This is a genomic window from Nocardia sp. NPDC050435 (assembly GCF_040655395.1).
Lineage (GTDB): Bacteria > Actinomycetota > Actinomycetes > Mycobacteriales > Mycobacteriaceae > Nocardia.
Map to the genome: position 1 here is coordinate 1 of NZ_JBFAJW010000007.1, position 461,373 is coordinate 461,373.

The 461,373-nt window shown below is 69.1% G+C and carries 355 protein-coding genes, 3 tRNA genes and 1 riboswitch (1 of these 359 only partly in view); of the genes, 219 read left to right on the plus strand and 139 right to left on the minus strand.

Translation table 11 applies throughout. The annotated features are described in order from the left end of the window. Nucleotides 1–96: 96 nt before the first annotated feature. The gene (locus AB0I43_RS21890) at nucleotides 97–1,272 is read right to left on the minus strand and encodes an MFS transporter (RefSeq protein WP_356973759.1); all 1,176 of its coding nucleotides are present in this window, start codon (nucleotides 1,270–1,272) and stop codon (nucleotides 97–99) included. Between the two features lie 201 nt (nucleotides 1,273–1,473). Between AB0I43_RS21890 and AB0I43_RS21895 the strand changes: the two genes are divergently transcribed. Both AB0I43_RS21895 and AB0I43_RS21900 read left to right on the plus strand, forming a co-directional pair. Next, nucleotides 1,474–1,902, plus strand: a complete 429-nt coding sequence (locus AB0I43_RS21895; RefSeq protein ID WP_356973760.1) for an EXLDI protein — start codon at nucleotides 1,474–1,476, stop codon at nucleotides 1,900–1,902. Nucleotides 1,903–1,931: 29 nt separating this feature from the next. Further along, entirely contained in the window at nucleotides 1,932–4,088 is a 2,157-nt protein-coding gene (locus AB0I43_RS21900) for an MMPL family transporter (protein WP_356973761.1), read from the plus strand. 60 nt (nucleotides 4,089–4,148) lie between these two features. Here AB0I43_RS21900 and AB0I43_RS21905 read toward each other — a convergent pair whose 3' ends face one another. Continuing rightward, entirely contained in the window at nucleotides 4,149–4,646 is a 498-nt protein-coding gene (locus tag AB0I43_RS21905; protein ID WP_356973762.1) for a hypothetical protein, read from the minus strand. A gap of 323 nt (nucleotides 4,647–4,969) precedes the next feature. Here AB0I43_RS21905 and AB0I43_RS21910 point away from each other — a divergent pair, with 323 nt between their 5' ends. Beyond that, nucleotides 4,970–5,128, plus strand: a complete 159-nt coding sequence (locus tag AB0I43_RS21910) for a hypothetical protein (protein WP_356973763.1) — start codon at nucleotides 4,970–4,972, stop codon at nucleotides 5,126–5,128. Nucleotides 5,129–5,188: 60 nt separating this feature from the next. Here the strand turns inward: AB0I43_RS21910 and AB0I43_RS21915 are convergent, their stop codons facing one another. Continuing rightward, complete coding sequence (locus tag AB0I43_RS21915) at nucleotides 5,189–7,468, minus strand: hypothetical protein (protein WP_357432596.1); 2,280 nt, start codon at nucleotides 7,466–7,468, stop codon at nucleotides 5,189–5,191. 165 nt (nucleotides 7,469–7,633) lie between these two features. Between AB0I43_RS21915 and AB0I43_RS21920 the strand changes: the two genes are divergently transcribed. Further along, nucleotides 7,634–7,936: a hypothetical protein gene (locus tag AB0I43_RS21920; protein WP_357432597.1), complete on the plus strand. Its 303-nt coding sequence runs from the start codon at nucleotides 7,634–7,636 to the stop codon at nucleotides 7,934–7,936. Between the two features lie 149 nt (nucleotides 7,937–8,085). Here the strand turns inward: AB0I43_RS21920 and AB0I43_RS21925 are convergent, their stop codons facing one another. The 4 genes from AB0I43_RS21925 to AB0I43_RS21940 all read right to left on the minus strand — a co-directional run bounded on the left by AB0I43_RS21925 (nucleotide 8,086) and on the right by AB0I43_RS21940 (nucleotide 12,643). Further along, nucleotides 8,086–8,829, minus strand: a complete 744-nt coding sequence (locus AB0I43_RS21925; RefSeq protein WP_356973765.1) for a CPBP family intramembrane glutamic endopeptidase — start codon at nucleotides 8,827–8,829, stop codon at nucleotides 8,086–8,088. 108 nt (nucleotides 8,830–8,937) lie between these two features. After that, complete coding sequence (locus AB0I43_RS21930) at nucleotides 8,938–9,870, minus strand: RluA family pseudouridine synthase (RefSeq protein WP_356973766.1); 933 nt, start codon at nucleotides 9,868–9,870, stop codon at nucleotides 8,938–8,940. 35 nt (nucleotides 9,871–9,905) lie between these two features. Then, the gene (locus AB0I43_RS21935; RefSeq protein WP_356973767.1) at nucleotides 9,906–12,083 is read right to left on the minus strand and encodes a hypothetical protein; all 2,178 of its coding nucleotides are present in this window, start codon (nucleotides 12,081–12,083) and stop codon (nucleotides 9,906–9,908) included. 125 nt (nucleotides 12,084–12,208) lie between these two features. Further along, nucleotides 12,209–12,643 (minus strand): TIGR03667 family PPOX class F420-dependent oxidoreductase, encoded by a 435-nt coding sequence (locus AB0I43_RS21940; protein WP_356973768.1) that lies wholly within the window; start codon nucleotides 12,641–12,643, stop codon nucleotides 12,209–12,211. Between the two features lie 158 nt (nucleotides 12,644–12,801). Between AB0I43_RS21940 and AB0I43_RS21945 the strand changes: the two genes are divergently transcribed. Continuing rightward, nucleotides 12,802–14,637, plus strand: coding sequence for an ABC transporter ATP-binding protein (locus AB0I43_RS21945; RefSeq protein ID WP_356973769.1), 1,836 nt, complete (start codon nucleotides 12,802–12,804; stop codon nucleotides 14,635–14,637). Beyond that, nucleotides 14,634–16,370 carry an ABC transporter ATP-binding protein gene (locus AB0I43_RS21950; protein ID WP_356973770.1) on the plus strand — a complete coding sequence of 579 codons (1,737 nt, stop codon included), beginning with the start codon at nucleotides 14,634–14,636 and terminating at the stop codon, nucleotides 16,368–16,370. The genes AB0I43_RS21945 and AB0I43_RS21950 overlap by 4 nt, the downstream gene beginning before the upstream one ends. 54 nt (nucleotides 16,371–16,424) lie before the next feature. Here the strand turns inward: AB0I43_RS21950 and AB0I43_RS21955 are convergent, their stop codons facing one another. Further along, nucleotides 16,425–17,138: a siderophore-interacting protein gene (locus AB0I43_RS21955; protein ID WP_356973771.1), complete on the minus strand. Its 714-nt coding sequence runs from the start codon at nucleotides 17,136–17,138 to the stop codon at nucleotides 16,425–16,427. A gap of 152 nt (nucleotides 17,139–17,290) precedes the next feature. Between AB0I43_RS21955 and AB0I43_RS21960 the strand changes: the two genes are divergently transcribed. The 9 genes from AB0I43_RS21960 to AB0I43_RS22000 all read left to right on the plus strand — a co-directional run bounded on the left by AB0I43_RS21960 (nucleotide 17,291) and on the right by AB0I43_RS22000 (nucleotide 37,864). Then, on the plus strand, nucleotides 17,291–18,580 hold the full coding sequence (locus AB0I43_RS21960) for a SidA/IucD/PvdA family monooxygenase (RefSeq protein ID WP_357432598.1): 1,290 nt from the start codon (nucleotides 17,291–17,293) through the stop codon (nucleotides 18,578–18,580). 53 nt (nucleotides 18,581–18,633) lie between these two features. Beyond that, nucleotides 18,634–19,569 (plus strand): methionyl-tRNA formyltransferase, encoded by a 936-nt coding sequence (locus tag AB0I43_RS21965; RefSeq protein ID WP_356973773.1) that lies wholly within the window; start codon nucleotides 18,634–18,636, stop codon nucleotides 19,567–19,569. 52 nt (nucleotides 19,570–19,621) lie between these two features. After that, complete coding sequence (locus AB0I43_RS21970; RefSeq protein WP_356973774.1) at nucleotides 19,622–24,634, plus strand: amino acid adenylation domain-containing protein; 5,013 nt, start codon at nucleotides 19,622–19,624, stop codon at nucleotides 24,632–24,634. Next, nucleotides 24,634–29,142: an amino acid adenylation domain-containing protein gene (locus AB0I43_RS21975; RefSeq protein ID WP_356974109.1), complete on the plus strand. Its 4,509-nt coding sequence runs from the start codon at nucleotides 24,634–24,636 to the stop codon at nucleotides 29,140–29,142. Before AB0I43_RS21970 ends, AB0I43_RS21975 begins: the two co-directional genes overlap by 1 nt. An 8-nt stretch (nucleotides 29,143–29,150) precedes the next feature. Next, nucleotides 29,151–29,891 (plus strand): alpha/beta fold hydrolase, encoded by a 741-nt coding sequence (locus AB0I43_RS21980; protein ID WP_356974110.1) that lies wholly within the window; start codon nucleotides 29,151–29,153, stop codon nucleotides 29,889–29,891. After that, nucleotides 29,888–31,189, plus strand: a complete 1,302-nt coding sequence (locus tag AB0I43_RS21985; protein ID WP_356973775.1) for a polyketide synthase — start codon at nucleotides 29,888–29,890, stop codon at nucleotides 31,187–31,189. Before AB0I43_RS21980 ends, AB0I43_RS21985 begins: the two co-directional genes overlap by 4 nt. Nucleotides 31,190–31,244: 55 nt before the next feature. Next, entirely contained in the window at nucleotides 31,245–35,435 is a 4,191-nt protein-coding gene (nbtC, locus tag AB0I43_RS21990; RefSeq protein ID WP_356974111.1) for a nocobactin polyketide synthase NbtC, read from the plus strand. Nucleotides 35,436–35,550: 115 nt separating this feature from the next. Next, complete coding sequence (locus AB0I43_RS21995; protein WP_356973776.1) at nucleotides 35,551–36,573, plus strand: DUF6545 domain-containing protein; 1,023 nt, start codon at nucleotides 35,551–35,553, stop codon at nucleotides 36,571–36,573. Nucleotides 36,574–36,784: 211 nt separating this feature from the next. Further along, on the plus strand, nucleotides 36,785–37,864 hold the full coding sequence (locus tag AB0I43_RS22000; RefSeq protein ID WP_356973777.1) for an MAB_1171c family putative transporter: 1,080 nt from the start codon (nucleotides 36,785–36,787) through the stop codon (nucleotides 37,862–37,864). Here AB0I43_RS22000 and AB0I43_RS22005 read toward each other — a convergent pair. Together AB0I43_RS22005 and AB0I43_RS22010 are read right to left on the minus strand one after the other, a co-directional pair. After that, complete coding sequence (locus tag AB0I43_RS22005; protein ID WP_356973779.1) at nucleotides 37,833–39,206, minus strand: SagB family peptide dehydrogenase; 1,374 nt, start codon at nucleotides 39,204–39,206, stop codon at nucleotides 37,833–37,835. The genes AB0I43_RS22000 and AB0I43_RS22005 overlap by 32 nt on opposite strands. An 11-nt stretch (nucleotides 39,207–39,217) precedes the next feature. Then, nucleotides 39,218–40,195 carry an ABC transporter substrate-binding protein gene (locus AB0I43_RS22010; protein ID WP_356973780.1) on the minus strand — a complete coding sequence of 326 codons (978 nt, stop codon included), beginning with the start codon at nucleotides 40,193–40,195 and terminating at the stop codon, nucleotides 39,218–39,220. Nucleotides 40,196–40,255: 60 nt separating this feature from the next. Between AB0I43_RS22010 and AB0I43_RS22015 the strand changes: the two genes are divergently transcribed. The 7 genes from AB0I43_RS22015 (at nucleotide 40,256) to AB0I43_RS22045 (ending at nucleotide 45,381) form a co-directional block, all read left to right on the plus strand. Next, nucleotides 40,256–41,350 (plus strand): MAB_1171c family putative transporter, encoded by a 1,095-nt coding sequence (locus AB0I43_RS22015; protein ID WP_356973781.1) that lies wholly within the window; start codon nucleotides 40,256–40,258, stop codon nucleotides 41,348–41,350. 69 nt (nucleotides 41,351–41,419) lie between these two features. Beyond that, nucleotides 41,420–43,273, plus strand: a complete 1,854-nt coding sequence (locus AB0I43_RS22020; protein ID WP_356973782.1) for an ABC transporter ATP-binding protein/permease — start codon at nucleotides 41,420–41,422, stop codon at nucleotides 43,271–43,273. A 236-nt stretch (nucleotides 43,274–43,509) separates the two neighbouring features. Further along, nucleotides 43,510–43,878 (plus strand): 50S ribosomal protein L14, encoded by a 369-nt coding sequence (gene rplN, locus AB0I43_RS22025; protein WP_194817848.1) that lies wholly within the window; start codon nucleotides 43,510–43,512, stop codon nucleotides 43,876–43,878. Between the two features lies 1 nt (nucleotide 43,879). Then, on the plus strand, nucleotides 43,880–44,197 hold the full coding sequence (rplX, locus tag AB0I43_RS22030; RefSeq protein WP_209884038.1) for a 50S ribosomal protein L24: 318 nt from the start codon (nucleotides 43,880–43,882) through the stop codon (nucleotides 44,195–44,197). Between the two features lies 1 nt (nucleotide 44,198). Continuing rightward, nucleotides 44,199–44,759: a 50S ribosomal protein L5 gene (gene rplE, locus AB0I43_RS22035; protein WP_356973783.1), complete on the plus strand. Its 561-nt coding sequence runs from the start codon at nucleotides 44,199–44,201 to the stop codon at nucleotides 44,757–44,759. Nucleotides 44,760–44,763: 4 nt separating this feature from the next. Further along, entirely contained in the window at nucleotides 44,764–44,949 is a 186-nt protein-coding gene (locus tag AB0I43_RS22040; protein ID WP_194817328.1) for a type Z 30S ribosomal protein S14, read from the plus strand. A gap of 201 nt (nucleotides 44,950–45,150) precedes the next feature. Beyond that, complete coding sequence (locus AB0I43_RS22045; RefSeq protein ID WP_356973784.1) at nucleotides 45,151–45,381, plus strand: hypothetical protein; 231 nt, start codon at nucleotides 45,151–45,153, stop codon at nucleotides 45,379–45,381. Nucleotides 45,382–45,440: 59 nt separating this feature from the next. On the opposite strand, the gene AB0I43_RS22050 is transcribed toward AB0I43_RS22045, so the two are convergent. Beyond that, on the minus strand, nucleotides 45,441–45,929 hold the full coding sequence (locus AB0I43_RS22050; protein ID WP_356973785.1) for a GtrA family protein: 489 nt from the start codon (nucleotides 45,927–45,929) through the stop codon (nucleotides 45,441–45,443). Nucleotides 45,930–46,419: 490 nt separating this feature from the next. Here AB0I43_RS22050 and rpsH point away from each other — a divergent pair, with 490 nt between their 5' ends. From rpsH to AB0I43_RS22105, 11 genes are all read left to right on the plus strand, one after another. Continuing rightward, a complete protein-coding gene (gene rpsH / locus AB0I43_RS22055; protein WP_356973786.1) occupies nucleotides 46,420–46,818 on the plus strand; it encodes a 30S ribosomal protein S8 in 399 nt (132 codons plus the stop codon). 14 nt (nucleotides 46,819–46,832) lie between these two features. After that, nucleotides 46,833–47,372 carry a 50S ribosomal protein L6 gene (gene rplF / locus AB0I43_RS22060; protein ID WP_356973787.1) on the plus strand — a complete coding sequence of 180 codons (540 nt, stop codon included), beginning with the start codon at nucleotides 46,833–46,835 and terminating at the stop codon, nucleotides 47,370–47,372. Nucleotides 47,373–47,374: 2 nt separating this feature from the next. Further along, entirely contained in the window at nucleotides 47,375–47,782 is a 408-nt protein-coding gene (gene rplR / locus AB0I43_RS22065) for a 50S ribosomal protein L18 (protein WP_356973788.1), read from the plus strand. A gap of 31 nt (nucleotides 47,783–47,813) precedes the next feature. Further along, the gene (gene rpsE, locus AB0I43_RS22070) at nucleotides 47,814–48,476 is read left to right on the plus strand and encodes a 30S ribosomal protein S5 (RefSeq protein WP_356973789.1); all 663 of its coding nucleotides are present in this window, start codon (nucleotides 47,814–47,816) and stop codon (nucleotides 48,474–48,476) included. Next, nucleotides 48,477–48,656, plus strand: a complete 180-nt coding sequence (gene rpmD / locus AB0I43_RS22075; protein ID WP_062983142.1) for a 50S ribosomal protein L30 — start codon at nucleotides 48,477–48,479, stop codon at nucleotides 48,654–48,656. A 2-nt stretch (nucleotides 48,657–48,658) separates the two neighbouring features. Then, complete coding sequence (gene rplO, locus AB0I43_RS22080) at nucleotides 48,659–49,105, plus strand: 50S ribosomal protein L15 (RefSeq protein WP_356973790.1); 447 nt, start codon at nucleotides 48,659–48,661, stop codon at nucleotides 49,103–49,105. A gap of 139 nt (nucleotides 49,106–49,244) precedes the next feature. After that, a complete protein-coding gene (secY, locus tag AB0I43_RS22085; RefSeq protein ID WP_356973791.1) occupies nucleotides 49,245–50,567 on the plus strand; it encodes a preprotein translocase subunit SecY in 1,323 nt (440 codons plus the stop codon). After that, on the plus strand, nucleotides 50,564–51,109 hold the full coding sequence (locus AB0I43_RS22090; protein ID WP_356973792.1) for an adenylate kinase: 546 nt from the start codon (nucleotides 50,564–50,566) through the stop codon (nucleotides 51,107–51,109). The genes secY and AB0I43_RS22090 overlap by 4 nt, the downstream gene beginning before the upstream one ends. Before the next feature lie 4 nt (nucleotides 51,110–51,113). After that, nucleotides 51,114–51,914, plus strand: a complete 801-nt coding sequence (map, locus tag AB0I43_RS22095; protein WP_356973793.1) for a type I methionyl aminopeptidase — start codon at nucleotides 51,114–51,116, stop codon at nucleotides 51,912–51,914. A gap of 117 nt (nucleotides 51,915–52,031) precedes the next feature. Then, a complete protein-coding gene (locus tag AB0I43_RS22100; protein ID WP_357432599.1) occupies nucleotides 52,032–52,250 on the plus strand; it encodes a ribbon-helix-helix protein, CopG family in 219 nt (72 codons plus the stop codon). Continuing rightward, nucleotides 52,247–52,594, plus strand: a complete 348-nt coding sequence (locus AB0I43_RS22105) for a type II toxin-antitoxin system PemK/MazF family toxin (RefSeq protein WP_357432600.1) — start codon at nucleotides 52,247–52,249, stop codon at nucleotides 52,592–52,594. The genes AB0I43_RS22100 and AB0I43_RS22105 overlap by 4 nt, the downstream gene beginning before the upstream one ends. Before the next feature lie 103 nt (nucleotides 52,595–52,697). Here the strand turns inward: AB0I43_RS22105 and AB0I43_RS22110 are convergent, their stop codons facing one another. After that, complete coding sequence (locus AB0I43_RS22110) at nucleotides 52,698–53,228, minus strand: helix-turn-helix domain-containing protein (RefSeq protein ID WP_357432601.1); 531 nt, start codon at nucleotides 53,226–53,228, stop codon at nucleotides 52,698–52,700. Nucleotides 53,229–53,287: 59 nt separating this feature from the next. On the opposite strand from AB0I43_RS22110, the gene AB0I43_RS22115 reads away from it, so the two are divergent. Both AB0I43_RS22115 and AB0I43_RS22120 read left to right on the plus strand, forming a co-directional pair. Beyond that, nucleotides 53,288–54,238, plus strand: coding sequence for an alpha/beta fold hydrolase (locus AB0I43_RS22115; RefSeq protein ID WP_357432602.1), 951 nt, complete (start codon nucleotides 53,288–53,290; stop codon nucleotides 54,236–54,238). 217 nt (nucleotides 54,239–54,455) lie between these two features. Continuing rightward, entirely contained in the window at nucleotides 54,456–55,178 is a 723-nt protein-coding gene (locus AB0I43_RS22120) for an LLM class flavin-dependent oxidoreductase (RefSeq protein WP_357432637.1), read from the plus strand. A gap of 152 nt (nucleotides 55,179–55,330) precedes the next feature. Here AB0I43_RS22120 and AB0I43_RS22125 read toward each other — a convergent pair whose 3' ends face one another. From AB0I43_RS22125 to AB0I43_RS22140, 4 genes are all read right to left on the minus strand, one after another. Continuing rightward, nucleotides 55,331–55,519, minus strand: coding sequence for a hypothetical protein (locus AB0I43_RS22125; RefSeq protein ID WP_356973797.1), 189 nt, complete (start codon nucleotides 55,517–55,519; stop codon nucleotides 55,331–55,333). Between the two features lie 80 nt (nucleotides 55,520–55,599). Then, nucleotides 55,600–57,144 (minus strand): hypothetical protein, encoded by a 1,545-nt coding sequence (locus AB0I43_RS22130; RefSeq protein ID WP_356973798.1) that lies wholly within the window; start codon nucleotides 57,142–57,144, stop codon nucleotides 55,600–55,602. Between the two features lie 186 nt (nucleotides 57,145–57,330). Beyond that, a complete protein-coding gene (gene dtd / locus AB0I43_RS22135) occupies nucleotides 57,331–57,762 on the minus strand; it encodes a D-aminoacyl-tRNA deacylase (RefSeq protein ID WP_357432603.1) in 432 nt (143 codons plus the stop codon). Nucleotides 57,763–57,774: 12 nt separating this feature from the next. Then, on the minus strand, nucleotides 57,775–58,551 hold the full coding sequence (locus AB0I43_RS22140; RefSeq protein WP_357432604.1) for a class I SAM-dependent methyltransferase: 777 nt from the start codon (nucleotides 58,549–58,551) through the stop codon (nucleotides 57,775–57,777). A 159-nt stretch (nucleotides 58,552–58,710) separates the two neighbouring features. On the opposite strand from AB0I43_RS22140, the gene AB0I43_RS22145 reads away from it, so the two are divergent. From AB0I43_RS22145 to AB0I43_RS22160, 4 genes are read left to right on the plus strand one after another with little or no spacing between them, the layout of a single operon-like run. Further along, a complete protein-coding gene (locus tag AB0I43_RS22145) occupies nucleotides 58,711–59,019 on the plus strand; it encodes a hypothetical protein (RefSeq protein ID WP_357432605.1) in 309 nt (102 codons plus the stop codon). After that, nucleotides 59,016–59,504, plus strand: a complete 489-nt coding sequence (locus AB0I43_RS22150; protein WP_357432606.1) for a YbaB/EbfC family nucleoid-associated protein — start codon at nucleotides 59,016–59,018, stop codon at nucleotides 59,502–59,504. Before AB0I43_RS22145 ends, AB0I43_RS22150 begins: the two co-directional genes overlap by 4 nt. A 14-nt stretch (nucleotides 59,505–59,518) precedes the next feature. Then, nucleotides 59,519–88,279, plus strand: coding sequence for a hypothetical protein (locus AB0I43_RS22155; protein WP_357432607.1), 28,761 nt, complete (start codon nucleotides 59,519–59,521; stop codon nucleotides 88,277–88,279). Nucleotides 88,280–88,317: 38 nt separating this feature from the next. Continuing rightward, nucleotides 88,318–88,590, plus strand: a complete 273-nt coding sequence (locus tag AB0I43_RS22160) for a hypothetical protein (protein ID WP_356973806.1) — start codon at nucleotides 88,318–88,320, stop codon at nucleotides 88,588–88,590. Here the strand turns inward: AB0I43_RS22160 and AB0I43_RS22165 are convergent. Both AB0I43_RS22165 and AB0I43_RS22170 read right to left on the minus strand, forming a co-directional pair. Beyond that, nucleotides 88,587–89,507 carry a type IV toxin-antitoxin system AbiEi family antitoxin domain-containing protein gene (locus AB0I43_RS22165; RefSeq protein ID WP_357432608.1) on the minus strand — a complete coding sequence of 307 codons (921 nt, stop codon included), beginning with the start codon at nucleotides 89,505–89,507 and terminating at the stop codon, nucleotides 88,587–88,589. The two genes, AB0I43_RS22160 and AB0I43_RS22165, sit on opposite strands and share 4 nt — an antisense overlap. 101 nt (nucleotides 89,508–89,608) lie before the next feature. Next, nucleotides 89,609–90,274 carry a response regulator transcription factor gene (locus tag AB0I43_RS22170; RefSeq protein WP_356973807.1) on the minus strand — a complete coding sequence of 222 codons (666 nt, stop codon included), beginning with the start codon at nucleotides 90,272–90,274 and terminating at the stop codon, nucleotides 89,609–89,611. Between the two features lie 404 nt (nucleotides 90,275–90,678). On the opposite strand from AB0I43_RS22170, the gene AB0I43_RS22175 reads away from it, so the two are divergent. The 18 genes from AB0I43_RS22175 (at nucleotide 90,679) to AB0I43_RS22260 (ending at nucleotide 153,327) form a co-directional block, all read left to right on the plus strand. Next, entirely contained in the window at nucleotides 90,679–92,277 is a 1,599-nt protein-coding gene (locus tag AB0I43_RS22175) for a hypothetical protein (RefSeq protein ID WP_357432609.1), read from the plus strand. A 355-nt stretch (nucleotides 92,278–92,632) separates the two neighbouring features. Further along, nucleotides 92,633–92,881: a hypothetical protein gene (locus AB0I43_RS22180; RefSeq protein ID WP_357432610.1), complete on the plus strand. Its 249-nt coding sequence runs from the start codon at nucleotides 92,633–92,635 to the stop codon at nucleotides 92,879–92,881. A gap of 75 nt (nucleotides 92,882–92,956) precedes the next feature. Continuing rightward, nucleotides 92,957–93,448 (plus strand): YbaB/EbfC family nucleoid-associated protein, encoded by a 492-nt coding sequence (locus tag AB0I43_RS22185; protein WP_357432611.1) that lies wholly within the window; start codon nucleotides 92,957–92,959, stop codon nucleotides 93,446–93,448. Nucleotides 93,449–93,462: 14 nt separating this feature from the next. Further along, nucleotides 93,463–141,678 carry a sigma factor-like helix-turn-helix DNA-binding protein gene (locus tag AB0I43_RS22190; protein ID WP_357432612.1) on the plus strand — a complete coding sequence of 16,072 codons (48,216 nt, stop codon included), beginning with the start codon at nucleotides 93,463–93,465 and terminating at the stop codon, nucleotides 141,676–141,678. After that, nucleotides 141,678–142,337 carry a hypothetical protein gene (locus AB0I43_RS22195; protein WP_357432613.1) on the plus strand — a complete coding sequence of 220 codons (660 nt, stop codon included), beginning with the start codon at nucleotides 141,678–141,680 and terminating at the stop codon, nucleotides 142,335–142,337. The genes AB0I43_RS22190 and AB0I43_RS22195 overlap by 1 nt, the downstream gene beginning before the upstream one ends. Nucleotides 142,338–142,546: 209 nt before the next feature. Next, nucleotides 142,547–144,640, plus strand: a complete 2,094-nt coding sequence (locus AB0I43_RS22200; protein WP_357432614.1) for a cell envelope integrity protein TolA — start codon at nucleotides 142,547–142,549, stop codon at nucleotides 144,638–144,640. Then, nucleotides 144,637–145,434, plus strand: a complete 798-nt coding sequence (locus AB0I43_RS22205) for an ESX secretion-associated protein EspG (protein ID WP_357432615.1) — start codon at nucleotides 144,637–144,639, stop codon at nucleotides 145,432–145,434. The genes AB0I43_RS22200 and AB0I43_RS22205 overlap by 4 nt, the downstream gene beginning before the upstream one ends. A gap of 116 nt (nucleotides 145,435–145,550) precedes the next feature. After that, complete coding sequence (locus tag AB0I43_RS22210; protein ID WP_357432616.1) at nucleotides 145,551–147,200, plus strand: hypothetical protein; 1,650 nt, start codon at nucleotides 145,551–145,553, stop codon at nucleotides 147,198–147,200. An 11-nt stretch (nucleotides 147,201–147,211) separates the two neighbouring features. After that, a complete protein-coding gene (locus AB0I43_RS22215) occupies nucleotides 147,212–147,997 on the plus strand; it encodes an ESX secretion-associated protein EspG (RefSeq protein ID WP_357432617.1) in 786 nt (261 codons plus the stop codon). 105 nt (nucleotides 147,998–148,102) lie between these two features. Then, nucleotides 148,103–148,417 carry a hypothetical protein gene (locus tag AB0I43_RS22220; RefSeq protein ID WP_357432618.1) on the plus strand — a complete coding sequence of 105 codons (315 nt, stop codon included), beginning with the start codon at nucleotides 148,103–148,105 and terminating at the stop codon, nucleotides 148,415–148,417. A 1-nt stretch (nucleotide 148,418) separates the two neighbouring features. Continuing rightward, a complete protein-coding gene (locus tag AB0I43_RS22225) occupies nucleotides 148,419–148,730 on the plus strand; it encodes a YbaB/EbfC family nucleoid-associated protein (protein ID WP_357432619.1) in 312 nt (103 codons plus the stop codon). 124 nt (nucleotides 148,731–148,854) lie between these two features. Continuing rightward, nucleotides 148,855–149,196: a type VII secretion target gene (locus AB0I43_RS22230; RefSeq protein WP_356973819.1), complete on the plus strand. Its 342-nt coding sequence runs from the start codon at nucleotides 148,855–148,857 to the stop codon at nucleotides 149,194–149,196. After that, a complete protein-coding gene (locus AB0I43_RS22235; RefSeq protein ID WP_357432620.1) occupies nucleotides 149,196–150,539 on the plus strand; it encodes a hypothetical protein in 1,344 nt (447 codons plus the stop codon). Before AB0I43_RS22230 ends, AB0I43_RS22235 begins: the two co-directional genes overlap by 1 nt. Nucleotides 150,540–150,551: 12 nt before the next feature. Continuing rightward, complete coding sequence (locus AB0I43_RS22240) at nucleotides 150,552–150,848, plus strand: PE family protein (protein WP_356973821.1); 297 nt, start codon at nucleotides 150,552–150,554, stop codon at nucleotides 150,846–150,848. 12 nt (nucleotides 150,849–150,860) lie between these two features. Then, entirely contained in the window at nucleotides 150,861–151,844 is a 984-nt protein-coding gene (locus AB0I43_RS22245; protein WP_357432621.1) for a PPE domain-containing protein, read from the plus strand. After that, nucleotides 151,841–152,629 carry an ESX secretion-associated protein EspG gene (locus AB0I43_RS22250; protein WP_357432622.1) on the plus strand — a complete coding sequence of 263 codons (789 nt, stop codon included), beginning with the start codon at nucleotides 151,841–151,843 and terminating at the stop codon, nucleotides 152,627–152,629. Before AB0I43_RS22245 ends, AB0I43_RS22250 begins: the two co-directional genes overlap by 4 nt. Nucleotides 152,630–152,718: 89 nt before the next feature. After that, entirely contained in the window at nucleotides 152,719–153,018 is a 300-nt protein-coding gene (locus AB0I43_RS22255; protein ID WP_356973824.1) for a WXG100 family type VII secretion target, read from the plus strand. A gap of 27 nt (nucleotides 153,019–153,045) precedes the next feature. Then, a complete protein-coding gene (locus AB0I43_RS22260) occupies nucleotides 153,046–153,327 on the plus strand; it encodes a hypothetical protein (RefSeq protein ID WP_356973825.1) in 282 nt (93 codons plus the stop codon). A 55-nt stretch (nucleotides 153,328–153,382) separates the two neighbouring features. Here the strand turns inward: AB0I43_RS22260 and eccE (AB0I43_RS22265) are convergent, their stop codons facing one another. Continuing rightward, nucleotides 153,383–155,158, minus strand: a complete 1,776-nt coding sequence (gene eccE / locus AB0I43_RS22265; protein WP_357432623.1) for a type VII secretion protein EccE — start codon at nucleotides 155,156–155,158, stop codon at nucleotides 153,383–153,385. Between the two features lie 97 nt (nucleotides 155,159–155,255). Here eccE (AB0I43_RS22265) and eccB (AB0I43_RS22270) point away from each other — a divergent pair, with 97 nt between their 5' ends. Further along, on the plus strand, nucleotides 155,256–156,701 hold the full coding sequence (gene eccB / locus AB0I43_RS22270; protein ID WP_357432624.1) for a type VII secretion protein EccB: 1,446 nt from the start codon (nucleotides 155,256–155,258) through the stop codon (nucleotides 156,699–156,701). Nucleotides 156,702–156,761: 60 nt separating this feature from the next. Here eccB (AB0I43_RS22270) and eccA read toward each other — a convergent pair whose 3' ends face one another. Then, nucleotides 156,762–158,579, minus strand: a complete 1,818-nt coding sequence (gene eccA / locus AB0I43_RS22275) for a type VII secretion AAA-ATPase EccA (RefSeq protein WP_356973828.1) — start codon at nucleotides 158,577–158,579, stop codon at nucleotides 156,762–156,764. 158 nt (nucleotides 158,580–158,737) lie between these two features. Here eccA and eccD (AB0I43_RS22280) point away from each other — a divergent pair, with 158 nt between their 5' ends. The 3 genes from eccD (AB0I43_RS22280) to eccCa (AB0I43_RS22290) are packed head-to-tail and all read left to right on the plus strand — an operon-like array spanning nucleotide 158,738 to nucleotide 165,829. Further along, nucleotides 158,738–160,192 carry a type VII secretion integral membrane protein EccD gene (gene eccD, locus AB0I43_RS22280; protein ID WP_357432625.1) on the plus strand — a complete coding sequence of 485 codons (1,455 nt, stop codon included), beginning with the start codon at nucleotides 158,738–158,740 and terminating at the stop codon, nucleotides 160,190–160,192. Between the two features lies 1 nt (nucleotide 160,193). Beyond that, complete coding sequence (gene mycP, locus AB0I43_RS22285) at nucleotides 160,194–161,648, plus strand: type VII secretion-associated serine protease mycosin (protein WP_357432626.1); 1,455 nt, start codon at nucleotides 160,194–160,196, stop codon at nucleotides 161,646–161,648. A 53-nt stretch (nucleotides 161,649–161,701) separates the two neighbouring features. Further along, nucleotides 161,702–165,829, plus strand: coding sequence for a type VII secretion protein EccCa (eccCa, locus tag AB0I43_RS22290; RefSeq protein ID WP_356973831.1), 4,128 nt, complete (start codon nucleotides 161,702–161,704; stop codon nucleotides 165,827–165,829). Between the two features lie 67 nt (nucleotides 165,830–165,896). Here the strand turns inward: eccCa (AB0I43_RS22290) and AB0I43_RS22295 are convergent, their stop codons facing one another. Further along, entirely contained in the window at nucleotides 165,897–166,313 is a 417-nt protein-coding gene (locus AB0I43_RS22295; protein ID WP_356973832.1) for a DUF4254 domain-containing protein, read from the minus strand. 256 nt (nucleotides 166,314–166,569) lie between these two features. Between AB0I43_RS22295 and AB0I43_RS22300 the strand changes: the two genes are divergently transcribed. After that, entirely contained in the window at nucleotides 166,570–167,379 is an 810-nt protein-coding gene (locus AB0I43_RS22300) for a GntR family transcriptional regulator (RefSeq protein WP_356973833.1), read from the plus strand. A 21-nt stretch (nucleotides 167,380–167,400) separates the two neighbouring features. Next, complete coding sequence (locus tag AB0I43_RS22305; RefSeq protein ID WP_356973834.1) at nucleotides 167,401–167,985, plus strand: GNAT family N-acetyltransferase; 585 nt, start codon at nucleotides 167,401–167,403, stop codon at nucleotides 167,983–167,985. 50 nt (nucleotides 167,986–168,035) lie between these two features. Here AB0I43_RS22305 and AB0I43_RS22310 read toward each other — a convergent pair whose 3' ends face one another. After that, a complete protein-coding gene (locus AB0I43_RS22310) occupies nucleotides 168,036–172,142 on the minus strand; it encodes an AAA family ATPase (protein WP_356973835.1) in 4,107 nt (1,368 codons plus the stop codon). A gap of 316 nt (nucleotides 172,143–172,458) precedes the next feature. Between AB0I43_RS22310 and infA the strand changes: the two genes are divergently transcribed. From infA to AB0I43_RS22375, 13 genes are all read left to right on the plus strand, one after another. Beyond that, the gene (gene infA / locus AB0I43_RS22315) at nucleotides 172,459–172,680 is read left to right on the plus strand and encodes a translation initiation factor IF-1 (protein WP_003418601.1); all 222 of its coding nucleotides are present in this window, start codon (nucleotides 172,459–172,461) and stop codon (nucleotides 172,678–172,680) included. A gap of 132 nt (nucleotides 172,681–172,812) precedes the next feature. After that, nucleotides 172,813–172,926 (plus strand): 50S ribosomal protein L36, encoded by a 114-nt coding sequence (rpmJ, locus tag AB0I43_RS22320; protein ID WP_011207363.1) that lies wholly within the window; start codon nucleotides 172,813–172,815, stop codon nucleotides 172,924–172,926. Nucleotides 172,927–173,149: 223 nt separating this feature from the next. Continuing rightward, a complete protein-coding gene (rpsM, locus tag AB0I43_RS22325; RefSeq protein ID WP_356973836.1) occupies nucleotides 173,150–173,521 on the plus strand; it encodes a 30S ribosomal protein S13 in 372 nt (123 codons plus the stop codon). Between the two features lie 9 nt (nucleotides 173,522–173,530). Beyond that, nucleotides 173,531–173,944, plus strand: coding sequence for a 30S ribosomal protein S11 (gene rpsK / locus AB0I43_RS22330; protein ID WP_356973837.1), 414 nt, complete (start codon nucleotides 173,531–173,533; stop codon nucleotides 173,942–173,944). 21 nt (nucleotides 173,945–173,965) lie between these two features. Then, entirely contained in the window at nucleotides 173,966–174,571 is a 606-nt protein-coding gene (gene rpsD, locus AB0I43_RS22335; RefSeq protein ID WP_356973838.1) for a 30S ribosomal protein S4, read from the plus strand. 102 nt (nucleotides 174,572–174,673) lie between these two features. Then, nucleotides 174,674–175,732, plus strand: coding sequence for a DNA-directed RNA polymerase subunit alpha (locus AB0I43_RS22340; RefSeq protein ID WP_067785162.1), 1,059 nt, complete (start codon nucleotides 174,674–174,676; stop codon nucleotides 175,730–175,732). A 50-nt stretch (nucleotides 175,733–175,782) separates the two neighbouring features. Further along, nucleotides 175,783–176,295, plus strand: coding sequence for a 50S ribosomal protein L17 (gene rplQ, locus AB0I43_RS22345; protein WP_356973839.1), 513 nt, complete (start codon nucleotides 175,783–175,785; stop codon nucleotides 176,293–176,295). A 279-nt stretch (nucleotides 176,296–176,574) separates the two neighbouring features. Beyond that, a complete protein-coding gene (gene truA / locus AB0I43_RS22350) occupies nucleotides 176,575–177,396 on the plus strand; it encodes a tRNA pseudouridine(38-40) synthase TruA (protein WP_356974112.1) in 822 nt (273 codons plus the stop codon). A 51-nt stretch (nucleotides 177,397–177,447) separates the two neighbouring features. Beyond that, nucleotides 177,448–178,275 (plus strand): LLM class F420-dependent oxidoreductase, encoded by an 828-nt coding sequence (locus tag AB0I43_RS22355; RefSeq protein WP_356973840.1) that lies wholly within the window; start codon nucleotides 177,448–177,450, stop codon nucleotides 178,273–178,275. 176 nt (nucleotides 178,276–178,451) lie between these two features. Beyond that, a complete protein-coding gene (locus tag AB0I43_RS22360) occupies nucleotides 178,452–179,846 on the plus strand; it encodes an MFS transporter (protein ID WP_356973841.1) in 1,395 nt (464 codons plus the stop codon). Between the two features lie 99 nt (nucleotides 179,847–179,945). Beyond that, entirely contained in the window at nucleotides 179,946–180,605 is a 660-nt protein-coding gene (locus AB0I43_RS22365) for a response regulator transcription factor (RefSeq protein WP_356973842.1), read from the plus strand. A 31-nt stretch (nucleotides 180,606–180,636) separates the two neighbouring features. Further along, complete coding sequence (locus AB0I43_RS22370) at nucleotides 180,637–182,226, plus strand: HAMP domain-containing sensor histidine kinase (protein ID WP_356973843.1); 1,590 nt, start codon at nucleotides 180,637–180,639, stop codon at nucleotides 182,224–182,226. Nucleotides 182,227–182,698: 472 nt separating this feature from the next. Then, nucleotides 182,699–183,604 carry a TAXI family TRAP transporter solute-binding subunit gene (locus AB0I43_RS22375; protein ID WP_356973844.1) on the plus strand — a complete coding sequence of 302 codons (906 nt, stop codon included), beginning with the start codon at nucleotides 182,699–182,701 and terminating at the stop codon, nucleotides 183,602–183,604. Nucleotides 183,605–183,647: 43 nt separating this feature from the next. On the opposite strand, the gene AB0I43_RS22380 is transcribed toward AB0I43_RS22375, so the two are convergent. After that, nucleotides 183,648–183,968 (minus strand): metal-sensitive transcriptional regulator, encoded by a 321-nt coding sequence (locus tag AB0I43_RS22380; RefSeq protein WP_356973845.1) that lies wholly within the window; start codon nucleotides 183,966–183,968, stop codon nucleotides 183,648–183,650. 106 nt (nucleotides 183,969–184,074) lie between these two features. Continuing rightward, complete coding sequence (locus AB0I43_RS22385) at nucleotides 184,075–185,034, minus strand: EamA family transporter (RefSeq protein WP_356973846.1); 960 nt, start codon at nucleotides 185,032–185,034, stop codon at nucleotides 184,075–184,077. Between the two features lie 151 nt (nucleotides 185,035–185,185). Between AB0I43_RS22385 and AB0I43_RS22390 the strand changes: the two genes are divergently transcribed. The 3 genes from AB0I43_RS22390 to AB0I43_RS22400 all read left to right on the plus strand — a co-directional run bounded on the left by AB0I43_RS22390 (nucleotide 185,186) and on the right by AB0I43_RS22400 (nucleotide 187,787). Next, the gene (locus tag AB0I43_RS22390) at nucleotides 185,186–185,995 is read left to right on the plus strand and encodes an S-methyl-5'-thioadenosine phosphorylase (RefSeq protein WP_356973847.1); all 810 of its coding nucleotides are present in this window, start codon (nucleotides 185,186–185,188) and stop codon (nucleotides 185,993–185,995) included. A 151-nt stretch (nucleotides 185,996–186,146) separates the two neighbouring features. After that, nucleotides 186,147–187,178, plus strand: a complete 1,032-nt coding sequence (locus tag AB0I43_RS22395) for an NAD-dependent epimerase/dehydratase family protein (protein ID WP_356973848.1) — start codon at nucleotides 186,147–186,149, stop codon at nucleotides 187,176–187,178. Nucleotides 187,179–187,226: 48 nt separating this feature from the next. Continuing rightward, complete coding sequence (locus AB0I43_RS22400) at nucleotides 187,227–187,787, plus strand: NAD(P)H-dependent oxidoreductase (RefSeq protein ID WP_356973849.1); 561 nt, start codon at nucleotides 187,227–187,229, stop codon at nucleotides 187,785–187,787. A 4-nt stretch (nucleotides 187,788–187,791) separates the two neighbouring features. Here the strand turns inward: AB0I43_RS22400 and eccE (AB0I43_RS22405) are convergent, their stop codons facing one another. Then, entirely contained in the window at nucleotides 187,792–189,450 is a 1,659-nt protein-coding gene (eccE, locus tag AB0I43_RS22405; protein ID WP_356973850.1) for a type VII secretion protein EccE, read from the minus strand. 112 nt (nucleotides 189,451–189,562) lie between these two features. Between eccE (AB0I43_RS22405) and eccB (AB0I43_RS22410) the strand changes: the two genes are divergently transcribed. Then, nucleotides 189,563–191,050: a type VII secretion protein EccB gene (gene eccB, locus AB0I43_RS22410; RefSeq protein ID WP_356973852.1), complete on the plus strand. Its 1,488-nt coding sequence runs from the start codon at nucleotides 189,563–189,565 to the stop codon at nucleotides 191,048–191,050. On the opposite strand, the gene AB0I43_RS22415 is transcribed toward eccB (AB0I43_RS22410), so the two are convergent. The 4 genes from AB0I43_RS22415 to eccD (AB0I43_RS22430) all read right to left on the minus strand — a co-directional run bounded on the left by AB0I43_RS22415 (nucleotide 191,047) and on the right by eccD (AB0I43_RS22430) (nucleotide 195,331). Beyond that, complete coding sequence (locus AB0I43_RS22415; RefSeq protein WP_356973853.1) at nucleotides 191,047–191,526, minus strand: hypothetical protein; 480 nt, start codon at nucleotides 191,524–191,526, stop codon at nucleotides 191,047–191,049. The two genes, eccB (AB0I43_RS22410) and AB0I43_RS22415, sit on opposite strands and share 4 nt — an antisense overlap. Nucleotides 191,527–191,582: 56 nt before the next feature. Then, complete coding sequence (locus AB0I43_RS22420) at nucleotides 191,583–192,338, minus strand: potassium channel family protein (RefSeq protein WP_356973854.1); 756 nt, start codon at nucleotides 192,336–192,338, stop codon at nucleotides 191,583–191,585. Nucleotides 192,339–192,452: 114 nt separating this feature from the next. Then, the gene (mycP, locus tag AB0I43_RS22425; protein ID WP_356973856.1) at nucleotides 192,453–193,823 is read right to left on the minus strand and encodes a type VII secretion-associated serine protease mycosin; all 1,371 of its coding nucleotides are present in this window, start codon (nucleotides 193,821–193,823) and stop codon (nucleotides 192,453–192,455) included. Nucleotides 193,824–193,864: 41 nt separating this feature from the next. Beyond that, the gene (gene eccD / locus AB0I43_RS22430) at nucleotides 193,865–195,331 is read right to left on the minus strand and encodes a type VII secretion integral membrane protein EccD (protein ID WP_356973857.1); all 1,467 of its coding nucleotides are present in this window, start codon (nucleotides 195,329–195,331) and stop codon (nucleotides 193,865–193,867) included. Between the two features lie 254 nt (nucleotides 195,332–195,585). On the opposite strand from eccD (AB0I43_RS22430), the gene eccCa (AB0I43_RS22435) reads away from it, so the two are divergent. Genes eccCa (AB0I43_RS22435) through AB0I43_RS22445 form a run of 3 tightly spaced genes read left to right on the plus strand, consistent with a single transcriptional unit; the run spans nucleotide 195,586 to nucleotide 201,355 of the window. Further along, nucleotides 195,586–199,641 (plus strand): type VII secretion protein EccCa, encoded by a 4,056-nt coding sequence (eccCa, locus tag AB0I43_RS22435; protein WP_356973858.1) that lies wholly within the window; start codon nucleotides 195,586–195,588, stop codon nucleotides 199,639–199,641. Beyond that, nucleotides 199,641–201,110, plus strand: coding sequence for a type VII secretion-associated protein (locus AB0I43_RS22440; protein ID WP_356973859.1), 1,470 nt, complete (start codon nucleotides 199,641–199,643; stop codon nucleotides 201,108–201,110). Before eccCa (AB0I43_RS22435) ends, AB0I43_RS22440 begins: the two co-directional genes overlap by 1 nt. A 32-nt stretch (nucleotides 201,111–201,142) precedes the next feature. After that, nucleotides 201,143–201,355, plus strand: a complete 213-nt coding sequence (locus tag AB0I43_RS22445) for an NUDIX hydrolase (RefSeq protein ID WP_356973860.1) — start codon at nucleotides 201,143–201,145, stop codon at nucleotides 201,353–201,355. A 19-nt stretch (nucleotides 201,356–201,374) separates the two neighbouring features. On the opposite strand, the gene AB0I43_RS22450 is transcribed toward AB0I43_RS22445, so the two are convergent. The 12 genes from AB0I43_RS22450 to AB0I43_RS22505 all read right to left on the minus strand — a co-directional run bounded on the left by AB0I43_RS22450 (nucleotide 201,375) and on the right by AB0I43_RS22505 (nucleotide 215,581). Continuing rightward, nucleotides 201,375–201,662, minus strand: a complete 288-nt coding sequence (locus tag AB0I43_RS22450; RefSeq protein WP_356973861.1) for a WXG100 family type VII secretion target — start codon at nucleotides 201,660–201,662, stop codon at nucleotides 201,375–201,377. Between the two features lie 35 nt (nucleotides 201,663–201,697). Then, a complete protein-coding gene (locus AB0I43_RS22455) occupies nucleotides 201,698–202,030 on the minus strand; it encodes a WXG100 family type VII secretion target (RefSeq protein ID WP_356973862.1) in 333 nt (110 codons plus the stop codon). 407 nt (nucleotides 202,031–202,437) lie between these two features. Further along, nucleotides 202,438–204,087, minus strand: a complete 1,650-nt coding sequence (locus AB0I43_RS22460) for a protein kinase (protein WP_356973863.1) — start codon at nucleotides 204,085–204,087, stop codon at nucleotides 202,438–202,440. Between the two features lie 102 nt (nucleotides 204,088–204,189). Then, on the minus strand, nucleotides 204,190–205,416 hold the full coding sequence (locus tag AB0I43_RS22465; RefSeq protein ID WP_356973864.1) for a hypothetical protein: 1,227 nt from the start codon (nucleotides 205,414–205,416) through the stop codon (nucleotides 204,190–204,192). Next, on the minus strand, nucleotides 205,413–206,732 hold the full coding sequence (locus tag AB0I43_RS22470) for a hypothetical protein (protein WP_357432627.1): 1,320 nt from the start codon (nucleotides 206,730–206,732) through the stop codon (nucleotides 205,413–205,415). Before AB0I43_RS22470 ends, AB0I43_RS22465 begins: the two co-directional genes overlap by 4 nt. Next, nucleotides 206,620–207,729, minus strand: a complete 1,110-nt coding sequence (locus AB0I43_RS22475; protein WP_356973866.1) for a hypothetical protein — start codon at nucleotides 207,727–207,729, stop codon at nucleotides 206,620–206,622. The genes AB0I43_RS22470 and AB0I43_RS22475 overlap by 113 nt, the downstream gene beginning before the upstream one ends. Nucleotides 207,730–207,884: 155 nt before the next feature. After that, nucleotides 207,885–209,045, minus strand: coding sequence for a hypothetical protein (locus tag AB0I43_RS22480; protein WP_356973867.1), 1,161 nt, complete (start codon nucleotides 209,043–209,045; stop codon nucleotides 207,885–207,887). Next, entirely contained in the window at nucleotides 209,042–210,238 is a 1,197-nt protein-coding gene (locus AB0I43_RS22485; RefSeq protein ID WP_356973868.1) for a hypothetical protein, read from the minus strand. The genes AB0I43_RS22480 and AB0I43_RS22485 overlap by 4 nt, the downstream gene beginning before the upstream one ends. 92 nt (nucleotides 210,239–210,330) lie before the next feature. Beyond that, nucleotides 210,331–211,848, minus strand: a complete 1,518-nt coding sequence (locus AB0I43_RS22490) for a serine/threonine-protein kinase (protein WP_356973869.1) — start codon at nucleotides 211,846–211,848, stop codon at nucleotides 210,331–210,333. A 9-nt stretch (nucleotides 211,849–211,857) separates the two neighbouring features. After that, complete coding sequence (locus AB0I43_RS22495) at nucleotides 211,858–213,093, minus strand: hypothetical protein (protein WP_356973870.1); 1,236 nt, start codon at nucleotides 213,091–213,093, stop codon at nucleotides 211,858–211,860. Further along, complete coding sequence (locus AB0I43_RS22500) at nucleotides 213,090–214,313, minus strand: hypothetical protein (protein ID WP_356973871.1); 1,224 nt, start codon at nucleotides 214,311–214,313, stop codon at nucleotides 213,090–213,092. Before AB0I43_RS22500 ends, AB0I43_RS22495 begins: the two co-directional genes overlap by 4 nt. 62 nt (nucleotides 214,314–214,375) lie before the next feature. Then, on the minus strand, nucleotides 214,376–215,581 hold the full coding sequence (locus AB0I43_RS22505) for a hypothetical protein (RefSeq protein ID WP_356973872.1): 1,206 nt from the start codon (nucleotides 215,579–215,581) through the stop codon (nucleotides 214,376–214,378). A 206-nt stretch (nucleotides 215,582–215,787) separates the two neighbouring features. On the opposite strand from AB0I43_RS22505, the gene AB0I43_RS22510 reads away from it, so the two are divergent. After that, the gene (locus AB0I43_RS22510) at nucleotides 215,788–217,050 is read left to right on the plus strand and encodes an FHA domain-containing protein (protein ID WP_356973873.1); all 1,263 of its coding nucleotides are present in this window, start codon (nucleotides 215,788–215,790) and stop codon (nucleotides 217,048–217,050) included. A 4-nt stretch (nucleotides 217,051–217,054) separates the two neighbouring features. On the opposite strand, the gene AB0I43_RS22515 is transcribed toward AB0I43_RS22510, so the two are convergent. Then, entirely contained in the window at nucleotides 217,055–218,482 is a 1,428-nt protein-coding gene (locus tag AB0I43_RS22515) for a metallopeptidase (RefSeq protein ID WP_356973874.1), read from the minus strand. 133 nt (nucleotides 218,483–218,615) lie between these two features. On the opposite strand from AB0I43_RS22515, the gene AB0I43_RS22520 reads away from it, so the two are divergent. From AB0I43_RS22520 to AB0I43_RS22550, 7 genes are all read left to right on the plus strand, one after another. Further along, nucleotides 218,616–221,291: an FHA domain-containing protein gene (locus AB0I43_RS22520; protein WP_356973875.1), complete on the plus strand. Its 2,676-nt coding sequence runs from the start codon at nucleotides 218,616–218,618 to the stop codon at nucleotides 221,289–221,291. 64 nt (nucleotides 221,292–221,355) lie between these two features. After that, nucleotides 221,356–222,840, plus strand: coding sequence for a hypothetical protein (locus AB0I43_RS22525; RefSeq protein ID WP_356973876.1), 1,485 nt, complete (start codon nucleotides 221,356–221,358; stop codon nucleotides 222,838–222,840). Between the two features lie 165 nt (nucleotides 222,841–223,005). Beyond that, on the plus strand, nucleotides 223,006–223,449 hold the full coding sequence (gene rplM, locus AB0I43_RS22530; RefSeq protein WP_356974113.1) for a 50S ribosomal protein L13: 444 nt from the start codon (nucleotides 223,006–223,008) through the stop codon (nucleotides 223,447–223,449). Nucleotides 223,450–223,508: 59 nt separating this feature from the next. Continuing rightward, on the plus strand, nucleotides 223,509–223,961 hold the full coding sequence (gene rpsI / locus AB0I43_RS22535; protein ID WP_356974114.1) for a 30S ribosomal protein S9: 453 nt from the start codon (nucleotides 223,509–223,511) through the stop codon (nucleotides 223,959–223,961). A gap of 158 nt (nucleotides 223,962–224,119) precedes the next feature. Next, nucleotides 224,120–225,496 (plus strand): phosphoglucosamine mutase, encoded by a 1,377-nt coding sequence (glmM, locus tag AB0I43_RS22540; RefSeq protein WP_356973877.1) that lies wholly within the window; start codon nucleotides 224,120–224,122, stop codon nucleotides 225,494–225,496. Between the two features lie 405 nt (nucleotides 225,497–225,901). Further along, nucleotides 225,902–226,465 carry a hypothetical protein gene (locus AB0I43_RS22545; RefSeq protein ID WP_357432628.1) on the plus strand — a complete coding sequence of 188 codons (564 nt, stop codon included), beginning with the start codon at nucleotides 225,902–225,904 and terminating at the stop codon, nucleotides 226,463–226,465. Nucleotides 226,466–226,610: 145 nt separating this feature from the next. Beyond that, nucleotides 226,611–227,288, plus strand: coding sequence for a hypothetical protein (locus tag AB0I43_RS22550; protein ID WP_357432629.1), 678 nt, complete (start codon nucleotides 226,611–226,613; stop codon nucleotides 227,286–227,288). Nucleotides 227,289–227,350: 62 nt separating this feature from the next. On the opposite strand, the gene AB0I43_RS22555 is transcribed toward AB0I43_RS22550, so the two are convergent. Beyond that, on the minus strand, nucleotides 227,351–228,994 hold the full coding sequence (locus tag AB0I43_RS22555) for an ABC-F family ATP-binding cassette domain-containing protein (protein WP_356973880.1): 1,644 nt from the start codon (nucleotides 228,992–228,994) through the stop codon (nucleotides 227,351–227,353). Nucleotides 228,995–229,148: 154 nt separating this feature from the next. Between AB0I43_RS22555 and AB0I43_RS22560 the strand changes: the two genes are divergently transcribed. After that, a complete protein-coding gene (locus tag AB0I43_RS22560; RefSeq protein ID WP_356973881.1) occupies nucleotides 229,149–229,340 on the plus strand; it encodes a PspC domain-containing protein in 192 nt (63 codons plus the stop codon). 106 nt (nucleotides 229,341–229,446) lie between these two features. Continuing rightward, nucleotides 229,447–229,755 carry a DUF6802 family protein gene (locus AB0I43_RS22565; RefSeq protein ID WP_356973882.1) on the plus strand — a complete coding sequence of 103 codons (309 nt, stop codon included), beginning with the start codon at nucleotides 229,447–229,449 and terminating at the stop codon, nucleotides 229,753–229,755. A gap of 45 nt (nucleotides 229,756–229,800) precedes the next feature. On the opposite strand, the gene AB0I43_RS22570 is transcribed toward AB0I43_RS22565, so the two are convergent. Together AB0I43_RS22570 and AB0I43_RS22575 are read right to left on the minus strand one after the other, a co-directional pair. Next, complete coding sequence (locus tag AB0I43_RS22570) at nucleotides 229,801–230,595, minus strand: SDR family NAD(P)-dependent oxidoreductase (RefSeq protein WP_356973883.1); 795 nt, start codon at nucleotides 230,593–230,595, stop codon at nucleotides 229,801–229,803. Between the two features lie 182 nt (nucleotides 230,596–230,777). After that, nucleotides 230,778–231,704, minus strand: coding sequence for a hypothetical protein (locus AB0I43_RS22575; protein ID WP_356973884.1), 927 nt, complete (start codon nucleotides 231,702–231,704; stop codon nucleotides 230,778–230,780). A 285-nt stretch (nucleotides 231,705–231,989) separates the two neighbouring features. On the opposite strand from AB0I43_RS22575, the gene AB0I43_RS22580 reads away from it, so the two are divergent. From AB0I43_RS22580 to AB0I43_RS22595, 4 genes are all read left to right on the plus strand, one after another. Then, a complete protein-coding gene (locus tag AB0I43_RS22580; RefSeq protein WP_356973885.1) occupies nucleotides 231,990–232,322 on the plus strand; it encodes a hypothetical protein in 333 nt (110 codons plus the stop codon). A 35-nt stretch (nucleotides 232,323–232,357) separates the two neighbouring features. Beyond that, a complete protein-coding gene (locus AB0I43_RS22585; protein ID WP_356973886.1) occupies nucleotides 232,358–233,875 on the plus strand; it encodes a WXG100 family type VII secretion target in 1,518 nt (505 codons plus the stop codon). A 27-nt stretch (nucleotides 233,876–233,902) separates the two neighbouring features. After that, nucleotides 233,903–234,280: a hypothetical protein gene (locus tag AB0I43_RS22590; RefSeq protein WP_356973887.1), complete on the plus strand. Its 378-nt coding sequence runs from the start codon at nucleotides 233,903–233,905 to the stop codon at nucleotides 234,278–234,280. Nucleotides 234,281–234,451: 171 nt separating this feature from the next. Continuing rightward, nucleotides 234,452–235,147 (plus strand): 2OG-Fe(II) oxygenase, encoded by a 696-nt coding sequence (locus AB0I43_RS22595; protein WP_356973888.1) that lies wholly within the window; start codon nucleotides 234,452–234,454, stop codon nucleotides 235,145–235,147. Between the two features lie 9 nt (nucleotides 235,148–235,156). Here the strand turns inward: AB0I43_RS22595 and AB0I43_RS22600 are convergent, their stop codons facing one another. Continuing rightward, on the minus strand, nucleotides 235,157–236,014 hold the full coding sequence (locus tag AB0I43_RS22600; RefSeq protein ID WP_357432630.1) for a hypothetical protein: 858 nt from the start codon (nucleotides 236,012–236,014) through the stop codon (nucleotides 235,157–235,159). Between the two features lie 36 nt (nucleotides 236,015–236,050). Here AB0I43_RS22600 and glmS point away from each other — a divergent pair, with 36 nt between their 5' ends. Further along, on the plus strand, nucleotides 236,051–237,928 hold the full coding sequence (glmS, locus tag AB0I43_RS22605) for a glutamine--fructose-6-phosphate transaminase (isomerizing) (RefSeq protein ID WP_356973890.1): 1,878 nt from the start codon (nucleotides 236,051–236,053) through the stop codon (nucleotides 237,926–237,928). 3 nt (nucleotides 237,929–237,931) lie between these two features. On the opposite strand, the gene AB0I43_RS22610 is transcribed toward glmS, so the two are convergent. After that, nucleotides 237,932–238,345 (minus strand): cupredoxin family copper-binding protein, encoded by a 414-nt coding sequence (locus AB0I43_RS22610; protein WP_356973891.1) that lies wholly within the window; start codon nucleotides 238,343–238,345, stop codon nucleotides 237,932–237,934. A gap of 111 nt (nucleotides 238,346–238,456) precedes the next feature. On the opposite strand from AB0I43_RS22610, the gene AB0I43_RS22615 reads away from it, so the two are divergent. Next, nucleotides 238,457–239,914: an NAD(P)H-hydrate dehydratase gene (locus tag AB0I43_RS22615; RefSeq protein ID WP_357432631.1), complete on the plus strand. Its 1,458-nt coding sequence runs from the start codon at nucleotides 238,457–238,459 to the stop codon at nucleotides 239,912–239,914. 35 nt (nucleotides 239,915–239,949) lie between these two features. Here AB0I43_RS22615 and AB0I43_RS22620 read toward each other — a convergent pair whose 3' ends face one another. Next, nucleotides 239,950–240,366: a hypothetical protein gene (locus AB0I43_RS22620; protein WP_356973893.1), complete on the minus strand. Its 417-nt coding sequence runs from the start codon at nucleotides 240,364–240,366 to the stop codon at nucleotides 239,950–239,952. A gap of 115 nt (nucleotides 240,367–240,481) precedes the next feature. On the opposite strand from AB0I43_RS22620, the gene alr reads away from it, so the two are divergent. The 8 genes from alr (at nucleotide 240,482) to AB0I43_RS22660 (ending at nucleotide 246,438) form a co-directional block, all read left to right on the plus strand. Next, a complete protein-coding gene (gene alr / locus AB0I43_RS22625) occupies nucleotides 240,482–241,615 on the plus strand; it encodes an alanine racemase (protein WP_356973894.1) in 1,134 nt (377 codons plus the stop codon). 90 nt (nucleotides 241,616–241,705) lie between these two features. After that, nucleotides 241,706–242,803, plus strand: coding sequence for an alpha/beta hydrolase (locus AB0I43_RS22630; protein WP_356973895.1), 1,098 nt, complete (start codon nucleotides 241,706–241,708; stop codon nucleotides 242,801–242,803). Between the two features lie 53 nt (nucleotides 242,804–242,856). Continuing rightward, nucleotides 242,857–243,054 carry a DUF4236 domain-containing protein gene (locus AB0I43_RS22635; protein WP_356973896.1) on the plus strand — a complete coding sequence of 66 codons (198 nt, stop codon included), beginning with the start codon at nucleotides 242,857–242,859 and terminating at the stop codon, nucleotides 243,052–243,054. Nucleotides 243,055–243,126: 72 nt separating this feature from the next. After that, nucleotides 243,127–243,564 (plus strand): tRNA (adenosine(37)-N6)-threonylcarbamoyltransferase complex ATPase subunit type 1 TsaE, encoded by a 438-nt coding sequence (tsaE, locus tag AB0I43_RS22640; RefSeq protein WP_356973897.1) that lies wholly within the window; start codon nucleotides 243,127–243,129, stop codon nucleotides 243,562–243,564. A gap of 136 nt (nucleotides 243,565–243,700) precedes the next feature. After that, nucleotides 243,701–244,387 (plus strand): tRNA (adenosine(37)-N6)-threonylcarbamoyltransferase complex dimerization subunit type 1 TsaB, encoded by a 687-nt coding sequence (gene tsaB / locus AB0I43_RS22645; protein WP_356973898.1) that lies wholly within the window; start codon nucleotides 243,701–243,703, stop codon nucleotides 244,385–244,387. 46 nt (nucleotides 244,388–244,433) lie between these two features. Further along, nucleotides 244,434–244,907, plus strand: coding sequence for a ribosomal protein S18-alanine N-acetyltransferase (rimI, locus tag AB0I43_RS22650; protein WP_356974115.1), 474 nt, complete (start codon nucleotides 244,434–244,436; stop codon nucleotides 244,905–244,907). Further along, a complete protein-coding gene (tsaD, locus tag AB0I43_RS22655; protein WP_356973899.1) occupies nucleotides 244,904–245,947 on the plus strand; it encodes a tRNA (adenosine(37)-N6)-threonylcarbamoyltransferase complex transferase subunit TsaD in 1,044 nt (347 codons plus the stop codon). Before rimI ends, tsaD begins: the two co-directional genes overlap by 4 nt. Before the next feature lie 74 nt (nucleotides 245,948–246,021). Continuing rightward, nucleotides 246,022–246,438 carry a pyridoxamine 5'-phosphate oxidase family protein gene (locus AB0I43_RS22660; RefSeq protein WP_356973900.1) on the plus strand — a complete coding sequence of 139 codons (417 nt, stop codon included), beginning with the start codon at nucleotides 246,022–246,024 and terminating at the stop codon, nucleotides 246,436–246,438. Nucleotides 246,439–246,446: 8 nt separating this feature from the next. Here the strand turns inward: AB0I43_RS22660 and AB0I43_RS22665 are convergent, their stop codons facing one another. Beyond that, a complete protein-coding gene (locus tag AB0I43_RS22665; RefSeq protein WP_356973901.1) occupies nucleotides 246,447–246,620 on the minus strand; it encodes a hypothetical protein in 174 nt (57 codons plus the stop codon). A 4-nt stretch (nucleotides 246,621–246,624) separates the two neighbouring features. After that, complete coding sequence (locus tag AB0I43_RS22670) at nucleotides 246,625–248,097, minus strand: Hsp70 family protein (RefSeq protein ID WP_356973902.1); 1,473 nt, start codon at nucleotides 248,095–248,097, stop codon at nucleotides 246,625–246,627. Nucleotides 248,098–248,717: 620 nt separating this feature from the next. Here AB0I43_RS22670 and groES point away from each other — a divergent pair. Both groES and groL read left to right on the plus strand, forming a co-directional pair. Next, on the plus strand, nucleotides 248,718–249,017 hold the full coding sequence (gene groES / locus AB0I43_RS22675) for a co-chaperone GroES (RefSeq protein ID WP_356973903.1): 300 nt from the start codon (nucleotides 248,718–248,720) through the stop codon (nucleotides 249,015–249,017). A 104-nt stretch (nucleotides 249,018–249,121) separates the two neighbouring features. Then, nucleotides 249,122–250,732, plus strand: coding sequence for a chaperonin GroEL (gene groL, locus AB0I43_RS22680; protein WP_356973904.1), 1,611 nt, complete (start codon nucleotides 249,122–249,124; stop codon nucleotides 250,730–250,732). A 162-nt stretch (nucleotides 250,733–250,894) separates the two neighbouring features. Here the strand turns inward: groL and AB0I43_RS22685 are convergent, their stop codons facing one another. The 3 genes from AB0I43_RS22685 to AB0I43_RS22695 form a co-directional block, all read right to left on the minus strand. After that, entirely contained in the window at nucleotides 250,895–251,137 is a 243-nt protein-coding gene (locus tag AB0I43_RS22685; protein WP_356973905.1) for a hypothetical protein, read from the minus strand. A gap of 1 nt (nucleotide 251,138) precedes the next feature. Then, a complete protein-coding gene (locus AB0I43_RS22690) occupies nucleotides 251,139–251,714 on the minus strand; it encodes a sigma-70 family RNA polymerase sigma factor (protein ID WP_356974116.1) in 576 nt (191 codons plus the stop codon). A 637-nt stretch (nucleotides 251,715–252,351) separates the two neighbouring features. Next, the gene (locus AB0I43_RS22695) at nucleotides 252,352–252,645 is read right to left on the minus strand and encodes a WhiB family transcriptional regulator (protein WP_040704593.1); all 294 of its coding nucleotides are present in this window, start codon (nucleotides 252,643–252,645) and stop codon (nucleotides 252,352–252,354) included. 620 nt (nucleotides 252,646–253,265) lie between these two features. Between AB0I43_RS22695 and AB0I43_RS22700 the strand changes: the two genes are divergently transcribed. From AB0I43_RS22700 to AB0I43_RS22710, 3 genes are all read left to right on the plus strand, one after another. Then, nucleotides 253,266–254,099: a hypothetical protein gene (locus tag AB0I43_RS22700; protein ID WP_356973906.1), complete on the plus strand. Its 834-nt coding sequence runs from the start codon at nucleotides 253,266–253,268 to the stop codon at nucleotides 254,097–254,099. A 161-nt stretch (nucleotides 254,100–254,260) separates the two neighbouring features. Beyond that, complete coding sequence (locus tag AB0I43_RS22705) at nucleotides 254,261–254,839, plus strand: sigma-70 family RNA polymerase sigma factor (RefSeq protein WP_356973907.1); 579 nt, start codon at nucleotides 254,261–254,263, stop codon at nucleotides 254,837–254,839. Next, entirely contained in the window at nucleotides 254,760–255,926 is a 1,167-nt protein-coding gene (locus tag AB0I43_RS22710) for an anti-sigma-D factor RsdA (protein ID WP_356973908.1), read from the plus strand. The genes AB0I43_RS22705 and AB0I43_RS22710 overlap by 80 nt, the downstream gene beginning before the upstream one ends. Before the next feature lie 133 nt (nucleotides 255,927–256,059). Here the strand turns inward: AB0I43_RS22710 and AB0I43_RS22715 are convergent, their stop codons facing one another. After that, a complete protein-coding gene (locus AB0I43_RS22715) occupies nucleotides 256,060–256,473 on the minus strand; it encodes a DUF5319 domain-containing protein (RefSeq protein WP_036533470.1) in 414 nt (137 codons plus the stop codon). Between the two features lie 227 nt (nucleotides 256,474–256,700). On the opposite strand from AB0I43_RS22715, the gene guaB reads away from it, so the two are divergent. Together guaB and AB0I43_RS22725 are read left to right on the plus strand one after the other, a co-directional pair. Then, nucleotides 256,701–258,245 carry an IMP dehydrogenase gene (gene guaB / locus AB0I43_RS22720; RefSeq protein WP_356973909.1) on the plus strand — a complete coding sequence of 515 codons (1,545 nt, stop codon included), beginning with the start codon at nucleotides 256,701–256,703 and terminating at the stop codon, nucleotides 258,243–258,245. Between the two features lie 231 nt (nucleotides 258,246–258,476). Then, nucleotides 258,477–259,637 carry a GuaB3 family IMP dehydrogenase-related protein gene (locus AB0I43_RS22725; protein ID WP_356973910.1) on the plus strand — a complete coding sequence of 387 codons (1,161 nt, stop codon included), beginning with the start codon at nucleotides 258,477–258,479 and terminating at the stop codon, nucleotides 259,635–259,637. A gap of 21 nt (nucleotides 259,638–259,658) precedes the next feature. Here the strand turns inward: AB0I43_RS22725 and AB0I43_RS22730 are convergent, their stop codons facing one another. Next, entirely contained in the window at nucleotides 259,659–260,453 is a 795-nt protein-coding gene (locus AB0I43_RS22730; RefSeq protein ID WP_356973911.1) for an alpha/beta fold hydrolase, read from the minus strand. Nucleotides 260,454–260,614: 161 nt separating this feature from the next. Between AB0I43_RS22730 and guaA the strand changes: the two genes are divergently transcribed. Next, nucleotides 260,615–262,195 (plus strand): glutamine-hydrolyzing GMP synthase, encoded by a 1,581-nt coding sequence (gene guaA, locus AB0I43_RS22735; protein WP_356974117.1) that lies wholly within the window; start codon nucleotides 260,615–260,617, stop codon nucleotides 262,193–262,195. Nucleotides 262,196–262,244: 49 nt separating this feature from the next. On the opposite strand, the gene AB0I43_RS22740 is transcribed toward guaA, so the two are convergent. The 3 genes from AB0I43_RS22740 to AB0I43_RS22750 form a co-directional block, all read right to left on the minus strand. Next, on the minus strand, nucleotides 262,245–262,466 hold the full coding sequence (locus AB0I43_RS22740) for a hypothetical protein (protein ID WP_356973912.1): 222 nt from the start codon (nucleotides 262,464–262,466) through the stop codon (nucleotides 262,245–262,247). Continuing rightward, complete coding sequence (locus tag AB0I43_RS22745; RefSeq protein WP_356973913.1) at nucleotides 262,459–263,907, minus strand: PspC domain-containing protein; 1,449 nt, start codon at nucleotides 263,905–263,907, stop codon at nucleotides 262,459–262,461. Before AB0I43_RS22745 ends, AB0I43_RS22740 begins: the two co-directional genes overlap by 8 nt. A 63-nt stretch (nucleotides 263,908–263,970) precedes the next feature. After that, on the minus strand, nucleotides 263,971–264,612 hold the full coding sequence (locus tag AB0I43_RS22750; protein WP_356973914.1) for an MspA family porin: 642 nt from the start codon (nucleotides 264,610–264,612) through the stop codon (nucleotides 263,971–263,973). Nucleotides 264,613–265,115: 503 nt separating this feature from the next. On the opposite strand from AB0I43_RS22750, the gene AB0I43_RS22755 reads away from it, so the two are divergent. Then, nucleotides 265,116–266,498: a PspC domain-containing protein gene (locus AB0I43_RS22755; RefSeq protein WP_356973915.1), complete on the plus strand. Its 1,383-nt coding sequence runs from the start codon at nucleotides 265,116–265,118 to the stop codon at nucleotides 266,496–266,498. A gap of 99 nt (nucleotides 266,499–266,597) precedes the next feature. After that, nucleotides 266,598–267,233 (plus strand): response regulator transcription factor, encoded by a 636-nt coding sequence (locus tag AB0I43_RS22760; RefSeq protein WP_356974118.1) that lies wholly within the window; start codon nucleotides 266,598–266,600, stop codon nucleotides 267,231–267,233. Nucleotides 267,234–267,240: 7 nt separating this feature from the next. Here AB0I43_RS22760 and AB0I43_RS22765 read toward each other — a convergent pair whose 3' ends face one another. Then, nucleotides 267,241–268,386, minus strand: coding sequence for a serine/threonine-protein kinase (locus AB0I43_RS22765; RefSeq protein ID WP_356973916.1), 1,146 nt, complete (start codon nucleotides 268,384–268,386; stop codon nucleotides 267,241–267,243). A gap of 331 nt (nucleotides 268,387–268,717) precedes the next feature. Here AB0I43_RS22765 and AB0I43_RS22770 point away from each other — a divergent pair, with 331 nt between their 5' ends. Both AB0I43_RS22770 and AB0I43_RS22775 read left to right on the plus strand, forming a co-directional pair. After that, nucleotides 268,718–269,470, plus strand: coding sequence for a hypothetical protein (locus AB0I43_RS22770; protein ID WP_356973917.1), 753 nt, complete (start codon nucleotides 268,718–268,720; stop codon nucleotides 269,468–269,470). A gap of 259 nt (nucleotides 269,471–269,729) precedes the next feature. Then, nucleotides 269,730–271,229, plus strand: a complete 1,500-nt coding sequence (locus AB0I43_RS22775) for a DNA polymerase Y family protein (RefSeq protein ID WP_356974119.1) — start codon at nucleotides 269,730–269,732, stop codon at nucleotides 271,227–271,229. Nucleotides 271,230–271,233: 4 nt separating this feature from the next. On the opposite strand, the gene AB0I43_RS22780 is transcribed toward AB0I43_RS22775, so the two are convergent. Beyond that, on the minus strand, nucleotides 271,234–271,932 hold the full coding sequence (locus AB0I43_RS22780) for a class I SAM-dependent methyltransferase (RefSeq protein WP_356973918.1): 699 nt from the start codon (nucleotides 271,930–271,932) through the stop codon (nucleotides 271,234–271,236). Between the two features lie 158 nt (nucleotides 271,933–272,090). Between AB0I43_RS22780 and AB0I43_RS22785 the strand changes: the two genes are divergently transcribed. Both AB0I43_RS22785 and AB0I43_RS22790 read left to right on the plus strand, forming a co-directional pair. After that, nucleotides 272,091–272,861, plus strand: a complete 771-nt coding sequence (locus AB0I43_RS22785) for an alpha/beta hydrolase (protein WP_356974120.1) — start codon at nucleotides 272,091–272,093, stop codon at nucleotides 272,859–272,861. 23 nt (nucleotides 272,862–272,884) lie between these two features. After that, a complete protein-coding gene (locus AB0I43_RS22790) occupies nucleotides 272,885–273,814 on the plus strand; it encodes a sucrase ferredoxin (RefSeq protein WP_356973919.1) in 930 nt (309 codons plus the stop codon). 44 nt (nucleotides 273,815–273,858) lie between these two features. Here the strand turns inward: AB0I43_RS22790 and AB0I43_RS22795 are convergent, their stop codons facing one another. Beyond that, nucleotides 273,859–274,806: an Lrp/AsnC family transcriptional regulator gene (locus AB0I43_RS22795; RefSeq protein WP_356973920.1), complete on the minus strand. Its 948-nt coding sequence runs from the start codon at nucleotides 274,804–274,806 to the stop codon at nucleotides 273,859–273,861. An 84-nt stretch (nucleotides 274,807–274,890) separates the two neighbouring features. On the opposite strand from AB0I43_RS22795, the gene AB0I43_RS22800 reads away from it, so the two are divergent. Together AB0I43_RS22800 and AB0I43_RS22805 are read left to right on the plus strand one after the other, a co-directional pair. Further along, on the plus strand, nucleotides 274,891–275,763 hold the full coding sequence (locus AB0I43_RS22800) for a VOC family protein (protein WP_356973921.1): 873 nt from the start codon (nucleotides 274,891–274,893) through the stop codon (nucleotides 275,761–275,763). Between the two features lie 17 nt (nucleotides 275,764–275,780). Beyond that, complete coding sequence (locus AB0I43_RS22805; protein ID WP_356973922.1) at nucleotides 275,781–276,275, plus strand: hypothetical protein; 495 nt, start codon at nucleotides 275,781–275,783, stop codon at nucleotides 276,273–276,275. 47 nt (nucleotides 276,276–276,322) lie between these two features. Here AB0I43_RS22805 and AB0I43_RS22810 read toward each other — a convergent pair whose 3' ends face one another. Continuing rightward, nucleotides 276,323–277,288 carry an SDR family NAD(P)-dependent oxidoreductase gene (locus AB0I43_RS22810; protein ID WP_356973923.1) on the minus strand — a complete coding sequence of 322 codons (966 nt, stop codon included), beginning with the start codon at nucleotides 277,286–277,288 and terminating at the stop codon, nucleotides 276,323–276,325. Nucleotides 277,289–277,444: 156 nt separating this feature from the next. Here AB0I43_RS22810 and AB0I43_RS22815 point away from each other — a divergent pair, with 156 nt between their 5' ends. The 6 genes from AB0I43_RS22815 (at nucleotide 277,445) to AB0I43_RS22840 (ending at nucleotide 285,991) form a co-directional block, all read left to right on the plus strand. Beyond that, nucleotides 277,445–277,912 carry a hypothetical protein gene (locus tag AB0I43_RS22815; protein WP_356973924.1) on the plus strand — a complete coding sequence of 156 codons (468 nt, stop codon included), beginning with the start codon at nucleotides 277,445–277,447 and terminating at the stop codon, nucleotides 277,910–277,912. Between the two features lie 52 nt (nucleotides 277,913–277,964). Next, on the plus strand, nucleotides 277,965–281,312 hold the full coding sequence (locus AB0I43_RS22820; protein ID WP_356974121.1) for an error-prone DNA polymerase: 3,348 nt from the start codon (nucleotides 277,965–277,967) through the stop codon (nucleotides 281,310–281,312). Nucleotides 281,313–281,388: 76 nt separating this feature from the next. Further along, a complete protein-coding gene (locus tag AB0I43_RS22825; protein WP_356973925.1) occupies nucleotides 281,389–282,468 on the plus strand; it encodes a M48 family metalloprotease in 1,080 nt (359 codons plus the stop codon). 383 nt (nucleotides 282,469–282,851) lie between these two features. Then, nucleotides 282,852–284,006: a DUF4349 domain-containing protein gene (locus AB0I43_RS22830; RefSeq protein ID WP_356973926.1), complete on the plus strand. Its 1,155-nt coding sequence runs from the start codon at nucleotides 282,852–282,854 to the stop codon at nucleotides 284,004–284,006. Beyond that, nucleotides 283,960–284,193, plus strand: coding sequence for a DUF167 domain-containing protein (locus AB0I43_RS22835; RefSeq protein ID WP_356973927.1), 234 nt, complete (start codon nucleotides 283,960–283,962; stop codon nucleotides 284,191–284,193). Before AB0I43_RS22830 ends, AB0I43_RS22835 begins: the two co-directional genes overlap by 47 nt. Nucleotides 284,194–284,749: 556 nt before the next feature. Next, nucleotides 284,750–285,991, plus strand: a complete 1,242-nt coding sequence (locus tag AB0I43_RS22840; protein ID WP_356973928.1) for an FAD-binding oxidoreductase — start codon at nucleotides 284,750–284,752, stop codon at nucleotides 285,989–285,991. 493 nt (nucleotides 285,992–286,484) lie between these two features. On the opposite strand, the gene AB0I43_RS22845 is transcribed toward AB0I43_RS22840, so the two are convergent. Then, nucleotides 286,485–287,705, minus strand: coding sequence for an NADP-dependent isocitrate dehydrogenase (locus AB0I43_RS22845; protein ID WP_356973929.1), 1,221 nt, complete (start codon nucleotides 287,703–287,705; stop codon nucleotides 286,485–286,487). Between the two features lie 286 nt (nucleotides 287,706–287,991). Next, nucleotides 287,992–289,494 carry an MFS transporter gene (locus AB0I43_RS22850; protein ID WP_356973930.1) on the minus strand — a complete coding sequence of 501 codons (1,503 nt, stop codon included), beginning with the start codon at nucleotides 289,492–289,494 and terminating at the stop codon, nucleotides 287,992–287,994. 139 nt (nucleotides 289,495–289,633) lie between these two features. Here AB0I43_RS22850 and AB0I43_RS22855 point away from each other — a divergent pair, with 139 nt between their 5' ends. Together AB0I43_RS22855 and AB0I43_RS22860 are read left to right on the plus strand one after the other, a co-directional pair. Beyond that, the gene (locus AB0I43_RS22855) at nucleotides 289,634–290,338 is read left to right on the plus strand and encodes a TetR/AcrR family transcriptional regulator (protein ID WP_356973931.1); all 705 of its coding nucleotides are present in this window, start codon (nucleotides 289,634–289,636) and stop codon (nucleotides 290,336–290,338) included. Between the two features lie 89 nt (nucleotides 290,339–290,427). Then, a riboswitch (SAM riboswitch) is annotated at nucleotides 290,428–290,538 on the plus strand. Between the two features lie 74 nt (nucleotides 290,539–290,612). Then, complete coding sequence (locus tag AB0I43_RS22860; protein ID WP_356973932.1) at nucleotides 290,613–291,749, plus strand: homoserine O-acetyltransferase; 1,137 nt, start codon at nucleotides 290,613–290,615, stop codon at nucleotides 291,747–291,749. A gap of 1 nt (nucleotide 291,750) precedes the next feature. Here AB0I43_RS22860 and AB0I43_RS22865 read toward each other — a convergent pair whose 3' ends face one another. Together AB0I43_RS22865 and AB0I43_RS22870 are read right to left on the minus strand one after the other, a co-directional pair. Continuing rightward, a complete protein-coding gene (locus AB0I43_RS22865; RefSeq protein ID WP_356973933.1) occupies nucleotides 291,751–292,065 on the minus strand; it encodes a hypothetical protein in 315 nt (104 codons plus the stop codon). A 295-nt stretch (nucleotides 292,066–292,360) separates the two neighbouring features. Then, nucleotides 292,361–292,606, minus strand: a complete 246-nt coding sequence (locus AB0I43_RS22870) for a DUF3017 domain-containing protein (protein ID WP_356974122.1) — start codon at nucleotides 292,604–292,606, stop codon at nucleotides 292,361–292,363. 228 nt (nucleotides 292,607–292,834) lie between these two features. On the opposite strand from AB0I43_RS22870, the gene AB0I43_RS22875 reads away from it, so the two are divergent. The 4 genes from AB0I43_RS22875 (at nucleotide 292,835) to AB0I43_RS22890 (ending at nucleotide 295,851) form a co-directional block, all read left to right on the plus strand. Then, nucleotides 292,835–293,377, plus strand: a complete 543-nt coding sequence (locus tag AB0I43_RS22875; protein ID WP_356973934.1) for a carboxymuconolactone decarboxylase family protein — start codon at nucleotides 292,835–292,837, stop codon at nucleotides 293,375–293,377. 43 nt (nucleotides 293,378–293,420) lie between these two features. Continuing rightward, a complete protein-coding gene (locus AB0I43_RS22880) occupies nucleotides 293,421–293,885 on the plus strand; it encodes a tRNA (cytidine(34)-2'-O)-methyltransferase (protein ID WP_356973935.1) in 465 nt (154 codons plus the stop codon). 140 nt (nucleotides 293,886–294,025) lie between these two features. Continuing rightward, entirely contained in the window at nucleotides 294,026–295,207 is a 1,182-nt protein-coding gene (locus AB0I43_RS22885) for an MFS transporter (protein ID WP_356974123.1), read from the plus strand. Then, complete coding sequence (locus tag AB0I43_RS22890; RefSeq protein WP_356973936.1) at nucleotides 295,204–295,851, plus strand: TetR/AcrR family transcriptional regulator; 648 nt, start codon at nucleotides 295,204–295,206, stop codon at nucleotides 295,849–295,851. Before AB0I43_RS22885 ends, AB0I43_RS22890 begins: the two co-directional genes overlap by 4 nt. Before the next feature lie 52 nt (nucleotides 295,852–295,903). Here AB0I43_RS22890 and AB0I43_RS22895 read toward each other — a convergent pair whose 3' ends face one another. Continuing rightward, nucleotides 295,904–297,556 (minus strand): hypothetical protein, encoded by a 1,653-nt coding sequence (locus AB0I43_RS22895; RefSeq protein WP_356973937.1) that lies wholly within the window; start codon nucleotides 297,554–297,556, stop codon nucleotides 295,904–295,906. Between the two features lie 373 nt (nucleotides 297,557–297,929). On the opposite strand from AB0I43_RS22895, the gene AB0I43_RS22900 reads away from it, so the two are divergent. The 6 genes from AB0I43_RS22900 to AB0I43_RS22925 all read left to right on the plus strand — a co-directional run bounded on the left by AB0I43_RS22900 (nucleotide 297,930) and on the right by AB0I43_RS22925 (nucleotide 303,730). Further along, on the plus strand, nucleotides 297,930–299,135 hold the full coding sequence (locus tag AB0I43_RS22900; protein WP_356973938.1) for a lipid-transfer protein: 1,206 nt from the start codon (nucleotides 297,930–297,932) through the stop codon (nucleotides 299,133–299,135). A gap of 57 nt (nucleotides 299,136–299,192) precedes the next feature. Continuing rightward, entirely contained in the window at nucleotides 299,193–299,630 is a 438-nt protein-coding gene (locus tag AB0I43_RS22905) for an SRPBCC family protein (protein WP_356973939.1), read from the plus strand. A gap of 22 nt (nucleotides 299,631–299,652) precedes the next feature. Continuing rightward, nucleotides 299,653–300,525 carry a MaoC/PaaZ C-terminal domain-containing protein gene (locus AB0I43_RS22910; RefSeq protein WP_356973940.1) on the plus strand — a complete coding sequence of 291 codons (873 nt, stop codon included), beginning with the start codon at nucleotides 299,653–299,655 and terminating at the stop codon, nucleotides 300,523–300,525. Between the two features lie 76 nt (nucleotides 300,526–300,601). Beyond that, nucleotides 300,602–301,480 carry an SDR family oxidoreductase gene (locus tag AB0I43_RS22915; protein ID WP_356973941.1) on the plus strand — a complete coding sequence of 293 codons (879 nt, stop codon included), beginning with the start codon at nucleotides 300,602–300,604 and terminating at the stop codon, nucleotides 301,478–301,480. A gap of 27 nt (nucleotides 301,481–301,507) precedes the next feature. After that, complete coding sequence (locus tag AB0I43_RS22920) at nucleotides 301,508–302,770, plus strand: acyl-CoA dehydrogenase family protein (protein WP_357432632.1); 1,263 nt, start codon at nucleotides 301,508–301,510, stop codon at nucleotides 302,768–302,770. 102 nt (nucleotides 302,771–302,872) lie between these two features. Further along, nucleotides 302,873–303,730 carry an alpha/beta hydrolase gene (locus AB0I43_RS22925; protein ID WP_356973943.1) on the plus strand — a complete coding sequence of 286 codons (858 nt, stop codon included), beginning with the start codon at nucleotides 302,873–302,875 and terminating at the stop codon, nucleotides 303,728–303,730. 5 nt (nucleotides 303,731–303,735) lie between these two features. On the opposite strand, the gene AB0I43_RS22930 is transcribed toward AB0I43_RS22925, so the two are convergent. Together AB0I43_RS22930 and AB0I43_RS22935 are read right to left on the minus strand one after the other, a co-directional pair. Next, nucleotides 303,736–304,506, minus strand: coding sequence for a hypothetical protein (locus AB0I43_RS22930; protein ID WP_357432633.1), 771 nt, complete (start codon nucleotides 304,504–304,506; stop codon nucleotides 303,736–303,738). An 88-nt stretch (nucleotides 304,507–304,594) separates the two neighbouring features. Next, nucleotides 304,595–305,530, minus strand: coding sequence for an alpha/beta fold hydrolase (locus AB0I43_RS22935; protein ID WP_356973945.1), 936 nt, complete (start codon nucleotides 305,528–305,530; stop codon nucleotides 304,595–304,597). Nucleotides 305,531–305,583: 53 nt separating this feature from the next. On the opposite strand from AB0I43_RS22935, the gene AB0I43_RS22940 reads away from it, so the two are divergent. The 3 genes from AB0I43_RS22940 to AB0I43_RS22950 all read left to right on the plus strand — a co-directional run bounded on the left by AB0I43_RS22940 (nucleotide 305,584) and on the right by AB0I43_RS22950 (nucleotide 307,288). Continuing rightward, nucleotides 305,584–306,363, plus strand: coding sequence for an exodeoxyribonuclease III (locus AB0I43_RS22940; protein WP_356973946.1), 780 nt, complete (start codon nucleotides 305,584–305,586; stop codon nucleotides 306,361–306,363). A 62-nt stretch (nucleotides 306,364–306,425) separates the two neighbouring features. Further along, entirely contained in the window at nucleotides 306,426–306,803 is a 378-nt protein-coding gene (locus tag AB0I43_RS22945) for a ribonuclease domain-containing protein (protein ID WP_356974124.1), read from the plus strand. Continuing rightward, nucleotides 306,803–307,288, plus strand: coding sequence for a barstar family protein (locus AB0I43_RS22950; RefSeq protein ID WP_356973947.1), 486 nt, complete (start codon nucleotides 306,803–306,805; stop codon nucleotides 307,286–307,288). Before AB0I43_RS22945 ends, AB0I43_RS22950 begins: the two co-directional genes overlap by 1 nt. Here the strand turns inward: AB0I43_RS22950 and AB0I43_RS22955 are convergent. Beyond that, a complete protein-coding gene (locus AB0I43_RS22955; RefSeq protein WP_356973948.1) occupies nucleotides 307,274–307,924 on the minus strand; it encodes a TetR/AcrR family transcriptional regulator in 651 nt (216 codons plus the stop codon). The genes AB0I43_RS22950 and AB0I43_RS22955 overlap by 15 nt on opposite strands. A gap of 146 nt (nucleotides 307,925–308,070) precedes the next feature. Here AB0I43_RS22955 and AB0I43_RS22960 point away from each other — a divergent pair, with 146 nt between their 5' ends. Genes AB0I43_RS22960 through yhjD form a run of 3 tightly spaced genes read left to right on the plus strand, consistent with a single transcriptional unit; the run spans nucleotide 308,071 to nucleotide 311,120 of the window. Beyond that, entirely contained in the window at nucleotides 308,071–309,000 is a 930-nt protein-coding gene (locus AB0I43_RS22960) for an oxygenase MpaB family protein (protein ID WP_356973949.1), read from the plus strand. 21 nt (nucleotides 309,001–309,021) lie between these two features. After that, nucleotides 309,022–310,053, plus strand: a complete 1,032-nt coding sequence (gene trpS / locus AB0I43_RS22965) for a tryptophan--tRNA ligase (protein WP_356973950.1) — start codon at nucleotides 309,022–309,024, stop codon at nucleotides 310,051–310,053. 44 nt (nucleotides 310,054–310,097) lie between these two features. Continuing rightward, nucleotides 310,098–311,120, plus strand: coding sequence for an inner membrane protein YhjD (gene yhjD / locus AB0I43_RS22970; protein ID WP_356973951.1), 1,023 nt, complete (start codon nucleotides 310,098–310,100; stop codon nucleotides 311,118–311,120). A gap of 81 nt (nucleotides 311,121–311,201) precedes the next feature. On the opposite strand, the gene AB0I43_RS22975 is transcribed toward yhjD, so the two are convergent. Together AB0I43_RS22975 and AB0I43_RS22980 are read right to left on the minus strand one after the other, a co-directional pair. Continuing rightward, nucleotides 311,202–311,861 (minus strand): hypothetical protein, encoded by a 660-nt coding sequence (locus AB0I43_RS22975; protein ID WP_356973952.1) that lies wholly within the window; start codon nucleotides 311,859–311,861, stop codon nucleotides 311,202–311,204. 181 nt (nucleotides 311,862–312,042) lie between these two features. Beyond that, the gene (locus AB0I43_RS22980; protein ID WP_356973953.1) at nucleotides 312,043–313,317 is read right to left on the minus strand and encodes a D-alanyl-D-alanine carboxypeptidase family protein; all 1,275 of its coding nucleotides are present in this window, start codon (nucleotides 313,315–313,317) and stop codon (nucleotides 312,043–312,045) included. Between the two features lie 140 nt (nucleotides 313,318–313,457). On the opposite strand from AB0I43_RS22980, the gene AB0I43_RS22985 reads away from it, so the two are divergent. Together AB0I43_RS22985 and AB0I43_RS22990 are read left to right on the plus strand one after the other, a co-directional pair. Then, on the plus strand, nucleotides 313,458–314,975 hold the full coding sequence (locus tag AB0I43_RS22985; protein WP_356973954.1) for an MFS transporter: 1,518 nt from the start codon (nucleotides 313,458–313,460) through the stop codon (nucleotides 314,973–314,975). Further along, nucleotides 314,965–315,567, plus strand: a complete 603-nt coding sequence (locus tag AB0I43_RS22990) for a TetR family transcriptional regulator (RefSeq protein WP_356973955.1) — start codon at nucleotides 314,965–314,967, stop codon at nucleotides 315,565–315,567. Before AB0I43_RS22985 ends, AB0I43_RS22990 begins: the two co-directional genes overlap by 11 nt. Here the strand turns inward: AB0I43_RS22990 and AB0I43_RS22995 are convergent. Together AB0I43_RS22995 and radC are read right to left on the minus strand one after the other, a co-directional pair. After that, nucleotides 315,564–316,484 carry an alpha/beta hydrolase gene (locus AB0I43_RS22995; RefSeq protein WP_356973956.1) on the minus strand — a complete coding sequence of 307 codons (921 nt, stop codon included), beginning with the start codon at nucleotides 316,482–316,484 and terminating at the stop codon, nucleotides 315,564–315,566. The two genes, AB0I43_RS22990 and AB0I43_RS22995, sit on opposite strands and share 4 nt — an antisense overlap. 39 nt (nucleotides 316,485–316,523) lie before the next feature. After that, nucleotides 316,524–317,207, minus strand: a complete 684-nt coding sequence (gene radC, locus AB0I43_RS23000; protein WP_356973957.1) for a DNA repair protein RadC — start codon at nucleotides 317,205–317,207, stop codon at nucleotides 316,524–316,526. Between the two features lie 120 nt (nucleotides 317,208–317,327). On the opposite strand from radC, the gene AB0I43_RS23005 reads away from it, so the two are divergent. Continuing rightward, complete coding sequence (locus AB0I43_RS23005) at nucleotides 317,328–318,869, plus strand: alpha/beta fold hydrolase (protein ID WP_356973958.1); 1,542 nt, start codon at nucleotides 317,328–317,330, stop codon at nucleotides 318,867–318,869. A 1-nt stretch (nucleotide 318,870) separates the two neighbouring features. Here AB0I43_RS23005 and AB0I43_RS23010 read toward each other — a convergent pair whose 3' ends face one another. Next, nucleotides 318,871–319,077, minus strand: coding sequence for a type II toxin-antitoxin system VapB family antitoxin (locus AB0I43_RS23010; protein ID WP_356973959.1), 207 nt, complete (start codon nucleotides 319,075–319,077; stop codon nucleotides 318,871–318,873). A 308-nt stretch (nucleotides 319,078–319,385) separates the two neighbouring features. Between AB0I43_RS23010 and AB0I43_RS23015 the strand changes: the two genes are divergently transcribed. Beyond that, complete coding sequence (locus AB0I43_RS23015; protein WP_356973960.1) at nucleotides 319,386–320,291, plus strand: phenylalanine 4-monooxygenase; 906 nt, start codon at nucleotides 319,386–319,388, stop codon at nucleotides 320,289–320,291. A gap of 58 nt (nucleotides 320,292–320,349) precedes the next feature. Here the strand turns inward: AB0I43_RS23015 and AB0I43_RS23020 are convergent, their stop codons facing one another. The 4 genes from AB0I43_RS23020 to sdhC are packed head-to-tail and all read right to left on the minus strand — an operon-like array spanning nucleotide 320,350 to nucleotide 323,736. Further along, nucleotides 320,350–321,120, minus strand: a complete 771-nt coding sequence (locus AB0I43_RS23020; protein WP_356973961.1) for a succinate dehydrogenase iron-sulfur subunit — start codon at nucleotides 321,118–321,120, stop codon at nucleotides 320,350–320,352. After that, the gene (gene sdhA, locus AB0I43_RS23025) at nucleotides 321,120–322,871 is read right to left on the minus strand and encodes a succinate dehydrogenase flavoprotein subunit (protein ID WP_356974125.1); all 1,752 of its coding nucleotides are present in this window, start codon (nucleotides 322,869–322,871) and stop codon (nucleotides 321,120–321,122) included. Before sdhA ends, AB0I43_RS23020 begins: the two co-directional genes overlap by 1 nt. A gap of 30 nt (nucleotides 322,872–322,901) precedes the next feature. Next, nucleotides 322,902–323,333 (minus strand): succinate dehydrogenase hydrophobic membrane anchor subunit, encoded by a 432-nt coding sequence (locus AB0I43_RS23030; RefSeq protein ID WP_356973962.1) that lies wholly within the window; start codon nucleotides 323,331–323,333, stop codon nucleotides 322,902–322,904. A 1-nt stretch (nucleotide 323,334) separates the two neighbouring features. After that, nucleotides 323,335–323,736, minus strand: a complete 402-nt coding sequence (sdhC, locus tag AB0I43_RS23035; protein WP_356973963.1) for a succinate dehydrogenase, cytochrome b556 subunit — start codon at nucleotides 323,734–323,736, stop codon at nucleotides 323,335–323,337. A 293-nt stretch (nucleotides 323,737–324,029) separates the two neighbouring features. On the opposite strand from sdhC, the gene AB0I43_RS23040 reads away from it, so the two are divergent. Continuing rightward, nucleotides 324,030–324,431, plus strand: coding sequence for a cytidine deaminase (locus AB0I43_RS23040; protein ID WP_356973964.1), 402 nt, complete (start codon nucleotides 324,030–324,032; stop codon nucleotides 324,429–324,431). A 9-nt stretch (nucleotides 324,432–324,440) separates the two neighbouring features. On the opposite strand, the gene AB0I43_RS23045 is transcribed toward AB0I43_RS23040, so the two are convergent. Then, the gene (locus AB0I43_RS23045; RefSeq protein ID WP_356973965.1) at nucleotides 324,441–324,680 is read right to left on the minus strand and encodes a hypothetical protein; all 240 of its coding nucleotides are present in this window, start codon (nucleotides 324,678–324,680) and stop codon (nucleotides 324,441–324,443) included. 10 nt (nucleotides 324,681–324,690) lie between these two features. Next, nucleotides 324,691–324,957, minus strand: coding sequence for a hypothetical protein (locus tag AB0I43_RS23050; protein WP_356973966.1), 267 nt, complete (start codon nucleotides 324,955–324,957; stop codon nucleotides 324,691–324,693). Nucleotides 324,958–325,052: 95 nt separating this feature from the next. On the opposite strand from AB0I43_RS23050, the gene AB0I43_RS23055 reads away from it, so the two are divergent. The 3 genes from AB0I43_RS23055 to AB0I43_RS23065 all read left to right on the plus strand — a co-directional run bounded on the left by AB0I43_RS23055 (nucleotide 325,053) and on the right by AB0I43_RS23065 (nucleotide 328,267). After that, nucleotides 325,053–326,339, plus strand: coding sequence for a thymidine phosphorylase (locus AB0I43_RS23055; RefSeq protein WP_356973967.1), 1,287 nt, complete (start codon nucleotides 325,053–325,055; stop codon nucleotides 326,337–326,339). Nucleotides 326,340–326,424: 85 nt separating this feature from the next. Further along, the gene (locus AB0I43_RS23060) at nucleotides 326,425–327,522 is read left to right on the plus strand and encodes an adenosine deaminase (RefSeq protein WP_356973968.1); all 1,098 of its coding nucleotides are present in this window, start codon (nucleotides 326,425–326,427) and stop codon (nucleotides 327,520–327,522) included. An 88-nt stretch (nucleotides 327,523–327,610) separates the two neighbouring features. Next, a complete protein-coding gene (locus tag AB0I43_RS23065) occupies nucleotides 327,611–328,267 on the plus strand; it encodes a hypothetical protein (RefSeq protein WP_356973969.1) in 657 nt (218 codons plus the stop codon). A 52-nt stretch (nucleotides 328,268–328,319) separates the two neighbouring features. On the opposite strand, the gene AB0I43_RS23070 is transcribed toward AB0I43_RS23065, so the two are convergent. The 5 genes from AB0I43_RS23070 to AB0I43_RS23090 are packed head-to-tail and all read right to left on the minus strand — an operon-like array spanning nucleotide 328,320 to nucleotide 331,762. Continuing rightward, nucleotides 328,320–329,585: a primosomal protein gene (locus AB0I43_RS23070; protein ID WP_356973970.1), complete on the minus strand. Its 1,266-nt coding sequence runs from the start codon at nucleotides 329,583–329,585 to the stop codon at nucleotides 328,320–328,322. Between the two features lie 26 nt (nucleotides 329,586–329,611). Next, nucleotides 329,612–329,947, minus strand: coding sequence for a YbaB/EbfC family nucleoid-associated protein (locus AB0I43_RS23075; protein ID WP_356973971.1), 336 nt, complete (start codon nucleotides 329,945–329,947; stop codon nucleotides 329,612–329,614). A 15-nt stretch (nucleotides 329,948–329,962) separates the two neighbouring features. After that, nucleotides 329,963–330,307 carry a hypothetical protein gene (locus AB0I43_RS23080; RefSeq protein ID WP_356973972.1) on the minus strand — a complete coding sequence of 115 codons (345 nt, stop codon included), beginning with the start codon at nucleotides 330,305–330,307 and terminating at the stop codon, nucleotides 329,963–329,965. Beyond that, nucleotides 330,304–331,437, minus strand: a complete 1,134-nt coding sequence (locus tag AB0I43_RS23085; RefSeq protein ID WP_356973973.1) for an NlpC/P60 family protein — start codon at nucleotides 331,435–331,437, stop codon at nucleotides 330,304–330,306. The genes AB0I43_RS23080 and AB0I43_RS23085 overlap by 4 nt, the downstream gene beginning before the upstream one ends. 4 nt (nucleotides 331,438–331,441) lie before the next feature. After that, complete coding sequence (locus tag AB0I43_RS23090; RefSeq protein WP_356973974.1) at nucleotides 331,442–331,762, minus strand: hypothetical protein; 321 nt, start codon at nucleotides 331,760–331,762, stop codon at nucleotides 331,442–331,444. A 160-nt stretch (nucleotides 331,763–331,922) separates the two neighbouring features. Here AB0I43_RS23090 and upp point away from each other — a divergent pair, with 160 nt between their 5' ends. After that, entirely contained in the window at nucleotides 331,923–332,546 is a 624-nt protein-coding gene (gene upp / locus AB0I43_RS23095) for a uracil phosphoribosyltransferase (RefSeq protein WP_356973975.1), read from the plus strand. A 3-nt stretch (nucleotides 332,547–332,549) separates the two neighbouring features. Here the strand turns inward: upp and AB0I43_RS23100 are convergent, their stop codons facing one another. Next, complete coding sequence (locus AB0I43_RS23100) at nucleotides 332,550–334,043, minus strand: phospho-sugar mutase (RefSeq protein WP_356973976.1); 1,494 nt, start codon at nucleotides 334,041–334,043, stop codon at nucleotides 332,550–332,552. Continuing rightward, nucleotides 334,044–334,823 carry a purine-nucleoside phosphorylase gene (locus AB0I43_RS23105; RefSeq protein ID WP_356973977.1) on the minus strand — a complete coding sequence of 260 codons (780 nt, stop codon included), beginning with the start codon at nucleotides 334,821–334,823 and terminating at the stop codon, nucleotides 334,044–334,046. It abuts the gene before it with no gap. 138 nt (nucleotides 334,824–334,961) lie between these two features. On the opposite strand from AB0I43_RS23105, the gene AB0I43_RS23110 reads away from it, so the two are divergent. The 3 genes from AB0I43_RS23110 (at nucleotide 334,962) to AB0I43_RS23120 (ending at nucleotide 338,288) form a co-directional block, all read left to right on the plus strand. Then, nucleotides 334,962–335,666, plus strand: coding sequence for an enoyl-CoA hydratase-related protein (locus AB0I43_RS23110; protein ID WP_356973978.1), 705 nt, complete (start codon nucleotides 334,962–334,964; stop codon nucleotides 335,664–335,666). Between the two features lie 91 nt (nucleotides 335,667–335,757). Next, nucleotides 335,758–336,999 (plus strand): M20 family metallopeptidase, encoded by a 1,242-nt coding sequence (locus tag AB0I43_RS23115; protein ID WP_356973979.1) that lies wholly within the window; start codon nucleotides 335,758–335,760, stop codon nucleotides 336,997–336,999. Further along, nucleotides 336,996–338,288 (plus strand): M20 family metallopeptidase, encoded by a 1,293-nt coding sequence (locus tag AB0I43_RS23120; protein ID WP_356973980.1) that lies wholly within the window; start codon nucleotides 336,996–336,998, stop codon nucleotides 338,286–338,288. The genes AB0I43_RS23115 and AB0I43_RS23120 overlap by 4 nt, the downstream gene beginning before the upstream one ends. Nucleotides 338,289–338,355: 67 nt before the next feature. Here the strand turns inward: AB0I43_RS23120 and AB0I43_RS23125 are convergent, their stop codons facing one another. Beyond that, complete coding sequence (locus tag AB0I43_RS23125) at nucleotides 338,356–338,832, minus strand: gamma-glutamylcyclotransferase (protein ID WP_356973981.1); 477 nt, start codon at nucleotides 338,830–338,832, stop codon at nucleotides 338,356–338,358. Between the two features lie 173 nt (nucleotides 338,833–339,005). Here AB0I43_RS23125 and AB0I43_RS23130 point away from each other — a divergent pair, with 173 nt between their 5' ends. The 4 genes from AB0I43_RS23130 (at nucleotide 339,006) to AB0I43_RS23145 (ending at nucleotide 344,208) form a co-directional block, all read left to right on the plus strand. Further along, on the plus strand, nucleotides 339,006–340,409 hold the full coding sequence (locus AB0I43_RS23130; RefSeq protein WP_356973982.1) for an NAD(P)H-quinone dehydrogenase: 1,404 nt from the start codon (nucleotides 339,006–339,008) through the stop codon (nucleotides 340,407–340,409). Nucleotides 340,410–340,629: 220 nt separating this feature from the next. Then, nucleotides 340,630–341,673 carry a hypothetical protein gene (locus AB0I43_RS23135; protein WP_357432634.1) on the plus strand — a complete coding sequence of 348 codons (1,044 nt, stop codon included), beginning with the start codon at nucleotides 340,630–340,632 and terminating at the stop codon, nucleotides 341,671–341,673. Nucleotides 341,674–341,863: 190 nt separating this feature from the next. Next, entirely contained in the window at nucleotides 341,864–342,943 is a 1,080-nt protein-coding gene (locus AB0I43_RS23140) for a hypothetical protein (protein ID WP_356973984.1), read from the plus strand. Between the two features lie 89 nt (nucleotides 342,944–343,032). After that, nucleotides 343,033–344,208, plus strand: coding sequence for a PLP-dependent aminotransferase family protein (locus tag AB0I43_RS23145; RefSeq protein ID WP_356973986.1), 1,176 nt, complete (start codon nucleotides 343,033–343,035; stop codon nucleotides 344,206–344,208). Between the two features lie 3 nt (nucleotides 344,209–344,211). Here AB0I43_RS23145 and glpK read toward each other — a convergent pair whose 3' ends face one another. Then, on the minus strand, nucleotides 344,212–345,711 hold the full coding sequence (gene glpK, locus AB0I43_RS23150; protein ID WP_356973987.1) for a glycerol kinase GlpK: 1,500 nt from the start codon (nucleotides 345,709–345,711) through the stop codon (nucleotides 344,212–344,214). A gap of 117 nt (nucleotides 345,712–345,828) precedes the next feature. On the opposite strand from glpK, the gene AB0I43_RS23155 reads away from it, so the two are divergent. Both AB0I43_RS23155 and AB0I43_RS23160 read left to right on the plus strand, forming a co-directional pair. Next, nucleotides 345,829–347,562, plus strand: coding sequence for a glycerol-3-phosphate dehydrogenase/oxidase (locus AB0I43_RS23155; protein WP_356973988.1), 1,734 nt, complete (start codon nucleotides 345,829–345,831; stop codon nucleotides 347,560–347,562). Nucleotides 347,563–347,591: 29 nt separating this feature from the next. Continuing rightward, on the plus strand, nucleotides 347,592–347,972 hold the full coding sequence (locus tag AB0I43_RS23160; protein WP_356973989.1) for a VOC family protein: 381 nt from the start codon (nucleotides 347,592–347,594) through the stop codon (nucleotides 347,970–347,972). A gap of 6 nt (nucleotides 347,973–347,978) precedes the next feature. On the opposite strand, the gene AB0I43_RS23165 is transcribed toward AB0I43_RS23160, so the two are convergent. From AB0I43_RS23165 to AB0I43_RS23185, 5 genes are all read right to left on the minus strand, one after another. Continuing rightward, on the minus strand, nucleotides 347,979–348,599 hold the full coding sequence (locus AB0I43_RS23165; protein ID WP_356973990.1) for a helix-turn-helix domain-containing protein: 621 nt from the start codon (nucleotides 348,597–348,599) through the stop codon (nucleotides 347,979–347,981). Next, nucleotides 348,596–349,957 carry a hydroxysqualene dehydroxylase HpnE gene (hpnE, locus tag AB0I43_RS23170; protein WP_356973991.1) on the minus strand — a complete coding sequence of 454 codons (1,362 nt, stop codon included), beginning with the start codon at nucleotides 349,955–349,957 and terminating at the stop codon, nucleotides 348,596–348,598. Before hpnE ends, AB0I43_RS23165 begins: the two co-directional genes overlap by 4 nt. A 67-nt stretch (nucleotides 349,958–350,024) precedes the next feature. After that, complete coding sequence (locus tag AB0I43_RS23175; RefSeq protein WP_356973992.1) at nucleotides 350,025–350,207, minus strand: hypothetical protein; 183 nt, start codon at nucleotides 350,205–350,207, stop codon at nucleotides 350,025–350,027. Nucleotides 350,208–350,310: 103 nt separating this feature from the next. After that, the gene (locus tag AB0I43_RS23180) at nucleotides 350,311–351,090 is read right to left on the minus strand and encodes a DNA-formamidopyrimidine glycosylase family protein (protein WP_356973993.1); all 780 of its coding nucleotides are present in this window, start codon (nucleotides 351,088–351,090) and stop codon (nucleotides 350,311–350,313) included. 24 nt (nucleotides 351,091–351,114) lie between these two features. Then, nucleotides 351,115–355,941, minus strand: a complete 4,827-nt coding sequence (locus tag AB0I43_RS23185) for a DEAD/DEAH box helicase (protein WP_356973994.1) — start codon at nucleotides 355,939–355,941, stop codon at nucleotides 351,115–351,117. A 57-nt stretch (nucleotides 355,942–355,998) separates the two neighbouring features. Between AB0I43_RS23185 and AB0I43_RS23190 the strand changes: the two genes are divergently transcribed. After that, nucleotides 355,999–356,544 (plus strand): histidine phosphatase family protein, encoded by a 546-nt coding sequence (locus tag AB0I43_RS23190; protein WP_356973995.1) that lies wholly within the window; start codon nucleotides 355,999–356,001, stop codon nucleotides 356,542–356,544. Here the strand turns inward: AB0I43_RS23190 and AB0I43_RS23195 are convergent. Then, the gene (locus AB0I43_RS23195) at nucleotides 356,541–357,146 is read right to left on the minus strand and encodes a TetR/AcrR family transcriptional regulator (RefSeq protein ID WP_356973996.1); all 606 of its coding nucleotides are present in this window, start codon (nucleotides 357,144–357,146) and stop codon (nucleotides 356,541–356,543) included. The genes AB0I43_RS23190 and AB0I43_RS23195 overlap by 4 nt on opposite strands. A gap of 68 nt (nucleotides 357,147–357,214) precedes the next feature. Here AB0I43_RS23195 and AB0I43_RS23200 point away from each other — a divergent pair, with 68 nt between their 5' ends. From AB0I43_RS23200 to AB0I43_RS23210, 3 genes are all read left to right on the plus strand, one after another. Then, nucleotides 357,215–358,159 (plus strand): patatin-like phospholipase family protein, encoded by a 945-nt coding sequence (locus AB0I43_RS23200; RefSeq protein ID WP_356973997.1) that lies wholly within the window; start codon nucleotides 357,215–357,217, stop codon nucleotides 358,157–358,159. Beyond that, nucleotides 358,156–358,995 (plus strand): SDR family oxidoreductase, encoded by an 840-nt coding sequence (locus AB0I43_RS23205; RefSeq protein ID WP_356973998.1) that lies wholly within the window; start codon nucleotides 358,156–358,158, stop codon nucleotides 358,993–358,995. The genes AB0I43_RS23200 and AB0I43_RS23205 overlap by 4 nt, the downstream gene beginning before the upstream one ends. Nucleotides 358,996–359,154: 159 nt before the next feature. Further along, nucleotides 359,155–361,110 (plus strand): GMC family oxidoreductase N-terminal domain-containing protein, encoded by a 1,956-nt coding sequence (locus tag AB0I43_RS23210; RefSeq protein WP_356973999.1) that lies wholly within the window; start codon nucleotides 359,155–359,157, stop codon nucleotides 361,108–361,110. Nucleotides 361,111–361,147: 37 nt separating this feature from the next. Here AB0I43_RS23210 and AB0I43_RS23215 read toward each other — a convergent pair whose 3' ends face one another. From AB0I43_RS23215 to AB0I43_RS23245, 7 genes are all read right to left on the minus strand, one after another. Further along, complete coding sequence (locus AB0I43_RS23215; RefSeq protein ID WP_356974000.1) at nucleotides 361,148–361,528, minus strand: DUF742 domain-containing protein; 381 nt, start codon at nucleotides 361,526–361,528, stop codon at nucleotides 361,148–361,150. Next, on the minus strand, nucleotides 361,525–363,636 hold the full coding sequence (locus AB0I43_RS23220; protein ID WP_356974001.1) for an ATP-binding protein: 2,112 nt from the start codon (nucleotides 363,634–363,636) through the stop codon (nucleotides 361,525–361,527). The genes AB0I43_RS23215 and AB0I43_RS23220 overlap by 4 nt, the downstream gene beginning before the upstream one ends. Before the next feature lie 218 nt (nucleotides 363,637–363,854). After that, nucleotides 363,855–364,235: a DUF742 domain-containing protein gene (locus tag AB0I43_RS23225; protein ID WP_356974002.1), complete on the minus strand. Its 381-nt coding sequence runs from the start codon at nucleotides 364,233–364,235 to the stop codon at nucleotides 363,855–363,857. Nucleotides 364,236–364,242: 7 nt separating this feature from the next. Then, nucleotides 364,243–364,656 carry a roadblock/LC7 domain-containing protein gene (locus tag AB0I43_RS23230; protein WP_356974004.1) on the minus strand — a complete coding sequence of 138 codons (414 nt, stop codon included), beginning with the start codon at nucleotides 364,654–364,656 and terminating at the stop codon, nucleotides 364,243–364,245. Continuing rightward, nucleotides 364,653–367,238, minus strand: coding sequence for a nitrate- and nitrite sensing domain-containing protein (locus AB0I43_RS23235; RefSeq protein ID WP_356974005.1), 2,586 nt, complete (start codon nucleotides 367,236–367,238; stop codon nucleotides 364,653–364,655). The genes AB0I43_RS23230 and AB0I43_RS23235 overlap by 4 nt, the downstream gene beginning before the upstream one ends. 146 nt (nucleotides 367,239–367,384) lie before the next feature. After that, nucleotides 367,385–367,900 carry a helix-turn-helix domain-containing protein gene (locus AB0I43_RS23240; protein ID WP_356974006.1) on the minus strand — a complete coding sequence of 172 codons (516 nt, stop codon included), beginning with the start codon at nucleotides 367,898–367,900 and terminating at the stop codon, nucleotides 367,385–367,387. Continuing rightward, nucleotides 367,897–370,146, minus strand: coding sequence for a molybdopterin-dependent oxidoreductase (locus AB0I43_RS23245; protein ID WP_356974007.1), 2,250 nt, complete (start codon nucleotides 370,144–370,146; stop codon nucleotides 367,897–367,899). Before AB0I43_RS23245 ends, AB0I43_RS23240 begins: the two co-directional genes overlap by 4 nt. Before the next feature lie 248 nt (nucleotides 370,147–370,394). On the opposite strand from AB0I43_RS23245, the gene AB0I43_RS23250 reads away from it, so the two are divergent. Further along, nucleotides 370,395–371,147 carry an NPCBM/NEW2 domain-containing protein gene (locus AB0I43_RS23250; RefSeq protein ID WP_356974126.1) on the plus strand — a complete coding sequence of 251 codons (753 nt, stop codon included), beginning with the start codon at nucleotides 370,395–370,397 and terminating at the stop codon, nucleotides 371,145–371,147. Between the two features lie 18 nt (nucleotides 371,148–371,165). After that, a complete protein-coding gene (locus tag AB0I43_RS23255) occupies nucleotides 371,166–372,560 on the plus strand; it encodes a DUF6777 domain-containing protein (protein WP_356974009.1) in 1,395 nt (464 codons plus the stop codon). A gap of 3 nt (nucleotides 372,561–372,563) precedes the next feature. On the opposite strand, the gene AB0I43_RS23260 is transcribed toward AB0I43_RS23255, so the two are convergent. Together AB0I43_RS23260 and AB0I43_RS23265 are read right to left on the minus strand one after the other, a co-directional pair. After that, nucleotides 372,564–374,003 carry a hypothetical protein gene (locus tag AB0I43_RS23260; protein WP_356974010.1) on the minus strand — a complete coding sequence of 480 codons (1,440 nt, stop codon included), beginning with the start codon at nucleotides 374,001–374,003 and terminating at the stop codon, nucleotides 372,564–372,566. Further along, a complete protein-coding gene (locus tag AB0I43_RS23265; RefSeq protein WP_356974011.1) occupies nucleotides 374,000–376,480 on the minus strand; it encodes a tetratricopeptide repeat protein in 2,481 nt (826 codons plus the stop codon). The genes AB0I43_RS23260 and AB0I43_RS23265 overlap by 4 nt, the downstream gene beginning before the upstream one ends. A 297-nt stretch (nucleotides 376,481–376,777) precedes the next feature. On the opposite strand from AB0I43_RS23265, the gene AB0I43_RS23270 reads away from it, so the two are divergent. From AB0I43_RS23270 to AB0I43_RS23280, 3 genes are read left to right on the plus strand one after another with little or no spacing between them, the layout of a single operon-like run. Next, on the plus strand, nucleotides 376,778–377,194 hold the full coding sequence (locus AB0I43_RS23270; protein WP_356974012.1) for a hypothetical protein: 417 nt from the start codon (nucleotides 376,778–376,780) through the stop codon (nucleotides 377,192–377,194). Between the two features lie 6 nt (nucleotides 377,195–377,200). Beyond that, nucleotides 377,201–377,356 (plus strand): hypothetical protein, encoded by a 156-nt coding sequence (locus tag AB0I43_RS23275; protein ID WP_356974013.1) that lies wholly within the window; start codon nucleotides 377,201–377,203, stop codon nucleotides 377,354–377,356. 3 nt (nucleotides 377,357–377,359) lie between these two features. Further along, nucleotides 377,360–378,247: a hypothetical protein gene (locus AB0I43_RS23280; RefSeq protein WP_356974014.1), complete on the plus strand. Its 888-nt coding sequence runs from the start codon at nucleotides 377,360–377,362 to the stop codon at nucleotides 378,245–378,247. 55 nt (nucleotides 378,248–378,302) lie between these two features. Here AB0I43_RS23280 and AB0I43_RS23285 read toward each other — a convergent pair. Together AB0I43_RS23285 and AB0I43_RS23290 are read right to left on the minus strand one after the other, a co-directional pair. Further along, nucleotides 378,303–378,376: transfer RNA gene (locus tag AB0I43_RS23285), tRNA-Met, on the minus strand. A 63-nt stretch (nucleotides 378,377–378,439) separates the two neighbouring features. Further along, complete coding sequence (locus AB0I43_RS23290; protein ID WP_356974015.1) at nucleotides 378,440–379,969, minus strand: aldehyde dehydrogenase family protein; 1,530 nt, start codon at nucleotides 379,967–379,969, stop codon at nucleotides 378,440–378,442. Between the two features lie 79 nt (nucleotides 379,970–380,048). Between AB0I43_RS23290 and AB0I43_RS23295 the strand changes: the two genes are divergently transcribed. From AB0I43_RS23295 to AB0I43_RS23305, 3 genes are all read left to right on the plus strand, one after another. Beyond that, complete coding sequence (locus tag AB0I43_RS23295; protein WP_194817557.1) at nucleotides 380,049–380,501, plus strand: Lrp/AsnC family transcriptional regulator; 453 nt, start codon at nucleotides 380,049–380,051, stop codon at nucleotides 380,499–380,501. Between the two features lie 78 nt (nucleotides 380,502–380,579). Then, on the plus strand, nucleotides 380,580–381,899 hold the full coding sequence (lat, locus tag AB0I43_RS23300) for an L-lysine 6-transaminase (protein ID WP_356974127.1): 1,320 nt from the start codon (nucleotides 380,580–380,582) through the stop codon (nucleotides 381,897–381,899). Nucleotides 381,900–382,004: 105 nt separating this feature from the next. Further along, a complete protein-coding gene (locus AB0I43_RS23305; RefSeq protein ID WP_356974016.1) occupies nucleotides 382,005–383,192 on the plus strand; it encodes a hypothetical protein in 1,188 nt (395 codons plus the stop codon). 3 nt (nucleotides 383,193–383,195) lie between these two features. Here the strand turns inward: AB0I43_RS23305 and AB0I43_RS23310 are convergent, their stop codons facing one another. Genes AB0I43_RS23310 through AB0I43_RS23320 form a run of 3 tightly spaced genes read right to left on the minus strand, consistent with a single transcriptional unit; the run spans nucleotide 383,196 to nucleotide 384,566 of the window. Beyond that, nucleotides 383,196–383,849, minus strand: a complete 654-nt coding sequence (locus tag AB0I43_RS23310) for a Uma2 family endonuclease (protein ID WP_356974017.1) — start codon at nucleotides 383,847–383,849, stop codon at nucleotides 383,196–383,198. 4 nt (nucleotides 383,850–383,853) lie between these two features. Next, complete coding sequence (locus tag AB0I43_RS23315; RefSeq protein WP_356974018.1) at nucleotides 383,854–384,192, minus strand: hypothetical protein; 339 nt, start codon at nucleotides 384,190–384,192, stop codon at nucleotides 383,854–383,856. Next, entirely contained in the window at nucleotides 384,192–384,566 is a 375-nt protein-coding gene (locus tag AB0I43_RS23320; protein WP_356974019.1) for a DUF1707 domain-containing protein, read from the minus strand. Before AB0I43_RS23320 ends, AB0I43_RS23315 begins: the two co-directional genes overlap by 1 nt. 144 nt (nucleotides 384,567–384,710) lie before the next feature. Between AB0I43_RS23320 and AB0I43_RS23325 the strand changes: the two genes are divergently transcribed. Both AB0I43_RS23325 and AB0I43_RS23330 read left to right on the plus strand, forming a co-directional pair. Further along, nucleotides 384,711–386,162: a protein kinase gene (locus tag AB0I43_RS23325; RefSeq protein WP_356974020.1), complete on the plus strand. Its 1,452-nt coding sequence runs from the start codon at nucleotides 384,711–384,713 to the stop codon at nucleotides 386,160–386,162. 135 nt (nucleotides 386,163–386,297) lie between these two features. Then, entirely contained in the window at nucleotides 386,298–388,217 is a 1,920-nt protein-coding gene (locus AB0I43_RS23330; protein WP_356974021.1) for a protein kinase, read from the plus strand. A gap of 4 nt (nucleotides 388,218–388,221) precedes the next feature. On the opposite strand, the gene AB0I43_RS23335 is transcribed toward AB0I43_RS23330, so the two are convergent. The 3 genes from AB0I43_RS23335 to AB0I43_RS23345 all read right to left on the minus strand — a co-directional run bounded on the left by AB0I43_RS23335 (nucleotide 388,222) and on the right by AB0I43_RS23345 (nucleotide 392,287). Beyond that, nucleotides 388,222–389,148, minus strand: a complete 927-nt coding sequence (locus AB0I43_RS23335) for a patatin family protein (RefSeq protein WP_356974022.1) — start codon at nucleotides 389,146–389,148, stop codon at nucleotides 388,222–388,224. 245 nt (nucleotides 389,149–389,393) lie between these two features. After that, complete coding sequence (locus AB0I43_RS23340; protein WP_356974023.1) at nucleotides 389,394–391,190, minus strand: acetyl/propionyl/methylcrotonyl-CoA carboxylase subunit alpha; 1,797 nt, start codon at nucleotides 391,188–391,190, stop codon at nucleotides 389,394–389,396. 182 nt (nucleotides 391,191–391,372) lie between these two features. Further along, nucleotides 391,373–392,287 carry a sulfurtransferase gene (locus tag AB0I43_RS23345; RefSeq protein ID WP_356974024.1) on the minus strand — a complete coding sequence of 305 codons (915 nt, stop codon included), beginning with the start codon at nucleotides 392,285–392,287 and terminating at the stop codon, nucleotides 391,373–391,375. A 166-nt stretch (nucleotides 392,288–392,453) separates the two neighbouring features. Between AB0I43_RS23345 and AB0I43_RS23350 the strand changes: the two genes are divergently transcribed. Then, nucleotides 392,454–393,230: a transcriptional regulator gene (locus AB0I43_RS23350; RefSeq protein WP_356974025.1), complete on the plus strand. Its 777-nt coding sequence runs from the start codon at nucleotides 392,454–392,456 to the stop codon at nucleotides 393,228–393,230. Here AB0I43_RS23350 and AB0I43_RS23355 read toward each other — a convergent pair. From AB0I43_RS23355 to AB0I43_RS23365, 3 genes are read right to left on the minus strand one after another with little or no spacing between them, the layout of a single operon-like run. Next, nucleotides 393,156–393,782, minus strand: coding sequence for a nucleoside triphosphate pyrophosphatase (locus AB0I43_RS23355; protein WP_356974128.1), 627 nt, complete (start codon nucleotides 393,780–393,782; stop codon nucleotides 393,156–393,158). The genes AB0I43_RS23350 and AB0I43_RS23355 overlap by 75 nt on opposite strands. Before the next feature lie 5 nt (nucleotides 393,783–393,787). Next, entirely contained in the window at nucleotides 393,788–394,105 is a 318-nt protein-coding gene (locus AB0I43_RS23360; protein WP_357432635.1) for an acyl-CoA carboxylase subunit epsilon, read from the minus strand. Between the two features lie 60 nt (nucleotides 394,106–394,165). After that, entirely contained in the window at nucleotides 394,166–395,806 is a 1,641-nt protein-coding gene (locus AB0I43_RS23365; protein WP_356974027.1) for an acyl-CoA carboxylase subunit beta, read from the minus strand. A gap of 201 nt (nucleotides 395,807–396,007) precedes the next feature. On the opposite strand from AB0I43_RS23365, the gene AB0I43_RS23370 reads away from it, so the two are divergent. Then, nucleotides 396,008–396,829 (plus strand): biotin--[acetyl-CoA-carboxylase] ligase, encoded by an 822-nt coding sequence (locus AB0I43_RS23370; protein WP_356974028.1) that lies wholly within the window; start codon nucleotides 396,008–396,010, stop codon nucleotides 396,827–396,829. On the opposite strand, the gene AB0I43_RS23375 is transcribed toward AB0I43_RS23370, so the two are convergent. Continuing rightward, the gene (locus AB0I43_RS23375; protein WP_356974029.1) at nucleotides 396,826–397,779 is read right to left on the minus strand and encodes an acyl-ACP desaturase; all 954 of its coding nucleotides are present in this window, start codon (nucleotides 397,777–397,779) and stop codon (nucleotides 396,826–396,828) included. The two genes, AB0I43_RS23370 and AB0I43_RS23375, sit on opposite strands and share 4 nt — an antisense overlap. Before the next feature lie 195 nt (nucleotides 397,780–397,974). On the opposite strand from AB0I43_RS23375, the gene AB0I43_RS23380 reads away from it, so the two are divergent. Genes AB0I43_RS23380 through AB0I43_RS23390 form a run of 3 tightly spaced genes read left to right on the plus strand, consistent with a single transcriptional unit; the run spans nucleotide 397,975 to nucleotide 400,552 of the window. Beyond that, nucleotides 397,975–398,499, plus strand: coding sequence for a PH domain-containing protein (locus AB0I43_RS23380; RefSeq protein WP_356974030.1), 525 nt, complete (start codon nucleotides 397,975–397,977; stop codon nucleotides 398,497–398,499). A gap of 9 nt (nucleotides 398,500–398,508) precedes the next feature. Next, nucleotides 398,509–399,186 (plus strand): response regulator transcription factor, encoded by a 678-nt coding sequence (locus AB0I43_RS23385; protein WP_356974031.1) that lies wholly within the window; start codon nucleotides 398,509–398,511, stop codon nucleotides 399,184–399,186. 55 nt (nucleotides 399,187–399,241) lie between these two features. Continuing rightward, nucleotides 399,242–400,552 (plus strand): HAMP domain-containing sensor histidine kinase, encoded by a 1,311-nt coding sequence (locus AB0I43_RS23390; protein ID WP_356974032.1) that lies wholly within the window; start codon nucleotides 399,242–399,244, stop codon nucleotides 400,550–400,552. On the opposite strand, the gene AB0I43_RS23395 is transcribed toward AB0I43_RS23390, so the two are convergent. Continuing rightward, on the minus strand, nucleotides 400,549–401,097 hold the full coding sequence (locus AB0I43_RS23395) for a GtrA family protein (protein ID WP_356974033.1): 549 nt from the start codon (nucleotides 401,095–401,097) through the stop codon (nucleotides 400,549–400,551). The two genes, AB0I43_RS23390 and AB0I43_RS23395, sit on opposite strands and share 4 nt — an antisense overlap. Nucleotides 401,098–401,136: 39 nt before the next feature. On the opposite strand from AB0I43_RS23395, the gene AB0I43_RS23400 reads away from it, so the two are divergent. Together AB0I43_RS23400 and purE are read left to right on the plus strand one after the other, a co-directional pair. Next, nucleotides 401,137–402,360 carry a 5-(carboxyamino)imidazole ribonucleotide synthase gene (locus AB0I43_RS23400; RefSeq protein ID WP_356974034.1) on the plus strand — a complete coding sequence of 408 codons (1,224 nt, stop codon included), beginning with the start codon at nucleotides 401,137–401,139 and terminating at the stop codon, nucleotides 402,358–402,360. Continuing rightward, nucleotides 402,357–402,857 (plus strand): 5-(carboxyamino)imidazole ribonucleotide mutase, encoded by a 501-nt coding sequence (purE, locus tag AB0I43_RS23405; protein ID WP_356974035.1) that lies wholly within the window; start codon nucleotides 402,357–402,359, stop codon nucleotides 402,855–402,857. Before AB0I43_RS23400 ends, purE begins: the two co-directional genes overlap by 4 nt. Nucleotides 402,858–402,864: 7 nt before the next feature. On the opposite strand, the gene AB0I43_RS23410 is transcribed toward purE, so the two are convergent. Then, nucleotides 402,865–403,422 carry a PIN domain-containing protein gene (locus AB0I43_RS23410; protein ID WP_356974036.1) on the minus strand — a complete coding sequence of 186 codons (558 nt, stop codon included), beginning with the start codon at nucleotides 403,420–403,422 and terminating at the stop codon, nucleotides 402,865–402,867. A 2-nt stretch (nucleotides 403,423–403,424) separates the two neighbouring features. Further along, nucleotides 403,425–403,880, minus strand: a complete 456-nt coding sequence (locus AB0I43_RS23415) for an excisionase family DNA-binding protein (RefSeq protein WP_356974037.1) — start codon at nucleotides 403,878–403,880, stop codon at nucleotides 403,425–403,427. A gap of 132 nt (nucleotides 403,881–404,012) precedes the next feature. On the opposite strand from AB0I43_RS23415, the gene AB0I43_RS23420 reads away from it, so the two are divergent. From AB0I43_RS23420 to AB0I43_RS23435, 4 genes are all read left to right on the plus strand, one after another. After that, entirely contained in the window at nucleotides 404,013–404,696 is a 684-nt protein-coding gene (locus AB0I43_RS23420) for a TetR family transcriptional regulator (protein WP_356974129.1), read from the plus strand. A gap of 117 nt (nucleotides 404,697–404,813) precedes the next feature. After that, the gene (locus AB0I43_RS23425) at nucleotides 404,814–405,974 is read left to right on the plus strand and encodes an acyl-CoA dehydrogenase (protein WP_356974038.1); all 1,161 of its coding nucleotides are present in this window, start codon (nucleotides 404,814–404,816) and stop codon (nucleotides 405,972–405,974) included. A gap of 384 nt (nucleotides 405,975–406,358) precedes the next feature. Next, nucleotides 406,359–407,081 (plus strand): DUF6875 domain-containing protein, encoded by a 723-nt coding sequence (locus tag AB0I43_RS23430; protein WP_356974039.1) that lies wholly within the window; start codon nucleotides 406,359–406,361, stop codon nucleotides 407,079–407,081. 16 nt (nucleotides 407,082–407,097) lie between these two features. Then, nucleotides 407,098–412,716, plus strand: coding sequence for an amino acid adenylation domain-containing protein (locus AB0I43_RS23435; protein ID WP_356974040.1), 5,619 nt, complete (start codon nucleotides 407,098–407,100; stop codon nucleotides 412,714–412,716). Here AB0I43_RS23435 and AB0I43_RS23440 read toward each other — a convergent pair. Together AB0I43_RS23440 and AB0I43_RS23445 are read right to left on the minus strand one after the other, a co-directional pair. Continuing rightward, nucleotides 412,709–412,993: a GNAT family N-acetyltransferase gene (locus tag AB0I43_RS23440; protein ID WP_356974041.1), complete on the minus strand. Its 285-nt coding sequence runs from the start codon at nucleotides 412,991–412,993 to the stop codon at nucleotides 412,709–412,711. The two genes, AB0I43_RS23435 and AB0I43_RS23440, sit on opposite strands and share 8 nt — an antisense overlap. A gap of 46 nt (nucleotides 412,994–413,039) precedes the next feature. Then, a complete protein-coding gene (locus AB0I43_RS23445) occupies nucleotides 413,040–414,398 on the minus strand; it encodes an FAD-linked oxidase C-terminal domain-containing protein (RefSeq protein WP_356974042.1) in 1,359 nt (452 codons plus the stop codon). A gap of 209 nt (nucleotides 414,399–414,607) precedes the next feature. On the opposite strand from AB0I43_RS23445, the gene AB0I43_RS23450 reads away from it, so the two are divergent. Beyond that, on the plus strand, nucleotides 414,608–414,919 hold the full coding sequence (locus tag AB0I43_RS23450) for a hypothetical protein (protein ID WP_356974043.1): 312 nt from the start codon (nucleotides 414,608–414,610) through the stop codon (nucleotides 414,917–414,919). 56 nt (nucleotides 414,920–414,975) lie between these two features. Then, nucleotides 414,976–415,443 carry a GtrA family protein gene (locus tag AB0I43_RS23455; RefSeq protein ID WP_356974044.1) on the plus strand — a complete coding sequence of 156 codons (468 nt, stop codon included), beginning with the start codon at nucleotides 414,976–414,978 and terminating at the stop codon, nucleotides 415,441–415,443. Here AB0I43_RS23455 and AB0I43_RS23460 read toward each other — a convergent pair. The 3 genes from AB0I43_RS23460 to AB0I43_RS23470 are packed head-to-tail and all read right to left on the minus strand — an operon-like array spanning nucleotide 415,440 to nucleotide 417,369. Further along, nucleotides 415,440–416,078, minus strand: a complete 639-nt coding sequence (locus tag AB0I43_RS23460) for a Type 1 glutamine amidotransferase-like domain-containing protein (RefSeq protein ID WP_356974045.1) — start codon at nucleotides 416,076–416,078, stop codon at nucleotides 415,440–415,442. The genes AB0I43_RS23455 and AB0I43_RS23460 overlap by 4 nt on opposite strands. Then, nucleotides 416,078–416,911 (minus strand): maleylpyruvate isomerase family mycothiol-dependent enzyme, encoded by an 834-nt coding sequence (locus AB0I43_RS23465; protein WP_356974046.1) that lies wholly within the window; start codon nucleotides 416,909–416,911, stop codon nucleotides 416,078–416,080. Before AB0I43_RS23465 ends, AB0I43_RS23460 begins: the two co-directional genes overlap by 1 nt. Then, complete coding sequence (locus tag AB0I43_RS23470; RefSeq protein ID WP_356974047.1) at nucleotides 416,908–417,369, minus strand: HIT domain-containing protein; 462 nt, start codon at nucleotides 417,367–417,369, stop codon at nucleotides 416,908–416,910. Before AB0I43_RS23470 ends, AB0I43_RS23465 begins: the two co-directional genes overlap by 4 nt. Before the next feature lie 281 nt (nucleotides 417,370–417,650). Between AB0I43_RS23470 and AB0I43_RS23475 the strand changes: the two genes are divergently transcribed. The 4 genes from AB0I43_RS23475 (at nucleotide 417,651) to AB0I43_RS23490 (ending at nucleotide 421,205) form a co-directional block, all read left to right on the plus strand. After that, a complete protein-coding gene (locus tag AB0I43_RS23475; RefSeq protein WP_356974048.1) occupies nucleotides 417,651–418,769 on the plus strand; it encodes a Re/Si-specific NAD(P)(+) transhydrogenase subunit alpha in 1,119 nt (372 codons plus the stop codon). Further along, nucleotides 418,769–419,086, plus strand: coding sequence for an NAD(P) transhydrogenase subunit alpha (locus AB0I43_RS23480; protein ID WP_356974049.1), 318 nt, complete (start codon nucleotides 418,769–418,771; stop codon nucleotides 419,084–419,086). Before AB0I43_RS23475 ends, AB0I43_RS23480 begins: the two co-directional genes overlap by 1 nt. 3 nt (nucleotides 419,087–419,089) lie before the next feature. Continuing rightward, nucleotides 419,090–420,508: an NAD(P)(+) transhydrogenase (Re/Si-specific) subunit beta gene (locus AB0I43_RS23485; RefSeq protein ID WP_356974050.1), complete on the plus strand. Its 1,419-nt coding sequence runs from the start codon at nucleotides 419,090–419,092 to the stop codon at nucleotides 420,506–420,508. 82 nt (nucleotides 420,509–420,590) lie between these two features. Further along, nucleotides 420,591–421,205: a hypothetical protein gene (locus AB0I43_RS23490; protein ID WP_356974051.1), complete on the plus strand. Its 615-nt coding sequence runs from the start codon at nucleotides 420,591–420,593 to the stop codon at nucleotides 421,203–421,205. Nucleotides 421,206–421,211: 6 nt separating this feature from the next. On the opposite strand, the gene AB0I43_RS23495 is transcribed toward AB0I43_RS23490, so the two are convergent. Together AB0I43_RS23495 and AB0I43_RS23500 are read right to left on the minus strand one after the other, a co-directional pair. Beyond that, nucleotides 421,212–422,405 carry an MFS transporter gene (locus AB0I43_RS23495; protein ID WP_356974052.1) on the minus strand — a complete coding sequence of 398 codons (1,194 nt, stop codon included), beginning with the start codon at nucleotides 422,403–422,405 and terminating at the stop codon, nucleotides 421,212–421,214. A gap of 51 nt (nucleotides 422,406–422,456) precedes the next feature. Further along, entirely contained in the window at nucleotides 422,457–423,314 is an 858-nt protein-coding gene (locus tag AB0I43_RS23500) for an NmrA family transcriptional regulator (protein WP_356974053.1), read from the minus strand. A gap of 106 nt (nucleotides 423,315–423,420) precedes the next feature. Between AB0I43_RS23500 and AB0I43_RS23505 the strand changes: the two genes are divergently transcribed. Both AB0I43_RS23505 and AB0I43_RS23510 read left to right on the plus strand, forming a co-directional pair. Next, nucleotides 423,421–424,413 (plus strand): AraC family transcriptional regulator, encoded by a 993-nt coding sequence (locus tag AB0I43_RS23505; RefSeq protein WP_356974054.1) that lies wholly within the window; start codon nucleotides 423,421–423,423, stop codon nucleotides 424,411–424,413. A gap of 26 nt (nucleotides 424,414–424,439) precedes the next feature. Further along, on the plus strand, nucleotides 424,440–424,838 hold the full coding sequence (locus AB0I43_RS23510; RefSeq protein ID WP_356974130.1) for a thioesterase family protein: 399 nt from the start codon (nucleotides 424,440–424,442) through the stop codon (nucleotides 424,836–424,838). Here the strand turns inward: AB0I43_RS23510 and AB0I43_RS23515 are convergent. Both AB0I43_RS23515 and AB0I43_RS23520 read right to left on the minus strand, forming a co-directional pair. Next, nucleotides 424,835–425,638, minus strand: coding sequence for an SDR family oxidoreductase (locus tag AB0I43_RS23515; protein WP_356974055.1), 804 nt, complete (start codon nucleotides 425,636–425,638; stop codon nucleotides 424,835–424,837). The genes AB0I43_RS23510 and AB0I43_RS23515 overlap by 4 nt on opposite strands. 45 nt (nucleotides 425,639–425,683) lie before the next feature. Continuing rightward, a complete protein-coding gene (locus tag AB0I43_RS23520; RefSeq protein ID WP_356974056.1) occupies nucleotides 425,684–426,175 on the minus strand; it encodes an Lrp/AsnC family transcriptional regulator in 492 nt (163 codons plus the stop codon). Nucleotides 426,176–426,318: 143 nt separating this feature from the next. Between AB0I43_RS23520 and pdhA the strand changes: the two genes are divergently transcribed. The 4 genes from pdhA to AB0I43_RS23540 all read left to right on the plus strand — a co-directional run bounded on the left by pdhA (nucleotide 426,319) and on the right by AB0I43_RS23540 (nucleotide 431,268). Next, nucleotides 426,319–427,428 carry a pyruvate dehydrogenase (acetyl-transferring) E1 component subunit alpha gene (gene pdhA, locus AB0I43_RS23525; protein WP_356974057.1) on the plus strand — a complete coding sequence of 370 codons (1,110 nt, stop codon included), beginning with the start codon at nucleotides 426,319–426,321 and terminating at the stop codon, nucleotides 427,426–427,428. Further along, nucleotides 427,425–428,399, plus strand: coding sequence for an alpha-ketoacid dehydrogenase subunit beta (locus AB0I43_RS23530; RefSeq protein ID WP_356974058.1), 975 nt, complete (start codon nucleotides 427,425–427,427; stop codon nucleotides 428,397–428,399). Before pdhA ends, AB0I43_RS23530 begins: the two co-directional genes overlap by 4 nt. Before the next feature lie 12 nt (nucleotides 428,400–428,411). Beyond that, the gene (locus AB0I43_RS23535; protein ID WP_356974059.1) at nucleotides 428,412–429,701 is read left to right on the plus strand and encodes a dihydrolipoamide acetyltransferase family protein; all 1,290 of its coding nucleotides are present in this window, start codon (nucleotides 428,412–428,414) and stop codon (nucleotides 429,699–429,701) included. A 148-nt stretch (nucleotides 429,702–429,849) separates the two neighbouring features. Further along, nucleotides 429,850–431,268 carry a nucleobase:cation symporter-2 family protein gene (locus AB0I43_RS23540; RefSeq protein WP_356974131.1) on the plus strand — a complete coding sequence of 473 codons (1,419 nt, stop codon included), beginning with the start codon at nucleotides 429,850–429,852 and terminating at the stop codon, nucleotides 431,266–431,268. 1 nt (nucleotide 431,269) lies between these two features. Here the strand turns inward: AB0I43_RS23540 and AB0I43_RS23545 are convergent, their stop codons facing one another. Then, the gene (locus AB0I43_RS23545) at nucleotides 431,270–432,472 is read right to left on the minus strand and encodes a benzoate/H(+) symporter BenE family transporter (RefSeq protein ID WP_356974060.1); all 1,203 of its coding nucleotides are present in this window, start codon (nucleotides 432,470–432,472) and stop codon (nucleotides 431,270–431,272) included. Nucleotides 432,473–432,659: 187 nt separating this feature from the next. On the opposite strand from AB0I43_RS23545, the gene AB0I43_RS23550 reads away from it, so the two are divergent. Genes AB0I43_RS23550 through AB0I43_RS23560 form a run of 3 tightly spaced genes read left to right on the plus strand, consistent with a single transcriptional unit; the run spans nucleotide 432,660 to nucleotide 435,135 of the window. Then, a complete protein-coding gene (locus AB0I43_RS23550) occupies nucleotides 432,660–433,469 on the plus strand; it encodes a sulfurtransferase (RefSeq protein ID WP_356974132.1) in 810 nt (269 codons plus the stop codon). Between the two features lie 11 nt (nucleotides 433,470–433,480). Continuing rightward, nucleotides 433,481–434,161 (plus strand): hypothetical protein, encoded by a 681-nt coding sequence (locus tag AB0I43_RS23555; RefSeq protein WP_356974061.1) that lies wholly within the window; start codon nucleotides 433,481–433,483, stop codon nucleotides 434,159–434,161. Beyond that, nucleotides 434,140–435,135, plus strand: coding sequence for a hypothetical protein (locus tag AB0I43_RS23560; protein ID WP_356974062.1), 996 nt, complete (start codon nucleotides 434,140–434,142; stop codon nucleotides 435,133–435,135). Before AB0I43_RS23555 ends, AB0I43_RS23560 begins: the two co-directional genes overlap by 22 nt. Before the next feature lie 4 nt (nucleotides 435,136–435,139). Here AB0I43_RS23560 and AB0I43_RS23565 read toward each other — a convergent pair whose 3' ends face one another. Together AB0I43_RS23565 and AB0I43_RS23570 are read right to left on the minus strand one after the other, a co-directional pair. Beyond that, a complete protein-coding gene (locus tag AB0I43_RS23565) occupies nucleotides 435,140–435,811 on the minus strand; it encodes an HNH endonuclease family protein (RefSeq protein WP_356974133.1) in 672 nt (223 codons plus the stop codon). Between the two features lie 67 nt (nucleotides 435,812–435,878). Further along, on the minus strand, nucleotides 435,879–436,241 hold the full coding sequence (locus tag AB0I43_RS23570; protein ID WP_356974063.1) for a hypothetical protein: 363 nt from the start codon (nucleotides 436,239–436,241) through the stop codon (nucleotides 435,879–435,881). A gap of 167 nt (nucleotides 436,242–436,408) precedes the next feature. Here AB0I43_RS23570 and AB0I43_RS23575 point away from each other — a divergent pair, with 167 nt between their 5' ends. From AB0I43_RS23575 to AB0I43_RS23590, 4 genes are all read left to right on the plus strand, one after another. After that, nucleotides 436,409–439,192 carry a DEAD/DEAH box helicase gene (locus AB0I43_RS23575; RefSeq protein WP_356974064.1) on the plus strand — a complete coding sequence of 928 codons (2,784 nt, stop codon included), beginning with the start codon at nucleotides 436,409–436,411 and terminating at the stop codon, nucleotides 439,190–439,192. Continuing rightward, nucleotides 439,189–439,956 carry an SWIM zinc finger family protein gene (locus tag AB0I43_RS23580; protein ID WP_356974065.1) on the plus strand — a complete coding sequence of 256 codons (768 nt, stop codon included), beginning with the start codon at nucleotides 439,189–439,191 and terminating at the stop codon, nucleotides 439,954–439,956. Before AB0I43_RS23575 ends, AB0I43_RS23580 begins: the two co-directional genes overlap by 4 nt. 497 nt (nucleotides 439,957–440,453) lie before the next feature. Then, complete coding sequence (locus AB0I43_RS23585) at nucleotides 440,454–441,239, plus strand: helical backbone metal receptor (protein WP_357432636.1); 786 nt, start codon at nucleotides 440,454–440,456, stop codon at nucleotides 441,237–441,239. Between the two features lie 47 nt (nucleotides 441,240–441,286). Beyond that, complete coding sequence (locus AB0I43_RS23590; RefSeq protein WP_356974067.1) at nucleotides 441,287–441,649, plus strand: hypothetical protein; 363 nt, start codon at nucleotides 441,287–441,289, stop codon at nucleotides 441,647–441,649. On the opposite strand, the gene icmF is transcribed toward AB0I43_RS23590, so the two are convergent. After that, complete coding sequence (gene icmF, locus AB0I43_RS23595; RefSeq protein WP_356974068.1) at nucleotides 441,646–444,855, minus strand: fused isobutyryl-CoA mutase/GTPase IcmF; 3,210 nt, start codon at nucleotides 444,853–444,855, stop codon at nucleotides 441,646–441,648. The two genes, AB0I43_RS23590 and icmF, sit on opposite strands and share 4 nt — an antisense overlap. 208 nt (nucleotides 444,856–445,063) lie before the next feature. Between icmF and AB0I43_RS23600 the strand changes: the two genes are divergently transcribed. From AB0I43_RS23600 to AB0I43_RS23620, 5 genes are read left to right on the plus strand one after another with little or no spacing between them, the layout of a single operon-like run. Continuing rightward, entirely contained in the window at nucleotides 445,064–446,563 is a 1,500-nt protein-coding gene (locus tag AB0I43_RS23600) for a CoA-acylating methylmalonate-semialdehyde dehydrogenase (protein WP_356974070.1), read from the plus strand. 3 nt (nucleotides 446,564–446,566) lie between these two features. Further along, a complete protein-coding gene (locus AB0I43_RS23605; RefSeq protein ID WP_356974071.1) occupies nucleotides 446,567–447,706 on the plus strand; it encodes an acyl-CoA dehydrogenase family protein in 1,140 nt (379 codons plus the stop codon). After that, nucleotides 447,703–448,752, plus strand: coding sequence for an enoyl-CoA hydratase/isomerase family protein (locus AB0I43_RS23610; RefSeq protein ID WP_356974073.1), 1,050 nt, complete (start codon nucleotides 447,703–447,705; stop codon nucleotides 448,750–448,752). The genes AB0I43_RS23605 and AB0I43_RS23610 overlap by 4 nt, the downstream gene beginning before the upstream one ends. Then, nucleotides 448,749–449,645: a 3-hydroxyisobutyrate dehydrogenase gene (gene mmsB / locus AB0I43_RS23615; protein WP_356974075.1), complete on the plus strand. Its 897-nt coding sequence runs from the start codon at nucleotides 448,749–448,751 to the stop codon at nucleotides 449,643–449,645. Before AB0I43_RS23610 ends, mmsB begins: the two co-directional genes overlap by 4 nt. Next, nucleotides 449,642–450,418, plus strand: a complete 777-nt coding sequence (locus AB0I43_RS23620; protein WP_356974076.1) for an enoyl-CoA hydratase — start codon at nucleotides 449,642–449,644, stop codon at nucleotides 450,416–450,418. Before mmsB ends, AB0I43_RS23620 begins: the two co-directional genes overlap by 4 nt. Nucleotides 450,419–450,448: 30 nt before the next feature. Here AB0I43_RS23620 and AB0I43_RS23625 read toward each other — a convergent pair whose 3' ends face one another. Both AB0I43_RS23625 and AB0I43_RS23630 read right to left on the minus strand, forming a co-directional pair. Continuing rightward, nucleotides 450,449–451,483 carry an Hsp70 family protein gene (locus AB0I43_RS23625; RefSeq protein WP_356974077.1) on the minus strand — a complete coding sequence of 345 codons (1,035 nt, stop codon included), beginning with the start codon at nucleotides 451,481–451,483 and terminating at the stop codon, nucleotides 450,449–450,451. Between the two features lie 127 nt (nucleotides 451,484–451,610). Then, complete coding sequence (locus tag AB0I43_RS23630; RefSeq protein WP_356974078.1) at nucleotides 451,611–452,159, minus strand: MarR family transcriptional regulator; 549 nt, start codon at nucleotides 452,157–452,159, stop codon at nucleotides 451,611–451,613. Nucleotides 452,160–452,251: 92 nt separating this feature from the next. Between AB0I43_RS23630 and AB0I43_RS23635 the strand changes: the two genes are divergently transcribed. Continuing rightward, nucleotides 452,252–452,323: transfer RNA gene (locus tag AB0I43_RS23635), tRNA-Cys, on the plus strand. On the opposite strand, the gene AB0I43_RS23640 is transcribed toward AB0I43_RS23635, so the two are convergent. Then, nucleotides 452,324–453,739, minus strand: a complete 1,416-nt coding sequence (locus tag AB0I43_RS23640; RefSeq protein ID WP_356974079.1) for a metallophosphoesterase — start codon at nucleotides 453,737–453,739, stop codon at nucleotides 452,324–452,326. Between the two features lie 234 nt (nucleotides 453,740–453,973). Between AB0I43_RS23640 and AB0I43_RS23645 the strand changes: the two genes are divergently transcribed. Beyond that, complete coding sequence (locus AB0I43_RS23645; protein WP_356974080.1) at nucleotides 453,974–455,236, plus strand: reverse transcriptase family protein; 1,263 nt, start codon at nucleotides 453,974–453,976, stop codon at nucleotides 455,234–455,236. A gap of 515 nt (nucleotides 455,237–455,751) precedes the next feature. Here AB0I43_RS23645 and AB0I43_RS23650 read toward each other — a convergent pair. The 3 genes from AB0I43_RS23650 to AB0I43_RS23660 all read right to left on the minus strand — a co-directional run bounded on the left by AB0I43_RS23650 (nucleotide 455,752) and on the right by AB0I43_RS23660 (nucleotide 457,543). Continuing rightward, nucleotides 455,752–455,824, minus strand: a tRNA-Arg gene (locus AB0I43_RS23650). Nucleotides 455,825–455,930: 106 nt separating this feature from the next. Further along, nucleotides 455,931–456,632, minus strand: coding sequence for a DUF305 domain-containing protein (locus tag AB0I43_RS23655; protein ID WP_356974081.1), 702 nt, complete (start codon nucleotides 456,630–456,632; stop codon nucleotides 455,931–455,933). After that, the gene (locus AB0I43_RS23660) at nucleotides 456,632–457,543 is read right to left on the minus strand and encodes a DUF3105 domain-containing protein (protein WP_356974082.1); all 912 of its coding nucleotides are present in this window, start codon (nucleotides 457,541–457,543) and stop codon (nucleotides 456,632–456,634) included. The genes AB0I43_RS23655 and AB0I43_RS23660 overlap by 1 nt, the downstream gene beginning before the upstream one ends. Before the next feature lie 91 nt (nucleotides 457,544–457,634). Here AB0I43_RS23660 and argS point away from each other — a divergent pair, with 91 nt between their 5' ends. From argS to AB0I43_RS23675, 3 genes are all read left to right on the plus strand, one after another. Beyond that, nucleotides 457,635–459,293, plus strand: a complete 1,659-nt coding sequence (gene argS / locus AB0I43_RS23665; RefSeq protein ID WP_356974083.1) for an arginine--tRNA ligase — start codon at nucleotides 457,635–457,637, stop codon at nucleotides 459,291–459,293. A gap of 132 nt (nucleotides 459,294–459,425) precedes the next feature. Further along, nucleotides 459,426–460,850 carry a diaminopimelate decarboxylase gene (gene lysA, locus AB0I43_RS23670; protein ID WP_356974084.1) on the plus strand — a complete coding sequence of 475 codons (1,425 nt, stop codon included), beginning with the start codon at nucleotides 459,426–459,428 and terminating at the stop codon, nucleotides 460,848–460,850. Further along, nucleotides 460,847–461,373, plus strand: partial view of a homoserine dehydrogenase gene (locus AB0I43_RS23675; protein ID WP_356974085.1) — the beginning only. 817 nt of this gene lie beyond the right edge of the window; only the first 527 of its 1,344 coding nucleotides appear in the window; the start codon lies at nucleotides 460,847–460,849; its stop codon lies beyond the right edge, outside the window. The genes lysA and AB0I43_RS23675 overlap by 4 nt, the downstream gene beginning before the upstream one ends.

Consider the following 461,373-nt stretch of genomic DNA (forward strand, 5'->3'; position numbering starts at 1 on the left):
CGCTTGGCTACACACCTACAATCACCACCGCGGCCACACCGCACTGGGCGGTCACCCACCAGCCAGCCGCGTTCCTAACCTCTCGGGTCAGTACAGCTAGACCAGCACGGCGTCCTGGCGCCGGTGCCGGATCGCGACCAGCAGGGCGAGGCCCAGGCCCACGCCGATGCCGAGCGCACCCGACACGGCGAATCCCGTGCGGTAGCCGCCCAGATCGATCGCGACCCCGGCCAGCCCGCTGCCGAAGCCGTTGCCCAGCGTCATCGCCGCGCCGTGCCAGCCGATGGCCTCGCCGCGCCCGCCCTCGGGCACGATCCGGCTGAGTTGGTCCACCGAGGCGGTGAGTGTCGGCGCGCACAGCAGTCCGGCGAACAAACCCGTCACGCCGAGTGCGAACGGGTTGCCCGCCAAGGCCATCGGCACTGTGGTGAGTCCGAGCCCGACCAGCAGCAGGTAGGTGGAGACCGAACGACCCATCGCGCCGTAGATCAGCCCGCCGACCAGTGAGCCGAAACCCCAGACGGCCAGCACCAGGCCCAGCCACTCCTGGGCGCCGAATTCCCGCATGGCGGCGACGAAGATCAGTTCACAGGCCGCCAGCAGGGTGATGCCCGCGCAGGCGCCCGCGCACAGGGCGACGAATTCGGTGCGGAACCAACTCTTTCGGGGCACCGCGGACCGCCCGCCCGGTTCATCGGAGGCGCGCAGCGGCGGGTCGAGCAGCCACACCAGCACGCCCGCGAGAACCAGCGACATCTGCATGCAGAACAGCGCGATCGTGGTCGACAGGAACGCGGTGAGCGCGACGCCGAGCACGGGCCCGATCATGAACGCCGCTTCTACCGACACCGATTCCAAGGCGAGGGCAGGTTGCCGGTTGCGCTCGGTGGTCGCGCCGATGACGGCCTGACGGACGACGGTGAAGATCGGAATGTCGAACAGTCCCGCGAGCGCGGCGAGGCCGAGCAACGTCCAGTAGCCGGCGAACGGCGCGATGGACCAGCACACCGCCCCGACCACGAGGGAAGGAAAGATGGTGCGCCGCAGTCCGATTCGATCGAGAAAGCGCCCGCGCCAGGGGCCGCTGGCCGCGACGCACGCGGTGACGACCGCCGTGAGCGCTCCGGCCTGCAGATAGGAGCCGTGCAGCGTCTGCACCACGTGCAATGCGAGCAGCACGCCGCCGGCGAAGAAGGGGATACGGACGAGCGCCCCGAGGATCAGCACATTGCGCACCGCCGGATTGGTCAGCACCTCCCGATAGGACCGCACCGGACGAGCCTGTCACGGCCCGGCGCGACCCGCCAGGGATTAATCCCATGAATCCCAGCCTTGCGTTATACGTATACATCTACTTATAGTGGCGATACACGGAAATCGCTGATCACACAGGTACGACGGGCCGGAAGCAAGGGGCGCCGCCGGTACTACACCCATGCAAAACTGCGCATTCGCTTATGAGATGAGGGCACCATGACCACCGATCCCCAGCCGGTCGACACAACCAAGGCGCCGGAGGAATTCGAGCAGATCACCGTGCGGGTCGGCCCCGGCGGCCACCGCGCCCAGCGGTTCTACGGCCGGCTGATCGCCGAGAACTACGTCACCACCAAGGGCGGCGTCGCGCGCGTCCGGGTCTACCGCAGCCGCAAGGGCAAATACGTGGTGCACAAGCGGCAGTCGAACTGGCTCGAACTCGCCGACGTGTGCAACTGGGGCACCGACTGGAAGACCTGGGTCGCGCAGACCATCGATCCGCTGGGCGAGGAGCGCGGCGCGGGCGATTACACCGTCGACATCGTGGACACCCTCGCCGAACTCCGCGGGCACGTGCCCAACCGCGTCTACTGCGAGGTGGCCGACGTCGAGCAGCATCCGGCCGCCGAGGACCTGGACGTCTGAGCACGGAACCGCGAAAGGATCTCTCTCCCATGTTCGCTCGACTCGGACGCCTGGTCGTCCACCATCCCTGGAAGGTGATCGGCCTGTGGGCCGTCGCCATCGCCGCGGTGCTGGTCGCGGCCCCGACGATGTCCTCGACCACCGACCAATCCGCCTTCCTGCCCTCGCATTACGAATCCATTCGGGCAATGCGCCTGCAAGAGCAGGCTTTTCCGCAGAACTCCGCGCCCGCCGCGCTCATCGTGGTGGCCCGCCAGGACGGCGCGCCGCTGAGCGAGGCGGATTCCGCCTCGGTGGTGGCGACCGCGAACGAGCTGGCCGGCGAGCACGTCGCGGGCGTCACCGGCGTGCATCCGACACCGGCCTCGGAGAACCGGCTGATCCAGGTGATCGCGGTGCAGATGGACAAGGTCACCGACCCCGCCGACAAGACGCAGGGCGAGGCCGTGACCGAGCTGCGCGAGCACCTGCGCGAGCGGGTGGCGGGCACCGAGCTGAAAGCCGGCATCACCGGCATGGCGGCCTCGACCCTGGACCAGACCGAATCGAGTGAGAAGGGGATGGCGATCATCGGTGTCGCCACCATCGTCCTGATCCTCGTGCTGCTGCTGGTGATCTTCCGCAGCCCGGTGATCGCGCTGCTGCCGATCGTCGTCATCGGCGCCATCTCCGGCACGGTCGGCGGCCTGATCGCGATGGCGGCCAAGGCTTTCGACCTGGAGATGGACACCTCGGTGAACGCCATCCTGCTGGTCGTGCTGTTCGGCGTCGGCACCGACTACATCCTGTTCCTGATGTTCCGCTATCGGGAGCGGCTGCGCGCCGGCGAGGATCCGAAGACCGCGATGGTGAGCGCGGTTGCCCGCGTCGGTGAGGCGATCACCTCGGCGGCCGGGGCGGTGATCATCGCGTTCCTGGCGCTCGTGCTGTCCAGTCTGGGGATGTTCCGGGCGCTCGGCCCGGCGCTGGCGATCGCGGTGGCGGTCGCGCTGGTGGCCGGCTTGACGCTGGTGCCCGCGGTGGTGTCGCTGCTCGGCACCAAGGTCTTCTGGCCGTCGAAGGCGTGGCGCGCGGAGCCGACCGGCGCCCGGTTCGCGGCGCTCGGCGCCGCGCTGGGGCGGCGGCCGGGCGCCTTCGCGGTGGTCTCGGGCGGCCTGCTGGTGGCGCTGGGCGTGCTGGCCGCCGGTTTCGATCCGACCTTCGATCTCGGTTCCGGGTCGACCTCGGACGCCTCCGAATCCGTCGTCTACAACCGGGAATTGCTGAAGGGGCTGCCCGCGGGCGCCACGCAGCCCTCGGAGGTGCTGCTGCACTCGCCCGACGGGCCGCTGACCCGCGACCAGCTGGACGAATACCGCGCGGCGCTGACCCAGGTGCCGGGTGTCGGGCAGGTCGGGGCGGCGCAGCTGTCGGCGGACAAGACCGTCGCCGACTTCCAGGTGACGCTCACGCACGCACCGGAATCCGACGCGGCCCTGGACACGGTGGCCGGGCCGCTGCGGGAGGTCGCGCACGCGGCGGCCCCACCCGGCAGCACCGCCGTGGTCGGCGGCCTCACCTCGGTGTTCGTCGACTTCCAGGCGGCGATGAACCACGACTACGCGATCGTGTTCCCGGTGGCGGCGGTGCTCATCATGCTGGTGCTGGCCCTGCTGCTGCGCAGCCTGGTGGCGCCCTGGTATCTGATGGCGTCGGTGTTCCTCGGTTTCGCCGCCACATTGGGCGCGACCGTGCTGGTGTTCCAGCATATTCAGGGTAATTCCGGCCTCATCTTCACCATGCCGGTGATCATGTATCTGTTCGTCGTCGCGCTCGGGACGGACTACAACATCCTCATGGTCGCCCGGTTGCGGGAGGAGGCGCGGGAAGGGCGCGGGCCACGCGAGGCCGCCGCGCTGGCCGTGCGGCACACCGGCCCGACCGTGGCCGCAGCGGGCATCATCCTGGCCGGCACCTTCGCCTCGATGATGCTGGCGGGCAACAACACCCTGTCGCAGATGGGGTTCGCCATCTCGGTCGGCATCGGGATCGCGGCGTTCGTGATGGCCATGTTCTTCACGCCCGCGGTCACGGCGCTGATCGGGCGCGCGGCCTGGTGGCCGGGGCACGGTGATCGGGCCGCGACCCGGTCGGCGGCGGAGCGGCCGCTAGAGTACGCGGGGTTCCGCTCCCACGACCAACGCTAGGCAGCGCCGACCGAAAGGCACAGGCCCGCTCCCGGTCTCGGGAGCGGGCCGTCGGCGTCGTCAGGGCAGCAGGCGGATGGTGGGCGCTTCCTCGTTGACCGCGATCAGGGTCTCGCAATGGGCACAGGTCAATTCGTAGGGCCGGACCAGATTCGTCTGCAACGACTCCTTGCCCGGCTCCTCCTTGTGCGGGCAGGAGTAGCCGAGATGCAAACGGACCCACGGTGTTTTGGTCGGAGCGACAGCCTGTAGGTCGCGCTTGGCGTCGTCGAAGGGCGCCCACCAGAAATCTACGAGGGAGCGCAGCACGATCCGGTCGCCGCCGTGCGTGTGGTCGAAGGAGGAGATCCGCGCGGCCGTGTAGTGCTGGCCCCGCTCGGTGTCGCCGCTGCAGATCGAGCGCTCCGCGCCGTACTTCAAGATCGTTGTGCGCCCGGCCCTTTCGCAGATGAAGCAATCCAGGCTCAACTCGATCAGCCGCTCCCAGTACAGCCTCGACCGATGCTCTCGGTCGATCGGTCCCGTCAGGGCGGCCGTGATCTCCACGCTGCGCATCACGCGTCGGATCGTTGCACACAGTGCAAGCTCTGACCTAACCCGCGCGTGTCCGACGGTGCGTGTTGTCCCTCCGGCGGGGTTTGCGAGGATCGGGACACGAATTTCGCTGGCACGCCCCGAATGCGCCGCGTACAATTTGTTTCCTGCTCTACTTCGGTAGCCGCCATCGTCGCAAATATTCAATTGTGCGTGCTACCAAGCGATCCCCTGCGTTCTGTATGAGATGTACCTCTTGGGGTCGAATGTTTCGCCGGGATAGAGTCGATCTCATCTCGCTCAGCAATTGTGTCGCTAGTGGTCGGGGAAAATGGAGGAGAAGAAGTATGTCTGTGTCTGCTGAACTGTCCGACAGCCGTCTCGAAACGGTCCGGGCTCAGCACGCCGACCATGCGAACAGCGCGCCGGAGTATTACCACCCGGCCGCGCTGCTCAAAGAACTGCTGATCGGTTCCGTAGTGCCCGCGCGGTGGCGCCGCAAATAGCCCGGATCGGAAACAGGCTTTTCTCGCGACGGCCCGAGTGCCCGGCCCTGTGCCGGGTTCTCAGGTCGCCAGGGCATACGGGTAGCGGAGTTTGCGAGCCGCTTCCAGAATTCGATTCACCGCCGCCGACGAAATGCCGACCTCGCTGCCGATACCCATCGGGGTCCAGGATTGATCGGCGAGAGTGAGGATTTCGGCCACCTGATCGACGGGCAGCTTCGACACCCGGCGCTCGATGATCGCCCGCGCCACCGCCCAGACCCCGTCCTCCTCGTCCGCTTCGATCAGCGCCATCTCATCGACCGGATTCTCCACCGCTTCCCGCGCCGCGGCGATGGCGTCCAGCGTGATTCGCGGATGCCGCGGCTCCGGACCCGGATCGGCCTCGAGCGTGAGCTGCTCGACCACCGGCTCGGTACGCGCCTCGGGCTGCGGCCTGGCCGGGCGAGCAGGCGGTGCACCAGCCGAATCGGCAGTCGTAGCCTCGATCTCGCTGATCAGCGCGTAGTCGTCGGCATCGTGCTCGATACCACTACGTCCCTTGGCTTTACGGCTCTTTGCCTCGATACCCTCTGCGGCTGCGTCTTCCTTACGCCGGGCCGCCGCTGCGGTGTCGACACCTTCGTGCGCCTCGTCCGCGGCTCCGCCACCCCGAGCCTCGCGATTAGCGGTGGCGTGGCCGTTGGTATTGGAGCTCTGGGCAGTGGTGTGGCCGTTGGTAGCCGAGCTGTGGGTCGCGGCCTGGCCGTTGGTGAGGCGGCTTTCGACGGTATCGCCGGTGGCGAATCGACCGCTGGTCGCCGCACTTTCGGTGGCGTGGCCGTCAGCGACTCGGCCGTCCGTGGCCGGGCTGTTGGTAGCGCGGCCGTCCGTGGCCGGGCTGTTGGTAGCGCGGCCGTCCGTGGCCGGGCTGTTGGTAGCGCGACCCGCCGTAGCCGGGCTGTCGGTAGCGCGGCCGTCCGTAGCCGGGCTATTGGTAGCGTGGCTTTCGGTGGTGTCGCCGTTCGCGGATCGGCGGTTGGCCGCCGGATTTTCGGCGGCATGGTTATCAGCGACTTGGCCGTTGGTCGCTTGGCTGTCGGTGGCGCGGCTTTCGGTCGTGTCGCCATTCGCGAACTGACGGTTGGTCGCCGGGTTTTCGGTGGCGTGGCCGTCAGCGAATCGGGCGTCGGTCGTCGGGTTGTCGGTGCCGCTCCGGCGCGCGGCCGAGTTGTCGGTGGTGTTGTGGTCGGCTGCCGCTGAGGTGTGCGTGCCGAGTCGGTCGGCGGCCGGTGCGGCGCTGTCGGCGAGCTGACCGTTGGTCGCCGAGCTGCCGTTGGGCATGTCGGTGAGGGCCGGGCCCGTGCGGTGGCCGTAATCGACCTGACCGGTGGCGCTCGAGTTGGTGGTGTCGTCAGCGCCTCGGCTGTTGATCGCAGGGCTGTCGGCGAGGGCCGAGGTGGAGCCGTTGATCACTCGCCCGTTGATCGGCAGGGTGTCGCTGGTGTGACCGTAACCAGTACGGCCGTTGGCGATTTCCCCGCCGGAGGTGTCGTGGCTCCATACGGAGCCATTGGCCGAGCTGCTCTCGGCGCGTCGGCCGCCGGCGTAGACATTCTCCGGCTCATGCCGGTCGGCGCTGCTGCCGTTCCGGCCGTTCGCACCCTGCGAGCCGCCGTTGTTCTCGCGAACCTCACCGCCGAACAGCCCATTCCCGAACTGCCGGTTCGGGATCCGCCCGTTGCCACGATCTCCGTTGACGTTGTGCCCGTTGCGCTCTTTCGCGTCGTGTCCGTTCCCGCCCGCACCATTGCCGTAATAACCGTGGCCGTTCGGCCCACCGTGCTCGTTATCCGGATATGACTTCCCGTTACGGGGCAGCTCGCTGATCAGATCCGGTACCGGAAAATCCGGCGGGACGAACCCTTCGAGCTTGCGCATCGGGATCATCGCGCTGTAGCCGTTGCGCCCGGCCCAGGGCTCGGCGACATGCTCGTCGGTAATCGTGACCTCGACCGGCGGCTCACGGTGATCCGGGGAATTCTCCTCGGCCGTCGACACGCTGTCGATCAGTTGCGCGTAGCGCGCGGAAACCCAGGCGTGCAACCAGATCACGACGCCCACCATCACCGGCGCGATGGAGAATTCGGCCGCTTTGCCCCAATGCCCGGCGCTGAGGTGCGGCCCCGCGTTGAGCCCGATCGTGGTGCCCAGCAACGCTGTTTCGAAGAATACGACCTTGCCGCGCGGCAGCTCCCGCCCCCACCGGGCCGCCGTCGTCGCCACCACCATGATGGTGATGATCGGGATCGAGATCATCGCCTCGATGCCGTAGCTGAGCCAGTAGAGCGGGTCGGTCATGTCGCCGCTGGGCACGAGATTGTGCTGGACGTTCACTCCGGCCCACACCATGCCGAGCACGACGACCGCGATCAGCACGCGCGAGGACCACTCGGCCCGCCGATACAGCTGCGCCAGCCGCGCGTCCTGGCTGGAGACCCGCCGCCGCGCCGCCAGGGCCCGCCGATGCCAGCGCGCGTCGGCTTCCTCGACCCGCTGGATGGCCGCCGAGCTCCGCCTGTCCCGCCGCTCGGCCTTCATCTCGGCCTGCACGGCGCGCCGGCGCTGCCCGCGCCGCTGCATCCGGATCCATTCGGCGAGTTCGCGTTCGGCTGCGATCTCGTGTTCGGAGAGCACCTCGATCAGTGCGGAGTCGTACTGCAGCGGGAGCTTGCCCCGCGCCGTCGCGACCCGTTCCGCCAACGCGGCAATCTCAGAACCGCCGGCCCCGCCGTTCGACTGTTCGTCGAGCATCGCGAACCTTCCTGAACCAGGTAACGTGCCCACCGCGCGGGTGGCGACAAGTTTGCTCGAACATACGTTTGATCGCAGCGAGCCTAAACCCGCCACTCACGCACGTCAACGCCGACGCCGCGCCGACTCCGGTTTTCGCAGGTGGAGAAGGGGTTTCGCGCGCGTCAGCCGAGCGTGGTGTGCCAGACCAGGGCGGCGGCCAGGGCGCCGGCGCCGTTCACGGACCAGTGCAGTGCGATGGGAGCCAGCAGGCTGCCGGTGTGCCGGCGCAGCCAGGTGAACAGCGCGCCGGCCGCGCCGGTGGCGAGCACGGCCAGGGTGATGCCGGCGATCTGGCCGGGCAGGCCGCCGCCGAGCACCGCGCTGAGGCCCTTGTTGGTGCTGGTCAGGCCGAGCGAGGAGGCGATGTGCCAGAGCCCGAAAAGCAGGGAGCCGGAAGCGAAGACGCCGCGGATGCCGTAGACCCGGTCGAGGGTGCCGTGCAGCACGCCGCGGAAGGCGAGTTCCTCCGGGATCGCGGTCTGCAAGGGAATGACGATCATCGACGCGATCAGGGCGCCGGAGAGGGTGGCGTAGCGGTCGGCGAGAAAGAACGGGCGGGTCAGGGGGAGTAGCGCGCCGATCGCCACGACCGTCAGTACGACGCCGACCGCGCCCAGCGCGTAGACGGTGCCGCGCCGCCAGTGCCGCGGCGACAACCCGAGCTCGGCCCAGCCGAGGCCGCGTTTGCGCATGAGTGCGAGCAGGATCACGGCGGCGATCGGGACGGCGAGAATACTGGCCAGCGCGGTGGTGAAATGGGCGATCAGATTGGTTCCGGCCAGCACGATCACTACGACGGCGACATCGAGATACGCGTGCAGTTTCGGGCGGACCGGGGCTGGATCTTCGGTGACCGTCTGAAGCACCCGGCCCAGTGTACGGATCGATCCCACGCCCGCTGTATCTCCTGGCAAACCCCGCATCGTTAACGCCATACCCATTCGGTGCGGCCCGATGGCCACCTTCCGGCAAACCTAACCGCGCGCCCAGCCCTCCGGATCGGTCCAGGCTCGCAGGGTGCGCGTGGTCTCGAATCGCCGCGGCTCGCCGCTGACGGGGTCGGTGAATTCCAGCGCCGCGGCCAGCAGTTGCAGCGGGCGGGTGAAGTCGTGCACCGGCTTGTCGGTGAGCACCGGATAGAAATCGTCGCCGAGGATCGGTATCCCCAGGCCGTTCATGTGTAGTCGCAGCTGGTGGGTGCGCCCGGTGTGCGGCCGCAGCCGGTAGCGGCCCAGCCCGTCGCGCTGCTCCAGCAGTTCCACCACGGTTTCGGCATTGGGTTCGCCCGGCACCTCCTGCGCGGCGAGCACCTGCTTCTCCTTGATGATCCGGCTGCGCACCGTCCGGGGTAGCTCCAGCGCCGGATCGTAGGGCGCGATCGCCTCGTACTCCTTGCGCACGGAACGCCGGTGGAACATGGTCTGATACGCCCCGCGCCGGGCCGGATTGATGACGAACAGGATCAGCCCGGCGGTCACCCGGTCCAGCCGGTGCGCCGGGATGAGGTCCGGTAGGTCCAGGTCGTGCCGCAGCCGCACCAGGGCCGTCTGCCGGATGTGCTGCCCGCGCGGAATGGTCGCGAGAAAGTGCGGTTTGTCGACGACGAGCAGATCCTCGTCGCGGTGCACGACGGTGATCTCGAAGGGCACCTCGGTCTCCTCGGGCAGATCCCGGTGAAACCACACCGCGCCGCCCGGCACATAGGGCGCGTCCGGCGCGATCGGGCCGTCCAGGTCGACGATCCCGCCGGTGCGGAGCAGCTCGTCGATGCGCGCCGGATCGACGCGCGGCAGCCGCTCGACCAGGTGGTCGCGGATGGTCGCCCAGGCGCCGTCCTCCGGCAGCCGCAGGCGCGCCGGATCCAACCCGAACCGCTTGGGCAGCGGCGGCTGCTGTCTCCTTCTCATCGGCACCGACCCTATGCCCTGCCGGAACGAGCAGGTCAGACCGGGGCGGGCTGCCGATCCCGCGGTTCGGTCGCGGGCTCGGCCGCCGGCTCGGCTTCCTCGCGCCGGCTGCGCCGATAGGCCCAGTGCAGCAGTCCGATGCCGGTCACACCGACCACTGCGCCGATCAGGCCCGCCTTCCAGCCCGGCGGCCGCCAGGTGAGTTCGAGCACGCCGTTGTGCGTGCCTGCGGGAATGTCGACGGCGAGGAACGTTTTCGCGACGGCGTCGATCGGAAGTTCCTGGCCGTTGAGGGTGAGGCGGTAGCCGGGCCAGAACAGCCGGGCGAACACCAGCCGCCCGCCTTCCCGGGAGCTGACCCACAGCTGGGCCGCGGCCTCGTCGCTGGCCCGGGAGACGGCGAGGACGTCGTCGGTGTAGGCGACGAGCCCGTTCGTCGTGGACAGCAGTCCGGCCTCGCGTTCCAGCACCCAGATGTAGCGCTCGTGGCCCGGGTAGTCGACCCACTTCCAGCCGCTGGGCGCGGGATGATTGCCCGCGTCGGGGTACTGCGCCCGGTGCAGCACCACGCGATCGACCTTCATCAGGTCGACGATCCGCTGGCCGGTGCCGGGTTCGGTGTCGAAGGCCCGGCGGAAGGCGTCCGGGCAGGTGCTGCCGTCCCAGGCCATGCACAGAATCCCGGCGAAGGGCGCGTGCCCGATCGGGGTGTAGGCGTTGACGTAGTCCAGGCCGAGCGCTTTCGCGTAGTTGCCTATGGCCAGCGATCCGTAGGCGGCGGCGATGTCGCGGTCCTGCGGGCCGAGCAGCGCGCGGTCCGCCAATTGCAGCGTGACGCCGTCGAAGTCGGGGAACGCCGCGGTCATCTCCGAGCGGCGCTCGGGGAAGTTGTAGGACATCGGGGTCGCCGGCGCGATCGCCACCTGGGCGTAGGCGATCGGGAACATGCTCACGGCGACGAACGCGCAGGCCGCCTGGATCCCGCGGGTGCGGGCCAGCCAGATCGCCGCGGCGCCGAGCCCGGCCACCACCGCGACCGCGATCAGGTGCCGCGTCACGATCAGCGGCGCCGCCGAGAAGGAGCGCAGGAACAGCAGCCCGATCAGGCAGCCGGCCGCGAACAGTCGCTGTTTGGTGACCGCGAAGACGCCGTGGCGGCTGAGCAGGACGCAGACCAGCACCAGCAGGGCGAGCGCGACCATCGGCAGCACCCGGGCGGGCCAGCGCAGCGGGCCGATCGCGCCCGGCCCGGCCGTCCACATCAGGACCGCGGTGGCGAACAGCGCGACGCTGCTCAGCTCGCGCGCGGACTTCGCCGCGGCCCGCCAATCGATGAAGGCCAGCGCCGGAATCAGGAACCAGGCGATATAGACCATCGGCAGCGGTTGCACGTGCCCCCACCACGCGGTGAACGCGGGCGTGGTGCTGGGCAGGCTGGCGTTCAGCGATTCCGACCACGGCACGGTGAGGAACGGATCGTTGTGGATGCGCGCGTTGCCGCGCCAGGTGACCTGTGAGGACAGCAGCCCGGGCAGATTCGCGATCAGTGCCGCCGAGGCCGCGAGCGCGGCGGCCAGCAGCAGCCGCAGCACCGGCTCCCAGCGCCGCTGATGCAGGTACTCCCCGGCCGCGATGGTGGCGATGAGCAGGCCGGATTCCACGGCGGGAAAGGCGTATTGGACGGTCAGCGCGAGATAGAGGAAGACGAACAGCGGTATCGGCCCGCTCTGCCCGCGCACGTAGCGCACCGCCGAGGCCCACGCGTGCACGATCCACGCGGTGGCCGTCAGGCAGGTCATCCAGCTGGCCTGGTCGAAGAACAGGAACCAGCCGCTGAGCGGAAACGCGATGCCCGCCACCGCCGCCCAGGGCGCGCGCGCCCCGTAGGCCAGGCAGATCCGGTAGACGCCGGTCGCCGCGATGATCGAAAACACGAGCTTGGCCAGCGTGGCGTAGAGCGCGAGGTCGTCGAAGGAGGGCGCCAGGAAATGCACCAGCAGCTGCGGCGGGTTGTAGAGGCCCGCCTCCTCGATGGTGTAGTTGCCCGCCATCCACTCGTGCGGGATCAGCCACGGGAACTCGCCGTCGCGCAGGCGGTTACCGAGCGCGACCCACATCGGCGCGTACTGTGCCTCGGTGTCGTCGGTGTAGTAGTGCCGGACATCGCCGAGCAGCACGGCGACGTAGCCGAGGACGACTCCGACCGCGGTCACCGCTGCCCACTGCCGTACCTGTCTCGGTGTCTCCCCGGTGCTCACAAATCCGGGATCGTAGAGCCAATTGGTGAACTCCGGTAGATGGGGACCGTCCAGTCGGTCGCGCGCCGGCGAATTCCCGGTCAGAAACCGCGCAATCGATCCGGCGTGACGCGGATCGCGACGGAGTAGGTGGCGAAGAACTCCTCGGCGCTGAGCTTCAGGCTTTTCAGCCCGTCCGCGTACTTCGCCGCGTAGGCCGTGAGTTCGGCTGCCGCCGGGGTGGTCTCGTCGATGCGGGCGTCGCCGGTGAGTACGGCCACGTCGTAGCCGCCGGCGGTGTTCAGGTTCAGCGACACCCGGGGGTTGCGCGCGATATTGCGCACCTTGGCCTGGCCGGGCTCGCTGAAGAGGAGGAATTCGCCCGCGCGCCACTGGAACCAGACCGGATTGGGCTGCGGAGTGCCGCTGGCGCCGACGGTGGTCAGCCAGATCAGGCTCTCCTGCTCGAGGCGCGGCGCTACCTTGGCGCCGAGCGGGGTGGCGGGGTCGACGACAGGACGATCGGTGCGGGTCATGCCTGTACCCAACCCGGCGCCGGACGGCTCGCATTCCGGACCCGCCCACCGACGTCCGATTTTCGCTGGCTCGCCTCGCCCCTCCCGCACCGCGATAACTTAGGCTAACCTTCCTTCTGGCTCTGTGGCAGGGCCGCACAGTCGAGAAGGGGAGTTCTATGACGGCGGAGGTCTCGTCGCCACCCGCGGCGGACACGGGGAACCGTAAACCCAGGGCACAGGCGAAATCGCGCAAACAACAGGAGGCACAGGCGCGCAAGGAGATCCTCGCGCCCGTCCGCACACCGCTGCTGCTGGCCAGCCTGCTCATGGCGGTCGCCTCGGTCTGCGTGGTGCTGCCGTTCCTGCTGATCGTCGAGGCGTGCCGCGAACTGCTCGCCGCGCCGGTCGACACCGATCGGGTCTGGCGGCTGCTGAGCATCGCCATGGTGATCCTGCTGGTGCGCGCGCTGCTCCAGGCGGCGGCGCTGACCTGGTCGCACCTGGTGGACGGCAGCTACCAGCTCTCGCTGCGCCGGTTGCTCGCGGCCAAACTGACCCGGGTGCCGCTGGGCTGGTTCGACGCCCGCAACTCCAGCGAGGTCAAGCGCTTCCTGCAGGACGATGTGGAAGCGCTGCACTACCTGGTGGCACACGCCCGGCTGGAGTTCGTCGGCGCGCTCGTCGTTCCACTGTTCACCCTGGGCTACCTGTTCACCGTCGACTGGCGGCTGACCCTGGTGCTGCTGCTGCCGATCGTCGCCTTCGCGGTGCTCTACACCCGGATCCTCGACATCGACGGCCGGGACCGGATCGTGGTCTACAACCGTTCCGAGCAGCGCACCCGGCAGGCGCTGATCGAGTTCGCCGACGGCATCCAGGTCGTGCGGGCCTTCGGCCAGGCCGGTAAGGCGCACGGCGAGTTCCAGGCGGCCGTGGAGCACCAGGCGCGCAGCGTGGACCGGATGAAGACGCCGATCGTCAAGGTGCAGTCGGCCTCCGACACCGTGGTCATGCCCGTCTTCGTCATGCTGGTCGTGCTCGTGGCAGGGCTGGCCGCGGTGGGCTGGGGCTGGCTCGGCGCGCTGGACGTGCTGCCGTTCCTCCTGGTCGGGCTCGGTGTCGGCAGTTCGCTGACCGGTCTCGGCTACGGCGCGCAGGCCCTGCGCTCGGGCGGCGCCGCCGCGCTGCGGCTGCACGAACTGCAGCAGACGCCGGAGCTGAGCGCGCCCACCGGCAGCGCCGAGTCCGGCTCGGGCGTGGTGCGCTACGAAGGCGTCGGCTTCGGCTACCGCGACGGCCACGAGGTGCTGCGCGGCGTCGATCTGGAATTGGCGCCCGGGACGATCACGGCGCTGGTCGGGCCGAGCGGTTCGGGCAAGTCCACCCTGGCCAAGCTGCTGCCCCGGTTCTACGACGTCGGCTCGGGCCGGATCACCATCGGCGGTCGCGACATCCGCGACTTCGGCACCGAAGAGCTGTATCGCACAGTCGGCTTCGTCTTCCAGGACGTGCGCCTGATCCGCGGCAGCGTGCGCGAGAACCTCCTGCTGGCCCGCCCCGGCGCCGACGACGCGGCCCTGGAGCGCGCGGCCCGCGCCGCGCAGATCCACGACCGCATCCTGGCGCTGCCGCGCGGCTACGACTCCGAGATCGGCGTCGACGCGGTCCTGTCCGGCGGTGAGGCGCAACGGCTGTCGATCGCCCGCGCGCTGCTGGCCGACACGCCGGTGCTGGTCCTGGACGAGGCCACGGCCTTCGCCGACCCGGAATCCGAAGCCGCGGTGCAGGACGCGCTCGCGGTGCTGGTCGCCGGCCGCACCGTGCTCGTCATCGCGCACCGGCTGCACACCATCACCGGTGTGGACCGAATCCTGGTGCTGGAGAACGGAACCCTGGTCGAACAGGGCGATCACGCGAGTCTGCGCGCCGCGGGCGGCACCTACCAACGACTCTGGGAGATCAACGAGGCGGCGCTGGGCGAGCTGGCCATGATCGAAATGGATGCACGATGATTCGCAAGGTCCTCGGCCTGATTCCGGCCGAATTCGCAGCTCTCACCCCGAAACTGTTCGCCGCGATCGTGGCCCAGGCCCTCAGCCAGGCGGCTGCGTACCTGCTGCTGGTGCCGGTGCTGGAAGCGTTGTTCGACAACGATCTCGGCCGCGCCTGGCTGTGGACGCTGGGTGTGGTCGTCGCCGTCGCGGGCGTGGTCGTGTTCGGATATCAGCAGGCCGCGATCGGCCTGCGCATCGGCGTCGGCATGCAGCGCGGTCTGCAGACCCGTATCGGCGATCATCTGAACGCCTTGCCGCTGGGCTGGTTCGAGCAGCGCGATGCCGGTCCGCTGTCGCGGCTGGTGGTCGAGCAGGTGCGCGAGATCCAGGGCCTGGTCGCCTATCTGCTGGCCAAGGTGCTCACCGGCATCATCGTGCCGCTCGGCGTCGCGCTGGGCATGCTGTTCATCGACTGGCGCATCGCGGCGGCGATGCTGCTCGCCGCGCCCGTGCTCTACCTGGTCAACGGCTTGGCCAACCGCGCCTATGTCCGCGCCGACCAGCGCCTGCACGCCGCGGCGGCCGAGGCCGACTCGCGCGTCATCGAATTCGCGCAGGCCCAGCCGGTGCTGCGCGCCTTCGGCGCGATCGGCCGCGGCAACCGCGGCCTCGACACGGCCCTGGCGGGCCAGCGCGCGGCCGGCCTGCGCATGATCGTCGCCAGTGTGCCCGCGCTGATCGTGTTCGCGCTGTGTGTGCAGGCGGTGTTCCTGGTGCTGGTGTACCTCGCGGTGAATCAGGTGACCGGCGGCACGATTTCGGCGGCCGTCGCGATCGCGCTGATCGCGGTCAGCTCGCGCTTCATCGAACCGCTGAACCAGGCCGCCCAGGTCGGCAACGCGCTGCGGTCGGCCGCCTCGGCCTCGGATCGGATCACCGAACTGCTGGCCGAGCCGACGCTCGCCGAGGCGAGCGCGCCGGTCACCCCCGGTGCGCCCACCGTGACCTTCGAGAACGTCGAATTCGGTTACCGCCCGGGCGAACCCGTGCTCTCGGACCTGAGCTTCACCGTCCCCGCCGGCACCACCACGGCGATCGTCGGGCCCAGCGGCTCCGGCAAGACCACGCTGCTGCGCCTGGTGGCGCGCTTCTACGACGTCAGCACCGGGCGGGTCGAGGTCGGCGGGCACGATGTGCGCGAACAGCCCTCGGCGACGCTGCTGCGCCAGCTGTCGCTGGTCTTCCAGAACGTCTACCTGTTCGATCGCTCGGTGGCCGACAACATCCGCATCGGCAAGCCCGAGGCCACCGACGACGAGCTGCGCCGCGTCGCCGCGGCGGCCCGGGTCGACGAGATCGTCGAACGCCTGCCCGACGGTTTCGACGCGCAGGTGGGGGAGGGCGGCGCGGCCTTGTCCGGCGGTGAGCGGCAACGTGTTTCGATCGCCCGCGCCCTGCTCAAGGACGCCCCGATCGTGCTGCTCGACGAGGCGACCAGTGCCCTGGACCCGCACAGCGAGGCGGTCGTGGTCCGCGGCGTGCACGAAGTCACCAGGGGCAAAACTGTTCTCGTGGTGGCGCACCGGCTGGCCACCATCGCCCACGCCGACCAGATCCTGTTCCTCGACGGCGGCCGCATCGTCGAGCGCGGCACACACGAGGAACTGCTGGCCCGAGAGGGCCGCTACGCGGCCTTCTGGAACGAGCGCTCCCGCGCCACCGGCTGGCATCTGGAACCCGCCCCGGCCTGACGAGACACGAAAGACCCCGCATCCGAACCGGATGCGGGGTCTTCTCGTCGGGTTCTACTTCCAGTAGGCCTGGTACTTGAGCGAAGTCTTCGGCAGCGCGTGCGTCGTCTTGAAGGTCTTCACGATCGAGCGTGTGGTCTGCCCGCAGCAGGCGATCCAGGCGAAAGCGTCGGCGGCGCAGGTGATCTCCTGGGCCTTCTCGCGCATCAGGCGCCCGTCGTCGACCCGCTGCACCCATTCCACCTGGTGCTGCGGCTTGTTGCGCACCGGCAGCGTCCGGTCCGATTCGTTCTGCCATTCCAGCCAGATCCGGGCGGGCCGGTCGCCGATCGATTCCAGCAGCGCGTTGATCGCGGGCAGCGACGCGGTATCCCCGAAGATCAGGTATTCGCCCGAGACGTCCTCGGGCAGGCGGGCCTTGGCGTCGTAGCCGAGCACCGACACGTCGAGCTGATCCCCCGGGGCGGCATTGCGGGCCCAGTCCGCGGCCGGGCCGTGGTGCAGTGCGAACTCGATGTAGAGCTGATCGTCGGCGGCGTTCTGATCGATCAGGGTGAAGGCGCGATGATGCAGCTTGTCGCTGTCGGTGTCCGGAATCCACACTCGGACGTACTGCGTCGGATGTTCCGGATGGTCGGCCAGCAGGCCGCCCGCATCGAAACCGAGCCGGACGTAGTTGTCGGTGACGAATTCACTGGATCGCACGGTGAGGCGGTAATCCTGGCCACCCCACGCCTTAACCATGACGCCGTTCAGACCTCTTCCCATGCGCGTTAGGTTAACCTAATACGTAGGTGTTTGCCTAGCCTTACCTTACAGGTACAGTCCTGGTCCGAGGGCGCCGAGTTCGGACGCGTCAGAGTGATGGGAACAAGATCATGACCAGTAGTTTCTTCGAAACCGGCTGCTGAGTCCGATCGGTGGAAACGCTTGTAGTAGTCGGCGCCGGACCCAAGGCCCTGGCCGTCGCCGCCAAGGCGCACGTGCTGCGCACCCTCGGCCTGCCCGCCCCGCGCGTAGTGGTGGTGGAAGCCCAGGCGGTAGGCGGCAACTGGCTGCCCAGCGGCGGCTGGACCGATGGGCGGCACCGGCTGGGCACCAGTCCGGAGAAGGACATCGGCTTCCCCTATCGCTCGACCTGGGCGCGCGGGCACAACCGCGCCATCGACCACGCGATGACCGCCTACAGCTGGACGTCGTTCCTGGTCGAGCACGGCACCTACGCCGAGTGGGTCGACCGCGGCCGGCCCAGCCCGCAGCATCACGTCTGGGCCAAGTACCTGCAGTGGGTGGCCCGCGAGATCGAGCTCGAACTCGTCTACGGCACCGTCACCTCGATCGCGGCCGCGGCCGACGGCTGGCTGGTGACCGCCGTCGACGCCGACGGCGTGCCCACCCAGCTCGACGCCGATGCGCTGATGATGACCGGCCCGGGTCGCAGCGCGAAGGCGCTGGCGAAGCATCCGAAGGTGTTGAGCATCGCGGAGTTCTGGGATCTGGCGGGCAAGCGCCTGCTGCCGGTGTCCTCGCGCGTCGCCGTGATCGGTGGCGGCGAGACCGCGGGCTCGGCGCTGGACGAACTGGTGGGCCACGGGATGCTGTCGATCTCGGTGATCTCGCCGATGGCGACGCTCTACACCCGCGGTGAGAGTTATTTCGAGAACTCGCTGTTCAGCGGTTCCACGAAGTGGAACGCGCTGAGTATGGCCGAGCGCCGCGATGTCATCCGCCGCACGGACCGGGGCGTGTTCTCCGTCCGGGTGCAGGAGAACCTGCTCGGCGACAACCGGGTTCATCACATGCAGGGCCGAGTGGTGCGCCTCGCGGATCAGGGCGAGGGTGTGACCTTGACGCTGCGCAACGAGCTGCGCCCGGACCAGGTGCACACCTTCGATCTGGTGATCGATGCCACCGGCGGGCAACCGCTGTGGTTCCTCGAGCTGTTCGACGCCAATGCCGCCGATTTGCTCGAACTCGCGGTGGGTGGCGAACTCACGACGGCACGGGTGGAGGCGTCGATCGACTACGACCTCGCGGTCTCGGGCCTGGACCCCAAGCTGTTCCTGCCGAATCTGGCCGCGCTGGCCCAGGGGCCGGGGTTCCCCAATCTCAGCTGCCTGGGCGAGCTTTCGGATCGGGTGCTGCGCTCGATGTCGGCCGTTCCCGAGCAGCGGGCGGGGTCGGCAATCCAAGCGCACCCACTGCGCTGAGATTTACTTTAGGCTAGCCTTGCCTAAGTAAAACAGTAGTGAGGTTCGGTCATATGCGCATCGTGTCTTTCGGGTTCCAGACCTGGGGTCGCAAAACCCTTCAGGCGCTGCTCGATTCGGACCACGAGGTGGTGCTCGCGGTCACCCATCCGGCCAGCAGCGATGCCTACAAGGGAATCTGGTCGGACTCCGTGGAGGAATTGGCCCGGGAACACGGCGTTCCCGTCCATCTCACCGAGCGGGCCGACGCCGAGACCATCGACCTGGTCAAGCGCGCCGAGCCGGATGTCATCGTGGTCAACAGCTGGTACACCTGGATGCCCGCGGAGCTCTACCGTCTGCCCCCGCACGGCACACTGAACCTGCACGATTCGCTGCTGCCCAAGTTCACCGGATTCTCGCCGGTGCTGTGGGCGCTGATCAGCGGCGAATCCGAGACCGGGCTGACCATCCACCGGATGGACGAAAACCTGGACACCGGTGACATTCTGGTGCAGCACACACTGCCGATCGGCCCGGAGGACACCGGAACCGAACTGGTCCTGCGCGGCATGGAACTCATCCCGGGCGCGCTGGCCGAGGCGCTGGCCGCCCTGGAGTCGGGCACGGCCGAGTGGCGGCCGCAGGTCAAGAGCGAGCGCACCTACTTCCACAAGCGCGCCGAGCGCGACAGCCTGCTCGACTGGAGCTGGGCGGCAACCGATCTGGCGCGCTTCGTGCGCGCGCTGTCGGCCCCGTATCCGCGGGCCTTCACCCACTACCGCGGTGAGCGTGTCGAGGTGCTCGCGGCCCGGGTCTCGGAGGCCCGCTACGGCGGCACGCCCGGGCGCGTGATCGTGCAGGAGGGCGGCGCGGCGGTGGTGTGCGGCCCCGACGCCGTGCGCGGCGGCAACCACGGGCTGGTCATCACCCGGGTACGGACCGCCGACGGCCGCGAACACGACGGCGCCGAATTCTTCGTGCGCGGTGGATATCTCACCGATCTGTGACTCCGGTGCGTCCGGAATCAGGCAAACAGCAGACTTTCTCGAAGGATTGACAATGGCAGACGACATTCTCGAGCGCCGCAAGCTGCTGCTCCAGCAGAAGCTGCGGGCGCAGGGCCTCACGGGGGCGGCGCAGGAACCGGCCAAGGTGGACCGGGAGCCGGGGCAGCCCAGCCCGCTGTCGGCAGCGCAGCGCCGGATGTGGTTTCTGCAACAGCTCGATCCGGACGACACCACGCTGAACATCTGTGTGGCCTATCGGCTCGACGGCCCGCTGGATCCGGCGCGATTGCGCGCGGCGTTCGCGGCCGTGGTGGCGCGGCACGAGGTGCTGCGCACCACCTACCACGCCGGTGTGGACGGTGAGCCCCACCAGGTTTCGCACCCCGGATCCGAGCTCGTGTGGCAGGAACACGATCTCGCCGATCTCGCCGACGCGGTGCGCGAACGCCGGGTGACCGTGCTGGCCCGCCGCGAGTTCGCCCGGCCGTTCGACCTGTCGACGGACAGCCCCCTGCGCGCCAGCCTGATTCGCACCGGCGCGCAGCGTCATGTCCTGGTGCTGACCGTGCACCACATCGGCTGGGACGACGACTCCTGGCCGGTGTTCTTCGCCGAGGTGAACGCCGCCTACCGCGGCGAGCGATTGCCGGAGTTGCGGGCGCAGTACGTCGACGTCGAGGTGCTGGGTCGCGACGATCAGGCAGACGACGCGGCCCTCGAGTTCTGGCGAAACGCGCTGACCCCGCTACCGGAGCGCATCGAACTGCCGAACCGCCCGGCGAGCGGCCCGCTTTCGCGGCACGCCGCGCGCTGTGTGCGGACCTTGCCGCCGGAATTGCTGGAGCAGGTCGCCGGTATCGGCCGCGAGCGGGGGATGACGCCGTTCATGGTGCTGCTCGCCGGTTTCCAGGCCCTGATCCGGCGCTACACCGCCGCAACGGATTTCCTGATCTCGGTGCCGGTGACCGAGCGCGCCGCCGCCGGCGCGCAGCCGTTGATCGGCTACTTCGGCAACACGCTGCTGGTGCGCGCCACCGCGCGGGGCACGGATACCTTCGCCGCGCTGCTCGACCGGACCCGGCAGACCTGCCTGGACGCCTTCGCCCATCAGCGGGCCGGCGTCGATCGGGTGATCGCCGCGGTCGGCCCGCAGCGAGTCGCGGGCAGCGATGCCCTGGCTCAGCTGGTGCAACTCAGCTTCGCGGTGCGCCGCGCGGCGGAGAGCTTCGATCTGCCCGGCATCGCTGCCCGGGAAATGGACCTGGGCAGCGCGGTGGCGCAGGAGCCGCTCGGCCTGATGGTGGTGCAGGACGAGACGGGCACGCGGGTGGAGGCGACCTACCTGGTCGACGCGCTGGCCGAGCCGCTGGTGGCCCAGCTGCTCGACCACTACGTACACCTGCTGACCAGCGCGCAGTCCGATCCCGAACAGCGGATCCGGGACCTCGATCTGCTCGGCGCCGATCGGGACGCGGTGCTCGCGCGGTCGAACGGGGTACTGGTCGAGGAGACCGCGACCACCATGGTCGCGTTGTTCGAGCGGCGGGTCGAGGAATCCTCGGCGCACATCGCGCTCGCCTCGGACGAGGTGGAACTGTCCTACAGTGCGCTGAACGGACGCGCGAATCGCCTGGCGCACTGGCTGATACAGCAAGGCGCCGGGCCCGAGGACATTGTCGCGCTGCGGCTGGCGACCTCGGTGGAGTTCGTCGTGGCGACCCTGGCCGTGCTGAAGGCGGGCGCGGCGTACCTGCCCATCGACCCCGCCTACCCCGCCGACCGGGTGGACTATCTGCTGGACGACGCCCGTCCGGCACTCGTGCTGGACGAAGCCGCGCTCGACGCGGCCGAGCGGGCGGCCGCGACGCTACCCGACCGCGATCCCGCCGACGCCGACCGCCGCCGGGCGCTGCATCCGTCGAACACCGCCTATGTCATCTACACCTCGGGCTCCACCGGTAAGCCGAAAGGCGTTCCCGTGCCGCACGAGGCGATCGCCGAGCACCTCACCGGATTCACCGCGGAGTGGGCGCTCACACCGGCCGACCGGGTGCTCCAATCGACCTCGGTGAGTTTCGACGCGTCCCTGCTCGACATCTACGTCACGCTGAACGCCGGTGCGCGCGTGGTGATCCCGAAGCCGAACGCCTATCGCGACATTCCCTACGTCGCGGATCTGGTCACCCGGCACGGCATCACGGTGCTGCACATGGTGCCGTCCATGCTGGCGACGTTCCTGACCCTGCCCGAGGCCAACGACTGGCGCACGCTGCGCCACGTCCCGGTCGGCGGTGAGGCGCTGGCCGGTGAGCTGGCCGATCGTTTCGCCACCCAATTCGACGCCGAGTTGCGCAACCACTACGGCCCCACCGAGGCAGTGGTCAGCTCGACCCATATGACGGTCGACGGACCCCAGGGCAACGGGATCGTGCCCATCGGCGGCCCGAACCGCAATGTCTACCTCTACCTGCTCGACGACGCCCTGCAACTGGTGCCCGCGGGTGTGGTCGGCGAGATCTACCTCGGTGGGCGGCAGTTGGCCCGCGGCTATCTCGGCCGGCCGGGCCTGAGCGCCCAGCGTTTCGTCGCGGACCCGTTCCGGCCGGGTGGACGGCTCTACCGCACCGGCGACCTGGCGCGCCGGAACACCGCCGGCGCCATCGAATTCGTCGGCCGGGCCGACGAACAGGTCAAGGTGCGCGGACACCGCATCGAACTGGGTGAGGTCGAGGCCACCGTCACCGATCATCCCGCGGTGGCGCATTGCGTGGTGATCGTCTCCGAGCACGAGTCGCTCGGTCCGGTCCTGCTCGCCTACTTCGTCGCGGCCGGTCAGGTCGACGTCGCCGACCTGCGCGCGCACGTCACCGCCGCCCTGCCCGAGTACATGGTGCCCGCGGCCTTCGTCCAGATCGACGAGGTGCCGCTGACCGCGCACGGCAAGCTCGACAAGCGGGCCTTGCCCGCGCCGGTGCTGGCCGCGGCGCACGCCTATCGGGAGCCGGGCACGGCGACCGAGATCAAGATCGCGGGCTTGTTCGGCACGCTCTTCCGTCGCGACCGCGTCGGCGCCGACGACTCGTTCTTCGACCTCGGCGGGCACTCGCTGCTGGCGGCGCGCCTGATCACCATGATCCGCGCCGAGTTCGGGCTCGAGATCGATATGCGGGTGCCCTTCGACAAGCCGACCGTGTCCGCGCTCGCCGCGCACGTGGTCGCGGTCTTCCGCGCCGAGTTCGAGATCGACCTCGACGAGCTCGACGCCCCCGCACCGTCCGCGCAGGTCGTCGAAAAGCCCGCCGCGAAACCGGATCTGGTCCGCCGGGCGCGCCCGGAGTTCGTGCCACTGTCGTACTCGCAGCGGGTCTACTGGCTGCAGCGGCGACTGGAGGGCCCGATCGAGGGCGAGAACGTCAGCTACCCGGTGCGTTTCGACGGTCCGCTCGACATCGCCGCGTTGCGCGCGGCCATCGATGACGTGGTCGCCCGGCACGAATCGCTGCGCACCACCTTCCCCGAACACGAGGGCACGCCCTACCAGCTGGTGCATCCGCCGGCACCGGTGCCGCTGCCGGTCGAAACGCTGTCCGGCGACGGCGAACTCGAGCGGGAGCTGGCGACGGACTGGGATTACGTGTTCGATCTGCACGGCGAGCCGATGCTGCGCCTGCGCCTGCTCGAACTGGGACCGCGGACGCACGTGCTGTCGGTGCTGATGCACCACATCATCGCCGACATGCGGTCCTGCCAGATCTTCGTCGACGATCTGCGGTCCGCCTACCGGGCCCGGGTCGCGGGCCGCGCCCCCGCCTGGTCCGAATTCGCCATCCAGTTCGCCGATTTCGCCATGTGGCAGCGGGAGATCTTCGATCGCGGCGCGGACCGCGAGGTCAGTGCCTACGGCCGGGCCCAGCTGGACTACTGGCGTGACACCCTGGCCGGGCTTCCGGACGAGATCGCGGTCGCGCACGACCATCCGCGCCCCCGCGTGCTCGGGCGCGACGGCCACAGCGCGGCCCGCACGCTGCCCGCCGCGACCTGGAATGCTCTGCGCGCCAGGGCCGACGAGGTCGGCGCGACCGAGTTCATGCTGTGCCAGGCGGTGAGCGCGGTGGTGGTCAACGCCCTCGGCGGCATCGAGGACGTGGCGGTGGGCGCCGCGGTCGCGAACCGGATCGGGCAGAGCACCGACGAACTGATCGGCCTGTTCGCCAACGTGGTGGTCATGCGGCACGACGTGTCCGGCGCCCCGACCCCGCGCCGGATGCTCGAGCGTGTGCGCGATCGGGCGCTGGACGCGATCAGTCACCAGGGCGTGCCGTTCGAGCGCCTGGTCGAGGCCATCAACCCGGCCCGCACCCTGTCGCGTAATCCGTTGTTCCAGGTCATGATGCACTTCCGGCATCGACCCGTGACCGAGCCGTTCAGTGCCGACGGCGCCACCACGATCAGCGGTATCGCCGGGTACTACGACGTCTCGTTCATGGACTTCCACCTGGACTACTCGGTGGAGCCCAGCGGAGATCTGACCGCACGTGTGGTGGTCAATCCCGATCTCTACGAGGCCGCCACCGGTCAGGTGTTCGCCGATGTGCTCGTCGCCGTGCTATGGGCCTTCGCCGAGCAGCCCGACCGGGCGATCGCCGAACTCGACGTGCTGCCCGCCGGCTGGGTGCCACGCGGTGCGGTGGTCCGGCGCACGGCCGCCGCGCACACCGAATTGGAAAGCGGCGCACCGCGAACCGACACCGAACGCACCCTGGCCGCCCTGCTCGCGGAACTGCTGGAGATCACCGAGATCGCGCGCGAGGACGGGTTCTTCGGCCTGGGCGGGGACAGCGTGATCGCGATCAAGTGGGCGACCCGGGCGGCCGAGGCGGGTCTGCCGCTGACGCCACAGCTGATCTTCGAGTACTTCACCATCGCGGAACTCGCCGCCGCCGTCGATGACGCCCTCGCGAATCCGCCGGTGGCGGAGGCCGAGCTCGAGCACGCGCCGATGTCGGCCTCCGGGCTGGACGCGGACGCGCTCGCCGCTCTGCAGAGTTCGTGGACGCAGCGCTGATGAGCCTGCCCGAGATCGAAGATGTGCTGGCCCTGAGCCCGTTGCAGGAGGGGCTGTTCTCGCTGGCCCGGCTGTCCGACTCCGGCGAAGACGTGTACACGGTGCCGTTCCTCGTCGACATCGCCGGTCCGCTCGACGCGGCGCTGCTGCGCGGGTGCCTGACGGCGCTGCTGGTGCGGCATCCGAACCTGCGCGCGGTGTTCTGGGATCAGGATGTACCGCAGCCGGTGCAGATCGTGCCCCGCCAGGTCGTCCTGCCGTGGACCGAACGGGCCGCGCGACCGGCGGATCTCGACGCCATCGAGGCCGAGGAACTCGGCCGCGGCTTCGATCTGACCCGGGGGCCCGCGCTCCGGGCCACCTTGGTGACCCTGCCGCCCGAAGACGGGGTGGCTCGGGCCCGCCTGCTGCTGATGATCCACCACATCCTGGTGGACGGGTGGTCGCTCGGCGTGCTCTTCGGCGAGTTGCGCGCGCTGTATCGGGCCGGCGGTGCGGTCGCGGCGCTGCCGCCGGTGCGCCCCTACCGCGATTACATCGGCTGGCTCGGCGCCAAAGACCGGTCCGAAGCCCGGGATTGGTGGGCCGAGCGACTGCGCGAGCTGAGCGGACCGCTGCTGGTCGCCGACGGCGCGAGCATGGGCCTCGCGCGCTCCACGGCCGAAGCGGCGGCGGTCACCCGCTTCGTCCTGCCCGCCGCGGAGACCGCGCGGTTACGGGACTGGGCGCGGTCGCACGGGCTGACGCTCAATTCGGCCGTCCAATTCGCCTGGACCGTGCTGCTGTCCCGGCTCTCGGATCGCCGCGACGTCGTGTACGGCACCATCGTGACCGGCCGGCCGGAGCAGATCTCCGGCGTGGAGCGCATGATCGGACTGTTTCTCAACACCATCCCGGTGTCCTTCCGGTTCGACCCGGATGCCACCGTCGCGGCGGAATGCGCTCGGCTGCAACGGGAATCGGCGCTCATGCGCGACCACGGCTATCTCGGCCTGTCCACCGTGCAGCGCGCGGCGGGGCACAGCTCGCTGTTCGACACGATGTTCGTCTTCCAGAACGCGCCCATGGACGACGTGCTGGCGGCCGACACCGCCGAGGCGGTGCGTTTCCGCGCGCTGATGGCCAAGAACCTCACGCACTATCCGCTCACCGTCGTCGCCCACGTCCACGAGGACGAACTGGCCGTGGTGGTGGAGGCCGTGGCCGCGGCGATCCCGTTCCCGCCGGAGGATCTCGGCGCCTGCATGCTCGCGGTGCTGCGCCGCCTGCCCGGCAGCGCGGAGGCGCGGACCGACGACCTCTCGGTGCTCCCGGATCGAAACCCCGCTCAGAAGACACCCGCGCTCCTCGAAGACGACGCCCGGGCAACGGTTTTCGAGCTCTTCGAGCGGCAGGCCCTGGCCGCGCCGGACGCGGTCGCGCTGACCACCGACACCGAGACGCTGACCTATCGGGAACTGCACCGCGCGGCGGTCGAGCTGGCGGGTGCGCTCGCCGCACGCGGGGTGGGGCCGGAAGACGCGGTGGCACTGTGCCTTCCGCGCGGAACCCGGACGATCGTCGCCATCCTGGCCACGCTCGCCGCCGGTGCGGCGTACGTGCCCGTGGACGTGACGCTGCCGGTCGCCCGCGTCGAATCCATTCTGCGGCAGTCACGCCCGAAACTCGTGCTGGTAGCGGATGGTTATGGCGCGCAGCTGGATTCGACGCTGGACCTCGACGCGATCGCGGGGGGTGCGGTCCTGCCGCCGATCGAGCGCCTTCCCGGGCACAGCGCCTACATCATCTTCACCTCCGGCTCGACCGGCGAGCCCAAGGGCGTCGTGGACACGCACGCGGCCCTGGTCAGCTACTTCCTCGATCACCGTGCGCGCGTCTACCGGCCCGCCACCGCGCGACTGGGTCGCCCGCTGCGGATCGCGCACGCCTGGTCGTTCAGCTTCGACGCGTCCTGGCAGCCGCTGATCGGACTGCTGGACGGGCACCGGATCCAGCTGATCGACGGCGAGACCATGCGCGACGCGCAGGCCCTGGTCCGGTCGCTCGGCCGGCACGGCATCGACATGATCGACACGACGCCGTCGATGTTCCGCCAGCTCGCGGCGGCGGGATTGCTCGAGCAGGGCTTGTCGGTGCTCGCCCTCGGCGGCGAGGCCATCGACACTCAGCTGTGGAATCAGCTGCGCGGCTCGGGTATCGCTGTGCACAACTGTTACGGCCCCACCGAGACGACTGTCGAAGCGGTGGTCGCCGACCTCGGCGCGGGCACGGAGCGGCCGGCCATCGGGCGGCCGACCGCGGGCATGTCCGCCTACGTGCTGGACTCGCGGCTGCGGCCGGTACCCACCGGGGTGATCGGCGAGCTGTACCTCGCGGGGCCGCAGCTGGCTCGGGGATACGCGGGCCGGCCCGGCGGCACGGCGGATCGCTTCGTCGCCGACCCCGCCCAGACCGGTGGGCGCATGTATCGCACCGGCGATCTGGTGCGGCGACTGCCCGATGGCGCCCTGGCCTATCTCGGCCGCGCCGACGACCAGGTGAAGATTCGTGGCTACCGCATCGAGATCGGTGAGGTGGAGACCGCGTTGCGGATGCTGCCGGGAGTCACCGCGGCGGCGGCCACCGTGCTGCGCCGCGGCGAGGCGGTGAGCCTGGTCGGGTTTCTGGTCGGTGCCGGTCTCGACCCGGCGGTGCTGCGCTCCGCGCTCGCGAATCGCCTGCCCTCCTACATGATTCCGGTACGCCTGGTGGTGTTGCCGGCCTTGCCGGTGAACAGCAACGGCAAGCTCGACGTCCGCGAACTCACCCGGCTCGCGGACCGGGCACTGGACGGTGCGGCGGCGGCGGACGCGCCGTCCACGCCGACCGAGCACGCGCTGGCCGCGGTCCTCGCCGAGGTGTTCGACGGCCGTGTGCCCGGCGTGGGGGCGGACTTCTTCGCGCTCGGGATGGACAGCATCGTCGCGATCTCCCTGGTGAACCGGGCGCGGCGGCAGGGCCTCGCGATCGACGTGCGCATGGTGGTGACCGCGCCCACGATTCGCGATCTCGCCGCCGCGATCGACAATCAGGAGCACACGGTGCGCGAGCGCACCGCCGCCGACTACGGTCCGGTGCCGCCGCTGCCGATCGTCTCCTGGCTGCTGGCCCAGCCGCACTACCGCCGCCTCGCGCAGCACGCGCTGGTCGGCCTGCCCGAAGGCCTCGACGCCGGCGTTCTGCGTACGGTGCTGCAGGCGCTGCTCGACGGCCACGACACGCTGCGCGCGCGGCTGGCGGACACGGAGCAGGGGTTGCGACTGGTCACCCGGGAGCCCGGCAGCGTGTCCGCCGCCGGAGTTCTGACCCAGGTCGAATTCGACAGTGCGGCAGGGACCTTCGAGCACCAGCTCGGCTCGTTCTGCCGGGCCGCCATCGATGCCCTGGATCCCCGCGCCGGCGACCTGGTGCGTGCGGTGTGGCTGCGCGCGACGCCGCGCGGTGACCTGCTGCTGCTGGTGATCCACCACCTGGCCGTGGACGTGGTGTCCTGGGCGACGCTGCTCGCCGACCTCGCTGCCGCCTGGCAGCAGGCCGGAACCGGTGCGGCGCCCGAACTCCCGGCCGAACCGACCACCTACCGGCAGTGGTGCCAGGCGCTGTGGGAACGTGCCCGGACCCCGGAGGTACTCGCACAACGGGACTACTGGTCCGCGCAGCTGCGCGGACCGGACCCGGCCGTCGGATCCCGCCTGCCGCGCCCGCAGGACACCTGGTCGACTCTGCGGCTCACACCGGTGCGCACGCCGAGTGAGCTCGGCGCGCGCATCCTCGCCGACACCGAGGGGCTACGCGAATTCCTGCTGGCCACATTGACTCTGACCCTTGCGGGGTGGCGAGACGAGCGCGGGCAGGATCACACCGCGGGCGCGCTGCTCGGGTTGGAGAGTCACGGCCGGGCCGACGCGCTGGTCGGCGCCGACACCTCCGGAACGGTCGGCTGGTTCTCCACCACCTACCCGGCCCGACTCGGCGCGGGCCGCGACGCGGTCGCCCTCGCCGCCGCCGAAGCCGACCCCCGGGCGGCCCGGGCGCTGCTGGATTCCGTTGCCGCGCATCTGCGTACGGTCCCCGCGCACGGCCTGGACTTCGGCCTCCTGCAGACCGTGCGGGCGCTTCCGGAATGGGCCGCCGCGCCGTCGCCCCAGGTCGAGTTCAACTACCTGGGGCGCATCGACCTCGCCGGCACCGACGCCGGCCCCTGGACGATGATCACCGACCCGGCGCTCACCACGGCCTTGCCCATCGCCCCGGAACCCGATCTGCCGCTGCGCTATTCGCTCGGCCTGATCGCCGCCGTGCACACCACCCCGGGCGGTCCGGAACTGATGGTCACCTGGCGCTGGAGCGACGCGCTGTTCACCCCGGCCGAACTGGACCGCCTCGTCGCGCTGTGGCAGCGCGCCCTGGGCGCGCTCGCGGCCGCGCTGGACGGCGCACCCGAACTCGAACCGAGTAATCGAAAGTGAGTACCGCCATGCAGCCGCTATGGATCAGAAAGTTTCACCGATCGACTTCGCCGGAACGGCTGCCGCTGCTGATCTTTCCGCACGCCGGGGCCGGCGCGTCCGCGTACCGCACCCTGTCCAAGGCGTTGAGCGAACACTTCGACGTCGTCATCTTCCAGTACCCGGGTCGGCAGGACCGAGCCAAGGAACCGGCCCTGACCTCGCTGCCCGACCTCGCGGCCGGCGCCTTCGCGGAATTCCGGCTCTCCGAATACAACCGGGGTGTGCCGATCGTCGTGTTCGGCCACAGCATGGGTTCGCTGGTCTCCTTCGAATTCGTGCGGCTGGCCGCCGCGGCGGGTATCGACGTGCGGCAGTTGACCGTGTCCGCGGCGGTCGCGCCCTCGCGGGCCGCCTACCGCAAGCCCACCCCCGAAGACGACGACGAACTGCTCGATCATCTGATCACGCTGGAGGGCATCAGCTCCGACGTGCTGGCCAGCCGGGAGATCATGCGCATGTCGCTGCCCGCCATCAAGGCCGACCACAAGGCCTCGGAGGCCTACCGCTGCCCGGAGACCGTCCGCGTCGGCACCCGCATCCACGCCATCGGCGGCGACCGGGACCCGATCGTGTCGATGGCGGATCTGCACGGCTGGCACAAACACGCCGACGAGGTGGAGGTCACCCTGTTCGAGGGCGGCCACTTCTACCTGAACAGCCACATCGACGCCGTCACCGAGCTGCTCGCGAAGCAGGCGGGATCATGACCGATCATCTCGTCATCTCCGGCATGGCGGTGGAAGCGCCCGGCGGCGTCGACACCCCGGCGGCGTACTGGGACGCGCTCATGGCCGAGAAGGAGCTGGTCGGGCCGTTCCCGCGGGATCGCGGCTGGCGGATCGACGACGTGCTCGCGGTATCCGGTCTCGACGGCTGGAGCAAGGTCTGCGACGCGGGCGGATTCCTCACCGAGGCAGCGGAATTCGACCCGGCGATGTTCGGGATCGGGCAGCGCGAAGCGCTCGCGACCGACCCGCAGCAGCGGGTCATCCTGCGGGTGGCATGGAAAGCAGTGGAAAACGCGGGCATCAATCCCGGCGCGCTCGCGGGCGAGGACGTCGGCTGCTTCATCGGCGCCTCACCGATGGAGTACGGGCCGCGCGCGGACGAGGTGAACGACTTCACCGGCGTGCGCACCATCGGTTACGGCCTGCTGAGCATGGCGGGCCGGATCTCGCACAGCCTGGGCCTGGTGGGCCCTTCGCTGACCGTCGATTCCGCGTGCGCCTCCTCGCTGACCGCGCTGCACCTGGCCGCGGCGGCCGTGCGCGACGGCGACTGCGACTGGGCGCTGGCCGGCGCGGTGTGTGTCCAGGGCTCGCCGATGGCGTACTACGAGTTCTCCAAGCACAACGCCCTGTCCACCGACGGGCATTGCCGCTCCTACGCCGACGACGCCACGGGCACGTTGTGGGCCGAGGGCGCGGGCATCGTTGTCGTGGAACGGGAATCGCGGGCCGAGCGGCTCGGGCACCGCGTCTACGGCCGTATCCTCGGCTCGCATCACAACCACAACGGCAAGGGCAAGCCGATCCTGGTCCCGCGCGCCGACGCGCAGGAGCGGGTGGTCCGCCGGGTGATCGAGCGCGCGGGCATCGATCCGGCTCTGGTCGGCATGATCGAGGGCCACGGAACGGCCACGCGCGCAGGCGATCCGGTGGAGATCACCGCATTGCAGAACACCTACGGCGCGACCGGTTCCGGCGCGTTGCTCGGGTCGGTGAAGTCGAACGCCGGCCACGCCCAGGCCGCCGCGGGCATGCTCGGACTGGTCAAGCTGCTGCTCGCGGGCCGCAACGGCCGCATTCCGGCGACGCTGTTCGCCGACAAGCCGACGACCCGCGTGGACTGGGATCGGTCCAGCCTGCGCCTGGCCACCACGGCGCAGCACTGGGAGCCCACGAACGGCTACCGCTACGGCGCCGTCTCGTCATTCGGCGCGGGGGGATCCAACGCGCACGCGATCATCGCGATGCCCGTTCCTGAGGAGAACGACGATTTCTAGCTACCAGCTGCCCGATGGCTCGACCCCGGTCCTGCTGTCGGCGGAAACCCCCGAACTGCTGCGTGCCGACGCCGCGGCCGTCCTCGACTATCTCCGGCCGCGTGCCCGGGTCACCCCGGACCGCGTCGCCGAGATGCTGTTCCGCACACGGGTCGCGCGCCGGCACCGCGCCCTCGCCATGGTCACCGGCCGAGACGAGCTGATCGCCGCGCTGCGTGCGGTGGCCGCGGACGAGCCGCACCCGCTCGTGATCCGCACGGGCGTATCGGCGGCCGGGCGCCATCTCGCCTTCGTCCTGCCCGGTCAGGGCAGTCAGCGGCCCGGCATGGGCCGGCTCTTCTACGACCGGGTCCCGGCCTATCGGACGGCGGCGGATCGCTGCGCCGAGCTCTTCAGCGAGCAGTTCGGCGCCTCGCCGCTGCCGTATCTGCTCGACCCCGAGGCCGAGGCCGACGACCGCGCGGAAGTGGTGCAACCGGCGCTGTTCACCCAGATGGTCGCGCTCGCGGCGATGTGGCGGCACTTCGGGATCGAACCGCGCACGGTCGTCGGACACAGTCAGGGCGAGATCGCCGCCGCCTACCTTGCCGGCGCGATGACGCTGGCCGACGCCGTCGTCGTGGTCGGCACGCGGGCCGCGGCCGTGGACAAGATCTCCTCGGACTCCTACGCGATGGCGGTGGCCGCGGCCGACCGGGACGAATGCGAACTGCTGCTGGCCCGTCGATCCGGATGGGCCGAGGTCTCGGTGGTGAATTCGCCCCGGATGGTCGGTCTGTCCGGCGATCGGGAGACCGTCGGCAACCTGGTGGCGGCGCTCACCGAACGCGGCAGGTTCGCGCGGGTGATCCGGGTGCGCTACCCGGCGCACACCGGGCTGCTCAACGAATTCCGCGAGGTGATCCGCGACGCCGCGCGCAGCCGACTGTCCAACACGCATTTCCTCGACACTGAAATCGCCTGCTTCGGAGGCACTCTCGGCGACGCTGTCGGTACCGACCTGGCGCTGGACGACTACTGGTTCTGGAACCTGCGCAACACGGTCCGGTTCGACCGCGCCGTTGCCGCAGCCGTTTCGCGCGGGGCCGATACCTTCGTCGAACTGGCCGAACATCCGACGCTGCAACTCGCGGTGACCGAGAACCTCGCCGAATTCGCCCCGGATCGCACCACGTCGGTGCTGGGATCGGGCACTCGTGACGCCGCCGATCTCGGTGAGTTCACCCGGAGTCTGGCGGCGCTCGCGGTCGAGCATCTCGACTATCCATGGCAGCGGCTGCTCGTCGAGCCCGCCACTCCGCCCCGCCTGCCGCTGTCCGACTTTCCGAACACACCGATGCACAAGACCGTGTTGTGGCTGGCCCACGACTATTCCGGCCGTACGACGACGACCGCCGTCGCCGCCGCACCGGCGGCCGCACCGACGCAGGCGCCGAGCGATGCGCCCGCGCAGCTGATCCTCGAACGGTGGACCCGGTTGGTCCGGCGCTCGATGACACCGCCGCGCGCGATCGGCGTCATCGATCCGACCGGCGGCGCGGGCGAACTCGCCGCGGCACTGTATGCCCACGCGGCCGACCAAGGGCTGGTCGCGGTACCGGCGGACGGTGCCACCGACGTCGAGGTCCTCGTGGTGCTGCTGCCCGAGTCCGACGGCGCCGAAGCCGTTGCCGCCGTTGCCGAGTTCTTCGGCACTCGGGCCTGGTGGCGCGAGCCCGGTGCACGCGTCACCGAGTACTGGCTGATCACCGTCGGCAGCGCGGCCGTACTGGACGACGACAAAGCGCCGGATCCCGCGTCCGCCGGTGCGGCGGCGGGCTTCCGTTCCGTCGGCACCGGATACCCGGGCGTCGCGTTCCGCCACCTCGACTTGGCACCGGGACAGGCGGGCCCGGAATCCGTGCCCGCCCTCGTCGCGGCGCTGCACACCGCCGCGGAGCCGGAATTGGCGCTGCGCGAGGGAAATCTGTACGCCAAGCGCCTCGTGACCGGCGATCCGGCCGAACTCGACGGCCCGGTTTCCGCGGACCACGTGCTGATTACCGGAGGCACAGGGAATCTCGGCCTGGAATTCTGCGCGGACGCCGTGCACCGGGGCGCACGGCGGGTCACGCTGGTGAACCGCTCGGGAGAGAGCGGCGTCGTCGCGGATCGGCTACGCGCCCTTCGCGATTCGGGTTCGACCGACATCCAGGTCTTCTCCTGCGATATAGCCGACTCGGCGGCCGTGACTCGGCTCGCCACACGATTGCGGGATACCCCTGCCCAGCTGATAATCCATGCGGCGGTGGATAATTCGGCTATCGGCGACACCGCGTTCGAGGACATCACCCCGCAAGCCGTGTGGGACGCCCTGCGCGGCAAGATCACCGGCCTGGAGAACATTCTGGCGCAGATCGCCAGAACCGAGGACTGCCAGGTAGTGGTCTGCTCCTCGCTGGCGGCGACGCTCGCGGGTCGCGGCACCACCGTGTATTCGGCGGCCAATCGCATGCTGGACGCTCTCGCACAGCGCTACCGCGACGCCGGGCTACCGTGTGTGTCGGTGCAGTGGGGGCAGTGGGCGGTACACCAGAGTCGCGGCGGGGCTTCGGATCTCGCCAGACTCACCGAGGTGGGCTACCTGCCGATGAGCTCGTCCGAGGCGATCGCGCTCGGACTCGGCGGATTGCGCGGCAATGCCATTGTGGCGTCCTTCGATTGGGACCGCGGCCGGGCGGTGCTCGGCGCCTTCGGCTACGAGCCGCTGCTGTCGGAACTGCGGACCGCCGCCGCCCCGCCGGTGCGTGCCGCCGCCGCGCCGGTGACCACGCCGGTGAGCGGAATTCCGGTGCAGCAGAGAATCACCCACCTGCTGGCGGAGATCATCGGCTTGCCGGATCCCGAAACCCTCGACCACGCCAAATCGTTGGTGGCGCTCGGCCTGGATTCCCTGCAGGCACTGGAATTGCGGCGCCGGGTGCTCAGCGAATTCGGGTGTGAACTCCCCGTCGCGGACCTGATCGGTGGTGCCAGCGCGAACGACTTGGTCCGGTTGATCGGTGCGGCTGCCGACACCGTCGGTGCGGCGCCGGTCGCCGTGGTGGCCGCACGGCCGCGCGACTTGGAGCCGATCGCCCCCCTGGTGGCCACCGATCCTGTGGAGCGCGCCCGGGTAGCGGCCGAGCGCGCGATGCCGGATGATCTGGACCTCGACCGATTCCGTTCCGCACGAGCCGATATGGATCTGTTCGGCCTGCGGGCCATGCTGGCGACGCTGGCGCCCGCGCTCTCGGGCACCGAATTCCGGACTGCCGAGGCGATCGCGACTCGCCTCGAGTTCGCGCCGCGGCACCGGTGGTTGCTACGGCAGTGGCTCCAGGCGCTCACTGCCCACGGCTACCTGGACCATTCGGCCGAGCAGGGATACCGCGGTCTGGGGACGACACCCACGCCGGAGCGCACGGACCTGTTCCAGGTGTGCGCCGACCTCGGCTACGCGCCGGCGTCGGCCGAGTTCCTCACCGCATCGGACCAGCATCTGGACGAGCTGGTGCAGGACCGGATGCTGCTGCAGGAACTGCTGTTTCCGAACGGTGACATGCTGACCGCCGAGGCGGCCTATCGGGAAAATCTGATCAGCCGCTACCTGAATCTGGCAGCCGGACAGGTTGTCGCCGATACCGTGGAGCGGCTGCGCGACGACCGGTCGCCGGTCCGCATCCTCGAACTCGGCGCGGGTATCGGCGGTACCACCGACAATGTCACCGCCGCGGTGGCCGGTCTCCCGGTCGATTACCACTTCACCGACGTCTCCACGTTCTTCCTCGACGCCGCGCGCCGGCGCTTCGCCGACTACCCGTGGGTGCGCTACGGGCTCATGGATATGAACGCGGACCTGGCCACCGCACCGCGCTACGACATCGTGATCGCCGCCAACGTCCTGCACAACGCGCACGACATCGGCGTCACGCTGCGGCAACTGCACGATCTGCTGAACCCCGGCGGCGCGGTGGTGATCATCGAGGCCTGCCACGCGCACTGCGAGATGCTGACCTCGGTGCATCTGCTCATGTCACCCCAGGACGGCGCACCGCACGCCGGCCTGACCGACGTCCGCGCCGGCACCGACCGCATCTTCCTCACCGAAGCGGAATGGCAGGCCGAGCTCACCCGCACCGGTTTCACCTCGGCCCTGACCCTCCCGGAAGCGGAACATCCGCTGTCCCTGCTGGATCAGCGCGTCTTCCTCGGCGTCAAAGGGTAGGGGCGCAACCGTCGAATACCAGCGATAGCCGCCCGGTGTCGGGGCGCGATAGATTCGAGCCGATGAATTTGCGATTCGGCTTCGACCCGGCAGCACGCGAATCCGGGAAGGCGCGATGAACTCGGTGGCGCTACCCGTCGTACTGATCGCTGCCACATTGATTACCGTGGTGACGATCGGCCGGTGTTTCCTCGTGCGCGCCAGACGGTTCGAACGCCAGATCAACGCCGCCATGGTCTGGCAGATGGTAGGAATCCTGCTGTTCATGGCGGCGAGCGCGCTCGGCCTGCCCGACCTGGCGACTCGGTTGTACCTCGGATGCGGATTCATGACCTACGCGCGGCTCCACGGGTTCGCGGTGCTGCTGCAGACCGGCGACGAGGCCGAGGCGGCACGCCGTCAGCCGATCTACGACAAGGTCGGCGCGCTCGTCGCGGTTGTCATGATCGCGGGTGCGCCGTCGCTGGATCGGGCGTTCGCGATCGACACGGTGGCCGTGTTCTGGCATGGCGCTACAGTGTCGTTGCTGCTGACCAGCATCCGAATAGCGTCGGCATGTGTGCGCGAATTACGTGGTGCTCCAAAAAGTTTCGCGGAGCGTCTGGTTTATGCCGGCGTGCTGTTCATCGCCGTGTACTGGATGGCGTCCTCCGTCGTCGTGCTGACGCGAGCGCTGGCCCGCGGCAGGTTGCAGCTGGCCGGGCCGCTCTGGTCCGGGCTGGGGTTCGTCGCCATGGTGATTCTCACCCTGCTGATTGCGATCCCCCTCGTCAACGCGGTGCTCGCCCGGACCGGATGGGATCGGACTGGACGTGCCGTTCGCACTCTGCGCCCGCTCTGGCGTGATTTGACCGCCGCGGTTCCCGAGGTGGTGTTGTCGGCGGACCGGCGCACCGCGGTGGCCCCCGAGTTGCGGCTCTACCGGATGACAGTCGAGATCAGGGATGCGCTGACCCGGCTACGCCGCGATGATCTGATACCCCGCGCGACCGACATAGGGGCGGAACTGGATCAACTACTGGAGTTGGCCCAGTCTCTCCACACCCCGTACTTCCGCCGCCGCACCCCGCCATCCTTCGCCGAGCGACTCGGCGCACTGGGCGCGGGGCCGGTTGAGCCGATACAGAGGCTCACGTAGCCCAGCCGCCCGGAGCGGATTGTGGCGGTCGGTGCAAAGCTCAGGGCCGGCTTCCGGGGGAACTTGGCCGGGGGACCGACCCGCTATAGATTCGACCTGGTGAGTACCCGACCTGCCGCCGCGAAGACGGTCGGCGCAGGGTGCCGCGGGTGAGCGCGGTGTTGCGCGTCGCGGGGTTTCTGCTGTTTCCGGGAGCCACGAGGACGGTGCGATGACGGCGCAGGTTTCGCTGTGGATTTCCTTGCCGGTGCTGGCTTTAGGCGGCGGTATCTTGGCGCTGCGCTGGCTCTATGTCTATGACCTCTATATCGACCGGCTGATCAACCAAACGCTCAGCTGGCTGATCGTCGCCACGCTGATCGAAGAGTGCGGTTCCCGCACCGAGTTCGCCGAGCCGACCTACCGTCTCTTCTTGGCGCTCGGGGTGTTCGCCAACACCTCTGTCCTCGGCATGGCCGAACTCTTCGCGGGCAGGGACACCGAAGCCGTGCGCCGCCGGCAGCGCCTTTATCACCGCGGCGCGGTGGTAGCAGTGGTGGCGGTGTTGTGCCTCGGCCGCCCCGATGATCCGAGCGCGCCCGGGTTTTTCTGGCAGTCGGGCGTGGTGGGCGCCATCTTCAATGTGCCGATCGCCATAGCCGGTCTGCTGACGGTCCGGGCCTGCTGGCGCGAACTCCGTTCCGGAAGCGCCTCGCGGCGTGAGCAAGCGGCGTTCTCGGCCCTGCTGGTTGCTGCCGCGGTCTGGATGCAGACAGCGGTTCTCACCGGTCTCGATCTCGTGCACGGCGTTCCGCTCAGCAATCCCGCCCCGGTGTGGACCGCTCCGGCCTGCCTCGGCTTCATCGCGCTCATCGGGCTGGTCGCGGTCCCGGTGATCCGGGTGCTGGTGACGCACTACGGATGGGACCGGGACAGCAGGAGAATTCGCCGGTTGCGTCCACTGTGGCGAGACTTGACCGCCTCGGTCCCCGGCGTCGTCTTGCATACCCGGGTGGAGCGTCCCGAGGATTCCGGACATCAGCTGTACCGCATGGTCGTCGAGATCCGTGACGCACTCACCCACCTGCAGTGGTTCATTCCCGACTCCGAGCGGTCGGGGCCGGCCGACTATGCCCAGCAGATCAACCAGGCCATGCGAGCCAAAGCCCGAGGCGTCGCGCAACTCCCGACATCCCGGGAGAACGAGCCGGAGCGGCGACCCTCCGACCTGGCGACCGAACTGGAGCAGCTGCTGGAACTGGCCCGGGTCTGGCGCCCGCTCAGTCCCGGGGCGCCGGCCGCCCGACGATGACGCTGCCCACGTTGCACTCCTCCAGCTCGTCGACCCCGGCCGCGCTGACGAATGCCGCGGTGTCGCTGAAACCCTGTGCGCAGACGCCCAGTTCCATCGCGGTCCCCGCGAGGTAGAGGGTCTGCATGAGCACGCCGACGTGTTTGAGCATCGAGGCGTAGGAGACCTGCTCATAGGTCCACATCACCCGGCCGGAGCGGGCCGCGAGGACCAGCACCACCTGGGGTTGCGCACCGTCGACCAGGGTCGCCGAGGTGGACTTGAGCAGGCGCTGCACCGCGGGCGAGTCGATGTCGGCGACGGGACGCAGGAGGTGATCGAACGAGTCGTAGTGGTACATGCCCGCGGCGAGGCCGTCGGCCCGGCGCACGATCGGGTAGACCTCGAGCTCGTAGACGCCGCCGCCGGAAGGGTAAGGCCGCGAGAGCAATTCCTCGCCGGGCCCGACCGGCTGCACCTCGCGGGTGCGCGCGGTGCGGTAGAGCAATTCGCTCAGCTCCGCGCGGGTGATCGGCGCGGTGTCGTCGAAAGCCCGGCAGGAGTAGCGGTCTTCGATGACCGAGGTGAGGGTCGGGTCCTGCGCGCGCAGCGCCGTCAGATCCGGAACCGGCAGCGCTACCGGCTCGCCCGGGTACGCGGCCTTACGGGCGGATGGCTGCGGGAAGGAGTCCTTGGCCCACTTGGTCGGCCCGAAGTGCTCCCAGGTGATGGTGCGCGGGCCCAGGGTGCTGCGGCGATGGAACCACAGGTCCGGAGCGCTCCAGCTGCGGCTGGTGAACTCCTGCTCCTCGGTTTCGGGATCGGCCACGAAGAAGCCGCACCAGAGCAGATCCTCGGTGAGCTGGTTCTTGATGCCGTAGGGCAGGTCGATATCGGCCGCGCCGGTGCCGTCCAGCAGGGCCAGCAGTCGCGGGTCGTGGATGCGCAGGTCGCACCAGGCCAGCGGGTGCTCCAGTACGAAACCTTCCGAATCCCGGTGCACCACCGCGAATTTCGACAGGGTGGCGGACCAGGTCGGCACGCTCGCGGGCCGCGCGGGCGGCTGCGCGAACGGCCGGATGGTGTAGAGGTCGCGGCCGCCGTCGCGCACCGTCACCGAGAGCCAGCCACCGTCGGTCAGGCGGTCCAGCAGCTCGCTCACGCCTTCTCCGGCCGCCATGTCCGAGAGGATGGCCGGGCCCTGGTTCAGCGACTTCAGCGCCTGCACCTGGTCCGCGCCCAGCCCGGTCAGCTTCTCGTTGTGCGGGGGATTCAGCAGCACCGCCCCGGTGGGAACGGTGACGCAGGTGACGCCGGCGCGCAGGGCGAACCGGGTCTGATCGGGGTAGACCAGGGCGGACATCGGCGGATCTCCTACTTCGCGGCGTTGGCCAGTGCCGGCGCCAGCTTGTCCAGCGCGTACGGAATCGACAGGGCGGTCGGCTGATTCACCGCGGTGATGTCGGCGAGATTCATGAACAGCACGGCGTTCTTCTTGACCGCCGGCAGCTCCGCGTAACCCGGCAGCTGCCGGTACTTCTCGTCCATGCCGGGGGAGTGGCCGGCCAGCAGCAGATCGGCGGTCAGTTCGTCGACGCGCTCGGGGGACAGCGCCACCCGGCCCTGATTGGCGGGCAGGTCGCTGAGGTTCTTCGGAATGCCGAGGCCGAGCTGGGCGAACAGCTTGCCGGAACCGTCGTTCGCGTCGGTCAGCACCATCAGCTGGGTGGCGTTGAACAGGAAGGTGCTGGCGAAGGTCTTGCCCTTCAGGCCGGGACTGGCCGAGGTGAGCGCGGCCACCTTGTCGTCGACGCCGGCGATGACCTTCGCGGCGGCGTCGGGCTTGCGCAGCACCTTGCCCAGCGTGGTCACCAGATCCTGCCAGGGCGTGACGATCTCCTTGCTCAGGCCCGGCAGCGTCGGGGCGATCTTGGAGAACTCGTCGTAGTTCTTCTGATCGGCGATGAAGGAGTCCGCCAGGATCAGGTCGGGTTCCAGCGCGGCGATCTGCTCGGCGACATTGCCGGTCGTGTTGAGCGACTTCGCGGATTCGTCGATCTTCGGCTGCCACGGCGGTGCGCCCTTGGCCATGACCGCGACGTTGTCGATGTAGCCGACCGGGGTGACGCCGAGGGCCAGCGCCGTATCCAGCCACTGGTTGCCCAGCGCGACAACCCGTTTCGGGGTGCCTGTGATGGTGGTCTCACCCTTGACGTGGGCGATGGTGATCGGCTCGCCCGACGCCGCGTCGTCGTCACCGGAACCGCACGCGGCCACCGCGAACACCAGCGCACCCGCCAAGGCGGCCATCGCCGCCCGCGCCCATCCGTGAGACGCTCGAACAGACCTCATCGCCGAACCCTTCTTTCACACTAAGTCAGCCAAGGCTAACCTATTTTGTAGGGAGCTAACATGCCCACCCCGATGTCCATAGCGATCACGCTCTTCCTGGGCGTGGTGGTGGCGGGGCGCTGGTGGCTGGTCAACGAACTTGCCTCGGATCGGCTGCTGAACCGGTCCTTCAGCTGGAACCTCGGCGGAATGCTGCTGTGGGGGTTGGTCGCCGGTGCCGGGGCGCCGGATCTGGGGGAGCAGCTGTATCTGGCCGTGGCGGTTCTGGGCGTGTCCAACATCTTCGGATTGGCGACGTTGCTCGCCGGGGCCGATCCGGGCGGGGTCTGGACGCGGCAGCGCAGGTACGACGCGGTCGCGCTCGCCGTCTCGGCCGTCACCGTGCTCGGGCTGGTCGCCGGATCCGATGATCAAAGTGCGCGGATTGCCGGAACCCTCTGGGCCGTCACCAATTTGGTGCTCGGGGTCGCCGGATTCCTGGTGGCGAAGGTGGCGTTCCGCGAGGTGCGCTCCGGCGCCCGCACGCCGCGTCAGCGCCTCGCCTACGGCCTGCTGTGCGCGGTGTGCACCTACACCACCGTCGCCGCGCCCATCGGGGCGCTCAGCGTACTCGGCGTACTGGATTTCGCCGGGGTGGTCGAGGACCAGCACCCCGGCCAGATCTCCGACGCCTGGGTCGATTCGTCCTTCCTCACCCTGGCCGCGCTCACCGCCGTCCTCGCGATCCCCCTCGTGCGCGCCTTGCAGATCCGCACCGGCTGGGACCGCTCCGGCCGCGACTGCCGCCGCCTGCACCCCCTCTGGGCCGACCTGACCGCCGCCGTCCCCGAGGTGGTCCTGACCCCGGGCGTCGCCCGCCACCCCGACCCGGAACTCCGCCTCTATCGGATGACGATCGAGATCCGCGACGCGCTGGTCCTGCTGGAGCCCTACGCCCCCGCCGACCCGGAGACCGGTGTGCGTGCCTACGCCGATCGGATCGCCGGCGCGGTCCGGGCCCGGGCCGGAGGAGCGTCCCCGGCCGGCACCCGGGTCTCCCACGCAACCACCCCCGCCGACCGTGCCAGCGACCTCCGCGATCTGGTCGAGCTGGCCCGGGTGTGGCCGGAAGCTTGCCGGGGCGGCGCGCCCGCCCAGGAATCGCGGTGCGGGTAAGCGCGGCGACCCCGGCCGAATCGGGTTAGACTGCGCCGACTTTCGGCTGTTCAGGGATGGGAAGACTGCGTGGAGACGTCAAGGGACTGGGGGAACGAGTGGTTCGAGAGCCTGAAATGGCTCGCGATCGCGTTCTCGATCACCGCAGTGGCATTTGTGGTGATCGCGGCACTACTGCTCACCTTCACCAAGTGGGGTCGGCAGTTCTGGTCGGTCAGCGGCGACTACTTCCGTGGTCCGGGCGCCTGGCGTACTTGGCTGTTCATCGGGGCCCTGTTGTTTCTGGCACTGCTGACGGTCCGGCTGAGCGTGCTGCTCAGTTACTGGGGCAACGACATGTTCACCTCGTTCCAGGTGGGCGGTTCGGCACTCAAGGCCCAGGACGCCGCAGGGGTCGAGGAGGCCAAGACGGCTTTCTGGAACTCGGCCAAGCTGTTCATCCTCCTGATCACCATCTGGATGGTCAAAGAGCTGGTGTATCTATACGCCAAGCTGGCTTTCGACATTCGCTGGCGGGTGTGGCTGACCGAGCACGTCACCGCTGACTGGCTGCGTGGCCGCGCGTTCTACCGCTCCCGGTTCATCGACAACACGATCGACAATCCCGATCAGCGTGTGCAGGCCGATATCACCACCTTCGCCACGCAGTCACGCACGCTGTCGCTCGGCGCGGTGGAAGCTGTCGTTTCGGTGGTGTCGTTCACCAAGATTCTGTGGGACCTCTCCGGCCCGATGACGATCCTGGGTGTGACGATTCCGCGTGCCGCCTTGGTCATCGTCATGACCTACGTTTTGGTGACGACGGTGATCGCGTTCTGGATCGGCCGCCCGCTGATCCGGATCAACTTCCTGCTCGAACGCACGACCGCCAACTTCCGGTACGCGCTGGTTCGCGTGCGTGACTCGGCCGAGAGCGTGGCGTTCTATCGTGGTGAAGACGTCGAACGGGACAGCCTCATCGCGCGCTTCGCCGAGGTGATCCGGGTGCAGTGGACCTATGTCTTCCGATATCTGAAATTCGCCGGCTGGAACTTCGTGGTCAGCCAGTCTGCCTACCTCTTCCCCTACCTCATCCAAGCGCCGCGCTTCTTCAGCGGAGCGATCACTCTCGGTGGGATGAATCAGACAGCCGCGGCGTTCAGCGAGATCCAGAGTTCCCTGTCGTTCTTCCGCGAGTCCTACGACGACTTCGCGGGCTATCGTGCATCCCTGATGCGTCTGGACGGTCTCTTGATCGCCAGCGACGAATCCCGCGATCTGCCCAAGATCGCAGTCGCAGACTTGGACAATTCTGTCCGGTTGGACAAGGTCGACGTGCGCAAACCGGATGGCGAAGTGCTCATCGACGATCTGACGCTTCAGTTGAGCCCCGGCGAGGCGCTGGTAGTCAAGGGTGCCTCGGGGAGCGGGAAGACCACGTTGCTGCGGGCACTGGCGCAAATGTGGCCGTACACCGACGGTGAAATCAGTCGTCCCCCGGGCGACGAGACTCTGTTCCTGTCGCAGATCCCCTACCTGCCACTCGGTGACCTGCGTGCCGCCGCCGAATATCCGGGTAAACCGGACGAAATCAGCGACGACCAGCTGCGCGAGGTCCTGTCCAAGGTCCACCTGGCCCACCTCGTCGACCGCCTCGACGAGGAAGCCGACTGGGCCAAGATCCTCTCCCCGGGCGAGCAGCAGCGCCTGGCGTTCGGCCGCATCCTGCTGATCAAGCCGAAGGTCGTGTTCATGGACGAGGCGACCTCGGCGGTGGACGAGGGCCTGGAATACTCGCTGTACAAGCTGATCCGCACCGAGTTGCCGGAGACCATGATCGTCAGCGTCGCGCATCGCAGCACCGTCGATCAGCATCACACCAAGGTGCTCAAGCTGGAGGGCAACGGCCCCTGGAATCTGGAGCCGATCCGCGCCGAGGCGTAGGTCCGCAGCGCCCAGGCCGACCCCGATTTGGGTCGACCTGGGCGTTCTCGTACACTAGACCGGTTGCCTGCGGGAGCTATGCCCGCGATTCGGCCGCGAACCCCCAGTAGTTGGGCCCGAGTTTGCTTGCTCGGACCGATGAAACCGCTGGCAGGCGCGCGTTCGAGTGGCACATGACCATGCCCGTCGGGTCGGCAATCCGGCGCGGCTTATACGTCCAGGTCAAGGAGGCTGAAGTGATTCAGCAGGAGTCGCGCTTGCGCGTCGCCGACAACACGGGAGCGAAGGAAATCCTTTGCATCCGCGTGCTCGGTGGCTCGTCGCGCCGCTATGCCGGTATCGGCGACATCATCGTCGCCACCGTTAAAGACGCTGTCCCCGGCGGCAACGTCAAGAAGGGTGAGGTCGTCAAGGCCGTCATCGTGCGCACCGTCAAGGAGCGCCGTCGCCCGGATGGCTCGTACATCAAGTTCGACGAGAACGCCGCCGTTCTCATCAAGCCGGACAACGATCCGCGCGGCACTCGTATCTTCGGCCCGGTCGGCCGCGAGCTGCGTGAGAAGAAGTTCATGAAGATCGTCTCGCTGGCTCCGGAGGTGCTCTGACATGAAGGTGCACAAGGGTGACACCGTTCTCGTCATCTCGGGCAAGGACAAGGGCGCGAAGGGCAAGGTCATTCAGGCCTACCCCGCGACCGGCAAGGTCCTCGTCGAGGGCGTGAACCGTATCAAGAAGCACGTTGCCAACTCCGCCAACCAGCGCGGCGCCTCCTCGGGCGGCATCGTGACCCAGGAAGCCCCGATCCAGGTCTCCAACGTGATGGTCGTGGATTCGGACGGCAACCCCACTCGCGTCGGTTACCGCACCGACGAGGAGAGCGGCAAGCGGGTCCGGATCTCCCGTAAGAACGGGAAGGACATCTGACATGACCTCCACTGAAAACCAGCCTCGGCTGAAGGCGCGCTACCGCGCCGAAATCAAGGACGCGCTGAACAGCGAGTTCGACTACGCCAACGTGATGCAGATCCCGGGCGTGGTCAAGGTCGTCGTGAACATGGGTGTCGGTGACGCCGCTCGCGACGCGAAGCTGATCAACGGCGCCGTCAAGGACCTGGAGCTGATCACCGGCCAGAAGCCGGAGATCCGCAAGGCGACCAAGTCGATCGCGCAGTTCAAGCTGCGTGAGGGCATGCCCATCGGTGCGAAGGTCACCCTGCGTGGCGATCGCATGTGGGAGTTCCTGGATCGCCTGGTCTCCATCGCGCTGCCCCGTATCCGCGACTTCCGCGGTCTGTCGCCGAAGCAGTTCGACGGCAACGGCAACTACACGTTCGGCCTGAGCGAGCAGTCGATGTTCCACGAGATCGACGTGGATTCCATCGACCGCCCGCGCGGTATGGACATCACCGTGGTCACCACCGCGACCAACAACGAAGAAGGCCGCGCGCTGCTCAAGCACCTCGGCTTCCCGTTCAAGGAGAACTGAGCACATGGCTAAGAAAGCACTGGTCAACAAGGCCAACGCCAAGCCGAAGTTCGCGGTCCGCGCCTACACGCGCTGCCAGAAGTGCGGTCGCCCGCACGCGGTGTACCGCAAGTTCGGCCTGTGCCGTGTCTGCCTGCGCGAGATGGCCCACAAGGGCGAGCTCCCGGGCGTGCACAAGAGCTCCTGGTGAGCCTGCGCTCCTCGTGAGCGCGCACAGCTAGAGACGACGATCAGGGACCCGAGCCATCCGGCTCGGGTCCCTGATCTGCTTCCGGCACTTTTCCGGCAACCTCCAGATCGGGCAAAGTTCGCAGCCGGGCCGAGAAAGTTAGTAACGAACGCTTCTGTTCGCCGATCTTCCGGTGGGAACACCAACTCTTGGAGGATCGAAATGAACCGTCTCGCAACCAAATTCGCCGTCGCTATCGCCGCCGGCGCGATCATGTTCACCGGTGCCGCCCCGGCGGTCGCGGCACCGCAGGCCCCGGTCGCCCCGGTCGCCGAGGGTGGATGGGGCGGCACCGGGTCCGCGGCCATCGACTTCCCGCTGGGGCTGCTCAAGCTCCTGATGTGCGGCCCGTGGGGCAGCACGCAGCCGCACCCCAATCCGAGCTGCCGCTGATCGTCGTAGCGACCACCGTGGGCGCGGACTCTTCGGAGTCCGCGCCCACGCGCGTCCGGTCACGCCGCGGCGGCGCTGGGCAGGGTGAAGGTCGAGGCGGGCAGTGTCGGCAGTGTGATCCGGCGTGCGCCCGTGCCGAACACCAGGACGTGCAGCGCCGCGAACCGCAGCACCCCGGCCAGCCCCGAGGCGCCCAGATAGACGACCTGCTCCACCCAGATGCCCGGGTGCTGGCACAGCATCGGCAGCAGCAACATCGCGGCGCTGGTCAGTGCGTAGGCGGCCGCCGCGGTGCCGGCGGCCTGCAGGTGCCGCCGCCAGTCCGTGGGCCCGGCGGCCCCGAAGGTGAAGCGCGCGTGCAACCGCGTGCCGAGCAGCGTCGAACCGACCGTGATGACCGCGTTGGCCAGCGCGAACGGAACGACCAGGGCGAGGGCGGCGACGGCGGCGCTGGAAATCAGGCCGAGTCCGCCGCCGATCCCGGCGAAGCGCAGAAACGAAGCGAACGGACCGGCGCTGGTCAGCGATCTGCGCAGTAGGCGGTCCATCGGTTTCTCCTCATCGTTCGGCGGCATCCCAAACCTTATACGTAGATGTATACGTATACAAGAATCGCAGTTGAAGGCACCTTTCGGGACCTTCGGGGGAGTGTTGGACGCCTACTTCTCAGACGCCGCCGACCGCGGGAATTCACCGGTGCCGGGTGCTGCCCGGTGGGCGCAGCCGGACGCGGGTCGGCGCAGTGGCCCAGATCACCGAGGTGAGCGCGGTGCGACCCCGATTTGGCCTGGGCAGAGCGGTTGCCTACACTAGAGCGGTTGCCTGGGCACATCTATGTCCGCAGGTGGTCGCCTCAGATCCCGCGGGCCCGCTCAGGTACCGAGAACTCGTAAGAGAACTCATCCGGTCGGCAATAGTCGGCTGGAACATCCGAATTGCTGTAGGCCCACTATCGGCTCCGGCCGGGACATTTGTCCTGGTGAAAAGGTGCCGGTGCTGCATGGGAACCGTAGCGAGAAAGGTGTCAAGGTCTAACTCATGACCATGACTGATCCGATCGCAGACTTCTTGACGCGTCTGCGCAACGCCAACTCGGCGTACCACGATCAGGTGAAGGCTCCGCACTCGAAGCTCAAGGCGAACATCGCCGAGATCTTGAAGCGCGAGGGTTACATCGCCGACTACCGGACCGAGGACGCGCAGGTCGGCAAGACCCTGATCGTCGACCTCAAGTACGGCCCGAGCCGTGAGCGCTCCCTGCAGGGTGTGCGTCGCGTCTCGAAGCCGGGTCTGCGTGTGTACGCGAAGTCCACCAACCTGCCCAAGGTCCTGGGCGGCCTCGGCGTGGCGATCATCTCCACGTCGACCGGCCTGCTCACCGACCGTCAGGCCAAGCAGCAGGGCGTGGGCGGCGAAGTCCTCGCCTACGTCTGGTAAGGGAGGTAGGACTAATGTCGCGTATTGGTAAGAAGCCCATCGCAATTCCTGCCGGCGTCGAGGTGACCATCGACGGCCAGAACGTCGCGGTCAAGGGTCCCAAGGGCACCCTGACCCACGTGGTCGCCGAGCCGATCGTCATCTCCAAGGGTGAGGACGGCCAGCTCGAGGTCGTTCGCCCGGACGACCAGCGGCAGAACCGCTCGCTGCACGGCCTGACCCGTACCCTGGTCGCCAACATGATCGAAGGCGTCACCAAGGGCTACGAGAAGAAGATGGAAATCTTCGGTGTCGGTTACCGTGTCGCCGCCAAGGGCTCGAACCTCGAGTTCGCTCTCGGCTACAGCCACCCGGTGCCGATCGAGGCTCCGGAAGGCATCACCTTCGCGGTGGAATCGCCCACCAAGTTCTCCGTGTCCGGTATCGACAAGCAGAAGGTCGGCCAGATCTCCGCTGTGATTCACGGACTGCGTAAGCCCGACCCGTACAAGGGCAAGGGCATCCGCTACGCCGGCGAGGTCGTTCGCCGCAAGGTCGGAAAGACGGGTAAGTGATCATGGCGCAAACCGAAAACCAGATTGCCAAGCGCAAGCCGCGCGGCAAGGACGCCTCGACCGCGCGTCGGCTGTCGAAGACCCGCCGTCACTTCCGTCTGCGCAAGAAGGTCGCAGGCACCACCGAGCGTCCGCGCCTGGTGGTCAACCGCTCCTCGCGGCACCTGCACGCTCAGCTCGTGGACGACAGCGTCGGCAAGACCCTTGCCTACGCCTCGACCATCGAAGCCGACGTGCGCGCCGTCGACGGCGACAAGTCGGCCAAGAGCAAGAAGGTCGGCGAGCTGCTCGCCGCCCGTGCCAAGGCCGCCGGTGTCGAGGCCGTCGTGTTCGACCGTGGTGGTCACGACTACCACGGCCGTATCGCGGCGCTGGCCGATGCCGCTCGTGAAGCGGGGTTGAAGTTCTGATGACTGCAAACAAGAACGAAGGGAACGTCTGATGCCGGGACGTCAGAGGCGTGACGGCGGCAACGGACCCGCCGGACAGAATGGTGCCGCCGGTGGCGGCGACAACCGCGACAACCGTGGCGGTGGCCGCGACCGTCGTGGCGGCGGCGACAACCGCCGGGACAACGCGGCCGAGAAGAACCAGCTCGAGCGCGTCGTAGCGATCAACCGCGTCTCCAAGGTCGTGAAGGGTGGTCGTCGCTTCAGCTTCACCGCCCTCGTGATCGTCGGTGACGGCAACGGCCTGGTCGGCGTCGGCTACGGCAAGGCCAAGGAAGTTCCCGCGGCCATCCAGAAGGGCGTCGAAGAGGCTCGCAAGAACTTCTTCCGCGTCCCGATGATCGGCTCCACGGTCGTCCACCCGGTTCAGGGTGAGGCCGCGGCCGGTGTCGTCATGCTGCGTCCGGCTTCGCCGGGTACCGGTGTCATCGCCGGTGGCGCGTGCCGTGCCGTGCTGGAGTGCGCCGGTATTCATGATGTCCTGGCGAAGTCGCTCGGTAGCGACAACGCCATCAACGTCGTGCACGCGACGGTTGCGGCGCTCAAGATGCTGCAGCGTCCGGAAGAGGTCGCGGCCCGCCGTGGCCTGCCGCTCGAGGACGTTGCCCCTGCGGGCATGCTGCGTGCGCGTGCACTGGCTGCGGGAGGCAAGTAAATGGCTGATCTCAAGGTGACTCAGATCAAGTCGTCGATCGGCGCCAAGGCGAACCAGCGGGAGAGCCTTCGCACGCTCGGCCTGCGCAAGATCCGCCAGACGGTGGTGCGTGAGGACAACCCTCAGAACCGCGGGCTGATCAACGTCGTGCGCCACCTCGTTACTGTTGAGGAGGTCTAAGCATGTCCGCAATCAAGTTGCACCACCTGCGTCCGGCCCCCGGTGCCAAGACCGAGAAGACCCGTGTGGGTCGCGGTGAAGGCTCCAAGGGCAAGACCGCGGGCCGTGGTACCAAGGGCACCAAGGCGCGCAAGAACGTTCCGGCCGCCTTCGAGGGTGGGCAGATGCCGCTGCACATGCGGCTGCCCAAGCTCAAGGGCTTCACCAACCGGAACCGTGTCGAATACCAGGTCGTGAACGTCTCGGCCATCGCCAAGCTGTTCCCGAAGGGCGGCGAGGTCGGCAAGGCCGAGCTCGTGGCCGCCGGCGCGGTTCGCAAGAACCAGCTGGTGAAGGTCCTGGGCGACGGTGAGATCGGCGTCGCGGTCCAGGTGACCGCCGACAAGGTGACCGGCTCCGCCAAGGAGAAGATCACCGCGGCCGGTGGCACTGTCACCGAACTGGGCTGACGGTACTCTGCAATTAGCATGTGGCACCGGATGAGTGAAGTACTCATCCGGTGCCACTGTTAGAGTTCAATCTATTGCCTGCCAAGCCCGTCATGGTGTCGAAGCCATGGCATGACCATGTCGTTCGCCAGGAGGATCTGTGCTTTCCGCCTTCGTATCGGCCTTCCGGACTCCGGACTTACGGCGGAAGATTCTCTTCACGCTGGGGTTGATCGCGCTGTACCGTCTCGGTGCCGCGCTGCCGTCCCCCGGTGTGGATTACCAGGCGGTGCAGGAATGTATCGACCTGGTCTCCGGTGGTGATTCCGCCGGCATCTACCAGCTGATCAACCTCTTCTCCGGTGGTGCGCTGCTGCAGTTGTCGATCTTCGCGATCGGCATCATGCCCTACATCACCGCGAGCATCATCATCCAGCTGCTGACGGTCGTCATCCCGCGGTTCGAGGAACTGCGCAAGGAAGGCCAATCCGGCCAGACCAAGATGACGCAGTACACGCGCTATCTCTCGATCGCCCTGGCGATTCTGCAGGCCACCGGTCTCGTCGCGCTCGCCGCGCGCGGCCAGCTGCTGCAGGGCTGCCAGCAGGACATCCTGGCCGACACCTCGATCTTCGGCATGGTCATCATCGTGCTGGTCATGACCGCGGGCGCCGCCATGGTCATGTGGTTCGGCGAGCAGATCACCGAGCGCGGCGTCGGCAACGGCATGTCGCTGCTGATCTTCGCCGGCATCGCGGCCCGCATCCCGTCCGAGGGCAAGAACATCCTGGACAGCCGCGGCGGTCTGGTCTTCGGCCTGGTCTGTGTGGCGGCGCTGGCCATCATCGCGGTCGTCATCTACGTCGAGCAGGCGCAGCGCCGGATTCCGGTGCAGTACGCCAAGCGCGTGGTCGGCCGCAAGATGTACGGCGGTTCCTCGACCTACCTGCCGTTGAAGGTGAACCAGGCCGGCGTCATCCCGGTGATCTTCGCGTCCTCGCTGCTGTATCTGCCGAACCTGGTGGCGCAGCTGACGTCGTCGCAGAACAACCCGGACCCGAGCTGGTGGCAGGACATCATCCAGAAGTACCTGGTGAATCCGGGCAACCCGGTCTACATCGCCATCTACTTCGGTCTCATCGTCTTCTTCACCTACTTCTACGTGGCGATCACCTTCAATCCGGAGGAACGCGCCGACGAGATGAAGAAGTTCGGTGGCTTCATTCCCGGGTATCGTCCCGGTCGGCCGACCGCCGACTATCTCAATTACGTGTTGAGCCGGATCACCCTCCCCGGCTCGCTCTACCTCGGCCTCGTCGCCGTTCTCCCCAACCTGTTCCTGGATATCGGCAACTCCGGTGGCATGCAGAATCTCCCGTTCGGCGGCACCGCGGTGCTGATCATGGTGAGCGTCGGCTTGGACACCGTGAAGCAGATCGAGTCCCAGCTGATGAATCGAAATTACGAAGGGTTCCTCAAGTGAGAGTTGTACTGCTCGGTCCGCCGGGTGCCGGCAAGGGCACCCAGGCCGATCTCCTGTCGGACAAGCTGGGCGTCCCGCACATCTCCACCGGGGACCTGTTCCGCGCCAACATCTCCCAGCAGACCCCGCTGGGCCGCGAAGCGCAGAAGTACATGGACGCCGGTGACCTGGTGCCCAGCGATGTCACCAACCGCATGGTCGAGGCCCGGGTGAACGAGCCCGACGCCGCCAACGGCTTCATTCTCGACGGCTACCCGCGCACGGTCGATCAGGCCGACGCGCTGGAGAAGATCCTCGGCGACATGAACAGCAAGCTGGACGCGGTGCTGTGCTTCGTCGTGGCCGAGGACACCGTGGTCGAGCGCATGCTGGCCCGTGGCCGTGGCGACGACAACGAGGGCGTCATCCGCAATCGGCTCCGCGTGTACCGCGAGGAGACCGAACCGCTGCTGACCCACTACGACGGCCTGGTCGTGTCCGTCGACGGTGTCGGTGAGGTCGACGATGTGAACGCCCGCGCGCTTCGGGCCCTGGGGCACTGACCTGATGGTCTTCGGCCGCAAGTCCAAGAAGGTGGTGCCGTTCCGCAGCGCCGGTGAACTCGACGCCATGGCGGCGGCGGGCGCGATCGTCGGTCGCGCCCTGGTCGCCGTGCGCGAGGCCGCCAAGCCCGGGGTGTCGACGCTGGAGTTGGACGAGGTCGCCGAGCAGGTCATCCGGGACGCGGGTGCGGTGCCCTCCTTCAAGGGCTACCACGGTTTCCCGGGCTCGATCTGCTCGTCGGTGAACGATCGCATCGTGCACGGGATTCCGAACGCCGCCGATGTGCTGGCCGAGGGCGATCTGGTGTCGATCGATTGCGGCGCGATTCTCGATGGCTGGCACGGTGATTCGGCGTGGACCTTCGGGGTCGGCGCCATCATCGAGGCGGATCGGCTGTTGAGCGAGGCCACCAAGCTGTCGATGGAGGCGGGGATCGAGGCGATGGTGCCGGGCAACCGGCTCACCGACATCTCGCACGCCATCGAGCTGGGCACCCGCGCGGCCGAGGAACTGCACGGCCGGTCCTACGGCATCGTCGACGGCTACGGCGGGCACGCCATCGGCCGCGAGATGCACATGGATCCGTTCCTGGCCAACGAGGGCGCGCCCGGCAAGGGCCCGAAGCTCGTGGTGGGTTCGGTGCTCGCGATCGAGCCGATGCTGACCCTGGGCACCACCCAGTCCAAGGTGCTCGAGGACGACTGGACGGTCGTGACTCTCGACGGATCGCGCTCCGCGCACTGGGAACACACCGTCGCCGTCACCGAGGACGGCCCGCGCATTCTGACGCTGCGCCCGGAGTAGTCCTCTCCCGCTTGCCTTTCCGCACCTTCGTCCCCGTTCGGGGGCGGAGGTGCGTTCGCGTTTCAACGGGCCGACAACTAGTGCTCCAAGTGTTCCTACTCTGGTAGCATCGTTGGTATGAAATTGAGTGTGAGCTTGTCGGAGGAGGACGTGGCCGCGCTCGATGCCGAGGTTTGCCGCTCTGGGTTGCCGGGCCGCTCAGCGGCTGTGCACAAGGCGATCGAGCTGTTGCGTAGTCGCGCGCTCGAAGATGCCTATGAGCAGGCCTGGGACGAGTGGGAGTCCTCCGGCGAGGAGGCCGTCTGGGCTGCTGCCACCGATGATGGCGTGGCTTGATGCGGCGGGGCGATCTGATCCTGGTCGATCTCGACCCGGTGCGCGGGAACGAGGTGAGTAAGACCAGGCCCGCCGTCGTGGTCAGCAACGAGGGCGCCAACCGGCGGGCCACGCAGCTCGGTCGCGGTGTCATCACCATTGTGCCGGTAACCAGCAATGTCGAAAACGTCTTTCCGTTTCAGGTGCTGTTGGAAGACGTGGCGGGTTTGAAGGTGACATCGAAGGCTCAGGCCGAGCAGGTTCGCTCGCTGTCGGTCGAGCGGGTGGGGCGAACGCTGGGCCGGCTCTCCACGGCGCAGGTGGCCGAGGTGGACAAAGCCCTTCGCCTGCACCTGAGCCTCTGATAGCCGCAGCAAAGTTTCGCGGAAGGTGGCGAAGGAGGCGGCGCAATCGGTGGTGAGAGGCACGCACCCCCGCGCAGCCGGTCTTCATGCTCGCGTTCGCGTTTCAGGGCTCGACGGTCGGAAAGAGGATGGGGCTCAACAGATACGGCGCGCGGTCTGCGGTGGGCGGGTGGGCCAGCCGCGGCAGGATCGCGGCGCGCAGGTCCTCGATCAGGGCGACCACCTCGTCGGGGGACAGCCACAGGGCGTGCTGCCGATAGCCGACGAGATCGGCTGCGGGATCGGCGTTTTCGGTGTCCAGGTAGGCGTTGAATTCGGCCAGCAGGGTGGCCGCGGCGGCCGCGAAGACGCGCCGGTGTTCCGCGGCGGTGGCCGCCGCCGCGCGGTCGGCATCGATCACCGCCTGCTCCCGGCGCAACCGGTAGGTGCGCTCCACCGCGCCCCGTACCCGCTGTTCCTCCGCGACCTCCAAGATGCCTGCGGCACCGAGTATTTCGACGTGGCGATACACCGTGGCCTTCGAGACGTCGGGTAGCCGGGCGCAGAGCTGGCCGGTGGTGCGAGCCTGCCCGCCGGAGAGGGCGTGCACGATGCGTAACCGCACCGGGTGGGCGAGCAACTCCACTGTGTCCATTCCCCAATGTTCTCATCTCTGATACCTTTCTCAAAGTTGAGAATAGCTGGAGGATGTTGATGCAGACGCTCGATTGGCAGCCCGCTGCGGACGTGGATCCCGCGGCCTTCGAAGAACGCTCGGTCACGCTCGGCACGGACGATTTCGCGGTGCCGGGCACGGTGAGCGTGCCGCATGGGCCGGGGCCGCACCCCGCGGTCGTGCTGCTCGCCGGTGGGGGCGCGTTCGATCGCGACGGGACGGCCGGCCCGAACAAGTCCCTGAAGGACCTGGCCTGGGGCCTGGCCACCCGGGGCCTCGCGGTGCTGCGCTTCGACAAGGTCACCCTGGTGCACGCCGACCGGTTCTGGGCGAGCGATCCGACCGTGGTGCAGGAGTACCTGCCACACGCCCTCGCGGCGATCGAAATGCTCGGCGCGATACCGAGTGTGGACCCGAACCGGATCTTCGTCGTCGGCCACAGCATGGGCGGCAAGCTGGCGCCGCGGGTCGCGGAGGCCGCTCCGGGCGTGGCCGGAATCGCGATCCTCGCCGGCGACACCGCGCCGATGCAGTGGGCCATGCTGCGGGTACTGCGGCACCTGGCCGAGGTCGACCCGGCCACCGCCGCGACCTTGCCCGCCGAGGAGACGATCATCGCCCAGGCAAGAGCCGTGGACAGCCCGGATCTCTCGCCGGCCACCCCGTCGAGCGAGTTGCCGTTCGGCGCGCCCGGCTCCTACTGGCTGGACCTGCGCTCCTACGATCCGGTCGCCACGGCGGCGGCGCTGGACAAGCCGATGTTCATTGCCCAGGGCGGTCGCGACTACCAGGTGACGATCGCCGACGACCTGTCCGGCTGGCAGCACGTGCTGGCCGCGCGGCCGGAGGTGACCATCCGCGTCTACGAGGCCGACGACCACATGTTCTTCCCCGGCGCCGGTCCCTCGCTGCCCGCGGACTATCTGCGGGCCCAGCACGTCGACCCGGCGCTGATCGCGGACCTCGCCGACTGGCTGTCGAACCGGTGATTACGTCGGGCAATTACCCGGGGAACCGGCTCGCCTGCCATGATTTCGGGGATGGAGCTTCGTTTCGGGATTCAGCTGGCGCCGGTGGCGGAGGAACTACTGCGGATTCGGGAACTGGCCCGGTTCGCCGACCGAGAGGGCCTGGAACTACTCGGGATCCAGGATCACCCGTATTCCGGGCCGCTGGCCGACACCTTCGCCGTCATCGGCTACGATCCTGGCGGAGACCTCGGGGCTGACGGTCTTCCCCGATGTGGCCAGCCTGCCGATGCGCGGGGCCGCGATGCTCGGAAAGCAGTCCGCCACACTGGATCTGCTCAGTAACGGCAGATTCGAACTGGCGCTGGGCGCGGGCGCGTTCTGGCCCGCGATCACGGCGATGGGCGGACCGGCACGGTCGAATCCCGAAGCGCTGCAAGCGCTCGAGGAAGCGACCGCGGTGATCCGGTCGATGTGGCAACCCGGCGCCAAGGCTGAGGTTCCTGGCGACTACTACGCTGTGCACGGTGTGCAGTCCGGTCCGGCTCCCGCACATTCGGTCGGGATCTGGTTCGGCAGTGTCGGGCCCAAGGCCAACGCTCTGACCGGACGGATCGCCGACGGGTGGGCCGCGCCGATCCCGCACTATCTGCCCTACGAGAAATGGGAAGCGGCGCAACACCTCATCTCCGCGGCGGCCGTCGATGCCGGGCGCGATCCGGGCGACGTTGCCCGTATGGCGCAGCTGGTGGGGCACATCACCGAAGCGCCCGGTCCGGTCACGTTGCGCGGCGAGGAACCGATTCGCACCGACGCCGCGGGCTGGGCCCGCATCCTGGCCGATCTCGCCGTCGAAACCGGCTTCGACACCTTCGTGTACTGGCCGGAAACCGCCGACGATACCCAGCTGCGACGCTGGATCGGTGACGTCGTTCCTTACACCCGCGCCCTCTGCGCCTGACCTGAGTTCTCGGGTCGTGCAGTGGGTTTCGCTACCTCCTGGACTCGGTCGGTGAACTTTGACGTTGCACCGACCGTATGTCCGGGGCGGGGGTGGTCGCGTGAGTAGGGAACTACTCGAATCCGGCTGAAGCGCTGCGCGGTTCGGGTTTGCTAGCCGCGCCGACGCCAGGAACGGCGGCCGCCGGTGCGGGCCCCGGTGCCGAAGCCCGCGAGGTGCAGGGCGACGAGTAGGAAGCCGAGGGTGATGATGGTGCCCTCGGAAATGGTGCCGAGGGTTTCGTCGACGATATCGAGCAGCAGCGCGAGCCCGAATGCGACGGCAGCGGCAATGGCGAACATGGGATACCTCCTGTGGTCAGGAGCCGATATACCCGCCGCCTCCGGTCCCAATCGCCCGAATTGACCGACCGCCCAATCGCTTATGACGCGGGTGCCGGCTTGCGGAAGAACAGCACGTGATCGTGATCGATCAGGGGCATGGTCTTGCGCACCTGCCGGATGCCGCCCGAGGGGAGGTAGGTCAGATTGGCGAAGGAGTGCGTGTTGCCGAAGGCCGAGCGGAGCTTGGTCTCCGTCGCGCCGTTGGCCCCGTAAGCGGCGAGGACGCCGAAATCCAGTGGGGCCAGCGGCTTGTCGAGTGCCGAGGCCGGGCCGGCGGGCAGGCCGAGGGCGGCGTACTGCGTCGGCTCGCCGTGTTCGTAGCGGCACAGCTCGTAGGAGGCGTTCGAGGTCGCCGTCACGGCGATCACCGCCCACTTCCGCGAGAGCGCCAGGGCGAGCGGGTTCTTGCCGACCGGGGTGAGCTCCCAGTTCATGCTCATGACCGTGACCCAGCCGCCGTAGGACATCTCGATCAGCACCACGTCGTCGCCCAGTGTCTGGGCGGTGGTGAACTCGGGATCGCCCATCCGCCAGTCTTTTTCGTCGGCATTGAGGTACGTGCCGCTGTCCACGAGCTGGACCTCGTCGGCCGCGTACGCCGCGACGATCGCCTCGCGCAGCTGTGCGATGGCGTCCCGATCGGGGCAGCGCACAGCCAGCGCGCCGAAGGTCGGGCCGATCTCGACCGGGGCCGAGGGCGGATCCGGATCCTCGCCGGGAGCCATCGGCCGCAGGCCGACCAGTGCCAGCCGCCAGTTGATCTCCTCGACGGTCGACAGATCGCCGGAGGTCTTGCGCAGGATCTGCTGCTGGGTGAGCCGCCCGGCCTGCTCCAGGGTGCGGCATTCCAGTTCCAGCAGGGCGTTGTAGGACTTCGGCGTGAGATCCAGATCGCGAATACCGCAGGCGCGCAGGCGGATCGACATGCCAGTGGAGGTGAACGCGGCGTAGCGTTCGCGATACATCGACAGCGCCTGCTTGCGGGAGCGGCCGACCATGAGGGTGCGCAGCAGGGTGCTCAGGCTCTGCAGGTACTTGCCCGCGAGCTCCGGATTGGACGACGCCAGTTCGCTTCTGATGCGGGCGGCGGCCTCGGTGGCGCCGACGGCGGCCTCCTGGTCCAGCCGGCCCAGCCAGACGCCGCACTTGCCGAGGCAGTCGGCGCACATGCCGGCGACATACGAATCCGTCTGCGCGGCTTGTAGATAGACCGCGCACGCGCTCTTGATGGTGCTGGTGGCCAGTTCGCGGCGGTTGGTCGCGCGGGTGACCTGCTCGAATACCCGCAGCGCCTCCTGTAACTCGCCGGCCGAGCGCGCGGAGACATTGCCGTTGGCGAACCAGTGCAGCCGCAGGCCGACCGCTTCCTGGGACGGGGAGAGCGCCTCGAGCGTGCGATCGCGACGGGCGTTCTTGTCGTTCTTGGTCGCGAGCATCGCTTTGGCTAGCTCGACGAGCGAGGCGGACAAGCGCAGTTCGGACTCCGCCGTCCGGTCGCGCGCCGCGCTGCGATCGGCGGCTACCCGGCGCTCGAGCGTTCCGACATCGCCGGCCGTGCCCGGATCGATGGAACTCAACGTCATCGCGAACCCAACTCCCGCATCACCTTCGACATACGGTCGGCGATCGGCCGCATTCGTGTGCGGCCGAGTCTGCCATAAATCGGGGGTCTACGCCCAGGACAACGCAGAGGTGATCGGGTAATCCGGAGTACTGCTCGGCCGGATCGCGCAGCGTGCCAGCAATTTCAGAGCTATCCTGTCGCCCGGTCAGGCTTCCAGGAGCACCGTGACGGGGCCGTCGTTGCTGAGATCGATGTGCATGTGCGCGCCGAACTTCCCGGTCGCGGTGGTCGCCCCGAGCGCGGACAATGCCTGGGTGAAGGCGTCCACCAGGGGCTCGGCGACCGGGCCCGGCGCCGCGGCGTTCCAGGACGGCCGCCGGCCCTTGGCGGTGTTGGCGTAGAGGGTGAACTGGCTGACCACCAGGATCGGCGCGTCCACGTCGGCGGCGGAACGCTCCTCGTTCAGGATGCGCAGCCGCCACAGCTTGTCCGCCAGCGCCTGCGCGGTCGCCACGGTATCGGTGTGCGTGACGCCGACGAGGGCGACCAGCCCCTGCGGGTTCGGGCGGATCTCGCCGACCGTCTCGCCGTCCACGGTCACCCGGGCCGAGGTCACCCGCTGCACCAGTACTCGCATGCGCTGATCATGTCATCCGCGCAACCGGGCCCGGATCACCGTGGTCCGGATCGGGAAGTCGAATTCGCCCGCGGCGGTCTCCGGGGTCGCGCGCAGATATTCGACGATCGCGGCGAGCGCCCGGGCGCGCTGCTCGGGCGTGACGACCAGGGTGTGGGAATGTGTCCCGATCGTGGTGGTCAGCGATTCGGCGGTGCGGCGATGGGTGTGCGGGAACCGCTCGAGTTCGAGGGCGGTGAACTGTGGACCGCTGTGGATCGTTTCGATGTTCCGCACGCCGCCCGGCATCGGTGAGGCGTCGCGCGCCACGCGCTGCAGGCCCGCGACCCACGCGACGTCGGTGTCGTCCTCGTTCCAGAGCGCGGCGAACACGCCGCCGGGCCGCAGTACCCGGGCGATCTCGGGGTAGGCCCGCTCGGTATCGAACCAGTGGAACGCCTGACCGGCGACGACGACATCCACCGCGCCGTCGGCCAGCGGAATCGACTCCGCCGCACCGGGATGGATCGGAATCTCGGGATGCCTGTGGATGAATTCGGCGCGCATCTCCGCGTCGGGCTCGACGGCGATCACCGATGCGCCGGCGGCCACGAGTCCCTCGGTCAGTTTGCCGGTGCCCGCGCCGAGGTCCAGGACCGTCGGCCGCTCGGCATCGCCGAGGGCCCACCGGATTCCGGCCGCCGGGTAATCCGGGCGGTGCTCGGCGTAGGTGGCGGCGGTCGCGCCGAAAGACTTGGCGCGCAGGGATTTCAGCTCTTCGCCCGAAGGTAGCTGGTTGGGATCGTCCATATCCCGGACGATAGCCCGAACGCTGTGTGTCACTGCCGCAACACCTTCAGTTCACGTTAAGTCCACTGGTGAGTTGATCGGCGGTGTCATCGTCGGATTCGCAGTATCGGAGTGAAGGGCGCGGTCGCGGGCCGCAGGAGCACACCAGGAGCGAATTCGATGACCGTCGAAAATGATCCGGACCTATTGCGCAAGGCCGCACAGACCAAGACCAGCCACGTCCACGACCGCCTCGACGGCGTCCTGCGCGAACTCGACCGCAAACTGGGCGCGCGCGGTGAACCGTGGGGCCAGGACAAATTCGGTACCCAGTTCTACGGCAACTACGAGACCTCTCGTCAGAACGCCACCACCAACATCACCAACGCCTCCACCAGCTTCGTCAACTTCACGACCGGCCAGGTCCGGACCGCGGACACCATGAAGAAGCAGGACCAGGCCAACCGCGACGGTCTGACCTGGAAATGACCAACGAGTACGCCAAGGCCGACCTCGAGCACGTTCTGGGGGAAGTGCAGGAGCAGTTCAAGGCCATCGCCGAGATCCAGCAGGCGCGGGCGCGGCTCACCGCCAGCGCGAGCGTGCGCAAACTGGCGACCGTCACCGTGAACGCCAACGGCACCGTGGTCGACACCAAATTCGGCCCGCACGCCGAGGACGCCAGCCTCAACGAGCTCGCCAAGGCGGTCACCGAGGCGGCCCAGCAGGCGGTCACCGAGGTGACCAAGCTGGGCATGGAGCTGATGGCGCCGGTGCAGGAGCGGCAGGCGCGCCTGCCCAAACTGAGCGATCTGCTCGAGGGGTTCGCCGACGTCAAGCCGCAGGCGCCGGTCGCGCCACCGGTCACCATGGTGCCGCTCGCGGTCGACGCGGAGGAGCCGGTGATGGAATTCAGCGACGTGGAAACCTTCACGCCCGAACGGGGCTCGGGCTTCACCGACAGCAGTTGGTGAGCCGGTAGCCACCGATGGGAGTTGAGGTTCCCGGCGCCCTGATGTGGCTGCTGGAAGCGGTAGCCGGGTCGGAGTACCCCGAGGGCGACGAGGACGGCGTCTGGGGCATGGCCGACGACTGGCGTGCCGCGGCGTCCGACCTGCGCAAGGTCCTCGACGACATCGACGACGCCATCGCCGCGGTCAACTCCGCGTATCCGGAGGGTGAAGCGCGGCAGCAGATGGTCGCCGACCTCCAGCTCTATCGCGACGGCGAACAATCGCTGGAGAAACTGGCCAAGGATTTCGAGACCATCGCCGAGAGCGCCGACGGCCTCGGCATGGAGCTGGAATACGCCAAGCTCATGGTGATCACCTCGCTGGCGCTGCTGGCCGCCGAGATCGCCATCTTCTGGATCTTCCCGCCGACCGCACCCGCGGAGACCGCGATCGCCATGGGCTTCACCCGCGTGGCCATCCGGATGCTCGCACAGCGGGTGATGAACAAGATCGTGCAGCTGGCCGGGAAGCTGATCACCAAGAAGCTGGCCAACTTCCTGATCCGGCACGTCGCCATCGACACCGTCATCGGCACCGGCCAGGATCTGGGCATCCAGGCCTACCAGGTGGACGCCGGTCACCGGAAGAAGATCGACTGGGACCAGGTGAAGATGACCGCGGTGAGCTCCGCGGTGGGCGCTGGCGTCGCCAGCCCGATCGGCGACAAGATCGGCAAGTTCCTGAACAAGCCCCGGGGCGCCGGGCAGACACCATGGTTCAACCCGAAGGTGAACGCCGCGATCACCGGCTCCACCGCCGGATTGGTCGGTGGCGTAGCGGGTTTCGGTGGCAGCCTCGGATATCAGATGGTGCAGGCCGCGCACCAGGACGACGGCTCCTGGGACTGGGGCAAGGCGTGGGACCAGACGAAGAAGAACGCCACCGAGCAGTTCGACTGGCGGATGCTCAGCGCGGGCGCGTCCAACGGCGCCCTCTCCGGGGTGAGCCGCACCGCCGCCGACATGCGCTGGCAGCGGCAGCATCCGGAGTGGTATCAGCCCGCCGGGCCGCGGATCGGGTACCAGGGGCCGAACAACACCGGGCCGGTAAACGCGCCGACGAACGGGTACGGCGGGCCCGCCAGTTCGTCCAATGCGCCTGCGGCAGGCGACAGTTCGTCGAGCAATCGGGCGCCGGGCAGCGGAAACACCGGTGGCGGTGAGCGTGCCGGAGTGCGGACGGGTGCGGCCGAGCCCAGCCGTACCGGGAATCCCGCGCAGGTCGGCGATTCCGCGCCGGACACCGGGCGGGCCGGGGCCGCGCCGACCGATACGGGGCAGACTCCGGTGTCTCCGGAGGCCGGTACGCAGGATTCGACCGCGCCGGAGAATGCTCGGCCGACCACGGGGGAGAGCGACCCGACGGCCGATGTTTCAGCTCCGCCGGAGGGGGCGCAGGAGCCGGGGGACACGTCGCGGCCGGAAGGCGACAATGGCGCTCAGGCGCGGCCGGAAGGCGACAACGCTGCTCAGGCGCCACCGGAGGGTGGCGACGGTACTCAGCCGCGCGAAGGTGCCGACACCGCGGCACATCCGGAGGGCGACAACGGAACTCAGTCGCGCCCGGAGTCCGGCGGCACCGTGGACGCCGATCCCGGAGCGGAGCAGGGGCGGCCCGCCGCGGAACCGTCCCATGGCACCGACACGAGTGACGCGCCCGCCGATAGCGGACCCGCGACGCGGCCTGCCGCGGCCGAGGCGCCACCGGTGGAGACCGGCGTCACCGAACCGGAGACCGCACCCGCGCCGCAGGCGGAAGCCCCTGCGGAACAGTCGGATCCGGCGGCCAACGCCGGAACGAACCAGCGCGCCGAGACGACGCCGCAGCAGTCGGATCCGGTGGGCGATTCCAGTCCGGAGCAGCGCACGCCGGTCGCCGGTGAGTCTTCGCCGGCTCGTCCGCTGGGCGCCGATGCCGCACCGCGCGCCGATGCCGCGCTCGACTCGGGTAACGGGGTGCGGACTTCTAGTGAGGCTGTGGCCGAGACCAATACGGCTGGTCCGCAGCAAGATTCGTCCGCCGGTGCGGCGCAGCACGGCCCAGCGAATGCGCCGGCCGAATCCCGTACCGGCGGCGATTCCCGACCGGACACCCGTGCTGTGCCGCGCAGCGCCGCGCCGCTCGCGGGTGACGCGCGTCCGCGTACGGACGCGCCGCTGGCCGGTGACGCTCGCTCCCGGCCTGATATTCCGAGCGCGGATCAAGTTCGCCCGGATACGGAAACGGACGGAAAGCCGGTTGATTCGACGCCTCAGCGTGACGCGGACGATCGCGCTCGGGCAAGCGAATCAGGCACTCGCCCATGGCAACCCGACGGCGAGGGCGGGCCGCGTGCCGATCGGGCCGCCGACGTGGCGCCCCCTCGTGCGGAAGGTGTCGCCGACGAGTCGAACCTCCGTACCTCGCTGGCCGGTGACGAGACGGCAAGGCCGGAGGCGGCGGCGAGCGATCGCGATCCCGCGCCACAGCCTGACCGCAATGGCGCAGAGCCAGCGGCCGATCCGGCCGCGCATCAGCGCAAGGCTGACGAACCCGACCTCCGCGCATCGGAGCCGCGCGTAGCGTCCCCGGCCACGCGCCCCGATGATCCAAATGCCGCTGATTCCAGCCAGGTTCGGCCCGAAGCCGGTACACCGGACCGCGACCCCTCGGCGCACCGCGACCAACCTGATTCACGACCCACACCCCTGCGTGGAGAAGATCCCGCACCGCTCCGTACGGCGGACCCGGAAAGCTCGTTCATGCAACGCGATCGGCCCGATGCCGGTCAACCGGATGCACAGCGTCATGGGGTCGACCCAGCGGCGCGGGCCGATGAGGGCGGGGCGCGCCGGAACGATGTCGATCCGGTGGCGCAGCCTGAGGGTGGTGTGCAGCGCAACGGCGTTGATCCGGTTGCGCGGCCCGAGAGTGGTGTGCCGCGGAACGGTGCGGACTCGGATGCGCGGCCCGATGAAGGCGGGGCGCGGCGTGACACTGCGGAGCCCGCGGCGCGCACCGATGCGGATCGCACTCCCAGTCGGGCGGCGCGGGATCCGCAGGCGCCGCATCGGCCTTGGGCCCCGGACCCGGGGCCGACGCGGACGGCCGAGGCCGACGGTCCGCGCGCGCGGCGAGATGGCGCGGAGCCGGCACCGGAGGGGCTGCTGGCCGTGCCTCCGCCACCCGGGGAACCCGGTGGGCCGCAGCAGCGTCCACGCGCCGGGCGGCCGGAGACGAGCGTGCCGGAGCGCGCGGGCGCGCGTCCGGACGGCGATCAGCCGCCCGCCGACGGCCCGGACACTATCCCGGAGCGCAATCGCGGTCGCTGTGCCGAGCTGGCGTTGCGGCTGATCAAGAATCTGACCGGCAGCACCGCGATCCGCCCGCCGGACGGCCCGCTCGACATGAGCGGAATGACCGCCGCCGAACTGCAGGCGGCAGCGGGCGGCCAGCTGCGCCGAGCCGTCGATCACGATGAAATCGCTCAGCTGCTGCTCGGCATGCCGGAGGGCTCCTCCGCGCTGGTGGTCGACGAATACCACGGCCCGGTAGACGAATACGGCGTCGGCGCGCACGCCTACGTGCTGGTGCACGAAAACGGCGGCATCGTGGTGCGCGATCCCGGCTCCGAACGCGTCGAGGGCTTCCCGCCGACCTTGCCGCGCGAGGTCAAGAACACCTACGCGATCATTTTCGACGCCGCCGGCAAGCCCCGGCATCCGGCGGGCGCCGACACCCCGGTCCTCTTCGGCGACCGCACCCGCGACGAGGAACCGGCCCGCATCGGCGACGAGGGCCCCCGCCCGCAGCGCCAGCGGCAACCGGAACCCCGCCGCCGACCGATCCAGGAACCCGAACCGGAGCCGGACCCCGCGGAAACCCGCCCGGAGGGAATCCCGCTGCAACAAACCCAGGGCGGACCACCCGAGGAGCCACCGACCCGCCGCGACTCGAACGAAACCGAACCGGATGGCCTCCCGCTACCCGAAACCGAGGGCGCGGCACCACCCATGCCCCCCGACCAGCCGCCGCTCCCCGGCCTGGGCGCCCCCGACGCGACGCCGCCGGACGGCTTCCGTCCGCCCCAGGATGCTCGGCAGCCGCAACCGGCGCCCGCCGAACAACCGGAGGGCAACAGGACCCCCGAAGCTGCGGCAACCCGCCCGGAGGGTCTTCCGCAGCCGGATTCCGAGGCGGCAACGCGTCCGGAAGGTCTCCCGCAGCCGGGGGGTGATGCGGCCACGCGACCGGAGACACAGTCACAGGCCGAGCCTGCGACACGTCCGGAAGAGGCTGCACAGCAGGCAGATTCGCCGGAACTGTCGGAGGCGCTGGAGCGGGCGCGCGACGTCGATGCCGAGTCGCGGCAGGCGTTGGAGGAACTCGGCACGCGGATCGAGGATCGGCTCGCCGAAATCCAGCGGATGGTGGACGAGGCGCTCGACGGCCCGCCGAACCCGGGGGAGGCGCTGGATCGCGCCGATGCCCGCGCCCGCGAATTGCAGGAGGCCAACGACGATCTCGGCAGGCGCGTCGACGACGCGATCGACGACATCCGGCGCGAAGCCGCGCGTCGACTCGAGCGTGCAGCCGAGGAGAACCGCAGGCAGGCAGACGAATTCGAGCGCATGCTGGAGCGCCGCGACGAGCAGGGCGACGAGCCCGATCCCTTGGCGCGCGACTCGGCCGAGGAATTCGACGCGCTGGGCCGCCGGGTCGACGAACGCCTGCGTGAGATCGCAGCACAGGTCGAGCGGGACCTGGCACAGGCACAAGCTGAGCAACATCGCGCAATCGACGAAGCCGCCAACGGCAAGCAGCCTGCGGGGAGCACGCAGCGACCGCAAACAGATACTTCCCGGCCGGAGACGCCGCGCCCCGCGTCGGAGACGCGCCCGGATGGTGTCGCGCAGTCGCGCCCGGATGCGACGCGCCCGGATTCACGGCCCGCGTCCGAGACTCGCCCCGAAGGCATCGCCCAGCCGAAACCCGATGCCACGCGTGCGGAGACGCGTCCGGATGGTGTCGCGCAGCCGAAGCCCGATGCGACGCGCCCGGACATCCGGCCTGCCTCCGAGACGCGCCCCGACGGCAATCCCGCACAGCAGCCGGCGACCCGGCCCGAGGGGGCGCAGCCGGAGAAGAGCACCGTGCGCGAGCGTATGCGGGAGCGGGCGCGGCGTCTGTGGGAGGCTGTCCGCGAGGCCAGGCACGACGAGATCCCGAAGCATCCTTCGGGTTCCACGCTCGACGGCCACGGGCAGACGGTGGCGGCCGACGGTCTCGCGCAGATTCCGGGCGTGGACAAGGTGGTCGCGCCGGTCGGCGATCCCGGTGTCGCGTCGCCGAACATCGCCCGGATCGCGCTGGAGACCGCCAAGCTGATCAAGGCGCGCAAGCGGATCATGGAGTTCTGGCGTGCGATCTTCGGCCGGGAGAGCCATATCGCTCCGCCCGACGACTTCCAGCCGCCGCTGAATCCGGACGGCACCGAGGATCGCTACTGGGAGCGCGGCGTCGCCGACGAGGAACTGCCGCCGCATCTCGCGGCGCGCGAGGCCGAGCGGGAAGCGCAACGGCAACGGCAGCGGGAGGCCGAGCGGCAGCAACTGCCGCAGCAGCCTGCGGTGGAGGCCACGCGCCCCGAGGCGGTCGATCCGGAGACGCGCGAGGCACTGCGGGAGCAGCGGCAGGCCGCCGAGCAGGTCGAGCGCATGGCCGAGCAGTTGCGGCAGCGCCTGGCGGAGGTGGCGCCCGAGCTCGCGCCGCTGGCTGATCTCAGCCCGGGCGAACTGCGGCGCGTGGTCGAGAGGCTGCGCGACGCCGCGGCGGTGCGCGCCGAACTCGTCGACCATTTCGAAGCGGTGGCAAGGCTTTTCAACCTCGAGAACGCGGAGGTCCCCTTCGCCTCCGAGCTGCCGCTGGACCAGAAGGGCCTGTACTCCGAGGATCCCGGCGAACGGTTCCTCAAGGATCTGCTCGGCGACCAGACCTCGATGGTCAACAACGAGGGCGTCAACAACGGTGCCGAGCCGGGCAAGTCCGAGGGGCCGCTCGCCGAGCAGTTCCGCGAGCGCGGCCGGATGCGCCAGGAGTTGGCGAACCTCCAGGCCGACCTCGCCGACCTGCTCGGCATCGACAACCTGCACGGCATGCGCAACGACCCGGTGCTGGAGCAGGAGCTCGTCCACCAGCGCAACGAAAACCGCCGCATCGCCGCCCTCATCGATGCCCTCGAGGAGCGCATCACCCAATTGCACCGGGCCGACGCCGAACTCGCCCGTCAACTGGCCAACCAGGCCAACCGCACCCAACCCGACCTGCCCCGCCCGGCACCGACGCGTCCGGAAGCCGCGACAACACCGGATCGCGCCGCCGCCCAGACCCGGCCCGACCTCCCGCTGCCCGGCCAGACCCAGCCGGACACTGCTCTGCCTCAGCCGCGAGTCACGACTCCGGACAACCCCGCTGCGGCTCAGACCCGTCCGGACCTCCCGCTGTCTGGCCAGACCCAGCCGGACACCGCTCCGCCTCAGTCGCGTTCGGAAGCCACGTCTCCGGACAACCCCCCTGAGACGCGTCCGGACCTCCCGCTACCCGGCCAGACCCAGCCGGACACCGGCTCGACCGCATCGCGTCCGGAAGCTGCGACGGACGATCCAGCCGCGGCCCAGACGCGCCCCGACAATCCACAGCCCGAGGCGTCCCGCTCGGCCGGCGAGCAGCCGCGCCGTCGGGACGGCTCCTGGCACCGTCCGGAATCGGATCCGACCGCGACCCGTCCGGACATCGATCCCGGCGAAGACACCCCGGGCGCCGCGGCGATCAAGCCGAAGCCGGATTCCGGCGATGACGGCGGTGCCGCCGCGCGAACCCGCCCCGATCTGCCCGAGCAGCCGGACACCCCCGATTTCCTGGGCGACAGCGACGATCCACCCGGCGGCAGACCCGACGCCGGACGGCACGATTCGAACGGCACACCACCGGCCCGCCCCGGTGCCGAAGAATCCGCGGGTGAATTGCCCAGGCCCGGCCTGCTCTCCCTCGATACATCCGGCGACCAGGTGCGAAACCTGCTGCGGCAGACCGAGCTCGGGCGGGAGATACTCGCCCGGCTGGGCGCCGGCCCGATCGACGCGCGGTTCGAATCCCGGCACGGGGACGGGCGACCCGGTGAGTTCCGACGACGTGATTTGTCGGTCGTCACCTTCACCAGCGGAAATGATCATGTCCGGCAGGTGCTGGCGATCGCGCGCGAAGCCGTGCACGCGGAAGCGCTGATGGATGGCAACAGCGCGGGTGATCGGATCCGGTCGACCGACCGCGCGGACTTCGTGCGGTCGATGATCGATCAGGAAGTCGCCGCCGATATCCGAATGATCGAGTTGGCCAACCAGCTTCGCGATCTCGGCTACGAGGTGCGGGTCAGCGACCAGGCACGCGATATCGAGCAGACCTACCTCAGGGCCTACGACCGTGGAGTGAGCGAGGCCACCATGGCCCCGTTCGCCCAGCGGGACCCGAGCGCCACACGCACCGCGGCGGATATCCACCAGTTCGCCACCGATTTCGCGACGAACGCCATCCGCCCACTGGTCACCGACCTCGCCTCGGGCGAGGGCCGGGACTACGCCGATTTCTATGGCGCGGCCTGGGATCGGGCGAACGCCGTCGCCCGCACCGAGGCATCGCTGCCGGATCTGGCGGCCACCCCCGAGGCAGCCGACCGCCTCCGTACCGCAGCACTGGCCGATCACGCCGCGACCCTGCGGGCCGCACAGCGCGCGGGCGAGCTGAGCCGGGCCGCCGAAGCGCTGGGCTTGGATCCACAGGCTGACGCGAAGTCGTTGCGGGACAGCGCCACTCGACGACTGGCCGAGATCGCACCCGAACTCGCCGATCCCGCCGTGGATCCGGCCCGGGCGGCGGACCTGCGCAGACTCGATCACGACCTGCGGACCCTGGTCGACCTGACCACGCAGCGTGAGCTGGCGGACTTCCGGGCCCAGGAGCGTGCGACGGCGCTGGCACGCGAGGTTGCCTTGGTAGAGGGCGCGGATCCGCCACCCCCGGAGACCGCACCGGAACCCACGCCAACGGACCTGGCGGCCAGTGCGACCGCCGAACGCGTCGCACGGTTGCGCGCGACCCTGGACGGCACACCCGCGGGGGAGTGGGCCAATACCAGCCTGACCCGCCACGATGTCACCGTCGTACACGAGTCCGGCGCCTCGGCGCGGTACGACCCGTCGCGCAACGCCCTGGTCATCGATCCGGGCGCGACCGACGCCGACCATCTGCTCGCCCTGGTCCACGCCGCGATCCACGCCGAACTGACGCACGCGGACCCGGACGCCGCGACCCGCGACCGCATGCAGTCCACGCGCCAGCAATACATCGATCGCATGCTGGCCCAGCACGGCCGGGCGCACGCGCTCGAGGTCGTGGTCGCCATGCAGTTGCGTGCCGAGGGACACCGGATTCCCGAGGGACCGTTGGAGCGGGTCTACCGTGAGGCTTTCGACGCGACCCGCGCCGACGCCGCGGAAGCCGATCCGACACTGCCGAATTCGGAACTGGATCGGCTCGCCAACCAGGCCGGCCTGCAGGCGCTGCGCCCGGTGCTGGCGGACCACCCGGCGACCGACGACGGCACCACCTACGCCGAAAGCTACGGCCGCGCCTGGGATGTCGCCCACGGCGTGCGCACGTTCCCCGAGCGGGTCGCGGACGCGCTCGCCTCCGGGGTGCGCGAGGTCGAGATGGTCGGTGAGAGCCGGTCGATCACCGAGCCGCGGCGCGTGGAACGGGTGACCTTCCACGACGGCACCGTGCTGCTGCGCACCACCATGCTCAACGCGCGACAGGCCGATGCCGAGGAACTGACCGCCCTGATCGCCGGCTTGGTCGGTGCGAATGTCGCTCCGGTGCATCGTGATTCGCCCACCGTGTTGTACGCCGAGCCCACCGCGGGCACGGTGCCGGCCGGAAAGTTCATCGACGCGCACGAGATGTATATGAGTGACCCGAGCGCGGACCGGCTCGGACTCCTCGACGCGCTCACCGATACCCCGGGCCGGGACGACCACGGCTGGATGATCGTGCCCGGCAGCACGGTCGCGGGCATTCGCCACCACTTGAACTTCGGTAGCAGCCCGGACTCCGGCACACTCAGCCCGTTCGCCGAGTTGTTCCTGCGCACCGGGCCGGACGGGGGCCTCGAACCCGTCGATCACGGCCGCACGGCCCCCGAACTGGCCGCGCTGCGCCGCGCGATCGAGGCGGTGCGCGGTGAGTTCGCCGCGCGCGGCCGGGAAAGCTGGCACGACGCGGTGCTGGACCGGCTGGCTCTGCTCGAAAGCACCGCGACGCCGGGCGCGCCCGACAACGTCGTCCGCACTCCCGTGAGCGGCTTCCTTTCCGAAGACGGCTCGACCTACGTCAACCGCTACGGCGGTGATCGCGACTACGGCGTGTACGCCTACGTCAACGGTTCCGGTGTGCTCACCCTCGAGGTGCGGGTCGGGCCCGGCACCCCGTCCGGGTCGCACATGGTCGCCGAGGTGATGGGCGCGCTGGGCGACCGGGTCCGCGTGGTCGAGAGCAACTGGTTCGACGCCGGAGCGCTCGGCGACAACCTGGCCAGCTTCAACGCCGCACTGCAGGAAGGGCTGACGCCGGAGGAAGCGGCGCTGCAAACCCACATCGGCCAGCAGGTGCAGCGCTACGGCTTCACCGAGGCCACCGTCGATCCGGGCGATCTGGAGGGCCCGCTCGGCGAGAACACCAGTGCCCAGGTGCGATTCCAGCGCCCGGAGGTGGATCCGGAGGCCCAGCGGCGCGACCTGCCCGACGACCAACCGGACGCACTCGGTGACGAGGATCCCGGACTGTGGCAGCCCGCTCCACCGGATCGAGCGACCGCGCGCGTCCTGGAAATCCTGCGGAACACCGAAACCGGCCGGGCCGCCCTGGCCACCCTGCGCGAGGCCCGGGCGTCCGTCCGCGTGGAATTCGGCGAGACCCCGGGCACCCGGGACGCGTTCGATCCGCGCCGGATGGAGCTGGTCGTCGACGGCCGGGACCGGAGCGAACCGGCCCAGGCGCGGGCGATCGTTCGCGCGGCCACAGTTGTGGAAGCGGTGCTGGCCGGCCGCGCCGAGGTGAATCCCGCCGTCCTCCGCGGTGGTGATCGAGCGGAATACGTTGCGGCACAGCTGCGTGTCGAAGCCGAAGCACTGGGCCGCGAGGCGGAGTTCGCCCGCGAAGCGGACACCCTCGGCTATCCCGAGCCGCCGCGCTGGGGCGACGACATCGTCGATACCGCCTACACCAACGCGCTGCACGAGCAGTACCTCGCCGCCCACGACGCGGCGATCAGCGACGCACGCGACGGCGACCCGGCGCGCACACCGGAGCAACTGCGGCGGATCGGCCGGGACGCGGGTGTCGACGCGCTGCTGCGGGGCGACCTCTTCGATTCGCCCGTGTACCCGAGCGAGGGCGCCAGCCTGCGCGAGCGCCACGGCGCGGCATTCGACGCGCACCAGGGCGACGCACTGCCGGACACCCTCTATGCCCCGGCCGGACCGGACGCGGCCCAGCAGGTGCCGCGCCTGGTGCGCGAACAGCTGGCGCTGGACCGGCAGATCGCCCGGGTCGAGGACCTGCGGTCCCGCCTGCGCGCGGTCTCCGACCTGACCGACCGGCACGCCGAACTGACGGCGCAGCGAGACCGGATCCGCGCCGAGATCGCGGCCCGGGTGGGTCACGATCTGCTCGACGCCGAAGTCCTTGCCGCCGAAGGCCGTTGGGTCACCGATCACGTCGCGCTGATCCCGGGGCAGCCGCCGCGCGTGCTGGTCGTCTCCTCGGATCCGGCGACGGCGGTGCCCCGTGCGGCCGCCGACGCCGACGCCACCGTGCGCCAGGTGCTGCGCGACGGCACCGCGCAGACCGAACGGGTGCACGTCCGCGTCGACGAGTCCGGGGTGGTGCACGCCGAACGAACCCGCGTCCCACTGCGTCTCGCACCAGGCGAGTCCCCGAGCCATCTGCTACCGCCGCGCACACCGGACGCCCCGGCCGGCCCGGAGACCGTGCGCCCGAGCATGGCCGAGCAGGCCGCCACGGTCCGTGACCAGGTGACGGAGGTGCTGGGCACGCACGAACTCGGCCGCTGGGCGACCGACACGCTGGCCCGCCACGGCGTGCAGGTCCGCTACAGCGCGGAGGTGCCCTTCGCCGTCGAGGAGGGCAGGCAGAAGTTCGGCGCCGACGCCCTCTACGATCCCGCCACGAAATCCGTTGTGCTGCCGCTACACGGCGCCCCGGAGGCCAACGCGGCGTCGCTGCTGCGCGTGGCGTACCTGGCCGAGCAAGCCGCCACCGCCGGTGTGCCGCCGGAGCGGTTCGCCCTGCTGCGCGCGGATTTCGTCGATCGGATGCTCGACCGCGCCGCCGAGGCGCACGCGCGGGAGTTCGAATTCGAGCGGCGGCGCCAAGCCGAGGCCGGCGAGCAGAGCCGCCGGTCCAAGCACGAACCGGATCATCCCGTCGGCCCGGGTGGCCCGCTGAATCGGGGCGACCGGCTGGCGGAGGTCTACCAGAAGGCGTTCACGCGTGCCGAGAAGATCGCGACCGAGACCTACGACGGCAACCGTTCCGTCGACCAGCGCATGCGCGATGCCGCGGCCTACCGGGCCGCGGTCCGGGCGGTACGCGCGGAACTGACCCGCCTCGGTCCGCAGGTCGACGGCCGCGACTACGCCGCGCATTTCGGCGCGGAATGGGATCGGGCGCACGGGATCCCGCCGGTGGGCGGCGAGGAGGCACGGACACGGCCCAGCGCCACACCCGCGCAGCGCAGCCGCCGATACGCGGAGGAGATCCATACGCTTCGGCGGCTGCGCGACGCGGGCCGCTTCGTCCCGGTCGGCCCCGCCGAGACGGCCTACGTCGACGCCTACGACCGTGCCTTCTACCGGGCCGAGGCCGAGTTCGCCCGCAACCCCGAAACCGCGGTGCGCCCCGAGCAGGCCGGGCAGGACGCCGGAATCGCGGCGATCCGCAAGCATCTCGATCAGGCGGGCCTGGACGCGGCCGAGATCGTCTTCGACGTGGCTCGCCTCGGCGGCGACAACCAGGGCGCCTACCGGCCCTGGGCCCACGAACCGGCGGAGAGCTCCCAGCCGCACCACGAAACCTCGCGTCCGCCAGTCGATTCCGAGCTCCTGCGGCGCGGGCTGTTGGACGCGCTGCGCGACGACCCGGGCACGGTCTTCCTGGGCGACGACATCGCCGTGTCCCCGGAAAAGAAGCTGCTGGTGGTGGCGGCCGAGCCCGGCAAACACATGGACGCACTGCGGGCGCTGGCACTGCGGCGCCCCGAGTTCGCCGACGCGCTGTGGGACGGCAGTCATCAGCTCCGCTACCTGGAGGTGCGGCCCGGCCCGGACGGGCTGCCCGCGACCACCTGGATACCGCACCACATCGCCGAAGGGCGGTTCCGCGCCCCGGACTACTACGAGGCGCAAGGCCAGCTGCTCGTGCATTACCTGCGCTTCCGTGCCGACGGGCGCACGGATCTCGGGTTCGAGCAGTGGCTGCGTCAACTCGGGCCCGAGGCGTTCCACCCCGACACGGCGCGCCCCGCCCTGCGCGGCATGCTGACCCGGGAGTCCGGATTACGGCTGCTTCCCGAGGGTTCGACGCTGCCCGACACGCATCCGGCGGTGGTCGCGCACAAACTACGGACCAGACAGGTGGGCTTGCCCAGCGCCGAGAGCGACCTGCACGTCCTGAAGTACCGGGATCCCGCGGCGGCAGCCGAGGTCGAGGCCGAAGTCTCCCGGTTCCGGCAGCACTACTCCCTCGTCCCCATGGAATTGCCCGGTCAGACCTTCAATGTCTGGTTGCAGTCCGACGGAGCGGGCGGCTGGCGGGTGCCCGAACCGACCGCCGAGAACACGGTCTCCGACGAATTGGCCCGGCACTTCCAGGGACTCGCGGACAGCGACCAGCAGCGCCTGCTCGACCGGATGCGCCGGACGCTTCTGGACGGGTCGGCCGACATGGGCGATCGCAGCGAGCCGAAGAGCCGCATGCGCCGCCTCGCCGACCGCCTGCCGTTCGGTTCGCGACAGAATTCCGCCCCCGAGGTCCGGCCGGTGGACCGCGCCCGCGCCGCCGACGAGGCGCCGGAATTCCTCGGCCCTCCTGACCTGCGCGTCGACCACCCCGGAGCCACGGCACTCCGCATCGACCTGACCACCGACGATGCCGGCCGCCTCGGCGACGACCCCGACTCCCGTCCCGACCCCTCCGCCGACCCGGATCGCACTCGCGTCCCGATCGATGACGAGTGGTCGAACCTGACACCGCGACAGGTCGGTGACCGGCTGGCCGAGCTCACCGGGCTACAGGTCTTCGGTTTCGATCTGCCGAACCTGGATCCGGGCACCGTGCAGGACTTCGCCCGCGCGGTCGTCGACCAGCGGGCCGCCTACCCGCACGTCGACCTGCGCAGCGTCGGCATCGGTCCGATCGACGGCGACCCGTTCGCCCAGGCCCAGCCGCGAACCGACCGCACGACCGGCAGGATCCACACCGAGTCGATCACGCTCAACTCCCGATTCGCCACCGATCCCGCCTACTTCCGGGAGCGGCTGCAACTGCGGGTGCAGCAGGGCCGCTTCCATCCGAGCATTCTGGCGCGCCCCGGGTACGGCGCGTTCCTGCACGAGTTCGGGCACGCCGTCGACTACGCCGGTGGCCGCTCGCTGCACGACTCGCTCGAGGACGCGCTGTTGCGGCACTACCGGGCCACCCACACACCCGCCACCGTCGAAGGCTACGAGACCTGGCTGCGTCAGCTCAGCGGTTACAGCTTCGACGGTGACGGCGATCTGAACGCGAAAGAGGCGCTGCCCGAAGCCTTTTTCGACGTGGAGCTCAACGGCGCGAATGCCAGCGAACCGGCGAAGCTCATCCACCGGCTGATGACCGAGGCGGCCGAGCGCGCCACCCGCGCGGACGACACCGGGCTGGACCGCCCGGATCAGCTCGGGGACAGCGAGGAGCCGGATCCGAATGCCGGTGGCGGAGCGAAGAAGCCGCCGAATCAGCCGCCGCCCGCCGCCGCCGGACCACCGGATCCGAGCGCCTCGGGCAAGCCGAATCCGGCGCGGCCGCACACCGTGGAGGTCGACGGCCAGCGGATTCCGGTCCGCCTGGTCGACGACGGCGCCGGGAACTGGCGCGTCGAACCCTACGTGCGCCCGGAACCCACCGCGCCGGAAAGCACCGCGGCCCTACCGGGTACCGAACCGGCCACGACCGCCGAGAACCGGCCGAACTGGTTGCGCCGCAAGTGGGCCGAGCTGCGTGCCGGGTTCGCGGGGCACAATCCGAAGTATCCGTCCGGGTCCGGTCTCGACAGCGCCGGTCAGTCGGTCGTGGCCCACGAAGCGAACCTGCCGGTCGTCAAGAGCACGCCCGAAGGCGATGTGCTGCAGACGAAATTCAACCCCGCACGCATCCTCAAAGAGGGTGCGACCATGTGGCAGAGCCGGGAACTCATCCCCTTCCTGAAGAAGCTGACCAGCCGCATTCCGGGCCAGGCGGGCGAGGATCCGCCGGCGCGCACCCGCAACGGCGAGGAGTACCGGCCCTGGCTGGACGAGGCCGATCCGGAGCTGGTGCGGCGCGAGCTCGGCGTCGACCTCGAGGACCTGCGCCGCCAGGCCGACGCGGAGCGCCCGGAGCTGCCGCAGACGCCCATCGCGGAACCCGTACGGCACGAAGCGAATCCGAACGCGACGGGCCGATTCGGCGAACTGGCCCGGGATCTGGCCGACGCGGCCAACCGGCGCACCGACCTGGCCGGCGAATTGATCGACGCGGCACGGCAACTCGGCGCGGATCTGGGTCCGGAGGTGACTCCCGAAACCGTGCGGCAAGCCCGGGAAGTGCTGCGCTATCAGCATGCGCGCCGGATCGGCGCGCTCGCGGGCCTGGCCGAGGCCGCAGCGCGCTACGACGCGGAGAACCGGCGCATCCCCTACAGCGACGAGGTCAGCTTCTTCGACGCCGACCCGATGACGCGCTTCCTCCGCGAGGTCATCCTCGCCAACGACCGGCCCACCACGATCTTGGACTGGCAGGGCGTCAACAACGGTGGCGAACCCGGCCGCGACTGGGGGGACAACGCTTACACCGACCAGCCGGGCGTGGACGAGGGCAACCCGACCTACTTCGAGAACGCGTTGCGGCGCGACCAGATTCGTGACGAACGTGCCGTCTGGGCGCAGTTGCTCGGCCTGGACCTGGACACGCTGAACGCGCATCCGCGCCACGCGCTGGCCGAGATCATCGACCACATCCGCAGGCACGGGGAGGGCCTCGCGGACTTCCAGGTGCTGATGCGCAACTTCCTGCGGGTGGACGGCGAGGTCTCCGATCTGTCCGGGACCCTCGCGGATCTCGGCCTGCGCGCCTCCGTGGAAACCGACGGCGGATTCCTGCTGCCCGGCGCGGACGGTATCGCCATCCTGCCCGGCGCGGCCGGTCAGCGACCACGCCTGCTCGTCTTCGACAGCGGCCTCGCGCACGAGCGCGTGCTGGCCGACGCGTTGCGCGAGCATCCCGAACTCGCGGAGGCGGTCAACGACGGCCACGTGGATGTCGTGCACCGCATCGCGCACGTGGACCTGGACGGGACCATCCGGCTGCTCGACAACGGGCCGGTCGAGACGCGCCATATCCGGCAAGACGTCGGCAACCGGACCATGGACGTCACGGTCGTGCGCGACCCCGACGGGGCGTGGCGCCCGATCTTCGATACGCCGCCCGGCGAGCGCGCGGCGCCGGCGCACCGGGTTCCGGACGGGTGGTCGCGCGCCGACGTAGAAACCGCCCGCCAGGAACTCGCGCGCCGCCTGGGCATCTCCGAAGACGAGCTGCGCGACCCGGCGGCCCTCGCCGAACGGATGCAGCAACTGCGCGCGGAGAACGCGATTCGCGCCGCCCAGATCGAGGCGATCATCGACTACGGTCGCACCGCCTGGGACATCGATGAGTACCACGCGCGTCAGGACGCGCGCGCCCAGCTGGCCCACCGCCTCGGGATGCATCCGGATCAGATGACCCCGGAGCGGGTGGCGCGTGCGCTGGCCGATGAGTCGATCGGCAAAGCCCGCCGGCATCAGGCGGTCGAGGATCTCGTCGACTACGCGAACCTGCTGCGCGACGACAACTCCGCGGTGGTGGACGCGGCCCGGGACCGGCTGGCCGAGGCGCTCGGCGTCGGGCGGCGGCGCGGCCGCTTCCCGCGCGACCTGTACGCGCGGGACTACAAGAACGACGAGAAGAAGTACCGCCCGAATCCCGACACCATCGACCCGAAGCGACTGCACAAGGCGATCTCCAAACTCGCGGCGCGCGAGAGCGAGCGGACGAATCTGATCAACGCCCTCGCCGAGTACTACCGCACCATCAACAATCTGGACCGGTTCGATTCCGTCCGCTACGGCGACGACGCCGTGGATCCGCGCGTCGCCGACCGCGAATTCCCGGTGCACGACAAGGCGATCGCGCACCTGCTGGACCTGGTCGGCGATCTGGATGTGCTCACCGACGCCCTCGAAGGCGCCGGCATCCTGGACCGCTTCGGCGTCCTCGGCGAGCACACCGGGCCCGCGCCGGAACCGCGCGCCAACCGCGATTTCACCCGCACCGTCGGTGTCGAGCTGCCGGAGCCGGTCCGGCCCGGCGACACTCCGGAGGAGGCGAACAAGAAGGCCGAACGGTGGGCCAAGGTCTACGAGATCTACCGCGACGGCAAGATCGACAAGAAGGAACGTCTCGAGCCTGCGCAACTCGCCGAGGTTCAGGCCGAGCTCCGGGGGGAGACGCGCGACCGGGCCGACGATCTCGATCTGCTCGAGGAGCTGAACCGTCGCGCCGCGGAACTGGCCGAGCAGGAGCAGCGTCCGGCCCGGATCGCGGAGTTGCTGACCCAGCGGGATGCCGCCCTAACCGAGCGCGATGCCGCGCGGGCCGTTCTGGCGGACGCCACCTCGCGTTTCCGGCAGCTACCGAACGACGACAACGCCGTGGCCGAACTCGGGGCGGCAGCCAAGCGGTACTCGGCCGCGCAGGCGGAACTGACCAGGCTGAATGCCGCGCTGGAGGCGACGCGCCCGCCGGAACCGCCGGACGCGCCGCCGCTCGCGGCACCGCGGCAGGGCCCGCCGCAGCCGAGCTCCGGTGGGGCAGCGGCGCGGACACCCGAGCCCGGCGATCCGACCCGGCCGCAGGCCGAGGATCCGGACTCCGTCACCACCCAGCCGCTCGGCGCCGGTGGGGACGACGGGCGCAAGCCGCCCGCCGGTCCGCCGGCTCCCGCCTCGGAGCCGGACGGGCCCGGCGATCGCCCGGACGCCGATCTGGCCCGCCGCGTCACCAACCGGCTCGCCGCCGAAAACGCCGCGGCGGTAAGAGAATTGGATGCCGCTCGCACCGCACGCGCGGAAGCGATGGCGGACCTGCCGGTGCGGGAGAGCGACCTGACCGAGGTCGCGCTGGCCGACACGATCCGGCGGCTCACCGCCGAATTCCCGGATCAGGCAGCGCGTATCGAGGCGCTGCGCGAGGCCGCGACCCGGTTCAACCGCGTCGAAGCCGAGCTGGAGGTGCTCGACCGCGCCGTCGCGCAGGCGATGGAGCGCGAAGCCCTGGCCGAGGAGGGCGCGACCCGCATCGACAACACGGTCGGCGTCGTCGCCGGGGAACCGCCCCGGATCGTGGTTGTCGGCTGGAGCGCCCCCGGCGATGTCCGGGCCCAGCTCGCCGCCCGGTACCCGGAGCTGCGGCGGCTGCTGGCCCGCCCGGATGTGGTGGTCCGGCACGTCGAGATCGCCTACACCGCCGAGGGGCGGATCACGCACCTGCACACCGACTTCGGCCCGGAGCCGACCCGGCCCGCCCCGGCCGCCGACCCCGAGTTCGAAGCCATGCGTCAGCGCGCGGAGGCGCGCGCCCGGGAAGCGCTGGCCGAGGTGGAGCGCCGGGCCGAGCAGGCGCGACAGTCCCGTGACAGCGACTTCGATCGGCGCATGCGCCAACTCGATGATGCGCTCGCCGAGCAGGAACGCCGGTCGGCGGAACTGGAAGCCGCGCTTCCCGAACAGGGTGGGCTCCGCGACCCGCGCCTGGCCGCGGAATTCGAGGCGCTGCGCCAGCGCACCGAGCAGCGTTTCGCCGACGCCCTGCAAGAGATCCAGCGTCAGGTCGAGGAAGCACGCCGCGCCCTGGACCAGACGCAGTCCGGCGACACCGTGCGTGATCCGCAGACGGCCGCGGAGCTCGAGGCGCTGCGGCAGCAGACCGAGCGGCGCTTCAACGAGGCCATGGATGCCGTGCGACGCCAGGTCGAGCAGGCGCGACAGGCGCTGGACCAGGTCCAGACCGCGCAGCCCGGGTTGCGTGATCCGCAGGCGGCCGCGGAGTTCGAGGCGTTGCGTCAGCAGACCGAGCGGCGTTTCAACGAAGCCATGGACGAGGTCCGGCGGCAAGTGGACCAGGCTCGGGAGGCGCTCGATCGAGTCCAGCACCGCGACACCGGCAACAGCGATTTCGATCGGCGCATGCGACGGCTCGAAGCGGGGCTGGCCGAGCAGGAACGCCGGATGGCGGAACTGGAAGGCGGACCCGCACCACGCGATCCGCTGGCCGAGCTCGAGGCGCTGCGACGGCGCACCGAACAGGGCTTCGAAGACGCCATGGCCGAGGTGCAGCGCCGCGCCGAGGAAGCCCAGCGAGCCATCGACGCGCAGCACGCCCGGATCGAAGAAGTCCTGGCGGATCAGCGTGGCCGCCAGCGCGACTTCGAAAGGCGGCTCCAGGAATTCGATCGGGCGCTCGCCGAGCAGCAGCGCCGCGCGGCCGAGCTGGAGGCGTCGGCCCCGCGTCCCGCCGAGGCGGATTTCGCCGAACGCTTGCGCCGCTTCGACGAAAGGCTGGCCGAGCAGCAGCGGCGGCTGCAGGAACTGGAAGCCGCGCTGAACGGCCTCCGGCCGAACGAACCCACCGGCAACGCCACCGATTTCGACGCTCGCGCGCGCCGGTTCGACGAGGCCATGGCCGAGCACGAACGCAAGTTCGCCGAACTCCAGCGCCTGCTGGAGGGACAGCGTCCCGCCGATCCGCCGCAGCCGGGCGACAAGCGGGTATGGCCGCCGGAAGACGGGGAGGCTCCGCCCGCGCCGCGCCCGCGTCCCCCGGGCTCCGATCCTGGAAGTGCCGGGGCGGCATTGCGTCCGGTGGCCGAGGACGGTCCGACGAAGCCGGTGCCGCAGACGTCGGGGACGCCGGTGCGGCAGCCCGGTGGCACGGAGCCGCAGGCCGGTGTGCCGAAGCAGCCCGAACCTGGTCGCGCGGAGCCGCAGGCTGGTGTGCCGAAGCAGCCGGAACCTGGTCGCGCGGAGCCGCAGGCTGGTGTGCCGAAGCAGCCGGAACCTGGCGGCGCGGAGCCGCAGGCTGGTGTGCCGAAGCAGCCGGAACCTGGTCGCACGGAGCCGCAGGCTGGTGTGCCGAAGCAGCCCGAACCTGGTCGCACGGAGCCGCAGGCTGGTGTGCCGAAGCAACCGGAACCAGGTAGCGCGGAGCCGCAGGCTGGTGCGCCGAAGCAACCAGAGCCCGGCACATCGGAGTCGACCGAGCCCGGCACCGCGGTCCCGCGGGTGCGCACCGAGGACCTGACGCCGGAGGCGCGCGCCGAAGTCGAACGGCTGCGGACAGAACGCGCCGAGGCGGTCGCCCACCGCGAGGAACTGCGCGACATCCGCCGGGTCACGGCCGAACTGCTCGCCGACGCGCCCCCCGAGGGCCCGGAGACCGAGGCGCTCGCCCGCGCGACCGAGCGCCTGGACGCCGCCGACGCCGAGTTGGCGCGGCTCGACGCCGAGATCGCCCGGCAGGAACTCGCGGGCACGCCCGAGGGCGTCTACCAGGAACTCATGCGCAAGCGAGCCCAGCTCGCGGCCGAACGCGAGTTCTGGCGGGCCAAGCGCGACGACCGTTTCAGCCGGTTCAGCGACATTCCGCTGCCGGCGCGGAACCCGAACGACGCGCTGAACCAGGCCAACCTGGCCACCACCATGCAGCACCTGGACAACGGCATCGTCCGCACCCGCGGCGTCGCCGGCACCGGTGAGGAAGGGGCCACCCGCGCGCAGGAACTGGTCGGGCGGGACGAGATCGCGCGGCGCCGGGAGCAGATCTTCAGTCTGCAGGACGCGGCGCAACGCTTCATCGACGCCGATTCCGAACTGGCCGATGTGGATCGGCAGATCGCGGCGCTCGGCCGGGTCGGCGTCGCCGAACCCGAGGTGTCGCAGCAGATGCGCGATCAGCTGGATCAGCTGGCGCGTGACCGGGCGCAAGCCGTGCTCGAAGCCAAACCCTGGCGATTGATGCGCGCCGACCTGGCCCATCGGCTCCGGGTCGACGAAAGCCGCCTCGGCCCCGGCGAACTGCGGCAGACCCTGGACGAGGTGGCGAACCGGACCGTCCTCGCCTCCCAGGTCGACGAGCACGGCCGCAATATCGGCCTGCTCGAGGAGGCGGCCAACCGCGTCAACCAGGCCGATCAGCAGATCCACCGGCTGCAGGGCCAGATGGCCGAATTGCTGGGCGCCGGCCGCGACATCCTGAACGATCTCGGCGCGCGCCCGATCCACGCCGACGGCCCCCTGCGCGTCGGACTGGTGGAAGGCGACAATCCGCGCATCATCGTCGTCGCGCCGATCGGCCCGCACACCCATCCGCGTATCGATCACGACGCCGCCTTGGCGGCCGCGATCCGCGCGAATCGCGCTCTCGCCCAAGCGATGACACGGCGCGAGGCGAGCATCGAATTCCACTGGATCGTCGCCGAGCGGGACGCGCCCGTGCGCAGCGCGCGGCTCGACGGCCCGCTACGCGAGTTCATCACCGTTCCGGGCCTCGACGGCCGGCCACCGCTGCACCTGGTGCGCTGGCAGGACGGTTCCGGCGAAATGCATATCCTCGACCCGCGGATCGGCAAACATGACCGGGGCGGCCCGAGCGTGCCGGAGAAGTTCGAGCCGCGCGACCTTCCGGAGGGCATCAGCGGCTGGGGCATGCAACCGGTCGTGGGCGGCATGATGGATCCGTTCGTCGCCAACGGGCCCGGCGTCAACAACGCTTTCCTGCCGGCGATCCCCGGCGGATCGCCGCCCGACCTCGGCATGCAGACCTACGAGCTGCCGTTCGTGGACCTGCCCTACAACATCATTCGCCTGATGCTCGAGCCGGCGAAACTGTTCAAGTTCACCTGGTTCAACGACAAGGAACATCCCGGCCGGATCAAGCCCGGATTCAAGGGACACCCGTGGTTCCGCGCGCCGTTGCGCGACGTGCAGCCGATGGCCCAGGAATTCAATCTGCCCACCAACACGCCCGACAACGGGGAACTGGGCGAACTGTTCAAGCAGCGGCAGCGCGAGGAGGCGGCGGCGTGGAAGCGCGTCCAGGATTGGGCCGACGCCGAGTACAACCGGTTCCGCGCCGACGACAGCGACATCGACCGGATCGCCGATAACCTGCGCGACAACCCGCTGGCGCGGGGCGCGGCACGAGCGGTGCGGGCGGCGGTCCTCGTCGACGTCATCGCCAACGTCGTCGATGATCACATCGCCGGACTGGTCGAGGTCATCCACCGCAGCCCCGACGATCCCGGTCCGGACCTGAGTCGCGCCATCGAGGCGATCACCGGGCACCTGCACCACGAAAGGCCCGGCGACGCCGCACGTTTGGTCAACGACATCCGTGACGCCCTGATGTCGCTGCGCCCCGACCGCGCCGAGATCGCCCGCGCTGTCGCCGAACGCCTCGACAACTCCACGGCCGCGTTCTCCCGCGACGAGATCGCCCAGATCAAGTTCCACCTCATGGAGGCCCACCACCTGCGCATCGACCCGCGCGACGGCGCACCCCACCGCATGCCCCTCGACGCCGTCGCCGACGTCGCCGAAGCCTGGAACCGCCTCATCGCCGGCAACCAGGACCCGAACGTCGGCGACATCCTCCCCGCCGACATCCTGATGCTCCAGGACGCCCTGGCCGAATCCAGCTTCCTGATCGCCCACCCCTTCGCCACCGCATGGCGCGACGCCAACCAGTACGCCATCCGCATCGGCTTCGACTGGGACGCCGTCCGCCCCCCACTGACCGACTGGCGCAAGGGCATCAAGTACGCCCCCACCATCTACGGCCCCGACGACCCCCTCCCACCACCCCCCGACGCCGACCCCGACGACCCGGACGAACTACCGCCCGGCCCACGCCCCCAACTCCCACTCAGCCCGCAGCAGCCGGCGGCCGGGGCACCGGAGAACACCACCCGGCCGGTGGTGGATCCGGACGCCCCGACGGTGGAATTGCCGTCGCCGGACGATGTTGCGACGCAGCCGGTTCCGCGTCCGGGTGATCCGGTAGCGTCGACGGTGGAATTGCCGTCGCCGGAGGGTGTTGCGACGCAGCCGGTTCTGCGTCCGGGTGATCCGGTAGCGTCGACGGTGGAATTGCCATCGCCGGAGGGTGTTGCGACGCAGCCGGTTCCGCGCCCAGGTGATCCGGAAGCGCCGACGGTCGAGCTTCCCCCGACCGGCGATCCGAACCAGGCCGCTACGCGCCCGGTTGAGCGTCCCGGTGGGGCAGAGCCGCCGACAATCGAGGTTTCGCCGTCCGGTCAGCCGGTTCCGCGTCCGGGCGATCCGGAGGGGCCGACGGTGGAGTTGCCGTCGCGGAACGGTGCTGCGACGACGCAGCCAGTTCTGCGTCCGGGCGGTCCGGAAGGGCCGACCGTGGAGTTGCCGTCGGCGGAGGGTGTTGCGACGCAGTCTGTTCCGCGTCCCGGTGATCCAGAAGCACCTACAGTCGACGTGTCTCCGGCCGGAGGTCCGAAGCACGCTGCTGCCCAGCCAGTTTCGCGTCCCGGTGCCCCGGACGCTCCGACGGTCGAAGTTCCGCCATCCAGCAATGCGGACAACGCTGCTACACAATCGGCCACCCGGCCTACGCAACCGGCCGCCCCGGCAGACGAAGTCCCGTCGGCTGCGGTCCGACACAGCGCCGTCACGCGACCAGGTGATCCGAACGCGGCTACGGTCGAGCTGTCGCGACCTGCGGAACCGGCCGCACCGACGGTCGAGACACCACCGGGCGATCCGGCGGCTCAGCAGGCTCCGCGATCGACGGCGGGGGAGGAGACGGTCGAGTTGCCTCCGGCAGCCGGACCGAACGACACTGCCACTCAGCCGGTGCCACGGCCGGGCACCGGAGACCGAACGGTCGAGCTGCCGCCCGTGGGTGCTCCTGCCGGTTCCGGCCAGCCGATCCCGCGCCCGGTCGGCGCGAATGACCCGACGGTGGCGGTTCCGCCGGAAGGTGCGGCACCAGAACAACGTTCTGCGGACCCGACAGCCGAGCTGCCGCCGACAGCAACCTCGGAAGAGGTTGCCACTCAACCGGTTCCGCGCTCACCGGGCGATCCGGTGGGCAACCGGCCGCAGCCTGTGGTCGAAGTCCCGAACTCAGGCGGATTGCCTCGACCAGGTGCGGCCAACCAGGCGAATCCCGGATCCGGGCGGCCCGTCACCTCGAACGAGGCACCCGCACAGCGTGATCTGGGTGCGGAAACCCGTCGTCCCCCCTCGGAGGGGGGATCCGACCCGCAAGACCCCAAGGTGAAGCGCGGCAGCACTTTCCCGGAGGAGACGACCGAGGCAGTTCCCCGCCGGACATCCACCGAGCCAGAACCGGTTGGCGGTGTGGCTCGGCCGGAGCCGGTTGGCGGTGCAGTTCGGCCGGAACCGGTTGGTGGTGCTCGGCCGGAACCGGTTGGCGGTGCTGCTCGGCCGGAACCCGTTGGCGGTGCTGCCCGTCCGGAACCCGTTGGCGGTGCTGCTCGGCCGGAACCCGTTGGCGGTGCTGCCCGTCCGGAGCCTGTCGGCGGTGCGACCCGGCCGGAACCGGTTAGCGGTGCAGTTCGGCCGGAGCCGGTCAGTGGTGCAGTTCGGCCGGAGCCGATCAGTGGTGCAGTTCGGCCGGAGCCGATCAGTGGTGTGGCTCGGCCAGAACCGGTTGGCGGTGCGACCCGACCGGAACTCGGGGGCGGCCAGGCCCGTCCACGGCCTGAAGCTCCGGAAGCTGCTGCCCCGCCGCGACAGGGCGCGGCTGCGCGCCAAGACCCCGGCTCCGATCCGACCAGCGCCGGCGAACCGGAAGCCGGTGTCGGCCCGAAGCCGGAAGTCGCCCCGGGCGAACAGCCGGGCCAGCCGGAAACGCCGCCTGCGGAACCCGGCCGCACCCCGATCGACGACGAATGGTCCCGGGTCGATGATCGCGCCGAAATCAGCCGCCGCCTCGGCGAGCGTTATGGCCTGGACTTCGACGGCTTCGATCTCGACGGCCTCGATATCGACACCGCCCGTGAAGCCGCCCGCGCACTCGACGAGATCCTGTCCAAGTACCCCGAAATCGACTTGGAGAACTTCGCTTTCGGCCCACTGCGCGGCCCGCGCGCGGACGCCAAGATCCTCGGCGAGACCACCCCGGGCGTCCGCTTCGCCAGCGGCCCGCAGGCCCGCCGCCCAGGCTTCCACCTCACCACCCGCTGGATCACCTTCAACCAGCGCTACGCCACCGACGCCTCGGCGCGGACTGGATTTGCGGCACGCGCACTGCGCGGCGGTTATTGGCCCAACGGCGCTGACCGCATCGTCTACTCCGCCATCATCCACGAACTCGGTCACGCCTTGGACCTGGCCGGTCAACGCCACGCCGGCCACCGCGCTTTCGACGCCCTGCGCGAACACTTCGCCGCCACCCACGCCGACGCAGATCCGTCGAAATTCCGGACCTGGCTCCGCCAGCTCAGCGGCTACAGCTTCGACGAGGACGGCCGCTTCGACCCCTCGGAAGCCCTCGGCGACGCCTTCCTGGACGTAGAACGCAACGGCCCCAACGCCTCCGAACCTGCGCGAGTCCTGCACCGCCTCCTGATCGATGCCGCCCGCGACCCCGACGCGGGCCCCTACGTCGACCCCGCCCCGCCCGTCGACCTCGATACCGTCACCTTCGACCCCGATTTCATCACCTCCGCCCGCGACCAACTCGCCGGCGACCCGCGCCCACCCCTGACCCCCACACCCCCGGAACCGACGCCCGGGCCCACGAAAAAGCCACTACGGCAACGCATCGCCGAACGTTTCGGCCGCCCTGGCAACCGCCCGGACGACCCCACCGCGACCCGCCAGGAACCTGCCGCCCCGCGCCCCGCCCCCGCGGAGCCGAACCTCCAGAATCCCGAAAGTCGCAGTGTTCCAGCCGAATCAGGCAAGCCCGCACAGCCGACCACCCGTCCGGCCCAGGATCAGCCGCAGCCGCAGCCGCAGCCGCAGCCGCAGCCGCAGCCGCAGCGGCAGCCGCAGCCGCCTGCTGCTCGCCCACAACCGCAAGCAAACCCCGTCGGTCAACAGGCTCCCGAAACGCCCGCGGCCGCTGATCCTGTCGCACCGGTCGTGGCGGAACCCACGCCACCCACCGCCTCCGCCACGCGCGACGGCGGCACACCGGACCTGAACGCCGCACCGAGCCGCACCGAGACACCCCAGTCGCCGGGCCACAATGTCACGTCGGCCGATCCGATCCCCCGCGAACGCGCCGGGTTGCCAGCCCCCGATCCGGCACCGCAGGAAACCCTTTCGCCCGCACCAGATCCGGCTTCCGGCCGAAGCCAACTTCCTACGGCACGCGCGGAGGAATCGGCACCAGCGGAAGTCACCCACCCGGTCAACCCGAGCACCCGGCCGACCCCTGCGACCCGGCCGGTCCCTGCGACCGAGGGTGCTGAAGCCTCGCGCCTGGACGAGCCCACCGCGACCCGCGAGGAGCCTGTCGCGCCGCGCCCCGCACCGTCGGACCCGAGTGCTCGGCCGGCCACTGGCACTCGGCCAGCCCCCGCGACCGAGGGCGCTGAAGCCTCGCGCACGGACGAGCCCACCGCGACCCGCGAGGAGCCTGTCGCGCCGCGCCCCGCGCCCTCGGATCCGAGTGCTCGGCCGGCCTCTGGCACTCGGCCGGTCCCTGCGACCGAGGGTGCGGGAGCACCCCGCACGGCCTACACCACCGGCAGTGTCGAAACCGCGTCTCAGCGCAACGAACCCAATCCGACTGAGGGGGAGCAGCGCCCGGTTGCCGATCCTGGGGCGGTCGATCCAGAGGGAACACCTCGTCCACCAGCGGCTGCGGAGGGGCCGAATTCGGGAGCACCGCAGCAGCATGTGCGCCAGGGCCTGCCGGAGGTAGCGACGCGACCGGAGGGGAGCCCGGACGAATCAGAACGGGGAAATGCCGAACGGCGACCAGTTGCCGATCCGGCCGAAGGCGAGCGGACGGGGTCGCCACGACCGGCCACGAATACGAACGAACCTGGAACTCGCGAACGAGGTGGAACTCCGCCGGATGCTGGGGCGAGCTCGGAGCCCACGCGTCCCGGCGGTCCTCCCGCAGAGCCGGAGGAACCTGAGACTCCTGAACCTGGTGGAGCATCGCCGGATTCAGCCGCAGGCCGAACTTCGGAATTAGCGCGCCCTGGCACCGAGCCGGGCGGCGCTGCCCGCGCGGCGGGCGATCCCGACGAGGGTGCCGACGCGGCACAGCGTGATCCCGGCTCTGAGGGCCCCGACGACCCGGATAACAGTCGACCCGCCGCGCGGAACTCCGCGGGCGGCCGTGACGAATCCAATGGACAGGAGCCGCCGGCAGCCCCCGCAGATCCGACTAGCGAGCGGCCGCGTCCGGCGCCGACGAGCGGAATCGCGCGCTCGCACATCCCGCATCCGCCAAAGGAGTACGACCTCGAGGTCCCCCACATCGAGGTTCACCAGCCAGTCCAAGCGCAGCCATACCCCGTCCCCCCGCCCCCTGTCCCCCCGAAACCCCCGCTGCCTCCCAAGCCTCCGGCACCCCCTACGCCCCCAGTACCCCCGAGGCCACCGGCACCCCCGAACCCTCCGACCCCGCCGGGACCACCGACCCCGCCGGAGCCGCCGAAGCCGGAGCCGCCGAAACCGGAGCCGCCGAAGCCGGAGCCGCCGAAGCCGGAGCCGCCGAAACCGGAGCCGCCGAAACCGGAGCCGCCCAAGCCGGAGCCGCCGAAACCGGAGCCGCCGAAACCGGAGCCGCCGAAACCGGAGCCGCCGAAACCGGAGCCGCCGAAACCGGAGCCGCCCAAGCCGGAGCCGCCCAAGCCGGAGCCGCCGAAACCGGAACCGCCGAAACCGGAACCGCCCAAGCCGGAACCGCCGAAACCGGAACCGCCCAAGCCGGAACCGCCCATACCTCCGCAACTTCCGGAGCTACCGGAACTGCCTAAACCTCCGGCACCACCGGAGCTTCCCTCACCGCCGGGTTGGCCAACCCCTCCTCAGGGCCCCGCCCTGCCCCCGCCGGGTTGGCCGGCGCCTCCAGGTGATCCGGCGCTGCCGACATGGCCGGATGAGGCGCTGCCGCCGACCGGCCCATCTGTGCCTCCGGGTTGGTCTGTGCCGGGCACTGATTCGATGCTTCCGAGGTGGTCTGAGCAGCCCGAGCGTCCGACGCTGCCGCCGCCTCCGGGGTGGCATGCACCGGGTGCTGATTCGTCGCTTCCGGAGTGGTTTGAGCAGCGCAACCACCCGACGCCGCCTCTGGCTCCGGGATGGTCTGTGCCAGAAGCTGATTCGCCACCGATCGCCCCTGCCTGGCCTGACCACAAGCAATCTTCGTTGCCAACCGTTCCGCCCAACTGGGCCACATCGAGCCCGGACCCGACTCCCTCGGTGCCGGATTGGTCGGCGGAGCCTGGATCAGCCCAATCGACAGGTTCGACGGAGCGAACCGGACAGCTGTCGCCACCCACTCGGTCTTCCGGCTGGCCCGACGCCGCGCCCGCCCCGGAAGTTCCTGTTCCGTCCTCCGATTGGCCGGTCCCTCGGGAAGTGCCGGCCGAGCTGACGCTGCCCGGTCCGCCCAACACCTGCGAACCGCCGGCGATCGGCGCCGAGGGCAAAGGTGGCGACACCCCGCCATCGCCCTCGATGTACGCGGCACAGGCCGAGGCTCCGAACGGCCATGGCGCGAACGACTCGAGCCCCGCTCCGGCGGATCAGTCCGCGGCCCCACCGCCGATGGCCCCGCCGATGCCGCCGATGTCGTCTTCACCTGCGGCGCGCCCCGCCCACGCGTTCCCGCGGACGACCGCCTACGGCAACGGCCGCCCCCCGGAGAACGGAAACCACGCCTCCACGGGGCTGGTCGTGCGTTCGCACTCCGGTGTCGGCGAGTTCGCCGAGTTCGATCCGCGGACCGGCGCGCTGCGCAGCGGCGCGATCGGCCAGGTGTCCGGCCTCTACGGAAACGTCGGCGACCTGTCCATGGTGTTCTACCGGGACGGCGGTCGGCTGCTGCTACACACGGGCGAGCGTCTGATCGATCTGGACACCCACCCGATCGGCGTGCACTGGCAACCTGCCGACGATCAGACGACACGCTTCGTCCTCAGCGTCGACGGCGTCATCGTCTGCGACGTCTACTACCGCGCGGTCATGTCCGATCTCGATTTCGGCCTGCTGATCCGCGACGTCCTGACCGACCCCGCCCGCCGCACCCGCATCTTCACGGCCTGAACCGCACCCGCACAATGACCAGAGAGTGAGGAGCACCCATGCGCGACACCGACCCGACCCCCGACGAACTCCAGGCGACTTTCGAGACCCTGCTGGCCGCCGTCCAGACCGGCGCGGCCGTCCCGTCCGACAACGCGCTGGACACCGAAACCGAGAACGCGCTGTGGGCGATCACCGACGCCTACCCGGACATCACGGACTCCCTCGTCGCCGCTGCCCGTGCCGCCTTCTCCGGCCAACTCGACGGCAGCAACGCCGCGGCCCGCAAGGCCGCCCGCCGGCGCCTGTTCGAGTCCCACGGCCTCACCTAGGAACCTCGTCGTCGAATAGCGGTCGACACGCGGACCGACACCACAATTCGACTACGAGGTCCGCCTGGCGATCGCCTGCCGGATGAGTTCAATGAAGTGCTGCGGCTGGTAGACGTCGGAAGCGGTGGCGTAGTAGATGGTCCAGCCCTGGGGGTGAGTTCGTTGTGGCAGGGGAAGTCGCGGCGGGCCGGTGTGCCAGACGGCGCTGTCGTATTCGAGGCCGATGCGCCACTGCCGCCAGCCGAGGTCGAGGCGTCGAACGCCGGTGGGGGTCGGTATTTCGAGCTGCGGCTGTAGGGCAGACCGGCGTCGATGCACCCGAGGCGCGTGCGCGATGCCATCGGGGACTCCGGCCTGGCATCGGCCAAGGCAATCAGTTCGGCAGCTCGCGCCGCACCCATCTTGTGACGATGGCGGCTTGCTTCGACAGCCAGATCCGCTCGGGATACACCTCGACCGAGGACGGTGCCCAAGACCGCCAGGGCGTCGAGACGCGGCAGACTGCGCGCGAGATCGATGGCTGTGCGGAGTGCGTTCGTGGTGAGTGTGCCCCGCACGAGCTCCAATTCGCCCGATTCGACTCGATCGCTGTGCACGATCAGCTCGCTGGCCCGGGATTGCCGTGGTCCGAGCACATGCGTGACCGGGTCGGCCGCGACCGAGAACCCGTGCAGCTCCGCGGCAGTGCCGTACGCGGCAACCGCCGACATCTGGCCCATCGACAGTCGTGCGGCCTCCACCCGCAGCTCGGGCGAGAGCTCGGTGTCCGATTCCCGATACACCCCGTGCAGCACGCGTAGCCACTGACCTCGCCCGACTCGCGTGCGAACCTCCGCCGGGGTGTAGGAGGCCAGCGCCTGCCGCCAGGTGAATACCCCGAGCTGTCTGCCGCTCAGCACTCGCAATTCTTGTCGCATGCGTCCACTCTCGCCGGTGTCGGCGCACTGCGACTTGCCGCGACCAGCGAGAACAGATGCCCTGTGGATAACCGAAACCTGTGGACAACTCCGGAGCTGCGCTACAGATCGGCCTCCCACCGATACCCGTAACCACGAATGGTGGTGATCAGCCGCGGCCGCTGCAATTTCGAGCGCAACGCCGCCATGTGCACGTCGAGCGCCCGCGAGATGGCCGCGAACGCATCACCCCAGATGCGGTCCATGAGCTGCTGGCGGCTGACGGCGGAACCGGGGCGTTCGACCAGGATCCGGACCAGCTCGAACTCCTTGTGGGTGAGCGTGATCGGTGCACCCGCGACTTCCACCGTGCGCGCCTGCAAATCGACGCGCACGTCCCCGGTGACCACCACCTGTGGGGCAGGCGTGGTGGGCACGCTCGCCCGCCGAGTGACGGTCTCGAGCCGCGCCACCAGTTCACCGACTCGTGGCGGTTTGGTCAGGTAATCGTCGGCTCCCGCGCGCAGGCCCCGGATGACCGCGCGTTCCCCGCTGCGCGCGGTCAGAATCAGCACCGGCACCGAGCTGACCTCACGCAACTTCCGCAGCACCTCCAAGCCGTCCATGTCGGGCAGCCCCAGATCGAGGATCACCGCGTCGTAGCGGTCGTGACTGAGCAGCAGATCCGCGCCGCGCCGGATATGGTCGGCCTGATAGTCCTTCGCGCGCAGCGCCGCGACCAGGGCATCGCCGACTCCCGGGTCGTCTTCGACTATCGCAAGTCTCACTCGCCGATCCTCGCAAACCGGAGCTTCGGTGCGCAGCGGTATGGGGTCCCGGACGGTCGTCACTTTCGAGACCTTGACGTCCTCTTAGGAATGTTCCCGCTCATGAACGAGACGAACGACCAGTTGGTGCGCGAGAATTCCTTCCCAGCTGCTTCCCTCGAAGGAGCCGTTGACCAGCACCCCGGTCCGCCAGCAGCACCGCGGCCTCGTCCCGCCCTACGAAGGCAGGTCGGGGTTCGCGACGGCGGGCCGCGCCGATTCCGGTGCGGGGTGCGGGTTTCGGCTCGTGAAGTCGCACGTCGGCATCCTGTGCCAGGATGAGGGGCAGCAAGTCGGCTCGAACCCGCTACCGCGCACCGCTCGAGGTCCGGTCCCGGGTGTGTGGATGAGGAGATAGCTGCAACGTGACCACCCCAGACGACGAGGCCCGCGGCAACCAGGTCCCCGGCGAACCGGCTCCGGAGCAGCAGAATCTCACTCCGGAACAGCAGGCCGACAACGCGTTCCTGCAGGAATTCCAGCAGGCGTTCGAGGAAAGCGGCGAGCAACCCGACGTGGAGTTCTCGCTGGGAGAATCCGCGCCCCCGCCCGAGCCCGAAGACGTCGATCCGGCCGAGCAGGCCCGCGAGATCGGCCACAGCCTCGCCCGTGAACTGGCCACGGCCGGCCCGCAGGGGTGGACCAAGCTGGACGCCGTCTTCGTGTTCACCGCGGTCGCCGAGGTCGCACAGATCGTGTTCAGCGACGACGAGGAACGGTCGGTCCGCATCCAACCGTCGGAAACCGTGCTGGAGCTGGTTCGCCGGCATCGCTCGGTGTCCGCCGAACTGGGCGACGGACCGTGGTGGCGGTTGCTGTTGCAGCTGAACCCGGCCGGCCAGCTGGAGATCGACTACGACTACGGTGACGAGCCCTTCCCGGACGATCACCTGTTCCCGGCCGAGGTCTACCAGGCCGATCTGGCCGAGTATCCGCGCGATCGGCTGCCGGTGTGGCTGGCCGCGTATGTCTCGCACGGGAATCGGCAGTCGCGTACGCCCGCCGAGGCGGCAGCCTGGGCCCGCGCGGATCGAGAAGCCGGCGTGCGGGGAACGGTCTCGGCGCGCGATTTCCCGGCGCTGCCCACACTGTGGGCCCGCTGGTCGGTGCTGGCGGCCGCTTTCGTCGCGGTCGGGTCCGAATGGGGCCCGCGCATCCTGCCCGCGCTCGGCTGGTTCGAGGGCGCCAAGCGCGGCGGCTCCACGCTCTACATGCTGCCCGGCGGCCGGGCCGTGCTCTCCGGCGGCGTCTGGAACGCCCCGGCCCTGGACTCCGCCTACAACGATGGCGAGCAACTGCCCGCGTACTACGCCGGTGCGCCGGCCTGGGTGGCCAACCCGGTGCTGAATCCGCGCGCCGCCAGCGGATTGCTCTCGTTCTGCTACTGGTGGGAGGGTGGCCGCTGGTACCGCGGCGATTCGCCGACCGCGGATCAACTGGCCGAGGCGGTTCCGGGCATCTGGACCGCCCAGACAGTCACCAATGTGATCGCCAGCCTCGTCTCCTCGGAGCCCTCCGACGGCCAGGTCGCCGCCGTGGCAACGCTCGTTTCCGCCGCGGAAGCCGGTGTGGTGACTCGCGACACGCTGATCAGCGTCTTCGGTGACGAGGGCGGGTTCGACATCGACAGCGCGTTCTACCAGCTCACCATGGCCGGGGTGGCGACCACGCTGCCGGATCCGATGCCCGAGGACGAGGCCATCGAGCAGGTGCGCCGCTATATCCTCGAGCGCGACCTGGACACCACCGGCTACCCACTGGACCAGTTGCGCGCGGACCGGATCAGCTGCGGCTGGATGGTGTTCGTCCCCACGGCGCCCGGGGAAATCGCCATCGGCCGTGCGCTGTTCTACATCGCCGACGACGGCGTGCTGGAACAGTCGTCGTCCTCGATCGCGCCCTCGCGCTACATCGCGGAATTCGAGCAGCGCTTCCAGGAGCGCAACGGCATGGTCGACGCCTAGTCCCAGAAGTCTTGCCCCGCTGCGGCTACCGCAGCAGGGCTTTCGCCTCTGGGTGAACAGTCGGCTAAGTATCGATGGCCAATTCCTAACGGCTTCTTTAGCTTCTCACGTCGGAGAACCGGGGCGCGGCGCCGGTCCGGCTGCCAGAATGGTCGGAAAGCCCTGCTTGTCAGCTGCTTTGCGGTCGTCACGCGGGAACCCAACTGTTCATGGAGATTTCGACTTCTGGTCTTTCGGGATTCATGCGAAGATCCCACTACGAGTCCTGCGGAATGAGAGGTGCACGATGACACTCGAGAGATTCTCGGAGAAGCAGCGCACTGCGGGCACCGATACCGGCAAGGTATGCGACCGCATGAACGCGCTCGCCGATCGTGTACAGGCCCAGCTCGATTCCCTGATCGCCATTGTCGGATCCGACCCGGTCTTCGGTGAAAAGTTCATGAACGACCCCAAGGGACTCAAATACCAGCTCGAAGGTGCGGTCGAGGGCACTCGCACCATGGCCGAGTCGTGGGGCAAGCTCTCCGCAGGCCAGTTCAAGGCCGCGCGGAACAACGAGATCGAAGAACAAAAGCGCCACGATCAGATCATGCAGGCCTGATCGCAGCCGATTGCTGTTGTTGGCGGGTGGTCCACCCGGACCGCCCGGAGAGTTCGTGGAGTGGGTGAGAGTTAGATGGCCAGACGCGATACCGAGATCAGCGGTGTGATGGAGGAATTCCGCACCCGCATCCGCGAGATCGCCGAGATGCAACAGCAGCGGGTCAAACTCACCGCGACCGCTACTACGAAGGATCGGCAGATCTCGGTGACGGTGAACGCCAACGGTGTGGTCATTCAAACCAAGTTCGGCAGCGGCATCGACGAATACAGTTACGACGACATCGCCAAGGCGATCACCCGGCTGGCCCAGCAGGCCGCGGAAGATGTGTTCGGCCAGAGCAAAGAGGTCATGGCACCGCTGGCGGAAGAACGCGCCAGGCTGCCCAAGCTTTCCGATGTGATCCCGGGCATGCCTGATTTCCAGAGCGAGATCCCCATGGAGCCGCCGGTTTCTGTCGCACCGCCGGGGGCGGCCGAACGCGAGGACGAACTGGTCTTCACCGACGTGGAGCGACTCGAGGAAAAGCCGGAAACCGGAAAGGGCGTCACCGACTCCGTTTGGTGACGTGCGCGCGGTAGATGGGTTACTGGCATATCCCCGAGGAGTTCGCCTGGGTCGGGTGGGTCGCGGGTGCCGAGATCACACACATCGATCCCAACGATCTCGACGGGATCTCCGAGGTTCTGCGTGAGGTCGGCCAAGAGATCCTCGACTACGCCATCAGCGAGGCCGACACCGCCAGTAACTCCGTACTCGTCTCCTACCCGCAGGGCTGCGGTGGCGAGCAGATCTTCACCGCTCTACAGAGCGTGATTCACGGCAACGACCCCAAGCACGGCTCGATCGAGTTGATGGGCAAGTCGTTCGACGACTTGGCCGTCGCCGTGGACGACTTCACCGGCGAGGTGCACAGCAACCATCTGAGCGCGATTTTCGCGCTGGCCTGGCTCGTCATCGAATTGGCCTGGGCGCTGGCCGCGGGCCCGGCCGCACCGGGCCTGCAGGCTGGCGCGATCGCCGCCACCAGAGCCGCGTTCCGGGTGATCGGCCGCATCCTGGAAAGCGCGATCGCCCGCATCATCGGCCGCCGCTTCCTGTCCGAGGCGGCGCGCACCGTCATCTCCAAGGTCGTCTACGAGATGATGCAGGAGGGCTTGGTCGAGGTCTTCCAGAGCACGGTCGAAGAAGCCGCGATCCATAACATCCTCAAAGCGGAGGGCCTGAAGTCACAGGACTTCGATTGGGGCGGCTACCTCAAGAATGTCGGCGTCTCCTTCGCCGCTGGTGCCGTGGGCGGCGGCGCCGGTTACGGGATGGGCCACATCCCGAGCCTGAACCGAATGATGGACAGCAGCAACCGCTGGACCCGGGCCATGGGCGGCGCGACGGTGGGCATCGGCGCCGGTCTGGCCGGTGCGACCGCCGCCGCGCTGCTCACCGGCGAATGGACCCCGCATTCCTTTGTCGGCGGCGGTCTTTCGGGTGCGATTCCCTCGGCAGCGTCCAGCTTGCGTGGCAACCGGCAGTTCGCAGGTGCGCCCAATGTCGGTGCGGGTCAAGGGGATCCGAACGCCGGAATGAACGTGAACACAAGCGCGGTGGACGGCACCGCGCCTCCGGGGACCGATCCCGCGAACACCGGCGCCACCGATCCGGCAACCAACGGCACGGGTAACCCGGGCACCGGTGAAACCAGCACCAACGGGAATCAGCCGGGGACCGGGAATCAATCGGGTACCGGAGACCAGAGCGGTACCGGGAGCCAGCCGGGTACCGGAGATCAGAGCGGTACCGGGAGCCAGCCGGGCACGGGCGACCAGGGCGGCACTGGTGATCAGTCGACCAATGGCAACCAGCCCGGAACCGGCAACCAGAACGGCTCCGGGGACAACAGTCCGGGGACCACCGCCGCTTCCGCGGGCGCCACCCAGACGGCTCCACCGCCCGCGCAGGACGCACCGCAGGCCGGGCCTGCCGCCGCGGACACCTCGAATCAGCAGCCCGCCGCCGGTCCTCAAGCGGCGCAGCAGAGTTCGGAAGCCGCACCAGCCGACACCGACGCGTCGAGTTCCGGTGCGAATCAGGGAGATCCGGCACCGCAGGCTGGCGATACGAGCACGGCGGCGGACCGCCCGGTCGCGGATGTCTCGGATTCCGGGGCCGGCGTCACGGACCCGGGTGCTGGTGTGACAGACCCCGGTGTCAGCCCGGCCGAACCCGGAGCGCTGGCGGGTGTGGTAAGTCCGGTGACCAACCCCGGCGACGTCAACGCGTTCGGCACGCCGCTCGGCGATCCCCAAACCGCCTCCACCACTGGGCTTTCAGGTACATCGAATCCGGACGCCGGCGCGGCGGCGACAGGCACCGCCTCCGCTCCGGCGGGCACCTCCGGGGCGGCGACGCCGGGCTCGTCGACGCCCGGCGCCGCCGGCACCGGCCCCGCGAGCAGCACGTCGTCCACGACGGGGACCGGCTCTACGAATCCCGCTGCAGGCCAGTCGAGTACGAGCCAGCCGAGCCCCGGGCAATCCAGTACCGCCCAGCCGGGGGCCGGGCGTCCCGCCACGCCCAACGTCCCCGGTGTGCCGCCGGCGACGGACACCTCGGTTCCCGGTGTCATCGACAGCACCGCCACGCCGGTGCCGGACATCGAGACTCCGTCCGCGCCCGAATCGCGCGCGGGCAGCTCCACGCAGTCGTCCGCGCCCGAGGCCGGGCAGGTGCAGACGCAGGCGACAGATTCTGAAGCGCCGCAACGGAATTCCGCCGAGCGACACTCGGACTCCGAGACGCAGGAGCCGAGCGAGGGCACGCAGCAGGTTGCGCCCCAGACCGACGAGAACCCCGCAGCACAAACCGATAGCGAGCAGAACGCCCCGGTCGGTGACCGAAACGCGCCGGCGCGGCCCGAAGCTGACGCTGGACGCACCGACATTGACGAAGACTCGGCCACTCAGCCGGAGGGCGATCAGGATTCGCGGACCGACGCCGACGACGACGCCGCGCTGGTTCCGCCGCCTCCGCCGCCGCCCACGCCGCCCGCACCCGCGCGCCCGAGCACCGACACGAATCAGGACCCCGACGCCGACCAGAACCCGGACGCTGACCAGGATTCCGAGTCCAACCCCGACCAGGACTCCGACACGGATCCGGAAACCCCTGCGGAACCGGATGATTCGACACCGTCCGACCCGAGCGACGACACCGACACACCGGAGGACACCTCCCTCCGCCCAGACGGCAACCGCGCACCCACCGACGCGGAGCTCGCCACGGCCGAGGCCGCTCTCGACAGCCTCGAAGGCAAACCGAAGCCTTCGGACTTCCAGCTCGACTCCAAGGCCACGCCCGCCGAAGCAGAAGCCCTGGCCAAGAAGAACTCCGAGCGCTGGAACAAACTCACCCGGGAGCAGCAGCAGGCTCTGATGCAGGTGCATCCGGCCTCGATCGGCAACGCTCCGGGTATCCCGGCGCCGGATGTCGATACCGCGAACCGAGTCCAGATCACCAGGGAAACCAATGATTTGCTCGATCGCAGCGGTTTCGACGCCGACCAGCGGCAGCAGGTCCAGGACCTTGTGAGCCGCCGCCGGCAGGCGGAGCTGGAGTTGGCGCGCGCGAAAGCCGCTCGCCCGCAATCCCAGACCACCGTCGACCCCGATGCCAGCCGAGCGGACAAAGCCGAAGCGCGCCGCAAGATCAAGGAGGAACTGGCCGAATCCAAGAACCAGATCGCCGAGCAACGTCGTGAGCACGCCAAGACACTCAAGCGGATCAAGTCCGATCTCGACACGCTTGTTTCGAAGAGCAAACTGAACAGCGCCTCGCACCAGCAGCTGGTGAACCTCCTGCGTACCGATCAGGCGCTGGCACTGGCGCAAGCTTCGGCGCTGATCAGCGGATCGAACGCGCCGGTCTACGTGCTGGCCTTCGATTCCACCGCTTTCGGCGGCGCGGGCCGGGCCGCCATCGCGATGGGCGATGTCGATACCGCGACTCAGCTGGCCTGGCACGTCCCCGGCCGGGACGCTTCGCTGGCCAATGTCGGCGATGTCGTCGGCCAGATGGTCAGCCAGTACCAAGACACCACCGGTCGACTACGGACCGGCCAGTCGGCAGCCTCGATCGCCTGGATCGGTTACAACACGCCCGGCAAGGGGCAGTCGATGGTCACCTGGCACGCCCGCCAGGGTGGCAAGCTGCTCGCCCGGGACCTGGCGGCTTTCAACGCGACGCGCAAGGCGCTCAACGAGATTCGCGAGGCGAACAACCAGGCGGCGCCGGAAGTTTCGAACAAGATCATCGCGCGGGGCTACGGCGTCGACGTCGTCGAGTCGTCCGGCCACAAGGGCCGGCTGGAGCGGGTGGTCGACGATGTCGTGCTGATCGGCTTCTCCGGCGAAGAAGACGATCCGATGATCCGGAAGAACCACTTCGGCGACGGTGTGGCCGTGCATGTCCAGGATCGCGCCAACGGGCTGTTCCGCCAGTTCAACGAGCCGGAGACCACGGGCGGAAAGCCGCCGGACAACGGGGTTCCGGTCGATCGGATGTACCGGCTGGAGACCATCGCCGCGGGCACCACCGAATTCGAAGCGCCCGACAACTGGGCGTTCCCGGACACCGACCGCCCGCCGCTCGCCACCAACGGTTGCTCCGAGCAGGCGCTGTACGCGGCGCGGGCGCGCACCGGCAATCCCGACATCACCCTCGCCACCGACGTCGGCGTCGAAGGCATGAACGGGCGCGAGCTCGAGCGCCACGCAGATGCTCAGATGACCGAGGTCAAGGCCGGAAAACGGAAGTCGCCACAGGCGGCGGTCGCCGAAGCGCTGAAGTACATGAAGGGCAAGTCGGCGGCCATCGTCATCATCAAGCGGCCTGGCCCCGCTGATGAACACGGCGTCGATTCGCACGCGTTCGTCATGTACTACGACCGCGACACCGGCAAGGTCATGGTCGACGACCCCTATGCCGATCGCCGCGATCCGGACGCGGATCCCTTCGTCCCCTTCGAATTCGACCCGCGCACGGCGCCCGAGGCCGACAAGACCTGGGTGATGGTCTACGACGCGAACGGTAATTCCGTGCGCCCGCTGGCGACGCGTCCGCTGGCCGTGGGTGCCGCGACCCAGGGCCACGACGACGAGGACGAGGGGCCGGACCGGCCGCGCCGGATCGGCGAGGACACGGCGGCGCAGGACCGGATGCGCGACGTGCGGCGGTTCCTGGACGAACAACGCCGGCGGGAGGAAGCGGATACCCGCGACGCCGATGATCCCGCTCGGGATCCGGAGGCGGCTCCCGAGCCGGCGGACCAGAACCAGGATCCGAACGCGCAGCCCGAGCCGGACGATCCGGATGCCCGGCAGACGCCCGAAGCAGGCATGCGGCCTGACCCCGAATCTGAACCGAGCGCGCAGCCGGCACCCACCGACCCGGAGGCGCAGCCCGCTGCCCAACCCGAGCCGGATGCGCCGCAGCCGGTCGATCCGGATGACCAGTCGTCACCGGCCCGGACTTCGACCGGCGAACAGGCCCCGCTGACGGACGCCGACCGCGCCCGCCTCGCCGAGCTCTCCGCGGCGCTCGGTCTCGGTGACTCGCTGTCGAGCCTCTCGGATCCGCACGTCGTTTTGGCGGAGCTGGCTCAAAAGGCCTGGGCGCGGGGATTCTTCGATCCCACGCCGCTCGTCGGCAATTTGGGTGAGCCGATGAACCGCGACGACTTCGGCCCGTTGAGTCCGGAGGAGCGGCGGCTGGGTGAGCGTGACTACGCGGATCCCGAGGCGGCGGCGCCGACGCGGCCGATGGCCGCGCCCGAGGCGATCGCGCCCGCGCTGGGCCCCGCCTGGTCGAATTCCTCTACCCAGCAACCACTGCCGGCGGGATTGGCGCAGGTGCAACTGCTGCGTCAGCTGAACTTGCCGCCCGATCGGGTAACCGCGACGAATCTCGCGGAAACCATTGCCGCCGAACGGTTCCGGACGATGTTGCGGGCCGGCGCGATCGAGGCGCTCGCCACGACGCTCGCTCGACTCGATACCGCAACCGATGCCCGCCAACGGGCGGATCTCACCGAGCTCGCGGACCATTGGGCCGGTTTGCTGCAACTCCAGTCGAGCGAACTGGAGCCGGGGCAGGTCGACGCGAGCCTGACGCGGCTGCGCGACAACACGCTGGCCCGCGCCGTCGCCCTGGTCGATCTGGCCGACGCCGCGCGGGCGGTGCGCACGCAGCAGCGTCCGGCGAGCCGCGTACCCGATCCGGCCGCTTTCTCGACCGCGGAGCTAGTCGCCCGGGTCGAGGAGACCGCCTCTCGTCTCGGCGTACCCCTCACGAGCCTGGCTCCGGAGCGGGTCGAGGCCGTCCTGGGTGCCGCCCACACCGCCAATTCCCTGCGCGCGGTCCGCATCGAAGCTCTCGCCGACCTCGCCCGGTTGCGTGTGAACGAGCAACCGGGCGCGGACGTCGACGACCAGTTGGCTCAGCTGACCGCGGATCTCGCCGATCTGCAGGGCCAGGCCGGTCAGCCGGACAGCCGGACGGACCCCGACGGCGACCAATCGCGTCTGCTGGGGATCGAGAACGCCACCATCGCGAAGATCGACGCGGTGCTGGCCGAGATTCGCGCCGAGGTGCGCCAGACCGCCGCCGATATCGGCGCCTTGGAAGCGCTGGCGGACCCGTACTACCGTCTGCCCACGGGCGGAGTGCCGATCAACCATTGTGTGACCAGGTCTTTCGAGCTGCTGGCGGTGCGGCACCCCGGGGTGCTCGGGTCGTTCACCGTCGATCCTGGTCGGCTCAGCGGTGTCTCCTGGAGCGACGTATCAGCGCACTTCGGCGACGCGCAACCGGCCGCGATCCTGCCGACCGCTGACCGCAGCGCCCACGCGAACCTGCTGAGTATCCTGCGCGGACTGGACGCGGGAGCGTCGGCAGTCATGATCGATCGACGCACCACGGTCGACGATTTCGGTGTCGGCGCCCACCAGACGACGGTGACCTACCTGGGCAACGATCTCTTCAACGTCGACGGCAAGCTGGTGCTGCTCACCGGCGTCGATGAGAACGGCCAAGAGCAGCTGGTCGATTTGAGCGAGGACACCGACCCCGACGCCGAACCGACGTCACTGGCCGAACTGACCGGATCCACGCCGGAAGAGACCGACGCCACCTGGGCGAGCTTCTTCCAGAACAATGCCCATGTTCCGAACCTCGGCGATGCCGGGCCGATGCCGGATGCCGAGTTGCGCATCGGGCAGGATCCGTCGGCGGTGCGGCGGTCCAACGATCCGGTCCATCAGGCGGGACGGTTCTTCTCCGAAACTCCCCACTTGAATGTGGCACCGGATCAACAGAACCGACCCACGCAGCCGGCCTCAGCCTTCACACAGGCCTTGTCCGAGCGGCTGGGTCTCTCGGACACACTGGGGGCACTCCCGGACCCGCCAGCCGCCCTGCAGGAGCTGGCACAGATGGCGGCGGTGCGCGGGTTCCTCGACACCTCGCCGACCGGCCGGGCGAACGAGCACATGCTGTTCCCCACGAACTTCGCAACATTGACTGCCGCCGAGCAGTTCCCCGGCGAGCGCTACTGGCGATACCCCGTCGACCTGAACAATATCGACCCGAACACTCAGGCGGAGTTCCTCGCTCAGCGCGACGCGAGCGAAGCCTTCCTGCGCGATACCGGCCGGGTACCGGAGGACCAAGCCGTGCAGCCGCTGCCGATCATGAACCCCGACGCGATAGCCGGGCCGCTCCAGTCGCCGCCGCCCCGGACCGACGCGCCGCGTCCGCTGACTTTGCAGCAGGTGCACGATTCGCTTGCTGATCAGCTGAATCTCGATACCGCCCAGCGTGATCCGGCGAATCTGGCCGCAACCGTGGCCCAGCAGCGCTATCGAATCCTGTTGCGGGCCGGCGCGATCGAAGCGCTCGACCGCGCGCTGGTGCGGTTCGAGACTGCCGAGCGAGTCGCATTGGATGCGGATCAGCCGGCGGGGATCGAGACAATTCTCGAAGAGTGGAAACGACTGCTCGAGGTCCCCGCCGACGGCCTGGCGGCGGCGAATCGGGATGACACGCTGGCGAGGTTGCGGGCCGAAACCCTGGCCCGAGCGCAGGCGGTCGCCGATCTGGCCGATGTCACCCAGGTGATGCAGTCGAGCGCGACGCCGGGCGCGCCGGTACGGATCGACTTGGAGGTCGGCGGGGAGCGGATCCCGGTCCGGCTGACACCGGACGGTTCTGGCGGTTGGCGGGTACAGCCCGCCGAACGTCTGTCCGCGCCGGAACTGCCCACCACCGAGGTTGCCGCCGCGTCCGCGCGACCGCTGACCCGTTTCCAGCGAGCCCGCGCGCGCATGATGCAGCGTGATGTCACGAACCCGGTGCACCCGCCGTCCGAGTATGTCCCGCAGGGGCAGTCCGCGGCGGTCGCGGGTGTCGGCCACATGGTCGGCAACGACTTCCTGATCAATTTCGAGGGCAACCCGGCGTTCACCGCGCGCGAACTCGTGAACCTGAAGCGCAACTGGCCCAAGATCTGGAACTTCCTGCGGGGCCGAGTCGGCTCGGCGGAATCGCACGGCCCCGTCTCGCGAACCGGCCAAGTCTACGATTACACCCGCGAGGACGCGGATCCGAAGTCGCTGCGCGAGACCGAGGCATACCTCGATCGCAGCGGGGTCAAGGATCGGTTCCTGGCGGAACCGCCGCCGCGGCCGCAGCTTCCCGCGCCCGCGCCGCAGCCTGGCATCGATGCCTCGCTGGAGCCGCAGGTCACATCGCGCGACGAGCACGAACCGTCGGCGCAGGTACAGAGCGAACTCGCACAATGGGGAGCCGAGCTCGAGCGGGCAGCCGCCGGCCTGGACGCCCAGGCGCAGGCCCTGCTCGCCCTGCTCCCGGCGGGGCTCGAACTGCCTGATCTGAGCCCGGAATCGGTGCAGAACGCCCTTCAGCAGGCGCGGTATCTGCTGGTCCGCCAAGCGGTTGCGACCGAGAAGTTCGAGGCGGCGCTGGCCCGATATGAGGCCGAGAACGCGGATATCCCGTTCCAGACCGCTATCGACCTGTCGCATCTGCTGCCTGCTGCGGTCGTCAATCGCCCGAGCCCGCTGGAACGGTACGCGGCCGAGGTCGCCGCGGCCGAGGGCCGCACCGGTGTGCTGCGCTGGAGCGGTGTGAACAACAACATGCAGACCGGCCGGATGTGGTACGACCTGTCGCACCGCGATACACCGGCCGGCCGTCGGTTCAACGAGGAGGCGCTGCGCCGCCACCACATTCGGACCGAGCTCGATCAACGCGCGCACCACCTCGGCGTCGATCCCGCCGGCCCGGACACGCAGGCGGTGCTGCGCGCCCGCCTGAGCGACCTGCAGCGGCAGGTCGCTGCGTTCGAACAGCAGGCCGAGCGGTTCCTCACCGCGGGCGACAATTTCGGCGACTACGCCGAAGCGATCACCGACACCGCGCGCAACGCCTGGCTGCGGGACAACGGCGGCTCGCTGATCGATCCGGTCAACCATCCGGGCGTCGGGCGCATCGGTGACACGCTGGTCATCGTCGACAACGCGCTCGAGCACGATGCGCGACTGGCGAAACTGCTCGCGGATCCAGCCAATGCGAGTCTGGTCGCCGAACTGAACGCGGGCACCCTGCAGGTGGAAAACCGGGTGATCTGGCCGCGCGAGGTGCCGGTCCTGGACGCTGCCGGCCAAGCGGAGGGCCGCACCTGGAAGGTTCTCAGTGCGACCGTGGAATCGCCTGAGGTCCGCCACATCTCGACCGATTTCGACGGCCGCGACCTCACTGTCACCATGGTCCGTTACGAGGACAGCCCATGGCGGGCTGTCACCGAGCCCACGTCGGACGGGGCGCGTGCGGGAGGGCTGGACCTGGCCCGCATGTCGCGTGCGGAAATCGACTCCGCCATCACCGATTTGCTGGGCCGCCTGCCGGTCGGCCGGATCGATCTGACTCCCGCTCACCTCGATGCCACCGTGGAGCGGCTGCGCTTCGACAATGAGGTGCGAGCCGTGCAGATCGAGGCGCTGGCCGAATACGCGCGGGTCATGCATGACCTGGACGCCTATCACAAGCTCGACACGACGCTGAACAAGTTGAACCTGAGCCGCGCGGAGCTGGCGACAGACCCCAAGTCGACGCTGGAAGCCCTCAAAGCCGCAAAACCCAAGCTGGCAAAGGATATCGACGCGCTGTTGCAGCGCCTCGAATCCGATCCGGCTCTGTTCACCCGGGACCCGCGGGTCGCCGACGACATCCCCACGATCCGGCATGCCGACGCACCCGCGCACCTGGCCGCCCTGGTCGGCGACGTCGATCTGCTGCTGCGGCAGCTGGCGGCGGTCCCGCCGACCGCTGTTCCGGGAACTCCGGCGGCGGATCAGGACTGGATCCGGCTGCACGGCGCGGACGTCTACAACATGAGCGACGCGCAGTACAAGGCCGCGTTCGGCAAGTTCAAGGTGGAAAAGTTCACCGAACTGTTCGTGCGCGATCCCGCGGCCCTGACCGCGCTGCACGAGGAGCTGCGCGCCGAGGTGCGCCAGACCGCCGCGGAGATCAATGCCCTCGAGGCACTGCTGAATCACTACGCCGGCGAGATTGATCCGGCGGGTCCGCCCGCTGTCAACACCTGCTTCCCGGACTCGTTGAGTCGCCTTCGCGCCTACCTGGGTGATGTCGTCGACTTCCTGATCCCGGTGCAAGGCAATCTTTCCGGCGTGCGCTGGGATGCCGCCCGAACGGCACTGCGCGGCGCACAGCCGGGCGCCTTCGACAACGGTGACGCACGCGGCCATGCCAATTTCATCGCGGCGCTGCGGACGCAGGGTGCGGGAAGCGTCGCGTGGGTCCTCGATCAGCGCTGGACTGTTGATCAGCATGGCGTAGGCGCGCACTCCTACGCGGTGAAGTATCTGGGCGGCAACCAGTTCGAGGTGGACGGACGACTGGTCACCTACAACGAGAGCGAGTCCGATCGGACCAACCTGGAGGTGTTCACCACCCTCGAGGGCGCGGACCTGGCACTGGCCGACCTGACCGGCGGCCGTCGCGACGAGACACGCCACACCTGGGCCATCGCCTGGGGGCCGAACGGTCAACTGGTCGAGGGTTTCGGCGACACGAACGCCGCACAGCCCGACAGCGACCTGCGCATCGGACAGACCCCGGACCAGAACTCGCCGCAACCCGCGCACTCCCGGCCGCCGGCGAACGGCCCGCCGGTGGACGCGAGGCAGGCCCTCGCCGAGATTCGCCAGGCCCACGAGGCTCAGCGCGCCCTCGCCGCCGAGATCGCGAAGTTGCAGCGCCGAGCCGCGGATCCGACCGCGGCTATGACACCAGACCAGATCCAGCAGTTGCTGGACCGTGCCGTGGCGCATTCGGTGCAAGATTTGGCGTTGCGCGAGCACGTGGAGGCACTTCGCCGCGCGTTCGTCGACCAGCAACTGGCGAATATAGACGCGGCGCAGCAGGCGGTCGCGGAACACAGTAAGGCGTTGCAGAGCAGTCTGATCGAAGAGTTCGGCGACGCCGAGGCCGTTGCCCGGTTCCGAAACGACCTCGAGCTGATCAACCGCGGCGACGCCCTCGCACAGGATCTCGAACGCGCCCGAGTCGCTCGCCAGCACACCCGTGACCTGCGCGTGGCCCAGGAACGTCAGTTGGAGACCGGCCGGGAGAAGCTTCGCGACCTCCAGCTCGAATTACAGCGGGCACTGCAGCCGTCCGAGGAGGTCACGCCCGCCCAGCGGCAGCATGCCCAGCGAACCGCCGAGCGAGCCATCAGCATTGCGTCCTTCGAGCTGAATGTGCTGGAGGAGTCGCACGCCGACTCGATTGCTCGCCACGCAGCGGCCGCCGAGCGGGCGAGTCAGCTTTCCGAGGAGTTGGCCCAGGTCCAACAGGTGGCCAGCCAGGTCGCTGAGCGCTTCGGCGTGATCGACCCGCAGGAACTGAATCCGCGCCACGATGGTCCGCTGTCGGACGGCGCCCGGCGTGTGGCCGCCCTGCGCGAAACGGTCACCGAACTGCGGCGTGATGATGAGCGGTCGGCCCGATTGGACACCCGCGGCTACCAGTTGATCGCCATGGACTCCCTCGGCCTGATTCCGGTATCGGATCGGGTGGGCGTGTTGCTCGCCGATGAACCCAACCCGGTCTTCCCGTATCGCAAGATCGTGGTCGTCGGCTCGGACACCAACACCGCGGGCTACCGCCAAGCGCTCCAGCGTGTGCTGCCTCGCAATCTCGACTCCGAGACCGTCCTGAAGCTCGCCGCGTCGGGCACACTTCCCCTGGACGTCCAGTTCGCGCTGGTGCAGCCGGAGACCGGGGCGCAGCCGTCGACCCGAGACGAAACGGCCTCGGCCGGGCCGCCGGAAGCGGTCAGCAAACACCGGCGCAAGAGCGAACGCGCCAAGTTCGAGTACGAGCAGCCGCCGTTCCTGCTCAAGTACTCCTCCGATGGCTTCTTCGACGGTGTGGTCGCGCCGCTGCACGACTACGCCCCGGGGCAGCGGTCCGAGCTGATCGATTCGCAGAACCTGCCGTTCTCGCCCGAACTCCGCACCACACCGCAGGATGTCGACGTCTACCAATCCGATCTCGGCGAGGGCGTCTTCCAGGTGCGTACCGAGATCGTCGCCATCGGCGGGCGGATAGCCACCCATCCGTGGACCCGAGAGGCCGTACAGAACCGTCCGTTCTTCGGGCGAGCTGCCCTCGCGATCGCCAAATTCCTGCATCTGCCCGCCAATACCGCACCGGGGCAGCCGGTCCAGGTCGAGCTGTCGCCGGAGTTCATGCAGCGCCATCCCGCGCTCGCCAAAGCGATTCTCGCTGTCACACAGTGGGTTCCGTCGGTTCGCAAGGGCCGCTGGATCCACCTGGTTCCGCTGCTGCGTGGCATGCACACCTACGCGTGGTTCGGCAACGGCCAGTACCGGCCCGCACCGCTCATGGACGACCCGGTGCGCCCGTCGGCCCGCCCGCTGTCCTCGCACCTGGTGGACGGCACCGAGATACCGATCTTCTCCAGCCAGACGCTGCCGCTGTCCGAAGTCGAGCTCGCGCCGGAAACCGCCCAGGTCGAACAGGGGCGGATCAACCAGGAGTGGACCGAAAACCAGTACGACGGTTACGAACTCGATCGCACCGACAATGGCGACAGCCTGCTGCACCGGATCGCCGATCACGCGATCGCCAATCCGGACGCCTACTCCGGCGGCGATCCCAAGCGCCCGGTCCGTGCCAAGGACGGCACCTGGGCGGTCGACCCCACCGGTAAGACGCTGGCCAAGCATGCCGACGGTTCGACCTGGCTGCGCGACGCTCAGGGCAATGTGCGCCCGCGCCAGGAGGTCCTGGAGAATCTGCGCCGGGTGCGTGATCACCTGATGCGCGGTGAACTCAACCGCATACCCGACGTCGCCGAAATGTGGAACCGGCTCACCGCCGGTAAACCGGTGCGCGAGGACATCATCGGCCTCGAAGCGGCGTTGTTCGAGTACACCTTCCTGGCCGTCAACCCGGATGCAGACTGGGCCGCCGCGCACGCCGCCGCCCGCGCGGCCGGCTACGACTGGGACGCCAACCGCCCCCATCTCACCGGGGAACGTGCGCGCCGCAGCTGGTGGGCGCGGCTTACCGGACGCCAGGCGACTACCATCCCCTTCGCCTACCAGCCGGAGGTCGCCGCGGCGGACCCGGCCAAGACCGGCCGTTTCGGCTTCACCCTGGATCCCGGCCGGCAGGGGATGGGCGCGGTCGAGCGAAACCTCGCCGCTGTGCTGACGGGCTGGCCGAGCACCACGGTCACCCGGATCCAGAACGAAATGACCGCTGCGGTAAGCCTTTCGGCGCGTACCTACCGCGGTGACCACACTCTTGCCCTGCACAAGGTGCACGTCTCGGCGAAGGTGAGCGGCGACCCCGGCTCCCGCGTGCTGGAGGTCACCGTGCGGCGCGCCGGCGGTGGCATCCTCACCCGCGAGGTGACCCACACCTTCGACGAGCACGAGGCCAACTGCGTCCAGGTAGCCGGCGGGCATTTGCGCGCAGATCAGGGGGATGTCACCTGGGCGCATCTGCTCAACCCGGACTCGCTGGCGGGCGTCCAGTTCTCCGAGGTGCGCTCGGCCATGCAGGGCGCCCCGATCCAGGGCTTCGCCTTCGGTGACACCGCCACCGGCCACGCCCGCCTGCTCCAAGGCTTGATCGCCGCGGGTCCCGGTTCGTCCGCCTATGCCATCGAACAGCGCGGAAACCCGGACCGTCACGGCGGGATCGGCCATGCCTTCGCTGTGACCTATATCGGTGAGAATGCCGATGGCACAAACGATTTCAAGGTCAACGGCAAGCGATACACGTTGCGCGGAATCGACGAGAACGGCCAGGAATGGTTTGTTCCGAGTCGCAGCGAGCAGCCCGCCGCCCCGGCGGAGCCCGTTCGTTTCCAGCACGACGGCGACGAACTCGTCATGGACTTCACCGCGGCCAAGAACTTCGGCGCCCGTAACTGGTCGGAGACCCTGGGTTCACTCAGCGAGGATGAGCGCAACCTGGTGCTGGCGCTGAAGGGTGACCGGGCGGCGCAGGCGCTGGGCTGGCCGTCGGAAGCCGATGTGGATGCCGTGCTGCGCGGGCAGCAGGAAGCGACGCCGGAGATCACACGGGCCATCGAGATGCTCGACAGCCTGACCCGGCGCACCCCGATGCCCGAGTCGGTCATGCTGACCTACAGCTCCGCGACCAACCCCTTCGGCGTCGCACCCGAAACCATGCTCGGCACCCAGCAGCCGCTGGCCGGATTCCTTTCCGGCATCATCGGTCCCGCGCTGCAGATGGACGGATTGCGCTACCACGTCGAACTGATCGTGCCCGAGGGAACGCCGGCGCTGTATCTGGGCGACCTCGGGTCGGCCAAGGGGTTCCTCCCCGAAATACTGGCAGCCCGCGGTCTGGAAGTGCGCATCGATCGAGTGATCGATCGCGGCAACCACGGGCACTGGGAGATCCGCGCGACGGTGGTGCCGGCCAACCGGGTGACGCTGACGGAGCTGACCGGCGGTAGCCGGGGCGGCGCGGTAGCGCTGTGGGCGGCTACCTGGCAGGGCGGTCAGGCGATCACGCTGGACACCGGCGACGTGGACGCGACGCTGCTCGACGACGACGCCTATGTCGGATCGAACTCGAACGAGTCGGAGGGAGAACAACAGCAACAGGACGAGGTCGCCTCGGCCGGCCCAGTGGGACCGGAGGTCGCCGACACCTGGGTGACTTCGGCGAAAATGCCGCGTACCGCGGTGTCGTTGATTCGTTCGCTGACCATCGAGGGCCAATCGCGGGTGATGGCCGATCCGACGCAGGCGCGGAAGATCATCGCGGAGATCGGCGCACGATTCGCCGCCACCGAACTGGAACTGAAGCTCAAGCCGGGCGCGCCGGCTACGCCGATCGCTGATATCTTCCCCGCGGATCAGCTTGCCTATCTGCGGCTTTCGCTGGAACGCTCGATCGCGTCAGGTGTCCTGCAGTACAAGCTGACCGAGACCGCGCTGCAGGAACTGATGAACCACCCCGACCGGGTGAGCGCGGCGCTGCGGGCGGACTTCTCGAATGTCGAGCCGGGATACTACGCGTCGTGGCTGGACAACGACTACGTCATGCACGGTCAGGACGGATACGCCCGGGATAGTGGCGAGCATGCGTTCGCACAGGCTGCGGTCGAGCACCTGACCTCGGTGTGGCCGGCGATGGACCAACCGGTGTGGCAGGACCTGGCGGCGATAAAAGACGAGCGCTCGCGGCAGCGCAACCCGATCCTGGAGAGCATTCCGCCGGACCGGCGAGCCGAGCTCGATCTGCCCGCGCACTCGGTGGACGACGTCTACGTGCCGGGCGACAAGACGGTGCTGAGCGCAGCGACCAATATGGGTAGCGTGGCCATCGTGCTGCGCGGCTATCTGGCCAGCCTGGCCGAGCACGCCGACCAGCTACAAGGCTGGTCGTGGGCGTCGATCCAGCACGCAGTACTGCAGTTCGCCACCAAATTCTCCACGATGGCCGGCGTCACGTTCACGACGCTGGGCGAGTTCACCGCGCCGCGCAACCCACCGCAGTTCTCGTTCACTTTCGACCAGGTGAGCAAGACGATCGTCGCGGTGTCGATCACCGGGGAGTCGAAACAGACCCTCAAAGAGGACCGTCGAGGCGTCTGCCCGGGCTTCGTGAAGGTGCGAGCGGCGGGGGAGGCCATCGCGCCCACCAACGAGCTGGCGCAGGCGCTGCTGGCGCTCGATGTGGATCCCGATCGGCAGGGTTCGGGGGCGAACATCGCGATGCGGGTCGGCGGGTTCCTGCTACCGCTGCTAGGACGCGATTTCCCTCAGCTGCAGCTGACCGACGAGCTGCTGACCGACGACACGGCGTCGGTTACCCAGCGGGCAGCGATTAACACTTGTGTCGAGGACTCCTTGAGTGTGGTGGCCAGAGACCAGCACACGGACGGGGAGCCGGATGTCGTCACTGTGCCGCTACCACAGCGTGGTCTGGCAGGGCGGGCGTGGTCGAGCGTGCAGGGCTTCCTGAACGGCGCACAGGTAGCGGGCTTCAACGGCGAAATGCGTTCCGGACACGCGAATCTGGTGCAGAGCCTGAGACAAGTCGGCCCCGGTGCGATCGCCTGGGTGCTGGACCAGCGCCAGACCGCCGATCAGCGCGGCGTCGGCGCGCACTCGTATGCGTTGAAGTACCTGGAGGGCAACACCTTCGAGGTCGACGGTGTGGCGGTGACCTACCGGAACACCGACAGTGACGGCATGGCCTGGTTCCTCGACGCCGAGCAGGAGCCGATCTCGCTGGCAGCCTTGACCGGCGGCTCTTTGGAGGGCAATGCTGCGACCTGGGCGGTTGTGTGGAAGGGCGGCCAGGTCGTCGATGTCGGGTTCCGCGACGCCGCCCAGCCCGACGGCGGGTTGCGTATCGGTCAGACGCCGGACCAGAACTCACCGGTCCCCGCCAACCGGCAACCGCCCGCGCACGCCCCACCCGTCGCCGAGATCGGGCGGGCGCGCGAGGCGATGGTCGATGCGCTGACCCAGCAGGACACCGCTCGCACCGCGGCGGCGGAGTTGCAAAGGCAGGCGCAGCAGGCGCGCACCGACGGGCTGCATGAGCGTGCGCTGCGGCTGGAAACCGAAGCGCTGCAACGCACCGGGGAAGCGGATGCCGCACTCGCCGCAGCGGAATCGGCGCGCTCCAGTGCGGTCCAGTCGCAACAGGCCGCGATCGATCGGGCGCGGCAGGACATCAAGGCCGAGATCGATAGCCTGCGTGCGCGTTTGGTCGCCCGGCTCGGTGGTGACATCGAAATCGCACAGGTCCACGACTACGTCGATCTGGTCGAGAACATCGATGGTGCGGCGCAGTTGCTCGATCGAGTCGGGATCGCGCAGGAAACCCTGCGCACCCTAGAGGGACAGATCGAGCGCGGGCAGCAGACAGTCGACAAGCTCAGGGCTGCTCTGCGCGATGTCGTAGATACCAAGTTCGACTCGCACGCCTCCGCGTTGAACCGCCGGTTCGACATGGGCACCGCCAAGGTGAAGCTGGCCGAGGCGGAACAGGCACTGATCAAGCTGGAGATCGCGCACAGCAAGCTGGTCGAGAAGTTGCCGCCCGGGGACCTGCAAGAGGTGCACGACGCGTTGGTCGAAGACCTCGAAGCCGGGGTGCGCGCCCGGGACTCGCTCGCGCGAGTCTTCGGGATCGCCGATGTGCAACAGGTGAATCCGCGCTACGGGCGGGCACTCGAGCCGGGGGCACGAGAGCTGAACCTGGTACGCGACACCCTGACTCGCTTGGAGCGGGCCGAGGCAGACCTGGTTCGGCTGGCGGAGCGCCAGGCAGCGCTCGACGCGCTCGACGCCCAGGGCTTGCTACCGATCGCCGATCGCGTGGGTGTGCGTCCCGCGCCGCGACCGGCGCGGGAGCAGACAGTCCCCGATGCCGCGGATGTGCGGCCCGCGGTGCGGCCGGCCCCGCTGTTCGGTGATGCCGAGATCGTGGTGGTCGGTACCGGCACGGACACCGCGTCCTACCGGCAGGCGTTGCAGGCGCAACTCCCGCCGTTCCACGAGCTGGACATGCTGCTGCGCATGGCCGATGGGGGTGAACTGCCTCTGACCGTGCGGTTCGCCCAGTTCACGGTCGACGCCGACGGTCGTTACCAGGGTGCTGTCGACCTGCCTTCCACGAAAGCGGAGTTGACCGCTCGCGCGGGCTCACTGCCGGATCCGAACAAGCTGACTCCCAAGAAGTCCACGTGGGATCCGAAAAAGCACGCCCGTAAGTGGGAGAAGGAACGCTGGACCGAACCGCAGCCTCCGTTCCTGCTCAAGGTCTCGATCGTGCCGAGCTTCGACAAGATGCTCGCGCCGCTGCACGAGTTCGGCCCGCACGAGGTGCCGGGCTTCCTGCTCGCGCCGAACCTGCCGCTGGGCAACGGCGTCTACATCAACACCGAGGGCCTGGACGCGTGGACCTCCGACGTCGGGCTCAATCTGTTCCACCTCCGCATCTGGTTCACGGGCATCCTGGAGCGGATTCCGGGCCACCGCTGGACCAAGAATCTGCTGCACAACCGGCCGTGGATCGGCCGGACCGTACTGACCGCGACGAAGTGGCTGCCCGGCGTCACCAAGTTCAAGTCGGTGCAGGTGCCGTTGTCCGCCGACTTCGTCCGCAACCACGAGGGGCTGACTGCCGCGATCCTCGAAGCGGAGCAGTGGATTCCGGCGATCCGCAACGGACAGTGGTTGCAGCTGGTGCCGCTGGCACGCGGCCGCCACAAATACGGCTGGTTCGACGACGCACAGCCGGACCCGATGCCACTGCACAACCCGGAGATCGCTCGCCCGACCCACAATGCCGAGCAGGGTCGGCTCGACGGCACCGCCACCATCCCCTACACCGGCCAGAGCGTCGAAATCCCTGAGGGTCTTGCCGAGCGGTGGGCCGCCAACGAGGCCGCGCGAGAGACGATCCGGAAGCAGACCGAGGTCGACTACGCGGCCTTCGAGCGCAATCGGGTCGAGGGCGACAGCTACATCGCCGATATCGCGAAGCACGCGATCGCGAACCCGGACGCATACTCCGGTGGCGACCCCAAGCGTCTCGTGCGCGGCAAGGACGGCGCGTGGGACGTCGACCCCAAGGGTTCGACGGTGCCGAAGAACCCGGACGGGTCCACCTGGCTGAAGGACGACACAGGTAAAGTCCGTTCCGAGCAAGAAGTCGTCGCGATCTTGCAGCGCATCCGCGACTACCTGATGCGCAACTCCGAGATCCTGCCCAACCATGACGTCGCTGCCATGTGGAAGCGGTTGATCGCCGGAAAGCCGTTGCGCGAGGACATAATCGCGCTCGAAGCAGCTCGCTACGAGATCGAGTTCCTGGCCCGGCACCCCGGTGCGACCGGACAGCAAGCGCATGCCGCTGCGATCGAGGCGGGCTTGAACTGGGGCGCGAATCGCCCGCATTTGGAAGTCAAGCGCACGTGGTGGCAGCGGATGACCGGCCGCCGACCCGACCCGCTCGGGTTCACCTCGGAGTTGGATCCGAACGTCAACGACCCGGCACGCACCGGCTACTTCCACTCCGAACCGAACTACGGCGTGCAGGGACTGCACGACATCCGCGCCAACCTGCGCATCATCATGCGCGGTTGGCCGCAAGCCAAGATCGACGCGGCGCTGACCGAAGTGACCGAGTTGGTCTCCAACGCGACCCACAGCTACCGTGGCGACCACGGTATCGCCCGCAATTCGGTGCAGGTCGTTGGCCGGGTCACCGGTGCGCCCGGCGGCCAAGTGCTCGATGTCAGCGTCGTCTCCCTCGGTGACGGCACCTCGGCGCCGCGGCGGTTCACCCTCGACCAGCACGACAACAACTGCGTGCCGCTGGCCGGTCATTTCGTGAACGAGGCGCAGCAGCAGGTGGTCACCGACGCCGACCTGCTGGAACCGTCCATGGCGGGCGTGCGCTTCAGCGATGTGCTGCCGACGCTCAATGGCGCACCGTTGCAGGGGTTCGTGACCGATTCCCAGCTCAGCGGGCACGCGCGCCTGGTGCAGGGCATGATCGACGCGGGCCCGGGCACCACGGCCTATGTGATCGAACGGCGCGGTGAACCGGATCGCCACGGTGCCATCGGACACGCGGTCGCCCTGCACTATGTCGGCGAAAACGCCGACGGCACACACGCATTCGAGGTCAACGGTGCGCCTGTCACCCTGAATCGGGTCGTGGATGGACACGAGTTCTTCGCGGATCCGCAGGGCAGCCGCACGCCGGTTCGTGCGCTGCCGGGCGGTGAACAGCAATCCGTGCCGAAGGAAGTGTCGCTGGCGGAGTTGATGGGCGGAACTCGGGAAGGCGCAGTCGGGCTGTGGGCGGCGGCGTGGAACGGCGGCCGAGCCATTGCCCTCACCACCGGCGACGTGAACGCGCCGATGCCCGGCGACGAGGCCTTCATCGGCACCTCGATGGACCGATACCCGGATCAGGTGCGCGCATTGCTGGCCACGACCCAGGTCGGACGCGAGATACTGGCTCTGCTGGACCAGTACGAGGTCAGCATAGACATCTCGAACGCACTGTCCAGGCACGCAGGCGGCGAATACAGCCACGAGTCGCTGACCGCGTTCGTGCGTGCGGCCGGTGTGCCCCTGCTGCAGCAGGCGACGACCTTGGTGCACGAAGCGGTTCATGCCGAGGCGCGGCTGCGCGGTGAGGGTGTACACGCTCCATGGCGCCGCCAGATGATGACGCTCGAGGCCTATGTCGACGCCATGGTGCGCGAAGAAGCCGCAGCGTTCGGCCGGGAGGCCGAATTCCTCAGGGAAGTACCTTCCAACCACCGTGAGCCGTTCACGCCTCGCCAGGTCGCCTATCTCGCGGCATTCGACACCGCGGTCGCGCAGGCCCGTCAGAATACGCCGGAGTTGGACACCGCGGCCGTGCGTGAACTTGCCCGGCGCGCGGGCGTCGAGGCGATCCGTGCCGAGGTCGCCACCGCTCGATGGGCTGACGGCCGGAACTATCGGGAGTTCTACACCGAGGTATGGAACAGCGGCCAAGCGAACCTGGTCGATCTCGCCCATCTGTACGAGCCGACCGCCGCCGCGGAGCGCGACCTCTACGAGCTCCTGAACCGGCGGCGGGCTTTGGTGGTCCAGCAACAGGCCATGGGCAGGAAGATCGCCGATCTGGCAGAGAAGCTGGGATTGCCTGCCACACAGCGCTATCCGATCGCGGTCGCGGCACAGCTCCAGCGGCTGTCGGATGAGATCGCCGCGGCTCGCCAGTCCTTGGCGAGCGATCTCGCCATTGATCCGGCGGACCTGGTCAGGGTGCCGCTGGCGGATGCGGCGCAGACGCGGCGCGCCGAATTCCTGCGCCGTGAGTTCGATCTGATGCGCCTGTCCGACGAAGTGGAGCGGCATCGCCACGCCCTAGGAAAGCTGCTCGCCTCCCATGACGCGATGACCTCCCGCGCCGCCCGCGACGCGCTCGCCGCGCGCACGGAGAACGGCCTGCAGGTGACCGACCGCGTCGTTCTCGCCGCGGGCGAGCCGCCCCACCTGCTGGTCGCGGATCTGCGGGGCGACTTCCGGACTCCGCTGCGAGTCGCCGCCGACCTCGATCCCGCGGTGGCCGCGGCGTTGGCCGATCCGGCGCATCAGGTGACATACCTGCAGGTTGCGGTCGACGACGACGCGATGGTGAGCGTCCAAGAGATTCCGGCGCAGACGGTCGCCGCCAACCCGGTGACCGCGAAACCACCCACCGCAGCGCCGGCTTCCCGGGAATTGGCCCGGCAGGAGTCCGCACGCCGCACCGACAACATTCGGAACCTGTTGGTCCAGACGGAAATCGGGCATTGGGTGCTGGACATGCTCGAGCGTGCCGGTGTCGAGGTCGAGCACGAGTCCGGCGTGGACGCGCACTTCCTGCCCGATCGCAGGGCGATCGTCCTGGATATCGGCGTGACCGATCTCCAGCAAGCAATCGACTTGGCGCACATGGCGATCCACGCCGATCAAACGAATCACGGGGTCTCTGCCAGCAACAGTCGCAGCCGCATCGTGCTCTCGCGTTCGGACTATGTCGAATCGATGGTCCGCGAGGAAAGCCGGGCACACGCACTGGAAATCGCTCTGCGCAAACAGCTCCGGGAACTTCCACAGCTGCAGGAATTCGGTGCGGACCTGCCGGTCGACGAGATGGAGCGGATCTACGATCGGGCTGTCGCAGAAGCCCGAGACGAAATGGCCGCAGCCGGGGCGACATGGCGGTGGGAACACGGATTCCGGGCGGCCGCACACTCTATCGCCGTCCACCTACGCCAAGCAGGCCCGGATCAGCCCGACTACGTGGACCTGTACCGGTCGGCGTGGGACCGTGCGAACGGTGTTGTCCGGCTTCGTCGGACGGTGGACGGCACCTCTCCGCCGCCCAGCGGCAACCAGAATCCGCCGGCGCGGCGATACGAGCCGAGCCGTCCCGACTACGAGGTCGCGGAGCCGAACCGGTCCGACACCTACCGTCCCGAACTCGGCGAAGTCGCCGTGTACAAGGTGCTCACCGTGCGGGACGGCATCTTCTACGGGCCGGACGGACAGCCGCACAAGACCACCGATCTCGGCGAAGTCTTCCTGATCTACCCTGGCGGCGAGATCCGCAGCGCGCCGACCGTGGACACTTCGCACGCGGAGTTGTACAGCTCGTTCCTGGATCCGGAGGCCGGCCCGATCGGTTTCGGAGTGTGGACTCTCGACGCAGGACGTCTGGGCTGGGTGTATGTCTCCTCGGCGGAGGCGTTCTGGGGTCCGACATTGGATCCGAGGTTCGCGGCGCAGCTGCGGCATATGCTGCTGGACTGGGGTGTCGACCTCGCCGACGTCCAATTCCTCGCCCCCTACAACCAAGAGGGCATCTGGCAGTCCGCGCGAGTCTTGATGACCGTCGACGCATTGATCGAGCATGCCGGGCAGAACGCGGACAAGCTGTTCAACGGCTTCGGAGACGACTTCTCGGTGGCCGTGTCGAATGTGCGCGCCGACGGCGATGAGGTCTCGGTCACCCTGACGATCAGTCCCGTTCGTGGCGAACCGGGTCAGGTAACGCTGGTACTGGACCGCACCGGCGGAACCGGCACCGCGCAGTACACCGACGTGCGGTTCGGTCCCGACAGCGAGCGCGTCGAGGCGGCGTTCGATCAGGTGCACGCTCGGGTGGCGGCGTGGGTGGCCGCGTCCGGCGCCACCTTTGTCGGCGAAACACCCGGGACCACAGTCGATTCCAACCCGCCCCGGCAGGCCGAGTCGTCCCCGTTCGGCCTGGATCCGGCGACCGCGCCGAGCGATCCGGAATATGTGCTGGCGCAGCCGCGTAATGGGACGGCGCATATCCCGTCCGCGGGAGTCGACGTCGCCTACGACGCCCTTTGGGTGGACGAGAACGGGCTGTTCCGCGATCAGAACAACGAGCTGTACAACAGCGATCCGGAGGATCGGGACACGTTCCTCTTCGGCGCGGCGCCGGGTGATATCCGGTCAGTGAGTACCGCCGTGGCGGTGCATCCCGCGCTCTACAACACCTTCGTTGATCCCGCCCACGGGCCCGCGATGTTCGGCCTGTGGGACATCGTGAACGGCAGGCTGGTCGCGGTGCTGCCCGCCTCGGGCGGCTTCACCCACGATGAAGCCGAAGTGCGCAATATCGCCCAGCTGAAGTATGAATTGTCGCGTCTGGGTGTCGATCTCAGCGCGTTGAAGTGGGATGTCGCAGCGCCGGGCCGACTGTGGCTGCCCGACCAGAGCATGCCCTCGGTAGCGGCGATGATCGACAGCGGCGGGCGGGATGCCGACGGGCTGCTGCACGGCGTCGGCAGTCACTTCTGGGTGGGCGTGGACGGTGTCCGGAGCAGCCCGGACCGGCTCGCGATCAAACTGGCGATCAACCCGGTTCGTGGCGAGCCCGGCGCGGTCACCTTGGTGCTGGATCGATCCGGCGACGCGACCACCGCGACCCTGGTCGGCATCGATCGCGGTGCGACCCCGGCCAGGGTCGACGCGGCCCTGCGCGAACTGGCAGCTCACCTGACGCCATGGTTGAGCAAATCAAACGTCACGCTGGAGATGCAGCCGGTCGCAGTGACCGACGGCGCGGTAGAGCAGCCCGGTGCACCGGAACCGTCGCAGTCGAATGCCGCGCCCGTGACCGATCCGGTCAACGACTGTGTCGACCGTTCGTTCGGCGTCGTCAACGCGGACCACCGGGCACAGGGATTGCCTGAGGTCCTTGGTCATCCGGAGCCGATGCCCGACGGCCACCTGGCGGGGCGATCGTGGTCCGAGGTGCAACCGCTGCTGAACGGTGCGGAGCTCGAAGGTTTCGACGGTGGCATGAACTACGCGCACGACAATCTGGTGCAGGCACTGATGCATCAGGCCGGTCCGGAGTCGATCGCCTGGGTGCTGGATCAGCGCGAGACTCTCGACGAGCACGGTGTGGGTGCGCACTCCTACGCACTGAAGTACCTGGGCAACAGCATCTTCGAGGTCAACGGTGACTCGGTGACCTACACGCACACCGACGACGACGGGGTGGCCTGGTTCGACGGACCAGACGGCCCGGCGACCCTGGCCGATCTGACCGGAGGCTCGGTGGACGAAACGGTGGCCACCTGGGCGGTGGTGTGGAAAGACGGGCGGGTGGTGCAGAATCTCGGCTTCCGCGATGCGCCCCAGCCCGAGGCGGATCTACTCATCGGACAGACCCCGGACCGGAATTCACCGGTGCCCGCGAATCGGCAGCCGCCGGCCCATGGGCCGCCGGATTCGCAAATCGCAGCGGCGCGTACGGAAATGGCCGAGGCGCTGGAACGTGAGCGCGGGGCGCGCGCTGAGGTCGTCCGGTCGCTGGCCGAGGCGTCGAAGGCACGTGCCGAAGGGCGGGTAGCAGACGAGACGGCGTGGACCGAGCAGGCCCGGCGCCACACCGAGATCGCGGAAAGTGCTGTCGCACAGGCTGAAGCGACACGTATCAGCGGTGTAGAGGCGCGCCGGGCGGCGATCATGCAGGCGCAGAACGACCTGCGCGCCGAGATCGAGGGACTGCAGGCGCAGCTGGCCGACAGTTTCGCGGGCCCGGATGAACTCGCGCAGTTCCGCACCGATCTGGACCTGATCGACAACCTCGACGGCGCGCTCGCGATGCGTGACCGGTTCCAAGTTGTCCACGAGATGTTCCAGACCTTGGAGCAGCAGTTGGAACGCGGCCGCGCTGCCGCGGCCAGACTGCGCGAAGGGATTCGGACGCTGGAGTTCGACGGCGTCGACACGATCGAGGCAGCCCGGTTCAAAGACCAGGATCTGCGCGCGCTACGGCACAAGCTGCGCGAAGCCGAAGCCTCGATCTGGGATTTGGAGCAGGTACACAGCAAGCTCGGCGAAAAGTTCCCCCCGGCGGAACTGGCCGAATTGCGCACTGCGCTGACCTTGGAGATCACCGCGTCCACTCGGTCGCAGTACTCGGTGGCCAATGCCTTCGGCGTCATCGACTCCAACCAGCTCAACCCGCGCTATCGGGGGGCTCGCGAAGCCGGTGCCGACGAGGTACAGCAGTTGCGTGCCACGGTGGCGCGGATCGGGCAGGCCGAGAACGCGCTGCGGCAGCTGGCCGAGCAGCATGCCGCGCTGGACACTTTGAATGATCTGGGCCTGCTTCCGGTGACGGATCGGGTCGGTGTACGCCCCACGACCGGCCGTTCGCCTGGATTCTCCCGAATGGTTGTCGTCGGCACCGACTCCGATGTCAACGAATACCGCCGTGCCGCGCACGCGGCCATGCCGCCGCGCACCGACCTGAATATGATCATGGGCCTGGCGAAGCCTCCGGCGAACCCGCTCGAGATCAGTTTCGCCAGACTCGAGCTCGATGCGGACGGCCGCCCCACGAGCACCGAAATATTGCCTTCCATCGATGCGGAACTGACGCAGCGCTCCGGCTCCTGGAACCCGGCGAAGCACGCCCGTCCGTGGGAGAAGACCAAGTGGACCGAGCCGCAGCCGCCTTTCCTGTTCAAGGTGTCGATGGTCCCCAGTTTCGACAAGATGCTCGCGGGCCTGCACGATTTCGAAGGGGGCGAGGTTCCGGCATTCCTTTTCCCCCAGAACCCGCCGTTCGCGCCGACGATCTACAACGTGCCCCAGGGCGTCGACACGTGGACCTCCGATGTCGGCCTCAACCTGTTCCATCTGCGCATCCTCGGACTGGGCATACTGGACCGGATCTCGACCCACCCATGGACCCGGAGTTTCATCCAGAACCGCAAGTGGATCGGCAATTTGGTGCTGTCGGCGACCCGCTGGCTGCCCGCGAACACCGCGCACGGGCAGTCGGTGCAACTGTCCTTGTCACCCGAATTCGTGAATCGTCATCCGCGGCTGGCCTTCACGCTGGCAGACGCTTCGCAGTGGGTGCCGGCCGTCCGCAACGGCCGCTGGATCCACCTCGTCCCGGTCTTGCGCGGCACCCGAACCTACGCCTGGTTCAACGACGCCCAGCCCGATGCCCAGCCGCTGCACAACCAGCTGCTGGCCGGCCCCGCGCTCAACTCCGAGCAGCTGCGCCTGGACGGGACGGTTATCCCGTACGCGGGGGAGAGTGTCGAGATTCCGGAGTCACTGGCCGAGCGCTGGAACGCCAATGAGGCCGCGCGCGAGCAACTCCGAACGGAGACAGCGGAGCACTACGACAGGTTCGAGCAGAACCGCCTGTACGGCGACGACAGCTTCATAGCTCAGATTCGCGACAATGCGCTCGCCGACGTCGACCGATACTCGGGCGGTGACCCGAAGGAATGGGTGCGCGACAAGGATGGCGCGCTGATCCGTGACCCCAAGGGCGCGACGATGCGCAAGCACGACGGCGGCTCGACGTGGTTGAAGGATCATAAGGGCAACCCTCGATCGCCGGACGAAGTTCTCGACACGATCCGCCGCGTCCGGAACTACCTGCTGCGCAATACCGGCATACCGCAGAACCCGAATGTCGCCGCGATGTGGAACCGGCTGATCGCGGGCAAACCGCTGCGTGCCGACATCATTCTCATCGAGAAGGCGCTTGCCGAGATCAAGGTCTACGCGACCAACCCCCATGCCACCGCCGTCGTGGCGGAGGCGGCCGCGAAGGCCGCCGGGTACGACTGGATACCGCCGCACCTACCTGGCAAGCGCACCCTGTGGCAGCGGCTGACCGGTGCTCGCGCCACCCCGATCGGCTACACGACCGAGTTCGCGCCGAACGTCAACGACCCGGCCGTCACGCGCAGGCTCGGTACCACCTTGTACTTCGGTGTCCAAGGTGTGGGTCCGATCCGCAGTCAGCTCGAGGCGATGCTGACCCGCTGGCCCGCCGCCAAGATCGCCGAGGCGCGCCGCGAGGTCACCGCGTTGGTGACCGAAGCCACCCAGTCCTACAACGGCGATGTCGGCATCATGCGTGGCGGCGTGCACGTCTCGGCGCACATCGTCGGCGATCCCGGCACCGAAACCCTCGTCGTTACAGTCGAAGCCGATGGCGACGGTAACTTCCCGCGCCGCAGCTACCTGATCGACCAACATGACAACAACTGCGTTCCGGTGGCCGGACAGCACGTCAACGCCGCACAGGGGCAGCCCGTCACCGACGCCGATCTGCTGGAGCCGGGCTTGGCCGGAGTGCTCTGGAGCGACGTCGTTCGCACCTTCAACGGTGCGCCGGTGCAGGGTTTTGTTACTGACGCCGACGCCTCGGGCCATGCCCGGCTGGTGCGCGGCCTGATCGCCTCGGGCCCCGGCACCACCGCCTACGTCGTCGAACAGCGAGCCAGTGCGGACCGGCACGGCGCCACCGGACATGCCGTCGCACTCACCTATGTGCGGCAGAACGAAGACGGCACACACGCTTTCACGCTCAACGGCGAACCGGTCACGCTGAACAAGATCCTGGACGGGCAGGAGTTCTTCGCCACCCCCGCGGGACACCGCACGTTGCCGAGCAGTCAACAGGAGGCCGGGCCCGGGGAAGTATCTCTCGCTGACATCACCGGTGGTACTCGGGCAGGCACGGTCGCGCTGTGGGCTGCGGTGTGGAAGGACGGTCAACCCGTCGTGCTCACCACCGGCGACGTCGACGCCGCGCCTCCGGCCGACGACGTCTATGTCGGCCAGAACAGCCCGGACTCGGAAGAGCCCGCCGCACATAGCAATTCGCCGATCGACAGCCTGATCGCCACGAGGTTGGCGGAACTCGGCATCGACACCGAGGCCGGGCGGCTGCTGGAGGCCGCGCTGCTGCTCGAGGAGCGGTACCTGGCGATCGCCGTGATCGCCGGGCAGCCACATCCGGAAACCGCGCTCGGTGAGCGTCGCTGGGCCGGGCAGCTGGCCGCCCGGCTGTTCGCTCAGCAGCACGGAAATCAGGATCTGACTGTCGATTTCATTCGTGAGATGCACGACCGGTTGACCTTGTCGGCACCACCGGAAATGGAATTCGGCGCTCCGACACCGCGGGTGGGAGTGCTGTTCGAGCCGCTCACCGCAGACCAGATCGCCGCCATCGAAGCGAATCCGCTGCTGTCCTATCTGGCACCGCCGGCCGGGCCGGGCGAGCACGGCGTGATCGTCTACCCGGACTACGACTCCAGGGAAGCGGTCGACGAAGCACTGCGGGAACTCTGCGATTGGTACAACACCACCAAACGGGAAGGGCTGTACGACCCGTTCGAGCTCGCTGCCGAGCTGCAACACCGGTTCGTCTCATTGCATCCGCTCGACTTCAACGGCCGGGCCTCGCGCATCCTGATGAACTGGTCGCTGCAGAACGATGGTCGGTTCCCTAGCGCAGTAGCAGAATTCGATGATGTGAAAATGTCGCTGCCCCAGTGGGTGGCAGCGGTCCGGGAAGGTAGCGCGCGCTACGGGCGATGGGTGGCCAACCTCGCCGAGCACGGACCGGACATCGATCCGGTCACCCTCTTCGGTCTCGCGAACGAGCAGCAGCGCTACCAGGACATCGGTGGTGAATCCGCCCCCTTCGCTCCCGGTCAGCCCCGTAACCGTGCGAAATTCGAGCAACTACTGCGGCTGGTTCGTTCGCAGGACATTCCGGCGCCCGTCGCGGAGACGCTGACCGAGCCGCCGGATCCGGCTACGGCCGACATGTCGGACCTGCAGGCATGGGCGGCAACCTATGACGATCCTCAGCTGCACTACTTCCTCGGTCAGCAGTACGAGACGGTTACCCGGCTGCTCGCCGATTCCGCTCCGGGTTCGGAATTGACAGGCCCAGCAAAGGAATTGGTGGCGTCCGTACGCGAGGCGCTGCGCCGGGGGCTCGCTGTCGACCTCGCAGGGCTGGACCGCCTGGCGCAGGAGATCGCAGCTGCTGATTTCCAGGAGTCGGACCTGGCCGCAGCGGTGCGGGGATTGGCCGACCTGGTTGGCGACACGTCGAGTGCGGGCGAGGTGGTGCTGCGCCGGACCGAGGTCCCGATCCTGACCGACCGGGATGCTGGGCTGGTGCGCCGGGCTCTGCGTGAGATTGCCCAGGACTGGGCGGCTCCGAGCCAGATCGACCCCGACGCGCTGACGGCCGCCTCGGAGATCGTGCAGAACGTACGGCGCTACGCGCAGACTGATGGCTTGTTCGTAGCGACAGTCGTCGAGCGCAACGGGCAGCGGGTGTTGCGGGTCGAGGTATCCGATGCGAGCGCGACCCTGCCGCAGGGGCGCGATGCCGATGAAGAGGCGGAATCGGGCCGGGGCGTGCTTCTCGTTACGGCCATGACGGATCGGTATGGCGTTCGGGTCGAGAACGGCGATCCCTGGGCCAAGACGGTGTGGTTCGAGATCGACGAGGACGGCGGCACCCCGAATGCCGACGAGCCCGCCGAGGGCGCTCCGAACAAGGCTGTGCGCCCGCTCACCGGTGACGCGGTGGATGCCGCGCTCGGTGAAATCGACGAATTCGATACCGCAGCATTCGACGCGATGCTTGCCGGTGCTATTGACACGGAAATCGACACCGAGGCCGCCGCTCCCCAAGTGGATTGGATGGCTGTGGCTGATCGCCTAGAGGAGCTGCGCGCCGAACGGGATCGATCGGCGGCGCAGTTGGCGGCGGCGCTGGGACTGGACCGTGATTCTCTGGCGATAGCGCTGGCGGGTCGTGATCTGGCGTCGGAAGCGGAGATCGATTACGAGACTCTTCGGGTCTACGACCGTTGGAACGTTCTCGACGCCGTCTTTGCCGAGATGGACCGCGTCGCCCTCGAAGTCGGGCTGGAGATGGCCAAGACGTATCTCGACCCCATGGCGCGCGAAATCCTGAATATCACAGCCGACGAGCTCGGTGCCGATTCGAAAGCACTCGCCGAGCTGCGTGCTCACACCGGACAGAGGGCAGAGGCACTCGCCGATATTCTGGGCATTCCGGTCGGCGATATGGACAATGCGTGGCAACGTGATTGGACCGACTCGCCTGGCTACACCGCCGACGAAGTGCGGGACATGTGGTGGGATTGGGCAACACTCGTCGAATTGATCGACGCCGCAGACAGATACAACAATCTGTCCGCAGAGCTGCGGGCCGCCGACGAGCAGCGTTCGATCGTCGAGGGTAATCGCTACTTGGCCCGCGGCGGATTGCGGGCGATCGATGTGGAGCGTCTCGCCTCTACCGTGATCGAGAACGCTGCCGCGATCGGTCTGACACTGGCGGATTTCACGCCGGATTCGGCACCGCTCGCGGCAATCCGCGCCGAACGTCAGCGGCTTGCGGACGAGTTGATCCAGCTGACCGGTGTGGCGCCGGCCGACCTCGCCTCGGCGCTGCGGTCGCCGCCGGCGGAGGGGGAATTCGCCGGCAAGGCACACCGGTACAGCCAGCTCGACAAGCTGATCCATGCCGTGGATGTGTACCTGTTGGCGCAGGGGGTGCACCCCAGCACAGTTGCGGTGCGCTCTGGCGCGGATTCGGCAATCGGCCAATTGATTCCGCGAACCAGGACCGTCGAGGTGCTCGGTCCGGAAGACCTGAACACAGACCAGCAACTCCTCGACGCAGAGCAGATCGCAGAAGATCGTCTGCTCGCCGACCTGGGTCTTGTCCGAAACCCTGTGGTACTGACCACTCGCTCGCAATTCGCGCCCCCGCCGGGATTCGTCGGGAGTATGACGAATGCGGGCAATTACACGGCTATCGCAGTCGCTCGGCGCACTGAGGCCGCCGGTGTCGGCATCGACGCTCGGATTTTCCAACCGGAACGTGGCGGTACCCCCGGCGACCTAGTGGCCCGATCCGCGCGAGAAAGTGTCCGCAGTGCTCTGGAACAGGCGTTCGGTCGTCACTTCGACTCGTTCGGAATCACTGTTGTCATCGCAGGAGACGGCACCTTCCAAGCCCGCTACTCCGACTCCGGCGGTGAGCTGGAAGTTCACGGTGTCGAAGGACGCTACGCGGTTCTGAATGATCGGCTGGTACTTTCCGCCGTCGTATTGCCACCGACTGTCCGCCCCGAGCCCGCCGATTCCGGCTCGGGCCAGGGGCTGGGCGCGGTGACCGGTCCAGTCGAGCTCAGGCGTGCCGAATACGAAGTGACGCCGCCGGATCGAGAGATCACGCCGGTCTCCGGCCATGCCGACGGGCTCGGGTGGGCTCGCCTTGCCATAGGGCAGGATGGCTTGGTCTATGGGCCGGATGGGCAGTTGTACAACTCCGGGGCGGACGGCGACGTCTTCCTGATGGGCGCCATCCCGGGCGATCTGCGCACGATCCCACTGCCGGGTGCGCACGAGACGTTGTTCGGCACCTACACCGACGCGAGCCAGGGCCCGGCGGGCTTCGGGTACTGGCGGATCGTCGACGGGCGGGTGCAGGCTATCGTCGCGCGCAGCGGACCTTTCCCGGCCACAGTGCAATCCACGGCCCAGCTCCGGTTCGAGCTGATCCGCCTCGGTGTGGACCTGTCGACGGTCGAATTCCATGCTGACTTCGTGCTGGGCAGGCTGGCCCTGCCCGAGGCCCTGTCGCCTGATGTGGCCGGGCTGATTCGCCGCGGCGGCGAGGGTGCCGACACCCTGTTCCAATGGTTCGGCGACGACTCTTCGGTGGACTTCGCAGGTCTCGAAACCGTCGACGGCCGGGTATCGATCACCCTGACGCTCAACCCGGTTCGTGGCGAGACCGGCCACGTCACTCTGGAATTCAGCCTGACCGACGGCACGCCCGCACTGCGCTACACCGGCATGGCCCTCGGCCCCGATGCCGCTCGCACCACCGAGATTCTGCGCGAGTTGCACGAGCGCCTGACGCCGTGGCTGGCCGATTCGGGCATCTCGGGCGTCGACCCGTTCGCCCCGGCCGAACCGGAGACGCCGTTGCCGCCCGACGACGCCGAGCCAGGGGATCTCGCCGACGCCCTGGGTGTACCCGCGGAAGTGCTGGAGCGCCCGAGCGCGCTGAGTCGAGTTCTGGACATGGTGCAGGGCCAGCTGCGGGCCTTGGATGCCGAAAGCTGGCAGCGCGCAGTCGATGCCGGTCGACTGCCGGAGCTGCGCGGATGGATCGGCCGATTCATCATGGCCAACACCGATATCGGGTTCGGTGACCGCACACCGGAGCAGCTGCGGGAGGCCCGCGCCCAGCTGAAATCGGAACTGCTCCAGATTCTTTCGGTTTCCGAACTGAGCGCCGTACCGCAGCGGACGTCGCCCGATCCGGTCGCCGAGTTGCGCCGGGCCGCCACGGCGACCGGCTCTCCCGGGTTGGCCCGGCTCACCGAGTTGTGCTCCGATCTGCTCGACCGGCGCCCACCCGGGGCTCGGGTACAACCGGTGCCGCCTCGCGAGGCGCTGGCGGCGATGCTCGGCGTGCAGCCGGACGCGATGCGCACGGGGCCGCTGCAGGAAGCGGTTGTACTGCTGCAGGACCAACTCCGGTCGATGCCGGAATCGGCCTGGCCGGTGTTCACCGAATCAGCGAAGCTACGTCAGCTGCTGGACTGGGTCGGGCAGTATATGGCGGTCGAGCTGGCCGCTCAGGACCTGCAATCCCGCGCGCTGCGCGACGAAACCATCGACATCGCCGCCGAGACCGCGACGCTGCGGCAGCGGCGCACTACCCAGAACGAACTACTGGCAGAGCTGCTCGGCGTCCAGCAGGTCCGGGCCTTCAGTGGCCAAGCGGGGGACGATCCGCTGCTGACCTTCCGGATCATGGCCGCCGAGACCGGGTCGCGGGATCTGGTCGAGCTCGCGAACTTGATGGGCGACTACCTGGGCGTGCCGGCGCCGGAGGCCGATCCCCGGTTGCCAGGCGCTCGCGAGGCGCGCGACGAGTGGGTCCAAAGATTCGGACTCTCGGATGCCGAGGCGGTCCCGGGGACCACTCGGCTGGCCGAGTTGTCCTCCGAACGCGACCGGTTGGCCGCAGACCTGGAGGCGGTACGAGCTGGCCTCGACCAGCAGAACGAGCAATCGACCATCGCACTGGCTCAGTGGGAGCCGTCCGGGGATCCGAACGTCAGTGACGAGACCGTGGAGCTGTTCCACCAGTGGGAAATGCTCGACGCCGGACTCGCGGCGATCGACCGCTATAACGAGCTCGCGGCCGGCCCGACCCGGGCTCGCTATGTCGTGGACGACCATCCCTTGCGGGACAGCCACCACACCACATACGACGTAGCCTACGACCAGCTGACCGTGGGGCCGGATGGATTGATCCGTGGCAGTGACAACGAGTTGTACAGCACGCCTGAGGGTGGTGGCTATTTCCTCATGGGCGCGGTGCCCGGCGTTCTGCACGCCGGCGGAGCCGGTGTGAATCACGCAGCGCTATACCGCACCTTCAGGCAGGCGGACGATGGGCCCGCGGCCTACGGATCCTGGGTGGTCCGCGAGGGGCGGCTGGTCGAATTAGTGCCCAACAGCGGCACTTTCGTCTCACCGGCCTTCCAGAACCAGAACATCGCCCAGCTGCGAGCCGAACTGCTCCGGCTCGGAGTGGCCGGCATGCCGGGTTTCACGTTCGATCTGACCGAGGAAGGTTCGATCTGGAAGCGGGGGACGCCCTCCGTCCAAGCGGTGCTCGACGGTGGACAAGCCATGGCGAAGGACCTGCTACCCGGCTTCACCGACGATATGTGGATCGGCCTCGCCGAGGTGGTGGCCTCTGGCCCCGACCACCTGGAGATCACGGTGACGCTCAACCCGGTACGCGGGGAATCGGGCTCGGTGACCCTGGTGCTGGATCGCTCGAACGGTCGGATCACCGCCCAGCTCACTGATCTGGACCTGAGCACCGAACCGGTTCGTGTCGCCGCGGCACTGCGTGAGCTGGTTTCGAAGCTGAATCCCTGGCTCGAGAGCTCGGGTGCCGCCCTGGAAGCTCCTGGCGCACCGGTTTATTCGGCCCCCATGGCCCCTACAGTGATCTCCAGCGATCCGCCTGCCATCGACGGCAACGCCGTAATCGGCAGCCGAACCCGATACGACATCGCCCAGCTCCACAACGATGCGATCGGGAATCTGACCGAAGGCGACCCGGTCTTGTTCACCAGCTTGACCGTCGATGAGAACGGGTTGTTCCTCGACGCGAACGGCCAGCCCTATAACAGCCACCAGGTCGGCGACTACTTCCTCCTCGGCGCACAGCCCGGCGAAATCCGCACCTCGCCGTCCGCGACGCACGACGCGCTGCACAGCACCTACAACGACCAGCTCAACGGCCCGGCGGCCTTCGGTATCTGGAAGATCGTGAACGGCCGATTGACGACGGTCGATGTCTACAGCCAGGCTTTCCTCGGCGGGAATCTCGATCCGCGATACCCCGCGCAGCTGCGCGCCGAGCTGACCCGGCTTCGGGTGGATCTGTCGAATGTGGTCTTCACCGCGCCGAGTCAGGGCACGGTATGGTCGCGCGAGCCTTCCGCATCGACCCTTGCTGAGCTCATCGCCGGCGGAGCCAGCAGCGCGACAAAGCTCTTGGCGGGTTTCGGAGACGACTTCTGGGTGCACGTCGCCGAGTTCACCGGGACGGACGGCGGTGCGGCGGTGACACTGCGCCTGCATCCCGTACTCGCCGACCCGGCGGATGCCGCCGAGGTGGTCATTTCCTTCACGCCCGACAGTGCCGAGATCACTACGGTCGACCTCGGTTCGGATCCGGAGCGCACCGGTGTTGTCCTGCACCTGCTGCACCATCAGGTGGGCGTCTGGCTGTCCTCGGCCGATACGAGCTGGTCGGTCACCACGGACGCTGTCCTGTCCGCGGTACCGGGTGCAACCCGCGCGGTTCAGCAGATCGCCGAGTGGGCTTCGGCAGCAACAGTGTCCGAAGAGCCGACCCGGTCGCTGCCGACCGACCCGCAGCAGGCCCGCGCCGAGTTGGCGGTCGTCGCCGAGCAACTGGACAACCTGGGCGAACCGATGCAGCTCGGTCACGCCGATTTCGGACCGGACTCGCAGGCACTGCCCGGGCTGCGCGCCGAGTACGACGAGGCGGTCCTGGTCTTGGCCAACTTGATCGGCATCGATCCGGCCAGGGTGGACTCGACACGAGTCGAGCGCTACCTGCAGCAGGTGCTCGGACAGCTGGCCGCGCAACCGGATTCCACGCAACTCACCGACGCCGTGGACCGCGCGGAGCGCTTCCTGGAAATCGGTGCGCTGGTCAACGCCGCCATCGACTACAACGAACGGCTCGCGGCTCTGGCCGAACTCGAGGCGCGTCAGCCGATCCCGGAGCCGACTGCCGCGCCCGCCGCCCTGAACACCCAGACTGTGTCGCAGCTGGACACCGATCCGTTCGCGCGCGTCGAGCGGGCGCTGGCCGCTGATGCGGAGCCACTGCTGTCTCAGCTGACCGAGCGGCAGCGGGAGATCGTGCGACTGCGCACGCTCGAAGGACTGCGGTACTCGGAGGTGGCCCGGCTGGTCGGCGGCACCGTGTCAGCGATCTTCATAGAGCACCGAGCCGCTATGGAGCAGCTGGCGACCGGGCTCGCTGAGGAATCGGAAACGTCGGCGCAGCCCGCTAGTTCGGAACCTGGCGTCGAACCCGGCACCCAGGTCTCAGACGTGCTCGACACCCCTGCACGACGGTCGCGAACTCGCCGGGATCCGGGCACGTTTTTCGCCTTCGATCCGGAAGGCCCGCATAGCTCCAAGGCGTTCAAGGCGCCAGGCGCGGGTTCCGAGACGCAGGCCGCGCCCCAGGCACCGGAACTCAGCGCGGAGCGCACGGAATATGAGATCGCCGCACCCGACAGTGCGGACTCCTACCAACCGACCGGCGACACCTCGTCTCGAACCGTCTTCGTGGACGCGGACGGACTTTTTCGCGACTCCGATGGCGAGCTCTACAACACCCACGGGGAGCACGGCGAGCGCTTCCTCATGGACAAGGCCGGTGGGTTCCGGACCTCTGATTCCGCCGATCACCAGACGCTGTTCGGCAGTTACGAAACTCGGTCGGACGGTCCGGCGGCATTCGGCTCGTGGAAGATCATCGAGGGCAGGCTCGTAGAGGTCAGGCCGACCAGCGACGTCTTCGGACGAGCGGCCGCCGATCCGAAGTTCGAGGCGCAGCTGCGTAGCGAATTGTCGAAGCGTGCTGTTGATCTCGCCTCTGTCTCCTTCCTGCAGGACGTGGTGAAACCGAGTCTCTGGAATCCGCTGGCGCCGACCATGACGCTGACCGATCTGTTCGAGAGCCGGGCCGGCGCCCTCGCGCAACTGGCCGGAGCCGGAAATGGCTATTGGACCCAACTCGGCCCTATCGACCGGTTCTCGCGGCTGGAGGCGGGCGAGCTCATGGAGGTCGTATCCGTCCATCTGACTCTGCATACCGCGCTGGGGGGCGTTTCGAGCGCTCTGACCATCGAGTTCACCGAGGGGCCGAACGGGTTGGCCATGCGGTACTCGGGAGTGCAACTCGGATACCGACCAGCCGATGCCAAAAACCCTGGATTCGATGTCGCGGCGGCACCGGTCCAGCTGGCCTGGGCTTTTGCTCAGATGCACGAGACTGTGATGCTGCCGTGGTTGGCAATTTCGGATGCCACGTTCCTTGGGCACCCAGGTGCGTTGGCGGAATCGACTGTCGCCGAGCCGGAGTCGGCCGGGCGCTGGGTGCGCGAACAACTGGCCGGCGTGCAGTGGAGTACCGGAGCACCAGCCCACGTCGACAACACTGTGGCTGCGGTGCGGGTCGCGGTCGTCGATGCGATGGAACACGGCACGGGTCCGGTTCAGATCGTGGTTCAGGTGTTGCCCGGAACTGGCGCGCTTCTCGTACAGATCGTCGACGGAGATTCACAGTTCCCGGCCACAGCACCGATCCGGGCCGCCGCGAATGAACAGAGCCAGCCTGATTCGCCGGAGCACACGCGGCAGGCCCTGCGGACGTTGCACCTGGCCACCGAAGCGTGGGGTTTCGCGGCGCGCGCCGACGATCAGGGCAAGGCGCTGTGGTTCATCCAGCCCGCACGCGACCAGGACCCCGACACTACGCTGCCCGCTCGATCGACTCCTGCGCAACAAGCTGTGTATCTCCGTCCCGACCCGCGCTGGGTCCGTTACGAAACCGCGCCCCTCGAGATCTACGACCCGGTAGGGCCGCAGGCTCGGGCGGTGGTCACCCTCACTCCCGATGGAGAGGGCGTCTTCCGCGACGAACGCGGCGCAGCCTTCACGAGCCCGCCGGGTGGGGTGCCTTTCGTCGTCGGCATACAGCCGGTCGAATTGCGAGTGGCGCTGGTCGGTACTCATTCCGATATCGCCGATACCTTCGGAGAACGCCGTGGGGCGGCCAGTTGGGGCGTCGCGCGGTTCGAGGGCAAGGTGCTCGAGATCGTTCCGCTCGGCTACTCGTTCGGTCAGGCCAACGCGGATCCGAAGTTCGCGGTGCAGTTGCGCTACGACCTGCAACAGCTCGGCATCGATCTCGCGGAGGTGCGGTTCGTCAACTTCCTCGGTGATACGGGACCGCTGGAACTCCTCGGCGCGCTCTGGGCGGACGGCGCCCCGATCCCTAGCTACGCCGAGGTTGTCGCGGCGGTCGCCAACGACGCGGGCAAGTACTTCGGCGGCTTTGCCGATTTCTTCGCGGTGTACGCACGATCGGCTTCCACGCCCGACAACGGGTTCACGACCACGATGGACGTCCATCCAGTCCTCGGCGAACCCGCCCACGTCACGATCTCGGTCACACCCGACGGCGCTTCGGTCACCGAGCGTGACAACGGCGCGGATCCCGACGGCGGGACTCCAGCGCTGGATATCTTGCTCGAGCGGTTCACGACCTGGCTGGACGCGTGGGGCATCGGCTGGACCGATGGTAGTGCCGCCGGCGGGCCTACAGACTCACCAGGTGCGCCGCCCTCGAATGCCGAAACCACTGTCGGACCGCGAAATACCGCGCAGCAAGGCTCGGCCGCGAAGGAGGAATCCCGCGATACTGTGCCGGTCCGTGCGCGTCGGGACATCGATCGTCAGCGGAGCCCGGATCTTGCTCTGGTACGGGACACTCAGCGCCGTGCACCTGCGGAGTTGGACAACGTGCTGGCCGAACTGCGTCGTGAGGGGAAGCTGAGCGAGTCCGACGTTAAGGTCATCCAACTCCGGCTCGTGCAAGGTCTGCCGGTCAAGGAGACGGCGGCGCAACTAGGCGGGTCCGTCTCGGCGGGCGCGGTCCGGATGCGGCTCCGGCGAGCGGCGGGAGTGGTCGCCGCGCGACTGAGTGCAACGGACGCAGAGGCCAGCGAGCGAGATGCGGATTTGACCTACCCGCACCCGCAAGACCATCGGACTTTCGGCGACTACTTGATCGAATTCGGTCGGGTGAACAACCTCAGCCGCGACGAGAAAGCCCGCATCCTGGGGATGACCGCCACGAGTATCCGGGCACATGAAGAGGGGCGCGCGGCCGCGCCGCGCGAGTTCACTCTGTTGCAGGCGTACGACCGCGCCCTTCATCGAGCTGCATCCTGGAACGAGTTCGCCGCAGCGTGGCACGACGACGCGGCGCAGGGATACAGCTATCGCATGAATCCGGCTGGTGAGACCTGGCCCGAACCGGGGGATTTCAACTCGGTCAATCAATGGATGCATGCGGTCCGACTCTACAAGCGACTGACCGTGGAGGAATTCAGCGAGCGTGTCGGTGACGAGACGCGGTCGAGAAAGACAACCGAGGGTGAAAGGCTCCCTCGCATGCGGCGATTGCGTCAGCTGCGCGACGCACTGGAGGTGCCGAGAGATACTTTCAAGGCTTTGATCCGCAAGTTCTACGCGCGTCCCGAAGTCGGTGTCATCGAGGCCTCCGAGTATGAATTGTTCTGGAGCCTCATCGAGACCGAATCTGGTTCGGACACGGAGAAAGCCCTGCAACGGCAGATCTTCGAACGATACGCGTGGATTCCTCGTGAAGCGGCACGGCGGTGGTCGACAAGCGGTGAGTATGCGGACCTCATGCAGCGAGCCAGCGAGGGAGTGTTCAAGGCGGTGCTCAACTTCGCTCCCGCCGGTGGCGCTTTCACGACATTCGCTTGGGCGACCGCCCGTGCAGTTATTCGCGACGCGTACTTCGAACAGAAATACCCCGACGTTGACAAAGAAACTCGATGGTTGTTGCACGCCGTCAACCGGTACATAGATGATCAGGTCGGGAAGACTGGACAAGAACCCTCCGACACCGAAATCGCGCAGGCGCTGGAGCTCGATCTTTCCGATGTCACTACCGCCCGAGTAATTACAGGGCAGCGCGCGACTTCGCTGAGTGCCGGCCTCGCAACGGACTCACGGACCGGGCAGCACGATATCGCTGATCCGGATCAGTCGCCGTTCACCGACGTGGAATTCGAGCAGACGCTGCGCGCGGCAATGTCAGCGCTGCCGGACCCGGAGTTCGCGCTGCGCGTGGTAGGCATGTGCCTCCTCGATGGGGTCGATGTCGAGGAAGTGAGCACCCGCCTATCGGTCTCCGCTACCCGCGTCCAGGAAATTTTGGTGGCGGCTCAAATTCAGCTGCGCGCCGCGTTCGCGTCGACTTCGGCTGAGTTGCCTGCGCCGACGACCACGCCCCCGGCTGCCGGTCACCGCTTGGCACGGCAGCCAGGCCGACCTGCCGAGGTTGGCGTTCCGCGTCGCGGGGATCGCTCGGCAGTTGACGGCGGGACCACTTTCTCGGAGCCGAATAGCTCCCTGCCCGAACCTGTTTCGAATGAGCCGGCAGCCGCCCGAAGTGCCGAGATCGCATCTCAGCGGTGCGCAGACTTCGCTGTCGACACCGTCATCGAGGAAACGGGAAGTCCTGTCGCACAAGCTTTCACCGACTCACCCGGCATGCGCGGCCGCAGCGCCGAACAACTGGAAGACAAATCAGGTGGTCGGTTGCAGCGCTTCATCGACCGCGACGCGGTAGCCAAGCGCCTGTCCGATCCCGAGGACCCGCTCTCCATCGCCATCATGGTCGACCACTACGCCTCCGCGGACGACAACGGCATCGGAGCGCACGCCTATGTCATGGCGAACCGGGGCGGAGTGATCATGGTGCGGGATCTCAACGAGGACGACGGCGCGTGGCGGCCTTATGTGCGGGGCGAAACAAACCCGGATGCGGTCGCGATGTCCGGCATCGCCTTCGACCGTTCGGGTATCGCGCTACGCCGCATCACCGAGTTCGACGCTGACCCGGGCGCCCACCCGGCGTTCGCCATCGGTGCCACTGTGCCCGAGCAGAGCTCGGAACGCGGCCCGCCGAAAGCCGACTGGCGAACGGTCCTGCGGGAGCTGGATACGGAAGCACCGGATCGCGCGGAAGCCGTGGCGGCGATCCGAGCCTTGGAAACCCTCCAGGCGGCCGCTGCCACCGGCTCGAACTCACTGGTGACAGCAAGCGACACTGCGCAATCGGCACTGCAACGCGCTCGTTGGTGGCACAGCCTCACCACCGACCAGCAGCTGGCGATGCTGTATTACTACCCCCAGGCGATCAGCAACATCGACGGCGTGCCCTCGATCGTGCGCGAGTTCGGTCACCATCGTGTGCTGCGCGGAATCTTGGAGTACCTCGCCGCAGATCCGGCCCCGACCGCCGAGGACGCAGCGCGTATCGGCGACGCCGAGATCATGTGGCGAGCGCTGCGCAGCGGTCACGACGCGGCCTCGCAGGTCCGCGCGCCGCTGGAGCCTCCCTCGGTCCAGCTCCGCAGTTACCACGAACAGCGGAGTGCTACCGGTGCCAGAGCCGAGTTCACTGTCGGGCCGATCGATTCCGCGGAGCACGTGGTGTGGGTCCACCTCGGTACCACCGAGCTGACCGACGTCGGGGATCTCCTGCGTTCGATGGTCAGCCGATATGAGTCGGCCGTTGCCGAACGCGGCGGTTCGGTTGCCGTGATCGCGGAGATCGGTGCCCCGATCGAGGACCAGGCACAGCGGCTGCAAGATCGGATCGGCGCGTACAACGCCGTCCGTGCGTTCGAGAGCGCCTTGGCGGGCGAACCGAATGTCATGCCGCAGAACCACATCGCCGCGTCGCTGGAGCCTGCGAGCAGCGGCACGACCTCGCTCATCAGCCACCTGCTGCCCGAGTTGCACACCGCGGAGATCCTCGGCGACGACCCGGACGCCGTGCTGCTGCCCGAGGAAGCCGCGGTCCTGCTGAAGGATTCGTCGCCGGAGAGCTGGGTGCGGGAGAAGGCGAACACGCGGACTGCGGCGCGCCGAGCGATGGCGCAGTTCGGTCATCCGGAGGTAGCGATCGGCCGCGGCCCGCTGGGCGAACCGCTGTTCCCGCCGGGCCTGGTCGGCAGCATCACCAACAAGATGATCGACCGGAAGGCACAGCTCAGCTACTACGCAGCGGTGGTGGCGGACGCCGGGCAGGTGCGATCGATCGGCATCGATGCCGAGGACAACAACTCCGTCCGGCACATGATGTACAGCACGGGGCGCACCGAGGAATTGCTCTGGGTGCAACAGCAACTGGACTGCCTGCCGGATTCCGGCGTGGCCTGGGACAAGGTGCTGTTCTCGGCCAAGGAAAGCATTTTCAAGGCCTGGTACACCCTCACCGGAGACCAGGACCTGCGCCTGCACCACGTGCTGCGGGACTCGCTCATCACCTTCGACGTCGAGGCCGGCACCTTCCACGTGCGGGTACTGGTGGATGCCCTCGGGCGCGACGGGCTGCCGCTGACCGAAATGCACGGTCGATTCGTGGTGCGCGACAACGTGATTCTCACCAGCGTTCAGGTACCCAACGAGGTCGCCGACGCGAGCGCGGCACCGGCGAGTGCCGCCGCCGACGCGAGCCAGGCGCGCGCCGCCTACGCCGAAGTGGCCTATGCGCTCAAGTGGCTGCTCATGGCGCGCGGCTTCAGCGTGCACGGCATCACCGAACTGACCGCTCCCGAGGGCCGGAACCAGATCGTCCAGACGATGCTGAGCGATTGGGCCCGCACGCACCCGGAGGCGCTCGCGACCGATCCGGAACTGCGTGCACTGTGGCAGGCGTTCCGGCTCGCACTTCCGCAGGGTGAGAACTCGCAGATCCTGCTGCCGGTCCGGGTGCCCAACGTGGGCGACCACGCCGGCGTCCTCGAAGTGACGCTGCACGAGCACCTGCTGTGGCAGGCGCACGGCACGCCGTTTGAGAGCGCCGCCGATGTTGGGCAAGTAGCCGAAATGCTCGCGCCGCAACGGCTCAGGGCCCTCTCGGCCTTGATGCCGGAGGCCGAGTCGAGGCGAATCCTGCACTCGATCGCCGATAAGTTGATGGGGCTGGACCCACCGCCCTCGGCAGGAGCGACGGAACTCGGGACGTTGGACAGGTATGCGCTGCGATACGACCCTGAGCTCGCCAAGGGCTCCGGAAAAGCAGCGCCGATTCGGCTGAACCTATCGCGGACACCCGCCCCGAACACGGCACAGAGGTCGACAACGCTTGCCGGCTGGGACGGGGCGGCTCACGACCCTCGATACGCAAACGTGACGTCACGAACAGGGGAATCAGCGGGCACGACCGACGGCGGGCACGGTTTCGTCCCCGCCGACGCGTCTGATTCCGTCGTCCCGCAGCAGGTCGCCAACGACTGTGTCGACACTTCTACAGCCCAGCTTGCGGGTTATGGCATTCCGGTAGGTGTCCCGGACCCGGCCACCAGGACGGGGCTGGGTCGGAAGTGGTCGGATGTGCGCGCACTACTCGGCGACGCGCGCCCGGAGGGCTTCGATAGCGCAGGCCAGTTCCAGGCGCATGCGAATCTGCTGGAGAACCTGCGTAAGGTCGGTGTGAACGCGACGGCGTGGGTGCTCGACGAGCGGCGCACCCCCGATGGAAACGGGATCGGCGCTCATGCCTACGTCGTAAAGTACTTGGGAAACAACGTTTTCGAAGTCGACGGAGAACCGTACACCTACGTAGGCAAGCCGGACGCCGAAGGTCTGGAATGGTTCGTAGACGGGGATCGCCGCGTTTCCCTGGCGCAGTTGACCGGCGGCACCCGGGCCGAGACCGCGCTCACCCGTGCGGTGGTGTGGCAGGGCCAGACCGTAGTGACCGATGTCGGTGACCCGGCGACCGCCTTGCCCGCCGACGATCTGATGATCGGCAAGACGCCGTTCGAGCCGGACGATCCGTTCGCGGACCAGCCGCGGACCACCCGGGTCCAGCGTGGTCCGCGACCAGGGTCAGGTGATCCGAGTTCGGGACCGGAGCCGATAACGCCGGGTGGAGCACAGCCGGCGCCGCCGCGCGACGGCGGATACCGTGATGCGTCCGCGTACGCGACCGCGGACATTCCCGACGGCAGCCACCGGGCGGCCGTGCCGCCGACGGTCCCGTCGCCCGCGCGCGGCTCCGCGGAACAGGCGTTCCTCGAGTGGTTCCAGGCGCGACGGTCAGCCGCACCGGGGCGGGCCCGCCTGAGCCTGGCCGAGTACATGCAGATGCAGCACCTGGAGTACACCCAGGTCGATCGCTGGCTCGATCGCGCCGGACTCGCGCTGGCCGAAACCGATGCCGTAGCGGTGGGCTCGTTCCCGGAGTTTGCCGATATCGACCTCTCGGCATGGCTGAGCCAGGTACGCCAGTATCTCGGGACCGAGCCGCACTGGATGGACGATCTGCTTGGCGCAGTGGCCGGCACCTGGGACGCCGCCGAACACGGTCGCACCCAGCTGGATTCCGACCAGATACGAGCGTTGCTGCGTGGAATGCCTGCAGCCCGCGGCAGCTACCCCGCCCTCGCGCGCGTGATGCCCGGTTTGCTCGCGGAATCGGGGCGGCCATGCTACCCGGAAGGCTATGCCAGCCTCGGCGGATATCTACGGTTCCTGCGCGAATCGGAGCTCGACTTGCGCGGGCGCAAACTGACTCAGGCAGAGGTCGGTTATCGAATCCAGAAGAACGCGGCCAGCATTCGGAAGTGGGAGGCCGACGGTGCCGTGCCGTCGACGGACACTATCGAGACCCTGCTCGAGGTGCTCATACCCGCGTCGGGAGTGACCTACGACCATTTGGCGGAGCTCTATGCCCTGCCCCGGGCGGAGCTGATGTTTCCGGGCTTCCGCGACGTCGAAACGTTCGGCGAGTATCTGCGCTTCCTGCGTCGGGTCAACAACATCGGCAAGGCCGAAGCGGCACGCCTGTTCGATCTTTCCAAGACCACCGTCCGGGTGCACGAAGAAGGGCGTGGCAGCACCAGCGACGAACAGGCCATGGTGGCGGCATACCACCGTGTGCTTCATCGCGCGGGCCCATGGAACGACCTGGCCGAAGCCTGGGGATACAGCTACCGGATGGATCCGGACGGCGAGACGGTACCCGATCCGGCTGCCTATCACGACCTGCGCGATTGGCTGAAGGCCTTGCGCGTCTATCACCGGATGACGCAGCCCGAATTCGGTGAGCGAATCGGCCGCAGCGTTACCGCGATCGTGAATATGGAGAGCGGCGCAAGCAAACCGGGCATCGAATTCATCCGGTCTTTGCGGGCCGGCCTCGGCCTGCCCAACGACACTGTCGTAGCCGCACTGCGGGACTTCTACGCACACTCGGGTGCCGTGACCGTGGATCCGGCAGAAGAAGCGCGCTTCTGGGATTTGATCGCGAGCGAGCCTGGCTCGCAGGAGGAGCAGGCCCTCGAGGATCGGATCTTCGAGGATTATGAATGGGATGCCACCGATGTCGTGACTCGCTGGGGTGGCGGCATCCCCGGCGTCGATATGAACGACCTTGTCGGACAGGCGAGTCAGGCGATTCGCGCGGCCATCAAGAAATTCGTTCCGCCGGGTGAATTCACGCCCGCCGCGCGATCCGCGGCCCGATTCGCGGTGCTTCGGGCGTACTACGAATACCGCTTCCCGAGTGTCGACGAAGGCACCCGGCGGCGGCTTATATCGGTGGATGGATTCATCGAAAGGCGCATCGCCGAAACCGGAGTCGCGCCGGACGATGCCGAGGTAGCCCAGGCTCTGAATCTGCCGGTGATCGAGGTCGCCGAGTCGCGTGCCCGGATCGCCGAGGCGAACGCAGCCCGGTCGGTGCCCGAATTGCCCGAGGACATGCAGGCCACGATTCGTGAGACGCTGCCGGATCCCCAGGCGTCCGAGAGTCGGGTGCCCGAAGACTGCGTGCTGTCGACGATGCGGGTCGCGCGCGAGAGCGGGTTGGACGTCGATGTCCCTCCGACAGCCAAGCTTTCGGGACGCACGCCGACCGAAACCGAGGGCTACGCCCGAGGACGTATGCGTCTGGCAGGCTCTCGCGAGGCCATCGCCCAGCGGCTGCTGAATACCAAGGATCCGGCGACCTCGATGGTGGTCGTCGAGGAATACGCCATCGGGCCCATGGATGTCGCGCACATGACGTTGATGCAGTTGCGCGGCGGGAAGGTCATGATCAGTGACATCAACGTGGACAACGGCGCCTGGCGTGAGTACGTCCGAGGTAGCGAAACACCAGGCGTGCGTAAGGTTTCCGCGATCGCGTACGGCGAGTACGGAGCGTCGCTGCTGCCGGTCGCCGAATTCGCCCCCGACACTGCCGCCCACCCCGATCAGCTGATCACCCACAACGAAGAAGAGGAGATCGCGAACGCCGAGACGCAATCCGCCATTCCGAAGCCCACGGTTCCACACGAACCGACCCTGATCGATGAGTCCGCCCAATCCGAGGAAGTCCGCGAGCAGGCGCAGACCCTGGGCGGCACCGAACTTGCGGTCCCGAGTGAGACCGGCTCCGGACAGCACCAACTCGTCTCGGGACCCAGTGCGGATTCCAGTGATTCGAGCCTGGGCGAATCGATCGAGGTACCGCCGACCCAGATTCTGCCCACGCCGACCCCGGAGCAGGATGAGGACGCCCCCACCTACTTCGACGAAGACGATTCGCTGCCCGAGGCGGTAGTGCCGGATTCTTCGATCGAAGGCCCGGAATTCCTCGAGCCGGGGGATACGGTGTCCGCCGAAGCCGAGCCGGGGGGCCGCGCCGAATCGTCTCCGCCGGAACCGAACGCGACCTGGACCAGGAAGTATCTGGGTTACGACGATCTGCCGCAATCGTTCGGGGCTGATCCATCGGTCGAGGGTCCGGAGTATCTCGAACCGCAACCGGCTCAGGAACCCGCCGCACCGCAGGACATCGATGAAACCGTCGAGGGCCTCGGCGACTTCAACGGCAATGCCCGCACACCGGATGACGAGCCCCTCTCGCCCAAGGCGGCGCGGCACGCGATCGACAACATGATCCGGGCGATCATGCCCACCCTGACCACCTGGCATCGGGACGGACACTTCCTGCTCCCCGACGGTCGGAGCGTGCACGTGGGAGTCGACACCGTACTCGGTGACGAGGTCGGCAGCTTCAAGTTGCGACCGACCGGCGACGCGTTCGACATCACACTGTCCGACGGCCTGCGCACCCGGGACGTGCCACGCGCCGTCGCTCACATGCTGACCCGCATCCGCCAGCTGACCGATCCCGAATTCCAGCATCCGGGACCGCGTTTCGCGGAGCTGAAGGTCCTCGCCACGCAGCTGGACCAGTCGATCTTCGACCCGGCCCGCAGCAAGTCGACCGCCGCACTTCGTGTCGACCTCGATGCCTTGGTCGCTGAGCTGGGACTAAACGCGGCGCCGGCCGCCACGGTTCTGCATGCGCATGATCCGCGACTCGCGAATCGCATCGCACTGGAATACAGCGCGGCGACGGTCGAACGCCCGGTATTCGACAGGACGCTGACCGATCCCGCCTTCGAACAGTCCGCACTCACTTACCTCGGCCGGTTGGCGCTGCAACTCACCGGAGAGCACACGGCCGATGTCATGATGGCCGAGGGGCTCTCGCTCAACGCGCGCATGCGTGAGGAGCAGTGCCGTCGGTTGTTCGAGCCGATCTTCGCCGATCGCGATGTCAGCGCGATCCGCAAACGGCTCGAGCGGGCGGAACTCTTCTCCGGCGATGACCTGGTGGCCGCGTTGAATCCGATCAAGCGGGCCTTCAATGATCCGATGCCGCACAGTTGGCGCTGGAGTGCGCTGGACGCGGCGATCACCGAGGTGCAGAACACGCCGGGCCATATGCAGGCGATCAACGAGGCCATCGATTTCGACAAGATGCGGCAAGCCGCTCGGGCGTACTGTGCACTACCCGACCGGGTGGGCGGGACGCTCGACCGGTCCACCGGGCAGGTCGAGTTCGCCGTCACGGCGGGCAACCCGCGCGGCGGTTCCAGGTCGCTGCTGGACTTCCTGCAGGCCGTCGATCGGGCCAATCAGGGCGCTGAAATGTACGGTCTGGCAGTCGAATACGTCGTTGTACTGCACGACCAAGCCAACGGGCATTCCTCGGTGGACGTGTTGTCCCGTCCCCGGCCGCAGTATCGCCTGCCCGCGCAGCAGAGTCAGCCGACGCTGTTCGTGCCGCGTCCTTCGGTGCCCGCGGCGGTCGAAGGCGGGCACACCGTCGACGTGGGTGTCGGGCGCGGCGCGTTTGCTGTGGAACTGACTCCCGCGCAGGACACCTCCGGGGGCGGCCTGGTCCTGCAGACCGAACTACCCATGGACTACGCCGACGCCGGACAGCGCCGCCGCAACCTCGGCATCCTGGATGCCGGACCGCTGACCCGCCCCGGCGCGCTGATGGTCTGGGCCGACCTGCTGCTGCACGGTGACGTCCTCAACGTGGGCGGCAACGGCGGTGTGGCGCGCTTCTATATCAACAACGTCAGTGCCCACTTCGAGGACAGCGACTACGACACGCTCGCACGCCAGCTGCCCCGCACCCTGGTGCCGGGAGCGCACGTCGAAATCCAATGGGACATGAAATCCGAACTGAAGGTCGGCGGCGAACCGGGTGACCGCGGGCATATCCAGGGCGACAAACTGTGGCTCGCGATGAAACGCGTGCTCGCACCGTCGGTCGTGGCCGCCTTCGAGATCGTCGAGCACACCGAGTTCGCCGGTGACGGCAGCCAGGAGTACCTGTTCACCATCGATACCGGCGCGAGCAACGTGCTCAACGCGGACGCCATGGCCAAGTATTCGGCGCCCCAGCCGACCGACCGTATGGTGATCGTGTACAAGCCTGCCGGTTACCGTCCGGCAACGGCGAACCCCGAAGGTGGTGCACGGTAGTGGCGGAGATCGAGGGCGTGCGTCCGTGGCTGGATCGGGCTGCCGAATTCCTCCGCGGTCAGATGCAGTGGTTCGGGGCGCAGCTGGTACCTGGAGCGACGCCGCACGTGGTGATCCCCAAGCACCCCGGCGCGGTAGAACGCACCAGTCCGCCGCGCCATCGTTTCGAAGCCCTCGCCGACCTTTCCGGCCCCCTCGACCCGACCCGGATAGATCGCGCCGCGAACATCCTGCACGCTGCCGGGTGGGTCGTCCAGGTCCTGCGCGATCCGCACGCGCCGACGGTGGTAACCGTGCGCGGCGAGCGCGAGGGATACCGGCTGCAGGCCCGGTTCGAGGACGGCTTCGGCGGCATCGTCCTGCTCGGCGAAACCCCGAACATCCAGCTCTACCAATCGGATCCGCCCGAGCCTCGGCCCGCCCCCGCGGTCACCCCGGAGACGGTGAGTCGCGGGGCGGTGCTCTGCTACGAATGCGACGGGCTCGCCCTCTGCCCGACCTGCCACGGTCAGGGCTCGGTCGACGGCGGGCCCGGTGGCCGGCACCGCTGTCGTACCTGCCTGGGCTCGCGGGTGTGCCCGGTGTGCGGGGGAGCGGGGGAACTCCGCGTCGCGGACCTGTCCGACGCCGACCGCATCCACTACCCGGATATTCCCTAACCGTTACTTAAGACTTTCCTTGCTCGCCACCAGGTTTCGATAAGGCACTGCGGGCGATAATGACCGCACGCTCGGACTTCCTGCGTAACAGGGTCTTACGAGTCGCGCGCAGATGTAGTGCCGGCGATTCCGTGACAAGATGGACGCAAGACAGTGCACGGGCGACGTGACAGTCCCGGAGTTTCGGAGATAGTCGAGGAGTACGAGGCATGCCACCCAGGGAAGATGACGGCGGAACCACGGGACCTTCGATCCCGGAGATGGAGCTGCCCGGAAACCCTTGGCCCGACATCGGTGAGCGCGCGGCGAACGATGCGGGCTGGCTCAAGTTCGACCCGCAGGCCGCAGTCGTTCTGGCTGGTGCGATCGACGATTTCCAATGGAATCTGTTCAGCCTGCGGAATAACGCGATGAGTTTGACCTATCTTCCTGCCCTCGCCACACCGGAAATATCCTCGGGCTCGGCGCTTTCCGAGAAATTCGGGCAGCAGGGCGAAGAGATGTATCGCATCCTGGGTGCACATCATAAGATTCTCGATGACATGTACGACGCCGTTGTCACGGCGGGCAAGAACATGGTCAAAGCCGAAGAAGGCAACGTTCAGGATTTCGAGAACGAGATCAGCAAGATCAAGATGGAGATTCCTGACACCCATTATGCGAATGGTACGGCGCCGGGTGCGCTGACTGATCGCGAGGGTGATCACGGGAATAAGAAGGGGTATTCGCGTGCTGGGTCGTACACCCGCCGGGAAAGGCCCACGGAGAGCGACTTCAATATCGAGGATAATCGGAGTCAGCCCAACATCCCGAATTCCGGCAATCTGGTAACCGGAATCGGGGAGACGCAAGGGAAATCCTGGAACGCCCTTCACGCGAATCGAAACTATCTGGACAATGGCTTGGTCGCCGATTACGCCGCCGATGCTGCTGCCGCGTGGAAACATATCGGCGATAAGATCGACGAGTGGAGCACGACCTTCGGCAACAAGGTCGCCGAGGTGCTCGACGCCACGCCGGGGGATGAGGACGGCAAGTGGCAGGGCAAGGGCTCGCAGGCAATGCATGTCGCCCTCGACAACTACAAGAATGCCCTCAAGCCGCTCGCCACGACGGCGGCGAACCATCATTCCTTGATGAACTACGTCGCTCAGTTCGTCGTGGACACCCACTACTGGGCTCCGCCCTACGCGCGTGAAGAAGATGATCCCACCTATTATCTGATCGATCGGCAACATGTGTTCGGTCAAACATATGTGCGGGGAGTCAGCTACACGGCCAGCCACATCCCGAAATTCGCCAATCCGACCGAGACGTTCAAGGATGTGCCGCCGATCTTCGACGCGCGGGACAAGAACAAGAACGGCAAGATCGACGACGACGAAAAGATCAAGGGCGACACCAACGACGACGGCAAGCTCGACGAGAACGAACAGAAGGCGCTAGCGGAGCAGCAGGCGAAACAGAGCCCCGGTCCGGCTCCCGGTGGTCCCGGCCCTGCCCAGGCCAAGCCTGGCCCTGCCCCGGGACTGTCGGCAGCACAGAAGAAGGCCCAGGCCGAAGCTGCCGAGAACGCGAAGAAGCAAGAGAAGTTCGCCGAACAACAACGCAAAGACGCCGAGCGCCGCGCGAAAGAACAAGAGGCGTACGAGAAGCAGCAGCGCGCCGAGAACGATCGCCGTCAGGCCGAGGCCGAACAGCGCGCCAAGGACGCCTCCGCGAAGCAGGACGCCGCGCAGCGGGCAGCAGAGGAAAGGGCCAAACAGCAGGCTAACGCGGCAGCCGCGAAGGAGGCCGCTTCCTCGGCGCAGCAAGCCGCCCAGCAGGGCCTGCAAGCGGCGCAACAGGCTGTGGAGCAGGCGCTTTCAGGTGGACAGAAGGGCCTGACCGAGGCCATGTCCGCAGCGCAGCAGGCCGCGCAGAACGCGCTGACGGGTGCTCAATCCGGCCTGAACGGCCTCCCGAAGGCGGGCGACCTGGCGGCCAAGCTCGGTGGCCCTGGTCCGGGCCCGAGCTCTCTGGCCAAGGGGCTCGGTCTCACCGAGGCCGCGAAATTGTTCCCCCGTGCGGGCGCGGCCACCGTGGCGACCGCGGGCACAGGTCTGGGTGCGCTGGGTCGCGCCGGCGCCGCCTCGCCGATGCAGGCCACCCCGGGGTCGCCCGGACCCGCCGGCGCCGCGGGCCAGGGTGCCGGTCAAGGCAACCAGAACTACAAGCGTCCCACCTATCTCGAATCGGATCAGCATTTGGACGAGTTGCTGGGTGAGGCGCCGAAGGTGGTCCGCCCAGTGGTCGAACAGTGAGTCGCACCTGGAAATTCACCGATATCGAGTTCATGGCGCTGTGGTCACGGACTCAGGGCACGTTGCTCCCACGGCCGTTCACCTACATCTGTGAGATGCGGACGAACGACGAATACGAACGCGCTCTCCATGAAGTACGGGAGCGCTGGCGCGGCACTGACGACCGGGTACTCGACGAGATCATCCAGGCGGTACTCGAACCGGATATCTCGCTCGAGGTACGAGGATTCGACGAGCGTGAATATGAACGCGCGCAGGGGTGGGTCCGGGCACTCGCCGTTCGGCGCGGCGAACGGGGGTTCGTGCTGAAGCAGGTGACCGGTAAGACTTTCGAGCACGCCGAGAGTTTCACGGTGACCGAATGCGATCCGCTGGGGCTGGCCGAGGCAGTGGTAGCCGAGCTGCCGAAGTGCGAACCAGGCAAGCACGGAAGCATAAAATTGCCGGTGGCACGTGGTGAGGAGATGGTGGAAGCCAATGCTTCCGGCCTCTGGGATGACCCATACGGCGGTGCTTCCACCGCCGTCACCGGGGAGCGGTTCGAGAAGACGATCGCCGCCTCGCGAGGAGTCGTGCGGGTAAGCCAGGGTTACTCGGTCTACGGCCCCCGTGGCCGGATCAGTCTCGACCTCAAATGGCGGGATCTGCCCGACGACGGCCGCTATGTGATCGCTCCGGATACTCCTCCGGTCGCGCAACCCGCGGACGAGAAGAAGTTCGTCATCGTGCTCAACCAACAGATCGCCAAGATCATTCGGAACATCAAGGACGAGAGGCAGTCGCACCGAGTGTGATGCATGGCTGCGGCCGGCGTCAGGCGCTAATCCAGTAGCGCCGCCGACCTATCGATGCCACGCTGTGGGCGGTAGTCGGGTGGGCGCACGGGGGTGCGTGGAAGGAAGTTCTGCCGATGGTCGACACACCACTGTCCTGGGAACAGCTCGCGACGAGCAAGAACGTCACGCTCGAAACAGGTTTGGCGACGCAGTTGGCCACTGCGGCCGGGGAGTTGCTGGCTCGGGTGCTCGCGGTGAAGGCGACGGTGGAGGGGAATCTGCCGAAGCTGGAGCCGTTCGTGCCGAAGCTGTCCGGGGCCGATCTCGCGAACGCGATGAACGGGCGGGGGGATCGGATCAAGGAGCTGCTCGGCAGGCACGCCGATGTGCTCGAGGATATGCGGGCGACGTTCATCAACGCGGGCAAGGTGATGACGAACGCGGATGCGGACTCCGCGTATGAGCTCAACGTGCTCAGTGCGGATCGGGCCACGCTGCAGGCGTACGGCTCCCAGGAGCTCGAGTACGACCTGAACAGTTACAAGCTGTTCGCGGCGGACGTGTACGACGAGACCGCCTTCTGGGATCGGGTCAAGGCGGCGAAGCCGGACGAGCTGCTGAAACTGTTGCCGCCGAACTCGCGCTACGCCGAGGGTGGTGTGAAGTTCGAGCCGGCCGCGCTGACCTCCGATTACTACGGAATGTATTTCGGCGCGGACGAATTGTTCGCCATGCGTGAGGCCGGTTATCGCAACACGCCGATCGAGGACGCCGCCAAACTGTGGAATTGGACCGGTACCACGCTCGCCAAGGCTTCGCAGGACCTGCTCACGCTCATGAACGGGCTCGGTGAGAAGTGGCAGGGCGATGGCCGCAAGGGCGCCGACGCCGCGACCGGCGCCTACATCGACACCACGGTGGCGCTCGCGAACGAGACGGTGTCGATGAGCGACGGCCTGGTCAATGTGGCGGGCTGGCGCTACATCCTGGCGCATCGCCTGACCGACGCGGGCTGCTACGGCGATCCGACGCAGAAGGATTACACGCAGCTCTCGGAGATCGTCGAGGACGGGCGCGCGGTGGTCGACGCGATCTATGTGCCCTCGGTGCAGGCTTCTGCCGCCGCGATTCCCGCGTTCACACCGCCGGTGGGCACGTTCTCCGGTGACGATCCGGCCCCGCCGGGGGACCGGCCGGGATCGCCGGGCGGCACGAACCGGGGGATGCCGTCGGGTGGTCTGCAAGTGCCGCGAGCCGGTCTGCCCACCGACTCGGCCGACCCGAGCACCGCTGCGCCCACACCCGCCGCGTCCGAGAGCGGCGGTGGAAATCCGTTGGGCTCGCTGTCCGGTCTGGCCGATCAGGCGGCTTCGGCGTTGCGATCTCCCACCGCTGCGGGTCCCGCCGCAGCGCCAGGATCGACCTCGCCGTCCATGATGGCCGCGAGCGCCGCGCCGACCGGAACTGGTTCCGGCGCAGGCGGTTCCGGACTAGGCGGTGCCAAAGGGGCGGCGAGCCCGGCCAAAGAGCAGGGGAAGCCGACCAGCGCCTTCCCGCGGGCCGGGGCCTTCGGCCAGGCTCCGGTGAGCGCGGCCGCGCTCAAGGCCGGAGCCGCCTCGTCGTCGGCGATGCCGGGCACGCCCGGTACGGCGGGCGCGGCGGGCCGCAATGCCGGTGAGGAGAACCAGAAGCGGAAGACACCGGTGTTTCTGGTGTCGGAGGAGGCGCTGGACGAAGCGGTAGGCGGCCCGCAGGTGGTCTCGCGACCGGTGGTTGCGGAGTGAGCGGTGCGCAAGTGACGGACCGGACCTGGCGGTTCACCGATCTTGAGTTCGTCACCGCGTGGGAGCCGATGCGGAACCGGTCCGTTCCCAGCCCGTTCGTCGTCACCAGCCGCATCGCAGACTTCGAGGAGTTCCAGCGCCGCAAGGCCGAGATTCGGGCGCGGCAACGGGTCGAACTCGACGACGAGGTGCGCGGGTTGCTGGAAACGCTCGCGCGGCCGGACCTTCGGATACTGATCACCGGCACCATGGGCGCCGATCCGGCGGTGGCCGCCGACAGCATCCGGATGCTCGCCGCCCGGCGCGGCGAGACCGGCTGCCTTGTCACTCAGCTTCCCGGTGAAACACTGTGGCATGCAGCGGGTTTCACCCTGCACCAGTGTGCCGCGCTGGCATTGGGCCGAGTGGTCGCCGAGGCGCTGCCGCCACGCGATCCGGGCGAGCTCGGCCGCATTCAGCTGCCGGAGCCGGAACCGGAGGGTGACTACGTGCCGCGTGGCGTCGCGCACGAGCTCACCGAGGATCGCGGGCGGGAACGGCATGACCGCTTCCGCCGCGCCACGGTCACCGGTTCCGGCCGCGTCGAGATCACCCAGGGCAGCTCGCGTTTCGGTCCACGGGGCATGGTGCGGCGCTGGGTGCGCTGGAGCGACCTCGAAGGTGACGGGCGCTACGCGGTGGCCGAGCACGACTCCGCCGTAGCGGTCCCGGTCGACGCAGGCCGTCTCAGCGTCCTGATCAACACCGAGATCGCCGAGGTCATCCGGGTTATCAAGGACGAGCGGGCCGGAATGTGAAGGACGTGTAAGAACGAGGCTCGGGGCGCACGCCCCTGCTTCTCCCGGCATGCGACATGCCGGGTTCGCACTACACTTACCAATGAGTAGATGAGGGGTGATGCGATGTCCACGGCGGCGAATATCAGTGGCACCATCTCGGTGCGGACCACCGAACAGGGTTTGCCGCTGGCGCTTTCGGTGGAGCCGTCCGAGCTGCGGCGGGATCCGGCGGAGCTGGCCAATCAGATCATGCGGTTGTGCCGGCAGGCGGCGAACCGGGCCGGGCTGGCGCGGCGCGAAGAGTTGCAGGCGGCAGGGCTGAGTAGTGAGATGCTCGCGCTCACCGGGTTGCCGAAGCCCGAGGACGTCGCGGCGCAGGAGTGGGTCGCGGAGGAAGAGTACGACGAAGAGCCGCAGAGTTGGTTGAGGGAAGCCTGAGATGAGCACCAACCCGGTGATGGACGAGATCGAGGCGCGGGCGCAGCGGGCGCTGAACCGGTTGCGCGATCTCGGTGACGAGATGAAAAAGGTGCGGGGGCGGGAGAGCTCGGCGGACGGTGCGGTCACCGTCGAGGTGGACGGGAACGGCGCTTTGGTGGACTTGCGTTTTACCAGTGCTGTTTCGCGGATGTCGCCTTCGGAATTCGAGCAAGCCGTTGTCGGCACGGCACGGCGCGCGGCCGCAATCGCGATGGGCCGAATGGGAGAGCTTATCACCGAGTTCAACGAAGAATCTGCAGCTCAAACCTAGTGCAACACCAAAGATTTACTCGTTCTTAAGACATTCAACCCGAATATTCACTGCGCGCCCCATCAGGGGTTCCGGTAGATTCGGGATACGCAATCCAATCGTTTTCTCGCAGAGGGTGTTTCCGATGCCTCACGGTCAAGACAGCAATCCCTGGCCTCATGTGGCCGCTGAACCTGATGCGATTCGGGCCTACGCGAAGTCCGCGGCGGGCATGGCGGCCAGTGTCGCCGCCGCCGGATCGGTGAATCAGGCCGCGACGATGGCCGCCGCGATTCCGGTGTTCGGCTTGATCGGCCAGGATTTTCTCGCCTCCTTCGCGGTGGCCCAGGCCAACCACCTCACCTCGGTCGCCGAACTCGCCTACGTGCACGGCATGACAGCGGTGACCTGCGAACAGGCCGCCACCGAATACCAAGGGACGGACGCGCTTTCGGGCGCCGACATCGACGTGGTCGGTAGGGCCTGATGTCGGAGCTGGTCGATCAGTCCGTGCTGGACATGCTGCGCCAGAGTGCGCTCGGTCCGATGCTGGACCGGCCGGTGAACTCTGTCCTGCAAGACATGGGTTTGCCGCAGCTGCCCGAAATCCCGCTGCTGCCGCCGATGCCGGGGTTGCCGCCCCTGCCGGTGATCGATCTGTCCCTGCTGGCCAAGCCGCTCACCGACCTGGCCGCCACCTTCGGCACCGGGCAGTTCCCGGCCGCCGCGCCGGCGAGCACCGAGAATCCGTCCGCGGATCCCGCGGCCGCGCCGGCGGCGGCTCCGGTGGTCGATCCCACCGAGGTGCTCTCCCAGGTTTCCAGCGTCGTGTCGACGGTGGTGCAGCTGGGCAGCACGGCGTTGACGATGGCGATGCAGCTCTGGCAGAGCCAGGCCGCGAGCGCCGCGGAGGAGAAGGGCACCGAGGCGCAGAAGGACGGCGGCAAGATCGCCACCCAGGCCGCGCAGGAGTCGGCCGGTGTCGCCAACGCCGCGACTTCGGTCTTCATCGGCGGCGCGACGATGGCCGCGATCATCGCCAAGTACATGGCCCAGGTCGCGGCGTCCGCGCCGTTCCTGTCGCTGCCCGGCGGCCAGGCCTTCCTGGTCGCTTCGACCATCGAGACGATGGCCGAGGCCACGGCGACGGTCGCTAAGACCCGCGGCGAGATGACGGTGCACAGCGCGGAGATGACGGCCACGGGCCAGAAGGTTCCGGTCACCGATGCCCCCAAGGGCATGGACCAGATGCAGATGCTGTCGATGCTGATGCAGATGATCCCCACGCTGACCACCGCGGTCAGTTCCGGCATGGAGTCGGCGCTCTCGCTGCACAAGACTCTGAACCCGGCCACCACCGCCGATCCGACCAAAGAGAAGGACAAGGCCGAGAAGCCGGCCCTGGACAAGAACGCGGCCAAGGCCGGTGGCGGTGGCGGCGTCGGCGGTGGTGGCCTGGGTGCGGCCGCCGCGGCGGCGCGTCAGCTCAGCCCCTGGGTCGACGGACGCACCGCCGGCAATCTGGGCGCGGCGGGGACGCCGGGCGTCGGCAACCCGGCCTCGGCGATGCAGGCCGGCGCCAGCTCGGCCGCGCGCGGCGGCACCACCGCGGCCAGTTCGCCCGGCGGCATGATGCCGATGTCGCCGATGGCGGCGGCGGGCATGGGCCGCGGCGCCGAAGACGCCGCGAACGGCCTGCGCAGCGAACTGGTATCCGGGCAGCACGGCAACGAGGTGGTGGGCGATATCGAAGGCGCCTCGCTGCCCGTGGTCGGCGCCGCCAACGCCGATGGACTCAACGAACCGCCGGACCAGGCACTCACCCTCTGATAGGAGGACGTCATGGAATTCGATCGCGCCGGAGCAGTCAAGTCCGCCACCGCACTCGATGCTCTCGCAGACCGGCTCGAAGCCGATCTGAAGGCCAATACCCCGGCCTTGGCCGTGGAAGCCGCAGGGCTGGACGAGGTTTCCCAGCGCGCCGCGCAAACGCTGCGCGGTGTGGCCGCCTCCTATGACGAAGCCGCGACCGCGGGCGTTCTCGAACTACGCAAACTGGCTGCCTCGCTGCGTTCGCAGTCGCAGCAGCTGGTGGCGATGGACTCCGAGAACTCCGCCGGTTTCGGGGCGTCGGTCTAGCGAGGCGCATCTATGGTCGAACCGCCGATCCCCGGTTTCACCGGCGTTGTCTGGGAAGCCAGACCGACGGAGAAGCTGGCGCAGGATCTGAACACCGGTCGCGGCGCCGTGCCGATGGCCGAAGCGGCCCAGGCCTGGACCCGCCTGGCCGCGAGCTTCGGTGGCGCCGTGGTCGAATACGACCAGATCATCAAGGCCATCGGCGAATCGTGGCGCTCGGAGACGAGCCCGGAGATCATGGACCGGATCACCAAGCTGCGGGAGTGGCTGCTGGAGGCGGCCGGCTCGGCCGGGCAGAACGCGGGCAAGACCGGCACACAGGCGCTGGCCTATCAGGTGGCGCAGTTGGCGATGCCGCACGTCGCCGAGGTCGCCGCGCTGGAGCAGGCGAAGAAAACGGTCGAGGCCATCGGCGTGGGCCTGGGCGCACCCCTGGTGGGCGCGGCCGCCGACATCGACGCCGAGCAGGATCTGGCGAAAGCCAACGCGGCGCGGGTCATGCGGGTGTACGAGGAGGCGACCAAGCCGCTGGAGACCCCGTGGACGCAGTCCACGCCGCCGGTGATCGCCGCCAATACGGCGCTGGCCGCCGAACAGGCGGCCGCCGAGGTCCGGCCGAGCACGGCGGCTCCGACCATGGCGCTGCCCACCTCGTTCGCCGCGGCCTTCGGCCGGGTCGCGCCGATGCCGCGGGCGCAGACGGCGTTCACGACCCAGGCGGTCGCCGCCGCGACGGCGGAGCCGAAACCGCTTCCGGTGGAGGCGGCTCCGGTCGCCGGTGATTCTTCCTCGGCCGCCAACCGGATGGGGGCGCCGGCGGCGCTCGCACCTGCCTCGGCCATGCAGGACGACGATCGCAGCACCCTGCGCGCCGGTGCCGCCTCGGCGCAGCCGGACAAGCCGTTCGAGGTCGAATCCGGGTTCGCCGCCGCGCCGGCGGTACTCGGTGGCTCCGCCGAACCCACCCCGAAGGCCACGGCACCGGGGGCGGCATGACGACGATGACCAACGACGGGCTGCTCGCGGTGTCCGACCTGCTCGGCGTCCAGACCCTGCCGCTGGTGCTCGGAGTAGGCCCGCAACAGGATTCGGCCGCGGCCTGGCAGGCGGCGCGCGATCAGGCCATGGCCGATCTGCGCGGCGCGGGCCTGGTGAGCACCTACGACGATGTCGCCACCGATCTCGCCGACGCGCTGTTCGTCCTGGCCAATCCGGAGCGGGAGCTGGCGGCGCGGATCTACACCGAGGCGGGCGTGCGGCAGGTCTGCGTGGCCCGCAGAGGTTCCCAGCACGCCGTCGCCACCCGTGACGGTGACGTCTTCGAGGTGGGCACGATGTGGTGCGACGGCGGCGGCGAAGCGCTGGCCCGGCCGGTGCTCGCCGTGCTGGGCCGAGCCGAGGGCGCGGCCATCCCGAGTATCAGCGCGCCCGTCGACGAACTTCGCGAAAGACTGGACGAGGCAACGAGATCCAGCGACTACGCGGATGTCTTCTACGGCCGCGGGGTCGCCGAGCGCGATGCCATCGAGTTCGGACTGGCCATGTCGAGCTGCCACGCGCACGCCGAGATCGTCGCCTATGCCTACGACGACGGCGTGACCACCAGAACGTCCGGAGCGGTAGCGGTCTACGACACCTCGCGGGGTCGTATCGCCGCCAGCCCCGGCGCTGCGCCGGACCTGCGGGTCTGGTCGACCTTCACCCCGGGTACCGATCACCGGATCGCGCAGGCGATCTCGGCCCTGATCGAGACCCTGCCCGGAGGAAGGTGGATGCCCTAGTTAACGCATCGGAACTCACGAACCGACCGAACCACCGCGGCCCCAGCGCAGCGGCATACGAAATACCCACTGACATGAAGAGGTGAACAATGTCCGGACAGACCAGCTATACCGCGGAACAGGCCGCACAGGTCGTCGACGAATACATGCAGGCCGTCGAGGGCATCAAGAAGACCATCTCCGCGACGCAGGAGACCTTCGACGCGGCCCGTTCGGGCTGGGAGGGTGACGCCGCGGTGGCGGGCCAGAAGGCCTCCACGGCCTGGCAGGAAGAAACCCAGCGCATCAACGACAAGATCGACCAGCTGAATCAGACGATCCAGGAGGGCAACAAGACCCTCGAGAACGTCGATCCGACCAACGTCGACGCCCTGACCAACCTGATCTGACGTAATTCACTCGAAAGGAGGCTCGTCGTGAAGTACACCAAGGCGACCCATCAGCAGCTGATCAACGATATGGATCAGTACTACAAGGATCTCGACGGCTACAAGGACGCGTTCGTCACCGCCCGGGACAAGCTGATCAACGTGGCGTGGGAAGAGAACGAGGCGCTGGCCTCGTTCAAGACCAAGGCCGACTCGCTGCTCGATGAGCTCAGCGACACCCACACCAAGATGGAGCGGCTGCGCGACGCGATCGACGGCGCGTTCGGCAACGCCTTCGCGGCTGACCAGAAGGTCTACAACTCCTTCTGATCCGAATCACGGAAGCCCCGGCCACCGACGGTGACCGGGGCTTCCGCGTTTCCGGCTAGCGGGCGGCGGCCAGCGCGGTGTGCAGGTACTGCATCTCGTCCGGTGTCGCCACCATGTGCACGCGGGTGGTCACGCCGGCGGTGCGCACGGTGACCAGGTTGGCCGTCTCCTGATCTTCGGCCAGGGTCACGTCGGGATCGAAGTGGTCCTCCACCACGGCCGGCGCCGCGCGCAGCAGCACGATGGTGGCGTCGGAGTGGTGCCCGCTGGGCTGGATACCGTCGTAGACGACGACATTGGCGGAGCGGTGTGCGCTGGCCTGCTGCCCGGCGGCCGACCACGCCGCGACGGTCAGCGACTGCGGGACACCGACGTCGGCGGCCATCTGCCGCCACGCGTCGTGCCGGTTGGTGTGTACCACCACCGAGGCGCCGAGCGCGATGGCGCGCAGGATCATCTGCTGCGCCACCAGCAGCGACCCGATCACCTCCACGCGCCGCACCTGGTGCCCGACCAGGGGCAGCGCCACGCCCTGCCCGGAGGTGTCGGCACCGATCAGCTGACCGCAGCCGGCGATGGGCATGGGCAGCGCGGACAGCGAATCCGGCTTACCCAGATAGGTTTCCGGGGTGAACTGCCGCCCGCGCTCGGCGATCGGCAGGGTGTAGAGCAATGCGCGGAACTGTTTGCCCGGCAAGGGAACCAGGCCCTCGGCCTTGACATCCGCAGGTTTGTTGCGGGTATCGAAGCGCACCACCGCCGTCACCTCGATGCCGGCGGTACCGGGCGGCGCGGTCTGGTCCCGTGGTTCCTGCGTGCTGCCGCGCTGCAGGCGCATGGTGACCGTGGTCGCCAGGGTCGGCGTGGACCAGACCGCGGCGAAACCGCGCGGCCCCAGCGCTTCCGGCGCCATCCGGTAGGTGGTGTAGTGGATACCGTCGCGTTCCACGCTGTGCGCGGTCTCGGTGAACTCCTCCAGCGGCGTGTGCCGGGTGAGCTGGTTGACCGCCGCGGTGATCTCGGCGGCCGACAGGACCACGGTCGAGATGCCCTGAGCGGCAAGGCGGTTGGCTACCCGCCGGGTCGCGACGATGGCCGTGCGCAGCGTGCCCGCGGCACCGCCGCCGCGGCGCGTCACCGCCGCCGCGTTCGCCAGTGGATCCAGTCGCAGCACCACCCAGACGGTGCGGTGCGCCACCGCGGGCAGTGGGCCCAGGATCTGCTCGTACAGATGCGAGACCCGGCCCGGCCCGGCTGTGCGGGCACCGGTGCTGATCACATCGATCGAGGCCAGTTCGATGTCGAACTGGTTGAGGCAGTGCGCGATCTCGGGCAGCGGCATCATGTCGTCGGAGATCAGCGACTGCGGGCTCAGCAGTGTCACCGAGCGCGGATGCGCCTCGATCCGCAGCATGATCAGCAGACGTGAGCCGTCCCAGCGCATTCCGTAGGTGCCGCCCTCGGGCAGCGGAACATCGAACGGTGCCTGGTTAACAGTTGCCGAACGATTGCGGAACGCTCGCCAGCGGAAGGTGAGTTCTTCGTCCAGCCAGCCCGCCAGCGACTTGCGGCGAGGCAGTGGCGTCAAGCCCAGCACGAGTACCAGGGCGCATACTCCGGCGGCCACCCAGGCCGACGCGTCGAAGATCACCGCCACCAGCGACGCCGCGACCGCGACGAGCGCGACCGGAATCACCCAGCGTAGCGGGAGAATTCGGAACAACCAGAAGTACGGGGAGTGCAGGGGAGGGGCGGAAGGCGCAGCCGACGGGGTGGCGGAACTCTGCGGCGCTGTCTCGCGATTTTCGCCCGCGGCTGTGGTGGAACCCATGCGGACATAATGGACCGAACTCGTTCGGCTTCGCTACTGTAAGTCGCACCGAGTGAATCACTCGATCCGCTATACCCGTGTCAGTTCGGAGGCGTGCGTGCCCGCACAGTTGACTACCAAAGCGCAAGTCAACGGCTACCGGTTTTTGCTGAAAAGGTACGAGCACGCGCTGATTCGCCGCGATATCCGGATGCTGCACGATCCGATGCGCTCGCAGTTCCGCTCGCTGGTGGTCGGCGCGGTGCTCGGCGTCCTGGTGGTCGCCGGTGCGGCGATCCTGGCCTTCCTGCGCCCGGTGGGCGCGATCGGCGACGCGAACATCGTGATGGGCAAGGAGACCGGCGCGCTCTACGTGATCGTCGACGGCACCCTGCACCCCGCACTGAACCTCGCCTCGGCCCGCCTGATCGCCGCCAGCAACGAGAAGCCCACCTCGGTCAAGGAATCCAAGCTGACCATGCCGCGTGGCCCGATGGTGGGCATCCCCGGCGTGCCGGCCACCCTGCCCGGCGCCGCCTCGGCGGACTCCATCTGGAGCCTGTGCGACACCGTGGAACTGTCCGCCTCCGGCAGCGCGGCGCGCTCGGCCGGCGCCAACACCACGGTCGTCGCGGGCGCCCTGGATTCGAGCGCGCCCAACACGGCCCGGCCGCTGCGCGAGGACGAGGCGCTGCTGGTGACGCGCGGCGGTAAGACGTTCCTGATGTTCGACGGCAAGCGCGCGGAGGTGGACCCGAACGACTCGGTGCTCTCGCGCTCGCTCGGGCTCCGGGAGTACAACCCGCGCCCGGTCAGTGCGGGAATGCTGAACTCCGCGACCCAGGTGCCCGCACTCACCCCGCCCAAGATCGATCGACTGGGCGAGCCGGGTCCCGGTCGCCTGCAGGGTGTGCCGATCGGCGGTGTGATCCGGGTGCAGCGCGTTGGCTCGCAGGAGCTGTACGTGGTGCTCGCCGAGGGCGTGCAACGGCTTTCGCCGTTCTCCGCCGAGGTGATCCGCAACGCCAACTCGCAGGAGATGAACGAGATCATCTCGGTGCCGCCGGACCGGGTGGTGGGCGTACCCGTGGTGACGACACTGCCGGTGGACAAGTTTCCCGGCCCGATCCCGCGCATCCTGACGCCCGAGGACAACCGGGTGAGCTGCATCCAGTGGGCGAAGAAGTCCTCGGACCCGGCGGCCACCGTGGCCGTGTTCGCGGGCCGCGAACTGCCGCTGCCCGGCTCGGCCAAGGTGGTGGATCTGGCGACCGGCGACGGCACCGGCGATCGCGTCGACAGCGCCTACATCCCGCCGAACTCGGGGGAGTACCTGCAGGTGACCGGCATGTCCCCGGACAGCGTGCGCAAGGGCAGCCTGTTCTACATCTCCGACAACGGGATTCGCTACGGCATCCCGGACCAGGAGACCGCCTCCCTGCTGGGCCTGGCGGACAAGCCGCGGCCCGCGCCCTGGCCGATCATCGGTCAACTGGTGCCGGGGCCGACGCTCTCGCGCGAGGAAGCGCTCGTCAGCTACGACATCCTGCCGACCACCAACTGAGGTACCCGGCACGGAATACGGCCCCCCGAAACACCTTCGGGGGGCCGTATTCGTGTGCGTTCAGCGCAGGGTGGCCAGCACGTTGTCGAGGGCGTTCTGCATGTCCTCGGCTTCGATTCGCATCAGCACCGATTCGTCCACGGCGCTCAGATCCAGGTTGATGTCGTTGGCCAGGCGGAACTCGCGCTCCTCCTCGGCCGCCTCGATCACGTTGCGGATGAAGCGGCCGTTGCCGGCCATGTCGATGCCGCGCCGGATCTCGCCGCTCTGATCGGTGGCCTGCTTCTGGTAGAGCTCGGCGCACGCGGCGACCAGCAGCGCGTGTGCCTCCTCCGACACCTGCGAATCCCGCTTGCGGGCAATGAAGGTGCCGATATCGCCGAGTTCCTCGGCCGAGTACGAATCGAACTTCACGCGCTTGGCGAAACGGGACGCCAGACCGTCGTTGGAGGCCAGGAATCGGTCGATCTCGCCGTCGTATCCGGCGATGATGACCACCAGTCGATCGCGGTCGTTCTCCATGCGCGCCAGCAAGGTGTCCACGGCTTCGCGGCCGAATGCGTCACCGCCGGAGAGGCCGGTTTGAATGAGTGTGTAGGCCTCGTCGATGAACAGCACGCCGTCCATCGCGCTGTCGATCAATTTGTTCGTTTTGATCGCGGTACTGCCCAAATGCTGACCGACGAAATCGGAACGTTTCGCTTCTATGAGCTTGTCGGTCTTGAGAATTCCTAAGCCACAGTAAATTTTTGCCACCACGCGGGCAACGGTTGTCTTACCGGTTCCTGGCGGCCCGGTGAATGCCAGGTGTTGTCCGCGAGATCCGCTCGCCATTCCTTTTTCGGCCCGGATACGGGCTAGCTGAGCGGTTGCCTGCAACTTGGCGACCTGCATCTTGACCCCGGCCAGGCCGATCTGCTCATCGAGTTCGTTGCGGGCCTTCTCCAGGATCAGCTTGGCTTTGTCGTCACGCTCCTCCTGGCCCATCTGCTCCAGCGAGGGCGCGGAGGCCGGATCCCACTTGTTGGTGCGGGCGTCGATGACTTCCTTGGTGGTCACCGTGATCCGGTACTTGCGGTCGCGCATGGCCATGGTGTTGGCCTCGAAGCCCGGCGCCTCGGAGAACACCTTCTCGAACAGGGCCTGGGCCTGGTCCTCCTCGCCCGTCTCGCGCAGGCACAGGCCGCGGCAGAACCGGGCCGTGGTCGCGGCGGCGGGAATCGGGCCCAGCTCAGCGGCTTCCATCCGGCGGATGGCCTCGCCGAACAGGCCCAACTGTGCGCAGGCGGTGCCGACCATGACGTGCGCGCCGGCGGCCAGGAACGGATCATCCCAGTTCGCGGAGCCCGCGAGCACGGTCATCACGTCGGGCCAGCGCTGCGTGGTGAAGTGCAGGACCCCACGGGCGTAGGCGCAGATCCGGTCGTCGATCTCCCGATCGGCCGAGGACACCTGGGCGGCACGGTGTTTGGCCAGCTCGTCGAGCACCTTCTCGGCCTCTTCGTAATCGCCGTCGGTGATCAGCTGTGCGGCCTGGGCCAGCCAGATCTCGGTGTAACTGGCCACCGGGTAATCGATGTACTGCCCGAGGGTGAACCGGCCCGCCAGCGCTCGCGATTGCAGGCCGAGCCGGCGCTGTTCCCGGAAGAGCGTGGAGGTGCTGGTTTTGTAAAGATTGAAGATCACCTCGCGGGTGTGCTCGCCCGCTGCCGCGCGCCCGAGCCAGGCGTCGCACATCCCAGGGTCCCATTCGGTGGCGCGCTGGAACGCTAGCTGAGCGTATTCCAGATCGCGGGCAGATTCCTGTCCGTCGATCACAATGCCCAAGGACAAGACACCAGCGTCGAATGCGCGTTGTGCTTGACGGTTGCCGGTCATACGGGTTGGCCCCTAAAAACAAACGGATGTGCTGTTTCTCGCCAAGCATAGCCGCTGCGAGGGTGGGGCTTGTCCGTTAAGTTGAGTACGTTGCATGGGGTTGAAGTGTGTTCTAGTAGGGAGTCGTCCGAGCTGTGACCGATCCGTCTAGCAGCGCTGTGGCTGCCGTTGATCCGGAGTTGTGCCGTGTCTCGGTGATCGGTGGCAATACCCAGCTCGATCTGGGTTTGCCTGCCACGGTACCGATCGCGGCGTTCATCACCGACGTGGTCGAGTTGATCGAATCACGCAACCCCGATCTCACCGAGCACGAAGACGGCGCCCCGCTGCAGACGCAGCACTGGACCCTGGCCCGGATCGGCCGCGACCCCATCCCGGCAAACCAATCGCTCACCGAGGCCGAGGTATTCGACGGCGAGTTGCTGGTATTGCGCTCGGTGACGGCCAAGGAATCCCCGGCGCTGTTCGACGACGTCATCGACGCGGTCTCCAAGCTGACCGCCACGTCGTTCCGGCACTGGTCGCCGGTCTCGGCTCGGTGGCTCGGCCTGCTCGTCGCCCTGGGCGCGGTGCTGGGCGGGATCTACCTGCTCGCCGTGGCCAAGCACGACGGCGCCGGCATCGCCGTGGGTTTCATCGGCCTGGGCGCCGGATTGGTGGCCGGGGGCGCGGCGGTGCTCGTCAGCCGGAAGTATCAGGACGAGGCCCGGCTGCCCGCGATCATGCTCTCGCTCTACGCGCTGCTGCTGATCTTCGCGGGCACGGCGCTGTTCGTGCCCAACGACTTCGGCAGTCCACACGCGATGTTCGCCTGTGTCGCCACACTTTTCGCGGCGGCCGTGCTCTACAGCACCGCACGCGCGGGGGCGACCATGTTCACCACGGTCATCACGCTGGCGCTGTTCGGCGGTGTGGCCGCCATGGTGCGCATGGTCTGGGATCCGGCGCTGTCCAAGATCGCCGCCGGCGTGCTGGTCGGCGCGCTCATCGTGATCACCCTGGTGCCGCGCCTGGCCGTGGCGGCCGCGCGGCTGCCCGTGCCGCCGGTGCCGACCGCGGGCGCCGCGATCGACCCGGCCGACCACGAACCGCGCCCGACCATCGAGGACATCGGCGCGATCGGCGCCACCGCGCTGCCCTCGGCCGCCGGCTTGGAACATCGCGCCCGCGCGGCCAACGAATACCAGTCCGGCATGGTGATCGGCTGCACCATCGCCGCCGTGATCGGCGTGGTGCTGGCCGCCGACCCGCTCGGCGCCGCGCGCTGGCAGGGCATCACGCTCGGCGTGGTGGTCTCGGTGATCCTGTGCCTGCGCGGACGCGCCTTCGCCGACCTGGTGCAGGCCTGCACGCTCATCGCGGGCGGCGCCACCGCACTGGTGGCGCTGGGCATCGGCGCCGCACTCGGGGAATCGAATTGGCAGGTGCCGATCGCCGGCATGCTGCTCGTGGTCGCCGCGGCCGCGGTGGCCTTCGGGGTGATCGGACCGCACACCGAGATGTCGCCGCCGATGCGGCGCACGGGCGAGATCTTCGAATACCTGTTGATCTGCACCATCATTCCGCTGGTGCTGTGGATCATGGACATCTACTCGGCCGCCCGGAACATCTGAGATGGCTCCGCTCTTACGGCGGCTGCTGCGCGCGGGGACCGTGGCGGCGGTGCTCACGCTGGCCGCCGGAACACCCGCGCCCGCACTGGCGGTCGCGCCGCCGCGGATCGACGACGGCGCCCTCGGCGCGGTGCTGGGGCTGGCCGCGAGCGGCAAGCCGCCGGACGAAACCGAACAGGCCAAGGTCTGCGCCGAGCCGACGCTGCGCGGTGGCGTGCCCCGCGATCCGCCGCTGGCGCAACGGGTGCTGAGCCTGACCGAGGCCTGGCAGTTCAGCCGCGGCGCCGGTCAGAAGGTGGCCGTGATCGACACCGGCGTGAACCGGCACTGGCGGCTGCCGGCGCTCCAGGCCGGCGGCGACTTCGTCTCCAATACCGACGGCACCGTCGACTGCGACGGCCACGGCACCTTCGTGGCCGGGATCATCGCGGCCAAACCCAGCCTGGAGGACGGATTCTCCGGCGTCGCACCGGATGCCGAGATCCTGGCCATCCGTCAGCTGAGTTCGGCCTACGAGGCCAAGGACCGCAACCGCCGCGAGGAACCGGGCGTCATCACGCGCGAGGGCTACGGCACGGTCAATACCCTGGCCGCCGGTGTCGTGCGCGCGGTCGACATGGGTGCGACCGTGATCAATATTTCCGAGGTGGCGTGCGCGCCCGCGAGCGCCCAATTCGCCGACGGGGCACTGGGCGCCGCGGTGAAGTACGCCTACGACCGCAATGTGGTCGTGGTCGCCGCCGCCGGAAACACCATGCAGGGCACCGCCTGTGAGAAGCAGAACGAGCGGTCCGGCTGGGGCGCCGTCGGCACCGTCGTCACCCCCGCCTGGTTCACGCCCTACGTGCTGTCGGTGGCCTCGGTGGATCCGGAGGGGGCCGCGTCGCCGTTCTCGCTGAACGGCCCGTGGGTCGGCGTGGCCGCGCCCGGCCGCGAGATCGTCTCCCTGGACAGCAAGCCGGGCGGCGCGGGGCTGGTCAACGCCACCCAGACCGATGAGGGCTACTCCACCATCGACGGCACCAGCTTCTCCAGCGCCTACGTCTCCGGGTTGGCCGCGCTGGTCCGGTCGCGTTTTCCGGAACTGTCCGCGGCCCAGGTGATCGAGCGGATCAAGCAGACCGCGCAGGCGCCCGACAACGGCCGCAACGACAAGATCGGGCACGGCCTGATCGATCCGCTGGCCGCGCTCACGGCGCAACTGCCGCCGCAGCCGGTCACCGTCGGCTCCGACATCCCGCGCAAGATCGCCGGGCCGAGCCCGCCGCCGTACGTCGATCCGGCTCCGCGCCTGGTCGCGACGATCGGCTCGATCACGCTGCTCGCCCTGCTCGGGCTCGGGTACGCCGCCTCGATCCCGTTCCGGCGAGGCAAGCGGGCGAACGTGGATCCGGCCGCGGAGCACGAAGCCGCCGCCGCGACGAGCCCGGCCCCCGGCGGGGGTGGGGCAGCGTGACCACGGACGGCGTTGCGAGCGGCGCACATCAGGCACTAGAAGGGGTGTAGGACATGGCAACCGAAGGTTTCGTCCGCCGCCCGCGGATCGCGCCGCCGCGCCCGCCGGGCGGTGAGGTGGCGCTGTCCGCGCCGCCCGAACTCGACCGTCCCGTCGCCGGCAATCTGCTGATGAAGCTCATGCCCCTGGTCATGGTGGTCGCGGTGGTCGGCATGATCGCGATGATGGTCATGATGGGCCGCAATCTGCTGGCCAATCCGTTCATGATGATGTTCCCGATGATGATGCTGATGTCGATGTTCGGCATGATGGCGGGCATGCGCGGCGGCGGCGGGCCGAAGAAGGCCGCCGAGCTCAACGAGGAACGCAAGGACTACTTCCGCTACCTCGATCAGGTCCGCAAGGATGTGCGCAAGACCGGCAACCAGCAGCTGACGGCGCTGCTGTGGAGTCATCCCGAACCCAGCGATCTGCAGTCGGTCATCGGCAGCCGCCGGATGTGGGAGCGCCGGCCCAACGATCCCGACTTCGGGCACGTGCGGGTCGGGGTGGGCAGCCATCGGCTCGCCACCAAGCTGGCCCGGCCGGAGACCGGCCCGCTCGAAGACCTGGAACCGGTGTCCACGGTGGCGCTGCGCCGGTTCGTGCGCACCCACTCGGTGGTGCACGGGCTGCCGACCGCGATCTCGCTGCGCGCGTTTCCCGCCATCAACATCGAGGGCGATCGCGCGGCCGCGCTCACCCTGGTGCGCTCGATGCTGATGGAATTCACCACCTTCCACGGCCCCGACCACACCGCCGTCGCCATCATCTGCGCCGACCCCGACGGCGCGGCCTGGTCCTGGGCGAAATGGCTGCCGCACCTGCAGCATCCGGTGGACCGCGACGGGATGGGCTCGTCGCGCATGATGTTCCGGTCGCTGGCCGAACTGGAGACCTCCATGTCGGCCGAGCTGGTCGAGCGCGGGCGGTTCATGCGTAACGCGCAGCCGACGGCGGGGCGGATCCATCTGCTGGTGATCATCGACGACGGTTACGTGAGCGGCTCCGAACGCGTGGTCAGCGACGCCGGCCTGGACTCGGTCACCGTGCTCGATCTGACCGCGCCGCAGAGTGGCCTGGCGGTGCGGCGCGGCCTGCAACTGGTCGTCACCGACGACGGCATGGTGGCCGCGAAATCCGCGGCGGGCGTGGAGAAATTCGCCACCGCCGACACCGTGACCAGCGCGGAGGCGGTGGCGCTCGCGCGCGACCTGGCGCGCTATCGCATCGCCACCGCCGCGCAGATGGTGAGCCTGGGTGACGAGACCCGCGCCGATCCCGGCCTGATGGCGCTGCTGAAGATCCCCGACGCCGCGCAGATCGAGCCCGCCGCGGTCTGGCGGCCGCGCAGCGATCGCGAGCGTCTGCGGGTGCCGATCGGCGTGACGCCCGACGGCACGCCGGTCGAGATCGACATCAAGGAATCGGCCGAGAACGGCATGGGCCCGCACGGGCTGTGCATCGGCGCGACGGGTTCCGGCAAGTCGGAATTCCTGCGCACGCTGGTGCTGTCCATGGTGACCACGCACTCGCCGGACCTGCTGAACCTGGTGCTCGTCGACTTCAAGGGCGGCGCGACCTTCCTCGGCCTGGATTCACTGCCGCACGTTTCCGCGGTCATCACCAACCTGGAAGAGGAGCTCGCGCTCGTCGACCGCATGAAGGACGCGCTCTCCGGCGAGATGACCCGGCGCCAGGAACTGCTGCGCGCGGCGGGCAACTTCGCCAACGTGACCGAGTACGAGAAGGCGCGCGCGGCGGGCGCGGATCTGGATCCGCTGCCCGCGCTGTTCGTCGTGGTCGACGAGTTCTCCGAGTTGCTGTCCCAGAAGCCGGATTTCGCGGACCTGTTCGTGATGATCGGCCGCCTGGGCCGCTCGCTGCGCGTGCATCTGCTGCTGGCCTCCCAGCGCCTGGAAGAGAACAAACTGCGCGGCCTGGACTCGCATCTGTCCTACCGGATCGGCCTGCGCACTTTCTCCGCCAACGAATCCCGCGCGGTGCTCGGCATCACCGATGCCTACCATCTGCCCAGCGTCCCCGGCTCCGGCTATCTCAAGAGCGACGCCGACGACCCGCTGCGTTTCAACGCCAGCTACGTCTCCGGCCCGTATGTGTCGCCACGCGGCACCCGTCAGGTGGACGGCAAGACCGTGGGCGGACAGTCGCCCGCGGTGTTCACCGCCGCGCCGGTGGCCATGCCCGAGATCATCGAGCCCGCCCGCGAGGCCGCGCCGGCCGGGCGGCCCGAACTGCCGCCGCCCCCGTCGCGGCTCGGCCTGCCCGAGTTGCCGCCCCCGCCCGGGGAAATGGTGGACGAGGCGGACGACGACGCGGACGAGCAGCAGTCGCCGCGGACGGTCGCCGAGGCCGTCCCCGCGACGCTGCTGACCACCGTCGTCGATCGGCTGCGCGGCCACGGCCGTCCGGCGCACGAGGTGTGGCTGCCGCCGCTGGAGGAATCGCCCTCGGTGGACATGCTGCTGCCCGACCCGGATTGGCGGTCGCCGGTGAACCGGCACGGTCAGCTGTGGCTGCCGCTCGGCGTCATCGACAAGCCCTACGAGCAGCGCCGCGATGTGCTGATCGTGGATCTGTCGGCGGCCCAGGGCAACATCGCGATCGTCGGTGGCCCGCAGTCGGGCAAGTCGACGACCGTGCGCACCGTGATCATGGCCGCGGCGGCCACCCACACCCCCGAGCAGGTGCAGTTCTACTGCCTCGACTTCGGTGGCGGCACGCTCGCGGGCCTGGCCGGGCTGCCGCATGTCGGCTCGGTCGCGGGCCGCATGGAGGTGGACCGGATTCGTCGCACCATCGCCGAGGTCACCGGCATTCTGCGGCGCCGGGAGGAGCTCTTCCGGGAGCTGGGGATCGACACGATCCTCGAATTCCGCAGGCGCAAGGCGCGGTTGGCCGAGTTGTCGCCGGCCGAGCGGCAGTCCGACCCGCTCGCGCAGGATATGCACGGCGATGTCTTCCTCGTCATCGACGGGTGGCCCACCATTCGCGCCGATTACGACACGCTGGAACCCCAGCTCAACGCCATCGCGGCGCAGGGTCTGTCCTACGGCGTGCACCTGATGATCTCGACCACGCGGTGGCCGGAGATCAGACCGCAGATCAAGGACCTCATCGGCACCCGGATCGAGCTGCGGCTCGGTGACCCGTCCGACTCCGAGATGGATCGCCGCACCGCGGTTCTCGTCCCCACCGGGCGGCCGGGTCGCGGTCTCACCGCGCAGAAGCTGCATCTGCTGATCGCGCTGCCGCGCCTGGACTCCGACTCCGATCCGCGCACCCTGTCCGAGGGCGTCACGGCGGCCCGGGAGCAGCTCAACGAGCTCTACGGCGGGCGGCGCGCGCCGGAGGTGCGGATGCTGCCGATGGAACTCTCGCGGGAGGCCGTCGTCGCCGAGGCGGCGCGCCACGGTGTCCACCAGAACAAGACCCGCGCGGTCATCGGCATCGGCGAGACCGAACTGCAGCCGATGGTGCTGGATTTCGAGGCCCAGCCGCACTTCTTCGCGCTGTGCGATCCGGAGTGCGGGAAGACCACGCTGCTGCGCAATATCGTCGCGGGCGTCACGGAGAACTCCGACTCCGAGCAGGCGCGGGTCATCCTCATCGACTACCGCCGCACCATGCTCGGCGTGCTCGAGGGCGCCCAGCTGGCGGGCTACTCGACCTCGTCGCAGACCTCCTTCGGCATGGTCAAGGAGGTCGCGAACTACCTGCAGAAGCGGATCCCCGGCAACGACATCACGCCGCAGCAACTGCGCGAGCGCAGCTGGTGGACCGGGCCCGAGATCTATGTCGTGGTCGACGATTACGAGATGGTGGTCTCCGGCGGGCGCAATCCGCTGGAGCCGCTGGTCGAGTTCCTGCCGCAGGCCCGCGACATCGGCCTGCACGTGGTGATCACGCGCCGGGCCGGCGGCGCGAGCCGGGCCATGTTCGACAAGGTGCTGGGCACCATGAAGGACATGGGTGTGGACGCGCTGCTGATGAGCGCGCCCAAGGACGAGGGCAAGATCCTCGGCGAGATCCGGGCTGCCAAGCTGCCGCCCGGGCGCGGCACGCTCATCACGCGCAACAGCAACGAGATGATTCAGGTCGCCCATCTGCCGCCGCTGTAAGCCCCCATAAACAAAGTCCCGCAGTTCTTTTCAGAACTGCGGGACTTTCAAATTCGGGGACCGCGGCTCACCACTCCGGGAGCCGGCGGCGGCCCGCAACGATGTCGCGCACCAGATCGTCGTAGGCGTCGGCCAGTTCGGCCAGGTGATGCCAGGCGCCGTGCAGCATCTCGTCGTGGGCGTCCAGGGTCATCAGCGCATGGTGGGCGCGGACCGAGGATTCGGCCAGGCGGTCGATGACCGACCCGACGGTTTCGGTGTGCAGGGTGGCGCCAAGGCGGTGCTGGGGGACGCTGCGCGTCACCCAATCGTCAACCGCCATAACGAGTTCCGAGCGTCGTCGCTCGATCTCGAGGATCACGGTCGGATCGGTATCGATGGAGCCGCCGCGACCGACGATGCGCCGTTCGTGCAGCACAGCGAGATCGCGGGCAAACCAGAGCAGCGGGCCGCCGACCACGCGGTGCCCGCGGCACGCTCTCACGAGTAGATCCGAGGTCGGCAGTTGCCCCGAATTCACGGGCTGCGCCGCCGATTCGGCGCACCGCTGTGCGCCGGGAAGAGCCATGACTACCGTAGATGAATCCGAACCTGCCACGTTGCCTCGCCGTTCATCGCCGCACAACACCGGATCAGGACGTTGATTACAATAAACCTCTGAAGGCACCTGTCAAGCGTTACCGGGCCGTAGAAAACGACGAAGAGTACACTTCGTTACCTGCACGAAACCTAGGAGCACGATGGCGGAGGGTCCGACATACCACCGGATCGCAGACCTCCTCCGCGAGGAGATCCGCGCGGGCAAGTGGAACCCCGGTGACCGGCTTCCCAGCCACACCGAACTTGCCGATCAGATGCAGGTCTCGATCACCACTGCGCGCAACGCCATCCAAGTGCTCGTCACCGAAAACCTGGTCTACACCGCCACTTCCCGGGGCACGATCGTCCGGAACCAGGAAGTGCTCGAATCCGTGGTCACCGACCACGTCCGGCCCGATCGCCCGCGCGCGTCCCACGATATCTTCGAAGAGATCGCCCGGGCGGCGAATCGCGAGCCCGCCAAGGAATTCAGTGCCCGGATGGAGCCCGCCGCCCCGGAGGTCGCCCTGTGGCTCGGAGTGCCGGAAGACTCCTGGGTATTGGCCCGGACCGTCGTACAATATCTGGACAACGAACCCTGGTCCTGGGAAGTCAGTTTCTACCCGCGTGATCTCGCCGAAGCCACCGGAATCGACTCGCCGCACGACATTCCGGAGGGCACGACTCGTCGGCTGGCCGAGCGCGGCCACGCCGAAACCGCCCATCGCGACACCCTCTGCGCCCGGCCCGCCACCGTCGAGGAAGCCACCGTCCTGGGCGTGGGCACCGGCACGATTCTGCTCGACCACCTCCGGATCGGCGCCAACCACGAGCGCGTGACCCGCGCGACCAGGCACCGTTCCATCGCCACCCGCAATCGCCTGTCCTATGAGCTCGGCGATGACGAAGGAATCGCCGTCATCCGCGACACGCTGGGAAGCGCATACCGGCGTGGCATCTCTCTCCCTTGACCGAAGGGAATATGTGTTGCCATGAATACCGAGATCCGGCCGGCAACCTTCGGCGACCTTGCCACCATCTGCCGACTACGACTGCAGCGCACCGCCTGGCTGACCGCCCAGGGGTCCGATCAGTGGACCGTGGCCGGGCACGGAAAACCGATCGAGGCCTTCGCCCACGCCGTGGGCCGCTCCATGGACGCCGGGGAGACCTGGATCGCCGAGTGCAACGGTGAACCCGCCGGCACCATCACAGTCGACCGGCACGCCGACCCGAATCTCTGGTCGCCCTGGGAACTCGACGACGCCGTCATCGTGCACTACATGATCGTCGACCTGCGGTTCGCCGGGCACCGCATCGGCCATCGACTACTCGCGCACGCCGCCTACCTCGCCCATCAGCAGGATCGGGCCTGGGTCCGGCTCGACGCCTGGACCACCAATACCGCACTGCACGACTACTACCGGCGCGCCGGTTTCCATCTGGCCCGGATCGCGGGGCCCATCGCCACCGGGCCATCGCGCGCGCTGTTCGAACGCCGCACCAACTCCTGGGATTTCGCGCTCGGAAGCCGGTTGCTCCAACCGGTGCTCACGGCCTATCGCGTCGGCCCGTAGCGGTGACGAGGGCTTGCCCCGCAGCGATTTTCGCCGCGGGGCGTGGCCGATCAGTGGTGGTAGCGCCGGTGATCGAGATTGAACTCGTCGGCGACCGTGGCGGCGAGTTCGACGTAGGCGCGTTTGGCCTGCTTGCTCAGGCGGTGCAGGTCGATCTCCGCGCCCTCGGACAGGTGGTCGTCGAACGGGATGATGTGCACGGCGCGGCAGCGGGCCAGGAAGTACTCGCGCAGCTGCTGGATGCCGACGTTCACCGATCCCTCACGCGGCAGGTTGATCACCACGACCGCGTTGCGGACCAGATGGTCGTGACCGTGCAGCGAGAGCCAATCCAGGGTGGAGGCGGCGCTGCGGGCGCCGTCGATGGCGGCCGAGGAGATCAGCACCAGCGAGTGCGCGAGGTCGAGCACGCCGCTCATCGCCGAGTGCGTCAGTCCGGTGCCGCAGTCGGTGAGAATGATGTTGTAGTAGCGCTGCAGAATGCGCGCGACAGCGCGGTACTCGTGCTCGTTGAACTGCTCCGAGGCTGCCGGATCACGCTCCGAGGCAAGCACTTCCAGTCGGCTGGTGGCCTGGGAGGTGTGCTTGCGGACATCGGAGTAGCGCTCCACGTCCGGATCCAGCAGCAGATCGCGCACTGTGGAGCGGGTCTGCAGCGGAACGCGCTGGGAGAGCGTGCCGAAGTCCGGGTTGGCGTCGACGGCGATCACCCGGTCGCCGCGGATCGAGGCGAAGATCGAGCCGAGACCCATGGTGGTGGTGGTCTTTCCGACGCCGCCCTTCAGCGACAGCACCGCGATCCGGTAGTCGCCGCGCACCGGCTGGCGGATCCGCGCCACCAACTCCTGCAACCGCAACTCCTCCGCGGACATGCCGGGATTGATCGCGCCACCGGAGATGTGGTGCACGGCCTTCCGCCACCCGCCGCCGGGCGCCTTCTTGGCCCGGCGCAGGGGTACGTCGTCCAGCGAGGGTGGGGGCCCGGTCGGCGGGCGCGGGCCGTTGTTCCACTGCCCACCCGGATTCTGTTGCCATTGCTGCTGATTCGGCCCGGGGCCCTGACCGCCCTGCGGGTAAGCGTTCGGCCCACCGTGGTAACCCTGCGGCTGCATCGTGGACTGATCGCCCGGCGCGGATTGATTGAACACACCGGGATCACGACGTTCGCCGGGCGCCGGCTGATCACCGACAGGCGCGCGGTGCTCGTTCGGAGCCGGTGCGAACCCGCCGGGCCCGTTGGCGAACGACTGCTCGTGCAGTCCGGGGTCGCGGCGTTCACCGGGCGCGAAAGCTCCGGCGAAAGAGGAGTTCGGCTGGTTGAAGACGCCCGGATCGCGGCGTTCGCCCGGCGCGGGCTGATCGCCTACGGGCGCCCGATGATCCGCCACCGGGGCGGCACCGCCGGCGTGCGCCGGATACTGGCCCGGGGCGGGCTGGTCGCCGAGGGGTGCGCGGGAGTCGTTCGCGGCCGGTGCGAACGCGCCGGGATGACCCGCCGGTGCGAAGGATTGCGGTTCGCCGGGCTGAGCGCCGGGCGCGATGGAGCCCGAGCGTCCGATGGCCGAGGGGTCGCCGAGGGAGGCGCGATCGCCGGTTGGCGGAGGGAAGTTGCCCGGTGCGCCGGGCGCGGACTGACCGGTTGGCGGGGCGAAGGAACCCGATCCACCTGAAGCCTGCGGTGCGAAGGATCCGGGTTCGCCGGTGGCGCCTGGTGCGGAGGAACCCGTCCCGCCAGATGTCGGCGGTGCGAAGGATCCGGGCTGGCCGGTGGCGCCTGGTGCGAAGGAACCCGACCCGCCAGATGTCGGCGGTGCGAAGGATCCGGGCTGGCCGGTGGCGCCTGGTGCGAAGGAACCCGACCCGCCTGAAGTCGGCGGTGCGAAGGATCCGGGCTGGCCGGTGGCGCCTGGTGCGAAGGAACCCGACCCGCCTGAAGTCGGCGGTGCGAAGGATCCGGGTTCGCCGGGTTGGCCGGTGCCGCCGGGCGCGTTGGAGCCCGACCGGCTGACGGCGGAGGGGTCGCCGAGCGATGCGCGGTCGCCGACCGGCGGTGCGAAACCGCCTGGCGCGCCGGGGGTGGGCTGACCGGGCGGGGCGAACGTGCCGGGGCCGCCGGATGCGGGCGGCGCGAAGGATCCTGATTCGCTCGGGCCGGTGTTGCCGGGTGCGAAGGAGCCCGATCGGCCGACCGCGGAGGGGTCACCCAGGGAGGCGCGATCACCGGTGCTCGGGGCGGCAGGCGTGCTCGGCTGGTTGTAGAGGCCGGGGTCGCGCCGCTCGCCGGGGTCGGGCGGGTCGACCGGGGTGCGGGCATCGCCGGTGGCTGGTGCAAATGCGCCTGGACCGCTGGACGCCGGCTGGTTGTACAGGCCGGGGTCGCGGGGTGCGGAGTCACCGATGGGTGCGCGATCGTCGGTGGCGAATGTGCCTGGGCCGCTGGTGGGCTGGTTGTAGAGGCCGGGGTCGCGGCGTTCGCTCGGTGTGGATGGGTCACCGAGGGGTGCGCGGTCGTCGGTGGGGGCGAATGTGCCTGGGCCGCTGGCGGGCTGGTTGAAGACACCTGGGTCGCGGCGTTCGCCGGGGGCGAGTGGGTCGCTGACCGGAGCGCGGGAACCGGCGGCGGGCGGGGCGAACGCGCCGGGGATGCGGCGGCCGTCGGGGCCGCGCTGGTCGGCCTGCGTGGAAGCTGCCGGGTTCCAAGGCTGTTCGCCGCTGGTCGGCGTGGGGGGTGTGAAAGGTGGGGGATTCCAGGCCGGGTCGGGCTGGGCCGCCGAAGCAGGTTCGTTCGCTTCGTCTTCCGAAGGCAGCCAGTGGCGGCCGCGGGCCTCGGAGGGGTCGTCGGGGGAATTCACCCACGACGGGCGGGCCGACTCTGCCGGGTCGGATTCGGGCTGTTCGGGGTCCAGGCCGAGGTGGCTGGGGTCGGATGGGCCGGCCAGCCAGGGTGGTGGGCCGTCGAGGGGCGCGTCGGTGCGCGGCGGCGGCTCGGGGAGCGGGGGACGGCCGCCCGCCGGGGCACTGTCGGATTCGCGCGGCTGTGGAGTGCTGGGCTGGTCGCCGACGGGCGGCGGGCCGGGGATCTCGGGGCGCGAACCGGCTGCGGGGCTTTCGGATTCGCGAGGTTGGTCGCCGAGGGCGGGAGTCTGTGCGGTGACGCCGGGCGGCGGGCCGGGCAGGTACGGGCGCTCGCCGGCGGCCGGAGGCTCGGGCAGACGGGCCGGGGGCTCCGGTAGACGAGCCGGCGGCTCGGACAAATGCGCGGGCGGTTCGGGCAGGCGCGCGGGCGGCTCGGGGAGCGGCAGCCGGGTGTCGGCCGATTCGGGCTCGGGGCGGGTGTATCGAGTAGTCGCCTCGCTGGACGGCATCGGGTCGGCAGCGCCACCGCGCGCGTCCGGTCCGGGCTGCGGCTGACCCAAGGGCTGGAACGAACCGCGGTGCTCGCCCGGCTGACGCGTGGGCAGACCGGGCGGTGGGGTGCGATGGTGCGGGCCGGAATCCTGGGGACGGGCACCATGAGGGAGTTGCGTCGGACCGGACGGGAGCGAATCCTCCGGGCGCGCCCCGGGCGGAACCATGCCGGGCTGCTGGCCGCGTGGATCGCGGGACGGGTCGAGCTGCCCACGCGGGTTGCCCGAGGGATCGAACTGGCCGTGCGGATCGCGAGACGGGTCGAGCTGGCTGCGCGCGTCACCCGATGGATCGAACTGTCCACGTGGGTCGCGGGAGGGATCGAGCTGGCTGCGCGCGTCGCCTGACGGATCGAACTGTCCACGCGGATCGCGGGAGGGATCGAGCTGCCCACGCGGGTCGACGTTCTGGCCGCGCCCGGGATCGCCCTGTGCGCGAGAATCACGTGACGGATCGCCCCCCGCCTGCGACCAAGGCGCGGATTCGGGCTGCGACCATGAACCGGGGCGCTCCTCCGAGCGGGCCGCCGGCTGCGACCAGGAGTCTCCGCGCGGCTCGGGCGTCTGCTCCGGGACGTCCTTGTCTCGCCCGAACAGCCCCTTCCGCTTCTTCTTGTCCTTGCGTCTGGGGGTGTCGTCGATCAGGTCTTCGTGCGGCAGATTCTGGACCGGTTCCTCGTACCCGGCGCCACCATCGCTCTCGGCCAGCCACGGCGGCAGCATGGGCAAGCTGTCGTTGTTACGACTCACGCCATTGCCTCACTGAACCAGACGAATGCTGTCGACTCGGTAAGCTTCACAGCATCCCCCTAGATCTGCTCGATCGATTTCTGGATCGCGCCCAGTTTACGCGACACTCCCGGCCCGTCGTGGGCCCGGTCACCTCGCCGACCAGGGGTTCGTTTTTGCCTGATCGGATGCCTCCCGGTAAGCTGGAGCGGCGGTGCACCTATGCGCCGACTGTTTGCATGCCCCTCGCTCGGTGAGCAGGGTTCATCCAAACAGACACCAGGCAATCAAACCAGGTTCTGGCGGCAGCGCTCGTCGAACCGGGATCGCGGAGGACATGGCGAAGAAAGACGGGGCCATCGAGGTCGAGGGTCGAGTTGTCGAGCCGCTGCCCAATGCGATGTTCCGGATCGAGCTCGAGAACGGACACAAGGTTCTCGCGCACATCAGCGGAAAGATGCGGCAGCACTACATTCGTATCCTTCCCGAGGACCGGGTGGTCGTTGAGCTTTCCCCCTACGACCTGTCCCGCGGCCGCATCGTTTACCGCTACAAGTGATCGCTGTGTGATCACTCCGGCGGCGTCCGGTACGCCGTCAGCCCGGGAAACCGGGCCCACAGACTTCCCCGGTCAGTTGGCTGGGGAAAAACTGTGTTCACACCTGTGAACCATCAGAAAGATTGGACGGACGTGAAGGTTCAGCCGAGCGTCAAGAAGATCTGCGAGAAGTGCAAGGTGATCCGCCGCCACGGCCGGGTCATGGTGATCTGCGACAACCTGCGTCACAAGCAGCGTCAGGGCTGATTCGAGCCCACCGGGCCCTCGGGCCCTGATCACCAGCCAAGCATCGAACGCAGTTCGGATTGGCTAACAAAGAAGAACTCCCAGCTCCAGCCGCACGCTGCGGAACAATCCGGGTCCAGCCCGGGGGCGTGTGCGCCAACCACCGGCACGGAGGCCGGTGCCCCGCCAAGACGATGGGGAACGGACAGGGAGCAGACCTCCGCAACATTAAGGAACCTGCCACATGGCACGTCTCATGGGCGTTGATCTCCCGCGCGAAAAGCGCATGGAGATCGCGCTGACCTACATTTTCGGTATCGGGCGTACCCGCGCCAAGGAGATCCTGGACGCGACGGGCGTCAGCCCGGACCTGCGTTCCAAGGACCTCAGCGACGACCAGGTCACGCAGCTGCGTGACTACATCGAGGGTTCCGACCTCAAGGTCGAAGGTGATCTGCGCCGTGAGGTGCAGGCCGATATCCGTCGCAAGATCGAGATCGGCTGCTACCAGGGTCTGCGCCACCGTCGTGGCCTGCCCGTGCGTGGCCAGCGCACCAAGACCAACGCGCGCACCCGCAAGGGCCCGAAGCGCACCGTCGCCGGCAAGAAGAAGTAGGGATAACCGATGCCTCCGAAGAGTCGTACCTCGGGTCCTAAGAAGACCCAGAAGTCGCGTCGCCGGGATAAGAAGAACGTCCCGCACGGCAACGCGCATATCAAGAGCACGTTCAACAACACGATCGTGTCGATCACCGATCCGAACGGCAACGTCATCTCCTGGGCGTCCTCGGGTCACGTCGGCTTCAAGGGTTCGCGTAAGAGCACCCCGTTCGCCGCGCAGCTCGCCGCCGAGAACGCTGCCCGCAAGGCGCAGGAGCACGGCGTCAAGAAGGTCGACGTGTTCGTGAAGGGCCCGGGTTCGGGCCGCGAGACCGCGATCCGTTCGCTCCAGGCCGCGGGCCTGGAGGTCGGCACGATCTCCGATGTCACTCCGCAGCCGCACAACGGCTGCCGTCCGCCCAAGCGGCGTCGCGTCTAGCGGGAAAGGAAGAGATAAACAATGGCTCGTTATACAGGCCCCATCACCCGCAAGTCGCGTCGCCTGCGTGTCGACCTCGTCGGAGGCGACCAGGCGTTCGAGCGTCGTCCTTACCCGCCCGGCCAGCACGGCCGCGCGCGGATCAAGGAATCCGAGTACCTGATGCAGCTGCAGGAGAAGCAGAAGGCTCGCTTCTCCTACGGCGTCATGGAGAAGCAGTTCCGTCGCTACTACGAAGAGGCCAACCGCCTCAAGGGTAAGACCGGCGACAACCTGCTCCGCCTGCTGGAGACCCGCCTGGACAACGTCGTGTACCGCGCCGGTCTGGCGCGCACCCGTCGTCAGGCCCGCCAGCTCGTCTCGCACGGCCACTTCATCGTCAACGGTGTCGCGGTCAACGTCCCGAGCTACCAGGTGACCCAGTACGACATCATCGATGTCAAGGACAAGTCGCTCCCGACGCTGCCGTTCCAGGTCGCGCGCGAGACCGTCGGCGACCGCCCGGTTCCGGGCTGGCTGCAGGTGATCCCGGGCCGGCTGCGGATCCTGGTGCACCAGCTTCCCGAGCGCGCCCAGATCGATGTGCCGCTGCAGGAACAGCTGATCGTCGAGTACTACTCGAAGTAATCAGCTCTGCCGTCCGTAGTCGCCCGCTCGGCGGGCGATTACGGGCAACCCCCATAACGTGGGCATCAAATAGTGGGTGCCCGTACAGGAGGATGATCCAACATGCTGATTTCCCAGCGCCCCACGCTGACCGAAGAGGTCGTGGCGGAGAACCGCTCGAAGTTCACCATCGAACCCCTCGAGCCGGGCTTCGGTTACACCCTCGGCAACTCGCTGCGCCGCACCCTGCTCTCGAGCATTCCGGGTGCCGCCGTCACCAGCATCCGCATCGACGGTGTCCTGCACGAGTTCACCACCGTTCCCGGCGTGAAGGAAGATGTCACCGACATCATCCTGAACCTCAAGGGTCTGGTCGTGTCCTCGGAAGAGGACGAGCCGGTGACCATGTACGTGCGCAAGCAGGGCCCGGGCACCGTCACCGCCGGTGACATCGTGCCCCCCGCCGGTGTTGTCGTGCACAACCCGGACATGCACATCGCCACCCTGAACGACAAGGGCAAGCTGGAGATCGAGCTCGTCGTCGAGCGCGGTCGCGGCTACGTCCCCGCCGTCCAGAACAAGGCCTCGGGTGCGGAAATCGGCCGGATCCCGGTGGACTCGATCTACTCGCCGGTGCTCAAGGTGACCTACAAGGTCGAGGCCACCCGTGTCGAGCAGCGCACCGACTTCGACCGTCTGATCCTGGACGTGGAGACCAAGAACTCCATCAGCGCCCGGGACGCGCTCGCCTCGGCGGGCAAGACCCTCGTCGAGCTCTTCGGCCTGGCCCGTGAGCTCAACGTCGAAGCCGAAGGCATCGAGATCGGCCCCTCGCCGGCCGAAGCGGATCACATCGCTTCGTTCGGCCTGCCGATCGAGGATCTGGACCTCACCGTCCGGTCCTACAACTGCCTCAAGCGCGAAGGCGTGCACACCGTGGGCGAGCTCGTTGCCCGCACCGAGTCGGATCTGCTGGATATTCGCAACTTCGGCCAGAAGTCCATCGACGAGGTCAAGGTCAAGCTGCATGCGCTTGGTCTCTCGCTGAAGGACAGCCCGGCCTCGTTCGATCCGTCTTCCGTGGTGGGTTACGACGCGAGCACCGGAACGTGGAGCGACAGCGGCACGTTCAGTGACACCGATGGCGGCGAGCAGGACTACGCCGAGACCGAACAGCTCTAGGCCGTCGGGGTAGGCATACCCCGGCCCGGCCTTACTCAAGGAGAAAACCAATGCCCAAGCCCAAGAAGGGTGCCCGCTTCGGCGGGTCGGCGTCGCACCAGAAGGCGATCTTCGCCAATCTGGCCACGGCGCTCTTCGAGCACGGTCGGATCACGACCACCGAGTCCAAGGCCAAGGCCGTGCGGCCCTACGCCGAGAAGATCATCACCAAGGCGAAGGGCGGCACCCTGGCCGACCGTCGCGAGGTGCTGAAGGACATCCGCAACAAGGACGTCGTGCACGCTCTCTTCGCGGAGATCGGCCCGTCGTTCGAGGGTCGTGAGGGTGGCTACACGCGCATCATCAAGACCGTCCCCCGCAAGGGTGACAACGCGCCGATGGCGATCATCGAGCTGGTTCGCGAGAAGACCGTGACCAACGAAGCCGATCGCGCCCGTCGCGTGGCCGCCTCGCAGAAGGCCGCTCCGGCTGCCGAGGCCGAGGTCGTCGAGGAGGCCCCTGCGGCCGAGGCGACCGACGAGGTCACCGAGGCTCCGGCCGACGAGGACAAGAAGGACGCCTGATCCGTCAGGAGTTCTCGAACGAGCCCGCCACCCGCATGGGTCGGCGGGCTCGTTCGCTTTTATCCAGTACGCACTGAGGTGGAGGATGCGATGACGTTGCCCGAGAACCCCGGGGTCGCCGAGCCGGTCGAGGCGACGGCGCCGGCCGTTCCCTCGGAGGTGCCGCCGGGCCGGCCGGGCGAGGCGGTGCCGGTGCCCGAGCCGGTGCAGCAGATCGTCTCCACCCTGCCCGCCGAACCCGGCGGCGCGGAACTCGAGACGCCCGCCCCGGCCGTCGAGATGACCCGGGTGCGCCTCGACCTCGCGTACGACGGAACGGATTTCATCGGCTGGGCGCGCCAGCCCGGCCTTCGCACGGTGCAGGGGGTTCTGGAAGAGGCGCTGAGCAAGGTCTATCGCGAGGCGATCGTGCTCACCGTCGCGGGACGCACCGACTCGGGCGTGCACGCCGAGGGCCAGGTGGCCCACTTCGACACCACCGCAACCGATTTCGACGGCGCGAAGCTGGTGCACCGGATGGCGCGGTTCCTGCCGAAGGACGTGCGGATCAAGGCGGCCCGGATCGTGCCGCCGGAGTTCGACGCCCGCTTCTCGGCGATCCGGCGGCACTATGTGTACCGCCTCACCACCGCACCGTACGGGGCCGACCCGTTGCAGGCCCGCAGCGTGGTCGGCTGCCGCGGCGACGTCGATCTGGAGGCGATGCGCGACGCTTCCCGAAAGCTGCTGGGCCTTAACAACTTCGCCGCGTTCTGTCGTCGACGCGAGGGCGCCACCACGATCCGTGAGTTGCAGCGCTTCGACTGGGAACGGCAGGGCGACCTGCTGCTCGCGTTCGTCAGCGCGGACGCGTTCTGCTGGTCGATGGTGCGCAGCCTGGTCGGCGCGATCCTGGCCGTGGGGGAGGGCCGCCGGACTCCGGAGTGGGCCGGTGATCTGCTGAGCGAGACCGAACGCTCCAGTTCGGTGACGGTCGCTCCCGCACACGGACTTTCGCTGATCGCCGTCGACTATCCCGCCGACGGCGACCTGGCCGCCCGCAACCTGCAGACCCGTGAGGTGCGCACGGTGCCGGACGCCGAAGGCTGCTGCGGGGACTGACTCCGGCGCGCCGCGCGGAACAACGCGGGGCCGTGCCGCGTTGGGTCGGGCATGGCATTCGACGAACTTGGACGGTACGGAGTCTGGCTGCCCTTCAACGCGTTCAGCCCGGAGCAGGCACGCGAGATCGAGCAGCTCGGGTACGGCGCGCTCTGGCTGGGCAGCTCGCCGGGCGGAGAAGATCTGGCCGTCGTGGACGACCTGCTGGCGGCGACCCGGACGCTCACGGTGGGCACGAGCATCGTGAACATCTGGAAGACGCCGGCCGCCGAGGTCGCCGAGGTCTTCCATCGGCTCGAGGCCGCCCACCCGGGGCGCTTCCTGCTCGGCATCGGCGCGGGCCATCCGGAGGCCACCGCCGAATACAAGACGCCCTACGAGGCGCTGGTCGAGTACTTCGACGCGCTCGACGCCGCCGGGGTGCCCAAGGAGCGCCGCGCCCTGGCCGCGCTCGGCCCGCGCGTGCTGAAACTGGCCCGCGATCGCTCGCTGGGCGCGCTCCCGTATCTGGTTCCGGTGGAGCACACCGCGAGCGCCCGGGCGATTCTGGGCGACGAGACGCTGCTGGCGGTCGAGCACAAGGTCGTCATCGACGAGGATCCGGTGCGTGCGCGCGTCACCGCGCAGCCGCGCACCTCCTTCTATCTGGGCCTGCAGAACTACGTGTCGAACCTGCGCCGCTTCGGATTGACGGAGGAGGATCTGGCGCAGCCCGGCGGCGATCGCTTCTACGACGCGGTGGTGGCGCACGGCAGCGCCGAGGCGGTCGCGGAGAAGCTCGGCGCGCATCTGCGCGCGGGCGCGAACCATGTCGCGATCCAGCCGCTGGCCGATGATCCGCTGCCGACGCTGCGCACCCTGGCGCCGCTGCTGAAGTAGCTGTGCCCGCTCGGTGGTCATCGGGGTGGCCACCGAGCTCCGCCGCGGGTTGCTGGAGAGATGCTGCGGCATCGTCCTAAAGAACTGTTAGGAAGCGGACGGCACACTTCCGTAACAACTGTGGTCACCGACACACTGACTTCGATGGCGCGAAGCTGCGTCGAAGGAGGTAGGTCATGTCCACCACGTTGAGTAAGACGCCGGAGCCCGGTGGCGCTCCATTATCGGCGCCCACCAGCACTCGGCGCGCAATTCTGAACACGCTGAAGGGTTCTTCGGGAAACCTCGTCGAGTGGTACGACGTCTACATCTACACCGTTTTCGCGACCTATTTCCAGAATCAGTTCTTCGCGCCCGAAGACGAGAATTCCACCGTCTACGTTTACGCGATCTTTGCCGTCACCTTCCTGATGCGTCCGGTCGGCTCCTGGTTCTTCGGGCGCTACGCCGACCGGCACGGCCGCCGCTCCGCGCTGGTCTTCAGCGTGACCCTGATGGCGGTCTGTTCCTTCGGCATCGCGATCATGCCCACCCGGGAATCCATCGGTGTGGCCGCGGCGGCGATCCTCATCCTGTTCCGGTTGGTCCAGGGCTTCGCCACCGGCGGTGAATACGGCACCTCGGCGACCTACATGTCCGAGGTGGCGACCAGCGGCAAGCGCGGCTTCTTCTCCTCGTTCCAGTACGTCACGCTGGTCGGCGGACACGTGCTGGCGCAGGCGACCCTGCTGGTCATGACGGCGTTCCTGGACAAGGGCCAGATCCAGGACTGGGGCTGGCGCATCCCGTTCGCCATCGGCGGCCTGGCGGCGATCGTGGTGTTCTGGCTGCGGCGCGACATGGACGAGTCGCTGTCCAAGGAACACATCGACGCCACCCGCTCGGGCGCGGACCGCTCCTCGGGCTCCCTACAGGAACTGTTCGTCCGGCACTGGCGGCCGCTGCTGCTCTGCTTCATGATCACCATGGGCGGCACGGTGGCGTTCTACACCTACAGCGTGAACGCTCCGGCGATCGTGAAGAAGGCGTACACCAACGACGCCATGGTGGCGACCTGGGTGAACCTGATCGGCCTGATCTTCCTGATGTGCCTGCAGCCGGTGGGCGGCTGGATCAGCGACCGGGTCGGCCGCAAGCCGCTGCTCGTGTTCTTCGGCGTGGGCGGCGTGATCTACACCTATTTCCTGATCACCTTCCTGCCCAAGACCCACAACGCGTTCGCCTCGTTCGCCCTGCTGGCCATCGGGTACATCATCCTGACCGGATACACCTCGATCAACGCACTGGTCAAAGCAGAACTCTTCCCGGCGAATATCCGTGCGCTGGGTGTCGGTCTGGGTTACGCGCTCGCCAATTCCGCTTTCGGCGGTACCGCACCGGTGATCTACGAGGCCATGAAGAAGTCCGATATGGTTCCGCAGTTCATCGCCTACGTCACCGCGCTGATCGCGGGTTCGTTGCTGGTCTACATCTTCTTCCTGAAGAACAAGTCCGTCACCGAACTCGACCGCGAGGCCGGGCACGCCTTCGCTACGGAGGACGCGCCGCGGACTCCGGCACGGGTCTCCTAGGCCGGCTGTTGCCGATCGGATGGACGCGGCGTGACCTCGTTTCCGCACGCTGATCAACCGGCCGCCGCGCCGATCCGCCCATTATGGGAGGATCGGCGCGTGCGGCTTGCGGTTGTCGAAGATGATGATGGCGTTGGGGATGCTCTGGTCGAAGCTCTCAACGCTCGCGGCTACCGCGCCGAACGCAAGCGCCGCGGCAGCGACCTGCTGCTCGATCACCGCGGCTACGACGCCGTCATCCTGGATCTGGGCCTGCCCGACGCGGACGGCCTGCAGATCCTGCGCCAGTTGCGCGCGGTGAGCTCGGTGCCCGTGCTGGTGCTGACCGCCCGCAGCGACGAGCGTTCGATCGTGCGCGGCCTGCGCGGCGGCGCGGACGACTACCTGGTGAAGCCGCCCCGCATCGCCGAGCTCATGGCCCGCCTGGAAACCGTGCTCCGCCGGGCCGCCGTCGCGACCCAGCCCACCCCGCCGGTGGTGGTGACCGGGGACGTGCGGGTCGACCTGTCGACCCGGGTGGTCGAGGTGGCGGGCAAGCCCATCGCGCTCACGCCGAAGGAATTCGAGCTGGTCGAGGCGCTGGTGGAACGGCCGGGCTCCGCGGTGAGCCGGCAGCAGCTGATGGACCGGATCTGGGGCGACGCCTTCGTGGCCGTCTCGCGCTCGCTCGATGTGCACATGACGGCGCTGCGCGCCAAGCTCGACCGCCCCGGCCTCATCACCACCATCCGCGGCTACGGATACCGGTGGGGCGAATGATCCACGACGTCCGGGTGCGAAGGGAAGTGCGGTGCGGCGCAGGCTCCTCTTCGCGCTGACGGTCTTCGCGGCCATCGCGGTACTGGCATTCGCGGTACCGCTGTCGCTGACGTACGCGACCAGCCGCACCCAGGAACTGGTGCTCGGGCGCAACGGCGACGCCGACCGGTTCGCGACCATCGCCGATGCCGCAGTGGCCGACAAGGACCCGCGGGCGCTGATCGAGGAGATCGTCCGGTACCACGAGCTGTACGGCGAGAACGTGCTGGTCGTCGACGCGCGCGGGGCTACGACGGTCAATGCCGGGGTGGATACGACCGATCCGGTGATCGCCGCGGCCGTGGCGGGCGCGCGCCGCAATCTACGTCCGCGTCCGGTGCAGCGCCTGAATCCCTGGGGCAACTCGACCATGCTGGTGGCGCGGCCCGTGGGCACCGGGGTGCAGGTCAACGGGGCCGTCGTGATCGAGGCTTCCACCGAGCGGGCGCGCAGCGATATCGCCAAGGCCTGGGCGGTGATCGGCGCGGGTGGCGTGGTCGCGATGGCGGTGTTCACCATGCTCGCTCTGACGCTGAGCCGCTGGGTACTGCGGCCCTTGGCCGCGCTGTCGGACGCGGTGGCCGCGCTGACCGCGACGCTGCCGAAGCCGCGCAACGGCGCCGCCGCGCCGGTGTCGATCGCCCGGCACTACGGCGGCCCGCCCGAAATGCGGGCTGTCGCGGAATCTTTCGACGCGATGGCGCTGGCCGTCGCCGACTCCGTGGACGCGCAGCGCCAACTCGTCGCCGACACCGCGCACGCCATGCGTAATCCGCTGGCGGCCTTGGCGATCCGCCTGGACTCGCTGGAGCTCGACATCCCCGACACCGCCGCACCGATCTTCCGCCGGGCCAGCGCCGAGGTCGACCGGCTCACCGCGCTGCTGGACGGGCTGCTCACCCTCGCCGTCGCGGAAACGCCCACGGCCTTCGACATGTCGGCGCACGATCCCGAAAATCACTGCGACGCGCGTCAAGTCGTCGCCGATCGGGTCGACGCCTGGCACACCGCCTTCGAAACGGCGGGCATGGAATTGCGGGCCGAGGTGGTCCAACCGGCGGGCCGATTCGTGCGCGCCGATGCCATTCTCGCCGCCTCGGAGGCGGGCGCGGCGAGAGGCGGACCGGGGCCGCGAACGGACCACGGCGAGTGGGAGCCTTGTGCGGAACCCGCCGACTCGGCCGACGGCGAGACCGCGCCCGGCTGGGAGCCGCGCCCCGCTCTCCGCGCCACCGAGGTGGCGCTGCCCGCCGACATCCTCGCCCAGATTCTGGATGTGCCGCTGAGCAATTCGTGCCGCTACGCCGGCTCCGGCGCACACACCACCGTCACCGTCGTCGCCGAGCCCGGCTGGGTCACGATCACGGTCCGCGACGACGGCACCGGCGTCCCCCGCGACGAGATCGACAAACTGACCACCCGCTTCTTCCGCGGTTCCTCCGCCGCCGCGGGCGGCTCGGGCCTGGGCCTGCCCATCGCCGCCGCCCTGGCCCAATCTCGCGGCGGCACACTGACAGTCGAGCCCGCGCATCCGAGCGGACTGTCCATCAGCCTTCGTCTGCCCTCGGCGGTGCGCGCATGAACCCCGGGCGCGAGGGGCGTGACCTGTGCGCGACCCAGTATGTTCGCGGCAGTCTCGGTCGCCGCGAACATCGCTCCGGCGCAGTGGTTCCGAGGTCGCGCAGAACTTCCGCGTTCGATGGTCACCTATGTGCGACCAAGCGCGTTTGCGGGCACCTCCGTTCCGGAGCAGTGGTTCGCAGGTCGCGGATGATTCCCGCGCTCGACGGGGGTGGCTGGTGCGCGGCCGAGCAAGTTCGCGGCGGCCATGGCGACGGCGAGCACCGCCGTCCTCGCGCGGCGGCTCGGAAGTCGCGCGAAGCTTTCGCGCTCGACGGTGGTGGCCGGTGTGCGGCCGAGAACGGCGGCGGCGACGGCGAGCACTACCGTCCTCGCGCTGCGGTCCGGAAGTCGCGCGTGGCACCCGCACCTGACGCTGGTTGCTTGGTCCCTGCGCTCGGCGGTGGCGTGGCCTGGCGGTTCGGCGGTCGCGCATGATGGATCGGCGCGGATTCTTGGGGATGGCGGCCGCGGTGACGGCGGTAGTCGCCGGGTGTGGGGTCAACTCCGGGGCGGGCACGGTGCGGTTGGGCTCGGGGGAGCCGGGTGGGTTCTACAACGCGTTCGCGCGGCTGCTGGCCGATGTCGCGGATCAGGCGCAGACGGTGCGGATCGATCCGATCGATACCTATGGGTCCCGGACCAATCTGACGATGCTGGTGCGCGGGGAGGTGGATGCGGCGCTGGCGCTGGTGGACGCGATCGAGGGTGGCGAGCAGGTGCTCGCGCTGGGGCGCGTGTACGAGAACTATCTGCAATTGGCGGTGCGAGCGGACAGTCCGATCGGGCGGGTGGCCGACCTGCGGGGAACGCGGGTGAATCTCGGTGCGGTCGGGTCGGGTGCCGCTTTGACCGGTGAGCGGTTGCTGTGGGCGGCCGGGCTGGAGCCGGGCGCGGACGTCACCATCGAGCATCGCGGATTGCGGAGTGCGGTGGCGGCATTGGACGCCGGCGAAGTGGACGCGCTGCTCTGGGCGGGCGGTGTGCCGACCGGCGCGCTGGCGGTGCCGCGGCTGCGCCTGCTGGACCTGGACGAGTTGGCCGCGCCGCTGCGCTCCCGCTTCGGCCACGTCTACGACCGGGTGCAGATCCCGGCCGACGCCTACCCGGGCGGTGCCGCCGTGCACACCATCGGCGTCGCGAACCTGCTGCTGGCGGCCCCGAGCCTGTCGAACGCCGCCGCGGCCGCCATCGCGGACCTGCTGCTCACCCGCGCCGACGCGCTGGTCCCCGCCGAAGCCGCGGGCACCCAGTTCCTCGACGCGCGTTCCCTCACCGGCACCGGGTCCATCGCCCTGCACCCGGGCGCGATCGAGGTCTACCGCCGGCACCACGGCTGAGGTGCCGCCCGCCACACGCGGACAGTCGCGAGTCCGCCCAGGATCAGGAACGCACCAGGCGGGCGATCGCGTCGGTCGCCTCTTTGATCTTGGCCTCCGCCTCCGGCCCTCCGGCGACCGCGGCGTCGACGACGCAGTGGCTGATGTGGTCTTCGAGCAGGCCCATGGCGACGGCCTGCAGTGCCTTCGTCATCGCGGAGACCTGGGTGAGGATGTCGATGCAGTACTTCTCTTCTTCGACCATGCGCTGGAGCCCGCGCGCCTGGCCCTCGATCCGGCGCAGCCGCTTGAGGTAGTCGTCCTTGGCGGTGATGTATCCGTGGGTGGAATGATCGTGTCCGCCGGTTTCCGGGGTCGTTGTCACCGGTGTTCTCCTCGTCCTAGCAGTGGCCGGGTTGAATCTTCGCAGACGCGGCTCGTTCCGGTCGTGTGGCAATACCCCCCTAGGGTACATCTGGAATGCGGAAATGTCAGGTCCGCGGGGTGGCGGGCACCTCCAGGGCGTCGGTGAGCCCGTGCGGATCGAGTTCCGCCGAACTGCCGCGTTGCGCCAGGATGATCCCGCCGATCACCACCACGCCGCCGGCCAGCTGGATCGGCGTCACGGCCTCGCCGACCAGCAGCCAGGACAGCGCGACCGCGAACATGACCTCGCTCAGCAGAATCAGCGACATCAGCGTCGAACCGAGCCGGGCCGCGCCGGCCACGCCGCACAGATAGGCGATCACCGTGCTGATCGCCACGAGCAGGACCAGCGACAGCGCCGCCGGAATCCGATGATCGGCCAGCGTGACGGTGCGCGCGCCGACATGCGCCGGCAGCACCTGGGTGAGCGCGAGAATCCAGCTCGCCGCGGCCGCGACGGACAATCCGGTGCCCAGCAGCACGACCGGCCGCACCTGCGCCGTCACCCGCTCGGACAACAGGAACAGCGCCGCGTTGCAGACCATCGACAGCCCGGCCCAGCCGAGTCCCGGCAGGCTCAGCGCGCCCGCGTCGAAGACATCGATGACCAGCGCCGCGCCGCCGATCGCCAGGACCGCGCCGATCATCGTCGCCGGGCTCGGTCGCTGTCCGCGCACCGCCCAGTTCCAGCCGATCACCGCGATCGGCGCCAGGAACTGGATCATCAGCGACACCCCGACCTGCAGATACTCCAGCGACAGGAAGAATGTCGCCTGCACGCCGGTGATCGCGACGACCCCGAAGGCGAGGATGGCGCGGAAATGCTTCGTGCTCTCGCGCAACCCGGCGGGATCGCGCCAGGCGGCCAGCAGCAGCATCACCAATGCCGCGCCGGTGAGGCGGATCGCCAGCACCGCCCCCGGTGACCACTGCGCGCCCAGCACGGATTTCGCGAACGAACCCGAACTGGCGAAGGCCAGCCCGCTGCCCACGGTCAGCCAGATCCCGGCCTGTGTCCTCGTCACACGATCCACCTCATCCGAACGTCGAAACATCCCATCATTGCTCGACTTCGAACCTGGGCCGGGAGCGGGGTCGGTCCAGGGGCGCGCGCCATCGCCCCGATGCGGCGACCCCGGTGCGGCCGCCAGCCAGGGCAACGACAGAATTGCATGCATGAGCACGCATCCCCGGCCTGCCCTCGCCGTCATCGGTGGCAGTGGTTTCTACGATTTCTTCGACAACGACGCGACGCACGTCGAGGTCGACACGCCCTACGGCAAGCCGAGCGCGCCGGTCGCGATCGGCGAGGTGGAAGGCCGGGCGGTGGCCTTCATTCCGCGGCACGGTAAGCAGCACGAGTTCGCGCCGCACACCCTGCCCTACCAGGCCAACATGTGGGCGCTGCGCACGCTGGGCGTGCGGCGGATCTTCGCGCCGTGTGCGGTGGGCAGCCTGCGCGCGGACTGGGGGCCGGGCACGGTGGCGATTCCGGACCAATTGGTCGACCGCACCTCGGGCCGCCCGCAGACCTTCTTCGACGGCGGCGGCGTGCACGTCTCCTTCGCCGATCCCTACTGCGACGAACTGCGCACCGCCGCGGGCAAATCCGACTCGGGCGCGCTGACGGTGCAGTCGGGCGGCACCATGGTCGTGGTGCAGGGACCGCGCTTCTCCACCCGCGCGGAGAGCCGCTGGTTCGCCGGTCAGGGCTGGGACCTGGTCAATATGACCGGGCATCCCGAGGCGGTCCTCGCTCGCGAACTCGAAATGTGCTATGCCGCAGTCGCTCTGGTCACCGATCTGGACGCCGGACTGGAAGAGGGTGACGGCGTGCACGCCGTGGACGTGTTCGCCGAGTTCAAGCGGAACCTGGCGCCGTTCAAGGAGCTGATCCGCGGCGCCGTGGCCGCGGTGGACGGCGCCGACACCTGTGACCGCTGCCGGGTGCACGCCGGGGTCAGCCTGCCCTTCGAACTGCCGTAGCGGCCGGTGCGGCGCGCGCCGCGATCTACCATGTTCCGGTGAGACAGCCGGACGGCAGCTCGCGGCTCGTGCCTGGTGTGGCCCAATTCGGCTGTGCGGCAACCGGGTTGGCGGCTGTCGGCGGGCGCGAGCCGAAACGCGGGTGAACATGATGAAGGTGCTGGTAACCGGGGCGGCCGGGTTCATCGGAGCGCACGTGTGCCGGGAACTGACCGCCGCGGGCCACGACGTGACCGGCATCGATCTGCCGGTCGACGACGCGCGGCCGCGCGCGGGAATCTCCTCGGTGGACATCCGCGACGCGGTGGCGCTCGCCCCGGTGCTGCGCGGCATCGAGGTGGTCTGCCATTTCGCCGCCGCGACCAGGCCCGAGTGCGCGCCCACCGAGTACGCGGCGAGCAACGACGAGGGGACCGCGGCGCTGCTGGCGGCCATGGGAGCGGCCGGGATCCGCCGCCTGGTGCTCGCCTCCTCGGTCGCCGTCTACGGGGAGGGCCGCTATCGCACGCCGCGCAGCGGACCGTTCTTCCCGGGCGTCCGCTCGCGCGCCGACCTGGACCGCGGCCGTTTCGATCACCTCGCGCCGCGCACCGGCGAGATCCTCACCTGGGAGCCCGTGCTCGAGGACGCGCCGCATCGTCCGCGCGGGTTCTACGCGGCGAGCAAAGCGGCACAGGAGAATTACGCGTTCGCCTGGGGTCTGTCCACGGGTGCGGCGGTCACCGTCCTGCGCTTCGCCACGGTGTACGGCCCCGGCGCGCATTCGGGCCTGCCCGTCCTGTTCCGCGACGCGCTCGCCGCCGGGAACGGCCCGCGCGTCTTCGAAGACGGCGGCCAGGTCCGGGATTTCGTGCATGTCGGTGACGCCGCGGCCGCCACCGTCGCCGCGGTGCGGCGCGCGCTGCCCGGCTTCGTTCCGCTGAATATCGCCACCGGGCAACCGGTTACGGTCTGGGAGGTGGCCTCGGTCATGGCCGAGGCGGCCGCCGGACCGGCGCCCGTCGTCACGGGCCAGTACCGCCTGCCCGACGTGCGCCATTTCGTCGCCTCGACCGAGCGCGCCCGGCAAGCACTCGGTTTCACCGCCGCGATCCCGCCGCGCACCGGGCTCGCCGACTTCGCGCTGCCGCCGGGCGCGCCGGATCTCGTCGAATCCACGAAACCCGTGCCGAGTGACCGTTGAATCCCGCGGTACCCGGCGGAACCGGGCGCGCCCACTAGGCTCGCTGGCGTGGAGAACCCTTTGCGGCTCGAGGTCATCGTCGCCAGCGTGCGACCGGAACGATTCGCCCCGGTCGTCGCCGATTGGTTCGTGCACACCGCGCGAACCCGGCCCGAATTCGACACCGGCGTCCTCGATCTGCGCGAGGCCGGGCTGCCGGAGAACCTCACCGAGGGGCCCGGCAGCGCCCCGTTCCGGGCCCGGCTCGCGGCTGCCGACGCCTTCGTCGCGGTCACCTCGGAGTACAACCACGGCTACCCGGCGTCCCTGAAGACCGCCTTCGACACCGCGAAACACGAATGGCGGGCCAAGCCCATCGGATTCGTCTCCTACGGCGGCCTCTCCGGCGGGTTGCGGGCGGTGGAGCAACTCCGTCAGGTGGTGGCGGAACTGCACATGGTCTCGGCCCGGGAAACGGTCAGCTTCCACCAGGCCAAGCGCCAGTTCGATCGCACGGGTGCCACGCAGGACGGCGCCGCCATCGATGCGGCCGGCCGCCTGCTGACCCAATTGACCTGGTGGGCGACGACGCTGCGGGCCGCCCGGAACTCCATGCCCTACCCGGGATAGCCGGTCAGCGGCCCGGACCGGCGCCCTGCATCTGCCGCTGCCGACCGCGCGGATGCCCGATGTAGGTGGCCTCGCGCGGGATCGAGACCAGCGTCAGATCCACCTGGGCGGTGCCCGTGCGCAGGATGACGTGGTTGCCGATCGCGCCGGGCTGGTGCACCGACAGGTCGGGGCGGGTGGCGGGCCAGCCCATCGGATCCCCGGTGACGTAGATCGTGGTGACACCGGCGTGCGGCGCGGGCGCGAGCACGCCGTCGACCACGGTCGCGGTGAAACCCGCGTCGGACTGGTGGGTTTCGACGGCGATGGTGAGCCGCTCCGGATTGCCGACGGTCTGCACCAGCTGCTCCCACGCGTGCGCGCGATCGGTGCGGATCAGGATGCGCTCGCCGACGGCCAGCGCCCGGAACACCAGCTGCTGTGCCAGATACAGCTCGCCCGCCACGTAGACCGTCGAAATGCCCTGTCCGATAATACGAACCGCGACACCCTGGTTCTCCTCGTCGGAGCCGATCAGCTGGCCGCAGCCCGAGGACGGCAGGTGCAGGGCGCCGATCACGTCGATCGGGTACTCGGTCATCGGGACGGTGTCGTCGACGCCGGGCGCGGCCAGCGGCAGGTGCGCGAGCAGGCCGTCACGGTGCCGCCCCGCCATCGAGATCATGCCCTTGAGCTTGCTGCGCTCCGGCAGTTCGCGCGCGGTCAGCCGCCAGGCGGCGCCGATGCTCACGGTTTCCGCGGAGCTGCCCGGCCGCAACCGCACCGCCACGGTGGTGCCGCGCGAGGGCGCCACCCACAGCTGGGCGAGCAGGTCGGAGCCGAGGCGCTTGGGATCCACGGCCGCGCCGATGTTCACGGCGTTGCCGATCTCGGCGTAGCGCCAGCGATGGGTGAGATTGCGCGGATCGAAACCGGCGGTGATCTGCAGGACCGACTTGCGGATCTCCGGGGCGGTGAGGATGCGGGCGCTGCAATCGGCGTCTTCGAGCGTGCGCATGATCCGTTGCGTCGCAATGGTTACCGCGCGTGAGGCCCCGTCGGTGCCGCCGCCGCGCCGGGCCGAGGCCCCCGGGCAGGCGATGGCGTCGAAGCTGATGGCCAGCCAGACGGCGCGGTGCGCGGTGGCGGGCAGCGGGCCGAGCAGCGACTCGTAGATCTTGCCGGCGGGGGTGCCGGCCCGGCTGCGGTGCCCGTGGCTGATGATGTCGATGCCGCTGAGCAGGATGTCGTGCTGGTTGAGGCATTTGGCCAGCTCGGGCAGCGGCAGCAGGTGCGAGGCGTGCACGGTGGACGACGAGATCCGGGTGAGGCCGCCGCGCGGGGGCAGCACCTCCACGACGGTGACGACGCGACTGCCGTCCCAGTACAGGCCGAGCGAGCGGTCGTCGGGGCCGCGGAAATCGACGGTGTCGCCGATCTGGTAGTCGGTCTTGGTGAGGTAGCGCCACCAGGTCGCGATCCAGTCCAGGATGGTGCGCTTGGCAATCGGGATCAGCGGAATCGCCGCGGCCACAACGGCGATGCCGAGGGCGATCCACTTGTCCAGCCCGGCGATCAGCGCACCCAGGCCGAAGACCAGCGCGACAACCTGTGCGACCAGGAGATTCTGCAGTGAGATCCGGCCAAAGAGCGGGCGCGGACCTGCCCCGGTTGATTCGGCCAACTTCGTCCCCCAAGTACCCGATATCGACCGCTTTCCACCGGTCGAGCTGAACAAGACTCCCCGGGAACTGTACTGTGTTGCCCGGACGAGAGCACTGTTCGGGGGAGGAAAGATGCCTTCAAAGCCCACTACACGCTGGCAGGTGAGCGGTTACCGCTTCCTGGTCCGGCGCATGGAGCACGCGCTGGTGCGCCGGGACGTGCGCATGCTGCACGATCCGATGCGTTCGCAGTCCCGCGCGTACGCCGTCGGCCTGGTGCTCGGCATCGTGGTGCTGGCCGGCTGCGGCATCCTCGCGCTGCTGCGCCCGCAAGACAAGATCGGCTCCAACACCCTGCTGATCGGCAAGGAATCCGGCGGCGTCTACGTCGTGATCAACGACGTCGTGCACCCCGCGCTGAACCTCGCCTCGGCCCGGCTGGCCTCGGGGGAATCCGGCAAGGCGACCACGGTGAAGGAATCCGAGCTCGGCAAGAAGCCGCGCGGTCAGCTCATCGGCATCCCCGGCGCGCCCGCCGCGCTGCGGTTCGAGAAGGACGGCAAGGGCCGGACCTGGACGGTGTGCGATGTCCGGACCGGCGCGGGCAGCACCGATCTCACCACGACCGTCATGGCGGGCAACCCCGAATTGGGCGCCAAGGCCGCGGTCATGCCCGGCGACAAGGCGCTGCTGGTGCAGGCCAAGGACAAGACCTACCTGGTGTACGACAGCAAGCGGGCCGAGGTCGACATGACCGAGCGCGCGGTCACCGACGCGCTGGGCATCACCGGCGAGAAGGTGCAGAAGGTCAGTGAGGGCCTGCTGAACGCGATCCCCGAGGTGCTGCCGCTGAAGGCGCCGAAGTTCGACAACCTCGGCGGTTCGGTGTCCTACCCGATCAACAACCACCGCGTCGGCGACGTCGTCCAGGTGCCCTCCGAAGCCGACACCTTCTACGTGGTGCTGGCCGACGGCCTGCAGCCGGTCTCACGGCTGACCGCCGACATCATCCGCAACTCCAATCCCAAGATCTCCGACGACATCCGGATCAGCCAGGCCGAGCGCACCGGCGCCCCGGTGTCCAAGGCGCTGCTGGTCGACGAATACCCCAGGCTCGCACCCAGACTGGTGTCGCAGGATGATCAGCTCGTCAGCTGCATGTCCTGGAAGCCGATCCCGGAGGCCGCGGACAACAAGGACGGCAAGCGCGCCGATCTGAACATCCTCACCGGCGTGAAGCTGCCCATCCCGGACAACGCCAAGACCGTCCCGCTGGCGCAGGCCGACGGCTCCGGCGCCAACGCCGACTCCGTCTACATCCCCCCGGCCAGCGGCGCGTTCGTGCAGACCACCGGCATCGAGCCCGACAGCCGGCGCAAGGACAGCATGTTCTACATCGCCGACACCGGCGTGCGCTACGGCATCAAGAACGCCGACGCGCAGAAGGCCCTGGGCATGGACACCGATGCCGGGGTGAAGCCCGAGCCCGCGCCCTGGCCGATCGTCGGATTGCTCGCCAACGGGCCGACTTTGGGCCGTGAGGAGGCGATGGTCGCGCACGACGGCGTCTCGCCCGATCCGTCGCCGGCCAAGCAGACCGTCGGCAAGGCCAGCGGCTAGCGGCCGTGCGCTGTGGTGCGTTTCGCGACGCACCACAGCGTGAGCAGCGGGCAGAGCATCAGCAGCTCGGTGGCGGCGAAACTGGCCGGCGGATTGTAGAACGAGTCGTAGCGCAGCAGCGTCAAGACCAGCACCACCAGCTGCCCGAGCAGGACCAGCACGCAGGCCGCACCCACCAGGTAGCGGCCGATTCCGTAGCGCCGCACCGCGATCAGCAACGCGCCCAGCAGCAGCAACGCGGTGACGAGGGCGAAGGCGTAGGTTGCCACGACCAGGACCTGATAGGCGCTGAGCCCGAAGCCGCCGAGGTGAATGTAGGTGCCCCCCTGGAACTTCGGCCGCGTGGACTTGTCCCACGCCTCCATGGTCTCGAACGCCCAGAGCAAGGCGCCCAGGACGGCCAGCGTGACCGCCGCCGCCTGCCGCCCGGTCAACTGGCCGCGCCCGGCACTTGCCGTCGCTCCCACACTGCTCATGCCGAACCCCGCTCGCTAGCAACCACTTCGATCGTGGGCCCGGTTATCCTCGCACCTCAGGAGGTCGGCTGCGCTTGTTTCCCGTCGCGCAATTCCGCCACCTCGGTGCGCAGCGCGCGCACCTCCTGCACCAGCAGGGTGATCTCGCGGTCGGTGGCCTCGGCGGTGGCCTCGACGGCCTTCAGCTGATCCATCACCCAGCTGGTGGTGGTGCCGATCGCGAAACTGATCAGGCCGATGCCGAAGGTCATCAGCACCAGCGAGATCAACCGGCCCTCGGTGGTGACGGGGTAGACGTCGCCGTAGCCGACGGTCGTGACCGAGACCGCCGACCACCACAGCGCGTCACCGAAATTGGTGACCTTGCTGTCCGGCTGACCGTATTCCGCGTCGAAGAACGCCAGGCTGCACAGCGTGAGCGTCAACAGCGAGCTGGCGCCGACGAAAACGGCCATGCGCGCGCGGGTGAGGGTGCTGCGGTTCAAGGTGTCGAGCAACAGCAGCGCCGCACGCAGCAACCGCAGCGGGCGGAACGGCGGTAGCAGCACGATCAGCAACTCGACCGGATGTGAACGCAGGAAGCGCCAGCGATTGCCGGACAGCCACACCCGGATCGTGAAATCGGCCGCGAACAGGACCCAGATCGCGATATCGACCCGGGTCAGCCAGGTATCCAGCGTCGGCGAAGCCCCGGTGTCGAGCACGTGCCAGGCGTAGACGCCGAGAAACAACAGCGCCAGCGCCATCATCGGCAGACTGGTGGCCCGTTCCCACGCGCGCCGGCGGCTCAGGGGTGCGGAATTGTCGGACATGGGCGAACTACCTGCAATCGATCCGGCGCGGCGTCCGTCGCGCCGCTGACCAGACGGTACTGCCAGGTCACCGGCGATGGGCACGGAACCCCCGGGTTCCGTGCCCAGGCCGAGCTACTCGTCCCGGCTGACGCCGAACTTGCGGCGGATCGGGAACGACGCCAGGTAACCGAGGATCAGGGCCGCGGCGATGACGCCGGTGCCGATCAGGGCCACATTGCGGGCCGTATGGTCCGGCGGCTTCGGCGCTTTCGGCACCGCGAGCTGCTGGCTCTTGGCCGGTGTGGGCACCTTCGGCGGCAACTCGGCGGTCACGACCTCGGTCAGCGCCGCGATCGGGTCGACCGCGCCGTACCCGATGTACTTGTTCCAGCCCTCGGCCGGGGCGTGCGCAGTGGCCTGGATCCGCTTCATCACCTCGCGGGCGCTCAGCTCCGGGAACCGGGCCCGCACCAGCGCGACCACGCCGGACACGATCGGCGCCGCGAAACTGGTGCCGCTGATCGGCGACTGCTCCCCGCGCTCGTTCAGCTTGCCGATCGAGGTGCCCCACTGACCCTTGTCGTCCAAGATCGGATTGAGCGAGGTCATGTTCTCGCCGGGCGCGGCCACACTCAGCCACGGCCCGGCGACGGTGAACTTCGACGGTGCGCCGTTGGAGTCGATGGAACCCACCGACAGCACGTACTCGTCCCAGCGGGCCGGGGCGACATTGAGGCTGACATTGCTCCACGGATCCGCGGTGGGATTCAGCGGATCGATGACCTTGTTCTCGGTCTTGCAGGTATCCGTGTTGCCCGCCGCCGCGACGACGACCACGTCCCGTTCCACCGCGTACTGCAGCGCCGCGCCGAGCACGCCGTCCGCGTCGTTCTGCGGACCGCACCAGACCTCGGAGATATTGATGATCGTCGCGCCCTTGTCGACCGCGCGCACCACGGCCGAGGCCATGGTGCTGACGTAGCCGTAGCCCTCGGGCAGGGCGTCGGCGGGCTTGTCGCGCGAGGCGCCTTCCTTCTGATACTTGGTGCTGGTCTGGCGGATCGTCATGATCCGGGCCTCCGGGGCGACCCCCGCGAAGCCCTGACCCTCGACCTGCGAGGCCGCGATGATCCCGGCGACGAAGGTGCCGTGGGCGTCGCAATCCTCGGTGCCGTCACCGGGATTCGCGACGAAATCGCCCTCGGCCATCAGGCCGGGCAGCCGCGGATGCCGCACCACGCCGGTATCGATGACCGCCACGACCTGCCCCGCGCCCTTGGAGAACTTCCAGGCGCGCTCCAGATCCAGCGAGCGCTGCGCGGTCGGAATCGAGGTGCCCTCGCCGCCCTTGACGGTGCTGTTGCAGGTGCCGGTGGACGGACGCTCCGTCTTGTCCGGCGGGACGGCCGGATCGCCCGCCGGTCGCAGTGCCGGATTCACGGTCGGCGGCCGATCCGCCAGCGCCACACCGGCATCGGCCCCGATCCCGAAGGAAGCACTCAACCCCAGAGTGGCCGCGACCGCGACGACCCGTAGTGAACCCTTCACAGTCCGCGCACGAGCGAGTAGAGCGAGGCCACCCAGAACACCAGCGGCAGCACGGCGGCCACGAAGGCGTATTCGAGCAGTTCGACGCCGCGCCGCATCGGCGGCGTGGCCTCCTGGTTCGGGATGATGATGCCGAGGATCAGGGCCACCACCAGGATCAGCATGGCCGCGCCGAAGACGGCCAGCGGCATGTCCATTTCCAGGCTCGCGCCGACGAGCATGAGCAGCACGATGGACGCGCCGCCGACGATCAGCACCACCGCCTGCTCGGCGCCCGCGTAGGTGCGGCTGCGGAACATCAGCACGGCCGCGCACACCAGGGCCAGGGAGATGCCGGGCCAGTACGGACCGCCGGCCGCCGGGTCGGTGCCGGTGAGCGCGCCGACCACGGTGATCAGCGTGGTCGCGGTGACCAGGCCGCCGAGGTACATGCGGGCGCGTTCGGACTTCTGGCGCAGCGCCTCCATGGTGGGCAGCGCGCGATGGTCGTCCGGGTCGTCCTCGGTCGGGTCGATCGGGGTGCCGGGGGAGGGGACCGGGGGCAACGGCAGCTTCGAGAGCAGCATCGAGATGCGCGGCGAGAGCGACAGACCCGCGAGCCCGAGCGCGGCGGCCACCGCGCCGATCGCCTTGGTCGACTGATCGGTGAGCAGTCCGACCAGGGACGCGGGCACCGCGTACACCGCGAGGGTGGCCGCGCCGATGAACAGGGCCAGGCCGACGCCGGTCACGCGCCAGGCCAGGATCGCTGTCGCGCCCAGCAGCACCGAGCCGAGCAGCAGATGGGCCCAGCCGTAATGGTCGGGGACGTAGAGCATGCCCGCCGTGAACGCCGCCGGCAGCGCACATCCCCCGAGTACCAGTGCCGTCGCGGTGTCGCCGTACATGCGGCTGAGCACCATGCCCGCCACGACCAGCAGGATCGCGATGCCCAGGGCGATGGAGCCGCTGACCCACTCCGGCATCGCCTCGGGCGAGAGCAGCAGGCCGAGGCAGCCGACGATCATCGTCAGCGCGGCCAGGACCGATCCGGTGATCCGCGCGGTCTTGGGCGTCCAGCTGCGGTAGTGGTCGGCGTCGGCGATCGCGACGTTGTACATGATGTCGTCGAACAGCGGAACCGGCGCGGTCTGCGAGGCCGATTCCAGCATGAGTAACTCGCCGTCGCGCACCCCGTGCTCGCCGAGGCTGAGCGAGTTGGAGAACGGGGGATGACCGATGCGGGCGAGTACCCACTCGGCGGGCTCGAAGCGCTCGCCCTCGTTGTCGAAGTCGTTGGAACGGCTGTGCTGGGCGACCATGTCGACGACGCTGGGGATCACCAGGGCGACGGGAACGTCCACCGGGATCGCCATATCCACCTGGGTGTGTTTCGCCAGAATGGTGACTCGCGCCAGATCCGGCGCACGGACGATTCCGCGCGAGGAGTCTTCTTCGATGTGGTCAAGTCGCGCGTGCGTCAAGCTTCCCCCAAATCGGTCTAACCTCTGTCTTTCCGCAGGCTCGCACGCAGCAGGCGAGCTTGCGTACCCATCACCTGGGCAGCAGAATGCTGGTCGTACTCTACGACAGGTCGACGGCCGCCTCTACACTGAGGCCGAAGTCGCAAGCTTTTCAAGAGGGGGATTCGCTTCAGCATGAGCGAGCGCAGCGAGCGGTCGATAAACACAGCTACGCCAGTACTCTCGGCCGAGCCGAGCGCTAGCGAGGTTCGGTCGTGAGTACTGTCCGGTTTCAGAGGCGTGCGCGTCGGGAGATGCCACGTACACCCGGCGGCGAAGTCACGCTGCAGCCACCTCCCGAGATCCCCCGGGTGACACCGGGCAACCTGCTCGGCAAGATGATGCCGGTCGTCATGATCGTCGGCATGGTCGGCATGATGGCGCTGCTCATCACCAATCAGGGCGGTCTGGGCTCGATCGGCTCCAACCCGATGACCATGATGTTCCCGATGATGATGATGTTCTCGATGGTCGGCATGTTCGCCGGTCAGGGCGGGGGCAAGGGGCAGAAGGCGGCCGAGGCCAACGAGGATCGCAAAGACTATCTGCGCTACCTCGATCAGGTCCGCCGCGACGTCAACGAAACCGCTACGCAGCAGCGCGCTTCCGTGGAGTGGAGCCATCCCGAACCGGCGCTGATCTGGATGCTCGCCGGCACCAGCCGGATGTGGGAGCGCCGCGCCGGCGACAAGGATTTCTGTCACGCCCGCATCGGCATCGGCGGCCAGCGCCTGGCCACCCGCCTGGTCGCGCCGGAAACCGGCCCGGTCGAGGAGCTCGAACCCATCGCCGCGGTGTCGCTGCGGCGCTTCGTGCGCGCGCACTCCACGGTCCCCGATCTGCCCACCGCCATCGCGGTGAAGGGCTTCGCGACCATCGCGCTGGACGGCGACCGCGCCGAAGCCCGCGACATGACGCGCGCGATGCTGTTGCAGCTGTGCATGTTCCAGGCGCCCGACCAGGTGCTGGTCGCCATCGTCGCGGGCCCGGACACGGCCCGCGAGTGGGAGTGGACCAAGTGGCTCCCGCACACCCAGCACCCGGATGCCCAGGACGGCATCGGCACCCAGCGCATGTTCTACGGCTCCATCCGCGAAGCCATGGCCAGCCTGCACCCGCTGCTGGCCACCCGCGTGCGCTACTCGCGCAACCAGCCCGCCAACGCGAACCTGGTGCATATCGTCATCGTGGTCGACGGCGGCCTGCTCGAGGCCGAGGACGATCAGCTGCGCGAGTCCGGCTACGAGGGCGTCACCATCATCGACCTGTGCGGATACGCTCCGCGCCTGGCGGTTTCGCGCGGCATCAAGATGGTCATCGAGAATGGTGAGTGCATCGGCCGCGGCGCCACCGGCAACCAGGAACGTTTCGCCACCATCGACCGGATCAGCAGCCAGCAGGCCCAGCAGGTGGCCCGCCGCCTGGCGCCGTACCGGGCCGCCACGCAGAAGTCCAGCGACGTGGAATCCAGTGAGGCCGAGGTCATTTCGACCTGGGCCCAGCTGATGAGCCTGGGCGACATCGGCACCTTCAACCCCGAGCACGCCTGGCGTCCGCGCTACGGGCGGGAACGCCTGCGCGTCCCGTTCGGCGTCGGCGCCGACGGCCTGCCGGTGGAACTGGACATCAAGGAAGCCGCGGAGAGCGGCATGGGCCCGCACGGCCTGTGCATCGGCGCGACCGGTTCCGGTAAGTCGGAATTCCTGCGCACCCTGGTGCTCTCGCTGCTCGCGACGCACTCCCCGGACCAGCTCAACCTGGTCCTGGTCGACTTCAAGGGCGGCGCGACCTTCCTCGGCCTGGACGGCGTGCCGCACGTCGCCGCGGTCATCACCAACCTGGAAGAGGAAGCCGACCTCGTCGACCGTATGCGCGACGCGCTGGCCGGCGAGATGAACCGCCGCCAGGAAGTGCTGCGCCAAGCCGGCAACTTCGCCAACGTCTCCGAGTACGAGAAGGCCCGCGCCGCCGGCGCCGACCTGGACCCGCTGCCCGCGCTGTTCGTGGTGCTCGACGAGTTCTCCGAATTGCTCACCCAGCACCCGGATTTCGCGGAGCTGTTCGTGATGATCGGCCGCCTGGGCCGCTCGCTGCACGTGCACCTGCTGCTCGCCTCGCAGCGGCTGGAGGAGGGCAAGCTCAAGGGCCTGGAATCGCACCTGTCCTACCGGATCGGCCTGAAGACTTTCTCCGCCAACGAATCCCGCCAGGTGCTCGGCGTCCCCGACGCCTACAACCTGCCCGGCATCCCCGGTGGTGGTTACCTCAAGTCCGACTCGGGCGAGATCCAGCGCTTCCAGGCGTCCTATGTCTCCGGGCCCTACGTCGGCGGCGGTTCGCAGCGCGATGTCACCCAGGCGGGTGTCGCGGGCGGCGAAATCGACGTCAAGGCACGGCCTTTCACCGCGCACCACGTGGACTTCCGGGCCATCGACCGGGTGCCGCTGCCCACCTCGTCCGGCGCGGACGAGGAGACGGAGCACATCAACGAAGACGGCGAGCAGATCTCCAACGTCAACATGCTCGTCTCGCGCATCCGCGGCCACGGCCGCCCCGCGCACGAGATCTGGCTGCCGCCGCTGGACGAGGCGCCCACGCTGGACGTCCTGAACCCGCGCTCGATCCTGACCGGCGAGTACTCCGCGATCGCGAGCCTGCGCGCCCCGATCGGCATCGTCGACCGGCCCTACGATCAGCGCCGCGACAACCTCGTGGTGGACCTGTCCGGCGCGCGCGGCAACGTGGCGATCGTCGGTGGCCCGCAGTCCGGCAAGTCGACGGCCCTGCGCACGCTGATCATGTCGATGTCGATGACCCACACCGCCGAGCAGGTGCAGTTCTACTGCCTCGATTTCGGTGGCGGCACCCTGGCCAGCCTCGAGGGCCTGCCGCACGTCGGTTCGGTCGCGGGCCGCATGGACGAGGACAAGGTCCGGCGCACCGTCGCCGAGGCCACCGCCATCGTGCGGGCGCGCGAATTGCGCTTCCGGCAGTTGAACATCGAGTCGATGGCCGAGTTCCGGCGGCTCCGTTCGCTGGATCCGTCTTCCAGCCCCGCCGCCGCGGGCGCGCACGAGGACCCCTTCGGTGACGTGTTCCTGGTGATCGACGGCTTCGGCTCGATCCGCCAGGATTTCGATCCGCTCGAGCAGCCCATCATGAACCTGGCCGTGCAGGGTCTGTCCTACGGTGTGCACGTCGTCATCGCGCTGGCCCGCTGGGCCGAGGCCCGGCCCGCGCTCAAGGACCAGATCGGCACCCGCATCGAGCTGCGCCTCGGTGACCCGATGGACTCCGACTTCGGCCGTAAGTTCGCGGCCCTGGTCCCGCAGGGCCGCCCCGGCCGCGGTATGACGCCGGAGACCTTGCACATGCTGACCGGCCTGCCGCGCATCGACGGCAGCTCCGACCCGGAGACCTTGGGTCAGGCCGTGCAGGAAGCGGTTTCGACGATCGCCCGCCTCACCCCCGGCCGCCCGGCGCCCGCGGCGCGCATGCTGCCCGAGGTGCTGCACCGCGAGCAGCTGCTCGCGGCGGCCGGCAACTTCCCGTCCCAGATCGATCGGAGCCGCCGCAACATGCGGATTCCGATCGGCATCAACGAAGCCGAGCTGGCGCCGGTGTATCTCGATTTCAACGAGACGCCGCACTTCATCATTCTCGGCGACACCGAATCCGGGAAGACGACGCTGCTGCGCTCGATCATCGAGGGCATCGCGGCGGTCAACACACCGGACACCGCCCGATTCATCGTCGGCGACTACCGGCGCGGCCTGCTCGGCCTGATCCCCGAGGGGTACCAGGCCGGATACGGTTCCACCGCACCGAAGTTCACCCAGAACATGGCCGATCTGGCCGGGTATCTGGAGAAGCGGCAGGCCCCCGCCGACGTGACGCCGCAGCAGCTGCGGGACCGCGCCTGGCTCACCGGCCCGGAGCTGTACGTGATCATCGACGACTACGACCTGGTCGCCACGTCGATGGGCGACCCGGTCTCGCCGCTGGTCGAATACATCCCGCACGCCCGCGATGTCGGCTTCCACCTGATCATCGCGCGCCGCGCGGGCGGCGCCGGTCGCGCCATGTACGGCGGCGCGCTGGCGCGGATGAAGGATCTCGGTTCCGCGGGTCTGCTGATGAGCTGCCCGAAGGACGAAGGTGTGCTGCTGGGGACGGTGCGCCCGAGCATCCTGCCGCCCGGCCGCGGCACCTTCATCACGCGTAACGCCCAGGGCCTGATCCAGACCGCCTGGATGCCGCAGGCCGAGTGATGTCGCGAGTCGAACTGGTGGTGACCGACACCCGCGTGTGGGCTGTCGGTCCCGCCACCCACTGGAACGTGCCGCCCTCGATCGTGCTGGGCAGCAACGGAAATCTGGTCGTCGGTGAGTCGCTGGCGCCCCCGACCCAGGTGTCCTCCGCGGTGCAGTTCGTCCCCGCGGACCGCATCGCGCTGCTACCCCGGGTGCCCACGGTGGTCGAGTCGCTGACCCACATCGTCGGCACCATCTTCGACAACCTCGGCGTCGCCACCCCGTGCGATCAGGTCACGGTGGTCTGCCCGACCGAGTGGGGTTCGGCCCGCCGCGGCATGCTCGACGATGCCGTGCGGCGCTTCGCGCACGAGGTCGTGTTCGAGGACACCGCATTTCGCGCGGTTTCCGCCGACGAGGGCACCGCCCGCAGCCGCCGCACCGTGGTCGTGGAATTCGGCTCGGTGTCCACGACGGCGACCACCGTGGTGCGCAGTCATCAGGGCGTGCACATCGAATCCACCGAGTTCGAACCCGAACTCACCCTCGCGGGAAACGGGCTCGAACCGACCGCGCTGGATCGGCTGGGTGATCTCCTGGCCCGGCTGCTGGACGGCCGCCCCGCCGACGTCGTCCAGATCCTGGGCGTCGCCGACCCGGCCAAGCTCGACCTGATCAGGTCGGTTGTGCAACACAGCTGCGGACCAGAGGTGGATCTGCGGCCGATCTCAGGAGTGGACTTGGTACGCGGCCCGCAGCAGGTGGAGCCCGAGCGCCTCCCGGAGCCGCAGGCCCCGGTCATGCCGTCCAACGAATGGATGCAGCCGCTGCGCGAACGCGCGGCCGCCCAGCAGGCCCCGCAGCGCCGCAAGACCGCGCTGATATTCGGTTCTGTCGCAGCGGTTCTCGTCCTGGTGATCGGCGCCATCACCACCGTGGCGCTGCTGAGCGGCGGGAAAGACGAGGGCGATCCGGTCGCGCAAGTCACGACCAGTGCCGTAGCCGCCACCAGCGCCGCCCCGCCGCCCGGCCCCGGCCCCTCGGACAAGCCGGCCCCGCCCGGCCCGGAAGGCCAGGAGAAGTTCGGCCGCCTCAGCTTCGTCGGCCCCGACCTGTGGACCATCAAGCCCGCCGCCGACGGCAGCCGCGTCGAACTGACCCCGTTCGACGGCACCAAACAGCGCATCACGCTGACCCAGACCAAGGTCGCCCCCGGCGCCGGCTACGGCCAGGTCGCCGCCGACCTGGAATCGAAGATGAAGGCCAAGCCGAGCCTCAGCGACCTCCGCCGCGACGTCGTCTTCGGCGGCCGCTCGGGCCTGTCCTACCTGGAAAAGCCCGGCGACGGCTCCACCGTCCGCTGGTTCGTCCTGGTGGAATACGGCGTGCAGGCCAATATCGGCTGCCAGTACAAGGACAACGGCTGGGACCAGCTGAAGGAGACGTGCGAGAAGCTCACCGGCTCGGTGCATATCATGCCGGAGTAGTCGGCGGTGCCGGTCGAATAGTGTTGTGCGGCATGGACTCCGAACTCGCCCACTACGCAAGATCGCTGCCGCGCAAACGAATCGGCGCCGGCGCCTTGTTCGTCGACGAGTCGGATCGAGTGCTGCTCGTCGAGCCGACCTACCAGGACTACTGGGAAGTGCCCGGCGGCATAGTCGAGGCGGACGAGCCGCCGTATGCCGCCCCCGAGAACAACTCAGGCCCCCAGCATGAGCTGGGGGCCTGAATAGTGTTCTGAGCGGATGTCAGAAGAGGTTGGCCATGGCCTGGTCGGTGCTCTGCAGCTCCGAGTTACCGGTGCTGACCAGGGTGCCCGCGCCACTCAGGGTCTCGTTCAGCTGACGGACGTGGTTGTTCCAGGTGGCCTGGAACTGCTGCGCGGCCTCCTTGGCGGCACCACCCTGGGTCTGGAAGAACGCGTCGACCTTCGAGTGGAAGTCCTGGAGTTCCTGACCGATGGTCTCGGCGCGCTTGACGATCTGCTGCGCGCCGGCCTCGACACCCTCGAAATTCGCGGAGATAGGCTTGCTCATGTGTAGCTCCTAGTGAGTGAGAATAAGTCTGGAGATCAGAGCGCGGGCAGATCGAGGCTCGACATCTGAGCCTGGACCTTCGCGGCGTGGTCGTTGACGTTCTCGTCGAACGAGTTGCTCATCTTGAAGAGCTTGTCCGCGGTCTCCATGAGCTTGTCGTTCATCTTGTCGGCCTGCACGTAGTACCGCTCCATGAACGCGTTGAAGGCGTCACGCGCCGCGCCTTGCCAGTTGGCGCCGTTGGTGACGTTGTCCTCATCGCTCTTCAGCGTCCGGATCGAGGCCATCAGGCGATCGTGCTGCTCCTGGAACTCTTTCGCCTTCGCATTGATCTCATCAGTAGTTGCAACGAATTGCTGGTTACCCATCCGGGCTTCCTCCTCCTGCTCACTGTCAACATCCGAGGTGTCAGTTGACCGGTTTCATAATGTTGGACGCGTCCTGGGCCCGATCGGTTCCATCCAGTTCCAAAGAGATTTGGCGGAGGTTGTCGCGGCTCGTGGCCCGGCGCGAAAGTCGACCAGCTACACCGAGGACGGGGGTCTAGATGAGATCCCCCCGGACATCTCGACCGCGGTGCCGTCGCATCGGTCGCTAGCCAGCGCGTGATCCCCTCCTTCCCCCTGCTCGCTACAACTTGTCCGCGAGTGGGCTGGCTGGGGCTTACCCTACCGAATGCGATCTCCTCGCGCTACAGCGATTACCGAGCGCAATAGCCGCTATCCCCAGGTCACCGACTCGTGGCCAGGATAGCGGCGCGAAGCGCGGGGGAGGTCTACTTCACCACTTTGGCGATTACCGGGACGAGCTTGTCGGCCAGCACGCCCTGCGACTGATCGGTCCAGACCTGGAATGCCTGTACCGTGCTCAACTCGTCCACGACCACGACCTTCGCGGAGCTGTTGGCCAGGCCGGTCGGCAACCCGCGGAAGCCGCCGTTTCCAGCGTCCTTGTCGGTGCGGAACACGACGATCACTTCGGAATCGACATCGGACGAAGAGCCGGTGACCGACACCTGCCGAGGCGATTTCTCGTCTCCGACGGCCTTGTACTTCGTGCTGTACCGGAATCCGATATCGGTGAGGAATTTGGCCTGTGAACTCGGATTGAGCACCACGGACAAGGTCGCGTTCCCGTAATTGAACGCGGTGACCGTCTTGCCTTCGAATGCCGGGTTCTGCTCGCGAATATCGGCAAGCGTGCTACCCCCGCCGCCCGGCGAGCCGCCCCCTCGGGTGAGGAAGAAGGTGCCCGCCGCGATCGCGAGTAGAGCAACCACACCGAGGACGACGGGCAGCAGCAATTTCCGTGAACGCGACGAAGATCCGGAATGGCCGTTGCGGGCCGTCGTCACCAGGGACTGATCTGTTTTCTCGGTGGCCGCCCGATGAGCGGCGCGCGGGTCGGTCGGAGGCGGCGCCGAGTTGTACGGGGGAACCGGTGTGTGCGGCTCGCGGTAACCGGGAACCGGCGTGTGCGGCTCGGTCGGATGCCCGGCCGCCGGACTCCAGGTGTTGGAATACGACGGCAGCGTCGCGCGCGGATCGGTCTCGTAGCCGGGCGCGCGGTGATGAGCGGGCGTGCCGTACAGCGCGGCCTGCGCGTCCACTACGAATTCGCGACAGGTCGCGTACCGGTCGGCCGGGTCCTTGGCCATGACTTTCTCGATCACGCCGTCGAGTGCCGGCGGCAGCCCGGGCCGGGCCGCGCTGATCTTCGGCGGTGGCTCGTGCAGGTGACCCATCATGACTACCGCCGGCATGGTCGACGGGTACGGGTTCTGGCCCGTCACCAGCCTGAAGAAAGCGCAGCCCAGGCTGTAGATGTCGGCGCGCGGGTCCAGACTGGTGCCGACCAGCTGCTCGGGCGGCGCGTAGGCCACCGTCGCCATGAAGTTTCCGGTCTGCGTGAGATCCTGCCCGTCTTCGGCGGACTTGGCGACGCCGAAGTCGGTGAGCAGCACCCGCTCCTCGTCGCCCTCCTCGGGCGCGGAGAGCAGAAAGTTGGCGGGCTTCACGTCGCGATGCAGCAGCCCGCGCCGGTGCGCGTAGTCCAAGCCCTTGCCGACCTCGGCGACGATTCGCAACGCGCGCTGCGGCGTCATGACCGAGGGCCCCTTCTTCGCCTCCTCGGCGGCGTCGGTGCCCTCGATGTACTGCATCGCGATCCAGAGCTGGCCGTCCTCCTCGCCACGGTTGTACACCGCGACGATGTTCGGATGGTCCAGTCCTGCGGCAAGATTGGCTTCCCGCTCGAACCGCGCGCGGAATTCGGCGTCCTCGGACAGCTCGGAGCTGAGTACCTTCAAGGCGTCGCGCCGGGGGAGGATCGGGTTCTGAGCCAGATACACCGTGCCCATGCCGCCGCTACCCAGCTGCTGAATAACCCGGTACCCACCCACGATCGCGCCGGGCCGCAACGCCATTCGGTCCTCCTAAACGATGTCGAACGCGCCGAGCACGAGCGCTCCGGAGAAATCTAGCAAGCCGCTGCCCCGGATACGACTCGCTATTCGGGCCGCGCTCGATCAGGCAGTGGTCAGCAGGGCGAACTGCGCGGAGATCTTCTGGTGCAGGTCTTGCAGTTGCTTGCTGCGGGCTTGGACGATGTAGCGGTCGATCCGCAGCATGCACAGGTGCCCGGCCAGCCTTTTGTCTTCGCCGGAGCCGGTGTATTCGGCGCGGCACTCGGCATTCTCCGCGAGGCCGGTGGGTGGATCGACGAGTTTTTCGTTCTCCTCGAGGTCTTTCGACAGCTTCCATTTGTCCCAGAGCGCGTCGATGCCCTTGGCGGTCCGACCGCGGAAAACCACGGCGTCGCCGAAGGAGACGAACTCGATCTCACTGTCGGTCAGCGTCGGCAAGGTATTCGGGTCCGCACGGGCGAACAGCGTCATGGCACCGCGGCCGGTGTAGAAGCCGTCCGGTTCCGCGCGGTTCGGGAACTCCGGATTGCTGGGTAGCGTGCGCCCCAGCACACCGGGCGGATCGAGGGGGACGCGGAGGAGCTCCGCGGCCGGCGTCGGCTGGAACTTGTCCAGCAGTGGCAGCTGCGCGTCGACCATCCGCTCGACGTGCCCGATCAGCGCGGGCAGATCGGGCGCCGTGGTGTCGTCGGTGACCTTGACGAACACCACATACCGATCATGGACGGTCCAGGAACCGATCGAGGAGACACCCGGCCGCCAGTGCGCGGTGGTGCCGGGCCTGGCGATGGCAACCGGCTGATTCTCCCGGTTATAGGTGAAGTCGTCGTGTTCCAGCGCCGGACCCACCTCCTGTGCGGTCGCGGCGTCCGGGAACATCAGCACGGCGATATTCGCCGTGCGACGCTTGTCTTCGCCATTGGGGGCGGTGCTCCAGGCATTGACCCAGCCGGACACCAATGCCTGGGCCACCTCGTCGAAGGTGTCGTTGATGACCAGATTGCCGAGCGTCTTGCGGTTCAGCACGATGTGCGACCGCAAACCCCAGGAGTCCTCGACATAGGCCGGATCGGCCTCGTACGGCAGGAGGACGAAATCGGCCAGGCGCTGCGCTTCGCGCGCCCGAGCTTGCTTCTCGTTCTTGGCGTTTCCGATGTGCCGGGGCTTGGACTGATAGTTGCCGACATCGATTTTCGACAGGTCGGGTTGGAGGCGGACCGCGGTGCCGGGCACCTCCGAGCCGCAGGCGACGGCCCCGGCGATCAGGGCCGCGGCCATGAGCAGCGCTCCGGCGGCTCTGGCCGGTTTCGATCCGTTGGTGAGCTTCATGCGTCCCCGTAGGCAAGTAGCTTGTACTGTGCGGCGGCCTTCTGCTGGAGTTCCTGGACGTTCTTCCCGGCGACCTGCGCGACGAGCTTCCCGTAGGTGGGGAAGCAGGTCGGAGGGTAGCGGTCGGCACCGAAGCTCATCGGTTTGGTTGTCACACAACGGACTCCGGGCATATTCGGCGGGCTGTCCATCGGCTGCCAGCCTTCCGAGCGCTGATCGATCAGCGCCGACACCAGGCGGGCCGCGGCGGCCGAATCCCGGGTCCGATAGATCCGCGATTGCGCGTACGCGACGAGATCGACTCCGGCATCGTCGAACGCGGCCTTGGTCAACGCCGGCCGCATATCGAAATGCAGCGCGGTTTGCGGCGGCATGATCGCGGACTGATCCCACTGCTTGTTGCGCTGCTGTTGCGTATCCCAGGGCAAGGTCCGGCTCAGTAGCCCATCGGTGTCCATCGGCAACGACCCGAGTTGGTCGGCGGGTGTCGGCGTGTAGCCCTTCAGACGTTCGGTCTGCCCGGCGAAGGCGTGCCGCACCAATCCGAGGAGCGCAGCCAAGTCCGGCGGGTCGTTGGCAGGGTCCCCGATGTGGACGTACAGCACCATCGCGTCCTGCGTCAGCCAGGCGTCCATGTACTTCTTGCTCGCGGACCATTTCGCGCGAGCCTGCGGGAAATCGGGCACCTGGAGAGTTTCCCCGGGCAGATTCGTGGCTTGCCGGTCGGCGATCCGAAGTGTCGCTGCCGCGGCCTGGGCGGCATCCGGAAAGCGCAGCGCCGTCATCTCGATATAGCTACTGAGCAGGGGTGAGATCTGTCGCCGCTCGGCGCTGGTATCGGCGCCGGCGATGAATCCCGCTGACAGCTCCCGGACTTCCTCCGTGCTCAGCGAATGGATTTCCGGCAGGGTGCTGGCGGTGACGCGCCGTTCGGGAGACACCAACCGTTGATAGGGGTACCTGCCGTCGATCTCGAACGGCAGGGCCATGGAGTTGCTGATCCGTACGTCCTCGAGTGCGACACCGGTCAGTTGCGTCCGGGTCTTCTCGACATCCCAGGGCATGGCTTGAAAGTTTCCGGAATCGATTTTCGTGACATCGATGCCGGGGCTGGATGTGTTGTCGTCGCCTCCGCAACCGGCGGTCGACAGCGTGGCGGTGGCCATGGCGAGGACGAGGAACTTTCGTAGGCGCACGGCGTCCTCACTCACTGTTCGCGAGAATCGAGTACTGGGCAGCGGCGCGCTGATAGAGATCCGGATTGACGCCGCCGCCGATTCTCGACTTCGTGAAAACCAGCGCGACATATCGGCCACGGATCACAGCGCACATCTCATCGAAGTTCCGAATCTCGTCGACCACGTCCAGCCGGATGCACCGGGTATCGGGCAGGCCGGGCGGTGCCGGTAGTACCTCGTCGTTCTTTCCGGTCTTCACCAGAACGGATTGCAAGTGGTACGCGCCCGGGAGATCGCGGGTGCGATACACGATCCCGCCCCGGCGGCCGATCAGGTCGACCCCACTCGCTTCGAACGCCGCCTTCACGGCGAGTGGATTGCGTTCGTAGTGCAGTTCCGCGGCGGGGGACATGGCGCCGAAGTCCCATTTCACGAGGAATGGGTCGCTGTTGTCGGGAGACTTCGGCAGGGCGCGCCGGAGGATGCTGTCCGGATCGATCGGGATATCCAGCAGATCGTCGAACGGCATGGGCCGGAAATCTCGCAGCAGCGTGAGCTGCCGGTCGATCGTCTTCTTGACCACCGTCGCGAGCGCCGCTGGATCCGGCTGGGGCACACCCGCGTTCACGAGAACGACGAAATTGTCGCGGGGCATGAACGTCAGCGACGTGACGTCGTCGGCGGAAGAAGTGCGTGCTTCGGGGTATCCCTCGATCACGAGCGGGTGCCGATTGTTCTCGGCGTTGGTGATCGCATCGAAGTCCGCCGCCGCCTTCTGGCTCTGCGCGGCCGTGGGAAACCGCAGTAGCGAGATGATCAGCTTTTTCCGTTTGCGCAGGCTTTCGTTGATGCGGGACACGTAGGCCCCGACCAGGAGGTTGTTGTCGACAGCGGCGGGTTGGTATTTCTCGGGGAGAACCGAGAGATCCCAGGGCGAGGTCGCGTGGGTGAAGAGCTCTACCGTGCCGACCTCGGAGATCTCGCTGTCGATATCGGTCGGCAGGGCCAGATTGTTGAGCATCCGGCGGGCCTCGAGCCGGCGGAGATCTCCGATGGTGTTGATATCCGGGTCGAATTCGCTCGGTTCCCGTAGATGCGGTCCGGTCTTGAGAATCGCCAGATCGACCGGTGTCATCGCGGGTTGCGGATTGCCCGCGACCGTCACAGCCGAGCAGCCCACCCCGGCGACGAGGACAACGGCGAGTAGCGCCGGTAGCCTCCCTCGGCCCCTTCCCCCGAATACCACTCTCCCCCTCCTTCCAGATCTCGCCGCGATCTTACGTGACCGCCCTACCGCCCGTGTACCAGCAGTTTGTACTGTGCGGCGAGCCTCTGGTTCAGGTCTTGCGGCTGTGCGGCGACGACTTCGGCCAGCAGATGTTCATAGGTCAGGTAGCAGGTGAGGCTGACGCCGATGCGTTTCTTGAAGCACTTGGCGTCGGGCAGGCCGGGTGGGCTGTCGTAGGGGGCGAAGTCGGTGGGGACGGCGGCGGTGAGGGCGGCGAGCAGGCGCTGGGCGGCCGCGGGGTCGCCGGTGCGGTAGAGCTGGGAGCCGGCGGTGGCGATCAGGTCGACCCGGGCGTCGGTATAGGTGCGGCGCATGAGGTCGGGGCGGGTGCGCAGGTGGAGTTCGGCGGCGACGGGGTAGACGCCGGTGGGGTCGTCGTAGGTGCCGGGCTTGTCCACCGGGAGGGTGCGGGCGAGCAGGCCTTCGGGATCGACGGGGAGGTCCGGCAGTTTGTCGACGGGAGTGGGGGTGTAGCCCTTCAGCAGTTCGAACTGTTTGTCCAGGAACCGTTTGGCGGTGTCGAGCAGGGGAGCGGGATCGGGTGGGACCGCCAGAGCGTTGGAGACGTAGATCTTGACCAGCAGGTCGCCGCGGGCGATCCAGCTCTCGACCGCGTCGAACTGGGTGTGGAAGGTCTGGCCGGGGTAGCCGGGGATCTCCAGTGGGCCTTTCGGCGGGTACTTCTTGTGCGTCTCGCCGGGGAGGACGTTCATCGCGTGCGTCGCCTGCTCCGCGGAACCGAAACGCAGCAGCGATAATTCGACGTTGAGGCCGAGGTGGGCCTGCGTGCGGCGCGAGCCCTTGGTGCGCCAGCCGGCGATGAGCCCGGGGACGACCTCGGCGAATTTGTCGTTCGGGTCGACCCAGCCGACCGGAGGATGCTGCGCGGTCAGCTTTTTCGTGCCGGCGGTACCGAAGACCAGGCGGTTGTCCAGGTCCATCGGCAACGGTACGAAGCCGGCCAGACGAATGGCTTCCTGAATCGCGCCGGTTTCGGGAGTCCGTTCCTTCTCCAGGTCGCGGGGGACCGTTGGATAGTTTCCGTGATCGAGTTTCGATGGTGCGGCCGGGCCGCCGGCGTCGGAACCGCTGCCGCCGCATCCGGCGAGCAGGCTGAGGACGACCGCGCTCGCGAGCGCGACCCGGAGCGAGCGGGCGCTCATTCGCTCTTCGCCAGGATCGAATACTGCGCGGCGGCACGTTGATAGAGGGTGGCGTCGAATCGGTCGCCGCCTCTGCCCTTGGAGCCGACGACCGCGACGTAGCGGCCGTACACCACGGCACACAGGTACTCCAGGCTCAGGATGGGTTCCTCGGCATCGAGTTTCACGCATCCGGCGTCGGCGAGCGGCGGGGGACGGTCGATGATCTCGTCGTTGCGGCCCAGGCGCAGCAGCACCTGCTGGAGGTGGAAGGCGGCGGCGAGATCTCTGGTGCGGTACACGGTTCCGGCGTTCTGGGCGACGAGATCGACGCCGTCGTCTTCGAAGGCCTGCTTCAGTTCCGCGCCGCCGCGTTCCAGGTGCAGGTGCGCCGACGGTTCGTAGACCGCGACGAGTTCCGCGCGCACGTCGAAATCGCTCTCTTCCTTGGCCGGCGGGAGTGCGCGGCGCAGCATCGCGTCGGGATTGAGGGGAAGGTCGAGGATGTCGTCGACCGGAGTCGGGGTGAACCGGTCGAGCTTCGCGAACTGCAGATCCAAGGTCTTCTTCAACTGCGTGCCCAGAGCCCTCGGATCGGCCACCGGCAGCGTGGCTTTGGCCATCACCACGACGGGGCCGCGGGCGGCGTAGAGGTAGCCGCGCGTGTCGTCGGCCGAGCTGGCATGGATGTCGCTGTAGCCGTCGACGGCGATCGGGTGGCGGCCGGGCTGGAGTTCCTCGGTAGCCGCAGCCATTTCGGCCGCGGCGGTGCGCGCCAACGCCTCGGTGGGAAAGCGGAGCAGGCCGACGGTCAGGATCTTCAGGGTGCGCACCTGATTGTTGGAACGGGTGGTGAAGGCCCCGGCGATCAGGTAGTTCCGCTCCCAGACCGGCTTGAAGGCCGGCGGCATCGCGCCGGTGTTTTCACTGAACAGCCCACTGCTGCCGGCATCGAGCAGCCGGGTGTCCATGAGCGTGGCCAGTTCGGCGTCCACCTCGTAGGGCGCGGCGAGATAGCCCAGCATGCGCCGGGATTCGATGGCGAAGACCTCGCTCTTGGTGTCCGGCGCGGACACCGTATCGACCGGCTTGCCTTCGAACGCGCCGATATTCAGCCGGGCCAGATCGACCGGGGACATGCCGGGTAGCGCCTGCCCCGGCACCGTCGCGCATCCGGAAACCAGCAGGGCGAGCGCGGATCCCCAAATCCGCACGCCCCTACGCCATCCCCTCGGCACGACGCTCCTCCCCGCTCGCTCGTTCAGCTGCCGCGATCCTACTGGAATCGCGGACCCGGCAGCGGCGGCTACTGCACGCCCGCTTTCAGTACCGGAACCAGCTTGTTCAACAGCACCTGCTCGGAATCCGAGGACCAGTAGCGCAGGGCGTTGACCGCCTGCGCGTCATCGAGGACCAGCACCGTCGCCTTCGCGGTGAGCAGGCTGTGCGGCAGACCGAGCAGACCGCCGCCCCCGGCGCGGGCGTCGCTGCGCACGGCGAGGATGTAGCCGCCGGTGACGGCGTTGAAAGCGGTGCTGATCTGGTCCTTGGGGATCGCGCGCGGCGACTTCTCGTCGCGTCGCGGCGCGAAATACTGGTTGTAGACGAAGCCGAGCTCGCCCAGGAAACCGGCCGGGGCCGTGCCCTGCAGGAACACGCCCAGGTCGGGTTCGTCTTCGCGGCCGGTTCCGGTGATGTCGACCATCAGGATCGGGGTGCCCGCGAATTTCGGATTATCGCTGCGTGCTTGCTCTTTCGGCGGCAGCGTGCTGACCGGGCGGGTGGTCGAGGGCGGCGCCGCGGTGGCGGCGCCGGAGCTGTCCCGGCCGGCGAGCCAGATTCCGCCGCCGACCGCCAGAACGACCACGACGGCGGCCGCGGTGATCGCGAGCCACCGGCCCGTCCGCGCGGGCTCGGGCGTCCAGCGATCAGTGACGGCTCCCGGCGCTGCCTGCACCGGAAAAGTCGGCGCGGTGTGGAGGGGCGCCTCGCCGCCGAGCGCGCGGGCGGCGGCGTCGGTGAATTCCCGGCAGGTGGCATATCGCTCGGCCGGATTCTTGGCCATCGCCCGCGCGAACACGTGGTCCAGCGCGACGGGCAACCCCGGGTTCGCGACGCTCACCCGCGGCGGCGGCTGCTGCAGATGGCCCATCATCACCATCGCCGGTTGCGTGCCGGGGAACGGGTTCTGGCCGGTCAGCAGCTTGTACAGCGAGCAGGCCAGGCTGTAGATGTCCGAGCGCGGATCCAGATGCTCGCCGGAGAGCTGCTCGGGTGAGGCGTAGGCGATGGTGGCCAGGAAGGTGCCGGTCCGGGTGAGCTCGCCGGCGTCGTCGGCGGATTTCGCCACCCCGAAATCGGTGAGCAGCACCCGTTCCTCGTCGCCGTCCTCGTGCGCGAGCAGGAAGTTGGCCGGTTTGATATCGCGGTGCAGCAGACCTTTCCGGTGCGCGTAATCCAGACCTTTGCCGACCTCGGTGATGATCCGCAGCGCGCGAACGGGATTCATCGAGCGCGGGTCGCGTTCCAGGACCGCGGCCACATCCGTGCCGCGCACGTACTGCATCGCGATCCACAGCTGGCCGTGTTCCTCGCCTCGGTTGTACACCGAGACGATGTTCGGATGATCCAGCCCCGCCGCGAGATTGGCCTCGCGCTCGAATCGGGCCCGGAATTCGTCGTCGGCCGTGTGCTCCGCGCTGAGCACCTTGATGGCGTCGGTGCGGGGGAGCGTGGGATGCCGGGCCAGGTAGACCGTACCCATGCCGCCGGCGCCGAGTATCCCCTCGATCCGGTAGCCGCCGACGACGGTGCCTGGGCGCATTGTCTCTCCTCAGCTGTTCGCGAACAGCGCGTACTGTGCCGCCGCCCGCTGGTGCACGTCATCGATCTTGGCGGCGCTGACGAACCCGACGTACTCGTGATAGGCCACCACACAGGTGAAATGGCCGTTGCGGAAGCGTGCATCCTTGGTTTCCGCGCACGCCGAATCCGGGACGTTCGCGGGTGCCGCGGCCACCCGGACCTTCTCGTAGGGGACGGTCAGCTCGGCGACGATCTTGCGGGCGGTCGCGGCGTCCGGCGTCCGCGCGACCGTGACGTCCTCGCGGATCGCCAGCGCGTCGGTGTTCAACGCTGCCAGCGCGCTTTTGGCGATCTCCCGGTTTCGGGCGAAGTGCAGCATGCCTTGCCGCCCGGAGACGGCGAGCCGCGAGCTGTAGCTGGGGCGCGGTGTGGAGTCGTTCGGATCCAATGCCCGGGAGGCCAGATGATCGGGATCCCAGCGCAATTGGAAGACCTCGATCGGAGTCATCGGCGCGAGGCGATCGAGCATCGGCAGCTGGGATTCGTAGGACTTGTCGGCCAGGGCCTGCAAGGCCGTGAGGTCGGTTCCGGGTGTGGACACCAAGAACGCCACCAGGTACGAGCCGCGGACCTGCATGGTGCGCAGGAAGGGCTGGCCAGGCCGCCAATAGGATTGTGCGGCAGTGTTCTTCGGGAGCGTGACCGGCTGGTTGTCCGGGCTCGCCGCGAAGTCGGCCGCGTAGAACTCGGCGGCCGCCTGCTTCGCGCGCTCGCCGTCCGGGAACTGCATGACCATGGAGACGACGACCGTCTCCTCGGCATCGGACTTCGTCGGCCAGCCGTCGGCCCCCGTCGTGAGGCTGAACTTCTTGTCGGAACCGTTCGAGACCAGCCCGTAGAGCAAACGGTGACGCTCGGCGATCGGCTGGAGCACCGCTGGGCTGCCGAGTTCTTCGGGAAGCAGGCCGGTGCTGATGACGTAGGGCCAGTATCCGGTTTTCAGTCGCGGATCGATGTCGTAGGCGGTCGCCACGTGGTCGGCCAGCCGCATGGCGGCGACGTCGCGCAGGGCGATGAACGGCGGGACGTAGTCCTCGTTGTGCGCGTGGTACGGCTCGGTCGGGTACTTGCCGACATTCAAGGTGCGGACATCGATTTCGCCCGGCGTGGAGGTCCCGGTGACGGTCGAGCCGCACGCGGTCAGGAGTACGGCCAGTCCGGCGACGGCCATCGCGGTCGCGCCGCGTCGCGTCAGGATTCTCATTTCGCGTTCACCAGCAGGGCGTACTGCGCCGAAATCCGCTGCTGCGCATCGGGTAGCTGCTGCGAGGCGACCAGCGCGGTATAGCGGTCATAGGTGACCGCACAGTAGAACCGGACCGCCCATTTGTCCATGCCGATGTACTGGTGGCATCTGGCCTGCGGCAGATTCTTCGGCCCGGCGGCGCTGCGGAGTTGCTTGTTCAGCCGGGTTTGCTGCTCGAACAGCGAAACCGCCGCGGCGCGGTCCCGAACCCGATAGACCCGGGCCTGATCCTGGGCATAGCGATCAACGCCCGCGGCTTCCCATTCGGGCCGGGATCGGCTCGGTGTGCTGCTGAAGTGCAGCCCGGCCAGGCCGGTGTAGACACCCGGCGGATCGGTGTCGAACTCCTCATTGATCCTCGGTAGCGTCCGTCCCAGCATCCCGTCGATGTCCACCGTCAGGTTCATCAACTGGTCGACCGGGGTGGGCGTGAATTTCGCGACGGCGGGCACGACGGCGTCGAGGCTCTTCTGCACCAGGGTCACCAATTCGTTCTGGTCGACCACCTCGGCCTGCTGGCGCAGATAGTCGAAGACCCAGCTGTAGACGACCAGCTTCCCGGTCGCGTACCAGGAGCCGATGGATTGTTTGGTCGGTATCCAATGGGCCTTGGCCGCCGGGTATTTCGGAATCTCCACCGGTACGTTCTGCTCGTTGTAGCCGCGGTCGGACAGTTCCAGCGCGACCGCCATCTCGGCGGCTTTCTGCTCGTCCGGGAACACCATCACGACATTCATCAGGTCGATGCCCTGAATGTTCTGGTCGGTGGTGCCGCCGCTGGCGAAGCCGGTGACGAAATCCGGTGCGACCTCCGCGAATTTGTCCAGCTTGATCGCGTCGCCCAGGTTCGAATGCCGTGGGTCGAAGAACACACGCGAGGTGAGACTGACCTTGTGGCCGTAACCGAAGCGCGGATCGATCTCGGAGGTGAGCGGAATGTGGTTGGCCAACCGCTCGGCCTCGATGATCTTCGCCTGCTGAATCGTCTTGACCTGGCCGTAATCACGCGGATTGGTCGGATGATTTCCCACGTCCAAAGTGCTCAGGTCGACCACCGGTTCCGGCGGCAAGACGGCGGCCGCCACCGGCTGCTCGGACCCACAGGCACTGGTTCCCAGCGCTAGAACAACAACCGCGCCCGCCATGCGGACCGCGTTCCACCCCATGCCGAATCGCATGCTTCCCCTCCACCGAGCTAACTCCCGGGAAGGATGCTACAGGCGATCTCCGCGATCGGCTGTCAGAGGCTGTTGGCCAGCAACGCGTATTGCGCGGCGACCTTCTGCCGCACGTCGGGTTCGCGGTCGCTGGTTACCAGGCCGACATAGCGCTTGTACTGGACATAGCAGCGGTATTTGTAATCCCGCTCGTTGTCGCCTTTGCTGTTGAGCCGCAGGCATTTCGCGCCCGGCACGTCATCGGGGGCGCTGATCGCGTCGAACTTGTCGCCCGCCTCGGTGATGAGGCCGGGCAGCAGCTGCTGGGCGCCGGCATCGTCGCGGGCGCGGAACACCGAACTGGCCTGTACGTGCGCCGTCTTGTCGACGCCGGTGTCCGCCAGGAGTTTCGCGGCGCGGCCCTCGTCGGTGGAATCGTGCACGAAGTGGTTCGGACCGTAGATGGCGAACTTCTGCGGATCGGGCGTATGTTCCTTGCGGTCCTGCACGGCGACCCGGGCCAGCAGCCCCTCGGGATCGACCTTCAGCGAATCCAGCTTGTCGGCGGGGGTGGCCTGGAAACTGTCGAGCACCGGGATCTGCACGGCCAGGGTCTTTTCCACCCAGCTGATCAGATCGGTGCTGTCGGGCCGGGGCCGCGCCACGAACAGCGAGATCACGAAACTCTTGTAGGCGTAGAAGGCGCCCGCATTGGCGACGCCCGGCCGCCAATGCAGGAAGGCGTCCGGGTACTTGGTGGAGAGCAGCTTGCGGTTGTCGGGCGAGACGCCGATGTCGGCGTCTTCGAGTTCCTTGGCCGCGCTCTTGGCAGCGGACTCGTCCGGGAAGCGCAGCACCACGGTGGTGATGGCGGTGGTGTCCGAGGCCGGACGGGTGGAGCCCTCCGGGTCGGCCTGGTCGGCGCCGCTGGCGGCGTAACCGGCGACCATCTTCCGGCTTTCCAGAATCGGTTTCGACACATTGGCCAGGAAATCGATCGCGGTGTCGGAATCGGTGAACACGGTATTGCCGCGACCGTGGACGAGCGAGGAATCGACCTTCACGGTCGGCGGTAGCGCATCGGCCATGCGCATGCCCTCCAGCAGCGCGCCCTTACCGCTCGAGTTCGGGTCGTATCGGTGCTTGGTCACCGGGTAGGGCCCGACTTCCAGCTTCCGAACGTCCAGTTCCGCGGCGCTGGGGGTGCCGGCGACCCCGCTGCACGCCGTGAGCATTCCGGCTACCAGCACGCATGCCGTACCGATCGCGACCCGCGACATCCGAACCATGACAGGCCCCTCGTTCCTCCCGTAACTGCCTCTCGAAGTTACCGGAAAACCGGGGGACCGAGCGACCGATAATGCCCGCATCGCAACCGCATTGCGGCCTGGCCCGGCCTCGAAATCGACCAACCCCACCTCGCGTCGATCCGGACCACTACCCTGTGTGACATGACCGCGATCCAAAACCACGTCCTCGGCGGAGGCCGATTCCGGTGAAGGATCTGCAGGTCGAGGTGGTCGCGGGCACCCATGCCATAGCCCGGGCGGCCGGGGCGGTGGTGGTGGTCGCGCATCGCGAGCCGGGCCCGCCGGGCCCGGAGTCGACGGCCGCCCGAGCCTTGGCCGCGCTGACCGAACTCGTGCGGGAGGCGACCAGGCAGGCCCCGCGCGGCCCCGGCGCCCTGGTGGCCCGGCAGGCCACCCGCTGGCTGATGAAGCACGCCGAGCAGATCAGTCCGGGGGTGCCGATCGATTTCGGGCTCCTCTCGGCGGCCGAGAACGGCGGGATCGCGATCTTCCTGCACGGCAATGTCACGGCATTGCTGGCGGGGGTGGCGGGCGTCGAGCACTTCCGGGGCCGTGACGCCGCGTTCACCGTCGACCGGGTCGCCGCGCTTCCGGCGCACGCCGTCGCGCTGTTCGTCGACGAAACCGACGGCCCGCTCCCGGAGTTGCCCGCCGCGCCCGGGATCGGCCGGTTGGTCGAAGGCGTCGCACCGGGTGCGGGCGCGGTCGTCTGGTCGGCCGGGCCGCCCGGCGAGTTCGCGGAAACCTCCGCCGCCCAGCCGTATCCGCTACCCACCGCGCGCATCGACCCCGAACCCCGGGACCGCCGGCCCGAACCGCGGGCACACTCGGAAACCTCGGTGCACGACCAGGATCCGCACCACGCCCGCACCGAGCAGGGCGATCTGGAACCCGGCGGCACCAACCCGGCGCCGCGCCCGGACCCCGACCTGCAGGCCCGCCTCGAAGCCACCGCCAAGGCCACCTCGCTGGTGGTCAAGGTGCGGGGATTCAAGTGCGCCCGTGCGCATCCCAGCGACCCGCGCGCGGCCTTCTGCACGGTCTGCGGGATGCCGGTCGATCAGACCCAGGCGATCAGCGAGGTGATCCGGCCACCGCTGGGCATGCTGATCCTCGACGACGGCATGACCTACATGCTCGCCGCGGACGCCGTGCTCGGCCGCGACCCGGAGCATTCCGAGCCGGCGAACCGCGGCCTGGTCCCGCTCAAAGTGGAAGACACCTCCGGTGGCATGTCCCGGGCGCACGCGGAGATCCGCCTGGTGAACTGGGATGTGACGCTGGTGGATCGGGGCTCGACCAACGGCACCCGCACCCGGCTGCCCGGCTACCGCGACTGGATCCGGCTCACGCCCAACCAGCCGATGGTGCTGATCCCCGGGACCGAGGTCATGATCGGCAATCGGGTGCTGCGCTACGAGCCCGCCGCGCCGCCGCCGTTCGGCTGAGCGATCAGGAATACCGCGCGTTGCAGATGTTCTGGCCGTAGAGCACCCCGGCGCGGAACGCGTCGACCCGGGAGAAGCCGCTGGGCACGGTCTGCCCGCGGGAATCGCTGGCCGCCAGACCGTCGGTGAGCAACCCGGAGACCGCCTCGTCCAGATCGCCGGCGGCCAAGGCGATATCGCCGTCGTCGCGCGAGCGCGCCGGATCGGCGAGCTTGCCGGTGACCACCCCGGACAGGCAGGCCGCGCGCAGACCGGTCTTCGCGCCGGTCAGCGACTGCCGGTTCTCCTGCTGCACCGCCAGGGCGTAGCGGGAGATGAACACCACGTAGCCGTTGTAATCGCCGCTCACCTTGAGCGGCAACGGATTCTCCTCGTCCTCCTCGTTCACCGCGCCGCGTTTGGCCAGCGCCGTGACATCGGTGGCGATGGTGTTCTTGGCGGGGCAGTAGGTCACCGGGGGAGTGGCCGAACCGTCGCGGCAGTCGATCTTCGCGGTCGAATAGTCGTAGGTGGGCGCCTTTTTCAACGGCAGGATCGCGGCGAGCGCCTTGCTGAGCTCGACCAGCGTGTCCTTGTCGATGTCGTACTCGGTGGACAGGCCGCCGGTCGTCTGCGGCAGATTGCCGCGCCGCGAGGTGATCTCGTCGGCGTCGATGCGCTTGCAGGAGGCCGGGCCGTCGGTGAAACCGATCTGCACCGCGGTCACCCGTTCGAAGGCCGAGCCGTGCACGCTCTCGGGATCGTCGGGATTGGAATCGCGAATCGCCACCGTCGCCGCGAGCACCTTGTTCAAGCCGTCGGAGGTGTTGATGGTGAAGTGCTTCGCCTTGCCCTCGGCGACGTGCCGGATGAACGCGCCCGCGAAGCAGTCGGCCTGCTGTTCCTTGACGATCACCGGGTCCTTGGTGCCGACGATCTTGGACATGGTCTGGATGGCGTGGCCGTACTCGTGTGCCAGCACCATCACCACCGACATCTTGTCGAAGGTCTCCACCATGGTCGGCAGCAGGACCGAGCGATCCCAGCCGATCGAATTGTCCAGGCGGCAGTAGGCGGCGTTCACCAGGCGGTAGGTGGTGTCCTTACAGAACTCCGGCGCTTGCGCGCGCGGGGATTTCGCGCTCCAGGACAGCAGTTTGTCGACCGGGGTGAAATCGCCGTCGAAGAACTTCTTGTACTCCGCGGACCAATACGCCTGGATGTCGTCGACCGCGTTCAGCGCCAGCTTGTCGATGTCTCCGCCGTCGCCGTTGGTGGCCGTCAGATTGGTGTCCGGCACGCCCTGGCGCGGGCCGCTGGGGCCCTGTGTGGTGGGCAGCCCGGCCACCTTGAAAGGGTCGTCGTAGACCGAGACCGCGCGCCCCTCCACCGAGCGAGTGCAGCCCGCGAGCAATGCCACCGCGCAGAGCAGAACCGTAACGGCTGCGGTCACTGGAAGTTTCGGCAAGGCTCCCCCTGGATCGACCGGTCCATCTACTCAACACTCGCTTGTCATTCGCTTAACAACCCGGTCGCGGGCGCGTCCGGGAGCACCGCCGATGTCCGGTTGATGGCATAGTATCCGCATGTCTTCACCGGGGGCGCAGACCATCACCGTGCGCCATGATGGAACCGAACGGGTCTTCGATTCCGCGCAGAACGTCACGCTGGGGCGCGCGCCCGAAGTGACGGTGTATGTCAACAGCCCGCTGGTCTCACGGGTGCACGCGACGCTCTCCTGGCAGGGCCACGGCTGGGTGCTCGCCGACAACGGCAGCACCAACGGCGTTTTCGTGGACGCGCGGCGGCTCACCCAGCCCGTGACGATCGACCGCCCGACCCAGGTCCGGCTCGGCGACGCCATCACCGGCCCGCTGCTGAGCCTGACGCCGGGTCCGCGTCCGCAGGCCCGGCCGCCGCAACCGCCGGTGCAGCCGCAGAGCTATCAGCCGCCGCCGCAACAGCAGCACAGACCAGCGCCACCGCCGCCGGTGCAGCCGCAGAACTACCAGCCTTCACAGATGCAACAGCGGCCGCAGCCGCCGCGTCCGCAACAGCCTTATCAGCAGTACCAGCCGCCGCGCCCGGCCTATCAGCAACCGCAGCAACCGATTCCGCCGCACCACCAGCCGGTGCCGCCGCAGCCGCCGGTGGGTTACCAGCCGCCGCCGACCACGGCGCAGCCGCCGGTGACCGGCGCGGAGCCGGAGCAGCCGAACTTCAGCATGACCATGAAGGCGGATTTCAAGAGCCGCCCGATCACACCACCCAAGCGCCCGACCGCCTCCACCGGGCCGATCGCCAAGGCCGACCGCATTCCGCCGGGCGGTCTGGGCATCGGCCGCACCACCGACAACCAGATCGTCGTCAACGATCCGCTGGCCTCACGCAAGCACGCGCGCCTGGTGGCGCGCAAGGGCGAGCTGGTCATCGAGGACCTGAACTCGGCCAACGGCACCTTCGTCAACGGCCACCGCCAGCAGAGCACCGTGCTGCGCGAACTCGATGTCGTCACCATCGGCAACGTCGACTTCGAGGTGCAGGACGGCACCCTCGTCCACCGCAAGAAGCCCGCCGCCGAGCAGGGGCTGGGCGTGCACGGCGTCGGCTTCACCGTGGAGAACAACAAGCAGCTGCTCGTCGATGTGAACATGCAGGCCGGGCCGGGCACGCTGACCGCGCTGATCGGCCCGTCGGGCGCCGGTAAGTCGACGCTGGCACGGCTGGTCGCCGGCGCGACCAATCCGTCGATCGGCGTGGTCACCTTCGAGGGCCGCAGCCTGCACGGCGAATACGAGGCGCTGCGCTCCCGCATCGGCATGGTCCCGCAGGACGACGTGCTGCACCTCAAACTCACCGTGCGCCAAGCCCTGGGCTACGCGGCCGAACTACGCCTGCCCCCCGACACCACCAAGGCCGACCGCCAGAAGGTGATCGACGGTGTGCTGAAGGAGCTTTCGCTCACCGAGCACGCCGACACCCGCGTCGACCGGCTCTCCGGCGGTCAGCGCAAGCGCGCGTCGGTGGCGATGGAACTGCTCACCGGCCCGTCGCTGCTGATCCTCGACGAGCCCACCTCCGGCCTGGATCCGGCGCTGGACCGGCAGGTCATGGTGATGCTGCGCGAGCTGGCCGACGCCGGTCGCGTCGTCATCGTGGTCACCCACTCGGTGGCCTGCCTGGACATGTGCGATCAGGTGCTGTTGCTCGCGCCCGGCGGCAAGACCGCGTTCTGCGGGCACCCGTCGGGGGTCGGCAGCGCGATGGGCACCAGCGACTGGGCCAAGATCTTCGGCGACGTGGCGGCCAACCCGGATCAGGCGTTCGCGGCCTACCGGTCGCGGCAGGCGTCCGCTGCGGTGCCGCCGCCACCGCCGGTGCGGCAGACGGGTCAGGCCGGTAAACCGCCGAAGACGAACTCGCGCAAGCAGTTCTCGACGCTCGCGCGCCGGCAGATCCGGCTGATGTTCGCCGACCGCGTGTATTCGCTGTCGCTGCTGGTGATGCCGGTGATCGTCGGATTGCTCACCCTGGCCGCGCCCGGCTCCAACGGATTCCAGAAACCCGGGCTCGTGATGGACCCGGTGACCGGCAATTTCGTGGTGCCCAACAGCGGTGAGGCGCAGACGCTGCTGTCCTTCCTGGTGATCGGCGCCTTCTTCATGGGCATGTCGCTGAGCGTGCGCGACCTGGTGGGCGAGCGGACGATCTTCCATCGGGAGCGCGCGGTCGGGCTGTCGGCCTTCGCCTACCTCTGGGCCAAGATCCTGGTGTTCAGCATCGCGGCGGTCTATCAGATCGCGGTGATGATCGGCATCGTGCTGCTGCTCAAGAACGCGCCCGACGCGGGTGTGCTGATTCCGTCCGGCGCGGTGGAGCTGTTCGCCGATCTCACCCTGCTCGCCATCACCAGCGTGGTGCTCGGTCTGCTCATCTCCTCGTTCGTGAAGTCGAACGAGCAGGTAATGGCCGGCCTGGTGATCGCCCTGATCGTGCAGCTGGTGGCGATGGGCTCGTTCATCCCGGTGACCGACCGGCCCGGCCTGGAGCAGGCGTCCTGGCTGTTCCCGTCGCGCTGGGGCTACTCGGCCAGCGCCGCGACCATCGATCTGCGCAAGCTGGTGATCTCCGCCAAACCGGACAAGTTCTGGCAGCACGACCTGCTGTGGTGGGGCATCGACGTGGGCGTGCTGGCCGGTATCGCGCTGATCCTGGCGCTGATCACCTGGCGCCGGCTGCGGCTGAAGAAGACCGCGGCGTGAAACCCGTCGCTGACCTGGGCCCGGCGAGCATCACGAGCGTTCGCTGCGGACAGCAGGCACACTTATGCCTGTGACAGTGCGTGTAGGGGCAGTACATCTCGGCTGGGATGTGGTGTCCGTGGCCGCGGGCGGTGGCGGAGTTCCGATCCGTCCCGTGCAGGTCGAAGGTACCTATACCCCGCCGGCATATCTGCTGGCCGATGCCCAGGGCCGGTTGCACACCGCGGGGGTGGAACAGGCGCGCCCCGACCTGGGGCGCGCCATCGCCGACGTCCGCGACATCCTCGGACACCCGCAGATCGTGGTCGCCGGAGCCACCTGGCCGGCCGAGCTGGTCTTCCGGGCCCGGCTCTACAACCCGCTGGCCGCGATCGGCAAACACCTGCGCGGCAAGCCCGACGTGGTGGCGTTGCCGTACCCGGACCCGTGGCCCGACGAGAAAGTCGATGTCTACGCCGAGCTGGTCGAGCAGCTCGACGTCGTGGTGGAACCGCTGCCGGAGAGCGTCGCGCTGTCCGGCTACGTGCGGGCCCTCGGGCTGGTGCGCCGCCCCGATGAGCGGGATCCGCGCGGTATCGGCGCCACCGGCGTCTACTCCGACGGCCGCACCATGCTGGTGGTCGCGGTGCACGGCGACGACGAGATGCCCACCGAATCGGTGGACGTCCCGGTCGAGGCCGAAGCCATGCGCGACGCCCGCTCCGCGGACAACGTCGTGATCGAGGTGATGGCCGCGGCCCGCTCCATCGGCGCGGACACCTCGACGGTGCTGCTGTGCGGCAACGTCTGCTTCAACGACGCGCTGCGGCTGGCGTTCCAGAACCATCTCGGGCACCGGCTGCAAGTCGCCGATCATCCGATGCACGCGCTGGTGCTCGGGGCGACGCATCTGCTGGTCACCGACAACGAATCCGGGGAACCGGTGTCCTCGGGGCGGCATGCCGAGGCCCCGCCCGCTCAGCCCGCGCCCGCCGCTCCCGTGCCGCCGCCGGTGCGCCGGGACATGCCCGCCCAGTCCGGCGCTCCGGTGGTGACCTACGGCCCGGGCTATCCCACGACTCAGGCGGGCGACGCCCCGACCACGCGGGTCACCCGCGAAGAAGTAGTGGCCCAGCAGACCCCGCCGGACGCGAGCGAGGTGGGCAGCCGGTTCACCCGTCCGCCCGTCACGCCGAGCCCGGCCGGCCCGCGGTCGACGTATCCGCCGCAGCCGAGCCCCCGGGAACCCTGGGGCGACCCGGTGCGCAGCGACGAGGACGACGACGGCGAGCCGCATCCGCGCAAGAACAAGCTCTGGGGCAAGACCAAGGGCAAGTTGTTCGGTGCGGGCGTCGTCCTGGGCGGGCTGCTGCTCGCCACCCTGCCCGCCGAGCCCGCGCCCGCGCAGGCCGCGGAGTGCCCGCGCACGCCCTACATCCTCAACGAGCAGCCGCCCGGCATCGCCACCGCCGAGGAACCGGCCTGTGCGGAGCCCGGCATCGACCATCTGCGCTACGTCGTCCCGGGTCCCCGGGCCGGCGCCGACCCGGGCGCTCCGGTGGAGATCTGACCCGATTCGGTGAACTGATGCCGGTCCGGTATCGTTGCTCGTTGGCGTGTGGACGTCTCGAGTTTCGGCTCGGGCCGGCCCTCGAGTCCCGGGTCTCCACCGGCCGCCGGGAACTCACTCGATCACATGCTGGCCGGCAACACCGACTATAGACAGGGAAGCACTGTGCCTACGTACAGCCCCAAGGCTGGTGACGTGACCCGCAAGTGGTACGTCATCGACGCCACTGACGTAGTGCTCGGCCGTCTTGCCGTGCAGGCCGCTGGCCTGCTGCGTGGCAAGAACAAGCCGACCTACGCGCCGAACTTCGACGGTGGCGATTTCGTCATCATCATCAATGCCGACAAGGTCGCGATCTCCGGCAACAAGAAGCAGGACAAGCTGATCCACCACCACAGTGGCCACCCGGGCGGTCTCAAGAGCCGCACTGTCGGTCAGGTGTTGGAGAGCCGTCCGGACCGTCTCGTGGAGAAGGCCGTCAAGGGCATGATCCCGAAGAACAAGCTGGGCAACGCCATCGCCGGCAAGCTCAAGGTCTACGCGGGCCCGAACCACCCGCATGCCGCTCAGCAGCCCATCCCCTTCGAGATCAAGCAGGTGGCCCAGTGACCGCTCCTGAGGAATACACCGAAGAGTTCGGCGCCGACGTCGCCGACGGTGAAGCTGTCGTGGAGGTCGTGGACGAGGAATACGGCTACGACGCCGAGCCCGCCACCTACGCCCCCGTGCTGATCGACCGCCCGGTGCAGACCGTCGGCCGTCGTAAGGAAGCCGTCGTCCGCGTGCGGCTGCTCCCCGGCTCCGGCAACTTCGTGCTCAACGGCCGCACCATCGAGGATTACTTCCCGAACAAGGTGCACCAGCAGCTGGTCAAGTCCCCGCTGGTGACCGTCGAGCGCACCGAGTCCTTCGACATCCACGCCCGCCTGGTCGGCGGCGGCCCGTCGGGTCAGGCCGGCGCCCTGCGCCTGGCCATCGCCCGCGCGCTGATCGAGGTCACCCCCGAGGATCGCCCCGCGCTCAAGCGTGCCGGCTTCCTGACTCGTGACCCGCGTGCCACCGAGCGTAAGAAGTACGGCCTCAAGAAGGCCCGTAAGGCGCCTCAGTACTCGAAGCGCTGATTTTGGCTTCGCTGCCGGTTCGTTTCCGTCACCCTGGTGGTGTCGGGGGCGGACCGGTCGGCGTGGCAGCTGTATGAGAGCAGGCTTCCAGCTTCACGCTGGTTGCCTGCTCTCGTGCTATATCCCGGCAACGCACTACGTACAGGGGCGACGAGTAAATGGGACGTTTGTTCGGCACCGATGGAGTTCGCGGGCTCGCCAATGAATCACTGAGTCCGGAACTAGCGCTGAAGGTTTCGGGCGCTGCGGCGCAGATCCTCGGCAGGGGCAAGAAGCGCGCGCTGGCCGTGGTCGGCCGCGATCCGCGCGCCTCCGGCGAGATGCTCGAAGCGGCGGTGATCGCGGGCCTGACCGCCGCCGGCGTGAACGTGCTGCCCGTGGGTGTCCTGCCGACGCCGGCCGTCGCCTACCTGACCGGCCGCTACGACGCGTGCCTGGGCGTGATGATCTCCGCCTCGCACAACCCCATGCCGGACAACGGAATCAAGATCTTCGCCGCGGGCGGGCACAAGCTCGACGACGCGATCGAGGATCGCATCGAAGCGCTCATCGCCGAGAACGCCCCGATCCGTCCCACCGGCGCGGGCATCGGCCGCGTGCTCAACGCGGCGGGCGCGCGCGACCACGGCCAGGCCGTCCCCGACAAGTACAGCCTCGAGGGCACGCACGAGCGCTACGTCGAACATCTCGTCGAGGCGACCGCCACCGACCTGACCGGGCTGACGGTGGTCGTCGACTGCGCGCACGGCGCGGCCTCCGAAGTCGGCCCCGCCGCGTTCCGGGAGGCGGGCGCCACCGTCATCGCGATCAACGCCGAACCCGACGGCCTCAACATCAACGACAGCTGCGGCTCGACGCACCTGGGCCGCCTGCAGCAGGCGGTCGTGGAGCACGCCGCCGATCTCGGCCTCGGCTTCGACGGCGACGCCGACCGCTGCCTGGCCGTGGACACCACCGGCGCCGTCGTCGACGGCGACACCATCATGGCCATCCTCGCCATCGCCATGAAAGACGCGGGCACGCTGCGCGACAACACGCTGATCGCCACCGTCATGAGCAACCTCGGCTTGCACATCGCCATGCGCGAAGCCGGAATCACGGTGCGCACCACCGCCGTCGGCGACCGCTACGTGCTCGAGGAACTGCGCCGCGGCAACTACACCCTCGGCGGCGAACAATCCGGCCACACCGTCCTGCCCGCCCACGGCACCACCGGCGACGGCATCCTCACCGGCCTGAAACTGATGGCCCGCATGGCCGAAACCGGCCGCCCCCTGACCGACCTGGCCTCGATCCTGCGCACCGTCCCCCAGGTGCTGATCAACGTACCGGTCACCGACAAAGCCCTGGTCGCCGCCGCCCCCGAGGTCCAGGACGCGGTCGCCGAGGCCGAAGCCATCCTCGGGGACTCCGGGCGAATCCTGCTGCGGCCCAGCGGAACCGAGCAGCTCGTACGGGTCATGGTAGAGGCCACCGACCCCGTCCGCGCCCAGCAGCTGGCCGACGATCTCGCGAAAAGGGTTGCGGCGGTTTAAGCTCGGTGCGCGCCGCCCCCGGGGGCGGCGCGCAGGCACGCGGCGGCTTTCCGCGTGCGATCGGTACTTCAGGGGGAGCTCTTCATGGGTGGGGATTTCGGCGCGCGCGGAAACGGGGCCGGACCGCAGTGGTCGTCGTCATCGTTCGGGAAGGGCCCCGACGCCGAACATCCGCCACGGCCCGATTTCGCCGCTGCGGAGCGGAACGCGGCCGCGGCGACACAGCAAATTCCCGGCCGGTATGGCAGCGGTCCGGCGCAGCCGGCCGGGAATTCGTACACCGTTCCGCCCGGAAACCCCTATGCGCAGGGCGGATTCGGCGCACCGTACCCGCCATCCGCGGGGGCCGGGCAGTCACCATACCGGGGGAACAGGCCGACTCGTCGCCGGTCTCGTGCGTTGTGGGTGGTCGGTGCGGTACTCCTGCTGCTCATCGGCGGTGGCGCGGTGGCGGGTATCGAATACTCGGACGAGATTCGGTCGGCCATGGAGGGGAGCTACACCTGGCCCGAATCGCATCAGTACATCGCCGACGCGTTTCCGAACCTGATTCCGAAGCGGATCGTCCGGCCCGGATGGCGTGGATTCCAGTGCGACACCGGAGGTTCCGGCCGAATCCGCTGCTACCAACCGGGCACCCAGGCGGATGAGGTCCGATTCAGCATCGTCGACCGAGCCACCGTGGAGGCTGTGCAACGCGAGTTCGACGCGATGCTCGCCGAGGACGTCACCTACAAGACCGGGGCGGTCCCCTCCCGGACCAGGCCCCTCACGCACCCGCAACTGGCAGGGGAAGCACTCGCCCTCATCTCCGGTGCCAAGACCTTCGCTGAGATCGAGGCCACACTCTTTGTATCCTTCCCCAACGAACCGGGACGTGATCGGTACGTGCTGAGCGTCAAGTGGGAGGGGCACACTGCCGACGAGGTGCTGAAGTATTGGTGGACGGAAGCTCCGCTCGGCCGCTGATGCTCCAGAGGTCGGCGTCACGCCGACGCTTGACCGAAGTGTCGCCGAGAAGTGGGTTATCCACAGAGATCCGGTTATCCCCAGACTTTCTATCAGCGCAGGTCACGCATGCGAGGCGCGAATGGTTGCGGAGGACAGTGGGGGCATGCGACCAGGACTCGATGAAGTGCGGGACAGGCAGTTCGGGGTGTTCACCTCGTGGCAGGTGCTGTGTGAGTACACGCGGGCGGAGATGCGGGCCCGGGTGGATCGAGGGGAGTGGGTGCGGGTTTTCCGTGGGGTCTATCGGGAGGCAGGCACGCCGGCCGGAGTGCGATTGCGGGTCGAGGCGGCACGGTTGTCGCTCGGCTCGGGTGCGGTGACAGCGGCCTACAGCACGGCTGCCGAGCTACACGGGTTCTCGGTGTTCTCCGACGAAGTCATCCATCTGGTCGGGGCGCGTATCTCGCAAGCCAAACAGATAGTCGTGCACCGTGATCGGGTGGACCCGTGGGAAGTCGAACCGGTGCTCGGGGTCTCGGCGACCACCGCGGAACGCACCGCGGTCGACATCGCTCGAACAGTGTCGCGGGCCGACGCCGAGGCGACGTTACGGGCCGTGCTGCGGCACGGTGTCTCGCGCGATGCGCTGGCTGCCGAGATCGGCCGCCAAGAGCACAGACTGGGATGGGGCCAGGTTGTCGAGCTGTTCGACGCCCTCGGCCATGCAAGTCCGCCGCGGATCAGCGATTGTGTGAGCAGAATCGATCTGCGGGCCACGCGAGGTAAGTCGCCGTACCCGGCCACGCACGAGCTCGGAGTCGAACTGCGAGAAGCCCGGTGAACGGCGCGCCGCTGCACAGGGCGATTCACGACGCGCGGAAACTGTTCCTCAGGTTCAGCCGATCAACTCTCCGAGAGGCGGCCTTCGCTCATATGCCAGCGGCGCGTGGCGCGAACCGAATCGAGCATCCGGCGGTCGTGCGTCACCAGAATCATCGTCCCGGCGAACGATTCGACCGCCTGCTCCAGCTGCTCGATCGCGGGCAGGTCCAGATGGTTGGTCGGCTCGTCCAGCACCAGCAGGTTCACGCCGCGGGCCTGCAGCAACGCCAGCGCCGCGCGGGTGCGTTCGCCGGGGGAGAGGGTTTCGCAGGCGCGCAGTACGTGGGGTCCGCGCAGCCCGAATTTCGCCAGCAGCGTGCGCACCTCGGCATCCGGCCAGTCGGGCAATTCGGCGCCGAAAGTCTCGGCCGGCGAGCGGCTTCCGCTGAACAGCCCCCGCGCCTGATCCACCTCGCCGATCTGGACCCCCGAGCCCAGCGTGGCTATCCCGCTGTCCGGCTGGATCTTTCCGAGCAGCACCGAGAGCAGCGTCGACTTCCCCGAGCCGTTGGCGCCGGTCAGCACGATCCGATCGGCCCAATCCACCTGGGTGGTAATGGGCCCCAGCGTGAAATCGCCTCGGGTCACGGCGGCCTGGGAAAGAGTCGCCACCACCGCGCCACTCCGCGGGGCGGCGGCGATCTCCATCCGCAACTCCCACTCCTTGCGCGGCTCCTCCACCACGTCCAGCCGCTCGATCCGCCGCTGCGTCTGCCGCGCCTTGGCCGCCTGCTTCTCGGTCGACTCCGCGCGCGCCTTGCGGCCCATCTTGTCCGAGTCGGCGTTCTTGGCCTTGCGGCGCGTATTGCGCACGCCGTGTTCGAGCCAGTTGCGCTGCATCTGCGCCCGCGCTTCCAAACCCGCTTTGGTGTCGGTGTATTCGTCGTAGGCCTCGCGCGCGTGCTGCCGCGCGATCTCGCGTTCGGCCAGGTAGGAATCGTAACTTCCGTCGTAGACGCCGACCTGCTGCTGCGCCAGATCCAGCTCCACGATCCGATTCACGGTGCGCGCCAGGAACTCCCGATCATGGCTGATAACCATCAACGGCACCCGCACTCCGGTGACGAACTGCTCCAGGCGCGCCAGCCCGTCCAGGTCGAGGTCGTTCGTAGGCTCGTCCAGCAGCAGGATGTCGAAGCGCGACAACAGCACCGACGCCAGCCCGGCCCGCGCCGCCTGCCCGCCGGACAACCCGGTCATCGGCGTATCCAGGCCGCCGGCCAGAGATTCGGTGAGCCCGAGATCCGCGGCCACCTCCTCGGCCCGCTGGTCCAGATCGGCGCCGCCGAGCGCCAGCCAGCGCTCCAGCGCCGGCGTGTAGTCGTCCTCGCCGCCGTCGGCCAGTCGTTCGGCCGCCGCGTCCATGCGCTGCTGGGCCTCGCTCACCCCGGTGCGCCGCCCGAGGAACTCGAGCACCGTCTCGCCGGCGATCCGCTCCGGCTCCTGCGCCAGGTACCCCACAGTCGCGTCCGGCGGACTCAGCGTGATGCTGCCCGACGGCGCCTTCCGCCGCGCCAGCATGCGCAGCAGCGTCGACTTACCGGCCCCGTTCACCCCCACCAGGCCGATCACATCGCCGGGCGCCAGGGTCAGATCGAGATCGTCGAACAGGGTGCGTTCGCCGTGGCCGGCCGACAGCCCGCGCGCGTGCAGAGTGGTACTCACCGACGCAATTCTGCCGTGCGTGATGGGCGCCGCCGATCAGGGTCGACCCTGAGGCACCGGGGCCCGGAAATCAGGGTGCGGATCGGGCGGACGACCGATGCCCGTCGGCTATTTCCAGAGCAGAGTGGAGGGCACAGCGACGAAAGGAAAACCAATGACCGCCCCCGCCCGCCGCCTCACCCGTTCCACCCACGACAAGTGGATCGCCGGAGTCTGCGGCGGCCTCGCCCAGTACTTCGGCTGGAGCCCCAACGTGGTCCGGCTGCTGTTCGTCTTGTCCTGCCTGCTTCCCGGCCCGCAGTTCATCCTCTACCTGGTGCTGTGGCTGGTCATCCCGAAAAAGTGACGCTTCCCAACCGATAAGGGGGCTGCGCGGCGCGGCCGCAGGTGACAGGATGGGGTGGGTCCGCGCTCGGCGGGCACCAGCGCCGAAGTCCTGTTGAGGAGGAGTCATGGTCGTACCGGGAGAATTCTCCGGCCTGGATCTACCCACCATCGACGCCCACACCTCTCTCGACGGCCTAGGCGCGGTCGAACTCAACAGCCCCACCCAGGACATCAACGGCGACGGCTTCCTCGAGAGCATCACCACCACGGGTGAAGAGGCCATGCAGGTCTGGTCGGATTTCGACCAGGACGGCATCGCCGATCACGTCAAGGTGGTGGAAAAAGACGGGGATTACGCCGCCTGGGAATTCCACCAGCACCCGGACGGTACCCAGGAATGGGTCCGCACCGACGAAGGCACCCTCGGCAAGTAGGTCCACCGCGAACCTGGCCTCAGGCCAGGTTCGCGCACGTCCCGGCTAGTTCGGCGGCGGAGTGGTGGCCAGCGGGGGAGTGGGCGTGGTCGCGGTTTCCAGCGGCCCGTCGATCGCGTAGACGCCGCCGGTCATCCGGCCACGGTCCAGTTCCAGAATCGACAGCAGCACCTTCTCGATCGGCACCGAACCGGGAAAATCGTTGGGTGCGACGGCATTCGCGCGCACGCCGAACTCCTTGAACTCGGCCGCCAGGTGCCGGGTGAGGTGATTCAGCGCAGCCTTGGACGAGCCGTAGAGCGCTTGCCCGCCCGGATACACGTCGGTGCCCGACAGGCTGGAGATATTGACGATGTTCCGATTCCGGGCAAGATTCTCCGCCCGCTCGTGCAACCAGCTCTGCTGCGCCAGCCGGGTCGCCAACCGCAGTGGCACACCGACATTCGTGCGGAAGTGATTGTCGAAGTCGTTCAGCGCGGTGTCCCCGTCGACCAGGCCCTGCCCGTGCCAGACCGTGTGCGCCGCATTGTTGATCAGCAGATCCACGGTTCCGTAGCGGGCCAGTGCCAGATCGACAACCCGCTCCACCTCGCCCTCCTCGGTCAGATCCGCGCGGACGAGGAAGGCTTGCGAGCCGTTCTCCGGCAGTTCCGCCTGCGGATCGAACGGATCGATGAAGTGCTCGTACTGGGTGGGCACGCCGGGCGTGCGCTCGCGGTGCACCGCGACAATGTCGTACTCCGTGTACAGCGCCTGACAGAACGCGTTGCCCAGTACGCCGCCCGCCCCGGTGATCAGCGCGACCTTCCGGTCACCCAGCACCCGTCCACCGTTCGCCAATTCCGTCTCCTCCCCAACAGCAGCACGTCGATCCTAGGGTGTGACCGCGGCGGATTCGACTCCGGCGGCGCTACACTCGGGACAACGGCCCCCGTACTCCGGCCCCTTCGAGGGGCAACTTCGGCCGCAGGCTGCGATGATCCGCGCACTCCCGTGCGGATCATCGGAACCTGCGGAGTGGTTCACTCCGCGCGCTGTGCCAGCGAAGCGAGCAGCGCCTCGCGCAACCGTTCCGGATCGGCCTTCAGCATTTCCGTCACCGGGCTGTAGACCCGCAGTTCATCGGCGTCCAGCATGCGCTGCCGAGCCCGCTCATCCGGGATCCAGGTCCGGAAGTACTCCCGCGCCGCGCTCCACTCACCGCTCGCCCGCGCCGCCTGCACCAGATCCCGCGACCGCAGCATGAACTGCAACTGGATCGGCAGATCAGGATTGTCCCACCAGAAATTCGAGAACTCGCCGTGGTTGCTGAACTTGGCGACCCAGCTCTCGAACGAAGGATTCGGGTAATGCAGGAACACCGGCCCGATCGCATAATGATGCTCACCCACATAATCGTGGAACTCGTGAATCCCGGCCCGCACCCCCGGCGAAACCCGAACCGCACTCTTCCCGTTCCCGTACGCCATGAAATCCGTCCGCCCGTTGACCCGGAACAACGTGCACTCGGCAAAACAGTTCTCCGGTTCATGCTCCACCGGCACAGCCTCATGATTGGCGAACGTGACCTGCCCCACCTGCTCCTTCTCCCGCCACGCCCCGCCAGTCTCGTCGTACAGCAACTCATCGGTATCCACCGCGGCCACCCACTCGAACCCATGCGCCAGCGCATACTCCACCGCCGCCTGCGTGTTCGCCATGATCCGCCGCATCACCACCGACGGCGTGTTGTCACTCCGATCCCCGGCCCCATCCAGCACCAGTACCGGCCGATCCCCCACCAACTCCTCGAATTCCCCCCGCTTCCCCGGATCATCCAAGTAGATCAAAATCATCCCGGCCTGCCGCAGATGAAAATCCAGCCAGAACCGATACCCGGGACCAGGCTCCAACACAGTCGAACAGATCAACAAGCGATTACGCGCCGAGGGCGCGGAGTTCACGGACACGGGCCCGATCGTAACCAGACCCGGATGCATCGTGGCCGTCGTCAGTCACTCCGGTCGGCCTCCTATCTGCCCGGGGTGTACGGGATGGCCTGCGCCGGAGGCCGCGCGATTGAACCTTCTCCCCGCACCCAGTAGATTTTCGGGCATCGGCCGGTAGGTCTGGTTTGCTCAGAATCTGATGGAACCGAGTGCCGCTGGCGTGCGTCGAAGGAAGTAGGACAGCGCTCGGCGCGGGCGACTGCTCGTGCCTTCGAAAGCGACGAGCAGGGATGGAGGGGTCGTGCGATGAGCACGGTAAATGTCAACACCACTGAACTCAAGGCGTGGGGCAGCAGCTTGACCACGTCGGCATCCGTGCTCTCGGATACCAGCGCAGAACGCATCGAGAAGAACATGTTCGGGAAAGCGTCTAATCAGCACGGTCTGGAAGCCGGGCGGAACTACAAGGCCGAAGGCGAAAAGGTATACACCGGGCTTGAGAATGTTTACACCTGGCTGAGGGTGTGGAGCGAAGCTGCTAAAGCCCTTGGTGAGGCGGCCGGGAGCTCGAGCATCGAGTACGGCAAGGTGGATGTCGAGGCAGCGAGGAAAACGCTTCAGCAAGCCTCAGCGGTCTAGTCGAGGGTGGGAAGGATTGCAATGATTTATCTCGGGTGGCCCGTGCGATGAATGGCAAGGATGTCGACGTAATTCTCGACGATGGCTGCTCGGGCCTGCAATTCTTTATTCAGCTGCACGAATCTTATGTTTCCCTGTATGGAGATCCGCAGAACCTGACCCTGAAGCAATTGCTGGATCGATATGACGAGCAACGTGGGATGGATCTGTCGAAGCTTTCGGATACGGCGGCTGCGATGCAGACAACGCTGACCGAAATTGATTCCGAGCTATCCAGGCAGAAGGGGCTGCTGACAAACTTGTCAAGCATTTGGTCCGGCACGGCAGGTGACAGGGCCAACGATATGCTTACGAAGCAGACGCAATATGCTGGCGAAGATCGTGAGAAATTCGATGCTGCCAAAAAGGCGATCGATGTCGCGGTCCCCGCCCTGCAGTCCGCCGTTCAAGCCAAGGCCAACTTGGTCAACGGATTTGCGAGTGAATCTGGCGAGGTCAAGGTCGATGGCAAATCCGTCGAGACTATAAAGATGCTGGTCGAGGCAGCTAAAACTGGATTCACTAGCAGTTGGGGGTTCGAGGATGCCTTTCTCGGTGTGGTAACTTTTGGTGCCGCGACTGTGATCGAGGGCGTCAGGGGGCTCACCAATGAAGGCAAGCAGTATTATGCCCAGAAATGGTTGGACGAACATTTCAAAACGACGTATAATAATAGGGTAACAGAGTTTATCAATCAATGTAATGCTACGCACACGGCGGTTAGTCAAGCGTATTCGACTCTGGGGGCGTCGATGGACGCGATTGGGAAGACTCGTGAATACCCCCGGCCGGCCGTTAGCAACACGCCCTCCCCGGCAGGCCCTGCGCCATCGCCCGGTCCGAGTCCGGGGCCGAGTAATACGCCCTCGCAGACGACACCTGCGCCAAGTTATACACCGTCACCCACCGGTACCACGCAAACTCCGGCGAGCACGACTGCTGCGAGCGTCAACACCGCGCTCAGCGGCTTGGCCTCTACCCTTGCGACGGCGCTGACGACAGCGGTGAGCACATTCGCCACGGTGGCCACTGCTGGCATGTCCGCGTTGGGCACGGTCATATCTGAAGCCATCGAGGATCTGACAGACGACGACAAAGACGACGACGGCAAGGAAGACAAGGAAAAGGACGGTAACGAAGAGAAGAAGTCGACAAAGTCTGCTGAGTTCGACCTCGCGGGTAAGCACTACAAGCTCGAGGTGGGTGCGGACGGACAGCCGAAACTAGTGGAGACCAGCTCGGACGGCAAAACGCAGGAATATAGCGTGAAGCTGGACGCCAACGGCAATCCGATCATCGACACTGGGGAGAAGAAGGAAGAAAAGAAGGAGGACACGACGCAATCACCTGCGGCGGGTACTCCGACCAGCGGTATCCCTACTACCAGCACGCCCAAGAAGGGTGGACAGGACGGAGAGCACACGCCGAAAGTCGTCCCGGTAACCGGCGAGGAGAAGAAGCCGGAGCCTGCCGCACCGACCGGTGCCGAACTGTCCGAGGCCGGCCCGCTGTGACGCACGTGATCGACCGAGGAGCCTGAGATGTCTAACTACGCTACAGAGATCGAGCGCATCTTCGAAGAACATCGGCGTCGAAGCGTGCAGATACAGATGGAAGTCGACGAGTTCGACGGTCGCGCCGCTGAGCGGGAGCAAGCTTTCCAGGATCACGCCAATACTTGGTTGACAGAGAATGGCGAAGCGATGCGACAAAAGCTGGCGCAGGCAGAGGAGCAGGAACGAGCTGAAATGGAGGCGCGGGCCGAGCAGGAGCGACTCCTGATCGAGGCTCGTGAGCATCGGGAAGCAATTGCCCGGGCCGAGGCCGCCCGCAGGTCCAGAGACGTCGTCTACCCGGTCGACGACGACGGCGACGATCCCGAAGGCGAGTACTACCGCCGCGACAGCTGGCTCGTTTGACATCTGGGGGAACAAGAGAAAATGGTTATGCAGTTAGACAGTGACTGGCGGGACTGGCTGGCGGAGAACGTGGAGCGTGGGTGTACCGCGGACACGATTATTCGGTCGATGGTGGGGGCGGGGTTTGCCGAGGACGCTGCGGGGGATGTGGTGCGGAGTGCGCTGGGGGGAGTGAGTGCGCAGCGGGTGGTGCGGGAGGCCAATCCGAATTTCGTGTACGACGAGTGCCCGGTCGCGGAGAGCAATGTCATTCGGGCGCATGACCGGGATGTGCGGGTGGTCATGCGGATTCGGGAACCGCAGGTGATCGTGTTCGACAATGTGCTCTCCGATGAGGAGTGCGAGCTGATGATCGAGCGGTCGCGGCATCGGTTGACGCGGTCGACCACGGTGAACGGTGAGACCGGGGTCGACGAGGTGATCAGTAATCGGACCAGTGAGGGGACGATGTTCCCGCGCTGCGAGAACGAGTTCATCGAACGGATCGATCGCCGGACCTCGGCGCTGATGAACTGGCCGTTGGAGAAGGGGGAGGGCCTGCAGATTCTGCGATACGGGCCCGGCGGGGAGTACAAGCCGCATTTCGACTATTTCCCGCCGGAGGATCCGGGCAGCTGGCAGCATGTCGCGGCGCCCGGGCAGCGGGTGGCGACGTTGATCGTCTATCTCAACGATGTCGAAGGCGGTGGCGCGACGGCGTTTCCGGAGGCCGGGATTTCGGTGACGCCGAAAAAGGGTGGGGCGCTGTATTTCCGGTACTGCAACGGCGCGAGTCAGCTGGATCCGCTGACACGGCATTGCGGCGAGCTGGTGACGGCCGGGGAGAAGTGGATCATGACGAAATGGATGCGCCAGCGCCGGTGCTGACGCACGCGGCTACTTGCGCAGCAGGGACGCCAGCTGGCCGATGCCGACCTTCGGCTTCTCCTCTTCGCGCGGCGCGTTGGGGTCGATGAGCTGGGTGTGTGGAATCTGGGCGTCCGGGTCGGCGAAGGGCTGGTATTTCTTGTCGCCGAGCAGTTGGTAGAGCAGGTAGCCGGTGATGAGGCCGCGGACGGCGCGGGCGGTCTTGTGCTCGTATTTGCCGACGCCGAACGCGCCGAGGGCGCGGCGGCCTTCGACGATGCCGGTGTTGGAGGCGCCGTCGAGGGCGCGCAGCTGGGCGTCGCCGGCCCAGGCGGCGGCCAGCGGGATGGCGTTGGAGCTGACCGAATCGATGTCGGCGGCGCCGGACAGGATCAGCGCGGGGATCGACAGCTGGGGGGCGAGAGACTCGGCGGCGGGGGCGGTCGGGGCGGGGGCGATGGCGACCAGCGCGCCGACGGGACGCTGGGCGGCCGCGATCACGGCCGCGCCCGCGCCCATGCCGTGGCCGGCCAGGGCCAGGCGCTCGGGGTGCACGCTGAGCGCGCCGTCGCCCAGGCGGACGCCGGTGCAGATGTCGAGGGTTGTGAGCAGATCGGTCGCCAGGTTCAGGTGTGACGGGATCGGCCCGCGCTCGGTGTCGGGCGCGGCGACCACGAAACCCCAGGACGCCAGGTGCTCCAGCGTGCCGCGATAGTGCGACACGCCGGTCAGCCAGCCGTGGCCGAAGACGACGCACGGCAGGTTCTGGCCGGACTCGGGGGTGAACACCACCCCCGGCTGGCCCGCGATGGCCAGGTTTCCGCGCAGCACTCGATGCGGTCCCCGGCTGGTCAGGGGGCTCAGTAGCGATTTCACAGACGCCGACACGACGAGAACGTTATCCGATAAGTAGTCTGGTGAGCCATGTGCGGAATCGTTGGCTACGTCGGGTACCGGGACGCGCTCGGTGTGGTCGTTGACGCGTTGCGCCGCATGGAATATCGCGGCTATGACTCCGCGGGTGTGGCGATCCTGGACGGCGAGGGCGGGCTCGCGGTCGAGCGCAAGGCCGGTCTGGTCGCCAATCTGGAAGCTGAGCTGGCCGAAGCCGGCGCCGAGAAGTTCGCGGGCAGCACCGGTATGGGGCACACCCGCTGGGCCACCCACGGCGCGCCGACCGACCGCAACGCGCACCCGCACCGCGACGCCGGCGGCAAGATCGCGGTCGTCCACAACGGCATCATCGAGAACTTCGCACCGCTGCGAAAAGAGCTGGAGGAGGCCGGTGTCGAGCTGAGCAGCGACACCGACACCGAGGTCACCGTGCATCTGGTGGCCCGCGCCTACGCCGAGGGCCCGACCGCGGGCGATTTCGAGGCCAGCGCGCTCGCGGTGCTGAGCCGCCTGGAGGGCGCGTTCACGCTGGTGTTCACGCACGCCGACCACCCGGACAAGATCATCGCCGCGCGCCGCAACACGCCGCTGGTCGTCGGCGTCGGCAAGGGCGAGATGTTCATCGGCTCCGATGTCGTCGCCTTCATCGAGCACACCCGCGAAGCCGTGGAACTCGGCCAGGACCAGGCCGTCGTGATCACCGCCGACAGCTACAAGGTCACCGACTTCGCCGGCAACGCCGACGTGGAGACCCGGCCGTTCACCATCGACTGGGATCTCGCCGCCGCCGAGAAGGGCGGCCACGACTACTTCATGCTCAAGGAGATCGAGGAGCAGCCCGCCGCCGTCGCGGACACCCTGATCGGGCATTTCACCACCGACGAGCACGGCGGCCGGATCGTGCTGGACGAGCAGCGGCTGGCCGATCAGGAGTTGCGCGAGTTCGACAAGGTCTTCGTCGTCGCCTGCGGCAGCTCCTATCACGCGGGCCTGCTGGCCAAGTACGCGATCGAGCACTGGACCCGGCTGCCCGTCGAGGTGGAACTGGCCAGCGAATTCCGCTACCGCGACCCGGTTCTGGACCGCTCCACGCTGGTGGTCGCGATCTCGCAGTCCGGTGAGACCGCGGACACCCTGGAGGCCGTCCGGCACGCCAAGGAGCAGAAGGCGCGCGTCCTGGCCATCTGCAACACCAACGGCGCGCAGATCCCGCGCGAGGCCGACGCGGTGATCTACACCCGCACCGGCCCGGAGATCGGCGTCGCCTCCACCAAGGCCTTCCTCGCCCAGATCGCGGCCAACTACCTGGTCGGCCTGGCCCTGGCCCAGGCGCGCGGCACCAAGTACCCCGACGAGGTGGCCCGCGAATTCGCCGAACTCGAGGCGATGCCGCAGCTGATCGAGCGGGTCCTGGAGACCGCACCGCAGGTGCGCGCGATCGCGCGTTCGCTCGCGCACGTTCCGACGGTGCTGTTCCTGGGCCGCCATGTGGGCTACCCGGTCGCGCTCGAGGGGGCGCTGAAGCTCAAGGAACTCGCCTACATGCACGCGGAGGGCTTCGCGGCGGGCGAACTCAAGCACGGCCCGATCGCGCTGATCGAGGACGGCCTGCCGGTGATCATCGTGATGCCCTCGCCGAAGGGACGCGCGGTGCTGCACTCCAAGCTGCTCAGCAATATCCGCGAGATCCAGGCCCGCGGCGCCCGCACCATCGTCATCGCCGAGGAGGGCGACGACACGGTGCGGCCCTTCGCCGACGACCTGATCGAGATCCCGTCCGCGCCCACCCTGTTCCAGCCGCTGCTGTCCACGGTTCCGCTGCAGGTGTTCGCGGCCGAGATCGCCCAGACCCGCGGCTACGACGTGGACAAGCCGCGCAACCTGGCCAAGTCCGTCACCGTCGAGTAGCGCTCAGGCGACGGTGACGGTGCCGCGCATCTCCGGATGCAGCGAGCACAGGTAGCGGTAGGTGCCGGGCTGGGTGAAGGTGTAGCTCCACTCGCCGGTGGTGAAGATCGGGCTGTTGATGCCCATGGCCTTGTCGCCCATGCCCTGCACGGAATGCGGCACCTTGTCGCTGAACTTCCAGGTCACGGTGTCGCCGACGCGGACCGTCAGGGCATCGGGCGCGAATTTCATGTCGTCCACGTCGACGGTGACGGTGGTCGCCTTCGCTTCCCCGGGCGCCGCGGGGGAGGCCGGGGCGGTGGTCGTCGTGTCGGCCGCCGGGGCGGAATCCTCGGATCCGCAGCCCGCCAGCAGCATCCCCACCAGGGCGAACCCGGTCGCGATCCGGACGGACTTCACGTGCGTGTGCAACGGCATGAATCCGAAGCCTAGTCGGCGCGATCCGGGGCCCGGCCGGGGCCGCCCGCGGCGGTAGGGTCGGAACCGAACTCGATCAGGTGCCGGTCGAACGCAATGGAGGCGACGCGCATGTCCGTGCGACCAGACGCTGGGACGCTCCAGGGGTACTTCACCGCTGATGAAGTGCGGGCGGCGGAGGCCGAGCTGTTCACCCGGGTGCCGGCGGGTGTGCCCATGCAGCGCGCCGCCTACGGGCTGGCGATGGCCACGGCCCGGGAACTGCGCGCCCGGACCGGCGGGGTCGCGGGGCGATCGGTCACGTTGCTGGTGGGCTCGGGCGACAACGGCGGGGACGCGCTGTGGGCCGGGTCGATGCTGCGGCGACGCGGGGTGGCGGTGTCGGCGGTCCTGCTGAAACCCGAGCGGGCACACGCGGAAGGGCTTGCGGCGCTGCGGAAAGCGGGCGGCCGGGTCGGCGCGGAGATCGGGTCGGCGGATCTGGTCGTCGACGGGATCGTCGGCATCTCCGGGCACGGTGCGCTGCGTCCCGAGGCCGCGGAATTGGTGGCGGGCATCGACGTTCCGATCATCGCGGCGGATCTGCCGAGTGGTGTCGATGCGGACACCGGCGCGGTGGCGGGTCCCGCCGTGCGCGCGGATGTCACGGTCGCCTTCGGCGCGCGCAAACCCGTGCACGCCTTGGCCGCGGCCTGGTGCGGGCGAATCGAGCTGGTGCCCATCGGTTTACGGTTGCCGGAGCCGACTCTGGCGGCGCTGGAACCGGCCGCGATCGGCGCGAAATGGCCGGTGCCGCAGGCGATCGACGACAAGTACAGCCAAGGGGTGGTGGGGGTCTGCGCGGGCAGCGCGACCTATCCGGGTGCGGCGGTGCTGTGCACCGGTGCGGCCGTCGCGGCGACCTCCGGCCTGGTTCGCTACGCGGGGACCGGCGCCGCCGAGGTGCTCGCGCGTTTTCCGGAAGTCATCGCCAGTCAGACGATCTCCGAGACCGGCCGGGTGCAGGCCTGGGTGTTCGGCCCCGGCGCCGGGACGGACGCGGAGTCGGGCAAGCGGCTCGCCGAGATCCTGGCCACCGATCTGCCGGTGGTGGTCGACGCCGACGGGCTGACCTTGCTCGCCGACGATCCCGGCCTGGTCCGCGGCCGTTCCGCGCCGACCGTCCTCACCCCGCATGCCGGGGAGTTCGCCCGGCTGACCGGTCACGAGGTGGGCGCGGACCGGGTCGAGGCGGTCCGTGCGCTGGCCGAATCCTGGCGGCTCACCGTGCTTCTGAAGGGACGCGCCACGCTCGTGGCCACCCCGGGCCGACCGGTGCTGGTCAACGAGGCGGGTGGTTCCTGGGCGGCCACCGCCGGTTCGGGTGACGTGCTGTCCGGCGTCATCGGCGCGCTGCTCGCGGCGGGGCAGGAGCCGCGGTGGGCCGCCGCCTCCGCCGCCCGCGCCCACGCGCTGGCCGCGAACCTCGCCGCCCGCGAGGGCAACTCGGCTCCGGCCCCGATCTCGGCGACACCGTTGCTGCGGCAGCTGCGTGCCGCGATCGGCACCTTGCGGGCGCTGAGCGGGTAGTCCGCGACCGGCGGGATCGGCCGTCCGGCCGGCGTCTAGCCGCCGGACCCGGTCTGCGGCGGGTCGTTGTCGACAACCGCACTGCGATAGTCGATGCCCAACGGGGACTGCGGCGTCGTCTGCCCCGGAATCCACTGCGGCGGTTGGTGTTCCCACTTGCCGTCCGGCCCGACCGTGGGCGGGACAGGCTCCCAGGTGCCGGGGTCGGTCTTGGGGACGCAGGCGAAACCGAGCAGCTCGGTCGTGCGCGGACCCACGTGGCGCACCTGCGTGGAAATCCCGTTCCAGCAGGTGACTTCGGCCTCGACCCGATAGGTATCGCCGGTGTCGTTGCGGCAACCCTCGCCCGCACACGTCAGGCCCGGGGCGAGTTCGGCCGCCGCGGCGAGAGGCGCGAGCGCGGTGCAGCCGAGGGCGGCGATGCCCGCGGCGAAAGTCAGCCGCAAACTCATGTGTGACTCCTCGACTGTCGGCCCCGGCGTGCCCGCCCACGCTACCGGCAAACCGGGCGGCCGCGACGTGACCTGCGCCATCGGAGCGGAGGGTGGCACGGGCACGGACCGCCGGATGGCAGGATCAGTCACTGTGAATGCGCAAGTGGAGACGGTCATCGATCTGGATGCCATTGCCCACAACGTGCGGATCCTGCGCGAGCACGCGGGCGACGCCGGGGTGATGGCCGTGGTGAAGGCCGACGGCTACAACCACGGCGCGGTCGAGGTGGGCCGCGCCGCACTGGCCGCCGGCGCGGCCGAACTGGGCGTGACCACGGTCGGCGAGGCGGTGGCGCTGCGTCACGCCGGAATCACCGCGCCGATCCTGTGCTGGCTCAACAACTCCGACGCCGACTTCGGCGCCGCCATCGCGGCCGACATCGAGATCGGGGTGTCGTCCGCGGCGCATCTGCGGTCGGTGGCGCGGGCCGCCCGGACGCTGGGCCGCCAGGCGACGGTCACGCTGAAGGTCGATACCGGCCTGAACCGCAACGGCATCGCACCGGCGGAATATCCCCAGGTCCTGGCGGAGCTGCGGACGCTGGTGGACGAGCAGGTGGTCCGGCTGCGGGCCTTGTTCTCCCACCTCGCGCACGCCGACGAACCCGAGCACCCGTTCCTCGACGTGCAGCGCGACCGGTTCCTGGCCGCCATCGCCACCGCCAAATCCCACGGGCTGGAACCGGAACTGGTGCACCTGGCCAACTCCGCCGCCACCCTCACCCGCCCCGACCTGGCCTTCGACCTGGTCCGGCCCGGCATCGCGATGTACGGCCTCAGCCCCGTCCCCGACGATTTCGGCCTTCGTCCGGCCATGACGATGCAGGCCCGGGTCGCGCTGGTGAAGCCGGTCGCGGCGGGTGAGGGCGTCTCCTACGGCCACCAGTGGACGGCCCCGCACGACACGACGGTCGCGCTCATCCCCGCCGGCTACGCCGATGGCGTGTTCCGCCCGCTGAGCAATCGGTTCGAGGTGTGGCTCGGCGGAGCGCGGCGCCGCAACGTCGGCCGGGTCTGCATGGACCAGTTCGTCGTCGACCTCGGTGACAACGACGCCGGGGTCGCCGAGGGTGACACCGCGATCCTGTTCGGCGCGGGCGGGCCGCACCCGCAGGAGTGGGCCGACCTGCTCGGCACCATCCACTACGAGGTGGTCTGCGCGCCGAAGGGGCGTGTCGTCCGGCGACACATCGGCGGCCCGGAATAAACCGCCAGTCCTGTGACCCCCGGCATTGTCTGCGCACCCGGCGTGTGTTCGACTCGGAACGGTAGACAGGCGTTGTCCGAGAGGTTTCCGATGGGATCGCGACGTTCGAATCGCAGCACTGTCCTGCGGGGCGGAATGGCGACAGCGGGTGTGGTCGGCGCGCTCGCGGGCGCGCACGCGCTGCGGCGGATCGGGGCGCGCGTGCTCTGGCCGGCCCGCCGCGACGAGTACCGCGACGAGGATTTCGCCCTGTTCGACAAGGACCGCGCGGGCGTGGTGACCGCCGCCGACGGCGTCCCGCTCGCCACCCGCACCTGCGGACCGGACGACGCGCCGGTCACCGTGATCTTCGTGCACGGCTTCTGCAACAGCATGGAGTCCTTCCACTTTCAGCGCCGCGACCTCGAGAAGCGCTGGGGCGCACAGGCTCGGCTGGTGTTCTTCGATCTGCGCGGCCACGGCAACTCCGGGGTGCCGAGCACCGAGAGCTGCACCGTCGCCCAGCTCGGCCGGGACGTGGCCGGCGTGCTGGAGGCGACCGCGGCGACGGGACCGGTTGTCCTGATCGGTCATTCGCTGGGCGGGATGGCGGTGCTGGCCGCCGCCGCGCAGTTCCCGCGGCTGTTCGCCACCCGCGTGGTGGCGGTCGGGTTGATCTCCACCGCGGCCGCCGAGGTCACCGCGGCGGGGCTGACCCAGTTGCTGCGCAACCCCGCCGTCGACGGTTTCCGGCTGGCCGTGCACACCGCGCCGGCGCTGGTGCAGGCCGGGCGCAGCACCGTCCGCCACGTCATCAGCCCGATCCTGCACGTGAGCTCCTATCGCGGGCCGGTCAGTCCCACGCTGTCCCGGTTCACCACCCTGATGATCGACCGCACGCCGATCGAGACGGTCGTGAAGTTCTTGAAAGCCTTTGCGTTGCACGACGAGTCGGCCGCACTGCCGACGCTGTCGGAGTTGCCGGTGCTGATCGTCACCGGCATGCACGACCTGGTCATTCCGTTCCGGAACTCGCGCGCGCTGCACCGTGATCTGCCCGGCAGTGAGCTCGTCCTGTTGCGTGACGCCGCGCACATGCCGCACCTGCAGTTTCCCGACATCGTCAACGACGCACTGCACCAGTTGCTGGTGCGCGCGGGCGTGCTGCGGCCGGATCGGGCCACCGCGCCGCAACCGATCGGAAGTTGAAGGATTACTTGGCCTTTCGCGGGTATTACGCCTCCAACTGAAAGGAGGCTCGAATGCCTTTCACCTTCCGTAAGAGCATCAAGATCTTTCCGGGGGTGCGGTTGAACATCAACCGCAAGTCTTTGTCGATCACCACCGGTGGCCGCGGCGGCCCCCGCCACACCACCAGTACCTCCGGGCGCGAAACCACCTCGATGGACCTGCCGGGTCCCTTCGGCTGGCGGCGCACCCGGATGCGCCGCCGGCGCTGACGGGTAGCGGGTGACCACACCGGCCCCCGGTAGGCTCCGTTCGACGAGAACGGGTGAAATCGGAGGTCGGTGATGGCGCAGCAGCGGCGGGTACTCCCGGCGGTGGCCGATACCGAGGCCCTCGGGCGGGAGTTGGCGGCGCAGTTGAAGGCCGGCGACCTGGTCGTCCTGGACGGTCCGCTCGGCGCGGGCAAGACCGCGCTGACGCGCGGCATCGCCGCCGGGCTGGGCGTTCAGGGGCGGGTCAGCTCGCCCACCTTCGTCATCGCCCGCCAGCACCGCGCCGGGGAGCGGGCCATCCCGCTCGTGCACGTGGACGCCTACCGGCTCGGCGGCAGCCTCGACGATCTGGACGCCCTCGACCTCGACACCGACCTGCACCACGCGGTCGTCGTCGTGGAATGGGGGCTCGGCGTCGTCGAGCACCTGGCCGACCGGCACCTGCTGGTGCGGCTGTCGCGCGAACCGGAGTCCGAGATCCGCACCGCGATCTGGGAATGGCTGGGCTGAGCGTGGGCAAGAACACCTCGGCGCGCAGGGAGTGACCTGCGTCAATGCCGGAGTGGCCGGGCGATATCCGCGCGGGTGACCAGAGCAGGTAGCACCGCACCGCGGCGAGGTACCACCCGGTATCGTTGGGCCAATCATGCTTGTACTAGCTGTCGACACCGCGACACCCGCCGTTACAGCGGGACTGGTGGAACTGGAGCAGAGCGCCGCCGGAGCGGTGGAGCTGCGCCCGGTCGCCTCGCGTGTCCGGGTGGACGCCCGGGCGCACGCGGAGGTGCTGACCCCGCAGATCCTCCAATGCCTCACCGAGGCAGGCCGTTCCAGGGCCGATATCGCCGCCGTCGTCGCCGGTACCGGGCCGGGGCCGTTCACCGGGCTGCGGGTGGGTATGGCCACCGCGGCCGCCTTCGGTGACGCGCTCGGCGTCCCGGTCTACGGCGTCTGCAGTCTCGACGCCCTCGCCGCCGACGCCGCCCCCGACCTCGATCCCGGCCGCGAACTACTCGTCGTCACCGACGCGCGCCGCCGCGAGGTCTACTGGGCGCGCTATCGCGACGGCGTCCGGGTGGCGGGCCCGGGCGTGATCAAACCGGGCGAGCTGGAGACCGGCGAGGCCACGATCATCGCCGGATCGGCCTCCCACGTCGACTTTTTCGATCTGTCCGTGCTGCCGGTGGAGACGCCGTCCCCGGCCGGGCTGGTGCGCGTCGCCGCGCCCGAGCTGCTCGCCCGCGCCGTGCCCGAGCCGCTGGTACCGCTGTACCTGCGCCGGCCGGACGCGGTGGAGAACAGCTTCCGGACGCTCGACCGGACGGGAGCCTGAACCGGTGAACCCAGGCACCCGTCCCGGGCACATCCGTATCGAACCGATGACCACCGCGGACATCGAGCGCTGCGTCGAACTCGAACTGCTGCTGTTCCCCGAGGACGATCCGTGGCCGGCGGTCGCGTTCCGCTCGGAACTCGCGGCTCCGCACAACCGCTACCTGATCGCGCGCGACGATCAGGACCGCATGCTCGGCTACGCGGGCGTGGCCCTGCTCGGTGACGCCGAACATCCCGAGGCCGAGGTGCACACCATCGGCGTCGACCCGGTCTGTCACCGCGGCGGCGTCGGCACCCTGCTGCTGGAGGCGCTGCTCGCCGAGGCGGGCAAGCGCGGCGGCCCGGTGTTCCTCGAGGTGCGCACCGACAACGAGCCCGCGATCGCGATGTACGCCAAGCACGGCTTCCACATCATCGGGTTGCGCAAGAACTACTACCACCCCAGCGGCGCCGACGCGTACACCATGCGCCGCCCCGAACTGTCGGCGCTGCCACTCCCGGACGAGGTGCTGTCGTGATCGTGATGGGCATCGAAAGCTCGTGTGACGAGACGGGAGTCGGCATCGTGCGCCGGCACCCGGACGGCACCTGCGAACTGCTCGCCGACGAGGTCGCCTCGAGCGTCGACCAGCACGCGCGCTTCGGCGGCGTGGTCCCCGAGATCGCCTCGCGCGCGCATCTGGAGGCCATCGTCCCGGCCATGCGCCGGGCGCTGGCCGCGGCGGGGATCAGCAAGCCGGACGCGCTCGCCGTCACCATCGGGCCGGGCCTGGCCGGCGCGCTGCTCGTCGGCGTCGCGGCCGCGAAAGCCTATGCGGCGGCGTGGGATATCCCGTTCTACGCGCTGAACCATCTCGGCGGGCACGTCGCGGTGGACACGCTCGAGCACGGACCGATGCCGCCGTGTGTGGCTCTGCTGGTCTCCGGCGGCCATACCCATCTGCTGCGCGTCGACGATCTGGCGCGCCCGATCGAGGAACTCGGCAGCACCGTCGACGACGCGGCGGGCGAGGCGTTCGACAAGGTCGCCCGCCTGCTGGGGCTCGGCTATCCGGGCGGGCCCGCGCTCGACACCGCCGCGCAGACCGGTGATCCGACAGCCATCGCGTTTCCGCGCGGCATGACCGGCCCGCGGGACCCGCGCTACGACTTCTCCTTCTCCGGGTTGAAGACGGCCGTGGCCCGGCACGTCGAAGCGGCCCAGCGGCAGGGCGTGACCCCGGACCAGCTGCCGATCCCGGATATCGCGGCGTCCTTCCAGGAGGCGGTGGCGGACGTGCTGACGATGAAGGCCGTGCGCGCCGCCCAGGACGTCGGCGTCGACACCCTGGTGCTCGGCGGCGGCGCCACCGCCAACTCGCGCATTCGCTCGCTGGCCGAGGAACGCTGCGCGGCGGCGGGTTTGACGCTGCGGGTGCCCAAGCCGCGGCTGTGCACCGACAACGGCGTGATGATCGCGGCGCTGGGCGCCCACGTCATCGCGGGCGGCGCCGCGCCGTCCCCGCTCACCGTGGCCACCGATCCCGGGCTGCCGGTGTCGGTCAGCCGCGTCGGCTGAGCCGCTCGCGCTGAGCGGTACTCGAGCTAGAATCGAACATAAGTTCGAACATTCTAGGCTCGGGGAGGTGCGCAGTGCGATCGCTCCGTCAAGCCGAGATCGCGGGGTTGCTGGCCGACGACACCATCGCCCACCTCGCCACCCTCGATCCGGCCGGCTATCCGCACGTCACCCCGATCTGGTTCCTCTGGGACGGCGCGGCTTTCCGGCTGACCAGCCACGCCACCCGCCCGCACGTCCGGCGGATCCGGGAGAACCCGCGCGTCGGACTGGTCATCGATCGCGAACTCGGCCTCCGAGCCGACGGGCAGCGGCCGAACCGGCAACTGCGCGTCATCGGCGACGCGGCCTTGGCCGACGACGACGCCGGGCTGTGGACGGCTCGGATCCACGAGAAGTACCTGCGTGATCGATTCGAACACCGCACCCGCGACGGGCGCGCGCTGATCACCATCACCCCCGCGCTCACCTGGGCCGTCGCCAGCGTCTGACGGGGCGATCAGGAGTAGTCGCGGAAGGTGAACAGGAACCCGACCGCGGCGATGACGAACAGCAGGATGTAGGCGATCACCCGTAGCGCGACATGCGGCAGCAGGTGCACCCCGAGGCCGCTGATCATGGCGAACAGCAGCATCAGAACGCCGTAGAGCACCGTCCGCTGGCGGCCCTCCATGCCGTTATCCGTTCTCCCCGTTGGACGAGCCGGAATGGTGGTGCGGCAGCGGAATTCTGGTCTGTGCGGGCCCGGTGGTGGTGGGACGCGGGGGCGGCGTGCGCGACGGCTCCGAGGTCGCACCCGGGGCCGGGGTGGTGCCGAACAGCGGGCCGAGCAACTCGGGGAACGGAATCGGCGGCAGGTTCGGATCGGGCCGCAGCGGGGGCTGCTGGCTGGTGGTCTGCGGCGGCGTGGACGTGGTGACGCCGGTGCGGCTCGGCGGGGTGCTGCGATCCTGGGTGATCGGCGGGATGTTGCCGCTCGTGCGAGGCGTGTCGGCGGTGTGCGCCGGCGGTGCGGCCGGGGTGGTCAGCTGGGAGCTGTTGGTGGTGCCGGCGGGGGAGACCTCGTCGTCGGAGGTGGGTGCGAAAGTCTTGACGCCGTAGCCGATTACCAGGCCGACCACCACGATCGCGCCGGCCAGGGTGCCGACCACCTTGGTGAACGTGCCGACCGGTGCGTCGTTGCCGAGTGCGGCGACCGGGAACATGGACGGCTGGGCCGCGTCGGCGACCAGTGCGGCGCCCTTGGCGATCACCGCTTCCGGATCGTCGACGCTGATGATCGGCACCTCGAACTCGTCGGCGAGCGAGGTGAGCACGGAGGGGATGTTCGCGCCGCCGCCGATCACGGCGATCGCCTGGGGGTGTCTGGGCGCGCGGGCGAAGACCGAGCCGGTGAAATCGGTGAGATCGTCGAGCAGGTCGGCGATGAGCTGTTCGAAATCGGCTCTGGTCAGCTTCAGCGGCCGGCCGGCGACGTGATCGATGGTGACGGCGGGCGTGACCGAGAGGTGCTCCTTGGCCGCGCGGCCGCGGTTGGTGAGCATGCCGCGGTTCGGGCGGGTGCCGCGGCGGGCGTAGTGCAGATCGACGAGGTGGTGGTAGATGAGCTCGTCGATGGCGTTGCCGCTGACCGCGGTGGTGCGCTCGGAGCGCAGTACGTTGCCGTCGGCCTGGTCGGCCACGGTGACGCTGAGCCCGGTGGCGCCGAGATCGGCGATGGCGACCGTCTCGTAGCGATCCAGCAGGCCGGTGTGCCGCAGGAAGGTCAGCGCCGCAGTGCTTTCCGGGACCAGGCGCAGATCGCGCTGCTTGCCGGTGGCGGAGCGGATGACCTGAGCCTGCTCCTTACTGCGATAGGCGACGGCGACATTGGTGGGCCGGCTCACGGCCGGGCCCGGAGCGGACTGACCGGTGTAGCCGACCGCGACGGGCGTTGCGGGCCAGGCGATATCGAAGGACACGTGCTGGGCGGACGGCAGCTGAGTCGTCATCAGCTCGATCGAGGAGGCGACGAGATCACCCAGATCGGAGTGCGCCGCGTCGGCGGAAACGACGCGGTAGTCGAAACTTTGGGCGCCGTTGGGCGCGGTGGCGACCAGCGCCGAGCAGACGACCTCGTTCCCGGCCGAGATGCCAAGAGACGTTCGCATGTGTTCACCTCCCTTCGAGCGGATGGTCCCGGTGTCGCCGACCATCTCGAATGGACTGCCGGATCGTCGCGGGTTGGCGCGCTGCTCCGGACTCGTGAACCGGCCGGCCCACGGACCGGTGGGGGCGCGGGTGACGGCCTTGGCTCACGTGTGGACTTGCCCTCTGGTGAAGCTGGTTCTGACGCTGTGAAACTGGGTGACACTGGGATGCTTGGTAAAGCGAGAGGTGCTCGGGGCGACGCCGGTTCGAGACGAACCTGGCGGCCGGACAAGCGACCGTCGTCCATACTGTCACAATCCGTTATCCGAACGTTACAGTTTTCCCGAAGTAATAGAAAGACCTTAATCGCCGCGTCCCGGCCCCCGCGAGTGTTGGCACTGCGTCGGCCCACCTCGCCCGGCGTGCCCCCGGCGCGACGGTCTCCCGACCCGCCCTTGAGTGCTAGCACTCGGCTGTATAGAGTGCTAGTCGGCACAGATGCCGTGTGCCACCGCAGACAACTGAGCAGGGTTCCGGCACCCGCGACGACGGGGCTGTGCACAGGGTCAGCACCAGACCGAACCGATGCACCGGGACAACGGTCCCGGAGCATAAATCCCCTGAAAGTGGAGGGCTCAACGTGGCGAGCGTGAACATCAAGCCGCTCGAGGACAAGATCCTCGTCCAGGCCAACGAGGCCGAGACGACGACGGCCTCCGGCCTGGTCATCCCCGACACGGCGAAGGAGAAGCCGCAGGAGGGCACCGTCATCGCCGTCGGCGAGGGACGCGTCTCCGAGAAGGGCGACCGCATCCCGGTCGACGTCAAGGAGGGTGACACCGTCATCTACAGCAAGTACGGCGGCACCGAGATCAAGTACCAGGGTGCGGAGTACCTCATCCTGTCGGCGCGCGACGTGCTGGCCGTCGTCACCAAGTGACCACGCCCTAGCTCAGCGCTAGATCCCCAGCCAGCCCCGGTCTCCGCTACGCGGGGCCGGGGCTGTGCTGTTCCAGGCGCTCCCTTACCGAAGGAAAAGGACTTATGGCAAAGCAGATCGAGTTCGACGAGAACGCTCGTCGCGCTCTGGAACGCGGTGTCGACAAGCTCGCCGACGCCGTCAAGGTCACCCTTGGCCCGCGGGGCCGCCACGTCGTGCTCGCGAAGGCCTTCGGCGGCCCGACCGTCACCAACGACGGCGTCACCATCGCGCGCGAGATCGAGCTCGAGGACCCGTTCGAGAACATGGGCGCGCAGCTGGTCAAGAGCGTCGCGACCAAGACCAACGATGTCGCGGGCGACGGCACCACCACCGCCACCGTGCTGGCCCAGGCGCTGGTGCGCGGCGGCCTGAAGAACATCGCCGCCGGCGCCAACCCGATCACGGTCGGCAAGGGCATCGGCCTGGCCGCCGAGGCGGTCTCGGCCGCGCTGCTGGAGCTGGCCACCCCGGTCTCCGGCGAGCAGGCCATCGCCCAGGTCGCCACCGTCTCCTCGCGCGACGAGGAGATCGGCGAGATGGTCGGCAAGGCGCTCACCACCGTCGGCAAGGACGGCGTGGTCACCGTCGAGGAGTCCTCGACGCTGGCGACCGAACTCGTCGTCACCGAGGGCGTCCAGTTCGACAAGGGCTACCTCTCGCCCTACTTCGTCACCGACGCCGACACCCAGCAGGCCGTCCTGGAGGACGCCTTCGTCCTGCTGAACCGCGAGAAGATCAGCTCGCTGCCGGATCTGCTCCCGCTGCTGGAGAAGATCGCCGAATCCGGCAAGTCCGTCCTGATCATCGCCGAGGACGTCGAGGGCGAGGCCCTGTCCACGCTGGTGGTCAACTCGATCCGCAAGACCATCAAGGCCGTCGCGGTCAAGGCGCCGTTCTTCGGTGACCGCCGCAAGGCGTTCCTGGACGACCTGGCCGTGGTCACCGCGGGCACCGTGGTGAACCCGGATCTGGGCATCCAGCTGCGCGAGGCCGGCCTCGAGGTGCTGGGCAAGGCCCGCCGCGTCGTGGTCACCAAGGACGACACCACCATCATCGATGGCGCCGGCACCGCCGAGGACATCGCGGCCCGCGGCACGCAGCTGCGCCGCGAGATCGAGGCCACCGATTCCGATTGGGACCGGGAGAAGCTGGAAGAGCGCCTGGCCAAGCTGGCCGGCGGTGTCGCGGTGATCCGGGTCGGCGCCGCCACCGAGACCGCGCTCAAGGAGCGCAAGTACCGCGTCGACGACGCGGTCAGCGCGGCCAAGGCCGCGGTCGAGGAGGGCATCGTCCCCGGCGGCGGCACCGCGCTGGTGCACGCGGCCACCAAGCTGGTGGAGCTGCGCGACTCGCTCACCGGCGACGAGGCCGTCGGCGTCGAGGTGGTCCGCAAGGCCCTGGAGGCGCCGCTGTACTGGATCGCGACCAACGCGGGCCTGGATGGGGCCGTTGTGGTCAGCAAGGTCTCCGAGGGCAAGGACGGCTTCAACGCCGCTACCCTGACCTACGGCGATCTGCTCACCGACGGTGTCGTCGATCCGGTCAAGGTGACCCGCTCGGCCGTCGTGAACGCCGCCTCGGTGGCCCGGATGGTGCTCACCACCGAGAGCGCCGTCGTGGAGAAGCCGGCCGAGGAGCCGGCCGATCACGGTCACCACGGTCACGCGCACTGACCTGGAACACAGCGAAGGCCCCTTGGACGAAGTCCAGGGGGCCTTGGTGTTTCGGGGGCGCGGCGGCACGGAGGTCGGCACGTGCGCGCGCTGCGGCCGGGGCGGGATGCCACCGGGGGAGCGGTCCGCGCGTCGGCGCGGGACCGGGCCTGTTGTGAACTCCTACAGACGCGGTCTGGTGCTCACATCGGCGAGGATGCGGTCTCGCAGCGAGGCGGGCGGCGCCGTTGCCGTCACCTCGGCGAGCGCAGCCAGGACGGCGCCGGTGTGGTGCACGTCGGCGAGGAACGCGTCGCGTAGCGCGGGGTCTTCGCTGTCGAGCAGTTCTTGTACTGCGGTGTGGTCTTCGTCGTCGATCGATCCGAGCGCGACGGCGTGCGCGAGATCGATCCGGCTTTCGTTCATCTCACGTCACCCCCAAACTTTTCTTCAGTCGAGTGAGTCCATCCCGAATACGGGACTTAACGGTCGGTAACCCTACGCCAAGGTGGGTCGCCACCTCTGCATAGGTGCGCCCGCCGTAATAGGCGAGCGAGATTGCCTCCCGTTGGGTCTCGGTGAGAGTCGTCAGCCCTTCGAGGACAGCCTGCTGTTCCAGCCTTCGTTCTACTTCTTCGGTGACCTCGTCGAATTCGTTACCGAGAACCCTTATCCCGTAGGCGACTTCGCGCTGGGTGTGAGCTTGCTCGGCCCGAACCCGATCGACCGCGCGCCGGTGGGCGAGCGTCATCAACCAGGTCACCGCCGATCCCTTGGCGGGATCGAAACTGGCTGCGGTACGCCAGATCTGGAGATAGACCTCTTGCGTGGTCTCTTCCGCGTACCCCGGGTCGTGGAGCACCCGGAGCACCAGACCGAAGACGCGCGCTGACGTCCGGTCGTACAGTTCGGCGAAAGCTTCTTGGTCGGACCGGCCGCAACGATGTAAGAGTGCGGCGAGCTCGACGCTTTCGGCTGCGCGTGCCGATACCGCAGAATCCACGCTCGGTGGAATGGCTTCTCTTCGGTACGAGTCGCCTTCTGCGGCCGGCGGCCGCGTCGTCACAACGCTCCATTCTGTGTCATCGGTCACCACCGTAGCGGGGTGCTATCGACTCCCTTCCGGTGGGGTGGCCAGGGAACCGGCTGTGGCCCAGCGACTTTGCGGTAACTTCCGACACGCCTGGCGGTTTTCGGAGAACACGCCGCGACACACCGTTAGCTATCACGAAACGCCGGACCGACGATCGCAGCGCCGACGACATTCCCGGCGTTAGGCGTCCCGGTGGTAACCGAGGGGTGCCTGCGCGCCGACGTCGACCCGGGGGCGGGTGCTCCGCCGAGGTGGGCCGATGTGTGCCGAAGGTGTTGCAGTGGCCGGTTGTTTGCTAGGCATTCGGCGCGCCGCGCCGTATGGATGGGAGCAAACTTGGCGGGGCGCGCCAGCTTCTGCTAGACGGCCGCGTCAGGCGGCGAAAAAGGGCTCACAACGCTGTGTTCGACCGGCGGTGTTCGCGGCGCCCTGTGTGGTCACGCTGCGCTTCCGCCTCCGGGCGCTGAGCTCACACCGCTGTATCCGACCGGCGGTGTTCGCGGCGCCCTGCGTGGTCACGCTGCGCTACCGCCTCCGGGCGCTGAGCTCACACCGCCATCCGCCGCCGGTTGCGGCGGGCGTGCATCTCGCGCTCGGTCTCGGACATGCCGCCCCAGATGCCGTAGGGCTCGCTGACTTTGAGCGCGTGGCTGCGGCACTGCATGAGCACGGGGCAGCTGCGGCAGATCTCCTTGGCGCGCATCTCGCGCGCGGTCCGGGCGCGGCCGCGCTCGCCGTCGGGGTGGAAGAACACTGCGGAGTCCTGTCCGCGGCAGGAACCTCGCATCTGCCAGTCCCAGACATCGGCATTCGGTCCCGGAAGGTGGGTCGGCATGGGCACGGTGAACTCCTCATGATGCGAGCTCGTCAGCATTGTCGAGCAGTTGGTTCTGCAAAGTAGTCGGTGCACGGCCGGGTCGGCGGCGCACCGAGACTCGCCCTTCTCGGTCGCTGCAATTTCGCGCGGCGCCGACCGTGGCGATGAGCTACGTTAGGTCCAGCCGCGAAATTCCGTCAATAGTTCGACGCACTGGTTCGAGAAATCTTCAATGGTGAGATTTAACCTTCCAGCTGTTTACTTTTAACACCGTTGCCGGTAATACTGTTCGGTTGGCCAGTTCGCACGCGGCCCCGGCATGGCCTCTGTGCGTCCTCGTTTTCGCAGGTAGCCAAGGCTTTTGGGGGCTTGTCCGCGTCATCGCCGGTGGTAGCTGCCGTGCTGTACCGGTGATACGGGCCACCGCGGGGGTGCTGGGCCGAGGTTGCGCAGATGGCCGAAACGGGGCGCTGAGGTTAATTGCGAGAAACGCATGTGAATATGCGTCGCCGATGCCTGCGCATTGTCGGACGAGATTTACCTGATAGAAACACGGTGTGCTAATGGAAATGCTGGACGGTTGCCGGCATGGAATCCGCGGCCGGACATCGGCCGAGGCGCGCCTTCCGGGATAGGGTTTGCCGATGCTCGCGCCGGTCCCATCCCTGGATACCCGATCTGAAGTCCTCGCTTCGGCGGCTTTCGGCGGCACGCCGGGGCGTGCCGCTGCCGAGTTGCCCATCGCCCCGGACGGGATCGATTCCTGGCACCGCGCGGTCGCGCTGGGCGGTCAGGGGTATTACGCGGCGGCCCGCGCCGAATTGGCCCGCCTGCGGGTCCGGACCGCCGACCCGGTGCTGCGGTCGCTGATCGCCAGCACCGAAGGTTCACTCCTGCGCCAACTCGGCTGGCATGCCGAGGCTTCCGGGTACGACGGCCGCGCCGCGGCCGCGGCCCTGCCGCTGGACCCGCGCACCCCGGGCCGGACCGAAGCGGTCTGCGACGCGCTGACCGGTCTCGCCGCTGACGCGCTCGGCACCGGCCGCCTCGACCTGGCGGCGCGTCTGCTGGAGCGCACCGCGCGCACCCTCGACGCGGCCGGCATCGGGCCGAACGAACCGTGGCGGGCCTGCATCCGCTGGCGCTGGGTCAACGCGGAGACCGCTCTGGCCGCCGGCGCGGCGGACTCGGCGCGGCGGCACGCGGAGATCGGCCTCGCGCTCGCCGAATCGGCCCCCTCGACCCGGCACCGGGTGAAGTCCCGCCTACTGGTCGCCGCCGCGGCGTTGACGGCGGGTGATCGAGATCTCGCGCGCCGGCACGCGGATCTGGTCGCGGCGCAGTGCCGCCAACACGGGCTGGTGCCGCTGGGCTGGGCCTGCGCCATGCTCCGCACCGGCCTCGGCGACCCGGACGCGGCAAACGAGGCGCGCGCCTGCTCAGACGTTATTTCCCGCCGCGGCGGGCACTTTCGCTGAGCGGAGTGGCGGGGGCCGCGCTCGACTCGGTTGACGCCACAACCCACCGTGTTGCCCGGATCCCGGCGGTCTATCGCTATTGTTAGAGCCGTTCCGCCGGTCGGGCGGAAGCACAGGTCATCGGACCGGTGCCACTTGTAACGCCAGGAATCTCGCTGACGATGACGAACACGGGCGAAGAGTTGGACCTCGCCGTCGCTGCCGCTGCGCAGGGCGACAGGACAGCTTTAGCTCAGGTACTCGAACTGGTCCGTCCGTTGGTAGTTCGCTACTGCCGGGCGCGGATCGGTGCTGCGGAGCGCGGACAGCTCTCCGCCGACGATGTCGCGCAGGAGGTATGTCTGGCTGTGATGACAGCCTTGCCCAGGTATCAAGACCAGGGCAGGCCCTTCATGGCCTTCGTATACGGAATCGCGTCACACAAGGTCGCAGACGCCCATCGCAATGCCGCCCGTAACAAGGCGGAGGCGATGGCCGAAGTACCAGATGTCATATCCACCGACCACGGTCCCGAACAGCGAGCTCTCGAATCGGAAGCGAGCAGGCAGATGAATCGTCTGCTTGCGACGTTGCCTGAAAAGCACCGGGAGATCCTGGTCCTCCGCTTGGTCATGGGTTTGTCAGCAGAAGAAACCGCAGCCGCCGTGGGCAGTACGGCGGGTGCGATACGAGTCGCCCAGCACAGGGCACTCGCGAAACTCAAGTCTCAAGTGGCGAGGGCAGGTGAAATGTATGGCTAGGGATGGCGAGCGCGGTCGGGGCGACTGGAAGGCGCGACGTGGATCGCGAGACAGCGGTCCCTACGCCGAGGGGAATGGCAACGAAGGCGGCCCGGTCGATATCGCGGCGGTACGCCGCGACGACGCGCTGATCGAAGCCATTTCCAGCAACGGTCCCGTACAGACCGATAGCGAGCAGGAATACCAGCTCGCAACGCTGCTGGCGGATTGGCGCGCGGAACTTCTCGCGCCGCCGCTGCCGAGCAGCCCGGATCTGGACACGGTCGTTGCGGCGGTGAATCAGGAGATCGGCTCGCGAAAAGCGGCGGGTGTCGGTCGAAACAGCAGGCACTTGCGTTTGGTGCGGCCGTTGCTCGGTACTGCGGCAGCCATGGCGCTGGTCTTCGGCGGTATTACCGCCTTCTCGTACAGCGCTGAGCCGGGTAATCCGCTGTGGAAGGTCAAGGAGGTCGTGTTCAGTGAACAGGCCCAGACCACCGTGGTGAACCGGGCCGACGGCCAGCTGGGTGAGGCGGAACAGGCTCTGCAGCAGTCGAATCCGACGCAGGCCGCCGCGCAGCTCAACAAGGCGAAGGAAGCCCTGACCCAGGTCAGCGACGAAGGCAAGAAGGCCGAGCTGGAGTCCAACTGGAAGCAGTTGGTCGAGGAACTGCGGGGATCCTCGCCCGAGGGCGCGCGACTCGCGGCACTGCTGGATCCGGCCACCAATCCGGCCGGCACCACCCCTCCGGTGACGAGTATCACAGTCAAGCCGACGAACCCGACCTCGGGCGGCGGCAGCGATACCACCACCAATCCGGATCCGGGTTCGACGGCGGCCACACAGCCGCCGGTGACGCCGGCGGAACCCCCGGTGACGACGCAGCCGCCGGTGACGACACCGCCGCCGGTCACCATCGATCCGTCGACGGGGGCCACCGTGCCGTCGTCGGCGGTTCCGTCGACGACGATCGCGACCCCGCCCACGGTGGGCACGCCGAGCAGCGGCGGGGATGTGACGATTCCCACGCAGGCGCCCTCGGTGCCCGGCACCACGGCAACGTTCGTGATTCCGAGCATTCCGAGTTTGCCCGGCCCCAGTAGCTGACAGCAGACACACAACGACCGCCGACCAGAAACTTGGTCGGCGTTTTGTTGTTCAGGGAAGAGATTCGGCGGGGTAGCGTGCGCGTGCACCCCGGGTCAGCGATCGAAACTCGCCCGGTTTCCGGTGGATCGGTTCAGCTGTCGAAACCGTCGAAGCCATCACCGTGGAAGGCCTCGTTCATCGAGGCGTCCGCGTAGCCGCGGCAGTAATCCCAGGTGACATACGCTTCCGGCGTCGGGTCGTAGGCGGGCTCGTGCGGGCGCACGGTGCCGTCGACCAGCAACTGCAACAGGTTGGCGCGCAACATGTCCCAGTCGTGGTAGTGATCCTGCCTGCAGTCTTCGCAGCTGACCACGAGCCCGCGGATACCGCGGTGCCCCAGGAGAGCTTCGTAGACCGCTAGATCAGCGAGATCCTCCTCGACCGCGAGGCGCTCGTGGGGATCCAGCGGTTCGCCGGGCTCGATCGCATCGAGCGCGGCGGACGGGTCGGAGGGGTCTCCGGCGAAGGGATCCGGCGGCAAGCCAGGTGGTAGATGGTCACGCACACACCCACGGTACGCAGAACAGGGCGGTCTGCGCCAGCTATGTGGAGGGCAAGTTTCGCCGATCCCGCGAACCGCGACCGCGGGAAGGCGGCGTTTGCTCGGCAGATACCATGGTGCCCAGGCTTCGGGGCTTAGCGGCCCGTCGCCGCCGCCGTCCATCCCATTGTTGTGCGTGACCCGGTCTTCCGGTGTCTCTCGCTTTCGACGTCCAGGAGGGGTCGATCCGAATGAGTAATCCCGTACCGGGCGAACGGCTCGCAGTCCGCCCACCTACGGGTGGCGACGACCCGAACAAGATCGCCATGCTGGGCCTCACGTTCGACGACGTGCTGCTGCTGCCCGCCGCCTCGGATCTCATCCCCAGCTCGGTGGAGACCTCCAGCCAGCTGACCCGGGACATCCGCCTGCGCACCCCGCTGGTGAGCTCGGCCATGGATACCGTCACCGAGGCCCGGATGGCCATCGCCATGGCCCGCTCCGGCGGCATGGGCGTGCTGCACCGCAACCTCGCGGCCGCCGATCAGGCCGCCCAGGTGGAGACGGTGAAGCGTTCCGAGGCCGGTATGGTGACCGACCCGGTGACCTGCCGCCCCGGTGACACGCTGGCCGAGGTGGACGCCATGTGCGCCCGCTTCCGCATCTCCGGCCTGCCGGTGGTGGACGAGACGGGCGCGCTGGTGGGCATCATCACCAACCGCGACATGCGTTTCGAGGTGGATCAGAACCGCCGCGTCGCCGACGTGATGACCAAGGCGCCGCTGATCACCGCGCAGGAGGGCGTCACCGCCGAGGCCGCGCTCGGCCTGCTGCGCCGCCACAAGATCGAGAAGCTGCCCATCGTCGACGGCAACGGCCGCCTGCGCGGGCTCATCACGGTCAAGGACTTCGTCAAGACCGATCAGTACCCCAATGCCACCAAGGACCGCGACGGCCGCCTGCTGGTCGGCGCGGCCATCGGCGTCGGCGAGGATTCCTGGTCGCGCGCCATGACGCTGGCCGACGCCGGCGTGGACGTGCTGATCGTGGACACCGCGCACGGCCATCAGGCCGGCGTGCTGAAGATGGTCACCAAGGTCAAGGCCGAGGTCGGCGAGCGCATCCAGGTGGTCGGCGGCAACGTGGCCACCCGCGCGGGCGCGCTGGCGCTGGTCGAGGCCGGCGCGGACGCCGTGAAGGTGGGCGTGGGCCCCGGCTCGATCTGTACCACCCGCGTGGTCGCCGGTGTCGGCGCGCCGCAGATCACCGCGATCCTCGAGGCCGTCGCCGCGTGCAGGCCGCACGGCGTGCCGGTGATCGCCGACGGCGGCATCCAGTACTCCGGCGACGTGGCCAAGGCCATCGCCGCGGGCGCGTCCACCGTGATGCTCGGCTCGCTGCTCGCGGGCACCGCCGAGTCGCCGGGCGAGCTGATCCTGGTGGGCGGCAAGCAGTTCAAGAGCTACCGCGGCATGGGCTCGCTGGGCGCCATGCAGGGCCGGGGGCAGGCCAAGTCCTACTCCAAGGACCGCTACTTCCAGGACGACGTGCTCGCCGAGGACAAGCTGGTGCCCGAGGGCATCGAGGGCCGGGTGCCGTTCCGCGGTCCGGTCAGCCAGGTCATCCACCAGCTCGTCGGCGGCCTGCGCGCGGCCATGGGCTACACCGGCTCCGGTTCCATCGAGCACTTGCAGCAGGCGCAGTTCGTGCAGATCACCGCGGCGGGCCTGAAGGAAAGCCACCCGCACGACATCACGATGACCGTCGAGGCCCCGAACTACACTGGTCGCGGCTAGACGGCTTGACAGTCGCGCGTCGGTGCGCGACTACGCTGTTCGCGGGAGTCGGGGCGCGCCCGGATCGTCGATCACGGTGCGGGCGGCCCCGCGCGGAACGCGGCCCGGCTCGGGCCACCCCGCCGCGGCAGCCGACGCAACCCGATGGCGGGCGAATTCGCACGCTCGGTGCCCAGGGCACAACGCAGCCCGCGCCCGAGCGCGGCAATCACACACAATCAAGGAGTACACGTGCGCGACATGGTCGAGATCGGCATGGGCCGGACCGCCCGGCGTACCTATGAGCTGGACGATGTCGACATCGTGCCCTCGCGGCGGACCCGCTCGTCCAAGCAGGTGTCGCTGTCCTGGCAGCTCGACGCCTACCGGTTCGAGATCCCGTGCCTGGCGCATCCGACCGACGCGCTGGTCTCGCCGCAGTTCGCCATCGAGCTGGGCCGCCTCGGCGGGCTCGGCGTGATCAACGGCGAGGGCCTGTGGGCCCGGCACGCCGACGTCGAAGCCAAGATCGATCAGCTGGTCGAACTGGTCGGCAAGGGCGGTTACGAGCGGGCCATCGGGCTGCTGCAGGAACTGCACGCCGCGCCCATGCAGCCGGACCTGCTCGCCGCCGCCGTGGCCCAGGTGCGCGCGGCCGGCGTCACGGTCGCGGTGCGGGTCAGCCCGCAGAACGCGCGGGCGCTGACCCCGGCGCTGGTGCAGGCCGGCGTCGACCTGCTGGTCGTGCACGGCACCATCATCTCCGCCGAGCACGTCGGCGACGGCGAGCCGCTGAACCTGAAGACCTTCATCTCCGAGCTGGACGTGCCCGTGGTCGCGGGCGGGGTGAGCGATCACAAGACCGCGCTGCACCTGATGCGCACCGGCGCGGCCGGCGTCATCGTCGGCTACGGCTCCTACCCGGGCGCCACCACCACCGGCGAGGTGCTGGGCATCGGCGTGCCGATGGCCACCGCGATCGCCGACGCCGCCGCCGCGCGCCGGGATTACCTGGACGAGACCGGCGGGCGCTACGTGCACGTCATCGCCGACGGTGACATCGCCACCTCCGGTCAGCTGGCCAAGGCCATCGCCTGCGGCGCCGACGCCGCCATGCTCGGCGTCCCGCTGGCCACCGCCGCCGAGGCGCCGGGCCGTGGCTGGTACTGGCCCTCCTCGGCCGCGCACCCCTCGGTGCCGCGCGGTTCGATGCTGCACGTGGACGATCCGTGGGATCTGGGCGGCGAGGCCACCGAGCCGCCGCGTCCGAGCCTGGAGCGGGTGCTCTACGGCCCCTCGGACGACCCCTTCGGTTCGCTGAATCTGGTGGGCGGCCTGCGCCGTTCGATGGCCAAGGCGGGGTACTCCGACCTCAAGGAATTCCAGAAGGTCGGCCTCTCGGTCCGCGCCTGATCGCCGCGCCCCACGCCGGCCTCAGCGGGCGTGGGTGCGCCGTTCGCGCAGGAATTGCCGGATGGCGTGGTTCACCGGGTCCGGATGGGTCACGGTGACGGCCAGCCGGGCGCCGGAGATCTCCACGTAGGTCGAGTGCGCGATGCCCCGGACGAGCTGGCGGGCGCGGTCGTGGGCGATGCCGCTCGCGGTGGCGTGGATTATCAAGGCGGGGCAGCTGATTTCGGCGAGCCGGTCCAGCACCGACTCGCGCGCCAGCAGGCAGCCGGCCGCGACCTCGATGCCGCGGCGGTCGCGGTTCAGCCAGCGTTTGGTCCAGGCCTCGCGGTAGCAGTCGTCGTCGCCGATCAACCAGTGCGCCAATTGATTCACCGCGCGCTGCCGGGAATCGTCGTCGTACCACTCGTCCAGGAATTTCAGGGTCGCGGTGGACTGCTCCGGCGTCGGGCCGTGTGCCTCGGTGCTGATCAGGATGAGCGCGGAAACTCGTTCCGGCGCAATGAGGGCCGCGCGCAACGCGGTGAAGCCGCCTTGCGCGGTCCCGCCGATGACCGCGCGCTCGGCGCCGAGATGATCCAGGACGGTGAGGGCGTCGCGCGCGGCGGTCCAGTAGGTGAAGGGCAGACCCTGATCGGTGGTGCGGCCGTGGCCCCGCGCATCCCAGGACACGATGCGGAATTCCGGTGCCAGCGCTGCCATTTGGGACGCGTACATGGTGCGGTCCATGAAGAACTCGTGGGCGAGCAGCACCACCGGACCGTCACCGCCGCTGTCCTCGTAGTGGATGTCGGCGTCTATCGCGCGGGCGAAGGGCACGAGCAGAGGATAACCAGCGCCGCGACGGTACGCGGGAGGATTTGCTGGGCTGCTGCTCCGCCTCGGCCCGCCCGTCGTCAAGTGTTCTGTATCACCTGACTGGGCCCGCCCGTCGCCCGACCACCGCCCCCCACGGAGACGCTGACGCGTCGCTCTAGACTATCGAGGTGGCAGAATCCCAGAGACCGGTCCTCGTCGTCGACTTCGGTGCCCAGTACGCCCAGCTGATCGCTCGTCGAGTCCGCGAATCGAGCGTTTACTCCGAGGTGATCCCGCACACCATGCCGGTGTCGGAGATCGCGGAGAAGCAGCCGCTCGCGGTGATTCTGTCCGGCGGACCGTCCAGTGTGTACGCCGAGGGCGCACCGCAACTGGACGCGAAGCTGTTCGATCTCGGCATTCCCGTCTTCGGCATCTGCTACGGCTTCCAGGCCATGGCGCAGGCGCTCGGCGGCACCGTCGCGCACACCGGCACCCGCGAGTACGGCCGCACCGAGCTGACCGTCGAGGGCGGTTTGCTGCACGGTGGCCTGCCCGCCACCCAGCCGGTGTGGATGAGTCACGGCGACGCGGTCACCGCGGCCCCGGCCGGCTTCGAGGTCACCGGCACCAGCGCGGGCGCGCCGGTCGCGGCGTTCGAGGATCGGGCCCGGCGCCTGGCCGGCGTGCAGTACCACCCCGAGGTGCTGCACTCGCCGCACGGGCAGCAGGTGCTCAGCCGCTTCCTGCACGAGATCGCCGGGATCAAGGCGGCCTGGACGCCCGCCAACATTGCCGAATCGCTGGTCGCGCAGGTGCGCGAGCAGATCGGTGACGGGCACGCCATCTGCGGCCTGTCCGGCGGCGTGGACAGCGCGGTCGCCGCCGCGCTCGTGCAGCGCGCCATCGGCGACCGCCTCACCTGTGTCTTCGTCGATCACGGCCTGCTGCGGGCGGGCGAGCGCGAGCAGGTGCAGCAGGATTTCGTCGCCTCCACCGGCGCCAAGCTGGTCACCGTGGACGCGGTCGGCAAGTTCCTCGGCGAGCTGAAGGGCGTCACCGATCCCGAGGAGAAGCGCAAGATCATCGGCAGGGAGTTCATCCGGTCCTTCGAGGAGGCCGTGGCGGGCGTCGTCGCCGAGCACGGCGCCGCCGACGGCGCCACGCCGAAGGTCGAATTCCTGGTCCAGGGCACGCTGTATCCGGATGTGGTGGAATCCGGCGGCGGCACCGGCACCGCGAACATCAAGTCGCACCACAATGTCGGCGGCCTGCCCGACGATCTCGAATTCGATCTCGTCGAGCCGCTGCGGTTGCTGTTCAAGGACGAGGTCCGCGCGGTCGGCCGGGAGCTCGGCTTGCCCGAGGAAATCGTTGGGCGCCAGCCTTTCCCGGGTCCGGGCCTGGGCATCCGCATCATCGGCGAGGTGACCTACGAGCGGCTCGAGCTGCTGCGCCAGGCCGACGCCATCGCGCGCGAGGAGCTGACGGCGGCCGGGCTGGACAAGTCGATCTGGCAGTGCCCGGTGGTGCTGCTGGCCGATGTCCGCAGCGTCGGCGTGCAGGGCGACGGGCGCACCTACGGTCATCCGATCGTGCTGCGCCCGGTTTCCAGCGAGGACGCCATGACCGCCGACTGGACCCGCCTGCCCTACGACGTGCTGGAACGTATCTCGACCCGGATCACCAACGAGGTGGCCGAGGTCAACCGCGTGGTGCTGGACGTGACGAGCAAGCCGCCGGGCACCATCGAGTGGGAGTGACACACGAAAGGCCCGCCTCCCGGGGCGGGCCTTTCGCTATTCGGTTGGTCTAGCGGCGTTTTCGCGGCGAGAGCACCAGCAGGACGCCGACGACGATGGCGCCGATCACCAAGGTCCAGCCGATGCTGAGGCCACCGGTGGGGTCGCGCAGTTCGGCGGGCCCGACCATGGCCCAGGCGCTGACCGCCAGGGCGAGGAAGCCGATGACCAGCATGGTGATCGAGGGGCCGCGCTTGGTCTTGGACTGATCGATCTCGGGCTGCTCAGCCACGGGTCACCTCCGCCTGGCCGACGCGCACGTCCACGTTGAGGTGGAGCACCGGTGCGTCCGGATTGTTCGGGCCGGTGACGCCCGCAGGACAGGCGGTGATCTCGCCCATGGCGACCGTGCACCGCGTATCGACGGTCATGTTCTGGGGGAGCAGGACTTTCGCCTCGCCGGTGCCGACTTTCACGTCCACGGTGCGGCTTTCGGTCAGGCTCAGGCCGCGCAGGTCCAGGGTGGCCGTGCCGATCGTCAGGGCGTACTCGGGCTGCAGTTCGCCCAGCGACCGCGGTGTCCAGTCGCGGTCGCCGACGGTGCCGCCGTCGATCGGGCCGATCAGCGAGGCCAGCACCACGAAGCCGGCCAGCGGCGCGGTGACCACCAGCAGCCCGGCGCCGCGGCGCAGGAACGCGCCGATCACCAGGCCCACGCCGACGACGGCGAGCGCGATGGCCGCGATACGGCCGGGCGTCATCCACTCCACGCCGGAGACGGCGGCCGCGCCGGCGCCCGCGGCGGCCAGGACGGCCAGGCCGAGCACGGTCGGGGTGAGCCGCGAGCGCGGTCGCTGGACCGGGGCCACGGCGACCGGGCGGGCCGGGCCGGGCTCGGGCAGATCCCAGGCCAGCGGGGCGACGCCGAGTGGATCCCAGGACGGCGGGGTGCCGAACAGTTCGGCCGGCTCCGGGCTCTTGGTCCGGGTGGGCGGGAATTGCGCGGGGCCGGCGGCGGATTCGCCGGTCTGCTTGGTCAGCGACGGGGGAGTGGCCGCGGCGGTGGCGTTCTTCTCGAGCGGCACCGGCGACGCGTCCTCCGGTGCGGGCGGGGTCGTTTCGGCCGGCGGGTCCGGCACGTAGGCGTCCGGCAGCTTGGTGTACGGCGAGTACACCGGCATCACGTCGGAGTAGTAGTTCCCGGTGCTGGGGAACGCGGTGCCCGGGTAGCCGGTCGCGGTCAGCCCGCCGCCGGCGCCGAAATCGAAATCGCTGTCCAGCGCGCTGGTGCCGGGCGGCGGCTGGGGTAGCCGCATGTGCAGCATCCACCAGCCGGCCAGCATCAGCGCCAGGCTGATCACCCCGGAGCCGGCCAGGCCCGAGCTGAACGGGCCCATCGAGCTGACCGCGATGCAGAGCGCCACGATCAGCACGATGGTCTTGGTGTGCGACTGCGAGTGCTCGCTCTTGCCGAAAAGCCCTTCGGCGCGCGAGCTTTCGCTGCCCGGTGAGCTCAGCAGCAGCCAGCCCAGCAGGTACAGCACGATCCCGGCGCCGCCGAACATGGTCGAGACCACGAACGCGACCCGGACCAGGACCGGATCGATGTTGTACCGCCGCCCGAACCCGGCCGCGACACCGGCGACCGGGCCCTGCCGCGGCAGCCGGACGGGGCGGGTCTGCCACATCTGCCGGAGCTGATCGCCGAAGCTCGTTCTCGTCATGGTTTCCATGGTGGCCGGGACCATAGCCCCCGCGCATCGGGGTGAACCCTGAATCCCGGCCTGATCCCGGACTCACATGACGAACGGATCGCCGAAGACCGCGCCGTCGGCGCTCACCCCGGAGGTGTTCGCGGTGACGATCGCGTAGGCCCGGATGGTCAGCGGGCCGGCGCAGTTCTCGACGCTGACGCGGCGGTCCCGGCTGAAGACGTAGCCGGTGCTGCCCGGCGTGAGCGCGCGCTCACCGACCGGCACGTCGACCACCTTGCCCGGGGTCATCGACAGGTCGATACCTATGCCCGCGTCCAGATAAGGTCCGACGCTGACGCTCGCGTCGGGGAACAGTTCCTCGGGTGAGAGGGAGACGCCCAGATCCAGGTCGGCGTTGAACCCGACCTCCGCGCCGAGGTCGATCCCGACCTTCATATCGACCGCGCACGCTACGAAGTAGCCCGCCTTCAAGGTGCCGGTTCCGGTGGACACCGTGCCGTAGAAGGTGTTGTCGAGGAACACCTCCCGGTTCGTCGGCATCCCGTTCTGCGACGCGACCGGGTTGACCACCTGGTCGCTGTGTCCCACGGTGAACACCAGTCCGTCCGGCGCGGTGTAGGTCTTCTCGTGCGGCGCCATGGTCGCGGCGCCGGCCTGCCCAGCCGACGCGAGCACGCAGCTCGTCGTCACGACGGCAGCGCTCAGCACAGTTTTCCACTTCACGGGTGTTCCTCCCCCTGTTGCGCTCCGCGTCCCTCACGCGGAGCGGCTCCGGCTCGTTCGCCGAAGGTGTTCGCGCTCAACAGATTTCCGGTTGAGCCTGAAGAAAAGCTTGGAAATTGCCGTGCGTACCGGGTGGGATACGCGGTGCGGCGAAATCGGGTTTCGTACCTCTGGGTGCGGTGTGACCTACTACACTCTGTAGTCTTCAATCCATGGCTCTATGGCTCATCCCCGTCTCCTCTGTCGTCAGCTGCGTTGTCATCGCGGGGCTGTTCTCCATCGGGTTCCCCAAGGATTGAGCCACGGGTCGCGATCCGCGACCGAGCATCGAATGCCTGTCCGAACTTCGAATTCGCAGGTAGTGGCCATCGTCACGAATAATCCGGACCGGAGGGCCGTGGCCTGATCCGGCGTCGGCGCGCGTCCGGACCGGACCCGCGCGGAGCGAAGATCAGGGTGATTCCCGATGCTGGTCGGCGGCGTGACGTGCCAGTATCGAAGACATGTATCCGTCCATGCCCGCGTTCGACGCTGCCCGGAGCGCGGACCCGCGCGGGAAGCCGACGCTGGTGTTCCACGCCGGGCCGCACGCGAAGCTGGAGCGGCGCTCGGGCGGGCGGATCGTCGGCGGGGTAGCGGGCGGTCTGGCCGACCATCTCGGGCTGGACGCGTTCAAGGTGCGGATGGCGTTCGTGCTGCTGTCCGCGCTGGCCGGTGCGGGCATCGTCGCCTACGGCATGCTGTGGATCTTCACGCCGGGTGGCGCCGACGAGGTGAAACCCTCGGGGACGGAGCGGCGCCGCTCGATCGGCCTGGCGCTGCTGGGGCTCGGGCTGACGATCGCGGTCTCCTGGCTGATGAACGGGACGGTCGCCGCGAAGGTGATCGTGCCGATCATCGTGGTCGCGGTCGGCGCCGCGCTGGTGTGGCGGGAGTACGACACCGACGGCCCGCGTTCGCTGCTCGGGCTGCCCGCGCGCTCCTCGGTGGTGACGTGGGCCCGCATCGTCGCCGGGGCCACCATGATCGTGGCCGGTCTCGGCGTGGTGGTGCTGGCCCGGATCGATCTGAGCTCGCTCGGGTCGGCGCTGGTCGCGGTGGCGGTGACGCTGGTCGGCGCGGGCCTGCTGACGGTGCCGCTGTGGCTGCGCATGATGCGGGCGCTGAACACCGAACGCGCCGCCCGCATCCGCAACGAGGAACGCGAGGAGATCGCCTCGCACCTGCACGATTCGGTGCTGCAAACGCTGGCCCTGATCCAACGCCAGGCCGGTGACCCGCAGGAGGTGACGAGGCTGGCCCGCAGTCAGGAGCGCGAACTGCGCAAGTGGCTGTTCGAGGATTCCGGCCCGGCCGAGTCGAGTCTGGCGGCCGCGCTGCGCACCATCGCGGGCGAGGTGGAGGATCAGCACGGGGTGAAGGTGACCCCGGTGACCGTCGGTGACGTGTCGATGGACACCGCCGACAGCGGAAACGGTTTACCCAAGGAACATTTCACCGCGCTGCTCGGCGCGAGCCGGGAAGCCCTGGTGAACGCCGCCAAGCACGCGGGCGTGCCGGAGATCGATCTGTTCGCCGAGGTCGAGCCGCATCAGGTCAGCATCTTCGTGCGCGACCGCGGCACCGGCTTCGATGTGCACGCGGTGGCACAGGACCGGCAGGGCGTGGCGAAATCGATCCGCGGGCGGATCGAACGGCGCGGCGGTCAGGTGGAGATCCTGTCCACGCCGGGGCGCGGCACCGAGGTGCGGATCATCATGCCGCGCACCGACGCCGGTGTGCCGGAGGCGGAGGACGAGCAGGCGGACGCGGGGGTGCCGGAGTTCTCGCCGATCTCCGCGGACGCCCCGACCGCGCGCATCCAGCGTCCGGCGGGCGGCGCGTAAGGCTTCCGGCCGGGAAATTGTGATACCGATGAGGTGCCGGTCAGGCTTGGCCGGTGTGGTCCGGTGGTCGATCCACGGGTAGAGGAGAAGCAGGTGACCGTGCGGGTTTTTCTCGTCGATGATCACGCCGTGTTCCGGTCCGGCGTGCGGGCGGAGCTGAGTCGCGAGGCCGATATGGAAGTGGTCGGGGAAGCCGGCGGGGTGGCCGAGGCGATCGCGGGCATCAAGGCGACGACGCCCGATGTGGTGCTGCTCGACGTGCACATGCCCGACGGCGGCGGCGTCGCGGTGCTGCAAGGCATCGAAGAGGGGCCGGTGTGCTTGGCGCTCAGCGTGTCCGACGCGGCCGAGGATGTGATCGCGGTGATCCGCGCGGGCGCGCGCGGGTACGTCACCAAGACGATCTCGGGTTCCGAACTCGCCGACGGCGTGCGCCGGGTGGCCGGCGGCGACGCGGTGTTCAGTCCGCGGCTGGCCGGGTTCGTGCTGGATTCGTTCACCGGGAAGTCGCCGGTGCCGGAGCCGCCGCTGGATCCGGAGCTGGATTCGCTGACCCCGCGGGAACTGGAGGTGCTGCGCCTGCTCGCGCGCGGCTACACCTATCGCGAGATCGCCGAGAACCTGTTCATCTCGGTGAAAACCGTGGAGACCCACGCCTCCAACGTGCTGCGCAAGACGCAGCAGTCCAATCGCAACGCGCTCACGCGCTGGGCGCACCGCCGCCGGATCGACTAGCCGCCGGTCACATCAGCGCGATGATGAGCGCGATGATCAGGACCAGGCCGATCAGCAGGCCGACGGCGATGGCCAGGGGCGCGTTGCTGGCCTGCGGGGGTTTGCGGCCCAGCGAGCGCGGGGCCGCGGGGCGCTGGCCCGCGGGCGCCGGCGCCGGGTTGTGCTGCTGGCGGTGCGGGCGCGGCAGCGGCGCGGAGTGCGGGCTGCGCAGGCCGGACGCCGAATTGCGGGTGGCCCAGGCCGGGATGGTGCCGTCCTCGGTGCGCACCGGTGCGCCGAGGATGTAGGGCCCGGTGCCGGGACCGAAAGCGGCGGTGAGGATTTCGTCGCGGGCCTCGGCCATGGTCGGGCGGCGCTGCGGCGCCGGTTCCATCATGTGCAGCAGCGCGTTGGTGAGCACGCCGCAGCGCTGCGGCGGAATGATCTGCGCCATCGCGGCGCGCTCGACCAGGACGTTGGCGTCCTCGTCCAGGCCGAAGGGCGGCTGGCCCTCGATCATGGTGTATAACGTGGCGCCCAGGGAGAATACGTCGCTGGCCTCGGTCGGGCGGGCGCCGCGCGCGACCTCCGGCGGCAGGTAGGCGGGGGTGCCGGTGATGACGTTGTCGGGTTCGTCGATCAGATCGCCCGCCCCGCGGGAGATGCCGAAGTCGCTGAGTTTCGCCAGGCCGACGCCCGGACCGCGGTCGGCCACAAGGATATTGCCTGGTTTGATGTCGCGGTGCGTGATGCCCGCGGCGTGCGCGGCGGCCAGCGCGTCGGCGACCTGCGCCCCGATCTGCGCGACCTCCACCACCGGCAGCGTGTCGAAGACCGCCAGGGCCTTGGCGGCGCTGCGAGAGGGCAGGTGCTCCATCACGAGCCAGGGCTCGCCGGCTTCCAGCGCCACGTCGTAGACGGCGATGGCGTGCTCGTGCGAGAGCTTGGCCGCGACCCGGCCCTCGTGCATGATCTGGTTGCGGACCTCGGTGGCCTGGCGTTCGTCCAGCCCGGCCGTGGAGAGCACCTGCTTGATGGCGACGTCGCGGTCGAGCAGACGGTCGTGCGCCAGCCAGACCGCGCCCATGCCGCCGCCGCCGACTTTCGACTGCAGGCGATAGCGGCCAGCGACCAGGTATTCCGGGCCGACGATGGGGCGGGGGCGCTCGATCATGGGTTGCAGGGTATCCGACGCGGCGTCATCCGTACGCGGCGAACCGTGATAAGGCGAAACGTGCCAAGTGATTTCGTACCCAACCGACCAGTCTGGTGACGCGCGCCGCATCCCCGCATGCTCGCCGATTGCCGGCTCGCCGTCCGCGGGGTGTGGCCTGAGCTCGGACAACGGGCGGAGCGGCCCGCCCGCGTGGCGCGCTTGACGGATTTCGGGGGTGGGTTTCTACTGGAGGTGTATCGAACGTATATTCGATACAGATCGATAGCTGGATCGGTGCTGGCTGGTCCGCTCGCATCGCCCGGTCCATCGTGGGAAGTAGGTGGTTGTGATGGGTTCGGACGCGCGCGTGGGGGAGACACAACAACAGAAGCTGGCCGAACTCCGCAGGAAGATGGCCGCCATACCCGGTCGCGGCGAAGCCGTCGCGGAGCGGACGCCGCATGCCGCCGAACTGCGCCGGGAAGCGCTGCCCGTGCCCGCCGCGCTCGCGGAGTTGTTGCCGGACGGTGGCCTGATCAAGGGGTCGGTGGTGTCCTACGCGGGCGCGCGCTCGTTGCTCGCCGGATTGCTGGCCGCGGTCACAGGCGCCGGCGGGCACGCCGCCGTGGTGGGCGTGCCCCGGTTCGGCCTGCTCGCCGCCGCGGAGATGGGCGCCGATCTGGAGCGTCTCGCCGTGGTCGCCGAGCCCGGACCCGATCCCATGGAAGTTGCTGCCGTATTGCTCGACGGCTTGGATTTGGTCGTCCTCGGCCTCGACGGCGCCTCGGTCGCCCCCGCCCGCGCCCGCGTCCTCGCCGCCCGCGCCCGCAACAAGGGCGCCACCCTCGTGGTCGCCGACGGCGTCTGGCCCAACCCCGCCCTGCGCATCGACGCCCGCATCGCCGGTTACGTCGGCCTCGGCACCGGCCACGGCCGCCTGCACGCCCTGACCGTGGCGGTCGAGGTCCGCGGCAAGACCGGCGCCACCCGGCACGGCCACCTCGACCTGCGCCCGAGTGCCGGTCGCGTGCAATGGTTCCCGCGCCGGAACGAGTCCGGTATCGCCGAGCTGCCGATCCGCGCCCGGGGCGCTGCCTCGTGAGCCGCGCGCCGGGCGCGGGGCAGGCGGATTCTTCGGGGAGCTTGTCTCCGGGCGCGGACCGCCGGGCCGCGTCCGGCAAGCCGCGCTCGCCTGTCTCACGGACTCCGGCCGCGCGTACTCCGGCTCCGCGCACACCTGCCGCGCGTACTCCGGCCGCGCGCACACCTGTCCCGCGCTCGCCGATCCCGCGCACGCCGGCGTGAGCGCGCGGGTGGTGGCGGTGTGGTGCCCGGATTGGCCCGCGGTGGCGGCCGCGGCGATGGCGGAGCTGCCGCCGACCCGGCCGGTCGCGGTGCTCTACGGGAATCGGGTGGTGGCGTGTTCGGCGGTGGCCCGGGCCGAGGGCGTGCGGCGCGGGCTGCGGCGGCGGGAAGCGCAGGCGCGGTGCCCGGAACTGTTTCTGGTGCAGGAGGATCCGGATCGGGACGCGCGCTTGTTCGAGCCGGTGGTGGCGGCCGTGGACGCGACCGTCCCCGGCGTCGAGGTGCTGCGGCCGGGGCTGCTGGTGCTCGGAGCCCGGGGTGCGGCCAGGTTTTTCGGATCCGAGGCGGCGGCGGCCGAACGACTGGTCGACGCGGTGGCGGCGGCCGGGGTGGAAGCGCAGATCGGCATCGCCGACGAACTGTCCACCGCGGTGCTCGCGGCCAAGCGCGCCGCGATCGTGGCGCCCGGCGCGGGCGCGGAGTTCCTGGCGCCGCTGCCGGTGGGCGAGCTCGCGGTCGAACCCAGCCTGGCCGCGCCGGAACGCGCGGAACTGGTGGATCTGCTGCACCGCCTGGGTTTACGCCGCATCGGCGACTTCGCCGCGCTGACACCGGCCGATGTGGCCTCGCGGTTCGGCACCGACGCGGTGCTGGCGCACCGCTGCGCCCGCGCCGTCGCGGAGCGCCCGCCCTCGGTGCGCCGCCCGCCGCCGGAACTGAGCGTGGAACAGGACTGCGACCCGCCGATCGACCGGGTCGACGCCGCCGCCTTCGCCGGCCGCATGCTCGCGGCCCGGCTGCACGCGGCGCTGGCGGCCGCGTCGGTGTCCTGCACGCGGCTGTCGGTGTCCGCCGAAACCGAAGCGGGCGAGCGACTCTCCCGGGTCTGGCGCTGTGCGGAGCCGCTTACCCCGGAGGGCACGGCCGACCGGGTGCGCTGGCAGCTCGACGGCTGGCTGACCCGCCGCGACCGGCCGACCGCGCCCCTGATCCGGTTGCGCCTGGAGCCGGTCGAGATCGCCCGCGCCGGGACGCTGCAATTGGGTCTGTGGGGCGGTGTCGGCGCGGAAACCGAACGCGCGCGCCGGGCCCTGGTCCGCGTGCAGGGTCTGCTCGGCGGCGCCGCGGTGCGGTTCGGGGTGCTCAGCGGCGGCCGCGGCCCGGCCGAGCGCGTCACCATGATCGTGCTCGGTGACGAACCCGTCCCGGCCGCCGACCCGGAGCAGCCCTGGCCGGGCAGCCTGCCGCAGCCGGCGCCCGCCATGCTGCTGCTCAACCGCCCGGCGGTGGCGCTGCGGGCGGCCGACGGCGCGCCGGTGCGGATCACCGAGCGCGGCCTGTTCAGCGCGCCGCCGGCGCAGCTGACCTGGGGCCGCCGCCGGTGGGCGCTGACCGGCTGGGCCGGGCCCTGGGCCGTCGACGAGCGCTGGTGGGTGCCGGACGGCACGGTCATCGCCCGCGCCCAGGTGCAACTCGAGGGCGCGCCCTCCGACGCCCGCGTCCTCTTGCTCATCTACCGCGACGAAACCTGGCACGCCGAGGGGATTTACGACTGACGCGTCAGGGCAGCGACCATACGAACGCGACCGTGAACGGGTGCCCGCGCAGCTCGGCCCACTTGGGTTTGGCGGCGATCCAGGCGTCGTCCACCAGCGCCTCGGTGATCTCGGTGAGCACCCAGCCCGCGGCCAGCGCGGCGGTGATGTGCTCGCTGAGCAGGTGCAGGTGGGTGCTGATCGCCACCGGCTCGCCCGCCTCGGGGGTGTAGTGCGTGGGCATGCCGGTCACCATCATGAACTGCGGGTGGTAGCTGACCATGACGCAGTGCCCGCCGGGCGCGCTCAGCCGCCGGGCCTCGGTGTAGAAGGGGCCGAGGTCGGGCAGGTGCTCGTCGATCAGCGACGCGATCACCAGGTCGTAGGCGCCCGCCTCGAGGCCGCTCGCGCGCACGTCGGCCTGGGCGAGGGTGGTGTGCGCGCCGCGCTCGCGGGCGCGAGCCAGCATGCCCGCGCTCACGTCGACGCCGTCGATGTGCGAGATGCCGTGCCGGCGCAGCCACCCGCCGGTGCGCCCGGTGCCGCAGCCCAGGTCGGCGGCCCGCCGGACCTGGGCCCAGCGCGGCTGCCGCAACCGGTCCAGCAGTGCCAGGTCCATCTCGTCGAGCACGGTGCGCTCGTAGGTCGGCGCCCAGCCGTCGTAACCGGTGGCCACGTCCACGATCGGATAGTTGCGTCGATCGAACTCCGCGAAAGTCGGCATGCGGGGGAGTATTTCGCGGATCGGCGGCGGTCGCCACGGGTTATTCACACCGATGGCCGCGTGCGCGCGCCGCGTTCGAGGGCTGTGACGCCGGACAAATCCGGGCCCGGCGGCACCGGCTGCCAGTACCCTCGGACAACGTGGAGCTGACTCGGATCATGGCCGCGGGGGGAGTGCGGATCGCGTATCGCGATTCCGGCGCGTCCGCCGCGCGGCCGGACGCCGGCCCGCCCGTCGTGCTGGTGCACGGCATGGGCGGCGACGGCTCCACCTGGGACCGTTTCGCCCGCAAGCTCCGGCACTCCGGCCGGCGGGTGATCATCCCCGATCTGCGCGGGCACGGCCGCAGCGCCCACGCCGATTCTTACTTATTCGGTGAATTCGGGTCCGACGTGTTGCGCCTGCTCGATCAGCTGGAGCTGACCTCGGTGGATCTGGTGGGGCACTCGCTGGGCGGGTACGCGGTGTCCTGCGTCGCGCAGGAGCGGCCCGGGCTGGTGCGCCGGCTGGTCATGGAGGAGTGCCCGCTGCCGCTGCGTTCCGGCACCGAACAGCAGACACTGACCCGCCGCTTCCCGTCCGTGCCCGAGCTCTGGCACGCCACCAGCAGCGTGGTCCGGCACCCCCGGGCCGTGCTGGCCTTCGACCGGAGCATGACGCGGACGGCGCTGGAGCAGTTCCGCAAGCCGAATCCGGAATGGTGGGAGAGCCTGACCGGCATCACCGCGCCCACCCTGGTGCTGCGCGGCGGCCCGGGCGGCATGGTCGATCCGGTGAAGCTCGAGGTCCTGCGCGCGGCGATCCCGGACTGCACGGTCGTCGATTTCACCTGCGGCCACAGCATCCACCGCGACCGGTATCGGGAGTTCGAGCGCACGGTGCTGCCGTTCCTGCGCGTCCCCGCCGCCCGGGCCGACCGGTCGGCCTGAGCGCACGGTTCTACAGTGAAACGGTGCCGGACACCTCTGCTGTGACGACCTTCGCGGGTCTGTCGTGCTCCGCGGCCGCCGCCGTCGACGTGCCGCTGCCGGGTACCGCGACCCGCGTCGGCGCCTGGCTCTGCGTCGAGCAGCCCGGCGCCTGGGGCCGCGACGTGATCGGCGCCGAGGTGCTCGGGCCGGAGATCACGCCCACGCTGGCGGCCCGCACCAGCGCCGCTCACGTCCGCCCGACGCTGATCCGCCGCCCCGGCCGCAACGATTTCACCGGCGTCCGCACGGTGCTGCTGGTCAGTTCCCGCGCCGACGGGCCCTGGTGCGAGCGCCTCGAGATCACCGACCTGCGGCAACTGCTCGACCTCGACCTGCATCTGCTCAACGGTCCGCCGCCAGGAATCGGTGTGCGGGTGCACGATCCGGTCGTCCTGGTGTGCGCCCACGGCAAACGCGACCAGTGCTGCGCGCTGCTGGGCCGCCCGATCGCGGCGAGTCTGGCCGCCGCCTACCCCGACCAGGTCTGGGAGTGCTCGCACACCGGCGGCCACCGCTTCGCGCCCGCCATGGTCCTGCTGCCCTCCGGCCTCACCTACGGCCGCGTCGACGCCGACTCCGCGCCCGCCGCGATCGAGGCCACCCTGCGTAATGAACTGTCACTGACCGGTTTCCGCGGCCGCAGCCACCAGAAGCCGATCGCGCAGGTCGCGGAAATCGCGGTGCGCGAACGGTTCCCGGCGGCACTCGACGACCTGGCTGTCACCCTCGAAACAGACTCCGCCACCACCGATCCCACCCGCGCGGGCACCGCGCTGGTAACTCATCGGGATGGGCGTCGCTGGCGCGTCACCGTGCGCGCCGTAGCGCACGCTCCCCGGCAAGCCAGCTGCGGAGCCGCCCCCAAGCCGGTGACCGCCCTGGTCGCCGACCAGGTCCAGCCCTGCGCCTGACCGGTCGCGTCGGCGGAGGTCGCTACTCGACTGCGGCCGGGCGTTCAGGCCGCGGGTGCCGCGCGCTTGGCGATCCCCGTGATGGGCGCTGACTCCATGCGCTCGATGCCGGTGAGCGCGCCGATTCGGTCCGTCAGGTAGTCGAACAGCGCGACGGCATCACGGCAGACCACGATGGCGATCATGTTGTGCGGGCCGGTGGTCGCGCCGGCGAAGGCGATCTCGGGGTGCGCGGCCAGCGCGCGGGCGACGGCGGTGAGCCGGGCGGGCGCGACATTCAGCGACAGCAGCGAGTGCACCGGGAAACCCAGGGCGGCGGCGTCGATCTCCACGTCGAATCGGACCGCGCCCCGGTGGCGCAGTTCGTCGAGGCGGCGGCGCACCGCGGATTCCGACCAGCCGACCGCCGCGGCCAGACTCGGATAGTCGGCGCGTCCGTCCCGGGCCAGGGCGGGCAGCAGCCGCCGGTCCAGATCGGTCAGGGTGATCGGAGCCGCGTCGTTCGCCACGGTATCGAGGGCAGCGACCTCGGTGGCCGACAGCGCGCTGGTGCGTCCGCGCCAGCGCTGTTCGGTGAGGTGGCGCAGCAGCCGTTGCGCCTCGACGCCGACGACCTGCGAATGCCCGGACAACGCCCGCAGCGGCAGCGCCCCTTCGCCCTCGACCCGCAGGATCGCCGTCACCTCGGCCCCGCCCGCCAGCACGCTCACCCATCCGGTGTCGCCCCGGCGCGCCAGATCCCGCGCGACGACCTCCGCCCCGCCCGGCCGCACCCGCAGACGTAGCAGCCATTCCGACCGGCCGAGGCGGTGGTTGTCGGGTACACCACAGACCCGGGCCACGCCGTGCGCGCGCAGCCGGGCGAAGCGCCGCGCCACGGTGCGATCGGAAACATCGAGCACCTCGGCGATGCGGCTGAACGGCGCCCGCCCGTCGATCTGCAGGGCGTGCAGCAGCCGCAGGTCGACGGTGTCGAGTCTGACCGAATCCACCAGCTCAGGCTACGACATGTCGGAAACCGGCGTAGCCACCGCTTTTCGTGGATCGCGACGCCGGTGCCGCCCAGGATCGGCGGCATGACCAATCCCCTCGACGGTATTCACCACACCGGTCTGCTGACTCGCGATCTCGACGAGCTCGAGCGGCGCTACACCGCCCTCGGCTTCACACTGAGCCCACGCTCCCGGCACCTGCTCGCCGCCGCGCCCGGCCGCCCGCCGGTGCCGAGTTGCACCGCGAATCACTGTGCGCTGTTCGGCGATTCCTATATCGAACTGCTCGGCATCGTCGACGACACCGCGCCCGATCCCTGGCACACCCGCGCGATCGCCGCGCGATACGAGGGCTTCCGCCTGCTCAACTTCGACACCGCGGACGCCGACGCCGCGGACCGGCGGCTACGCGCGGCCGGATTGGCGACCTCCGGCGTGCTGGACCTGGAACGCGAGGTCGGCACCGAGGCGGGGCCGCGGGTGCTGCGGGCCCGCGCCGTGCACGTCGATCCGCGCTCGACACCGGAGGTTCATCTCGGCGTCGCGCAGCACCTGACCCGCGAATACGCGCACCAGCCACGCTATCTCGGTCACGCGAACGGCGCCCGCGGCATCGCGGCGGTGACGATCGTCGTCGCTACCGCCGAGATGCCGGCGATCCTGGACCGATACGCGCGCATCACCGATCGCCACTGTTACCGGGACGGTCCGCGTACCGTCCTCGATATCGGTTCCGCGCGACTGGAATTCCTCGACGCCGCGGCCGCCGAGCAGGTGCTGCCCGGCGAACCCGTGCCCGCGCCGTCCTACCCGGCCGCGATGACGATCCGTGTGGACGACCCGGTGCGGGCCCGCCGCGTCGTCGAAAACGGCGGCATCGCTACGCGTTCGGTCCCCGACGGCTTCTACGTCTCGGCCCGGGACGCGGGTGGTTCCGGGCTGTTCTTCACCCGCTAGTCCGCAGGAGACGGTTCATGTTCGACACTCTGCTACTACTCGTCGTCCCCACCCTGGTGTTCCGTGCGCTGGGCGCGGCCGGCGTGCGACGCTTCGGCACTTGGCGCGTCAGCGCCGTGCACGGTCTGGCGGTCATGCTGCTGCTGACCGGCAGCGCGCATTTCGTTCCGGACAGCGTGACAGTGATGCCGAGTCACGACGATCTGACGGCGATGGTGCCCGGCTTCCTGCCGTTCCCCGACTTCCTGGTCTACCTCACGGGTGTCCTGGAATGGGCTGCGGCACTGGGGCTGATATTCACCGCGACCCGCCGTTACGCCGGCCTCGGGCTGGCGCTACTGCTCCTGGCATTGCTGCCCGCCAATGTCCATGCGGCGCTGAACGATATCCCGCTCGACGGCGAACCGGCGACACCGCTGTGGTTCCGGTTGCCCGAGCAGGTCGGCTATATCGCCGTCGCGCTGTGGAGTTCGGGCGCGGTGTTCGCCCCGGCTGAACGGCAAGTGGCATAACGTATTCCGGGCCCATCGCCCCCTGCGCGACGGGCCCGGAACGCCTTTCACCAGTGCGTACCGGGTACCCAGCGCGCGGCCCGGCGTAACGCGGTGCCGGTCACCCGGCGTGCCGCGGACTGCGGGCGGTGCGGCGATTCCGGCTGCGGCGCATCGGCTTCGGTGTCCTCGCCGAGGGGTTCGAGCTGCTCGCCCTTGGCGGCGGGGGAGTCGGGCAGCGCGCGGTAGTAGCGGTGCAGGATGCGGTCGCGGATCTTCGGGGTGACCAGCGCGCCGTACTCGGCGAGGGTGCCCAGCGGGACGTCGATGCGCTTGGGGCGTTCGGTGAGGGCCCGGACGATGGTGGCGGCGGCCCACTCCGGGGATTCCGAAGGGCCCTGCGCGCCGCTGGGCGTGATCATCGGGGTGCGCACCAGCGGCATGTGAATGGTGGTGAAGGTGACGCCGTCGGCCAGGGTCTCGACGGCGGCGACCTCGGTGAACTTGTCCAGCGCGGCCTTGCTCGCGAGGTAGGCCGCGAAGCGTGGCGTGGCGACCTGCACACCGGCGCTGCTGATCTGGACGATGTGGCCGAACTTGCGTTCGCGCATCTGCGGCAGCAGCGCCAGCGTCATCCGCAGCGCGCCGAAGTAGTTGACCGCCATGGTGCGCTCGAAGTCGTGCATGCGGTCGGTGGAGCGGTGGATGGCGCGGCGGATGGAGCGCCCCGCGTTGTTCACCAGCATGTCGACGTGGCCGTGTGCGTCCAGGATGTTCTTCACGGTGTGGTCGACGGAGTCGTTGTCGGTGACGTCGCACTGGTAGCCGTGGGCGGCGCCGCCCGCGGCGCGGATCTCGGCGACGACGCCGGCGAGTTCCTCCTCGCGGCGGGCCAGCAGGAAGACGGTGGCGCCCTTGGCGGCGACGGCCAGGGCGGCGGCCCGGCCGATGCCGGAGGAGGCGCCGGTGATCAGGACGTGCCTGCCGGTCAGGTCGCGGCGGCGGCGATTGCGCTTCTCATCAGCGTCAGGCATCGCTGCTCCTTTGCAGATCGATTTGGCACGAACTTACTCTGAAGTAAGTTTACCCGCCAAGTGACCCCGCCCACATTCCGATGCGGCCGCAAAACCTTCGCAAACCCGTTCGAATGACGCTCGAATCCCTCGAACATGTGTGCGATACTTCTGGCCATGGCGGACGATCGGATGGCGGACATCTTTGCCGCGGTGCGGCTCGGCAGCGACAACCGGAAGGCGGCGCGGCACGCGCTCGAACAGTTGTGGAGCGAGCTCGGCCCGGCCGGAGATCCGTTGCAGCGCTGCGTGATCGCGCATCACCTGGCCGTCCTCCAGGAATCCGACACCGACGCGCTGATCTGGGATCAGCGCGCCCTGGCCTCGGTCTTCGGCCCGGGCATCCCGCTGGACGAGGGCCTGCGCTGCTTCCTGCCCTCGCTCTACCTCAACCTGGCCGACAGCCATCGCCGCGTCGGCGATTTCGAAACCGCCCGCATGCAGCTGACCATCGCCCGCGGCCACCTCGCGGTCCTGGTCTACGACGCCTACGGCGCGATGATCCGCTCCGGCCTGGACCGGGTGGAGGCCGCCCTCGACGCCGGCTCCACGCAGCGACTGCCGAGCGGGGACGAGCCGCGATGAGCAGGGCGAGGAGGTGAGCAGCTGGGGAAACGGGCCGCCGACCTGGGCGGAGATGGAGCGGGTGCTGTCCGGCCGGCCCAAGCCGGAAGGCGACGGCGGCGACAGTCCCGCGTGGTCGCGCAAGCGCGGCGAGTACCAGGCCGAGGCGATAGCGCGGCCCACAGGCCCGGTGGTGCCCTACGCCGAACTGCACGCCCACTCGGCCTACAGCTTCCTGGACGGCGCGAGCCAGCCGGAGGAACTGGTCGAGGAGGCCGTGCGGCTCGGGCTGGAGGCCATCGCGCTCACCGACCACGACGGGTTCTACGGGACGGTGCGCTTCTTCGAGGCCGCCCGGGAATGGGGTATGCCGACCGTGTTCGGGTCGGAGTTGTCGCTGGGGACCGGTATGCCGGGACCGGACCCCACGTCGGCCGGGCTGCGTCGCAAGGGGATGGCGGCGCAGCATCGGTCGCCGACGACCGGCGGCGGGCACACCGATGCCCCGGATTCCGCGCCGCGCACCGGCGCCCCGGATCCGGCCGGTCCCCATCTGCTGGTGCTCGCGCGCGGCCAAGAGGGCTACCGCAGACTCTCCCGGGAGATCGCCGCCGCGCACCTGGCAGCGGGTGAGAAAGGCATCCTCCGCTACGACCTGGACACCCTCGCCGACGCCGCGGGCGGACACTGGCACATCCTGACCGGTTGCCGCAAAGGGCATGTGCGCCAAGCACTGGAACGGGATCTGGGCGCGGGCGACACCCGCCTGCCGCAGGCCGAGATCGCCCTGCGCGCACTGATGGAACGCTTCGGCGCCGATCGGGTCGGCGTGGAGCTCACCCACCACGGCATCCCCACCGACGACGAACGCAACGCCTACCTGCTCGCCCTCGCCGACCGCTGCGGCCTGCCCGTAGTGGCCACCACCGGAGCGCATTTCGCCGCGCCCGCCCAGCGGCACCGGGCCATGGCGCTGGCCGCCATCCGCGCCCGCGCGAGCCTGGACGACATCGCCGGCTGGCTCGCCCCCACAGGCGGCGCACACCTGCGTTCCGGCGCCGAGATGGCGCAGCTGTTCACCGCCTGCCCGCAGGCGGTGTCGAATGCCGTTGCACTGGCCCGGGAATGCGCCTTCGATCTCCGGCTGATCGCGCCACGGCTACCGCCCTTCGCCGTGCCCGGCGAACACGACGAGAACTCCTGGCTGCGCGCGCTCACCCTGCGCGGCGCGGCCGAGCGCTACGGCCCGCCGGAGCGGAACCCGCGCGCCTACCGGCAGCTCGAGCACGAACTCGCGGTGATCACCACGCTCGGCTTCCCCGGCTACTTCCTGGTGGTGCACGACATCGTCACCTTCTGCAAGGAGCACGACATTCTGTGCCAGGGGCGCGGTTCGGCCGCCAACTCCGCGGTCTGCTACGCCATCGGCATCACCAATGTCGACCCGGTCGCCAACAACCTGCTGTTCGAACGCTTTCTTTCCCAGGAGCGCGACGGGCCGCCCGATATCGATATCGATATCGAATCCGATCGCCGCGAGGAGGCGATCCAGCACGTCTACGCCAAGTACGGCCGCGACTACGCCGCCCAGGTGGCCAATGTGATCACCTATCGCGGCAAGTCCGCGGTGCGCGATGCCGCACGCGCGCTGGGGTTTTCGCCCGGGCAGCAGGACGCGTGGAGCAAGCAGGTGAACCGCTGGACCGGGGTGGCGAACGAGACCGACACCGGCATCCCCGCCGAGGTGCTGCGCCTGGCCGGCGACATCGAGGGCCTGCCCAGGCATCTCGGCATCCACTCCGGCGGCATGGTGATCTGCGATCGCCCCATCGCCGACGTCTGCCCGGTGGAGTGGGCGCGCATGGCGAATCGCAGTGTGCTGCAGTGGGACAAGGACGACTGCGCCGCCACGGGTCTGGTGAAGTTCGACCTGCTCGGCCTGGGCATGCTCTCGGCGCTGCACTACATGATCGACATGGTGCGCGAGCACAAGGGCGAGACCGTCGAATTACACCGGCTCGACCTGGCCGAGCCGGGCGTCTACGAGATGCTCTGCCGCGCCGACTCGATCGGCGTCTTCCAGGTGGAGTCGCGCGCCCAGATGGCGACCCTGCCCCGGTTGCGGCCGCGCACCTTCTACGACCTGGTGGTGGAGGTCGCGCTGATCCGGCCCGGCCCCATCCAGGGCGGGTCGGTGCACCCCTACATCCGCCGCCGCAACGAACAGGAGAAGGTTACCTACGACCATCCGGCACTGGAGAATTCGCTGAAACGCACCCTCGGCGTGCCGCTGTTCCAGGAGCAGCTCATGCAGATGGCCGTGGATGTGGCCGGGTTCTCCGCCGCCGAGGCCGATCAGCTGCGCCGCGCCATGGGGTCCAAGCGGTCACCCGCGCGCATGGAGCGCCTCCGGGGGCGCTTCTACCAGGGCATGCGCGACCGGCACGGCATCACCGGCGCGGTCGCCGACCGGATCTACGAGAAGCTCTACGCCTTCGCGAACTTCGGTTTCCCGGAGAGTCATTCGCAGAGCTTCGCCGCCATCGTGTTCTATTCGGCCTGGTTCAAACTGCACCATCCGGCCGCGTTCTGCGCCGGGCTGCTGCGCGCGCAGCCGATGGGTTTCTACTCCCCGCAGTCGCTGGTCGCCGACGCTCGCCGGCACGGCGTGCCCGTGCACGGCCCCGACATCAACGCCAGCCGCGCCGAACCGACGCTGGAGCGCGACGGGCAGGAGGTCCGGCTGGGCCTGGCGGCGGTCCGGCACATCGGTACCGAGCTGGCCGAGAAGATCGTCGCGGGCGCGCCGTACCGCTCCTTCCTGGAACTGACCGGACGTGTGGAACTCACTGTCCCGCAGGCCGAATCGCTGGCCACCGCGGGTGCGCTGGACAGCCTGGGGATCACCCGGCGCGAAGCGCTCTGGGCCGCCGGGGCGGCCGCGGGCGAACGCCCGGACCGGCTGCCCGGCACCGGCGCGGCGACCGACGCCCCCGTGCTGCCCGGCATGAGCGATCTCGAACTCGCCGCCGCCGACGTCTGGGCGACCGGCGTCTCCCCGGGCAGCTATCCCACCGAGTTCCTGCGGCCCGGCCTGGACGCTCTCGGCGTCGTCCCCGCCGATCAGCTGCTGTCGGTGCCGGATGGTTCCCGCGTCCTGATCGGGGGCGCGGTCACGCACCGGCAGCGGCCCGCCACCGCCGCGGGCGTCACCTTCCTGAACATCGAGGACGAGACCGGCATGGTCAACGTGGTGTGCTCGGTCGGGTTGTGGCACCGTTACCGGCGGCTCGCGCAATCCGCGCCCGCCCTGCTCATCCGCGGGCGCGTGCAGAACGCGGAGGGCGCGGTGAGCGTGCTCGCCGAGCACCTGCGGCCACTCGACCTCCGGATCATCGCCAAGTCCCGCGACTTCCGCTGAAAAACCAGGTTGCACCGCGATTTTCGATGGGTAACCTGGCAGGACTTGCACCTGCGACCTGGGGGAGTGCGGCGCTGTGTCACACGGGGGAGAGAGCTTCGGGTCCACACTCTGGGCGCGGGTCGTCGCGGTGCTGCGGCCCGAGCGGCGGTCCCAGCGTCCGGAACCGATCCCCGAATTCCTGGAGTACACGCCCACTCCGCTGCTGTGGCCGGTGCGTACGTGGCGGCGGCGCGTGGAATCGGCGGCGCAGCTGATGGTTTCGCTGCCGTCCATCGCGACGAGCACGGTGCTGGTGTGCGTGCCGTTCGCGACGTTCGGGCCCTGGGGCGCCGCCGGGGCCGGGGTGCTGTGGCTGGCCTCCGGTGCGCTCGCCTTCCTGCCGAACGACGATGTCGTGCTGGCCCGCGTCGCCTACGGGTACCGGCGACCGCGGCCGGCGGAGCAGGCCGTGCTCACCGAGGCGTGGGAAAACGTCACGCGCACAGCGCGCGTCGCGCCCGCGGACTACTCGCTGTGGGTGCAGGACGCCGACCACCTGAACGCCTTCGCCGCGCCCGGCGGCATCGTCTGCGTCACCTCCTGGGCGGTCGACGCCCTGGACAGTCGCCAGCTCGAAGGCGTGCTCGCGCACGAACTCGGCCACCACCTCGAGGGCAAGAAGTACCTGGCCACCCTCGCCCGCTGGTACTCGGTGCCGGTCAAACTGCTCGGCCGGGTCGTGGGCCGGGGCCTGTCGCGGGTGGTCGCGGTCGCGGAACGGGAAGCCGAGGACACGCCCGTACTCGCCCTGGGCATCCTGCTGCTCGGGGGTCTGGGCCTGTCCGCGCTGCTGCTCACCCCGTTGATCGCCGCCCTGCTCCTCCTGATCGGGCCGCTCGCCGCCGCCGTTCTGCTCCTGCTGCTGCTCGTCGCCGAACCCCTTGGCCAGGCCCAGCTTTCGCAACGCGAAGAGCTGCGCGCCGACCGCGTCGCCGTCGACCTCGGCTACGGCCGCGACTACCGCGAGGTCCTCGACGAGTGGATGGACGAACACGACTGGGAAACCGCCGCCGCCCTGCGCTGGCTCAGCACCCATCCGCTCTCCGACACCCGCATCGAAGCCGTCGAAGCCCGCATCCACGAACACCGCCACTTCGGCGCGCGCGAGCGATGAATTCCACCGCTCCGAGAGGTCGGTACTGACGGGGCCGACACCGATTCCGAGGAGCGGACATGAGGTCTGGGGGCGCATCACGTTGACCGAAATCGTCGTGCACGGCTGGGATCTCGCGCGCGCGATCGATCGCCCCTTCGCCCTGCCCGAACCGACCTTGCGGGCCTGCCATGACCACGTCGCCGAGTTCATCCCGAACAGCCCGGTCCCGGAGCTGTGGGGGCCGCGGTCCAGGCGCCCGCCGGCGCGCCGCTGCTCGAGCGGATCGTGGCGATCACCGGCCGGGACCCACAATGGACTCCCGGGAGTCCGGCCGCCGGACACCGGTGGCCGGGCCCGGAAAATTCTCGGTGACCGGCGGCGGCAGCGGTTACGCTGCGGGCATGCGAAAGCTTGCGGTTCTGTGTGCGGGTCTGCTGAGCCTGGCGGTGCTCGTGGGCTGCGGAAGTGGCGGCGGTTCGGATTCCGCCGCGCCGGGCCGGGGGTTCTCCGCGACACCCGCACCGGCGGTCGCGCCGCCCGGGTTCCGCGAGCAGTCGCCCGGGGACAGCAAGCAGCCCGGTGCGGAAGTGGTGTCCCGCAAGGAGGTCGTCACCGGCTCCGTGCAGATCGTCACCGGTGACCCGATCGCCGCGGCGGGCAAGGTCGCCGATCAGGTCACCGCCAGCGGCGGGCGGGTCGACGCGCGCACCGAGCAGCCCGGCACCGACGACGAGGACGACCGCCCCAGCGCGTCACTGACCGTGCGAGTGCCCGCCGACAAGACCGACGCGTTCATCAACGGCCTCGGCACGATCGGCCGGGTCACCGAGATCAGCACCAACCGTGACGACGTCACCATGCAGTGGGAGGATCTGGACGCCCGGATCAAGGCGCTGCAGGCATCGGTGGACCGATTGCGCGCGCTGATCTCCAGCGCCACCAACACCGCCGATCTCATCGCCGCCGAACAGGCCCTCTCCAGCCGCCAAGGCGAACTCGACAGCCTCACCGGCCAGAAGCGCCACCTCGACGACCAGGTCGCACTGTCCACCCTCACCCTCTCGCTCAGCACCGACGCCGAGCACTCCGACGACGGGCCCACCAACTTCTGGGACGGCATCGTCGAAGGCTGGAACTCACTGGTCGCCTGGCTGAAGGACGCGGTCGTCTTCACCGGCCAGGCGATTCCCTGGCTCGGCTTCCTGGCCGTGCTCGGCGTAATCATCTGGGGCCTGGTGAAACTCATCCGCCGCCCCCGCCGCGCAGCCGCCGGCCCGGCGCAGTCGGCCCACGCGGCCGCCCCTACCCCTGTCGTTGCCGAATCCGGTGATCCCGCTGCTGCTCCGGCTGTTGTCGGCCCTGCGGAGTCGGCTACTCCGGCCGTTGCCGAATCCGGCGATTCCGCCGGTGCCCCTGCCGTCGTCGGCCCTGCGGAGTCGCCCACCCCGGCGGTCGCCGATCCCGCTGTCGTCGAGCCTGCGGAAACCAGCACCGCGACAGGAGAATCGAGTGCCCCCACTGGTGGTAAGGGCGACGATAAAACCGAACAGTCGTAAAGCCCCGCTAGTCGAAACCGACCCCGACGGCGCCCTCACCCTGTACGTCCGCGCACCCGCCGTCGAAGGCAAAGCCAACAAGGCCGCCATCGACCTCCTGGCCGCCCACTTCGGCGTCGCGAAAAGCGCCGTCCACCTGACCGCCGGAGCCACCTCCCGCCACAAACGCTTCGAGGTCGATCGCTGAACGCGCGGGGCGCCAGCTGGCGCGCATTGGGTCACGAGGTTGCGCGTGCTGTGCGCCGCTGGTGCGCGCGGGTTTGTCGGCCGCTGCCGCCGATCGTTCAGCTCCGGATCGTCGGCACATGCCGAGACCTGCAGCGCGGCCTTGCTTTCGGAATCCGACACGGTAGTTTCCCAGGCACCGTGGACGGGCTGACGCCTGCGACTCAGGCACAACCGATCCGGCCGGATGTCGCCACGGGGAAGAGTGGTGCAGCGCTCGACTGCGGGGTTCGGCGGGAAGCTGAGATGTGCTGCGGATCTGGCGGGCAGGACTCGGGTGAAGCCGGCGGAAAACGCGCATCCGCTCCGATAGGCTCGGGTGCATCAGTCCTCAACTGTCGCGTGCGGCGTTTCTGCGGGCCGCGATCGGAACGGGAGCGGCCGCCGCGGTCAGCTCCGTGTCCGGCGTGGCTGCTCACGCACAACCGACTGTGCCGCAGAGGGATTCGCCCGACTGGGCCCGGCTCGCGACTCGACTGCGCGGATCGGTGGTCCAGCCCGCCGATGCCGAGTACCCCATGGCCAAGCAGCTTTTCGATCCGCGATTCGACGCGGCGCGACCGGCTGCGGTGGTCCGGGCGGCGAACGTCGACGATGTGCGCGCGGCCGTCGCCTTCGCGAACGAGCAGGCGCTGCCGGTCGCCGTCCGCGGGGGCGGTCACTCCTACGTCGGCGCTTCCGCGGCCGACGGGGCGATGGTCGTCGACCTGCGGCTGTTGAACGAAATCGGTTACGACGCAGGGTCCGCGGTGATCGGCGCGGGCGCCTCGGTCATCGCGGTTCAGCAAGGCTTGGCCCCGTTCGGGCAGACGCTGCCGCTGGGCACCTGCCCGACCGTCGGCATTGCCGGGCTCGCCCTGGGCGGCGGTGTCGGCGTGGATTCGCGCCTGTACGGACTCACCTGTGACCGGCTCACCGCGGCAACCCTGGTCCTGGCGGACGGTTCGGTCGAGCAGGTATCCGCGACCCGGCGTCCGGAGTTGTTCTGGGCGCTGCGCGGCGGCGGCGCGGGGCTCGGCGTGGTCACCTCGCTGACCTTCCGCACCTGCCCGACCGCCCCGAAAGACATTGTGCGCCTGAGTTTCCCGGGCGCCACGGCAGAGCAGGTGCTGACCGGCTGGGCGCGGTGGCTGCCCGACACCGGCCGCTCGGCCTGGGCGTCGGTGGAGCTGAGCGTCGACGACGCGGGCGCGATCACCAGCACGGTCCTGCTGGTCTGCGCCGCGGGCACCGGCACCGCGACGGCCGCGCGACTGGCCGGGATCGTGGGCGCGGCACCGGGCGGAGCCGGCCCCGAGACGCTCGATCACGCGGCCGCGGTCCTGCGCCTGGGCGGCGGCCGCATCGACACGCCGCGCACGGTCACCGTCGCGGGATCGGACGTGCTGAGGGAGGTCACGCCGGAGTCGGCGGCCGCCGTGGCGGCAGCCGCCGCCGAACTGTCGACCATCGGCGGTCAAGGCATGGTGCTGGTCGACCCGCTCGACGGCGCGGTCCGCGACATCCCCGCCGACGCCACCGCCTGCCCGTGGCGCGCGCACGGCGCACTGCTGCAATGGCTGGTCGCCGACCCGGACTCGCCGGACGCGGCCAGGGGCTGGATCGACCGCGCACACCACTCGGTCGCCCGGTTCTCAGCGGGCGGATACAGCAACTACCTCGAAGCCGACCACCCCGCCGAGCGCTATCTCGCGGGTAATGCGAAGCGCTGGAACCGAATTCGCGCGGAAGTCGATCCACACGGCCGGTTTGCGCGCTAGCGCCGCTGGACGCCTTCGATCCGCAGGACATCCGAACCCTCAGCGGTCAACCGCAGGCTGTCGCATCTGGCCGCCCATGTTGGTTGTCGCCGTCGCACCTGGCCGCCCCGGGTGGGTGGTCGTCGCAGCTAGCCAGCCTCCGGTGGTAGTCGCCGCCGCGGCCTGCAGTCTGGAGGTGGGCAGTCGCCGTCGTACCCGGCACCCCGCAGCCACCGCCGAACCTGGCAGCGATGCCGGGGCGCGGGAGCGAGAATCCGCCCGCCGATCCGCTAATCCACCGCCCGGCGATGCCACTCCGCCGACCTGCGAATCACACGACCTCCGAAAACAATCCGGGCACCCGTTCACCGATCGCGGTGGGCGGGTGCCCGTTTCCGGTCGCAGCGACCAGCAGTGGTCGCTCGATCCAGCCCGGCGCTGGGTCCCTGGAAGGGAAGCCAACCCAGCGCCGGGGGTGCCCGGCGAGCGTCTCAGCTCGGCCCGGCTGTCGAACTCACTTGCGCAGTGCGCGAGCCAGGTTGACGTCCAGCGCGCCGAGGAACTCCTCGGTGCTCAGGTAACCCTGGTCCCCGCCGACGAGCGCCGCGAGGTCCTTGGTCATCTGGCCGCCTTCGACGGTCTTGATGACGACGTCCTCGAGGGCCTGCGCGAAGCCGATCACCTCGGGGGTGTTGTCCAGCTTGCCGCGGTGCTCGAGCCCACGCGTCCAGGCGAAGATCGACGCGATCGGGTTGGTCGAGGTCGGCTTGCCCTGCTGGTGCTGACGGTAGTGCCGGGTGACGGTGCCGTGCGCGGCCTCCGCCTCACAGGTCTTGCCGTCCGGGGTGAGCAGCACCGAGGTCATCAGGCCGAGCGAGCCGAAGCCCTGGGCCACGGTGTCGGACTGCACGTCGCCGTCGTAGTTCTTGCAGGCCCAGACGTAGCCGCCCTCCCACTTCATGGAGGAGGCGACCATGTCGTCGATGAGGCGGTGCTCGTAGGTGAGCCCGGCCGCGTCGAACTGGGTCTTGAACTCGGCGTCGAAGATCTCCTGGAAGGTGTCCTTGAACATGCCGTCGTAGGCCTTCAGGATGGTGTTCTTCGTGGAGAGGTATACCGGGTAGTTCTGCTGCAGGCCGTAGTTGAACGAGGCCCGCGCGAAGTCGACGATCGACTGCTTGAAGTTGTACATGCCCATGACGACGCCGCCGTCCTCGGGCATTTTCACGACCTCGTGCACGATGGGCTCGCTGCCGTCCTCCGGGGTGAAGGTCAGCGTGACGGTGCCGGCCTGGTGCACCTTGAAGTCGGTGGCGCGGTACTGGTCACCGAAAGCGTGCCGGCCGATGATGATCGGCTTGGTCCAGCCGGGTACCAGCCGGGGCACGTTGGAAATAATGATCGGGGCCCGGAAAATGGTGCCACCGAGGATGTTGCGGATGGTGCCGTTGGGCGACCGCCACATCTTCTTCAGCCCGAATTCCTCGACGCGCGCCTCGTCGGGGGTGATGGTGGCGCACTTCACGCCGACGCCGTGCTGCTTGATGGCGTTGGCCGCGTCGATCGTGACCTGGTCGTCTGTCTTGTCCCGGTACTCGATGCCGAGGTCGTAGTACTCGAGGTTCACGTCGAGATACGGATGGATCAGCTTGTCCTTGATGAACTGCCAGATGATCCGGGTCATCTCGTCGCCGTCGAGTTCTACGACGGTGCCTTCAACCTTGATCTTGGACATGGATCTTCGTGTCCTCCTAGGATGGTGCCCTCATTGCACGGCCAGGTGAACACGCTTGTGAGCGGACCCCAGCTGTTCCAACAGACAACGTATATGCCCCGCGTTGTCGGCGGGCCATGTGGTCAAACAAGACAAGCGTACTGCTGCTAACGATCTCACGGCGCGGCAGTACCCCTGAGTGAGAATGGTGACGAAAGTTACTGATTAGTACTTTTGTCCATTATTTGAGAATGGCAAGGTCCGCGTATCGCGAGTTGCTCGCGATACGCGGACCCTATTGCCCGGTTCAGACGTGGACGGGAATCTTCACGCCGTCCTCGGCGCCCTCGATCAGGTTCTGCGGCTTGTCCCGGATCATGAACGCGATGATCGGGATGGCGGCCAGGAAGAAGCCCGCCCCGACGTAGAAGGCGACGTCGTAGGAGTGGATCGACGCGCGCGCCACCAGGTTGTCGATGCCGGGGTGCTCGGCGACGTAGTCCTTGGCGGCCTGGACCGAGATGGTGGTGAGCAGGGCCGTGCCGACCGCGCCGCCGACCTGCTGGGCCGCGTTCAGCAGGGCGCTGGCCACGCCCGAGTCGGCCTCGTCCACCTGATGCAGCGCGACGGCCTGCATGCCGACGAACAGCGGGCCCATGCCGAGCGCGATCAGGAACTGCGCGGGCAGCACGCTGGTGGCGAAGCTGTCGCCGAAGCTGAGCTGAGCCAGGAACACCAGGCCGATCACGCCCAGCGCCGCGCCGACGATCATCAGCGGGCGCGGGCCGAACTTCGGCAGCAGCGCGCTGGTGGCGCCCGCGGAGATGGCGATGCCGGCCGGGAACGCCAGGAACGCGACGCCCGCTTTCAGCGGTGTGTAACCGAGCACGTTCTGCAGGTAGAAGCTCAGGAACAGGAACATCGCGAACATCGCGATCGGGATCAGCAGGGCGGCCAGCAGTGCGCCGCCGCGGTTGATCTCGCCGGGGATGCGCAAGGGCAGCAGCGGGTTGGCCGACCGCTGTTCGATGAACACGAAGGCCGCGAGCAACGCGACGCCCGCGACCAGCAGGCCGAGGGTGCTGCCGCTGGTCCAGCCGTGCTCGGCGGCCCGGCTGAAGCCGTAGACGATGCCGATCAGGCCCAGGGTGACGGTGATCGCGCCGGGCACGTCGTAGCCGCCCGTGCGGGGCAGCGGGAGGTCCTTGATCACGAAGCTGAACGCGCCGACCAGGGCGAGAATCGCGATCGGGGTGTTCACCAGCAGGGTCCAGCGCCACGACGCGTACTCGGTGAGTGCGCCGCCGGCGATCAGGCCGATGGCCGCGCCGCCCGCCGAGATGCCTGCGAACACCGCGAACGCGCGGGCGCGCTCCTTGGCCTCGGTGAAGGTCACCGAGAGCAGCGAGAGCGCCGCGGGTGCGAGCAGAGCGGCGAAGGCGCCCTGCAGGCCGCGGCCCGCGAACAGCTGCGCGCCGTTCTGTGCGAGACCGGCCAGCGCGGAGGCCGCCGCGAAGCCGACCAGGCCGATCATGAAGATCTTGCGCCGGCCGAGGTAGTCGGCGAGCCGGCCGCCGAGCAGCAGCAGGCCGCCGAAGATCAGGGTGTAGGCGGTCAGCACCCACTGGGTGTTGCCGTCGCTGATGTGCAGGTCACGTTGTGCGAAGGGCAACGCGATGGTGACGATGGTGGCGTCGAGCACCACCATGAGCTGGGCCAAGGCGATCACGCCCAGTGCCCACCACCGGGCCGAGCCGCCTTGTTCGCCGGGAACGTCGGAAACGTCCACCGCTGGCGCGGTATGGGTCACGGGATTCTCCCTCGGGTTCGTTCGGAAGTACGCAGAAGATCCTGACACCGCGCGACTTTTGGCGTCAAGAGAAAAATGTCGCGATGCGACATTTGACTCATCCGGTCAACTAGGGGAATGGGCTGCGTTACAGTGAGGCATGCTCGACACATCGACCGGCAGCGCCGCCGATCCCGGACCAGCGCGGGGCGGTGGCACCACGGCACCCGCTGGACTGCGCGAACGCAAGAAGCAGCAGACCCGGGCGCGGATCATCGAGGTCGCGCTGGACCTGTGCGACGAGCACGGTTTCGAGGCGACGACCGTCGAGCAGATCGCCGACGCCGCGGACGTCTCGCCGCGCACGGTCAACCGGTACTTCGAGATCAAAGAGGACATCATCCTCGGCCCGGTCGAGGATTTCGGCGAGGCCGTCGCCGGCCGGCTGCGGGCCCAGCCGACGATCGGCAACCCGCTGCAGGCGCTGTGCGACGCCTTCCTGGACATGGTCGAGCGCGGCGCGCGCGCCGACGCGAGCGACGCCGTCTCGCTGCGCCGCTTCCAGAAGATGCAGCGCATCGTGCACAACAGCCCGGCCGTCAATACCCGGGCGATGGAATTCGGGGACCGCAAGTCCGCGGCGCTCGGTGCGGCACTGGCCGACCGGCTCGAGGTGGCGCCCGGCTCGCTCACCGTCCGCCTGGCCATCGCGACCTGGCAGATGATGTGCCACATCGCCTTCGCCGAGGACGAGGAGCTGATCCTCAGCGGAGATCCGGAACAGGCGGCCGCCGCGGCCCGCACGACCGTGCTCGGCGCGCTGGCCGAGCTGCGCCGGCTCTGTTGCGGCCCGACCGCCGATTAGGGCCGCTACCGGCGGTTTCGCCGTGCCCGACGGCGATCGCCTCGACATGATTTCAATGGTTGACCGACCGCCAGTTACCATGTTCGTTAGGTCATGAGTGCCAGCGCGAAGCCCCGGCTCGCTGGTCGGCAACCCTCCAGCAGCGGTGGGGTGCTCCGGGTGATGACCCGGCTCTCGAGGGACGAGAGCAAGCGCGCTGTTCAGGAGGCCCCCACATGTGTGCACAAGTTCACCGCCACAAATTCGCGGTTTGCCGTGCGATCGGCCGGCTGGCGTGACCGTGGAGACCGAACCGAGCGCCCGCTGCCTACTACCCGCGCCGGACGGCCGGCTCGGCACGATCGCGATCGGGGACGTGCGCCTGGAGAACGGCGCCGTGGTCCCGGACGTGCGGCTCGCGGTGCAGCGCTGGGGTGAGCTCTCGCCCGCGCTGGACAACGTGGTGCTGGTCGAGCACGCGCTGACCGGTGATTCGCACGTCGTCGGCGCCCCCGACGGGCTGCATCAGTTGGCCGGCTGGTGGGACGGCATGGTCGGGCCCGGTGCGCCGATCGACACCGACGAATGGTGTGTCATCGCCACCAACGTGCTCGGCGGCTGCAAGGGCAGCACCGGCCCCGCCTCGCTCGCGCCCGACGGCAATCCGTGGGGTTCGCGTTTCCCCGAGATCTCCATCCGGGATCAGGTGACCGCGGAGATCGCCCTGATGGATCTGCTCGGCATCGACCGCCTGGCCGCGGTCGTCGGCGGTTCGATGGGCGGTATGCGGGTGCTGGAGTGGATGATCGGCGCCCCGCGGCGCGTCGCCGCGGCGCTGGTGCTCGCGGTCGGTGCGCGCGCCACCGCCGATCAGATCGGCACGCAGACCACGCAGATCGCCGCCATCAAGGCGGATCCGGATTGGCAGGGCGGCGATTATCACGGCACCGGCCGCGCCCCGATGACCGGCATGGGCCTGGCGCGGCGCATCGCGCACCTGACCTATCGCACCGAGGGCGAGCTGGATCACCGCTTCGAGAATCACGCCCAGGGCACCGAGGATCCGTGGCGCGGCGGCCGGTACGCGGTGCAGAGCTACCTCGAGCATCAGGCCGAAAAGCTCTGTGCCCGTTTCGATCCCGCCACCTATGTGCTGCTCTCCGAGGCGATGAACCGGCACGACGTCGGCCGCGGCCGCGGCGGCGTCGCGGCGGCGCTGGCCTCGACGCCGGTGCCGTGCGTGGTCGGCGGCGTCGATTCCGACCGGCTCTACCCACTGCGCAGCCAGCAGGAACTCGCCGACGGGCTGCCGGGTTGCGCCCGCCTCGAGGTGGTGCACTCGCGCGACGGCCACGACGGATTTCTCACCGAGGCGGCCGCAGTGTCCAAGCTGCTGCTCGAGACCATGCGCCTGGCGCGGGAGAACCGCTAGCTCACGGCGTTTCGAGCACGCTCCACGGGCCGGCGGTCCAGCCGTCCGGTTCGTGCGCGGCGGTGCTGCGCCAGGTGGCCGTGGCCGAGCCGTTACCGAAATGGCCCTGGTAGGCGTTGGTGCGTGTGGCGATCAGGTAGTAGCCCGCGAAATCGGGTTGGGGCACCGGCAGATACGCGCACACCAGCCCGGCCGCCATGGCCAGATCGCGGGCGCTGGCCGTGCCGACCGGGGCCGCTCCATTGCCGCAGGCGTAGGCCGCCACTGTCCACAGCGGGAACAGGTCGCAGTCGATGCCATCGAACTTGCCTGGCATGCCGTCTCCCTACGCTGGGTCGGTGCATCGGACCGGCCGCCAGGATTTGGACGGCACCCTTTTAGGCTATGGCTCGACTTTACGCCGCGGTGTTGCCGCAGTGATGCCTCTCGACTGTCCTTGACAGGGCATTTCACTGCCGCACGGCGGGCCTCGGCGATTCGGCCGCCGAACCGGAGTCCGCGAGTGCGGGCGGTGTCCAGGTTCGGGCGGCGGGTGGAGCGCACCCGGCCTGACGATGGGATGCTTTGCGCGCGAGGCCGATCCGTCGGCACGAGAGTGGCGGAGAGTGCGGCTACTGCACCCCGAGCGTGCTGATGGTGGCGGCGAGGAAGACGATGGCCGATCCCAGCAGGGTCAGCGCCGCGACATCGAAGGGCTTGCTGCGAACCGCGAGCAGGCCGACCCGGGCGGTCGGCAGGGCCAGCCGCAGCGCGGCCGCGAGCAGCGTGGCGCCGCCGAAGAAGAACGCCCCGCGCCGCCACCGATCGCCGGCCACGAACACCACGGCCACGACGACGACCACGGCCACCAGCACCATCGGCAGGTGCACGCGCAGGAACTGTGCGCCCGCGCCGCCGGGATGCCGTTCGGTGGTGTCGCTCACGCCGACGATTCTTGCAGGCGCGCTCGTCCCGCGGCCAGCAGCCCTCGGGAAACCCTGTCCCGATCCGGGAGTGTGGGGTGAGCGACAGCCCAGAGCGCTACTACAGCACGTAGTTCGGGCGTACGGTGAAGAACACCGACCGAGTACACAGGGGTACAGGATATGCGCGCACTCACTCGAATCCGGCACTACGCCAGCGCTTTCCGGCAGGCCAAGCGTCATCGATCCGATCTGCCCGGCTGGCTGGCGCGCCGCCCGCTGATCGGGTTCGCGGTCGCCGTCTACGAGACCATGCTGTTGCTCAGCAACCGATTGGACCCGAAGCTGAAGGAACTGGCCGAACTAAAGGTCGCGGGCCTGGTGAACTGCGAGTTCTGCCTCGACATCGGCTCCGCGCTGGCCCGATCCGCCGGACTGAGCGAGCAGCAGATCGTCGACCTGCCGCGGCACCGCACCAGCGCCGCCTATACCGACCTGGAGCGGCTGGTCATCTCCTTCGCCGAGGCCATGACCGTGACCCCCGCGATCGGCCTCGACGACCTGCGCGCCGACCTGCGCACCCACCTGAGCAAGGCCCAGCTCACCGAGCTGGCGGCCGCCATCGCCTGGGAGAACCAGCGCGCCCGCCTCAATCAGGGGCTCGGGGTGCGCCCGACGGGCATGAGCGAGGGCGGCGTCTGCGCGCTGCCCGAGCGACCCGCGTAGGCGGTAAACACCCGGTCGCGCGGGCCTGGTTGACTGGTGCGTTGTGTTCCGCCTGATGTTTCATGAGCCCGCGATCCCCGGAAACACCGGCAACGCGATCCGCATGGTCGCGGGGACCGGGTGCGAACTGCATCTGATCGAACCCCTGGGCTTCGATCTGTCCGAGGCCAAGCTGCGCCGCGCCGGGCTGGATTACCACGACCTGGCCTCGGTGACGGTGCACCAGAGCCTGGCCGCCGCCTGGGCCGCGCTGTGCCCGGACCGGGTCTTCGCGTTCACCACCCAGGCCGCCACGCACTACACCGAGGTCGCCTACCGCAGCGGCGACGTGCTGCTGTTCGGCACCGAACCCACCGGCCTGGCCGCCGAGGTGCTCGACGATCCGCACCTCACCGCGCACCTGCGGATACCGATGGTGCCGGGACGGCGGTCGATGAATCTGTCGAACGCCGCGGCCGTGGCCGTCTACGAGGCGTGGCGCCAGGTCGGATTCCCGGGCGGGGTCTAGGGCTACCGGCCGGGGTGGCCGAACTCACCGGCATCCGGGGAGCAAAGTCGACGCTCGCGATAGTTGACCCCTGTGTGACTACGCCGACCGCAGCCACCGCACCGCCGAGCACCGAGCGGGCGAATTGGCATGTCCCCGCCATGCTCGCGCTGGCCCTGGGCGGGTTCGGCATCGGCACCACCGAGTTCGTGTCCATGGGTTTGCTGCCGAATATCGCCGCGGCCATGGACGTGTCCGAGCCATCGGCCGGCCACGCGGTCTCGGCCTACGCGCTCGGTGTGGTGGTCGGCGCGCCGGTGATCGCCGCGCTGTGCGCGCGGGTGCCGCGCAAACGGCTGCTCGTGTGGCTGATGGTGGCCTTCACCCTCGGAAACGCGGCCACGGTCCTCGCGCCCACCTTCCAGACTCTGCTCGCCGCGCGTTTCGTGTCCGGCCTGCCGCACGGCGCGTATTTCGGCGTCGCGTCGCTGGCGGCGGCCTCGCTCGCGCCCGTCGGTCAGCGCGCCAAGGCGGTGGCCGCGGTTATGCTCGGGTTGAGCGCCGCCAACGTTGTCGGCGTTCCCGGCGCCACCTGGCTCGGCCAGCATCTCGGCTGGCGCGACGCGTATCTGGTGGTCACCGTCATCGGTATTGCCACCATCGCCGCACTGCTCGCGTTCGTCCCGGAGCTCACCGGCTTCAAGACGACCAGCCCGCTCACCGAGCTGGGCGCGCTGCGGCGTCCGCAGGTGCTACTGACCTTGGCGGTCGGCGCGGTCGGCTTCGGCGGCATGTTCGCCGTGTACACCTACATCACCACCACGCTCACCGATGTGGCGGGCCTGCGCGCGGGCCTGGTCCCGATCGTGCTGATGCTGTTCGGCCTGGGCATGATCGCGGGCAATATTCTCGGCGGCGTGCTGGCCGACCGCGGCGTTGACCGCTCGATCTTTCTCGCGTTGATCGCGATGGCAGTGATCCTGGCGGGCTTCGTCGCCGCGGCCCATCATCCGATCACCGCGGGCCTGGGCGCGTTCCTGGTCGGCGCCTCCGGCGCGGCGCTCGCGCCGGGACTGCAGACCCGGCTGATGGACGTCGCCGCCGACGCGCAGACCCTGGCGGCCGCGCTCAATCACGCGGCGCTCAATATCGCCAACGCCGCCGGCGCCTGGCTGGGCGGCCTGGTGATCGCCGCGGGCCTGGGTTACACCGCGCCCGCCGTGGTGGGCGCGGGCCTGGCGGTCGCGGGCGTGCTGCTGTTCACGCTCACGGTGTGGGTGGCCCGGCGCTCGGCGGCCGGAGAACATACAGATCTGTATGTAAATGCTAGAATGCGCGGATGACCAGGATCTTAGGGGGCGCCAAGCGGCCGCGCCGGACGCAGGAGCAGCGTAGCAGCGAGATGCGCACGCGGTTGCTCGACGCCACCATCGACTGCCTGGTCGAATTCGGATACGCGGGCACCACCACCCCGCGGGTGGCCGAGCGCGCCGGTGTCACGCGCGGGGCCCAGGTCCACCACTTCGGCTCGAAGAACGATCTGGTCGTGGCGGCCATCAGCCATCTGGCGCAGCGCCGCACCGAGGCCGCCATGCAGGAGATCGGCCGGATCAAGGCCGGGCCGGATCCCATCGCCACCGTGCTGGATTTCCTGTGGGAACTGCACCAGGGTCCGCTGTTCATCGCGGCCATGGAGCTGTGGGTGGCGGGGCGCACCGATCCGGTGCTGGCCGCCGCCGCGGGCAAGGTCGAACCGTTCGTCAACAACGCCGTGCTGATGGCGCTGGCCCAGTACGTCCCCGACGAGGTGACCCGGCGCGACGCCCGCGATTTCGTCTACACCGCCATGGACGCCCTGCGCGGCATCCTGGTGTCGAGCTTCATCGATTCCGATCCCGACCGCGCGCACCGGCGCTGGCAGCGCGCGTCCACGCATCTGCGCGAGGCGGCCAAGGTGTCGCTGCCGGGTATCCGGCTCACCGAATGACGAAAGCCGCGGCGGGCGAATCCGGTTCGCCCGCCGCGGCCTTCGGTGCGCGCTAGTGCTGCCGCGGCAGCAAGTGGACGCCCGCCTTGTCGGTGGACAGCGCCAGTGAGCTGATGTACTGGATCTCGCCCTCCGGTCCCGGGGCCGCCGAGGCGATCATGTCCGGGCGCTCGAATTCCAGGCCGGTGGCGACGCAGGTCAGCGTGGCGCCGGACGGGTTGCCGTGCTCGTCGAACATCGGCAGGTCGATGCCGTCGTCGGTGCGCCGCAGGTAGTACTTGCCCTTGGTGAGCACGGCGGTCAGCGGCGTCGCGACGAAGGCGACCAGCACCGCGACGATGGGCGAGTACGGCTTCAGCAGCTCGCCGAACAGGCCGAAGAAGGTCATGATCGACAGCACCGCCGACAGTCCGAAGCCCACCAGGCCCACGGGATTGAAGTCGTAGAGCATTCCGCGCCGGAACTCGGGCACCTTCGGTGAGATCTTCAGGACGTACTTGTTGATCGCGATATCCGTGGCGACGGTGACGATCCAGGCGATGCCGCAGTTGGCGTAGAAGCCGAGGATGCTGTTGAGGAAGTCGAACATGTTGGCTTCCATCAGGATCAGCGCGATCGCCAGGTTCACGCCCAGGAAGACCAGCCGGCCCGGGTAGGTCTTGGTGACCCGGGTGTAGGAGTTGGTCCAGGCCAGCGAGCCGGAGTAGGCGTTGGTCACGTTGATCTTGATCTGGCTGATCACCACGAGCACCACCGCCAGCGTCATGGCCAGCCAGCCCGGCACCATGTCGCGGTAGATCTCCAGGAACTGGTGCACCGGCTGATTCGCGATGCCCTGGGCGGCAGGCAGATTCGCGATCAGATAGACCGCGAGGAACAAGCCGACGACCTGCTTGATCGCCCCGAACAGCACCCAGCCCGGGCCGGCCAGCAGCATCCAGGTCCACCACCGGCGCCGGTTCTCCGGCGTGCGCGGGGGCATGAAGCGCAGGTAGTCGATCTGCTCGGCGATCTGCGCGATCAGCGACAGGCAGACGCCGGCCGCCAGCAGGGTGCCCGAAACACTGACGCCCACACCGTCTTTGCCGCCGTAGGCGAAGAACGAGCCGACCGAATCCGGATGCCGGACCACCAGGAAGGCGAAGGGCAGCACCATCAGCAGCAACCACAGCGGCGTAGTCCACACCTGCAGTTTGGCCAGGGTGTTCATGCCGTAGATGACCAGGGGGAAGATCAGCACCGTGGACAGCAGATAGCCCAGCCACAGCGGAATTCCGAGCCCGAGTTCCAGGCCCTGCGCCATGATCGAGCCCTCGAGCGCGAAGAAGATGAAGGTGAACGACGCGAACACGATATTGGTGATCACGGAGCCGTGATAACCGAATCCGCTACCGCGGGTGATCAAGTCGAGATCGATGTTGTAGCGCGCCGCGTAATAGGCGAGCGGAAAACCGGTGAGCATGACGACGATCGCGAAAACCGCGATGCCGAGCAGCGCGTTTCCGGTGCCGTGCGCGATACCGATATTCGCGCCGATGGCGAAGTCGGCCAGGTAGGCGATGCCGCCGAGGGCCGAGATCCCGACGACGGCCGGGCTCCACTTCCGGTAGCTGCGCGGTGCGAAACGCAGGGTGTAATCCTCCAGCGTTTCGTTGGCTGCCGCTATCCCGTCGGCGTTCGTCGGGCGGGTGTCGACATCGACCACGTTGTTCTCCTCATCCCCTCACCGAATACAAAGCAACCCGGTGAACTTCCCGCGCGGATGTGGACGGGCAATTTCCGAACCATTACGTGGCTGTTAATCGGGCCCAGTCGTGAGGGAGGTCACATTCGCCCGGTTTGCGAGTCCCGGCCGACTGTGTTGCGACCACATGAAGCCGGCCTCGCTCAGCTACATACACCTTCAGCTGTATGTCAATACCAAGGCGATTAGCCCGCAAAATCGCCAGTTTTCGCGCTCTGGCCGCGACTCCCTTGTGCAGTTACGTGCATCTCTGTATGTTTGTGGCAGCTCGGTCCGCACGGATCGGTCACCCACGTCCGCCGCGGGGTCGGACGAGAGAGATCTGAGGAGTTCGATGACGAACAAGGTCTACGTCGTCGGCGTCGGCATGACGAAGTTCGAGAAGCCGGGCCGCCGCAAGAACGAGGACGGCACCGACTGGGACTACCCGGACATGGCCCGGGAATCCGGCACCAAGGCCCTGGCCGACGCCGGCATCGACTACCGCGAGGTCGAGCAGGCCTACGTCGGCTACGTCTACGGCGAATCCACCTCCGGCCAGCGCGCGGTCTACGAACTGGGCATGACCGGCATCCCGGTGGTCAACGTCAACAACAACTGTTCCACCGGCTCCACCGCGCTCTACCTTGCGGCGCAGGCGATTCGGGGCGGCTTGGCCGAGTGCACGCTGGCGCTGGGTTTCGAGAAGATGCAGCCCGGCTCGCTCGGCTCCACCTGGGACGACCGGGAACAACCGATGGCCAAGCACATCATGGCGCTCGCGGAGATCTCCGAGGTGCTGTTCCCGGTGGCGCCGTGGATGTTCGGCGCGGCCGGTCGCGAGCACATCAAGCAGTACGGCACCACCGCCGAGCACTTCGCCAAGATCGGCTACAAGAACCACAAGCACTCGGTGAACAACCCGTACTCGCAGTTCCAGGACGCCTACTCGCTCGACGACATCCTCGGCTCGCGGATGATCTACGACCCGCTCACCAAACTGCAGTGCTCGCCGACCTCCGACGGATCCGGCGCGGTGATCCTGGCCAGCGAGGATTTCGTGAACAAGCACGATCTCTCCGCCCAGGCCGTGGAGATCGTCGGGCAGACCATGACCACCGACTTCGCCTCCACCTTCGACGGCACCGCCAAGAACCTCATCGGCTACGACATGAACGTCCAGGCCGCGCGCAAGGTGTACGACCAGGCCGGGCTCGGCGCCGAGGACTTCCAGGTCATCGAACTGCACGACTGCTTCTCCGCCAACGAACTGCTGCTCTACGAAGCGCTGGGTCTGTGCGGCGAGGGCGAGGCCGGCAAGCTCATCGACGAGAACCAGACCACCTACGGCGGCAAATGGGTGGTGAATCCCTCCGGCGGGCTCATCTCCAAGGGACACCCGCTGGGCGCGACGGGTCTGGCGCAGTGCTCCGAGCTCACCTGGCAGCTGCGCGGCACCGCCGACAAGCGCCAGGTCGACAACGTCACCGCCGCGCTGCAGCACAACATCGGCCTCGGCGGCGCGGCGGTCGTCACCGCCTACCAGCGCGCCGATCGCTGAATCCATCACCCACCACCGGGTTCCCGGCGTGCGCCGGGACGACGAAGGAGTCATCTCATGGGACACATCGAAGCCACCAAAGACGTCAACGCCACCCCAGAGGCCCTGTGGGCCGTGGTCGCCGACCCGCAGACCTGGGAGAAGTGGTTCTCCATCCACGAACGCTTCATGGAGGAGCCGCCGGCCACGCTGACCGCGGGGTCCAAGCTGGTCGCCAAGATCGTCATGCTCGGCATGGCCAACAAGCTGGAGTGGACCGTGGTCTCGGTGGACGCGCCGAACACGCTCACCCTCGGCGGCACCGGAATGGCCGGTGTGAAAACCGAATTCACCTTCGACATCCAGCCCAAGGCCGAGGGCGGCTCCGTGGTGAAGGTCTCCGGCGACTTCGAGGGCGCGCTGATCAAGGGCGCGCTGGGCAAGGCGGTGGAGAAGGACGGCCTCAAGCAGCTCGACAAGTCGCTGGAGCAACTGGACGCGCTGGCCGCCGCCTGATCGCCGAGCCGAGGAGAGCGCGATGAGCGAATCAACCGCCCGGCTGGTGGAATTCGACGACGCCGGTCTGAACACCTGGTGCGACGACGAGACCTTCGCGGTGACCGCCGAGCGGATCGCCGAGTACGCCGCCGCCACCAACGATCCCATCGAGGCACACCTGGCGGGCAAGATCGCCTCGCCGGTCTTCGCCATCGTCCCGGTCTTCGAGGCGATGATGATGCCGGTGATCGAGGTCGCGCCGATGGACATCTTCGGCCGGGTCGTGCACGGCGAGCAGGACTTCCACTTCCACCGGGCGATCCAGCCCGGGGACGAGCTGGTCTCGCGGGCCAAAGCCGTCGGCTACACCAGCCGGTCCAACGGCAGCACGATCACCATCCTGATCGAATGCCGCACCGCGGCAGGCGAGCTCGTCAACGAGCAGTACCTCACGGCGTTCTTCCGCGGTATCGACGCGGGCAAGAGCGTCGGCACGCCCGCGCCCGCGCACAAATTCGACGAGACGCTGCGCGATCAGCAGCCGGTGGCCGTGGTGCCACAGCACGTGGATCTGGACCAGACCTTCCGCTATGCCCCCGCCTCCGGCGATCCGGTGCCGCTGCACCTGGACGAGCAGGTGGCCAAGGACGCGGGCTTGCCCGGCATCATCGCGCACGGGCTGTGCACCCAGGCGTTCGCCTCCTGGGCGGTGCTCACCTCGGTGGGCGGCTCGGATGTCCACCGGCTCAGGCGATTCGCGGTGCGGTTCGCCAAGATGGTGTTCCCCGGCGACGACCTGGAGACCCGGATCTGGAAGGTGGGCTCCGGCAACGGCGTCACCACCTATGCCTTCGAAACCGTGCGCGGGAGCGATGTCGTGCTCAGCGACGGCCTCGCCGAGATCGCCGACTGACCCTCGTCGTTCGGCGAACCGACCACCCCGTCATCCCCGGCGAACGCCGGGAACAACCCACAGGAGTCCGCACATCATGGGTGCACTGGAAGGAAAAGTCGCCGTCATCACCGGCGCGGGCCGCGGTATCGGCCGGGAACACGCCCTGCTGTTCGCCCGCGAGGGCGCGGCCGTCGTCGTCAACGACCTCGGCGGCAGCAATGCCGGGGAGGGCACCGATGTCGGCCCCGCCCAGGAAGTCGCGAACGAGATCATCGCGGCGGGCGGCAAGGCCGTCGCCAATACCGAGAACATCGCCGGCTGGGACGGCGCGAAGAAGCTGATCGACCAGGCGGTCTCGGAGTTCGGCCGGTTGGACATCGTGATCAACAACGCGGGCATCCTGCGCGACGCGTTCCTCGCGGGCATGGACGAGGCGCAGTGGGACGCCGTCGTGGCCGTGCACCTCAAGGGCCACGCCGCCGTGCTGCATCACGCCGCCGCCTACTGGAAGGCGGAGAGCAAAGCGGGCAATCAGCCGCACGCCGCGGTGGTCAACACCGCCTCTGCCTCCGGTGTCACCGTGCCGAACGCGGGCCAGGGCAACTACGGCGCCGCCAAGGCGGGCATCGCCGCGCTGACCTTGGTCGCGGCCGACGAGCTGCAGCGCTACGGCGTGCGGGTCAACGCCATCGCGCCGATCGCCCGGACCCGGCTCACGCTGGCCACGCCCGGGATGGGCGAGATCATGGCGGCCGAGGCCGAATACCTGGAAGAGGGCGATTTCGACGCGTTCAGCCCGGCCAATATCTCCCCGCTGGTCGCATACTTGGCTTCGGACGAGTGCGCGATCACGGGCAAGGTGTTCGCCGTGCAGGGCGGTGCGATCTCCGAGCTGGCCGGCTGGCACGACGTGAAGACGATCGAGACCGAAGGCCCCTGGCAGATCGACGACATCGCCGCCCGGCTGCCGTGATCCGCCCAGACTGCTAGGAGAACAACGATGTTCGAATGGTCCGAGACCGATGTGATGATCCGCGACGCGGTGCGGGCGTTCATCGACAAGGAAGTGCGCCCCCACCTCGGCGCGCTGGACAGCGGCGAGATGTCGCCGTATCCGGTCATCCGGAAGCTGTTCAGCGAGTTCGGTATCGACGCCATGGGCGGCGAGGCGGTGGACAAGCTGCTGGCCCGGCAGCGCAAGATCGAAGCGGCGATCGCCGCGGGCGAGCCCAAGCTGGAGAAGAAGGAGAAGTCCGGCGGCGGTAGCCCGTTCGCGGGCCAGGAATCGCTGATGGCGGTGCTGATCGCCGAATTGTCCGGCGTCTGCATGGGGCTGGTCACCGCCATGGGCGTGTCCATCGGCCTCGGCGCCACCACCATCCTGTCGCGGGGCACGCTCGCGCAAAAGGAACGGTGGATCAAGGACATCGTCACCATGCAGAAGGTGGCCTGCTGGGCCATCACCGAACCCGACTCGGGCTCGGACGCGTTCGGCGGCATGAAGACCTACGTCAGGCGCGACGGCGAGGACTACATCCTCAACGGGCAGAAGACCTTCATCACCAACGGCCCGTTCGCCGACGTGCTGGTCGTCTACGCCAAACTCGACGAGGGCGACGGCGCGGACAAGCGGGAGCGCAAGGTCCTGACATTCGTCCTGGACAAGGGTATGGAGGGGCTCACCCAGGGCAAACCGTTCAAGAAGATGGGCCTGCACTCCTCGCCCACCGGTGAACTGTTCTTCGACAACGTGCGTGTGGGCAAGGATCGTCTGCTCGGCGAGACCGAGGAGCACAAAGGCGGCGACGGACGCGAGAGCGCCCGTTCGAGTTTCACCGCCGAGCGGATCGGCGTCGGGTTCATGGCGCTGGGCATCATCAACGAATGTCACCGGCTGTGCCTGGATTACGCGAAGAACCGCAAGCTGTGGGGGCAGGAGATCGGGCGGTTCCAGCTGGTCCAGCTCAAGCTGGCCAAGATGGAGGTCGCGCGGATCAACGTGCAGAACATGGTGTTCAACGTGCTCGAGCGCGGCCGCGCGGGGAAGCCGCCGAGCCTGGCCGAGGCTTCGGCGATCAAGCTGTATGCCTCGGAGGCGGCCACCGAGGTCGCCATGGAGGCGGTGCAGCTCTTCGGCGGTAACGGCTACATGACCGAGTACCACGTCGAGCAGCTCGCGCGCGACGCCAAGTCGCTGATGATCTACGCGGGCAGCAACGAAATCCAGGTGACGCATATCGCCAAGGGCCTGCTGGCCCAGTGAGTTCCGGGCCCGGGTGCCGCGCGCGCCCGGGCCTCGGCTCATCGAAACCGTTCCAGCGCATCGGCTCCCGATGCGTGCCGTTCGCAAAGGGGCGACCGGACGATGATCAGTGAAACCACCACCCGATACAACGGAGTCGGCACCCGCGCCCTGTCGGTGACGGGCTCCGGAACCCCGATCCTGCTGCTGCACGGCTACGCCGACAGCGCCGACACCTGGCGGGGTGTCCTGCGGGAACTCGAACGCCGGGGGCGCACCGCCTACGCCGTCGACCTACCCGGCTTCGGGCTGGCCGATCCGCGGTTGCCCGGACCGCTCACCCCGCAGTTCGAAGCCTTCGTCGACGCTCTGGTCTCGGACCTGGGACCTGTTGTACTGGTGGGCAACTCGCTCGGTGCCGCCACCGCTTTGCGCGCCGCCGCCCGCGCGGCCGACGATTCGGTCGCCGCCGTGGTCACGCTGGACGAACCACTGATGGCCCGGCACTGGCTGTCCCGGGCCGCCCGGCTGAGCGACTTCGCCTGGTTCTTCCGCCTCGTCGCCGCCTTGCCCGTCCCCGACCAGGTAGTGCACTGGTGCGTCCGCCGCGCGGTGGGCCTGGTCGTCTACGGACCCGGTCACCGCGCCGACGCCGAATTCCTCGCTACCGCCACCCGGTCGATCCCCGATATGCGTGCCGCGGCCGCCCGCGGCGGCGACGCCATCCGCTATGCCCGCGAAAACCCCGACGGCCACAGCGAATTACCCCTCGATCGTCCCCTCCTGATCCTGCACGGCGCACAGGACCGCATCATCCCCGTGGCCGCCGCCCACGCCCTGCACGCCCTGCTCCCCACCAGCGAACTCACCATCCTCCCCGGCGTCGGCCACTGCCCCCAACTCGACGTTCCCCACCAGATCGCCCAGCTCATCCTGGACTTTCTCGCCCGTACCACGGAAAACCGCTCCGCCACAGGCTGATCCGATTAGTTCACCGCGGCCCCCGGGTTCTTCAGCAAGTCGAGAACCTCACCCACGGACACAGAGAGCGCACCGAGCATCTCCGTATGGTGCGCCTGAGTCACCGCCAGCGTGTCGAGCCGTTGGGTGTGCTGGGCTTGGACCTTTGTCAGGGTGTCGAGTTGTTCGGTGTGCTGGGCCTGGACTTCCGCCATGTCGTCGAGACGTTCGGTGTGCTGGGCTTGGACTCTCGCCAGAGCATCGAGTCGTTGAGAGTGCTGAGCCTGGACTTCCGCCATGCTGTCGAGGCGTTCGGTGTGCTGGGCTTGGACTCTCGCCAGAGCATCGAGTCGTTGAGAGTGCTGAGCTTGGACTTCCGCCAGACTGTCGAGCCGTTCAGTGTGCTCCGCCTGGACTTTCGTGAGGGCGTCGAGTCGTTTGGTGTGTTCGGCTTGGACTTTCGTGACGTTGTCGAGCCGCCTGGTGTGTTCGGCTTGGACTTTCGTGACGTTGTCGAGCCGCCTGGTGTGTTCCGCCTGGACTCTCGTCACCGCATCCAGCCGCCGCGTGTGCTCGGCCTGGATTCGCGTCACGACCCCGAGCTCGCGGCTGTGGTGTCGCTGGGTGGCGATGACCGCGCCCAGCAGGCGGCCCAGCTGCTGGTGGCCGTGGCGGACCCGGCGGTAGGTGTGGCGGGCGAGGACGGCGGTCTCCTCGGTGGTGCGACCCTGTTTGGTGACCACCTCGTACACGTCGGTGACGTCGTTGCGAAGCTGCTTGATGTCTGCGTTCCCCATGCCCGGCAACGCTAGACGGCTCGGGATGGGAGATCCAGACCCTGATGCGGATTGTGTATAACTCCGTGAGCTGTGGATATCTCGCGATTCAGATCGCGCGCAGGTGGCCGCGGCTGGCGTAGACGTGCTCGGCGATGAGCGTGGCGATGCGCTCGGGAGCCTCGAGCATCGGGACGTGGCCCACGCCGTTCATCATGATGCGATCGGCGGAATCGGGCAGCTCTCGGAGGTAGCGCCGGGCGTAGACCCGGTTGGGGATGACCCGATCGTGTTGGGCGAGCAGCAGGCGGACCGGGGTCGGCAGGTCGGCCAGGTCCGACAGTGCGGGGGCGCGGAAGGTGCCCATGATTAGCGGCATCATGGCCTGGCAGTGCAGCGCCGCCTCGATCACCGCCGCGGTGTCCGCGCGCGGGACCGCGGCGGATTTCTTCACCAGTAACAGCTTGGTCAGGCGGTGCGTCAGCGGATTGTGTTTGACGAATCCGCCCACGTGCTTGCCGATTTCGATGATGGGGACCAGCGAGAGGAATTTCAGCCCAATCCGGAATTGCGTGAGCGAGGGCGCGTTCCAGCCGCCGGCGGGCGCGATCAGCGTGAGCGTGCGGGCCCGGCCGCGGCGCGCCAATTCGATGCCGACCCAGCCGCCGAGCGAATTCCCGGCGATATGGCAGGTGCGCCAGCCCATTTCGTCGAGCTGGTCTTCGATGCGGTCGGCCAGGGTGTAGATATCGGTGGACCAGCCGTCACCGGCCACCCCGCCCCAGTGGCCCGCGAAGGCCGGAGCGAACACCTCGCACTGCGTGGCCAGGCGGGTCGCGGTCTGCTCCCAGCAGTGCGGCGACAGCATGAAGCCGTGCAACAGCAGCAGAGGATCGCCGGAACCCAGGTGCAGGGCCGCGACCGGGCGCGGTTCGGTGGAATTGCGCTTCGGGGGAGCCGCTCTGGGTGGCTCGGGGCGCGTGGATTGTCCGATGTGCGAAACATTTCTGCCGTTTCGCGGCGTGGGCTCGGTGGAATCCGACATCGTTGTCGCCGCCCTTTCGGGAGATTGCCTGACCAGCATTGTACGGTCGTCAGGTGCCATACATCATCTCGACCGTGAACGTAAATGGTGTCCGCGCGGCCACGGGCAAGGGCATGCTCGAATGGCTCGCGGCCACCGAGGCCGACATCGTCTGCGTGCAGGAGACGCGCGCCACCGACGAGCAGACCCGGGCCGCACTGGCCCCCGCCCTGGACAGCGGCTGGTTCCTGGCACACGCCGAGCCGGAGTCCAAGGGCCGGGCGGGCGTCGGGATCCTGTCCCGCCGGCAGCCGTCGGCGGTGCGGATCGGGTTCGGCAGCGCGGAGTTCGGCGCGTCCGGTCGCTACCTCGAGGCCGATTTCGAGGACGCCACCGTGGCCAGCGTGTATGTGCACTCGGGCGAGGAGAACACCCCGCGCCAGGACGAAAAGTACCGCTTCATGGCCGAATTCGGCGCCTACCTGAAGACACGCGCGGGCGCGTACGTGGTCTGCGGCGACTGGAACATCGCGCCCACCGAGCTCGACCTGAAGAACTGGAAGGGCAACCTGAAGTCGGCCGGCTTCCTGCCCGAGGAGCGCGCCTGGATCGCCGAACTGCTGGCCGCCGGTTACACCGACGTGGTCCGGCAGTTGCACCCCGCCGTCAGCGGCCCCTACAGCTGGTGGTCGTACCGCGGCCGCGCCTTCGATAACGACTCCGGCTGGCGCATCGACTATCAGCTGGCGCTCGGCGCGCTGGCCGAGCGAGCCAAGCAGGCCGTCGTGGAGCGGGCCGCCGCCTACGACCAGCGCTGGTCGGACCACGCGCCCGTCACGGTGCAGTATCGGTGAAGCTCACCCCGCTCAAGGCGTTCGCGGCGTTCCTGGCGGCGGTCGCGCTCGTCCTGGTCGCCGTGTTGGCCCTGCGCGGGACGGACACCGCGCCCGCGCCAACCGGCCCGGCCGCGGTGTCGGCGACCACCGCGCCCGCGTCGGTCACCCGGGTGCCGGGCGTGCCCGACCGGGCCTACGCCACGCTGCGCGAGATCGACGCGGGCCGCTGGCCGCAATCGGCGAACGCGCCCGGCACCAAAGGTGGCGACCAGTGGATGAATCGCGGCAGCAAGTTGCCGCGCACCGATAGCGCGGGCAAGGCCGTCACCTACCAGGAGTGGGACGTGAATCCCAAGCAGCGCAACCGCTCCCGCGACGCCGAGCGCATCGTCACCGGCAGTGACGGCTCGGCCTGGTACACCGCCGACCACTACGAGACGTTCACGAGGATGCGCTGATGACCACGCCGGTCCCGCTGTCGCGATTCCTGAGCACCCCCGATCGGCTGCCCGCCGCGCCGGCACCGGCGCTCGGCGCCCTGGACGTCGACGCCGCCGAGCTGAGCGGCCTGCGCTACGACGCCCCGCCGGGCTATCTGGTGCGCGAACTGCGCGGCGCGAAGATGCGTACCACCGCTGGCGTGTTCGACGAGTTCGCGGCCGCGTTCCAGTTCCCGTACTACTTCGGCGAGAACAAGGACGCCTTCGACGAATGCCTGCGCGATCTCGGTGAATTCCTCGGCGACGCGGCGGGTTACGTGGCGGTGGTGCGGGATTCGGCCGACCTGCTGGCCGACCAGCCGCGGGAGCTGGACTGGTTCACCTCCGCGATCGCCGACGGCGCCGCGTATTGGGCGCGGCGCGGCATCGGCTTCCGGCTGGTGCTGCAGGGACCCGCCCCGGCCTCGGTGGCGGCGCAGGTGGTTCCGCTAGCTCTCGGCTGACTCGCGCAGCCGCTGGGCCAGATCCTCGCCGAGCAGCACGAACACGTCGGTGGTGTGGTCGATCAGCTCGTCGCGGGAGATCGGCAGTTCGCCCTGCAGCCAGGCGGTGAGCGTCTGCACCAGGCCACCGACCAGGTAGGTGGCCCGGAACTCGATGACCGGATCGGGCCGCTGGTCGGTCATGCCGTAGAAATCTATGCCCTGGGCGGCGACGATCCGCGCGAACAGCCGGATGGATTCGGTGGTCCGGGCTCGCAACTCGGGTGTCGCCTGACCGACCAGCAGCGCCACCTTGGCCTTGCGCGGATCATCGGTGAGCAGGCGGATCCCGGCCGTGATGGCCGAGCGCGCCATCCCGCGGGTGTCGGGCGGGGCGGTGTGCAGGCCGGCCGCGATGGCCATCGCGAGTTCCTCGGTGATCCGGTCGATCAGGCCGGTGAGCACGGCGTCGCGGCTGTCGAAGCTCTCGTAGTAGTACCGCTCGTTCAATCCGGCCTGCGCGCACAGCCCGGCCACGGTGAGTTTGGCCAGGCCCTGCGTGCCGATCAGTTCCAGGGCGGCGTCGAGCAGGGCGGTGCGGCGCTGCGCGCGCCGTTCGTCCGCGGAGATTCCACCGTAGGTCCGCTGTGCTGCCACGCCTCGATTGTTGCAGTGTCGCGGCCGGCGCGGGGGAGAGGCCGCAACCGTGAATCTGGCATGACCTATTGCCAGAAAGCGGTCGGGGCGCGATCCTGGAGACAGCGAGTCTCGATGAGGAGACTCCTGCGGTAAGGGAGGCAGCCGTGGCTGCTGGATATTTCGCCGATCACTCGATGATCCGGCGGGTCATGCGCAAACGGGCCGTCGGCCTCACCTACGGGCAGCGGGCCCTGGTCATCGGGGCCGTGCATCCGCTGCTCTACGTCGGTACCGCCGAGAGTTCGGCGCACCGGATGACCCCGTACACGCGGCTCGCGCTGACCGGCAAGCTGTTCGAGGCGGTATCGCTGGGCAGCAAGGACGAAGCCGATCGGGCGCTGGAATACACCCGCAAGCGCCACGCCCCGGTGCAGGGCGCGCTCCCGGAGGACGCCGGCGCCCACCATTCCGCCGGCACCGCCTACTCCGCGCGCGACCCGCACCTGATGTTCATGACCATGGCCTTCACCCTGGATTCCGCCGAGGTCATGCACGATCTGCTGGTCCGCAGGCTCACCGCGGGCGAACGCGAGGGGCTGTATCAGGACTACGTCCGCTGGGCCGAACTGTTCGGGATGCCCGCCACCGCGGCCCCCGCGGACTACCCGGCCTTCCGGGCCTACTTCGACGGCTACCTCGCCTCGGGCGAGCTGTTCCTCACCGCGGAAGCCCGCCTGGTCGGGTCCTACCTCGCGGGATCACGCGTGCCGTATCCGCAGCGCGCGCCCCTGCACCAGGTGACCTCCGCGTTCTACCTGCTGGTGCAGGGCAGCCTCCCCGCCCGGATCCGCGAGCTCTACGGCATGCGCTGGGGAATCCTCGAGGAAAGCGCCTATCGCACGCTCGCCCAGGGCATACGCTCCGCGCACCTCGAACTGCCGCTGGTGCCCCCGGTGCTGCGCGGCCACCTGAACGGTCCGAGCGCGCCACTGTACAAGCTCGTCGCCAAACGGGAGCGCGAACTCGCCAGGCACGGATTGCCGAGCATGCCCGGGGTGAACGCCGACAACTGGGCGGCCCGAAATTCGGCTTGATGGGCATGAAAAGATCGGAGTATGTCCAGTCCTGCACAGGCCCCGGCCGCTGAACGCAAACAGCGCGTCCTCTCCGGGATCCAGCCCACCAGCGAATCCTTCCACCTCGGCAACTACCTTGGTGCGCTGCAGTACTGGGTGACCATGCAGGACGAGTACGACGCGCTCTACTTCATCCCCGATCTGCACGCCATCACCGTCGCGCAGGATCCCAAGGCGCTGCGCGCCCGCACCAAGGCCGCCGCCGCTCAGCTGCTCGCGCTCGGGATCGACCCGAAGAAGTCGACGCTGTTCGTGCAGAGTCAGGTGCCCGAGCACGCCGAACTGAGCTGGGTGCTGTCCTGCATCACCGGCTTCGGCGAGGCCGGCCGGATGACGCAGTTCAAGGACAAGTCGGCCAAGCAGGGCGCGGAGAACACGACCGTCGGCCTGTTCACCTACCCGGTGCTGATGGCCGCCGACATCCTGCTCTACCGCCCGCACCTGGTGCCGGTCGGTGAGGATCAGCGCCAGCACATGGAGCTGACCCGCAACCTCGCCCAGCGCTTCAACACCCGTTTCAAGAAGACCTTCGTGGTGCCGGAGGGCTACATCGTCAAGGGCACCGCGAAGATCTACGACCTGCAGGATCCGACCTCGAAGATGAGCAAGTCGGCCTCCAGCGACGCCGGCCTGATCAATCTGCTCGACGATCCGAAGGTGACAGCCAAGAAGATCAAATCCGCGGTCACCGACACCGAGCGCGAGATCCGCTACGACACCGCGCAGAAGCCGGGCGTGAGCAATCTGCTGGTGATCCTGAGCTCGCTGACCGGGACGCCGATCGTGACGCTCGAACAGGATTACGCGGGCAAGGGTTACGGTGATCTGAAATCCGACGTCGCCGACGCGCTGGTGGAATTTGTCATCCCGCTGCGTGCGAAGGTGGAAGAGTATTTATCGGATCAGGGCGAACTCGACCGCATCCTCGCCGCCGGTGCCGAGCGGGCGCGTGAGATCGCCGGCAACACTCTCGCACAGGTCTACGAGCGGGTTGGCTTCCTGACGCGCTAGCCCGCGCCGGCACCTGGTGCGCGCGACGGCTCGGAGGCGGACAGGTGCAGATCGACAAGCTCAAAGCCAAGATCGAACAGCGCATTCAGGCCCACCCGTGGCTGGACCATCTGGTCCGCGCGGGTGGGCGCTACAACCGCCAGCGCGGTGACTACTACGCCGCGGGCATCACCTATTTCACGGTGCTGTCGCTGTTTCCGCTGTTGATGGTGGCGTTCGCGGTCGTCGGTTTCGTGCTGTCGAGTCATCCGGAGCTGCTCACCGAACTCCAGCAGAAGATCATCGACGCGATCCCGGGCGAACTCGGCGATCAGCTCAACGACCTGATCGACAGTGCCATCGATTCGCGCGGCACGGTGGGTGTGCTCGGTCTGCTCGGCGCGGTCTACTCGGGGCTGGGCTGGATGGCGAACCTGCGGGCCGCGCTCACCGAACAGTGGGAACAGCAGACGCAGGACGCGGATTGGTTCCGGACCAAGCTGTCCGACCTCGGTGCCCTGGTCGGCCTGGGGCTGGCGTTCGCGATCTCGATCGGCCTGTCCGCGGTGTCCTCCAGCACCCTGGGCGCCCGGCTGCTGATCAACCTCGGGCTGTCGCACGTGCCCGGTGCGCGGCTGATCCTGGTGCTGGCCTCGATCGTGCTCGCGCTGCTCGCCACCTGGGCGGTCTTCGCCTGGATCATCGCCCGGCTGCCCCGCGAACCGGTCTCACTGGCCAGCGCCGCCAAGGCCGCCCTGATCGGCGCCGTCGCCTTCGAACTCTTCAAATACGTTGCGTCCCTGTACCTGCAGACCGTCCTGCGCAGCCCCGCCGGCGCGGCGTTCGGCTCCATCATCGGCCTCATGGTCTTCAGCTACGTCACCTACCGCATCATCCTGTTCGCCACCGCCTGGGCCGCCGAAGCCAACGAGCACCCCACCGCCGAGGCCACCCGCCCCGCCCCGCCGCCCGCCATCATCCGCCCCCGCGTCACCACCCCCACCCATTCCGGCAGCACCGGCCTGGCCCTCTTCAGCGCCGGCGCCCTCACCACCTTCCTGCTCACCGCCCTCCGCCGCCGTCGCTGAACCCAACGCTCGGGTCGAAATCTCGTGCGCGGCCTACTAGACGTCCAGCGGATCGGGCAGAATCTGACTGGTCCGGGGAGCTCAGCGCTGCGAGGAAGAACGCTGATGTGGCGGAACGCTGTTCGCTGCGGGCCAACCGTGCTGCGGCGGAGCGGGGTTCGGGTACGGCTGGTGGTACGCGCCGCCCGGTGTTGGAGCGGCGGGCCATGGTGTGGGGTGGTGCGGTGGGTAGAGGGCCGGCTCGATCAGGGGCTTGTCGGATCGCTTTGCGCGCAGGGCTTTTACGTCTCGTCGGCGGACCGTCGAGAGGTGGTCCTCCTCGTCCATGGCGGCGTCGAGGAGTAGCGCGGCGCCGCGGAGGAAGAAGAGGCTGGTCAGTTGGCCGAGGGGGACCTGGTCGCCGTTGTCACGGCGGATGACGATTAAGCCCAGGAGGGCTTTGCCGAGGCTGGCGTGCAGGACGCGCTGGATCAGGACGCGGTTGACGAAGGACGCCACGATGTAGGTGAGCAGGGCCGCGGGGGCGACGATGAGCAGGGTGATGCCGCGGCCGCGCAGGACATCGATGGTGGCCAGGACGATGCCCACGTGGAGGGCGATGTCGAGAATCCAGCTGAAGAAGGTGCGCAGTTCGCGGGGTGAGGGGTAGCGCGGGTCGGGGTCGTCGCCGTGGAATCTGGGGCGGGGGTCGGGCTCCCGGACTCGTTGTGCCCACTCCCCGAAACGCTGCGCGAAACTCACGCCGCCCAGCATCGCACAGGCGACCGGGTGGTGAATTGTGGGAAATTCGATGGAACCGGAAGGGGCCGTGCGGCGTCCAATGCTATGACGTCGTTGTTCGCGAGGGTTGGTCGCGAGCTTCGACGTGCGGGCGGTCGGTGCCCGAGGGGGGAGCGAGGGCACCGACCGCGGGTGTGCCGGATCAGCGCCGGCTGGTTCGGCGGTGCACGTAGAGCACCAGGGCCAGGACCGCGAGGATGCCGGCGGCCAGCAGGATGCTGCGCAAGGTGGAGCTGCCGGAGTCGGCGGCGGGGGCGGCGTCCTGCTTCGGTGGCGGGGAGGCCAGGGCCGCGGTGGGGTCGGGGGAGTTGGCGTTGCGGCTGGGCAGGGAGCCGACCGTGGCGTCGCGGGGCAGCGCGAAGGCGTAGTCGAGCAGGCGGGCGGCCTGCTGCCAGGGGCGGATCGGCTGCACCTCGCCCTTGAGCAGGGTGATGGCCAGGCGGCGGCCGTCGCGTTCGGCGGCGGCGACGAAGGTGTGGCGGGAGTCGTCGGTGAAGCCGGTCTTGCCGCCGAGCGCGCCGTCGTAGTTGTAGAGCAGGTGGTTGTCGTTGGCGATGACGAAGCCCGGATGGTCTTTGTCGTCGGGGATCTTCGGATCCTTGGGATATCCGGGGAAATCGACCTGCTCGGTGTGGATGAGTTCGGCGAACAGCGGGATGGTCATCGCCTCCCGGAACGCCGCCGCCAGGTCGTAGGCCGAGGTGCTCATGCCGGGGCCGTCCAGGCCCGAGGGGGTCGCGGCCCGGGTGTCGAGCAGGTACAGCGACTTCGCGAGGTCGTTCATCTTCGCCACGGCCGCCTCATCGCCGCCGAGCTGGGTCGCGAGAGCGTGCGCGGCGTCGTTGCCGGAGCACATGATCAGGGCTTGCATGAGCTGGCGATTGGTGTAGCGGCCGCCGGGGCCGATGCCGACGCGGGTGCCGTCGACGTCGGCGTCGGCCTGGGTGCCGATGACGACGGTGTCCAGATCCAGGGTGCGCAGCGCGACGATGGCGAGCAGCACCTTGATGGTGCTGGCCGGGCGGTAGCGGCCGTGCGGGTCCTTCGCGGCCAGGACCGCGCCGGTGTCGATGTCGGTCACCAGCCACGCGGTCGACGAAATGTCCTGCGGCACAGCGGGAGCGCCCTGCGGCAGGACGAGGCCGCAGCCGCCCAGCTGGGAGCCGCCGACGGCGGGCGTCGGGACCGTGAGCGGTTTGGGCGTGGTCGAACCCGGTGCGGGCACCTCGGAGGAATCGACCGGCGCGGGCGGCGTCGTCTTCTGCGGGCAGCCGTCGGTGTTCGGCGTGGTGAACGGTGTGGTCGTCACCGAACTCGGCGGTGTCGGGGCAGCGTACGCGGCCCCGGTCGCGGCCGAGCCGGCCAGCACGGCGCCGGCGCAGCAGGCGGCGAGGAGGGAGGTGCCCTGGATCTTCATCGGTAGCGAGCCTAACGGTGTCGCGGCCGCGCGGCGCGCGCCGGCTTCCGGCGCGCCCCACCGGCATCCGAAGATATTGACAGAGTCTCTAAAATGAGGGTTACTATCAAAATAATGTAGCTTTCATTTCTGGAGGGGTCATGGACACCGCAACGACGCGTCGTTGGCTGGCATTGGGCGCACTGGCGTTCTCGATGCTGGTCATCGGCCTCGACATCACCGTGCTGACCATCGCGCTGCCCACCCTGGCGCTCGATCTGAACGCGAATACCGCTGCGCTGCAATGGTTCAGCAGCGCGTACACGCTCGCGCTGGCCGCCGTGATGCTGCCCGCGGGCGCGCTCGGCGACCGCTACGGGCGCAAGAAGGTCCTGCTGGGCGCTATGCTGCTGTTCGGCGCCGCCTCGCTCGCCTGCGCCTTCGCCGCCGATTCCGGCCAGCTCATCGCCGCCCGCGTGGTGCTCGGCATCGCGGCCGCCGCCATGACACCGCTGTCGCTGGCAGTGCTGCCGGTGTTGTTCCCGGACAAGGCGGAACGCGCGCGGGCGATGACGATCTGGGTCACCGCCACCGCGCTCGGGCTGCCGCTCGGGCCGGTCCTCGGCGGCTGGCTGATCGACAACTTCTGGTGGGGGTCGGTCTTCCTGATCAACGTGCCGATCGCGGTCCTCGGGGCGATCGCCGTGGGCCTGCTGGTGCCGGAGTCGAGCAACCCGGAGCGGCGGCCGCTGGATGCGGTCGGGGTGGTGCTGTCCATGGCCGGAATGTCCGCGCTCACCTACGGTTTCATCCGTTTCGGTGAAGTGGGCTGGGGCAGCGGGCTGGGCTGGCTCATGGTCGTCGCGGGCGGGCTGCTGCTGGCGGGCTTCCTGTTCTGGCAGCGCCGCGCCCGGTACGCGCTGATCGATCTGGCGCTGTTCGCCGGCCCCGGATTCCGCTGGGGGACGGTGTCCACGGTGCTCATCACCTTCGCGATGTTCGGCATGTTCTTCACCGTGCCGCAGTACTTCCAGGCCGTGCTCGGCGTCGACGCGCTCGGCAGCGGCCTGCGGCTGCTGCCGATGATCGGCGGCCTGATCGTCGGCGCGCGGATCAGCGCGCTGCTGATGCCCAAAGCCGGTGCGCGCGTGGTGCTCACGCTCGGGCTGGTGGTGCTGGCGCTCGGACTCGGGCAGGGTGCGCTCACCGCCGTCGACAGTCCCTACTGGTTCACGGCCTGCTGGATAGCCGTCGTCGGTGCGGGCATGGGGCTGGCGATGCCGGTCGGCATGAGCGTCGCCGTGGACGATCTGGATGTGGACCGGGCCGGCGTCGGCTCGGCACTGCTGCAGGCGCTGCGCCAAGCCGCGGGCACCATCGGCGTCGCACTGCTCGGCACCGTCCTGGCCACGCGCTATCGCGGCGAGCTGGGCGCGCTCGACCGGCCGCCCTTCGGCGACGGGGTGAACAGCGGGGTGGCCGCCGCCGGCGACCCGGCCACGCTCGCGCACGTGCAGTCGGCCTTCGTCGACGGCATGAGCCTGATGCTGTGGGTGTGCACCGCGATCTGCGTGCTCGCGGCGCCGCTCGCGTGCTGGGTGCTGCCGCGGCGGCCGGTCGTGCCCGCCGATGCCGCCCGAGTGCGCGTGGATGCGTCAGAATCGACGCATGTCGGTTGACTCACCAGGTGAAACCCCCGCGGTGCCGGGCCTGCGCGAGCGCAAGAAACAGCGCACGCGCCGCACGATCCGCACCGAGGCCTTCCGCCTGTTCCGGGAACAGGGCTACGGCGAAACCACGATCGAGCAGATCGCCGCCGCCGCGGAGGTTTCCCCGAGTACGTTCTTCCGCTATTTCCCGAGCAAAGAGCAGCTGGTGGTGGCCGACGACCTCGACCCACCGATGATCGCCCAGTACCGCGCCCAGCCGCCCGAGCTCTCCCCGATCCTGGCTCTGCGCAACGCGATCAACGCCGTCTACGCCACCCTGACCCCCGCCGAGATCGCCTTCGAGCAGGAACGCCAAGCGCTGCTGCACCACGTGCCGGAACTGCGCGCCGCCGTCGGCCACGAACTCGAGCGCGGCGTCGCCATGATCGCGGCGCTGTTCGCCGAACGCACCGGCCGCTCCGTCGACGACTTCGAGATCCAGGTCGCCGCAGGCGCTTTGGCGGGCGCGGGCCTGGCCATCGCCATGACCTCCCCGATCAACAGCGACAACGTCGGCCGCGCCCTGGAATTCCTCGACCGCGGCCTGCCGCTCACGGACTAGGCTTCCAGCGCGCGCAGGCAGGCATCCCGGATCGCCTGGACGATCTCGTCGGGGGCGTCCAGGTGGGCGGTGGTGTGTTTGGCGGTGGGGAGTTCGCGGTATTCGCCGCGCGGGACGGAGTCGGCCAGGGCGGTGTAGAGGCGGCGTTTGGCCGTGATCAGATCGTCAGTGGCCTTCTTGGAGACGCCGGTGCGCTGGGCCGGGTCGGGGCCGAGGGCGGCCAGGGCGAGCAGCGGTACGTCGGGCAGGGGGCCGCCGGTGGCGAGTTCGGTGTGCAGGGCGCGGACGCTGCGGCGCTCCTTGGCGCCGTTGACCATCCACGCCGCACTGACGTGGCCGTCGACCAGCGGCGTGCGGACCTCGGGCGGCCAAGCGGCGAACATCTTCTTGTAGAACGGTTTCGACAGGACCCGCAGCAGCGTGGTCTGGACGCGGCCGGGCAGCGCGGTGGGCGTCTTGTCCAGGTGCAGCGTTTCGGGCATGTGGGCATCCCAGTCCTGGGTGAAGGAATCCAGGGCGACCAGGGCGGCCACCTGCTCCGGGAAGAGCTGGGCGAAGCGGATCGCGTAGGCGCCGCCGAGCGCGTGCGCGACGAGCACGTAGGGGCCGGGCACGTCCGCCAGGCGGAGCAGCGCGTGCAATTCGGTGGCGACCTCGGTGGCGGTGCGCGGCAGGGTGGCCGGATCGCTCCAGCCGGTGCCGGCGCGGTCGTAGAGCACCGAGGTGGTGAATTCGGCGACGCGGTCGTGCAGGGCCAGGTAATCCAGGCCGACCGCGCCGGCCGCGGGCAGGAACACCACTGCGGGGCCGCCGCTGCCGGAGCGGTGCAGGAACAACCGGCGCTCGGCCAGATCGTAGCGCTGCCCGAGCGGCGGCTCGCCCATGCCGAGTTCGCGTTCGCCTGCCGGTTTCTTCATGCCCGCCTCCCTGTCGTCGTGCCTGCCAGTATCGCCGGGTCAGTCGGCCAGGCGCAGCAGCGGGGCGGCGCAGGCCCAGTGTTCGCCCGCCAGCACCACATGATCGAGGAAGCGCAGACCGACGGTCTGCGCGGCATCGACGAGCAGCGCGGTGGCGCGCCGATCGTCCAGGCTGGGCTCCGGATCGCCGGAGGGGTGATTGTGCACCAGCGCGAAGGCGCGGCCGTCGTGGCGCAGCACCGTGTTCAGGATTTCCCGGATCGGGATCGCGACCTGATCGATGGCGCCCTCGGCGACGAAAACCCGGCGGCGCACCCGGTTCTGCGCGTCGCAGACCAGGACCAGCAGCCGCTCCACCCGGGCGCCGGCGAACAGCGGGCGGGCCACGCCCACCACGTCGGACGCGCTCTCCAGCTGCACGGCCGTGTCGGCGTGGTGGCGGGCCCGGGCGCCGAGATGGAAGGCGGCGATGACGGTGGCGGCCTTGGCGACGCCGATGCCGGTGCGGCGGGCCAGCTCCTCGGGGCGCGCCGCGGCCAGGCCGGTGAGGCCGCCGTGTTCGGCGAGCAGCTCGGCCGCCAGCTCCAGTGCGCTCGCCCCGCGCCGGCCCTGACCCAGCAGCAGCGCCAGTAGCTCGCCGTCGCTGAGCGCCTGCGGGCCCAGCTCGAGCAAGCGCTCCCGGGGCCGTTGCCGGAAGGGCAGATTCGCAATCGGGACCGACATCGGCGTGCCTCCTCGCGGGTTGGAGGACTCGGATCATGCCAGGCCCCACCGACAGCTCCGGGCGCGGTGACGGACGGCCGGTCGGGCAGACTGTGCACAGCCGGATCTGAGGAATAGCGAATGTTCACACGCCGCAAGGCAATCGTCGCCGCGGCCGCACTGCTCGCGGCCGCCTGCACCAGTACGCCCGTCGCCGAACCGCCGAAACCGACGCTGGACCGCTTCTATCAGCAGCAGCTCACCTGGGGTTCGTGTGCGGATTACGACGGCGCCGCGGACGCGGTGCGCGCGGGCCTGGAATGCACCCGCGTGCTGGTGCCGCTGGACTACGCGAACCCGGACGGCGACACCGCCCGCATCGCCCTGTCCCGCCAGCGCGCCCGCGGCGCCAAGATCGGCTCGTTGCTCACGAATCCGGGCGGGCCCGGGGGGCCGGGCCTGACGATGCCCGTCGGCTTGGCCGAGACGCCGCTGGCCGACCGGTTCGACGTGATCGGCATGGACGTGCGCGGTCTCGGCGCCTCGCTGCCGCGCCTGGACTGCCAGGACAGCGCCCAGCTCGCGGTGGAACGGCAGTTGCTCGGCTTCAGCAACGCCTGGGGCGAGATCGACCAGATCGAGGAGGAGCACGAGGATTTCGCCGCCTCGTGTGTGCAGCGGTCGGGTCGCGATCTGATCGCGCACGTCGGCACCGTCGACGTGGCGCGCGACATCGATGTCGTGCGCGCGGTCCTCGGCGACGAGAAGCTGACCTACTTCGGAGTCTCCTACGGCACCCGGATCGGCTCGACCTACGCCGAGATGTTCCCCACTCGGGTGCGCGCCATGGTGCTCGACGGCGCCATCGATCCCGCGCGCAACATCGATGACCCGATCGTCGACGGCGCCGCCTTCCAGCAGGCGTTCGACGCCTACGCCGCCGACTGCGCGAAGGCGCCGGACTGCCCCCTGGGCACCGATCCGGCGCGCACCACCGAGGCGTTCCGCGCGCTGACGCAGACTCTGCTCACCCCCGCCGCCATGGCCGACCCCGACAAGCTCGGCTACCGCGACGTGCTGAGCATCGTGATCAACGGGCTGTACCACCCGAGGTTCTGGCCCGAGGTGACCAAGGTGCTCACGGTCGTGAAGCAGGGCGGTTCCTACCCCTTCGAAGAGGGAACGTTCAGCCCGGGCGGCGAGAACGGCGACTACGTGCACAAGGCCGTGCTCTGCCTGGAGGACGCGCGGGTCACCGATCGCGCCGCCGCGACCGAATTGGAGCGGCGCTACCGCGCGGCGGGCCCGATCTTCGATCCCGGTCAGCTGGCGAACGAGATCGCCCTGGACGTCTGCGCGTTCTGGCCGGTGCCGCCGAACACGCAGCCGCATCGGCTCAGCGCGCCCGGCTTACCGAAAACGGTGGTGGTGGCGACGACCGGCGATCCGGCGACGCACTACCAGGGCGGTGTGAACCTGGCCCAGGCGCTCGGCGCGGCCCTGCTCACCTACGAGGGGTTCCAGCACGGCGCCGTCTTCGACGGTGTGCCGTGCATCGACGAACCGGTGATGAAGTATCTGAACGAACTGGTCGTGCCGCCCGATACCCGGTGCACGAAACCCGCTGTGCCCGTGCGGGCTACCCCGCAGGTGCAGCCGACCACACCGGCGCCGCCCCGCTAGCTCAGCTCTCGACCATCGCCCCGCCGTCCAGCGCCGGGAGCGGGCACAGGGCGGCGGAGGCGATGCGCTCCAGATGGTGGAGTTGCCGCTCGTGCACCACGATTCGGCGCAGGGCCTCGTTGATGGTGGCGTCGGCCTGGTCGGTGCCCATGATGGCGGCCGCCGCGGCGAGTAACTTCTGGTCGAGATCGATCCGTACGGTGCGCATCGCGTCCTCCTTCGTTGTGGCTGTGCCACAGGACTTTCGCCATCTTGCGTCATCCTCCCGCTCATATGCGGCAAATCAGGCGGCGAAGGTTGCGAAGACCTGCGGGCCATACGGGGTGCGCCCGCTGCGCACACGCTACGCAGACTGAACCGGTCGGCTGGCTAATTGCCCGGGCGCGGTGCCGACATGATCAGCAGGATCGGCCCCGGACGCCGGTAATCCGGCCGACCGGCCCGTCCAGCTAGGCAGTTTGCCCAGCTGGAAGGGCTTTCGTTGTCGCGGCGGCCCGGCGGTGCTTGCATCGAGGTATGTTCACCGAAGCCCAGCTGTACTCGCCCGTGACCCGCAGCGGTGACGGCGATGTGACGGTGCATCTCAGCGACGAGCATCCCGGTGTCGGCGATCCCGGCTATCGCACCCGTCGCAACGCCATCGCCGCGCTGGCGCTCGAGTACGCGCCCGGCAAGCCGCTGCCCCGCATCGCCTACACCGAGGAAGAACAACAGGTGTGGCGGACGGTCTCCTACGAACTCGCGCGCAAGCACGAGACCTACGCCTGCCAGGAGGTGCTCGACGCGGCCGCTCGGCTGAACCTGCCCACCGATCACATTCCGCAACTGGACGAGGTCTCCGAGAAACTGTTCCCGCTCAGCGGGTTCCGCTACGTGCCGGCCGCCGGGCTGGTGCCGCTGCGCGAGTTCTTCGGCTCCTTCGCCGACCGGGTCTTCCACTCCACCCAGTACATCCGGCACCACTCCGCCCCGCTCTACACCCCGGAACCCGACGCCATCCACGAGATCATCGGGCACGCCAACCAGATCGCCAGTCCGCGGTTCGCCGCGCTCTACCAGACCGTCGGCGAGGCCGTGGCCCGGCTGCGCACCGACGCCGCGCTGAAGTTCCTGGCCGACGTGTTCTGGTTCTCGATGGAATTCGGCGTGGTCCGCGAGCGCGGCGAAATCCGTTGCTACGGTGCGGGTCTGCTCTCCTCCTACGGCGAGATCACCGAGATCCGCGAGGTCGAGGTGCGTCCGCTCGACGTCACCGAAATGGGCACCGCCACCTACGACATCACCCACTACCAGCCGGTGCTGTACTGCGCGGAATCGATCTCGGAGATCGAGGACGTGGTCGGCGCCTGCTTCGCCGAGATGGACGACGAAACCCCGTTGCGCGCCCAGCACGCCCGCGCCAAAGTCGCGGGGGCGCAGTAGCTTCCAGAACGACGAAGGCCGCCTCCGTCGAAAGACGAAGGCGGCCTTCGAAGTACGGCTAGCGGGCGAAGAGCAGTGCGCGCTTGACTTCCTGGATGGCCTTGGTGACCTCGATGCCGCGAGGGCAGGCGTCGGTGCAGTTGAAGGTGGTGCGGCAGCGCCACACGCCTTCGACGTCGTTGAGGATGTCCAGGCGCTCGCGGGCGGCCTCGTCGCGGCTGTCGAAGATGAAGCGGTGCGCGTTCACGATCGCGGCCGGGCCGAAGTAGCTGCCGTCGCTCCAGTACACGGGGCAGGAGGTGGTGCAGCAGGCGCACAGGATGCACTTGGTGGTGTCGTCGAACCGGGCGCGGTCGGCCTGGCTCTGGATGCGCTCGCGGGTCGGCTCGTTACCGGTGGTGATCAGGTACGGCTTCACCGCGCGGAACGCGTCGAAGAACGGCTCCATGTTCACCACGAGGTCCTTCTCCACGGGCAGGCCGCGGATCGGCTCGACCGAGATGGTGAGGGACTTGCCGCTCTTGGGCAGCATGTCCTTCATCAGCACCTTGCAGGCCAGCCGGTTCACACCGTTGATCCGCATCGCGTCCGAACCGCAGACGCCGTGCGCGCAGGAGCGGCGGAAGGTGAGCGTGCCGTCCAGGTAGGACTTGATGTAGATCAGCACGTTCAGGAAGCGGTCGGTCGGCAGGACCGGCACCTGGAAGGACTCCCAGTGCGCGCCCTGACCGTCCTCCGGGTTGAACCGCGCCACCTTGACGGTGACCATGACCGAGCCCTCGGGCACGGGAGCGGGCTTCTGCGTGGTGGGTTCCGCTACAGCAGTCATCAGTACTTACGCTCCATCGGCTCGTAACGGGTCTGCACCACCGGCTTGTAATCCAGCCGGATGTCGGAGATCAGATCCGGACCGGTCTTGTACGCCATGGTGTGGCGCATGTAGTTGGTGTCGTCGCGGTCCGGGTAGTCCTCGCGGGCGTGGCCGCCGCGCGACTCCTTGCGGTTGAGCGCGCCGACCACGGTGACCTCGGCCAGCTCCAGCAGGAAGCCCAGCTCCACGGCCTCGAGCAGGTCGCTGTTGTAGCGCTTGCCCTTGTCCTGCACGGTGATCCGCGCGTAGCGCTCCTTGAGCGCGTGGATGTCGGTGAGCGCCTGCTTGAGGGTGTCCTCGGTGCGGAACACGGCGGCGTTCATGTCCATCGTGTACTGCAGCTCGGTGCGGATGTCGGCGACGCGCTCGTTGCCGTGATCGGACAGGATCAGCGCCAGCCAGTCCTGCACCATCCGCGCCGGGTTCTCCGGCATCTCGACGAACTCGGTGCGCAGCGCGTACTCCGCGGCGGCGATGCCCGCGCGGCGGCCGAACACGTTGATGTCGAGCAGCGAGTTGGTGCCCAGGCGGTTCGAGCCGTGCACCGAGACACAGGCGCACTCACCGGCGGCGTACAGGCCGGGGACCACGTCGGTGTTGTTGCGCAGCACCTCGCCGCGGATGCGGGTCGGGATGCCGCCCATGACGTAGTGGCAGGTCGGCATGACCGGCACCAGCTCGTGTACCGGGTCCACGCCCAGGTAGGTGCGGGCGAACTCGGTGATGTCGGGCAGCTTCTCCTCGAGCACGTCCTCGCCGAGGTGGGTCACGTCGATGTAGACGTAGTCCTTGTTCGGGCCGGCGCCGCGGCCTTCGAGCACCTCGAGCACCATCGAGCGGGCGACGATGTCGCGCGGCGCGAGGTCCTTGATGGTGGGGGCGTAGCGCTCCATGAAGCGCTCGCCGGAGGCGTTGCGCAGGATGCCGCCCTCGCCGCGGACCGCCTCGGAGATGAGGATGCCCAGGCCGGCCAGACCTGTCGGATGGAACTGGTGGAACTCCATGTCCTCCAGGGGCAGGCCCTTGCGGAAGACGATGGCCATGCCGTCACCGGTGAGGGTGTGGGCATTGGAGGTGGTCTTGTACATGCGACCCGAACCGCCGGTGGCGAACACGATCGACTTCGCGTGGAAGACGTGGATGTCGCCGGTGGCCAGCTCGTAGGCGACCACGCCGGTCGCGACGGGGCCGCGGTCGGAGTCGGTCATGACCAGGTCGAGCACGTAGAACTCGTTGTAGAACTCCACGTCGTGCTTGACGCAGTTCTGGTACAGCGTCTGCAGGATCATGTGGCCGGTGCGGTCGGCGGCGTAACAGGCGCGGCGGACCGGGGCCTTGCCGTGATCGCGGGTGTGGCCGCCGAAGCGACGCTGGTCGATCTTGCCTTCGGGGGTCCGGTTGAACGGCAGACCCATCTTCTCCAGGTCCATCACCGCGTCGATGGCCTCCTTGGCCATGATCTCCGCGGCGTCCTGGTCGACCAGGTAGTCGCCACCCTTGACGGTGTCGAAGGTGTGCCACTCCCAGTTGTCTTCTTCGACGTTCGCCAGCGCGGCGCACATGCCGCCCTGGGCCGCGCCGGTGTGGCTGCGGGTCGGGTACAGCTTGGTCAGCACGGCAGTGCGCGCCCGGGGCCCGGCCTCGATCGCCGCGCGCATGCCGGCGCCACCGGCACCGACGATCACGACGTCGTAGCGATGCTCCTGAATCCGCGAATCACTCACGAGGGGTGCCTGTTCCTAACTGATGTTGGGGTCGAAGGTGAAGATGACGTAGGTGCCCACACCCATGACCAGGATCATGGACACGGCCAGCGCGGTCTTCAGCCAGAAGCGGGTGGAGTCCTTGCGCGAGTAGTCGTCGATGACGGTGCGCAGGCCGTTGCCGCCGTGCAGCTGGGCCAGCCACAGCATGGTCAGGTCCCAGAACTGCCAGAACGGGGAGGACCAGCGGCCCGCCACGAAGGCGAAGTTCAGGCGCTTCACGCCGCCGTCGAGCAGCAGCATGATCGACATGTGCCCGAGCACGAGCACGATCAGCAGCAGGCCGGAGAAGCGCATGAACATCCACGCGTACTTCTCGAAGTTGTTGTTGGAGCGGGCGCGCGGCGAGCGCGGCAGGTCCAGGGAGGCCGGCCGGTCGTGCGACTTGCCGATAACGGGTGCGCTCATGTCAGTGCTCCGTGAAGAGGTAGAAGAACATGCGGCCGATGGCGGGAATGCCCAGCAAGGCCACCACGCCGAGGACCACCCAGAGCATGGCCGTCTGGTAGCGCGGGCCCTTGGCCCAGAAGTCGACCAGGATGACGCGCAGGCCGTTGAACGCGTGGAACAGCACGCAGACAACCAGGCCCATCTCCATCAGGGCGACGATGGGGTTCTTGTAGGTCTCGATGGCCTGGTCGTAGGTATCGGGGCTGACCCGGACCAGTGCGGTGTCCAAGACGTGCACGAAGAGGAAGAAGAACAGGGTGACACCGGTGATCCGGTGCAGCGCCCACGACCACATACCCGGGTCGCCTCGATACAGCGTGAACTTCCGCTTCGGCGGGGCCGGAGCTTCTATCGTGGTCATAGAGTGCGGTGCCTCCAACGTCGTTGATGGACCCGGTCACAGGTCCTGTTTCCGACTGCGGGAGGGGGCGAAATGCCCAGGTGGCCGCGCTTTGTTCCTGAAGCGCTGGCCCGCCGCCGGGAACCTGAACCGATCTGAGTTGGACTCTAATCCTCTACTTATGCCGGAACTAATTCGGCGTGCCGTGCGTTGCGCTACATTGTGGCGAGTTAGGTTTACCTCATTCAATGCGTTTCGGGGTGCGCCATGGCCTCGCCGCGGGCTCGTCCGGTGCGGTGAACGGGAGGTATCGGATGCCGGAAATCGACTGGAATACGCTGCGCAGCAACGCAATCCAAGTCATGCGCAATGCCTATGCGCCGTATTCGCGGTTTCCGGTCGGCGCCGCCGCTCTCAGCTCGGACGGACGCATTGTGAGCGGGTGCAATGTGGAAAATGTCTCATATGGATTGGGCCTCTGCGCCGAATGTGTACTCATCGGTAACTTGATTTCCGGCGGTGGCGGGCGCCTGCTGGCCCTCTCCGTCACCGATTCCCGCGGCGAAATCCTCATGCCCTGCGGTCGCTGCCGCCAGCTGCTGCACGAGCACGGCGGGGGCGGGCTGCTGGTCGACCACAAGGATGGCCCCACCCCGCTGCGCACCCTGCTGCCCGACGCCTTCGGCCCCGACGACCTGGACGCCGGGCAGCTCTAGCGGGAACGCTCAGCAGCTCTCTTCGAGTTTGGTGTCGACTTCCTCGTCGGTCGCCGATGTCAGGTGCGCTATCTCCTGCTCCGGGACGGCCAAGGCTTGCAGGAGCCGGGCGAAACTGCGCTGCATGACGATTTCGACGGCGGTGAGACGTCTGGTCAGGTCGTAGATCGAGCTGCCGTGGCTGGTTTCGATATCGGCGACGCGGCCCTCGAGCCTCGCGACTCGGTTATCCAAGCGTGCGTACGTCACGGCCGCCCCCTCAGCAGTTCTCTTCGAGGGCGGCGTCGACCTCGTCGTCGGTAGGCGCGGCTGCGGGCGGGATGTGGATCGGCTGGAGCCCCATGCGCTCCATCATCAGACCGATGCCCTGGGCGATCGCCGTGGTCTGGGTGGCGATCCGCGCCGTGTGCACCTCGACGCCGGTGACGCGGCGGCCGAGTTGGTAGAACTCCTCGTTGTAGCCGTGCTCCACATCGCCGACCCGGTTCTCCAGCTGGGTGACTCGACCGGCCAGTGTTTCTGTCATAGCTCCCCCAAACAGTGATCGAATGATGCACAGAGGCTATCGGAGGAGTCCGACAAGAACCAGGGCGCCGACGTGTCGCGTGCGAGACTGGCCGGATGGCGCTGGATGCGGTTTCGATCATCACGACCAAGCGGGACGGCGGGGAGCTCTCCGACGACCGGATCGATTGGGTGGTGGACGCTTTCACCAGGGGAGTGGTGGCCGACGAGCAGATGAGCGCGCTGGCGATGGCGATCCTGTTGCGCGGCATGACGCGCCGGGAGACGGCGCGCTGGACGGCCGCGATGATCGCCTCCGGCACCCGGATGGATTTCACGGATCTGCCGCGCCCGACGGTGGACAAGCATTCGACCGGCGGGGTGGGCGACAAGATCACCTTGCCGCTGGCGCCGCTGGTGGCGGCCTGCGGCGCGGCGGTGCCGCAGCTGTCCGGGCGCGGCCTCGGGCACACCGGCGGCACGCTGGACAAGCTCGAGTCGATCCCGGGCTGGCGGGCCGAGGTGCCGGTCGCGCGGATGCGAGAGATCCTGGCGGACCCGGCGATCGGCGCGGTGGTGTGCGCGGCCGGCGCGGATCTGGCCCCCGCGGACAAGCGCCTGTACGCGCTGCGCGATGTCACCGGCACCGTCGAGTCCATCCCGCTGATCGCCAGCTCGATCATGAGCAAGAAGATCGCCGAGGGCACCGCGGCGCTGGTGCTCGACGTGAAGGTCGGCGCCGGCGCCTTCATGAAGTCCGAAGCCGACGCCCGTGAATTGGCCACGGCGATGGTCGAATTGGGCACCGACTCGGGTGTGCGCACGGTGGCCCTGCTGACCGCGATGGACACGCCGCTGGGCCGCACCGCGGGCAACGCGCTCGAGGTCGCCGAATCCGTCGAGGTGCTCGCGGGCGGCGGCCCGCCCGACATCGTCGAGCTGACCCTCGCGCTGGCCCGGGAAATGGTGGCGCTGGCCGGGCTCGACGTGGACCCCGCGGACGCGCTCGCCGACGGCCGCGCCATGGATCACTGGCGCGCCATGGTGCGCGCCCAGGGCGGCGACCCGGACGCCGCGCTGCCCCGGGCCCGGCACACCGAAACCGTTCGGGCCGAACGTGATGGCGTGCTCACCCGGCTCGACGCGCTGGGTGTCGGCCTGGCGGCCTGGCGGCTCGGCGCGGGCCGCGCCCGCCAGGGCGACCCGGTGCAGTTCGGCGCGGGCGTCGAAATGCACGCCAAGCCGGGGGATTCCGTCACCGCGGGCCAGCCACTGCTCACCCTGCACACCGACACGCCGGACGCGTTCGCGGGCGCGCGGTCGGCGGTCGCCGACGCGTTCGACATCGGCTCCGCCGACCGGCAGCCGGCCACCCCGCTGCTGCTGGACCGGATCGCGGGCTGAGGAGACCACAATCACATGGCCCGATGATGTGACGACCTCCACGAACCGGGGTGCCGCGAGCCCGGTCTGGGGCTAGCGTGGGTTCATGACAGGACCGATGCCTTTGACCCTTGCCTCGATCCGCCAAGCTCCCAAGGCGCTACTGCACGATCACCTCGACGGTGGTCTGCGGCCCGCGACCGTGCTGGAGCTCGCCGCCGATTGCGGTTACGACCAACTACCCGCCGATGATGCCGTCACCCTGGGTGATTGGTTCCGGGACGCGGCCGACAGCGGATCGCTGGAACGCTATCTGGAAACCTTCGCCCACACCGTCGCGGTCATGCAGACTCCGGAGGGCCTGCGCCGCGTCGCCCGGGAATGCGCCCAGGATCTGGCCGCCGACGGCGTGGTCTACGCCGAGGTGCGCTTCGCCCCGGAGCAACACCTGGAGCAGGGCCTGTCCCTGGACGAGGTGGTCGAGCACACGCTCGCCGGTTTCCGCGAGGGCGAGCAGCTCGCGGCCGCCGACGGTCACCCGATCGTGGTGACCTGTCTGCTCACCGCGATGCGGCACGCCGCGCGCTCGCGCGAGATCGCCGAACTCACGGTGCGCTGGCGCGACCGCGGCGTCGGTGGCTTCGATATCGCGGGCGCCGAGGCGGGCTTCCCGCCCAGCCGGCACCTGGACGCCTTCGAGTACATGCGGGCCAACAGCGCGCATTTCACCATCCACGCGGGTGAGGCCTTCGGCCTGCCCTCCATCCACGAGGCGCTGGCGTTCTGCGGCTGCGACCGCCTGGGCCACGGCGTGCGCATCACCGACGACATCAAGGTCCCGGGCGGGCTGGAGGACGCGCAGCTTGGCCTGGTCGCGAACTACGTACGGGACCAGCGGATCCCGCTGGAGCTGTGCCCGTCGTCGAACGTCCAGACCGGTGCGGTGCCCTCGCTGGACAAGCACCCGTTCGATCTGCTGGCCCGGCTGCGGTTCCGGGTCACCGTCAACACCGACAACCGCCTGATGAGCGACACCGACATGAGCCGGGAGATGCTCAAGCTGGTGCAGACCTTCGATTACGGCTGGTCGGATCTGGAACGCTTCACCATCAACGCGATGAAGTCGGCGTTCATCCCGTTCCCGGAGCGGCTGCGCATCATCGACGACATCATCAAGCCCGGCTACGCGGTTCTGCTGGGCTAGCGGCGGTGAAACGCCCGGGCGGCGTGGCGGCGATCCGAAGGGGAGCCCCGCCGCATCCGGGCGGCGGGCCCGGATAGCGTGGGTGACCATGAAGGTTGTGCAGATTCCGCGGCGTTTCAACGGCCCGCCCGGTTCCGGCAACGGCGGTTACGTCGGGGGAATGCTGGCCGAACAGAGCGGCGATCCGGTGCTGACGGTCCGGCTGCGGAACAAGCCGCCGCTGGAGACGCCGTTGCGGGTGCACGCGGGGCAGCTGCTCGACGACGCGACGACGATCGCCGAGTTCCACCCGGGCGCGTTCGAACGCGATGTGCCGCAGCCGGTTTCGTACGCGGTGGCGGAGCGGGCGGCGAGCGCCTATGAGGGCAACGAGATCTTCGCGGGCTGCTTCGTCTGCGGCAGCGGGCGAGCCGACGGGCTGCGGATCGAGGCCGGTCCGGTCGGCGCCGGACTGGTCGCCGCGGCGTGGACTCCGGCAGATGACCTGCCGCTCGGCGCTCCGCTGCTGTGGGCCGCCATGGATTGTCCCGGTGGCTGGTCGCTGCCGGGCATGGCCGAGAACCCGGCCCTGCTCGGCTCGATGACCGCCGCGGTGCTCGACCGGCCCGCGGTCGGCGAGAAATGCGTGGTCGTCGGCCGCTACGACGGTGACCAGGGCCGGAAGTCCTACGCCGCCACCGCGATCTACGGCTCCGACGAGCGGCTGCTGGCGCACGCCGAACAGATCTGGATCCGCCTGCGCTGAGACGCGAAGACCCCGGCTCCCGCGTGCGGGGCCGGGGTCTGCCGGGTGCGTATTACTTCTGCTGGTCGAGCCGCGCCTCGAAGTTGCGCTCCAATTCGCGCCAGGCCTTCGACTCCGCGCCGAACGGCGGGTTCGGCGCCATCCGGGTCGGATCCGGGTTGAGCAGGTAGGACACATACCAGCCCAGCGGTGTGGACACCGCCAGCGCCTGCTCGACCGCGTCGTCCTCGGCGTAATCGGAAGCGTCGGTGAACAGCTCCACCGCCAGCTCCAGCTGCTCGAAATCGACCGCGTCCGGGCCCTCGGCCAGATCCTCGGTCAGACCCGGCAGCACGTAGACGTTCTCGTCGGTGACCTCGACCTCGAGCGAACCGTCCACCGCCGCGGTCTGCACATCGGTGTAGGTACTGACCCGAGCCAGATCGTGCTCGTGCTCGTCGGCCAGGTAGCGGGCCAGCGCGCGCTCGGAACCGAAGACCGTGATCCGGCCCTCGGTGCCCAGGAAGATCGGCTCGTCGTCCAGGTAGCAGCGCAGCGTGAAGAAGGTGCCCTCGGAGGTGACGATCTTGACCGGGTCGATGCCGACCTCGTGCCAGAACGAATCGTCCTCGTCCTCGTCGTCTTCCTCGTCCTCGTCGTCCTTGTTCAGGTCGACGGTTTCGAACTCTTCTTCCTCGTCGCTGTCGGCCGCGTCGTCGGCGTCGACGACGTTCTCCTCGGCGGCCAGCAGCTCCGCCTCGGCGACGGCCACGGCGGCCTTGTCGACCTCGGGCGTGGAGACCACCGAGTCGACGGCGTCGAGGACGTTGTCCCAGTCCTTGACGATGGCGGCGCCGATCTGGTCCCAGATCTCCTCGCCCTCCCGGTCGGCGAAGAAGCTCGCCCCGGCGGCCAGCGCGCCCAGCGACGGGTGCGAGCCGAAGAACTTGGTGACCACGTCCAGCTCGCAGACCTCGCCGATGTTGCGCACCATCGACAGGGTCTCCTCGAGCTCGGCCACGGTGTCCACGTCGGGATCGCCGGCCGCCAGCTCCGGAACCGCCACCAGGTCGTAGGAGTGCGCGTCCTCGGGCTCCAGCTCGGCCGCCGACAGACCGGCGACGACCTTCCACGCGGGATGGTCGACGAGGTCGTTGTCGGAGTCCGTCCGGATGAACGCGGCCAGCTCCGCGACGGACTCGAATCCGTACAGCGAATCCTCGTGACCGAGGAACGCCTCCCACTCGTCGTCACCGTCTCGCCAGCGCGGTGCCCACAGTGTGACGAGATCGCCGTCGGTCAGGCCGAGCTCGATCGGGACGATGTCTCCAGAAGCCATGAGCGGAAGCCTAACGACTCGCCGCGTCAGGCACTATCCGGCCTGCCCCCAAGGGCGCTCGAGGGCGCGTTTTCGGCCGGGGCGAACGACTCGTTCAGTGCGGCAATGACGTTCGAACGCTGCCCGCCCGCGTCCTCCGCGGCCTGTCGGCAGGCCCACACGATGAGCTGGGAGACGTCGGCGGGCGCCATCGAGGTGACCGACTCCGACAATTGCAGGCCGACCAGTGCGCCGTCGCTGTCCACCTCGACGCCGACCGCGCCGTCTTCGGTGGTGAAGGTGCCTCGCACCTGCTTGAGGCCGTACAGCGCGGCCTCCAGTGCTTCCAGCTTCGCCGTCGCGTTGGCGACCAACGCGTCCATTTCAGCACTCATTGTTTAGACCGGCCTCATCCAGCTCGTCTGTCCAGTGTCCGCGTCGTCGATGCGATCGAGTTCGTCGACCGCCTGCTGCCGGGTGGGCAGGCCCAGTTTGTCCAGCACCTCGGCCGACATTCCCGACTCGGCCAGCACCTCGCGGCGGCGGGCACGGGCGGCGATGGCGGACCGTTTGGTCAGGCGCAGGATCTCGGCCGCGAGAGCTTGCGCGCCGTAACGGTATTCGCTGCGCTCGAATTTGATCTCGACCGGCATGCCCTGATCGGTGGCGCGCACCGCGATGGTGCCGGACCGGTTCTGGCTGGCGGCGACGGTGACGTTCGGAATCTGCTGCGGCTGGGTCATGATGTGGGCCTGTAGAAGCCGTAGAACTCCATACCTATGTTCTCCGTTCGGATGGAACTGACCGAGACCGGATCGCCGGCCTCGACGAGTTGCCCGTTGCCGATGACCATGGCGACGTGGCCGTCCCATACGGCCAGGTCGCCGGGCTGCAGATCGCCGGGCGAGACTTGCTGGTGTCCGATGTGCTGTTCCTGGGCGAGGCGGGGCAGTTCGACACCGGCCTCGCTGTAGGCCCATTTGGTCAGGCCGCTGCAATCGATGCCGCTGTTCGGGTCGTTGCCGCCCCACACGTAGGGCGTGCCGACCGCCGAGAGCGCCGAGGTGACCGCCTTGGCGGCCTTCTCGTTCGGCGCCTCCACCACACTGCCGTCCGGCAGGGTGATCTTCACACCGCCGTTCTCCGTTTTCTCCGTCTTGACCTCGGTCTGCTTGGCCGTGGAGGTGTTGGAGCTCGGGGTCTGGGTGGTGTCCTTGGTTTTGGACGTGGTGGCCTTGGCGGCGCTGCTGATCGCGGAGACGCCCGTGTTCAGCGCGGAACTGGCCAGGCCGCCGGTGCCGCTGGTCAGGCTGTCCAGGGCGGATTTGGCGGTGCTGAGCAGATTGCTGCTGGTCGCGGCGGGCGCGGTGGACGGCGCCGGCGTCAGCTCGTTCATGCTGGCCGTCGAGGTCTGCAGCTCGGTCTGGGTCTTGTTGACGACGCCGATGCCCTGGTTGAGGTGATCGATGGCGGTGCTCACCAGTGCCGTCAGGCCCACCGGGGTGGTGATCGTGGGCAGCAGGCTGGTGGCGTTGCTGACGAAGGACTGCACGACGGTGTCGAGTTCCTTCTGCCCCGTCTCGACCTGTGCCGCGGCCTGATTGACGACCGCGGCCATCTCGGTGAGCACGTCGGAGGTCTGCGCGGAGGAGGTCTGTACGCGCAGCGCCTTCGCGGTGGCGGCGTCGGCGGTGACGCCGTCGAGCGCGGTGTTGAGCTGGTTGATGCTGCCCTTGCCCAGGGTGTGCAGCGACTCCAGCGCCGAGGAAGCCGAGGTGAGCGCGTCGGACGCGCCGCCGGAGGGGATGACGCCGGAGCCGAAGCTGGACAGCAGGCTGAGCAGCGGCTGCGCCAGCAGGTTGATGTCGATCACCGTGTCATCCGTCCAGGTCGGTGGACTTGAACGCGGCGGCGGTGCTCAGATCCTGTTCGGAGATCTTGGTGGAGGCGACACCGGTGGCGATGCCCATGCTGGACAGCACGGCCGAAAGCTGGGCGATAGCGGCGACATTCCCGGCGTGCGCCGCGGAATAGGCGGCCATGAAATCACCGCCGATCAACCCCATGATCGGACCGAGGAGGGCGGGATTCCCACCCGCGGCGCTCGCGGCCGCGGCGGTCATCTCGGTGGCCATCACCTCGGCGGTCGCGCTGTAGGTGGCGATGCCCTCGGCGTCGGCCGAAAACTTTCTTGCCATTACTGCTTCCCCCATCCGTTTGTTCCCAGGCAGAGTACGTCATCCACTTGGTTCGACGCGCGGCCCCGAGATTCGGTTCCAGCCCGTCGAAAAAAACTTCCCGAAGACCCCGCCCGAGGAACGCTCGCGTCGAGCTCGACTACGACCTTATCGTTTCGGAATGCGTACGCACAGCGTGGACCACCCACTTGCCGCCGCCCTGCTGACCACCATGCGCGACGCGCGGACGCCCAATGCGGCCTTCCGCGCCGCTCTGCGCGACCTGACCCGGGTGCTGGTCTACGAGGCGTTGCGGGAGGCCCCCGTGACCCGCTTCGAGATCTCGACACCGGTGGCGTTCACCGAGGGCGTGCGGCTGGCCCAGCCGCCGCTGCTGGTGCCGGTGCTGCGCGCCGGACTGGGCATGATCGACGCCGCCGTGGAGATGATTCCGGACGCCCGGGTCGGCTTCGTCGGCATCGCCCGAGACGAGGACACCCACCAGCCCGTCCCGTACATGCAGTCGCTGCCCGAGGAACTGGCGGGATTACCGGTCTACGTGCTGGATCCGATGCTGGCCACCGGGGGTTCCATGCGCCACACCCTGGAGCTGCTCGCGGCGCGCGGCGCCACCGACATCACCGCGGTCTGCGTCGTGGCCGCACCGGAAGGCATTGCCGCACTGGAGGATTCGGGCCTGCCGGTGCGCCTGGTCACGGCCGTGGTGGACGCGGGGCTGAACGAGAACGCCTACATCGTGCCGGGGCTCGGCGACGCGGGCGACCGGCAGTTCGGCCCGCGCTGAGCCTCAGAGCGTGCGGCAGTACTCGGCGATCTCGGAAAGCCGTCGCGCGGCCGCCGCTTTCGCCTCCGGCAGCCCGGCGCGGCCGGACACCGGTTCGACCACCTCCAGATAGCACTTGAGCTTGGGCTCGGTGCCCGACGGGCGGATCACCAGCCGCAGCCCCGTGCCCTCGAAAACCAGGGCGTCGGTGTGCATCCGGCCCCGGGCCGCCAGCAGATCGGTGTATTTCACCGGCTCGCCCGCGATCTCGCCGGGCGGGCCGGTGCGCAGGCGATCCACCACGGCGGCGGCCGCAGCCGCGTCGGCCAGGCGCAGCGAAACCTGGGCGCCCGCGTGCAGGCCGAATTCCAGTGCGTAGTCGTCGAGTTCGCCGAGCAGGGTGCGGCCCCGCGCCTTCAGTCGCGCGACCAGGTCGGCGGCGACGACCGCGGCCGAGATGCCGTCCTTGTCGCGCACCGCCACCGGGTCGACGCAGTGCCCGATCGCCTCCTCGTAGGCGTAGGCCAGGCCGTCGCCCGCGCGGGCCAGCCATTTGAAGCCGGTCAGGGTCTCGGCGTAGCGGGCGCCGCGGGCCGGCGCCAGCTTCGACAGCAGGCGCGAGGACACGATCGTGGTGGCCACCAGCGCGCCGGGCGCGGCCGTGGCGAGCACGCAATCGGCCAGCAGCACACCGGTTTCGTCGCCGCGCAGCATCCGCCAGCCGCCGTCCCCGCGCACGCCGACCGCGCAACGATCGGCGTCCGGATCCAGGGCGATCGCGAGATCGGCGTCGACCCGCTCGGCCAGCGCCAGTAGTAGATCGGTGGCCCCGGGTTCCTCCGGGTTCGGGAACGCGACGGTGGGGAAGTCAGGGTCCGGTTCGAATTGCTCGGGCACCACGTGCACGTCGGTGAACCCGGCCGCGGCCAGGGCGCGCACCGCGAGCTCGCCGCCGACGCCGTGCAGCGCGGTGAGCGCGATCCGGACCTCGGCGCGGGTGCCCGCGCCGCCGATCAGATCCCGCAGGCGCCCCACCCGATCGAGATAGCGCCGCACCAGATCGTCGTCGGCGGGGAGCACCGGCTGTCGCTCGACGGGCCCGGTGATCGCCTCGATGCAGCGCTCGATCTCGGTGTCGGCCGGCGCGATCAGCTGCGAACCGCCGTCGAGGTAGACCTTGTAGCCGTTGTCGGCGGGCGGGTTGTGCGAGGCGGTGATCTGCACACCGGCCACCGCACCCAGCTCCCGGACCGCGTACGCGACCACCGGGGTCGGTACCGGCTCGGGCAGCAGCAGCACCGGGAAGCCCGCCGCCGCGAAGATCTCCGCGGTGGCGGTGGCGAATTCGGCGGAGCCGTGCCGGGCGTCGCGGCCCACGACCACGGTGCCGCCACCCAGGCAGCGCCCGCGCAGCCACACGCACAGCCCCGCGGTGGCGCGCGACACCGTCTCGACGTTCATGCCGTCCGGGCCCGCGCGCAGCGGCCCGCGCAGACCCGCCGTGCCGAACCGCAGCATCTAGAGCCGCTCCAGCACGCCGCGCAGCAGTTTCCCGAGACGTGGTGCGGCGGCCTGCCCCTCGGCCAGGACCTCGGCGTGCGAGAGGTGCGCGCCGGAGATGCCCGCGGCCAGATTGGTGACCAGCGAGATGCCCAGCACGCGCGCGCCCAGCGCCCGGCAGGCGATGGCCTCCAGCACCGTCGACATGCCGACCAGGTCGGCGCCCATGGTGCGCAGCATGCGGATCTCGGCCGGTGTCTCGTATTGCGGGCCGGTCAGGCCGGCGTACACGCCGTCGGTCAGGCTCGGGTCGACTTCCCTTGCCAGCGCGCGCAATTCGGGATCCCACGCGTCGACCAGGTCGACGAAGGTGGCGCCGGTCAGCGGGGTGCGCCCGGTGAGGTTGAGGTGATCGCTGATCAGCACGGGAGCACCGACGTCGAGGTCGGCGCGGATGCCGCCGGCGGCGTTGGTGAGCAGCACGATCTCCGCGCCCGCCGCGATCGCGGCGGCCACCGGATGCACCACCTCGGCCGGCTGGTAGCCCTCGTAGAGATGCTGGCGGCCCATCAGCAGCAGCACCGACTTGTCGTCCACGGGCACCGAGTGCACCGTCCCGACATGTCCCTGCGCGCTGGGGGTTCCGAAGCCGGGCAGCTCGGGCATCGGCACCGAGGCGGTGGGCGTGCCGATTTCCGCGGCCGCCTCCTGCCAGCCCGATCCCAGCACCACCGCGATCCGGTGACGGTCGACTCCAGTTCGTTCGGCGATAGCCTCCGCGGCCTTTTCGGCAAGCATGAACGCCACGATAGTCGGGTCGTATCGACCGCGCCGGATCCGGTCGGTCCCCAGTTCCGCGCCCGGAATCCGCGGCACGCCCCGCACCGTTGCTACCCACCAGTAGGAATGCGGCGCGGGCCGGGATACGCTGCACGCATGCCGTACCTGGAACGTGAAGGTGATGTGTTCGTCCTGTACCTCGGGACCGAGGGCCAGACCGACAACGAGAACCGCTTCCACCCGGACTGGATCGATCAGGTGCACGGCCTGCTCGACGAGGTCGAGGCGTCGGAGGGCCCGGCCGCGCTGGTCACCACCGCCACCGGCAAGTTCTTCAGCAACGGCCTGGACACCGATTGGCTGTTCGGAAACCTGGACCGGATGCACTGGTACCTGGACCGCGTGCACTCGCTGTACACCCGGCTGCTGACCTTCCCGATGCCGACCGTCGCGGCGCTCAACGGCCACGCCTTCGGCGCCGGCGCGATGCTGGCCACCTCCTGCGATCTGCGCGTCATGCGCGCCGATCGCGGCTTCTGGTGCCTGCCCGAGGTGAACCTGGGCATGCCCTTCACCATCGGCATGAACGCGCTGCTCACCGAGCGCCTGACCAACCAGGTGTGCGTGCTGGCCATGACCACCGGCCACCGCTTCCCGGCGGACCAGGCCATCGCCGCGGGCATCGTCGACGAGCAGGCCGATGCGGAGACGTTGCTGAGCGCTGCCATCGCGCGTGCCGCGGCACTGACGGGCAACCGCAAGCCGAACCTGCCGGTCATCAAGCGGGCCCTGCACGCCAAGGCCCTGGCCGGACTCGCGGTCGCGACCACTCCGGAGAACCTGGCGTTCGCCGCCGGATAACTGCTTCTGCCTGCCGCGCGGCCCGCGCCGCCCGCCACCGGGCGGCGCGCACGCCGTGCTCGATTTGCACACCAGTGCGACACTGTGTTCCATGCCACCACCGCGCAGCGGTCATCCCGGGTCGTCCAGCGAACTGCACGCTGGGCGTAACCCGGTCGGCCGCGCGCCCGCCGACGGCGCGATCCAGGCCGCCGCGCCGCGGCTGATCGACCTCTCGCACCGCATCCACGCCGAGCCCGAGCTGGCGTTCGAGGAACACCGCAGCGTCGCCAAGACGCTCGAGCCGCTGACCGAGCGCGGCTTCCAGGTCGAGACCGGCGTCGCCGAGCTGCCGACCGCGTTCCGCGCCAGTTTCGGCAGCGGCGAGCTGACCGTCGCGCTCTGCGCCGAGTACGACGCGCTGCCGGGATTGGGCCACGCCTGCGGGCACAACATCATCGCCGCCAGCGCGGTCGGCGCCGCGCTGGGACTCGCCGAAGTGGCCGACGACCTCGACCTCACCGTCGTGGTGCTCGGCACGCCGGCCGAGGAGAGCGGCGGCGGCAAGGTCCTGATGCTCGAGCGCGGCGTGTTCGACGACGTCGCGATGGCGCTGATGGTGCACCCCGGGCCGACCGACATCGTGAACGCGCGCTCGCTGGCGCTGGCCGACCTGGAAGTGGTGTTCCACGGGCAGGAAGCCCACGCCAGCGCCGCGCCCGAGCGCGGCCGCAACGCGGGGGACGCGGCGACCGTCGCTCAGGTTGCGATCGGTTTGCTACGGCAACATATCCGGCCCGGCCAGCAACTGCACGGTATAGTCGGCAGCGGTGGCGTAGCCCCGAACATCGTGCCCGGACGTGCGGAACTGCTGTATTACCTACGCGCAGTCGACTCCGCATCCCTCGACGAACTGATGCGACGCGCGTCGGCTTGCTTCGAGGCGGGCGCCCTCGCGACCGGCTGCACCCACGAAATCCGGACGCTCGCACCGACATATACCGAGCTGACGCCCGATCCGGCATTACTGTGTGCCTATCGCGAGCAGATCGCCGACCTCGGCCGGGTGCCGATCGCACCGGAACTCGAGGCGCAGCGGCCACTGGGCAGCACGGACATGGGCAACGTCACCAACGTCATCCCGGGCATACATCCGGTTATCGGCATCGACGCCGATGGGGCGGTGACGCATCAGCCCGGTTTCGCCGCGGCGAGCGTCAACGCCTCGGCGGATCGCGCCGTCGTCGACGGCGCGCTGGCGCTCGCGCGTACCGCTATCGCCGTCGCCCGCGATGACGTACAGAGAGACAGGTTGTTGCAACGGCTGGTTCAACGACAGGAGGAGATTCGGTGAGTAGTACCGGCGGTTCGATCCCGGCAGCGGGGACCGCGGCGGGTCGCGAGGCCATGATGACCGGCGTGGACGCCGCGGAGGCGCTGCTACGCCCGCAGGGCCCGGGCCACGCCGTCATCGACACCGTGGCCGCCGGACGCGCCTGTGTGGAGGCGTGGCTGACCGAGCACGCCGTCGATCTGGTCCAGTGGCGCAGGCACATTCACGCCAATCCGGAACTGTCGCGCACCGAGTTCGGCACCACCGAGTTCATCTCCTCCTGGCTCACCAAGGCCGGCCTGAACCCGCAGAAGATGCCGGGCGGCACCGGGGTGATCTGCGATATCGGCCCGGCCGACGGCCCGCGCATCGGCCTGCGCGCCGATATGGACGCGCTGCCGCTGCAGGAGTTCACCGGCCTGTCCTTCGCCTCGACCGTCCCGGGCGTCTCGCACGCCTGCGGCCACGACGCCCACACCACGATCCTGCTCGGCACCGCCCTCGCGCTGGCCGAGATGAACCTGCCGGTGGGCGTGCGGTTCGTGTTCCAGCCCGCCGAGGAGGTCATGCCGGGCGGCGCGATCGACATGGTCGCCGCCGGCGCGATGGAGGGCGTGGACCGGATATTCGCCCTGCATTGCGATCCGCGCCTGGAGGTGGGCCGGGTCGGCATCCGGGTCGGCGCGATCACCTCCGCCGCCGACACGGTCGAGCTGGTGCTGGACTCGCCGGGCGGGCATACCTCGCGCCCGCACCTGACCAGTGACCTGGTCTACGCGATCGGCACCGTCATCACCGGCCTGCCGGGTCTGCTCAGCCGCCGCATCGATCCGCGGACCAGCACCGTGATGGTGTGGGGCGCGGTGTCGGCGGGCAAGGCGCCCAACGCGATTCCGCAGACGGGCATGCTCACCGGCACGGTCCGCACCGGCGACCACGCGACCTGGTCGCTGCTGGAGCCGATGGTGCACGAGATCGTCGACGGTCTGCTCGCCCCGACCGGCGTGCGCTACCAGCTGAACTACCGCCGCGGCGTGCCGCCGGTGGTGAACGACGAGCAGTCCACCCGCATGTTCGAGTCCGCGATCCGCGCGCTCGGCCCGGACGCGCTGGCCGACACCATGCAGTCCGGCGGCGGCGAGGACTTCTCCTGGTACCTGGAGGAGGTGCCGGGCGCGATGGCCCGGCTGGGCGTCTGGTCCGGTCGCGGCGAGCAGCTGGATCTGCACCAGCCGACCTTCGACATCGACGAGCGCGCGCTCTCGGTGGGTGTCCGGGTGCTCAGCAACATCATCCTGCAGGCGGGCTGAGTCCCGCCTCGACGGCGAAGGCCACCTTCCGGCGGGAAGGTGGCCTTCGGTGTTTCGGGGCGCGGGATCAGCCGAACGTGCCCGGCCCGACGTTCTTGCTGTTGCGGGTGCGCAGGGCGTGTACGTAATCCTCGGGCGCACCGGCTTTTTCGGCGGCGTCGGCGATTACTCCGAGGTAGCGGGCCGAGGGCAGGCCGCCCTCGTAGGCGTCCAGCACGTACAGCCACGCCAGCACGGTCTCGGCGTTGTTGTTGGGATTGCGGGTGACGCGCAGCCGGATCTTCTTGTGGATCCCGAAATCGGAACCCTCCCAGCGATCCAGGCTCTGTTCGTCCTCCGGGGAGACGTCGTAGAGCACGACGAAGACCCGGGATCCCGGGTCCTCCACCACGGTGGCGAGCGGCCCTTCCCAGCCGATATCGTCGCCGGCGAAGGTGAGTCGCCAGCCCTCCAACCAGCCCGTTCCGGACATGGGGGAGTGCGGACAGCGCTCGAGCATCTGGGACGAGTCCATGTTCGACCCGTAAGCGGCGTAGATCGGCACGTAGCAAAGGGTAGCCAATAATGGACCCATGCCGTCTATATCCGGCCCAGACTGTGTTTTTTCCGGTGCCGGGCGCGGCGTGTTGGGTCGTTCATAGTTGCCGGCCACTCGCCGGATAACGTGGTAGGAGTCAGCGCCGGAGATCCCGGTCGACAGCTCGAGCGGAGGTACCCATGACCCGCATTGCCATCATCGGCGGCGGCCCGGCCGGTTACGAGGCGGCGCTGGTGGCCTCCCAGCACGGCGCCACGGTGACCTTGATCGACTGCGACGGCATCGGTGGCGCGTGCGTGCTCTGGGACTGTGTGCCCTCCAAGACTTTCATCGCCTCCACCGGCGTGCGCACCTCGCTGCGCCGGGCCAAGGACCTGGGCATCACGCTGGACCCGGAGCAGGCCACCGTGGATCTGCCCGAGGTCAACGCGCGCGTGAAGGCGCTGGCACTGGCGCAGTCCGCGGACATCCGCTCCAAATTGCAGGCCGCCGGGGTGTCGGTGCTGCAGGGCGGCGGCGAGATCCTTGAGGCCGGCGGGCCGCTGTCGGCGCACCGGGTGCTGGCCAAGCTGTCCACGGGGACCGAGCAGATCATCGAGGCCGAGGTGGTGCTGATCGCGACCGGCGCCAGCCCGCGCGTGCTGCCCGGCGCGGAGCCGGACGGCGAGCGCATCCTGAACTGGCGCCAGCTCTACGACCTGGCGGAGCTGCCCGAGACGCTGGTGGTGGTCGGTTCCGGCGTCACCGGCGCGGAGTTCGTCTCGGCCTACACCGAGATGGGCGTGCAGGTGAAGCTGGTCTCCAGCCGGGACCGGGTGCTGCCCGGCGAGGACGCCGACGCGGCGCTGGTGCTGGAGGACGCGCTGGCCGAGCGCGGTGTGGAACTGGTCAAGCACGCGCGCGCCGACGCGGTGGAGCGCACCGCCGACGGCATCGTGGTCAAGCTGTCGGACGGGCGCACGGTCACCGGCACGCACGCGCTGATGACGGTCGGCTCCACGCCGAACACCGAGGGCCTGGGCCTGGAGCGGGTCGGCATCGAACTCGACCGCGGCGGTTACCTGCGGGTGGACCGGGTGTCGCGCACCACCGTGCCCGGCATCTACGCCGCGGGCGACTGCACCGGCCTGCTGCCGCTGGCGTCGGTGGCCGCGATGCAGGGGCGCATCGCGATGTATCACGCGCTCGGCGAGGGGGTGCAGCCGATCCGGCTGAAAACCGTTGCCTCCGCGGTGTTCACCCGCCCGGAGATCGCCACCGTCGGTGTCAGCCAGACCGCCATCGACAACGGCGAGGTCCCCGCGCGCACGGTGATGCTGCCGCTGAACACCAACCCGCGGGCCAAGATGTCGGGCCTGCGGCGCGGTTTCGTCAAGATCTTCTGCCGTCCGGCGACCGGCGTGGTCATCGGCGGCGTCGTGGTCGCGCCGATCGCCTCGGAGCTGATCCTGCCGATCGCGCTGGCGGTGCAGAACAATCTGACGGTCAACGACCTGGCCCAGACCTTCTCGGTGTACCCGTCGCTGACCGGCTCGGTCACCGAGGCGGCCCGTCAGCTCATGCGTCACGACGACCTGGATTAACATTCCCTTGAGGTGACCCGCCGCACTTTTCCCAGTGTGGTTGCTGCGGCGCGCTTTTCATCGCGTTGCCGTGAGCGCGATCTTATGGTTGACTTCCGCTGAGATGCGATCGGCGGGCGGTCGCGTGGTTGCTGTTGCGGGGGAGCAAGTCCTTTCACCACAGGAACGGCGTACGGCCCACGGGTCGTCGGGGAATCGTGTGTGAAAGGGATTGCGAAAAGTGAAACACCGTAAGCCGAATCGGGCGCAGCGGGCGGTGGCGGGGACCTCGATGCCGCTGGCCGCCGCGGCAGCCGTGGCCACTCTTCTCGCAGCGCCCGCCGGGGCTGTGCCGAACGAGCCCACCACACCTACCACGCCGCCCGCGCCGGCGCCGGCGCAGCCCGGAACCATCGAGCAGACCCCGGAGACGGCCACTCCAGAGCCGGGCGCGCCCACCGATCAGCAGCAGCCGAGCAAGCCCACGCCGAGCCAGCCGGGCATCACCACACCGGATCCCGATGAGGTGAAGCCGGATCCGAAGAAGGATCCGAAACTGGCCCAGCCGACTCAGCCGGGTGTCACCACCCCGCGCGTCGCGCCGCTGCCGGTGCCGGGCCAGCAGGCGGGGGACCAGCCGGCCGTCGCCGTGGATCCGGCCGACCCGAACGCGCCGAAGCCAGCCGAGCCGGGCACCCAGGCGCAGCCCGCCCAGCCGGGCACCACGCAGCCCAGGCCGCAGTCGAATGTGCCCGCGCAGCAGCCGGAGTCGCAGGAGAACCTGGTGCAGGAGCCGCCGCGCTGGCAGGCCCCGCGCCTGCAGGCCGCGCCCGCTGCGCCGGTGGTCGAGATGCAGGGCCCGCGCACCGAGGTCGGCGCGAACGTCGACGGCGGCGCGCTGCTGCCCGGTTTCGTGGCCAACACCCACCACTTCAACAACCAGGCCGGCTACGTCGGCACCATCGGTTACCGCACGCCGACCGGCGCCGGTGAAGCCGGTGTGTCGGTGGAGTACCTGGACCCGAACAGCATCAAGATCACCAGCTACACCGGTGGCGAGGGTCTGGCCGACAACAAGAACTCCTTCATCCTGGACACCACGCAGGCCAACGCCGCCAAGGCCGCGGTCGAGCAGTGGATCTCGGCGCAGCCGGGCGGCGCCGCTGCCCTCGAAGCCGCCGCGCGCGTTACACTGCCGTCGATTATCCCGGCGGGCGATGTGGCGCCGCAGACGGTCAACGTCGGTGGAATCACCACCCAGTGGGGTGGTTCGGTCCAGTACTGAGCCGAGCTGTTTCAACGGGTGGGGCGGTCGTTCGCGACCGCCCCACACGTGTGTCCTGGGGAAAGGATTGGTTGTGGGCTCCGAAGGTGATAGGGACAAAGAGTCCGACCAGTCCCGGTCGGACTTCGGGCCCCCGGTAGGCGGGCGCGAGTCGGCGGGGCAGGCGAACCCTGACGATTTCGGGCCTCCGGTGGGTGATTTCGGCCCACCCGTGCGCGATTTCGGCGCGCCCGCACACGATTTCGGCGCTCCGGTAGGCGATTTCGGCGGTCCGGTGAATGATTTCGGCCCTCCGGTCGAGGATTTCGGCGGGCCGAAGCGGGAGGAGTCCGGTCCGCGCTGGAACGCGCCGCCCGCTCCCGATCATCCGGATCTGGGCTGGCGGCCGGCGGGCGAGTCCGCGATGCCGTCGACCCCCACCTACCGGGCTCCCGAACCGCCCCCGCGCCCGCCGCAGCAGCCGCCCGCGGATTTCGGTCCCGAGGTGACGGCGGAGCCGTCCTCGGCGGCCACCACTCGCTACCAGACGCCGCCGCCGTCGGCGCCGGTTCCGCCCGCGGCCGCCGCGTCCTCGCCCGATCGCGACCAGTGGTGGTCCACCCCGTCGGACTACAACCTCGACGACGACGAACCGGCGCCGAGATCCGCCCGCACCGCGGCCCCTGGCATGTCCTGGGCCGACGATCCGATCGCGCAGCGGTTGGCGCCCGGAACGCCGGTGGCCGATCCGGCCCCGTCCAATGCCCGGGGCCGCTGGATCATGCTGGGTGTCGCGGGCATCCTCGCGGTGGTGCTCGGCCTGGTCGCCACCATCGTCGCGCTCAATCGCGATCCCGGCGGCGACGACGACGGGAAGGTCACCGCCGCGCCGCCCCCGCCCCTGACCACCGCCGCGCTGAGCTGCCCCGCCAGCACCGACGGCAAGGTGACGGTCGGCAACGGCGCGGGCAACACCAGCAGCGGCCCGGGCGCGATCCTGGGCTTCCAGTACGCGTTCTACGTGGAACGCAGCGGCGAGAAGGTGCGCAGTTTCGTGGCGCCGGACGCGGAGAACATCTCCACCGCCGACATCATCCAGAAGGCGATCAACGAGCAGATCCCGGTGGGCACCACGCACTGCGTCCGCATCACCGAGGTGCAGCCGGACGCGTTCGACGTCGACCTGACCGAGCACCGCCCCGACGGCTCGACCCGGGTGTACCCGCAGACGATCATCACCGCGAACCGGGACGGCAAGATCCTGTGGTTCGCCATCAAGGAACGGCCGTAGTTCTCATATACTGAGAAAGCAATTTCATATATTGGTAGCCCTGTGCGACTCTGGTGACGCTGATAGCGCGTTACCAGGGAGGTACTCCGATGTCGCCGACGATCCCACCGCTCGCGGGCAAACTCGGAAACCTGCGCAGCTCGGCCATTCGTGACCTGCTGAAACTCACCTCCCGCGCGGAGGTGATCAGCCTGGCCGGTGGCCTGCCCGACGCCGCGCTGATGCCGCGCGAGCGCCTCGCCGCCGCTGCCGCCACCGCCCTCTCGGGCCCCGGCTGCCTGCAATACACCGAGTCGCCGGGCTGGGCGCCGCTGCGCGCCGTGCTGGCCGCCCGCGAATCGGCGCGACTCGGCCGCCCGGTCGCGGTGTCGGAGATCTTCGTGACGCACGGCTCGCAGCAGGCCCTGTCGCTGCTGGCCGAGGTCCTGCTCGATCCGGGCGCCCTGGTGGTCGTCGAGGATCCCGCGTATGTCGGTGCGCTGCAGGTCTTCCGAGCCGCGGGCGCCCGCATCGTCGCGCTGCCGATGGATGCCGAGGGCCTGCGCGTCGACCTGCTGGCCGACCTGCTCGCCACCGGGGACAAGCCCGCGCTGGTGCACACGGTGAGCAACTTCCACAATCCCGGCGGTGTGACGATGAGCCTCGCCCGGCGGCAGGCGCTGGCCGAACTCGCCGACTCGCACGGCTTCTGGGTCATCGAGGACGACCCGTACGGTGAACTGTCCTTCGATCACCCCGCGCCCGCGCCGGTCGCGACGTACTCGCGCAATGTGATCCGGCTGTCGTCGTCCTCGAAGATCGTCGCGCCGACCCTGCGCACGGGCTGGATGATCGCCCCGCCCAGCGTCTTCGGCGGCGTGGAACTGCTCAAGCAGGGCGCCGATCTCTGCGGTTCGGCGCTGACCCAGCAGATCACCGCCGAGGTGCTGGCCGACGAGCCCTGGCTCGACGCGCACGTGGCCGCGGTCCGCGCCGCCTACGGCAACCGGGCCAAGGCCCTGGTGCACGCCCTGCGCGATCGCTTCGGTGACCGCCTGACCTGCACCGACGCGGCCGGTGGCATGTTCGTCTGGGCCGAGTTCACCGACGGCACCGACACCCAGGAGCTGCTGGCCCGCGCCCTGGACGCCGGTGTCGCCTACGTTCCCGGCGCGGCCTTCGCGGTCGACGGCGGGCACCGATCCGCGATGCGCCTGTGTTTCACCACCTCCGACGCCACCACCCTGACCGAGGCGGTCGACAGATTGGCGCGCGCCGCCGCTTGAGCGTCAGTCGACCCAGTCGTAGGTGCGCTCGACCGCCTTGTTCCATTCCTTCAGGCGTTCTTCGCGGTCGTCCTCCGACATGGCCGGTTCCCAGGTCTTGTCGGCGGCCCAGTTGGCGCGGATGTCGTCGGTGTCGGCCCAGAACTCGACCGCCAGGCCCGCGGCGTACGCGGCGCCCAGGGCGGTCGTCTCCTTGACCACCGGGCGCACGACGGGGACGTCGAGGATGTCGGACTGGAACTGCATGAGCAGGTCGTTGTCGGTCATCCCGCCGTCCACCTTGAGGGTGGTCAGTTCCAGATCCAGCTGCTCGGATTCGGCGTCGGCGCGCATGGCGTCGACCACCTCGCGGGTCTGGAAGGCGGTGGACTCCAGGATCGCCCGGGCCAGGTGGGCCTTGTTGACGAAGCGGGTGAGCCCGGCGATCACGCCGCGCGCGTCGGGCCGCCAGCGCGGGGCGAACAGCCCGGAGAAGGCGGGCACGAAGTAGGCGCCGCCGTTGTCCTCGACGCTGCGGGCCAGCGGCTCGATGTCGTCGGCGGAGCCGATGATGCCGAGGTTGTCGCGGAACCACTGGACCAGCGAACCGGTGACCGCGATCGAGCCCTCCAGCGCGTACACCGCCTCCTGGTCGCCGAGCCGGTAGCAGACGGTGGTGAGCAGCCCGTGCTTGCTCAGTACCGGGGTGGTGCCGGTGTTGAGCAACATGAAATTGCCGGTGCCGTAGGTGTTCTTGGCCTCGCCGGGGGACAGGCACGCCTGGCCGAAGGTGGCGGCTTGCTGGTCGCCGAGAATGCCCGCCACCGGAATGCCTTGCAGTGCACCGGATTCGATCTCGCCGTAGACCTCGGACGAGCTACGGATCTCCGGCAGCATCGATTCGGGAACGCCGAACTCCGCGCAGATCTCCGAATCCCACCGCAGGGTGTGCAGATCCATCAGCATGGTGCGCGAGGCATTGGTGACGTCGGTGATGTGCAGGCCGGTGAGGTGCCACAGCACCCAGCTGTCCATGGTGCCGAAGCACAGCTCGCCGGCCTCGGCGCGTTCCTTGGCGCCCTCGACGTTGTCGAGGATCCAGCGCAGTTTCGGCCCGGCGAAATAGGTGGACAGCGGGAGCCCGGTGCGGGCCTGGTAGCGGGCCGGGCCCTCGTCGCCGCCGAGTTCGGTGACGAGCTTGCCGGTGCGGGTGTCCTGCCAGACGATCGCGTTGTAGATCGGTTTGCCGGTCGCCCGCTCCCACACCACGGTGGTCTCGCGCTGATTGGTCACCCCGACCGCGGCGATGTCGGCGGCGGTCAGATCGTGCTTTTTCAGCACCTCGCCGATGACGTGGTCGGTATTGCGCCAGACCTCCTCCGGATCGTGCTCGACCCAGCCAGCCCGCGGGAAGATCTGCTCGTGTTCCTTCTGGGCCACCCCGACGACGCGGCCCTGCCGGTCGAAGACGATGCACCTGCAGGAAGTCGTGCCCTGATCGATGGCGGCCACATAGCGACGCATTGGTGCAGGCTACTAAACGTTCCCGAGTCCGCGCGTCAAGATCGTGACGACACGGGTTCCTCGCTTAGCCTGTAGCCGGAGCTCGATCTTGTGCCGTCACCACCAGAGGAGTCGAGCATGACCAAGAAACCGGAAACCCAGTTCCTCGGCCCGCAGCAGCGCCGTGAGGCGTGGGAGCGATTCGGCAAGGAACACTTCGACGTGGTCGTGGTGGGCGGTGGCGTGGTCGGCTCGGGCATCGCGCTGGACGCGGCGACCCGCGGGCTGCGGGTCGCGCTGGTCGAGGCGCGCGACCTGGCCTCGGGGACGTCGAGCCGGTCCTCGAAGATGTTCCACGGCGGCCTGCGCTACCTGGAGCAGATGGAGTTCGGGCTGGTGCGCGAGGCGCTCAAGGAGCGCGAGCTGGCGCTGTCCTCGCTGGCGCCGCACCTGGTCAAACCGCTGAAGTTCCTCTACCCGCTCACCCACCGGGTCTGGGAGCGGCCCTACGTGGCCGCCGGCCTGATGCTCTACGACCGCATGGGCGGCGCGAAATCGGTTCCGGGCCAGCATCACCTATCCCGTTCCGGCGCGCTGCGGCTGGCGCCCGGACTGCGCCGGGACGCGCTCATCGGCGGGCTCACCTACTACGACACGGTGGTCGACGACGCGCGGCACACCATGACGGTGGCCCGCACCGCCGCGCACTACGGCGCGGTCATCCGGACCTCCACCCAGGTGGTGGGATTCCTGCACGAGGCCGACCGCGTGGTCGGCGTGAAGATCCGCGACAGCGACGACGCCGCCACCGGCGAGATCCACGCGCACGTGGTGATCAACGCGACGGGCGTCTGGACCGACGAACTCCAGGCCCTCGCACACGCCCGCGGGCATTTCCATGTGCGCGCGTCCAAGGGCGTGCACATCGTGGTGCCGCGCGACCGGATCATCAGCGACGCCGCGATCATCCTGCGCACGCCCACCTCGGTGCTGTTCGTCATCCCGTGGGACGCGCACTGGATCATCGGCACCACCGACACCGACTGGAATCTCGACCTGGCCCACCCCGCGGCGACCAAGGCCGACATCGACTACCTGCTCGACCACGTGAACCAGGTGCTGGTCACCCCGCTCACCCACCAGGACATCGACGGTGTCTACGCCGGACTGCGGCCGCTGCTGGCGGGGGAGAGCGATTCCACCTCCAAGCTCTCGCGCGAGCACGCCGTCGCCCGGATCGCCCCGGGCCTGGTCGCCATCGCGGGCGGCAAGTACACCACCTACCGGGTGATGGCCTACGACGCGGTCGACGAAGCGGCGCAGGATATTCCGGACAAGGTCGCGCCGTCGATCACCGAGAAGGTGCCGCTGCTCGGCGCGGACGGGTACTACGCGCTGGTCAACCAGACGGTGCAGCTGGCCGAGGAGTACGGCCTGCACCCGTACCGGATCAAGCACCTGCTCAATCGTTACGGTTCGCTGATCGACGAGGTCATCGCCCTGGCCGACGGCTATCCCGAACTGCTGCAGCCGATTACGGACGCGCCGTCCTACCTGCGGGTGGAAGCGGTCTACGCGGCCGCCGCCGAGGGCGCGCTGCACCTGGACGACATCCTGGCCCGCCGCACTCGCATCTCGATCGAGTACCCGCACCGCGGCCGGGATTGCGCCGAGGAGGTGGCCCAGCTGGTGGCGCCGATGCTCGGCTGGGACGACGCCGACGTCGAGCGCGAGATTCGCACCTACCTGGCCCGGGTCGACGCCGAGATCGAATCCCAGACCCAGCCCGACGACGCCGCGGCCGACGCCCTGCGGATCGCCGCGCCCGAACCGCGCCCGGAGATCCTCGAGCCGGTGCCCTCGGACGGCTGACCGCTACCTCACGAAAAGGACTGACACTCATGCGGATCGCGGTAACCAGCGTCTTCGTCGACGACCAGGACAAGGCGCTGAAGTTCTACACCGAGGTGCTCGGCTTCCAGAAGAAGCACGACGTCCCGGTCGGCGAGTACAAGTGGCTGACCGTGGTGTCGCCGGAGGCGCCGGACGGCACCGAACTGCTGCTCGAACCCGATCAGAATCCGATCGCGAAGACCTACAAGGCCGGATTGCGCGAGGCCGGGCTGCCCTGTATCCAGTTCGCCGTCGAGGACGTCCGGGCCGAGTTCGAACGCCTGCGCGGCCTGGGTGTGCGCTTCACCCAGGAGCCGGCCGAGATGGGCGAGGTCACGATCGCCGTCCTCGACGACACCTGCGGCAACCTCATCCAGATCGCGAGCTGAGGCGGGTCAGCGGGAGTTCTCCATCGCGGTCGCCCAGCCGGTGAGGCTGCGGACGTAGGACAGGAACAGCTCGTCGGGGTAGCGCTGCGGGTCGGCCAGGTGCAGGCGCGCGAGTTCTTCCATGGCGCACAGCATGATTCGCTCGGTGGCGCCGTTCGGGTCGACGGTGACGCCGGTGAACCGGGACAGATGCCGGGCGCCGATCTCGCGGGCGTAGGCGCGGCCCAGCTCCAGGCGTTCGCGCAGGCCGGGCGGGCCGCCGTCGGGCGGGCTGAGCATGATCCGCCAGCTGGTCGGGGCCGCGTGCAGGTAGCCCAGCATGCCCCGGGCCAGCGCGTCGACGTCGTCGAGGTCCAGGTCGACGCTGCTGACCCCGGCCAGCGCGATGCCCATCTCGCGGTCCAGCAGCGTGGTCAGCAGGCCCGACAGATCGGTGAACTGCTGATAGATCAGCGCCCGGGCAACGTCGGATTCGCGGGCAACCCGCTCGATGGTGACCGCCGCGAACCCGTCCGCGGCGGCGATATCCCTTGCCACATCCAATAATTGGGCGCGCCGCTCGGCCGCGGGCATCCGCCGTTTCCCCGTCTTCTTCGCGGGCACTGCCGTGGCGCGCTGCGTGGTCACGGCACAGACGGTAGCTCGAGCAGTAGCCGCACCGCCTTCGCGGCGCTCTGCACGGCGCTTTCCATCGTCGCCGACCAGTCGGTCGCGGTCCAGTCGCCCGCCAGCACCAGGGTCGGGATCGAGGTGCGCTGGTCCGGGCGCAGCCCGTGCGTCCCGACCACCTGCGAGAAGGTCGCCTTCGGCATCGGAACCACCTGGGCCTGCACGATTTTCGCCTCGGCCGCGGCCGGGTAGTACCGCCGCAGCAGCGCCATCTGCTCGGCGACGACCTCGTCGTGGCTCTTGTGGATCTGGTCGTAGGCGCCGCTGGTGGTCAGGCAGTACAGCCACGCCTTGTCGGTGCTCCGCCCGGTCATCCGCTGCCGGTCGAAGACCTCGTCGATCACGCCGGTGCCGCCGATCAGCGCCTCGAACTCGGCCTCGGTGCCCAGCGGCCGGTCCAGGTACAGATTGGTGCTGACGATCGGGGTGTAGCCGAGTTTCTGCGCGGCGGCGTAGATTTCGGCGTGTTCGGGCAGATCGTCGAGCAGGCCGCCGATATTGGAGTTCGGCACCGCGCACACCACCGCGTCGGCCGGTACCACCGAGCCGTCGGCCAGCGCGACGCCGGTGACGCGTCCGCCGCTGATGTGGATGTGCCGGGCCACCGCGCGATGCCGCACCTGGACGCCGTGCCGGGCGAAGACCTCCAGCGCGCCGGTGACGTAGAGCGTGTCGAGGTCGGTGGTGGGGTAGCCGATGGTGACCGGGCGGCGGTGTTTCCAGCCCAGGCGGATCCCGGTGGCGAGCACGTCGGCGAGCACCTTGGCCGACTCCTGCCGCACCGGCTCGGCGGCAACACCCAGCGCCAGCCAATCCCAGAGCGCCTCACGGGCTTTGGCGGGCATGCCGATCCGCTCGAACCACTGCTCGGAGCTGAGGTCGGCGAGGTCGGCGGGCTGGTGCAGGCACTGCCAGCCCAGGCGGGTGGTGGCGAGGGCGGCGCGCAGCCGGTCCAGCGGCGAGGAGTCGGGGTGGGCGCCGGTGAACGTGCGCCAGGCGCTCGGCCCGGTGGTGCGCATGGTGACCTTGCGGCCGTCGGGCCAGCGCAGCGTGGCCGCGTGCGGGAACGCGACGTGGTGCCGGGTGCCGACGCTGTCCAGGTAGCGGAACAGGTGGTCGTAGCCGCTGGCGATGACGTGCTGGCCGTTGTCGGGCAGGTCGTCGACGGCCTCGGCCTTCATCGCGTGCGTGCGCCCGCCCAGCCGGCCGCGCCGCTCCAGCAGGGTGACCTGTTTGCCCGCCTCGGCCAGCCAGACGGCGGATGCGAGTCCGGCCAGGCCGCCGCCGATCACTACATATCGCCTCGGGTCACCCATGGCGCCACTCCCTCGTCGTAACTGACGAGTTGTAAGTTAAGTGGGCGCGCCTGGGCCGTCAAGGGTTTTACATCACGCGGTGCGGGTGCCCCTCGGTGATCGCGGGCCGCGGCGCGTCCGAGGTGCCGGGGGTGGGCGCGGCGTGCAGCAGCAGGTAGATGAAGAACACCGTGGCGACGATGGCGAGCACGGCGACGACGAGCTGCGCGGCAAGCGCGAGGCGTCGGGCCACTGCCGAGTGCCGCAACATGTCGGGGTGCTCCTGCGCTGTTGAATTCCGATGGGCACAGATGCTGTCGGGAACCGGGGGTGCGGTGTTAGCAATGCGGCGGCAAATCACAGACCCGGCCGGGCTACGCGGCCGGCTCCGGCTGGCAGCGCGGGCAGAAGTAGATACCGCGCTCCCGATGGGTGATCCGGTCGGCGGGCCCGGCCTCGCCGAGCAGGCGCACCAGAATGGTGGCGCCACAGCGCGGGCAGGGCCGGCGCTGCTTGCCGTAGACGAGCTCGCGCCGCGGTGGCTGCCGCGCCGAGACGCCCAGGATCCGGTGCGCCTCGTTGACCAGCGCGACCAGATCCGGCACCGCCCCCACCGGGGTGGCCGGATGCACCTTGCGCAGGAAACAGACCTCGCTGCGGAAGACATTGCCGATGCCCGCGAGATTGCGCTGATCCAGCAGCGCCACCCCGATCGCGCGGTCCGGCTGCGCCGCCAGCCGCCGGACCGCCTCGGCGACATCCCAGTCCGGCCCGAGCAGATCCGGGCCCAGGTGATCGATGACGGTGTGCTCCTCGGATCGGCGCAGCACCTCCACCTTGCCGAGCGCGAAACCGACGGCCTCGGTGTCATCGGTGGTGAGCACGATGCGCGCCTGCACCCGGGGCCGGGTCCAGCGCTCCCCGACGCAGTAGGTGCGCCAGATGCCCTCCATCTTCAGATGGGTGTGGATGCTGGCCTGCGGCGTACGGATGAACAGGTGCTTGCCGTAGCTGCCGACCTCCTCGATCGGCTCGCCCGCCAGATCCACGGTGGCGTACCGGGGCACCCGGAAATCGCTGCGCACCAGTGTCTTTCCGGCCAGCGCCAGGCGCAGCCGGTGCGCGGCCAGGAACACGGTGTCGCCTTCAGGCATGCGACGACCGTACTACCCGCGCGGTCACGGCTGCCCGCGCAACCGCAGGCCGCGCGGGGTCGCGGAGAAGCCCGCCGCGGTCAGGAAGGTGGCGAAGGTGTTGCCGTGCACCGTCTCACCGTCCACCTTGTCGATGACGAGCGAATCGACCTTGCGGGTGCGGACCAGCGCGGCCAGGGCGTCGGCCGCGGCCTGCCGGGCGTCCGGGTCCTCGGTGAAACTGAGCAGGGTCTTGCCGCCGCGCTCCAGGTAGAGGACCAGTTCGCCGTCCACCAGCACGACCAGCGCGCCCGCCTTGCGCCCCGGGCGGTGGCCGCCGTCACCGTCGCCCTTGGGCCACGGCAGCGCCGCGCCGTACGGGTTGGCGGGATCGCAGGCGGCCAGGGCCAAGGTCTGCGGGATGCGCGGTGTGCCGTCGGCGGGGCGGATCCGGTCGGTATCGAAGGTGCGCAGGCGGTCGACCACGTCGGTGGTGGAGAACTGCGCACCGCCGAGCGAGTCGATGAAGTACCCGCGGCGGCAGCGCCCCCGGTCCTCGAATTCGGTGAGCACGCGATACATCAGCGCGAAGCCGCCGGGCACGCCCTCGTTCTGCACCGAACCGCGCGTCAGCACGCCGTAGCGCTCCAGGAGCATGTCGGCGGTGGCGTGCGCGCGCACCGTGTTGTCGGAGACCCGATCCGGCAGCAGCGACCAGCGCCCGGCCACCGCGGGCGGGCCGGACCTGGTGGGCAGCGTCTGCCGGGGCAGGTACGCGCGGCCGCGCGGCGCCCGGCGCGGGTTGCGATGCGCGGTGGTGGTGCGGGTCGTCCCCGACAGCAGGGCCCGCACCGGAGCGAAGGTATCGCCCGCCACCACTCCGGCCCACACCAGCTCCCACAGCGCGGCGGCGACCGCGGTGTCGTTCAGCAGGCCGGTCGCGTCGGAGAGTTGCCGGAAGAAGTACGCGCCGCCACCCTGCAGAACCGGTGGCAGCCGCAGAGCCGCGCCGTCCCGAGCGGATTCCCGCGCGCCCGGGTCGTGGGACGCGGCCTTCCGCGCGCCCGGGGCAGCCGCGTCGCGCGGTGCGCGCCGGGACGGCGCGGCCTCCGGTTCGTCCAGCGCGACCGGTGTGGCCGCGGCGGGGGGCGACTCCTCGACGAGCGGGGTCCAGGCCGGGATGGTGGCGCCCAAGGCGGTGAGCAGGCGCAGATGGGTCTCGGTGAGTTCGATGTCGTCGGGCGGGGTCAGGGTGAACGGGGCCTGTTCGGCCAGGTGCAGGGCGATCCAGCCGTCCTTGGCGGTGATCGACCCGTGGCCGGACCAGATGACCTCGCCGGTCGCCATGAGCTCGTCGAGCATGGCGGGGGAGTAGTCGCGCACCCGCGCGGGCAGGATGAGCGACTCCCAGGCCGAGGCCGGAATCGGTACGCCCGCGAGCTGTTCCACCACCGTGGCCACCCCGTCGACGCCGCGCAGCTCGCCGGTGCCGACATGCTGCCAATCCGGCAGGAAGCGGCCCAGCGCGGTGGTGGCCACGGGTTCCACCTCGTGCCGGGCGGCCGCCAGCGAACGGCGGCGCAACCGGCGCAGCACCTGGGTGTCACACCATTCCGAGCCGGTGGCGGCGGGCGTGAATTCGCCTTCCACCACCCGCTTCTCGGTGACCAGCCGATGCAGCGCGGTCGCCACGACCGCGGTGCCGAGCCCGAAGCGCTGTGCCGCCGCCTCGGTGCTGAACGGCCCGTGCGTGCGCGCGTAGCGGCCGACGAGGTCACCGAGGGGATCGGGAACCGGCTCGATGAACGCCGACGGCGTCCCGATCGGCAGCGGCACCCCCAGCGCGTCGCGCAACCGAGCCGCGTCCTCGACGGCCACCCACCAGGTGCGGCCCGCGAACGAAACCGCCAGCGCGCGGCGTGCTTTCAGTAGACCCGCGAACCACTCGTGGTGCGCGCCCGCCACCGCGAGGTCGAGCCCCGGGGAAGCTGTGCCGAGCGGCTCGGCGCCCGGCCGGTCGGCCTCGGGATCTTCGGCCGCGAGGACACAGCGCGCCCCGGCTTCCGCCGGTGTCAGCGGGCCGAGCAGCCGTAACAGATCGGCCAGGCCCTCGGCGTCCCGCGCCCGGCGTTCGGGTGTGAGGCGCTGGAGTTCGCGTTCGGTCTGCTCGATGATGTCGGCGTCGAGCAGTTCGCGCAGTTCGACGCGGCCGAGCAGCTCGGCGAGCAGGCTGGAATCCAGGGACAGCGCGGCCGCGCGGCGCTCGGCGAGCGGGCTGTCGCCGTCGTACATGAACTGGCCGATGTAGTCGAAGAGCAGCGCGTTGGCGAACGGGGACGGGGTCGGCGTCTCCACCTCGACCAGGCGCAGCTGGCGGCGGGCGACGCGGCCGAGCAGGTCGCGCAGGGCGGGCAGATCGTAGACGTCGCGCAGGCACTCGCGGACCGTCTCCAGCAGGATCGGGAAATCCGGGAACTTGCGCGCCACATCCAGCAGTTGCGCCGAGCGCTGGCGCTGCTGCCACAGCGGCGCGCGTTTGCCCGGGTCGCGGCGCGGCAGCAGCAGCGCGCGGGCGGCGCACTCCCGGAAGCGGGAGGCGAAAAGCGCCGAGCCACCGACCTGTTCGGTGACGATGTCGTCGATCTCGTCGGGCTCGAAGACGAACAGTTCCGCGCCGGGCGGCTCGTCGGTGGTGTCGGGCAGCCGCACCACGATGCCGTCGTCGGAGGCGTTCGGCGTGGCGTCCACGCCGAACCGTTCCTGGAGCCGCGCGCCGATGGCCAGCGCCCATGGCGCGTGCACGGGTAGGCCGTAGGGGGAGTGCAGCACCAGCCGCCAATCGCCCAGTTCGTCCCGGAATCGTTCCACCACCAGCGTCTTGTCGGTGGGCAGCTGGCCGGTGGCGGTGCGCTGCTCGGTCAGCAGCGCGAACAGGTTCGCCGTCGCGTTGTCGTTCAATCCCGCGGTGCGGACGAACTCGTCGGCCGCGCCCGTGTCGCCGGATTTGCCCGCGCCGCGCACGAATTCGCCCAGCGCCGCGCCGAGCTCGGCGGGCCGGCCCAGCCCGTCGCCGTGCCAGAACGGCAGCCGGCCCGGCTGTCCGAAGGCGGGGGTCACCAGGACGCGGTCGAAGGTGATCTCCTCGATCCGCCAGCTGGTCGCGCCGAGCGCGAAGACATCGCCGACCCGCGATTCGTAGACCATCTCCTCGTCGAGTTCGCCGACGCGCGAGTTCTTCTCACCGACCATGTACACCGCGAACATGCCGCGGTCCGGGATGGCGCCGCCGGAGGTGACGGCCAGGCGCTGCGCACCGGGCCGCCCGGTGAGCGTGCCGGCGTCGCGGTCCCACACCAATCGCGGGCGCAGCTCGGCGAATTCGTCGGAGGGGTAGCGGCCGGAGAGCAGATCCAGCACGGATTCGTAGGCCGAGCGGGGCAGGGTGGCGTAGCTGCCGGTACCCCGCACCGTCTCGAACCAGGTGTCGACATCGATCGGTTCCAGCGCGCAGGCGGCGACCGTCTGCTGGGCCAGGATGTCGAGCGGGTGCGCCGGAATGCGCAGCGCCTCGATCTGCCCGGTGAGCATGCGCTGCGCGGCGACGGCGCAGTGGATGACATCGGTGCGGTGCTTGGGGAACAGCACGCCGCGCGAGATCTCGCCGACCTGATGCCCGGCGCGGCCGACGCGCTGCAACCCGCTCGCGACCGACGGCGGGGCCTCGACCTGCACCACCAGATCGACCGCGCCCATATCGATGCCGAGCTCCAGGCTGGAGGTGGCGACCACGCAGCGCAGCCGCCCGCTCTTGAGATCGTCCTCGATGAGGGCGCGCTGCTCCTTGCTGACCGAGCCGTGGTGGGCGCGGGCCAGCAGCGGGCCCGCGCCGTGGTTGACCTCGGTGGTGGGACCGATCTGGGCGGGGGCGGCGTGCGCCGTCTCCACCGGTTCGCCGAGCCGTTCGGCGTAGGTCTCGTTCAGGCGCGCCGTCAACCGTTCGGCCAGCCGCCGGGAGTTCGCGAACACGATCGAGGACTGGTGTTCGAGCACCAGATCCACGATGGACGCGTCGACGTGCGGCCAGATCGAGCCGGGCTGGTCGGAATCGCCCAGGTCGGTCATGTCGGGGACCGGCACCCGCACCGAGAGATCGAAGGTCTTGGGCGCGGGCGGGTTCACGATGGTGATGGGGGCGTTGCCGACCAGGAAGCGCCCGACCTCCTCCGGCGGGCGCACCGTCGCCGACAGGCCGATCCGCTGCGCGGGCCGCCCGCTCGCCGACTCGGCGCCGGGCGCGCTGGTCAGTTCGTCCAGCCGGGCCAGCGACAGCGCCAGATGCGCACCGCGCTTGCCGCCGGCGATGGCGTGCACCTCGTCCACGATGACGGTGCGCACGGTGCGCAGCGTCTCCCGGGCCGCCGAGGTGAGCATGAGGAACAGCGACTCGGGGGTGGTTATCAGGATGTCGGGCGGCGTGCGCTGCATGGTCCGCCGTTCGGCGGAGCTGGTGTCGCCCGAGCGCACCCCGACGGTGATGGCGGGCGGATCGAGCCCGAGCCGCTTCGCGGTCTGGGTGACGCCGACGAGCGGTGCCCGCAAATTCCGCTCCACGTCCACCGCGAGTGCTTTGAGTGGCGAGACGTACAGCACCGAGGTGCCCGCGACCGGCTCCTCCCGGGCGGCCAGCTGATCGATCGCCCAGAGGAAGGCCGAGAGCGTCTTGCCCGACCCGGTGGGTGCGACGACCAGCGTGTGCTCGCCGGCCGCGATGGCCTGCCACGCGCCGAGCTGAGCGGATGTGGGCGCGGGGAACGCGCCGTCGAACCACTGTTTGGTCGCCTCGGAGAACATGGCGGTGGAAAACTTGGCCATGTACCTCAGTTTGCACCCGGCCACCGACAAGTTACCGATAGCCGTACGCTTCCAGGCGTGCAAAAGGTGCTCAGACTCGACCTGGTCAGCCATGGCATGACCGAGGCGATGCGAAAGGCACGTTTTCCAGTCGACGAATCGCTGACCGAGGCGGGCCGCCGCGCCATCGCCGCCGTGACGCGACTGACGGCGGCACGCGTGCTCACCGGTCCGGAGCGGCGGACGGTGGAGACCGCCGCCCTGATGGGCCTACCCGGGGAAGAGGATGATCGCCTCCGCGACCTGGACGCCGGCGCGTGGCGGGGCGGCGAGCTCATGTCGGTGCCCCAGGACGAGCTCTACGCCTGGCTCACCGATCCGAATTTCAAGGGGCACGGCGGCGAGTCGGTCTGCGACGTGATCGAGCGCACCCGGTTCTGGATGGCCGAGATCGCCTCGGAGGGCATGTCCACCGTCGCGGTCACCCATCCGGCGGTGGTCCGGGCGGCGCTGCTGGTCACGCTGGACGCGCCGCCGAAATCCTTTTGGCGCATCGATATTCCGCCGGGGCACGTCACCCGCCTGCACTATCGCGGCGAGTGGACGCTGCACTACGCGGGCTAGGGCCGGGCCGCCGCGCCGAGTTCGAGCAGCATCCGGACGGCGTCGGTGATCAACCGCGCCGAGATGCTCGGGTCGATGGCGCGCTGGATGCCCAGGCCCAGACCCAGGCTCAGCACCGAGGTGGCCGCGTCCTCGGCGGACATCGGCAGGGCGAGATCCAGGGAGTCGGCCAGCGTCTGCAACTGCGCGGCAACGGCGCCGCGCACCGCTCCCAGGCTGGAGACCAGCGCCGCCTGTAGTTCCGGATCGTCCCGGGCGATGGTGGCGAATTCGAATTCGAGCATGGTCCAGCCGACGTCGCCGAGCGTGCGTTCGGCCCATTCCTGCAGCTTGGCCAGCTGGTTGTCCATGGTGTCCGCGGCGGCGACCAGCGCGGTGACCTCGCCGAACTTGGTGGCGTGAATCAGGTCGAGGACCTCCAGGCACAGCTGCTTCTTGGTGCGGAAATTGGAGTAGACCGCGCCCTTGGAGTATCCGGCGGCCTCGGCGACCCGCTCCAGGCTCGTGCGTGCGTAGCCCTCGGTCAGGAACAGATCGCGCGCGGTGGCGACCAGGTCGGCGCGGGTGCGTGCCTGGCTTTCGGTGCGGGTCAGTCGGGCCATGGGGTGATTCTACGTACCCCCAGATTCCAGATACCGTCAGTATTTGGATTCTGTTAGTGTCTAGAACCATGGGTACTGGAAACCGGCCACAGCGACGTGGCCTGGCGATCGGCTGCGGCGGCACCGTCGGCGCGGCCTGGATCGTCGCGGCACTGGCCGCCGTGCGAGACGTGCTGGCCTGGGATCCGCGCGAGGCCGATCTGCTGATCGGCACCTCGGCGGGCGCGGAATACGTGACCATGCTGGGCAGCGGCATCGCGGTCGACGAACTGGTCGCCATGCAGGAGGGCAGCAGCGCGAATCCGATCCTGGCCGCGCACATGCGCTCCGGGCCGGGCAAACTGCCGCCGCTGCCGAAGCCGCGCCTCGGCGCGCCGCGCCTGGCGCTGCGCGCCCCGGCGGGCCAGCGCCTGCTCACCGCGGGCAGCGGCCTGCTGCCGGAGGGCGGCGGCGACGCGAGCTGGTTGCAGACGCTGGCCGAGCGGCTAAACCCGGGCCGGTCCTGGGTGCCGCACCCCGCGACGTGGCTGGTCAGCATGGATTACGCCACCGGGCAGCGGGTGCCGTTCGGCGCCCCGCACGCCCCGGACGCGTCGCTGGGCGCGGCGTTGCGCGCCTCCTGGGCGGTGCCCGGCTGGCTGCCGCCGGTGCCGATCGCCGGTCGGCGATTCATCGACGGCGGCGCGGGCTCGACGGCCTCGGTGGATCTGCTCGCCGGCCAGGGCCTGGACGAACTGGTGGTGCTCGCGCCGATGGCCTCGAGCGGGCGGGTGCCCGCCACCGGTCCGGGGCACTTCCTCGAGCGCCAGCTGCGTAATCGCATGAGCGCCAAGCTCACCGCGGAGATCGCCGGCCTGCGCGCCGCGGGCACGAAGGTTCTGCTGCTCGGCGCCACCGCCGAGGATCTCGCGGTGATGGGCCCCAACTTCATGGACGGCGGCCGTCGTCTGGACACCTTCCGGCACAGTCTGCGCAGCACTCGCACGGCACTAGAACAAGGAGTTTTCGCATGAGGATCCTCGGCCACGGCTACCCCGAGATCGATCTCAAACACGCCCGGGTGCTGATCACCGGCGCGGGGCGCGGCATCGGGCAGGCCACCGCGCGACTGTTCGCCGACCGGGGCGCCGACGTCGTGATCGCCGACGTCGACACGGCGGCGGGCGAAACCGCCGCGGCCGAGATCGGCGCCCGCGCCTTCGCGCTCGACGTGCGCGCCCGCGATCAGTGGGACAAGGTGGTGGCGGAGCTGGGCGGCGTCGACATCCTGGTCAACAACGCGGGCGTGATGCCCGCCGGGGCATTCCTGGCGGAATCGGACGCGGTCGGCCACGCCATCATGGACATCAATGTGTGGGGCCTGATCCACGGCATGCGCGCGGTCGTGCCCGGCATGATCGAGCGCGGCCACGGCCACGTGGTCAATGTGGCCTCGCTGGCGGGCAAGATCCCGCTGCCGGGGCTGGCGGTGTACAACGCCAGCAAGTTCGCCGCCGTCGGCCTCTCGGCCGCTACCCGGCTGGAGTTCGCCGAGCACGGCGTCAGTGTGAGCACGGTGCTGCCCTCGGCGGTGCGTACCCGGCTGTCGTCCGGGATGGCGCTGGGCAAGGGGTTGCCGACCGTGGATCCGGAGGACGTGGCCGCGGCCATCGTGTCCACCTGCGCGACGCGCAAAGCCGAAGTGGCCGTGCCGAATTACCTCGGCCCGATCGACGTGGCCCTGGCCGCCGCCCCGGAACGCGCCGTGCAGTTGGTGCGTCGCGTCTTCAACGGTGATCGGGCGCTGCACCCGGCCGATGCCGAGACCCGCGCCCGGTACGAACAGCAGGTCCGCTCGATTACCGAGTAGTAGGTCCCGAGGGTCTCCGGAACTTCCCGAAGTGAGCCCGAGATCTTTGCACTCCGTTGGCTGGCAGGATCCAACCGGCCCGAGTAGGGTCCCTCAACGGCGAAACTATGTGAGCCATCATTCTGGTTCTTGTGCGAGGCACTCGGTTTGGGAGAGACCATGGAACTTACGGCACGTCAGCGGGCAGCGCTGGAGCTGATCTGCGAGACCTTCGCTCCGGGCGACGGGCAGGGCCTGCCCGGCGCGGGCGAACTCGGCGTGCCGGACGTGGTGCTGCAACTGCTCGACGGCAACCCGCGGCCCGAAGAGGGCAAGCAGCTCACAACACTACTGGGCCTGTGGGATTCGCCGCTGCTCGGTCTGCTCGCCGGTGCGGGCCTGCGCCGCTTCTCCGCCCGCGACCAGGCCGAGCGCGAGAAGTTCCTGCTGCGCTTCGGTGATTCCGGCCTGGCGCCCAAGCGCGCCATCTTCCAGGCGCTCAAGCAGGCGACGCTGCTCGGCTACTACGGCACCCCGGGCCCGGACGGCCGGAACCCGTTGTGGCAGGCCATGGATTACCCCGGCCCGCCCGGAAAGCTGGACAGCGCACCGAAACCCGCGCTGACGCCGCTGCGCTACACCGAGAACACCGAGCTGGACTGCGATGTCGTCATCGTCGGCTCGGGTGCGGGCGGTGGCACCGCGGCCGCCGTGCTGGCCGAGGCCGGGCTGAATGTCGTTGTGCTGGAACGCGGTGAGTACTACGACGACGGCGATTTCGGCAACGGCGAACTCGACGCCCTGTCGAATCTGTACGCGGCGGGCCCGGCGGCCACTGCCGAGGGCCAGCTCGGGCTGGTCGCGGGCAGCTGCCTGGGCGGCGGCACCGTCGTCAACTGGAGCACCTCGCTGCGCACCCCCGACGACGTGCGGGCGGAGTGGGCCGGGCTGGGCGCGAAGCAGTTCGCCGAGGACGAGTACGGCGCCGCGCTGGACGTGGTGGAGCGGCGGCTGGGCGTCACCTACGACAAGTCGCCGCTCTCGGGCCGCGACGGCGTGCTCGAGCGCGGCTTGCAGAAGCTGGGCTGGGACCTGGGCACGTTGCCCCGCAACGTCTCCGACGCCTGCGACGCCGCCGTGGAATGCGGCCGCTGCGGTTACGGCTGCCGCCTGGGCGCCAAGCAGTCGGTCACCAAGACCTGGCTCGCCGACGCCGAGGGCAGGGGGGCGCGCCTGGTGGTCGGCGCGGATGTGCGCCGGATCGATGTGAAGAACGGCAAAGCCGAAGGCGTGCGGGCGATCACCGCCGCCGGCGCGGAGTTGACGGTGCGCGCCCGCGCGGTGGTGGTGTCCGCGGGCGCCATCCAGACCCCGGCGCTGTTGCGCCGCTCGGGCCTGCGCAACAAGAACATCGGCGATTACCTGCGGCTGCATCCGGCCTCGGTGGTGTTCGGCAGCTTCGACGAGGAGGTGCGTCCGTGGGAGGGCGGCCTGCAGGCCCGCATCTCCCGTGAGCACCGCGATCTGGACGGCGCCGGTTACGGCGTCATCTACGAGACCGGCCCGCTGCACCCGGCGCTGCTGATGGGCTTCATGAACTGGCGCGGCGCCACCGAGCACCGCGACACCGTGCTGAACCTGCGCAACAGCATGGCCGTCGGCGTCATCACCCGCGACCGCGACCACGGCACCGTGACGGTCGACAAGGCCGGTGAGGCGATCGTGAAATACACCATGTCCGCGCGCGACGCCGCGCACATGCACGCCGGAATCAGTGGCGCCGCCGAAATTCTCGAAGCCGCCGGTGCGAACAAGATCTTCACCGGCCACCAGGCCGGCGTCGCCTACGAGCCGGGCGTGCGCGGCACGCACGCCGAGTTCGCGGCCGCCGCCAAGGCCGCCGGATACGGTCCCGGTCAGTGCAACATGGGTGCGCTGCACATCATGGGCTCGGCCAGAATGGGCGGCTCGCAAGAGCTTTCGGCCACCGATCCGGACGGCGCCACCTGGGAGGTGCCCAATGTCGTGGTCGCGGACGCGTCCTGCTTCCCGACCGCCTCCGGGGTGAACCCGATGGTCTCGATCGAGGCGATCGCCTACATGAACGCCAAGCGTCTGGCGGCACGCCTGAGCTGAGGCCGGAAAGGCCGGGACAACGGCGTCCCGGCCTTTTCTACAGCGACTGAATGCCTTTCAGCAGCGCCCGCAGCATGGTGATGTCGCTGGTGCCGACGCCGTTCTCCGGCGTCGCCACCGGCGCCCGGAAATCCAGCACGCCGTCACCGATGAGATCGCCCACGAGGATCTTCGTGGTGGTCATCGGCAGCCGCAGGTGCGCGGCGATCTCGGCCACCGACTGCGGCGTGCGCGCCAGGTGCTGGATCGCGGCGTACTCCGGCTCGTGCCGGCGCAGCCGGCCCATGGGGGAGGTGACCACCAGGGTCAGCATGTTGACATCGGTGCGCGCACTGCCGGACCGGCCGCGGGTGAGCGCGAAGAGCCGGACGACGGGGCCGGCGTCGTCGTCATACCAGGATTCGCGCGGATCGCTCATGAGTTCCCAGGATAGGTGCCGGTATTACGTTGCCGCCGAGGCAAACCGGGGCGCTCGGCCAGCGAGGGGGATTCGGGCGCGGCGGTGACCCCGGCGGGCTGGGCGTAGGAGCCCGCCGTCGGGAGCGTGCCGAGCCCCTGGAAACTCTGCGGCTGCCCGGCGCTCACCTCCGGGGTGGCGAGGGCGGCGGGGATCAGCACGATCGCCTTGATGCCGCCGTAGTCGGAATCCGTCAGCCGCACCGAGATACCGTGCCGGACAGCCAGTTTCGCGACCACGAAGAGCCCGAGCCGGGCGTCGCCGGACAGCGCCGCGACGCTGAAGTCCGGCGGGTCGGCCAGCACCGCGTTGCGCTGGGCCAGGTCCTCGGCGGACATGCCCAGGCCCTGATCGGAGATCTCCAGGGCCGCGCCCCGGCCGACCAGGTTGCCGGTGATCTCGACCCGGGACTCCGGCGGGGAGTACGCGGTGGCGTTGTCGGCGAGCTCGGCGAGCAGATGGATGACGTCGGCCACGGCCGCGCCAGTGATCTGGGTGTCGGGCAGACGGCCGATGTGAATGCGGGTGTAGTCCTGGCTTTCGGCGACCGCGCCGCGGATCACGTCCACCAGCGGCACCGGGTTGCGCCAGCGCCGGCCGGGCTGTTCGCCGCCGAGGATGATCAGGTTCTCGGCGTTGCGGCGGGCCCGGGTGGCCAGGTGGTCGAGTTCGAAGAGCAGGTCCAGGCGCTCGGGAGCCTCCTCCTCGCGCTCGGCCTTGTCCAGCAGGCCGAGCTGGCGGTGCACCACGACCTGGCTGCGGTGCGCGATGTTGAGGAACACCGCGTTCACGCCCGCGCGGGTCTGGGATTCGGCGACCGCCGCCGCGACGGCCGCACCGTGCGCACGGTTGAAAGCGTCCGCGACCTGGCCGATCTCGTCGGTGCCGTAGTCCAGCTTGGCGACCTCGGCGGCCTCGACGGACTGGCCGCTGCTGAGCTGGCGGATGGTCTCGGGCAGGCGCTCGTCGGCCAGCTCCAGGGTGTCGCGGCGCAGCCGCTTCATCCGGCCGATGAACCGGTTGGCCAGCACCGAGGCGGCCAGGAAGGCGAGCAGGGCGAGCGAGAACACCGCGACGCCGCCGAGCACCGAGTTCCGGGAGATCTCGTTGCCGGAGTTGGTCGCGGTGACGTGCGCGTCCGCGCTCTGGTCCTCCCAGAGCTGCAGCAGATCGGTGCGCACCTTGCCTGCGGCGGTCTGCCACTCGGTGACGTCCATCGGCAGTTCCACGTCACTGGTCTTGCGGCTGTCGACGGCGGGGACGGGGCCGCGCTGCAACAGCGCGTCCTCCATCGCGAGTACGCGCTGCCACTCCGGGCTGCCGGTCAGCTGCTTCCACTGCTCCAGGCGGACGCCGGTCAATACCGCGCCGACGTAGGCGACTTCGCCGCGGCCGTCGCCGATGTAGTTGCTGAGTTCGGCCAGCGTCTCCGGCGGCAGCTGCTCGGTCAGCACCGCGACCGAGCCCAGGCTGCTGGTGCGCGAGACGGCTTCGGCGGCCCGCAGCGCGTGCACGGCCTTGTAGAGCTCCACCGCGACCCGGGCGTCCGGCGCCACTTCGGCCGCGAGCAGCGAGGCCAGCGTGATGACCTGGATGATCTGGTTGAACACCGCGAAGACCTGCGGCGCGGGCAGGACCCGGGCGTCGATACCGGCGCGCAGGCCGGGCAGCTGCTTGTACAGCTCGTTGTAGCCGTCGATGTCGGTGGCCAGGTCCGGCCGCAGTTCCGAGACCGCCTCGCCCTGCGCCGCGACCGCGGCGAGCGCCAGGTCCGACTGTTTGCGTGCGGCAGGCAGATTCGGCGCCGCGGAGTTGTCGCCGCCGAGGTGCAGCAGCGAGATCCGGCGTTCCTCCTGGAACGCCTCGACCATCATGATCGCCGGAGCGGTGGTCCCGCTCGCCAGCTCGGCGAACCGATTGGCCTTGCGGCCGCTCTGCACCAGGTACCCGGCGCCGCCGATGCCGGTGGCCAGCAGCGCCAGGCTCGGGATGAGCACGATGGCGAGCAGCCGGGCGCGGACGCCCACGGTGCGCGGGGTACGGATGCGGGGGAATTTACTGCCGATCACCGATGTACTTGCCTACTTCTGGGCACGGTGGCCCCCTCGCTTGTGAGTCGTGAACACCTAATCACTGAAAATGCACTGACGCAACAGTTTCCGGGTGCTAACGACTTGGATATCGCCCGGTAAAGGGCAGTTCACCGGCGGGTTCGCCGATCATGGGTCTCGCGCCGGGTGAATTTGCCGGATCGAAACCTTTGGGGAATGTTAAGTAACTTCTGCGGTTACAGCGCTCGGATCCCCGCAAGCAGCGCACGCAGCATGCCGATATCGCCCGCGCCGACGCCGCTCTCGGGCGTCGCCACCGGGGCGCGGAAGTCCAGGACGCCGTCGCCGATCAGATCGCCCACCAGGATCTTGGTCGTCGTCATCGGCAGCCGCAACTGCGCGGCCAGCTCCGCCACCGACTGCGGCGTCCGGGCCAGGCGCACGATCGCCGCGTACTCGGGTTCGTGCCGGCGCAGCGTCCCGAACTCCGAGGTGACCACCAGGGTCAGCAGATCGATGTCGGTACGGCGGGTTTCGGACCGGCCCCGGGTGACCGCGAAGAGCCGGACCACCGGCCCGGCCTCGTCGTCGTACCAGGATTCACGCGCGTCGTTCATGGTTTCTCTAACCCACTTGATCGAGAGTCTGTGGTCGTGGATCGACCGACAGATGGGTGCCGACCCGCTGCACCGTCTGGTTCATCTCGTAGGCCACCATGCCGAGATTGGCGGTCTCCGAGGTGAGGACGGCGAGGCAGGCATTGGCGCCCGCCGCGGTGATGAACAGGACCGCGCGGTCCAGCTCCACCACCGTCTGGCAGACGCCGCCGGCGTTGAAATGCGTTCCGGCGCTGCGGGCTACGCCGTGCAGCGTGGAGGCCATCGCGCAGAAGCGCTCGGCGTCGGACCGATCCATCGGGCTGCTCTTGCCGAGCAGCAGCCCGTCGGTGGACAGCACGACGGCATCGCGGACATCGGGCAACCGCTGCAGCAGGTCATCGAGCAGCCAGTCGAGATTACGTGACGCGGACATCGTCACCACCGCCCTTCGTGGAGATCGGGATTGCTGGGGGTCCGGTCGGATTCGACGCGGTTCATGCGGCCCTGCCGGGTGCCGTTCTCGATGGCCGACATCAGGTTTCGCGCCTCGTCGGCGGAGCGCTGGCGCGGAGCCGGTGCGGGTTCGGGCAGGGACGGGGTGGTCCGGGCCGCGGCCTCGGTGGTGCGCCGGCGGCGTGGCAGGTCCGGCTTCTGGTGGCGGCCGGTGGTTTCGGCCGGATTCGAGATGGCGGGCAGGTCGAGCCCGGTGTGCTCGGCCGGGCGGTCCGGACTCGCGGGCCGGCCGGGGTTCTCGGCATGGCGGGCGTTCTCGGTGGCCACCGACGGGATCGCGTTCCGGCCCGCGCGCACGCCGGAACCCGGGTTCTGGTCCCGGCTTTCGGCCGGTTCGAACGGATCGCTCTGCCCGAACGCCTCGGACCGGGCCAGACCGCTGGTCCGCCGCGGCGCCTCGGCGCCGCCGATCATGCCGCCCGAGCCGAAGGCGTCGAAGCTGCCGGAGGCGCCCACGGCGGCCACCTGCCCGGTGAGCGCGTATTCGGCGCCGCCGGTCAGGGCCGGGCGGCTCGCGCTCGGCTCCAGTTCGTTGCTGCTGGTCAGTGCCACCGGAATCAGCACGATCGCCTTCACGCCGCCGAAGTCCGAGACCGCCAGGCGCACCGAGATACCGTGTCGCACAGCCAGTTTGGCAACCACGAACAGGCCGAGGCGAGCATCGCTGGACAGCGCCGCGACGCTGAAGTCCGGCGGATTGGCGAGCAGGGTGTTGCGCTCGCCGAACTCCTCGACCGACATGCCCAGGCCCTGATCGGAGATCTCGATCGCCACGCCCTTGCCGACCAGGTTGCCGGTGATCTCCACCTTGGCCTCCGGCGGGGAGTACGCGGTGGCGTTGTCGGTGAGCTCGGCGAGCAGGTGGATCATGTCGGCCACGACGCTGCCGGTGATCTGGGTCTGCGGCAGCTGACCGATCTGGATCCGGGTGTAGTCCAGGCTTTCCGCGACCGCGCCGCGGATCACGTCCACCAGGGGCACCGGGTTGCGCCACTTTCGCCCCGGCTGTTCGCCACCCAGGATGATCAGGTTCTCGGCGTTGCGGCGGGCGCGGGTGGCCAGGTGATCGAGCTGGAACAGCAGGTCCAGGCGCTCGGGGTTCTCCTCCTCGCGCTCGGCCTTGTCCAGCAGCACCAGCTGGCGGTGCACGACCACCTGGCTGCGGTGCGCGATATTGAGGAACACCGCGTTCACGCCGGCGCGGGTCTTCGACTCGGCGACGGCGGCGTCGACGGCGGAGTGGTGCGCGCGATTGAACGCGTCGGCGACCTGGCCGATCTCGTCGGCGCCGTACTCCAGCTTGGAGACCTCGGCGTCCGTCTCGACCACCTGGCCGCCGCTGAGCCGGCGGATCGTCTCGGGTAGTCGTTCGTCGGCCAGTTCCAGCGTGTCCCGGCGTAGTCGCTTCATCCGGCCGATGAAGCGGTTGGCCAGTAGCAGCGCGGCCGCGAAGGCGATCAGGGTGACCGCGAGCACCGCCGCGCCGCCGAGCAGGGATCGCGTGGCCAGCCGGTCGCCGAGTTTCTGGGCGGCGGCGTGGGCGTCGGTGGTCTGTTCGGTCCAGACCTTCAGCAGCCCGAGGCGGACCTGCCCGGCCACCTGCTGCCATTCGGCGACGTCCAGGGGCAGCGGCGCGGTCTCGGTCCGGCTGGTCCGGCTGCTGCGCGAGCTGCTCTCGTCCTTGGGTGCGACCGGGCCGCGCTGCACGAGCGCGTTTTCCATCGCGACGCTGCGCTGCCAGTCCGGCCCGGAGGTGATCTCCTTCAGCTCGGCCTGCCGGGCGCCGGTCAGCACCGAGCCCAGGTAGGTGACCTCACCGCGCGCGTCGCCGATGTAGCGGGCCAGCTCGGGGATCTGGGCGGCGGGCAGTTGCTCGGTGAGCAGCGCGACCGAGCCGAGACTGGTGACGCGGGAGAGGGCTTCGGCCGCGCGCAGCAGGTGCGTCGACTTGTACAGCTCCACCGCGACTTTGGCGTCGGGTGCGATCTCCGCGGCCAGCAGCACCACCAGCGAGATGCTGTCGATGACCTTGTTGAAGGCGTCGAACGCGACGGGGGTGGGGACCATCCGGGCGTCGATGGCGCCGCGCAGCTGGGTCAGCTTGTCGAACAGCTTGCGGTAGTCGTCGAGCTTGTCCTTGGTGTCCGGCCGCAGTTTGCGGGCGGCGTTGGCGCTTTCGTGCACCGCTGCCAACGCGCTGTCGGACTGCTTGCGCGCGGCCGGCAGGTTCGCCATCGCGGTGCCGTCACCGGCCAGGTGCAGTAGCGAGATGCGGCGTTCTTCCTGGAAGCCCTGCACCATCAGGGTGATGGGCTTGCTCGTCGCGTCGGCCAGCTGCGCCCACTCGTTCGCTTTTTGGCCGCTGCGCACCAGGTAGATCGCGCCGCCGATGCCGGTGGCCAGCAGCGCGATACTCGGAATGAGAACGATGGCCAGCAGCCGGGTGCGGACACCGACGGTCCGGCTCAGATGTGCCGGGGATATGCGGGCGAATTTACTGCCGATCACCGAATGTCTTGCCTACTCCCGGGCATGCGCTGCCCCATCGCACAGTGGTTCCAGCAAACTAAATCACTGAAAGATCACGGCTGCAACACGTTCGGACTCGACCTGACCTCCGGGTAAGATCGCGCGCGACACGGCGCGGCTCGCCGTCAGCCCAGCTCATCGGGGGAGGGGTCGGCGAACCGGCCGGTCGCCAGGGCGCTTTCGCGGTGCCGCTCGGGAAAACCGGGACCCAGACGAGTCGAGACCGCACCGTGCCGCAGCGGTTCGCGGCAGTGCGCGCAGACGACCTCGGCGTGGGTGTCGTGGTCGCAGGTGTCGTGATGCAGCACGACCGGCGGGCCCTCCGGGGCCAGCCAGCGGTCGCCCCATCGCATCATGGCGGCGATGACCGGGAAGAAGTCGCGGCCCTTGCCGGTCAGCCGATATTCGAAGCGGGGCGGGCGCTCCTGGTAGCGCACCCGCTCCAGCAGCCCCTCCTCGGTGAGCCGGGTCAGGCGCTGGGTCAGCACATTGCGGCTCAGGCCGAGCGTGCGCTCGAACTCCTCGAAGCGGCGTGACCCGTAGAAGGCCTCGCGCAGGATCAGCGGCGTCCACCAATCGCCGAGAAGATCGACCGTGCGCGCCACGGTGCACGGCCAGCCGGCGAAGGTAGTGCGTTTCATACGCCTACGGTATCGAGCCGGGCGGGCACGTACTTGTGCCACGGGGTGCCGACCCATTCGTCGCGGGAGTCGAACTCGGTCAGCTCGTTCGGCGCGACGCCGGTGGTGACGGTCGCGCCGTCGGCGCCGGTCACCGACAGGCCGAAGCCGTTCGGCAGCGACAGGTGGCCGGGCCGCATGCGGTCGGTGGGTTCGACGGGCACCTCGGTGCTGCCGCGGCGGGTGGTGACGCGCACCAGATCCCCCGCGGCCAGCCCGAGCCGTTCGGCGTCGGCGCTGCTCATCCGGAGCGTGCCGCCGCTGTCGCGTTTGCGCCAGGCCGGGTCGCGCACGATGGTGTTGGCGGTGAACGCGCGCCGTTCGCCCGCCGACAGCACGAACGGCCAGTCGCCGGGCGGGCCCGGCGGCTCGGGCAGCGTCGCCACCACCTCCAGCAGATCGGCGAGGTGCAGTTGAATCTTGTTGCCGCGCAAGCGGCTCCACGTCACCTCATGCTCGTCCTCGGTGATGACGATGCCGTGCTTGCCGGTCAGGATGGCCTCGAACAGCCGCTCACCGGCGGCCAGGCCGGTGCCGTATCCGGCTCGCTCCACGCTGTCGGGGAATTTGCGCACGCAGTTGTAAGCCGCCGCCCACAGCAGCGCGGCCGCGGCGGCGCCGTCCGGCAGCGTGGGGCCGAGCGTGCGATACAGCAGGACCGGCGCGAGTTTCGACTTGCGCGGATCGGCGAGGATGCCGAGGAAGGTCATCGCGAAGGTCTCGCGGCCCTGTTCCAGCGCCGCCCGCAGCGGCGCGTAGTCGGCCTCGGAGAGCACGCCCGCGGCTTCCACCAGCCGGGCATGGATCTCGGGTTCGGGCAGCACTCCCGCCGGAGCGGGCAGCACCGGGTGGCGCAGGTGGAAGATGTTGCGCGGGAAGTCGAAGTTGAAGAACGTGGCCTCGTACTTCTCGAACTGGGTGGGCACCGGCAGCACGTAATCGGCCTGGCGCGCGGTCTCGGTCATCGCCACGTCGATCACCACGACCAGCTCCAGCGCGTCCAGCGCCGCGCGCATGCGCGCCGAATCCGCCAGCGAGTGCACGGGATTGCTGCTCTCGACGATCATCGCCCGATAGCGCGCCGGGTGGTCGGTGAGAATCTCCTCGGTGATCACATTGGCCGGGATCAGCCCGCTGATGATGGGCGCGCCGGCCACCGGGCTGCGCGGGCCCTCGCCCGCCGGGTGCCCGCGATCATGGCCGAGGGCGGCCAAACCCGTAAAGGCGTACTGGGTTCCGGGTTTGCCCAGGTTCCCGGTCAGCAGCCAGACCAGCTTTTCCACGTAGCTGACCACCGTGGAGTACCGGTTCATCTGCACGCCGAGATCCTCGAGCGCCGCGACCGACTCTGCCCGCGCCAAGCGATGCGTCGCGGCCGTCACCAACGCCAGCTCGACATCGGCGATAGCGCAGTACTTCTCGATCGGCACGGCCCGCAGGACGGTCAGGACCTCCTCGACGCCCTCGGCGTGCTCGGCCAGCCACGGCTCATCGATCAGGTTGTCGCGCACCAGGATCGCGGCCATCGCCGAGAGCAGGTACACATCGGTCCCCGGCCGCAGCTGCAGATGGAAATCCGCGAGCTCGGCGGTCTCCGTGCGCACCGGATCCAGCACGATCATCGACCGTTCCGGATCACGCCCGATCTCCTTGAGCACCGTCCGCGCTCGCGGAAACCCGTGCGACTGATAGGGATTCTTGCCGATGAAGAACGCCACCTCGGCATGTTCCACGTCGGCCCGCATCGGATGCCCCGCCATCCGCGCCCCCACCCAGAAATCCCCGGTCTTCTCCTGCGCCAGCGCACTGGACCGATACTTCATCCCGAACGCCGCCATCGTGGCCGGCGCGTACGCCCCGCCCAGGTGATTCCCCTGCCCGCCCCCGCCGTAATAGAAGATCGACTCCCCGCCATGCCGCAGCCCGATCTCCTGCAGTTTCGCGGTGATCTCGGAAATCGCGGTCTCCCAGCTGATTTCCTCGAACTCACCATCCGCCCGCCGCCGCAGCGGAGCCTTTACCCGCCCCGTCCGCCCGTTCTGATAGTGATCCAGCCGCAGCGCCTTGTTGCAGGTGTACCCCGCCGACGCCGGATGCGCCTTGTCCCCCCGGATCTTCTCGAACGTCCGCCCATCCGCCCCGAGCAACACCTGGATGCCGCAATTGCACTCACACAGGATGCACGCCGTCGGCTGCCACTCCGTCATGTCCAGCAGCGTAAGCGAGTAAGTTCACTAGCGCTACTAACTCACCGAAATTCGGTGCGGAACCGGTCGCGCGATCCGTACGACCTCGGACAACACCGTCACCGGATATTCGATCTGCGCGGCGGATTTCGGTGCCGGAAAGGCATCGGGAGGTCCATAATCCTGAGCGGTAGCGGACCAGATTTCCCGCGCCGTGCGTACCGATCGAAACCTTGTCGGCCTAGAGACGGATGGGCGCCGCAGTGAGCATGAATCCGGACCAGCACCGGTCTTCGGAGAAGCCCCGGAAACAGAAGTACCGAACCACCGCGGACCACGGCAAGGGCCTGCTACTCGGTGACGACGGCACACAGATCAACCACTTCCACCAGCCCGGCAAAACGCCGGTCGTGGTCGTCGGTGTGGTGGTGCTGGTCGTCGCGGCTATCGCCGGTGCGGCGCTCTGGGCGACGCGCAACGGTGGCGATTCGCCGAATTCGGCCGGTGTGACCACCACTTCCGAAGCGGTCCCGATCGCGGCACCCGGTCCGGTGCCACCGACGACCACCGCCGCGCGCACGACCGCTCCGGCTCCGATCTGGTACGACCTGACGAGACTACGAGCCGTCGTCTGGAACAACGGTTTCGATCCGATCGATCCGGTCCGAATCGGTGCGGCCTCGTTTCCGGCGGGCATCGTCGGCGGGTATCAGTCCAGCGCTACCGATCAGAACAACAAGGCGGTCTGGGCGATCGGCGGCAAGTGCACGAGGTTCGAGGCCGCGGTGGGCAAGAACACCGATTCCTCGGGCGGCGGAACCGGGCGCTTCGTGGTGATCGGCGATGAACGCGAACTGTTCTCGGCCGAGGTGGGCCCGAACGATCCGCCGACCGAGATCCAAATCGACATCACCGGGGTGATCCGGTTGACGTTGTACGACACGCGCCGGTTGTCCGATGCGACCAACGCCTGGGGACGGCCGCGTGTGTCGTGCGCGACCTCGCCCGGCCCGGCCCGCTGAACCAGGAACGGCCACCAGGTGAGCAACGACAGCGGCCCGGGGCACCGGCGACCGACGCCCGATTACGCGACCGAAGTGCGCAGTTCCGACGGGGTGCTCGTCGGTGCCGGGGTGCAGTTCAATCTCTTCGCCCGCGACGAGGATTCCAGCCTGCGCCTGACCCGGCTGGGGCTGCTCGCCGCCGTGCTGGTCGTCCTGCTCGCGGCCTCCAGCGTGTTCGCTGCCGCCGTCGCGCTGACGGGCAAGAACGACGCGCTCGGGCCGCCGGAGATCCTGCTCGAACCCAGCGGTCTGCAGGGCGCCAACCCATTCATGCCGACGCCGCCGGCCGTTCACCGACCGGATGGCGCGCAGCCGGTTGTCGAACTGCCGAGCAGCACCGGATCGGCGGCTGCCAGACCGTATTCCGGTGATCTGCCCGGCCTCTACAGCGCGCCGCGGGGGCAGGTGCTGACCGACCGGGACGAGATCGCCGAGTTCTACGCCACCCACCCGGACGAGGCGCGGACGGCAGCAGGTGTGCTGAGTGCCGACACCGCCCTCACCTGGTCGGGTGGCAAGCACCTCTCGGGCTCCGACCTGGTGCGGTATCTGCGGGAGCTGACCCCGGCATTGCTCCGGGTCGATCTCCGGGTGACGAACCACGCTCTGGTGGCGGGCCGCGCGGTGGCCCAGCAATCGATCCTGCAGGCGGGCACCGCGATTCTCGTCGACCAGCGCGGCACTCCCCGCTTCCGCAGCCTCGGTGGGTCACCGCTGACCTTGCCCACAGCGCTGCCGAACGCGCCGGATTTCGCCGGCGAGCCGTGGCCTGGGTTCGACGTCGAGCGCGTATGCGCGGTCTCGCCGAGCGCCGCGGCGTTGAGTCGGCTCGTCCTGATCGACAGCGGGACCGGGCTGCCGTTCGAGCGTGCGGTCGGCTCGGTGGGCGGCGAAGACATCGACCACGCCGACTGGGGCGGCGCCCCGCCGCCGCCTACATCGACATCACCGCCGGCCGCGCGTCCGACCTCGGCGGCACCCGCGACGACCCGAGCCTCCGCCCCGGCCGGCCCGCTGGACCTCTCGGGTAGCTGGGTCATGCAGAGTTCATCGCCCACCAGCGGCGGCACCACCTTGATCGGTACGATGCGGCGGACTGCTCAGGGCTTCGCCTACCACCGCGAGGAGACCGTCGCGACGTCGCTCTTCACCTGGGATTGCACGCTGCCGGACCGGTTGGGCGCGACGGTGACCATGACGTGCCGCAACGGCGGCACCGTCGACGGCCAGACCTACGCCGCCGACTGGTCCTGCGAAGGCCGGCTCGTGACCATTGCGTGGGGAGCGGTGACGAAGTTCCGCTTCGATGGCACGTGCGCCCCGCCGGTGGACTCCTATGACCCCTTCGCGATCACGCTCGCGCCGCAGTAGCGATCACCCGATGTTGAACTGCTGATTGTTCTCGCCGATCTGCACGCCACGTGCGTTCTTCATCCGAATGTCATACTTGGCAGCCTTCTTTCGGCGATCGGCTCTGCCATTGTCGCTGCCACCGGCCGGTGGTGAGGCGGGCGGCGCCGGGGCGGGTGCGGCCGCCAAGGGTGTCCCCGGTGCGGGTATCTCGGCGGCCGGGGCCACCGACCCGTCGACCGGCACACCGCGCTCCGCGGCGAACCTCGCGACCGCCCGGGCCGCGAGCCGCAGAAACCACGGCTTGTCCGTATCCCTGGTGGAGGTGCGTCCGAGGAACAGCAGCGCGCACGCCGCCAGCGACAGATAGTTCTGCTCCCGCCAGCGCTGCGCCAGCCCGGATTCGGCGACCCACGAACCGGTTTCGGCCTCCAACCCCCGGATCAGCATCGCCAGCCAGCCGGGCACCAGATCGGCTGGTCCGCCGACAGGATCGAGCAGCAACTCGATCAGCGCACTCTGCTGGTGCGGTGCGATCGTCGCCATGGAGCGCGCGATGACGTAGAGCAGCAGGTGCGCTGGATCGCGGGTCAACGGTCCCGCGCTCTCGTAGAGCGCGGTATCGATGAGGTAGTAGTCGGCTGCTTCGATCCGGGGCCGCACCCGGATGAGGGCGTTGTCGGTGTGCAGGTCGCCGTGGCTGCGCCCGAGCAGCGGGGCGAGCCGGACTTCGGCCAGCAACCGGCCCTGGGCCACGGCGAACGGATTCGGCAGCGGCTCGGGTTCGCCCTCGACCCTGATCAGGTCGGTCGGATGATCGCGTGCCCAGGAGCCGAGTCGACCCTCCGGTTCCAGCTGATCGAAGAGATGCCGCTCGAAGAAGGCGGCCAGGTGCCATTCCAGCTGTGGCCGGAGGAACGGCGGTCCGGCCCACTCGTTGAGCACACCTGCCACGATCGACCGGCAAGAATCGGTGAATATGCCTGGTGTGCAGCTGATCTCGCGGGTAGCCGGTGATTCTGTCTCGTCGGTCAGGCCGATCATCCGGCGCAGCAGCGCGGTCAGTACCTCGGTGTTCTCGAGGCTCTGTGCGGCGATCCGCTGAAAGGTGATCCAGCGATTGCTCGCCGGTACCGCGATGGCATCGTGGAAGAAGGTGCTCAGGTGGGCGGCGGCGAACGCCGAGTGCTCGAGCTCGGCCTGGCGATGCCGGGCGAACTCGATCGTTCGCAGCGAACCGGTCTGCGGTGAAAGCACTTTCAGCACCAGCATGGTGGCCTTGGTGGTGTGGCTGTCGATTTCGCAGACAACGGCGACCGGTTGGCGGCTGCGACCGTTGACCAGCCAGCGTTCGAGTGTGTAGTAGCGGTTGTGCAGTTCGGCCCAGGACGCCAGCACGTCCGCCACCTCCGGATCCAGCCCGGACTGCAACTCCGGGGCGAGTCCGCCATACCGCTCGGTCATTGGGTCTCCGATCGAAGAGATGCGAGTGGGGCCGGGGCGGCGTCGAGGTCGACGTCCGTGAGCAGGGTCAGACGATGGTGAGCCACGGCGGTCGTGGGGTGGTCGGCGCCGAAGAGCCGTCGCGCGGCGACCGCGACGACCAGGGCGACCTCCACCGCGTCCGCGCATCGGCCCGTGTCCTGCAGCACGTCGACCAGTGTGGCGCCCACGGCGAGGGTGCGCGGGTGGTCCAGTCCCCGCACACTTTGATTCACCGGCCAGAGGCGGCGCAGTTCGGTCTCGGCCTCGCGGTCGTGGCCCTGCGCGTGCAACAGTTCGGCGCGGTACTGGCGAGTCGACAGGGTGGAGGGATGCTCCGGGCCGAGTACATCCGTGCGTGCCGCGAGCACTCGGGCGTACATCGCTTCCGCCTGCGCCGCATCGCCTTCGGCGCGGAGCAGGTCGGCGATGCCCTGCTGACTGGTCAGCGTGTCGGGGTGCCGGGGACCCAGAATGCGCAGCCGACTCTGGAAAGTCTCGCGCAGCAGTCGCCGTGCCTCCTCGAACCCGCGCAGCCGGCGCAGGGTGCGAGCCAGATAGTGCTGCGTGGTCAGGGTGTCGGGGTGCTGCGGCCCGAGTGCGGTACGGCGCCGGTCGAGCACGCTGCGGTAGAGCTGTTCGGCGTCGCGAAATCGGCTTTGGTCGTACCGTAGCCGCGCGAAATTGTGCTCGATGTCCAGGCGGAGCGGATCGGTGCCGGACAGCCGGTCGGCCGCCAGCCGCAGCACCAGTGTGAAGGTGCCGTCGGACTGGTCGCGCAATCCGCTGGCGCGCAGGAACTGCGCCGCGTCACCGCCCAGTGCCAGGGCCGCCCGGACTGCCGCGGTCGCCGTCGGCAGCACCGCGAGCAGGTCCAGCGGCGCCGTGCAGTGTGTCAGCAGCGCACGCCATTTACGCCATGCCGCCGGTGATTTCGGGTGCGCATTGCGCAACGCCCCGCGCAGCAGGCCGATGCTGGTCTCGAGGTAGGCCTCCGCGGCTGCGCCGGCCGCGGCATCGCGGCGAGCCATGTCCCGCACCAGGGGGTGCAGCTCGAGCGACGCGCGATCGGGGTCGTGGGTGATCAGCCCCAGGTTCTCCAGCGCCCGCAGTGCCTGCCAGACCGCGATCGGGCCGACTCCGCCGAAAAGCGTTGTCTTCAGCAGTGCTTCCTCGGTCAGCAGCTCACCGTAGGGGATCGCCTCGGTGCCGAAGCAAGCCAGCGTCCCGAGCAGGGTGCTCGCCTGCGGTACACCGCGGCGCACGGTCAGATCCAGCGACATCCGCCAGCTGTGTTCGACCGTCAGGCGTTCGTCGCCGCGGCTGTGCTCGGGCATCAGATCGCGATAGCCGCTCTGCTGCAGTATTTCCCGGTACTGCTCGTACGTCCGGGGTAGTGCCGTCACACCCAGGCTGCTCGGAATGTCCTGTGAATCGGCCAGATACCTGCCCGCCAGCATGAGGGCCAGGGGCAGCCCGCCGAGGCGCTCGGAGAGATCCGCCGCGGCGACGGGGTCGGCGGCGCCGGTGAGCTCGTCCAGCACCTCGGCGCCGTCGTCGGGCGACAGACCGCCCAGGCGGTGCATCCGCAGCCACAGCGCCGCGGGTGCGCGCCAGATCGCCTGGTCGCCATCGCGAGTCGTGACGACGACCATGCCCCGGTCGCCGTCGATCGGACGCAGCCAGCCGGTTCCATCGCCGATCCGGGCGCCGGGCAGGGCCAGGACCGCCTGTGGATCGTCGACGTTGTCGAGCACCAGCAGCCAGCGGTGCGGCAGCGCGCCGAGGCAGCGCCAGAGTGCGTCCGGTGGGCTGCCGCCCTGGGACAGGTAGCCGGCGGCGCCGAGTTGAACCGTCAGCGCGTGCATTCCGGCGGCGAGCGTCGCCGAGCTGTCCCCGGCGATCCAGAACGTGGGAATTCCAGCGGTCGACGCGTGCTGGGCGACGGTCAGCGCGACCATACTCTTGCCGGATCCGCTCAACCCCTGCAGCACATGCACTCTCGGCGTACGTGCACTGCCCGCGACGCACTCGTCGAGGTGTTCGATCAGGGTGTCACGCCCGCGCACGCGCGGCTCGACCGCGAGCCGGTCCACCGGCGCGCGGGTGGACACGAGCAGCCGCGCCGGGTCGCCGGGTTCATCCAATTCCGTCGTATCCGCCGAACCTTCACGGATACGCCAGTAGGCCTCCCACCACCCTCGTACCTCGTCGGCTCGATCGATGCCGAGCACCGCGAGCAAGGTGACGAAGACGCCGCCCGGGTGCAGAGCCGGCAGATGGGCGCCCGCGAAGTAGCCACCGAGGGTGGAGGCCGGCAAGCCGACCCGGGTGGCGACTTCCCGGACCGTCAGCCCGCTGCGTCGTCTGGCCAGGGTCAGTTCGCGCCCGAACTCGCGTCGGGTGGTGATGCGGCTCGGATCCGGTGGCACCAGGCCGTGCGGGTCTGCTCGACTCAACGTCACCTCCCTACGCCACCGCCGTTCGTCCCGCCGCCACGGTATCCGGAATCGGCGGCCCTGACTCGTACGACGTTGATCTGACCTGAGCGAGAAACGGACGTATCACGTGCACCGGACTGTCTCATGGATGCCGAGGGCCGAACCGAACCCTCAGGAAACTGCCCACTGGTCGTCGTTCGACGGCACCGGGTCGCCGAGGCGGGCCGATCGTGAAATCCGTGCCGAGTCCCCTGGATTCGTGCGGCTTCGAGGGGTCGGTCGACCTGCTTCGCGGTACACATTTCAGGAGCTTGCATGTCCCGCAGACACAAGTACGCGGATTCCCACATCTCGGTGGCCACCCATTTGCCGGCCGACCGATTCGCCCAGATCACCAAGAGCGTCGGCGACACCGCGAAGACGGTCGGTGTCGGCGCGGTGCGTTTCGAAGGCGCCGAACGCGGCCGGACGAACTTCTCGATCCGGGCCATGGGCGGGTTCTACGAACTGATGACCTTCCACGTCGCCATCGATGACGCCGGCGGCGGATCCTCGGGCCGCAGCCACATCGACACCTACAAGACGACCCAGCAGTCGTACATGTTCATTCCGCTGTCGCCGAAGACCATGAACGGCTACTCCGTCTACCGCAAATTCATGCACGAGGTGCGGGCGGCGATCCTGCGCGAGGATCCGCGCGCCCGGGTCACGATTTCCGAACGGAGCGTGTGAGTTCCGATGGAAACACTGATCATCCTCGTGGCCGTAGCCCTGGGCGGTCTGAGCATCTGGGGCACCATCAGCTTCTGGACCCACGGCGCGTACAAGCGTGACCGGCCCGATCCCACGCTGTCCGGGTTCCGTCCCGGCGACGATACCGAAAGCGACCGGTAGCCCATGGAATTCGTGGTCGGATTGCTGATCGCCTGGACACTGCCCAAGGCGAACCGGGTGCGGAAGAAGATCAACGGGCTCACCGGGCCCGCTCTCGACCTCGCGATCGATCGGGTCTGGCACATCGTCACCGCGGAACTGGGACGCGACAATCCCGCGATCGCGAATCTGATCGGAGAGGCGCGCGCGGGGCTGGTCACCGCGCAGACCCGCGCTGCCGCCCAGTTCGCGCTCGACGAAGCCGCCGCGGCGAATCCGAGCTTCGCAGCGGTGCTCCGCGACGCCGTCACGCCCGCGGCGCCGCCGCCCGCGCCGCCGGCCTCCCGGCGTAAGACGAACCAGTTCGCCGGCGTTTCGATGGACGGGGCGCAGGTCGCCGGTCCGGTCACCGTGACCAGCAACAACAAGATCGTCAACTTCGCCAAGCGGCACCCCGGGTCCTTTCTCGGCGGGATGCTCGTCGTGCTGGCGCTGGCGGCCCTCCTGATCGGCAAAGCGATCGGCGGAACCGGGCAAGACGTCACGGCGGCACAGGAGCCCGCGGCCGGGCACAGCAGCTCGAGTCCGGGCGGCGGCTCGACTGCCCGTGGCACGGCCGCCGCCGACGCCATCGTCGGCTCCTGGACGGCTTCGGACTCGACCGGCACGAAGACCTTCACCTCCAGCGGCGGTCCGTGCGACGGCTTCTACTACAGTCAGGGCCGCATTCTCGACATCGGTGGCCCGATGACCTGCGTCATCTCCCAGAAGCCGAATGCGCAGGGCCGCTACTCGCTGGTGGTGACCCAGTCGCCCAACCGCGGCACGTACAGCATCGAGTTCCGCGGCACGGACCACGCGATCGTCTACGACACCAGCGGGACCCGTCTCTACGAGCTCGAAAGGTTCTGAACGGCAGTCGACATGCGAAAGGCCCGTGTTCACTGAGAACACGGGCCTTTCGTAGTAGCGGGGACAGGATTTGAACCTGCGACCTCTGGGTTATGAGCCCAGCGAGCTACCGAGCTGCTCCACCCCGCGTCGGTAAGAACAACAGTACACACGGGGTGGCAATAGTGCCTAATCGCCTGGTGGGAGGGGGTTTCAGCCGAACTGGATGCCCTGGGCGAGGGGGAGATCGGCGGAATAGTTGATCGTGTTGGTGGCGCGGCGCATGTAGGCCTTCCAGGAGTCCGAACCGGATTCGCGACCGCCGCCGGTCTGCTTCTCGCCGCCGAACGCGCCGCCGATCTCCGCCCCGGAGGTGCCGATGTTGACGTTGGCGATGCCGCAGTCCGAGCCGTCGGCGGCCAGGAAGCGCTCGGCCTCGCGCTGGTCGGCGGTGAAGATCGAGGAGGAAAGCCCCTGCGGCACACCGTTGTGCAGGTCGATGGCGTGGTCGAGATCGTGGTAGGTCAGCACGTAGAGGATGGGGGCGAAGGTCTCCTCGCGCACCACCGCCGTCTGGGCCGGCATCCGGACGATGGCGGGGCGGGCGTAGAACGCGTCGTCGCCGAAATCGTCGACCCGGGCTCCGCCGCAGACCAATTCGCCGCCGTCGGCCAGCGCGCGACGCAGGGCGTCCTGCATGGCGTCGAAGGAGCGCCGGTTGATCAGCGGCCCGACGAGCACGCCGTCGTCGAGGGGATTGCCCACGCGCAGTTGGTCGTAGGCCTTGGCGATCCGGTCCAGCAGCGGGCCGACCACGTCGGCGTGCACGATCAGCCGCCGCAGCGTGGTGCAGCGCTGCCCCGCCGTGCCCGCGGCGGCGAACACGATGCCGCGCGCGGCGAGCTCCAGGTCCGCGGACGGGGTGACGATCGCCGCATTGTTGCCGCCCAGCTCGAGCAGGCAGCGGCCGAACCGGGCCGCGACTCGTGGCGCCACGATCTTGCCCATCCGCACCGAACCCGTCGCGCTCACCAGGGCGACGCGTTCGTTCTCGACCATCCGGGCGCCCACGGCGGCGTCGCCCTGGATCAGCTGGTGCACTTCGGGATCCGCGCCGACATCGGCGGCGGCCCGGCGCAGCAGGGTGTGGCAGGCCAGCGCCGTCAGCGGTGTCGTCTCCGAGGGTTTCCACACCACGGTGTCACCGCAGACCAGTGCGAGCGCGGTATTCCAGGCCCACACCGCGACCGGGAAGTTGAACGCCGAGATCACCCCGACCACGCCGAGCGGGTGCCAGGTCTCCATCAGCCGGTGGCCCGGACGCTCCGAGGGCATGGTGGCCCCGTAGAGCTGGCGGGAGAGCCCGAGGGCGAACTCGCAGATGTCGATCATTTCCTGCACTTCGCCGAGGGCCTCGGGCCCGATCTTGCCCGCCTCGAGCGTGACCAGTTCGCCGAGTTCGGCCTTGTGCTCGGTGAGCAATTCGGCCAGCCGGCGCACCAGGGCGGCGCGCACCGGCGCGGGCACCGTGCGCCAGGCGCGAAACGCGTTGTCGGCGCGGGCGATCGCCGCGTCGACGGTGTCGAGCGAATCGGCCGGCAGGGTCAGCAGCACGCCGCCGGTGATCGGCGTGCGCGCGGCCAGTTCCCCCGGTGCCGGGGTTTCGGCGCCGAACCTGCGCAGCAGTGCCGCCGCGCGCTCGGACAGTTCCTTGGTGAGCTGATCACCGATGGTATTTGTCATCGTTTGCTCCGCTGTAGCCTTCTGTCGCGCAGTCGCTCTTTCGCGCCCCGAGTCGCGTCCGCCGGGTTAGCCTTCCCTGATGGCGGATACACCGGCAAGACCCGTACTCGATGACACTGATCGACTGCTGATTCGTGAACTGATGGCCGATGGCCGGGCCACCCTGTCGAACCTGGCCGAGAAGGCCAGTTTGTCGGTGTCCGCGGTGCAATCCCGGGTGCGGCGGCTCGAAGCTCGAGGCGTGATTCGCGGCTACAGCGCGCACGTCGACCCGGAGGCACTGGGCCAACTGCTCTCGGCATTTGTCGCGATCACTCCTCTCGACCCCTCGCAGCCCGACGACGCCCCGGCCGTCCTGCAACATATCCCCGGAATCGAGGCTTGCCACTCGGTCGCCGGTGACGAAAGTTACGTGTTGCTGGTGCGGGTGGCCTCCCCGCGGCACTTGGAGCAACTGCTGCAGGAGATCAGGGCGACCGCCAACGTCAGAACTCGAAGCACCATCATTCTGCAGACATTCTACGACAGATAACGGTTTGGCGATAATTAATCCTGAATGTCATAGATCCTGACGGATTTTTTACGTACGCTACGGGGTGTGACCCTCGAAATGGAGCGAACCCGAGGTGCGGTCACCCCCGCTACCCGGGTACATGAGATCTTGTCGGCGCACATCCTCGCCGACGGCTTCGACCTGGTGCTCGATCTGGCGAATTCGCGCGGCTGCCGCCTCGTCGACGAACGCGACGGCACCACCTACCTGGACATGTTCGGCTTCTTCGCCTCGAACGCGCTCGGCATGAACCACCCGGCCCTGGCCGAGGACGCCGAGTTCCGGGCCGAACTGACCACCGCCGCCCTGAACAAGCCGAGCAACTCCGACATCTACACCGTCGAAATGGCCCGCTTCGTGGACACTTTCGCGCGCGTGCTGGGTGATCCGCGGCTGCCGCACCTGTTCTTCATCGACGGCGGCGGCCTGGCGGTGGAGAACGCGCTCAAGATCGCGTTCGACTGGAAGAGCCGGCACAACGAAAGCCACGGCCGCCCAGCCGAACTCGGCACCAAGGTGCTACACCTGACGGGCGCGTTCCACGGCCGCACCGGCTACACCATGTCGCTGACCAACACCGACCCGGTGAAGACGGCCCGCTTCCCCAAGTTCGACTGGCCCCGGCTGGACACCCCGTACCTGACCGAGGGCCGCGACGTCGCACTCGCCGAGCAACACGCCCTCGAGCAGGCGCGTCGCGCCTTCGCCGAAAACCCGCACGACATAGCGTGTTTCATCGCCGAGCCGATCCAGGGCGAAGGCGGCGACCGGCACCTGCGGCCGGAATTCCTGCGGGCGATCCAGCGGCTCTGCCACGACAACGACGCGCTGTTCATCCTGGACGAGGTGCAGACCGGCGTCGGCATGACCGGAAGCATCTGGGCCTACCAGCAATTGGAGCTGGAACCCGACGTCGTCGCGTTCGGCAAGAAGACCCAGGTCTGCGGCGTCATGGCCGGCGGCCGCGTCGACGAGGTGCCCGACAACGTGTTCGCGGTCAGCTCCCGGCTCAATTCCACCTGGGGCGGCAACCTCACCGACATGGTGCGCGTCCGGCGGATTCTGCAAGTGCTGGAACGGGATCGGCTGATCGAGCGGTCCCGGGAGCTCGGCACGCATCTGCTGCGCCGGCTGGAGGAGCTGGCGGCCGCGCACCCGCGGGTCACCGAGCCACGCGGGCGCGGGTTGATGTGCGCGATCACGCTGTCCTCGGCGGAGTTGCGCGACGAGATGGTGACGGCGCTGCGGGAGCGGGAGCACGTGCTGATCCTGGGCACCGGGGAGCGCGGGATCCGGTTCCGGCCGCCGCTCACGGTCACCGTCGCCGAGCTGGACGCCGCGGTGGACGCGCTGGATCGGGTGCTGTACAGCCTCTGACAGCTATTTGCCTCGAGTTCGCTCGGCCCGGCGGAGCGGGGTCGACCCGCTCCGTCGGTACGCTTCGCACCCATGTCGTCTCGTCCTTCGCGCACACTGCCGCGCGTGCCTCGACGTAGTGCAACGATGACCCTCGGCGCGGTCGCCGTGCTGGCCGCGGCGACGGGTTGCGGCGGCGCCTCCGGATCGGCCGCCGACGCGACACGCTCGGCGGTAGCCACGCCGGCCACCGCCCTGCCCGCGCACATGAGCGACCTGCTGCCGGGCATGCCGCCGCCGCTGTCGCCGACCGACGTCTACGCCGCCAATCGCGAACTGCATCCCTCGGTGGCGGACCATCGGACGCTGGTCTACGTCCCCAACAGCGAATCGCACACGGTGTCGGTCATCGACCCGGCGACCTTCGAGGTGATCGACACCTTCGACGCCGGCGGCAGCGAGCCGCAGCACGTCGTGCCCGCCTACGACATGCAGACGCTGTACGTCACCAACGACATGCCGATCGGCGGCGGCAGCCTGCGGCCCATCGATCCGCGGACGGGCGCGGCGGGGGAGCCGTTCCCGGTACGCGACCCCTACAACATGTACTACACGCCCGACGGTCAGTACGCCCTGGTCGTCGCCGAGGCCGACAAATCCCTGGACTTCTACGATCCGCGCACCTGGGAGAAGAAGCACGCCGTCGCCGTCCCGGACTGCGCCGGCGTGGACCACATGGACTTCACCGCCGACGGCCGGTTCGCCCTGGCCAGTTGCGAATTCATCGGGCGGATGCTGGTGCTGGACGTCGCGAAACGCTCGGTGGTGCGCACCATCGATCTGCCGAGTCGCTCCGACAAGCCGCAGGACGTGAAACTCGCACCCGACGGCCTGACCTTCTTCGTCGCCGACATGGTCGCCAACGGGCTCTACACCTTCGACGCGCGGACCTTCGAGAGCAAGGGCTTCATCCCCACCGGCCACGGCGCCCACGGCCTCTACGTCACCCGCGACTCCAAGCAGATGCTGATCACCAACCGCCACGAAGGCAGCATCTCGGTCTGGGACTTCGCCCGCGACGAACTCGTGCACAAATGGTTCCTCCCCGGCGGCGGCAGCCCCGACATGGGCAATATCTCCGCCGACGGCAAGACCTTCTGGGTCTCCGGCCGCCACCACGGCGAGGTCTACGCCATCGACCTCACCACCTGGACCCTGCTCGCCCGCATCCCCGTCGGCCGCGGCCCCCACGGCCTCACCCTCTGGCCCCAGCCCGGCCGCTACTCCACCGGCCACACCGGCGTCATGCGCTGACGCTCAGAACTCCAGCTCGGACCAGGGAATTGCGATCGGGAACGGGAAAGCGAATTCGATCCCGGCGGGGTCCGCCGGTGTCCACTCGCTGACCGCGAGATAGTTCGCCGCGCGGAGCGGCCGCACGCCGGCGGCCAGACGGCCGTGCTCCAACTCCAGCGCGTAGGCGCGCACCATTGCGATGGCACTGCTGTCGCGATCGAGCGAAACCTCCCAGTACCAGGGGATACCGACGCTCGCGTACCGCCCTTTCTTGGCTTCCAGATCGGATTGTGTGTTGGACGGCGACAGCACCTCGCCGACCAGTTCCACATCCGCGGCACGCAGGTCCTGGTAGGGGCCGTCGAGACAGCGATGAACCACGAAATCCGGCGTCAGGAAGTTCGACTTGCCGGTCGGACTCATGAATACGTTCGTTTCGAGGTTCACCCGCCAGCAGTGTTCCGGCTCGGCCGCCATGGACTTGCGTGCCGCGCGTTCCAGTTCGTTGGTGAGGCGGCGGGTGAACGTCTGGTGTTCTCCTGGGCCGCGGCGCAACCACACCACCCGGCCATCCCAGAGTTCGATCTGTTCGGCGATCTCCTCCGGTAGACGCTCCAACTGCTCCCAGGTCAGGTACTCCGGGAGGTCGGGCGGCTCGGGGTGCGGGATCGCCATGAGGTCATGGTATCCGCAGGCCGAGGGCGCCCTCGGCGAAGCGGCGGACGGTGGTGAGGCCCGCCTGCAGGGCTTCGTCGTAGCCCTCGCGGGCCCAGCCGGTGAGTTCGGCCTCGCCCTCGGCGGTCGGGGTGACGCCGATCTCGGCGACCATTTCCGCCGTGGTGGGCTCGCAGACGGCCCAGGAGTAGTGGATCTCGTTGTCCCACTGGGTGGAGCGGCGGGAGACGTAGTCGGGGTCGGTGATGCCGCCGGCGGCCAGGGCCGGGCGGTCATCGATGCGCTCGTCGGCGCGCAGGGCGCGCAGATACCAGTTGCCCGCGTTGATCTCGATGGGTTCCATCAGTTCCTCCCACTGTGCTTCGAGCCGAACAGGAGTGCGCCGCAGAGCGGGATGGCCAGGAACCACAGCCAGCTTCCGGTGACGAAGAACAGGATGACGGCGACGATCGGGACCGCGGCCATCACCCGCTCCGACCACTCGTCGAGGAAGCCGGACTTGTCCCGTGCGGGCGTCTTGGTGAGCTCGACCTGCTCGGCGGGCAGATCGGCGAACAGCGGCTCCAGCTCACCGCGGGTGCGCGCGTTGGCCACCACGGCGCTGCGCTCGTCGAATTCCGCCACACTGAGCCGCCCGGCCGCGAAATGCTCGGAGAGACGTTGCAGCGCCTGCTCACGCTCGGCGGTGCCGATGCGGACTTCGGGAACCTCGCTCATAGGAAAAGGCTAGCGCCACATCCCCGTGACCAGGTCGGCGAAAGCGCCGGTGTGCCGGATTCGCGGTAGGTAGCGTTGACAGCGAAGCGTGGATTACCCGCGAGCGGGTAGCTCCTTCGTGAGGTCGGCGCGAGGAGTTCAGACATGGGGGACATGTCCTTCGGCCCCTATCTGTTGCAGCGCCCGCTGGGGCGCGGCGGCACCGGACAGGTGTGGCTGGCGCACGACTCCGAGACCGAACGCCTTGTCGCCCTGAAGATCCTGGCGCCGGAGCTGAGCTGGGACCCGCGCTACCGGCAGCGGTTCGAACGCGAAGCGCAGGTGGCGGCGGCGCTGCGCAACCCGCACGTGGTGCCGATCCACCGCTTCGGCGATCTCGGCGACCGGCTCTACATCGATATGGAACTCATCGAGGGCGCTGACGCGGCCACGCTGCTGGCCTGCGGCGGGCCGATGACGCCGGCGGTCGCCGTCGAACTGGTGACCCAGATCGCGGCCGCGCTGGACGCCGCGCACCGCACCGGGCTGGTCCATCGCGACGTTAAACCGTCCAACATCGTGATCGACCGCGACGGCTTCGCCTATCTCATCGATTTCGGCACCGCGCACCGCGCGGGGCAGGCCGCCCTCACCGGCACCGGACGGGTGATCGGCACCCTGGCCTACCTCGCGCCGGAACGCTTCACCGCGACCGGGGACGCGCGCTGTGACGTCTATTCGCTGGCCTGCGTGCTCTTCGAATGCCTCACCGCGCGTAGGCCGTTCGGCGACACCGACCCGGCGCAGCAGCTGCACGCGCATCTACAGGAGAGCCCGCCGCGCGCCTCGGAGCTGAATCCCGCGGTGCCGGAGGCGATCGACGCCGTCATCACCCGGGGCATGGCCAAGCGGCCCGGCGAAAGGTACGACAGCGCCGGGGAGTTGGCGGCGGCGGCACGGCAGGCCATCGGCTTGGCGGAGCTTTCGGCGGTCGCCGCGCTGGGGACGGCGGTCGCGCCCTTCGCGGCGGCCCGCCGCGCCGAATACCGGTCGGCGCAGAGCACTCCCGAGACCGAAGTGCACGTCGTACCGGTTCCGGCTGGGGCGACGAAACAGGCTTGGGTGCAGAGCTTTACGGTCCGTGAGCGAATGCTCTGCGGTGTCGCGGTCGGACTGCTCGCAGTGGTCGTGGCGGTGTCGTGGTCGTCCGGCCGGGGCCCGGTCGGCGGGAGCGGTGTCGCGGCAACGGTTTCGGAGTCGCCGGCCGTCCGGGTGCCGGTTCCGGTGGGTTCCGCGCCCGCGGTCGTGCCGACCTCGGCGCGGCCGCAGGCACCGCACGCGCCGGTGTCCGCCGCGCCGACGTCCACGCCGCTGCCGCGCTCGACCGCGCCGGTGCTTCCCGCGATCGGGCAGCCCTGCGATCCGGTCTTCGACATCCAGGGTTCCTCGGCCGACGGGGTCCGGCTGTCGTGCACGGAGATCGGCGGGCAGATCGCGATCTGGTCGCCGGTGCTGGTGCCCGTGCAGCGGCCGCAGGCCGACGAGGACAAGCCGGACAACAGTGGCCACGGGAACGGCCACGGCCAGGGGAACGGCAAGCCCAAGCCGAACCGGTGATCGCGTCGGCCAGGTCACAGGTGTTCGTGCTATCCGCTGTGACCTACCGGGGTTAGGCTCCGATTGAGGCCGGGCCCGCGTTGTGGTCCTGAGTGAGCGGATCTCGGCCGCATCGAGCACCGGGAGGATTCACGCATGGGCGCTGTTCAATTCGGCCCTTACCGGCTGGAACGGCTGCTCGGCAAGGGCGGGATGGGGGAGGTGTGGCTCGCCGCCACCAGCACCGGCACCCGGGTCGCCGTGAAACTGCTTGCCGCCGAGCACGCCAGGGACGCCGACTACCGCACCCGCTTCACCCGGGAGGCGGAACTCGCGGCGACGCTGCGCGACCCGCACATCGTGCCGATCCACGCCCACGGCGCCATCGACGGCCGGTTGTTCATCGAGATGGCCTTCGTCGAGGGCACCGATCTGGCCGGACAGGTGGCGCGCGGCCCGCTGCCGGTGGGGACGGCGATCGACATCATCGGCCAGATCGCCGGCGCGCTGGACACCGCGCACCGGGTCGGCCTGGTGCATCGCGACATCAAACCGTCCAACATCCTGGTGCGCCCCGACGGCTTCGCCTACCTCATCGACTTCGGTCTCGCCCGCAGCCTGGGCGCCAGCACGCTCACCGCCACCGGTATGGCCATCGGCACCCTGGCCTACATGGCGCCGGAACGCTTCACCGGCACCGCCGACGGCCGCGCCGACATCTACGCCCTGGCCTGCGTGCTCTACGAATGCCTCACCGGCGCTCGCCCGTTCGGCGACACCGACGCGGCCCAGCAGATGCACGCCCACCTCATGGCCGCCCCACCCCGCGCCCGCGCCCGTAACTCGGCCATTCCCGCGGCACTGGACGAGGTCATCGCCAGGGGCCTGGCCAAGGACCCCGATGACCGCTACGCCACCGCGGGCGAGTTCGCCGCCGCGGCCGTGCTCGCGAAAGACGGCCGCCGGGCGCACCATCCGACGAAGCGGCTGCCGGTGGTGGGCCCGCATCCGACCAGGGTCGAGACACGGGTGCAGACCAAGATCGCAGGCGCTGCGGTGGCAGCGCCCGGGGCCGAGGTCTCGTCCGGGCCGAGCGCGGTGGGACGAACGCAGGCGTCCAGGGAAGACGAGTCCGCGCGATCGGCTGCGGTCGAGCCCGAGCGGCGGTGGTATCTGCGTCGGCGAGCCGCCGCGCCGCGCCCGGTTGGCCCGGCGCAGCAAGTTCGGCCTGCGCCGCCGGTTCAAGCGGCGCTCCCGGGGACGGGAGCCCGGCCTGCACAGGTGGTTCAGTTGGGGCGGCCGACAGCAGCTGGAAGTTCGGCAGCTGTCCGGCCCGGAACAGCGCTGCCTGCGGCAGTTGGGCGTGCGGCGGCTGCCCGGCCCGGAACAGCGTCACCGCCTGCGGCATCGGGAAGGCCGTCCACGCCTGTACGGCAGCGTGGTCAACGATGGCCGTCCCGCGGCCCGGGCTACGCGCCACCCGCGCGACCACCGGCCCGACGGCGCAAGCGCGGCATCATCCGGAAGACCATCTACGCCCTGATCGCGCTGTGCCTGGCTCCCTTCGCCTTGGCCGCGGGCTGTTTCGCCGTGCTGGCCAGCAGCAGTGACACGGGCAGCGGCGGTGCCACGGTGGCGAATCCGCCCGGGATCTCCGAGCCCGGGCCGGAACCGGAACCGGGGCCCGAGATCGCGCCCGCCGGGTCCGCCGTGCGGGACGGCAAGTTCGAGTTCGAGGTCACCGGTGTCGAATCCGGGGTGCCGAAGGTCGGGTCGCAGCGGGCGACGGGTTCGTTCCTCATCGTGACGCTGACCGTGCGCAATATCGCGGACGAGGCGAAATGGTTCACGCCCTTCGGGCAGAAGCTGTTCGACAGCGCGGGCAATCAGCTCGATCCGCACCTGCTCGCGACGTTCCTGCAGGGCAACGGCAAGCACCGCAACACGATCAAGCTGGAGCCGGGCGAATCCGCCACGGGCAAGCTGGTCTTCGATATCCCGGACTCGGTCACCCCGAGCCGGCTGGCGCTGCACGATTCGCCGTTCTCCGGCGGGGCCTCGATCGCCCTCGGGTGAGCTCTCAGGCGGCGCGAACGGTCTCGCTGAGCGCGTCCAGCACCGCGTGGCGGCCGATCTCCAGGGCCGCGGTGAGCAGGTCGGTGTCGCGCGAGGCGCTGGCGACGGTGGGCGAACCCAGCGGCGGATGGATCTGCAGGGCGGCGGGCCCCAGTTCGGCGAGGAAGCTGTCTTCGACGGTCTGCTGATCCGGTCTGGACATCCAGGCGCGATACGCGCCCGGCGCGCGTAGCCGGAGATAGTTGCCGCCGACGAACTGGTGCAGGAACGGCTCCGGCCCGCGGAACTCGTCGACGCGGCGGGTGCGCAGCACCAGGGCGTGCGTCGCGCCGTCGCGCACCGCGATCCGGATCGGCACGGATTCGGCGATGCCGCCGTCGAGGTAGTGCGCGTCGCCGAGGGGGACCGGCGGCCCGGCCAGGATCGGCAGCCCGGCGGAGGCGCGCAGCGCGGTCTGCAAGGAGACCTTGTCGGTGATGAACGGATGCAGATCCACCGCGAGACCGCTGCGGATATCGGTCGCGACGGGGTGGAACGTCGTGGCGTTGCCCAGAACGGCCGGGAAATCCATCGGCTCGATCCCGTCGTAGACCTGCTCGACCAGCCAGTTCAGGTCGAACGCACGGCGGCCGCGCAGCATCCGGGCCGAATCGACGGTGCGCCGCAGGATCATGGGATCGGTCCAGGTGCGCATGCCGGGCACCACCCGCCCGGACAGGAACCACGCGCCGTTCAGCGCACCCGCGGAGGTGCCGTACACCGCGTCGAAGATCGAGCCGAGCCCGAGTTCCTCCAGCGCGACGACCATGCCGCCCGCGAAGACCCCGCGACTACCGCCGCCCTCGATGACCAGCACCAGCCGGTTCCCGTCAGCGCGACTACCCGAGGCGCTGCGTCCGCGGATCACCTCGGCAACATTGGAGCTGGTCACCGGACCACCATACGACAGGGCTCGAGTTCGAGGCTTGGCGCGGGCGCTACCCCCACCCAGTGTTCGGGATACCTTCACGTCCCACTCTGCGCGACAACCTTCACGTTTACTTCAGGGTTGTCGCTCGAAGTGAGACGAACGGACTTTTCTGCCGACAGCGTCGCGACGCGGCATGCCGTGACGTGCGTTAAAACGCGAAGCGGGCGTGGACTCTGTCGTCCACGCCCGCCTCGAAAAACTCTGGCCTACTTGATCTCCGCCAGCACGGTGCCCTGGGTGATCGCCGCACCGGCCTCGACGGCCAGACCGGTGACCACACCGGCCTTGTGCGCGTTGACCGGGTTCTCCATCTTCATGGCCTCGAGCACGGCGATCAGATCGCCGGCCTCGACGGTCTGGCCCTCTTCGACGGCGACCTTGACCACGGTGCCCTGCATGGGCGCGGTGACCGCGTCACCGGAGGCCGCGCCGCCGCCCGCGCCGCCCCGCTTGCGCGGCTTGGGCTTCTTGCGGATCGCGCCGGCGCCGTTGGCCGTGCCGCCGCCACCGACGGTGAAGTTACCGGGCAGCGACACCTCGACCCGCCGACCGCCGACCTCGACGACGACGCGCTGCCGGGGCAGATCCTCGTCCTCGTCGTCGGCGACCGCACCCGGGGTGAACGGCTCGACGTTGTTGACCCACTCGGTTTCGATCCACTTGGTGTAGACGTCGAACTTCTCGCCGTCACCGATGAACGCGGGATCCTCGACGATGGCCCGGTGGAACGGGATGACCGTGGCGAGGCCGTCGACCTCGTACTCGGCCAGCGCGCGCCGCGCGCGCTCCAGCGCCTGGTCGCGGTTCTCGCCGGTGACGATCAGCTTGGCCAGCATCGAGTCGAACTGGCCGCCGATCACGCTGCCCTGCACCACGCCGGAGTCGACGCGCACGCCGGGGCCGGTCGGCTCCTTGTACACCGAGACCGGGCCGGGGGCGGGCAGGAAGCCGCGGCCGGCGTCCTCACCGTTGATGCGGAACTCGAAGGAGTGGCCGCGCGGGGTCGGATCCTCCTTGATCGAGAGCTCGTGGCCCTCGGCGATGCGGAACTGCTGACGCACCAGGTCGATGCCCGCGGTCTCCTCGGTGACGGGGTGCTCGACCTGCAGGCGGGTGTTCACCTCGAGGAAGGACACCGTCTCGCCCTGCACCAGGTACTCCACGGTGCCTGCGCCGTAGTACCCGGCCTCACGGCAGATCCGCTTGGCGGAGGAGTGGATCTCGGCGCGCACGGCGTCGGAGAGGAACGGCGCGGGGGCCTCCTCGACCAGCTTCTGGAAGCGGCGCTGCAGCGAGCAGTCGCGGGTGCCCGCGACCACGACGTTGCCGTGCTTGTCGGCGATGACCTGCGCCTCGACGTGGCGGGCCTTGTCCAGGTACTGCTCGACGAAGCATTCGCCGCGACCGAAGGCGGCGACCGCCTCGCGGGTGGCGGACTCGAACAGCTCCGGGATCTCCTCGATGGTGTGCGCGACCTTCATGCCGCGGCCACCGCCGCCGAAGGCGGCCTTGATCGCGACCGGCACGCCGTACTGCTTGGCGAACTCGACGACCTCGTCGGCGTTCTTGACCGGGTCCTTGGTGCCCGCCGCCATCGGCGCGGAGGCGCGCTCGGCGATGTGGCGGGCGGTGACCTTGTCACCGAGGTCGCGGATGGACTGCGGGGACGGGCCGATCCAGATCAGCCCGGCGTCGAGGACGGCCTGGGCGAAGTCGGCGTTCTCGGAGAGGAATCCGTAGCCGGGGTGAATGGCGTCGGCGCCGGACTTGGCGGCGGCGTCGAGGATCTTGTCGAACACGAGGTACGACTCGGCCGAAGTCTGGCCGCCCAGGGCGAAGGCTTCGTCGGCGAGCTTCACGAAGGGGGCATCGGCGTCGGGTTCCGCGTAGACCGCGACGCTACCGATGCCGGCATCCTTGGCCGCCCGGATCACGCGCACGGCGATCTCGCCTCGATTAGCTACGAGTACCTTCGTGATTCGCGCGCTGGCATGGCTGGGCACTGAGCCTCCTGGTTTGCAATCTTTGGTCGCTTCGCGGGTATGGGTCGCTGCGCAGGCTTTCCGCTCCCGTGGGTCGACAGCTTACGTCTCGGGCGAGTGTAGGCAGTCTGCCAATAGTTGACGCACTCGGATAGCCCTACTCGACAGTAGGTCGCACATCACACCTGGCTACCCGGTGTGAGCTAGCGCCGCTTGGCGACCGGTTTCGCCGGGGCCGGAACCGCGCCGGGTTCAGTGCCTTTGGCGATCGGCATCCGCACCGAGTTTCCCCATTCGGCCCAGGACCCGTCGTAGTTGCGCACGGTGCCGAAGCCCAGCAGATAGGTCAGCACGAACCAGCTCAGGCTGGAGCGCTCGCCGACGCGGCTGTAGACGATGAGATCGTCGGAGTCGGCCAGGCCGCCGTAGAGCTCGTCGAGTTCGGCGCGCGACCGGAAGCGGCCGCCCGCGCCGATGGCCCGGGTCCATTCGATATTGCGCGCGGTGGGGATGTGGCCGCCGCGCAGCGCCGAGGCCTCCGGGCTCTCCGGCTTCGGCGTCACCTCGCCCGCGTACTCCTCGGGGGCGCGCACGTCGACCAGCGGCTTGCCCAGATGCGCCAGCACGTCGTCGCGGAAGGCCCGGGCGGTGGCGTCGTCGCGCTGCACCGCGGGGTAATCGCTGCGCGCCGGGACGGTCACGTCGAAGGTGGTGTCGCGCTCCTCGGACAGCCAGGCCGCGCGCCCGCCGTCGAGGAGGCGCACGTCGGCGTGCCCGAACAGCGTGAACAGCCACAGCGTGTGGGCGGCCTGCGCGTTGTCCCGGTCGCCGTAGAGCACCACGGTATCCTCGCGCTGGATTCCCTTGGCCCGCATGAGCTCGGTGAACTGCTCGCCGTCGATGTAGTCCCGGGTGACCGGATCGCTGAGATCGCCCCGCCAGTCGATCTTCACCGCGCCCGGAACGTGACCGATGTCATATAGGAGGACGTCCTCGTTGGACTCGATGACCTTCAGCCCCGGCGCGCCGATGTTTGCCGACAGCCACTCTGTGGTTACTAGTCGGTGAGGATGGGCATATGTTCCGAAGAGGGATGCTGGATCCGGGGCGACGGGCACGATGTGGTTCCTTCAGACGAGGTAGACGGCGGTTTCGGCGTTTCGTGCTGCATAACGATGGTAAGTGTGCTGCGTAGGTGAATCTCGTTTCAGATCACAAATCGGCTGAATGGGCGAATAAATCGCACCCACATCCGATAAAGTCTCCCGGGAGGAGGGGTGAGCTATGTCCGATTCGTGGCCGCGACGGCGACTGCTCGCGATCCTACGTGGCGCCAGTGAGCCTCTCGATGCTCAGGAACTGGCCAGAATCACCGGGCAGCACGTCACCACGGTCCGATTCCATCTCGACGTGCTCACCAAGGAATCCCTGGTCCGCCAGTTCCAGCAACCACCGCGCGGCCGCGGCCGCCCGCGCATCGGCTACAGCGCCGTGCAGCGTTCGGTGGGGTATCAGGAGCTGGCCCAGGTGCTCGCCGATCAGCTCGGCAACGACCCGCGCCGCCGCTCCGAAGCCGCGATCACCGCGGGCCGCGCCTGGGGCGCCAAACTCGACGCCGGTGATCACCGGGTGGAGAACCTGGAAGACGCCAAAGACGTCACCATGACCTTGCTCTCGGAACTGGGCTTCGCCCCCGAGCGCGATCCGGCCGCCGAGAACGACGATCAGGTGCTGATCCGGATGACGGCCTGCCCGCTGCGCGAGCTGGCCCGCACGCACTCCGAGGTGGTCTGCGGCGTGCATCTCGGTCTGATCGAAGAGGTGCTGGACCGCAACGGCGGGCGCGGTGCGATCGGCGCCCGGCTGCTGCCGTTCGTGGAACCCGAGCTGTGCCTGGCGCGGCTGGAGTTGCTGGCCCGTCGCGAGGCGGCCCCGGTCCCGGTCGGCGCCGACGGGGCGGCCGAGGAGCCGGCGCTGGCGGCACCGTCAGCGGGGCGGGTGGCCCCACAGCTGCGCAACGCCGACCCCAACATCGTCAAGGAGACGGCGCAGCAGTGGTAAGCCGATCCCGATGACGCTGGACGGGTCGCCCTCGATCCGGTCGACGAACCAGCCGCCCATCCCGTCCAGGGTGAACGCGCCCGCCACCTGCAGCGGCTCGCCGGTGGCGATGTAGGCCTCCAGCTCCGCGGGCTCCGGCTTGGCGAAATGCACTGTGGTGGAACTGCAGTCGACCGCCGTGGCGGTGACCCGGCCGTCGCGGATCCGCAGCACGCAGTGCCCGGTCAGCAGGTCGGCGCTGCGGCCGGCCATCGCGGCCCAGCGGGCCCGCGCCACCTCGGGGGTATGCGGTTTGCCTTGCAGTTCGCCGTCGACGAGCAGCATCGAATCACAGCCGACGACAACGCAATCGGCGGGAATGTCGGTGTCGGCGACCCATTCGGCCTTGGCCCGGGCCAGTTCCACCACGATCGTCTCCGGCGTGGAATCCGCGGGCAGCGCCGCGGCGACGGCGTCCTCGTCCACGCCGGATACCCGCACCACCGGTTCGATGCCCGCGGAGCGGAGCACCTCGCGGCGTGCGGGTGAGGCGGAGCCGAGTACGAGCTCCAGCTTGCTCAACGCAGGTGGGAGAGCTGGGGATAGGCGTACGGGGAGAACGGGGAGGTGCCGCGGTGCAACATGGTCGGGCGGCCCCACAGATCCTGCGGGCCCCGCTCGGCCGGTGCGCCACCGCCGTTGGCGGCCGCGGTCAGCACGCAGACCAGCGCGGCGACCTCGGCATCGGTGGGCGCGCCCTTGACGATCCGGAACAGCGGCTGCTCGCCCGCGCCCGTGGCCGCGGCGGTGGCCGCCTCGGCCGCGTCCGCGATCGAGTCGACGGTGAGGTCCAACTCGACGGCGGTCAACACATCTTCTTCTGCCACAGTCGTCACAGTGCCAGATCCTCTCTGTCGCTTCTCGCAGGCGTATCGCGAAACTCGTGTATCGCGCTACTACAGCGGGATGTTGCCGTGCTTCTTCGGCGGCAGGGTGACCATCTTGCGTTCCAGCAACCGAAGTGCCGAGACGATCTGGCCACGCGTGTGCGAGGGCGGGATCACCGCGTCCACGTATCCGCGTTCCGCGGCCACGTACGGGTTCACCAAGGTGTCCTCGTACTCATTCTGCAATTCCAGGCGCAGAGCGTCCACGTCACCGCCGCTGTTCGCGGCCTCCGAGAGCTGCTTGCGGTACACGAAACCGACTGCGCCGGAAGCACCCATGACGGCGATCTGCGCGGTGGGCCAGGCCAGGTTGACGTCGGCGCCCATGTGCTTGGAGCCCATCACGTCGTACGCGCCGCCGTAGGCCTTGCGGGTGATGATCGTGATTTTGCCCACAGTGGCCTCACCGTAGGCGTAGAGCAGCTTCGCGCCGCGCCGGATGATGCCGTTGTACTCCTGGCCGGTGCCGGGCAGGAAGCCCGGAACATCGACCAGGGTGATGATCGGGATGTTGAACGCGTCGCAGGTGCGCACGAAGCGCGCGGCCTTCTCCGAGGCGTCGATGTCCAGGCAGCCCGCGAACTGGGTGGGCTGGTTGGCGACGATGCCGACGCTGCGGCCGTCCACCCGGCCGAAGCCGACGATGATGTTCATCGCGCGCTCGGCCTGCACCTCGAGGAACTCGTCGTCGTCGAGCAGGCGACGGATGACCTCGTGCATGTCGTAGGGCTGGTTCGGCGAGTCCGGGATGATCGTGTCGAGCTCGCGATCCTCCTCGGTCAGCGAATCCTCGATCGCCCCGTCGATCGGATCGGTGGCCGGGAAGCGCGGCGCCTCGGCGCGGTTGTTGCTGGGCAGGTAGGACAGCAGATCCTTGACGTAGTCCAGGGCGTCCTGCTCGCCGGAGGCGACGTAGTGCGCCACACCGGATTTCGTCATGTGCGTGTGCGCGCCGCCCAGGTCCTCCATGGTGACGTCTTCGCCGGTGACGGTCTTGATCACGTCCGGGCCGGTGACGAACATCTGCGAGGTGCCATCGACCATGACGACGAAGTCGGTGAGCGCGGGGGAGTAGACGTGCCCGCCCGCGGCCGGGCCCATGATCAGCGAGATCTGCGGGATCACGCCGGAGGCCTGGATGTTGCGGTGGAAGATCTCGCCGTAGAGGCCGAGGGAGACGACGCCCTCCTGGATCCGCGCGCCGGCGCCCTCGTTGATGCCGACCAGCGGGCGGCCGGTCTTGAGGGCCAGGTCCATCACCTTGACGATCTTCTCGCCGTAGACCTCGCCGAGGCTGCCGCCGAAGACGGTGACGTCCTGGCTGAAGATGCAGACGTCGCGGCCGTCGATGGTGCCGTAGCCGGTGACCACGCCGTCGCCCAGCGGACGGTTGTTCTCCAGGCCGAAGTTCACGCTGCGATGCCGGGCGAGGGCGTCGAGCTCGACGAAGGAACCTTCGTCCAGCAGGGCGAGGATGCGCTCGCGGGCGGTCATCTTGCCCTTGGCGTGCACCTTGTCGACGGCGGCCTCACCCATCGGGTGCTTGGCTTCTTCCAGACGATTCCGCAGGTCGGCCAGCTTCCCGGCGGTGGTGTGGATATCGGGGGCGCCCGCCGGATCTTGCGCGGACTGCTGCTGGACACTCGTCATGGCTCCGGAGTGTAACCAGTGACAGCCGCCCTCACTAACCGGAGTGGTGCTACCAGTCAGTACAAATAAGCGCAGCTAGATCATGTTCTGGGCCTATCAAAAGCGCAAAGTTCCTGGTCGATCGCGGAGTCGGGGAATCGGCCTCCGCCGCAACGCGATGCGCGCCCGCGCCCGCGGCGGCACCGAGTAGCGTGACTGTTCGTGCCGACCCCCTTGGATTCCGTGCCGCGCCCGCCCCTGGACGCCGAACAGTTGCGGCGCGCGCTCGACGAGTCGTCCGAGCTGTCGTTCTTCTCCGGGCTCGAGGTGGTGGAGTCGACCGGTTCGACCAACGCCGACCTGATCGCGCGGGCGGGCGAGCCGGGCATCGAGCAGACGGTGCTGCTGGCGGAGGCGCAGGAATCCGGTCGCGGGCGGCACGCGCGCAACTGGGTCAGTCCGCCCCGCGCGCAGATCTCGATGTCGATCCTGGTGCGGCTGCGCGGGATCGACCCGTCGGTGCTGGGCTGGCTGCCGCTGCTGACCGGCGTCGCGGTGGTCGACGCGCTGCGCGCGACCGCGGGCGTGGACGCGAATCTGAAGTGGCCCAACGACGTGCTGATCGGCGGCCGCAAGGTCGCGGGCATCCTGGCCGAGGTGGCCCTCAGCGGCGACGCGCCCGCCGTGGTGGTGGGCGTCGGCATCAACGTGAGCCTGGCCGAGCCGGAATTGCCGGTGCCGCACGCGACTTCGCTGCTGCTGGCCGGCGCCGCGAATCTGGACCGCACCGCGCTGGTGCGGTCCCTGCTGACCGAATTCGCCCGCCGGTTCGCCGCCTGGCGCACCGCGGGCTGGGACACCACCGGGCTGATCGAGGCCTACCGCGCCCGCTGCGCGACCATCGGCGCCGAGGTGCGGGCCGAGCTGCCGGGTGGTGAAGTGCTGACCGGGGTCGCCACCGGCATCGACGACCACGGCCGCCTGGTGATCGGCGACCGGGCCGTCTCGGCGGGGGACGTCACCCACCTGCGCGCGGAGTACTAGGACACGGGCAGCAGGCCCCGGGCCTTCTCCCGGGCGAGCATGCGGTCGCGCTGCTCCTCGAACTTGAGCACGTCCTGCCCCAGCTTCTCCAGGAACCGGGCCAGCTCCTCCCTGGCCCGTTCACCGCGCGGGCCGAAGTCGTCGCGCTCGAAGATGTTCCACTTCTTCAGCACCGGCTGCACCACTTCCTCGAGGTGCTGGCGCAGGTCGTAGATGCCGTGCTTGGCCATCATCACGCCGTTGCGGCGGAAGTTGGGCATGCCGTAGCCCGGCATCTGGAAGTGCCGCAGCACGGCCGCGATCGCCTCGACCGCCTGATCGGGCACCAGGTCCAGCCCGGCGCCGCACAGGTTCCGGTAGAAGATCATGTGCAGGTTCTCGTCGGCGGCGATGCGCTGCAGCATGCGGTCGGCGACCGAGTCGTTGCAGGCCCGGCCGGTATTGCGGTGGCTGACGCGAGTGGCGAGCTCCTGGAAGGTCACATAGGCGACGTTGATCAGGAAGCCGCCGCCGCCCTCGGGCGCGCGCACCCCGTTGGTCATATGCACCATGCGCGCGTTCTCCAGCGCCACCGGATCGACGCCCCGGGTGACCACCAGGTAGTCGCGCATCACGATGCCGTGCCGGTTCTCCTCGGCGGTCCAGCGGCCGACCCAGGTGCCCCAGGCGCCGTTCTGGGAGAAGTGCTCGGCGATCTCGCGGTGGTAGGAGGGCAGGTTGTCCTCGGTGAGCAGGTTGGTGATCATGGCCGCCTTGGCGACCTCGCTGAGCTGGGATTGCTCGGGCTCCCAATCGATTCCGCCCATCGCGGCGAAGTTGCGGCCCTCGTCCCAGGGCACGTAGTCGTGCGGGTGCCAGTCCTTGGTCATCGACAGGTGCCGGTTCAGGTTCTCCTCGGCCACCGGTTCGAGCTCGGTGAGGATCTCCAGCTGGGTCAGGTCCCTGGTCACACACGCCTCCACGGTCGTTGTCGAGCATGGTTTTACGAGCAGGACAGAACATTAGAAAGTGCGAAAACTTGCCGATGCGAATGAGGTGCTACTGCGCTGCCGCCTCCGGGCGCCGAGTTCGGACCGCGGTCGATTGTGCAGCACGCCGGGCCCGGTGTCAGGCATTCTGGCATCTTCGAGCGGTAGGGTTCGACCATGGGTTCCCCCGAGGAGGCGCTGGCGCCGGACGAGCGGCTCATCCTGCATCGGCATCCGCATTGGAAGATGCTGTTCTGGCCCATCGTCACGCTGGTCGTCGCCACCGCCCTCGCCGGATTCCTCGGCGGGCTCGCCTCCCGGAAGGTCGAGGGGTCGGCGCGCACGATCGTGCTGCTGGTGATCCTCGCGCTGTGGGCCGGCATCCTCGCCTGGCGCAGCATCGGGCCGATGCTGCAATGGAAGTCGACGCATTTCCTCGTCACCGAGCGCCGGGTCCTGGTGCGCCAGGGGGTTTTCACGCACACCGGGATCGATATCCCGATGAGCCGCATCTCGAGTGTGCAGTTCCGGCACGGCCTGTTCGACCGGATGCTGGGCACGGGCACACTGATCATCGGGTCCTCCTCGGAGGAGCCGCTGGAGTTCGACGACATCCCGCAGGTGCAACAGGTGCACAACCTGCTCTATCACCAGGTCTTCGATGAGGAGCGCCAGCACGGCACGGCGCAGTGGGGACCGTAATCTAGTTCCATGACCGCCGTACTGCTGGCCGAGGACGACGAGGCCATCGCTGCACCGCTTTCCCGGGCGCTGGGCCGTGAGGGGTACTCGGTCACCGTCGAGAGCTTCGGCCCGAACGTGCTGCGCCGCGCCCTGGAGGGCGGCCACGATCTGCTCATCCTCGATCTCGGCCTGCCCGGCATGGACGGGCTAGAGGTGTGCCGGCAGGTGCGCGCCCGCGGCGCCGATCTGGCCGTGCTGATGCTCACCGCGCGCACCGACGAGGTGGATTTCGTGGTCGGGCTGGACGCGGGCGCCGACGATTACGTCGGCAAGCCGTTCCGGCTCGCCGAGCTGCTGGCCCGGGTGCGAGCCCTGCTGCGCCGCAGCGGAATCGGCGACGAGGCGGTCGAGGTGGGCGGGATCCGGCTGGAGCCGGCCGCCCGGCGCGTGCTGGTCAACGGCGTCGAGATCGGTTTGGCCAACAAAGAATACGAGCTGCTCAAGGTGCTGATCGACCGGGCGGGGCAGGTGGTCCCGCGCGAGACCATCCTGCGCGAGGTGTGGGGCGACGCGGAACTGCGCGGCTCCAAGACCTTGGACATGCACATGTCGTGGCTGCGCCGCAAGATCGGGGACGAGGGCCCGATGGCGGAGCGGCGCATCGTCACGGTGCGCGGTGTCGGCTTCCGGCTGAACACGGCATGAGCGGGTCGAGCGCGCGGCGTAACCATGACGTCGTGCCGAACGGGCGCTGACCGAGGTGCGCCGCCGGATCCTGCGGTCCATGCTCACCGTGCTGACCATCACCACGGTGGTCCTCGGCCTGCCGCTGACCTACACCGCCTGGCTGTGGGTGGAGGACATCACCCGCACCGATCTGCGCGGCCGGCTGGACCGGATCGCGGTGGAGGTGATCGCGCAGGAGCAGGCCGACGGGCTGGTGCGCGGCGGCCTCGACATCCGCACGGTGCGGCCGCTGGTGCCCAAGGACGGCAAGCTGACCATCGTCTATCCGACGCCGCAGGACAGCGCGTCGCGGATCGACATCGGCGCCGACGAGGTCCCGGACCCGCTGATGGAGTCGCTGGCCATGGGCACCTCGGGATCGTTGCGGCTGGAGGTGCCGAGCAGCCCGATGCACGCCATGCAGCGCCAGGCCGTCGCGGCGGTGGCGCTGGCGGTGCTGGCCTCGCTGGGCGCGGCCGTCGCGGTGGCGGTGGTGACGGCGCGCCGGGTGGCCGATCCGCTGCGGGACGTGGCGGCGCGGGCCGCCCGGCTGGCGATGGGCGATTTCCGGCCCGATCCACGCCGGCACGGCATCTCCGAACTGGACCGGGTCTCCGATGTGCTGGATTCGGCGACCGTGGAGATCGCCGGGCGGTTGCAGCGCGAGCACGCGCTGGTCGCCGACGTCTCGCATCAGCTGCGGTCCCGGCTCACCGCGGTGCGGCTGCGCCTGGACGAGCTGTCCGCGCACACCGATCCCGAGGTGGTGCACGAGGCCGAGGAGGCGATGGCGCAGGTCGACCGGCTCACCGAGGCCATCGACGATCTGGTGCGCGCCTCGCGGGACGAGGACGCCGCCGATCGCGACCCCATCCCGGTGATGGACGAACTGCGCGGTGTCGTGGCGGAGTGGCGGCATCCGTTCAGCGAGGCGGGCCGGACGCTGGTGCTCACCGGTGACAAGACCCTGCGCGCGCCGATCACCGCGCAGCGGCTGCGCGAGGCAGTCGCGGTGCTGGTCGACAACGCGCTGATGCACGGCGGCGGCACCTGCACCGTGTCGGTGCGCACGGTCCGGCCGGGCAATGCGCGCGAGCCGCTGGTGTGCGTGGAGGTCGCCGACGAGGGCGAGGGCATCCGGGACGAACTCGCGCCGCACATCTTCGATCGGGGTTTCTCGGCCGGTGGTTCCACCGGCGTGGGCCTGGCCCTGGCCCGGGCGCTGATCGAGGCCGACGGCGGCCGGCTGGAATTGCAGCGGCGGCGTCCGGCCCTGTTCGCGGTGTTCCTCGGCTCCACCGCCGCGCGGGTGACCTCGACCGCGGTGATCGCCGAACCGCGCTAGCTGTGCCCGAGCTGTTCTTCCTCGAAGAGGAACTCGTCCTCGAATTCCTCCACGAGCTGGTTCATCTCGTCGGGGAAGACCCAGCGGCGCATGGCCCAGAACCGGAACGCCATCTGCAGCAGATTGCCGATGATGAAGGCGCTGATGAAATCGGCGATGTTCTCCACCATCAAGCTGACGGCGGGTACGCGCAGGTCGAAGACGTAGCTGGAGACCCACAGCGGCAGGAAGCTGAGAATCACGCCGACGCCGCTGACGGCGAAGAACAGGAAGGCTTCGTGATGGCGTTCCCGGCCGCCGCGGTTCCGGAAGGACCATTCGCGGTTCAGGATGTAGGACGCGATGACGGCGATGACGCCGGAAATGATCTTGGCGGTGACCGGCTTCTCGGTCAGCACGGTCAGCTTCAGAAAGTAGAAGATGCCGCTGTCGATGACGAACGTGATGCCGCCGACGATCGCGAACTTGATCAGCTCGTGGTGGCGGAAAGCGATCTCCGCCAGGGGTCTGGGGAGAACGTTGACCACGCCGTCGACGAATGACACAAGGATCGAGTGTACCGGTAGCGATCATCGCTTCCCGACATGACAAGATCCTATGACGTGACCCCCGCGCGATTCTCCGATCGATCCGCCATGCCCACCGTGACCATGATCGGTGGCGGTCAGCTGGCGCGGATGACGCATCAGGCCGCGATCGCGCTCGGTCAGCGCCTGCGCGTGCTGGCCGAGAACCCCGAGGATCCGGCCGCTCAGGTCAGCCCCGAAGTGGTGCTCGGCAGTCATAACGATCTGGCCGCGCTGCGCAAGGCGGCCCTCGGTTCGCACGCGCTGACCTTCGATCACGAGGGTGTGCCGACCGAGCATCTGGAGGCGCTGGTCGCCGAGGGTGTGAACGTGCAGCCGCCGCCGTCGGCGCTGGTCTTCGCCCAGGACAAGCTGGCCATGCGCGTGAAGCTGTCCGAGCTGGGGCTGCCGGTGCCGGCGTTCGCCGAGGTGAACTCGGTGGCCGACGCGGTGCGCTTCGGTGACGAGCACGGGTGGCCGTTCGTGCTGAAGGCCGTGCGCGGCGGCTACGACGGTCGCGGGGTGTGGATGCCGGTGGACGCCGCCGAGGCCGAGACCCTGGTGACCGAGCAGCTGGCCCGCGGCGCGCAACTGCTGGCCGAGGCGAAGGTGGATCTCGCGCGCGAGCTGTCGGCGATGGTGGCGCGCTCGCCCTACGGCCAGGCCGCGACCTGGCCCGTGGTGGAGACGGTGCAGCGCAACGGCCAGTGCGCCGTGGTGCTCGCGCCCGCCCCGGACCTGTCCGAGGAGCTGGCGCTGCGGGCGGAATCGCTGGCGCTGAACCTGGCGCGCGAACTCGGCGTGGTCGGCGCGATGGCGGTCGAGCTCTTCGAGACCCGCGACGGCGACCTGCTGGTGAACGAGCTGGCCATGCGCCCGCACAACTCCGGGCACTGGGGCATGGACGGCGCCCGCACCGGTCAGTTCGAGCAGCACCTGCGCGCCGTGCTGGACTATCCGCTCGGCGACACCAGCCCGCTGGCCCCCGTCACCGTGATGGCCAACGTCCTGGGTGCGCCGGAGGCGCCGGCGATGTCGATGGACGAGCGGCTGCACCACCTGTTCGCGCGGCTGCCGCAGGCGAAGGTGCACATGTACGGCAAGAGCGAACGCCCGGACCGCAAGATCGGGCACGTCAACGTGCTCGGCGACGATGTCGCGGTGGTGCGGGAGCAGGCAGAGCGGGCGGCGCACTGGATGTCGCACGCGGTTTGGACCGACGGATGGGATCCCCACGCATGAGCACTCCGCAAGTTGGCCTGATCATGGGCAGCGATTCCGACTGGCCCACCATGGAGGCCGCCGCGGAAGCCTTGGCGGAGTTCGGCATTCGCTTCGAGGTCGGCGTCGTCTCGGCGCACCGCACCCCGCAGCGCATGCTCGACTACGCCCGCGACGCCGCGGGCCGCGGCCTCCAGGTCATCATCGCGGGCGCGGGCGGAGCCGCCCACCTGCCCGGCATGGTCGCCTCGGCCACCCCGCTCCCGGTGATCGGCGTCCCCGTCCCCCTGAAATACCTCGACGGCATGGACTCCCTGCTCTCCATCGTCCAGATGCCCGCCGGCGTCCCCGTCGCCACCGTCTCCATCGGCGGCGCCCGCAACGCGGGCCTGCTCGCCGTCCGCATCCTCGCCGCCGCCGACCCCGCCCTGCGCGCGCGCATGGAACAGTTCCAAGCCGGCCTGGAGAAAATGGTCCTCGAAAAGGACCAGGCCCTCCGCACCAAACTCCTGGGCTAGCGCCCGTCTACATCTTCTTGCGCAGGAGCGCGACCGACTCGAACAACCCCGCTCGTTCGAGGTTGTTCAGAACGTCGCCGGTGGTTTCAGGCGGGTTCCGGTGTGAAGCGGCGATCTGGAGCACACAGGCCCAGACGATCTGATCATCGCGATCTATCAGATCCACAAGGAAACTGTCAGGGCTCTTCGCTGTGACGGACCATTCGCTCAAGCTGTCGGCGGGGAAGTCTGCGAGATTGAAGGTGACGATGGTTTTCGCGCCCGCGGTGATGGCCGCCGCCAGCACATGCCGATCGTCGGGATCCGGTAGTTCCAGTTTCTCGATCAGCGGTTCGAATCCCTTTACCAGGCACTTCGGTACCGCGTCGACGGTCAGCCGACGTACTCTGTCGAGCTTCGCCTGCGGGATGTCGGGGTACTTGCGCGCAACGCTGCCGAGAGCCTCGTCCAGGATCATGTCGGTCCATCTGGCTTCTACCAGATCGGACTGCGCAAGTCGGATCATCATGTCGCGCAGGGTATTTCCGTACAGAACATTGGCGTCGTAGAGTGCGACAACTGCCATGCTCAGATTCCGAGCTCTTGGCCGAGGGCGGCGAGCTCATCGGCCGCCGCCAGACTCTTCGCATCCATTTCCTGCTTGTACTTCTTCACGTCGTTGAAGCGGATCCGGCGGTGTGTACCCACCAATCGGAAGGGCATCGCACCGGATTCGAGCAAGCCGATCAGATGGGGTCGCGAGACGTTCAGCATCTCGGCGGCTTGCTGAGTGGTCAGCTCCGCGTGCGCGGGTACGATCGAGACCCCGTTCCCCGCAGCGGCTTCGGTCAGGATGAACGCCAGCAGGCGCATCACCTCTCGAGGGAGAACCAAGGGTTCGGGCTTGTCACTCTTGACGGTGACCTCGACGTCCCGTTCGTCGGGGTGCTGTACGAGGTAACTCTCTATCCCTTGCAGAGCGCGCGCCGCGGTCTCGGGTTCGATCGCTCCCGGATCGGCACGTTTGGTCAAATGCATGGTCATCTGAGCCTCCTGGCCACTAGTGGTCATTCGAATTATACGCAATAAACGCAACAAGCGAAAAGATTCGAGCTCCTGCCGCGTTGTCCCCGGATGAGTGCTCGCTACGGTTGACCCGTGGCGACTGACGAGACGATGCGAGGGCGGGGGGAGGACCCGGCGCAGTTTCGGCTGGCGGTGGTCGATCAGGCGTTGCGGTTATTCGCCGAGAAGGGGTACGAGGCGACGACCGTAGACGAGATCGCGGAGGCGGCCGGGATCAGCAGGCGGACGTTCTTCCGGCAGTTCCGGTCGAAAGAGGACGTGATCTTCGCCGATCACGAGGCGCAGCTGGCGCGGGCGGCCGCGGATCTGGCGGCGGCGCAGGGTGATCCGTGGGACGCGGTGTGCGCGGCGGTGGTGGGCGTGTTCGAGCGGTTCACGCAGTGGCGGGAGATCGCGGCGCGGCGGTACCGGGTGGTGCGGCGGGTGCCGGCGCTGCGCGAGCGCGAGATCGTCACGGTGTTCCGATACGAGCGGCTGTTCACCGACTATCTGCGCGAGCGGTTGCCCGACGCCCCCGATCTGGCGCGGGTGCAGTTCACGGCCGCGGTGACGGCGACGCACAACTATCTGCTGCGCCGGATGGTGCGGGGCGAGTCGGATGCCGGCGCGGCCGATCTGCGGGTTGAGCTGGCCGCGATTCCGCGCGGGCCGGGCGCCCGGCCCGGCGCCGGGGAACTGGTGGTCGCGGTGTTTCCGCGGGACATGCCGCCGGGTCGGATAGCCGATCTGGTGACTCGCAAACTGAGTAGTCTGGATGCCGAACCGCACGTGTGAATTGACACTCAGTGCCAATCGGTATCGGCACGTAGTTTCGAAGTGCAGGCGTATACTCGACCACAATGTGGCACTCAGTGCCGACATCGTTGACGACACAGCCAGGAGTGTGCCCCCATGGCGGGAAACCCGGATTTCGACCTGTTCAAGCTCGAGGACTTCCACGACGAACTGCGCGGTGCCATCCGCGGCCTGGCGGAGAAGGAAATCGCGCCGCACGCCAAGGACGTCGACGGTAACTCCCGCTTCCCCGAGGAAGCCCTCACCGCGCTGAACGCCGCGGGCTTCAACGCCGTGCACGTGCCCGAGGCCTACGGCGGCCAGGGCGCCGACTCGGTCGCCACCTGCATCGTGATCGAGGAGGTGGCCCGCGTCTGTGGTTCCTCCTCGCTGATCCCGGCCGTCAACAAGCTCGGCACCATGGGCCTGATCCTCAACGGCTCCGAGGAGCTCAAGACCAAGGTGCTCGCCGACATCGTCGCGGGCAAGATGGCCTCTTACGCGCTGTCCGAGCGGGAGGCCGGTTCCGACGCCGCCTCCATGCGCACCCGCGCCAAGGCCGACGGCGACGACTGGATCCTCAACGGCTCCAAGTGCTGGATCACCAACGGCGGCAAGTCCGACTGGTACACCGTGATGGCCGTGTCCGACGCCGACAAGGGCGCGAACGGCATCTCCGCGTTCATGGTGCACAAGGACGACGAGGGCTTCGTGGTCGGTCCGCTCGAGCACAAGCTGGGCATCAAGGGTTCCCCGACCGCCGAGCTGTACTTCGAGAACTGCAAGATCCCGGGCGACCGCATCATCGGCGAGCCGGGCACCGGCTTCAAGACCGCCCTGCAGACTCTCGATCACACCCGTCCGACCATCGGCGCGCAGGCCGTGGGCCTCGCGCAGGGCGCCCTGGACGCCGCGATCGCCTACACCAAGGATCGCAAGCAGTTCGGCAAGACCATCGCCAGCTTCCAGAACACCGAGTTCATGCTGGCCGATATGGCGATGAAGATCGAGGCCGCGCGCCTGATGGTCTACACCTCGGCCGCCCGGGCCGAGCGTGGCGAGAAGAACCTGGGCTTCATCTCCGCCGCCGCCAAGTGCTTCGCCTCCGACGTGGCCATGGAGGTCACCACCAACGCGGTGCAGCTCTTCGGCGGCGCCGGCTACACCACCGACTTCCCGGTGGAGCGCATGATGCGCGACGCCAAGATTACCCAGATCTACGAGGGCACCAACCAGATCCAGCGCGTCGTCATGTCGCGCGCGCTGCTGCGCGGCTGAGCGATCTGCATTACCGGCCGGGTGGCCGAGGCGATTTCGTCTCGGGCCACCCGGCCTTTTTTGTGTCCGTGATCCGAACGTCGCTGTAGTGCAATATTTCCGACGCCGTCGAGTTCCTCTTTCGTGTCCTCGGAAAGCATTCGGGTGCGCGGTGAAGAATGTAAAACCGATGTGGTCGCGCGACGCGCGGGTTAATTGGATGCAAGTGGCGAGATCGCCTGTGACCAGGCCATTCAAGGTACTTCGCGAATCGCGCGGGCGATGTTACGTGTTTTCGCGAGCGAATTTGCGAAGCTGCTGCCCCCAGAATTCGGGACCTGAATATCACTGTGAATACGCATCGGGAGGGTGGATACTCGACTTCGTAACGTGACGAGGTGAAGCATGACCAAGATCGTTATCGGACCGCGGTCGGGGATGAAATGGATCCCGCTGTCCAAGAACGAAATACCGAGCCCATGCACCAGATCCGCGGTGGATATCGTCCGGGGGTGGGCGCAGGACCATCTGACCGAGCACACACCCGCGCTGGGACGCGACGGCCCGGTGTGCCCCTATGTCGGTCCGTCGATTCGCCGTGACCTGATGTGGATCGGCCGGATCCCGGGTGCCCGGCCCGCGCCCGCCTACGTGCGCCGGGTGCTGGCCGACGCGCTGGCACTGTTCCCGGATCTGCCGCCCGTCGAGGGCGGGGCCGCGGCCCTGCGCACGCTGATCACCGCACTGCCCGACCTGCGCGAGTACACGCTGATCGACGAGTTGCACGCCGAGCTCAAGACCGCCTTCGTCGCACAGGGTTTCATGCTCGGCCAGTTCTATCCCGGCTGCGACCAGCCCGGCCTGTGGAACAAGGACTTCCATCCGCTGGATTCGCCGATCCCGATGCTGGTGGTGCGCACCATGATGGCGACCGATTTCCCGTTCCTGCTGGCGCGGCCGGAGTGGATGACGGCGTATGTGAAGAAGTACGCGCCCGGCCTGCCCGCCCACGTGCGGCACGCGGTGGTCAGCCGGTTGATCGCGCCACCGGGCACGGAGATTCCGGCCTACGTACAACGCACCGAGTCCGCGCCGGTAGCCGCCGCGCCCGGCCGGGCCGGCGCCTAGATCCGGGGGGATACCGATGACTCGTGAACTTTCGCCCGCCCACGGCACGGATTCGCCGACGCGCACCGAATTCCCGCTGGGCCCAGCGCAACTCGGTTTCTGGTACGCCCAGCAGCTGGACCCCGGAGTGCCGCTGTACGAGGCGCAGTACATCGACATGCGCGGGCCGCTGGAAGTGGAGACGCTGCTGCGGGCCATCCGCCGGGCGGCCCGCGAACTGGGGTCGGTGCTGGTGCGCGTGGTGCAGCGTGCGGACGGCCCGCACCAGGTGGTGGACCTGCGGCAGGAGCCGCTGGTGAGCTACCGGGACCTGCGCTCCGCCGCGGACCCGGTGGCCGAGGCCATGGCCTGGATGCGCGCTGATGTGGCTGCCCCGATCGACCTTTCGGCGGATCGGCTGGCGCTGATCGCCGTACTGCGGGTGGGACCGCGGCGGGTGCTGTCGTACTCGCGCATCCATCATGTGGCCCTCGATGGGTTCGGCTCGGTGACGATGCTGTACCGGGTGGCCGAGCTCTACAACGCCGACCTGGCGGGGGTGCAGCCGAAACCCGCTGCGGCGGAGGAGCTCTACCGGGTCTACCGCGCGGAGATGGACTACCGCGAGTCCGGCCGATTCGAGTCCGACGCGGCCTACTGGGCACAGCGGGTCGCCGGGATGCCGGAGCGATGCAGTCTGGCCGAGGGCGTCGCGCCCGCGCAGGCGCTGGCCCGGCAGCAGCGGATTACGCTCTCGCCGCGCCGGGCCGAGCTGCTCTCGGCGGCGGGGCGGCGATTCGGCACCGGCACACCGGCCCTGGTGCTGGCCGCCCTGGCCGTCTACTACGGCCGCGTGACGGGCCTGGACGAAGTGGTGGTGAACCTGGCGGTCTCCGGCCGCACCACGGCGCTGCTGCGGCGCTCGGGCGGCATGCTCGCCAACATGGTGCCCCTGCGCCTGGACGTCACCGAGCGCCGTACCGCCGGCGCGCTGCTCGAGGCCCTGCGCCTGGAATTGTCGGGCGCCCTGCGGCATCAGCGCTTCCGCTACGAGGAGATGCGGGGCGCGGCCGAGCCGGATCCGGTGGGCGGGCGCGGGGTGGTCGGGCCGGTGGTGAACATCGCGCTCTTTCCCGCCGAGGTCGACTTCACCGGTGTCGACACCGACCTGCACATCCTCACCTCGGGGCCGATCGAGGACCTGTTCGTCAACTTCTACCAGCACGGCGCGCACAGTCCACTGCACCTGGACTTCCATGCCAATCCTGCGCTGTACGAACAGCATTCGCTGGCCGAGCATCATCGGCGGTTCCTGCGGATACTGGACGAGCTGCTCGTCGCACCGCCGGAAACCCCGCTGCGGGCGCTGCACTGTCTCCTGGACGACGAACTCCCGGTCCTCGAAGGCGTCCCGGCACCCGCCCGCAAGTTGCTTCCCGAACTGCTCCGCGAAGGTATGCGGGCGGCGGGCGGAACCGCCGCGGCGGTGGTCACGCCGGGCTCGCCGCGCGAGCTGACCTATGCCGAACTCGATGCCCGTGCCGATCGGCTGGCCGACCGCCTGGCCGCGTGCGGCGCAGGGCCGGAATCCTCTGTGCTGGTAGCACTTCCGCGCTCGCAGAACGCCGTCGTCGCGTTCTGGGGCGTGGCGCGTTCCGGGGCGGCCTATGTGCCGGTCGGTGCGGGCAACCCTGTCGAGCGGGTCGCGCGGATGGCCGCGGTATCCGGCGCTCGTCTGGGAATCACGGTGTCCGCGCACCGGGCGGCGCTGCCGGACGGCGTCCGCTGGATTCTGCTCGATGAGCCGGAGCCCGAAGGCATCCCGCGGGCCCGCCCGCCCGCGATACTCCCGGATCATCCGGCCTATCTCATCTTCACCTCCGGATCGACCGGTGTGCCCAAGGGTGTCACCGTGACCCACGCCGGACTGGCGGGACTCGTCGCGGCCGTGCGCGATTCCTATCGGGCTCGGCCCGGCGCGCGCGTATTACACTGCCTCAACCCGAGTTTCGACGCGGCGCTGCTGGAACTGCTGGTGGCCTACACCGCCGGGGCGACCCTCGTGATCGCCGAGGGCGACGTGCTGACCGGCCCGGAGCTGGCCGCGGTGATCGCCGAAAACGGCGTCACCCACCTGTGTTCCACGCCCGCCGTGCTGGGCACCCTGCCCGCGGGCGCACTGGCGGGGATCGAAGCGGTCTCCACCGGCGGCGAGCCCTGCCCGCCGGAGGTGGTGGCCCGGTTCGCCGCAGGCCGGCGGCTGCTGAATTCCTACGGTCCCTCCGAGTCGACCATCGCGGCCACCTTCACCGAACCGATGGCGGTGCACCAGGTCTCGGGCCTGGGCGTCCCGGTGCCGGGAATGCGCATGATGGTGCTGAACCGCCGCCTGCGCCCGGTGCCGCCGGACACGGCCGGCGAACTGTATCTGGCGGGCCCGGCCCTGGCCCGCGGGTACGCGGGTCGATCCGCGCTGACCGCCGAGCGTTTCACGGCCGACCCGTTCGGTGCGCCGGGCGCGCGCATGTACCGCACCGGCGACCTGGTCCGCCGGCGCGGCACCGACGCGGGCGCGCCGATCCTGGAGTATCTGGGGCGCAACGACTTCCAGGTTAAACTGCGCGGTGTCCGGGTGGAGCCCGGGGAGGTCGACGCGGTGCTGACCGCCCACCCCGACGTGTCGGCGGCGGTGACGGTGCCGTGGTCCGGTCCCACCGGGAGCACGGCGCTGGCCTCCTACATCGTGCCGCGCGTGGGCGATCGTCTCGATCCGGCGGAGTTGCGCGAGTTCTGTGGGCGCAGGCTGCCCGCGCACCTGGTGCCCGGCACGATCACCGTGCTGGACGCGCTCCCGCTGACCGGCAACGGCAAGCTGGACCGCCGTGCCCTGCCCGAGCCGGTGCTGCGGTCCGGCCGCTACGAGCCGCCGGAGACCCGGACCGAGCGGGTCGTCGCCGACGTCTTCACCGAGCTCCTCGGCGTTGCCCGGGTCGGCCGGGAGGACGACTTCTTCGCCCTCGGCGGCGACTCGCTGCTGGCGATCCGGTGTGCCGCCCGGCTCAGCGCGCAGCTCAGCACCCGGATCACGGTGCGCACGGTCTTCGACGCGCCCACCGTGGCCGAACTCGCCCGGGCCGCGAGCGGCGCGGTCCGGGCGGCGGGTCCGCGCCCCGGTCCGCGTGTTCGGCCCGCGCGTGTTCCGCTGTCGGCGGCGCAGCGCCGCATGTGGTTCCTGAACCAGTACGACCCGGCCTCGCCGCTCTACAACGTGCCTATCGCCGTGCGCCTTTCGGGCCGGTTGGAGCCGGAGATCCTGCACCGCGCCCTGCTCGACGTGCTCGACCGCCACGAGGCGCTGCGCACTCGCTATCCGGTCGGCCCGGATGGGGAGCCCTACCAGCGGGTGCTGCCGGAAGCCGCTGTGCGGATGCCGGTTTCGGAGGTCGACGCCGATCGGCTGCCCGATCAGCTGACCCGGGTGTGCGGGGACGGCTTCGATCTGACCACCGAAATGCCGGTGCGCGCCGAGCTCTTGCGCCTCGCGCCCGAGGAGGCGGTACTGGTGGTCGTGCTGCACCACATCACCTCCGACGGCTGGTCGCTGGCGCCGATGACGCGCGATCTCATGGTCGCCTTCGCCGCGCGGCGCGCGGGTGGCGCGCCCCCATGGCCGCCGCTGCCCGTGCATTACGCGGACTACACCCTGTGGCAGGCCGAATTGCTGGGCGCGGACGGCGATCCGGCGAGCGTCGCGCACCGGCAACTCGAGTACTGGCGCGGCGCGCTGCGCGGGCTGCCGGCGGTGCAGGCGCTGCCCACCGATCACCCGCGGCCGCCGGTCCGGACCCATCGCGCGGGGCGGGTCGAGTTCCGGATCGAGCCGGCCGTGCGCGAGCGGATCGAGCGCACCGCGCGCTGGTACGGAGCGAGCACCTTCATGGTCGCCCACGCGGTCCTCGCCGTGCTGCTGGCCCGGCTGTCCGGCCGCCCCGAGGTGGCCATCGGTTCGGTGGTGGCCGGCCGCGGTGACGGCGAATTGGACGACCTGGTCGGCATGTTCGTCAACACGCTGGTGCTGCGCAGCCGGATCGAGCCCGGCCAGAGTTTCGAAAGCGTACTGGCGGCGACCAAGAACGTCGACCTCGACGCCTTCGGCAACGCCGACCTGCCCTTCGAACAGCTGGTGGAGGCGCTGGCGCCGGCGCGCTCGACCGCGTATCACCCCCTGTTCCAGGTGCTGCTGGTCTTCCAGAACTTCGACCGGGTGCCGGTGCGGCTGCCCGGGCTCGACCTCGAAGTGCTCGAACAGCCCGCGCCCGGCGCGAAATTCGACCTCGAGTGGATGCTGGCGGAGGACCTCGACCCGCACGGCGCACCCGCCGGCCTGACCGGCAGCCTGACCTTCGCCCGCGACCTGTTCGAGCCCGCCACCGCGCAGGCCATGGCGGACCGGTTCGCCGATCTGCTCGGCGTGCTCGCCGCGAACCCGGCCCTGATCGTGGACGACCTGGACGTCACCGCGCCCCCGGGCACCGTCGTCTATCCCGCGCCGCCGCTGCCCCGGCCACGCGGCGATCTGCCGTATCGTCCGCCGACCGGACCGGAGGAGCGGGCGATCGTGGCGGCGTTCGAAGCGGCGCTGGGCGCGGACCGGGTCGGGCTGGACGACAACTTCTTCGAACTCGGCGGCACCTCCATGGTCGCCACCCGCCTGATCACCGATCTCCGCGCGCGGCTGGATTTCGCGATGCCGATGCAGTGGATGTTCGGCGAGCCGACTCCGGGCGCGCTGGCCCGGCGCATGCGCGAGGAACGCCCGCAGGTGGATCCGGCGTGGCGCACCGTGCTGCCGTTGCGTCCGCACGGTAGCGGACCCGCCCTGTTCTGTATCCATCCCGCCATCGGATTGGCCTGGGGCTACGCGGGTTTGCTGCGGTACCTGGGCGGTGACCACCCGGTCTACGGCATCCAATCGCCCGGAATCCGGGGCCCCGAGCCCGAAGAGCCGCTGGCCGCGCGCGTCACCCGCTACGCCGACGCGATCCAGCGCACGCAGCCCACCGGGCCCTACCGGCTCTTCGGCTATTCCGCCGGTGCTCCGATCGCGCACGCGCTCGCGGTCGAGTTGCAGCGCCGGGGCGCGGCGGTGCCGACCCTGGTGCTGATGGACGGTCGCGCGGATCCCGAACCCGAGACCGCCGAGTACCTGGCGCCGCCGGAGGTGCTGCTGGTGGAATTCGGTGGCCTGGCGCCGGCCGAGATCGGTTACGAGCCGGGCGATCCCGGCACCGCCGTCCCCACCCCGGAGCGGCTGGGGCCGCTGACCGAGCGGGCCGCCGAATTACTGCGCGACTCGGCAAGCACCCTGTCGACGCTCACCGCGACCGACCTGGCGAACCTCTACGCCGACTACCGGAACCTGATCCGGCAGGCCGCCGCCTACCGCCCCGAACCCTTCGACGGCGACCTGATCTTCTTCAGCAGCAACAACGCCCATCCGGACTACACCCCCAACGTGGTCACCTGGCGGCCCTACGTCACCGGCGCGATCATCGATCATCAGACCGGCTTCGAACACCACAGGATGACCACCCCGGAGGCCAACGCCGTGATCGGCCCGATCCTCGCGGCGCATCTGGCCGGCCCGATCAGCTGACCAGGTCGGCGTACTCCTTGTGCTCGGCGATGTACTTCTCGACGTACCAGCAGGTCGGGACGACCGTGTAGCCCGCCTCGCGGGAATCTCGCAGCGCGTAGTCCACCACCTTGGCCGCCACGCCCTGCCCGCGGAATTCCGGGAAGGTCATCGTGTGATGGAAGTCGCGGACCTTCACGTCCTCACGGTCGGCGTAATCGGCGTACCCGGCGAGGGTGTCGTCGATGTAGATCTCGAATCGGGTGTCGGCGACATTGTGCTCGAGCCTGGTGGTCATGAGTGAAGCGAACTCCTTCGCAGGCGGGTTTGTTCCGTGAGTCTAATCAGAGGATGGAGCCCGGATTGAGAATGCCGCGTGGGTCCAGGGCGTCTTTGACGCGCTGGGTCAGATCCATCACCTCCGGGCCGAGCTGATTCGGCAACCAGGCTTTCTTCAGGCGGCCCACCCCGTGCTCGCCGGTGATGGTGCCGCCGAGTTCGAGGGCCAGATCCATGATCTCCCCGAACGCCCGGTGCGCCCGCGCGGTGTTGTCGGCGTCGGCCGGGTCGTGCACGATCAGCGGGTGCGTGTTGCCGTCGCCGGCGTGCGCGATGACCGACACCAGCACGTCGTTGCGCGCCGCGATGGCCGCGATACCGGTGACCAGGTCGCCGAGGCGGGGCAGCGGCACGCCGACGTCCTCGAGCAGCAGCGGGCCGATCTTCTCCACCGCCGGGATGGCGAATCGCCGTGCGGCGGTGAAGGCTTCGCCCTCCTCCGCGTCCTCGGTGCTGAAAACCTCGGTGGCCCCGGCCTTTTCACAGGCTTCGAGCATGAGCTGCGCTTCCCGGGCCGCGAACTCGCCGGGCGCGTCCGAGCGCGCCACCAGCAGCCCGGCGGCATTGCGGTCCAACCCCATGCGCATCTCGTCCTCGACGGCGTTGATGGCCACCGCGTCCATGAACTCGAGCATGGACGGGCGCAGCGCGCCGGTGATGGCCAGGATCGCCTCCGTCGCCGCGGTGAGGGTGCCGAAGGTGGCGACGACGGTGGCCTGCGGCGGCTGCGCGGGCAGCAGCCGCAAGGTCAGTTCGGTGATGATGCCGAGGGTGCCCTCGCTGCCGACGAACAGCTTGGTCAGCGACAGGCCCGCCGAATCCTTCAGCCGTGGGCCGCCCAGCCGGACCGCCGTGCCGTCGGCCAGCACCACCTCCATGCCGAGCACGTAATCGGTGGTCACGCCGTACTTCACACAGCACAGCCCGCCCGCGTTGGTGGCGGCGTTGCCGCCGATGGAGCAGAACTCGAACGAGGACGGATCCGGCGGATACCACAGGCCGTGCGCCGCGGCGGCCTGCTTCACCTCGGCGTTGAACAGGCCGGGCTGGGCCACCGCAGTCCGGGTGACCGGGTCGACGGTGATGTCGCGCATGCGCTCGGTGGAGAGCACGATCCCGCCGTCCAGCGCGGTCGAACCGCCGGACAGGCCGGATCCGGCGCCGCGCGGCACCACCGGAACGCGGTGCTCGTGCGCCCAGCGCAGCGTGGCGACCACGTCGGCGGTGGTCCGGGCGCGCACCACCGCCGCCGGGGTACCGGCGTCCGGGTCCAGTGCCCGGTCCTGCCGGTAGGAGGCGAGCAGGTCCGGGTCGGTCAGCACGGTGCCGTCGGGAAGCCGGTCGATCAGGTCATGCAGGTCCACGCGTCAACGCTAGCCCGCCGCGCGCATCCCGCGGGATCGAGGGCTTACCAGCGCCGGGCGACGCGATTAAGGTAGGGCCGGGATGTGATGTCGGACGGTCTCGGCGGTGCCGCCGATGCGCCGCGAAGTCGGAATTCCGGTACAGGGGTCGGGGACCACTGCTCGAGCGTGCGGCGCACAGCTCGCCATAGCCGGAGGGGACGTTTGTCATGCCAGTCGAATCACCGCGGTACCGCGAGTTGGTTGCCGCGATGTTCGCCGACGAATTCCCCGAGGGCGTCGTCGATGTCGCGGCGCTGCGGCGTCTGCACGCCGGCCAGGTGGGCGAGTGGCTCGGCGCGCTGGATCGGTCCGGGCTCTTCGGCCGGGAGGCGCTCGCCGCGCTCGCCGAGCAGTGGGTGCGCGAGCCCGCGATCCTGCTGGATGCCCTGCTCAGCGATTCCGACGATGTCACCCGGCGGCGCTGGCTGATGGCCTGGTCCGCGCTGGACCGCCCGAAGCGCCTGGGGCAGATCGGCTGAGCGCGGGTTCGCTCACTGCTCACCTTCCCGTCATCTGACGCTGGCACGGTGGTCGTGTGCTCGAGACGGCTACCACCGACACCCTCGCGGACCGGTTCACCCGGCTCTGCACGGCGGTCGTCGCCCGCCTGCCCTGGGGGCTGAATCGCCTTGTGGCGCCGACGTTCCTGGGCTTCGCCGTGATCAACAGCGGTACCTTCGCCGTGGATCTGATCCTGCTCACGCTGTGCCGGGGCGTGCTCGGACTGCCGCTCTGGCTGTCGATCACCATCGGCTACCTGTGCGCGTTCGGGCTCGCGTTCGTGCTGAACCGCACCTTCAATTTCCACTCGCACGCGCCCGTCGGCCGGCAGGCCGCGGTGTACGTGGTGGTCGTGGTCGTCAACTATCTGGCCTTCATCCTCGGTGTCGGCACCGGGCTGACCGCGCTGGGCCTGGACTACCGCCTGTCGCGGTTGCTGGCGGGCGGCTGCGAGGCCGTTTATATGTACTCGGCGCTGCGCTGGGTGGTGTTCCGCCGCTAGGGCAGCAGTTCGGTGCGCGGCCCGTCGACGACGACCACCGCGTCGTCGGTGAGCGCCCAGTGCGCGATCCGCGCGGCCCGGTAGTCCGCGGCCAGCCGGTTGCCGAAGCCGTCGGGGTCCAGCGCCGAGTCGATGTGCGGGACGATCCGGTGGTCGACGAGACCCAGTCCGTCCCAGCGCGGGTCGATCCCGCACGCGGGCCCGACCTCGGCCGGGTCGTCGCTGGTCTCCAGGCCGCGTAGATCCGGCGTCAGCACGCAGGCGCCCGCGCTGTAGCCCGCGTAGGCCAGCGCGTCCGCGGCGAGCAGGCGCGGCAGCACCAGATCGGCTCCGCTGCGCGCGAATTGCGCGCGCAGCACGAACGTGTTGCCGCCGCGCACCCACAGCAGCGGGAACCCGCGCAGGGCTCGCTCCAGATCGTCCGGGCGGCCGACGAACTCGCGCAGGTCCAGCACCTCCGGGGAGTACCCGAGCTTGCGCAGCGGGACGAGATCGCTGGTCACGGCCCCGGACCAGGCCTGCGGCCAGGCGTCGCAGGCGTTCGGGATCACCGCCACCCGGCCGGGCGGTCCGGCCAGCGCGGCGAGCCGGTCGGGGTGCGCCCCGAAGCGGTAGCTCGCCAGGAACAAGCGCATCAGAGCGTGAAGGCGAGGCTGCGCACCAGTCGCTGCCCCAGCTCCTCGTCGCCGCTGATCGCGATCTCGTCGAGGTGTTCCCCGGCGGTGGTGCGACCGCCGCCCAGGCGCACGAAAAGCCGGGAGTCCAACCGGATCTGGACGGTCGGCGGGGTGTCGAACTCCGCGGCGTAGGCGGCGCGACCGGCCTCGACCTGGACGCGCAGGGTGCGCGCGTGCGGCCCGGTCAGGTCGAACAGCACCCTTGAACCGTCGGGCGCCTTGCCGAACTTGCCGACCGCGCGCGGGATCGAGATGAGGAACTCCTCGAACGCCAGCGCGCCGCGCTTACCGCCCTCCTCGACGGTGACGCCGAGGGCGTCGGCCACGTCGAGTTCGTGCATCCAGCAGTCGAACAGCCGCACCCGCATGAAGCGGCCGTAGGGCACCTGCCCGATCGGCGACTGCGTCGGCGTCGTCCACTCCTCGTCGCTCAGCGCCCCGAGCGCCGCGTGCCGCCGGTCGGTGACCTCGCGGAACAGCGCCAGCAGTCGCGCGCCGGGCAGCGGCCGCAGCCGGTCCACCCAGATCTCGTTGAGCACCGCGACCTCGTTGCGGACGTGCGGCAGCGTGCGCACATCGGTCTTGGGCCGCATCGGATCGTGCGCCGGGGGCTGCTCGCCGAGCAGCCAGGACTCGGTCCCGACGACGTGGGCGAGCACATCGAACACGGTCCAGCCGGGCAGCGGAGACGGTGTGCGCCAACGGTCTTCGGGCAGGTCGGCGACCAGCGCGGCGAGCGCGTCCCACTGCTGTGCGAGCAGGGTGGTCAGCTCGTCCCGGTCCAGCGTCATGCCTGATTTCCTTCCACGTGATCGGTGTCCGCGGCGGGCAGCGCGGCGAGGCCGGCGCGGAGCGCGGCGGCGGTGCTTTCGGTGTCGTGCGGGCGGCGCAGCAGCAGGCCCTTGGCGAAACTGAGTTTGTCGCCGGTGTGGCGCGGGACGACGTGCAGGTGCACGTGCGCGACGGTCTGGAAGGCGGCCTTGCCATCGTTCAGCACCAGGTTCGCGCCGTCGGCGGCGAGCGGACCGCGTCGCACGGCCAGCGCGAGGCGGTGGCCGGTGCGGAAGAGCCGCGCGCCGGTGTCGGCGTCCAGGTCCGCCAGGTCGGCGGCGTGCGCCTTGGGAATGATCAGGGTGTGCCCGCGCGCGATGGGGCGGATGTCGAGAAACGCACAGAGCGTGTCGTCCTCGTAGACCTTGGTCGCCGGAGCGGTGCCCGCCACGATGCGACAGAAGACGCAGTGATCCACACGCCAGACCATACGGTGTACGACCTCGCGCGCACAGTCCACGGCATGACGCATATCACGCTGGGCCGTTCTGACCTGGAGAACAGTCCGCTCAGCGGTTTTCGGCCACCGCTTGTGACGGGCATCTCAACTACCCTCACTGCCAGCCGGGTACAGTTGCGAGGATTTGGACGTACTTACTCACAAGTAGCATCGTCCAGCCCTCGTTGTGCGGTGTTGTTGTCTACCAATAACGCGCCGCGCCCTGACGCTGAGCCAGTTCGAGTAAGGAAGTCTGACAAGTGGAGACAACGCAAAACGTAGGCGATTCGTCGCCGCGCGGAGCGCGTGTCGGAGTCGTTCGCGAATCCACCGCGGGCGAGCGGCGTGTCGCATTGGTGCCCAAGATCATCCCGTCGCTGCTGAAGCAGGGCGTCGAGGTCGTCGTGGAGGCCGGCGCCGGTCTCGGCGCGCTCATCCCCGACGACGCCTACGTCGCCGCCGGCGCGACCATCGGTGATCCCTGGTCGGCCGAGGTGGTCGTCAAGGTCGCCCCGCCCTCCGACGCCGAGGTGGCCAAGCTGTCCGACGGGCAGACGCTGATCGGCTTCCTCGCGCCGCGCAACGCCGACAACCAGATCGGCGCGCTGAAGAACGCGGGCGTGCAAGCCTTCGCGGTCGAGGCGATCCCGCGTATTTCGCGGGCCCAGGTGCTGGACGCGCTGTCCTCGCAGGCCAACGTCGCCGGCTACAAGGCCGTGCTGCTCGCCGCCTCGGAGTCGACCCGCTTCTTCCCGATGCTCACCACCGCCGCGGGCACCGTCAAGCCGGCCACCGTGCTGGTCCTCGGTGTCGGCGTCGCCGGTCTGCAGGCGCTGGCCACGGCCAAGCGGCTCGGCGGCCGGACCACCGGGTACGACGTGCGGCCCGAGGTCGCCGATCAGGTGCGCTCGGTCGGTGCGCAGTGGCTCGATCTCGGCATCGACGCCGCCGGTGAGGGCGGCTACGCCCGCGAGCTCACCGACGAGGAAAAGGCCAAGCAGCAGCAGGCTCTGGAGGACGCGATCAAGGGCTTCGACGTGGTGATCACCACCGCGCTCGTCCCCGGCCGCCCGGCCCCGCGCCTGGTCACCGCCGGCGCGGTGGAGGGCATGAAGCCCGGCAGCGTGATCGTCGACCTGGCCGGTGAGACCGGCGGCAACTGCGAGCTGACCGAACCCGGCCAGACCGTGGTCAAGCACGAGGTCACCATCGCCTCGCCGCTGAACCTGCCCGCGACCATGCCCGAGCACGCCTCGGAGCTGTACTCGAAAAACATCGCGGCACTGCTGGAACTGATGCTGGTGGACGGCAAGCTCGCCCCCGACTTCGGCGACCAGGTGCTCGCGGATTCCTGCGTGACTCGTGAGGTGGACGCCTGATGTACACCGGACTTCTGGCCAATATCGCGATCCTGGTGCTGTCCGGGTTCGTCGGCTTCGCCGTCATCTCCAAGGTGCCCAACACCCTGCACACCCCGCTGATGTCGGGCACCAACGCCATTCACGGCATCGTCGTGCTGGGCGCCCTGGTCACCCTGGGCAAGATGGAGGACCCCTCCCTCGGCATCCAGATCATCCTGTTCGTGGCCCTGGTCTTCGGAACCCTGAACGTCATCGGTGGTTTCGTCGTGACCGACCGCATGCTCGGCATGTTCAAGGGCAAGAAGCCCGCCGCGGCTGAGAAGGCGGAGAAGTAAGCCATGGACAATCTCGTCAATATTCTCTACATCATCTCCTTCGCCCTGTTCATCTACGGCCTGATGGGCCTGACCGGGCCGAAGACCGCCGTGCGCGGCAACTGGATCGCCGCGGTGGGCATGTTCCTCGCGGTGGTCGCCACCCTGATCGCGGTGCGCGACACCAACAACTGGATCCTGATCGTCGCCGGTCTGGTGGTCGGTGTGGCGCTCGGCGTGCCGCCGGCGCAGCGCACCAAGATGACCGCGATGCCGCAGCTGGTCGCCGCGTTCAACGGCGTCGGCGGTGGCACCGTCGCGCTCATCGCGTGGGCCGAATTCCTGGACACCACCGGCTTCTCGGCGTTCAAGCACGGCGAGGAACCGACCGTGCACATCATCATCGGCTCGCTGTTCGCGGCGATCATCGGCTCGATCTCGTTCTGGGGCTCGCTGATCGCGTTCCTCAAGCTGCAGGAGACGCTGCCGGGCCGCCCGATCGGCATCGGCAAGCTGCAGCAGCCGCTGAACCTGTTGCTGCTGCTGGTCGCCGTGGCCGCCGCCGTGTTCATCGGCATCCGCGCCGCCGACGGCGGTGCGCCGTGGTGGTCCATGGTGGCGCTGCTGATCGCGGCCGGCATCCTGGGCCTGATGGTGGTGCTGCCGATCGGCGGCGCCGACATGCCCGTGGTCATCTCGCTGCTCAACGCGCTCACCGGTCTGTCCGCCGCGGCGGCGGGCCTGGCGCTGAACAACACCGCGATGATCGTGGCGGGCATGATCGTCGGCGCGTCCGGCACCATCCTGACCAACCTCATGGCCAAGGCCATGAACCGCTCCATCCCGGCGATCGTCGCGGGCGGCTTCGGTGGCGGCGGCGCCGCGCCGGGCGCCGCCGACGGCGAGCAGAAGCAGGCCAAGGCCACCTCCGCGGCCGACGCGGCGATCCAGATGGCCTACGCCAACCAGGTCATCGTGGTGCCCGGCTACGGCATGGCCGTGGCCCAGGCCCAGCACGCGGTCAAGGAGATGGCGGCGCTGCTCGAGGCCAAGGGCGTCGAGGTCAAGTACGCCATCCATCCCGTCGCCGGTCGCATGCCCGGGCACATGAACGTGCTGCTGGCCGAGGCCGAGGTGTCCTACGACGCCATGAAGGAAATGGACGACATCAACGGCGAATTCGGCCGCACCGACGTCGCCCTGGTGATCGGCGCCAACGACGTCACCAACCCGGCCGCTCGCGAGGACGCCTCGTCCCCGATCTACGGCATGCCGGTGCTCGACGTCGACAAGGCCAAGTCGGTCATCGTGCTCAAGCGCTCGATGAACTCCGGCTTCGCCGGTATCGACAACCCGCTGTTCTACGCCGACACCACCTCTATGCTGTTCGGCGACGCGAAGAAGTCCGTCGGTGCGGTCACCGAGGAACTCAAAGCGCTGTAAGTAGATCGAGCCACGCGGCGGCCCTCCGTTCTCGCGAGCGGGGGGCCGCCGTCGTCTGTGTACAGAGAGTTGCCCCGCACGCATGACCATGCCACCGAATGTCCCGTTTCGCGGCCGGCCCGGACCGGGCAATCCCGGCCTGGCCCAGGGATATCCGATGGCCCCGCCGCCGCACTTCCCGCCGCCGCAGCCCACCCGGGCCAAGGTGCTGAGCTGGCTCGCGGTGATCGCGCCGGTGCTCGTGCTCTTCCTGATCGCCGGGGTGGTCTGGCTGGTGCGCGGCACCGGCAACTCGGCCGCGGTCGGCGACTGCGGCATCCTGGCCGGCACCAGCGCCGCCGCGACCTTCGAGCGCGCCGATTGCGCCGACCCGGCAGCCAACTACCTGGTGGCCGAGGTCTTCGACGGCGCCGATTCCCAGTGTGCGACAGCGGATTACACCAGTTACTACCAGTCCGGCGGCAACGAGTACACGCTGTGCCTGCGGCTGAACGCCCGGATCGGCGACTGCTTCGCCGGTGGCCCCGGCCGCGCCAGCCTGCGGGTGGAATGCACCGGCTCCGCCGACTTCAAGGTCGACAAGATCCTGCACGGCGTCGCCGACAGCGCCGCCTGCGGGCCCGCCGCCTCGGCCGAGAACACCATCGTCTACCCGAAGCCGGAGCAACTCACCTTCTGCCTGGCTGCCCCCAGATGATCGGTCTCATTCGCGGACCCGGGCATTGACCGGGGCCACCACTCCGGCCTGCCAACTGCACACCAGCAGCAGGACCAGCGGTGCGGCGAGAGCGGTGGTCAGCGGGACCAGGGCGGTCAGCCAGCCGATGATCGCCGGGCCCGCGAGCAGGCCCAGGTAGCCCAGGCTGAAGACGCGGGACATGTCCGTCGCCGCGGTGGTGGAACCCAGATTGCCCGCCGCGGTGAAGATCTGCGGGATGCCGCCGGCCAGCCCGATGCCGCACAGCGCCCAGCCGAACAGCGTCAGCGGGATCCAGCTGGAGATCAGGATCAGGCCCAGTCCGGCCGCGCAGATCAGCGTGCCGTAGCGCACCACCGCGACCCGGCCGACCGCGCCGGCGATGCGGTCGGTGGCCAGGCGGCCCGCGGTCATGGTGAAGGAGAACGCCGCGAACGCCAGCGCCGCTGTCGCCTCGTCGGCCCCGAGATGTTCGCGCACCTGCAGGGCGCTCCAGTCCGCGGCCGCGCCCTCGCACAGCAGCAGCACGAACGCGATCAGCGCCAGCGCCACCACCTTTCGAGTGCGCGCCGACCGTGCCTGCTCGGCCGACACCGCGTCGGCCGGCGGCTGATCCTCGACCTCGGGCGTATCGCGGAGCAGCAGCGGCACCAGCGCCGCGATGAGCGCCAGGCAGGCGACCGAGGCCACGCCCAGGGTGATCCGCACGTCCCAATCCGCCCGCTGCGCCGCCGCGCCGAGCACCGAGCCCAGAAAGCCGCCACCGGAGAACAACGCGTGGAAGGCCGACATGATCGGCCGCCCGTACGCCCGTTCCACGTGGACGGCCTGGGTGTTCATCGAGACGTCCAGCGCGCCGTTGCCGAAACCGAAGCAGGCCAGCGCGATCGCCAGCGCCACCGGCCCGGTGGCCAGACCGGGCCCGAGCACCGTCACCGCGGCGAGGGTGGCGGCCGCGGCGACCAGCGTCCGGCTGCCGAACCGGTCGGCCAGCGGCCCCGCGATCCGCATGCCGATCACGCCCGCGCCGGCCAGCATCAGGATGAACGTGCCCAGTGTGGATTTCGCGACCCCGGTGCGATCGGTGATGACCGGAATGTGCACCACCCACATCGCCACCAGGAACCCGTTGAGCGCGAAGACGGTGAAGACCGCCAGGCGGGCCCGCCGCATCGGACGCTCGATCATCGAATCCAGCATCACTCGACGGTACCGACTCGGCGAACCCGGCGGTGGCCGCTGCGCCGGGGTCTAACCGGCCGCCTGCTCCTGGACCGACCAGACTCCGGCGGCGGCCGTTTCCGCGGCGTACTCGCGAAAGTCCCTGGGGGCGCGGCCGAGTGCGCGCCGCACCCCGTCGGCCGTGGCCGAGTTGCGGCCGTCCAGGATCGTGCCGAACAGGTAGTCCAGCAGGCTGACCGCATCGGCGGGCACCTGGAGTTCGGTGAGACCGGCGACGAACTCGGTGCGGGTGATCAGGGTGTAGTCGATCTCGCGCCCGGTGGCCGCGGCGATCTCGGCGGTGGCCTCGGCGAAGGAGAGGGCGCGCGGGCCGGTCAGTTCGTAGAGTTCGCCGCCGTGCCCGGGGGTGGTGAGGGCGGCGACCGCCACGTCGGCGATGTCGTCGGCGTGCACGAACGGCTCGGGCACATCGCCGTTGGGCAGGGCGACGTGCCCGGCCAGGATGTAGTCGGTGAACGCGCCCTCACTGAAGTTCTGGGCGAAGAAGCTGCAGCGCAGGATGGTCCACTCCAGACCGGACTCGCGCACGATCTGCTCGCATTCCTCGGCTTCGGGCTCGCCGCGGCCGGAGAGCAGCACCAGCGTGCGCACCCCGGCCTGCTTCGCGGCCGCGGTGAAGGACTGGATCACCTCGGGCGCGCCGGGCACGGCGAGATCGGGCTGGAAGGCGAGGTAGACCTTGCCGACCCCGGCCAGGGCCGCGGGCCAGGTGCCGCGGTCGGTCCAGTCGAAGGGGATCGCGGCCGTGCGGGAGCCGAGCCGGACCGGGTGGCCGGCCTGCCGCAGCCGGGCGGCGACCCGGCCGCCGGTCTTGCCGGTGCCGCCGGTGACGAGGATGAGGGGCTGGTTGGTGTCGTTGTTCGTCATGATCTCAGTACAGCCGCCCGGGGCGAGACGCCACATAGTTCAGCCGCTCATGATCATGCGTCTGCGTCTACTGCCGTGCCGGTATGTCTGCGTCTACTGTGGGTGTGTGGATGCGCTCGCCAGTCTGCTCGAAGGTCCACGCGCCAGAGGTGCGTTCGTCATGTGCTCGCTGCTGGATCCGCCGTGGTCGTTGCGTATTCAAGACGAGGCGCCGCTGACGGTCGTCTCGATGGTCCGCGGCACCGCCTGGATCGTGCCGGACGCGCCCAAGCGGCCGAATTCCGTTGCGGCGGGCGGTTCGCCGACCAGTCCGCGCCAGCTCACCGCCGGCGATGTCGCGATCTTCCGTGGGCCGCAACCGTATACGGTCGCCGACGATCCGGGCACCGCGCCGCAGATAATCATCCATCCCGGTCAGGTCACCAAGACGCCCGACGGCGAGATCCTCTGCGAGACACTGAGTCTGGGTACCCGGCAGTGGGGCACCGATCCGGACGGCGCCACCGTGATGGTCACCGGCACCTACGAATCCGCCGGCGCGGCCAGCCAGCGCCTGCTGCGCGCGCTGCCGCCGGTCATCGTGCTGCCGCACGGCGATCTGGACGCGCGTCTGCTCGATCTGCTCGCCGACGAGGCCACCAAGGACGAACCCGCGCAGAGCGCGGTGCTCGACCGCCTGCTCGACCTGGTGCTCATCGCGGCCCTGCGGGCCTGGTTCGCCCGCAACGACGCGCCCGCCTGGTACCACGCCTACGCCGACCCGCTGGTCGGCAAGGCGCTGCGCCTGCTCCAGCACAACCCCGCACACGGCTGGACGGTCGCCGGGCTGGCCGAGGCGGTGGGTGTCTCGCGCGCGGCGCTGGCCCGCCGCTTCACCGACCTGGTGGGGGAGCCGCCGATGGCGTTCCTCACCGAATGGCGGCTGGCCCTGGCCGCCGATCTGCTCCAGGAGACCGACGCGACCATCGAGTCGATCGCGGGCAAGGTCGGCTACGGCAGCGCCTTCGCCCTGAGCGCGGCCTTCAAACGGCACTTCGGGGTGAGTCCGCGCGACCACCGGCAGGGGGCCGGGGCGGCTGAGCTATCGTCGGCCGGGTGAGCAAGCAGTATCCGGTTCTGTGGCCGATGCCGACGCGGTGGGCCGACAACGACCACTACGGGCACGTCAACAACGTGACCTACTACTCGTACTTCGACACCGCGGTGAACGCCTGGCTGATGCAGGCCACCGGCACCGACATCCGGGAACTGCCCGCGCTCGGCGTGGTCGCGCAGACCTCCTGCCAGTACCTGGGTTCGATCAGCTTCCCGGATCAGCTGCGGGTGGGCCTGCGCGTCTCCCGGCTGGGGCGCTCCAGCATCACCTACGATCTGGCGATCTTCCGCGACGCGGACGGCTCGCTGGAGCTCGCGGCGACGGGCGTTTTCGTGCACGTCTACGTGGATTCGGAGACCCGCAAGCCGATCGAGATCCCGGAGGTGATCCGCACGGCCGCCGCGACGCTGGTCGTGGCGGAGGACTAGCCGCGCAGCAGCGCCTGGAAGCGCCGCATCCCGTCCAGCCAGCGGTCGTAGTCGGATCCCTTGTGCCGGTACATCTTCAGCACCTCCGGGTGCGGCAGGATCAGGAACGTCTCGGCCTCGACCCCGGCGATCACGATGTCGGCGACCTGCTCCGGGGTGAGCACGGCGCCCGCGGTCTTCACCGCCTTGACCGCGAGGTCCGCGGCGGCCGGATCGCCGGGCACGAGTTCGCCGCTCAGCAGCCGGGTGTCCACGCCCATCGGGCAGACGCAGCTGACCCGAATGCCTTTGTCCCCGTAGGTGACCGAGAGCCACTCGGCGAATCCGACGGCCGCGTGCTTGGTGACCGAGTAAGGCGCGGAACCGATCTGGGTGAGCAGGCCCGCCGCCGACGCGGTGCTGACGAAATACCCGCTGCCGCGCTCGAGCCAGCCGGGCGTGAGCAGGCGCGCGGCCCGCACGTGCGCCAGCACGTTGACCTCGAGTGCGGCCGACCACTGGTCCTCGGTGCTGTCCAGGCCCGGCCCGCCGCCGATCCCGGCGTTCGCGAAATACAGGTCCACCGGACCGAATTCGGCCTCCGCCCGGTCGATCAGCTGCCGGATCACCCGCTCGTCGGCCACGTCCCCGCCGACGGCGACGGCGTTCGCCCCGATCTCCGCGGCCACCGCCGCGGCCCGATCGGCGTCCAGATCGGCGACGACCACCCGCGCCCCGCCCGTGCTCAACCGCCGCGCCAACGCCGCCCCGATGCCCTGACCGCCCCCGGTAACCACCGCGACTTTGCCCGAAATCTCCATTCCCGCACCCTAAGCCCTGGCCCGGAGACCGCGCGCCGGTGGCGATCAGCCGGAGGCGAGCCGGTCGAGCAGGGGAGCGGTGCGCGGACCGACGAGTTCGCGCATGACCAGGGCCATGTTGGTGCGTTCCACGCCGGGGATCTTCAGGATCTGGCCGGCGATGCGGTAGAGGTCGTCGGCGTCGCGGGCGACGACGCGGACGGTCAGATCGGTCAGGCCGGTCATGCCGCAGACCTCGGTCACCTCCGGAACCTCGGCCAGGGCGTCCACCACCGCGTCCAGCTGGTGCTGATCGACGACCACGGCCACGAACGCGGACAGCGGATAGCCGAGCGCGCGCGGGCGCACCCGTCGTTCGAAGCTGCCGAGTACCCCGCTGGCCTCCCAGCGGGCCAGCCGCGCCTGCACGGTGTTGCGGGACAGGCCAAGGCGCGTGGCCAGTTCGACGCCGGTGGCGCGGGGGTTGGCCACCAGCTCGAGCAGCAGCCGCGCGTCGGTGGCGTCCAAGGTCGGGTCGACGGGTTCTCTACCGGACATATGCGCAGTATGACATCCCTGCTGCCCGAACTTTTGAGCATTCTGCGCAGGGCCTTCCAGGTCGCTTGCGCACTCCGCCAATCCGGGCATGCTGTGAGGTAGAGCACACCCTGCTCGACGCCAGTTGGTAGGAGGCGATCCCTATGCCAGACAAGCTCGCGTATCCGGTTCAATTGATCCAGCCCGATGGCCGCCGCGTCCTCGACCGGGAGCATGCCGCCCTGGTCGCCGATGTCGGTCCGGACCAGTTACGCGCGCTGTATCGGGACCTGGTGGTCACCCGCCGCATCGATACCGAGGCCACCGCACTGCAACGCCAAGGGCAACTGGGATTGTGGCCCCCGCTGCTCGGCCAGGAGGCCGCCCAGGTCGGCTCCGCCCGCGCTCTGCATCCCGACGACTACGTATTCTGCAGCTACCGCGAAGCCGCCGTCGCCTACTGTCGTGGCGTGCGGCCCGGCGAGCTGACCCGGCTGTGGCGCGGGGCCGCCCATCACTGCTGGGATCCGGACGCGGTCCGCATGACCAACCCGAACATCGTCGTCGGCGCCCAGGGCCTGCACGCCACCGGCTACGCCTACGCCGCGCATCTGGACGGCGCCGAGATCGCGACCATCGCCTACTTCGGCGACGGCGCGACCAGCCAGGGCGATATCGCCGAGGCGCTGGGTTTCGCGTCGAGCTGGAGCGCGCCGGTGGTGTTCTTCTGCCAGAACAACGGCTGGGCGATCAGCGCGCCGGTCCGGGTGCAGAGCGCCACCCCGATCGTGCGGCGCGCCTACGGCTACGGCATTCCCGGCACTCAGGTCGACGGCAACGACGTGCTCGCGGTGCTGGCGGTGACCCGGCGCGCGATCCAGCGCGCCCGCAGCGGCGGCGGCCCCTCGTTCATCGAGGCGATCACCTATCGGATGGGTCCGCACACCACCGCCGACGATCCCACCCGCTATCGCGCCGCCGCCGAAACCGAGGAGTGGAAGCGGCGCGACCCGATCGACCGCCTGCGCCGGCTGCTGGAACGAGAAGACCTGTACGACAGCGCTTTCGAGCGCGCTGTCGCCGACCGGGCCGACGCGGTCGCGCACGAGGTGCGCACCGCGACCCTGCGGATGCCCGACCCGGGACCGGAGGAACTGTTCGACCACGTCTACGCCACCCCGCATCCGCTCCTCGATCAGGAGCGCCGGGAGTATCTGGAATACCTCACCGGCGATCCCGGTGCGGCAGCCGCGCCGGAAGGAGTTCGCGCATGATCACCACCTTCGCCGCCGCCCTGAACGCCGGGCTGCGCAGGGCGCTGGAGGACGACCCGAAAGTACTGTTGATGGGCGAGGACATCGGTCGCCTCGGCGGCGTCTTCCGGGTCACCGACACGCTCCAGAAGGATTTCGGCGACAACCGCGTGGTGGACACCCCGCTGGCCGAATCCGGCATCATCGGAACGGCTTTCGGGATGGCGCTGCGCGGCTATCGCCCGGTGTGCGAGATCCAGTTCGACGGGTTCGTGTATCCGGCCTTCGATCAGATCGTCGCCCAGGTCGCCAAGATCCACTACCGGACGCAAGGGAAGATGAAGGCGCCCTTGACGATTCGCATTCCGTTCGGCGGCGGCATCGGTTCGGTCGAGCATCACTCCGAATCGCCGGAGGCGTATTTCGCGCACACCGCCGGGTTGCGGGTGGTCGCGCCGAGTCACCCGGCCGACGCGTATCACCTGATCCGCCAGGCGATCGCGCTCGACGACCCGGTGATCTTCTTCGAGCCCAAACGCCGCTACTGGGACAAGGCCGACGTCGATTTCCGGGCCGCGCCGGAGCTGCCGATGGATCGGGCGCGGGTGTGCGCCGTCGGCACGGACGCCACCGTCGCCGCCTACGGCGGCACCGTGGCCACGGCGCTCAACGCGGCGAAAATCGCCGCGGAGGAAGGGCATTCGCTGGAGGTCGTCGATCTGCGCAGTCTGTCGCCGATCGACTTCGACACCCTCGCCGAATCGGTGACCAAGACCGGGCGGCTCATCGTCGTCCACGAGGCGCCGGTCTCCGGCGGCCTCGGCGCGGAGATCGCGGCCCGGATCACCGAGCGCTGCTTCTATCACCTGGAGGCGCCGGTGCTGCGCGTCGGCGGGTTCGACATCCCGTATCCCCCGGCTAAGCTCGAAAAACACCATCTGCCCGACCCCGATCGCATCCTCGCCGCGGTCGACCGATCGCTCGCCGCGTGAGAGGTGTCAGCCGTGCCGAACGACGTCCTGGAATTCCGGCTACCGGATCTCGGTGAAGGCCTGGCCGACGCCGAATTACAGTCCTGGGCGGTCGCGGTCGGCGACACCGTCGAACTGAACCAGACCATCGCCGAGGTGGAGACGGCCAAGGCGGTGGTGGCGCTGCCCTCGCCGTTCGCGGGCGTGGTCGTGGAATTGCTGGCCGAGCCGGGGGATACGGTCGCGGTCGGCGCGCCGTTGATCCGGGTGCGCGGCGAGCAGGACGCGCCGCCGGCCGAATCCGGTCGCACCGCGGTGCTGGTCGGCTACGGGCCCGAGGGCGAAGCGGTCTCGCGTCGCCGTCGTGCGGTGAAACCCACTGTGCCCGAAGATGTTCCGTCCGACAACGGTACCGCCGCGCGCGCGGCCGCGACCCCGGCGGCCCGCAAACTGGCCAAGGAACTCGGTATCGACCTCTGGTACGTCGCGGGCTCCGGCCCGGAGGGCGCGGTGACCGTCGAGGACGTGCGCGTGGCGGTCCCGGTCTCGCAACCGCGCACTCCGGCGGGCCGCCCCGCCGAAACGGTGCGGGAGCAACGTCCCGCCGCGCGCCGGCCCACCGATCGCGAGGAGCGCACCACCATCAGCGGCGTGCGCAAACGCACCGCCGCCGCCATGGTCGCCAGCGCGCGCACCATCCCGCAGGCCAGCACCTTCGTCACCGTCGACTGCACCGCGTCGATGGAACTGCTCGATCATCTGCGCAGCACCAAGGCGTTCCAGGGGCTGACCCTGACCCCGCTCACGCTCGTGGCCAAAGCGGTGCTGGTGGCGCTCACGGATTTCCCCGCCGTCAACGCCTCCTGGGACGAGGCCAACCAGCAGATCATCACCAAGCACTATGTGAATCTGGGCATCGCCGTCGCCACCGACCGCGGCCTGCTGGTCCCCAATCTCAAGGACGCCGAATCGGCGAGCCTGCGCGATCTGGCCAAGGAACTCGGCTGGCTGGCCGAGACCGCCCGCTCCGGCAACGCCACCCCGGTCGATCTGCGGGGCGGCACCTTCACTATCACCAATGTCGGCGTCTTCGGCGTCGACGCCGGTGTGCCGCTGGTCAATCCCGGCGAGGCCGCGATCCTGTGCCTGGGCGCGATCGCCAAGCGGCCCTGGGTGCTGCGCGAGGAACTCGCGGTGCGCTGGGTCACGACCCTGGGGTTGAGCTTCGACCATCGGATGGTCGACGGCGAGCTGGGCGCGCGGTTCCTGGCCACCGTCGCGAGTCTGCTGGAGGATCCCCTCACGCTGCTGAGCCGCGGCTGAGTTGGACTACTTGCACACCCAGGCGGGGGCGTGCAAGTAGCTCCCCCAGTGTGCGCTCCGCCACGGTGGTCCGGGGCGGATGTCACCGGCGGGAAACACGAAGCGTGCGCTGCCCGTAACGCGTGCCGGATACCTGTTGTACATGGCAATAGCAGCACATCCCGTCGACACCCGGTTGCCGTTCGCGCGGCAGCTGGCGTTCGGCATCCAGCACGTTCTGATCATGTACACCGGCTGCATCACGGTGCCGCTGGTGTTCGGTGCCGCCGCCGGGCTGGACCGGGCGACGGTGGGCCTGCTGATCAGCGCCGACCTGCTGGTCGCCGGCATCATCACGGTGATCCAGAGCCTGGGCGTCGGCAAGCTCGCGGGCGCCCGGCTGCCGATCATCTGCGGCGCGACATTCGTCGGCCTGAATCCGATGATCCTGATCGCCAAGGAGTACGGGCTGGCCGCGGTCTACGGGTCGATGCTGGTGGGCGGCGTCGTCGGCGTGGCGCTGGCCTATCCGTTCGCGCGGGTGGTGCGGTTCTTCCCGCCGCTGGTCACCGGCACCGTGCTCACGGTTGTCGGGGTTTCCCTGATCGGCGTGGCCGGCGGCTTGATCATCGGCTCCGATCCGAAGGCCGCCGACTTCGGTTCGCCGTCGCACATCGGGCTGGCGGCGGTCGTCGTCCTGGTGGCGGTGGGCTTCATCTGTGTCGGGCGCGGCGTGTGGTCACAGCTGGGCGTGCTGATCGCGCTGGTCGTCGGCATCCTGCTCGCGATTCCGATGGGGCTGGTGCGCGCCGACGGCATCGGCGGGACCGCCTGGCTCGGACTGCCGGACGTGTTCCATTTCGGCGCACCCGAATTCCCGGTGACCGCGGTGGTGGCGATGAGCATCGTCATGGCGGTGGTCTTCGCTGAGTCCACGGCCAGCATGCTCGCGCTCAGCGAGATCACCGGAAAGCCGATCGGCAAGGGCGATCTGGCGCGCGGCCTGGTCGGTGACGGGCTCTCCGGCGTGCTCGGCGGCATTTTCACCGCGTTCGTCGACACCATCTTCAACCAGAACGTGGGTTCGGTGGCCGCCACCCGCGTCTTCAGCCGTTACGTCACGGCGGTCAGCGGGGTCCTGCTGATCGTGCTCGGCGTGGTGCCGCGGATCGGCGCGGTGGTCGCGGCGGTGCCCAAGCCGGTGGTCGGCGGCGTCGGCCTGGTGCTCTTCGCGACGGTCACCGTGGTCGGCGTGCAGACGCTGTTGCGAGCCGACCTCTCCGATCGCATCAATGCCACGATCGTGGCCGCGGCGGTCGGGATCGGGCTGCTGCCGGAGATGGCGGGGGAGATGTTCGCCAAGTTCCCCTCCTCCGCGCAGATCCTGCTGACCAGCGGCGTAACCCTCGGCGCGGGCACGGCTTTCGTGCTGAACCTGCTCTTCAACCACACCGCGCTGGGCACCATGGCGCGAAGTGCGCGGCACCCTGTCCAGGGCGAAGCACTTCCGGCCGAGCCCGGTTCGGCCGGGGCTGCTTCTTCCGATCGCGACCCGGCCGAGCCCGACCCGGCTCCGGTGAAAGCCTGAGTCAGGCGCGCGACTTCAGGACCTGCCGCACCAGCAGGCCCGCGAGCAGAGCCCAGAAAGCCGCGCCGACGCCGAGAAAGCCCACGCCGGAGGCCGCGATCAGAAAGGTGACGATCCCGGCTTCGCGGTGCTCCTCGGCGCGCAGCGCGCCCGCGAGGGCGGCGGCCAGGGTGGCCAGCAACGCCAAGCCCGCTACGGTTTCCAGGGTGCCCTCCGGGGCCGCGGCGACCACGGCGACCAGGGCCGCGGAGCCCAGGGCCAGCAGCACATAGGCCGCGCCCGCCGTCGCGGCGGCGATCCAGCGGCGCTTGGGATCCGGATGCGCGGCGGGCGCGGCGGACAGCGCCGCGCTGATGGCGGCGAGGTTGATCGCGTGCCCGCCCGCCGGCGCGCCGAGCGCGGTGCCCAGGCCGGTGACGGTCATGGCGGCCCGCCACGGCACCTGGTAGCCGAAGGATTTCATCACCGCGGTCCCGGGAATGTTCTGCGAGGCCATGGTGACGATGTACAGCGGGATCGCCACGCCGATCACGGCCTGCCAATTCCAGTGCGGCAGCGTGAATTCCACCGTGGGCGCCAGCGCCGAGGCGGGCAGCGGCCGGTGCTCGGCCACGATGCTGATCCCCGCGCCGACGGCGGCGGTGGTGAAGGCCACCAGCACCGCCCAGCGTTTGGCGTAGCGCTGCAACACCAGCCAGACCAGGATCACCGGAATCACCACCGCCGGACTGGTGCGCACCGCCTGCACCGGCGCCAGGCACAGCGGCAGCAGCACCCCGGCCAGCATCGCCTGCGCGATCTCCACCGGAATCGCGGCGACCAGGTCACCGAGGCGCTGCCACCAGCCGGTGATCACGATCAGCACCCCGGTCAGCGCGAATGCGCCCACCGCCGCGGACCAGCCGCCCGCCACCGCGCCCGTGCTCGCGAGCAGCGCGGCTCCCGGCGTCGACCAGGCCAGCGTGATCGGCATCCGATAGCGGAAACTGAGCAGCAGCATCCCGAGCGCCTGGGTCACGCACAGCGCCAGCAGCCCCGACGCGGCCTGCGCCGCACTGGCCCCGACCGCCGTCAGTCCGGCCAGCACCACCGCGAACGAGCTGGTGAAACCCACCAGCGCCGTCACCACCCCGGCCCCGATCGGCTGTCCGACCCCGGCCCGGGGCTCGGACTGCGAAACCGTTGCGTCGGAAACTGTGGACATTCGCCGAATCATCCCCCGGCCGGCGCGCGCTGTCCCCGGCCAATCTCCCGAAACTGGCCTGAATCCGGTGCTCAGCGCACCGGAGACGGAACTTGCCCGCCCACCGTCGGTCCCGGGCCGTAGCATCAGGGCGTAAGCAGTTGCGGTATCGCGGACTTCGACACGAGGAGCTGGGTTGGGCGCCGTACTGATTTCGCCGGTGGAGCTTCGAGAAGCGTTGGCGGACAAGCAGGTTCGGTTATTGGACGTACGCTGGGCGCTGGGCGATCCGGACGGTCCGCAACACTATCTCGACGGCCACATCCCGGGTGCGGTCTTCGTCGATCTGGAAACCGAACTGGCCGCGCCCGCCTCGCCCGCGCGCGGTCGGCATCCGCTGCCCGATCTCGCCCAGTTGCAGCGCTGCGCGCGCAGCTGGGGCATCCGGTCCGGTGACGCGGTCGTCGTCTACGACGCGACCGGCGGCATGGCGGCGGCCCGGGCCTGGTGGCTGCTGCGCTGGGCCGGTCTGGCCGATGTCCGCATCCTCGACGGCGGCCTGCCGGCCTGGCAGCACGCCGGGGGCGCGCTGGCCACCGGCACCGAACCGGATCCGGAGCCCGGCGATGTCGACTTGAGCCCCGGTCATCTCCCGGTCGTCGACGCCGACGCCATCGCCACCTGGGACGGCCTGCTGCTGGACGCGCGCGCCGGCGAGCGCTACCGCGGCGAGGTGGAACCGGTCGATCCCCGCGCGGGCCACGTGCCCGGCGCGATCAGCGCCCCCACCGCCGACAACCTGGACAACGACGGTCGCTTCCGCGCGGCGGACCAACTGCGCGAGCGCTTCGCGGCCCTCGGCTCCGGCCCGGTCGCGGTCTACTGCGGCTCCGGCGTCACCGCCGCCCACCAGATCGCGGCCCTCGCGGCCGCCGGCATCGACGCAGCCCTCTACCCCGGTTCCTGGTCGCAGTGGTCCAACGATCCCAAGCGCCCGGTGGCCGTCGGCGCGGAGTAGCGGTCGGCGCGATGCTTCCGACTGTCGAGCAGGTGCACCGGTTGGCCGGCGCTTGCGAGCGGTTCCGAGATGCCAAGGCCCCGACGGGTTATCCGACGGGTCTCGCGCTCTGCGTAGTCGACTCGATTCAGTCGACCGGTGTCACCTACACCAGTGTCGAAAACGTTGTCGCCAGGTACCGGGAGTTCCGGCGGAGCCGTGATCGTGACGCTTTCACCGACGGCGCACCCGAACTCGCCGGTACTTTCGTCGAAATCGGCGGGCCGGACGCCTGGGCAGAGCGAATCGGAAACCGGAATAAAGTGTCCACGCGCACAGGGGCGCCGCTGAAGGCCGTCGCCATCGAGCTCGCGGCGCACACGCTGATCGAACAGTCCGTGGCCACCACACATGATCTGCGGCTCGCCGTCGAGGATCCTGCCCGTCTCGGCGAGATTCGCGCCTCCTGGCTGCGTATCCCGGGCCAAAGATCGGGTATCACCTGGCACTACCTGCAAATGCTGGCCGGAATCCAGGGCGTGAAACCCGACCGGATGATCATTCGGTTCGTAGCCGACAGCCTGAATCTGCCACGCCGCCGAGTGACATCCCAATTCGCGTTGGCGGCGGTCCTGTCCGCGGCAGACGAAATGAAGATGTGCCCGACAGACCTCGATCACGGAATCTGGCAATGGCAGAGACGCCGAAACTGATCGGGGGCCGCGGCACCTGGACCGTCTTGGGCGAAGACTTCGCGATCGCCGAGCGGATCGCGGCGGCCATCGCGTTCGTCGGCCACGACGCAGCCGAACTGTTGCCATTGGGCGGCGGCGACGTCATCGTCGTCAACGGGAGCGCCCGGCCATCCGCAGGCGACTCGATCGCGCGCGGCACCGTAGACCCGCACCAGCTACAGCGGTGGGTCGATGGCGGCGCCGACGTCTACCTGCACCCGTGGCTGCATGCGAAGCTGATCGCGATCGAACTCGGTCGTGGTCGCCGCGCCAGCGTAATCGGTTCTGCGAATGTCTCCCAGCATTCGGAGAACTGTCTCGAAGAGGGGACGGTCGTCCTGTACGACGCCGGCGTCTTCGCGGCGGTGCACAGCGCCGTCTTTCGGTGGATCGACGACGCCGCGCCCGTTACGCAGGCTTGGCTCGACCGTGCGAAAGAACGCTTCCGGCCGCCCGAATTGCCGGCCAGGCCAGAAAAGGCGCAGGGCGAACAGATCCTCTTGTCGGACGAACGTCTCCTACTCGGATACGCGTATCCCGCTGCGGATCCTGAGGATCCGGATGTCGAGGCGGCGCTGGTAGAGGAGCGGGGAACAGTGGCGGACCAACCGGTGGAATGGTGGCGGTGCCAAGAGGAAACCGAGGTGGATTTGCAGCCCGGCGATACGCTGATCCTCATCGAACTGCGCGATGACGAGAATGGGCTGGCTGATCTCGACCCACGCCGGCGAACAGCACGACCCGCCCGGGTGGTCAGGCTTGTTGTGAGCAGTGGCGACACCTACGTTCTTTTCCGGGAAGCGATCGATCGGAATCCCACAACGATCTCGAGACTGCGCAGAGTGCTTCCGGCCGGCTGCTTCGACGAGCACGCTGCATCGACCGATCGTCGCCTCAATCGCGCGATCCTGGATCTTTTCTCTGGACGTGAGCCGCGACGATCATCTACGTGACCGCTCACGGGCAGGTGCGGGCGATGTCGGCCAGGGTGGCGTTGTCGGCGGCGGTGATCGGGAGGTCGTAGCGGACCGCCACTGTCAGGTACTTGCTCGCGTAGAAGCAGTGCAGCGCTTGGGCGGGCGGCAGCCATTGCGCGGGGGTGCTGTCGCCCTTGGCCTGGTTCACGGCGGCCGCGGTGGCCAGCAGGTTGGTCTCGATGTCGTTGGCGAAGCGCACGCGCTGCTGTGCGGGCCACATCGACGCGCCCATATCCCAGGCGGCGGCCAGCGCGTAGACGTGATCGATCTGGATGTCGCCCGCGTCGGCCTTGCCGAAGGTCAGGCGCTGCCCGGTGTACGGATCGTCGAGCAGGCCCGCGACGACAACGCAATCCCGGGTGCCGGGCCGATACTCCACTGCCGTGAGCTGTTGCGCCAGCACGTTGTCGCGGGTACCGCAGCCGTCCCGCCCGCCGGGACCGTCGTAGTCGTCGGTCCAGGACGCCCCGAAGACGCAGGCGTGCCCCGGCGCACAGGAACGGTCGTAACCGCCCGGGTGCGGTCGCTCCGCGATCACCCGCACCGAGGCGAGCAACTGCTCGACCTGCGCCCGCGTCGGACTGCCGGGCGCGGGCGGCACGACCGGACCGGACAGGCCGGAGCAGGCGGTGAGCAACAACAGCGTGACCACTGCCGAGCCGCGGATACCGGTGCGCACGGCCTTCGTTCTACTCGTCCGCACCGACACCCGCCGACGATTACATCCAGGCCCGGGTGAGCAACTCGTCCTCGGCCACTTCGACCGCGCTCGGCGGGAACCGGGTGGCCTCGATGGTCTGATGCCGGGACCCGTCGTGCCCGATCACCCACGAGCCGCCGCGTTCCTGGCACTCGGCGATCTTGGCGAAAGTGGTGAGCAGGAAGGTGATGGCGTCGGCCGGCGCGGGTGTGCGGGCCAGACGCTGGGATTCACCGGGGCGGGAAAGATCCAGCCAGACCCCGGACTGACCGTCCAGGCGCATGCCGACGATTTTCCCGGCATCGACGAAGGTGAATTTGCGCCGCTCCCACGGAGTCGTCGGCGTGAAGCTCTGCTCGAGAACCTGGAGCAGAATCGTCATGCTGCTGCCCTGCCTTTCTAGGCTGGGGGATTACCGCGGATTTGCGGTTCTGATGCTATGACCAGCGGATATTCAATTATGAGCCGCGCACGCGGAGAAATCCAGGGTCGCGCCGATTCCCGTGCCGCGGCCTGGTCGCTGTCGGTGGCACCTGATTGGATGGGCGGATGCTGCACGGGCTGTGGTCACCGGGTTCCGGGTTGCTGCTGTGGACGGACACGGCGGTGCCCGGCGATTTGCCGGATCCACTGGGCAGCGTGCTGAGTTCGTCGCGGTGGCGGCACCGGGCCGAGGTGCTCTCGGCCGGTGCGCCGACGAAGGTGCAGGCCCACGCCCTGGTCCCCGCGGCCGCGGTGTCGGCGCTGCGGCAGCGACTGCCCGCCGATCGGGTTGCCGGAGATCTGCGCTTCCTCGCCCATGTCGCCGCGGGCATCGAGCGCTGGGCCCGGGCCGGGCGGGTGGTGCCGGAATTGCGGCGCGAGGACGGCCAGTGGTGGGTGCGCTGGCGTCTGGTCGGCGGCGCCCGGCAGCGGGCCTGGCTGGCCGAACTGGCGGTCGCCATGCCGGCGGCGCTGCGGATCGCGGGCCGCCCGGCGGCCGTGCTGGAGGATCTGGTCGGCGAACTCACCGACCCGCTCGTCAGCGAGCTGATCGATGCCCCGCCGCCCACTCATCCGTTGCTGGCCGCCCTGGTCGGCGATACCGATCTGGACGCCGGCAGCCATCAGCTCGCCGAAACGCTGGAGCGCTGGCGGGCCAGTCTCACCGTCGACGAGCCCGAATTGGTGCTGCGGCTGCTGGAACCCGACGGTGACGAGGACGCGGAGCTGACGCTGTGGCGGCTCGAGGTGTGCCTGCGCACCGAGGGCGAGGCGCCGTTTCCCGTTCCGCTGCTGGGCGATCCGAGCCTGGTGCGCACCGCCGCCGAAAAACTGGGCGAGGCCCGCCGCGCGTACCCGCGGCTGCGCGATCTGCCCACCGACGGCCAGACCATGGACCTGCTGCTGCCCACCGCCGTGGTGGCCGATCTGGTCGAGCACGGCGCGCACGCGCTGCGGGCGGCCGGCGTCAAACTGCTGCTGCCGCGTGCCTGGAACATCAGCGAACCGTCGCTGCGGTTGCAGGTCTCGAGCGCCGTCCCGGCCGCGGAGAGCACCGTCGGCATGCGCGGATTGGTCTCCTACCGCTGGGAATTGGCGCTCGGCGACATCGTGCTCACCAAGGCCGAGATGCAGCGCCTGGTCCAGTCCAAATCGGATCTGGTGCAGCTGCGCGGCGAATGGGTGCAGGCCGACCACAAGGTGCTGGCCGCCGCGGCCCGCTATGTCGCCGCGCACGCCGACACCAGCCCGATCACCCTGGCCGACATGCTCGGCGAACTGGCGTCGGGCAGCGTGGCGCAGGTCCCGCTCACCGAGGTGACGGCCACCGGCTGGGCCGGGGACCTGCTGGACCGCCGCCACGATCCGGAGCCGATCGCCGCGCCCGCCGGGCTGCGCGCGACGCTGCGGCCGTATCAGGAGCGCGGCCTGTCCTGGCTGGCCACGATGAATCGAATGGGCTGCGGCGCGGTGCTCGCCGACGACATGGGCCTGGGCAAAACGGTGCAGGTCCTCGCCCTGCTGCTGCACGAAAGAGAACAGCGTTCGGCCGAGCCGCCGGGCCCGACGCTGCTGGTGTCGCCGATGTCGGTGGTCGGCAACTGGCAGCGCGAGGCCGAGCGGTTCGCGCCCGGCCTGCGCGTGCTGGTGCACCACGGCGTCGGCCGCCGCACCGGCGCGGAGCTGGACGCGGCCGTGGCGGCCGCGGATCTGGTGATCACCACCTACGCGCTGCTCGCCCGCGATCTGGAGGAGTTCCGCCGCCAGCCGTGGGAGCGGATCGTGCTGGACGAGGCGCAGCACATCAAGAACGCGAATACCCGCCAGGCCCGCGCCGCGCGCTCGCTGCCCGCCCGGCATCGGCTGGCGCTCACCGGAACCCCGGTGGAGAACCGCTTGGAGGAGCTGCGCTCCATCCTGGATTTCGCGCAACCGAAGCTGCTCGGCACCGCGCCGACCTTCCGCGCCCGCTTCGCGGTCCCGATCGAACGCGAACGCGACCAGAACGCCATCTCCCGCCTGCGTTTCCTGACCCAGCCCTTCGTGCTGCGCCGCGTGAAATCCGACCCGGCGGTCATCTCGGATCTGCCGGAGAAGCTCGAGATCACCGTGCGGGCCAACCTGACCGTGGAGCAGGCCGCGCTCTACCAGGCGGTCGTGCAGGACATGCTGGAGAAGATCAAGGGCGCGAAGGGCATGGCCCGCAAGGGCGCGGTGCTCGGCGCGCTGACCAGGCTCAAGCAGGTCTGTAACCATCCGGCGCATTTCCTGGGCGACGGCTCGGCGGTGCTGCTGCGCGGCAGCCATCGCTCCGGCAAGCTGGCCCTGGTCGAGGACGTGCTGGAGTCGGTGCTCGCCGATGGCGAGAAAGCCTTGCTGTTCACCCAGTTCCGTGAGTTCGGCGAGCTCATCGCCCCGTATCTGACCGAGCGCTTCGGCGGCGAGGTCCCGTTCCTGCACGGCGGCGTGCCCAAGAAGCGGCGCGACAGCATGGTCGAGCGTTTCCAGGCCCCGGACGGCCCGCCGCTGATGCTGCTCTCGCTCAAGGCCGGCGGCACCGGCCTGAACCTCACCGCCGCCAATCATGTGGTGCACCTGGATCGCTGGTGGAATCCGGCGGTGGAGAACCAGGCCACCGACCGCGCCTACCGGATCGGCCAGCAGCGCAATGTGCAGGTGCGCAAGCTGGTCTGCGTGGACACCATCGAGGAGCGCATCGACGAGATGATCAACGGCAAACGGCATCTCGCCGAGCTGGCCGTCGGCGCGGGGGAGAACTGGATCACCGAGCTCAGCACCGACGAGCTGCGCGAGCTGTTCACGCTCGGGGCGGAGGCGGTCGGCGAATGAGCCCGTTCGAGGATTACAGCAAGTACGGCAAGCGCCTGCCGGTGCGCGGCGGGGTCGAAGCACGCAGCCGGCGGGGCGGATTCGGCCGCACCTGGTGGGGCAAGGCCCTGATCGAGGCCGTGGAGGCGATGGCCGAGCCGGGCCGGCTGGCGCGCGGGCGCACCTATGCCCGGTCCGGCCAGGTGGTGAGCTACCACATCGCGCCGGGCGCGGTGACCGCCGAGGTGCAGGGCAGCCAGCCGCGCCCGTTCACCGCGGTGTTCACCGTCCGCCCGCTGCGCGACGAGGAACTGGAAATCCTGATCGACACCATCCGGACCGCGCCGGGCATGCTCGCCGACATCGCCTCCGGCGCGCTGCCCATCGGCCTGGGCCCGCTGCTGTTGCCCACCACGGCCGCGGATCTGGATTTCGAATGCACCTGCCCGGATCCGGGCTGGCCTTGCAAGCATGTGGCCGCGCTCTGCTACCTGCTCGCCGAGCGCCTGGACGAGCGCCCGCGCGAGATCCTGACCTTGCGCGGCCTGGATCTGGACACCCTGATCGCCGGGATCGAGCGTGATCCGCAGCCGGTCGAGTCGGCCGATCCCTACGGTGACGACGCGGTGCTGCCGGAACTGCCGAAGCTCGAATTCCGGCCCGCCCCGGACGATCTCGATCCCACCCTGCTGCGCCGGGCGCTGCGGATGAGCAGTGCGGACGAGCCGGCCGCGGCGGCGGGCCTGCGGGAATTGCGTGAGCTCTACGCGCGCCTGGAGCGCTGAGACCACCCCGAGCGCCAGGTCCGCGCATCCGGAGTCTGCGGAACCTGATGCGGGCAGTCGGACCTGGCGCCCCTGGGATGGCGGAGACACTCACTGGGGCAAGTGATTGCTCGCCAGGCATCCGGCGCCGGGGCCGACTACGCTTCCCGGGCTTTGTCTGGCTGGATCCCTGCCCGGTGCGATGTGGGCCGGGACTTCCCGACGCCGGATGCCATGTCTCAGTGTGCGCCGCGGGCCCGGCCCGAGAACTGCCCGATTACTGTCCATTCGCTGCCCTTGCGCCGAACTTCGTGGTCGGCCCGGTCCGCCCCGAATCAGCGAAACGCGCTGTAACCAGGCCGTATGCCGCGCCGGACGGCATTGGAGCGAAACGCTCGCGATTCAATTCGGTGACGGCGCGGACTCGCCCGCGACGCCGCTCGCCGCCCGGGCAACTCCGGAGCACGGCGATAGGCTGGGACGGTGGCAGGCCAGACGATCCGCGACCGGGTTCGCCGGTGAGCACCCGGCAGGCGCGCTGGGCGCCAGACGATCTCGGCGGCAAGGTCCCGCTCACCCGCCCGGTGCGCCGCGTCGTGTCGCTGGTGCCCTCGCTCACCGAGTCGGTCGCGCTGACCCGCCCGGAGCTTCTGGTCGGCGCGACCGAATGGTGCACGCATCCGGCCGATCTCGCGGTCGAGCGCGTCCGCGGCACCAAGAACCCGAATGTCCGCCGCATCATCGAGCTGGCACCCGACCTGGTGCTGTGCAACCAGGAGGAGAACCGCCGCCGCGACGTGGAGCGCTTGCGCGACGCGGGAATTCCGGTGTGGGTCACCAGGATCGAGTCCGTCGACGCGGCCTTCGCCGCGCTGACCAGAATGTTCACTGTCGCGCTCGGCCTCGAGCGCCCCGGCTGGCTGGACGCGGCCGAGCGGGCCTGGGCGGCCCCGGCTCCCGCGCCGGCCCGCCGGGCGGTGATCCCGATCTGGCGCGATCCGTGGATGGTCGTCGGGCGCGACACCTTCACCGCCGACGTGGCCGCCCGCCTCGGTCTGGACCTGGTGCACGCCGCCCACCCCGACCGCTATCCCCGCCTCACCGCGGCCGAGCTCACCCGGGATGTCGAGCTGGCCGTGCTGCCCGACGAGCCCTACGTGTTCACCGAAAGCGACGGTCCCGACGCCTTTCCCGGCATTCCGGTCGCACTGGTCGCCGGCCGCGACCTGACCTGGTACGGCCCCTCGCTGACCGCGGCCCGCGCCACCCTGAGCGCGCAACTCGCCGCTGCCACGGTCCGCTGACCTGCAATGTGGTCCCGTGCCCGGCCTCGGGCGCGCACACTGGAATCATGTTCCGGCACCGTCCCGGACGTCTCGCCACCCTCTGGCACCGGGTGTTCGAGTACGCCGCGCCCTGGCTCGCGCTCCTGCTGTTCGGCACGTTCCTGGGGGTGCTGGCCGCCTTCCTGCTCGTGCCGGGCCCGGGAATCGGCGCGCGGCTGCTGGCGCTGCTGTGCGCGGGCCATCAGATCCTGCTCTGGGGCGTCTATTTCAGCGTGGTGGAACTGGCCGACGACCAATCCACCTGGGGCACCGAGGTGGTGCCCCGCAAACGCCTGGGCACCGAGATCGTGCTGGCCACGCTGTTCTGGACGAATCTGGTGCTGCTCAGCGGCGTGCTGTGGCTGCTGGTGACACCGCTGCTCGCCTAGACATTGCGCCGGTACTGCCCGCCCACCCGGAAGAACGTGTCCGTGATCTGCTGCAGCGTGCAGACCCGGGCGGCATCCATCAGGACCTCGAAGATGTTGTCGTCGGTCCGGGCCACCGCCTCCAGCCGCGCCAGTGCCGCGTGGGCCGGGTCGCGGTGCCGGTTCTGGAAGTCGCGCACCCGCGCCAGCTGCGACTGCTTCTCGGACTCGGTGCCGCGCGCCAATTCGATGACGTGGTGCGGCTCCCCGTGCGGATTGCGAAAGGTGTTGACGCCCACGATCGGCAGCGATCCGTCGTGCTTGCGCTGCTCGTAGCGCATGGATTCGTCCTGGATCCGGCCGCGCTGATAGCCGGTCTCCATGGCGCCGAGCACGCCGCCGCGCTCGCTGATCCGCTCGAATTCGCCGAGCACCGCCTCCTCGACGAGATCGGTGAGCTCGTCGATGAGAAAGCTGCCCTGCAAGGGGTTTTCGTTCACGGCCAGGCCCCACTCGCGGTTGATGATCAGCTGGATCGCGAGCGCGCGGCGCACCGATTCCTCGGTGGGGGTGGTCACCGCCTCGTCGTAGGCGTTGGTGTGCAGGCTGTTGCAGTTGTCGTAGATCGCGATGAGCGCCTGCAGCGTGGTGCGGATGTCGTTGAAGTTCATCTCCTGGGCGTGCAGCGACCGGCCGGAGGTCTGGATGTGGTACTTCAGCTTCTGCGAACGATCGTTGGCGCCGTAGCGGTCCCGCATGGCGATCGCCCAGATCCGCCGCGCGACCCGGCCGATCACCGAGTACTCCGGGTCCATGCCGTTGGAGAAGAAGAACGACAGGTTCGGCGCGAAGTCGTCGATGTCCATGCCGCGTGCCAGATACGCCTCCACATAGGTGAATCCGTTGGCCAGGGTGAACGCGAGCTGGCTGATCGGGTTCGCCCCGGCCTCGGCGATGTGGTAGCCGGAGATCGACACCGAGTAGAAGTTGCGCACCCTGTTGCGCACGAACCACTCCTGGATGTCGGCCATCATCCGCAGGCTGAATTCGGTGGAGAAGATGCAGGTGTTCTGGCCCTGATCCTCCTTGAGGATGTCGGCCTGCACCGTGCCGCGCACCGTGGCGAGCGTCCGGGCCCGTAGGTCGGCCTCCTCCGCGGCGCTCGGCTCCCGGCCTTCGGCGGCGGTGAAGCGTTCCCGTGCCTGATCGATCGCGGTGTTGAGGAAGTAGGCCAGGATGGTCGGCGCGGGGCCGTTGATCGTCATCGACACCGAGGTGGACGGGGCGGTCAGATCGAAGCCGTCGTAGAGCGCCCGCATGTCCTCGAGCGAGGCGATCGACACCCCGGAGGTGCCGACCTTGCCGTAGATGTCGGGCCGTTCGGCCGGGTCGTGGCCGTAGAGGGTCACCGAATCGAACGCGGTGGACAGCCTTTTCGCCTCGGCGTGCTCGCTGAGCACCTTGAAGCGCCGGTTCGTGCGGAACGGATCGCCCTCGCCCGCGAACATGCGCGCCGGGTCCTCGCCGTCGCGCTTGAACGGGAAGACCCCGGCGGTGAAGGGGAATCGGCCGGGCAGGTTTTCGGCGCGCAGGAAGCGCAGCAGTTCGCCGTGATCGGTGAACCGGGGCAGCGCCACCCGCGCGATGCTGTTGCCGGACAGTGTTTCCCGGCGCAATAAGGTACGGATCTCCTTGTCCCGCACGTGAATCACCTGTTCCGCGCCGCGATAGGACTCGGCGAGGGCGGGCCACTCGGCGAGCAGTTCGGCGTCGGCGGGGACCAGTTCGGAGCGGGCCCGCTCGGCCAATGCGGAAATTTCCGCGTGGTCCGGCAGCTCGGCGGCCACCAGCTCCAGCCGCTGCGCCCGCTGGGCCGCGGCCACGCCGCGTGCGGTGGCGGCGTGATAGTCCCGCACCGTCTCCGCGATCTCCGCCAGATAGCGCACCCGGGCGGGCGGGATGACCTGCGCGAAGCGGGTGGAGGCCCGGGTGCGGACCCGCGGCAGCACACCGGGTTCCAGCGTCAGGCCCGCACCGGCCAGCAATTCCGTCAGATGCTGGTACAGCGCCGTGACGCCGTCGTCGTTGAAAGTCGCCGCGCTGGTGCCGAATACCGGCATGTCCTCGGGTGCGGCACTGAAGTCCTCGCGATTGCGCACCAGCTGCCGGGACACGTCCCGCAGGGCGTCGGCCGCGCCGCGGCGCTCGAACTTGTTGATCGCCACCACATCCGCGTAATCCAGCATGTCGATCTTCTCCAGCTGGGAGGCGGCGCCGAACTCGGGTGTCATCACGTAGAGCGAGACGTCGACATGATCGGTGACCGCCGCGTCGCCCTGCCCGATGCCGGGCGTCTCCAGGATCACCAGGTCGTAACCCGCCGCCTTGCAGGCCCCGACGATCCCGCCGATGTTCTCCGGCAGCTCCCGTCCGCCGCGGGTGGCCAGCGAGCGGAAGAAGATGTGGTCGCCGTCGAGGGCGTTCATCCGGATCCGGTCACCGAGCAGAGCGCCGCCGCCGCGCCGCCGGGTCGGGTCCACCGCCAGGATCGCCACGCGGAGTTTGTCCTGCTGGTCCGAGCGCAGCCGGCGCACCAATTCGTCGGTGAGCGAGGATTTTCCGGAGCCGCCGGTGCCGGTGATGCCCAGTACCGGGACGGTGCGGGCGGCGGCCGCCTCGGCCAGGGCCCGGCGGTCCGCGGGCGGCAGGCTGTCCTGCTGCAGGCAGGTGATCGCCCGGGCCAGCGCGGAGCGTTCCCCGGCGAGCACCGCGTCCAGCGCGGGCGGCTGCTCGGCGAGATCGTGGTCGCAGTCGCGGATCAGCTGATTGATCATGCCGGGCAGGCCGAGGCGCTGCCCGTCCTCGGGGGAGAAGATGGTGACCCCGGCCGCCGCCAGCCGTGCGATCTCCTCGGCGACGATCACGCCACCGCCGCCGCCGTAGATCCGCACGTGCCCGGCCCCGGCTTCGGTCAGCGCGTGCGCCAGGTATTCGAAGTACTCCACGTGCCCGCCCTGATACGAGCTGACCGCGACGCCCTGGACGTCCTCGGTGAGCACCGCGTCCACCACCTCGCTGACCGCGCGGTTGTGCCCCAGGTGGATCACCTCGGCGCCCTGGGCTTGCAGGATGCGCCGCATGATGTTGATCGCGGCGTCGTGCCCGTCGAACAGGGCCGCCGAGGTGACGAAGCGAACGGGATGCGTGGGCTGATGCAGGTCGGCCACCGATGCCTCCGGGAGAGTGCCGTGCGCCCGATACTAGGACGTCCAACTATCCTACGGTGATGTCCGTCACTCCGCCAGGCGGCGCGCGCGCCCACCCGCCGGGTGTGATGGGTCACACCCCGGCTATTTACTTGGATGTCCAACTATAGGATGGCCGCAGATCAGCCGAACCGGGCTGAACAGCGTCGATCAACGAGACAGGACTGGCATGGTTCGCGAACTCACGCATTTCATCGGTGGGCAGCACGTCCCCGGCACCTCCGGCAACTTCGGCGACGTGTTCGATCCGAACATCGGGCAGGTCCAGGCCCGGGTGCCGCTGGCGAGCAAGACCGAGGTCGAGGCGGCCATCGCGAACGCCGAAGCGGCGCAGCGGGAGTGGGCCGCGTTCAATCCGCAGAAGCGGGCTCGCGTGCTGATGAAGTTCCTGACCCTGGTGCAGGACGAGATGGATTCGCTGGCCGCGCTGCTGTCCTCCGAACACGGCAAGACCATCGCCGACGCCAAGGGCGACATCCAGCGTGGGCTCGAGGTGATCGAATTCGCCTGCGGCATCCCGCATCTGCTCAAAGGGGAGTACACCGAATCGGCGGGCACCGGCATCGACGTGTACTCGATGCGGCAGCCGCTGGGCGTCGTCGCGGGCATCACCCCGTTCAACTTCCCGGCCATGATCCCGCTGTGGAAGGCCGGTCCGGCGCTGGCCACCGGCAACGCCTTCATCCTGAAGCCCTCCGAGCGCGATCCCTCGGTTCCGCTGCGCCTGGCCGAGCTGTTCCTCGAGGCGGGGCTGCCGGCCGGTGTGTTCAACGTGATCAACGGCGACAAGGAGGCCGTGGACACGCTGCTGCACGATCCGCGGATCAAGGCGGTCGGGTTCGTCGGCTCCACCCCGATCGCGCAGTACATCTACGAGACCGCCTCGGCCAACGGCAAGCGCGCCCAGTGCTTCGGTGGCGCCAAGAACCACGCCATCGTGCTGCCCGACGCCGACCTCGACGACGTCGCCGACCAGCTGATCGGCGCGGGCTACGGTTCCGCGGGTGAGCGCTGCATGGCCATCTCGGTGGCGGTGCCGGTGGGCGCGGAGACCGCGGATCGCCTGCGCGACAAGCTGGTCGAACGCGTGAACAAGCTCAATGTCGGCCGCTCCGACGACCCGGGCGCCGACTTCGGGCCGCTGGTCGGGCGCGACGGCGTGGATCGGGTGAATTCCTACGTCCAGATCGGCGTGGACGAGGGGGCCGAACTGGTCGTCGACGGCCGCGGACTGACCGTCGAGGGCGGCGAGGACGGCTACTTCGCCGGCGCGACGCTGTTCGACAACGTGACGCCCGAGATGCGGATCTACAAAGAAGAGATCTTCGGCCCGGTGCTCGCGATCGTGCGGGCCAAGGACTACGAGGAGGGCCTGCGCCTGGCCAACGAGCACGAATACGGCAACGGCGTAGCCATTTTCACCCGCGACGGCGACGCCGCCCGGGATTTCGCGGCGCGGGTGCAGGTCGGCATGGTCGGCATCAACGTGCCGATCCCGGTCCCGATCGCCTACCACACCTTCGGCGGCTGGAAGCGGTCCGGCTTCGGCGATCTGAACCAGCACGGCCCGGACTCGATCCGCTTCTACACCAAGACCAAGACCGTCACCCAGCGCTGGCCTTCGGGCATGAAGGAGTCCAACGCGTTCGTCATCCCGACGATGGACTGACCCATGTTCGAACTGGACGACGACGAGAAGGCGATCCGCGACACCGCGCGCGGCTTCGCCGACGAGTTCCTGGCGCCGAACGCGCTGGAATGGGATGAGCGCAAACACTTTCCGGTCGACGTGCTGCGCAAGGCCGGTCCCCTCGGCCTGGGCGGCATCTATGTCGGCGAGGATGTCGGCGGGTCGGGCCTGCGCCGGCTGGACGCCGTGCGGATCTTCGAGCAGCTGTCCACCGGCTGCCCCGCCATCGCCGCCTACATCTCCATCCACAACATGGCGACCTGGATGATCGACAGCTACGGCGACGAACACCAGCGCCACCACTGGCTGCCCCGGCTGACCTCGATGGACCTGCTGGCCAGCTACGCACTCACCGAGCCGGGTGTCGGCTCGGACGCGGCGGCGCTGAGCACCAAGGCGGTGCGCGACGGCGACGACTACCTGCTCAACGGCGCCAAGCAGTTCATCTCCGGGGCCGGCGCCACCGACGTCTACGTGCTGATGGCCCGCACGGGTGACCAAGGGGCGCGCGGCATTTCGGCATTCATCGTGCCCGCCGACACGCCGGGCCTGTCGTTCGGACCGAACGAGAAGAAGATGGGCTGGAACGCCCAGCCCACCCGCCAGGTGATCCTGGAGGACGCCCGGGTGCCCGCGGCGAACCTGCTCGCCGCCGAGGGCGACGGCTTCCGGATCGCCATGAACGGCCTCAACGGCGGCCGCCTGAACATCGCGGCCTGCTCGGTCGGCGGCGCGCAGGCCGCACTCGACAAGACGGTGCCGTATCTGGCCCAGCGCAACGCCTTCGGGCAGGCGCTGCTGAAGAACCAGGCGCTGCAATTCCAGCTCGCCGACATGCGCACGGAACTGGAAGCGGCCCGGACGCTACTGTGGCGAGCCGCGGCCGCGCTCGACGCGGACGCGCCGGACAAGGTCGAGCTGTGCGCCATGGCCAAGCGCTTCGCGACTGACGCCGGTTTCGAGGTGGCGAACAAGGCGCTGCAGCTGCACGGCGGCTACGGCTACCTGGCCGAATACGGGCTGGAGAAGCTGGTGCGGGATCTGCGGGTGCACCAGATCCTCGAGGGCACCAACGAAATCATGCGGGTGGTTGTCGCCCGCTCAGTGGTAGGAGCGGCATGAGCGAGGAAGTTCTGATCGAGCAGCGCGACGGGCTCGGCCTGATCACGCTGAACCGGCCCAAGGCCATCAACGCCCTGAATCATTCGATGGCGCTGGCCATTCTGGACGCGCTGCGCGCCTGGGCGACCGACGACGCGGTGCGCACCGTCGTCGTCACCGGTGCGGGGGAGCGCGGGCTGTGCGCGGGCGGCGACATCGTCGCCATCCACCGCGACGCCGAATCGGGTGCGGCGGATGCCGATTCGCCGACCGGGAAGTTCTGGCGCGACGAATACATCCTGAACGCGCTGATCGGCAGCTACCCCAAGCCGTACGTGGTCGTCATGGACGGCATCGTGATGGGCGGCGGTGTCGGCCTGTCCGGGCACGGCAGCCATCGCATCGTCACCGAGCGCTCCAAGATCGGCATGCCGGAGGTCGGCATCGGGTTCGTCCCGGATGTCGGCGGCACCTACCTGCTTTCTCGCACACCCGGTGAAATCGGCACGCACGTCGGGCTGACCACCGCCCGGATGAGCGCGGGCGACGCCATCGCCGCCGGTTTCGCCGACTACTACGTGGCCTCGGAAAACATTGCGGCGCTGCTGGATACGTTGCGGACCGAGACGGCCGAGATCGCTATCGCCAAGTTCGCCACGGCCGCGCCGGAATCCGGCCTGCTCGCGCAGCGGGAATGGATCGATGCCTGCTACAGCGCGGGCACGGTCGAGGAGATCGTCGCGCGGTTGCAGGCCAGTGCCGTACCGGAGGCGAACCGGGCCGCCGCCGACATTCTGTCCAAATCGCCGGTGGCGCTGAAGGTTACGCTGCGTTCGCTGCGCTCCTCGAGGGAACTGCCGAGCTTGGCCGCCGCGCTGAACGAGGAGTACCGGGTGTCCATCGCGGCGCTGTCCTCGCACGATCTGGTCGAGGGCATCCGCGCCCAGGTCATCGACAAGGACCGGAACCCGCGGTGGTCGCCCGCCACCCTGGCCGAGGTGACCGACGCGCAGGTCGAGAGCTACTTCGCCGGGTTGGGCGAGAAGGAACTGGGGTTGAACGCATGAGTAAGAAGATCGGCTTCCTCGGCCTCGGGCACATGGGCGGCCCGATGGCGGCCAACCTGGTCGCGGCGGGCTACGACGTGCTCGCCTTCGATCCCGTGCCCGCCGCCCAGGAGCAGGCGCGCAAAGACGGTGCCACCGTGGTGGATTCGGTTCGCGCCGCCGTCGCCGACCGCGAGATCGTGCTCACCATGCTGCCCAACGGCAAGCTGGTCCTGGACGTCTACGCCGAGGCGCTGCCCGCGGCGACGCCCGGCACGCTGTTCATCGACTGCTCCACCATCGATGTCGCCGACGCCGCGACGGCCGCGGAACGCGCTGCGGCAGCGGGACATCGGGCCCTGGACGCCCCCGTCTCCGGCGGTGTCGCCGGCGCGGCGGCCGGCACGCTGACCTTCATGGTCGGCGGCGCCGAGTCGGACTTCGCCGACGGGCTCGCCGTGCTGGAGGTGATGGGCGGCAAGGTCGTGCACTGCGGCGGGTCCGGCGTCGGCCAGGCCGCCAAGATCTGCAACAACATGCTGCTCGGCATCTCCATGGTGGCGCTGTCGGAGGCCATCGTCCTCGGCGAGAAGCTCGGCCTGAGCCACGAGAAGTTCTTCGACGTGGTCTCCACCGCCTCGGGCCAGTCCTGGTCGCTGACCAGCTACTGCCCGGTGCCGGGCCCGGTGCCCGCCAGCCCGGCCAACAACGATTACCAGCCGGGTTTCGCGACCGCCCTGATGACCAAGGACCTCGGACTGGCCGCCAGCGCGCTGCGGGCCAACGGCGTCGACGGGCAGATCGGTCAGCTCGCCGCGGAGATCTACACCCGGTTCAACCAGGAAGAATCGGGCAAGGACTTCTCCGCTATCGTGACCGACATCCGTAAGCGATCTGGAGGAGCACAGGCGTGACCGACTTCGAGACCATTCTGCTGGAGCGCAAGGGTCGCGTGGCCCTGATCACGCTCAACCGGCCGAAGGCCCTCAATGCGCTGAACTCGCAGGTCCTCGCCGACATCTCGGCCGCGCTCGACGAGCTCGAGCAGGACAGCGAGATCGGCGCGGTCGTGCTCACCGGGTCCGAGCGCGCCTTCGCGGCGGGCGCGGACATCAAGGAGATGCAGACCAAGTCCTACATGGACATGTTCCTGGCCGATCACTTCGCCGGCTGGGACCGCCTGACGGCCTTCCGCAAGCCCATCATCGCCGCGGTCGCGGGCTACGCGCTCGGCGGCGGCTGTGAGCTGGCCATGATGTGTGATCTGCTGATCGCCGCCGATACCGCGAAGTTCGGCCAGCCGGAGATCAAGCTGGGCGTCATCCCCGGGATGGGCGGCTCGCAGCGCCTGACTCGCGCCGTCGGCAAGGCCAAGGCCATGGACCTGATCCTGACCGGCCGCAACATGGACGCCGAGGAAGCCGAGCGCGCGGGCCTGGTCTCGCGCATCGTCCCGGCCGCCGACCTGGTCGCCACCGCGCTGGCCGCGGCGGAGACCATCGCGTCGATGTCGCTGCCCTCGGTCATGATCGCCAAGGAAGCCGTCGACCGTTCCTTCGAAACCACCCTCGGCGAGGGCCTGCGCTTCGAGCGCCGGGTCTTCCATTCCCTGTTTGCCACCGAGGACCAGAAGGAAGGCATGGCCGCGTTCGTAGAGAAGCGCCCGGCGGACTTCAACCACCGCTGAGCAAGCTGAAAGTAAAAGCGGCGCCGTGCGCTAGCGGCCGGTCGGGGTGCCCGCGATCTCCGCAGGCGTCGGCACCGTGCTGTCGTGCCCGGGTGTGGTGTCGCGGTCCATGACCAGCACGCCCGCGATCGTGGCGCCCAGGGTGGCCGTGACCGCCAGTGCGGCAATGAGTTTGCGCCGATCGGCGGCGGGTGCGAGCTGGCGCAGGCCGGGACGGGTGGTGCGCAGCTCCGCGGCGGAGCGACCGGTGGCCAGCAGTACGGCGCCCCGGGACGCGACCGCCTCGGGCTCCGGATCGTAGATCATCGGCAGGTCGACGGCCGCGGCCAGCGTCTCCTGGATGCTCGGGCTGCGCGTGCAACCGCCCAGCAGCACCAGAGCCTGCGGGGGTGTCTCCGATTGCTCGATCAGCTGGTGCACGAACGACACCGAGTGCTGCACGCCGGCCGCGCACAGCTCGGTGACGTCGCTGCGTGTGAGCACGGCGCGACCGCCGGAATTGCCGTCCATGGCGGTGACCACGCGGTCGATGCTCAGCGCCTCGCGGTGACGCCGGCAGCTGAGCTTGTCGGTGAGGATGCCGTCGCGGGCCAGCTGCCAGCGCAGCAGGGCGTCGAAGCCGTCACCGCCCAGCACCGTGCTGCGCTTGCTGGAGATGATCGAATCGGTGCGGCAGTCGACGAGCGTGAGCGTCAGCCCGGAGCTGCCCAGATCGTAGAGCAGCACCGTGCCCTCCTCGGGCAGCTGCCGGGTGAAACGCAGATACCGAAGCTGCGCAAGGGGTTCGGAGACGATGGTGAGCGGCTGGTAGCCCGCGGCGGCCCGGATCGCGTCGGCGTGTAGCGGACAGCGGCACGTCACCGCGGTGCCGGTGACCAGCTCGTCGCGATGATCGGCCGAACGGCGCATCTGCCGGATCGCTTCGAAGACTGCCTCTTCGACACCGCCGCCGGCCCGGCGGGGCACCCGGCAGCGATCGATCGGGGGAAGATGCGGCTGATCGGAATGCGTCAATATCGCGCGGGCGCCGCCAGCGCCTGCCGATACCCCCAAGACCAGCACCATGGCCTCCATGGTGAACCCTTTCCGGGCCGCTGCCAAGGTCGGGAAGGGTGAATTCGCTAGTCGGATGCCGGAACGTTACGGACACGCCGATCCGGCCGCGTGCGGAACTGTCCAGTTCGTTTGCCGGTCAGCTTTCCCGGGCCACCCAGCGGGCCTGCTCGTCGCCGGTGTCGAAATCCCCGGCGGCATGGCGGAACTCCGCGAGCAGTTGCAGCAGCGTATGCAGGCGATCCGGCGGCAACCCGGGCTGCGCGAACACCTTCGCGTTGAGTTGCTCGGTGGCCTCGGCGACGAGTTTCCGGCCCGCGTCGGTGATTTCGATGAGGGTGGCGCGGCGGTCGCTGGGGTGTGGAACACGTTGCACCAATTGGGCCGCTTCGAGCCGGTCGACGGTGTTGGTGACACTGGTCGGATGCACCTGCAGCCGCGCGCTGGCCTTGGCCATCGGCAGCGCGCCTGTCTTGCTGAAACTCAGCAGGGCGAGCAGTTCGTAGCGCGAGAACGTCAGCCCGGTCGGCTTGAGCGCCTCGTCGACCCGGGCCATCACGATCTGCTGCGCGCGCACCAGCGAGGTCACCGCGGCCATACCGTCGGCCACCGCGCCCCAGCCGTGGCCGACCCACTGGCGGTGGGCCTCCTCGATGGGGTCGAGCGGGAGCGGGCGTGGCCGAGACATGTCCTCGATCATTCCATGCCGATCCGCGATTCGAATCACGCTGAGCACAACGGTGTGCTGCGGTGTCGCGAACCGGCACGATAGTCATCGAGGCGGGCGTGGCTGAGAGGTTTAGGCAGCGGTCTGCAAAGCCGTTTACGTGGGTTCGATTCCCGCCGCTCGCTCTATGAGGCTTTGATGCCGGAGAAATCCCGCAGCACAACGTGATTGCGGTCGGCATGCGAACCGAGGGTATAGAACGGCTGCAAGCCGAAGAATTCACCCCGGGTGACGGTGCTCCACCGGCGCGCGTCGGGGGTGCGGGTTTTGTAGAAATTGACCATGTACCCGCCCTCGTAGAGACGCAGCAGGCTGTACCCGCCGGGATATTCCTTCACGGCGGCCACCTCCAGGAATTCCACCGCGCAGTCGGTGTCCGGCCGGGTCCGCCGGTTGCGGTGGGTGTGGCCGCTGTGCTGCAGGAACACGCCGGGGCTGCGCGCGTAGAGCGCCTGCAGCTCGGCGCTGTCGGATTCGTCGAGGATGAACCCGGGCCCCGCGATATTGCTGTATCCGGCCTCGCGCGTCACCGGATGGTGGCCGAACACCAGTGTCGGCTGCTCCGGCTCGGCGCGCAGCAATTCGGCGAGCTGCTCGAATTGCGGGCGTTCGATGCGACCGCCCGCCGCGTCGAGATCGCTGGTGTCCATTCCGATCAGGCGCAGGCCACCGAGTTCCTGTGCCGACAACCGCTGGCGCGCCCCGAATTCCGCGCCCCAGCAATCGAAATGATCGCCGAGCGGCGCGCAGCCTTGATAATCGGCCCCGATATGCGGGCGGTCGTGATTACCGCGCACCGCGAGATAATCGACTCCGGCCGTGCCCCACCGGTCGAGCAGGCGCCGGACGCCGCTCACCTCCGGCGCTTTCGCCTCGGCCGTCAGATCGCCCGCCAGCAGCAGGCGTTCCGCGCCGCGATCGGGCAGGCGCAGATCGGCCAGCAGGGCCGACAGCATCACCTCCGGATAGGGCGGCAGCTCCGGCGCCTGCTGGAAGCCCGGCGGAAACCGGCCCACGACCAGACCGCTCACCGTCTCGCCGTAGTGCACGTCGTTGGCCAGCGCCACGGTGCGCAGCAACCGGCCGGGCGGCGGCACCAGAGTCGTGAATTCGCCCGTGGCCTCGGGTGTTCCGGGCGTGATCGTCCCCGGATTCAGGCCCGCCGTGGCGCGGACGCCGTCCGACCAGGCTTCGAAGCGGTAGGTGCGGCCCGGTTCCAGGCCGTGGATCTCCGCGTAGTGGAACGGGCCGCGTTCGCCCTCGGCGTGCACCTGCACGGGTGCGCGCGGCGAATCCGCGGGCCCGATCCGGACCTCGCCGCCCGCGTCCACCGGCACCAGGCCCACCGTGTTCGGTGTGCTCGTCGTCCAGGTCAGCACCACCGAGGTGTCGGTGACGGTGACGACCTCCAGATCGGTCGCCACCAGCGGATTCCACTGTGCCCGTGCCGGACCGGCCGCGACCGCGCCGGTCGCCGACAGCAGGGCCGCCAGCCCGACGGCTCCCAGGAAGGTCCGGCGCGACGGCCCGCAGCAGGTCATGCGGGCAAGGGTACCGGTGGCCGGGGATGACTCACGGGGAATGATGTGCCAGGGTATTCGGGTGCGACGGCGGCGGGGCGAGAGTGGGTCGGCACGACCCGTCTCAGGGGCAACCCCTGGGTGTGCAGTATCAATTGGGCACAGCGTCCGGAACCAGGCGGCACGCTCCGCGTGCTGGGTGGCACCGTGGACGAAGGATTCTGGTCGCCTCGCCGCCGTCGCACGTTCGCTCGCATGAGCCGGGCCGTACCGGCGCACCTGGCCCGGGAACTGGCCGCCGCCTTCGATTTTCTCGACTCCGCGTGGAGCCGCGCCGCCCTGGCCGAGGCCTTCGCCGACGTCGTCGAGCCGGATCGGGCCGAGGAACTGGCCCGCCGCGTCACCGATCTCATGCCCGGTGAGCCGCTGGACCCGATCGTCACGCTGGCGCGCGTACTGGCGGACCTGCCGAAACTGCCGACGGTCGTGGTTTCGCTCGACCCGATCGAAATACCGCCCGCGCCACTGCGTTTCGGTGCCGTGCCGATCCCGGACCGCGCCGCGCTGGCCGCCCTGCTCAACCTCACCCCGTCCGAACTGGAGTGGTTCGCCGACCACGGCGCCTGGCTGCGCCGCGCCGCCCCACCTCTGACCCACTATCGCTACCGCCGCCTGCCCAAGGCGCACGGCGTCCGCCTGGTCGAAGCCCCGAAGGTGCGCCTGCGCGAAATCCAGCGCCGCATCCTGCACCGCGTCCTCGCCGGCATCCCCGCCCACCCGGCCTGCCACGGTTTCGAGAAGGGCCGCAGCGCAGCGACATTCGCCGCGCCCCACGCCGGTGCCCACACCGTGCTGCGCGTCGACCTGCGCGACTTCTTCAACACCATCACCGTCCCCCGCGTCCGCGCGATCTTCACCGCCTGCGGCTACCCACCCCCGATCGCCCAGATCCTCGCCGACCTCTGCACCACCGCGACCCCCGTCGCCGAACTCCGCGGCCTCGACTTCGCCCAGCGAAACCTCCTGCGCGCCAGACACTTACCCCAGGGCGCTCCCACCTCGCCCCGCCTGGCCAACCTCGTCGCCCACGGCCTGGACCGCCGCCTCACCGCCTACGCCGCCACCCGCGGCCTCGAATACACCCGCTACGCCGACGACCTCGCCTTCTCCGGCCCCACCCTCGATCCCGCCCGAACCCTCTGGACCGCAACCACAATCGCCGAATCCGAGGGCTTCGCCATCAACCCCGCCAAAACTCGCACCCGCCGCCCACACCAACGCCAAACCCTCGCGGGCCTGGTCGTCAACACCCACCCGGCGGCCCCCCGCGACGCCTACGACAACCTCCGCGCCCTACTCCACAACTGCCTCCGCACCGGCCCCGCCGCCCAAAACCACCAGCGCCACCCCAACTTCCGCGCCCACGTCTACGGCCGCATCTCCTGGATCGGCGAAACCAGCCCCACCCGCCGCACCAAACTCCTCGCCCTGGCCGACAAGATCGACTGGACCCAATAGCCACCCATTCGCGGAACTTCTTCTGTTCCAACCTTTTCTGTCATAGCAATCACGTATGGTAGCAACACCTCTTCCCGAGGGGCGGTGGACATCGGTCCAGACACTGCGCCCAGGGAGGAGGTTGATGGGTTTGGCGAAACACCGCCGGAAAAAGAGCAAGGCCCCGGTCGATTACGGCATGTTCCTCACAGGGGCTGCCATGATCGCCGGGGCGCTCTTGCTGGTCCGCTGGTTCTTGCGGGCTAGGTAATCCATCAAGAAGGCGGGGCGTCGTTCACAGCGGCGTCCCGCCCACCAGCATCACTTGCGTGACCAGAACAGCATAACCCGACTCAGAGCCATCCGACATAGAACAGCAAATCCCCAACCAGCACGAAACCCGACGACCGATCAACCAATGGGGGTCCGGGGGCGCAGCCCGCCGGCCGGGGTTTGGGGGCTCGGCCCCCAAAAAAACACACGGAACGAGAAACGGCTCATGCTCTCCATGAGCATGAGCCGACAATCGAGTGGAGTGCCCTCGGCAGGAATCGAACCTGCGGCCTTCTGCTCCGGAGGCAGACGCTCTATCCCCTGAGCTACGAGGGCGGGATAGTTCTCGATCCGACCACGGGAGGCGGTCCGATCGGGCGGGGAAAGCGTATCGCATCCCCGGCCAACCGCCAAAAAGCAGGGTGGGCCGGGGAGTTCACGATCAGTTGAGCGGTAGCGGGGTTCCGCCGCGGGTGGTGAGCATGCGGGTGATCAGCTGGGCTTCGTTCTGCTGAGTGCCGCCCATGGTTTCGGCCAGGGTGCGCACGGCGGTGGTTTCCGCGTGCTGCGCGGCGAACTGGATCATCGACAGCCCACCCTGGTGGTGGCGCAGCATCAGCCGCAGGAACATGGTGTCCAGCTCGGCGGCGGGCGCTTGGCGCAGGGCGGCCAGTTCCTCGGCGGTCGCCATGCCGGGCATGGTCGACATCGGGCCGGTGTGCTGGGCGGCGGTGGCCCCGCCGTGGTGGCCCGATGTCGGCTCGGTCATCCAGGCCATGAACCCGTCGACGCTCTGCGCGGGTTTGCCCCACAGTTGCAGCCAGCCCTGCATCCGGCCGACCTGGGCCTGCTGGGTGGTCATGATGTCGTAGGCGAGCCGGCGCACGTCGGTGTCGCCGGAACGCAGCAGCGCGACGCCCGCCATCTCCACGGCCTGCGCGTGATGCGCGGACATGTCCTGGGTGAAGCCGATGTCGACCGTGCCCGGGTCCGGCTCGCTCGCGCCGTCCAAGGGAATGCGGGCCATGGTGCCGAGGGCGAAACCGAGCAGGATCGCCCCGAGGACGCCCAGGACCAGCAGCGCGGTCCGCTGACCGCGCAGCTGGGTCCGGAACCCGGACTCGGTGTCGCTCTCGGCCGCCATCACGGCGTCGCGGGGGCGGCGGGCGGCACTTCCGGGACCACGGCCGGCGCGGTCGGCACCGCGGGCAGGCCGGGGATGTTCGGGACGCCGGGGATGCTGGGCTGGCCGAGTTCGGCCGGATCGGTCGCGATGCCGCTGCCGTCCACGGGCACCGCATCCGGGCCCGGGGGAGTGGGATCGAACGGGGCCGGGTTGTCCCGGTCGAAGTACGGGTTGGAGCAGTCCGCGCCGATCTCGGGGTAGACGCCGTACGCGTTCTGCCGCAGCGCGGTGATGAACTGCCCGACGCGCTTGTCGCTCGGATCGTCCAGCTTCAGCTGGTGCCCCCACGATTGCAGCGAGACGGCCGAGTCCAGGCCGGGGTAGGGCGACAGCATCGTGTACTGCTTGCCCTCGACCTTGCTCTTCAGCGCGTCCAGCCCGCTCGCGTCGACCTTGTCGGGGTTGTAGGTGATCCACACCGCCCCGTGTTCGAGCGAGTGCACCGCGTTCTCGGTGCGAATCGGCTTGCTGTAGACCACGCCGGTGCACGCCGCCCAGGACGAATCGTGCGGGCCGCCGAAGGCGGGCGTGGTGTCGTAGGCCACGCGCTGACCCGCGGCGATGTGCTTGCCGGCGCCCTGCGCGAAGTCCTTCTTGACGACGCCGGGGATCTGATCCGACGGGTCCTTGTTCTCGGCGCTCGGGGTGTATTTGTCGAGCTCGGCCTGCTCGCGATACTTCGGGACCAGGCTGTAGGCCAGTGCGCCGACCAATGCGATGATTACTGCGGCGGCACCGATGGCCAGCCACGGGATCTGGCGCTTCTGTCGAAGTTGGCCCTTGCCGCCCCCCTTGCGGAGGGAAGGTGAGGCCTTCCCGGCGGCTCGGACGGCCTTGGCCGATTTCGAGGCGCTTTTACTACTCGGCATCGCTCGTGTGCTCTCTCATGCTGATTCCGCTGTACTGCGCGCGGTGCCCGCCCGAAGGTGTTCACCTGCCCAGACCATAGGATAGTGACTCGTGACTCCAGCTGACCTTGCATCTCTCCTCCGCGCAACCGCCGCGAAGGTGCTTGTCGAACGTGGACTGGACCCTGCGGTCCTGCCCGACGAGGTCAATGTGGAGCGCCCCCGTAATCCGGAACACGGTGACTATGCCACGAATTTGTCGATGCAGGTTGCCAAGAAAGTCGGAACCAACCCGCGTGAGCTCGCCACCTGGCTGGCCGAGGCGCTCGCCGCGGCCGACGGCGTCGAGACCGCCGAGGTCGCCGGTCCGGGCTTTCTGAACATCCGGCTGGCCGCGGCCGCGCAGGGCGCGATCGTGCAGAAGATCCTGGTCGCGGGCGCCGAGTACGGCACCGCCGCCGCGCTGGCCGGCACCATGATCAACCTGGAGTTCGTCTCGGCGAACCCCACCGGCCCGATCCATCTGGGCGGCACCCGCTGGGCCGCCGTCGGCGACGCGCTGGGCCGGATCCTGGCCGCGCAGGGCGCCGAGGTGACCCGGGAGTACTACTTCAACGACGCCGGCGCGCAGATCGACCGCTTCGCGAACTCGCTGGTCGCCGCCGCCACCGGTGCGCCGACCCCGGCGGACGGCTACGCCGGCGCCTACATCGGCGAGATCGCGACCGCGATCCTCGCGAACCACCCGGACGCGCTCACGCTGCCCGAGCAGCAGCGGCACGAACTGTTCCGGCGCGAAGGCGTCGAGATGATGTTCGCCCACATCAAGCAGACGCTGCACGATTTCGGCTGCGACTTCGACGTCTACTTCAACGAGAGCTCGCTGTTCGCCTCCGGCGCGGTCGACAAGGCCGTCGCCGAGCTGAAGGCCTCGGGCAATCTCTACGAGAAGGACGGCGCCTGGTGGATCGCCAGCACCGAGTACGGCGACGACAAGGACCGCGTCGTTCTCAAGAGCGACGGCACCTCCGCCTACATCGCCGGTGACATCGCCTACTTCCAGAACAAGCGGGCGCGCGGGTTCGACCTGTGCATCTACATGCTCGGCGCCGACCACCACGGCTACATCGGCCGGTTGAAGGCCGCCGCGGCGGCGTTCGGCGACAACCCGGACACCGTCGAGGTGCTCATCGGCCAGATGGTGAATCTGGTGAAGGACGGCGTCGCCGTGAAGATGAGCAAGCGCGCGGGCACCGTGGTGACCTTGGACGACCTGGTCGCCGAGATCGGCGTGGACGCCTCGCGCTACTCGCTGGTGCGCTCGTCGGTGAACACCAGCATCGACATCGACATCACCCTGTGGACCACCCAGGACAGTGTCAACCCGGTCTACTACGTGCAGTACGCCCACGCCCGCACCTGCAGCATCGTGCGGAACTCGGCCGACTTCGAATTCGCCGCGGTGCCGGTCGATCTCAGCCTGCTCACCGCGGACCGGGAGACCAAGCTCATCGGTGTGCTGGGCGAGTTCCCGCGCGTCGTGGCCACCGCCGCGGAGATGCGGGAACCGCACCGCGTGGTGCGCTACCTGGAGGAGCTGGCGGGCGCCTACCACCCGTTCCAGTCCGACGACGACATGCGCGTGCTGCCCAAGGGCGACGAGCCCGTCACCCCGCGGCACGCCGCCCGCCTGGAGCTGGTCAAGGCGACCCGGCAGGTGCTGGCCAACGGCCTGGCCCTGCTCGGTGTGAGCGCACCGGAGCGGATGTGAGCGAGCCTTGCGAGCGGACAGCACAGCGCCCCTGGGCGTTCGCGACGGAGCCCAGCGCCGGCGAGGCGGAGTTGTGAACGTCCACCTATCGAGCTGCGTGCGCGCACTCGCGAACCCCCGAAAGGAAGCATTGTGAGCGGCGCACATCCCGCTGGTCCCCGGCATGCCGAAATCCCGCACGCCCCGAATCTTCCGGAGCGCCCCGCCGACCCGAAGCAGATGATCGATCTGCCGGCGAATGTCTGGCCGCGCAACGCTTCTCGTGCCTCCGACGGCGCGGTCCGGCTGGCCGGCGTGCCGGTGGCCGAACTCGCCGAGCAGTTCGGCACCCCGTTGTTCGTGATCGACGAGGACGATTTCCGGTCCCGCTGCCGCGATATGGTCCGCGCCTTCGGTGCCGACGCCCGGGTGCACTACGCCTCCAAGGCGTTCCTGTCCGGTGAGATCGCGCGCTGGATCCGGGACGAAGGACTGTCGCTGGACGTCTGCTCCGGCGGCGAGCTCGCCATCGCGCTGCACGCGGGCTTTCCCGCCGAGCGGATCGCGTTGCACGGCAACAACAAGTCCGTCGCCGAGCTGGAGGCCGCCGTGGCCGCGGGCGTCGGCCACGTGGTGGTCGACTCGCTGATCGAGATCGAGCGCCTGGAAGCTGTCGCCGCCGCGGCGGGTGTGGTGCAGGACGTGCTGGTCCGCGTCACCGTCGGCGTGGAAGCCCATACGCACGAATACATCTCGACCGCGCACGAGGATCAGAAGTTCGGCTTCTCGATCGCCGGCGGCGACGCCATGGAGGCGCTGGCCCGGGTCTTCGACGCCGACAATCTGCGCCTGGTCGGCCTGCACTCGCACATCGGCTCGCAGATCTTCGAGATCGACGGCTTCGAGATCGCCGCCCGGCGCATGCTGGGCCTGCTGCGCGAGGCCGTCCAGAAGTTCGGGGTGGAGCGCACGGCACAGATCGCCACGCTGGATCTCGGTGGCGGCCTTGGTATTTCGTACCTGCCCAACGACGATCCGCCGCCGCTGGACGAGTTCGCGAGCAAGCTGCGCGGCCTGGTCGAGATCGAGGCGGCGCACGCGGGCCTGCCCACCCCGAAGATCGCGGTGGAGCCCGGCCGGGCGATCGCCGGGCCGGGCACCGTCACCCTCTACGAGGTCGGCACCATCAAGGACGTCTCGCTGGACGGCGGCAACCGCCGCCGCTACGTCAGCGTCGACGGCGGCATGAGCGACAACATCCGGCCCGCGCTCTACCAGGCCGATTACGACTGCCGGCTGGTCTCGCGCTCCTCGGACGCGCCGGGCGTGGTCGCGCGGGTCGTCGGAAAGCATTGCGAGAGCGGCGATATCGTCATCCGGGACACCTGGATGCCCGCCGACGTCGGCCCGGGCGACCTGATCGCCGTCGCGGCGACGGGGGCGTACTGCTATTCGATGTCGAGCCGATACAACCAGTTGACCCGTCCCGCGGTGGTTGCCGTCAAGGACGGTCAGCCGCGTTTGATTCTGCGCCGGGAAACCGTCGCGGACCTGCTCAGCCTGGAGGTGGAACAGTGACCGAACAGAGAAGCGGTACCTGGGGCAACGATCGTCCGATCGGTGTCGCGGTGCTCGGGATGGGCAATGTCGGCACCGAGGTCGTGCGGATTCTGCGCGACCACGCCGAGGACCTGCGCTCCCGCGTGGGCGCGCCGGTGGTGCTGCGCGGCGTCGCCGTGCGCAACCTGGAGCGCGATCGCGGCCTGCCCGCCGACCTGCTGACCACCGACGCCGAGGCGCTCGTGGCGCGCGACGATGTCGACCTGGTCGTCGAGGTGATGGGCGGCATCGATCCGGCCCGGGCGCTGATCCGGTCCGCGCTGACCGCGGGCAAGTCGGTGATCTCGGCGAACAAGGCGCTGCTGGCCGACTACACCGGCGAGCTCGCCGCGGCCGCCGAGCGCAGCCGCGCCGACCTGTACTTCGAGGCCGCCGTCGCCGGCGCCATCCCGGTGGTGCGCCCGCTCATCCAGTCGCTGTCCGGTGACCGGGTGAACCGGGTGGTCGGCATCGTCAACGGCACCACCAACTTCATCCTGTC

Bases quoted from the DNA above. Each gene is read 5' to 3' on its own strand.
- AB0I43_RS21895 (WP_356973760.1), top strand. From the start codon at position 1,474: ATGACCACCGATCCCCAGCCGGTCGACACAACCAAGGCGCCGGAGGAA.
- AB0I43_RS21900 (WP_356973761.1), top strand. From the start codon at position 1,932: ATGTTCGCTCGACTCGGACGCCTGGTCGTCCACCATCCCTGGAAGGTG.
- AB0I43_RS21910 (WP_356973763.1), top strand. From the start codon at position 4,970: ATGTCTGTGTCTGCTGAACTGTCCGACAGCCGTCTCGAAACGGTCCGG.
- AB0I43_RS21915 (WP_357432596.1), bottom strand. From the start codon at position 7,468: ATGACCGACCCGCTCTACTGGCTCAGCTACGGCATCGAGGCGATGATC.
- AB0I43_RS21920 (WP_357432597.1), top strand. From the start codon at position 7,634: ATGCCAGCGCGCGTCGGCTTCCTCGACCCGCTGGATGGCCGCCGAGCT.
- AB0I43_RS21930 (WP_356973766.1), bottom strand. From the start codon at position 9,870: ATGAGAAGGAGACAGCAGCCGCCGCTGCCCAAGCGGTTCGGGTTGGAT.
- AB0I43_RS21940 (WP_356973768.1), bottom strand. From the start codon at position 12,643: ATGACCCGCACCGATCGTCCTGTCGTCGACCCCGCCACCCCGCTCGGC.
- AB0I43_RS21945 (WP_356973769.1), top strand. From the start codon at position 12,802: ATGACGGCGGAGGTCTCGTCGCCACCCGCGGCGGACACGGGGAACCGT.
- AB0I43_RS21950 (WP_356973770.1), top strand. From the start codon at position 14,634: ATGATTCGCAAGGTCCTCGGCCTGATTCCGGCCGAATTCGCAGCTCTC.
- AB0I43_RS21955 (WP_356973771.1), bottom strand. From the start codon at position 17,138: ATGGGAAGAGGTCTGAACGGCGTCATGGTTAAGGCGTGGGGTGGCCAG.
- AB0I43_RS21965 (WP_356973773.1), top strand. From the start codon at position 18,634: ATGCGCATCGTGTCTTTCGGGTTCCAGACCTGGGGTCGCAAAACCCTT.
- AB0I43_RS21970 (WP_356973774.1), top strand. From the start codon at position 19,622: ATGGCAGACGACATTCTCGAGCGCCGCAAGCTGCTGCTCCAGCAGAAG.
- AB0I43_RS21975 (WP_356974109.1), top strand. From the start codon at position 24,634: ATGAGCCTGCCCGAGATCGAAGATGTGCTGGCCCTGAGCCCGTTGCAG.
- AB0I43_RS21980 (WP_356974110.1), top strand. From the start codon at position 29,151: ATGCAGCCGCTATGGATCAGAAAGTTTCACCGATCGACTTCGCCGGAA.
- AB0I43_RS21985 (WP_356973775.1), top strand. From the start codon at position 29,888: ATGACCGATCATCTCGTCATCTCCGGCATGGCGGTGGAAGCGCCCGGC.
- AB0I43_RS21995 (WP_356973776.1), top strand. From the start codon at position 35,551: ATGAACTCGGTGGCGCTACCCGTCGTACTGATCGCTGCCACATTGATT.
- AB0I43_RS22000 (WP_356973777.1), top strand. From the start codon at position 36,785: ATGACGGCGCAGGTTTCGCTGTGGATTTCCTTGCCGGTGCTGGCTTTA.
- AB0I43_RS22005 (WP_356973779.1), bottom strand. From the start codon at position 39,206: ATGTCCGCCCTGGTCTACCCCGATCAGACCCGGTTCGCCCTGCGCGCC.
- AB0I43_RS22010 (WP_356973780.1), bottom strand. From the start codon at position 40,195: ATGAGGTCTGTTCGAGCGTCTCACGGATGGGCGCGGGCGGCGATGGCC.
- AB0I43_RS22015 (WP_356973781.1), top strand. From the start codon at position 40,256: ATGCCCACCCCGATGTCCATAGCGATCACGCTCTTCCTGGGCGTGGTG.
- rplX (WP_209884038.1), top strand. From the start codon at position 43,880: ATGAAGGTGCACAAGGGTGACACCGTTCTCGTCATCTCGGGCAAGGAC.
- rplE (WP_356973783.1), top strand. From the start codon at position 44,199: ATGACCTCCACTGAAAACCAGCCTCGGCTGAAGGCGCGCTACCGCGCC.
- AB0I43_RS22040 (WP_194817328.1), top strand. From the start codon at position 44,764: ATGGCTAAGAAAGCACTGGTCAACAAGGCCAACGCCAAGCCGAAGTTC.
- AB0I43_RS22045 (WP_356973784.1), top strand. From the start codon at position 45,151: ATGAACCGTCTCGCAACCAAATTCGCCGTCGCTATCGCCGCCGGCGCG.
- AB0I43_RS22050 (WP_356973785.1), bottom strand. From the start codon at position 45,929: ATGGACCGCCTACTGCGCAGATCGCTGACCAGCGCCGGTCCGTTCGCT.
- rpsH (WP_356973786.1), top strand. From the start codon at position 46,420: ATGACCATGACTGATCCGATCGCAGACTTCTTGACGCGTCTGCGCAAC.
- rplF (WP_356973787.1), top strand. From the start codon at position 46,833: ATGTCGCGTATTGGTAAGAAGCCCATCGCAATTCCTGCCGGCGTCGAG.
- rplR (WP_356973788.1), top strand. From the start codon at position 47,375: ATGGCGCAAACCGAAAACCAGATTGCCAAGCGCAAGCCGCGCGGCAAG.
- rpsE (WP_356973789.1), top strand. From the start codon at position 47,814: ATGCCGGGACGTCAGAGGCGTGACGGCGGCAACGGACCCGCCGGACAG.
- rpmD (WP_062983142.1), top strand. From the start codon at position 48,477: ATGGCTGATCTCAAGGTGACTCAGATCAAGTCGTCGATCGGCGCCAAG.
- rplO (WP_356973790.1), top strand. From the start codon at position 48,659: ATGTCCGCAATCAAGTTGCACCACCTGCGTCCGGCCCCCGGTGCCAAG.
- map (WP_356973793.1), top strand. From the start codon at position 51,114: ATGGTCTTCGGCCGCAAGTCCAAGAAGGTGGTGCCGTTCCGCAGCGCC.
- AB0I43_RS22100 (WP_357432599.1), top strand. From the start codon at position 52,032: ATGAAATTGAGTGTGAGCTTGTCGGAGGAGGACGTGGCCGCGCTCGAT.
- AB0I43_RS22110 (WP_357432601.1), bottom strand. From the start codon at position 53,228: ATGGACACAGTGGAGTTGCTCGCCCACCCGGTGCGGTTACGCATCGTG.
- AB0I43_RS22115 (WP_357432602.1), top strand. From the start codon at position 53,288: ATGCAGACGCTCGATTGGCAGCCCGCTGCGGACGTGGATCCCGCGGCC.
- AB0I43_RS22125 (WP_356973797.1), bottom strand. From the start codon at position 55,519: ATGTTCGCCATTGCCGCTGCCGTCGCATTCGGGCTCGCGCTGCTGCTC.
- AB0I43_RS22130 (WP_356973798.1), bottom strand. From the start codon at position 57,144: ATGACGTTGAGTTCCATCGATCCGGGCACGGCCGGCGATGTCGGAACG.
- dtd (WP_357432603.1), bottom strand. From the start codon at position 57,762: ATGCGAGTACTGGTGCAGCGGGTGACCTCGGCCCGGGTGACCGTGGAC.
- AB0I43_RS22140 (WP_357432604.1), bottom strand. From the start codon at position 58,551: ATGGACGATCCCAACCAGCTACCTTCGGGCGAAGAGCTGAAATCCCTG.
- AB0I43_RS22145 (WP_357432605.1), top strand. From the start codon at position 58,711: ATGACCGTCGAAAATGATCCGGACCTATTGCGCAAGGCCGCACAGACC.
- AB0I43_RS22150 (WP_357432606.1), top strand. From the start codon at position 59,016: ATGACCAACGAGTACGCCAAGGCCGACCTCGAGCACGTTCTGGGGGAA.
- AB0I43_RS22155 (WP_357432607.1), top strand. From the start codon at position 59,519: ATGGGAGTTGAGGTTCCCGGCGCCCTGATGTGGCTGCTGGAAGCGGTA.
- AB0I43_RS22160 (WP_356973806.1), top strand. From the start codon at position 88,318: ATGCGCGACACCGACCCGACCCCCGACGAACTCCAGGCGACTTTCGAG.
- AB0I43_RS22165 (WP_357432608.1), bottom strand. From the start codon at position 89,507: ATGCGACAAGAATTGCGAGTGCTGAGCGGCAGACAGCTCGGGGTATTC.
- AB0I43_RS22180 (WP_357432610.1), top strand. From the start codon at position 92,633: ATGAACGCGCTCGCCGATCGTGTACAGGCCCAGCTCGATTCCCTGATC.
- AB0I43_RS22185 (WP_357432611.1), top strand. From the start codon at position 92,957: ATGGCCAGACGCGATACCGAGATCAGCGGTGTGATGGAGGAATTCCGC.
- AB0I43_RS22190 (WP_357432612.1), top strand. From the start codon at position 93,463: ATGGGTTACTGGCATATCCCCGAGGAGTTCGCCTGGGTCGGGTGGGTC.
- AB0I43_RS22200 (WP_357432614.1), top strand. From the start codon at position 142,547: ATGCCACCCAGGGAAGATGACGGCGGAACCACGGGACCTTCGATCCCG.
- AB0I43_RS22210 (WP_357432616.1), top strand. From the start codon at position 145,551: ATGGTCGACACACCACTGTCCTGGGAACAGCTCGCGACGAGCAAGAAC.
- AB0I43_RS22220 (WP_357432618.1), top strand. From the start codon at position 148,103: ATGTCCACGGCGGCGAATATCAGTGGCACCATCTCGGTGCGGACCACC.
- AB0I43_RS22225 (WP_357432619.1), top strand. From the start codon at position 148,419: ATGAGCACCAACCCGGTGATGGACGAGATCGAGGCGCGGGCGCAGCGG.
- AB0I43_RS22230 (WP_356973819.1), top strand. From the start codon at position 148,855: ATGCCTCACGGTCAAGACAGCAATCCCTGGCCTCATGTGGCCGCTGAA.
- AB0I43_RS22235 (WP_357432620.1), top strand. From the start codon at position 149,196: ATGTCGGAGCTGGTCGATCAGTCCGTGCTGGACATGCTGCGCCAGAGT.
- AB0I43_RS22240 (WP_356973821.1), top strand. From the start codon at position 150,552: ATGGAATTCGATCGCGCCGGAGCAGTCAAGTCCGCCACCGCACTCGAT.
- AB0I43_RS22245 (WP_357432621.1), top strand. From the start codon at position 150,861: ATGGTCGAACCGCCGATCCCCGGTTTCACCGGCGTTGTCTGGGAAGCC.
- AB0I43_RS22250 (WP_357432622.1), top strand. From the start codon at position 151,841: ATGACGACGATGACCAACGACGGGCTGCTCGCGGTGTCCGACCTGCTC.
- AB0I43_RS22255 (WP_356973824.1), top strand. From the start codon at position 152,719: ATGTCCGGACAGACCAGCTATACCGCGGAACAGGCCGCACAGGTCGTC.
- eccE (WP_357432623.1), bottom strand. From the start codon at position 155,158: ATGGGTTCCACCACAGCCGCGGGCGAAAATCGCGAGACAGCGCCGCAG.
- eccA (WP_356973828.1), bottom strand. From the start codon at position 158,579: ATGACCGGCAACCGTCAAGCACAACGCGCATTCGACGCTGGTGTCTTG.
- mycP (WP_357432626.1), top strand. From the start codon at position 160,194: ATGGCTCCGCTCTTACGGCGGCTGCTGCGCGCGGGGACCGTGGCGGCG.
- eccCa (WP_356973831.1), top strand. From the start codon at position 161,702: ATGGCAACCGAAGGTTTCGTCCGCCGCCCGCGGATCGCGCCGCCGCGC.
- AB0I43_RS22300 (WP_356973833.1), top strand. From the start codon at position 166,570: ATGGCGGAGGGTCCGACATACCACCGGATCGCAGACCTCCTCCGCGAG.
- AB0I43_RS22305 (WP_356973834.1), top strand. From the start codon at position 167,401: ATGAATACCGAGATCCGGCCGGCAACCTTCGGCGACCTTGCCACCATC.
- infA (WP_003418601.1), top strand. From the start codon at position 172,459: ATGGCGAAGAAAGACGGGGCCATCGAGGTCGAGGGTCGAGTTGTCGAG.
- rpsM (WP_356973836.1), top strand. From the start codon at position 173,150: ATGGCACGTCTCATGGGCGTTGATCTCCCGCGCGAAAAGCGCATGGAG.
- rpsK (WP_356973837.1), top strand. From the start codon at position 173,531: ATGCCTCCGAAGAGTCGTACCTCGGGTCCTAAGAAGACCCAGAAGTCG.
- rpsD (WP_356973838.1), top strand. From the start codon at position 173,966: ATGGCTCGTTATACAGGCCCCATCACCCGCAAGTCGCGTCGCCTGCGT.
- AB0I43_RS22340 (WP_067785162.1), top strand. From the start codon at position 174,674: ATGCTGATTTCCCAGCGCCCCACGCTGACCGAAGAGGTCGTGGCGGAG.
- rplQ (WP_356973839.1), top strand. From the start codon at position 175,783: ATGCCCAAGCCCAAGAAGGGTGCCCGCTTCGGCGGGTCGGCGTCGCAC.
- truA (WP_356974112.1), top strand. From the start codon at position 176,575: ATGACCCGGGTGCGCCTCGACCTCGCGTACGACGGAACGGATTTCATC.
- AB0I43_RS22355 (WP_356973840.1), top strand. From the start codon at position 177,448: ATGGCATTCGACGAACTTGGACGGTACGGAGTCTGGCTGCCCTTCAAC.
- AB0I43_RS22360 (WP_356973841.1), top strand. From the start codon at position 178,452: ATGTCCACCACGTTGAGTAAGACGCCGGAGCCCGGTGGCGCTCCATTA.
- AB0I43_RS22375 (WP_356973844.1), top strand. From the start codon at position 182,699: ATGATGGATCGGCGCGGATTCTTGGGGATGGCGGCCGCGGTGACGGCG.
- AB0I43_RS22390 (WP_356973847.1), top strand. From the start codon at position 185,186: ATGAGCACGCATCCCCGGCCTGCCCTCGCCGTCATCGGTGGCAGTGGT.
- AB0I43_RS22395 (WP_356973848.1), top strand. From the start codon at position 186,147: ATGAAGGTGCTGGTAACCGGGGCGGCCGGGTTCATCGGAGCGCACGTG.
- eccB (WP_356973852.1), top strand. From the start codon at position 189,563: ATGCCTTCAAAGCCCACTACACGCTGGCAGGTGAGCGGTTACCGCTTC.
- AB0I43_RS22415 (WP_356973853.1), bottom strand. From the start codon at position 191,526: ATGAGCAGTGTGGGAGCGACGGCAAGTGCCGGGCGCGGCCAGTTGACC.
- AB0I43_RS22420 (WP_356973854.1), bottom strand. From the start codon at position 192,338: ATGTCCGACAATTCCGCACCCCTGAGCCGCCGGCGCGCGTGGGAACGG.
- AB0I43_RS22440 (WP_356973859.1), top strand. From the start codon at position 199,641: ATGTCGCGAGTCGAACTGGTGGTGACCGACACCCGCGTGTGGGCTGTC.
- AB0I43_RS22445 (WP_356973860.1), top strand. From the start codon at position 201,143: ATGGACTCCGAACTCGCCCACTACGCAAGATCGCTGCCGCGCAAACGA.
- AB0I43_RS22450 (WP_356973861.1), bottom strand. From the start codon at position 201,662: ATGAGCAAGCCTATCTCCGCGAATTTCGAGGGTGTCGAGGCCGGCGCG.
- AB0I43_RS22455 (WP_356973862.1), bottom strand. From the start codon at position 202,030: ATGGGTAACCAGCAATTCGTTGCAACTACTGATGAGATCAATGCGAAG.
- AB0I43_RS22460 (WP_356973863.1), bottom strand. From the start codon at position 204,087: ATGGCGTTGCGGCCCGGCGCGATCGTGGGTGGGTACCGGGTTATTCAG.
- AB0I43_RS22465 (WP_356973864.1), bottom strand. From the start codon at position 205,416: ATGAAGCTCACCAACGGATCGAAACCGGCCAGAGCCGCCGGAGCGCTG.
- AB0I43_RS22475 (WP_356973866.1), bottom strand. From the start codon at position 207,729: ATGACACCGGTCGATCTGGCGATTCTCAAGACCGGACCGCATCTACGG.
- AB0I43_RS22480 (WP_356973867.1), bottom strand. From the start codon at position 209,045: ATGAGCGCCCGCTCGCTCCGGGTCGCGCTCGCGAGCGCGGTCGTCCTC.
- AB0I43_RS22490 (WP_356973869.1), bottom strand. From the start codon at position 211,848: ATGCGCCCAGGCACCGTCGTCGGCGGCTACCGGATCGAGGGGATACTC.
- AB0I43_RS22495 (WP_356973870.1), bottom strand. From the start codon at position 213,093: ATGAGAATCCTGACGCGACGCGGCGCGACCGCGATGGCCGTCGCCGGA.
- AB0I43_RS22500 (WP_356973871.1), bottom strand. From the start codon at position 214,313: ATGCGATTCGGCATGGGGTGGAACGCGGTCCGCATGGCGGGCGCGGTT.
- AB0I43_RS22505 (WP_356973872.1), bottom strand. From the start codon at position 215,581: ATGGTTCGGATGTCGCGGGTCGCGATCGGTACGGCATGCGTGCTGGTA.
- AB0I43_RS22520 (WP_356973875.1), top strand. From the start codon at position 218,616: ATGTCTTCACCGGGGGCGCAGACCATCACCGTGCGCCATGATGGAACC.
- AB0I43_RS22525 (WP_356973876.1), top strand. From the start codon at position 221,356: ATGCCTGTGACAGTGCGTGTAGGGGCAGTACATCTCGGCTGGGATGTG.
- glmM (WP_356973877.1), top strand. From the start codon at position 224,120: ATGGGACGTTTGTTCGGCACCGATGGAGTTCGCGGGCTCGCCAATGAA.
- AB0I43_RS22550 (WP_357432629.1), top strand. From the start codon at position 226,611: ATGCGACCAGGACTCGATGAAGTGCGGGACAGGCAGTTCGGGGTGTTC.
- AB0I43_RS22560 (WP_356973881.1), top strand. From the start codon at position 229,149: ATGACCGCCCCCGCCCGCCGCCTCACCCGTTCCACCCACGACAAGTGG.
- AB0I43_RS22565 (WP_356973882.1), top strand. From the start codon at position 229,447: ATGGTCGTACCGGGAGAATTCTCCGGCCTGGATCTACCCACCATCGAC.
- AB0I43_RS22580 (WP_356973885.1), top strand. From the start codon at position 231,990: ATGAGCACGGTAAATGTCAACACCACTGAACTCAAGGCGTGGGGCAGC.
- AB0I43_RS22590 (WP_356973887.1), top strand. From the start codon at position 233,903: ATGTCTAACTACGCTACAGAGATCGAGCGCATCTTCGAAGAACATCGG.
- glmS (WP_356973890.1), top strand. From the start codon at position 236,051: ATGTGCGGAATCGTTGGCTACGTCGGGTACCGGGACGCGCTCGGTGTG.
- AB0I43_RS22610 (WP_356973891.1), bottom strand. From the start codon at position 238,345: ATGCCGTTGCACACGCACGTGAAGTCCGTCCGGATCGCGACCGGGTTC.
- AB0I43_RS22615 (WP_357432631.1), top strand. From the start codon at position 238,457: ATGTCCGTGCGACCAGACGCTGGGACGCTCCAGGGGTACTTCACCGCT.
- AB0I43_RS22620 (WP_356973893.1), bottom strand. From the start codon at position 240,366: ATGAGTTTGCGGCTGACTTTCGCCGCGGGCATCGCCGCCCTCGGCTGC.
- alr (WP_356973894.1), top strand. From the start codon at position 240,482: ATGGCAGGATCAGTCACTGTGAATGCGCAAGTGGAGACGGTCATCGAT.
- AB0I43_RS22630 (WP_356973895.1), top strand. From the start codon at position 241,706: ATGGGATCGCGACGTTCGAATCGCAGCACTGTCCTGCGGGGCGGAATG.
- AB0I43_RS22635 (WP_356973896.1), top strand. From the start codon at position 242,857: ATGCCTTTCACCTTCCGTAAGAGCATCAAGATCTTTCCGGGGGTGCGG.
- tsaE (WP_356973897.1), top strand. From the start codon at position 243,127: ATGGCGCAGCAGCGGCGGGTACTCCCGGCGGTGGCCGATACCGAGGCC.
- tsaB (WP_356973898.1), top strand. From the start codon at position 243,701: ATGCTTGTACTAGCTGTCGACACCGCGACACCCGCCGTTACAGCGGGA.
- rimI (WP_356974115.1), top strand. From the start codon at position 244,434: ATGACCACCGCGGACATCGAGCGCTGCGTCGAACTCGAACTGCTGCTG.
- AB0I43_RS22665 (WP_356973901.1), bottom strand. From the start codon at position 246,620: ATGGAGGGCCGCCAGCGGACGGTGCTCTACGGCGTTCTGATGCTGCTG.
- AB0I43_RS22670 (WP_356973902.1), bottom strand. From the start codon at position 248,097: ATGCGAACGTCTCTTGGCATCTCGGCCGGGAACGAGGTCGTCTGCTCG.
- groL (WP_356973904.1), top strand. From the start codon at position 249,122: ATGGCAAAGCAGATCGAGTTCGACGAGAACGCTCGTCGCGCTCTGGAA.
- AB0I43_RS22685 (WP_356973905.1), bottom strand. From the start codon at position 251,137: ATGAACGAAAGCCGGATCGATCTCGCGCACGCCGTCGCGCTCGGATCG.
- AB0I43_RS22700 (WP_356973906.1), top strand. From the start codon at position 253,266: ATGCTCGCGCCGGTCCCATCCCTGGATACCCGATCTGAAGTCCTCGCT.
- AB0I43_RS22705 (WP_356973907.1), top strand. From the start codon at position 254,261: ATGACGAACACGGGCGAAGAGTTGGACCTCGCCGTCGCTGCCGCTGCG.
- guaB (WP_356973909.1), top strand. From the start codon at position 256,701: ATGAGTAATCCCGTACCGGGCGAACGGCTCGCAGTCCGCCCACCTACG.
- AB0I43_RS22745 (WP_356973913.1), bottom strand. From the start codon at position 263,907: ATGGAAACCATGACGAGAACGAGCTTCGGCGATCAGCTCCGGCAGATG.
- AB0I43_RS22755 (WP_356973915.1), top strand. From the start codon at position 265,116: ATGTATCCGTCCATGCCCGCGTTCGACGCTGCCCGGAGCGCGGACCCG.
- AB0I43_RS22765 (WP_356973916.1), bottom strand. From the start codon at position 268,386: ATGATCGAGCGCCCCCGCCCCATCGTCGGCCCGGAATACCTGGTCGCT.
- AB0I43_RS22770 (WP_356973917.1), top strand. From the start codon at position 268,718: ATGGGTTCGGACGCGCGCGTGGGGGAGACACAACAACAGAAGCTGGCC.
- AB0I43_RS22775 (WP_356974119.1), top strand. From the start codon at position 269,730: ATGGCGGAGCTGCCGCCGACCCGGCCGGTCGCGGTGCTCTACGGGAAT.
- AB0I43_RS22780 (WP_356973918.1), bottom strand. From the start codon at position 271,932: ATGCCGACTTTCGCGGAGTTCGATCGACGCAACTATCCGATCGTGGAC.
- AB0I43_RS22785 (WP_356974120.1), top strand. From the start codon at position 272,091: ATGGCCGCGGGGGGAGTGCGGATCGCGTATCGCGATTCCGGCGCGTCC.
- AB0I43_RS22800 (WP_356973921.1), top strand. From the start codon at position 274,891: ATGACCAATCCCCTCGACGGTATTCACCACACCGGTCTGCTGACTCGC.
- AB0I43_RS22805 (WP_356973922.1), top strand. From the start codon at position 275,781: ATGTTCGACACTCTGCTACTACTCGTCGTCCCCACCCTGGTGTTCCGT.
- AB0I43_RS22810 (WP_356973923.1), bottom strand. From the start codon at position 277,288: ATGCCTGACGCTGATGAGAAGCGCAATCGCCGCCGCCGCGACCTGACC.
- AB0I43_RS22815 (WP_356973924.1), top strand. From the start codon at position 277,445: ATGGCGGACGATCGGATGGCGGACATCTTTGCCGCGGTGCGGCTCGGC.
- AB0I43_RS22820 (WP_356974121.1), top strand. From the start codon at position 277,965: ATGGAGCGGGTGCTGTCCGGCCGGCCCAAGCCGGAAGGCGACGGCGGC.
- AB0I43_RS22830 (WP_356973926.1), top strand. From the start codon at position 282,852: ATGCGAAAGCTTGCGGTTCTGTGTGCGGGTCTGCTGAGCCTGGCGGTG.
- AB0I43_RS22840 (WP_356973928.1), top strand. From the start codon at position 284,750: ATGGCCAAGCAGCTTTTCGATCCGCGATTCGACGCGGCGCGACCGGCT.
- AB0I43_RS22845 (WP_356973929.1), bottom strand. From the start codon at position 287,705: ATGTCCAAGATCAAGGTTGAAGGCACCGTCGTAGAACTCGACGGCGAC.
- AB0I43_RS22855 (WP_356973931.1), top strand. From the start codon at position 289,634: ATGCTCGACACATCGACCGGCAGCGCCGCCGATCCCGGACCAGCGCGG.
- AB0I43_RS22865 (WP_356973933.1), bottom strand. From the start codon at position 292,065: ATGCCAGGCAAGTTCGATGGCATCGACTGCGACCTGTTCCCGCTGTGG.
- AB0I43_RS22870 (WP_356974122.1), bottom strand. From the start codon at position 292,606: ATGGTGCTGGTGGCCGTGGTCGTCGTCGTGGCCGTGGTGTTCGTGGCC.
- AB0I43_RS22875 (WP_356973934.1), top strand. From the start codon at position 292,835: ATGCGCGCACTCACTCGAATCCGGCACTACGCCAGCGCTTTCCGGCAG.
- AB0I43_RS22885 (WP_356974123.1), top strand. From the start codon at position 294,026: ATGCTCGCGCTGGCCCTGGGCGGGTTCGGCATCGGCACCACCGAGTTC.
- AB0I43_RS22890 (WP_356973936.1), top strand. From the start codon at position 295,204: ATGACCAGGATCTTAGGGGGCGCCAAGCGGCCGCGCCGGACGCAGGAG.
- AB0I43_RS22900 (WP_356973938.1), top strand. From the start codon at position 297,930: ATGACGAACAAGGTCTACGTCGTCGGCGTCGGCATGACGAAGTTCGAG.
- AB0I43_RS22905 (WP_356973939.1), top strand. From the start codon at position 299,193: ATGGGACACATCGAAGCCACCAAAGACGTCAACGCCACCCCAGAGGCC.
- AB0I43_RS22910 (WP_356973940.1), top strand. From the start codon at position 299,653: ATGAGCGAATCAACCGCCCGGCTGGTGGAATTCGACGACGCCGGTCTG.
- AB0I43_RS22915 (WP_356973941.1), top strand. From the start codon at position 300,602: ATGGGTGCACTGGAAGGAAAAGTCGCCGTCATCACCGGCGCGGGCCGC.
- AB0I43_RS22920 (WP_357432632.1), top strand. From the start codon at position 301,508: ATGTTCGAATGGTCCGAGACCGATGTGATGATCCGCGACGCGGTGCGG.
- AB0I43_RS22925 (WP_356973943.1), top strand. From the start codon at position 302,873: ATGATCAGTGAAACCACCACCCGATACAACGGAGTCGGCACCCGCGCC.
- AB0I43_RS22930 (WP_357432633.1), bottom strand. From the start codon at position 304,506: ATGGGGAACGCAGACATCAAGCAGCTTCGCAACGACGTCACCGACGTG.
- AB0I43_RS22935 (WP_356973945.1), bottom strand. From the start codon at position 305,530: ATGTCGGATTCCACCGAGCCCACGCCGCGAAACGGCAGAAATGTTTCG.
- AB0I43_RS22950 (WP_356973947.1), top strand. From the start codon at position 306,803: ATGACCACGCCGGTCCCGCTGTCGCGATTCCTGAGCACCCCCGATCGG.
- trpS (WP_356973950.1), top strand. From the start codon at position 309,022: ATGTCCAGTCCTGCACAGGCCCCGGCCGCTGAACGCAAACAGCGCGTC.
- AB0I43_RS22980 (WP_356973953.1), bottom strand. From the start codon at position 313,317: ATGAAGATCCAGGGCACCTCCCTCCTCGCCGCCTGCTGCGCCGGCGCC.
- AB0I43_RS22985 (WP_356973954.1), top strand. From the start codon at position 313,458: ATGGACACCGCAACGACGCGTCGTTGGCTGGCATTGGGCGCACTGGCG.
- AB0I43_RS22990 (WP_356973955.1), top strand. From the start codon at position 314,965: ATGTCGGTTGACTCACCAGGTGAAACCCCCGCGGTGCCGGGCCTGCGC.
- AB0I43_RS22995 (WP_356973956.1), bottom strand. From the start codon at position 316,484: ATGAAGAAACCGGCAGGCGAACGCGAACTCGGCATGGGCGAGCCGCCG.
- radC (WP_356973957.1), bottom strand. From the start codon at position 317,207: ATGTCGGTCCCGATTGCGAATCTGCCCTTCCGGCAACGGCCCCGGGAG.
- AB0I43_RS23005 (WP_356973958.1), top strand. From the start codon at position 317,328: ATGTTCACACGCCGCAAGGCAATCGTCGCCGCGGCCGCACTGCTCGCG.
- AB0I43_RS23010 (WP_356973959.1), bottom strand. From the start codon at position 319,077: ATGCGCACCGTACGGATCGATCTCGACCAGAAGTTACTCGCCGCGGCG.
- AB0I43_RS23015 (WP_356973960.1), top strand. From the start codon at position 319,386: ATGTTCACCGAAGCCCAGCTGTACTCGCCCGTGACCCGCAGCGGTGAC.
- AB0I43_RS23020 (WP_356973961.1), bottom strand. From the start codon at position 321,120: ATGACTGCTGTAGCGGAACCCACCACGCAGAAGCCCGCTCCCGTGCCC.
- AB0I43_RS23030 (WP_356973962.1), bottom strand. From the start codon at position 323,333: ATGAGCGCACCCGTTATCGGCAAGTCGCACGACCGGCCGGCCTCCCTG.
- sdhC (WP_356973963.1), bottom strand. From the start codon at position 323,736: ATGACCACGATAGAAGCTCCGGCCCCGCCGAAGCGGAAGTTCACGCTG.
- AB0I43_RS23040 (WP_356973964.1), top strand. From the start codon at position 324,030: ATGCCGGAAATCGACTGGAATACGCTGCGCAGCAACGCAATCCAAGTC.
- AB0I43_RS23050 (WP_356973966.1), bottom strand. From the start codon at position 324,957: ATGACAGAAACACTGGCCGGTCGAGTCACCCAGCTGGAGAACCGGGTC.
- AB0I43_RS23055 (WP_356973967.1), top strand. From the start codon at position 325,053: ATGGCGCTGGATGCGGTTTCGATCATCACGACCAAGCGGGACGGCGGG.
- AB0I43_RS23060 (WP_356973968.1), top strand. From the start codon at position 326,425: ATGACAGGACCGATGCCTTTGACCCTTGCCTCGATCCGCCAAGCTCCC.
- AB0I43_RS23065 (WP_356973969.1), top strand. From the start codon at position 327,611: ATGAAGGTTGTGCAGATTCCGCGGCGTTTCAACGGCCCGCCCGGTTCC.
- AB0I43_RS23070 (WP_356973970.1), bottom strand. From the start codon at position 329,585: ATGGCTTCTGGAGACATCGTCCCGATCGAGCTCGGCCTGACCGACGGC.
- AB0I43_RS23075 (WP_356973971.1), bottom strand. From the start codon at position 329,947: ATGGACGCGTTGGTCGCCAACGCGACGGCGAAGCTGGAAGCACTGGAG.
- AB0I43_RS23080 (WP_356973972.1), bottom strand. From the start codon at position 330,307: ATGACCCAGCCGCAGCAGATTCCGAACGTCACCGTCGCCGCCAGCCAG.
- AB0I43_RS23090 (WP_356973974.1), bottom strand. From the start codon at position 331,762: ATGGCAAGAAAGTTTTCGGCCGACGCCGAGGGCATCGCCACCTACAGC.
- upp (WP_356973975.1), top strand. From the start codon at position 331,923: ATGCGTACGCACAGCGTGGACCACCCACTTGCCGCCGCCCTGCTGACC.
- AB0I43_RS23100 (WP_356973976.1), bottom strand. From the start codon at position 334,043: ATGCTGCGGTTCGGCACGGCGGGTCTGCGCGGGCCGCTGCGCGCGGGC.
- AB0I43_RS23105 (WP_356973977.1), bottom strand. From the start codon at position 334,823: ATGCTTGCCGAAAAGGCCGCGGAGGCTATCGCCGAACGAACTGGAGTC.
- AB0I43_RS23110 (WP_356973978.1), top strand. From the start codon at position 334,962: ATGCCGTACCTGGAACGTGAAGGTGATGTGTTCGTCCTGTACCTCGGG.
- AB0I43_RS23115 (WP_356973979.1), top strand. From the start codon at position 335,758: ATGCCACCACCGCGCAGCGGTCATCCCGGGTCGTCCAGCGAACTGCAC.
- AB0I43_RS23130 (WP_356973982.1), top strand. From the start codon at position 339,006: ATGACCCGCATTGCCATCATCGGCGGCGGCCCGGCCGGTTACGAGGCG.
- AB0I43_RS23145 (WP_356973986.1), top strand. From the start codon at position 343,033: ATGTCGCCGACGATCCCACCGCTCGCGGGCAAACTCGGAAACCTGCGC.
- glpK (WP_356973987.1), bottom strand. From the start codon at position 345,711: ATGCGTCGCTATGTGGCCGCCATCGATCAGGGCACGACTTCCTGCAGG.
- AB0I43_RS23155 (WP_356973988.1), top strand. From the start codon at position 345,829: ATGACCAAGAAACCGGAAACCCAGTTCCTCGGCCCGCAGCAGCGCCGT.
- AB0I43_RS23160 (WP_356973989.1), top strand. From the start codon at position 347,592: ATGCGGATCGCGGTAACCAGCGTCTTCGTCGACGACCAGGACAAGGCG.
- hpnE (WP_356973991.1), bottom strand. From the start codon at position 349,957: ATGGGTGACCCGAGGCGATATGTAGTGATCGGCGGCGGCCTGGCCGGA.
- AB0I43_RS23175 (WP_356973992.1), bottom strand. From the start codon at position 350,207: ATGTTGCGGCACTCGGCAGTGGCCCGACGCCTCGCGCTTGCCGCGCAG.
- AB0I43_RS23180 (WP_356973993.1), bottom strand. From the start codon at position 351,090: ATGCCTGAAGGCGACACCGTGTTCCTGGCCGCGCACCGGCTGCGCCTG.
- AB0I43_RS23185 (WP_356973994.1), bottom strand. From the start codon at position 355,941: ATGGCCAAGTTTTCCACCGCCATGTTCTCCGAGGCGACCAAACAGTGG.
- AB0I43_RS23195 (WP_356973996.1), bottom strand. From the start codon at position 357,146: ATGGCCCGACTGACCCGCACCGAAAGCCAGGCACGCACCCGCGCCGAC.
- AB0I43_RS23200 (WP_356973997.1), top strand. From the start codon at position 357,215: ATGGGTACTGGAAACCGGCCACAGCGACGTGGCCTGGCGATCGGCTGC.
- AB0I43_RS23205 (WP_356973998.1), top strand. From the start codon at position 358,156: ATGAGGATCCTCGGCCACGGCTACCCCGAGATCGATCTCAAACACGCC.
- AB0I43_RS23210 (WP_356973999.1), top strand. From the start codon at position 359,155: ATGGAACTTACGGCACGTCAGCGGGCAGCGCTGGAGCTGATCTGCGAG.
- AB0I43_RS23215 (WP_356974000.1), bottom strand. From the start codon at position 361,528: ATGAGCGATCCGCGCGAATCCTGGTATGACGACGACGCCGGCCCCGTC.
- AB0I43_RS23225 (WP_356974002.1), bottom strand. From the start codon at position 364,235: ATGAACGACGCGCGTGAATCCTGGTACGACGACGAGGCCGGGCCGGTG.
- AB0I43_RS23240 (WP_356974006.1), bottom strand. From the start codon at position 367,900: ATGAAACGCACTACCTTCGCCGGCTGGCCGTGCACCGTGGCGCGCACG.
- AB0I43_RS23245 (WP_356974007.1), bottom strand. From the start codon at position 370,146: ATGACGGAGTGGCAGCCGACGGCGTGCATCCTGTGTGAGTGCAATTGC.
- AB0I43_RS23250 (WP_356974126.1), top strand. From the start codon at position 370,395: ATGAATCCGGACCAGCACCGGTCTTCGGAGAAGCCCCGGAAACAGAAG.
- AB0I43_RS23260 (WP_356974010.1), bottom strand. From the start codon at position 374,003: ATGACCGAGCGGTATGGCGGACTCGCCCCGGAGTTGCAGTCCGGGCTG.
- AB0I43_RS23270 (WP_356974012.1), top strand. From the start codon at position 376,778: ATGTCCCGCAGACACAAGTACGCGGATTCCCACATCTCGGTGGCCACC.
- AB0I43_RS23275 (WP_356974013.1), top strand. From the start codon at position 377,201: ATGGAAACACTGATCATCCTCGTGGCCGTAGCCCTGGGCGGTCTGAGC.
- AB0I43_RS23280 (WP_356974014.1), top strand. From the start codon at position 377,360: ATGGAATTCGTGGTCGGATTGCTGATCGCCTGGACACTGCCCAAGGCG.
- AB0I43_RS23290 (WP_356974015.1), bottom strand. From the start codon at position 379,969: ATGACAAATACCATCGGTGATCAGCTCACCAAGGAACTGTCCGAGCGC.
- AB0I43_RS23295 (WP_194817557.1), top strand. From the start codon at position 380,049: ATGGCGGATACACCGGCAAGACCCGTACTCGATGACACTGATCGACTG.
- lat (WP_356974127.1), top strand. From the start codon at position 380,580: ATGGAGCGAACCCGAGGTGCGGTCACCCCCGCTACCCGGGTACATGAG.
- AB0I43_RS23310 (WP_356974017.1), bottom strand. From the start codon at position 383,849: ATGGCGATCCCGCACCCCGAGCCGCCCGACCTCCCGGAGTACCTGACC.
- AB0I43_RS23315 (WP_356974018.1), bottom strand. From the start codon at position 384,192: ATGGAACCCATCGAGATCAACGCGGGCAACTGGTATCTGCGCGCCCTG.
- AB0I43_RS23320 (WP_356974019.1), bottom strand. From the start codon at position 384,566: ATGAGCGAGGTTCCCGAAGTCCGCATCGGCACCGCCGAGCGTGAGCAG.
- AB0I43_RS23325 (WP_356974020.1), top strand. From the start codon at position 384,711: ATGGGGGACATGTCCTTCGGCCCCTATCTGTTGCAGCGCCCGCTGGGG.
- AB0I43_RS23330 (WP_356974021.1), top strand. From the start codon at position 386,298: ATGGGCGCTGTTCAATTCGGCCCTTACCGGCTGGAACGGCTGCTCGGC.
- AB0I43_RS23350 (WP_356974025.1), top strand. From the start codon at position 392,454: ATGTCCGATTCGTGGCCGCGACGGCGACTGCTCGCGATCCTACGTGGC.
- AB0I43_RS23365 (WP_356974027.1), bottom strand. From the start codon at position 395,806: ATGACGAGTGTCCAGCAGCAGTCCGCGCAAGATCCGGCGGGCGCCCCC.
- AB0I43_RS23380 (WP_356974030.1), top strand. From the start codon at position 397,975: ATGGGTTCCCCCGAGGAGGCGCTGGCGCCGGACGAGCGGCTCATCCTG.
- AB0I43_RS23385 (WP_356974031.1), top strand. From the start codon at position 398,509: ATGACCGCCGTACTGCTGGCCGAGGACGACGAGGCCATCGCTGCACCG.
- AB0I43_RS23400 (WP_356974034.1), top strand. From the start codon at position 401,137: ATGACAAGATCCTATGACGTGACCCCCGCGCGATTCTCCGATCGATCC.
- purE (WP_356974035.1), top strand. From the start codon at position 402,357: ATGAGCACTCCGCAAGTTGGCCTGATCATGGGCAGCGATTCCGACTGG.
- AB0I43_RS23410 (WP_356974036.1), bottom strand. From the start codon at position 403,422: ATGGCAGTTGTCGCACTCTACGACGCCAATGTTCTGTACGGAAATACC.
- AB0I43_RS23415 (WP_356974037.1), bottom strand. From the start codon at position 403,880: ATGACCATGCATTTGACCAAACGTGCCGATCCGGGAGCGATCGAACCC.
- AB0I43_RS23420 (WP_356974129.1), top strand. From the start codon at position 404,013: ATGCGAGGGCGGGGGGAGGACCCGGCGCAGTTTCGGCTGGCGGTGGTC.
- AB0I43_RS23425 (WP_356974038.1), top strand. From the start codon at position 404,814: ATGGCGGGAAACCCGGATTTCGACCTGTTCAAGCTCGAGGACTTCCAC.
- AB0I43_RS23430 (WP_356974039.1), top strand. From the start codon at position 406,359: ATGACCAAGATCGTTATCGGACCGCGGTCGGGGATGAAATGGATCCCG.
- AB0I43_RS23435 (WP_356974040.1), top strand. From the start codon at position 407,098: ATGACTCGTGAACTTTCGCCCGCCCACGGCACGGATTCGCCGACGCGC.
- AB0I43_RS23440 (WP_356974041.1), bottom strand. From the start codon at position 412,993: ATGACCACCAGGCTCGAGCACAATGTCGCCGACACCCGATTCGAGATC.
- AB0I43_RS23450 (WP_356974043.1), top strand. From the start codon at position 414,608: ATGCCAGTCGAATCACCGCGGTACCGCGAGTTGGTTGCCGCGATGTTC.
- AB0I43_RS23460 (WP_356974045.1), bottom strand. From the start codon at position 416,078: ATGCGCTTGTTCCTGGCGAGCTACCGCTTCGGGGCGCACCCCGACCGG.
- AB0I43_RS23465 (WP_356974046.1), bottom strand. From the start codon at position 416,911: ATGACGCTGGACCGGGACGAGCTGACCACCCTGCTCGCACAGCAGTGG.
- AB0I43_RS23480 (WP_356974049.1), top strand. From the start codon at position 418,769: ATGTACACCGGACTTCTGGCCAATATCGCGATCCTGGTGCTGTCCGGG.
- AB0I43_RS23485 (WP_356974050.1), top strand. From the start codon at position 419,090: ATGGACAATCTCGTCAATATTCTCTACATCATCTCCTTCGCCCTGTTC.
- AB0I43_RS23490 (WP_356974051.1), top strand. From the start codon at position 420,591: ATGACCATGCCACCGAATGTCCCGTTTCGCGGCCGGCCCGGACCGGGC.
- AB0I43_RS23495 (WP_356974052.1), bottom strand. From the start codon at position 422,405: ATGCTGGATTCGATGATCGAGCGTCCGATGCGGCGGGCCCGCCTGGCG.
- AB0I43_RS23500 (WP_356974053.1), bottom strand. From the start codon at position 423,314: ATGACGAACAACGACACCAACCAGCCCCTCATCCTCGTCACCGGCGGC.
- AB0I43_RS23510 (WP_356974130.1), top strand. From the start codon at position 424,440: ATGCCGACGCGGTGGGCCGACAACGACCACTACGGGCACGTCAACAAC.
- AB0I43_RS23515 (WP_356974055.1), bottom strand. From the start codon at position 425,638: ATGGAGATTTCGGGCAAAGTCGCGGTGGTTACCGGGGGCGGTCAGGGC.
- AB0I43_RS23520 (WP_356974056.1), bottom strand. From the start codon at position 426,175: ATGTCCGGTAGAGAACCCGTCGACCCGACCTTGGACGCCACCGACGCG.
- pdhA (WP_356974057.1), top strand. From the start codon at position 426,319: ATGCCAGACAAGCTCGCGTATCCGGTTCAATTGATCCAGCCCGATGGC.
- AB0I43_RS23530 (WP_356974058.1), top strand. From the start codon at position 427,425: ATGATCACCACCTTCGCCGCCGCCCTGAACGCCGGGCTGCGCAGGGCG.
- AB0I43_RS23545 (WP_356974060.1), bottom strand. From the start codon at position 432,472: ATGTCCACAGTTTCCGACGCAACGGTTTCGCAGTCCGAGCCCCGGGCC.
- AB0I43_RS23555 (WP_356974061.1), top strand. From the start codon at position 433,481: ATGCTTCCGACTGTCGAGCAGGTGCACCGGTTGGCCGGCGCTTGCGAG.
- AB0I43_RS23560 (WP_356974062.1), top strand. From the start codon at position 434,140: ATGGCAGAGACGCCGAAACTGATCGGGGGCCGCGGCACCTGGACCGTC.
- AB0I43_RS23570 (WP_356974063.1), bottom strand. From the start codon at position 436,241: ATGACGATTCTGCTCCAGGTTCTCGAGCAGAGCTTCACGCCGACGACT.
- AB0I43_RS23575 (WP_356974064.1), top strand. From the start codon at position 436,409: ATGCTGCACGGGCTGTGGTCACCGGGTTCCGGGTTGCTGCTGTGGACG.
- AB0I43_RS23580 (WP_356974065.1), top strand. From the start codon at position 439,189: ATGAGCCCGTTCGAGGATTACAGCAAGTACGGCAAGCGCCTGCCGGTG.
- AB0I43_RS23590 (WP_356974067.1), top strand. From the start codon at position 441,287: ATGTTCCGGCACCGTCCCGGACGTCTCGCCACCCTCTGGCACCGGGTG.
- AB0I43_RS23600 (WP_356974070.1), top strand. From the start codon at position 445,064: ATGGTTCGCGAACTCACGCATTTCATCGGTGGGCAGCACGTCCCCGGC.
- AB0I43_RS23605 (WP_356974071.1), top strand. From the start codon at position 446,567: ATGTTCGAACTGGACGACGACGAGAAGGCGATCCGCGACACCGCGCGC.
- AB0I43_RS23610 (WP_356974073.1), top strand. From the start codon at position 447,703: ATGAGCGAGGAAGTTCTGATCGAGCAGCGCGACGGGCTCGGCCTGATC.
- mmsB (WP_356974075.1), top strand. From the start codon at position 448,749: ATGAGTAAGAAGATCGGCTTCCTCGGCCTCGGGCACATGGGCGGCCCG.
- AB0I43_RS23625 (WP_356974077.1), bottom strand. From the start codon at position 451,483: ATGGTGCTGGTCTTGGGGGTATCGGCAGGCGCTGGCGGCGCCCGCGCG.
- AB0I43_RS23630 (WP_356974078.1), bottom strand. From the start codon at position 452,159: ATGTCTCGGCCACGCCCGCTCCCGCTCGACCCCATCGAGGAGGCCCAC.
- AB0I43_RS23640 (WP_356974079.1), bottom strand. From the start codon at position 453,739: ATGACCTGCTGCGGGCCGTCGCGCCGGACCTTCCTGGGAGCCGTCGGG.
- AB0I43_RS23645 (WP_356974080.1), top strand. From the start codon at position 453,974: ATGAGCCGGGCCGTACCGGCGCACCTGGCCCGGGAACTGGCCGCCGCC.
- AB0I43_RS23655 (WP_356974081.1), bottom strand. From the start codon at position 456,632: ATGGCGGCCGAGAGCGACACCGAGTCCGGGTTCCGGACCCAGCTGCGC.
- AB0I43_RS23660 (WP_356974082.1), bottom strand. From the start codon at position 457,543: ATGCCGAGTAGTAAAAGCGCCTCGAAATCGGCCAAGGCCGTCCGAGCC.